The sequence below is a fragment of the Pseudomonas sp. Leaf127 genome (assembly GCF_001423155.1).
GTDB classification, from domain to species: domain Bacteria; phylum Pseudomonadota; class Gammaproteobacteria; order Pseudomonadales; family Pseudomonadaceae; genus Aquipseudomonas; species Aquipseudomonas ovata.
Map to the genome: position 1 here is coordinate 284,771 of NZ_LMOA01000022.1, position 452,951 is coordinate 737,721.

Here is a 452,951-nt window from a genome sequence, read left to right on the forward strand (position 1 = left end):
GGGTTTTGCGCCTGGTACTTGTCGCGGATCTTTTCTTCAAGCTGATGGGAGAATTGCTGGTAGTCCAGGCTGAGCAAGGTGCCCTGGTCGTTGGGGTCCGGGTAGGCCTCAAGCAGCGGCACCTCGACGATGCTGGACTTGAAATCATTGGCCACCAGGCGCCCGACCTGTCCGGACTTGAGCACGTTGTTGCGCAGCGCGTCCAGGCTGGCCTCGGTGCCGTCATAGGTCTTGGGAATCACTTCGCCGCCGGCAAAGCCCTCTTCGGTGACTTCGGTCCAGCGCACGCTGGGGCTCCACAGCGACTTGAGCCCGGCGCGGTCGACGCCGGGAATGTAAAACACCTCATCATGGATGCCGCGCAGGGTCTCCATGTACGTCTTCGAAAAGATATCCCCTTGGGTCGCCTCGACCGAGATACGCACCGTATTGCCCAGGTTCGCCAGGTCATTGCGATGCGCCAGCATGTTCTGGATGTAGGGATGCGCCAGCGGGATCATCTTCTCGAAGCTGGTCGAGGGCCGGACCTGCAAGGCCTGCCAGCCCAGCACCAGGCTGGTCAGCAGGCAGAGGATGATCACCACGGGGCGATTGTTGAAGATCAAGCGTTCAAGCAGGGTCGCTCGCTCATCGGAGTGCTGCCGGGAATGCTGGAGATCGGTCATGCCTGCCATCCTTGTTCGTATTCTTGTCATGGAGTCGACACAGCACCGGTGGCCGAGCCGGAGCGCACCCCGCCCTGCCCGACCAGAATCAGCTCGCCCTGGGCATTGCCGGCCACGGCGGCCAGGGCCAGCCGGTCGGGACGGTTGAACACGGTGAAACTCTGCCCATCATCATGGCTGCGCAGCACACTGCCATTGTTGCCGACCAGCACCAGCGAACCATCAGCCAGCAGGCTTGCCCCGGACAGGCTGGCCTCCAGACGACCGCGCCCGGCATTCAATTCGATGCGCTGCCAGGTGTCGCCAAAGTCGCTGGAGCGCAGCAGGTTGCCACGCAGGCCGTAGATCAGCAGGGTTCGTGGGCTGGCCGTGCCGATCACACCGAACAGCGAGCCCTGGTAAGGGCCGGGCAGCTTCTCCCAGCGCTGGCCCAGATCGGCGGAGCGGTACAGACCGCCGGCCTCGCCGACGATGAACAGCCCGGCCTCGCGCACGAACGCAATGGCATTGAGGTGGTACTGGTCTTCGTTGTCCAGGCGGTCGCTGACATCCTCCCAGTGCTGGCCGCCATCCAGTGTGGTGAGCAAGGCCCCGTAGGCGCCCACGGCAAAGCCGGTGTTCACATCCTGGAACCAGACGTCCAGCAAGGGCGCTTCACGCGACAGGTCTTCGAACTGTTTCTGCCAGGTCTGGCCACCGTCGCGGCTGGCCAGGATCTGCGCATCGTGGCCCACTGCCCAGCCATGCTGGGCGTCGACGAAATACACGGCGGTCAATAGTTGGCGGGTCGGCACCCGGGCCTGCTGCCACTGCCGGCCCTGGTCGTCGGAATACAGGATATGGCCGTGATCGCCCACCGCCACCAACCGGGAGCCGGCCTGTGTGACATCGATCAACAAGGTACTGGCAGCCTTGGGCGATTCGATGGACGCGGTCTGGGCGTCAGTGGCGCCAAGCGCCACACTACCGGCCAGCCCCAGTGCCAGGCCGATCGCAAGCCGGCGTATCTGCCGCATGAAAACATTGCTCATGGACCACTCCTTGTTGTTGTTCTTATACCGACACGGCCTGTTCAAGGCCGTCACGACCTTGTGGGAGGCGGCTTGCCGGCGATTGCTGCGGTCACCTCACAGGCCCTGTCGCGGGCAGAGCCCCCTCCCACACGCCAGATAGGCCCGAGCAACCACGAGTGTAGCCGGGAAAAGACAGCACCTGCTTCCCGTAGGACCGGCTTCAGCCGGGAAAGGGCGGCGCCTGCTTCCCGGCTGAAGCCAGTCCTGCACCCGCTCGGTCAGTCGATCACCGCATGGGGCAAGAAACGGCTGCTGTCCTTGGTGATCAGGCTGTCGTCTTCACGGATGCCGATGCCTGAAGCCTGGTCACCGATCACCCACGACCCGACCAGCGTGTAGCTGTCGCCAAAGCGCGGCAACGGCGCGTAGCGTTGCAAGATGTAGGGCGCGTCGGTGTAAGGCCCGTCCTCGGCGATCACTTCGTCGCCCGGGGTGCGAATCTCGATATTGGCGCCTTCGCGCGAGAAGAACGGCTTGCGCACCCAGCCTTTGGGCACGGCACGACCGGGGTGAGTGTCGACAAAGGATGGCAGCAGGTTGGGATGGCCTTCGTTGAACTGCCACAGCAGCGGCAGAATGCCCTTGTTGCTCAGGATCGCTTTCCAGGCCGGCTCGACGAAGCACGTGCCGCTGGCCGCCACATGCCGGCCAAAGGGCTCGTGAAAGATGTGCTCCCAGGCATGCAGCTTGAACAGGCGCTCGATGGTCCGGCCCTGCAGGTCGACGAAGCGACCCTGGCCATCGAGCCCGATGTCCTCGATGTCGATATGCCGGGTCTCGATGCCGGCGTGGGCAGCCATGCGCCGCATGAATTCGGTGGTGCCGCGATCCTCGGCCGAGCCGGACATCGCCGAAAAGTAGAACGGTGCCGGACCCTTGAACGGCCCGAAGGCGGTGATCAGGTCTTCGGCAATGGCATTGAACTGGCTGGCATGGGCCGGCAAGACGCCACGCTCGACCTGCTCGTCCAGCCACAACAACTGAAAGGCCGCCGCTTCCATAAGACTGGTGGGCGTGTCGGCGTTGATCTCGTACATCTTCGCCGGCCCCGTGCCGTCGTAGGCAAAGTCGAAACGGGCGTAAAGATGGTGGTGGCCCTCTTTCCAGGAGCGACGGATCAGGTCGAAGAAGGCTTCAGGGATGGCCAGTTGCCTGAGCAGTGCCTCGCTGTCGACCACTCGCTCCACTGCATCCAGGCACAGCTGGTGCAGCGCCTGGGTCGGCGCCTCGAGGTCGCGGGTGATCTGCTGTTCGTTGAACAGGTAGTAATGCCGCTCGTCCCAGTAGCGCTCGCCGTCGATGGTGTGAAAGTCAAAGCCTTCACGCTCGGCGGTGGCACGCCAGTCGGGGCGTTCTTCGAGGCTGATCCGTTTCATGACTGCAACTCCTAGCCGCCGGAGCTGGAACGGCTGCTGCTACTGCTTTTGCCACCCCAGCCGCTGCGGGCGGTGGCCTGGCTGCCGAAACCGCCGCGCGACACGGTCGAAGACACCGACGAGCCGCCCCCCAGGCTGCGCCCGAGCGTGGACTTGCTGTAGGTCTTTTCCGAGCTGTAGCGCGCCTGAGTGGAACGGCTGAAGGTCTTGCCCCGGTCGATGTGGGTGTACAGCGACGAGTTGTAGTAGCCACCGCGATCATCGCGGCCCATGTACACCGGCTGGCCATAGTAGCGGCTGTTGCCGCCAAAGCCGTTGCTGAGCAAATGACCGATCAGCAGGCCGGTCAGCAGGTTGCCGGTGGCGCCACTGTTGCTCTGGGCGATCTGCTGGTTGGCCTGGTCCAGGGTCTGCTGCGGCACGTTGCCGGCAAACGACAGCTCGAAGCCGCCCAGTTTCGGCGTGTACTTGCCGTCGGAGTTGACCTGGCAATAGTCCGGCACGAAGTCGGCATCACAGGAGGCCTTGTCATCGTAGACCGGCGCGATGCGGCGGTGGTCGGCCAGCGCTTCCATGTAGGCGTCCGAACAGACGTCCACCGGCACTTTGGCCTCGGTGCATTGCTGCACCGAATTGAACGTGGTCTTGGCGGTGAAATTCGGCTCGTCGTCCGAATCGCCGCAGGCGCTGAGCGCCAGGGGCAGCGCGCTGACCAGCACCAGTTTGGCGGAACTGCGTCTCATGGTGATCTCCCTGAAATCAGACCGAAGGCGTCATGCACGCCGCATTGAGCATGCCGACGCTGACGGCCACGCTGGCCGCGTAGATGGCCGCAGCCAGTTCACCCCGGGCAATGCGTGCCGACAGCCCCTTGAGCACCAGGCTGGTGGCACCGAAGGCCAGCAACTGGACCACGGCGGCAATCAGTGCCCAGACCACGACGTCCAGGATGCTGATGCTGTAGGCGATGATATTGCTGGCCGGCAGGGCAAAACCGATCAGCGAGCCACCCAGCGCCAGGGCAGCAGCGCTGTTGTTGTCGCGGATCAGCTCGAATTCCTTGTGCGGTGTGATCCGGCTGTAGATGAACTGAAACACCGCAAACAGCAGGGCCGCTACCAGGATGTAGAGGATAAAACCCAATACCGCCTGGGCATTGAGCGACAATCGCAGCGCGTCGAGCATGAAGACTTCCTTCTCTTGTGAAACCGCCCTTACAGAACGGTGATGTCGGTGGATTGCAGCGTGACGCCCACGGCGGTCGTCAGGCTGATATTACCCTCCTCGTCCTCTTCGACCGAGAACAGCAGGAACTCGCGGCGATCGATCAGCCCGGTTTCGCGGGCATAGAGCATGCTCAGGTGCTTGACGCGGTAGGCGCTGTCGGGGCTGACCACGTGCTCGTCCATCGGTGTCAGTTCGGTCTGGCCGGTCTCGGTGCCCCACTGGCGCTCGAAGACCTCGCCTTCATGTTCGAAGGTCGGCAGGCCGATCTTCGAGGCCGGTCCCGTCAGGCGCAACAGCTCGTCGCGACTGTTGATCGGCGTGGCGCTGTAGTAGCCGAACAGAATGATGTCCTGGATATCTTCAGGCAGTGGCCCGTTGCTGAGCATCTGGAGAAAATAGTCTTCGTTGTCCAGGTAGAACCGCCGCAGGGTCATGGACTGGCCCAGATCGATCTCGCCCACCGCCCAGACCTTTTCGTCACCCGGCAGGTCGACCTGCGAATGACCGTCCAGCAGGATCTTCAGCGAAGTGTCCAGGCACAGCATGCTGCCGCTGCGCAGCCCCAGGGGGCTGGACGTCGTGGCGGTACCGGCACGCCCCGTGGACGTCGGCGCTTCCAGGCCCATCATCCGTTTGAACCAACTCATTGCGCATCTCCTTGATCATGGATGCCCTGTAGAAACGACCCGATCCGGGACCGGTATTCTTTTAGCGCGGCTCATCCCTGGCGTGTATCAGCCGGGCAACAATCACACCGGCCAGGGCGCCGGCGGCATGCGACTCGAACGAAACACCCGGCACCGGCACGAAGCCGACGATCAGACCGCTGTAGGCGAACAATGTCACCAGCGCCACCAGCAGACTGGCAACACTGCGTTGATACCAGACCCTGGCCAGCAAATAGGCCCACAGGCCGAAGATCAGGCCGCTGGCGCCGACATGCAGGCTGGTGCGCCCGAACAGCCAGACCAGCGCCCCGCCCAGCAGGCAGACCAGCACCATCACCCAGGCGTAACGCTTGACGCCTTCGGTCGCCACCAGCCAGCTCAACACCATGAATGGCAGCAGGTTACTGAGCAAGTGCGCGAACGAGCCGTGCAGCCACGGTGCAAAGACAATGCCCTGCAACCCCCACAGCGTGCGCGGCAGGATACCGTGCTGCACCAGGCTGTAGCTGGTTACGGCGTTGACCAACTGCACCCCGGCCATCAGCAGTGACAGGCCGAGGATCAGGCGAAAACGGCTCGAGAGCGCCACTTATTGCGGGGTCTGGCTCTTGGCTTTCAGCCGCGCCAGCACGTCGTCGGCGCCACTGCTGCGGGCGCCGATGCCGGCCTCCTGCAAGCGACGCTCCAGATCGCCACCATTGGCCTGACTGGCCAGTTCTTCGGCCGCCTCCAGCTTGGCGTCCTGTTCATCCTGGCGCTGCTTGAGGCGTGCCAGCGAGCCGACCGCCGTTTCGACCGAGCCATTGGCGCCGCCGGTGGCATTGGCCGTGGCGACACGGGCGCGCTGCACGGTTTCCCGGGCCTTGGCCATTTCGACCTGCTGCTTGAGACCGCGAATCCGCGCCTCGGCCTTGAGCACCTGCTCCTGCAATACACCAGCCTGCTTGCCGAACTGGTCGGCCAGGGCCTGCTCCTGGGCGCGCAGGGCCTCGATGTCGGCGATCTTGGCCGCGCATTCGCCGGCCAGGGCTTCCTCACCCTTGTTAAGGGCCTGCAGGGCACGGTTTTCCCAGTTGGCGATATTGCTGTTGTGTTCTTCCAGGCGCTGGGCCGACAGCTTGTGCTTGGCCTTGATGCCGACCAGGCCTTCGCGGGCCTTGACCAGCGCATTGTCGGCGTCACGGATTTCCTGGTCGAGGATGCGCAGGGCGTTGGCGTCGATGACCGCCTCGCCCACTTCGGAAGCACCGCCACGCACGGCAGTGACCAGTTTTTTCCAGATGCTTGTACTCATGAATGCATTTCTCCAGAACAGCGCGGTGGCCGTATCAGTCGATGAAGTGGTCGTCGAAGGCTTCGGCCGCGCGAATCACGTTGTCCGCCAGGGTGAGGATTTCCTGGACGATCACGGTCAGGCTGGATGCCGCGCTCAGGGCGCCGAACAGGCAATAGACTTCCTGGCCATCGGCCAGTGTCTCGATGCCCACCGCTGACAGCGGGAACAGGTCACGGCTGCGCAACACCACGTCGTTGAACGCGGCGGTGTCCTTGACGCGGCTGACTTCGATCAGGGTGGTGTCGGCCAGGATCTGGTCGCCGACCACGGCCAGGTACACCGGCAGATCGCCGAATTCGCACAGGGTCAGGCGAATACCGTGCTCGGTGGTGTCGCACAGGCTCAGTTCGATCCGGCCTTCAGTCACCAGGTCCAGGTCGCCCAGGGCCTTGTGCAATGAATCGATGGTCCAGTTGGCATTCTCGGTCATGAAATCCTCCAGTTTGATTCGTGTTCCGAGGAAAGGCTGTCGCAGGGCTTTTTCGATGCCCCGCAACGCATCGGTGTTTTCCGGCCGGATCCAGAACTCACGCTTGACCAGCCCGGCCTCCTTGAGGCGCTGGCGCATGTCGCGCATGTAGTCGGTCGAGCTTTTCAGGGCCCTGCCGGTTCCTGCCATATTCTCGCCCCCGGTCGTGCGAGGCATGGGCACTCCTCCCTTGCTGCGTTCAGACCACAAGAAGTGCACGCTAACAGATGCACCCGACAGGCGTAAGTCCTCACATGTGAGGATTTTGTGAGCCACTGCACAGACTCGTGCCAGCGCCCAGCCTGTAGCCGCTTGATCAGCGAACGGCATACAGGGCCTTAGCCATGACGGGGCCTGTGGGAGACTGCTTTTTCGCGACCGAGGATCGTTCTCGGCAAAAAAGTCACTTACTGATTTTATTGGCTATTAAATTCACCCTTTGTAGGAGCGCGCTTGCCCGCGACCGAGTGCGCAGCGCTCGCAAAAATCGATTAAACGCTGAAAATTTACGACTGAAATATCTGCGAAACGCCACAAATTTACGACTGCTACGCAGCCGGTCGCGGGCAGAGCGCGCTCCTACACTCCGCTCCCGTGTTTGCTTCGCGACAGCACTGCGCCTTGGCGGCGGGTAATCCCCTGTGGACAGTCGTGCGGCAGGTTTTGCACCTTCCCCTGTAAAAAAGGCGCTACCCGCTGTTGCGGATAACGCCTTGTTTTACTTCACGCCCGGTTACTCCGCCAGGCTCTTGTTCACCACTTCATACACGTCCGACGACAGCTCACCAGAGCTGCGAATCCGCTCCAGCTCGGCCTTGAGCAGGGCCTGGCGGGCGCTGTCGTATTTGCGCCAGCGGGTCAGCGGCGACAGTTGGCGGGAGGCGATCTGCGGGTTGAAACCGTTCAGCTCGATGACGATATCGGCCAGGAAGCGATAGCCGGAGCCATCGGCGGCGTGGAAGTTGATCAGGTTCTGGCCGGCAAAGGCGCCGATCAGGGCACGCACCTTGTTGGGGTTCTTGATGTTGAACGCCGGATGCTGCATCAGGGCCTTGACCCGCTCCAGGCCACCCGGCTGGGTGCTGCCGGCCTGGACGCTGAACCACTGGTCCATGACCAGCGGGTTGTCCTTGAAGTTCTCGGCGAACACCGCCAGGGCCTTGTCGCGCTCCTGCTCGAACGGTGAGTTGACCAGCACGGCCAGGGCCGTCAGGCGCTCGGTCATGTTGTCGCTGCTATCGAACTGGTCGATGGCGGCGGCCAGCACCTCGGGCTTTTCGCTGAGCATCAGGTACGACAAGGCGATGTTCTGCAAGGCGCGACGGGCAAAGTGCTCGGCCTCGGCGACGTAGGCGGTCTTGCGCGAGACTTCGCGGTTGGCCTGGTAACGCGCCCACAGGCTGTCGAACAGGCCGCTGGCGATCTGCCGACGGGCAAATTCGCGGGCGGCATGGATGGCCTCGACATCGGCCACCTGACTGATCTCGGTCAGGTAACCCTCGCCCGGCAGCGAGAGCATTTCGGCGACCATGGCCTGATCAAGCTGCTCGTCGGCCAGCACCGTGTCCAGTGCCGTGACCAGCCGCGGGTCCATGACCAGCGGCTGGCCTTGCTGGTGCTGTTTCATCAGGTCCTGCAGCACCTGCACCGACAGTTGCTGCCCGGCATCCCAGCGGTTGAAACCGTCGCTGTCGTGCTGCATCAGGAACATCAATTGGTCGCGGTCGTACGGGAAGCTCAGCTTGACCGGCGCACTGAAGCCGCGCAGCAGCGACGGCAGCGGTTTGGCGTCGATGTCGACAAAGGTAAAGGTCTGTTCGGCCTCGGTGACCGAGATCACGCGGCGGGTGCCGGAAGCGGCCGCTTCGCCGTCCAGGCGCAGGGCGAGCTCAACACCTTGTGAATCCAGCAGCCCCAGGGCCACCGGGATCACGAACGGCAGCTTTTCCTGCTTGTCCGGGGTGATCGGGCAGCTCTGGCGGAAGGTCAGGCTGTAGGTGCGCGCCGTGCTGTCGTAGTGTTCGCTGACTTCAAGACGCGGCGTTCCGGCCTGGCTGTACCAGCGCTTGAACTGGGTCAGGTCGACACCGTTGGCGTCTTCCATGGCCTTGATGAAGTCGTCGCAGGTCACGGCCTGGCCATCGTGGCGCTCGAAGTACAGGTCGCTGCCCCGGCGAAAGCCTTCGGCGCCCAGCAGGGTGTGGATCATGCCGACCACTTCGGAGCCCTTCTCGTACACGGTCAGGGTGTAGAAGTTGGAAATCTCGATGAAGCTGTCCGGGCGCACAGCGTGGGCCATGGGGCCGGCGTCTTCGGCAAACTGGTGGGTGCGCAGGTAAGCCACGTCCTGGATGCGCTTGACCGTGGCCGAGTTCATGTCGGCCGAGAAGCCCGAGTCGCGGTAGACGGTGAAGCCTTCCTTGAGCGACAGCTGGAACCAGTCGCGGCAGGTGACGCGGTTGCCCGACCAGTTATGGAAGTACTCGTGGGCGACGATGGCCTCGACGCGCTGGTGGGCGGCGTCGGTGGCGGTCTCGGCGCGGGCCAGCACGGCGCTGGAGTTGAAGATGTTGAGGCCCTTGTTCTCCATCGCGCCCATGTTGAAGTCGTTGACGGCCACGATCATGAAGATGTCCAGGTCGTACTCGCGACCGTAGGCCTCTTCGTCCCAGCGCATGGATTTCTTCAGGCTGTCCATGGCGTGCTGGCACTTGTCGACGTTTTCCGGCTCGACATAGATGCGCAGGGTCACTTCACGGGCGCTGCGGGTGGTAAAGGTGTCTTCGATGCACCACAGATCACCGGCCACCAGCGCAAACAGGTAGGCCGGCTTCTTGAACGGGTCTTCCCAGGTCGCCCAGTGGCGGCCGTCGTCTTCCTGGCCGCTGGCAATCGGGTTGCCGTTGGACAACAGGATCGGGTACTTCTGCTTGTCGCCGCTGACCGTGGTGGTAAAGCTGCTCATCACGTCCGGGCGGTCGAGGTAATAGGTAATCTTGCGAAAGCCTTCGGCCTCGCACTGGGTGCAGAACATGCCGCCGGACGTGTACAGCCCCTCAAGGGCGGTGTTGGTTTCCGGGTGGATGCGCACCGTGCTGTCGAGGGTGAAGCGCTCGCCCTTGGGCTGCACGGTCAGGTGGCTGTCGTCGAGCTGGTAGTCGGCGGCGGTCAGCTCGGTGTCGTCCAGTTGCAGCGCCAGCAGTTCCAGGTGCTGGCCATCGAGCACCAGCGGCGGCAGGCCCGCGCCACGCACCGGGTTGCGGCGCATGACCAGTTGCGCATGCACCAGGGTGTGGTCGTCGAACAGCTCGAAGGTCAGGTGCGTCTCGTCGATGAGGTACTCGGGCGCCTGGTAGTCCTTGAGATGGATCACTTGCGGTTGTTCGGTGCGCATGCGGAAAATCCCTATGACTGAAGCACGGCCAGTTGATAGGCCGTGTACTTGCGAATATTGATGACGCCGGTGTCGAAGATCAGGTACTGGCCCTTGATGCCCAGCAGCGTGCCCTCGGCCACCGGGTTCTTGTCCAGGTTGAAGCTGACGATCTTGGTCGGATAGGCCTCGACCGGATAGCGAAACTCCAGCGGTTCGGCGTCGTGCAGCAATTGGATGGCGTGCAGGCCAAACTGTTCCTGCAACGCAACAAGCCCCTCACCACACTGCTCGAACAGCTCGTTGCGAATCGCCTTGAGGTCCACCGGCGGGGCGTCGCCCTTGAGCAGCGCGCGCCAGTTGGTGCGGTCCGCTACCTGGCTGCGCAGCAGGTCTTCGACAAAGCCCGACTGCTGGCGGGTGGCCACGCGCAAAATCGGCAGCGCCTGGCTGGCGCCCTGGTCGAGCCAGCGGGTGGGCAATTGGGAAGCACGGGTGATGCCGACCTTGATCCCGGACGAGTTGGCCAGGTAGACGATGTGGTCGGTCATGCAGAACTGCTCGCCCCAGGCCGGGTCACGGCAGGTACCTTCGTGGTAATGGCACTTTTCCGGGCTCATGATGCACACGTCGCACTGCGCCAGCTTGGTCATGCACGGGTAGCAATAGCCCTGGCTGTAGCTGGACTTGGTCTTGCGCCCGCAATGGCTGCAATGGATCGCGCCCAGGAACTCCAGGCGCAAGGGCTTGCCGATCAGCGGGTTGACCGCGATTTCACTGTCGCCCAGGCGAAAGGCGTATTGCACGAACGGCGCGTCGCCCTGACGCACCAACATCTTGTTGACGGCACCACGACCCAGTTCGATCAATGGATGGCATCCGACTTGAACAGGATATTGGCGATGGGGGCGGACTTGGACGCGCATTCCTGCGGGCCCATGTAACCGGTGCGCTGGTCTTCGGGCAGGTTGCGCACTTCCCAGGCGATCAGCGCCTGCATCGACAGCTCGCGCTGCTCCTGGGTCAGCTTGCGACCGTCGGACCATTTGCCGATCTCGACGGCCAGCTTGAGGCTTTCATAGACATCGGGGGTGATGTTTTCAATCATTTCTGCAAAAGAGGACATGTTCAACACTCTCTACGGGATGGCGCCAGTTTAACGCCGATCGAGTGGCGGGGCACCGGGGATTGAAAAACTAGCGGGTGGAGCAGTAGGAGCGCGCTCTGCCCGCGACCGAGTGCGTAGCGCTCGCAAAATCTCGGAAACGCCACAAATTCATGACGGTGAACGCATACAGAATTCTGTGAAACGCCACAAATTTACGACTGCTAACGCAGCCGGTCGCGGGCAGAGCGCGCTCCTACAAGGGCTCGGCGGTTCAGAAATCCCGGGACAGTTTCACCTGCGCCAGTTCCTTGTCCATCGTGCGGCGGAAGATCTGCGGGGCGGCGAAGGTGTAGATGGCAAAGCCCAGCCACAGCCAGTCGATCATCTGCGCCACCTGCGGGTAGCCCTGGCTGCTGACGGTCAGCACGGTGACCCGGTAGCAGACGAACATGACCAGCAGCAGGACGATGGCGCGGGTGCTGCCGCGCTCGATCAGCCAGCGGTTGAAACGCCACCAGCCGCCCATGAACACATTGCTGCGCGCCTTGACCTCGGTCAGCAGGCCCAGCGCCGCCACGCTGTTGGGGTCTTCCTGCAGGGCCCAGGCAGCGTGCTCGCGGGCACCCTGCACATTGCCTTCACGCAGCAGCAGATGCCCCAGCACCACGATGGCGCCAATGTGCGCAGGATCGGCCTGCAACGCCTGGCGGGCATACAACTGCGCCTTGCCATAGTCGCCGCAGGCGCGGTGATAATCGGCCATGGCGGTCAGGTTGGCCGCGTCATCGGGCTGCAACTCCAGGGCCTTTTCCAGCAACGGCAGGCTCTCGCTCAACCGCCCGGTCAACTGGTACAGGTCGGCCAGGCTGCGGTAACCGCGCGGCTGCATGGGCTCCAGGTCGAGCAACTGCAACAGGTGCTGCTCAGCGCTCTTGAACTGGCGCGAGGCAACGTCGATCTGCCCGGCGGCGTAATGCGCCAGCGCCAGGCCCGGGTCATGGGCCAGCGCCAGGCGCGACTCATGACGGGCGGCGTGCAGGCGGCGCATGTTCAGCAGGCACACCGCCAGCAAGGCATGCGCCTCAGCCGATTCCGGGTCATTGGCCAGCAACTGGCGCAGGCTGTCGATGGCCCCGTCGACATGCCCGGTGCTCAGCCGCTGATAGGCGACTTCCAGCAAATAATCGTTGTTCATCAGCTCATCACCAGAAACCAGAGGTCCGAAGGCACCAGCTTGAGCACCGCCCCGCGCAGCAGGAACGCCCCGCCCAGCGCCACCAGCGGCGCAAAGCGATTGAGCTGGCCGCCGTAGTACTGATACAGCTCGATGGTGGCGCTTTGCTGGGTGAACAGCACATAGCCGATCGACAGCTTCCACACCACCATGATCAGAATGGCGTATTGCAGCTGGATCTGGCTGTTCAGGTAACCGGTGTTGAGCAGCCACAGCAGCGCCACGGCGATGATCACGCTGCCGACCAGGCCGACGCCCGCCCAGATCCACTCCTTGACCCGGTTGGGGCAGCCCACGGCAATGGAGTTGAGTACAAACCACGGCAGGCCCAGCCACAGCCCGCCCATCATCAGGCCCAGCAATGGCCAGAACGGTGACACGGCAAACCTGGCCAGCGCCCCGGGGCGCGGTTCGTCTTCGATGCGGTACACGCTGTCAGTGGCCATCAACGCCCCTTGCCATGTTTGTCGAGAAAGGCCAGCACTTCATCGTATTGATTGCCTTCGTTGGCATAGCGCGCGTAATTGCGCGCCGTGGTCAGCCATTCCAGGGTGGTGGCCCGCACTTCCTTGAGCGCCTGCTTGAAGTGCCGGTCGCTGATCGGCTGTTCGCTGCCCTGCCCGATCGACTCTTCGATGGCTTCGTCGGCGGCGGTTTCCACCAGTTCGCCCAGGTCGGCGCCAGAGAACCCCGAGGTGTTCTTGGCCAGAAAGGCAAAGTCGATGTCGGCGGCCAGCGGCCGGCCCTTGACCATCAGTTGCAGCATGGTCTCGCGCGCCACACGGTCCGGTGGCGGCACGAACAAGGTGCGATCGAAGCGCCCCGGCCGGCGGAAGGCCGAGTCAACCGACCACGGCACGTTGGTTGCCGCCAGGATCAGCACGCCCTTGTTGTCGTTGGTAAAGCCGTCCATTTCCGAGAGGAACTGGCTGACCAGCTTGGACGAGGTCGAGTCGCGGGTATTGGAGCGTTTGCCGCCCAGCGCCTCGACTTCATCGAAGAACATCACCGCCGGCGCCTGGGCCCGGGCCTGTTCGAACAAGGCATGCAGCTTGCGCTCGGACTCGCCGATGTACATGTCCAGCACGTCGGAGATCGCCACGTTGAAGAAAGTGGCCTTGCACTCGCCGGCCGTGGCCCGCGCCAGCATGGTCTTGCCGCAGCCGGGCGGCCCGTACAGCAGCACGCCGCCGCCGACACGCTTGCGAAAGCGCTCGAACAGGCCGGGCTTCTGGTACGGCAGGATGATCTTCTTGTGGATGGTCTTTTTCAGCTCGTCCAGGCCGCCGATGTCGGCAAAGGTGACGCGCTCGTTTTCCGGCACCAGCAGGCGGCGCACTTCGGTCTGGTCGGTGTCATCGTTGGAGATCACCCGCAAGCGCGGGCGGCCTTCTCCGCTGTTGATGTCGGTGACCGAGACGTTAAGCCGTCGCCACAGCGCCATGTCTTCCAGCGCCGGGTTGGCATTGATGGCCGCCCGGTACTCCACCAGCGCTTCGCGCTGCCGCCCCAGCTCGGCCAGGGCGCGGGCGCGCAGCAGTTGCATCGGCGGCGCGTCGCCGGTGGCCAGGTCCAGGGCCTTCTGCGCGTTGCCGGCCGTCAGGTACAGCTGCGCCGCCACCGGTTTGAGGGGTTCGTGGCCGGGCTGATCGAGGTCGTCGGGCAGCAGCTTCAACCCGCGGGCCGTGTCGCCACGCTCCAGGCACGCCTTGAGCAGCAGGCCGATCAGCGCGACGTTGCCGGGGGATGCCAGCAGCGCGGCTTCCAGTTGATCCAGCGTCGAGTCATCCATGGTCAATCCTTGTGACAGCCAATGGCTGAGTGAATGGGCAAACAGCGTTTACCGGCTGGCCTCGGGGCGTTGGACATCGACCCAGACGAATTTGTCCGGGTCGATCTGCGTTTCCTGGTCCAGCCGGTAGGCCACCAGCTTGCCGTACAGCACGGCGCTGTAATCCAGGCAGGCCAGGTTGGGCCGGATCGGCGCCGGAATGCCGCTGCGCCAGTAATGGCCGACGAACAACAGCGGCTCGTCGATGCCGTAGCGCAGCAAGGCGTTCTTGTCCGAGGTCGACAGCGGCGTCTTGGCCACTCCTTCAGGCAGCGCGTCAGGCTGGAACACGATGTCGCCATAGGTCTGCGGGTCGTCTTCCCAGAACTTGGTGCGGAAGAACTCGCGGGTCAGGCCGTCGCCGCCGGTCAGGGTCAGGCCGTGCGGCAGGCGCATGTCGGTGCCGCGCAGCAGGCGGTTAAAGACATTGCTGGCAAAACTGCCGGGAATCGCCGAGGCCTGGATGAAATGCCGGTCGATGCGCCCGCAGCCATGCAGGCCGCGCAGCGGCTCGATCAGGTTCGGGTCCCAGCAGGCATGCACGGCACGGAAGCGCCCGGCATCGATGAACAGCGGCAACTCGTAGAACCAGTCGATGAACTCGCGCCACTCGTGCGGGTACTGCTCGAACTGCGCCAGTGTCTCGCCGATCAGCTTTTCATGCCGGGGTGTGTGCTCGCGTACGTAGTGCTGGCCGCTCTGTGGCAAGGCTGGCGTCACCCAGCCCAGCGCGTTGAATTCATGGTTGCCCATGATGCACAGCGCCTGGCCGGCCTGGACCATGTCGCGCACGATGTGCAGCGACTCGCGGATGCGGGGGCCGCGGTCGATGATATCGCCCAGAAACAGCGCCATGCGCCGGGGATGACGCCACACGCCCGCCTCACAGCGATAACCGAGTTGCTCCAGCAGTCGCTCCAGGGTCTGGGCACACCCGTGCACGTCCCCGATCAGATCGTAGCTACGCGCGGGATCGAGCATCAGTCGTCTCCTCTCCCACCGAGGCGACTGCCCCAACCGAGTTTGGTACGGCACACTTCGTAATAGTTGTGATCCAGCGGATGGATCAGGCGCAGCTTCTGCGACTTCTTGCTGACCGTGACGGTGTCGCCCGGCGCACAGGTGAAATGGTTCTGGCCGTCGCAGGACACTTGCGGGTAGATGGTCATGTCCTTGGCCACCACGATCTTCAATTCACTGTTGCCGTCCACCACGATAGGCCGTCCCGACAGCGTGTGCGGGTACATCGGCACGATCACGATGGCGTCGAGCTTGGGGTGCATGATCGGCCCGCCAGCCGACAGCGCGTAGGCGGTCGAGCCGGTGGGAGTGGCGACGATCAGGCCGTCGGCCTTCTGGCTGCAGACGAACTGGCCGTCGATCCAGATCTCGAACTCGATCATGCGCGTCGACTTGCCCGGGTGCAGCACCACATCGTTGAGCGCATCGCCCTGGCCGATGGCTTCGCCGTGCCGGCGCACCTCGGCCTGCAGCAGGAAGCGGTTCTCGACCAGGTAGTGGCCGTCCAGCACCTCGGCGACCTTGACCTCCAGTTCGTCGGGGCGGATGTCGGTCAGAAAGCCCAGGTGCCCGCGGTTGATGCCCAGCACCGGCACATTGTGCCTGGCCAGCGCCCGCGCCGCGCCCAACAGGCTGCCGTCGCCGCCGACCACGATCACGAGATCACAGACCTCGCCAAGCATCTTGCGCGACGAAGTCTGCAGGCCGTGGCCGGGCAAGACTTCGGCAATGGTGTCTTCAAGGATCACATGCAGATGCCGGTCCAGGAGGAATCTCTTGAGTCGGCGCACCGTCTCCAGCACCTGGGCACTGCCCAGGCGACCGATGATGCCGATATTACGAAAATGCTCCATGAGGCTCCTGCTAGGTCTGCAAAACAGTGTCAAGGCAAGGATTATGGCGAAACGCCCGGTATGCGGCAAACGCGGCCTTGATTATCGACCCGCGCGGTGACAGTTGCAGGAGCGCGCTTGCCGGTATGCCGGACCACCGCGACCGGCTGCGCAGCAGGCGTAAAATCTCAGCGCTCAATCACCCTCTCCCAACACACTCAACAACCCCACCTTATCGATGAACTCGACAATGTCCGGCACAGCGCCCTCACCGGCCTCGCCCACAGCAGCGGACATCATGGCGTGTTGCCCTGAAACCTTGTACGCCTGATGCGCGAAGAACCCGGTGACCAACAGCACGAGAATCAGGCTGTCTTGCTCGATGCTGCCGGCGGCAAAGTTGCGCTCTGCCAACGGGCCATTTTGCAACTCATCGCAATCAAGGTAATGGGCCAGCGCGGCGCCTGTCACCGTTCGGTCAGACAACCATTGCCAGCAAAGGTTGATGGCCTGCTTGCAGGTTTCATGGGTGGCGACGGATGACTTGAGGTTGTCCAGCGCGTGATCGAGCACGAGCAGAAAGACAGTGGCCTTTTTGATCCAGGGCATGGCGTGGAGGTGGCTTGAAATGATTGCTTTGCGGGTCACAAGCGTTTCCTTGTGGGCGTTAGCCCATTGATTCCGACCGAGCCTGATCACCTTCCCAATGATCTTTGGGGTGCCATCAACCGAGCAAAAAGTCTTGTGTATCCACAGCCTCTACAAAGCCGTTGGTGACCAGGACACCCAGGCCAAGCTCAGGATCAAACGTCGCATCGCCAATAAACCCCACCTGGCGTACACCCTCATCAAAGGCATACATGACTTTAATACACCTCAAGCACACCAGGTCACGCATGCCCTCTACCTCACGCACGCTGGGCGCCCTGGCATCAACCTCATGAGCATCAAAACAGGCTCGGTAGGCGCAGAGATGGTCCAGGTAATGCTTGAGAATAGCCTCTTCTACCTGTGCACAAATCGACGCTTTGTTTGCAACAAACTCGCGATACGCAAGCCGCTGCGTTTGCGAGATGGGCGCGTCGTCAAAGGTCTGGATAACCAGCTCTACTTCAAGACGACGCCCAAGAAAGACCACCTCACATACACCCTGCCAAATACCATCGAAATGCAGCTCACCAAAATCCTGATCCTGAATAACACTCATCGCCTGCCCCTGACCAAGCCTTCAGAGCCGCAATACCTTCAAGGCACCCAGCGCCTGAAAACCAACATCATGTGAATGCTGATCAGACAGCGTGCCGTGGAGATAATTCAGGTGACGGTGACACGGCCATCATCAAACGAAGCAAAAACAGCCCCTGTTACACCCGCTGCTTCAAAACGCTTTTTTACTGCTTCGCTGACAATGATTGCCCCAAGGTCGTGTGCAAGCTTGAAAATATGACGAGAACCGGCTTCTCGACTATCGATTTTCAGGTTGAAGAATGCACGCTACTCGCCGCCCCTGTCTGGCCTGACGGAATCATCGACTTCGTATTGGCAGTATTCAGACGGTGCTTCATCGACGCAATCAATTGGCGTTTCAATGATCATCAAAAAGTAATCGCCACACGTGCTTGCACCTTCTACCTGCACCGTTTCAAAAACAACATGGCAGTAAGGTTCATCGACCTCGGGCAACCCCGCCAGCGAGCAGACGGCCTTCGCGCTGAGAACGGGGGCGCTGGCGTAACCGTGAGCCCTGTGATTTTGCAGGACACGTCACTCCACAAGTAAGCGTTCCCTAAACCTCACCGAACTCACTCTGGAGGGTGCGTTCAGCCAGGGTGTGCGGGTGAAGGCAGGGATACGTTCAATCCAGAACGCACCTTAACTATCGGGCAATACGTTATCCAAATAAGCCGCACGCTCCAGGCTCATCCCCGCCACACAGTTATTAATCGTTGTCAGGTAAGCAGCCTGCCCAACCTCTATTTCAAAGGCTTCAAGTGTGCAATGGGTATCACGCCACCTTAGCCATGCGCGCTGAGAATCTTTTAGCTTCGCTTTGAATTCATCACCCAGTCCAGCATCTGACCGATACTGACGTTGAGCCCTGGCTATTAATTTTTTATAACTGTCGTTTAGGCGGGCATCGGCAGTATTCTTTTCTGCCTTTGCACACGCGTCAACTTCTTGGCTCGTAGCGCTAGTGATGCACTCAGCATGCGCTGGCAGACAATAAAGCGAAGCTAAAACCAAAATAACGCTAACATTTATTTTCACATCAGACGCCTAACGTTTTTTTGAGACAGGCCGTACGTTTCTGCCATTTTGCAAACACCGTCGTCGCCGGTGTACTTAGTCGCTGGATCAAGGGGTTCTGTCATGACTACATCCCGCCAATTAATAGCAATGGTCAGTGGTTGAAACGCTCGCAGCTTCCTTGCTCAGGCGTTTTAGATTGTCGGCGGCCGTTTGATTACCTAGGCGGGCAGCCAGACGGTAACACGCTATTGCTCTGTCTAAGTCCATTGTTTTTAGCTCACCTGTTTCCAGGGCGTAGCCCAAATAATTAGTCGCATCGGAAGATCCCATGGACACTGCACGAACAAGCTCATTTTCGGCCTGCTCGGGGTGCTGACACGGGCCATCGGCTGCAACGTTGTTGCCATAACAGTAGAAACCCGACAACCCTGCCGCGCCCTCTGCGAGCGTAGTGGAGGCCGCCTTGAAAAGCGCCTCGACCTTTTCCGTTTCCAGCTGTGGTGCCATCCCGGAAAGGCTCAGACTCGCAGCGTTCAAACTTGCCTGAGGATCTCCCGACGCCGCTGCACACACGTAGTTTTCCAATGCGGCCTCAAAGAATTCAGCGCTCAATGGATACTGCCCTGCACCGCCCAAGCCAGCGTATGCTCTACCGCGCTGGAAGCAAAAATGCTCACGACGGTTCAATGTTGGCTGGACGGCTGCTGAGAGATCTTTCTCGCGTATCGACCAATCTTCCATTCCTGCGAGCACCCAGCATGTTTGACGAGAAAAATTGAAGACTTTGATCTGGCTATTACCAGCGCGTTTATCAATAACCCTGACATGATGATCGTCTACCGCTTCAATCTGTACACCGTCAGTCTTGCCCGAGGTGATGGGATCCATCAGTGGGTAGGCCAACGATGCATTCGCTACATCAGCCGTTTGAGGTTCGAGCCTATCGGTCCGTCCTGCTGGCTTCAAAACCAAAGCCTGCACCCTCATCGCCGTAAAGCGTTGCTGCATTTCAGGTGTGGCAGAAAACACCGTAAGAAATTTCGGAAAATCCTCAGACGGACAGGTTTCTGCATACGCACGGTCAAGAAATCCTCCCCAGCTACAGGCTGCAACTATTATTGCGAATACGTTAATTTTTCTGGAAACACGATTCATGTCAATCACTCGCCTTCCCTAAAAACTGATTGGCAATATCCATTACTTTTAAAGTATTTTGGCAATCTGCAAAATTGATTTTGAGCGCATCCAATGAACACACCTTCATCAAGATCAACGCTACTATCAGTCATGATACCGAGCAACCTATCAGCCGTTAACTCCACCCAGGACGTCCCCCCAGTTGCTCTCGACTGACAAGGCTTTGGGAGAAATCCAGCCCCCCTTTAGTCTGCGTATTTTTCTTCGCTATCACAGAAATTATTCTGCCTGCATTACCAGCCTTAGGCGTATACACATCATAGTCAATGCCGTCAACCCAAAGGTCTGAAGTTTTACCCTATACTCTTGCACCCACAGGGCTGCGCAGTTCCACTTTTTACCTTGAGCAGCCATGCCATATGCATAATTTACTTTCGACTGAGTAAAACTTCCGTTCGGACTTTATTCGAAATTTACCTTTTGCACCAACTCCCCTTGGTGCTCTTTAAAAAACCTCATGCCTCAGCAACTTAAAGGCACCACCTTGGCCAATCACTTTTTCTAGGTCAGATGAACGATGTGTAGCGCTTACATAGAGCAAGATTTTATAATCTCGCGTAGTTTGGCTCTACTGGACCGCCGTCAAAAAAATCAATATTCAATTTTAAAACAAAATTCTCTGAATCACTTCTGCCCCACCTGTAGTAAACACCACCTTGATAAGTGCTATCCCTTTCCTCAAAGGTCTCTCCCAGCAGGCTTTCCACATCACTTCTCGCCGACAGAAGACATGATTTTTTCGCACCATAGAGATCATACACAATCGTCATTTCGATAACACCGCACTCGGAGCACGACTTGCGACTGTTGCCGCAGAGTCATGGATCATAAAATTAACTTTGCGCCCTGCTTGGGCGCTTATCTTACTCGAAAAATCTTTCAGGCCAAGGACTTGCAAGTCTCTTGAACTCAACGGCCCTGTACGAGCTCCGCCACTTCTCAAACCTATTCTAAAAATTGAGCGCGTTGCAGACGTTCAGGACTTGCCAGCGCAACATCGAAGTCACTCACCCTGCCAACGTCAAATGCATTCCTTACCTAGCCTTTCTCAACCATTCTTGAACGCACAATCATTACTCAACTGAAAGAAATTATTCTTTTTTCTAAGAAATCGATAAAGCTTTTCGCATAAAAACTAGAAGCCTGATTAAAAAGATCAAGCCTATAAACAGGATACTCCCCATCATTAAGACCATCGTCCGTGGCAAAATAAAATGACTCCCCTGCACCCGGCGGCTCACAGATAAACAGCCTCTCCTTCCCACACAACCCATTTCGACCATTAACGATTGACATATAAACGATATCACCACTCCTTACACGATCAAAATCCATTTCGTAAACACTATAAATCTCCTCCCCAGATATTTCTCCGCCAGAATAACACTTCAGCCACCATTTATAGCTGTCAGGCAATTTCAACCCAAGACGAGTTTCAGCTTTATAAATCCACTCATCAACAATGCCGTCACCATAATCAGCAAACTCAACGACATCTGACTCTTTAATCAGATTAATTATTCTCGCATAATCCACGCCTAATCACCCCCGCTCCGAGCCCGCAACTTCCAACATTCTGACTGATAAGAGTTAAATTCTTTAACCTACCTTATCAAGGCTTTTGCATTCAAACCCGGAAAAACTTAACCCGCCCCCTTTTGCACCATCAACTTACCCAGGAAAGGTGATCCTCATCTAAATAATATAGTTTCTCAAGCCTTCCTGAAATTTCAGGCAGTTCAAGAAGACATTCTGAAACATATGAAAAAGGAAGTCCACTCCTTAGCTCTTGAGCTCTTGAGCTCTTGAGCTCTTGAGCTCTTGAGCTCTTGCAGAGTAGTCTGCCCAAGACGGCTCAACCATCCCATTCCAGAATGTAACAAAGGAGCCATCTTCAAGAAGAATGACAGGCTTTAAGTCCTCAACTTCCCCACCGCCATCCCAGTACAGATAGCCTAAGTAACTAGAACCACCCCCCCAACAAAACCAGCGCGAACAATTACTTGAGCGTCAGCACAAATTTCCTTATCAATTAGAGGGCGGACTGTTAGCTCATCTTCTGCAGACTCATCCATAGGAAAGTACCAAACACCAAAACAAGCAAGATCATTAATGCCCAATTCATACATCTGTTTATCAGTCATGCTTGCATACCTATTTAATCAAGTGCTTGATTGAACCAAACAATTCGGGCCGCCCTATATCGCCATAGGCTTTCTGCAATCCCGAGCTTATTTTCCCAGAAGTATACGTAGCCGGCTTACCACCTACCATGGGAGGCAAATACTTACTGATAGCTTTATGCATAGCATCAGGATTCACCTTTCCCGTATGAGAGTACTGGGTAATTAGAGTCGCTGGGTGATCCAGCATGTCATTTTTCGTACAACCCAACATCCTCCCCCAAATATTGAGGCAAGGTGTGATGCGCCTGGAATCCTTTGTTTAATCCCTGAAGCTCTCGATAAGTAGGACTAATTACGTCAGGTACAATCTGGCCTGTCGCTTTTGGACCGTTAGCTCACCATCTCCTTTAAGAAATGCAGCCCACCTTCATCCCGAATCGCATAGGCACTTTCATACTGAAAAGAAAGAATAAATCTACAACTTTTCTCCTCAGATAAAACACTCAGGAAGCGTTTAATATCATCAGAGCTTTCAGCAAGAGAATCAACCGGACAATGAAATGCACCCCTGACGCCCACAGCCCAACCTACACTCACCCCTTCAGTCACAACCTCATCAAAACCATCGCACTCACGAAATACAAAGTAAGTGTTAGAAATATTAAAATTTCCTGACACGCCGTTGCTATCGACACAGAGCTCAGCCCCGAGCTCAGATAGCACCCAAGAAATTTCACTCATGGAAATGCCAGACTCTATTTCAAGGCTCATAGTAATTTTCATTTCGCGACCTCAATCACCTTGAACTCCCCATTCTTCATGATGTATAGCTTCTTCAGACCTTCAACTGGCTTAAGGCTCAAGGCATTTCCCACTTGATTGATAGTTAGAGGAGAGTCAGCCAAGTTGATCACTACACTGCTGGCTTGCTTTTTGACCTTATCATTAACTGTCATCAACACGGAGCCGACACTGCCAGTTCTCGGAGATGCAACATCAGCCAGCTCTCCATTAATTCGTAAATCTGGATTGGCTCCTTTCTTACCAGTATTAGCTAGCTGCTCAACATCATAACCACCTCTAGCAAGACTCTTTGCAGCCTCATTTTGGCGCTCAATTGAGCGAACCATATCTGGACTTGCATTCTTTGGTGGCAGTTCTGGCTCACCCTTCAACGAGCCAATCTTGGGCAATCCGGTAGTGCCGGCCTCAGCATCTGTAATTGCGCTAGCTGAGTTCGGATTCTTCGTGGATACCTCTTTTGGACCAGCGCCACCAGTAGCTTTTGCACCTATGCCATCAAACCCAGAAAAAATCGGGTTTAATCATGTACTCAACTCCAACTCCAGCAAGAATTTTTCGAACTCTTAATACGTCTACAGCCTGTCCAGAAAAAATCCTAAACAGGCCCTGCTGAAGTAATTTTCTAGACTCTAAAAAATTAGACCCAAACACCTCGGACACAGCCATTATATGTGTTTTATTTTTATAATCACCAGCACAAAATACCTCATATACCTCTTCATCAATCTTAATACCAGACATATTTGTAGTAACTAACGACCAGCCACAAACGGAGCACCTTACCCCTTGAGCGCTATTTTCCTCAAAATTTACCAAGCTACCGCCACATAGCTCGCACACAGCTAATGAAATAGCCACTATGGTTTACCTGGATTAAAAATCTTGAACTCACCTTGATTCGATAAGTCCGGAAAATTTGGATTCGAAGGAGATCTCGGAGCGACTACCATTCTTCCATCGCCGTAGGCCCATACCAAGTTAGTTGGAGCCTTCACCGAAACACCCATTTTATTCGCAAGACTCTGAGCAAACCCGGCATCACAAGCTCCAGTATCACAAGATAACAAACGAATTGGCTGCCCACTATAAGCAGGGTTGTTTTCGATAAGTCGAGAGACTACACGCTGATCCGCCATAATAGTTCCACCGGGAGTAACAACTTCAATTTTTTGTGTACTCCCATGAGCGATAACGTCAAAATAACCGTTCGAATCTATATCAGATCTTTTAGATACATTTTTAAAAAATTGATCGGATTCGCCCATAAAATTGGCTGCACCCGGCGCCGCTTGGCCTGCTGCTGCATCAGCACTTGCGCCTTTTGGACCATCAACTATCTTGGGTCAATATTTTTATAAATTTCTCAAATGCCTGAGAGACAGATTCTTTCTCTTCTGGAGAAAGCAATACATTCATAACCTGACCATCAAGAGCACAGTCATATATATCAATACCCACCCAACCTTTAGACCAAAACTCTACAGTTCCTAGCTTATTAAAACCTTCCAACTCTATCCTTTCAAGGTCACCAAAATCTCCATCAGCAAATGATGAGTACTCTAAAGCAAACCCCTTCAAAAGTGGTTTTACGCGTTCATTAAACCAAGTTCCATCCATAATGGTCTCTCACTTCTTATCTAGAACTTCAATACCTTTGATCGCCGGAAGATATTCGCCGCCCTGCTTATTAAGTAAGAACTGCTGAGACTTACCTGCATCAGGGCCAATCATTTTAAACCAGCCATCTTTCCCGCCTTGCAGCAAGCTGTTAGCTGGAACATCAAACTCAACATATACAGAGTCTTTGGGTGCAGCCCCTTTAAAGTCGGCGATGCCATTAGTCGAAATAAAGGTTTGTCCTCCACCGCCCTGCACCACTCTATTTGTATTTTGCATCTGCGCCAGCTCATCAGCGGACATCCACCTTCCTACACGAGTCATACTGACATCGTTGATTACCCTGGTTTCGCCGAGTTTTAACGGAGAACTGACTGGTGCTTTTGGACCACTCACAGCCTTAACCGGATGCGAATACGGCATACCCGCTTCAGCATCTGGCGAGAATAGTGCAGAGCTTGGTGCTTTGCTACCTGCCGTGGCCGGCGAACCCTTGCCTACGTTCGTAACCGTCTGGGGAATGCCCACCGTGGCCATTCCCAATGCCCCCATCACCATATTTCCAGCGGCATTCCAGCTATCACCTTCAACCGCTTGCTTGCCACCTTGAGCAAATTGCAGTGCACCATTGGTCGCTGCAGCTGCACGGATTGCGCCACCCAGCGGACCGGCCAGGAAGTAAAGCGCGGGATTGCCCACTTCCGCAGCCGCCCGCTGATTTGCATCAATGAGCAGCAGACCTTTGGCACTGTCGTAGGTCTTCTCATTGGTGCTTTTATCCCGCCCCAGATATCGGCCTACCGAGCCCAGCTCAGCATCGACCCAAGCCGATTTATCCTCACCAAGGCCTGCATAGGGGTATCCATAGACAGGAACCCGACTGCCATTGAGCAATTGATTGAGATTGATCTGGGCTGCCTGCTCGCCGCCTGCCAAGGTTTGTTCGTGAACATAAACCTGCAGATAAGCGCTCAGCTCTGCCATGTCGTCTTTGGTCAGCAACGCGGGATTGCGTTGATAGGCTTCCAGCAGGTTGTCACTGCGATGGTCTGCACCTTCAAGACCGATCAGTTCCCTGGCTTGTTGTGCTGTGCCTTCCTGTCGGTATTTTTCACGCACTTCATCACGCTGCTTCGCAGAGTGATCACCCAAGAAGTTGTATTGGGTGGCGTTCTTGGCGACCCACGTGGCTTTCTCCAGCGCGCGCTGCGTCACAGGATTTGCCGTTCAGAAGGCGTCTGATCGCGCTGTCGGCTAATGATCTGTCAGTTGATTTTTGCCAAGGTAATAAATAATTACACACTACTGAACAGGGCTTGACCTGGGTGCCATCCACCCCGCTGCGCACGCTCTCCCTGCTCTCGGCTATCCTGCGCGCATGACTCTATTTCCGACCCTTATCGACCTGCCCCGCCAGCTGCGCCACCCTCAGGTGCGTGACCTGGCCTGGGTGATCATCGCGCCGCCGATGTTGGCGCAGACGCCGTGGCCACAGCGCCATCCCTTGAGCGGCAGTGACTGGGTGCAGGCCCCGCAGGCCCTGGCGGATTTTCTGCTGGCACTGGACCGGGCACCGGCGCCGCTCGAACAGTGGCTGGCGCAGGCGACCACCCAGCGGCTGGGACGCTATTACGAACGGCTCTGGCAGTTTGCGGCCGGGCAGGCACCGGGGGTGGCGATCATTGCCGCCAACCTGCCGATCCGGGCCGATGGCCTGACACTGGGCGAGCTGGACCTTGTGTTGCGTGATCGTGACGGGGTGCACCATGTAGAGCTGGCGATCAAACTGTACCTGGGTCCGCAGGACGGTGACGGCCATGACCCGGCCACCTGGCTGGGGCCTGGCTCCAATGACCGGCTGGACCGCAAACTGGCGCACCTGAGCGGGCATCAGTTGCCGATGTCGGCACGCCCGCAAGGCCGGGCCAGCCTGGGTGAACTGGGGATCGATGAATTCAGTGCCCAGCTGTGGCTGGGCGGTTACCTGCTGTACCCGTGGCCGGGTCAGGCCCAGCCGCCGCTGGGGGCTCATCCGCACCACCTCAAGGGCCGCTGGCTGCATCAGCGTGACTGGCCGGCCTTCATTGCCCAGAGCCTGCCGGGCCATTGGCAGCCCTTGCCACGCCAGGCCTGGCTGGCACCGGCGCGTTATCAACAGGTGTGGAGTGCCGGGCAGATGCAAGCCTGGCTGGAACAGCTCGACCCGCTGGCCCCGGCGCAGTTACTGGTGCGCCTGGAGCAGCAGGCCGACGGTGACTGGCACGAGGCCGAGCGGCTGTTTCTGGTGGCCGATGCCTGGCCGGCGCTGGACGACACCGCCCGCCGCCCGCTGGACGCTCCAGCCCGCTGACGTACGCCGCCCGGCTTATTTCTTCATGCGTGGCAGCAGCACCGTGAGGATGCCCAGCAGCGGCAGGAACGAGCACAGGTGGTAGACGTAATTGATGCCATGGCTGTCGGCCAGCAGGCCCAGGGTTCCGGCGCCGATGCCGCTCAGGCCGAACATCAGGCCGAAGAAGATCCCGGCGATCATGCCGACGTTGCCCGGCACCAGTTCCTGGGCGTAGACCACGATGGCCGAGAACGCCGAGGCCAGGATGAAGCCGATGATCACGCTCAGCACGCTGGTCCAGAACAGGTCGGCATACGGCAGCGCCAGGGTGAATGGCGCCGCGCCCAGGATCGAGAACCAGATCACCGCCTTGCGCCCGATGCGGTCGCCGATCGGGCCGCCGAAGAAGGTGCCCGCCGCCACCGCGCCCAGGAACAGGAACAGGTGCAACTGCGAACTGGCCACCGACAACTGGAATTTCTCGATCAGGTAGAAGGTGTAGTAGCTGGTCAGGCTGGTCATGTACCAGAACTTGGAGAAGATCAGCAGCGCCAGGATGATCAGCGAGAAGATGACCTGCCGGCGCGTCAGCCCATGGGTCGCGGCCTGGCCGGACTTGAGCTTGAACAGGGTCAGGTGCGCCTTGTACCAGCGGCTGATGGCCCACAGCAGGCCCAGCGCCAGCAAGGCAATCACGCCGATGAAGATCACGTTGCCCTGGCCGAACGGAATGATGATCGCCGCCGCCAGCAACGGGCCGATAGCGGTGCCGGTGTTGCCGCCGACCTGAAAGGTCGACTGCGCCAGGCCGAATCGCCCGCCCGAGGCCAGCCGGGCAATGCGCGAGGCTTCGGGGTGGAAGGTCGAGGAGCCGATGCCGATCAGGGCCGCAGCCAGCAGGATCATTTCGAAGCTGTTGGCCTGCGACATCAATACGATGCCCACCAGGGTGCACACCGACCCCATCGGCAACACCAGCGGGTTGGGATGGCGGTCGGTGTAATAGCCCACCCAGGGTTGCAACAGCGAGGCGGTTATCTGGAATGTCAGGGTGATCATGCCGATCTGGGCAAAGCTCAGGTCATAGCTGGCCTTGAGCATGGGGTAGATCGACGGCAGGATCGCCTGGATCAGGTCATTGATCAGGTGCGCCAGGGCCACCGCACCAATGATGCGCATGACCAGCGGGTTGGATTGGGGGGTCGTCGAAGCCGCCGCAGGGGCGGATTGGGCGCTGAGCGACATGAAGAATCTTCCATAGAATCAAGTGGCAGAGGCCCTTGAAGGGATGATTACAAAATGTGTCATTCGCTCAAGAGGCGCGCCAATGTGCCATTTTTTGCTATTGAAGCGCCATGTTTTATTGCCGGTTCTGCGACAGGGGGCATCGTCCTTGATGGCCTGCCGCTGCGGTCTGTCGACTGTTTCACGCGATGGAGCGCGCCACCCCGGGCTTGTCCATCGACGGCACGTCATGCAAGGAGATCCGCGAGGTTTCCGGCAGCGCCAGCCCGCCGATCAAGGCCAGCAGCGCAACGGCCACCAGATAGAAGGCCGGGGCCAGGTTGCTGCCGGTGGTCGCGATCAGCCAGGTGGCCACCAGCGGCGCGGTGCCGCCGAACAGGGTGTAGGCCATGTTGTAGGTGATGGCCGAGGCGGTGTAGCGGGTGCGGGTCGGGAAGACTTCCGACAGCAGCGCGGCGGTGACCACGCCGCTGAGCACTGCGCCCACCGCCAGCAGCATCACACCGGCCACGGAAGCGGCGAACGAGCCGGAGCTGGCCATCAGGAATGACGGCAGCACCGCCACGATCAACAGTGCGCAGGTGGTGACAATGGTCTTGCGTCGCCCGACCTTGTCGGAAAATGCCCCGGCCAGCGGGCAAATGGCGGCGGCGAACAGCAAGGCGATCAGCGCCACCAGCAAGGCGGTGGCGCGGCTCAGGCCACCGGCCACTTGCAGGTAAGTGGCGAAATAGGTGGTGAACATATAGAACGACAGCGCCGTCAGCGAGACGAAGGCGCCCAGGCACAGCATGGGCCGGGCTTGCCGGGTCAGGGTTTCCTTCAACGGCGAATGGGCCACGGCGTGCTCGTCGCTGACCGCCTGGAAAGCCGGGGTTTCTTCCAGCTGCCAGCGCAGGTACAGGCCGATCAGGCCCATGGGGGCGGCAATCAGGAACGGCAGGCGCCAGCCCCAGCTGGCCATGACTTCGGCCGACAGCGAGGCTTCCAGTACGTAGGCAAAGACCGCAGCGGTGGCAAATGCCGAGAAGGTCGACACCGGCAGAAAGCTGCCATACCAGGCACGCCGGTCATTGGGCGCATGCTCCATGACATAGGCACAGGCCCCGGCGTATTCGCCACCGGCCGAGAAGCCCTGGGCGCAGCGAATCAGGGTCAGCAACACCGGCGCCATTACGCCGATGCTGGCGTAGGTCGGCAGCAGGCCGATCAGGGTGGTGGCGGCGGCCATCAGCAGGATGGTCATGGCCAGGGTGCGCTTGCGCCCGATACGGTCGCCCAGCATGCCGAAGAAGATGCCGCCCAGGGGCCGGAAGGCAAAGGCCACGGCGAACACGGCGAAGGTCTTGAGCAGTGCCACGCTGGGGTCGCCGCTGGGGAAGAACAGCAAGGCAATGGTGGTGGCCAGAAAGCCGTACACGGCGAAATCGAACCATTCGACGAAGTTGCCAATGGCCGCGGCGACGATGACTTTTCTCAGGGTGGCAGGATCGACCTGCTCGACAGCAGTGGTTGTCATGTGGACCTCGGCGCGTTGATCGGGACTGAATCGATTATCCGCAGCCTGCAAGCCCCGCCTCGCTCTGAAAGGGGCGTCGACGTAGTCAAGACCGACATGCTTGCTACCTGACAGCCACCGTAGGAGCGCGCTTGCCCGCGACCGAGTGCGCAGCGCTCGCAAAAATTGTGTGGCCGCTGAAAATTTACGACTGCTGCGCAGCCGGTCGCGGTGGTCCGGCATTCCGGCAGAGCGCAGCGCTCGCAAAATTGATTAAACGCCACAATTTTACGACTGCTAACGCAGCCGGTCGCGGGCAGAGCGCGCTCCTACCGCGGTCCTATGGTGGATGCGCGGGTGATCTGGGGCTTATGGGCGGTGGCCTTGCAGGCCGCCGGTGTGGATGAAGATCAGGCGGGTGCCGGGGGCGAAGCGGCCCTCGCTGACGGCATCGTGCAGCGCCAGCAGGGCCTTGCCGGTATACAGCGGCTCCAGCGGCACGCCGCTGTGCGCTTCGCTCTGGGCGATGAACGCCAGTAGCCGGGCATCGGTTCTGGCAAAGCCGCCGCGGCTGGCGTCGATCAGTTGATAGCCGCTGCCGGCGTGCTCAACCAGTGCCGCGACATTTTCCGCCACGCCATGATCAGCCGGCACCGCCAGCGCGCCGTAGACCGGATGCGCACCGGCCTCGGCGCGCACCAGACCGGCCAGGGTGGTGCCGGTGCCGGCAGCCAGCCACCAGCCGTGATAATCGCGCCAGCCCAGGCCGGCCAGCTGATTGCGCGCCAGGGTCACGATGTCCGCACAGCCGACCGTGCCGGCCAGCCCGCCGCCGCCCTCGGCAATCGGGTACAGGCCGGGATACTGCGCCTGCCAGGGCTGCCAGAAACCGGCCTGGTGACGCTCCCGGTAACCGGCGTAACCCAGCCAGTGCACGTGCATGCCGAACGCTTGCAGGTCCTGCACGGTGGGCGTCTGTTGCGCATGGCCGCGCAGCAGGCCGACGGTCGCAAAACCGAAACGCTGGCCGGCGGCGGCCAGCGCGTGCAGGTGGTTGGAATGCGCGCCGCCCAGGCTCATCAGGCCGGTCGCGCCTTGCTGTACGGCGCAGTGCAAGTGTTCGCGCAGCTTGAACCACTTGTTGCCGCTGATCAGCGGATCGATCAGGTCCAGGCGCAGGATCGCCACCTCGACCCCGGCCACGTGCAGCCAGGGCAGTGTCAGCGGTTGCAACGGTGCCTGGGGGTGCCAGGCCAGGGCAGTGTGGATCATGGCAGGTCGGTCGGTGACAGGGCGCGCCAGTCTACAGGTCTATAGGGCCGCTGCCAGTCGTGCCCCCTGGTCGATGGCCCGTTTTGCATCCAGCTCGCTGGCCACGTCGGCACCGCCGATCAGGTGCACCGGTTGCCCGCCTTCGACCAGCGCGTCATGCAGCTCGCGCAACGGGTCTTGGCCGGCGCAAATGACGATGTTATCCACCGCCAGCACCTGTGGCTCGCCCTCCCCCACGCGGATGTGCAGGCCGGCGTCGTCGATCTGCAGGTACTGCACGCCGCTGATCATCTGCACCTGGCGGTTCTTCAGGCCGGTGCGGTGAATCCAGCCGGTGGTCTTGCCCAGGCCGTCGCCGACCTTGGAGGCCTTGCGCTGCAACAGAAACACCTCGCGGGCCGGTGCTTCGATCTCGGGCTTGATGCCGGTGACACCGCCGCGTGCCTGCAAACGGGTGTCGATGCCCCACTCTTTCCAGAACGCCTCACGGTCCAGGCTGGTGGAGGTGCCCTGGTGCACGAGAAATTCCGACACGTCGAAACCGATGCCACCGGCACCGATCACCGCCACTCGATGCCCGACCGGGCGATGCTGGCCGATGACCTCCAGGTAACTCAGGACCTTGGGATGCTCGATGCCGGGAATCGCCGGCAGACGTGGGGTGATGCCGGTGGCCAGCAGCACCTCGTCGAAACCCTGGGCCAGCAGCTCTGGCGCGGTGACGCGGGTATTGAGGCGCACCTCGACCCCGGTGTTTTGCAGTTGGCGGCCAAAGTAGCGCAGGGTTTCGAAGAATTCTTCCTTGCCCGGAATCTGCTTGGCGATATTGAACTGCCCGCCAATCTCGCCGGCCGACTCGAACAGTATCACCCGGTGACCGCGCCCGGCCGCCACGGTGGCCGCTGCCAGCCCGGCGGGGCCGGCGCCGACCACGGCAATGCGCCTGGGCTGTGCGGTGGGCAGGTAGTTAAGTTCGGTTTCATGGCAGGCGCGCGGGTTGACCAGGCAACTGGTCAGCTTGCCGGCAAAGATATGGTCCAGGCACGCCTGGTTGCAGCCGATGCAGGTATTGATGTCGGCGGCGCGCCCGGCAGCGGCCTTGTTGATGAATTCAGGGTCGGCCAGGAACGGCCGGGCCATGGACACCATGTCGGCATCGCCTTCGCGCAGCACCTGCTCGGCGACCTCGGGGGTGTTGATGCGGTTGGTGGTGATCAGCGGAATCGAAACCGCGCCCTTGAGGTGTGCGGTGACCTTGCTGAACGCCGCACGCGGCACCTTGGTGGCAATGGTCGGGATGCGCGCCTCGTGCCAGCCGATGCCGGTGTTGATCAGCGTGGCACCGACCCGTTCGACCGCCTGGGCCAGCCGCACGATCTCTTCCCAGTCGCTGCCACCTTCGACCAGGTCGAGCATCGACAGCCGATAAATGATGATGAAGTCCTGCCCCACTGCTTCGCGTACCCGGCGCACGATCTCCACCGGCAGGCGCATGCGGTTCTCATAGCTGCCGCCCCAGCGGTCGGTGCGCTGGTTGGTGCGTGCGGCCAGGAACTGATTGATGAAGTAGCCTTCGGAGCCCATGATTTCGACGCCGTCATAACCGGCCTCGCGGGCCAGGCGGGCGCAGGTGACAAAGTCCTGGATCTGCTTTTCGATGCCTTCTTCGTCCAGCTCACGCGGTGTGAACGGGTTGATCGGCGCCTGGATCGCGCTGGGGGCCACCTGCCTGGGGCTGTAGGCGTAGCGCCCGGTGTGCAGGATCTGCATGCAGATCTTGCTGCCAGCGGCATGCACCGCGTCGGTCACCACTCGATGCCGGGCCGCCTCCTCGGGGGTGGTCATCTTGGCCGCGCCCTTGTAGGTCACGCCTTCTTCGTTGGGGGCGATGCCACCGGTGACGATCAGGCCGACGCCACCCTGGGCGCGCTCGGCAAAGTAGGCCGCCATGCGCTCGAACCCGCCGGGCTGTTCTTCCAGGCCGGTGTGCATCGAGCCCATCAGGGCGCGGTTGCGCAAGGTGGTGAACCCCAGGTTCAGCGGGGCGAGCAGGTGCGGGTAGGCGGCGGTGCTCATGGTCAGGCTCCAGCTAGGTCATCACGGAAAGGGGTGGGAGTCTGGGCTCCCTTATCGCTATGTATCGCTATGTTGCCCACAGTAAATAGCCCAGTCTCTGCGCTCAATGACCGAAACTGACAACTCACTGATCAGGATGCGCAACCCGGGCTTGGCAAGCTGCCAGCCGCGCCCTACCCTAGTCGGCAACTTTCCAACGGCAGCGGCAGGGCTTCATGCGTAAAATTCTCGGTCTCTGCCTGACAGTGCTGGTCGCGGCCCTGCTGGTCAGCTATGGCGTATGGACCACCCAACGGCCCATGGGTCACTACCTGTCGGACCTGCGCATTCAACTGGTGGCCAACGAAGGCATGCCCGCCGGGCGCGGCAACCTGCTGGGCATCGAGGCCCGGCTGTACCCCACCGACTATCAGGACCTGAACCGCCTGCACCGCAAGCTGGCCGCCTGGCTGCAACAGGCCCGGGATCAGGGTTTGCTCAATGACAAGACCCTGGTGGTATTGCCTGAGCACATCGGCACCTGGCTGTACGCGGCCGGCGAGAAGAATCAGTTCTACCAGGCCGACACGGTCGGGCAAGCCATGCACTGGCTGGCCTGGAGCAATCCTGTGCAGTTTTTGCGCGCCATGGCACAGGCAGAAGGCCAGCCCCGGCTGGCGGATGCCTACCTGCGCATGAAGGCCAGCGGCATGGCCCACGACTATCAACAGGTGTTCGGCGGCCTGGCGCGCGAGTTTGGCGTGACGCTGGTGGCCGGCTCCGTGGTGCTGCCTGACCCGCGGCTCGAAGACGGCCAATTGCACATCGGCTCCGGCCCCTTGTACAACGTCAGCCTGGTCTTTGGCGCCGACGGCCAGCCGCTGGGCCAGCCGCAACGCCAGATGGCCCCGGACAACCACCAGCGACGCTACATCAAGGCCGCAGACCCCGCCGCGCTGCAAGTCTTCGACACCCCGGCCGGACGCCTGGGCGTGCTGATCGGCAGTGACAGCCTGCATGCCGACTACTATGCGCGGCTCAACGACCAGGCGGTGCAATTGATTGCCGTGCCGGCCTTCTTGCCCAATCGCGAGCGCTGGAACCAGCCCTGGCGCGACCGCCGCGGTGTCGACCTGCCAGCCGGCAGCCTTACCGAGGCCCAGGCCTGGCGACACCTGACCCTGACCGGCCAGGCCCCGCGCAGCACGGCAAAGGCCGGGATCAGCGTGTTCATGCAGGGCCAGTTCTGGGACCAGAACAGTGCCGGCGAAAGCTTTACCCACGCGCCCGGGGCCGTGCCGGCCGGACAACCGCTTGAACAGCGCAGCGACGGTGCCCGCATGATCAATGTGTGGCTGTGAACACGCCCAGACCGACACTGCGCCTGGGTGACCTGTCGGTGGGGTTTATCCACAGCCTGAGCGATGCCGTGCGCAGTTATGGCCATGACCCGGCCTTGATGCTCGAACAATACGGCCTGACGGCAGCCCGGCTGGGCCAGGCCGGTGCACGGTTGTCGATCCCGCGCTACATGCACCTGGGGCATGCGGCCATCGCGCTCACCGGCCAGCCCGGGCTGGGCTTGCGCATGGGCCGGCTCAGCCGCCTGCCGCAGCTCGGGCTGGCCGGTGTCACCGCCGCCCAGGCCCCCACGGTGCGCGAGGCGGCGCGCACCCTGCTGCGCTTCGAGCCGTTGTACGCCTCCAACTACCGGGGCCAGTCAGTGTTCGAGGAAGACGCCGAGGGCGCGTGGCTGAATTTTTATTCCATCAGCCCGTACAACGCCTATAACCGTTTTGTCGTCGACTCGGTGTTCAGCGGCTGGCTGGCGCAATTGTCGGCCGTGGCCGGGCAAGCGCTCAAAGCCCAACGCATCGAAATCGAATGCGCAGCGCCGGACTATGCAGGCGACTATGCCCCGCTCAGCGAGCAATCCATCGTTTTCGATGCGAGCGCCAATCGGCTGCGGCTGGAACGTGCCTGCCTGCAGTTGCCCAACCCGGCGCACTGCCCCGGTACGTTCGATCACTTGCAGCAATTGTGTGAACAGGAACTGGAGCGCCTGACCCGCACACGCAGCCTGCGCGAGCGCATCATCGGCCTGTTGGGGCCGCTGCTCAATGGTGGAAGGGAACCGGATCTGGAAGCGGTGGCGGCCCTGCTCAAGCTGCCGACCTGGACCTTGCGGCGCAAGCTGAGTGATGAGGGCACGCGCTTTCGGGACATTCTCAACGACACCCGCCGCGACCTGGCGATGGCGTATATCCGCGACACGGAACTGGCGTTCGGCGAGATCGCTTATTTGCTGGGGTTTGCCTCGGCAGAGGCCTTTCAGCGCGCCTTCAAACGCTGGAGCGGGCAGACGCCGGGAGAGTTTCGCCGCCACCAGCGCCAAAGCGCTCGATAATCACAGTTCGGTCGCGTCGTCGGCCGGCTCTACCGGGTCGAGTTCAAAGGCGCGCGATTCAAGCAGTTCTTCCTGGTATTCGTCCATGTGGCTAGCCCTCTTGGCTGAAGTTCTTTTGATCTGCCCTCGTTGTCTTGGGCGTTGGGTGTACTGACCGCTGGCTTGACAGTAAGGTTCGCCGATGAAGAAAAAATGTCAGTTCAGGTAAATATACGTGTCCACAGGCGGGCAATTTAGCGTTGCCCTGCACTGTCGAGGTGCATGGCGTCTGCCATGGAACACGATGAAGGCACATTGCTGCTTGACCGGCTTGACGTGCGGCCCCTTCACACCCTACCCTCGCGGTCATGCCTACATTCAAGCAAAACCTCGGCCAGATTATTATTACCGTCATTCCAGTCATGGCGGGTTAGCCGACGTTTGCAAAAAACCCGCCCTGGAGGCGGGTTTTTTCTGCCTCCCGGGTCTCGATACGTGAACCAGGAGTCAGCCATGATCGCCATCCTTCGCTCTATCGCCTCGCCTGCCAGCCCTGTGCGCTTTTCAGCCGTCGCCCTTCGCTCGTTCACTTTGGACAAGGAAACGCCGCGATGAGCCATGACCTGCTGAACCATTACATGCGCAAGATCCTCACCTCGCGCGTCTACGACGTCGCCATCGAAACCCCGYTGCACGGTGCCCGGCAACTGTCCGAGCGCCTGGGCAACCAGGTGCTGCTCAAGCGCGAAGACCTGCAGCCGGTGTTTTCCTTCAAGATCCGTGGCGCCTACAACAAGCTGGCGCAGCTGAGCCCTGCGCAACTGGCCTGCGGCGTGGTCACCGCCTCCGCCGGCAACCATGCCCAGGGCCTGGCCCTGGCGGCCCGCGAGCTGGGCATCAAGGCCGTTATCGTGATGCCCAAGACCACCCCGGAAATCAAGGTCGAGGGCGTGCGCTCGCGCGGCGCGCAGGTGGTGCTGCATGGCGACTCGTTTCCCGAGGCGCTGGCGCATTCGCTGAAACTGGTCGACGAACAGGGCCTGGTCTACATCCACCCCTACGACGACCCCGACACCATCGCCGGCCAGGGCACGGTGGCCATGGAAATCCTGCGCCAGCANTGCACGGTGCCCGGCAACTGTCCGAGCGCCTGGGCAACCAGGTGCTGCTCAAGCGCGAAGACCTGCAGCCGGTGTTTTCCTTCAAGATCCGTGGCGCCTACAACAAGCTGGCGCAGCTGAGCCCCGCGCAACTGGCCTGCGGCGTGGTCACCGCCTCCGCCGGCAACCATGCCCAGGGCCTGGCCCTGGCCGCCCGCGAGCTGGGCATCAAGGCCGTTATCGTGATGCCCAAGACCACCCCGGAAATCAAGGTCGAGGGCGTGCGCTCGCGCGGCGCGCAGGTGGTGCTGCATGGCGACTCGTTTCCCGAGGCGCTGGCGCATTCGCTCAAGCTGGTCGACGAACAGGGCCTGGTCTACATCCACCCCTACGACGACCCCGACACCATCGCCGGCCAGGGCACGGTGGCCATGGAAATCCTGCGCCAGCACCCCGGCCCGCTGGACGCCATCTTCGTGCCGGTCGGCGGCGGCGGGCTGATCGCCGGCATCGCCGCCTATGTGAAGTACCTGCGCCCGGAGATCAAGGTCATCGGCGTCGAGCCGGACGACTCCAACTGCCTGCAGGCSGCGATGGCCGCCRGYGAGCGCGTGGTGCTCAGCCAGGTCGGGCTGTTCGCCGATGGCGTGGCGGTGGCGCAGATCGGCCAGCACACCTTCGAGGTCTGCCGTCATTACGTCGACGAGGTCATCACCGTCAGCAGCGACGAAATCTGCGCCGCCATCAAGGACATCTACGACGACACCCGCTCGATCACCGAACCGGCCGGCGCCCTGGGCGTGGCGGGCATCAAGAAATACGTCGAGCAGCGCGGTGTCCAGGGCCAGACCCTGGTGGCCATCGACTCGGGCGCCAACGTCAACTTCGACCGCCTGCGCCATGTCGCCGAGCGCGCCGAACTSGGCGARGGCCGCGAGGCCATCATCGCRGTGACCATCCCCGAGCGCCCGGGCAGCTTCAAGGCCTTCTGCGAGGCGRTCGGCAAGCGCCAGATCACCGAATTCAACTACCGCTACCACACCGACCGCGAGGCGCACATCTTCGTCGGCGTGCAGACCCACCCGGACCGCGACCCGCGCCACGCGCTGATCGACAGCCTGACCGCACAGGGCTTTCCGGTGGTCGACCTGACCGACAACGAACTGGCCAAGCTGCACATCCGCCACATGGTGGGCGGGCATTCGGAGCGGGTCAGCGACGAGCTGGTGCTGCGCTTCGAGTTTCCGGAACGGCCGGGGGCGCTGTTCAACTTTCTCAACAAGCTGGGGGAGCGTAAGCCAATCGAGGGGTACATCTATCCCCGTTGAGGGCGATTCCTGCTTCTGCAAGCATTGGTACAAAGGAACTGTACAATCTTGTTGGTCATAATACTGGTAATNCTGGCCAAGCTGCACATCCGCCACATGGTGGGCGGGCATTCGGAGCGGGTCAGCGACGAGCTGGTGCTGCGCTTCGAGTTTCCGGAACGGCCGGGGGCACTGTTCAACTTTCTCAACAAGCTGGGCGGGCGCTGGACCATCTCGATGTTCCACTACCGCAACCACGGCGCGGCCGATGGGCGGGTGGTGGCCGGGCTGGTGGTGCCCGAAGAAGAGCGGCACCTGGTCGGTCAGGCGCTGGAGCAGATCGGCTACCGGTACTGGGACGAGACACACAATCCGGCGTATCGTCTGTTTCTGGGTTGAATCCGTCTGGGTCGAGTCTATAAGGAGGCCGCACCATGAACCTTGTCATTGCCCTCAAGACCTTGCATATCACCGCGCTGGTAGCCTTGTTGCTGGCCGGCCTCGGCCTGGCGGGCGGGTGGGTCAAGCGCCAGCGTGCGGGCACCGCGCCAGCCCCGGGCGGGCGGGTGCGGCGTCCACAGGTGTGGGCATGGGTGGCCATGGCCGTGTGCCTGGCGATCCTGCCGTTCAGTGGCGGGCGGCTGGTGCATGAACTGGGCCTGTCGCTGGGGCAGACCTGGATTCTGTCGAGCAGTGTGCTGTACACCGTGGGGCTGTTTGCCTGGGCCTGGCTGCTGATGCGGCTGTTCGCCCCGGCGGGGCCGGTGCGGTTCAGCCAGGTGCTGGCAGGCGTGGCCGGGCTGTGCTTTATCGCCCTGGCGGTCTTGCTGGTGGTCCGGCCGGGATGACACCAGCCGTCGGGCATCAGCAGTTACCCACTGAAAAGACAGGAAAAGCGTCCGGGACCATGAGGTTTTCACAAGACTTCATATAAGGTGTCAAGCCTCGTTGCTGCCTTGAGCGGCTTTGTGGAACAATGCGCCAACATGCGTTTGCGAGGTTGTTGCCGTGATCGACCCCGATGGTTTCCGTCCTAATGTCGGGATTATTCTGACAAACGATTCTGGTCAGGTCCTATGGGCTCGGCGTATCAACCAAGACGCCTGGCAGTTTCCACAAGGGGGCATCAACCCTCAGGAGACGCCGGAAGACGCGTTGTACCGCGAATTGAATGAAGAAGTCGGTCTTGAGCGCCAGGACGTGCAGATTCTTGCCTGTACCCGGGGCTGGTTGCGTTATCGTCTGCCACAGCGGCTGGTACGCACGCACAGCCAGCCTTTGTGCATCGGCCAAAAGCAGAAATGGTTTCTTCTGCGCCTGATCTCCAACGAGCAACGGGTGCGGATGGATTTGACCGGCAAACCGGAGTTCGATGGCTGGCGATGGGTCAGTTATTGGTATCCGTTGGGTCAGGTAGTGACATTCAAGCGCGAGGTCTATCGGCGCGCCCTCAAAGAGCTTGCCCCGCGCCTGATGGCGCGTGACTGACACGGAGTTCGACCCCGAGCCATGCTCAATACGCTGCGCAAGATCGTCCAGGAAGTTAACTCCGCCAAGGATCTCAAGGCGGCGTTGGGCATTATTGTGCTGCGTGTAAAGGAGGCCATGGGCAGCCAGGTCTGCTCGGTCTATCTGCTGGACCCCGAGACCAACCGCTTTGTGCTGATGGCCTCCGAAGGCCTGAACAAGCGTTCCATCGGCAAGGTCAGCATGGCCCCCAACGAGGGCCTGGTCGGCTTGGTCGGCACCCGCGAAGAACCGCTGAACCTCGAAGACGCCGCCACGCACCCGCGCTATCGCTATTTCGCCGAAACCGGCGAGGAGCGCTACGCCTCGTTCCTGGGTACGCCGATCATCCACCACCGCCGCGTGGTGGGCGTGCTGGTCATCCAGCAGAAAGAGCGCCGCCAGTTCGACGAGGGTGAAGAAGCCTTCCTGGTGACCATGAGCGCCCAGCTGGCGGGGGTTATTGCCCACGCTGAAGCCACCGGTTCCATCCGTGGCCTGGGTCGTCAGGGCAAGGGCATCCAGGAAGCCAAGTTCGTCGGTGTGGCCGGCTCGCCCGGCGCCGCCGTGGGCGTGGCGGTGGTCATGCTGCCGCCGGCCGACCTTGAAGTGGTGCCGGACAAGACCGTCACCGACATCGACGCCGAGCTGGCGCTGTTCCAGAACGCGCTCGAAGGCGTGCGCAACGACATGCGCAACCTGTCCAAGAAGCTGGCCACCCAGCTGCGCCCCGAAGAGCGCGCGCTGTTCGACGTCTACCTGATGATGCTCGACGATGCGGCGCTGGGCAGCGAGGTCACCAACGTCATCAAGACCGGCCAGTGGGCCCAGGGTGCCTTGCGTTCGGTGGTCACCGAGCACGTCAACCGCTTCGAGCTGATGGACGACGCCTATCTGCGCGAGCGTGCCTCCGACGTCAAGGACCTGGGCCGGCGCCTGCTGGCCTACCTGCAAGAGGCGCGGCAGCAGACCCTGGTGTACCCCGACAACACGATTCTGGTCAGTGAGGAACTGTCGCCGGCCATGCTCGGCGAAGTCCCCGAAGGCAAGCTGGTCGGCCTGGTCTCGGTGATGGGCTCGGGCAACTCGCACGTCGCCATCCTGGCCCGGGCCATGGGCATTCCCACGGTCATGGGCCTGGTCGATTTCCCGTATTCGAAGGTCGATGGCATCGAGCTGATCGTCGATGGCCATCACGGCGAGGTCTACACCAACCCCAGCGAGATCCTGCGCAAGCAGTTTGGCGTGGTGGTCGAAGAAGAACGCCAGCTGTCCCAGGACCTCGACGCCCTGCGCGAGCTGCCCTGCGTGACCCTGGATGGCCATCGCATGCCGATGTGGGTCAACACCGGCCTGCTGGCCGACGTCGCCCGCGCCCAGCAGCGCGGCGCCGAGGGTGTAGGGCTGTACCGCACCGAAGTGCCGTTCATGATCAACCAGCGTTTCCCCAGCGAAAAGGAACAGCTGGCCATCTACCGCGAGCAACTGTCGGCCTTCCATCCGCTGCCGGTGACCATGCGCAGCCTGGACATTGGCGGCGACAAGTCGCTGTCGTACTTCCCGATCAAGGAAGAAAACCCGTTCCTGGGCTGGCGCGGTATCCGCGTGACCCTCGACCACCCGGAAATCTTCCTGGTGCAGACCCGCGCCATGCTCAAGGCCAGCGAGGGCCTGAACAACCTGCGCATTCTGCTGCCGATGATCTCCAGCACCCATGAGGTCGAAGAGGCCTTGCACCTGATCCACCGGGCCTGGGGCGAGGTGCGCGACGAAGGCGCCGATGTGCCGATGCCGCCGGTCGGGGTCATGATCGAAGTCCCGGCGGCGGTCTACCAGGCCCGCGACCTGGCGCGCCAGGTGGACTTCCTTTCGGTGGGCTCCAACGACCTGACCCAGTACCTGCTGGCCGTGGACCGTAACAACCCACGGGTGGCCGACCTCTACGACTACCTGCACCCGGCGGTGCTGCAAGCCCTGCAAAGCGTGGTGCATGACGCCCATGCCGAAGGCAAGCCGGTCAGCATCTGCGGCGAAATGGCCGGCGATCCGGCGGCGGCCGTGCTGCTGATGGCGATGGGCTTTGACAGCCTGTCGATGAACGCCACCAACCTGCCGAAAGTGAAGTGGATGCTGCGCCAGGTCAAGTTGAGCATGGCCAAGGACCTGCTGGCCCAGTTGATGACCAACGACAACCCGCAAGTCATCAGCAGCTCGCTGCAACTGGCCCTGCGCAACCTGGGACTGGCGCGGATGCTCAACCCGGGGTCCGTGAAAGGGCACTGACACGCCCTTGTAGGGCTCGGTAGGAGCGCGCTTGCCCGCGATCGAGTGCGCAGCGCTCGCAGAAATTGTGTAGACGCTGAAAATTTACGACTGCTAACGCAGCCGGTCGCGGGCAAGCGCGCTCCTACCCGATACGTATATYCAGCGCGACCTCGCCCGATTGCACCCCCTGCACCCCGAAACTGCGYTCGACCARGCGCTGGCGTCCGTCGGCCTCGACGATCAGGACGGTGCTGGCCCGTGTGCCGTAATTGCTCAACCCGGGGTCCGTGAAAGGGCACTGACACGCCCTTGTRGGGCTCKGTAGGAGCGCGCTTGCCCGCGAYCGAGTGCGCAGCGCTCGCAGAAATTGTGTAGACGCTGAAAATTTACGACTGCTAACGCAGCCGGTCGCGGTGGTCCGGCATTCCGGCAAGCGCGCTCCTACCCGATACGTATATCCAGCGCGACCTCGCCCGATTGCACCCCCTGCACCCCGAAACTGCGCTCGACCARGCGCTGGCGTCCGTCGGCCTCGACGATCAGGACGGTGCTGGCCCGTGTGCCGTAATGCGCGCTGGCAATGAACACGCTCGACAGCAAGGTCTCGGTCGCCAGGCCCACCCCGGTATCGGGCAGATCGCCCATGGCGACCGGTTCTCCATCGCTCAACAACGCCAGCAAGGCCGGGGGGTGCGGGTCAGACAGGTGGGCGGCCAGCCCGGCCCTGGCCTTGCGCAGCTTGGGCCAGGGCGTGTCGAGTCCGGCATTGGACAGTCCATATACACCTTCTTCCAGGCGCTGTGGTGCGGGTTGCCGCGAACTCAGGTAATAGAGCTCACCCGGCACACCCACCAGCAGATTGAAGCCGGTGTACTCATGTGCTCGATCCGCCACCTCGGCCATATAGGCCTCGGGCGACTGCTCGCCGGTCAGAAACCCCGCCACCAGCTCACCCCGTGAACGCAGCCCCGGCGTTTGTCCAGGCTGGCGAATATTGGTCAGCGCCGCAAAGCGTCCGTTCGTGGTGACGCCCAGCCAGGTGCCACCGGCCTCCAGGTCGCGCCCGGCATACACCTGCGGCGCCTCTGGCCATGGCGCCAGCGCTTGCGTGGGGCGGGCGTAAAACTCGTCACGATTGGCCGCTACGATCAACGGTTGTGAGTGGCCGGGGCGCCAGGCGAATACGATCAGACACATGCGGTGCTCCTTTGGAAGATGAAACTGTAACGATCTTCGGTCGGTCTCGGCTAGAGCCCCACGCCCCGCTCCGGTAACATGCGCCGCTGATCACGTTGCCGCAAAGGCATCCCATTAAGGAGTCGCAATGCTGCCTTACCCGCAGATTGACCCGGTAGCGGTTTCCCTCGGCCCGCTGCAGATCCACTGGTACGGGCTGATGTACCTGGTCGGCATCGGAGGCGCCTGGTGGCTGGCCTCGCGCCGGCTGAACAGCTTTGATCCGACCTGGACCAAGGAAAAACTCTCCGACCTGATCTTCTGGCTGGCCATGGGCGTCATCGTCGGTGGGCGGCTGGGCTATGTGCTGTTCTACGACCTGTCCAATTACCTGGCCAACCCGTTATTGATTTTCGAGGTCTGGAAAGGCGGCATGGCCTTCCACGGCGGTTTTGTCGGCGTGATGATCGCTGCCTGGTGGTTCGGGCGGCGCAACGGCAAGAGCTTCTTCCAGATCATGGATTTCGTCGCCCCGCTGGTGCCGATCGGCCTGGGTGCGGGCCGCATCGGTAACTTTATCAATGCCGAACTGTGGGGCAAGCCGACCGACGTGCCGTGGGCGATGATCTTTCCGCCGTTCAGCGACCCGGCCCAGTTGGCGCGCCATCCTTCGCAGCTGTACCAGTTTGCTCTGGAAGGCGTGGCACTGTTCATCATCCTCAACCTGTTCGCGCGCAAGCCGCGCCCGACCATGGCCGTGTCTGGCATGTTCGCGCTGTTCTACGGGATCTTCCGCTTTGTCGTCGAGTTCGTGCGCGTGCCCGACGCACAACTGGGCTACCTGGCCTGGGGCTGGGTCACCATGGGCCAGATCCTCAGCCTGCCGATGATCATCGCCGGCCTGCTGCTCATCTGGCTGGCCTACAAGCGCGCCCCGAATGCCCACAAGGCAGCGGTTTAATTCTGAAACGCCGGGTGCGAGCCTGGCGGGTTCAACGATACAGGTAATGAAATGAAGCAATATCTGGAACTGGTCGCCCATGTGATCAAGCACGGGACCTTGCAGGCCAACCGCACCGGGGTGAACACCATCAGTTTCCCCGGCGCCATGTTGCGCTATGACCTGCAGGAAGGCTTTCCGGCCATCACCACCCGGCGCCTGGCGTTCAAATCAGCCATTGGCGAGATGGTCGGCTTCTTGCGCGGCGTCAACAACGCCGCTGAATTCCGTGCCCTGGGCTGCAAGGTCTGGGACCAGAATGCCAACGAAAACACCCACTGGCTGAACAACCCGTTCCGCCAGGGTGAAGACGACCTGGGCGAAATCTACGGCGTGCAATGGCGCAAGTGGCCGGCCTACAAGCGCATTCCGGCCAGCAACCAGGCGGCTATCGAGCAGACCCTGGCCCAGGGCTACCGGCAGATCGCCGAGGCCGAAGAAGACGGCCAGGCGTTCGTGGTGCTGTACAAGGCCATCGACCAGATCCGCCAGTGCGTCGACACCATCATCAACGACCCCGGCAGCCGGCGCATTCTGTTCCACGGCTGGAACTGTGCGCAGCTCGATGAAATGGCCTTGCCGCCGTGTCATTTGCTGTACCAGCTGCACCCCAATCCGCAGACCCGGGAAATCTCCCTGACCCTGTACATCCGCTCCAACGACCTGGGTCTGGGCACGCCGTTCAACCTCACCGAGGGTGCAGCGCTGCTGAGCCTGATCGGGCGCCTGACCGGCTACACACCGCGCTGGTTCACCTACTTCATCGGCGATGCCCATGTGTATGAAAACCACCTGGATATGCTCAACGAGCAGATGACCCGTGAGCCGTTCCCGGCGCCGAAGCTGGTCATTTCCGAGCGTGTGCCGGACTTTGCCAAGACCGGTGTCTATCAGCCCGAGTGGCTGGAGCTGATCGAACCTTCGGACTTCAGCCTGGAAGGCTATCAGCATCATGCGCCACTGACGGCGCCCATGGCTGTTTAAAGACAGCCTGCCAACCGCTGCGCCAGTGCCGACGCCTGTTCGGCACGGGTGACATTGGTAAAGCCCATCACCAGCCCCTGCCGGGGCGTCTCTTGCAGATACCATTGCGACAGCGGCTCTATCGAGAGGCCCTGGGCTCTGGCACGCCGGGCCATTTCGACGTCGTCACCTTCTGGCAGGCCGGCCAGCACATGCATGCCGCCGGCCTGCGGATTGAGGTGCAAGCGCTCGCCAAAGGCCTGTTGCAAGGCCTCGACCAGCCAGTGACGGCGGTGTGCGTAAAGCTGGCGCATCCTGTTCAGGTGCCGGGCAAAATGTCCCTCGTTGAGAAACGCCGTGACCGTGGCTTGCAGCAGCTGCGGGCAATGGTTGTGCAGCCGGTCGGCCTGGCAGGCGAAGGCCTGGCTCTGTTCGGCCGGCACCACCAGGTAGGCCAGGCGCAGGCCGGGAAACAGCACCTTGCTGAAGGTGCCGGTGTACAGCACACGGCCCTGCTGGTCGAGGCTCTTGAGTGCAGGCAACGGCCTGCCCTGGTAGCGGTATTCGCTGTCGTAGTCATCCTCGATGATCCAGCGCTGGTTGCGGCCGGCCCAGTCCAGCAGGGCCAGGCGGCGCGGCAACGACAGCGACACACCCAGCGGGCTCTGGTGGGTCGGGGTGACCACGGCAAAGCGGGCATCCGGTGCGCGCTGAATGCCTTGGGCCACGTCCAGGCCCTGGTCGTCCACCGGCACCGGCACCAGGTGCATGCCGGCGTGCTGCAAGGCATTGCGGGCCATGAAATAGCCCGGCTCCTCGAACCAGCAGCGGTCATCGGGTTGCATCAGCGTGTGGACGATCAGGTCCAGGCAGGCGCGGTAGCCGGCGCAGACGAACACCTGTTCGGCCCGGCAGGTGATACCGCGTGAAATCCCCAGATAAGTGGCGATGGCCGCCCGCAGCGGTGCATGGCCTTGCGGGTCGGGATAGACCAGCCCTTCAAGCCCGGCCTGGCGCAGTTGACGCCCGGCCAGGCGGGTCCACAGCTTGCGCGGAAAGGCATCCAGCGCCGGCAGGCCCATCTGCAAGGCCTGCGGCAGCGCACCGCGATGGCTGGACGCGAAGGGCGCTGCCGGCTCCGGCAACGGCACGGCGCCTGTAGCAAGGGCCGGCAAATGTGGTGTGACCACCGTACCGGCCGCCCCTCGGGCAATCAGGTAGCCTTCAGCTATCAACAACTGGTAAGCCGCCTCCACGGTGCCGCGCGCCAGGTTCAGTTCCGCCGCCAGCGCACGCACGGCCGGCACCCGGTCGCCGGGACGCAGGCGGCCGTCGGCGATGGACTCGCGAAAACGTTGGTACAGCTGACGGTAGATCGGTGAGGTCTGGCTGCGATCCGGAATGAAGGGCGTCAACATGGCCTGGTCATTTATGTGTTTTTTGGCCCTGTAGCTTAGGTCATCGGCCGCCTAAAGTGATCCCTCTCTTCACGGCGGCTCACCCCATGGCCTATACCTTTCTGCACCTCGACGACCGATCCGGCCTGGCGGCCAGTTTCGAGCTGATGCGCGTCCTGCGCCCGCATCTGGCCTGCACCGAGGCCTATACCGCGCAACTGCTGCGCCAGACCGGCCAGGGGTATCGCCTGTTGGCCGTGCGCGACGGTGAAACCACCGTTGGCCTGGCCGGCTACCGTGAGTTGGAAAACCTGTTGTATGGCCGCTTCATCTATGTCGACGACCTGGTCATCAGTCCCGACCTGCAGCGCAGCGGCCTGGGTGCGCAGTTGCTGGAGGCCGTGCGCAGCGAGGCGTGTCGTCGGGGTTGCCAGCACCTGGTGCTGGACACCGGCCTGCACATGCCGCTGGCCCAGCGTTTCTATTTTCGCCAGGGCCTGCTGGCCCGTGGCATGCACTTCACCCAGGGCCTGAACGACGGGAGCGCAGCATGAAAAACGTCCTGCTGATCAATGCCAGCCCCCAGGGCGAGGCTTCCCATGCTTACCAACTGGCCTTGGAGCTGATAGGCGCCTTGCGCCAGCGGCAACCGGCGCTGGCGCTGGTCGAGCGTGATCTGGGTGCCCGGCCATTGCCGCCGTTGACGAGTGAGTATGCCCGCGCCCTGACCACGGTCACCCCGTTCGACGCGCCGGTGTTCGAGGTGTCCGAGGCGCTGATCAACGAGCTGCAAAGCTGCGATGTGCTGCTGATCGCCACGCCGATGCATAACTTCACCGTGCCAGCCGCGCTCAAGCTGTGGATCGATTATGTGCTGCGCATTCACCGCACCTTCAGCGCAGGTCCCGAGGGCAAGACCGGTCTGCTGCGCGACCGGCCGACCTACGTGCTGGCGGGGTCCGGTGGCGTTCATCAGGGCGTGCGGGCGCGGCAGCCTGATTTCCTCACGTCCTACCTGCGCCATGTGCTCAACACCCTGGGCGTGTTCGACCTGCACTTCAGCTATTTGCAGGGCCTGGTGTTCGGTGATGAAGCCGTCAACAGCGCGCTGGCCGAGGCGCGTACCCGGCTGGCCCTGGAGCCGTTGTTTGGCGCGCTCGCCTGTTCCTGAACCTTTATTTTTCATAGGAGATTCACCATGAGCCAACTCAGACTGCCGTTTCCCTCCCTGTCGCCGGCCGCCTATCAAGGCCTGCTGGCCACCAACAAGGCGCTGGTCGAAGGCGCGCTGGAATTGCCGCTGCTGGAGCTGGTGTTCCTGCGGGTGTCGCAAATCAACGGCTGCGCGTTTTGCCTGGGCAAGCATGCGCAAACCCTGCGCGAGTGCGACGTGCCGCAGGCAAAGCTCGACTGCCTGGCCGGCTGGCGGATCAGCGAACTGTTCGATGCGCGTGAGCGGGCGGCACTGGCCTGGGCCGAGTCGCTCACGCACATCAGTGAACAAGGGGCGCCCGATGAGCTGTACGAGCCCTTGCAGGCGCACTTTTCCGCTGCCCAGATCAGTGACCTGACCCTGGCAGTGTCATTGATGAATGCATTCAACCGGCTGGCGGTGGGCATGAAACTTTAGGCGCCATTCCGTCAGGCCGGGTAATAACGGTATTCAGGGTTATAAGTAATAAGGCCCCTGTGTGCGTGTGTGTCGATAGGCCATGTTTATTGTTGAAAACTGGCGAATCGCTACATTTAACAACGGCCCGCCGCTCACACTTCAGATTCCAGAAGTTGAATATTCAGTGCGCGCGAAGGTGCCCAGTACGAGTGATTGCCGACCCGGTCAATAATGCAGTAAGTGATTTCCGGTGGCTGGGTTTCGATGGCTTCGCGAATCAGGGCAGGGGGAATCACCAGGTCGATGGGGTTGTCGATATCCTCTTCGCGCAGCGGTGGCAGGTCCAGCCGCAAGTCGCCCCAGCGCAGGGTGATTTCGTCGTGGGCGGCCATGTTCAGGTACGGCTCGATGGTCAGTGGCAGGCCGCTCTCCAGATGCCTGGGCGTCAGGCCGCGCCGGGCCACACAGGGCGATAGCGACAGCGGCGCCAGGCCCTGGTTTTCCTCCTCGCTGGAGCCCGGCAGTTGCCCGCCAGGTGCATCCAGCTTGACCCAGAGCTTGTGACACAGCGAGGTGAGGGGCGTGCCGCCGATCTTCATCACCCGGTAGTAGGTTCGGGCCTTGCCGTTTTGCAGGAAGCTTTCAGGCACCCGCAAGGCCACCGAGTGCTGCAGGTCGTCGCGGCTCAGGACGGCGGAGGCGACATAGCAGCCGTCCCAGAACAACTCGATCAGGTCGCCTTCATCCATCGCTTCATAGGCCGGAATCTGCACGGTCAGCTGCGGTGCGGCAAGCAGGCCGACGCCATGTCGGCAGGCCATGGGAATAACGGGGGCAGGCAGTTTTGCCTGGGGGGTGGTGCAGGAAGTGTGACTCATGTCCGGATACTCGCTCGTTTCAAGTCATGCAACTAAAAAGGCACAGGCGGACCAGCCCCAGTCACGAGCGTAGTCGCCGGTCGATAAATAACAGGGCGTGCAAACGTGGCACAAAACTCAATGAACTCGTTTGGGCGTCGAACTTTTTTCTTTCTGAACTAATGAGTTTTAGTTGGGGCTGTCAATAAGTCGACGGGCGGGTAAAGCATGAAATGAGCGAATCAGAAAATTCCTACACTTATTGATAGAGGCTGTTTACCTGACAGTAAGCAGCCCTCCTACCGGATGCGGGATCAGGAACGACTGCGCTCCAGAAACTGGCGCGTGCGTGCCTGGGTGGGATTGGCGAACAGGGCCTTGGCTTCGCCCTGCTCGACAATGACTCCCTTGTCGATAAACACCACACGATTGGCCACATCACGGGCAAAGCTCATCTCGTGGGTGACGATGACCATGGTGCGCTGTTCGGCGGCCAGGTCGCGGATGGTGTTGAGCACTTCGCCGACCCGTTCAGGGTCCAGCGCCGAAGTCGGCTCATCGAACAGAATCACCTGCGGCTCCATGGCCAGGGCCCTGGCAATCGCCACCCGCTGCTGCTGGCCGCCGGACAGACGCCTGGGGTAGGCGTCTTCCTTGCCGGCCAGGCCCACCTTGGCCAGCAATTGCCGGCCCAGGGCGATGGCCTTTTCGCGGGCAACCTTCTTGACCACCAGCGGCCCTTCGATGACGTTTTCCAGGGCGGTGCGGTGCGGGAACAGGTTGAAGTTCTGGAACACGAACCCCACCTGCTGGCGCAACTGGCGGATCAGATCCTGTTGCTTGCCCAGGGGACGGTTGCCGTCGATGCGGATATCACCGACCTGCAGGGTGCCGCCGGACGGTTCTTCGAGCAGGTTCAGGCAGCGCAGCAAGGTGGTCTTGCCCGAGCCACTGGGGCCGATAATGGCCACCACCTCGCCGGCTTCGACACGCAGGTCGATGCCCTTGAGCACCGGGTTGCCCTTGAAGTCCTTGGTCAGGCCCTTGATTTCGATCATGCCTCAGGACTCCTGTTCATGACGGTTGACCCGGGCTTCGAGACGGTTCTGAAAATGCGAGAGCAGGGTGGCCAGCACCCAGTAGATCAGCGCCGCGGCCAGGTACATGGTGAAGATCTCGAAGGTGCGCGCGGTGATCAGCTGCGCCTGGCGGAACAGCTCCGGCACCTGGATGGTGGCGGCCAGCGCGGTGTCCTTGACCAGCGAAATGAAGCTGTTGCCCAGCGGTGGCAGGGCGGTGCGTGCTGCCTGCGGCAGGATCGCCCGGCGCATGGCCTGCCAGCGGGTCATGCCGATGCTGGCGGCCGCCTCCCATTGCCCGCGGTCCACCGAGCCGATGGCGGCGCGCAGGATTTCACAGGCGTAGGCGGCCATGTTCAGCGAGAAACCGATCAGCGCCGCCGGCAACGGGTCCAGCTCCAGGCCCAGCTGCGGCAGACCGTAGTAGATCAGGAACAACTGCACCAGCAAGGGCGTGCCGCGAAAGAATGACACGTAGAGCCGCGCCGTCCAGTTCACCAGCTTCGACCGCGACAGGCGCATCAGCGCGAGGGCAAAGCCCAGCAGCAGGCCAAAGAACATGCCGCCCAGGCTGAGTACGACGGTGTAGTAAGCGCCCTTGAGCAGAAAGGGCGCCGACTCGATGACGAGATTGAGACTCTCCTGAATCATTGGGTCACGTCAGCGCCGAAGTATTTCTCTGACAGCTTTTTCAGCGTGCCGTCGGCGCGCAGCTTGGCCAGTGCCTCGTCGATGGCCGCCAGCAGCTCGGGCTCACCCTTGCGCAGGGCGATACCGGATGCCTGGCGCGAGAAGGCCTCACCGGCTGCGACCAGCTTGTCTTTGGTCTTTTGCTGCATTTCCAGGGCCGCGAGACGGTCAACCAGAATGACGTCGATACGGCCTACGCTCAGATCCTGGATCTTGGTCGGATCGTCGTCATAGGTTTTGATAATGGCGCCTGGCACGTTCTCCTTGAGCCATTGCTCATAGTTGGTGCCCAGGCCCAGGCCCACTTTCTTGCCGGCCAGGTCCTGGGCGGTCTTGATCGAGGCGGCGGTGTCTTTTCTGGTCATGGCCTGGATGCCGGACACGGTGTAGGGCGTGGAGAAGTCGTACTTCTTCTTGCGCTCTTCGGAAATGGTCACCTGGTTGACCACGACGTCCAGGCGCTTCGATTCCAGGGCGGCAAGAATGCCGTCCCACTTGCTCGGCTGCACCTTGGCCTTGACCCCCAGTTCCTTGGCCAGCGCTTCGGCCAGCTCGACCTCGAAGCCTGTGAGCTTGCCGTTTTCATCGACGAAGCTGAAGGGTGGATAGGTGCCTTCCAGGCCCACGTTCAACGTGCCGCTGTCCTTGATTTTCTGCAGTTGCTCACCGGCCATAGCCTGGCCGGCAAGGCCGGTGCCGAGCGCCAGGCTCAGGGCGGAAAACAGGACGGTACGGCGGATAGCGGAAATGTTCATGCGAGCCCCTTGATGAATGCACGTGTCGATCAGAATTGAGACTTCTTGGAAACGGACGAAGTGCCGAACCTGTAAAGATTTGTTCGGCACCCCTTCGTGTGGCGCGCACTATAGAAGGTGTTTTTTATAAATAAAAATAACTAAAAGTGTTTTTTTATTTCGTTATTGCATAAGTGTCGTGCAGTGCTCTGGCCTGCGCCCTCAGCCGGAAAACAGCTGTGGATAAGCAAACAGTGCCGGCGCGCCGCCCGTATGGACAAAGACAATCGGGCCTTCGTCGAAGCGCTGCCGACCGATGCCGTCGAGCAGGCCGGCCATGGCCTTGCCGGTATAGACCGGGTCCAGTAACAGGCCTTCCTGGCCGGCCACCAGCCGGATCGCTGCCAGGGTGCCGGCATTGGGCTCGCCGTAACGGGGCGCGTAGTACTCGTCCCACAGATTGATCTTCAAGGGTTCCGGCACGGCGATGTCCAGCAGGGCGGCGGTGCTTTCGGCCAGGCGCCGGACCTTGGGTAACTGGTCTTCCTCACTGCGCGACACGGTCACCCCGATCAAGGGCAGTGCCGGTTGCCGCTCGGCCAGGGCCAGCGCCAGACCGCTGTGGGTGCCGGCGCTGCCGGAGGCGACCACCACGGCCGCAAAGGGCACGCCGATCTGTTCGATCTGATCGGCCAGCTCCAGGCCTGCGCGAACATACCCCAGGGCGCCGACCGGGCTGGAGCCGCCGATGGGCACGGTATAGGGCTTTTTGCCGTTGCTCTGCAGGCGCGCGGCCAACGCCTGCAATTGTTCGTCGGCGTTGTCGAGGTTTTCGACCAGCTCCACTTTGGCATCGAACAGTTCCAGCAACAGGCGGTTGCCGTTGTGCAGGTAGCCGGGGTCTTCGCTGGCGATGGGGTTTTCCAGCAGGGCCACGCAGCCCAGGCCCAGGCGGGCGGCCAGGGCGGCGGTCTGGCGCACATGGTTGGACTGGATGGCACCGGCGGTGATCAGCGTGTCGGCGCCTTGTGCCTGCGCATCGGCGGCCAGGTATTCGAGCTTGCGCACCTTGTTGCCGCCCAGCGCCAGGGTGGTGGTGTCGTCACGCTTGACATAGATGTCGCGCCCGACCCAGGCCGACAGGCGTTCGAGCTTTTCCAGTGGGGTAGGGGCGCCGATCAGGTCCAGGCGCGGAAAACGGGCAAGCTGTTTATTGAGCATGTGGATAAAGGCGTTCCTGTGGAGAATCACTCGACTATAGGCACAGGTTTGGTACACGGCAACCGGTGCAGGCTTATGCCGTTGTCGTCCGGGTCTTGCGCAAACGGGTATTTTTTCAACGCATTTGTTTGCCGTAGAGTAGAAGGCAGGCGGCCGCATCAACGCGATCGCGTTCCCTTGACGACCCAGGAGAGTTCAGCGTGAGCGATATCCCACAAGGCACTGGCGACGGCCGCTCCAGCCACTGGCAATTGCAGCGTATCGTCGGCCAGTTGCGCGAGGCGCGTGACGACTGGCGCACCCGTAACCGGCGGGTCAGCGGCGAACATGGCGGGCGCGAACTGCCGTCGCGCGCGGCGATGAGCGACATCATCGAGGCGCTGACCGGGGCGCTGTTTCCCATGCGCCTGGGGCCGGTGGACCTGCGTGAGGAGAGCGAGGACTTCTACGTCGGCCATACCCTGGATGTCGCCCTCAACGCCCTGCTGGCCCAGGCGCGACTGGAACTGCGATACGTGGCCCAGCAGCAGGGTACGCCGGTCGGAGGCATCGACCAGCGAGCGCTGCAGATCATCCAGGACTTTGCCATTGCCCTGCCGGGTATTCGCCGGCTGCTCGACACCGATGTGCTGGCCGCCTACCAGGGTGACCCGGCGGCGCGCAGTGTCGACGAGGTGCTGCTGTGCTATCCGGGCATCCTGGCGATCATCCACCATCGCCTGGCGCACCACCTGTACCGTGCCGGCCTGCCGCTGCTGGCGCGTATCAGCGCGGAAATCGCCCACTCCGACACCGGCATCGACCTGCACCCCGGCGCGCAGATCGGCCCGAGCTTCTTTATCGACCATGGCACCGGCGTGGTGATCGGCGAAACCGCGATCATTGGCGAGCGGGTACGCATCTATCAGGCCGTGACCCTGGGCGCCAAGCGCTTTCCGGCCGATGAGAACGGCAACCTGCACAAGGGCCAGGCCCGTCACCCGATCGTCGAGGACGATGTGGTGATCTACGCCGGTGCGACCATCCTGGGGCGCATCACCATCGGCAAGGGCTCGACCATCGGCGGCAACGTCTGGCTGACCCGCAGCGTGCCGGCCGGCAGCAACCTGACCCAGGCCAATCTGCTGCAGACCGACGACGGCACCCAGAAGTAAAGCGCACTCCGCCCGCGCTCAGACCCCTCCGGCTGTAGGAGCGCGCTTGCCGGAATGCCGGACCACCGCGACCGGCTGCGCAGCAGTCGTAAAGTTGTGGCGTTTCACAAATTCTGTAGGAGCGCGCTCTGCCCGCGACCGGCTGCGCAGCAGTCGTAAAATTTCAGCGTTTTCGAGATTTCTGCGAGCGCTACGCACTCGGTCGCGGGCAAGCGCGCTCCTACAGCGGCTCTGTAATCACCGTGCCATCAGGGAACGATCCGTTCGTCGTGCACGTCTTACGCCTGTTCCAACCCCCGACACACCGCCTGCAATTCGTCATTACGGGCGCTTTCATGTTTAAATTGAACGTTCAATCAATCTTGAACGGTGGTCCGCTGCCCGCTCTCAAAAGGAGGCAATGCCCTTGTCCTGCCCATGTCTGACCCGTGTTTTACGGACGCTGGAGGCGTATCGCGCATGAATACCCTCACCCCTGCCGGTAATGGCCCGGTGCGCATGAATGCGCCGGTGTTCTATTTTGCGGCCAGTTTCATCCTCATTTTCGGCATCATCGTCATCAGCTTTCCCGAGGCCAGTGGCCAATGGTTGCTGGCGGCGCAGACCTGGGCGGCCGAAACCGTCGGCTGGTACTACATGCTGGTCATGACGCTGTATCTGGTCTTCGTGGTGGTCACCGCCTTGTCTGGCTACGGCAAGATCAAGCTCGGTGCCGACCACGACGAGCCCGAATTCAGCTACCTGTCCTGGGCCGGCATGCTGTTCGCCGCCGGTATCAGCATCACGTTGTTTTTCTTCTGCGTATCCGAACCCCTGACCCACATGCTGCAACCGCCGCAAGGCGAGGCCGGTACGGTGGATTCGGCGCGCCAGGCCATGCAGTTGCTGTTCCTGCACTGGGGCCTGCATGGCTGGGGCGTGTTCGCTTTTGTCGGCATGGCGCTGGCCTATTTCGCCTACCGGCATAACCTGCCGCTGGCCTTGCGCTCGGCGCTGTACCCGCTGATCGGCAAGCGCATCAATGGCCCGATCGGTTATGCCGTCGACGGCTTCGGTATCATCGCCACCATCTTCGGCCTGGGTGCCGACATGGGCTTTGGCGTGCTGCATCTCAATTCCGGCCTGGACTACCTGTTCGGCGTGGCCCACACCCAGTGGGTGCAGGTCGGGCTGATCACCCTGATGATGGGCGCGGCCATCGTGGTGGCCGTGTCTGGCGTCGACAAGGGCGTGCGGGTCATGTCCGACATCAACATGCTGCTGGCCTGTGCACTGCTGCTGTTCGTGCTGTTCGCCGGTCCCACCCAGCACCTGCTCAACACCCTGGTGCAGAACATCGGCGACTACCTGGGCGCGCTGCCGTCCAAGAGCTTCGACGTCTACGCCTACAAGAGTGTCGACGGCTGGCTGGGCGGCTGGACCGTGTTCTACTGGGCCTGGTGGATTGCCTGGGCGCCGTTCGTGGGCCTGTTCATCGCACGCATTTCGCGAGGTCGCACCATCCGCGAGTTCGTTTTTGGCGTGCTGCTGATTCCGCTGGGTTTCACCCTGGCGTGGATGTCGATCTTCGGCAACAGCGCCATTCACCAAGTGCTGGAAAACGGCATGACCGCGCTGGGCCAGTCGGCCATCGACGACCCGTCCATGACCCTGTACCTGCTGCTGGAAACCTACCCCTGGAGCAAGACGGTCATTGCCGTGACCGTGTTCATCAGTTTTGTGTTCTTCGTCACCTCGGCCGACTCCGGCACCGTGGTGCTTTCGACCCTGTCGGCCAAAGGCGGCAATGCCGATGAAGACGGCCCGAAATGGCTGCGCGTCTTCTGGGGTGCGGCCACGGCACTGGTGACCAGCGGCCTGCTGTTCTCCGGCAGCATCGATGCGCTCAAGTCGGCGGTGGTGCTGACCTCGCTGCCGTTCTCGCTGATCCTGCTGCTGATGATGTGGGGGCTGCACAAGGCGTTCTATCTGGAGTCGCAGCGGCAACTGGCGCAGTTGTATTCCCTGGCCCCGGCCTCGGGTGCCCGGCGTGGCGGCTGGCGCCAGCGTCTGAGCCAGGCGGTGCATTACCCGTCGCGCGACGAGGTGTACCGCTTCCTCGACCAGACCGTACGCCCGGCCATCGACGAAGTGACGGCCGTGTTCGTCGAAAAGGGCCTGGTCGTGAACAACGTGCCGGACCCGGCCAACGACTCGGTGACCCTGGAAATCGGCCACGGCGAAGAGCGTCCTTTCATCTACCAGGTACAGATGAAAGGCTTCTTCACCCCGTCCTTCGCCCGTGGCGGCATGGGCTCCAAGCAATTGAACAACCGCCGCTACTACCGCGCCGAGGTGCACCTGAGCGAAGGCAGTCAGGACTATGACCTGGTCGGCTACACCAAGGAGCAGGTGATCAACGACGTGCTCGACCAGTACGAACGCCACATGCAGTTCCTGCATCTGGTGCGGTAGGACGGTAGGCGCAGATAGTCACGCCAGGCCGCCATTGGCGCGCAGGACCTGGCCGTTGACCCAGCCTGCATCGGGACCGGCCAGGAAGGCCACGACGCTGGCGATGTCGTCGGGCTGGCCGAGGCGTTGCAGCGGCGGCAGGCTGGCGAAATGCTGGATCTGTTCTTCGGTCTTGCCGTTGAGGAACAGTTCGGTGGCCACCGGCCCCGGGGCCACGGCATTGACCGTGATGCTGCGCCCGCGCAGTTCCTTGGCGAATACCGGGGTCATGGCTTCCACGGCGGCCTTGCTGGCGTTGTAGATGGCGTAGCCCGGCAGGCTCAGGGCCAGGGCGGTGGTCGAGAAATTGATGATCCGCCCACCGTCGTTCAAGCGCCGGCCGGCTTCGCGCAGGGTGTTGAACACACCCCGGGTATTGACCGCAAAGGTCTGCTCGAACAACTCGTCGCTGGTGTCGACCAGTGGCGTGGTCTTGAGGATCCCGGCGTTGTTGACCAGCACATCGACCTGGCCCAGGTGGTGCTCGGTGGCGTCGAACAATCGGCGTACATCGGCGGTGCTGGCGACGTCGGCCTTGATCGCAATCGCATCGTGACCCTGGCCCATCAGTTCAGCCACCAGGGTGTCGGCTTCGTCGGCGCTGTGGGCGTAGTTGATCACCACGGCAAAGCCGTCGGCGGCCAGGCGCCGGGCGATCTGCGCACCGATGCCGCGTGATGCGCCCGTGACGATGGCGACTTTGCGAGGTCGGGTCATGGCGTTTCTCCTGTCAGAAATGAGGGGCTACCTCATCTTAGAGCGCTATGTGCTTTCCCGTTCCATCAACTGACACTCCAGCAGGTTCAAGCGCTGCAGCTCACCCTCCAGCGGCAACACGCCCAGGCTTTGCAGCAGTCGCTGCGCCGCCAGCACGCCGATCTCCAGTGCCGGCGGCTTGATGGTGCTCAGGCTGGGCAACAGCATTTCGGCAAAGGCGTAGTCGCCAAAGCCCATCACCGCACAGTCCTGCGGGATCGACAGGCCGGCGCGCTGACCGGCCAGCAGGCCGCCGGCGGCCAGGTTGTCGTTGGCAAAGAAAATCGCATCCGGGCGCTGCACCCCGCTCATCAAGTGCTGCATGGCTTGCTTGCCGGCCTCGAACGGCGCCAGTCCCGGGTCCGGGGCGAAGACCCACGGCTCAAGCCCCAGCGTCCTCAACGTATCGGCATAACCGTCACGCCGCTCCAGGGCGCTGAAGTCGCTGACCACGCTGTTCTGCACAAAGGCGATGCGCCGGTAGCCCTTGCCATGCAGGTAGCGCGCTGCCGTGACACCGACCTGGTAATGCGAAAAGCCGATCTGGATCGGCTGGCGCTGCGGCTGGTAATCCCAGGTTTCGATCACCGGCATGTCGGCCTGCTCGATCATCTTCTGCGTCGCGGCGGTATGAAAGTGGCTGGTCAGCACCAGGGCGGCCGGCGACCAGCCGAGAAAAGCCCGCACCGCGCTTTCTTCCTGCTCGGCCGAGAAATAACTGGAGGCCAGCAGCAACTGGAAACCGTGCTGGCTCAAGGTGTCGCTGAAGCCCTGGATCGTATTGGCGAAAATCGGCCCGGAGATGTTCGGGATCACCATCGCCACCACCTTGCTGCGCGCCGAGGCCAGGCCGCCGGCGACCAGGTTGGGCACATAACCCAGATCAGCCACGACCGTGGCGATGCGTTCGCGCAGCTCGGGTGAGACCTGTTCGGGCTGATTGAAGTAGCGCGAAACGGTGATCGCCGAAACACCCACGGCCTTGGCCACTGCAGTGAGCGTGATGCGACCGGCGCTGCGGCGTTTACGTGTCATCGGAGGTTGTTCTGCCATGCCAACGTGATCCGCATAAAATAAAAAGGAATATAAAAGTAATTTTTCAGTATTGGACGCTCTATGGTCCCGTTTCTGATACTGGCGATGTTAGCGCTAACGTCCTGGTTTGTCTGCTACTCGCTCGTGCGAATGCCAACGCCCCGTTTAGCCACATAAAAACCGTCAATACGTGGGGTATTGACGACATTCGCTACTTTTTCAGGCAGGCACACAGATGCGCACGACACTGGGCAGCGGCACTGGACACACACCTCTGGCAACCGCCATCGAACAGGCCAACAAGGCGCGGGCAGGTCGTTGCGCCTGGCTGCTGATGGGCCTGGCAAGCTGGCCGCTGATGCCGGGGGCCGCATTCGCCGACACAGCGCGCAGCGCCTCCGAAGCACCGGTGCTCAATGCCGTGACGGTGACGGCCACGCGCCGCGAAGAATCGCTGCAAAAGGTGCCAGTGGCGGTCTCGGTGGTCGAGGGCGAACAGCTGGAGCGCGACAACCGCAACGGCGTGGCCAGCCTGGTTCAGCAAGTGCCGAGCCTGAACTTTCGTACCGGTGCGTCGAACAAGGACACCTCGCTGTTCGTTCGCGGTGTCGGCACCATTTCCACTTCGCCGGGCGTCGAACCGACCGTGGCCACGGTCATCGATGGCGTGGTGCTCGGCCGGCCGGGGCAGGCAACCCTCGACCTGCTGGACCTTGAGCGCATTGAAGTGCTGCGCGGCCCGCAAGGCACGCTGTTCGGCAAGAACGCCTCGGCCGGCGTGCTCAACGTGGTGACCAAGGCCCCGACCGAAGCCACCCATGGCTACATCGACCAGTCCTGGTACAGCGGCCATGAAAGCCGCACGCGCTTCGGCCTCGGCGGCAGCCTGATCCCCGATACGCTCAAGGGCTCGGTCACCACCCTGTTCGGCAGCTACGACGGCAACGTCGACAACCAGGCCAATGGTCACGAGGTCAACGGCTATAACCGCAAGGGCGTGCGCGGCAAACTGCAATTCACCCCCAGCGACGAGGTGACCTTCACCCTGGCTGCCGACTACATGCAAAGCCATGACGACGCGCCCAATGGCGTGGTCAGCCAGGCACTGACGCCGGCGTTCGCCAGTGCCCTGGCCCCGGTGCGCGCCGGCAGCGACAACCGCGACGTGGTCAGCGATTACCGCAGCCATGTCGAGGACGTGAATAAAGGATTGTCCGGGCAACTGGACTGGCAACTGGGCGACCACACCCTGACGTCGATCACCGCCTGGCGCGGCTGGGACAACACCCAGTACCAGGACGGCGACCGCCTCGCTGCCATTACCACGGCGTTTCCCGGCACCGAAGACAAGGGCAAGCTGGACTACAACCAGTACTCCCAGGAGCTGCGCCTGGCCTCGCCCAAGGGTGGCTTTGTCGAGTACGTCGGCGGGCTGTTCTACATGCGCGGCAAGAGCGATGAAACCTACCAGCGCACCCTGATTACCCCGACCGCCCGTGAGCAGGGCGTGGCCGACTACAGCACCACCAGCGAGAACTATGCGGTGTTCGGCGAGAGCACCTTCAACCTGACCCCGGACCTGCGCGCCATTGCCGGGCTGCGCTGGAGCCACGATGACCTGGAGTATGACCATCGCCGCGTCTCGACCTCGTCCACCACGGTCAGCGGTATCCAGCCGGCCACCCGCAGCACAGGATCGGTCGACGAAGACGGCAAGTCCGGGCGCTTGGGGCTGCAATACGACCTGAGCGATACCGTGACCAGCTACGTTACTTATTCGCGCGGCTACAAGGGCCCGGCCTATAACGTGTTCTTCAACATGCAGCCACGCGACACCGAGGCCCTGAAGCCGGAAACCTCCAACACCTGGGAAGCGGGGATCAAGGCCAGCGCCTGGAACAACCGCCTGACCACCAATCTGGCGGTGTTCCACAGCGAGTACGACAACTACCAGGCCAACTTCTTCGACAGCGTCGCCGGCCAGGTGGTGACGCGCCTGATCAACGCCGGCAGCGTGAAGACCCAGGGCGTCGAACTCGACTACGCCTTGCAGGTGACTTCGCAGTTCAAGGTCTCCGGCGCGCTGGCCTACACCCAGGCGCGCATTGACAGCTTCGCCTGCCCGGCCGGGGCGGCGGCTTCATGCAATGTCGATGGCAAGACCCTGCCGTACAGCCCGGACTGGAAAAGCTATGTGCGTGCCGACTACAGCATCCCGCTGGACAACGGCCTGGATATCGAACTGAGCAGCGATTACAGCTGGCAGAGCGAGGTGCAGTACGACATCAGCCAGAACCCCGACACCCGGCAGGGCGCCTACGGTATCTGGAACGCCAGCGTGGCCCTGGCTGACTACGACGCCGGCTGGCGCGTGGCCTTGCTGGGCAAGAATCTGGCCGATAAGTCCTACTCGCCGATGCTCGCCACCGGTGGCAACTACATCTACCGCGCCGTGCCGCGTGACGACGAGCGCTATTTCGGCGTGCAACTGCGCAAGGACTTCTGACCATGAACACGTCGGCACGACAGATGAAACTGGGCGCCTTTCTCATGGCCACCGGGCACCACGTAGCGGCCTGGCGGCACCCGGACGTCCCGGCTGGCGCCGGGCTCGACTTCAAGCACTACCGGCATCTGGCCGAAGTCGCGCAAGCGGCGTGCTTCGATGTGTTGTTCGTGGCCGACAGCGTGGCCGCGGCAACCGGCGAGGTGGCCAGCCGCATGGCGCGCTCTGATCACTTCGAGCCCCTGACCCTGCTTGCGGCCCTGAGCGCGGTCACCGGGCACATCGGCCTGATCGCCACGGCGACCACCACCTACAACGAGCCGTATCACGTGGCGCGCAAGTTTGCCTCACTCGATCATCTGTCCGGTGGGCGTGCGGGCTGGAACCTGGTGACCTCCGACGCCGCCGCCGAGGCGCAGAATTTCGGCCTGGACGAGCACGTCGGGCATGCCGAGCGCTACCGCCGGGCGCAGGAGTTTCACCAGGTGGTAACCGGCCTGTGGAACAGTTGGGCCGATGACGCCTTTACCCGTGACAAGGCCAGCGGTCAGTACTACGACCCGGCCAAGGTGCAGGTGCTGGACCATCATGGCGAATTCTTCCGGGTCAGGGGGCCGCTCAATGTGGCGCGCTCGCCCCAGGGCCAGCCGGTGGTGGTGCAGGCCGGCTCGTCCGAGGTCGGCCGCGACCTGGCGGCGCGTACCGCCGAAGTGGTGTTTACCGCCCAGACATCGTTAACCTGCGCCCAGGCATTCTATGCCGATCTCAAGGGCCGGCTGGCCGCGTATGGCCGTAGCCCCGAATCGCTGAAGATCATGCCCGGCGTGCTGGTCGTGGTGGCTGAAACCGAGTCGCAGGCCCAGGCCACCTTCGAGTCGTTCCAGAACCTGGTGGAACCTGAAGTCGGGGTGGCGTTGCTGGGGCGGATGCTGGGCAATTTCGACCTGTCCGGCTACCCGCTGGACGGCCCGCTGCCCGAGCTGCCACTGACCGACAGCGGCCAGCGCAGCCGGCAGCAATTGCTCACCGCGCTGGCTCAACGCGAGGGGCTGAACCTGGCGCAACTGGGCCGCCGGATTGCCGGTGGGCGCGGGCACTACAGCCTGATCGGCACGCCCGCTCAGGTCGCCGACCAGATGCAGCTGTGGTTCGAAAACGGCGCGGCCGACGGTTTCAACGTGCTGGTGCCGCATTTGCCTGGCGGACTGGAAGACGTGGCCCGCCTGCTGGTGCCTGAACTGCAACGGCGTGGCCTGTTCCGCACCGAATACGAGGGCACGACGCTGCGCGAAAATCTCGGGCTGCAGCGGCCCGCCAACCCGTTTGAATGATTGGCCCACCCATTTTCCACGCTGTCGCAGCGCCCCTGAATGGCTTGTGGGAGGCGGCTTGCCGGCGACGGCGTACTGACAGGCAAAGGATGACTTCATGAAACCACTCGCTTTTATCGCCGCCACCCTGGCTGTCTTCAGCCTGGTGGCTAACGCTGCAGCGGCCGACCCCGACACGCTGCGCATCGGCTATCAGAAGGGCTCGATCCCGCTGGTGCTGGCCAAGGAACACGGCCTGCTGGAAAAGCGTTTTGCCGGCACCGCGATCAAATGGATTGAATTCCCCGCCGGGCCGCAGATGCTGGAGGCGCTGAATATCGGCAGCCTGGACATCGCCTCCACCGGTGACATTCCGCCGATCTTCGCCCAGGTGGCCGGTGCCGATCTGGTGTACGTCGGCGCCGAACCGGCCAAGCCTGAGGCTGAAGTGATTCTGGTGCGCAAGGACAGCCCGCTGCGCAGCGTGGCCGAACTCAAGGGCCGCAAGGTGGCGCTGCAAAAAGGCTCCAGCGCACACAACCTGGTGCTGCGTGCGCTGCTCAAGGCCGGGCTGGGCTTCAAGGATATCCAGCCCGTCTACCTGAGCCCGGCCGATGCCCGCGCTGCGTTCGAAAACGGCAGCGTCGAGGCCTGGGCCATCTGGGACCCGTACTATTCCATTGCGCTGGTCGAAGGCCAGAGCCGGTTGCTGGCCGACGGCACCGGGCTTGGCCTGTCGGGACCGGTGTACACCGCCCGCCGCGATTTTGCCGGCCAGCACCCGGAGTTCGTCCAGCAGGTGCTGGACGAACTGACGGCCGCCGATGATTTGACCCGCAGCCAGCGCGAACAGAGCGTGCAGATACTGAGCCGCAGCATGGGCCTGCCCGGCGAAGTGATCGGCCTGTACATCGACCATCGCCCGGTGTCGCCGGTGCTGCCGATCACGCCTGCAATCATCAAGGCGCAGCAGGCGACCGCTGATCTGTTCTTCGATAACCGTTTGCTGCCCAAGCGTGTCGATATCCAGAGCGCGGCCTGGCAGGTGCAACCGCGCTGACGCCATCGCGGGCAAGCCCCCTCCCACAGGAACACGTCGGGCATCTGTTTTGTGTAGGGCGCGGTCGTGTGGGAGGCGGCTTGCCGGCGATGGGGCCATTACTTTTTTCAGGGATTTTTCATGACTTACATCGCAGCCGATAATCGCTACACCGACATGCTCTACCGCCGCACCGGCTGCAGTGGCTTGCTGCTGCCGGCCTTGTCGCTGGGCCTGTGGCACAACTTCGGCGACAGCACGCCGATCAACACCCAGCGCGCCATGCTGCGCACCGCATTCGACCTGGGCATCACCCATTTCGACCTGGCCAATAACTACGGCCCACCCTATGGCAGCGCCGAGGTGAACTTCGGCCGGCTGTTGCGCGAAGACTTCACGGCCTACCGCGACGAGTTGATCATCTCCACCAAGGCCGGCTGGGATATGTGGCCCGGTCCTTATGGCCAGGGCGGTGGCTCGCGCAAGTACGTGCTGGCCAGTCTCGACCAGAGCCTGCAACGCCTGGGGCTCGACTATGTGGATATCTTTTACTCGCACCGCTTTGACCCCGACACGCCGCTGGAAGAAACCGCCGGTGCCCTGGCCACCGCCGTGCAACAGGGCAAGGCGCTGTACATCGGCATCTCGTCGTATTCGGGCAGCAAGACCCGGGAAATGGCCGCCTTGCTCAAGCAGTGGAACGTCCCGCTGCTGATCCACCAGCCGGCCTACAACCTGCTCAATCGCTGGGTGGAAAAGGACCTGCTCGACACCACCGATGAGCTGGGTGCCGGGGTCATTGCCTTTACTGCCCTGGCCCAGGGCCTGCTGTCCGACAAATACCTCAATGGCGTGCCGCAAGACGCCCGGGTCAATCGCCCCGGTGGCGGCTCGCTCAAGGCCGAGCATCTGTCGGAGCAGAACCTGGCCCATGTGCGGGCGCTCAACGAGATCGCCCGCAGCCGTGGCCAGAGCCTGGCGCAAATGGCCCTGGCCTGGACCCTGCGCGATCCGCGGGTGACGTCGGCGCTGATCGGTGCCAGCCGCCCCGAGCAGATCATCGAGAACGTCGCGGCGCTGAACAACCTGGCGTTCAGCGCCGAAGAACTGGCCGCGATCGATCGCTTTGCCGTGGAAGGAGGGATCAACCTGTGGGCCCGGCCTTCACTGGCTGAGTAAGGTGCAGGTGCGCGGCGTCGGCCGGGTAGTACAACGGCCGCAGCGGCGCCTGCCAGGCAATGCTGAAAAACACCCGGGGTGCCTGCCCGGTATCGGCCGGCAACAAGGCCGGGTTGCGCATCGGCTTCCAGGCAATGCTGTAAAAGGTGCTCATGTCCATGTTCTGCCCCGCTCAATGACCAGCGGATCGGTGGAGTCGTGCGGGGCTATGTCCCGGACCCTGGGCATGTTATCCGGGCGTTTGCTGTACAGGTCGAATCGCGGCGTCGGCGGCGCCGCATCGTGGTACTGCGGGTAGTGCGCCTGGAAATCCAGCGCGGCCTGGATAATCTGTACCTCAGCAAAGCGCGTTCCCCAGAACGCTGCGTTGATCGGCAAGGAGGCAGGCACACCGGTACGGCCATGCCCGATCGGAAAGGTCACCATCGGCCAGCCCAGCGCGTTGGGCAGATCATAGTAGGTGCGTCGTACCTGCAAACCGTTTTCAGCCCGCTCCAGGCCGAAACGCAAGCCAATGTGCGAGCCCAGCGGCATCACCAGCATGAAGTCCACGTCGTGCTCATGCAGCGCCTGATACCACACTTGCTGTTGCCGCCGTCGACGCTGGTCAGCCTCGACGATTAACGAATAAGGCACCTGCTCGATAACCGCCTTATAAAACTGTGCATTGAAATTTTTCAGCAACTCTTCACGATAAGGCGACGGGCGGCGTACGGCAAAATCGGCCACCGCTTTCCAGTAGCGCGCCTCGTATTGCACCGGATAGCTGGTCAAAGCCGCCGGTGTCAGGCGCATAAAAGGATCCGGGGTATCAAAAATAGGGCCGGCACCATAGTACGGGCGGTTCTGCGACTGCGTCATGTCGAGGCCGGGAAAATCCAGCACCCGTGCACCCAGCCCGGTCAGTTGTGCCTTGAAGCGCTCGAAGGCTTCGCGGTAATCGGTGTCATAGAGGCTGGCTGGCGGCTGGCCCAGCCCATCGGGGAACATCCAGTCGGTCTGCGGGATGCCGATGGTGATACCCGCCAACGGCGTGGGGCCTGGACGTGGTGCGCAAGGCAGTTGCAGCGCCGGGATGGGTTGCGACAGGGTCAGGGGGTCATTGAGCGGGTCCAGGCCACTGATGGCTGACAGGATCAGCGAGGCATCGCGTATCGAGCGGGCGATGGTGCCCGGTACATCCCAGCCCATGAGCAGTGGCATCAGGCCGGCGGTCGAGGCCAGGCCTAAAGAGGGCTTGATGCCACTGGCACCGTTGGCCGCCGCCGGGGTGATCAGCGAGCCGCCGGTTTCTGCGGCCAGCGCACCGGCACACAGGCGTGCGACCGGGGCAATGCCGGAGCCGGAACTGGAGCCACCAGGCACCCGGGTCGGGTCCCAGGCATTGGCTCCGAAATCGCCATGCACGCTGCCGGAGTATTCCGAGCAGATGGTGTGGCCCAGCAACACCGCCCCCTGCTCGCGCAGGCGGGCGACGATGGTGGCATCGTGGTGAGCAACATTGGTGTCGAAGGCGTGGGTGCCGTTCTTGCTTTCACGCCCGCAGATCGCCATGACGTCCTTGAACCCCAACGCGATCCCGCACAGCACCGGGGCTGGTCCGCGTGGATCATCAGGGTTGTTCAGCCATAGGTCAGCCCAGCGAGCCTGGCTCAGCGCCTCTTGGGCATCGATGCGCACAAAGGCATTGAAACCGCCATTGTCGTCGTACACCTCGAACGGTCCGTTGAGCTCGTAGATCCGTGCCAGGTAGGCAATGGTCACTTGCTCGGCGCTCAGTTCGCCGGTGCGAAACAGCACCGCCATCTCAGCGATTTCATAGTCGACGATGCGGTTGCGCAATCGAAAGGACGCGCGCGGCGGCAGGCAGGCCAGCAGTCGCGCATTGATTTCCCGCAGTTCGGGGAAGGGGGTGTACTCCATCACGATCAACTCCTTGAAGCCCTGGAAGACAAGGCTGTTTCAAGGAGCTAATCAGCGAATGTGGCGGGCGTAAACTGGCAAAAATATCAGTCCGGCCTCGAAGGCCGCGACCCGCCTTCGTCAGCTGTCTTCGCCGTCGTCATCGTCGCTGCCATCGACCTTCATGCCCAGTTCCTTGATCTTGCGGGTCAAGGTGTTGCGGCCCCAGCCCAGCAGCACGGCGGCATCGCGACGACGACCGGCGGTGTGCTTGAGCGCGGTCTCTATCATGATCCGCTCGAAGGCCGGCACGGCACTGTCGAGCAGGTTGGACTGCCCGCGTGACAGGGCCTGGTCGGCCCACTGGCGCAGGGCCTGCTCCCAGTTGGTGACCGGGGCGGCGTCCTGCGGGACGTTGAGCAGTTCCGGTGGCAGGTCGCTGATGTGCACTTCGCGGCCCGAGGCCATGACCGTGATCCAGCGGCAGGTGTTTTCCAGCTGCCGCACGTTGCCCGGCCACGGCAGGTGTTTGAGGTATTCCTCGGTCTCGGTCTTGAGCAGCTTGGGTTCCACCGCCAGTTCCAGCGCCGCGCGGCTGAGAAAGTGTCGGGCCAGGGTCGGGATGTCTTCACGACGGTCCGACAGGCGCGGAATGTGGATGCGGATCACGTTCAGGCGGTGGAACAGGTCTTCGCGGAACTTGCCGGCCTGCACCAGGGTTTCAAGGTTCTGGTGGGTGGCGGCGATGATGCGCACGTCGACCTTGACCGGCGTGTGACCGCCGACCCGGTAGAACTCGCCATCGGCCAGCACGCGCAGCAGGCGGGTCTGGGTGTCGGCCGGCATGTCACCGATTTCGTCGAGAAACAGCGTGCCGCCATCAGCCTGTTCGAAGCGGCCGCGGCGCAGGTTGGCCGCGCCGGTGAAGGCGCCTTTCTCGTGACCGAACAGCTCCGACTCCATCAGGTCCTTGGGGATGGCCGCCATGTTCAGGGCAATGAACGGCGCCACGGCACGCGGGCTGTGGCGATGCAGGGCGTGGGCCACCAGTTCCTTGCCGGTGCCGGACTCGCCGTTGATCAGCACGGTGATGTTGGAATGGCTCAGGCGCCCGATGGCACGAAACACTTCCTGCATCGCCGGCGCTTCGCCGATGATTTCCGGGGTGCGGGCCACCACCTGCGGCACGTCCAGGCCCTGTTGTTCCTGGGCGTGCTGGTTGGCGCGCTTGACCAGCGAGACGGCTTCGTCGACATCGAACGGCTTGGGCAGGTACTCGAAGGCACCGCCCTGATAGGACGCCACGGCGCTGTCGAGGTCCGAATGCGCGGTCATGATGATCACCGGCAGGCGCGGGTGCTCTTCACGAATGCGCGCCAGCAGGTCCAGGCCACTGGCGCCGGGCATGCGGATGTCGGAAATGATCACGTCCGGCTGCTGGCGGGCCAGGCGGCTCATGACGCCATCGGCGCTGTCGAAGCTCTGCGTGGTCATGCCTTCCTGTTGCAGGGCTTTTTCCAGCACCCAGCGGATGGAACGATCGTCATCTACGATCCAGACAGTTTCACTACGGCTCATGTCGAAGCGGCTCCTTGTTCCAGCGGCAGGAAGATCGAGAAGTTGGTATGGCCAGGATGGCTTTCACACTCGATCAGGCCCTGGTGCTGGCTGATGATGTTCTGGGTAATGGCCAGGCCCAGCCCGGTACCGTCGGGGCGGCCGCTGACCATCGGGTAGAAGATGGTTTCCTGAAGCTCGGCCGGGATGCCGGGGCCGTTGTCGATGATCTCGACCTTGGTGACCAGCCGGTGGCGGATATGGCCGATGGTGAACTGACGCATGGCACGGCTGCGCAACGTGATACGTCCCAGGCGCAGCTCGTTCTGGCTGTTGATGGCCTGCATGGCGTTGCGCACGATATTGAGCACGGCCTGGATCATTTGCTCGCGGTCGATCAGTACGTCGGGAATGCTGGGGTCATAGTCGCGCACCAGAGTGATGCGTCCCTGGCTTTCGGCATCGACCAGGCTGCAGACGCGTTCGAGCACTTCATGGATATTGGTCGAGGCCAGCGACGGCAGCTTGTTGGAACCCAGCATGCGGTCGACCAGGTTACGCAGGCGGTCGGCCTCCTCGATGATGACGTTGGTGTAGTCCTTGAGGCTTTCTTCGGGCAGCTCGCGGGCCAGCAACTGGGCGGCTCCGCGAATGCCGCCCAGCGGGTTCTTGATTTCGTGGGCCAGGCCGCGCACCAGCATCTTGGTGGTTTCCTGCTTGGACAGCTGGGCCTCTTCCTTGGTGATGCGCAGCAGGCGATCACGCGGGTGAACCTCAAGCAGCAGCAGGGTTTCGCCTTTGTTCAGGATCGGCGTGACGGCGTAGTCGACGGTCAGGGTCTGGCCGGTCAGGGCCGTGAGCATGGCTTCGCGCTTGGTGAACGGGTGCGCATGCTCCACGGCCTGGCGCAGCGAACTGAGGGCTTCGGCGGACTCGGTGAACAGTTCACTGATGAACTGCCCGTGGCTGCGCTGGCCACTGATGGCAAGCAGCATTTCTGCGGCGGGATTCATGTACTCAAGGCGCAAGTCGGCGTTGAGCAGGATCGTCGCAGTGGTCAGATTGTCGAGTAACAATCGGTGCAGCGCGTCGCTGATAGTCATGAATCCGGGTGACCTCTTTTGGCACAGGGCAATCGCGAAAGGTGAATGCTGGGAGGATTTGCCAGCCTGTGCACCTTCACTGAAACAATGCGTAACGGAATGCTGTGCTGGATGAAGTTGCAAGAACCAAACCAAGGCTCCGAAAAGAAGCGCGTTTTCCACAAAAACCGGGCTTTTTTCGTGCTCTTGTTGTTTGGCAGCGACTTTGGATAGACAAAATTGAACCGAATCAGGGCCAGGGCCCGGTGCGCCGGATTATTTATGCACCAGTTTAGTGCCTTGCAATATTTTTGCGCATGGCGCTGCTGCTGTAACGCAGGGGCAGGCCTATCAGAAAAAGGGCAGCCAGCGGCTCTTCTGCTCTGGCTTGTCCTTAAGCGGGCATTCCGGGCGCACGCCGTATTCGGGCAGTTGGCAGGGGTTGGTCTGGCGTTTCTGCGCCAGGGAGATGCGTTGCAGGTGAAAGGGCTGGCTGGGGGTCTTTTCCAGCAGTCGGCCGTTGCGGTCGAGGATTTCCACCGACAATTGATGCGTGCCCCGGTCAATGTGGCTCAGCGGGAAGACCGGGCTGCGCCCCGGTTCGGCAACCGGCTGGCCGTCGAGCAGCAGGCGATACACATGACCTTCCTGCAGCGCCGGGTCGCTGTTGACCGTCACGATCAGGTTGCCCTCGGCATTGCGCACGGTGGTATCGGGCTCGGGCACCAGAATGCGCAGCAGGGAGTAAGGCACTGCCGGCTTGCCTGGCTGAGGTGCCGCTGCCGGACTGATCTTGACGCGGCGGGTCGGCGGCGTGCCGGTCATGGTGTTGCTCGGAGCCACCTCCACGCGCTTGGCATTCTTGCGTGGCTGGTCAGTGAACACACGGTTGCCCTGGGCGTCGGTGTAGGTATAGATCTCGGCCAGCGCCGGGCCTGCGCTCATCAGCACGCCCAGCAACAAGAAATGCGACAGGTTCACCTCAGGACCCGCCCACGGCCGCGCGCATGATACTCAGCGTCACCTCAGGGCTCTGCTGGATGATCCGCCGGGCGTCTTGCACCAGCACCGCAAAGCGATGCTCGCCGCGATCGATGTTGACCACCTGCAGGCGCGGCAGGTTGCTGGGCTGGCCGTAGGGTTCGCCGTCAACCAGCAGTTGCAGGCGATGGCCCGGTTGCAGGCGCGGCTGCACCCGTACGCTGAGCGTGAAGGTGCCGTCGTTGGCGCGAATGATGGCGTCGGCTGGCAGGTCGGTCAGTTCCAGTTGGTCATAGCTGGCCTGTTGCGCCGGAGTCTGTGGCGCATTCTGGCTGGGCGGCGGCGCTACCGGAGGCTGGGCCTCAATGCTGTTGAGCGGCTTGAGTTCGACGGTCTCGGCCCGGGTGCCATCGGGTGGCTGGCTGCTGTAAGCGGTATTGCCGTTGGCATCGGTGTACTTGTAGATCTGCGCCAGGGCAGGTACGCAGATCAACAGCAGCAGGCAGGCGAGATAACGGCGCATGGACTTCTCGGCATCAAGGGGCGCGATGGACGCTCAGCATAATGCACATCGGCGCACATTGCGTGGGCCTCAGTAGTGGCGTGCCCGGTCGAACCAGTGCCGTGCCATCGCCTCGGTCACGCCCAGGCGCAGGGCATCCTCGCTCTGGCTGAGTTGCCAGACCGCTTCGCCGAGGTCTTCGCGTTCGCCGGTTTCGATGTTCTTGAAGGCATTGAATCGGCAGGCAAAGGTGCTGATGGCGGTTTCGGCCTGTGTCAGGTCCTGTGCCTCGGCCAACTGCGCCAGGGCCTGGTCGAACGCCTGGTTGGCCAGGGTGGCCTGCCGCTTGGGCCAGGCCGAAAAGGGACGGCCGAACTCGCTTTGCCACCACGCAGCGCTGCGCAACTGGCTGACCGCTGCATGCCCGGCCCAGGCCCGCACCTTGCTGCGTGCCTTGAGTTGCTGGCGCAGGCGCTTGCCGGCCTCGGCCTCGACATTGAAGGCCACGAAATGCTCCAGTTGCGGCCAGTGATCGAGCGCGGGCAGCCCGTCCAGCGTCGGCATGAAGCGCAGGTTCAGGGTGTTCAGGTCGCGATGGCTGGCCAGGTGCTCAAGGTCACAGAAGTGCCCGTACAGGCTCAGCGACCTGAGATGGCTAAAGCGCTCCAGGCCCTTGAGTGAAACTGGCTGCGCCATCGGGCCGTTGTGCAGCGACAGGGTGTCGACCTGATGCAGGGCGCCCAGGTCAGGTAGCTCAAAAGGCGCGGCGGTGCGGCGGGCGAGGGTGGTGGGCGCAAGGTCCAGGCTGTCGGGCAGGTCGCCGTCAACGCTCAGGCGTGTCAGGTCGCCCTTGAGGCTCAGGTGCCGGTGAGCGCCGCCGGTCTGTTGTCCGGGTAACGTCAGGTGCAGGTGAGCACCCGGCGCGCTCAGGTCCACGGCCAGGATTTGAATCGCACTGTGGCGGGCATCGATCCGGGTGTCTTGCGTGAGGATCGGCGTCCAGCGCAGGGTTTCGATCGGCCGCTGGCAGGCCCAGGCAAACACGCCGCTGTCGCTGCCGGTGTACTGCAGCACACGCGGCCAGGGCGAGCCGGCCGGCGTGCTGAAGGCATCGAACACGTGCCAGTCCGGCGTTTCGTGCGCCTCGACATGCAGGTCGGCCTGCTTGCCTTGCGAAGCCGGCCCGATGCGCAGCAGGCCGACGCCCGGCTCCCGGGTCAGGGTATGGCTGGCGGGACCGGTCAGGTCGAGGGTGTGCTGCATGTCTTTGGTCATGGCCGCCACGATAGCGCCTGTACAACGAAAAAGGCCACCCGCAGGTTGATGCCGATCAGTCAAATAATCCGCGCCAGCGCAGGCGAGTCCCGGCCGAATACAAATCAAGGGTCGGTGGCACACACCTCGGCAGTGGCCAGGACCAGTGCCTGGGCATGGGCCGGATCGCCGGGAAGCGGGCCGAGGCCTGCGTTCAGCCAGCGCCTGCACGCAGGGGCTGCCTGGAAAGGTTGAACGTCTGCATAGGACTGAAGCAGTTGTGTCTGCAAGCGGTCGAGTTCAGGGCGGATGTCCTGCGCCAGGTCCTGCCTGGGGGTGTCCGGTGCCCGGCCTGCCGTGCGCCATTGGCTGAGTCGTGCATTCTGCACCTGCTTGCTGGCCTCGATCTGGGCACGGAACAACCGCTCGACCCTGTCGGGATCCAGGTTGAATGCCGGCGCACGGGCCCTGGCGTTGGCGATGACCTGCCGCTCACGCGCCGGGTCCTCGACGGCCTTGCCGCTGTCCCATTTGCTCAAGGCAACCTGATCGGCCAGGGCCAGGCGCTCATGAATGGCCTGCAAGAGCGGCCCCATGGCCGTGCTGCCCGGTTCCGTTGCCTGGGCGAAGGTGAAGGGCAAGTGCATCAAGGCCAGGAGTGCAGTCGCTAGCGGCAGGCGCATGGGTTATCTCGTGTCAGCGTGGTTGAGGGCTGCGCGCAGGTGTCGATTCATGCCCGGCACCAGTGCGCACTGCAAGACTGCCAGAGAGCCGCACAGCGCCAGCGGTAGATATGTACCGCGTCTGGGGTGGAGGATGTATGTATGTGCCAGAAACGAAAAAGGCCACCCGAAGGTGACCTTGTTCGTTACGCAGGACAAGCCCGCGCGGTGCAATCAGCAGCTGTAGTACAGGTCGTATTCCAGCGGGTGTACGAAGGTGCGGACCTTGATTTCTTCGTGGCTCTTCAGCTCGATGTAGGCATCGATGAAGTCGTCGGAGAACACGCCGCCCTTGGTCAGGAATGCACGGCCCTTGTCCAGCTCTTCCAGGGCTTCTTTCAGGCTACCGCAAACCTGTGGAATCTCTTTGGCCTCTTCAGGCGGCAGGTCATACAGGTTCTTGTCGGCGGCATCGCCTGGGTGGATCTTGTTCTGGATACCGTCCAGGCCGGCCATCAGCAGGGCAGCGAAGGCCAGGTACGGGTTGGCAGCCGGATCCGGGAAACGGGCTTCGATACGACGGCCGCGTGGGCTGGAGACGTAAGGAATACGGATCGAGGCCGAGCGGTTACGGGCCGAGTAGGCCAGCATGACCGGGGCTTCGAAGCCTGGCACCAGACGCTTGTAGGAGTTGGTGGCCGGGTTGGTGAAGCCGTTCAGGGCCTTGCCGTGCTTGATGATACCGCCGATGAAGTACAGGGCAGTGTCGGACAGGCCGGCATAGCCTTCGCCGGCAAAGGTGTTCTTGCCGTCTTTGGCGATCGACATGTGCACGTGCATGCCCGAACCGTTGTCGCCGTAAAGGGGCTTGGGCATGAAGGTGGCGGTACGGCCATAGGCGTCGGCCACGTTGTGGACAACGTACTTCAGGGTCTGGACTTCGTCAGCCTTCTTGACCAGCGTGTTGAATTTCACGCCGATTTCGTTCTGGCCGGCCGTGGCCACTTCGTGGTGGTGCACTTCGACGAACTGGCCCATTTCTTCCAGTGCGTTGCACATGGCAGTACGGATTTCGTGGTCGTGGTCGACCGGTGGCACCGGGAAGTAGCCGCCCTTGACGCCTGGACGGTGGCCCTTGTTGCCGCCTTCGACGTCCTGGTCAGTCATCCACGAGCCTTGCTCGGAGAAGATCTTGAACATGGAGCCGGAGATGTCGGACTTGTACTTGACCGAGTCGAAGATGAAGAATTCAGGCTCTGGACCGACGAACACGGTGTCGCCGATGCCGGTGGTCTTGAGGTATTCCTCGGCACGGTGAGCGATGGCGCGCGGGTCGCGGTCATAGCCCTGCATGGTCGACGGTTCGATGATGTCGCAGACCAGGATCAGGGTCGGCTCTTCGGTGAACGGGTCCAGTACGGCCGAGTCGTCGTCCGGCAGCAGGATCATGTCGGAGGCTTCGATGCCTTTCCAGCCTTCGATGGAGGAACCGTCGAACATCTTGCCGACTTCAAAGAAGTCGTCGTCCAGCGCATCGCGCGCCGGCATGGTGACGTGCTGCTGCTTGCCCTTGGTATCGGTGAAGCGCAGATCAATCCATTTAACGTCATGATCTTTGATGAGTTGAACCGACTTCGACATGGTGTCCTCCGGGTGACTTGAGGCCGCTGCTTGGTGTTGGCCCCGACGATTTGGGTGATGCACGGCGCAGAATACTCTGCCATGGCAACCTGCCTCACAAGGGAGCAATTTGCATGCCAGTGCCCTGAGTTGGGTTCTGCGCCCCAAATCCAAGCGTTAAATGCCCGCAGGCGGATTTTCGGCAAAATATGTGCACCATCATGAGGCTGAATTTGCTGCAAGTGTTCGTTTTTGGTGCGCCGATGATCGGGCATACGATAACTGGTTAAACCTTGAGCAATTTCCGCTATAATCCGCGCCCCTCTTTTTTAGCTGGCCCCACGCGCATTGTTTCTATGAAACTGATCGTCAAAGTTTTCCCCGAAATCACCATCAAAAGCCCGCCGGTGCGCAAGAAGTTCATTCGCCAGCTGGCCAAGAACATCCGTACCGTCCTGCGTGAGCTGGATGCTGACATCGTCGTGGGCGGCGTGTGGGACAACCTGGAAGTCGAAACCCGGCTGACCGATCCGAAGATCCTGCAGGGCATTACCGAGCGCCTGAGCTGCATGCCCGGGATCAACCAGTTCCTGCAAGTGGCCGAATACCCGCTGGGCGACTTCGACGACATCGTCGCCAAATGCAAGGCGCACTACGAAGACCTGTTGCCCGGCAAGGTGTTTTCGGTGCGCTGCAAGCGTGCCGGCCGGCACACGTTCACCTCCATGGAGGTCGAGCGTTACGTGGGCAGCCAGCTGCGCCGTCAATGTGGCGCCGCCGGCATCGAGCTGAAGCAGCCCGACCTGGTGGTGCGCATGGAGATCCGTGACCAGCGCCTGTTCGTGATCCACAGCCAGCACCAGGGCCTGGGCGGCTACCCGCTGGGCGCGCTGGAGCAGACCCTGGTGTTGATGTCGGGCGGTTTCGACTCCACCGTGGCGGCCTATCAGATCATGCGCCGCGGCCTGGTCACGCATTTCTGCTTCTTCAACCTGGGCGGCCGTGCCCACGAACTGGGCGTGATGGAAGTCGCGCATTTCATCTGGAAAAAATACGGCAGCTCCCAGCGTGTGCTGTTCGTCAGCGTGCCGTTCGAAGAAGTTCTGGGCGAAATTCTGCAAAACGTCGATGACAGTCATATGGGTGTAGTGTTGAAGCGTATGATGTTACGCGCAGCCTCGGCCATGGCCGAACGCCTGGAGATCGACGTGCTGGTCACCGGCGAGGCGATTTCCCAGGTGTCGAGCCAGACCCTGCCGAACCTGAGCCTCATCGATTCGGTGACTGACAAGCTGGTGCTGCGGCCGCTGATCGCGACCGACAAGCAGGACATCGTCAACCTGGCGACGAAGATCGGCACGGCTGAGTTCGCCCGGCACATGCCTGAATATTGCGGGGTGATTTCGGTCAACCCCAAGACCCATGCCAAGCGCAACCGCGTCGAGCATGAAGAAACCCGCTTCGACATGGCGGTGCTGGACCGCGCCCTGGAGCGCGCCCGCCTGGTGACCGTTGATCAGGTGATCGACGACCTGGGCCAGCATGTCGAGGTTGAAGAAGTCCAACAGGCCCTGGCCGGCCACGTCATCGTCGACATCCGTCACCCGGATGCCCAGGAAGACCAGCCGCTGCACGTGCCGGGCATAGAAGTACAGACGCTGCCGTTCTATGCACTGAACAGCCGTTTCAAGGAACTGGACGGTAATCGCCAGTACCTTTTGTATTGCGACAAAGGCGTCATGAGCCGCCTGCATGCTCACCATCTGCTCAGTGAGGGGTATGCCAATGTGCGCGTATATCGACCGAGCTAAACGCCCGGGGCTGTTTGCCTGTGGCTTGCGTCACCGGCCCCCCGACGCCTAGTGCATCGGCCGACGCCTCAAGCTTCAAACGTTAATCGCTGCCCTCAACCGGCAGCAGACCGAATCCTCTGATCGAGATACACAAGTGATCGAAAATCTCCGTAACATCGCCATCATCGCGCACGTTGACCACGGTAAAACCACACTGGTCGACAAGCTGCTGCGTCAGTCCGGCACTCTTGAGCGCAACGAGCTCAACGACGAGCGCGTGATGGACTCCAACGACCAGGAGAAAGAGCGCGGTATTACCATTCTGGCGAAAAACACCGCCATCAACTGGAACGGCTACCACATCAACATCGTGGACACCCCGGGCCACGCCGACTTCGGCGGCGAAGTAGAGCGCGTGATGTCGATGGTCGACTCCGTACTGCTGCTGGTCGACGCCCAGGACGGCCCTATGCCGCAAACCCGCTTCGTGACCAAGAAGGCTTTCGAAGCCGGCCTGCGTCCGATCGTGGTCATCAACAAGGTCGACCGTCCGGGCGCGCGTCCTGACTGGGTTCTGGACCAGATCTTCGATCTGTTCGACAACCTGGGCGCCACCGAAGAACAACTGGACTTCCAGGTCGTCTACGCCTCGGCCCTGAACGGCATTGCCGGTCTGGATCACACCGACATGGCCGAAGACATGACCCCGCTGTACCAGGCCGTTGTCGACCACGTACCGCCACCGGCCGTTGACCGTGACGGCGCGTTCCAGATGCAGATCTCCGCTCTGGACTACAACAGCTTCCTGGGTGTGATCGGCGTTGGCCGTATCGCCCGTGGTCGCGTCAAGCCGAACACGCCGGTCGTGGCCATCGGTGCCGACGGCAAGCGTCGCAACGGTCGTATCCTGAAGCTGATGGGTCACCACGGTCTGCACCGCATCGACGTCGAAGAAGCTGCCGCCGGCGACATCGTCTGCATCAGCGGCATGGACTCGCTGTTCATCTCCGACACCCTGTGCCACCCGGACACGGTCGAGGCGATGAAGCCGCTGACCGTCGACGAGCCAACCGTTTCCATGACCTTCCAGGTCAACGACTCGCCATTCTGCGGTAAAGAAGGCAAGTTCGTGACCAGCCGTAACATCAAGGACCGTCTGGACAAGGAGCTGCTGTACAACGTTGCCCTGCGCGTTGAAGAAGGCGACTCGGCCGACAAGTTCAAGGTTTCCGGCCGTGGTGAGCTGCACCTCTCGGTACTGATCGAAACCATGCGTCGCGAAGGCTTCGAGCTGGCCCTGGGCCGTCCTGAAGTGATCATCCGCGAAGTCGACGGCGTCAAGCAGGAACCGTTCGAAAACGTCACCATCGACATCCCTGAAGAAGCGCAGGGCAAGGTCATGGAAGAGATGGGCCTGCGTAAAGGCGACCTGAGCAACATGGTGCCGGATGGCAAGGGCCGTGTGCGTCTGGAATACAACATCCCTGCACGTGGTCTGATCGGTTTCCGTAACCAGTTCCTGACCCTGACCAACGGTGCCGGCATCCTGACCTCGATCTTCGATCGCTATGACACCGTCAAGTCGGGCCACATGTCCGGCCGTCAGAACGGCGTTCTGGTTTCGGTCGAGACCGGCAAGGCGCTGACCTACTCGCTGGAAACCCTGCAGGCGCGCGGCAAGCTGTTCGTCGAGCACGGCCAGGAAATCTACAACGGTCAGATCGTCGGCCAGAACAGCCGCGACAACGACCTGGGCGTCAACCCTACCAAGGGCAAGAAGCTCGACAACATGCGTGCTTCGGGTAAAGACGAAACCATCGCCCTGGTTCCGCCAGTGAAGTTCACCCTGGAACAGGCCCTGGAATACATCCAGGAAGACGAGCTGTGCGAAGTGACGCCGAAATCCATCCGTCTTCGCAAGAAGATCCTGGACGAAAGCGAGCGTACCCGCGCTGCCAAGAAAGCCAAGAACTGAGTAATCGGTTAACCGGCTGAAAACAAAACGCCCCCGGTCGCAAGACCGGGGGCGTTTTTGTGTGTGCTACTGGCACCGGCGGATGTAGGTGCGCGCTCCTACCGGGCCCGATGTCTACTGCGCGACAAGCCCAGAGTCCCATCAGAACTTGAGCGGCACCCGGCCCGAGTTGGCGTTCAGCGTGCCGCTGGTGTTGCGCTCCACCGCCTTGGGCTTGTAGGCGCAATAGCCCGGGCGCGGGCCGATCTTCGGGTGGCTGCGGCAGGTGTCGGGGCGCTTTTCGTAGATGGTGCACAGCCGGCTCTTGCGGTCCAGGTACAGGCAGTCGTTGTTGCTCATGCGCTGCAGGGTGAAAATCCCGCTCTTCTGGTTGTAGCGCTCGATAGTCCCTTCCTTGAGCAGGCGCTTGGCGATGTTCTTGGGCGGCTCGCCGCTTTCGAACTCATCGACCACACCGATGCGGATCAGGTCCTTGATCTTCACTTCCACCGGCAGGGTGCAGCAGCTGGAAATGCAGCCTCCGCACATGTGGCTGGCGTATTTGGCCCAGGTTTCAAGGCGGTCGATTTCAGCAGCGGCAATCAGGGTGGGTTTCATTATCGGTTCTGGCAGACGGTCATCACGGGCGCGGGATGATACCGGGCTGCACGGCTTTACAGTAGCGATAGATGATGGCCGGGCATTGCGCGGACCTGTGGGAGGCGGCGATGAGGACAACAAAGCCGGCACATCTGCTGCGTCGGTACTGAAGCATTCGCCAGCCGTTGCTGCCTCCCAYAGYCTGGTGCCAGGCCCGAAATTCCGGGTTACATCAATCCGGTAGGARCCCACCCTGTGTCGCTGACACCGCGCCAAGGCGGCACSCTGTCGCGCATCAAACAGGGGACCTGTGGGAGGCGGCTTGCCGGCGATGAGGACAACAAAGCCGGCACATCTGCTGCGTCGGTACTGAAGCATTCGCCAGCCGTTGCTGCCTTCCATAGCCTGGTGCCAGGCCCGAAATTCAGGGTTACATCAATCCGGTAGGAGCCCACCCTGTGTCGCTGACACCGCGCCAAGGCGGCACCCTGTCGCGCATCAAACAGGGGACCTGTGGGAGGCGGCTTGCCGGCGATGAGGACAACAAAGCCGGCACATCTGCTGCGTCGGTACCGAAGCATTTGTCAGCCGTTGCTGCCCCCCCACACGTTCAATCAGCGGGCATTAGTGTCAGCTCTGCAGCACCTGCGCCAGCGCCTCCAGGGTTTCCTGCCGTTCGGCCTGGCTCAGCCGGGGATGGGCGTTGAGCGCCGACCATTGCGGATGCGCCCGCGCCTTGCGCAGCGGCTCGGGCAGTTTGCCCTGGCGCCAGTGATTATCCTGCGGGTCGGCCAGTTCGATGCTGGTCATTGCCGCATGGCCGCGCACGCTCAGAGCCTGCAACAACTGGCGCTGACGCAGGGCCAGCAGGCGCAGCACGCTGTCGTCCACGGTCAGCTCGCGCAGGCCCCTGAGCTTGCCCAGCAAGCGGCCGCCGTAGCTGCGTGCCGTCAGCAGTGCGCCACCGGCAATCGCCCCGACCAGTGCCGCCGCGCCCAGGGTGATGCCGCCGACCAGCAGGTCGACCCCGGCACCGGCCGCTGCGCCGGCGGCCACGCCACCGCCGACCCTTATGCCGAGCAGACGCAGGGTCTCGGGGTTGAACAGGTCGTCGCCCCAGCGCCCGTCGAGCAGCGGCAGATGGCTGGCCGCCGCATCCTGGACTCGAAAGGCATACAGTGTGAGCAGGCTTTCGACGCAGCGTTGCTCGCGCTGGCGCACCGCCTGGTGCAGCGCTTCGATGGCCTGACGCTCGGGCGCTTCGCGCGATTCGACACTGCGCCGGCAGGCCGCACAGTCGATCAACAGGTCGGCAATCAGTCGCGTTGCGCTGTGATAGCGGGCCTGGCGTTGCACTTCGATGTCAGCAATCAGCATTTCCAGGCGTGTACGGGCGCTTTCCAGCAGCAGGGCCAGGCTTTCATACAGACGGCGCTCGCCGTCTTGCGGCGGCGCGACGCTGTCGAAACGCACCAGCGCATGCAGGCCCAGGCGTGACAGCGCCTCGCGCCAGTCGGCTTCGCGCTGTTGCGGGCTGCTGACAAAATTGAGCACCGGCAGCAACGGCTTGCCACAGCTGGCCAGCACCGCCAGTTCATCGCGGTACTTGGCCAGCACCGGTTCGCGGGCGTCGATCACGTACAGCCCGGCATCACACGCCAGCAACTGGCGCAGCACCTTGGCTTCCTGCTCGAAGCGCTGGCGCGCCTCGCTGCCCTGCAGAAACAGCGCCAGCCGCGCCGGGCCGTCCAGGCGCTGCTCGGCGGCCACGCGCTCCAGGTAATCGAGCAGGTCGATGGCGTCTTCAAGGCCCGGCGTATCGTACAGCTCCAGCAGTGCCTGGCCGTCCACCGACAGGCGGGCGCCCTCGACATGCCGGGTGGTGCTGGGGCGATGTGACACCTCGCCGAAGGTCACGTCACGGGTCAGGGTGCGCAGCAGCGAGGTCTTGCCGACATTGGTGTGGCCGACCACCGCCAGCTTCAGCGCGGGCAAGGCTTCAGTCATGACCTGTCTCCAGCCAGTTCATCGGGGCGCTGTCGGTGCACGTCAGTTGCAGGTCGCGCAGTGCCACTTGCCAGTCGTCCAGGCGCTCGGGATCAAGCTGCTGCCCCGGCGGCGCCGGCAGCAGCCACAGACGGGTGTTGCCGGCACTGCGCGCCAGCTCGGCGATCAGCGCCAGGCTGCCGCGATCCGGCGAGCGGCGCGGGTCGCAGGCGATCAGCAGGCGGGCCGGCAGCGTGTGGGCCAGGTGTTCGAGCAGACGATGGCGCGACTCGCGGCTGTCGAGCACCCCGGCATTCACCACGCTGTCGGCGTGTGCGGGTGGCCAGGGCTGTTGATCGTCCAGCTCGATGGCCACCAGCACGGCGCCATTGCGGGTCATCGCCGCCGTGGGCGCTCTGACCTGATGCACCTGCGCCGGTGCCACATCGTTGACCCCCAACCGCTCGCTACTGGGCATCAGGCGCTCGCGCAACTGCAGGTAGGCGGGGTCTTCGAGGTCCAGCCGCAGGGCCTGGCGCCCACGCCGCCAGCGCCACAGGCACAGCCCGGCCAGCAACAGGCGCGGCAGGATGCCGTAGATCAGCAGCACACCGACCAGCCAGGCGGCCCAGCTCTGCCGGGCGTCTTCCAGGCCGGTGAGGCTGTTGCCGCTGGCGCGGATCATCTCGGCGTCCGGCACACTGAAGCCCAGCCAGGCGGGCAGTGCGCCCAAGGCCTGGGTCAGGCCGACAAACGTCTCGCTGCCCAGAATCGTGGTTTCCCAGACAAACCCGTAGCGCCGCGTGGCCATCAGCGCCAGCATCACCACCAGCGCGCTGAGCAGGGCCAGCAGCCACAAGCCATTGCTCAGCAGGCCCAGGGCCCAGCGCTCCAGGCGTTGGCGTTGCAGCAGCACCAGCAGGGCGGGTGCCAGTTGCACGGCCTGGGCATCGCGGGCCAGCCGGGCACTGAGCCACAACCACACTTGCCCGAGGCTGGCGCTGCCCTGGCGGGTGCACAGCATGCCCAGCGACCAGCCCAGCAACAGCAGCAGGTTGACGCCCAGCAGGCTGCCCAGCGCCCAGAACACATTGACCGGTGCACGCCCGTCGCCCAGCGCGGCAAAGGCCAGGCCGGCGCCGCTGGCCACCGACAGCAGCATCAGTAGCATCAGCGCCAGGCGCGCACCTTGCTTCCAGCGATACAAGGCCGATTTCATGCCGTCACGTTCGGCCAGATGCAGGGCGCGGTGCTGGATACGGGTTGCCAGATCGCCCTGGGCGGTACGCGCCTGGCGACAGGCTTGCAGGTCATCGAGCGGGCCGGCCTGCGCCTCGCGCAGGCGCACCGCTTCAGTCAGCCAGAGGGTATCGAGGGGAGTCAGGGCAGTCACACAGCGTCTCTTTGAGAAATACCAACGGGCAGCATACCGCTGTGAGCGGGCTTGAGGGGTAACAGTTCCGTGGCTCTGGTATTCTCGCCGACATGAAAAAACAACTTCCCCTCAGCCTGATCGCCGCCTTGGCCGCCAACCGGGTGATCGGCATCGACAATTCCATGCCCTGGCATTTGCCGGGGGATTTCAAATACTTCAAGGCCATGACCCTGGGCAAGCCGATCATCATGGGACGCAAGACCTGGGACTCGCTGGGTCGTCCGCTGCCGGGCCGGCTGAACCTGGTGGTCAGCCGTCAGAGCGGCCTGATGCTGGAAGGCGCCGAGGTCTTCGCTTCCCTGGAGGCGGCCGTACAGCGTGCCGAACAATGGGCGAGCGAGCAGGGTGTCAGCGAGGTGATGCTGATTGGCGGCGCGCAGCTGTATGCGCAAGGGCTGCCCGAAGCCGACCGCCTGTACCTGACCCGCGTCGAGCTTGAGCCCGAGGGCGATGCCTGGTTTCCCGCGTTCGACACCGCGCAGTGGACGCTCGCGTCGACCCAGGCCAATGCCGCCGAAGACGGCAAGCCGACGTATCACTTCGAGGTGTGGGAGCGACGCGCAGGCTGACATCCATCTGTCATGAAAGTGTCGCTTTTGCGGCCCGCTGTCGTGAACACACAGATACCTGACGCAATTGAGGCCGCAACGGGTCGCAGGCATGCATAAGTGGTCACAGGATTTTGTTACGGTCGAACGCCTCTACCATGAAGGGGCATCACCATGAAGTTTCAGCGAGGATTGTTAGCGGTCGCGCTCTGCCTGGGTCTGGCCGTTACAGGCCAGGCGTCGGCCACCGATTTGAAGCACTGGCCGGAGCCTGCCGCCAAGGCGCTGGAGGCGATGATCACGGCCAACGCCAACAAAGGTAACTACGCGGTGTTCGACATGGACAACACCAGTTACCGCTTCGACCTCGAAGAGTCGCTGCTGCCGTACATGGAAAGCAAGGGCCTGATCACCCGCGACACCCTCGACCCGTCGCTGAAACTGATTCCCTTCAAGGACACCGCCGAGCACAAGGAAAGCCTGTTCAGCTACTACTATCGCCTGTGTGAACTCGACGACATGGTCTGCTACCCGTGGGTGGCCCAGGTGTTCTCGGGCTTTACCCTGCAGCAGCTCAAGGGCTACGTCGATGAGCTGATGGCCCTCGGCAAGCCGATCCCGGCGACCTACTACGACGGCGACACGGTAAAAACCCTTAATGTCGAGCCGCCGAAGGTCTTCACCGGGCAGACCGAGCTGTACAAGAAGCTGATGGAGAACGGCATCGAGGTCTACGTGATGACCGCCGCCTCCGAAGAACTGGTGCGCATGGTCGCCTCCGATCCCAAGTACGGCTACAACGTCAAACCGGAAAACGTCATCGGTGTGACCATGCTGCTCAAGGACAAGAAAACCGGCGAACTGACCACCGCACGCAAGCAGATCACCGCCGGCAAGTACGACGCCAAGGCCAACATGGACCTGGAAATCACCCCGTACCTGTGGACCCCGGCCACCTGGATGGCCGGCAAGCAGGCCGCGATCCTGACCTACATCGACCAATGGAAGAAACCGGTGCTGGTGGCAGGCGATACCCCGAGCAGCGACGGCTACATGCTGTTCCACGGGGTCGACGTCAGCAAGGGCGGCGTGCACCTGTGGATCAACCGCAAGGACAAGTACATGAAGCAGCTCGACGGCATGATCAAGAGCAACGCCGAGGCCCAGGCCAAGGAAGGCCTGCCGGTGACGGCAGACAAGAACTGGGTGGTGGTCAAGCCGGAGGAGATTCAGTAATCGATTGCAGGTGAGTATTTCACGTGTGCATAAAAAACCGGCGCCTGGCGCCGGTTTTTCATTGACCGCAGCTCGCCTTACAGGCCGTCGAGCAGCGCCTTGTTGCGCACCGCGCCCTTGTCGGCGCTGGTGGCCAGCAAAGCGTAGGCTTTCAGGGCCGTGGTCACCTTGCGTGGGCGGACTTCAACCGGTTTCCAGCCTTTGGCGTCCTGTTCGACGCGGCGGGCGGCCAGTTCTTCGTCACTGACCAGCAGGTTGATCGAGCGGTTCGGGATGTCGATCAACACCTTGTCGCCGTCGCGCACCAGGCCGATGGCGCCGCCGGCGGCTGCTTCAGGCGAGGCGTGGCCGATGGACAGGCCGGAGGTGCCGCCCGAGAAGCGACCGTCGGTCAGCAGGGCGCAGGCCTTGCCCAGGCCCTTGGACTTCAGGTACGAGGTCGGGTAGAGCATCTCTTGCATGCCCGGACCGCCTTTAGGGCCTTCGTAGCGGATGATCACGATGTCACCAGCCTGCACTTCGTCGGCCAGAATGCCGCGTACCGCACTGTCCTGGCTTTCGAAGATCTTGGCGTTGCCTTCGAAGACATGGATCGACTCGTCGACGCCAGCGGTTTTCACTACGCAGCCGTCCAGGGCGATGTTGCCGTACAGCACGGCCAGGCCGCCTTCTTGCGAGTAGGCATGCTCGAAGCTGCGGATGCAGCCGTTCTCGCGGTCGTCGTCCAGGGTTTCCCAACGGGTCGACTGACTGAACGCGGTCTGGGTCGGGATGCCGGCAGGACCGGCCTTGAAGAAGTGGTGCACCGCTTCATCGGTGGTCTGGGTGATGTCCCACTTGGCAATGCCTTCGGCCATCGAGCGGCTGTGCACGGTCGGCAGGTCGGTGTGCAGCAGGCCGCCACGGGCCAGCGAACCCAGGATGCTGAAGATGCCACCGGCGCGGTGCACGTCTTCCATGTGGTACTTCTGGATGTTCGGCGCCACCTTGCACAGCTGCGGCACCACGCGCGACAGGCGATCGATGTCGCGCAGGTCGAAGGCAATCTCGGCTTCCTGGGCCGCGGCCAGCAGGTGCAGGATGGTGTTGGTCGAACCGCCCATGGCGATGTCGAGCATCATGGCGTTCTCGAACGCCTTGAAGTTGGCAATGTTGCGCGGCAGCACCGAATCGTCGTTGTCGCCATAGTAGCGCTGGCACAACTCGACGATGGTGCGCCCGGCCTGCAGGAACAGTTGCTCGCGGTCGCTGTGGGTGGCCAGGGTCGAGCCGTTGCCCGGCAGGGCCAGGCCCAGCGCTTCGGTCAGGCAGTTCATCGAGTTGGCGGTGAACATGCCGGAGCACGAACCGCAGGTCGGGCAGGCGCTGCGCTCGTACTCGGCGACTTTCTCGTCGCTTGCGGTGGAGTCGGCGGCGATGACCATGGCGTCGACCAGGTCCAGGCCGTGGCTGGCCAGCTTGGTCTTGCCCGCTTCCATCGGACCACCGGAAACGAAGATCACCGGGATGTTCAGGCGCAGGGCGGCCATCAACATACCAGGGGTGATCTTGTCGCAGTTGGAAATGCACACGATGGCGTCGGCGCAGTGGGCGTTGACCATGTACTCCACGGAGTCGGCGATGATCTCGCGGCTCGGCAGCGAGTACAGCATGCCGTCATGGCCCATGGCGATGCCGTCGTCCACGGCAATGGTGTTGAATTCCTTGGCCACGCCACCGGCGCGCTCGATCTCGCGGGCCACCAACTGCCCCAGGTCCTTGAGGTGCACATGGCCCGGGACGAACTGGGTGAAGGAGTTGGCGATGGCGATGATCGGCTTCTTGAAGTCGGCATCCTTCATGCCCGTGGCACGCCACAGGGCGCGGGCACCGGCCATGTTGCGGCCGTGGGTGGAAGTCTTGGAACGATAATCAGGCATTGGAGCACTCCGGCAAAGCAGGCTAATCAGTAAGGGGAGTGAGCTTCTATAGGCGCCGCAGACACAGGCAGTGACCGGATGTTGCGAAGAAACCGACTACCGTGGGATCACCGGGCAATCGGCCTGAGCTCATAAACCCGCCGGGGATGACTGGCGATGAATACCGGCGATTCTACACCTTGGGGAGGTGTTGCGGACAGGGAGGTGCTCAAGCGGGTATTTGCTGTGAGGATCAAGAGAAAAGTCTGTTTTTACTGTAGGGCTTTTCTGAACGTGCCTTATGGCGGTGTCAGGGCTGTGATTGCCTCGCTACAGTCTGCGCCCGGCTCGACAAGAGCTCTGACTCAAGGACGCAGCATGAGCGATAAAAGCCCCGGCACCACCGGTATCAAGGCACTGTGCGGCTACTGTGATGAACAGATTTTGCCCGATGACAAGCAGTTGCTGACCCTTTATTCCAATGAGTCGCTGGCATGCCCGTCGTGCAAGCGGCCGCAGAAGCTGCCCGAAGACCAGCGCGAAGCCGTATTGGCAAAAACCGACCCTGGTAAAGGCTATAAATACACAGTCATGGGGCTAGGGCTTTTTACCGTAACGTCCTGCGTCCTTATGCTGATCGGTGCCATTTCCAGCGTCGTCTTCATGCTGGCAACGATGATCTTCCTTGTCGGCAACTTCATTGCAAAGTCCGTTTTTACACCCTCCACGGATGAGTGTGTGGTCAGGCTCGTCGATGGCGAGTGACTAAGGCTCACCCGCGTAAACCGGCCGGGGCGTAGGAGCGCGCTTGCCCGCGACCGAGTGCGCAGCGCTCGCAGAAATCTGCGAAACGCCACAATTTTACGACTGCTAACGCAGCCGGTCGCGGGCAAGCGCGCTCCTACAGTCCCGGTAACCGCTGGGTGATGTTAACTGTTAGGCAACAACCGGCACGTAATGCTCTTGATGTACCGCGTTTCGACGATTGCCGGGTGCACCGGATGGTCCGGGCCCTGGCCGCCGCGTTCGAGCAACTGGATATTGCGGTCCAGGTGACGGGCGCTTTGCAGCAGGATGTTCTGCAGGTCGTCTTCGGGCAGGTGCATCGAGCACGAGGCGCTGACCAGGATGCCGTCCTTGCTGAGCAGGCGCATGGCCTGTTCGTTCAGGCGGCGGTAGGCGCCTTCGCCGTTCTTCATGTCCTTCTTGCGCTTGATGAAGGCCGGCGGGTCGGCCACGATCACGTCGAAACGCTCCTCGGACGCCTTGAGTTCTTTCAGGGCTTCGAACACGTCGCCTTCGATGCAGGTCACTTTCTCGGCAAAGCCGTTAAGGGCGGCGTTGCGCTCGACACCGTCCAGGGCGAAGGCCGAGGCGTCGACACAGAACACTTCGCTGGCCCCGAACGCACCGGCCTGGATGCCCCAGCCACCGATATAGCTGTACAGGTCCAGGACGCGCTTGCCCTTGACGTAGGGGGCCAGGCGCGCACGGTTCATGCGGTGGTCGTAGAACCAGCCGGTCTTCTGCCCGCTCAGCACCGGGGCTTCGAACTTCACGCCGTTCTCTTCCAGCGCGACCCACTCGGGCACCGCACCGTAGACGGTTTCGACGTAACGGTTCAGGCCTTCGGCGTCGCGGGCGCTGGAGTCGTTCTTGAACAGGATGCCGCTGGGCTTGAGCACTTGCACCAGGGCGGCGATCACGTCGTCCTTGTGCTGCTCCATGGTCGCCGAGGCCAGTTGCACCACCAGAATGTGGTCGAAGCGGTCGACCACCAGGCCCGGCAGCAGGTCCGAGTCGCCGTACACCAGGCGATAGAACGGCTTGTCGAACAGGCGCTCGCGCAGCGACAGGGCAACATTGAGACGATGCACCAGCAGCGACTTGTCCAGCGGCAGCTTGATGTCGCGCGACAGCAGGCGGGCGCAGATCAGGTTGTTGGGGCTCATGGCCACGATGCCCAGCGGCTTGCCGTTGGCGGCTTCCAGCACAGCCTGGTCGCCTGCTGCAAATTTGTTCAGCGGGCTGGCGGCGACATCGATTTCATTGCTGTAGACCCACAGGTGGCCGTTACGCAGGCGACGGTCGGCATTGGCTTTGAGGCGCAGGCTGGGCAGGGACATGACGTCGCTCCGGAAAAAAGAGCGGGATTATAGCGCGTCATCCCGGCGGCGGGCCGGGATGAGGCGAATTAACTGACGATGGATCAGGCCGAGAGGGCCTTGATCAGTTGCTCGTTGAAGGCGGGAATGTCGTCGGGCTGGCGGCTGCTGATCAGGTTGCCGTCGACGACCACGGCTTCATCAACCCAGTCGGCGCCAGCATTGACCAGATCGTCCTTGAGGGTCTTGTAGCTGGTGAGCGTCTTGCCTGTCACCAGTTTTGCAGAAATCAGCAACCAGCCGCCATGACAAATCACAGCAATCGGTTTGTTCTGGCCGTTGATGAGATTGACGATGTGCTGCGCACCTTTATCCAGGCGGATGGTGTCGGAGTTCTGCACGCCACCGGGCAGCACCACCGCGTCGTAATCTTCATTCTTGGCCTGCTCGAAGGTGCGGTGCACCTCGAAGTCGTCTGCGGGCTTGTCGTGGTTCCAGCCTTTGACCGTGCCGGCCTGGCTGGACAGGATTTCCACCTTGGCACCGGCCTGTTCAAGCGCCTCCTTGGGGCCGGTGAGTTCAACCTGCTCGAAACCGTCGGTCACCAAAAACGCAACGCGCTTGCCACTTAAAGAACGGGACATGGTCTTCTCCTCAATCGGGTCTGGGACGGCATGCGGCGTGCCGGTTTGCGGTGCCGCGCTTAAAGAGTCCGAAGCGCGGGACGCGGCAAAGTTCAAGGAAATTGACCTTTAATGGTGATGGACCATTCTTGATTAAGGGGGCAGAATTCCGACCTGATCCCGAGTAAGCCTTTATGCCTCAGAAGTTGTCACCGGAGTTGACCCAAGAGCAGATCCAGCAGGCCCTGCAAGGCATCAGTGTGCCTGCGCAGCCGCAAATCCTGGTCGATCTGCAGATGGAGCAGTACATGCCAGACCCTGATCTGGGCGTGATCGCACGGCTGATTTCACAGGATCCCGGGCTGTCCGGCGCGCTGCTCAAGATCGTCAATTCAGCGCATTACGGGCTGTCGAACAAGATCGCGTCCATCGAGCGGGCTGTGAACCTGCTGGGCAGTCGTACGGTCATCAACCTGATCAATGCCCAGTCGATCAAGGGCGAGATGAGCGATGAAACCATCGTCACCCTGAACCGGTTCTGGGACAGTGCCCAGGACGTGGCCATGACCAGTCTGACCCTGGCCAAGCGCCTGGGCTCGCAGACCGTGGACGAGTCCTACGCCCTGGGTCTGTTTCACGATTGCGGCATCCCGCTGATGCTCAAGCGCTTTCCCGACTACATGTCGATGCTGGAAAATGCCTACGCCCGCGCCCGTGGCGAGTGGCGCGTCGTCGACACCGAGAACGAAGCCTTCAATACCAACCACGCCGTGGTGGGCTATTACACGGCCCGTTCCTGGCGCCTGCCCGAGCACCTGTGCGCCGCCATTGCCAATCATCACAATGCGCTGGCAATGTTCCAGGACGATTCGAGCAACAATGCGCCGCTGAAGAACCTGCTGGGCACGCTGAAGATGGCCGAGCATATCTGCCAGTCTCACCGGGTGCTGGGCAAGGAGGACGAGGACCACGAGTGGGACGCGGTCGGGCACCTGGTGCTCGATTACGTCGGCCTGTCCGAATACGATTTCGAATACCTCAAGGAAAGCATCCGCGAGCTGAGCGGACGCTGATCGCCATCTGAGTGAACCATGCCTGAATTGCCTGAAGTCGAAACCACCCGCCGGGGCATCGCGCCGCATCTGCAAGGGCAGCGCGTCGAGCGTGTGATCGTGCGCGATCACCGCTTGCGCTGGCCGATCCCTGAAGACCTGGATGTGCGCTTGTCCGGGCAACGCATCGTCGAGGTGGGGCGGCGGGCCAAGTACCTGTTGATCCAGGCCGAGGTCGGCACGCTGATCAGCCATCTGGGCATGTCCGGCAACCTGCGCCTGGTCGAGGCCGGCTCGCCGGCGCTCAAGCATGAACATGTGGACATCGAGCTGGAGTCGGGGCTGGCCCTGCGCTACACCGACCCGCGCCGCTTTGGCGCCATGCTCTGGAGCCTGGACCCGCATAATCACGAGCTGCTGCTGCGCCTGGGCCCTGAGCCCCTGACCGACCTGTTCGACGGCGCACGGCTGTTCGAGCGCTCGCGTGGCAAGTCAATGGCGGTCAAGCCGTTCATCATGGACAACGCGGTGGTGGTCGGGGTGGGCAATATCTACGCCACCGAGGCGCTGTTCGCCGCCGGCATCGATCCGCGCCGCGAGGCCGGGGGCATTTCCAGCGCGCGTTATCTCAGGCTGGCCATCGAGATCAAGCGCATCCTGGCGCATGCCATCGAGCGCGGTGGCACCACCTTGCGCGATTTCACTGGTGGCGACGGCAAGCCTGGGTATTTCCAGCAGGAACTGTTTGCCTATGGCCGTGGCGGCCAGCCGTGCAAGGTCTGCGGCAGCCTGTTGCGCGAGGTCAAGCTGGGCCAGCGCGCCAGTGTCTTCTGCCCCAAGTGTCAGCGTTGACACAAAGTGAGTCGGTAACGGGCCTTGCTTAACCCCGGGCGCTGTTTATAGTTGATCCATTCAACCCGTGCAGCCGAAGGACCCAGCATGAGCCCGTTTCGTATTCTCGCCGCTACCTTGGCCCTGTTGGTCGGCTTGCAGGCCGCGCCGGCCATGGCCGGCTTCGAAAACCCCACCGCCAGTGGCGACCCTTCCTACGAAATCCAGAACCCGCCGGCGTTTGCCATGATCGGCGACTTGCTGATCGCCCGGCCGCTGCTGATCGCCGCGACCGTGGTCGGTGCCGGGCTGTTTGTCGTGGCTCTGCCATTTACGGCCACCGGCGGCGGCATCGGCCGCACCGGCAAGGCGCTGGTGGTCGACCCGGCCAAGGCGGCCTTCGTGCGCTGCCTGGGCTGTACGGGGGATCGCTACGGCGAACAGGAGTGAAACCGCCCCTGTGACCGGCCTGAACGGCCAGCGCTTGCCGTGCGTGTGATCAAGCCTTGCCGGTGATGTGCAGGTATTTGGTCATCAGTTCGTCTTTGCTTTCGACGCGATTTTCATCCAGCGGAATGCAATCGACCGGGCAGACCTGCTGGCACTGCGGCTCGTCGTAGTGGCCCACGCACTCGGTGCACAGGTTCGGGTTGATCACGTAGATCTCTTCGCCCTGGGAAATCGCTTCGTTCGGGCACTCGGGTTCGCAAACGTCGCAGTTGATGCAATCGTCAGTGATGATAAGGGACATGCAACTCTCCTGCCGCGGGGAGACCGGGCACATGAAAACCAATGCGGCGAATTGTGCCGCATTAGGTCTTCGGATGCACCCCGCGCTTGATAGCCGATTACGACTGCTTGAAACGCTCGTTCAGTGCCTGGGCCACGGCCGGGTGCACGAACTTGGTGATATCGCCGCCCAGGGCCGCGATTTCCCGGACCAGCGTCGAGGAAATGAACGAATAACGCTCGGAGGGCGTCAGGAACAGGCTTTCGACGTCCGGTGCCAGTTGTCGATTCATGTTGGCCAGCTGGAATTCGTATTCGAAGTCCGACACCGCCCGCAGACCGCGCAGCAACACATTGGCGCCCTGTTCGGTGGCGAACTGCGCCAGCAGGGTGGAAAAGCCCAGCACCTCGACATTGGGCAGGTGACGGGTGACCTCGCGGGCCAGCTCGACACGCTGCTCAAGGCCGAACAACGGGTTTTTCTTGGGGCTGGCCGCCACCGCGATGATCACATGATCGAACAGGCGCGAGGCGCGTTCGACCAGATCGCCGTGGCCCTTGGTAATAGGGTCGAAGGTGCCTGGATACAACACTCGGTTCATCGCGTCGTCCTGTGAGGAGTCCGTTGAGGGATTCGGATGGTAGCGCAGCCACTTGCCGCACGCCAAGCCGTGCGCCTTTTGACCCGCACAACAAGTGCCGATTATCGGTCATCGACCGCTTGCGAGCACTGCAAGGCCAGACCAAAGGCCAGTCGACGCCGGCCCCTGGCACAGCCTATGCTCGGTGGCATGATGATTCGATGTTCTGTCCACAGGAGTTCGTTATGCCGCTTGCGCAACTGATCAGCCCCCGTGAACTGGCCGCCCGGCAGCAGACGCCGGGTCTGGTGATCCTCGACTGCCGTTTTGCGCTGGATGATGCCGATTACGGCCAGCGCAGCTATGCGCAGGGCCATATCGAGGGTGCCCGCTTTGCCGACCTTGAACGCGACCTCAGCGGGCCGGTGACCAAAGGCAGAACGGGCCGGCATCCACTGCCTGACCCCAAGGTGCTGCTTGAGCGCCTGCGCGCCTGGGGCATCAACGATGACAGCGAGGTCGTGCTCTACGACGACGGCCCTGGTGCCTATGCCGCCCGCGCCTGGTGGCTGCTGGCCTGGCTGGGCAAGCGCGAAGGCGTGTACCTGCTCGATGGCGGCCTCAAGGCCTGGCATGCCGCCGGGCTGCCGTTGAGCCTGGATGCGCCGCGCTCGGTGCCTGGCCGGTTGACCGGCGAACCGGACATGTCGCTGGTGCTGAGCGCCGAACGCCTGCAAAACCGCCTGGGGCGCCCGACCCTGACCCTGATCGACGCCCGTGCCGAGCCGCGCTTTCGGGGCGAGGTCGAGCCCATCGATCCGGTGGCCGGGCATATTCCGGGCGCGCAGTGCCTGGTGTTCACAGACAACCTCGGCGAGGGCGGCCGCTTTCTGCCGCCCGAGCAGCTGCATGAACGTTTTGCCCAGGCCCTGCAAGGCCGCTCGCCCAAGGACCTGGTGGCCTATTGCGGCTCGGGGGTGACGGCCTGCCATAACCTGTTTGCCATGGCCCTGGCCGGTTATCCGCTGGGCGCGCTGTATGCAGGGTCCTGGAGCGAGTGGATCACCGACAGCCGGCGTGAAGTGGCGACCGGCGCCTGATCGTTTGCCTTAGGGCCTGTTTTGCCGCGAGACTGCGTTACTCGCCACTCATCTGGAATGACCAGACTTCGCGGCGCCTGCCTTGCCTGGCGGCAAAACGGGCGCCGGCGCGGCCGTGATGAAACGGCAACAGACCCTAAAGCACCCAGCGCAACACGAAGAATACGGCCAGCCCGCCACCGATGGTCGCCAGCAGGTTGCGGGTCAGGGCGGCGATGCCGATGCAGGCGATGCCTGCCAGCAGGTAGGGGTTGTTTAGCGACACCTGCCAGTGCTGGCCGTCCGGCAGCAACATGCCCGGCACCACAATGGCGGTCAGCACGGCCGTGGGCACGTAATGCAGCGCCTGGCGCACCAGCGGCGGGAAGCTCAGGTTCGGCCAGGCGAACAGGCTGTAGCGCAACGCAAAGGTCATGGCGGCCATGGCCGCCACCAGCCACCAGAAACTCATGATTGCACCTCGCCGATGGTGGTGACCGGACGTCGGCGCTCAAGCACGACACCGGCGACGATGCCACTGAAGGCGGCGGCCATCAGCCCCAGCTTGTAGGGCAGGTCATAAGTCAGCAAGGCCACGGCAGCGGCCACCAGCGCGGCAGCGATCTGCGGCCGGTTGCGCAGCATCGGCACGACAATGCCGATAAAGGTCGCCAGCATGGCAAACTCCAGCCCCCAGCTAGCCATGTCCGGCACGGCCTGACCGAACAGCACGCCGACCAGCGAGCTGCCGACCCAACAGGCGTACAGCGCGGTGGCGACGCCCAGCCAGTACCAGTGTGCCTGCGGCGTGCGGCCATGCACCCGGTAGAAGCGCTGCACCACGGCAAAGGTTTCGTCGGTCAGCCAGAACGCCAGCAGCAGACGCCAGCGTTGCGGCAGGGCACTGACGTGCGGTTGCAGGGTCGCGCTGTACAGCACATGCCGCAGGTTGACGATCAGCGTGGTCAGTAGAATCACCGCAGCGCTGGCCCCGGAGCCCAGCAGGCTGATCACGATAAATTGCGCAGACCCTGCATACACCAGCGCCGACATGCCCACCGCCTGCAGCAGCGAGAGCCCACCTACGCCGGCCAGGGTGCCGAAAATGATGCCGAACGGGGCGATGCCGACCTGCATCGGCACACTGTCGCGAAGACCGCGATAAAAAAGATGACTGCGTGACATGCGAAGACCACTCCTTTGGTCGCGCATCTTAATACTTTTTGTCGCTGTGGGAGGCAGGCTGTGGGTGGGAGTTGCCCATACCGGCCCCTCCACACGTTTAGCGTTCGGCATAACCCTGTAGGACCGGCTTCAGCCGGGAATGGCGCTCATCTGCTGCGTCTGTACGGCTCGGCATCAGGCTTACAACGCGTGCGGATACGGGTTGTCGCGCTCGTGGGCAATGCCCAGCCACAGCGGGATACGCCGTTCCAGGTAATAGCCGGGATGGCGCAGCGAGCCTTCGACAAAGCCCACATGCCCGCCCCGGGCCTGCAGCTCGAATTCGATGCACGATGACAACTCCGCTGGTTCGGGCAGGCTGTGGGCGAACACGAACGGATCGTCCAGGGCCTGGATCATCAGCGTCGGGGTGCGGATCCGGCCCAGGAAGTAGCGGCTTGAGGCGCGCTTGTAGTAATCGTGGGCATCGGTAAAGCCATGCAGCGGGGCGGTGACCCGGCCGTCGAAGTCCCAGAAGGTGCGCATGTTTTCCAGCGAGCCCAGCGCCGCCAGTTCGGCCAGGCCTTCGCTGAGGCCTTCGTGCTGGAAGCGCCGCTGCTTGTCACGGATATACCCGAGCATTTCGCGCATGAAGTGGCGTTGATAAATGCGCGAAAAGCCCTGGCCGATACGGTTGGCGCATTCATCCAGGCGAAACGGCACCGACACCGCGACCGCGCCGAGCAAATGGCTGTGTTCACCGGACTCGCCCAAGTACTTGAGCAGTACATTGCCGCCCAGCGAATAGCCCACGGCATACAAGGGCGCCAGTGGGCGCAGGGCACGCAAGTGGGCGATGACGGCGGCCAGGTCTTCGCTGGCGCCGGAGTGATAACTGCGCGAACGCAGGTTGGGCTCGCCCGAGCAGCCGCGCCAGTTGAGCGCCACGCTGGCCCAGCCCTGCGCCATCATGGCCCGTTGCAGGCCCACGACATACGGCGAGTTGGCCGAACCGGTCAGCCCGTGCAGCACCAGCACCAGCGGGGTATCAGGCTGGTGCGGGCCGTGCCAGTCGAGGTCGAGAAAGTCGCCATCGTCCAGCCACAGGCGCTCGCGGGTGCGCTCGATGGGCAGGCCACGGCGCAATAACGGGCCCCACAGGGTTTGCAGGTGCGGATTGCCCAGCCCGGTCGCCGGAACGAAAGGGCTGACATGAAGGGGATGGAAGGAGGGCAAGGGCATGGCGTCGATCGTCGTGAGTGCAGTGTCGGTCGGTTCCCTACGTTGCCATCAAGCGCGGGCCGATGTAAGTGACGATTGGCTCAACGGCAATGGAACACGGCCGGCAGTGCCGGCCGTGCAACAGGTATCAGCCCCTTTGCCAGAGCCCGTAATACACCTGGCCGGCCTTTTTCTCGCGGTGCAGGCGCCAGTTGCCCGGCAGGCCGGTGGTGGAAGGCGGGGTTTCGCTTTCGGTGTAGATCCACGCACGTTCCGCCAGCCAGCCCCGGGTTTCGAGCAGGGCGCAGGCGTTGCTCAGCAGGCCCTGATGGAACGGCGGGTCGAGGAACACCACGTCGAAAGCCTCTGCCGGGGCGGTTTCCAGGTGGCGCAGGGCATCGCTGTGCAGCACCTGGCCATTCTCGCATTTGAGCAGCTCAAGGTTCTGGCGCAGGCTGGCGATGGCGGCCGGGTTGTTGTCCAGCGCCAGGCCCGACTGTGCCCCGCGTGACAACGCCTCGAAATACAGGGCGCCGCTGCCGGTGAAGACATCCAGCACCCGCGCGCCGACGATGGACGGCGCCAGCCAGTTGAACAGGGTCTCGCGCACCCGGTCAGGGGTCGGGCGCAGGCCCGGGGCGTCGGGGAAGCTCAGCCGCCGGCTGCCCCACTCGCCGCCGATGATGCGCAACTGGCCCTGGCCGTTATGCGTTTTGGGACGTGGATTGGCCATTAATGCTCCGGAACGCCCGCAGGCGGTGTGGCAGGTTTGTCAGTAGGTGGCGGCAAGGGTTTCTGCGCCACGGTCGGGCCGACGGTGACGATCACCATCTTGTCGGCCGCCAGGTGTTTGTTCATCGCCGCCTTGACCTGCTCGACCGTCACGGCCTGGGCCTGGGTCATGTAGTCCTCGAGGAAGGTCAGCGGCAGGTCGTAGAAGCCGATGGCGCCCAGTTGCGCCACGATCGAAGCATTGCTGGCCGTCGACAGCGGGAAGCTGCCCGACAGTTCGCGTTTCACATCATCGATTTCCTTCTGGGTCGGACCGTCGGCAAGAAACTTGCCGACTTCATCCTGAACCAGCTTGAGGGTGTTTTCGCTCAGTTCGGCACGGGTCTGCAAGCCGATGGTAAACGGCCCTGGCACACGCATGCCGGTAAAACCGGAGGATACACCATAGGTCAGGCCACGTTTTTCCCGCACTTCGGTCATCAAGCGGCTGCCGAAGCCACCACCGCCGAGCACCGAGTTGCCGACGCTCAGCGCGGCGTAGTCCGGGTCGTTACGGCTGATGCCCAGCTGCGCCAGCATCAGGTGGGTCTGGTTTGAGGGGAATTCGATGTGCGTGACGCCGGCCTTGGGTTCGACCGGTTCCGGCATTTTTGCCAGGGCCGGGCCCTTGGGCAGCGCACTGGACACCTGGGCGGCAATGGCCTGGGCTTCGTCACGCGACAGGTCGCCGACCAGGGCAATGACTGCGTTGCCGGCCGCATAGGCCTTGGCATGAAACGCCTTGAGCTGTGCCTGGGTCATGGCGCCGACACTCTTGGCATTGCCATCGCTGGGGTGTGCATAAGGATGATCGCCATACAGCTTGGCATACAGCGCGTTGCTGGCGATCACGCCAGGGTTCTGCTTCTGGTACTCAAAACTGGCCAGTAGCTGGTTCTTGATGCGTGCCAGCGAGTCGGCCGGAAAGGTCGGCTTGCCCACCACGTCGCTGAACAGCTTCAGGGCCGACTCGCGCTTGTCCTTGTCGCTCAGGCTGCGCAGCGACACCATGGCCATGTCGCGGTACGAGCCGTTGCCAAAATCGGCGCCCAGGCCTTCGAAGCCCTGGGCGATGGCGCTGACGTCCTTGCCCTTGACGCCCTCGTTGAGCATGGCGTTGGTGACCAGTGCCAGCCCCGGGGTGTTCTGGTCCTGGCTGCTGCCGGCGGCGAAGATCAACCGCAGGTCGAACATCGGCAGCTCACGCGACTCGACGAACAGCACCTTGGCGCCTTCGGCAGTGTTCCAGGTCTGGATGTTCAGGTCGCGACGGGCCGGCGCCTTGCTGTCCAGTTCCTTGAGTGACTGCAGGTTCTGGCCCAGCGGGGCATCGGTGCGCGGCGCATCGCTGCCGGCGGCATTGTTGGCCTGCACGGGCAGGGCGATGACAGCGGCCAGCAACAGGCCGGTCAGCGTAGAGCGGTAGGGTGTGCGCATGATCATTGAGCCTTCTTCTCGGGCAGCACGTGCGCAACGCTGAGGCGCTCACGAGTGAAATAGGTCTTGGCGGCGTTCTGGATGTCGGCCGGGGTCACGCTTTGCAGGGCGGCGAGTTCTTCGTCGATCAGCTTCCAGGACAGGCCGACGGTTTCCAGCTGGCCGATGGTGGTGGCCTGGCTGGTGATCGAGTCGCGCTCGTAGACCAGGCCGGCAATGACCTGGGCCCGTACGCGCTCCAGTTCTTCGGCCGACGGGGCCTTGGTTTTCAGCTCGTCGAGCAGGCGCCAGATACCGGCCTCGGTGTCGGCCAGGGTTTTCTTCTTCTGCACGTTGGGCGTGGCACTGATCATGAACAGGCTGTCGCCACGGGTAAAGGCGTCGTAATTGGAGCCGGCACCCGACACCAGTTCTTCGCCACGTTCCAGGCGGCTGGGGATGCGGGCGCTGTAGCCGCCGTCAAGCAGGGCGGCGATCAGGCGCAGCGCCTGCACCGAGCGCGGGTCTTCGGCGGTGGCCAGGCTCGGCACGTTGAAGGCATACATCAGGCTGGGCAACTGGGTCTGCACATGCAGGGTAATGCGCCGCTCGCCGGGTTCGGCCAGCTCCAGCGGTTTTTTCGACGGTGGCAGGTCGCGGCGCGCGATCGAGCCGAAGAAACGCTCGGCCAGCGCCTTGACCTCGTCGGCCTTGACGTCACCGACCACCACCAGGGTGGCGTTGTTGGGGGCGTACCACGATGCGTACCAGTGGCGCAGGTCCTCGACCGTCATGCGGTTGAGGTCGGCCATCCAGCCGATGGTCGGGGTGTGATAGCCGCTGGCCGGGTAGGCCATGGCCTTGAAGCGCTCGAAGGCCTTGCTGACCGGCTTGTCGTCGGTGCGCAGGCGGCGCTCTTCCTTGATGACCTCGATTTCGCGGCTGAACTCGTCGGCCGGCAGCTTCAGGGTCGCCATGCGGTCGGCTTCCAGCTCCAGCGCCACGCTCAGGCGGTCGCGGGCCAGCACCTGGTAATAGGCGGTGTAGTCGTCGCTGGTGAAGGCGTTCTCTTCGGCGCCCAGGTCGCGCAGGATCAGCGAGGACTCGCCAGGCCCGGTCTTGCTGCTGCCCTTGAACATCATGTGCTCCAGCGCGTGCGACAGGCCGGTCTGGCCGGGTGTCTCGTAGCTGGAGCCGACCTTGTACCAGACCTGGGAAACCACCACCGGCGCGCGATGATCTTCACGCACGATAACCTTCAGGCCATTGTCGAGGGTGAATTCGTGGGTCGGTTGCGGGTCGGCTGCCAGGGCAGACAGCGGCAGGCAGAGGGTGCTGAGCAACAGGCCTGCGGCACGGCGGGCTAAAGCATTCATGGCTATTGGAACCTGTAAGACGACCTGCTTGGACTTAGCGTCGGCAGGCACGGGGGTGGTAGGATACTGATCCGTTTGCGCGGCGAACAACCCTCACGGCCTGCCGGCGCGTGAAACTTGTTTTAGGGTGTGTGTGCAAAAGACCGGCCGACGGTTTTACAGACCACCCTTTGCGCGGTTGAAATGTGCCGCGCCAGAACCGCCGAATGAACAAGCAGCCCAGAACGCAGTCTGTTTGGCATGTCAGCATTTTCCGAAAGGCCTGTTGGCGTTTCGCTACTTTGAGATAGCCGTCCTCCATGTTTGGTTCCAACGACGACAAGAAGACCCCAGCTGCGGCTGGCGAAAAGAAAGGCCTGTTCGGGTGGTTTCGTAAAAAGGCCCCGGAGCCGGTCCAGCCGCCCGAGCCTGCCCCCGAGGCCCAGCCTCCCGTCCAGCCCGAAGAGCCGTCTGCTGGCGTAGCCAATGAGCCGCCCGTCGTGACGCCGGCCGAGCCGTTGGTGCCGACGACCCCGACGCCGGTTGCCGAAGCGCCTGTCGTCCAGCCGCCTGTAGCGCCCGCGTCGCCGATCATTCCTGTAGCGCCGGTCGTTGCGCCGCCGGTCGTGCAGCCGCCGGTGGCCGACGTGCCGCCCGTGCCGGCGCCAGTGGCCCCGGCAGCGCCTGCAAGCGTGGCGCCCGAGCCGGTTACACCGCCTGTCGCCCCGCTCTCGGCCCCTGCGCCGGCCCCCGCCGAGGCGCCGACCCCGTCGTGGCTGACCCGGCCGGTGGCCGACGAGTCGGTGGCACGGGTCAACGAGCTGGTACCGCTGGCGGCTCCCGCGCCTGCACCCGCAGCGCCCGTCGAAGCGGCACCGGTCATCACCCCGGAGCCGGTCATCCTGGCGCCTGTGACCGAGCCTGCACCGGTCGCACCAACCCTTGTCATCGCGCCTGTTGCGCAGATGCCTGTTGCCCAGCCTCCTGTCGTCGAGCCGCTTGCTGCCCCTGCGGTCGTGGACCTGGTGGTCGAAACCCTGCCAGTGCCTGCGGCACCTGCCGAGCCCAAGGTCGGCTTCTTTGCCCGTCTCAAACAAGGCCTGTCCAAGACCAGCGCCAGCATCGGCGAAGGCATGGCCTCGCTGTTCCTGGGCCGAAAGGCCATCGACGATGACCTGCTTGAAGAAATCGAAACCCGCCTGCTGACCGCCGATGTCGGCGTCGAGGCTACGTCGGTGATCATCCAGAACCTGACGCAGAAGGTCGCGCGCAAGCAGCTGACCGATGCCGAGGCCCTGTACAAGTCGCTGCAGGCCGAGCTGGCCGCCATGCTCAAGCCGGTCGAGCAACCGCTGGTGATCAAGGCCGAACACAAGCCGTTCGTGATCCTGGTCGTGGGTGTCAACGGCGCCGGCAAGACCACCACCATCGGCAAGCTGGCCAAGAAGCTGCAGCTCGAAGGCAAGAAAGTCATGCTGGCCGCCGGCGACACCTTCCGTGCCGCCGCCGTAGAGCAGTTGCAGGTCTGGGGCGAGCGCAACCAGATCCCGGTGATCGCCCAGCACACCGGTGCCGACTCGGCCTCGGTGATCTTCGATGCGGTGCAGGCCGCCAAGGCGCGTGGCGTCGATGTGCTGATCGCCGACACCGCCGGTCGCCTGCACACCAAAGACAACCTGATGGAAGAACTCAAGAAGGTGCGCCGGGTCATCGGCAAGCTCGACGCCGAGGCGCCGCACGAGGTGCTGCTGGTGCTGGACGCCGGCACCGGGCAGAACGCGATCAACCAGGCCAAGCAGTTCAACCAGACCGTGACCCTTACAGGCCTGGCGCTGACCAAGCTCGACGGCACGGCCAAGGGCGGTGTCATCTTCGCGCTGGCCAAGCAGTTCGGCCTGCCGATTCGCTACATCGGCGTGGGCGAAGGCATCGACGACCTGCGCACCTTCGAGGCCGAACCTTTTGTTCAGGCCCTGTTTGCGGAACGGGAGCGCCCATGATTCGATTCGAGCAGGTCGGCAAGCGTTATCCGAACGGTCACGTCGGGTTGCATGAGCTGAGCTTTCGAGTGCGTCGTGGCGAGTTCCTGTTTGTCACCGGCCACTCCGGTGCCGGCAAAAGTACCCTGTTGCGCCTGTTGCTGGCCATGGAGCGCCCGACCTCGGGCAAGCTCTTGCTGGCCGGCCAGGACCTGGGGCAGATCAGCACGGCACAGATTCCTTTCCTGCGCCGGCAGATCGGCGTGGTGTTCCAAAATCACCAGTTATTGTTCGACCGTACCGTCTTCAACAACGTCGCGCTGCCGTTGCAGATCCTGGGCCTGTCCAAGCCCGAGATCCTCAAGCGCGTCGATTCGGCGCTTGAGCGCGTCGCGCTGTCCGACAAGGCGGCACTGTACCCGGGCGACCTGTCCACCGGCCAGCAGCAGCGGGTCGGCATCGCCCGGGCCATCGTCCACCGTCCGGCCCTGTTGCTGGCCGATGAACCGACCGGCAACCTCGACCCCCGGCTGGCAGCGGAAATCATGGGTGTATTCGAAGACATCAACCGGCTGGGCACCAGTGTGCTGATCGCCAGCCACGACCTGGCCCTGATCGCCCGGATGCGCCATCGCATGCTGACCCTGCAGCGGGGCCGTCTGATCGGTGACGGGGAGGCTGGCGTATGAGCAGCCCGCGCAGTAACGCAAAAGTCTCTGATCGGGTGGCGCCCCGTCCGGCCGACCCCGATCCGAAGAAAAAACGCGGCGCGCATGACGATGACGGCCCGGACTTCAGCACCTTGCTGGCGGCCTGGATCGAAAGCCATCGCAGCAGCCTGGTCGACAGCCTGCGCCGGCTGGGCAAGCAACCGATCGGCAGTTTCTTCACCTGCCTGGTCATGGCCATTGCCTTGAGCCTGCCCATGGGGCTGTCGCTGTTGTTGAGCAACATCGAACGCCTGGGCGGTTCCTGGCAGCGTGCGGCGCAGATTTCCGTGTACCTGCAGATGGATGCCGGACAAGCCGAAGGCGGTCGGCTGCGCGAGCAGATCAAGGCCATGCCGGACGTGGCCGAAGCCGAGTACGTCAGCAGCGACCAGGCGCTCAAGGAGTTCCAGAAGGACTCAGGCCTGGGCGAGGCGCTCAAGGCCTTGCCGAACAACCCGCTGCCGGGCGTGGTGGTGGTGACACCGCAGGAGGTCGACAAACCGGCGCTCGAAGCCTTGCGCGCCCGGCTGGCCGAGTTGCCCAAGGTGCAACAGGCGCAACTCGACCTGGTGTGGGTCGAGCGCCTGGCGGCGATTCTCAAGCTGGGTGACCGCTTCGTCTTCGGCCTGACGGTCCTGCTGGTGGCGGCGCTGTTGCTGGTAATCGGCAATACCATTCGTCTGCACATCGAGAACCGTCGTGTCGAAATCGAGGTCATCAAGTTGGTAGGCGGTACAGACAGCTATGTGCGCAGGCCGTTTCTTTATATGGGCGCACTGTACGGCATCGGTGCCGGCGTGTTGTCGTGGGGTGTGCTGGCGTTTGGCCTGGACTGGCTGAACGACGCCGTGATCGGTCTGGCCGGACTCTATGGCAGCAACTTCGCCTTGACCGGTGTTCCGATGGGCGATGGCTTGTCACTCTTGCTTGGAGCGGTACTGTTAGGGTATATCGGTGCTTGGATTGCGGTCGCCCGCCACCTGAGCGAGCTGGCCCCCCGGTAAATCCGGGCTGTTTCATTCGTTTATGCAGGACCAATTGACTTATTCAGCTGAGGGAACTTGTCTAGCGGTTCCCGGTCAATTTCGCAGTGCTGAGCTGCACCCGCTACATCTGTTGGAGGTTTCTTTCGTATGACCACTTCTTTGCAACCTGCCTATGCATTGGTTCCAGGTGCCAACCTGGAAGCTTACGTGCATGCGGTCAACAGCATTCCGATGCTGACGCCCGAGCAGGAGCGTGAACTGGCAGACAGTCTCTACTACGAGCAGAACCTTGAGTCTGCGCGCCAGATGGTCCTTGCCCATCTGCGCTTCGTGGTGCATATCGCCCGCAGCTACTCCGGTTATGGCTTGGCCCAGGCTGACCTGATCCAGGAAGGTAACGTTGGTCTGATGAAGGCCGTCAAGCGCTTCAACCCTGAAATGGGCGTGCGCCTGGTGTCGTTTGCCGTGCACTGGATCAAGGCCGAGATTCACGAATTCATCCTGCGCAACTGGCGCATCGTCAAGGTCGCCACGACCAAGGCCCAGCGCAAGCTGTTCTTCAACCTGCGCAGCCAGAAAAAGCGTCTGGCCTGGCTGAACAACGAGGAAGTCCACCGCGTGGCGGAAAGCCTCGGGGTCGAGCCGCGTGAAGTGCGCGAGATGGAAAGCCGCTTGACCGGCCAGGACATGGCCTTCGACCCGGCCAGTGAAGCCGACGACGACAGCGCCTTCCAGTCGCCGGCCAACTACCTCGAAGATCATCGCTACGACCCGGCGCGCCAGCTCGAGGATTCCGACTGGACCGACAACTCCACCGCCAACCTGCACCAGGCGCTGGACGTGCTGGACGACCGCAGCCGCGACATCCTCTATCAGCGCTGGCTGGCCGAGGAAAAGGCGACCCTGCATGAGCTGGCCGAGAAGTACAACGTCTCTGCCGAGCGCATCCGCCAGCTGGAAAAGAACGCGATGAACAAGCTCAAGACCTCCATCGCCGCCTGATCCACGCCGTGATGCAAAACGCCCCGACTTGTCGGGGCGTTTTTGTCCGTGCCTGGTAACCGTACGACGATCCTGCAGGACCGGCTTCAACCGGGAAGGGTGAAGCCATCGCGGCTGAAGCCGCTCCTACCGGATCGCCTGCAGGTAATCGTCGCCGCCCAATTGGCGCATCTGCTGGCGGATCCAGCCGGCGCGGCGTGCCACATAACTGCTGGGACGGCTGGCGCTCCACCGGCGCGGGTTGGGCAGCACGGCAGCCAGGTAGCTGGCCTGCTGGGTCGACAGGTTCGCGGCTGAAGTGTGGAAATGATGACGGGCGGCCGCTTCTGCGCCGAATACGCCGTCGTCCCATTCCACGCTGTTGAGGTACACCTCAAGAATGCGCTCCTTGGACCACAGCAGCTCGATCAGCGCGGTAAACCAGGCTTCCAGCCCCTTGCGCAGGTAGCTGCGCCCCGACCACAGGAACAGGTTCTTGGCCACCTGCTGGCTCAGGGTGCTGGCGCCACGCAGCGAGCCGCCGCGTTCGTTATGCGCAATAGCCGCCTGGATAGCGCCGATATCGAAGCCCCAGTGCTCGGCAAAGTGCTGGTCTTCACCGGCCACCACAGCCACCTTGAGCGGCGCGGCGATCTGCTCCCAGGGTTGCCAGTCGCGTTGCAGGTCGATGGGCTGGCCATCGAACCACGACTCGATCTTGCGCTCGACCATCAGCGCGGTGCCCGGTGGCGGGATCCAGCGCAGCAGCAGAACAACAATGAAGCTGCCGGCGGCGAACCACAGCATGGCCTGGATGACACGACGGAAAAGAATACGCAGCATTAGACATCGCTTGGCCGAACCCGTTGAGCGGGCCATTATACAGACCGTGCGCAAATGCCCAGGAGTTCTTGATGCTTCGCAGCTTTTTAATGTTGGCCGCCTTTTTCGGTTTCACCGGCGTGGGCCTGGGCGCGTTTGCCGCCCATGGTCTGAAAGGGCGCCTGAGCCCCGAATACCTGGCGGTGTTCCAGACCGGTGTGCTCTATCAACTGATCCATGCCCTGGCACTGTTCGGGGTGGCCCTGCTGGCCGCGCACATGCCCGGGCGGCTGGTCACCTGGGCCGGTTTCGCCTTTGTCGCCGGTATCGTGCTGTTCTCCGGCAGCCTGTACCTGCTGACCCTGACCGGCATGAGCAAGCTGGGCATCGTTACCCCCTTTGGCGGCCTGTGCTTTCTGTTTGGCTGGTCGATCCTGGGCGTGATGGCCTGGCGGCTGGGCAGCGGCACCTGACCTGCCGGCCACGGCCGGGACGAATGGTGCGCTGCGGGGTTGGTCAGGCCGGCCCGGCGGGCTAGAATGCGGGCCCCCTTAACCATGATGGCTGCTGCTGCGCATGCACATTCAGTTGAACGGCGAACCCTTTGAGTTGCCCGACGGCGCGACCGTCACCGCCTTGCTGGCCCGCCTGGACCTGGTCGGGCGCCGCGTCGCGGTCGAATTGAACCTGGACATCGTTCCGCGAAGCCAGCATGAAACCACCTCCCTGCGCGAAGGCGACCAGGTCGAGGTGGTGCATGCCATTGGCGGTGGTTAGGTTTCGCGGTTACCGATGACCCCTTCTGCACGCTAAAGAGGATCCACGATGAGCAACGCCCGCAGCGACAAGCCCTTCGTTCTGGCCGGCCGGACCTTCGAGTCGCGCCTGCTGGTCGGCACCGGCAAGTATGTCGACATGGAACAAACCCGCCTGGCCATCGAGGCCTCGGGTGCCGAGATCGTCACGGTGGCCGTGCGCCGCACCAACCTGGGCCAGAACCCGGGCGAACCGAACCTGCTCGACGTCCTGCCGCCGGACCGCTACACCATCCTGCCCAACACCGCCGGCTGCTTCGACGCCCCGGAGGCGGTGCGCACCTGCCGCCTGGCACGTGAACTGCTCGACGGTCGCAACCTGGTCAAGCTTGAAGTACTGGCCGACCAGAAGACCCTGTTCCCTAATGTCATCGAGACCCTCAAGGCCGCCGAAGTGCTGGTCAAGGACGGCTTCGACGTCATGGTCTACACCAGTGACGACCCGATCGTTGCCCGCCAGCTGGCCGAGATCGGCTGTATCGCCATCATGCCGCTGGCCGGCCTGATCGGCAGCGGCCTGGGCATCTGCAACCCGTACAACCTGCAGATCATCCTGGAAGAAACCAAGGTGCCGGTGCTGGTCGATGCCGGTGTCGGCACGGCCTCGGACGCCACGATTGCCATGGAGCTGGGCTGTGAAGCGGTGCTGATGAACTCGGCCATCGCCCACGCCCGGCATCCGGTGCTCATGGCCGAAGCCATGAAACACGCGGTCATCGCCGGCCGCCTGGCCTACCTGGCTGGTCGCATGCCCCGTAAACTCTATGCCAGCGCATCTTCGCCGCTGGATGGCCTGATCAAGTAAGAGCCTGTTGATGACTGATTCGCACGTTTCACCCGAGTTGCCCGAAGCGCCAGAAGGCCAGGAACGCCCGCACCGTCGCATCAAGAGTTTCGTGATGCGTGCCGGGCGCATGACCGAAGGCCAGCAGCGCGGCCTGGATCAGGGCTTGCCGCTGTTCGGCCTGCAACTGACCGACACGCCGGTGGATTTCGACCAGGTGTTTGGCCGTTCGGCGCCGCGCACCCTGGAAATTGGCTTCGGCATGGGCCACTCGCTGCTGGAAATGGCCGCCGCCGCGCCCGGGCACGACTTCATCGGTGTCGAGGTGCATTCGCCGGGTGTGGGTGCGCTGCTCAATGGTGCCCTGACCCAGGGCCTCAAGAACCTGCGGGTCTACGATTGCGACGCCATCGAAGTGCTCAACCGCTGCGTGGCCGACAACAGCCTGGATCGCCTGATGCTGTTCTTCCCGGACCCGTGGCACAAGAGCCGTCACCACAAGCGCCGCATTGTGCAGCCCGAGTTCGCCGAACTGGTGCGCAGCAAGCTCAAGCCGGGCGGCGTGTTCCACATGGCCACCGACTGGGAACCCTATGCCGAGTACATGCTGGAAGTGATGAACGTGGCGCCGGGGTATCGCAACCTGGCCGAGGACAACCAGTACGTGCCGCGCCCTGAAGAGCGCCCGATCACCAAGTTCGAACGCCGCGGCGAACGCCTGGGCCATGGCGTATGGGACCTGAAGTTCGAAAAAGTCGCCTGAATCCAACACCGGCCCGTGGTAGGAGCGCGCTTGCCGGAATGCCGGACCACCGCGACCGAGTGCGTAGCGCTCGCAAATTCTCGGAAACGCTGAAAATCTACGGTTAATACACTAGAAAAATCTACGAAACGCCACAATTTTACGACTGCTAACGCAGCCGGTCGCGGGCAGAGCGCGCTCCTACTTGCGATCGGCAATCACGCCGATCAGCACCAGCACCACCAGCAGCACCGGGGCCAGGCTGTAGTTGTTGAACTGGCTCAGGCCCTTGACCACCCAGGGCGTGGCGTAGATCAGCGCCAGGCCGCTGCCCACGGTGCAGGCCAGGGCCAGCAGCGGGATGCGCATCGCGCCCGACAGGCTGCCGGCGCGTTGCTCGACCCAGGCCTTGATGTCCGATCCGAACAACACCAGCAGGCACCCCACCAGCGCCAGGGCGATTTCCGACAGGTTGCTGCGGCTCCAGCGCGAGACCGCGTCCAGCAGATCGAGTACGACGTCCATGCAGGTTCCTTAGCTCAGAAAGTATTGCAACAGGTCGTTGAGGAACAACTGGCCCTGCGGCGTAGCGGCCAGGCGTTGCGGATCGGCGTGCAGCAAACCGCGCCTTATCGCCTGTTCGCGTCCCCCGGCCAGTGAATCCAGGCTTAGACCGGTTCTTTCACGAAATAATGCAGCGTCCACGCCATTTGTCAGGCGCAGGGCGTTCATCAGGAATTCAAAGGGCAGCTCGTCGGCCGTCAGCACCTTGGCTCCGGCCTGGAACGGCTTGGCCGGGTTCAGGTAATCCTTGGGCAGGCGTGTCTTCCAGGTGCGCTCGATGCGCCCGTCCGGATGGCTGAGCTTGCCGTGGGCGCCGGCACCGATGCCGATGAAATCGCCAAAGCCCCAGTAATTGAGGTTGTGCCGCGCCGCCTTGTCGGGCTGCGCATAGGCCGAGACTTCGTACTGGGCATAGCCGTGGTCGGCCAGCAGTTGCTGCCCGGCTTCCTGGATGTCCCAGAGAATGTCGTCTTCGGGCAGCACCGGCGGCTGGTTCCAGAACACCGTGTTCGGCTCCAGCGTCAACTGATACCAGGACAGGTGAGTGGGCGCCAGGGCGATGGCCTGGCGCAGGTCGCCCAACGCCTCGTCCTGGCTCTGGTCGGGCAGGCCGTGCATCAGGTCCAGGTTGAAGTTGTCGAAGCCGGCGGCGCGGGCCATGTCGGCGGCACGGATGGCTTCGTCACCGTTATGGATGCGGCCCAGCGCCTTGAGCTTGGCCTCCTGGAAGCTCTGGATGCCGATCGACAGGCGATTGATGCCCAGGCCGCGATAGGCGCTGAACTTGGCCTGCTCGAAGGTGCCGGGGTTGGCTTCCAGGGTGATCTCGATATCGGCCGCGAAGCGAATGCGCTGTTCCACGCCGGCCAGCAGGCGACCCAGGGCGTCGGCGCTGAACAGGCTGGGCGTGCCGCCGCCGAAGAAGATCGAGCGCAACTCGCGGCCATGCACATGGGGCAGGTCCTGGTCGAGGTCGGCCAGCAGGGCGTCGACGTAGTCCTGCTCGGGCAGCACGGCGCTGGCGGTGTGCGAATTGAAATCGCAATACGGGCATTTGCGCACGCACCACGGGATATGGATGTACAGCGACAGCGGCGGCAGGACAGGCAAGGCCGGCCGGGGCATCAGCGACGAAAACCCGTCGGCGCCGGCATACAGCGGCTGGACGATGGCGTCAGCGGTCATTGCAGGTCCAGGCGCTGGCGCAGCAGGGCCATGGCGCGGGCGCGGTGGCTGAGCTGGTTTTTCTCGGCGGGCGACAGCTCGGCACTGGAGCAATGGCGCTCAGGCACCCAGAACAGCGGGTCATAGCCAAAGCCGTGCTCGCCGCTGGCGGCATGCAGAATGCGCCCTTGCCACAGGCCTTCGCACAGGATCGGCAGCGGGTCGTCGGCATGCCGCACCAGCGCCAGCACGCAGACGAACTGCGCGGTGCGCCGCTCGTCCGGCACGCCCTTGAGGGCTTCGAGCAGTTTGGCGTTGTTGGCGGCATCGCCAAGGCCGTCGGCATAGCGCGCCGAGTAGATGCCCGGTGCACCGCCCAGGAAGTCCACGGCCAGCCCCGAATCATCGGCCAGCGCCGGCAGCCCGGAAATACGTGCCGCGTTGCGGGCCTTGAGAATGGCGTTCTCGACGAACGACAGGCCGGTTTCTTCAGGCTCCACCGTGCTGAACTCGCCGATCGAGCGCAACTGCACGCGGTCGCCGAGCATGGCCTGCAGTTCCTTGAGCTTGCCGCCGTTATGGCTGGCGAGTACCAATTGAGTGATGTTCATCTGTACGTCCGCAAAGTCTGTGGGGTGGGCTGCGCGTCAGACCGCGAGCTGGTGCTCGCTCAGGCCCGGGCTGCGCACCCGGTAGATGCCGATCTCACCCAACAGGTTAGGCCACAGCTTGCTGGCCCAGCCGTGCCGGTGCTGATTGTCGACCGCCATGCGGTCCAGCACCCGCGCCTCGCGCTCGCGGCACAGGGCTTCGAAGTCCTCGAAGGTGCAGAAGTGGATGTTCGGCGTGTTGTACCAGGTGTATGGCATGAAGTCCGAGACCGGCATGCGCCCCTTGCTGGCCAGGTACCAGCGGCAGCGCCAGTGGCCGAAGTTGGGGAAGGTGATGATGCATTGACGACCCACGCGCAGCATTTCGTCGAGGATGCGGTCGGGGTAATGCACCGCCTGCAACGCCTGGGTCATGACCACCACATCGAAGCTGTTGCTGGCGAAGTTGCCCAGCCCCTTGTCCAGGTCCTGCTCGATGACGTTGACGCCCTTGAGCACGCACTGGGCGATGTTGTCGGGGTCTTTCTCCAGCCCGTAGCCGGTGACCTGCTTGTGGTCGCGCAGCCAGGCCAGCAGTTCGCCGTCGCCGCAGCCCAGGTCGAGCACGCGGCTGCCGGCGGGAATCCACTCCTGGATGATCTCCAGATCGGCTCTCATGAGGTCCTCACAGCGCAATACGATTCATGTAGTTGCCGAAAGCCTGCACATAGCGCGGGTTCGGGATCAGGAAGGCGTCGTGGCCCTGGGGGGCTTCGATTTCCAGGTAACTGACATCCTTGCGCGCCGCCATCAGGGCGTCTACCAGCTCGCGCGAGCGCGCCGGCGAGAAGCGCCAGTCGGTGGTGAAGGACATCACGCAGAATTTCGCGCTGGCCGAGGCGAAGGTTTTCGCCAGGTCATCGTTGAAGGCCGCCGCCGGGTCGAAATAGTCCAGCGCCTTGGTCATCAACAGGTAGGTGTTGGCATCGAAGCGCCCGGAGAACTCTTCACCCTGGTAGCGCAGGTAGCTCTCGACCTGGAATTCCACGTTATGGAAGTCGTAGTTGAGCTTTTCGTTTTTCAGGCCACGGCCGAATTTCTCGCCCATCGAGTCATCGGACAGGTAGGTGATATGCCCGACCATGCGCGCCAGCATCAGGCCACGCTTGGGAATCACGCCACGGGCCTGGAAGGCGCCTTCGTGGAATTCCGGGTCGGTCAGGATGGCCTGGCGAGCCACCTCATTGAAGGCGATGTTCTGCGCCGACAGCTTGGGCGCCGAGGCGATGGCCAGGCAGTGACGCACCCTGTCGGGAAAGGTGATGGTCCATTGCAGCGCCTGCATGCCGCCCAGGCTGCCACCAACCACCGCCGCCCATTGCTCGATACCCAGCAAGTCGGCCAGCCGCGCCTGGCTGTGCACCCAGTCTTCGACGGTGACCACCGGGAAGTTGGCGCCATAGGGCTCGCCGGTCTGCGGGTCGATACTGCTGGGGCCGGTCGAGCCGTTGCAGCCACCCAGGTTATTGAGGCTGACGACGAAGAAACGGTGGGTGTCGATCGGCTTGCCGGGACCGATGCAACTGTCCCACCAGCCCGGCTTGCGCTCTTCGGTGCTGTGGTAGCCGGCCGCGTGGTGATGACCCGACAAGGCGTGGCAGATCAGCACGGCGTTGCTGCGCTGGGCATTCAACTGGCCGTAGGTTTCGTAGATCAGGTCATAGGCGGGCAGCGTGCGGCCACAGGCCAGCGCCAGAGGCTCGCTGAAATGCGCCAGCTGCGGCGTGACCAGACCAACACAATCGGGGGGAAAGACCGTGGGCATCGACCCTGCTCTCGCTTGAAAGAGGCGTAAGTCTAAAGACCCGAGGGGGCAGCGGCAACCAATCAACAGGACCGTGAGCCCTGACGACCATCCCGTAGGAGCGCGCTTGCCCGCGACCGGCTGCGTTAGCAGTCGTAAATTTTCAGCGTTTCATAGATTTTTGCGAGCGCTACGCACTCGGTCGCGGGCAAGCGCGCTCCTACCAAGCATTCAGATCAGCAGGCGCAGTACCGGCGGCATGGCGGACATCTTGATCAGCCAGACAATGACGGTCATTTCGATCAGCTTGATGGCCATGAAGGCGGCAATCGGCGACAGGTCCAGGCCACCCAGGTTGGGCAGGCGCTGGCGCAGCGGGGCCAGCAGCGGTTCGCAGATCTGGTTGACCAGTTGCGCGGCCGGGTTGTGGCTGGTCGGGGCGACCCACGACAGGATCACGCTGATAAGCAGGGCCCAGAAGAAAATGTTCAGCAACAGCACGGTGACGCCGATCAGGGCCCACACCAGCAGGTGCAGGACCATGGTCAGAGCGCTGATGCCGGGCGGAACGATGGTGCCGAACTCCAGCATCAGGATGGCGGCCATGATCAGCATCTGCACAATGATGCCCAGCACCAGCGAGGACATGTCCAGGCCGAACACACTGGGAATGATCCGGCGCATCGGGCGCAGCAGCGGCTGGGTGGCCTTGACGATGAACTGGCTCAGGGGGTTGTAGAAATCGGCCCGCACCAGTTGCAGCACGAAGCGCAGCATGACGATCAGCAGGTACAGGCTGCCGAGGGTGGTAACGATGAAACTTGCAGCGTTGGTCAACTCGCTCATTTATCTGCTCCAGTAGTCGAAAATTATTGGCCCAGTTGCTCGGCCAGTTCGGCCGAGCGCCTGGCGGCGGCGGTGAGGGCCGTCTCGACCAGCGATTCGAAGCCTCCGGCCTGGAAGGACTTGATGGCCGCTTCCGTGGTGCCGGCCGGCGAGGTCACGCGGCGGCGCAGTTCGGCGGCATCCACGTCGCTGCCGGTGCTCATCAGCGCGGCGCCCAGGGCGGTCTGTTCGGTAAGCTGGCGCGCCACGTGTTCAGGCAGGCCCAGCTTCACGCCGGCGGCGGTCATGGCTTCGATCAGCAAAAAGAAATACGCCGGCCCGCTGCCGGACACGGCGGTCACGGCATCAAGCTGGTGTTCCTGCTCAAGCCACAGGACGATGCCTACGGCCGACAGCAACTGCTCGGCCTGCTGGCGCTGGGTGCCGGTGACCTTGTCGGTGGCGTACAGGCCGCTGACGCCCTTGCGCAGCAGCGCCGGGGTGTTGGGCATGCAGCGCACCACCGGCTGTTGCTCGCCCAGCCACTGGTTGAGGCTGGCGCAGGTGATGCCGGCGGCCACCGAGACGATCAGTTGTTCGGGCTTGAGGCTGGGGCTCAGGGCCTGGCAGACGGTTTTCATCATCTGCGGCTTGACCGCCAGCAGGATCACGTCGGCGCCCTCGATGGCCACGGCGTTGTCGGCCACGACGGTGATGCCATGCTCGGCGCTGATGCGCGCCCGGGTGTCGGCGCCCGGGTCGCTGGCGCGGATGTTGGCGGCATCGACGCCCTGGGCGCGCAGGCCACCGATCAGGCTGGCGGCCATGTTGCCGGCGCCAATGAAGGCAATGCGAGTGGTGCTCATGAACAGGTTCCTTGAGTCAGAAATCAGGGTTGGCCGTAATTGCGGGCGCCAAACAGGGCCGTGCCGACGCGCACCCAGGTGGCGCCTTCAGCGATGGCGGCCTCCAGGTCGTGGCTCATGCCCATCGACAGAGTGTCCAGCGTCTGGGGCAGTTGGGTTTGCAGGGTCCTTACGCGGGCAAAGGCGGCGCGCTGGGCGGCCACGTCGTCCGTGGGCTCCGGGATCGCCATCAGGCCGCGCAGCTGCAGGCGTGGCAGTTGCGCAATGGCGGCGGCCAGCGCGGGCAGGTCTTGGGCATTGCAGCCCGATTTGCTGGCCTCGCCACTGACGTTGACCTGGATGCAGATGTTCAGCGGTCCCAAGTGTTCGGGACGTTGTTCGGACAGGCGTTGGGCGATTTTCAGGCGATCCACGGAATGTACCCAGTCGAAGTGCTCAGCGATGGCGCGGGTCTTGTTCGACTGAATGGGGCCGATGAAATGCCAGCACAAGGGCAGGTCGGATAATTGTTGCTGCTTGTCCTGGGCTTCCTGCAGGTAGTTTTCGCCAAAGTGGCGCAGGCCGGCGTCGAAGGCTTCGCGCAGGTCGGCGGCCGGCTTGGTCTTGCTGACCGCCAGCAGGCCGATGCTGGCCGGGTCGCGCTGTACGGCCCGGGCCGCGTCGCGGATTCGGTGTTCGAGCGTTGATATATTCGCTGCTATCGTGGACATTGATTCGTGCCAGCAGGTCTGAGGTCTGCGGCATTCTATGTGATTGAGGAGCTGTATGGATATTACCGAGCTGCTGGCCTTCAGTGCCAAACAAGGCGCTTCCGACTTGCACCTCTCTGCCGGGCTGCCGCCGATGATCCGCGTCGATGGCGATGTCAGGCGTATCAACCTGCCGGCTCTGGATGCCAAGCAGGTCAAGGCACTGATCTACGACATCATGAACGACAAGCAGCGCCAGGACTTCGAGGAGCGCCTGGAGACCGACTTTTCATTCGAGGTGCCGGGGGTGGCGCGCTTCCGGGTCAATGCGTTCAACCAGAATCGCGGCGCGGGTGCGGTCTTTCGTACCATCCCGTCGAAGATTTTGAGCATGGAAGACCTGGGGATGGGCGAAGTGTTTCGCCGCATTACCGATGTGCCGCGCGGGCTGGTCCTGGTCACCGGGCCTACCGGCTCGGGTAAATCGACAACCCTGGCGGCGATGGTCGACTACCTCAACAGCAATAAGCACCACCACATCCTCACCATCGAGGACCCGATCGAATTCGTCCACGAATCCAAGAAGTGCCTGGTCAACCAGCGCGAGGTGCACCGCGACACGCTGGGCTTTTCCGAGGCCCTGCGTTCAGCCTTGCGGGAAGACCCGGACGTGATCCTGGTCGGCGAGATGCGCGACCTGGAGACCATTCGCCTGGCACTGACCGCTGCCGAAACCGGGCATCTGGTGTTCGGCACGTTGCACACCACGTCGGCAGCCAAGACCATCGACCGGGTGGTCGACGTGTTTCCGGCCGCTGAAAAGTCCATGATCCGCTCGATGCTGTCCGAATCCCTGCATGCTGTGATCTCGCAGGTGCTGCTCAAGAAGGTCGGCGGGGGAAGGGTGGCGGCGCATGAAATCATGATGGGGACGCCGGCGATCCGTAACCTGATCCGCGAGGACAAGGTGGCGCAGATGTACTCGGCGATCCAGACCGGTGGGGCGATGGGCATGCAGACCCTGGACATGTGCCTGGCCGAGCTGCTCAAGCGCGGCCTGATCAACCGCGAAAGCGCCCGCGAAAAGGCCAAGCTGCCGGATAACTTCTAAACCCCGACGCCCAGACTGTCTTGTAGGAGCGCGCTTGCCGGAATGCCGGACCACCGCGACCGAGTGCGCAGCGCTCGCAAATTCTTGGAAACGCTGAAAGTCTGCAGCGAATAACTGAAAAATTTATGAAACGCTGAAAATTTACGACTGCTAACGCAGCCGGTCGCGGGCAAGCGCGCTCCTACAGGGCGGCATCGCGCGTTGGTACCGACAGCAGTCGCGCGTTGGTACAGCAGTAGTATCGGGCGCAGGCGCCTGACTCAGTTTCTGGCAATATTCAGCGCCGGCTTCTGCTTGGGCAGTACGCGCTTGGCAACCTTGTAGCTCTTGTTCCAGTAAGGTTTCTTCAACGTGTCGACGGTCACGGCCTTGCCGCGGCGGGGCGCGTGGACGAAGCGGTCGTTACCCAGGTAGATGGCCACGTGGTTGATGCGGCGGCTCTTGATGTTGAAAAACAGCAGGTCACCAGGTTTCAGGTCCTTGCGGTCCACGGCCTGGCCATGACCTTCGGCCATGTCACGCGAACTGCGCGGCAGGTCGACATTGGCCACGTCGGTGAAGGCGTACTTGACCAGGCCGCTGCAGTCGAGGCCCTTGCCGGGGGTGTTGCCGCCCCAGCGATAAGGAGTGCCAACCGCTTCCAGGGCGCGCTTGACGACGGCGCTGCCCTGTTTATTGGTGCCGGCCACAGCAGACGATACCGCGGATTTTCGGGCATTGTTGGCCGTCACCGGACTCTGGGCAGCGCTCGTCTTGCGCACATGCGGCACGCTGGCGGTTTCGCTGCGGGTGGTTTCGCGCGAGGCCGAGGCATTGCTTTTGGCGGTGTAGCCGGAGAAGCCGGCGGGCAGGTTTTGCTCACGATTGGTGGCGTGGGCGGCCAATGGCATAAGGAGACAAACAGTCAGCCATGTCTTGAAAAAAGGACGCATTCGGCAGGGCTCTTAAAGATCAGCGCGCAACTCTATAACAGCTTGCGTCCAAAGCCGACCCCACCCGACGACACGTTTACACGGCAATCGTTGCAATTATTGCGACGGATTGTCTTGTATTGTGTAGCAATCCCTTGTGTTACAAGGCCTTGCGGAATCGATAAAGGGCATTCGCCATACGTCGGATGACCGATAAAAAGTCACAAAATTTACACGAAAATTTTTCTATCAACGCAACGAGGCAGTTTATGAACAGCTATACCCCCAACACGCACAGCAAAGTCCTGGGTTACCTGCTGTGGATTTTCGGCTTCCTGGGTGCTCACCGTTTCTACTTCGGCAAGCCGGTGACCGGCACGATCTGGTTCTTCACCCTGGGCCTGTTCGGCATCGGCTGGCTGATCGACCTGTTCCTGATCCCATCGATGGACCGCGAGGCGGACCTGCGTTTCACCCCTGGCCCGACCGACTACAACCTGGCGTGGATTCTGCTGACGTTCCTGGGCATCTTCGGCGCCCACCGCCTGTACCAGGGCAAATGGGTCACCGCCATCATCTACTTTTTCACCGTCGGCCTGTTTGGCGTGGGCGTGCTGTATGACTTCTGGACGATGAACACCCAGATCTCGATCAAGAACGCCCAGCTGCAGCGCTGAACCGCAGCCGGGCAGAGCGCTGTTGACCTTGGGGAGCGCTGGTCAGGCGCTGTAGCTGATGCGCCCGTCCACCAGCGTGTAACGCACCGCCCCCGGCAGGCAATGGCCCAGGAACGGGCAGTTCTCGCCGCGGGACAGCCAGGCCTGGCCGGCCAGGGTGCTGGCGGTCGGGTCGAACAGCACCAGGTCGGCCGCCAGCCCTTGCTGCAATTGCCCGGCCGGCAGGCGCAGCGCCGCCGCCGGGCCTGCGCTCAGGCGATCAAGCAGGGTCGGCAGGTCGAGCAGGCCGTCCTCTACCAGCGTCATGGCCAGCGGCAGCAGCAACTCCACACTGCTGATGCCCGGCTCGGTCGCACCGAACGGCGCCAGCTTGGCGTCGCGCTCGTGTGGCTGGTGATGGCTGGAAATGGCCTGGATCACCCCGGCTTTCACGGCCTCGCGCAGACCGTCACGGTCGGCGCGGGTGCGCAGGGGCGGCTGCACATGGTAGAGGCTGGAAAAGTCGATCAGCGCCTCATCGGTGAGGATCAACTGGTACAGCGCCACGTCGGCGGTCACCGGCAGGCCGCGGGCCTGGGCGTCGGCGATCATGGCGGCGCCACGGGCGCTGGTCAGCTGGCTGAAGTGCGCGCGCACGCCGCTCTGTTCGACCAGCAGCAGGTCGCGGGCCAGGGCCACGGTCTCGGCGGTCTCCGGGATGCCGACCAGCCCCAGGAAACTGGCGGTCGGGCCTTCGTGGGCCAGGCCGCCGGCGGCCAGGTCATGGTCCTGCGAATTGAAAATCACCGTCAGGTCGAACGTGGCGGCGTATTCCAGCGCCCGGCACAGGGTGCGGGTGTTGGTGAAGGTCTTGAGGCCGTTGCCGAACGCTACGCAGCCGGCGTCACGCAGGGCTACCAGCTCGGCCAGTTGCTCGCCTTCCAGGCCCTTGCTCAGGGCACCGATCGGATAGACCTTGCTGAAGCCGGCCTCACGGGCGCGGTCCAGGATCAGTTCGGCTACCGCCGAGGTGTCCAGTACCGGCCGGGTGCGGGGCGGGCAGCACAGGCTGGTCACGCCGCCGGCGGTGGCGGCACGGGTCTCGCTGGCGATGCTGCCCTTGCGGCTGTAGCCGGGCTCGCGCAGCGAGACATTCAGGTCCACCAGGCCCGGTGCGGCCACCAGCCCGGTGGCGTCGATGCTGTGCGCAGGCTCGAAACCTGCGGGCGCTGCGCCCACGGCCAGGATCTTGCCGGCTTCGATGTGCAGGTCGGTGACCTGGTCCAGCCCGCTGCGCGGGTCGATGACGCGAGCGCCGAGAATGCTGAGCTTCACAGGGCGTTCTCCTGCTCGAATTGACGTTGTGCGGTCTGACCGCTCATGGCCATGGACAACACGGCCATGCGCACGGCGATGCCGTAGGTCACCTGGTTGAGAATCACCGAATGGGGGCCGTCGGCCACCGCCGATTCGATCTCCACCCCGCGGTTGATGGGGCCTGGGTGCATGACAATGGCATCCGGCTTTGCGCCCGCCAGACGGGCGGTGGTCAGGCCGAACAGGCGGTAGAACTCGCCTTCGCTGGGCAGCAGGCCGCCCTGCATGCGTTCGCGTTGCAGGCGCAGCATGATCACCACATCGACGTCCTTGAGGCCCTCGGCCAGGTCGGTGTAGACCTTCACGCCGTATTGCTCGATGCCCACCGGCATCAGGGTCTTGGGTCCGATCACGCGGATGTCCGGGCAGCCCAGCGCCTTGAGTGCCAGCATGTTCGAGCGTGCCACCCGCGAATGCAGGATATCGCCGACGATGGCCACCGACAGGTTCTCGAAGCCACCCTTGTGCCGGCGGATGGTCAGCATGTCGAGCATGCCCTGGGTCGGGTGCGCGTGCCGGCCGTCGCCGCCATTGATGATCGCCACCTCGGGGCACACGTGCTCGGCAATGAAGTGCGCGGCGCCGGAGTCGGCATGGCGCACCACGAACATGTCAGCAGCCATGGCTTCAAGGTTGCGCAGGGTGTCGAACAGGGTCTCGCCCTTGCTGGTCGAGGAGGTCGAGACGTTCAGGGTGATCACGTCGGCCGACAGCCGCTGTGCGGCCAGCTCGAAGGTGGTGCGGGTGCGCGTCGAGTTCTCGAAAAACACGTTGCAGACCGTCTTGCCACGCAGCAGCGGGACTTTTTTCACCGCGCGTGCGCCGACTTCCAGAAACGAGTCGGCGGTGTCGAGGATTTCTGTGAGCAGTTCGCGGGGCAGGCCGTCCAGGGACAGGAAATGGCGAAGCTGGCCCTGGTGATTGAGCTGCAGCGGTCGCTTGGCGTCGAGAGGCGTCATCGCAATGGACTCTTAAAAGGCTGAGGCAGTGGAAAGATCCTGGATGTCGAGCGCCAGCGGCTCGGGACCACTGAGCTTGACCCGCTCATGAGCGGCCAGGGCCAGCGTTGCACCGACCACATTGGGGCGGATCGGCAGTTCGCCGGCGTTCAGGTCCAGCAGGCACACCAGCGTCACGCTGGCCGGGCGGCCGTAGTCGAACAGCTCGTTAAGGGCGGCGCGCACCGTGCGTCCGCTCATCAGCACGTCGTCGATCAACACCAGGTGCTGGCCTTCGATCTCGAACGGCAGCTCTGAAGGCCGCACCTGGGGATGCAGGCCGTTCTGGCTGAAATCGTCACGGTAGAACGACACGTCCAGCGTGCCCAGCGGCCCCGGATGGTCCAGTGTCTGGAGCAGTGCCTGCGCGACCCACACGCCCCCGGTACGAATGCCGATGAAGCGTGGTTCGTGAATGCCGCGATGGCTCAGGTGGGCGGTGAGGTCGGTGGCCATCTGACGGATCAGATCGGCGGGGTTGGGCAAACTCATGCTGGCTCCTTCAGAAGCTTGTCGTGCGCCCGCAGCCGGGCGCACTCAAGCGCAAACGTGGGATTCGAAGCGTTGCGGGGGCAAAAGGTCACACATTGAGCAGCTGCGGGTTGGCATCCAGCCAGCCTTGCAGCAGCAGGGCGGCCGCAATCGCATCCACCGGGTTGTCACGGTAACTGCCGCGCTGGCCGCCACGGGCCATGCGCTCGCCCTTGGCCTCGAAGGTGGTCAGGCGCTCGTCGTGGGTGTAGGCGGGGACATTGAAGCGACCGTTGAGCTGGCGTGAGAACTTCTCGGCACGGGCACTCATGTCGCTGGGCGTGCCGTCCATGTTCAGGGGCAGGCCGACCACCACCGCGTCGGGCTTCCACTCCTTGAACAGGGCCTGCATCTGGTCCCAGTTGGGCACCCCGTTCTGGGCCTTGAGGGTGCACAGCTCGCGGGCCTGGCCGGTAATGGCCTGACCCACCGAAACACCGATCTGCCGCGTGCCGTAGTCGAAGCCCAGAATCAGGCGCAAGGCCGCCATCAGGCGTGCCCTGCCTGGGTCGAGAGCAGGCTCAGGTTGATGCCCAGGCGTGCAGCGGCCGCATTGAGGCGCTGGTCGCTGTCGGTCTCGAACAGGATGGCGGCATCGAACGGGCAGGTCAGCCAGGCATTGGCCGCCATTTCGGCGTCCAGCTGGCCGGCATCCCAGCCGGCATAGCCCAGGGTGATCAGGCTGTGCGCGGGGGCGTCGCCGTCGGCGATGGCAAACAGGATGTCCTGCGAGGTCGACAGCGCTATGCCGCCCAGCTCGACCGTGGACTGAAAGACCGGCCCGCTGGGGTGCAGGACGAAGCCGCGATCGGTCTGCACCGGGCCGCCGGAGTGAATGCGGATCTGCTGGCAGCGCACCGGTGGCAATTGCTCGGGGCGCAGTTGCTCCAGTACGTCGGCCAGGGTCAGGTCCTGCGGACGGTTAATGACCAGCCCCATCGCGCCATCGGCATTGTGCTCGACAATGTAAGTCAGGGTCTGCGCAAAATGCGGATCGTCCATGTGCGGCATGGCGATCAGGAACTGATGCTTGAAGTAACTTGCAGTGACGTTTTTCATGACGCCTAGTGTGGCGCTGCCGGCGGTCGCTGACAACTGTCACTTATGGCAGAGCGCGCCCCTGAACCGAAATTCTGCGGCGCTGCCATTCCCGGCCGGGGGGCTCAATTGCTGGACAGTTTGTCGCCGCGGGCAAATTTCCAGGTGCGGATGATTTCCAGCCGGTCGATGTCGGCCAGATCGCCGCTGAACGGCGCAAAAGGTGCCGCCAGGCGCACGATGCGCTGGGCGGCCTGGTCCAGCAGCGGCTGGCCGGAGGATTCCAGCACCAGCACTTCATACAGCGAACCGTCGCGGTTGATCGACACCAGCAGGCGCAGGCTGCCGTAGATCTGCTGGCGACGTGCCTCCTCGGGGTAATTGAGGTTGCCGACCCGCTCGACTTTCTTGCGCCAGTCGTCCTTGTACCAGGCCCCCTTGTCGCGCATGGTCGAGGCCGCATTGAGGCGATGGATCTTGGGCCGCTTGGCATAGCGCTGCTGCTCGTCCGACAGCTCGGCTTCGAGGCTGGCAATTTCATTGCTCAGTTGAGCGCTGTCAAAGGTCGGGGCTTCCCGCGGCTTGGGGTCAGGCTTGACCTCTTCACGACGCGTGACGGTCTTTTCCTTCGCCGGTGCCACCGTGGCCACGGCGGCCTTCGGCGCTTCCTGCTTCTGGACCGCCTTGCTGGCCGGCGGCGGGGTCACCTTGTTGATCTCGGTGTCCTGGAACGGCGCCAGCTCAGTGGTCTTGAGCGTCTGGGCCTGATCCAGCGTGCCGCTGCCCTGCTGGTTGTCCTGGGCCAGGAAATCGGCCTGCTCGGGCGCCTTCTCGCTCTTGAAGGTGGCGAGGGTGATTTCCAGGGTGCGGGAAATCTGCTCGGGCTTCACATAGGTAAAGCCCACCCCGAGGATGACCACCAGGTGCACCAGGGCAGCGATCAGCAGGGTAAAGCCCAGGCGATCGCGCGAGCGCACGCCGGAGCGCGGGGGTTCGATCAAGAGGGGGTTGTAGGCCATTGCAGTCATGGGCGGTCGGGCATCATTGGAGCCTGTAGGTCAGGTGCATGTCGCAGGTCGCACATGATAACGCAATGAAAGCTACAAGCCATGAGCGGCAAGCGGCAAGCGGCAAGCCACAGCCGGACTGCTCTGCTTGCAGCTTATCGCTTGCGGCTTGCCGCTTAGGCCTTATCGCGCCTTGAGCTTCTTCTCGATCGCATCCATCAGCAGGCTGCCGATGCGGGTGCCGAAAGCATTGTCGATTTCGCGGATGCAGGTCGGGCTGGTGACGTTGATTTCGGTCAGGTGCTCGCCGATCACGTCCAGGCCGACGAACAGCAGGCCTTTTTCGCGCAGGGTCGGGGCGACCTGGGCCACGATCCAGCGGTCGCGCTCGGTCAGCGGGCGGGCTTCACCACGGCCGCCGGCGGCCAGGTTGCCACGGGTTTCGCCGGCAGCCGGGATGCGCGCCAGGCAATAGGGCACCGGCTCGCCGTCGACCACCAGAATGCGCTTGTCACCGTCCTTGATGGCCGGCAGGTAACCCTGGGCCATGATCTGCTGGGTGCCGTTCAGGGTCAGGGTTTCCAGGATCACCGACAGGTTCGGGTCGCCGGCGCGGTGGCGAAAGATGGAAGTGCCGCCCATGCCGTCCAGCGGCTTGAGGATGGTGTCACCCTGTTGTTCGGCAAAGGCGCGCAGGATGTCCGCACGGCGGCTGACCAGCGTCGGCGGGGTGCACTGCGGAAATTGCGTGGCGAACAGCTTTTCATTGCAGTCGCGCAGGCTCTGCGGCTTGTTGACCACCAGCACGCCGTCGCGCTCGGCCTGCTCCAGCAGGTAGGTGGCGTAGACGAATTCCATGTCGAAGGGCGGGTCCTTGCGCATCAGGATCACGTCCAGCTCGGCCAGGCCCGTGTCGGCTTCATCGCCCAGCTCGAACCATTTGGCCGGGTCGGCGAACACGGTCAGCGGCTTCATGCGCGCGCGGGCCTTGCCGGCGTCCAGGTACAGGTCCTGCTGCTCCATGTAGAACAGCGACCAGCCGCGTTCCTGTGCAGCCAGGAGCATGGCCAGCGAGCTGTCCTTCTTATAGGAGATGCGCTCGATCGGGTCCATGACAATCCCTAGGCGAACACTCATGGGCAATATCCTCTGTACGTTGCGGCCGACGGCCGAAAAACCGTCAGGGTCGCTTGCACCATGCCTCGCGGTCAAGAGGCCAGCGCCCTGCGCGCTTGATGGATTGCGCCTGGAGAGTGTGCTAAAAAGTCACGGCACCCACTGCCTGCCTGGCAGCGGCCTGTCAGAGCCGGCTCGCGGCGACGGAACAGCCCCACATGTCACAGCACGCCACAGCATTGAAGGTCATGGTGATCGATGATTCGCGGACCATTCGCCGTACCGCCGAAACCATCCTCAAGAGTGCCGGCTGTGAAGTCATCACGGCGGTTGACGGTTTCGAGGCGCTGGCCAAGATTGTCGACCATCACCCGCGCATCATCTTCGTCGACATCATGATGCCGCGTCTGGATGGCTACCAGACCTGCGCCCTGATCAAGAACAACCGGGCCTTCAAGGCCACGCCGGTGATCATGCTGTCGTCCAAGGACGGCCTGTTCGACAAGGCCAAGGGCCGGATCGTCGGTTCTGATCAGTTTTTGACCAAGCCTTTCAGTCAGGAAGAACTGCTCAATGCCATCAAGGTCCATGTACCGGGCTTCCTGAGCGTTGAACAACATGAATCGTGAGGCCTGCGGCGTGTGCCGCCGGCCTGCCATCTTTTGGGGAACACCATGGCTCGAATACTGATCGTCGACGATTCGCCGACCGAAATGTACAAACTCACCGGCATTCTGGAAAAGCACGGCCACCAGGTCCTCAAGGCCGAGAACGGTGCCGACGGCGTGGCCCTGGCCCGCCAGGAAAAACCCGATGCGGTGCTGATGGACATCGTCATGCCCGGGCTCAACGGCTTCCAGGCCACGCGCCAGTTGAGCAAGGACCCCGACACCCGGCCCATTCCCGTCATCATGGTGACCACCAAGGATCAGGAAACCGACAAGGTCTGGGGCGAGCGCCAGGGGGCCCGCGGCTACCTGACCAAGCCGGTGGACGAAGACACCCTGATCAAGGTCCTGAATTCGGTCCTGGCCGGCTGAGAACCCTTATGCCCACGCCACCGTCGCTGAACGGTTCGCGCACTGCGTTCGAGCTGTTGTTCGCCATCGACCAGCGCTGCCGCTCGCTGGCCGCCGGCCTGCCGGCCCAGACCACCCGCGAGCAGGACTGGAGCGGCATCGGTTTTCGCCTGGGCGAGCACCTGTTCGTCACGCCGATGGGCGAGATCGCCGAAATTCTCAACGAACCGCGCTGCACCGCGATGCCCGGGGTCAAGCCTTGGGTGTTGGGCATTGCCAACCTGCGCGGGCGCTTGCTGCCAGTCATCGACCTGTGCGGTTACTTTGGCCATGCGTGCTCGCCCTTGCGCAAGCCGCGCCAGGTGCTGGTGGTCGAGCAGCCTGAGGTGTTCGCCGGCCTGCTGGTCGATGAAGTCCTGGGCATGCAGCACTTCGACCCGGCCAGCCTGGTGCGTGGCGCCGAGGCGTCGCCGACCCTGGGGATGGCGCCGTTCATCCCCGGGCAATTCATCCGCGAGCAGCCCTGGCGGGTGTTCAGTACCCGGGCCCTGGCACAGTCCCGGGGATTCATGGATGTCGCGCTTTGAGTCGTACAGGAAACGTCATGGTTGATACAGGCACATTGCAGGACGGTGCACGCAGCCGGGCGCAGATCATCACGCTGTTCGTCGCGTTGATCGTGTTCATCATTCTGCTGTTCGCCAACTTCGCGTACCTCAACACGCAGTCGAACTACGAAAAGCAGTACATCGGCCATGCCGGCGAGCTGCGCGTGTTGTCCCAGCGCATCGCCAAGAACGCCACCGAGGCCGCCGGCGGCAAGGCCCAGGCGTTCAGGTTGCTGGCCGATGCGCGCAACGATTTCGACCTGCGCTGGGGTTACCTGAAAAAGGGCGACCCGGCCACCGGCCTGCCGGCCGCGCCGTCGGGGGTGCGCGACGAACTGCGGGCGGTGCAGAACGACTGGGAAGCGCTGCGCAAGAGCACCGATGTCATCCTGGCCAACGAACAGACCGTGCTGTCGCTGCATCAGGTCGCTGCCACGCTGGCCGAAACCATCCCGCAATTGCAGACCGAATACGAAAAGGTCGTCGAGATCCTGTTGCAGAACAATGCCCCGGCCAGCCAGGTGGTCCTGGCCCAGCGCCAGGCCTTGCTGGGCGAGCGCATCCTGGGCTCGGTCAACAAGGTGCTGGCCGGCGACGACACGGCCGTGCAGGCAGCCGACGCCTTCGGGCGCGACGCCAGCCAGTTCGGCCGCGTGCTCAGCGGTATGCTCGAAGGCAACCCGGGCCTGCACATCAGCCAGGTCGAAGACCGCGATGCGCGGGCGCGGCTGAGCGAGATTGCCGAACTGTTCGAGTTTGTCTCAGGCTCGGTCGACGAGATCCTCGAAACCTCCCCCGAGCTGTTCCAGGTGCGCGAGGCTTCAAGCAAGATCTTCACCACCTCGCAGACCCTGCTCGACCAGGCTTCCACACTGGCCAACAGCCTGGAACACCTGGCCAGCCGGCGCACGGTCAATTCCATTGGTGGCTACATCATCGGCCTGCTGGCCTTGATGTCGATCATTCTTATTGGCCTGGTGATGGTGCGCGAGACCAACCGCCAATTGCATGAAACCGCGCAGAAAAGCGAGCGCAACCAGGCGGCGATCATGCGCCTGCTCAACGAGATCGAAGAGCTGGCCGATGGCGACCTGACCGTGGCCGCATCGGTGACCGAGGACTTCACCGGCGCCATTGCCGACTCGATCAACTATTCCATCGACCAGTTGCGCGAACTGGTGGCGACCATCAACATCACCGCCGAGCAGGTCGCCGCCGCCGTGCAGGACACCCAGGCCACCGCCTCGCAACTGGCGCGCGCTTCCGAGCACCAGGCCTTGCAGATCAGCGCCGCCTCCACGGCGATCAACGACATGGCGCAGTCGATCGACCAGGTGTCGACCAATGCCTCGGAATCCTCGGCGGTGGCGGCCCGCTCGGTGGCGATTGCCAACAAGGGCAACGAAGTGGTGCACAACACCATCGACGGCATGGACAACATTCGCGAGCAGATCCAGGACACGTCCAAACGCATCAAGCGCCTGGGCGAGTCGTCCCAGGAAATCGGCGATATTGTCAGCCTGATCGATGACATTTCCGATCAGACCAATATCCTGGCCCTCAATGCCGCGATCCAGGCCTCGATGGCCGGTGATGCCGGGCGCGGGTTTGCCGTGGTCGCCGACGAAGTGCAGCGCCTGGCCGAGCGCTCGTCGTCGGCCACCAAGCAGATCGAAACCCTGGTGCGGGCCATCCAGAACGACACCAACGAAGCGGTGATCTCCATGGAGCAGACCACCAGCGAAGTGGTGCGCGGTGCACGCCTGGCGCAAGATGCCGGGGTGGCGCTGGAAGAAATCGAAGGCGTCTCCAGGGTGCTGGCCGAGCTGATCGAAAGCATCACGGTCGCCGCCCAGCAACAGGCGGTGTCGGCCGGGCAGATCGCGCAGACCATGACCGTGATCCAGCAGATCACCTCGCAGACCACCTCGGGCACCTCGATGACCGCCGAGAGCATCGGCAACCTGGCGAAAATGGCCAGCGAGATGCGCCGCTCCGTATCCGGCTTTACCTTGCCACCTTCCCGGGATCAGGCTTGAGGCCTCGATGATGACCACGCACGTTTCCCGGAGCTTCCCGCGCCATGCCTGATCGTCACGATTACGTGGCCCTTGAATGGGTCAAGGGCGAGATCGCCGAAACCCTGGGGCAGGCCCGCCAGGCGCTTGACGTATTCGTCGCCGCCTCCGGCAACCTGGCCGCGCTGGACGAATACATCCACGGCGTGCACCAGGTGCAGGGCAGCCTGCAGATGATCGAGTTCTACGGCGCCGCCTTGCTCGCCGAAGAAATCGAACTGCTGGGCGTGGCCCTGCGCGAAGGCCGGGTGGGCAGCCAGACCGAGACCGTGCACCTGCTCAACCAGGCCATGACCCAGTTGCCGCTCTACCTTGAGCGCACCCATGCGGCGCGCCGCGACCTGCCGCTGGTGATCCTGCCGCTGCTCAACGACCTGCGCGGCGCCCGTGGCGAGAGCCTGCTGTCGGAAACCCGCCTGTTCGCCCCGCAGTTCTATGACATCGACCCGCTCGACGACCAGGCCCTGCGCCTGCGCGAAAGCCCCGAACTGCCCGGGCAACTGCGTCAATGGCGCCAGAACCTGCAAAATGCACTGGCCGGATTGATGCGTGAACAGGACGTGCAAGGCCATCTGCACCAGCTGGCCGAGGTGTTCGCTCATCTCGAGCACCTGTGCGCCGACGCCCCGTTGGGTGCCTTGTGGCGCATCACCTCGGCGCTGGTCGAAAGCCTGCCGGCCAGTCGCTTCACCAACAGCCCGGCCCTGCGCAGCCTGCTGCGCGACGCCGATCGCGAACTCAAGCGCTTGATGGCCCAGGGCATCGAGGGCATCAATCAGCCGGCGCCCGAAGAGCTGCTCAAGAGCCTGCTGTTCTACATCGCCAAGTCCGAGGGCCGGGCGCCGAAACTGCTGGCGCTCAAGGACGACTATGCGCTGGACGATGCCTTGCCCGGCAGCGAGGTGGTCGACCAGGAGCGCGCGCGCATGGCCGGCCCCGACCGCGATGCCATGCGCTCGGTGATCCTGGCGGTGTGCGCAGGGCTGGTACGGGCCAAGGAGCGGCTCGATGTGTTCGTGCGCGGCGACCGCCAGCACGTCAGCGAACTCAATGCCTTGCTGGGGCCGCTGCGGCAGATTGCCGATACCCTGGCGGTGCTGGGGTTCGGCCAGCCGCGCAAGGTGATCATCGACCAGACCGGCGTGGTCCAGAGCATGGCCCAGGGGCAGCGCGAGCCCAACGATGCGGCGTTGATGGACGTGGCCGGGGCGCTGCTGTACGTCGAGTCGACGCTGGCCGGCATGATCGGTGCGGTCGGCGAGACCCGTCGCGAAGAAAGCCGCCTGCCGACCACCGACCTGACCCAGATCCACCAGTTGGTGGTGCGCGAGGCGCGGCTGGTGCTGCAACAGGCCAAGGATGTGCTGATCGACGGCCTGGAGGGCGAGTGGTCGGCGCAACGCCTGGCGCCGCTGGGCGAGTTGCTGGTGCAGGTGCGCGGCGCCCTGGCAATGATTCCGCTGAGCCGGGCTGCCAGCCTGCTGGCCGCCGGCAACGACTATGTGCGCCAGCACCTGCTCACGGCCGCCACCCGGCCTGACGAGCACGCGCTCGAAGGCCTGGCCGAAGCCTTGAGTGCGGTCGAGTATTACCTGGAGCGCATGAACGAAGACCACGAGGCGGCCGGCGACCCGATTCTCGACATGGCCCAGGCCAGCCTGGCCCGGCTCGGCTATGCACCGGCCTCGCCAGGCCCTGAGGCGCCTGACGACGATGCCCTTGAAGAGCCGGTGCCGGCCCCCGGCAGCCTGGCCCAAGTGCTGGCCAGCCCGTTGGCAACGATCAACCCGCCGGGCCGCGACATGCCGGCCAGCCTGCTGCCACCACCGGCCGATGAACCGGCGGTGGACGACGAACTGCGCGAGGTGTTCATCGAGGAGGCCCAGGAAATCCTCGACGCCCTCAAGCAATCACAGCCGCGCTGGCTGGTGGCCCTGGCCACGCCGGGGGCAGCCACCCATCAGGCCCTGCGCGAAGTGCGCCGCGCCTTTCACTCGCTCAAGGGCAGCGGCCGCATGGTCCGTGCGCTGGTGCTCAGCGAGCTGGCCTGGTCGGTGGAAAACCTGCTCAACCGCGTGCTTGAAGGCAGCGTGGCGGCCGACCAGCCGGTGCGCCAGCTGCTCGGCGAAGTGCAGGCCTTGCTGCCGGCCCTGGTGGCCGACTTCGCCGCCGGCGCCCAGCGCCAGCGTGACGATGCCGACCGCCTGGCCACCCAGGCGCAGCGCCTGGCCGGTGCCAGCGCGCCGGTGGTGCCGACGGTCAAGCCGGCCGACGACCTGGATCCTCAGTTGCTGGACATCTTTCGCCAGGAGGCGCTGGGCCATCTGCATGTGATCGACCGCTTTCTCGACAGCGCCGCGCGCCGCGACTCGGCGGCCATTGGCGACGACCTGCTGCGTGCCCTGCACACTCTCAAGGGCAGCGCCTACATGGCCGGTGTGTTGCCGATGGCGGAACTGGCCAGCCCGCTGGATGAACTGGTGCGCGAGTTCAAGGCCAATCTGATCGCCATTGAAACCCCCGAGCTCAAGCTGCTGCGCGCCGCCGAACCGCTGTTCTATCAGGGGCTGGAGCAACTCGACAGCCAGCCCCTGGCGCCGATTCCGGGGGCCGCGCAACTGATCGAGGCGGCCCGCTCGTTGCTTGAGCAGCGCCTGGCGGCGGCCTTGCACGACGCCCCCGACGGCCTGCCGGTGCGGCCCAATCCCAAGCTGATCGCGACTTTTCTCGCCGAGGGCATGGACATCGTGCTGGACGCCGAGGGCCTGTTGCAGCGCTGGCGGCAGCACCCTGGCGCGCGCCAGGAACTGACCGCGCTGCTTGATGAGCTGACTACCCTGGGCCACAGCGCGCACCTGGCCGAGCTGCCGCAGGTCGATGAACTGTGCGAGGCCCTGCTGGACCTGTATGGCGCGGTGGAAGAAAGCAGCCTGGCGGCCAGCGAGCGCTTCTTCGATGAGGCCGGCCACGCCCATGAGGCGCTGATCGACATGCTCGACCAGATCGCCGCCGGCCAGGACGTCGTGCCGCGCCCCGATTGCGTCCAGGCCTTGTATGCGCTGCTTGACCAGGCCCTGGCGCCGGACGCGACGGGCCTGGTGGCCCGCGATGGCCGCCCGGTGACCGAGCTGGGCGCGGTGATCGAGCAGATGGCCGGCCCGTCCCGGCAGGATGAGGCGGCGCCTGACGACGAAATCATCACGGTGTTTCTCGAAGAGGCCGCCGATATCCTCGACAGCGCAGGCCAGACGCTGCACCGCTGGCTGAGCGAACCGGATAACCCGCAGCCGCTGTCGGCGCTGCAACGCGACCTGCATACGCTCAAGGGCGGTGCGCGCATGGCCGGTGTCACAGCGATCAGCGACCTGGGCCATGAGCTTGAAGCCCTGTATGAAGGGCTGATCGACCGACGCTACAGCTATTCACCAGCGCTCGCCGGGCTGTTGCTCGACTGCCATGAGCAATTGCAGCAGTGGCTCGGACAGCTCGGCACCCGGCAACCGCTGGACGACCCGGCGCCGCTGATCGACGCTCTCGACGCGCTGCGCCAGGGAAAAGGCATGACCTGGGGCGATCCACTGCCTGCCGCCGTGGATCAGGCCCCTGAGGCCGGCGAACGTGATCCGGAGTTGCTGGAGATCTTTCTCGAAGAAGGCTTCGATCTCCTCGACAGCGCCAGTGCCGCCCTGAGCCGCTGGCAGGTCGACCCGCACAACACCCTGGAAGTCGAGAACCTGCTGCGCGACCTGCACACCCTCAAGGGCGGTGCGCGCATGCTCGAAATCAAGCCGCTGAGTGACCTGGCCCACGAGGTCGAATCGCTGTATGAGTCTGTTGCCGGTGGCCTGCGTACGCCGGGACCGCTGTTGCTGGAGGCCCTGCAGCGCGGTCACGACCGGCTGGCCGACATGCTTGATGCGGTGCGTGCCGGCCAGCCGCTGCCGGACGCCGAGGCCCTGATCGACAGCCTGCGCCAACTGGAAGTGGTGGAGCCAACCGCCACTGCCGTACCGGTGTCGGCAGCGAGCGCTGTGGTCACGGACCCCGATGCCGAGCGTATCGGCCCGGAAATGGTCAAGGTCGCCGCCGAAGACCTGGAGCAACTGGTCAACCTGGCCGGTGAAACCTCCATTTTTCGCGGGCGCATCGAGCAGCAGATTTTCGACACGCAAGCGACCCTGGCCGAAATCGAAACTACCCTGGCGCGCATGCGCGACCAGTTGCGCCGCCTGGACAGCGAAACCCAGGGCCGCTTGCTGGCCCGCGAGCAGGTCCCGGCCGAACGGCGCGGCTACGAAGAGTTCGATCCGCTGGAAATGGACCGCCATTCACAGCTGCAACAACTGTCGCGGGCCTTGAGCGAATCGGCCTCGGACCTACTGGACCTCAAGGAAACCCTGGACCTGCGCGCCCGCGATGCCGGCACGCTGCTGACCCGCCAGGCGCGGGTCAACACCGAACTGCAGGAAGGCCTGATGCGCACACGCATGGTGCCCTTCGAACGGCTGGTGCCACGCCTGCGCCGGGTGGTGCGCCAGGTGGCCGGCGAGCTGGATAAACAGGTGCAGTTCGAGGTGGCCAACGCCGATGGCGAACTGGATCGCAGCGTGCTGGAGCGGATGGTCGCACCGCTGGAGCACATGCTGCGCAATGCCGTGGACCATGGCCTGGAAAGCACCGAGAAGCGCCTGGCCGCCGGCAAGCCGGCGCAGGGCCTGATCCAGCTGGCGCTGATGCACGAAGGCGGCGACCTGATCATCGAACTGAGTGATGACGGCCCCGGTGTCGACCTGGCGGCTGTGCGCCGCAAGGCGATCAAGCGCGGGCTGATCCGTGCCGACGCGGTGCTGGCCGACCACGAGGTGCTGCCGTTCATCCTCGAAGCGGGGTTCTCCACCGCCGAGGTGATCACCCAGATTTCCGGGCGTGGCGTGGGCATGGACGTGGTGCATGCCGAGGTCAAGCAACTGGGCGGCTCGATGACCATCGACTCGGTGGCCGGGCTGGGCACGCGTTTTCGCATCCGCCTGCCGTTCTCGGTGTCGGTCAACCGTGCCCTGATGGTGCAGTGCGGTGAAGAACTCTACGCGGTGCCGTTGAACACCATCGAAGGCATCGTCCGGGTCATGCCGGGCCAGTTGCTCGAACACTATCAGACCCAGCCACCGCGTTACCGCTATGGCGGACGCACCTATGAGCTGCGCTACCTGGGCGAGCTGCTCGGCAATGGCCAGCCGCGCCTGTTCGATCAGTTCCAGCCCTTGCCGGTGCTGCTGGTGCACCTGCAGGACCAGTGGGTGGCGGTGCAGGTCGATGCCCTGGCCGGCTCGCGCGAGATCGTGGTCAAGAGCCTCGGGGCGCAATTTGCCCAGGTCCAGGGCCTGAGCGGCGCGACGATCCTGGGTGACGGCCGGGTGGTGCTGATTCTCGACCTGCTGGCCTACGTCCGCGCCCGGCAAGGCCGCACGCCACACGCCTTGCCCGATGACACCGCCAGCTGGTTCACCGAGACCGGGCCACGGGCCTTGCGGGTCATGGTGGTGGACGATTCGGTGACCGTGCGCAAGGTCACCGGCCGGCTGCTGGAGCGCCACGGCATGCAGGTGGTGACCGCCAAGGACGGGGTCGATGCCATGAGCCTGCTGGAAGACTTCACCCCGGACGTCCTGTTGCTGGACATCGAAATGCCGCGCATGGACGGCTTTGAAGTGGCCACCCGAATTCGCCAGGACGAACAGCTCAAGGACCTGCCCATCATCATGATCACCTCACGCTCGGGCCAGAAACACCGTGACCGGGCCATGGCCATCGGGGTCAACGACTACCTGAGCAAGCCTTACCAGGAATCGGTGCTGCTCGACAGCATCCAGCGCTGGAGCGCACGCCATGTCTGATGCCAGCTTTCAGTCGGCGCGGCTGACCAGCCTGACGTGCCTGCTGCTGCCGTTGAGCGACCGCTACCTGTTGCTGCCCAATGTCGCGGTGGCCGAGCTGATCGACTATCAGGATTGCCACGCCGACCCGGACGCGCCGCCCTGGTACCTGGGCCACATCGCCTGGCGTGACCTGAGCCTGCCGCTGCTGAGCTTCGAAGCGGCCTGCGGCGGGCGCACCAAGGTCGGCGGCCGGGCGCGCATCGTGGTGCTCAATGCCCTGGGCGGGCACCCGCAACTGCGCTACCTGGCGCTGTTGATCCAGAACATCCCGCGCTCGTGCAAGGTCGACAACCAGCTCAGCTATGTCGACGTGCCCCTGGCCCGACTGGAGCTGGCTGCCGTGCAGGTCGGCGACACCCAGGCCCGCATCCCCGACCTGCCGGCGCTGGAGCAATGGCTGCTGGAAGCCGGCCTGGTTGTGTAGGACCCATGCCGATCAGTTAAGCCGGTTTCCACCCGATTTTGCGTCTGACACTCAATTGTGGGAGGCAGCAACTGTCTGGCAATAACTGTGTGACAGGCGCAGCAGGTGTGTTGGGCTTGCTGGCCTCATCGCGGGCAGAGCCCCCTCCCACAGGTTTGATGTTGTCCAAGGTGGAGTGTCTGACACCAGACTGTGGGAGGCAGCTCTGCTGGCGATGGCGATGGGACAGGCGCAGCAGGTGTGTTGGCCTTGCTGGCCTCATCGCCGGCAAGCCGCCTCCCACAGGATTGATGTTGTCCTGGATCTCGTGCCTGGCACTGGACTGTGGGAGGCAGCTCTGCTGGCGATGTCTATGGGACAGGCGCAGCAGGTGTAGGGTCCTTGCCGGCCTCGTTGCCGGCAAATTGGAGTGCCGACCGGCCCCTGCCACACGTTCAGCGTTCGACGGCATTCAGCTTAACTGACTGGCATTACTGTGTAGGGCAGGCCGGGCTTCGGTCCACTTCAAGCGGGGCAAGAATGCTGCCAGTCGGGTCCTTCGGGATGGTCGACGAAGTGATGGCAATTGGCTTGACGCTTGCCATGGCTACCGTAGACTGGCGGCGTCCAGCCTGGAGTCTGTGCGATGCGTTGTCTGAAGACCGTTGTTTCTGGATTCTTGCCTGCCAGCAGTCCGGCCCAGACGCCGGCCGCTCCTGATCCCTCACTGCACATGCCCGCCATGTTGGCGACCCAGGCCCGTTTCCCGGAGTTCAAGTGAACGCACCCGTGCCCGGTGTCGTCGAGCGGATTTTCGCGCAATACCTTGAGCTGGAGCGGCAAATCCGCACGGCCCGCAGCATCGAGCAGTTGGCCTACAGCCTGGTCAACGACGGCCAGCACCTGTTCGGCTTTCGTCATGCCGCCTTGCTGATTGCCGGCAAGGTGCGTGCAGTCACCGGGATCAGCATGGTCGAGCCCAACGCGCCGTTCGTGGCCTTTGTCGAGCATGCCGTGGCGCAACTGCGTGCGCAGGCGCGGTTCAAGACACCTGACATCGTGAGCATGGAAGGTTTTGACAACGCCGTGCGCGAAGACTGGCTGAGCCTGTCGGCCCCGAGCGTGTTCTGGCTGCCGTTGCAGGACTACCAGGGCGAAGTGTTCGGCGGCCTGTGGCTGGCCCGTGATCGCGGCTGGACGTCCTCGGAAAAGATTCTGTTTACCCAGTTGGGCGACACCTGTGCCCATGCCTGGCTGGCCTTGCAGCCGCGCAAGCCCTGGCGCCTGCGCCTGACCCGCAAGCGCCAGATGATCGTGGCGGCCGTGCTGTTGCTGGCGTTGCTGATTCCGGTGCGTCAGTCGGTGCTGGCACCGGCCGAAGTCGTGCCGCTGGGCGGGCGGGTCGTGGCGGCACCGCTGGACGGGGTGATCGCCGAGTTTCTGGTCAAGCCCAACCAGCCGGTCAAGACCGGCGAGCTGCTGGTGCGTTTCGAAGGCACCACGCTCAAGGCCCAGGCCGATGTCGCCGAGCGCGCGCTGGGGGTGGCCGAGGCGGAACTGCGCGCCAACTCGCAGCGCTCGTTCGCCGATGCCGAATCCAATGCCCGGCTTGACCTGCTGGCCGCCCGTGTGGCGCAGAAGCGTGCCGAGCGCGACTATGCCAGCGAACTGCTCAAGCGCAGCGAAGTACGCGCCGAGCGTGACGGCATTGCCGTGTTTGCCGACGCCCAGCGCTGGATCGGCAAGCCGGTGCAGACTGGCGAGCGACTGATGGAAATTGCCGATCCCGCCCAGGCCGAGCTGCGCATCGAACTGGCCGTGGGCGATGCCATCGTGCTCAAGCCTGACGCCGAAGTGGCGCTGTTTCTCGACAGCGATCCGTTGCACCGTCATACCGCGACCTTGCAACGCGCCGCTTATGAAGCCCAGCCGACCCCCGGTGGTCAGTTGGCCTATCGCCTAGACGCCGGGTTTGTCGATGCGCCGCCGCGTATCGGCCTGCGCGGCACCGCCAAGGTCTATGGCGAGCGCGCACCGCTGGCGTTGTACCTGCTGCGCCGGCCACTGGCTGGGTTGCGCCAGAGCATCGGCCTTTAGATGAGCCTGCCCGGCCTGCGTGAAGACCTGCAACTGACGCCGGCCAGTCCTGCCCTGGACGGCTCGCCGCGCTGGACGCTGGCTGACCCGATCAGCGGCCGCTATTACAAGCTCGGCGCCCAGGCCATTCGCCTGTTGCGTCACTGGGCACTGGGCGATCCTGGCCAGGTGCTACAGGCTGCCAACCGCGAGCCGGGCTTGCGCGTTGGCGAAAAAGAGCTGGAGGCGATGCTGGCCTTCCTGCGCCGCTACGACCTGATCACCTCGACCGACCCGCAGCAGCGCGGCAGCTATGGCATCAAGACCGCCGCCACGCGTCAGAGTCTGTGGAAAAAGGTGCTGCACCAATACCTGTTCTTTCGCATTCCATTGTGGCGCCCGGACGCGTTTTTCAATCGTGCCTGGCCCTGGGTGCAACGCTTTGGCCCGGCCTTGTTGAAGGTCGGCCTGCCACTGACGCTGATGCTGGGCGTGTTCCTGGTGTCGCGGGACTGGCAGCGGTTTGTCGGCTCGTTCCCGTACCTGTTCAGCCTGGGCGGGGCGCTGGCGTTTGCCGTGGCGCTGTTCTTTGCCAAGCTCTGTCATGAGTTTGGCCATGCGTTCATGGCCAAGCGCGCCGGGTGCCGTGTACAGAGCATGGGCGTGGCGTTCATGGTGCTGTTTCCGCTGTTCTACACCGACGTCAGCGATGCCTGGCGGGTCAACGACCAGCGTGCGCGACTATTGATCGGTGCCGGCGGGGTGCTGGCGGAGATGGTCCTGGCCTGTATCGCCTTACTGGCCTGGTCGCTGCTGCCGGACGGACCGGCGCGCACCGCCGCGTTCATGCTGGCCAGCGCGACCTGGATCACCACGGTGATCGTCAACCTCAACCCGTTCATGCGCTTCGACGGCTACTTTTTGGTCAGCGACCTGTGGCAGGTCGACAACCTGCAAGGCCGGGCCTTTGCCTTGTGCCGCTGGCGCCTGCGCGAGGCGCTGTTCGGCTATGGCCTGCAGGCGCCAGAGCCCTGGTCGTCACCGATGCGCCGGCGCCTGCTGTGGTGGGGCTACCTGTCGTGGCTGTGGCGGGCGGCGCTGTTTTTCGGCATTGCGCTGGCGGTCTATCACCTGTTTTTCAAATTGCTTGGCATCTTCCTGATGCTGGTCGAGCTGGGCTGGTTCATCTTCATGCCGATTTATAAAGAAATGCAGCATTGGTGGGCACACCGCGAACAGGCGCACACCCCGCGCGTGCTGATCAGCGCGCTGATCCTGTTGGCACTGGTCGCGGTGCTGGTGGTGCCGTGGCGCAGCAGCGTCGAGCTGCCGGCGATGCTCGAAGCCGAGCGGGTCAGCGTCTTGCACGCGCCGGTGGCGGCCCGCGTCAGGCAGGTCAATGTCCAGGACGGTCAGCCGGTCGGGCAGGGCACCGTGCTGGTGGAGCTTGAGTCGCCGGACATCGAGTCGCGCCTGGTCATCGTGCGCCGCGAGATCGACATCATGCAGCTGCAGATGCGCCGTCAGGCCGGGCGCAGCGAGACGGCCGGTGACGTCGGGATTCTTGAACAGCGCCTGGCCGAGGCGCTGGCCGAATACCGGGGCTTGAGCGCCCAGCGCGAACGCCTGTTGATCCGTGCCCCGCAGGCTGGCCGGGTGCGCGACCTGCTGCCCAATCTGGTGCCGGGCCGCTGGGTTTCCACCCAGATGCCCCTGGTGCGCATCGTCGAACCCGGCGCCCGACTGCGTGGTTACCTGGCTGAAGACGCGCTCTGGCGTGTGGTGCCTGGTGCGCAAGGGCGCTTCATTGCCGACGACCCGATGCGTGCGGCCCTTGAGGTCCGGCTGCTGGACATCGACGCCAACGGCGTGAGCTGGCTGGACCAGGAAGCCCTGGCCTCCGACCATCATGGTCCGATTGCCGTGCGCCGCGACGAAAGCAACCGCGCTGAACCCGTGCAGGCCCAGTACGGTGCGCGGCTGGGCATTGATCAGGCGGTCGAGGCGCCGGTGCAGCCGCTGCGCGGCGTGGTGGTGCTGGACGGGCGCAGCGAATCGCTGGTGGTGGCGGCCTGGCGCCGACTGGCGGCACTGGGGGTCAGGGAAAGCGGCTTCTGATTCTCATAAAGCCATGGGCGGTGAGGCTGGCCGCCTGCTCTCTTGCCATCCATTACCCTGACCGTAACGATCCTGCGCCCAGCTTGATTGATGCCAGGCCATGCACCTTCTAAGGTGACCCACGACAGCGAATCTCGTGGAGTGACCATGACAATGACAAACAACCCCGACGCGCGCTGGTCGCGGCGCCGCAGCGAAAAGCAGCGGCGGCTGGACCAGGTCAGGCCGCTGGCCGACGGTGTGGTGATTCCCACCGACAAGATCGTCGCCGCGCTCGAGGCGCTGCTGGTCGCCGGCGACCGGGTGGTGCTGGAAGGCAATAACCAGAAGCAGGCCGACTTTCTGTCACGCTCGCTGGTCCAGGTCGATCCTGGCAAGGTCCACGACCTGCACATGATCATGCCCAGCGTCGGGCGGTCCGAGCACCTTGATCTGTTCGAGCGCGGCATTGCCCGCAAGCTCGACTTCTCCTTTGCCGGCACCCAGAGCCTGCGCATCAGCCAGTTGCTCGAAGACGGGCTGCTGGAAATCGGCGCCATCCACACCTACATCGAACTCTATGCACGGCTGGTGGTGGACCTGATCCCCAACGTGGTCTTGTCCGCAGGTTTCATGGCCGACCGTGCCGGCAACATCTACACCGGCCCCAGCACCGAAGACAGCCCGGCACTGATCGAGCCGGCCGCGTTCAGCGACGGTATCGTCATTGTCCAGGTCAACCAGTTGGTCGACGACGTCAGCGAGCTGCCCCGGGTCGACATTCCGGCCTCGTGGGTCGACTTTGTGGTGGTGGCCGACAAGCCGTTCTACATCGAGCCGCTGTTCACCCGCGACCCGCGCCATATCAAGCCGGTGCACGTGCTGATGGCGATGATGGCCATCCGTGGCATCTACGAGAAACACAATGTGCAGTCGCTCAACCACGGCATCGGCTTCAACACCGCCGCCATCGAGCTGATCCTGCCCACCTACGGCGAGTCGCTGGGCCTCAAGGGCAAGATCTGTCGCAACTGGACGCTCAACCCGCACCCGACGCTGATTCCGGCCATCGAAAGCGGCTGGGTCGAGAGCGTGCACTGCTTCGGCACCGAGCTGGGCATGGAAAACTACATTGCCGCACGCCCCGATGTGTTCTTTACCGGTCGCGACGGCTCGATGCGCTCCAACCGCCAACTGTGCCAACTGGCCGGGCAATACGCGGTGGACCTGTTTATCGGCGCCACCTTGCAGGTCGACGGCGACGGCCATTCGTCCACCGTGACCCGTGGCCGGCTGGCCGGCTTCGGCGGCGCGCCGAACATGGGCCATGACCCCGGCGGTCGGCGTCACAGCACCCCGGCCTGGCTCGACATGCGCACCGCCAGCGGCGACGGCCCGGCGGCCTATCTGGAGCGCGGCCGCAAGCTGGTGGTGCAGATGGTCGAAACCTTCCAGGAAGGCGGCAAACCCACCTTCGTCGACACCCTTGATGCCATCGAAGTGGCGAAAAAGAGCGGCATGCCGCTGGCGCCGATCATGGTCTACGGCGACGACGTCACCCACCTGCTCACCGAAGAGGGCATTGCCTATCTGTATCGGGCGCGCAGCCTGGAAGAGCGCCGCGCAATGATCGCTGCCGTGGCCGGCGTGACCGCCATCGGCCTGCGGCATGACCCGAAAGAAACCGCTCGCCTGCGCCGCGAGGGGCTGATTGCCCTGCCCGAAGACCTTGGCATCCGCCGCCTTGATGCCAGCCGCGAACTGCTGGCCGCCAAGAGCATCGCCGACCTGGTCGAGTGGTCCGGTGGCCTGTACAACCCGCCCGCCAAATTCAGGAGCTGGTGATGAGTGCCCTCAAGCGTCATCTACCCGAACAGTCGCTGGCCGACCGCCTGGCCGACCTGGCCGTCGAGGCCCTGATCAACGAAGCCGAGCTGTCGCCCAAGCCGGCGCTGGTCGACCGTCGCAGCAGTGGCGCGCACCGCGACATGCACCTGGGCCTGATGCAGGCCTCTGCGCTGTCGCTGTGGCCGACCTTCCAGCAGATGGCCGCCGCGGCGCTCGAACACGGCGACGTCGGCCAGGCGTTGCGCGAAACCCTGGGCCGCCTGGGCCGTGAAGGCGAGGCCGACATGCTGCGCACCACCGGCGGGGTCAACACCCATCGCGGCGCGATCTGGGCGCTGGGCCTGCTGGTCGCCGCCGCAGCGCTGGATGCCGACGACGCGACCCCGGCCGGCCTGTGCCAGCGTGCCGCTCGCCTGGCGCGGATCGACGACCGCCAGGCCGCACCGGCCGCCAGCCATGGCCTTGAAGTGACCCGGCGCTACGGCGTGGCGGGTGCTCGGGAACAGGCCCGGCAAGGCTTTCCGGCCATTACCGGCTACGCCTTGCCACAGTTGCAGCGCAGCCGCGCCGCCGCCTGTGGCGAGCAGAATGCCCGGCTGGATGCCTTGCTGGCAATCATGACCACCCTGACCGACACCTGCGTGCTGCACCGCGCCGGCCTTGAGGGCCTGCACGCCATGCAGCACGGCGCGCAACGGGTACTGGAGGCCGGCGGCAGCGCCAGCCTGGCCGGGCGGCGCGAGCTGCACGTGCTGGACCGGCAACTCACCGAACTGAACGCCTCGGCCGGCGGCGCCGCCGACCTGCTGGCGGCCTGCCTGTTCATCGATGGCCTGGAGCCTGCGCTCGGCCATCCATCACGGAGTCTCTGACCATGGAAACCCTGTCATTCGAATTTCCGGCCGGGCAACCGCCACGCGGCCGTGCGCTGGTCGGCTGTGTCGGCTCCGGCGACCTTGAGGTGCTGCTGGAACCGGGTTTGCCGGGCAAGTTGTCGATCCGCGTGGTGACTTCGGTCAACGGCGCCAGTGCGCGCTGGGAGCATCTGTTCCAGCGCATGTTCGACGGCCAGGTGCCCCAGGCCCTGAACATCGACATCCATGACTTCGGCGCCACGCCAGGGGTGGTGCGCCTGCGTCTGGAACAAGGCTTCGAGGAGGTCGGCCATGACTGACACCGCCCGCTTGCTGCAGCAACACAGCTTCATCGAACTGGGTGCCCGCCAGCGTGCCAAAGCCTTGCTCGATGCGGGCAGCTTCCGTGAATTGATCGACCCCTTCGAGCGCCTGATTTCGCCCTGGCTGGTGCAGCAGGGCGTGGTGCCGCAGGCCGATGACGGCGTAGTGATCGCCAAGGGTACCGTGCAAGGCCGGCCAGTGGTCATCGCCGCCATCGAAGGCGCGTTCCAGGGCGGCAGCATGGGCGAGGTCGGCGGCGCGAAAATGGCCGGCGCACTGGAACTGGCCGCCGAGGACAACCGCAATGGCATCCCTACTGCCGCCATCCTGCTGCTGGAAACCGGCGGCGTGCGCTTGCAGGAAGCCAACCTGGGGCTGGCGGCGATTGCCGAGATCCAGGCCGCCATCGTCGACCTGCGCCAGTACCAGCCGGTGATCGGCGTGGTGGCCGGCAGTGTGGGGTGCTTTGGCGGCATGTCGATCGCCGCCGGCCTGTGCAGCTATGTGCTGGTGACCCGCGAAGCGCGACTGGGCCTGAACGGTCCGCAGGTGATCGAGCAGGAAGCCGGCATCGAGGAATACGACTCACGCGACCGGCCGTTCATCTGGAGCCTGACCGGTGGTGAGCAACGCTTTGCCAGCGCTTTGGTGGACGGTTTTGCCGCCGACGACACCCACGACATTCAACGGCAGGTCAGTGCCTGGCTGGAGCAGGGTGTACCGGCCCGCCATCGCAGCGGGCAGTACGCCGACTACCTGCAACGCCTGGGGCAACTCGACACCGCGCCGCAGATCGATGCGCAGACGGTGCGCACCCTCTATCAAGGAGACCGCTCATGAGCGCTTCACAACGGGGCCTGAACTGGCTCGACGCCTTGGGCGCCCAAGGTCAGCCTGTGGCCGGCCTGCCGCCTTCGGTGCGCGCGGTCGACGCCACGCTGGGTGAACAGCCGGTACGCTTCATCGCCGTGGTGGCTGATGCCGCCAATCCGTTTCCCCGCGCCCGCGAAGGCGAAGTCGGGCTGCTGGAAGGCTGGGGGCTGGCCAAGGCTGTGGACCAGGTGATCGAGCAGGACCGCGCACTGGATGATAAGCGGGCGCTGATCGCCATTATCGACGTGCCCAGCCAGGCCTATGGCCGCCGCGAAGAAGCGCTGGGCATTCATCAGGCACTGGCCGGGGCCGTGGACAGCTACGCCCGGGCCCGGCTGGCCGGGCATCCGGTGATCGGCCTGCTGGTCGGCAAGGCGATGTCCGGGGCATTCCTGGCTCACGGCTACCAGGCCAACCGTCTGATTGCCCTGCGCGATCCGGGGGTCATGGTGCATGCGATGGGCAAGGCCTCGGCCGCGCGCGTCACCCAGCGCAGCGTCGACGAACTGGAAAAACTCGCCGCCAGCATTGCGCCGATGGCCTATGACATCGACAGCTACGCCAGCCTCGGCCTGCTGTGGGAAACCCTCACCGTCGGGCGCATCGAGCAACCCGGTGCCGACGACCTGGCCCAGGTGCGCCAGGTGTTGAATGCGGCCATCGCCGATGTACGACGCAGCGGTCGCGACCTCAGCGGTCGGCTCGGCGCCCGCCATCGGGCGGCCTCGGCGCAGGTGCGCCAGCGGCTGCGCGAGCAATGGGCATGAACAGCCTGCTTCCCCACGACTTGCTCTGGGGCATGACGGTGGCCGAACTGGCGGCCGATGCGCCGGCCTGGGCCATTGAGGTGGTGCGCCAAGGCCAGCCGGTGGTGGTACGCCGTGAAAGGCTGGCGCCGGAGCGCATTGCCGTGGGCATCCGCGGGCTGCGCCGTGAGCAGCGGCATGCCGCCAGCCTGCCGCGTTCGGCCGTGGTGCGTCAGGTACGGCCGGAGCAATTGATCGAGGCCGACAGACTGCGTGACATGCCGGCCTTGCGGGCCCTGCAACACGTCCGCCCGCTCATGCACGCACTGGGCCTGGCCTGGGGCGTGGCGGGCAGTGCCGGGTTCGAACTGGCCTGTGGTGTGGCCGCGCTGCATGAAGGCAGCGACCTGGACCTGATCGTGCGCACGCCGGTGTGCGTGTCCCGCGCCTGGGCTGCCGACCTGGTCGCGGTGCTGGACAGCGCGCCCTGCCGGGTCGATGTGCAGTTGCAACTGCCGCACGGGGCGCTGGCCCTGCGCGAATGGGCCGGGGCGTCACGCCAGGTCCTGCTCAAGACCTGTGAGGGCGCGCAGTTGCTCAGCGATCCCTGGCAGCGTTTGCAGGCCTGTGCATGAGCCGCCTGTGGGTGTTCCCCGGCCAGGGCGCGCAGCAACCGGGCATGCTGCACCGCCTGGCGCAAGCGACCGTGGTGCAGGACACCGTGAACCAGGCCTGTGAGGTGCTGGGTGAAGATGTGCTGGCGCTGGACAGCGAGCAGGCCTTGCGCGGCACCCGTGCCGTGCAGCTGTGCCTGCTGATCGCAGGCGTTGGGGCGGCGCGCCTGCTGGAGCAAAACGGCTGCAGCACCGACTTTGTCGCCGGCCTGTCCATCGGCGCTTACCCGGCGGCGGTGGTTGCCGGGGCGCTGGCCTTCGACGAGGCCCTGCGGCTGGTCGCCCTGCGCGGCGAGCTGATGCACAACGCCTACCCCGAAGGCTACGGCATGACCGTGATCCTCGGTCTGGAGTTGTCCGAGATCGAGCGTTTGCTGGCTCAGGTCAACGGCCCGCAGGCACCGGTGTTTCTGGCCAATATCAACGCCGAGCGGCAACTGGTGATTGCCGGCAGCGTGGCAGCCATGCAAGAGGTCGCACGGCGGGCCAGGGCGGCGGGTGCCAGTGGCGCAAAACGCCTGGCGGTCAGCGTGCCGTCGCATTGCCCGCTGCTCGACGGTCCGGCGCGGGCGCTGAATGAGGCCTTTGCCAAGGTTGAGGTACGCACCCCCCGGCTGCGCTACCTCAGCGGCACCTCGGCCAGGCCGATCTACCACGCCGACAAACTGCGCGACGACCTGGCTTTCAACATGTGCCGGGTCATCGACTGGCGCAGCACCGCAGAGACCGCCTTCGAGCGCGGTGTGCACCTGCAGATCGAAATGCCGCCCGGGTCGGTACTGACCGGGTTGGGCCGCAAAACCCTGCAACACGCCACGGCGATCGCCTTTGACGGCGCCCGTCTCGACAGTCTGGTCGCCTTGTCGCGCGAGGAGGAAAGCCCCCACTCCTGAACACCGAGTGCAGCTGCTACGAAGGACAAAAACAACAACTTCAGCAATGCAAACAAAGGAATAACAACAATGATTATCTACGGTGTGGCATTTCTAGCATTTTGTACCCTGGCAGGCCTGTTCATCGGCGAGGTCCTGGGCCGGTTGATCGGCGTGCCGGCCAATGTCGGCGGCGTCGGCATCGCCATGATCCTGCTGATCGGCCTGGGCAGTTACCTCAACAAGCGCGGCGTACTGGCCGGCAAGTCCGAGCAGGGCGTCGAGTTCTGGAGCGCGATCTACATCCCCATCGTGGTGGCGATGGCGGCGCAGCAGAACGTGTTCGGCGCGCTCAAGGGCGGCCCGATGGCGATCCTGGCCGGCACGCTGGCGGTGGCGGTGGCCTTCGCGATGGTGCCAGTCCTGACCCGGATGGGCGGCGGCGCCAGCGTCGAGCCTGAAGCGGTCGCCCCCAGCAAGACGGCGGGGTGAGCGCCATGTACGAATCGATAATCAAAGTGGTAGGTGGTTATGGCCTGGTCGCCGGCTTCGCCGTGATCGGCATCACCATGTGGGTGTCCTACTGGATGTCCAACACCTTCACCAAGGGCCGCCTGCACGGCTCGGCGATTGCCATCCTGCTGGGCCTGGCCCTGGCCTATGTCGGCGGCGCCGTGACCGGCGGCCAGAAAGGCTTGGTCGACCTGCCGCTGCTGTCCGGCATCGGCCTGCTGGGTGGCGCCATGTTGCGTGACTTCGCCATTGTGGCCACCGCCTTCGGGGTCAATGTCAACGAACTCAAGCGCGCCGGCTATGTAGGCGTGTTCTCGCTGTTCGTCGGCATCGGCACCTCGTTCGTGGCCGGCGTCGGCGTGGCCCTGGCCTTCGGCTACACCGATGCGGTCAGCCTGACCACCATCGGCGCCGGCGCGGTGACCTATATCGTCGGCCCGGTCACCGGTGCGGCGATTGGCGCCAGCTCCGAAGTCATGGCCCTGTCGATTGCCGCCGGCCTGATCAAGGCCATCCTGGTGATGGTCGCCACACCGTTCATTGCCCCGTTCATCGGCCTGAACAACCCGCGCAGCGCGGTGATCTTCGGCGGCCTGATGGGCACCTCCAGCGGCGTGGCCGGCGGCCTGGCCGCCACCGATCCGAAGCTGGTGCCCTACGGTTGCCTGACGGCGGCGTTCTACACCGCACTGGGCTGCCTGCTCGGGCCCTCGCTGTTGTATGTGGCGATGCGGGCAATTTTCGGGTAGGTCATAGGCGATCACCTGCCGCCTTGGCGCGCCGCAAGCATAGGGCTGGCGTAGGAGCACGCTCTGCCCGCGACCGGCTGCGTTAGCAGTCGTAAAATTGTGGCGTTTCCGAGATTTTACGAGCGCTAACGCACTCGGTCGCGGGCAAGCGCGCTCCTACTGCCAGTGGTATCCGTAGGAGCGGCTGCAGAGAGCGTTGCGTCAGTTATTGGGGCATGTCGCCACAGCCTGTGGCTGCAATTGATCAAGCAGCCGGTCGACCACTTCCTGGGCCTGGCTGACCAGGCGCATTGATGCCATGGCCAGGTGACGGGGTTGGCCGCTCAGGCTGTCGGCGCATTCGTACACTGTGGCGCCGGCACAGCGCAGCAGGTCCGAGGCTTCGGCGAGCTGGATTTCCAGAAGTTCGAGGGTGGTGCCAAGGGCGGGGATTTCGAGGGTGAGCGGTGGGTCGGGGACGATTTTCTTCATGGGTGTAACCTCCTGATCATTTCAAGAGGCCGACACCTTTCACTACTACGCGAAGGGTGGCAGCCGTGCGCAGGGGTAGTAGTCCGGAGATCAGGTATCCGTGCACCCGAAGGTGCCCCACGCACGACCGCCATAAATGCAGGCCGAAAAAAAGCACCTTGCATAAGGTGGCGCTGTGCGCCTGACTACGGGCTACTACCCCCGTGTCACTGAATTGGCAGTGACGGTAGGCAGCCTAGTGACCCGATCAGGCAGGCGCAAGCGGTCGGGATTGTCTCGGAAATTTCCCTCAAGAGAAAGAGAGATGTCTTGCAATCGGCTGACAGAAACATCCGAAAAACCGCGCGATAACCGGATATTTCCGACAGCCACGTCTGGTACGGACTCTTGTAGGTGCGCGCTTGCCCGCGACCGAGTGCGCAGCGCTCGCAAAATCTCGGAAACGCCACAAACGCATGACTATTAACCCATCCGGGATCTATGAAACGCCACAATTTTACGACTGCTAACGCACTCGGTCGCGGTGGTCCGGCATTCCGGCAAGCGCGCTCCTACAGACCGTGTATCCCATTCAGGTACGGCTGGCGTACATCCGGCACTCGGCCACCAGTGCCAGCAGGTTCGGGTCGCGTTCGCGGGATTTGAGGAACACCACGCCGATGGCCTGCTGCATGCGGTAACGCGCCTGCAGCGGGATCAGTTTGACGCGGTTTTCATACACCGCGGCGATGCGCCCCGGCAGCAGGGCGTAGCCCACTCCGGAACTGACCATGCTCAGCAAGGTGAAGATGTCATTGACCTGCATCGCCACCTTGGGCTCGAAGCCCGCCTGCTGGAACACCCGGATGCCGTCGCGGTGGGTGGCGAAGCCCTGGGTCAGGGTGATGAAGGTTTCTTCACGCAGGTCGCTCAGGTCGACCTCGGGGTGCCGGGCAAACGGCGAGTCGACCGGCACGGCCAGGAAGATGTCATCACTGAACAACGGCAGGTGGTCGCAGTCCGGGTCGTGCACGTTCTCGTCCAGCGACACCAGCATCGCGTCCACTTCCATGTTCTTGAGCTTGTACAACAGGTCCATGTTCGAGCCCAGGATCAGGTCGATGTTCAGCTCGCTGCGGCGCAGCTTCAGGCCCATGATCAACTGCGGCACGGTGCGCACGGTCAGCGAGTACAAGGCACCGAGCCGGAAGCGCGCGGCCGAGAAGCCGGCGGCCTGGCGGGTATGCTCGACGGCGGCCAGCACGTCCTGGATCAGCTTTTGTGCGCGCTCTTCCAGCACATAGGCGCTTTCCAGCGGCGTCAGGTTGCGGCCCTCATGCTTGAACAGCGGGCAGCGCAGGGCACTTTCCAGTGAGTGGATGGCGCGGTGCACGCTGACATTGCTGGTCTGCAGCTCGGCGGCGGCGCGGCTCAGGTTGCCGGTGCGCATGAAGGCCAGGAATGTTTCGAGCTTCTTGAGGGTCAATTCATCGTCGATCTGCATGGCGGGCGCTGGTGATGGGCGTGCCCTCGATTGTGCCCAAGTCGCCGGCAGATGGCTGCGTTAAATCCACCGGTTGTTAAAGGGTGTCATGCAAAACCGTTTATAACGGTGGAACCTTCGGTCACAAAAGGGCAAGCAACCGATGTACTACGGAGAAAAATTCAACGCCTGGTCGCACCTGGTCGGCACCGTGCTGGCGACGATCGGTGCCGTCTGGCTGCTGGTGCTGGCCAGCGTGCAGCACGATATCTGGAAGATTGTCAGCATCGCGGTGTACGGCGTGTGCCTGGTGGCGCTGTACAGCGCCTCGACCGTTTACCACAGCGTGCAGGGGCGGGCGAAGACGATCATGCGCAAGGTCGATCACTTTTCGATCTACCTGATGATCGCCGGCAGCTACACCCCGTTTTGCCTGGTGTCGCTGCGCGGGCCCTGGGGCTGGAGCCTGTTCGGCGTGGTCTGGGCGCTGGCGCTGATCGGTATCCTGCAAGAGATCAAGCCGCGCTCCGAGGCGCGTGTGCTGTCCGTGGTGATCTACGCGGTGATGGGCTGGATCGTGCTGGTGGCAGTCAAGCCGCTGCTGGCCACGCTGGGCCCGGCAGGCTTTGCCTGGCTGGCCGGCGGCGGGGTGATGTACACCGTCGGCATCCTCTTCTTTGCCTTCGACCATATCCGCCACTGGCACGGCATCTGGCACCTGTTCGTGATCGCCGGCAGCCTGATGCACTTTGTGGCGATCTGTGGGTATGTGGTGTAGACGCAAAACCCGTAGGAGCGACCAACGGTCGCGAATGCAGAGCCAGCCGCCGGCGATATTGAATGTACCGGCCCTTTCGCGACCGGTGGTCGCTACAGACATCGCGGTCAGAAATCGCCCCACAGTTGCTGTGCCACGCTCAGGGCCACCACCGGGGCGGTTTCGGTACGCAGCACGCGCGGGCCGAGGCGGGCGGCATGGTAGCCGCAGGCTTTGGCCTGCTCGACTTCCTGGTCGCCGAGCCCGCCTTCGGGGCCGATCAGGAAGGCCAGGGTGCCGGGCGCCGGGTGGCTGCTCAGCGGCTCGGCGACCGGGTGCAGTACCAGCTTCAGGTCGGCCTGGGTCTGCTTGAGCCAGTCGGCCAAAGGCTGCGGCGGGTGAATCACCGGCACCACGGAGCGGCCGCACTGTTCGCAGGCGCTGATGGCGATCTGTTGCCAGTGGTCCTGGCGCTTTTGCGCCCGCTCGTCCTTCAGGCGCACTTCACAGCGCTCGCTGACGATGGGGGTGATCTCGGCCACGCCCAGTTCGGTGGCCTTCTGGATCGCCCAGTCCATGCGCTCGCCCCGCGACAGGCCCTGGCCCAGATGAATGCGCAGGGTCGATTCGGGCTGGCCGGCAAACTGCTCGTCGAGCTGCACGCGCACCTGTTTCTTGCCCACTTCCAGCAAGGTGCCACGGTATTCATGGCCGGAGCCGTCGAACACTTGCAGGGCCTGGCCTTCGGTCATGCGCAGCACCCGGCCGATGTAGTGCGCCTGGGCCTCGGGCAAGGTGTGTTCGCCCAGGCTCAGCGGGGCGTCGATGAAGAAGCGGGACAGTCTCATGCAAGGGGTCTCTGGTAAAAAGTCTTAAGTCGCAGGCCGGCAAGCCGCCTCCCACATTGGGTTTCGTGTTGTCTGACGGGTTTAGCCCGGATCACGAAAATCAGGGTGGAAGCCTTCGCGTACCGGCACGCTGATGCTTTCGCGGGTGGCAATGTCGATGCCCTCGCTGGCCACCTCGGCCAGAAAGTCGATCTGCTCTTCAGTGATCACGTACGGCGGCAGCAGGTACACCACGTTGCCCAGCGGGCGCAGCAGGGCGCCACGTTCCAGGGCGTGCTGGAAGACCTTCAGGCCGCGGCGTTCCTGCCAGGGGTAGGGCGTCTTGCTGGCCTTGTCCTGGACCATCTCGATGGCCAGCGCCATGCCGGTCTGGCGCACTTCGGCCACGTTGGGGTGGTCGGCCAGGTGCGCGGTGCGGGTGGCCATGCGCCGGGCCAGGGCCTTGTTGGCCTCGATGACGTTGTCCTGCTCGAAGATGTCCAGGGTCGCCAGGGCGGCGGCACAGGCCAGCGGATTGCCGGTGTAGCTGTGCGAATGCAGAAAGGCGCGCAGGGTCGGGTAGTCGTCGTAGAAGGCGCCGTACACCTCGTCGGTGGTCAGGCAGGCCGCCAGCGGCAGGTAGCCACCGGTCAGGGCCTTGGACAGGCACAGGAAATCCGGGCGGATGCCGGCCTGTTCGCAGGCGAACATCGTGCCGGTGCGGCCAAAGCCCACGGCGATCTCGTCATGGATCAGGTGCACGCCGTAGCGGTCGCAGGCCTCGCGCAGCAATTTGAGGTACACCGGGTGGTACATGCGCATGCCGCCGGCGCCCTGGATCAACGGCTCGACGATCACCGCCGCCACACTCGCATGGTGCTCGGCCAGGGTCTGCTCCATGGCCTGGAACATTGTGCGCGAGTGGTCTTCCCAGCTCACCCCGTCCGGGCGGTGGAAGCAGTCGGGGCTGGGCACTTTGAGGGTGTCCATCAGCAGCGGCTTATAGGTTTCGGTGAACAGCGGCACATCGCCCACCGACATCGCCGCCATGGTCTCGCCGTGGTAGCTGTTGGTCAGGGTGACGAAGCGTTGCTTGCCCGGCTGGCCGCGATTGAGCCAGTAGTGAAAGCTCATCTTCAGCGCCACCTCGATGCACGACGAACCGTTGTCGGCATAGAAACAGCGGGTCAGGCCCTCAGGGGTGAGCTTGACCAGGCGTTCGGACAACTCGATCACCGGCTGGTGACTGAAGCCGGCGAGAATCACATGTTCAAGCTGATCGACCTGGTCCTTGATGCGCTGGTTGATGCGCGGGTTGGCGTGGCCGAAGACATTGACCCACCAGGAACTCACCGCGTCCAGGTAGCGCTTGCCTTCGAAGTCTTCCAGCCACACGCCTTCACCCCGGCGGATGGGAATCAGTGGCAGGTGTTCGTGATCTTTCATCTGGGTGCAGGGGTGCCACAGCACCGCCAGGTCGCGCTGCATCCATTGATCGTTCAGGCCCATGGGCAATCTCCGTCAAGCGACTCGCTGGGTGCGAGGGCAAACAATGGCGCCAGCCTAGTGAATGCTGGCTCATGGGACAACCTTTGCTGGCAGCGACAGCGCTGCAAGCACGGCTGGCGGCCTTTTGATGGCTGACGTATGCTGCGCCGCTCTTCGCGTTTTATTGCAGCATGTTGCTGACATTTCCCACATTTTTTATCGGAGTTTGCGCAATGCGTTCGGCCTGGCTGCGTGCCTGTGTGTTGGTGGTAATAGGGCTGGTCAGCGTCAATACGCTCGCCGATGACAAGCCGCGCACGGCCATTGTGGTCGGCGGCGGGCTGGCGGGACTGACCGCCGCTTATGAACTGCAAGCCAAGGGCTGGCAGGTGACGGTGCTCGAAGCCCGTGGCAGCACTGGCGGCCGTTCGGGGCTGGCCGGCAGTGAGTGGATCGGCAACAGCAAGGCCCAGCCGCTGCTCAACCAGTACCTGGAGCGCTTCAAGCTGACCAGCGTGGCGGCACCGGAATACGTGCGTACGCCCGGCTACCTGATTGATGGCGAGTACTTCACCGCGGCTGACCTGGCCGTGAAGCAACCGGCCACGGCCGAAGCGCTCAAGCGTTACGACGCCACGCTGGATAACCTGGCGCGCTCCATCGACGACCCGGAAAATCCGGCGGCCAACAGCACGCTGTTTGCGCTGGACCAGATCAACGTGTCCAACTGGCTGGACCGCCAGAACCTGCCACCGGTGGCCCGGCAACTGGTCAACCAGCAGATCCGTACCCGCTATGACGAGCCTTCGCGCCTGTCGCTGCTGTATTTTGCCCAGCAGACCCGGGTCTACCGGGGTGTCGATGAGCGCGACCGCCGTGCCGCGCGCCTGCCCGGTGGCAGCGCCGTGCTGGTCGAGGCACTGACCCGGCAGATCAAGTCGATCAAGACCCAGTCGCCGGTGTCGGCGATCATTCAGGACAAGGACAGCGTCACCGTCAAGGTGGGCGCCGTAGGCTACAGCGCCGACTATGTGGTGCTGGCCGTGCCGCTGCGGGCGCTGGGCAAGATCCAGCTCACCCCGGCGCTGGACGGCAAGCACCAGGCGGCGCTCAAGGGCACCAACTACGGTTGGCGCGACCAGATCATGCTCAAGTTCAAGACCCCGGTATGGGACAGCAAGGCGCGCCTGTCGGGCGAGATCTTCAGCAACACCGGCCTGGGCATGCTGTGGATCGAGCCGGCGCTCAAGGGCGGCGCCAATGTGGTGATCAACCTGTCAGGCGACAATGCACGGATCATGCAGGCCTTTGGCGACAAGCAACTGGTCGACCAGGTGCTGATTCGCCTGCACACGCTGTACCCACAGGCGCGTGGCGCCTACACCGGCTATGAAATCCGCCGCTACAGCGTCGACCCCGGCACTGGTGGTTCGTACCTGGCCTATGGCCCGGGGCAGATCAGCAAGTTCTGGCGCCTGTGGGAAAAGCCGGTGCAGCGTATCGCCTTTGCCGGCGAGCATACCGACACCCTGTACCCCGGCACCCTGGAAGGCGCCTTGCGCAGTGGCCAGCGCGCCGCCAGCCAGGTGCAGGACCTGGCGGCGGGCAAGTCGTTCGAGCCTAAAGTCATCCCGGCCGTGCCGGTGGCCGTGCCGGCGAAAAAAGCCGAGCCTGGGTTCTTCGACAAGCTGTTCGGCCGTGCCGACGAAGCCCCGGCCGCCAAGGCCCCGGCGCCTGCACCCTTGCCAGAGCCCGTACCGGCCGCCCCGGTGATGGCGCCGACACCGGCACCCGTCCCGGCCCCGGTGGTGGTTCCAGCCAAGGTCGAACCGGCGAAAACACCGGTGAAGAAGGAAGCCGTCAAGAAAGAGCCCCACCACAAGGCCTCGACCCACAAGGAAAGCCCCAAGAAAGAACCGGCCAGGAAAACCGCGCCATAGAGGCCAACGCGAACCCGCTGTAGGAGCGCGCTTGCCCGCGACCGAGTGCGTAGCGCTCGCAAAATCTGCGAAACGCTGAAAATTTACGACTGCTAACGCAGCCGGTCGCGGGCAAGCGCGCTCCTACGGGATCAGAAGGGGCGTGGCAGGGGCTCAGCGCTTGTCGTTCAGCAGGAAGTTCCCCGGTCCTTCGTTGTCCAGCACCGGCACTTCGGCTTCGTCCTTGAGGTCGACGCCGGAGAGCTGGCGGCGGCAGGCTTCGCGCATCAGGTACATCAGGCGAAAGGTCGCCATGCCGTAGCTCAGCCCTTCAAGCCGCACGTTGGAGATGCAGTTGCGGTAGGCGTCGTTGAGCCCGACTTTGGGGCCGTAGGTGAAATACAGCCCCAGGCTGTCCGGTGAGCTGAGTCCTGGTCGTTCGCCGATCAGGATCACGCTCATCTTCGCCCCCAGCCGCTGCGCCACTTCATCGGCCACCGCGACCCGGCCCTGTTGCACCAGGGTGATGGGCGCCAGCGACCAGCCCGCTTCATTCACCTGCTCCAGCAGCTTGTCGAGAAACGGCAGGCTGTGCCGGCGCACGGCCAGCGACGACAGGCCGTCGGCGATGACGATCGCCAGGTCGAAGCCTTTGCCCTGCTGCGCAGCGTAGGCGTCCAGCGCCTGCGCGGATTCCTCGTTCAGCCGCCGGCCCAGGTCAGGGCGCTGCAGGTAGGTGTGGCGATCGGGCGCGGCACTGTGCGCCAGCAAGGTGTCGAGCTGGCGACCTTGCAGTTCTTCGCGCAAGCCTTCGTGGTCGAACGGCAGGTGCACCGCGTCGCGGGCCTGGGCGTGGGCGAACTGAAAGTCCAGTTGCGCCGCCGTGGGCAGACTGGTGCCGGCGCGGCCCAGGGCGATGCGCGCCGGGGTCAGCTGGCGCAGGTGCTGCCAGGGGTTTTCGGTGGCGGGCGATTTGTCTGTCATGAGCACCTCTTAACTGAGTTGCGCCAGGGCCTGGCGAAATGCCGGTGGCAATTCGCTGCCCATGCGCAGTTGACCGCCCTGCTGCTGGAAGATGCCCATGCGTGCCAGCCACTGCTCGAATTCCGGTGCGGCATGCAGGCCCAGCACCTGGCGGGCATACAGCGCATCGTGGAACGAGGTGGTCTGGTAGTTGAGCATCACATCGTCCGAGCCCGGAATGCCCATGATGAAGTTGATGCCGGCCGCGCCCAGCAGGGTCAGCAGCACGTCCATGTCGTCCTGGTCGGCCTCGGCATGGTTGGTGTAGCAGATGTCGCAGCCCATCGGCACCCCCAGCAGCTTGCCGCAGAAGTGGTCTTCCAGGCCGGCGCGGATGATCTGCTTGCCGTTGTACAGGTACTCGGGGCCGATGAAGCCGACCACGGTGTTGACCAGAAACGGATTGAAATGCCGGGCCACGCCGTAGGCGCGGGTCTCGCAGGTCTGCTGGTCGACGTCATGATGGGCGTTGGCCGACAGCGCGCTGCCCTGGCCGGTCTCGAAGTACATCAGGTTGTTGCCCAGGGTGCCGCGCTTGAGGCTCAGGCCGGCGTCATAGCCTTCCTGCAGAATCTTCAGGCTGACGCCAAAACTGGCATTGGCCGCCTCGGTGCCGGCAATGGACTGGAACACCAGGTCCAGCGGCGCGCCGCGTTCGATGGCGGCAATCGAGCTGGTGACGTGGGTCAGCACGCACGACTGGGTCGGGATCTGGTAACGCTGGATGATCGCATCAAGCATCTCCACCAGTGTGCAGATCGAACTCATGCTGTCGGTGGCCGGGTTGATGCCGATCATGGCATCGCCGTTGCCGTACAGCAGGCCGTCGACGATGCTGGCGGCAATGCCGGCCGGATCGTCCGTGGGGTGGTTGGGCTGCAGGCGGGTCGACATCCGCCCGCGCAGGCCCTGGGTGTTGCGAAAGCGGGTTTCGACGCGGGTTTTCTGCGCCACCAGCACCAGGTCCTGGATGCGCATGATCTTCGACACCGCCGCGGCCATTTCCGGGGTCAGGCCGGGGGCCAGCGCCTTGAGGCTCTGTTCGTCGGCCTGCTCGCTGAGCAGCCAGTCACGCAGCCCGCCCACGGTGAGGTGGCTGACCGGCGCGAAGGCCTCGCTGTCGTGGGTGTCGATGATCAGGCGGGTGACTTCATCGCTTTCATATGGAATCAGCATCTCCTGCAAGAAATGCTTGAGCGGCACGTTGGCCAGGGCCATCTGCGCCGCTGCGCGCTCGGCATCGCTGCCGGCGGCGACCTCGGCCAGGTAGTCGCCGGAGCGCGCCGGGCTGGCCTTGGCCATCAGCTCGCGCAGGTCCTCGAAGGACCAGGTCATGTGGGCGATGGTGTGGGTAAAACGAGCCATGGTCTGTCTCCTGTGGTAGCCACCCGCAGGGGGTGGCCACCTTGTACCGGTCAGCGCAGGGATTGTTCGGCAGCCTGGATGGCGGCGAACTCTTCCTCGGGAGTGCCCGACACCAGGTGGTGACGGCTGTACAGGGCGAAGTAGGCAATGAACAGTGCGTAGATGACCGCCGCGCCGATCACCACCCGCGTGTCGACCAGAAAGCCTGCGACCAGGGCAATGGCCGCCAGCACCAGCGCCACCGCCGAGGTCACTACGCCACCCGGTGTGCGATACGGGCGTGGCATGTCCGGACGCCGCACGCGCAGGGTGATGTGCGCGGCCATCATCAGTACATACGACAGCGTGGCACCGAAAACCGCCACCAGAATCAACAGATCGCCCTGACCGCTCAGCGACAGGCCGAAACCGATGATGCCCGGTACGATCAGCGCCATTACGGGTGCCTTGTTGCGGTTGGTCAGCGACAGGCCGCGCGGCAGGTAGCCGGCCCGCGACAAGGCGAAGATCTGCCGCGAATAGGCGTAGATAATCGAGAAAAAGCTGGCAATCAGACCGGCCAGGCCGACCAGGTTGACGAACTGGCTCATCCAGGTCGAACCGCCATAGACCTTGACCAGCGACTCGACCAGCGGGTTACCGGAGGCGACCAGCGCCTGCGCACCGGCGGCACCCGGACCGACCAGCAGGATCAGGCCGGCAAAGGCCAGCAGCACCAGCATCGCGCCGATCAGGCCGCGGGGCAGGTCGCGCTTGGGGTCCTTGGTTTCTTCGGCGGCCAGTGGCACGCCTTCGACCGCCAGGAAAAACCAGATGGCGTAAGGCAGCGCGGCCCAGATGCCCATGTAGCCGAACGGCAGGAAGCTGCTGGCGCCGGCGGCGGTGGTGGCCGGAATGTCGAACAGGTTGGCGACCTGGAAGTGCGGCACCATCGCGACGATGTACACGCCCAGGGCGATGGCTGCTACGGCGGTGATTACGAACATCAGTTTCAGGGCCTCACCGGCACCCAGAATGTGAATGCCGATGAACACCACGTAGAACACCAGGTAGATGATCCAGCCGCCGATGCCGAACAGCGATTCGCAATAGGCGCCGATGAAGCAGGCAATCGCCGCGGGGGCGATGGCGTATTCGATCAGGATTGCCGTGCCGGTCAGAAAGCCGCCCCAGGGGCCGAACGCGGTACGGGTGAAACCATAGCCGCCGCCGGCGGTGGGGATCATCGATGACAGCTCGGCCAGCGAGAAGCACATGCACAGGTACATGGTCGCCATCAGCAAGGTGGCGATGAACATGCCGCCCCAGCCGCCTTGGGCCAGGCCGAAGTTCCAGCCGGCGTAGTCACCGGAAATCACATAGGCCACGCCCAGGCCGATCAGCAATACCCAGCCGGCAGCGCCTTGTTTGAGTTGGCGGCTGGCGAAATACTCGGCGCCGACCGCTTCGGTTTCCACGCCGCCCTGAGAGGCGGATGGGGTAAGTGTCTCTTTGGACATGTCTGGACTCCTTCGTGGCCCGCCGGGTAACAGCGGGCCGCAGCTGTGTTGGATTGGCTGTCTTGGCGGCAGATCAGAAGAAGCCCAGCGGGTTGATGTCGTAGCTGATCAGCAGGTTCTTGGTCTGCTGGTAGTGGTCGAGCATCATCTTGTGGGTTTCACGCCCGACCCCGGACTTTTTGTAGCCGCCGAAGGCAGCGTGCGCCGGGTACAGGTGGTAACAGTTGGTCCATACACGTCCGGCCTTGATCGCCCGGCCCATGCGGTAGGCGCGGTTGATGTCGCGGGTCCAGACGCCGGCGCCCAGGCCGAACTCGGTGTCGTTGGCGATTGCCAGGGCTTCGGCCTCGTCCTTGAAGGTGGTCACCCCGACCACCGGGCCGAAGATTTCTTCCTGGAACACGCGCATGTCGTTGGTGCCCTTGAGCAGGGTCGGCTGGATGTAATAGCCGCCGGCCAGGTCGCCTTCGAGTTGCTCCGAGGCGCCGCCGGTCAGTAGTTGTGCGCCTTCCTGCTGGGCAATGTCCAGGTAACCGAGGATCTTTTCATATTGCTGCTGCGAGGCCTGGGCGCCGACCATGGTCTCGGTGTCCAGCGGGTTGCCGCGCTTGATCGATTTGATCTTCTTCATGACCTCGACCATGAACGGCTCGAAGATCGACTCCTGGACCAGGGCCCGCGACGGGCAGGTACAGACCTCGCCCTGGTTGAAGAACGCCAGCACCAGGCCTTCGGCGGCCTTCTCGATGAAGGCCGGTTCTGCCTGCATGATGTCTTCGAAGAATACGTTGGGCGACTTGCCGCCCAGCTCGACGGTGCTCGGGATGATATTGGCGGCGGCGCATTTCATGATGTGCGAGCCCACCGGCGTGGAGCCGGTAAAGGCGATCTTGGCGATGCGCGTGCTGGTGGCCAGGGCTTCACCGGCTTCGCGGCCAAAGCCCTGGACAATGTTGAGCACACCCGGCGGCAGCAGGTCGCCCACCAGCTCGGCGAAGACAGTGATCGACAGGGGCGTCTGCTCGGCCGGCTTGAGCACCACGCAGTTGCCGGCGGCCAGGGCCGGGGCCAGCTTCCAGGCGGCCATCAGCAGCGGGAAGTTCCACGGGATGATCTGCCCGACCACGCCCAGCGGCTCGTGGAAGTGGTAGGCCGCGGTGTGTTCGTCGATCTCGGCGCTGCTGCCTTCCTGGGCGCGGATGCAGCCGGCGAAGTAGCGGAAATGGTCAGCGGCCAGCGGCACGTCGGCGTTCAAAGTCTCGCGCACGGCCTTGCCGTTGTCCCAGCTTTCGGCCACGGCCAGCAATTCGAGGTTGGCTTCGATGCGGTCGGCGATCTTGAGCAGGATCCGCGAGCGGTTCTGCACCGAGGTCTTGCCCCAGGCCTCGGCGGCGGCATGGGCGGCGTCCAGCGCCTGGTCGATGTCCGCCGCCGTCGAGCGCGGGAACTCACCGATCACCGAGGCGTCCACCGGGCTGGTGTTGGTGAAGTACTGACCGCCCGCGGGGGCTGTGAACTCACCACCGATGTAGTTGCCATAGCGTGGCTTGAGGGTGATGACAGCGCCTGCGGTACCTGGTTTGGCATAGATCATGAGTATTCTCCGGACGACGTTTCTTGTTATTCGAGAAGGCCTGAGGAATAAGGCTGGTCTTCATCTTGAGCGGATTTCATGACGCCGACTTGACCTTGAGAATGGCTTTTTGTCACCTGAGGTCAACTTTTGCCGACGACATATCGCGCTGTCGTGTTGAGTCAAATCCGCCGCTCTGCGGCGGTGCGGGTGTTTCCTGACGACCCATTTTGGGGCGTCCTACAACGTTATGGGTATTGTTCTGACCTGCCTGGCAGCGGGGGCCGGGCGGTTGAGGATGGGCGGCGTATTTCTTGCTTGTTGACATGACTTGTCACAAAGGAGGCCTCGATGAGCATTCTTCTCGCCCAGCCGGAACTCTCGGGGCGCGCTTCGCTGCTGGCCGGGGCCCAGGCCAATGCCGGCGTGCTGGCTGCTGCCGCCAGCGGCCTGTGCGACTTCATCGAAAAGCAGGGCGGCGACCCCGACCGGGTGCTGGGGGTGTCGGGTATCGACCCGGAATCACTGCGTCACCCGACCCTGAGCCTGGCCTTGCCCAACTACTGCCAGGTGCTTGAAGAGGCCTCGCGCCAGTCGGGCTGCGACAATTTCGGCCTGTACTACGGCCAGCAATTCAAGCCGCAGGCGTTGGGGTTGCTGGGCTATATCGGCCTGTGTTCGGCCACGGTCGAGCAGGCACTGATCAATTTTGCCCGGGCCTTTCCACTGCACCAGCGCAACAGCCTGATTCGCCTGGTCGATGCCGGGGAGTGCTACCGCTTCGATTACCAGGTGCGTCACGGCGCCATTCTGTGCCGGCGCCAGGACGCCGAGTTGACCCTGGGCATGGCGCTCAACCTGGTCCGTCATGTGCTGGGCAACCAGTGGGCGCCGCGGGCGGTGCATTTCGAGCATCCACGCCCGGAGCACTGGCATGAGCACTGCAAAGTCTTCGATGCACCGGTGTATTTCGAGCAGCCGTGCAATTCGCTGTTGATCCCCAAGCGCGGCCTGCAACGCAGCATGCCGCAGAGCGATCCGTTGCTGTTGCTGGTGATGCAGGATTCGCTGAGCCAGCTCAGCCGCCTGGGCGGCCAAGGCGAGCTGGACATCGTCGATGCGGTGCGCGAGCAGGTGCGCCAGCGCCTGCTGGAAGGCGAGCCGGTGCTGGAAACCATCGCCGAGCAACTGGGCCTGTCCAGTTGGGCGCTGCAACGCCGCTTGCGCGAGCACAACCTGAGCTTCTCGGCAGTGGTCGACACCCTGCGCCGCGAGCTGGCCACCCACTACCTGGGCCAGGCGCAGCTGCCGATTTCCAGCCTGGCGCCCTTGCTGGGCTATTCGGAATCCAGCGCCTTCTCCCGCGCCTTCCGCCGCTGGTTCGGCGTCAGCCCCCGCCAGTGGCGGCAGGGTCCGGTGTAAAAACGCGCGACAGTGTTGGAGCCACCGGTCGCGAAAGGGCCGGCACATTCAAGATCGCCGGCGGCTGGCAGGCTGCATTCGCGACCGTTGGTTGCTCCTACAGAACAGGCTATTCGGGCAGGCATCGACCGGTAGGAGCCCGCTTGCCGGCGACCGAGTGCGGAGCGCTCGCAGAAATTGATTAAACGCCGCTATTTTTACGACTGCTGCGCAGCCAGTCGCGGGTAAACGCGCTCCTACGGGTTTGCGTCTGTTCCCTTTCAAGGCCATAGACCTTGCGAAAGGGCCGGTACATTCAATGTATCTGGCTCAGATTCCCGACGCTCACAAGCAAGGTGCCATGCCCAATTCGTTTGCCTATGGATACCGTTCGTCGGTAGCAAAAAACCGGCGGTCTTGCGCCCGTATTCCCCGCTTCGATTTCTGGCGATGCTGCGCTGCGCCTGATTTGCAGGTGCGCAACGAACCGCCAGCGCGCGTCATGGTCTGAAATCCGCGACAGCACAAACGGTTAATCCATCGTATTTATCGATAGTTAAAAGCCATTTTTTGCGCTTTCTTTCGATAGATAAATCGCTAGTCTGATCGCACGTCTTACAAGGTATCAAGCAATGCAGCTACGCAATTCCTCCTCTCGTTACGGTCTGGTCAGTCGCGTGCTGCACTGGGGTGTGGCCCTGACCGTGTTCGGTCTGTTTGGCCTGGGGTTGTGGATGATGGGGCTGGATTACTACGACAGCTGGCGCAAGCAAGGGCCGGACCTGCACAAGAGCATCGGCCTGGTGCTGTTCGCTGCGATGCTGCTGCGCGTGATCTGGCGCTTTGTCAGCCCGCCGCCACCGCCGCTGGCCAGCTACAGCCGAATGACCCGCCTTGGCGCTGCCTTTGGCCATGCCTTCCTGTATGTCGCGCTGTTTGCGGTCATGACGGCCGGTTACCTGATTTCCACCGCCGATGGCGTGGGCATTCCGGTCTTCGGCCTGTTCGAGGTGCCGGCGCTGATCAGCGGACTGCCGCAGCAGGCCGATACCGCCGGGCAGATTCATTTTTACCTGGCCTGGGCCATCGTGATTTTCGCGGGGCTGCATGGGCTGGCTGCACTGAAACACCACTTTATTGATCGTGATGTGACCCTCAAGCGCATGCTGGGTCGTAATTGATAGTCCAACCATAAAGGGAATACAGCATGTTGAAGAAGTCTCTCGCCGCTCTGGCCCTGGGTACTGCTCTGTTCACCGCCGGCCAGGCCATGGCCGCCGACTACGTGATCGACAAGGAAGGCCAGCACGCCTTCATCGACTTCAAGATCAGCCACCTGGGCTACAGCTTCATCCACGGCACGTTCAAGGACTGGGACGGCACGTTCAGTTTCGACGCGGCCAAGCCTGAAGCGAGCAAGATCGCGGTCGAGCTGAAAACCGCCAGCCTGTTCACCAACCATGCCGAGCGTGACAAGCACATCCAGAGCAAGGATTTCCTGGACACCGCCAAATTCCCAGAGGCCAAGTTCGTCTCCACCAGCGTGAAATCCACCGGCGAGAAAACTGCCGATGTGACCGGCGACCTGACCCTGCATGGCGTGACCAAGCCGGTGACCATCAAGGCCACGTTCAATGGTGAAGGCAAGGATCCGTGGGGCGGCTACCGTGCCGGCTTCAACGGTTCGACCACCCTCAACCTGAACGACTTCGGCATCAAGGGCCCAGGCCCGACGTCGCAGACACTGGACCTGGACATCTCGCTGGAAGGCGTGCAGAAGAAGTAAGCGCTTTTCGATAGATGCAAAAACGCCGACCCTTGGGTCGGCGTTTTTGTGTGTGGCGTACGGCGAGGAGCGCATCACCGCAAAAGCCGCTCGCCGCCCGGCCGCGCTACTCAATATTCAATTCACCGCTTGTAGGAGCGCGCTTGCCCGCGACCGGCTGCGCAGCAGTCGTAAAATCTCGAAAACGCCACAAATTTACGACTGCTAACCCATCAGGGATCTATGAAACGCTGAAAATTTACGACTGCTAACGCACTCGGTCGCGGGCAAGCGCGCTCCTACAGATCGGGCGCTCCGGTTTCAGCTGTCGCGGTTGCGGGTCAGCAGGGCCGGTTTTTCACCGCGTGGGCGGTTTGGCACTTCGTCGAGCAGTTCGGCGGACGGGAAACGATCAATCTTCGATTCCTTGTGCACGATCTTCGGCTGTTGCGACTGACGCTCCGGCGGGCGAACGGCGGGCTCTTCACGGGCCTGACGGTCACGCGGGGCGTTGTTGCGCGGTGCACCGGTGCGCGGGCCATTGCTGGTGCGCTTGCCGGCACCTGCACCGGCACCTGCCGGACGTGGCGTGTTGCTGCGCGGGGCCTGGCCCTGCGGACGGGCAGCTCCGGTGCCAGCGGCAGGTGCGGCGCCCGGACGACGGCCACGGCCCTGGGACTTGCCCTGGTAAGGGCTGACGTAGTCGGCGCGGTTGCCGAAGTTGTCGACCTCGTCATCCAGGAACACTTCCGGGTCGCGATTGGCCGGCGCACGGGGTGCGGCCGCCGCCTGCTGTTGCGGCTGTGGCTGGGTGCGAGCAGTGCCTTCACGCGGTTTTTTTTCGCGTGGCGGACGGGCCGGACGCTCACCGGGAGCGGCGGCTACGGCCGGCTTGTCCTTGCTCTTGCTGTCACGCCCTTTGTCTTTGCCTTTATCGCGACGGCCGCCGCTTCCCTTTTCGCCTTTGTCGGCGCCTTCGGCACGGCCGCTACGGGTGTTGCGCTGTGGGCGTGGCTCGCGGGTTTCAGGCTTTTCGGCCTCGACCTTGGAAGCATCGAAACCGGCCAGGTCGCCGTCGGCGATCTTCTGGCGGGTCATGCGCTCGATGCTCTTGAGCAGTTTTTCTTCGTCCGGTGCAACCAGCGAGATCGCCTCGCCGCTGCGACCGGCCCGGCCGGTACGGCCGATACGGTGCACATAGTCTTCATCGACATTGGGCAGTTCGAAGTTGACCACATGCGGCAACTGATCGATGTCCAGGCCGCGGGCGGCGATGTCGGTGGCGACCATGATCCGTACTTCGCCGGCCTTGAAGTCGGCCAGGGCCTTGGTGCGGGCGTTCTGGCTCTTGTTGCCGTGGATCGCCACGGCGCTCAGGCCATGCTTGTCGAGGTACTCGGCCAGGCGGTTGGCGCCGTGCTTGGTGCGGGTGAACACCAGCACCTGCTCCCATGCGCCCTGGGTGATCAGGTGGGCGAGCAGGGCACGCTTGTGGCTGGCTGCCAGGCGGAACACACGCTGTTCGATGCGCTCGACCGTGGTGTTGGGCGGCGTGACTTCGATACGCTCGGGGTCATGCAGCAGCTTGCCGGCCAGGGCCGTGATGTCGTTGGAGAAGGTCGCCGAGAACAACAGGTTCTGGCGCTTGGCCGGCAGGCGTGCCAGGACCTTCTTGACGTCGTGCACAAAGCCCATGTCGAGCATCCGGTCGGCTTCGTCCAGCACCAGGATTTCAACGTGGGACAGGTCGACATTGCCCTGGCCGGCCAGGTCGAGCAGGCGACCCGGGCAGGCGACCAGGACGTCGACGCCCTTGGACAGGGCCTGGATCTGGGGATTCATGCCGACACCGCCGAACACGCAGGTGCTGACGAACTTGAGGTCGCGGGCATACAGCTTGAAGCTGTCGTGCACTTGTGCGGCCAGTTCACGGGTCGGGGTCAGGACCAGTACGCGCGGCTGGCGCGGGCCATGACGCTGGGATTTGTCCGGGTGACCGTTGGGAAACAGGCGCTCCAGAATCGGGAGGGCGAAACCACCGGTTTTACCAGTACCTGTCTGCGCCGCCACCATCAGGTCGCGACCTTGCAACACGGCGGGAATGGCCCGCTGTTGCACGGGAGTAGGCTGGGTATAGCCCGCCGCTTCGACAGCGCGGACTAGAGCCTCGGAGAGACCGAGGGAGGCAAAGGACATGAGAAATCCTGTTCTGGTTGGAGCTTGTGCTCAGGGAAATCGTGCCTGGCGCAATGACGTTCGGGCTGCTTTGACCTGCGACGACATGTGGGGTCGCGGTTTTCAGGAGCATATGAGGAACGCGATCGCGTCCGGTGCAGCGGGGTCGGAAATCCATCTCGTGACTGCATCGGCGTGATCGAGATGCCTTTTGCAAGACCCAGCGTCCGGGCGTAAGCCTGGCGGGAAGGCCGGAGTATAACAGAGCCACTACGCTGTGCTTGTTTCCGGCTGCCCAACGGTTTTATCAGGAGTGTGGCCCCGAAGCAATGCTTCGGGGCCATCAGACACAACCTCAGCGTGACGACTCGAGGTTCTTCCAGATCGCCAGGCTCGGTTCGGCCTGGTTCAACGTGTAGAAGTGCAGGCTCGGCGCGCCGCCTTGCAGCAGCTTCTCGCACATCTCGGTGATGACCTGCTCGCCGAACGCCTGGATGCTGGCGCTGTCGTCGTTGTAGGCTTCCAGCTGCTTGCGGATCCAGCGCGGGATTTCCGCTCCGCAGGCGTCCGAAAAACGCGCCAGCTTACTGTAGTTGGTGATCGGCATGATGCCGGGCACGATCGGAATCTCCACGCCCGCCTTGCGCACGCGCTCGACGAAGTAGAAATAGCTGTCGGCGTTGAAGAAGTACTGGGTGATCGCGCTGCTGGCGCCGGCCTTGACCTTGCGCACGAAGTTGGCGATGTCGTCTTCGAGGTTGCGCGCCTGGGGGTGCATCTCGGGGTAGGCGGCGACTTCGATGTAGAAATGATCACCGCTTTCTTCGCGGATGAAGCTCACCAGGTCGTTGGCGTGACGCAAGTCGCCGCTGACCAGGCCCATGCCCGAAGGCAGGTCGCCGCGCAGGGCCACGATGCGCTTGATGCCGGCGGCCTTGTACTCGGCCAGCAGACCGCGCAGGTCATCCTTGCTGTCGCCGACGCACGACAGGTGCGGGGCGGCGGGAACCTTGACCTCGTTCTGCAGTTGCAGCACGGTGTTGAGGGTCCGGTCACGGGTCGAGCCGCCGGCACCGTAGGTGCACGAAAAGAATTCCGGCGAGCAGGCGCGGAACTGCCGAGCAACGCTCAACAGTTTTTCCTGGCCGGCATCGGTCTTGGTGGGGAAGAACTCGAAGCTGTAGACGTGTTTCTGGGACATGAGCGATAACCTTCAAAGCCTGACGCACACCTGCAGGAGCGGATTCATCCGCGAAACGCATCACGGATGAATCCGCCCCTGCGCGGGCAGCTGCTAAATGATCAGTAGCGGTAAGCGTGTGGCTTGAACGGACCTTCGACGGTCACGCCGATGTAGTCGGCCTGGGTCTTGGTCAGCTTGGTCACGACGCCACCGAAGCCACGCACCATTTCCAGGGCGACTTCTTCGTCCAGCTTCTTGGGCAGCACTTCGACAGTCAAACGCTCGGCTTTCTGGGCCGGCGACAGGTCGGCGTACTTCTGCCCGAACAGGAAGATCTGCGCCAGCACCTGGTTGGCAAACGAGCCGTCCATGATGCGGCTTGGGTGGCCGGTGGCGTTGCCCAGGTTCACCAGGCGACCTTCGGCCAGCAGGATCAGGTAATCGTCGTTCTGTGGGTCGAACGCGCCAGTGCCGGTGCGGTGGATCTTGTGCACCTGTGGCTTCACTTCTTCCCATGCCCAGTTCTTGCGCATGAAAGCGGTGTCGATTTCGTTGTCGAAGTGACCGATGTTGCACACTACGGCGCGCTTTTTCAGGGCCTTGAGCATGTTGGCATCGCACACGTTGACGTTGCCGGTGGTGGTCACGATCAGGTCGATCTTGCCCAGCAGGGCCTTGTCGATGCTCGCTTCGGTGCCGTCGTTCTCACCGTCGATGAACGGCGAAACCAGTTCGAAACCGTCCATGCAGGCCTGCATGGCGCAGATCGGGTCGACTTCAGTGACCTTGACGATCATGCCTTCCTGACGCAGCGACTGGGCCGAGCCCTTGCCCACGTCACCGTAGCCGATCACCAGCGCCTGCTTGCCCGACAACAGGTGGTCGGTGCCGCGCTTGATGGCGTCGTTGAGGCTGTGACGGCAGCCGTACTTGTTGTCGTTCTTGCTCTTGGTCACCGAGTCGTTGACGTTGATGGCCGGGATCTTCAGTTCGCCCTTGGCCAGCATGTCCAGCAGGCGGTGCACGCCCGTGGTGGTCTCTTCGGTGACGCCGTGGATCCTGTCCAGCATCGCCGGGTATTTCTTGTGGATGATCTCGGTCAGGTCGCCGCCGTCGTCAAGGATCATGTTGGCGTCCCATGGCTGGCCATCCTTGAGGATGGTCTGCTCGATGCACCACTCGTATTCTTCTTCGGTTTCGCCTTTCCAGGCGAACACAGGCACACCGGCAGCAGCGATGGCGGCAGCGGCCTGGTCCTGGGTGGAGAAGATGTTGCACGACGACCAGCGTACTTCGGCACCCAGGGCAACCAGGGTCTCGATCAGCACGGCGGTCTGGATGGTCATGTGGATGCAGCCGATGATCTTGGCGCCCTTGAGCGGCTGCTCACCGGCGTACTTGCGGCGCAGACCCATCAGGGCCGGCATTTCCGATTCGGCGATGATGGTTTCGCGGCGGCCCCAGGCAGCCAGGGAGATGTCGGCGACCTTGAAGTCGTTGAAATCGGCAGGCGTGTTTACAGCGCTCATTGAAGAGTCTCCATTCCAAGTAAATGCGAATGGGCGCCGTTGTGCGTTAAAGGCCTGCCGGCTGAGGGATCAGCCTGCCAGACAACGCCCCATCCGAGCCTGACAGGGTAAACCTGCTGCAGCGCCCCTCGGACAGGTGGCGGGAACGGTATCGAGAATTGATGACCGTTTGAAAACGGTGTGCAGTATAGCCGTGCGGGCGATTGTTCCAAAGTTTTTCTGCACAGGGCAGTGCGCCGGATGACGGATGGGAAAATATTCTTGTACCGCATCCGGTGCCGGTCGGGGCTTTATCGTCGTGGTTCATCCAGCGTGCAAGGAACCGCACCGTGAACAGCACCCCGAAAGGACTTGAGTCGTCACCCACCCTGATCGTCGAACAGGCGGGCCGTCGCCGGATCACACTGGCAACCCATGAAAATGGCATCGCCCGCCTTGAACTGGACAGCCCGCCGATCCGCAAGCTGATTCTCAGCGGCGGCGGCGCCAAGGGCTTTGCCTATTCGGGTGCGCTGACCGCGCTGGAGAGCCTTGGGGTATTGCCCGGGATCGAGTCGGTGCACGGCTCTTCGGCCGGCGCGATCATGGCGGCGCTGATTGCCTCGGGCATGCCGGCCGCGCCCTTCGATGAACTGAGCGACAACACCGACCTGCTGGCCCTGCTCGACAGCAGCGACCAGAGTATCGGCTGGCTGCAACACGGCCTGGCGCGACTGGGGGAGCGCGCAGACGCTATCCTGCCCGGCACGGCCGGCAGCTTTACCCACCTGCTGCTGGGCGTGTTGCCACGCCTGCAGTCGGCAGCGCTGCCACTGGAAGCGCTGATCCGCGAGCAGGCCCGTACGGCGGTGCTGGCGCTGATTACCGACACGCACCCGTCCGAGGTGCAGGCCGTGCGCAAGCGCCTGCAAGCCGAGGGCGCGGTGACCTTCGCCGACCTTGCGTTGCTCAACCGGTATATTGCGCAGATCAAGCAGCTCACCATTACCGGCACGGCGATGTTTGCCGGCGCACCGCAACTGGTGGTGTTCGGTGCGGCCCTGACCCCCGACCTGGACATCGCGGTGGCCGCGCACGTCTCGGCTGCCCTGCCCGTGGTGTTTCGCCAGCCGGGGCAGGAAGGGCTGGATTTCCAGGTGTTCGACGAGCTGACCTTCTTCCAGGACGGTGGCGTGCTGCTCAACACCCCGGTGCCGCAACTGCTCGACCCGGAGCTGGGCACCGACCTGTTGTCGAGCGCCGACATGCTGATCCTGACGTTCGAGCAGGGCCAGGCAGGCAACAAGCGCGGTGGCCTGACCACCTTCCTTGCCGACTGGCTGGCCGGGGCACCGGTGTCGGCGCAGCGCGAGTGGCAGAACCTGGGCCTCAAGCGCCTGGCGGCGCAGACCGTGGTGGTGCCGTTGCGCACCGAGCGTGGTGATTTCACCGGTGCCTTGAACGGCACGCTGAATTTCACCATGAGCCCGGAGCTTCGCAATCACCTGCAAGAACAGTTGGAACAGGCGGTCAGGACGCACCTGGCCGAGCGCGCTGTGCAGCGCGAAGGTTACGATTTCGACTCACTGGAGGCCGCGCTGCAAAGCCTGGACGACGACATGCTCGCCAGTGTTGCGCGCAGCACCGAAGTGCCCGGGGTCACGCAGACGCTGGCCTGGCGCCGCACCGCGCACGAACGGCTGGCACTGCTTGAGGCGGCCATCGCCGCACTCGACAGCCAGGCCGGCGTGACGCTGACGGACGCCATCGCGGCAGCCCTTGCAAATCTTGATGCCCAGGTTCGTAGCCCGGCGGACACGCAGTGGCTGGCGCTGCAACTGAACCGTCATGAACGGCAGGCCTTCAAGCGGCTGCTCGAGGGCTTGCGTGAGGTGCCGGTGCAGTCGTCGGTGCTGGTGGCGGCGCAGGTCGAGCGGCGCCAGCGCGAGATCCGGGTGATTGCCGGCAACATCAGAAAGGCGCTGATCTTTCCATCGCTGCACCTGCTCTGGCAGACCCAGGCCAATACCGAACTGCTGCTGCGTGCCGATCAACAGCTGTTGCAGGCGAGCACGGCAAGCGAGGTCAATGAGGCGCTGGAGGCCATCATCAGCGGGTATCAATCGCGCAACCGCTTGCCGGTAACGCTCTGGACTTCCACGACCGTCGCGCAGGCCAGGGCCTGGCGAATCGAGGGGGGTGTTTGACAAAGGCTTTTCACAGGACCGCCGTGCTCTGCCATGATGGCTGGCATCTTTAGGTCGGATGTCAGGAGCAAGCATGAATTTTCATACCCGCAAATGGGTGAAGCCCGAGGACCTCAACCCCAACGGCACGCTGTTCGGTGGCAGCCTGCTGCGCTGGATCGACGAGGAAGCGGCGATCTACGCCATCGTGCAGTTGGGCAACCAGCGGGTGGTGACCAAGTACATCTCGGAGATCAACTTCGTCAGCGCCTCGCGCCAGGGCGACATCATCGAGCTGGGCATCACCGCCACCGAGTTCGGCCGCACCTCGATCACCCTGCGTTGCCAGGTGCGCAACAAGATCACCCGCAAGAGCATCCTGACGGTGGAGAAAATGGTCTTCGTCAACCTGGGCGAAGACGGCCAGCCGGCGGCGCATGGTCGAACCGAAATCCGCTACATCAAGGACCAGTTCGACCTGCCGGGCGACGAATGACTGAACCCGTGGGAGCGACCCACGGTCGCCAAGGCAGCGTCGCAGGCACTTAAGAGGGTGAATGTACCGACCCTTTCGCGACCGCTGGTCGCTCCCACAGGATCCCTGTCAGGCCTTGAATAGGGGCCAGACGCAAAACCTGTGGGAGCGACCCACGGTCGCGAATGTCGCGTGGCAGGCACTTAAGAGGGTGAATGTACCGACCCTTTCGCGACTGCTGGTCGCTCCCACAGGATCCCTGTCAGGCCTTGAATAGGGGCCAGACGCAAAACCTGTGGGAGCGACCAACGGTCGCGAAGACTCACTTGATCGCGAAGGCTGACTCAACCGCGCAGGCGGCGCAGCCATTCCAGGCCTTCGCTGGTGTCGCCCTTTGGCCGGTACTCGCAACCGACCCAGCCGGTGTAGCCCAACTGGTCGATCACCTCGAACAGGTGCGCATAGTTCAGCTCGCCCATGTCCGGTTCGTGACGGTCCGGCACGCCGGCGATCTGAATGTGGCCCACGCCGGCAAAGTCGCGTTGCAGGGTGCGGGTCACATCGCCTTCGACGATCTGGCAGTGGTACAGGTCGAACTGCACCTTGAGGTTGTCGGCGCCCACCTGTCTGACGATGGCCTGGGCCTGATCCTGGCGGTTGAGGAAAAAGCCCGGCATGTCACGGGTGTTGATCGGCTCGATCAGCACGGTAATGCCGAATGCCTTGGCCTGGGCGGCGGCATAGGCCAGGTTTTCCAGGTACACCGCCTGATGCGCCGCACGCAGGCTCTCGTCGGGCAGCAGGCCGGCCATCACATGGATACGGTCATTGCCCAGCACCTGGGCGTATTCCAGCGCCCTGGCCACGCCTTCGCGAAATTCTTGTTCACGCCCCGGCAGGCTGGCAATGCCGCGCTCGCCGGCTGCCCAGTCGCCCGGTGGGGCGTTGAACAGCGCCTGCACCAGGCCGTTGTCGTCCAGGCGCTGTTTCAGCTCCTGGGGACTGTAGTCATAGGGGAACAGGTACTCGACCGCCGCAAAGCCGTCAGCAGCGGCGGCGGCGAAGCGGTCCAGAAAGTCATGCTGCGGGTACAGCATGCTGAGGTTGGCGGCGAAACGAGGCATGTTAACTCCAGTCTTCAAAGGGTCAGACAAATGGCCACAGCACCAGGGTCATCAGGAACCCCAGAGTGCCCAGCAGGGTGACCAGCACGGTCCAGGTGCGCAAGCCATCGCCTACGTTCAGGCCGGCCAGCTTGGTGAACATCCAGTAGCCGGCGTCGTTGATGTGCGACATCGCCAGACCGCCACCGCCCATGGCCAGGCACAGCAACGCCAGGTGGTTGGCCGACAGGTCCAGGGTGGCAATCAGCGGGCTGAGAATACCGGCGGTGGTCACCAGCGCCACGGTGGTCGAACCTTGTACCGCACGCAGCAGCAGCGTCAGGATAAAGCCCAGTGCCAGGACCGGCAGGCCGGTGTTGCGCAGCGCTTCGGAGACCACGGCACCGATACCGGTGTCGACCAGTACCTTGCCGAATACGCCACCGGCGCCGGCAATCAGGATCACCATGGCCACGCCCGGCAGCGCCGAGCCGATCACGTCGGACACTTGCGAGCGGCTCCAGCCACGGCGCGAGCCGAGCAGCCAGGCGCACAGCAGGGTGTCGATCAGCAGCGCCACCAGCGGTGCGCCCAGTACGGTCAGCACATCGCGCAGCAAGGTGCCGGCCGGCAGCAGGGTGGTGGCCAGGGTGCCGAGCAGGATCAGCACGATCGGCAGCAGGATCAGTGCGATGATCAGGCCAAAGCCCGGTGCCGGCGCCGGCGGCAGGCTCTTGGCCAGGCTGCTGGCGCTGGCTTCGGCGCCGAATTCCTTGGCGTCGCAGGTTTCACGCACGGTGGAGTAGTCGTTGCGTGCCCAGGCTTCCAGATCGGCGTTGGTGACGTGCGGGCCATAGACTTCGGCACGGATGTCGTCGGTCATCGGGTAGGTCTTGCGGGTCATGCGCCCGGCCACGAAGTAGCCGATCATGCACAGCACCGCGACCATCGGGATGCCCAGCAGCAAGACCCGGCCCAGGTCGGCGCCCAACTGGCTGGCGGCGGCCACGGCACCCGGGTGCGGCGGCAGGAAGGCGTGCACGGCCAGCAGGGCGGCGCACATCGGCAAGGCAAAGATCATCAGCGGCTTGCGCGCCGCACGGGCCACGCCATAGGCCAGCGGCATCAGGATGATCACCCCGACCTCGAAGAACACCGGAATGCCGACCATGAAGCCGGCCACGGTCAGTGCCAGCGGCGTGCGCGTGTTGCCAAAGCGCTGGATCAGCGTCTTGGCCAGGGCTTCGGCGCCGCCAGACAATTCGATGATGCGCCCGATCATCGCACCCAGGGCAATGATGATCGCGATATGACCCAAGGTCTTGCCCATGCCGCCTTCGATGGTCGCCACCAGGTCGGCCGGCTTCACACCGGCGACCAGCGCGACGATGATGCTGACCAGCATCAGGGCGACAAAGGGCTGGAATTTGTATTTGAGGACCAGAAACAGCAGCAGTGCGATGCCGGCGCCGGCAATCAGCATCAACATTAGTGGAGTCATATTCGCTTCCTGTTCTTATTGTGTTCCGGCATGACCGGCGTTGGCACAGGCCGCGGGTGCGGCCTGGGAGGATTCATTGAAGGTCGGTTACCACTTGGCTCCGAACGTCTGCTGCAGTTCGTCCAGCGCCTGCTGCGACAGCGGCGCAGGCTTGGGGTCGGTCATCAGCCACAGGCGGGCGGTTTCTTCGAGCTCTTCCAGGGCGTAGCAGGCCTTGGCCACCGAACTTTCCCAGACCACCGGGCCCAGGCGCTCAAGCATGACGCCGCGCACGCTGTTGGCCAGTTGCGCCACCTGCTTGGCCACCAGGGGCGAGCCGGGGCGCTGGTAGCCGATCAGCGGAATGTGCCCGACCTTCATCACCTGGTAGGGCGTCAACGGTGGCAGGATGTCGTCTTCGCGCCAGACACCGGCCAGGGTCAGCGCCACCAGGTGGGTGGAGTGGGTGTGCACCACGCCACCGACCTCGGGATTGCGGTCGTAGACCTCGCGGTGCAGGGCCAGGGTCTTGGACGGCTTGCTGCCCGAGACCCACTCGCCGGCCAGGTTGACCTTGGCGATTTCACCCGGCGACAGGCGACCCAGGCAGGCGTCGGTGGGGGTGATCAGCCAGCCGTCGTCCAGGCGTGCGCTGATGTTACCGGCGCTGCCCACGGTGTAGCCGCGGCCATACAGCAGGCGGCCGACGTCGCAGATTTCTTCGCGCAGGGCTTGTTCATCGATCATCAGGCGGCTCCTGCCAACTGCTTGAGGGCCTTGGCGAAGAAGTCGCGGGCCCCGAAGTTGCCGGACTTGAGCGCCAGTGCCAGGGGCTGGTCACCGTCACTGACGGTGGCCGGCACGCCCGGGTCGATCTGTGCGCCGATCTTGAGCAACTGCACGCCCAGCGCCTGGACCACGGCACCGGAGGTTTCGCCACCGGCGACCACGAAGCGGTGTACGCCAGCGGCCAGCAGGCCCTTGGCGATCTGCCCCAGCGCGTCTTCGACCATGGCGCCGGAGCGCTCGACGCCCAGCTTCTGCTGCACGAGCCTGACTTCATCCGGGGTGCTGGTGGCATAGATCAGCACTGTCTGGCCGGCCTGTTGGGCAAAGGCGATGGCCTGCTCGACCACCGGCTTGCCGTCGGCCAGTTCCAGCGGGTTGATGCGCAGGGCCGGGCGACCGGCCTCCAGCCAAGCGGCGACCTGGCCATTGGTGGCCACCGAGGCACTGCCGGCCAGGACCACGTCGCCACCGGCGATGTCGATATTCTGGGCAGCATCCATCGCGCGCAGTTTGCCGGCCTTGCGGAAGTTTTCCGGCAGGCCCAGCGCCAGGCCCGAACCGCCGGTCAGCAACGCCAGGTCGGCGCAGGCTTCGCCCAGCACATACAGGTCGGCATCGGACACCGCGTCGGCAATGGCCATGCTCACGCCTTCGGCGCGCAGCTCATCGATGCGCGCCCGCACGGCGTCGGCGCCCCGGGCCACGGTGTCGTAGCGCAGCAGGCCGACCTTGCGTGGGGTTTGCGCCTGCAGCACGCGCACCAGGTTGGCATCGGTCATCGGCGTCAACGGATGGTTCTGCATGCCCGATTCGCTCAGCAACTGGTCCTGCACGAACAAATGGCCACGGAAGATCGTGCGGCCGTTTTCCGGGAAGGCCGGGCAGGCCACGGTGAAATCGCTGCCCAGGGCGTCGAGCAGCGCATCGCTGACCTGGCCGATGTTGCCGGCCGCGGTCGAATCGAAGGTCGAGCAGTACTTGAAGAAAATCTGCTCGCAGCCGCGATCCCGCAGCCATTGCAGGGCGGCCAGGGACTCGTCCACGGCCTCGGCGCTCGGCGTGGTGCGTGATTTCAGGGCGATGACGATGGCGTCGGCGTCCAGGCCGGCGGCCCGTTCAGCCGACGGGATGCCGATGCTCTGCACGGTGCGCATGCCGCCGCGCACCAGCATGTTGGCCAGGTCGGTGGCGCCGGTGAAGTCATCGGCGATGCAGCCCAGCAGCGGGCGGGAAGTGACGGTCATCGTTTATTCCTCGACCTTGGCGGTCGGCAGATTGATGCCCGGGAAAATCTTGATCACCGCCGAGTCGTCTTCGCGGCCGAAACCGGCGCTGGAAGCCTGCATGAACATCTGGTGGGCGGTGGCCGACAGCGGCAGCGGGAATTTGCTGGCGCGGGCGGTATCAAGCACCAGGCCCAGGTCCTTGACGAAGATGTCCACCGCCGACAGCGGCGTGTAGTCGGCCTTGAGGATGTGCGGCACGCGGTTTTCGAACATCCACGAGTTGCCGGCGCTGTTGGTGATCACCTCGTACAGGGCATCGGCGTCGACGCCTTCACGCAGGCCCAGGGCCATGGCTTCGGCGCTGGCGGCGATGTGCACGCCGGCCAGCAGCTGGTTGATGATCTTGACCTTCGAGCCCAGGCCATGGACGTCGCCCAGGCGATAGACCTTGCCGGCCATGCCGGCCAGTACGGCTTCGGCCTTGGCGTAGGCATCGGCCGGGGCCGAGGTCATCATGGTCATCTGCCCGGCGGCGGCCTTGGCCGCACCGCCGGAGATCGGCGCATCGAGGTACAGCAGACCCAGGTCGGCCAGGCGCTGGCCCAGTTCGACGGCAAAGGTCGGGGCGACCGTGGCGCAGCCGATCACCAGGCTGCCGGGACGCAGGGCGGCGACCGCACCGTTGTCGCCGAACAGGACGGTTTCGGTCTGCTCGGCGTTGACCACCACGGTGATGATGATGTCGCACGCAGCGGCCAGGTCAGCCGGCGAGGTGGCGGCTACACCGCCTTCGGCGGCAAATGCCTGGACCACGTCGCTGCGCACGTCACAGGCGTGCACCTTGAAACCGTTGCGCAGCAGCGAGCGGGCAATGCCCAGGCCCATGGCGCCCAGGCCGATCACACCAACATTGGATTGGGTCATTGCAGTCATCCTCGGTCTTCGCCGCTGCTCGTCATACCAACAGACGGCTTACATTGTTCTGAAATGTGAATCTGATAGTGGATCAGTGAGCTATTAATGTGAAGCACTATTTGCGATTAACAAATATTCACATAGCAAAAAGCCCCTGGAACGGGGCTTTGAATGGGGAGGGTGTAGGAGCGGCTTTGCCGGCGACCGAATGCGGAGCGCTCGCAGAAATCTGTGAAACGCTGCAATTTTACGACTGCTGCGCAGCCGGTCGCGGTGGTCCGGCATTCCGGCAGAGCGCGCTCCTACGGCGTGTCGAATGTCTATTCAAGCCGCCTGGCCTGGCTTACACCTTGGCCAGCTGCAACTCGATGCCTTGTTTGCGGATGCTGTCGGCGGCGGCCGTGGCCAGGTCGCTGTCGGTAATGAGGGCATCGAACTGTTCCAGCGGCGCGACCTTGTACATGCCGAAGGTGCCGTACTTGGAGCTGGTGGCAACCAGTACGTTGCGCGAGGCCGATTGCATGGCAGCCTGCTTGACATCCACTTTCAGCGCCGAAGGGGTGGTAATGCCACGCTGCAGGTCCCAGGAGCTGGTCGACATGAAGGCGATGTCGGTGGCCAGCTGGCGCAGGGTGGCGGCGGCCAGGGCGCCGACGCTGGACAGGTTGGGGTGGTCGAGCAGGCCGCCGGTGTGGATCACGTCGACGTGCCCGGCATCGGCCAGGGCATGCACGATGCCGAAGTCGTTGGTGACCACGGTCATGCCCGACAGGGCAATGATGTACGGCACGATTTCCAGGGTGCTGGTGCCGGCATCCAGGTACACGGTCATGTCCGGGTGCAGCAACTGCGCGGCCAGGCGCGCCATGGCCTGTTTGTGCGGCAGCTCGACCACGGCCTTGGACTGATGGCTGGGCTCGCTGTGCAACTGGCTGGCGATGCGCACGCCGCCGCTGACCGAATAGGCCCGGCCTTCCTGCTCCAGCAGGGCGATGTCACGGCGGATGGTCATGTGCGAGCAGTCGAACATTTCCATCAGCTGGTGCACGCTCAGCACCTGGTGCTTGCGCAGTTGGCGCAGCATCAATTCACGGCGTTGATCGGGGATCATTGGCGCACCGCCGGTCGGGGCGATTTCGTCATGGGTGGACATGCATGCTCCTGCATAGCGGTAACCGGGCTCGGCCTTGAGTGTACGTGCAGCCCGCCAGTGTGCCGAGGCGTTTTTAACACGAACCGTTCATGGCTTACCGTGACACGGCGCAGGCGCCGAACGGTCGCGGGCCTGGTCAGGTGCGATGACTAGACTGTACTGGGGACAGGCGTCGAATCCCGATCGGGATGCAAGGAGTGCACGTGATCGTCGCTTATGGGTGCGTATGGATCGCACTGGTGTTGCCGAACCTGTGTGCGGTGATCGCCAGGGTCGGCAGCCGTGACTACGGTCTGCGCCTCAACCATGACCCCAGAGCCTTTCTGGGTCGGCTTGACGGGTTGGCAGGGCGTGCCCATGCCGCGCAACTCAATGGTTTCGAAACCACGCCAGGGTTTGCCGCCGGCGTCATCATCGCGCAGCTCAGCGGCAATGTTCCCTGGGTCGCCATCGAAGCGCTGGCGGTCGGCTTTGTCCTTTCGCGCCTGCTGTTCATCCTGTTCTATCTGGCCGACCTGGCCGTGTTGCGCTCGCTGGCCTGGCTGGGCGGCTTTACCCTGATCACGGCCTTGTTCGGCCTGGCGATCCTGCTGTAGGGCTGAGCGGCCTGGGCCGCTCATTTCGCCGGTCGGTCAGTGCGTCTCTTCAGGCGCCGGCTTGTGGCCGGTTACCGAGCGCACCAGCTTGCCGATGGTCAGGCCCTGCAACAGGATCGACAGCAGCACCACGATGTAGGTGATGCTCAGCACCACGTCGCGTTCCGGGCCCGGCGGCAATGCCAGGGCCAGGGCTACCGAGACACCGCCGCGCAGGCCGCCCCAGGTCAGGATGCGAATGGTGCCTTGTGGCACGCTGCGCCAGCGGCGCAACAGCAGGATGGCCGGGGCCACGGTGACCAGGCGCGCCAGCAGGATGGCCACGGCCAGCAGCCCGGCGGCCAGCAGGTGCAGCCACGAGAAGGGCAGCAGCAACAGCTCCATGCCGATCAGCGCGAACAGCAGGGCATTGAGGATGTCGTCGAGCAGTTCCCAGAAGCCGTCCATGTAGCGTCGGGTCATGTCGTTCATCGCCAGGTTGCGCCCCAGGTTGCCGATGATCAGGCCGGCCACCACCATTGCGATGGGCGCCGAGACATGCAGTTCGGAGGCCATCGCCGAGCCGCCGATGACCAGCGCCAGGGTCAGCATGACTTCGATCTGGTGCTGCTCGATGCTCTTGATCATCAGGTACACCGCGTAGCCGATCAGGCCACCGAACAGCGCGCCACCGATGGCTTCATGGGCAAACAGCCAGGCGGTTTCGCCAACGCTCGGGGTCTCGCCCAGTTGTGCGATGCCCAGCAGCACGGTGAAGACCACCACGGCGGTGCCGTCGTTGAACAGGCTCTCGCCGACAATCGTGGTCTTCAGCGGTTTGGAGGCATTGGCGGTGCGCAATACACCGAGCACGGCGATCGGGTCGGTGGGGGAAATCAGCGCGCCGAACAACAGGCAGTACAGGAAGCTGACGTGCCAGCCGAACAGGGCAAAGATCCACCAGGCCAGGGTGCCGATGACCACGGTGGCGATCAGCACGCCAAAGGTGGCCAGCAGGCCGATCGGCCAGCGGTAACTCTTGAGGTCGGCGAGGTTGACGTGCAGGGCGCCGGCGAACAGCAGGAAGGACAGCATCCAGTTCATCAGCAGGTCGCCGAAGTCGATCTGGCCGATCAGTTGCTGGACGCGTTCTTCAAGCCCTGGAAAACCCGCCACGCTCAAGCCTTGCAGGATCAGGGAAAACAGCAGGGCGGTGACCATCACGCCGATGGTCGGCGGCAGGCCGATAAAGCGGTAGTTCACATAAGTGAGCAGGGTGGTCAGGCATATGAAGGCAGCAGCAAGTTCAAGCATCCGTAAAGTCCGTATCCATCAAGTATCAGGGTGCATTTCAGTGGGTCAGGCGCACGCATTGACCCCCGGGAACCGCTCATAGTGCACCACCGGGGAAATTTTTTGCCACACAGGATGGCTTGACGACGAGCCTGGCCTGTCAGCCAGCCCCGGCATCGACTATCCTCGCGGCCTGCCTTCCTGGAGGAGCAAAGGTGTGCTGGCAACCGCATTGGTGTTGATGGCGGCGGTGCTGCACGCCACCTGGAATACCCTGGTCAAATTCAGTGGCGAGCGTCTGCTGGTGATCGCCAGCATGGATTTCGTGGCCCTGGTGTTTGCCTTGCTGGCGCTGGGTTTCGTCACACCGCCTGCCGCGACTATCTGGCCCTGGCTGATCGCCTCGGCGCTGTTCGAATTGCTCTATCGAGGGCTGTTGATCAAGGCCTATCAGGTCGGTGACCTGGGGCTGGTCTATCCCTTGATGCGCGGCTTGTCGCCCCTGGTGGTGCTGGGCTTGACTTTGCTGTCTGGCGGCGAGGTCCTGAGCAGCGGGCAAATCCTGGGCATTCTCTTGATTCCGGCCGGGTTGGCCTGCCTGCTCTGGCAGGGCGGAGGCGGCGTGCGATTACCCTGGTCGATGCTGCCGGTGGTGGGGCTGATCGGCCTGTGCATCGGCAGTTATACCTGGATTGACGGGCAGGCCCTCACGCTCGGCGCGCCGCCGCTGGATTACCTGGTGTGGCTGACGCTGATCAGTGCCTGGCCGTTTCCGGCAGCGGCCGTCGTCTGTCGGCGCCCGGCCTTTGTGTTGTTCTGGCGCCAGCAGTGGCGACTGGGAATGAGCGTCGGGCTGTGCGTGCTGGTGAGCTATGCGCTGGTGCTGTGGGCCATGCAACTGGGGTCGGTGGCCGAAGCGGCGGCCCTGCGCGAAATCAGCGTGGTGCTGGTGGTGCTCATGGGCATGCGCTACCTGCAAGAACCTTTCGGGCGTCCCCGGCTCTTAGCTTGTGCCCTGGTATTGCTCGGCCTGTTGGTCATGAAGCTTAATTGAAAGGAACGAAAAAATGACAGTAGCCTTCTGGTGCGTATTGATCGCGATCATCCTGCCGATCCTGTGCGCAGGCATCGCCAAGTTCAGCAGCGGCTTCAAGATGCGCGACAACCACGACCCGCGCGACTACCTCGAGGACCTCGAAGGGCTGCCACGGCGTGCCCATGCCGCGCAACTCAATGGCTACGAGGCCCTCCCGGCGTTCGCGGCGGCCGTGATCATTGCCCATATCGCCGGCAATGCGCAGTTGGTGACCATCGATGTGCTGGCGGTGTTGTTCATCACCACGCGCCTGCTGTACATCATCTTCTACCTGGCCGACCTGGCCATGCTGCGCTCACTGATCTGGCTGGTCGGCATGGGCCTGATCATCGCGCTGTTCGGCGTCTCGGCATTTCCGGCGGCCTGACGGGGATAAACAGGAAGCGCCGGCTCAGTCCTGGACTTTTTCAAGCTCGGCCTGGGCTTCGAGCAGTTCCTTGCGCGACTCGGCCAGCTTGTCTTTGCGCTTGTTGATTTTCTCCGGGTCGCCCTTGGCCATGGCCTGGTTGAGGTCCGTCTGGCGGCGGCTCACTTCGCGCTTGGCCTCCAGCACTTTCTGCTCGCGCTGTTTAAGCAGCGAGGTTTCGCTGCAATTGGCGTTGGCTTCGCTCAGGGCCTTTTCCAGGCCGGCCTGTTGGCGTTTGTCACCGTCGGCCTTGGCCTGCTGAAGCTTGCTGCTGATGTCCTGGCTCTTGAGCAGGCACTCCGGGACCGGCGCGGGCATCTCGGCGGCCAGCAGGGCAGAGGGCGCCAGGGTGCAGGCCAGCAACAGGACCAGGGGGGGAACGCGCTTCATGTGTACTCCTTGTGAAGGCCGGGCGGGGTCGACAACCCGGCATTAAAAACCCGCAATGTTCAAGGCGTGCAGTCGATCGCGCAGCGCCAGCACCTGCGGGTCGAGAAAAAAGGCCTGCAATTGCGCCGCCCGCCCAGGGCCGATGCCGGGTTCAGCCTGCCACTGCTCAAGGCTGCGTTCGGCCAGTGGCTGCCAGTGGTCAGCCAGCCGGGCGTCGCCGGTCGGCGGCAGGCCCAGGGCCTTGAGCCAGAGCTGAAAAGGCTTGTCGCGTGCGCTTTGCAGGCTGGCGAACAGTTTGGCGGCACTGCGCTCGCCAAGGCCCGGCATCTTAACAAGCTCGGCGGCTTCGAGGGTCATCCAGTCGAGCAGATTGTCGAGTCGTCCGGCAGCCAGCAATTTGTCCCAGGTGCCGGGCCCCACGCCTGGCAGGTTCAGTGCCTGCTTGCCGGACAGCCAGACCAGGCGGGCCTTGAACTGGCTTTCACAGCCGGGCGTGGGCTGCCAGCAACTGAGCGCATGAAAGGCTTGCGGGTCTGGCACTGCCAGTTCGACGCGCTCGGTGCTGCGCAGCACCACGCTGTCCAGGCGCGGGATGGTCAGCCCGGCCAGGCTCAGGGCGATCTGGTCGCCGGGACGGATGTCCATTTCCCGCCAGCGTTGCAGCGAGCCGGCACTGAGCGAGCGGATGGTGCGGTCGTCCAGGCGTACCGGGTGTACATCCAGCACCGGGGTGATGCGACCGCTACGGCCAATGTTGAAGTTCACCTTGCGCACTTCGGCCAGGGCAGTGGCATAGGGGTATTTCCAGGCCACCGCCCAGTAGGGCGCCTTGGCTTGCCAGCGCTCGGCCGCCGGGCGCCGGCCCTGGCGCAAGACCACGCCGTCGCTGGCGAACGGCAGCGGCTGGCGATACCAGAACTCACGCCAGTGGCGGGCATTTTCGAACGTTTGCAGTGGATGGGTGTAGGCCAGGCTGTCGGCAAAGCCCATGGCCTTCAGGCCCGTCAGGCGCTCGGGCAGGGTCGCCGGCCCGTCGGGCCAGTCCCAGACGAACAGGCCGACCTGGGCCAGCTCCGCATCAAGGGGATCATGACGGGCCAGGGTGCCGGCGACTTTGCTGCGGGCATTGGCGCTGCCGGCGCTGGCCTGCACATGATCGCTCAAGCGCCAGTACAGCTCGCCTTGCAGCACGGCGTTGTGGGGGCCTGGCAATTGACCGGGAATGGCGGCCATGCGCAGGGCGTGCGCGGTCCAGTCCTGGCCGTGCACACCATCGCCGCGACTGATGGCCCGGCTCAACCGGCCCTGCTCATACACCAGCGTGACCGCCACGCCGTCGACCTTGGGCTGGATCCACAGGTCCTCGCGGCCGTTGAGCCATTGCGCCACGGCCTGGTCGTCGGCCAGCTTGCCAAGGCCCGTATGGACCACCAGATGAGGCACTGGGCCCTTGGCCGTGTTGAGTGGGCTGTCCGTGCTGTTGGCCGGCAGGTCAAAGCACTGTCGCCAGTGGGCCAGTCGCTCGCGGGCCTGGTCGTAGATTTCGTCGGCCACCTGTGCAACGCCCTGGCGGTGGTAGCTGTCGTCCCACCGGCTGATCCGGTCCTGCAGTGAGCGAACTTCCTGCCCCGCCCTGGACGCGTCCCAATCCGGGCAGGCCTGGGCATAGGTGGGTGTAGCGGTCGACAGCAACCCCAGGCTCAAGCCCAGGGCGGTGATAAAGCGAATGGTCAATGACATCGAAAGCATCCTTGCCGAGAACGATGCCCGACAGGCTAGTCAGCTTTGTGCAGGCCTGGCTGTCGGCGTGGTCACCGGCTTTTACAAGGCGTGAGCAGATGTGTCGCAGCAGTACAGTCAGGGGGTGTAAACGTCCGTGGCTGTGCCTTGAGGTGGCACGGGGCGCGTGTCAGATTGCAGGTCGCTGTCTTGCTCTGGAGAACCTGCAATGGACCTGTCGACCCTCGCCGTATTCATCCCCGCCTGCTTTGCACTGAACATGGCGCCCGGCCCGAACAACCTGCTGTCGGTCAGCAATGCCAGCCGTTACGGCTTTGCCCGTGCCTGCACCGGCGGCGTCGGTCGCCTGCTGGCGTTTGCGATCATGATTGCCCTGGCGGCGGTGGGGCTGGCGGCGGTGCTGCACACCAGCGAGTGGCTGTTCCATGTGATCAAGGTGGTGGGCGCGGCTTACCTGTTCTACCTGGCCTGGCAGCTCTGGCGCGCGACGCCGCAAGCCGATGAGCACATCGGCATGCGCACGGCCAGTGTGTTGCGGCTGGCGCGCCAGGAGTTTCTGGTGGCCATCGGCAATCCCAAGGCCATCCTGCTGTTCACGGCGTTCCTGCCGCAATTCGTCGACCCGGCGCAAGACGTCACGGCTCAGTTTGCCGTGCTGGGCGGGCTGTTTCTGCTGATGGAATGCGTGGCCATCGCGCTGTATGCCGTGATGGGTGTGCACGCCCGCAAGCTCTTTGCGCGTCCGTCCAGCAGGCAACTGTTCAACCGTGTGTGCGCCGGTCTGCTGGCCAGTGCGGCGTCGGCCTTGCTGGTGGCGCGTCGGGCCTGATCTGAACCGGTCGGGCGCTGCCCTGTCTCAAGGAGCGAACATTACCTATAGGGACATTCATGAATAGCAAGCAGTTGTCTGAAACCAGCAAGTTTCTGAGTTATGTGCTGCGTCACGAACCGCAAGCGATCGGCCTGCAACTCGACAGTGAGGGCTGGGCGGATCTTGACGCGCTGATTGCCGGCGCCGCCACGGACGGTCGGGTGCTGGACCGGGCGCTCATCGAGGCGGTGGTCGCCGGCAACGACAAGAAGCGCTTTGCGTTTTCCGAAGACGGCCTGCGCATCCGCGCCGTGCAGGGGCACTCGACCAGAACGGTCGAGCTTCAACATGTGGAGAAAACCCCGCCGGCGCTGCTGTACCACGGCACCGCCACGCGGTTTCTGGCGTCGATCCTGCAACAGGGGCTGATTGCCGGCAGCCGTCATCATGTGCATCTGTCAGAAGACGAGGCAACGGCGGTGTCGGTAGGGCAACGCTATGGCAAGCCGGTGGTGCTGCACATCGAGGCGGCGCGCATGCAGCAGGCCGGGTTCCGGTTTTTCCAGGCCGACAATGGCGTGTGGCTGACCGAGGCAGTGCCGGTGGGGTTTATCAGGCAATAAGCCGCTAACTTTGTAGGATTTTTAGTCGCGCCCATTCTGGTGAAACATACCGTTACTTATGGTCCGGCTAAAAGCCTCTTACCCCCTACATCTGTCGGATTGAATCACGCTGCACATGCCCTGATCATCCTGATTGAAAACTGTCAATGAGGATAATGATGAAAGTGAAAGCAGCGCTGATGTTATGTCTCATTTATGCACTCTGTTTCCTGTTTTTCATTCGCGAAGACAGCGGTCGTGACGTGAGTGTTAGTTTGACTGCAGCCGCTATGGTGACGTTAATGATGGCACCTTTTTTATTTCTTTATTGCCGGCGTGCAGAAAAACATGTCTTCCGTTTCATCGCCAGACCCACATGGGCAAATGCGTTTCGTCTGTTATTTCCTCCTCGAACCAAAAAGGATAAGTAATAATGCGTGACCTTACAGATCAAGAGACTGAACTCATCTACGGCGCCAACACGGTTTCCGACGGCGCAACCATAGGCGGTGCTGTGGGTGGGGCGTTGGGCATTTCATATGCCACTTCAATCGGGGGGACCGCAAGTGCCGTGGTGGGCTTGGCAGGTTATGGAGCGGCTGCAGGGGCCGGGCTCGGCGCAGCATTCACTGCCGGTTACGCGTTAGGCGGGTGGCTGAACGAAAATACGCCGATCCAAAGTATGATCAGTGACCGGTTGCCCCGACCGGGAGGATTCAGTAGTTCGATGAGCTGACCTCAAAAGGGTTTACCGGGAAAACCTGTCTGCTGTCGTGTGGTTTTCAAGATTTAATCCTGAGGGTTCACCATTGTTTCGGGCGAGCGTTCAATTGATTTTTTAATTGATAGGGCGTGTGCCGCCAGCTATTTAATAGACAGAAGTGCCTCTGGAAAAGCAGCTCGCCGTCTCGTCTTTAACGCATTCAACTAAAAAGCCCCGCACGATTGCTCGTGCGGGGCTTTTTAGTACCGCTTGGGTATTACAGGCCGGCGGCGGCGCGCAGGGCGTCGGCGCGGTCGGTTTTTTCCCAGGTGAACGCGGTGAAGGTGTCGTCCCCCACGGTCATCTCGAACGGCTTGCGACCGAAGTGGCCGTAGGCGGCGGTCTGCTTGTACATCGGGTGCAGCAGGTCGAGCATGGTGGTGATCGCGTATGGACGCAGGTCGAAATGCTCGCGCACCAGCTGGATGATCTTGTCGTCCGACAGCTTGCCGGTGCCGAAGGTGTTCAGCGAGATCGACGTCGGCTGGGCCACGCCGATGGCATAGGAAACCTGAATCTCGCAACGCTCGGCCAGGCCGGCGGCGACGATGTTCTTGGCCACGTAGCGACCGGCGTAGGCGGCCGAACGGTCGACCTTCGACGGGTCCTTGCCGGAGAACGCGCCACCGCCGTGACGGGCCATGCCGCCGTAGGTGTCGACGATGATCTTGCGACCGGTCAGGCCGCAGTCGCCCACCGGGCCGCCGATGATGAAGTTGCCGGTCGGGTTGATGTGGAACTGGGTGTCCTTGTGCAGCAGTTCGGCCGGGATCACGTGCTTGACGATCAGCTCCATCACGCCTTCACGCAGGTCCTTGTAGGACACGTCCGGGTTGTGCTGGGTCGACAGCACGATGGCGTCGACGCCCACGACCTTGCCGTTCTCGTAGCGGCAGGTGACCTGCGACTTGGCATCCGGGCGCAGCCACGGCAGCAGGCCGGACTTGCGGGCCTCGGACTGGCGCTGCACCAGGTGGTGCGAGAAGGTGATCGGGGCCGGCATCAGTACGTCGGTCTCGTTGCTGGCAAAGCCGAACATCAGGCCCTGGTCGCCGGCGCCCTGGTCTTCAGGCTTGCTGCGGTCAACGCCCTGGGCGATGTCCACCGACTGCTTGCCGATGATGTTCATCACGCCGCAGGTGGCGCCGTCGAAGCCGACGTCGGAGCTGTTGTAGCCGATGTCGAGAATGACGTTGCGGACGATATCTTCCAGGTCGACCCAGGCCGAGGTGGTGACTTCGCCGGCAATGATTGCCACACCGGTCTTGACCAGGGTTTCGACCGCGACACGGGCGAATTTGTCTTCAGCGATGATGGCGTCCAGGACCGCGTCGGAGATCTGGTCGGCAATCTTGTCCGGATGTCCTTCGGACACGGACTCGGAGGTGAAAATTGAGTATTCGCTCATGTCTACGGGTTTCCTGAATGTAACCGAGGGTAAGTGTCGCCAGACGGTCGCTGAAAATGGCGAACCTGGATCTGGAAACCATTGCGTAAGCCCACGTAGAGGCTCTGTTCGGGGACCAGCCCCGCAGCGATGGCCCAATGGGCCAGGTCTTCCTGTTCAAAGCCCAACCAGAGATCGCCACAGGCCTCCCTGGCCCAGCTCTGATCGTGGCTGCACAAGTCCGTGATCAACAGGCTGGCGCCTGGACGCAGGTGCAGGGCCAACTGTTTTATGGCATCGGCCGGCGCGGCAAAATGATGAAGCACCATGTTCAATACGACGCAATCGACCTGCACTTTAGCGTCGCTCAAGGCATCGGCCAGGCGCAATTCGACATTGTTCAGCGCCTGGTGCTCGCAGCGCTTGCGCGCCAGCTCGAGCATGGCCGGGCTGTTGTCCATCGCCGTGACCCGGGCAAAGCGCAGCGCCAGGTCGGGCAGGAAGCCGCCGTCGCCGGGGCCGACTTCCAGCGCCGTGGCCGCAGGGCCGAACGGCAGCTTGTCGAGCAACGCCAGCAGGCTGTCGCGGTACTGGCCAAGGCCGGCGATCAGGTCCTGCTGGGCATGGAACTTGTCGGCCACCCGGGCAAAGAAATCCTGGCTGGCCGCCGCTCGCTGGCGATGCACCGCATCGACCCGCGCCTGGGCATCGCCGGGCAACTGCAATGCGTCGACTTCTTCAAGCAGGGCCGCATGCAGGCGCCCACCGACAGCCTGGGCATGGGGCAGGGCGCGACGATAGAAAATCGCATTGCCTTCGCGACGCGTCGCCACCAGTCCGGCCTGGGCCAGGACCTTGAGGTGATGACTCATGCCCGACTGGCCGATGGCGAAGATCTGCGCCAGCTCCAGCACCCCGAACGAATCGTTGGCCAGGGCGCGCAGAACGTTCAGCCGCAGCGGATCGCCGGCGGCTTTGCACAGGGCAGACAACTCGTCGCAGCCGTCATGGCTGATTGCAGGTACGCGAAGGTTCATGAGGCGGCAGTCTAGACAGCGACCGGACAAGTCGCAAGATCAATATCAAAAAGTTTTGATATTGCCTGTGTGCGCTGCCGAAGCCGCGTGTCCAGAGGGCTGGCCGTTACTGGCATATCGGGTGCTGACAGCAAATGACGCCTGGATGACAGGAAAAAAGCACCTGGGCGACTATCTTTCATTGCCCCCAGCCAGTCGCTGAGGGAAAATGACCGCCTTTTTCCGATCCCATTTCTTACCCTCCAGGAGATCAGCGATGCCTAGCCGTCGTGAGCGTGCCAACGCCATTCGTGCCCTGAGCATGGATGCCGTGCAAAAAGCCAACAGCGGCCACCCAGGGGCCCCCATGGGGATGGCGGATATCGCCGAAGTCCTGTGGCACGATTTTCTCAAGCATAACCCGGCCAACCCGTCGTTCGCCGACCGCGACCGCTTCGTGCTGTCAAACGGCCACGGTTCGATGCTCATCTACTCGTTGCTGCACCTGACCGGCTACGACCTGTCCATCGACGACCTGAAGAACTTCCGCCAGCTGCACAGCCGCACCCCGGGCCACCCGGAGTTCGGCTACACCCCGGGCGTCGAAACCACCACCGGCCCGCTGGGCCAGGGATTTGCCAACGCCGTGGGCTTCGCCATTGCCGAAAAGACCCTGGCGGCGCAGTTCAACCGTCCAGGCCATGACATCGTCGACCACAACACCTATGTGTTCATGGGCGACGGCTGCATGATGGAAGGCATTTCCCACGAAGTCGCTTCCCTGGCTGGCACCCTGGGCCTGGGCAAGCTGATCGCTTTCTACGATGACAACGGCATCTCCATCGACGGCGAAGTCGAGGGCTGGTTCACCGACGACACCCCCAAGCGTTTCGAGTCGTACAACTGGCAGGTGATCCGCAATGTCGACGGCCACGACGCCGACGAGATCAAGACCGCCATCGAGACAGCGCGCAAAAGCGCCCAGCCGACCCTGATCTGCTGCAAGACCACCATCGGCTTCGGCTCACCGAACAAGTCCGGCAAGGAAGAGTCCCACGGCGCGCCACTGGGCGCCGACGAGATCGCCTTGACCCGTGCCGCGCTGAAGTGGACCCACGGCCCGTTCGAGATCCCGGCCGACCTCTACGAGCAATGGAACGCCAAGGAAAAAGGCCTGGCCGCCGAAGCCGAGTGGGACCAGCGCTTCGCTGCGTACTCCGCTGCCTTCCCTGAACTGGCCAACGATTTCATCCGTCGCATGAGCGGCGAGCTGCCGGCCGATTTCGCCGAAAAGTCCGCCGCCTACGTGGCCGAAGTCAACACCAAGGGCGAGACCATCGCCAGCCGCAAGGCCAGCCAGAACGCGCTGGGCGCCTTCGGCCCGCTGCTGCCTGAGCTGCTGGGCGGCTCGGCCGACCTGGCTGGTTCCAACCTGACCATCTGGAAAGGCTGCAAGAGCATCACCGGCGAAGACGCCAACGGCAACTACCTGCACTACGGTGTGCGTGAGTTCGGCCAGGGCGCAATCATGAACGGTATCGCCCTGCATGGTGGCTTCGTGCCGTACGGCGCGACCTTCCTGATCTTCATGGAATACGCCCGCAACGCCGTGCGCATGGGCGCGCTGATGAAGCAGCGCGTGATCCACGTGTTCACCCACGACTCCATCGGTCTGGGCGAAGACGGTCCGACCCACCAGCCGATCGAGCAACTCGCCAGCCTGCGCACCACACCGAACCTGGACACCTGGCGCCCGGCCGATGCCGTGGAATCGGCCGTGTCGTGGAAATATGCCCTGGAGCGCAACGACGGCCCGTCGGCTTTGGTGTTCTCGCGCCAGAACCTGACGCACCAGGCGCGCGATGCGGCGCAACTGGCCAATATCGCCCGTGGCGGCTACGTGCTGCGCGACAGCGTCGGCGAGCCGGAACTGATCCTGATCGCCACCGGCTCCGAAGTCGGCCTGGCCGTTCAGGCCTACGACGCACTGACCGCGCAGGGTCGTCAGGTGCGTGTGGTGTCGATGCCGTGCACCAGCGTGTTCGAGTCCCAGGACGCCGGCTACAAGCAGTCCGTGCTGCCGCTGCAAGTCAGCGCACGCATCGCCATCGAGGCGGCGCATGCCGACTACTGGTACAAGTACGTGGGCCTGGAAGGCCGCGTGATCGGCATGACCACCTTCGGTGAGTCGGCGCCGGCCGCCGCCCTGTTCGAAGAGTTCGGTTTTACCCTGGAAAACATCCTGGGCACCGCCGAAGAACTGCTCGAAGACTAAGCCACAACCGCGTGCTCCGCTGCAGGAATGCGCCTGGCCCAGGCCAGGCGCGTTCCTGCAGTATCCACCTGCGAGAAATCCATGCCCCAGCCCCGCCCTTATAAAGTTGCACTGAACGGCTACGGCCGCATTGGCCGCTGTGTCGTTCGCGCCTTGTGCGAACGCGGTGCAACGGCGGGGTTCGAGGTCGTGGCCATCAACGACCTGGCCGACATGGCCAGTCTCGAATACCTGACGCGCTTCGATTCCACCCATGGCCGCTTTCCTGGCCATGTGCGGGTCGAAGGCGATTACCTGCACATCAATGACCACCGCATCCGTGTGCTGCGCAGCGCGACGCCCGAAGGCATCGACTGGGCTGCCCTGGAAGTCGACCTGGTGCTGGAGTGCTCCGGCGTCTACAACACCCGTGCCGACGGCCAGCGCTTTCTTGATGCGGGTGCGCCGCGGGTGCTGTTTTCCCAGCCGATGGCCAGCGAGGCGGACGTCGACGCGACCATCGTGTACGGCATCAACCAGCAGGACCTGAGCGGTCGCGAGCTGCTGGTCTCGGCGGCCTCGTGCACCACCAACTGCAGTGTGCCGTTGCTGCGCCTGCTGGATCAGGCGCTGGGCCTGGACTATGTCACCATCACCACGATTCACTCGGCGATGAACGACCAGCCGGTGATCGACGCCTATCACCATGAAGACCTGCGCCGCACGCGCTCGGCCTTCCAGTCGATCATCCCGGTGTCTACAGGGCTGGCACGCGGCATCGAACGCCTGCTGCCGGAACTTGCCGGCCGGATTCAGGCCAAAGCGGTGCGGGTGCCGACGGTCAATGTCTCGTGCCTGGACATCATCGTGCAGACGGCGCGTGATACCGACGCCGTCGAGATCAACCGGATCCTGCGCGAGGCGGCCAGTGTCGGGCCGCTCAAGGGCTTGCTGGCCTACACCGAATTGCCGCATGCCAGTTGCGATTTCAACCATGACCCTCATTCGGCGATCGTCGATGCGAGTCAGACCCGCGTGTCCGGCCCCAGGCTGGTGAACGTGCTGGCCTGGTTCGATAACGAATGGGGTTTTGCCAACCGTATGCTCGACGTTGCAGGCCATTTCCTGCACGTTGCACACCCACAACAGTAAAGACAGGAACGCCTCATGACCGTGTTGAAAATGACCGACCTTGATCTGCAAGGAAAGCGTGTACTGATCCGCGAAGACCTTAACGTGCCGATCAAGGATGGCGCTGTCAGCAGCGATGCGCGGATTCTCGCCTCCCTGCCGACCATCAAGCTGGCGCTGGAGAAGGGCGCGGCGGTCATGGTCTGCTCGCACCTGGGTCGTCCGGTGGAAGGCGAATTCTCGGCCGAGAACAGCCTCAAGCCGGTCGCCGACTACCTGAGCAAGGCGCTGGGCCGTGACGTGGCGCTGGTCGCCGATTACCTGGACGGCGTCGAGGTCAAGGCCGGCGACGTGGTCCTGTTCGAAAACGTGCGCTTCAACAAGGGCGAGAAAAAGAACACCGACGAGCTGGCACAGAAATACGCCGCCTTGTGCGACGTGTTCGTGATGGACGCCTTCGGCACCGCTCACCGTGCCGAGGGTTCGACCCACGGCGTGGCCAAATTTGCCAAGGTCGCTGCGGCCGGCCCGCTGCTGGCCGCCGAGCTGGACGCGCTGGGCAAGGCGCTGGGTGCACCGGCCAAGCCGATGGCGGCCATCGTGGCCGGTTCCAAGGTGTCGACCAAGCTCGACGTGCTCAATAGCCTGAGCACGATCTGCGATCAGTTGATCGTCGGCGGCGGCATTGCCAACACCTTCCTGGCCGCTGCCGGTCACCCGGTCGGCAAGTCGCTGTACGAGCCGGATCTGCTCGACACCGCCCGCGCCATCGCTGCCAAGGTCAGTGTGCCGCTGCCGGTCGACGTGGTGGTGGCCAAGGCCTTTGCCGAAGACGCCGAAGCGACCGTCAAGCTGATTGCCGATGTGGCCGAGGACGACATGATCCTCGATATCGGCCCGCAGACCGCCGAGCAGTTCGCCCAATTGCTGAAATCTTCGAAGACTATCCTGTGGAACGGCCCGGTCGGCGTGTTTGAATTCGACCAGTTCGGTAACGGCACCCAGGTACTGGCCAAGGCGATTGCCGAGAGCGATGCGTTCTCCATCGCCGGTGGCGGTGACACGTTGGCGGCCATCGACAAGTATGGCGTCGGTGCGCAGATTTCTTACATTTCCACTGGCGGCGGTGCGTTCCTCGAGTTCGTCGAAGGCAAGGTCCTGCCGGCGGTCGAAATGCTTGAGCAACGCGCCAAGGCGCAGTAAACCGCTGTGTTCGAGGTGTCAGGTATGGTCAGGGTCTTGCCGGTGTTGCTGATGGCGGGGGTGCTGTGCGGTTGCGCCGGCACGCCTGCAGCCGATGAAGTGCAGGACCAGGATCAGGCCGCGCCCGTGCAACTGAGCTGCTATCAGGCGCGCTGGCAAGCCGAAACGATTCAGGTGGTGGACAAGCGCAGCGGCCAGGCGTTCTGGGACCGCTACGACTTCATGCCACGGATCGGCAATGTCGGCTGTCGCTGATACGGTACAGGCAACATCCAGGCGTCATGGCGGTCATTAAAGGTGAATATCTTTTAATGCAAAGGAGTGTTGCCATGAAAATCGCCGCCGTGATGCTGTTGAGTTGCGCTGTGCTGGCCGGTTGCAGCGGTTCGGGGACCAACCGGGCCTGCGAAGTGTTCAGCCCGGCAGCGGTCACCGTGCCGACCACCGAGAACAGTCAGCGCGTCGAAGCCCAGGCCACGGGCGAGCCGTCTGACGATGGTAAAAACGAACAGCACTGCCCTTGATGCCATCAGGCGGGGCAGGCCAGGAGAGTGAATGAAAGGCGTTATGGCTCTTGGCGCACTGGTCTTGCTGGGCGGTTGCTCCGTCTTCAAGCCGGCGGCGCAACAGGTCGACCCGTGGACCCGCTGGGTCTGCGACAGCAAGGCCGAGGTCAACTGGCGCTACGCCGATGCGGCCCACAAGGCCGTTGATGTGCGCCTGAACCAGAGCGACCAGGTGTACCGCCTGCAAGCCGAGCCCGGCGCGACCGGTGAGCTGTATGGTAATGGCGTACTCTCGTTCGCCCGTAACGGCGACGACGGGCTGGTCTACTGGACCGTCACCAATGATTTGATCGGTCGCGGCTGCAAGGTCAGATAAACTGCAGCACGGCCAGGCGCAGGTGATTTCGCAATGCCTGCGCCCATGACTTGAATAGCAGCCGCCACTGGGGCAGGCTCGCACGATTAACGACCCGATCGGGAGAGAAACAGACAATGGCACTTATCAGCATGCGCCAGATGTTGGACCACGCCGCCGAATTTGGCTATGGCGTTCCAGCTTTCAACGTAAACAACCTGGAACAGATGCGCGCCATTATGGAAGCGGCCGACAAGACCGACTCTCCGGTGATCGTTCAGGCCTCGGCCGGCGCCCGTAAATACGCCGGTGCCCCGTTCCTGCGCCACCTGATCCTGGCGGCGATCGAAGAATTCCCGCACATCCCGGTGGTCATGCACCAGGACCACGGCACCAGCCCGGACATCTGCCAGCGCTCGATCCAGCTGGGCTTCAGCTCGGTGATGATGGACGGCTCGCTGGGTGAAGACGGCAAGACCCCCGCCAGCTACGACTACAACGTCGATGTAACCCGTCGCGTCGTCGCCTTCGCCCACGCCTGCGGCGTGTCGGTAGAAGGTGAGCTGGGCGTGCTGGGTTCGCTGGAAACCGGCCTGGCCGGTGAAGAAGACGGCGTAGGCGCCGAAGGCGTGCTGGATCACAGCCAGATGCTGACCGACCCGGAAGAAGCCGCTGACTTCGTCAAGCGCACCCAGGTCGATGCCCTGGCCATCGCCATCGGCACCAGCCACGGTGCCTACAAGTTCACCAAGCCGCCGACCGGTGACATCCTGGCCATCGAGCAGATCAAGGCCATCCACAAGCGCATCCCCAACACCCACCTGGTGATGCACGGCTCCTCGTCGGTGCCGCAAGAGTGGCTGAAAATCATCAACGAATACGGCGGCGACATCAAAGAGACCTACGGCGTGCCGGTCGAAGAAATCGTCGAGGGCATCAAGCACGGCGTACGCAAGGTCAACATCGACACCGACCTGCGCCTGGCTTCCACCGGCGCCATCCGTGAGTTCCTGGCCAAGCACCCGGCCGAGTTCGACCCGCGTAAATACCTGGCCAAGACCGTCGTGGCCATGCGTGACGTGTGCATCGCCCGTTACGAAGCGTTCGGCACGGCCGGCAATGCCTCGAAGATCAAGCCGGTCTCCCTGGACCGTATGTTCGAGCGCTACGCCCGTGGCGAGCTGGATGCCAAGATCAACTGAATGTTGCTCGGCTGAATGAAAAAACCCGCGCTTGCGCGGGTTTTTTCATGGGGCAGGGTGCATTGGGCCAGACTGTGCAGCGGCTGGCCAGGCAGCCTTGGGCGCTCACTGCGCTATCTGGCCGCAATGCACTCCACTTCCACCCGTGCATCAAGGGCCAGGCCCTTGACGGCCACGGTGCTGCGGGCCGGGAAGGGCTTGCTGAACGCGGTACGGTACTGTGCGTTGAAGGCCGCAAACTCGGCCATGTCCGCCAGAAAGGCCGTGCACTTGACGATGTTGTTCATCTGAAAGCCGCTGGCTTCGGTCGTGCGCTTGATATTGGCCATGACTTGCCGGGTCTCGGCCTCGATGCCCCCCGGCACCAGGCCATTCTGGCCGGGGACGACGCCCAGTTGGCCAGACATGAACAGCAGGTTGCCGACCCGGGCGGCGCTGGAAAAGGGGTAGGTGTCGTTCTGGCTGAAGTTGAGGATCTCAACCGGTTGATGACTGTCGGCGACGGCGGCAAAGGCGGTCAATGAAGCGCAAAGCGAAAGCACCCAGGTGCTTTTTTTCATGGGGATGAACTCCTTGTCAGAGGGTGATATTCAGGGTTTGAGGGCTTTAAGCAAGGCCGGATAAAACTGCTGCGGGGCCTGCAAGTGCGGCGAATGTCCGAGCGTTTCGAACTCGATCAGGGTCGCCTCGGGAATACGCCTGGCAGCCGACTTGCCCAGTTCGGCATAGTTGGCCAGCGTGGCCATTACGGCAGGCGATGCGCCATGACCAATGGCGGTTTTATCGGTCAGGCCGATAAACAGCGTGGTGGGCACTTTCAGATACTCGAACTCGTGAACGACCGGTTCGTTATAAATCATGTCGTAGGTCAGGGCGGCGTGGTAAGCCATCATTGTCCGGTGCGGGCCACTGAACAGTTTTTCCTGCATCTCGATCCAGCGATCAAACTCGGGGCGCCATTCGCCGTTGTAATGCACGCGGCGTTGATAGTCCTTGAGTGCCGTGGCACTGAAGCCCAGTTCATCCTCGAAGTAACTGTCGATGCCTTTGTAAGGAACGCCAAGCGCCTTCCAGTCCTCAAGGCCAAGCGGATTGATCAGCGCCAGTTGTTCGGTGGCCTCGGGGTACATCAGTGCATAGCGGGCAGCCAGCATGCCGCCCATGGAGTGACCGATGATTGTGCTGCGGCTGATGCCCAGAGCTTGCAGCAGTTCATGGGTATTACTGGCCAGTTGCTGGAAGCTGTACTGGTAGCGTTCGGGCTTGCTGGACTTGCAGAACCCGATCTGGTCCGGGGCAATGACCCGGTAGCCGTCATCGCTCAGGGTCTTGATCGTGTCGGTCCAGGTGTCGGCACAGAACAACTTGCCGTGCATCAACACGACAGTGCGGTTTTTCGGCTGGCTGTTCGGGTTGGGTGGCACATCGACGTAGGCCATGTGCATGTTCTGGCGCTGTGAGCTGAGCGCGTGGTAATAAACCTTGTAATGGTAATTGAATGTTTCAAGTTCCGGGCTGCGGTTGGATAGTTCATCGGCCGTGGTGGCCTGTGCAGACGTGGACATTGCCATGAGTGTGCAGGCCACTAATAACAGTGGCCTGTGACAGAGACGAAGGGGAATGTTCATGCGTTATCAAGTTACGAAGGCAGGCGAAAGTGCAGGGCAATTAGTAGGGCGTTAATCGGCCGATTGCAAAGCCGCCTGTATTGCAAGACTTTCAAGCGCGTTACTTGATGATTCGCATGTAGGTGGCCTGCCGCGCTGCCCGGCAACGGGCAGCGCCATCAATGCGGCGTGCCAGAGGCGTTCTACTGGATTTTGACCAGCGCTGCGCAGGCGGCCTTGTAGGCTTCGTGCTGATATTTATTCAGCGATTCAGGCAGGTCGAAAGTGTGTTTTTTGTTTGCAGCGTTAATCGTCTGGGGCGACAACAGGGTCACCTCGCAATCAGGCAACAACTGAAACACGGTCTCGATCTTGAACGTGGTCGGGCCGCCGGCGAATTCGCCTTTCTTGCTGCGCTTCTTGATGACGATATGGCTGATGCCGTTTTCGCGCACGAAGGCGGCGATCTGTGTGGCAAAGGCCTTGACGTTGGCCGCCTCGTCATCGTCGGCCAGCGCCAGTTTGCGGGTTGCCAGGGGCAGGTGGCCGATGCTGTCGTTCTGCCGTGTCGCCAAGGCAAAGATGGCTTCGCTGCCTTTGATTTCCACGCCGCAAATAATCATGTAATGCCCTGTGTCTTGAGTCGAAAAGTCACAGGGTAGCGCATTGAGAGGCGGATTATTCCTGAGCGATCGACTCCAGGTACTCCGAGCGCTCGTCACTCATGCGCGCGATGCAGTCGTTTTCGCTGATCCTGAACGCCTTGCTGCCGGCGGCCGACGGGAAGACCTCCACGGCGCAATCGGCGTCACGCAGCTTTTCCCAGGCCTGGTGGGCGGTCTTGAGCTTGCTGGTGAAGTCGTTGAACTGGGTCTTGTTGGCGACGAATTGCGACTGCACCCGGTTGAGCAGGTTCTGGAAGTTTTCCTTGAGCAGCGCCTCGGCGGTCTCACGGCTGTAGATGGAGCACTCCAGGGTCTGGTTATCGCTGTCGACGCCATCGCAAGGGGATGTTTCAGGATCCTGTGCAGCCCAGGCATTGCTTGCCAGGGCACTTGTCAGCGCCAGTCCCAGGAAAAAGGTTTTCATCTACTCGCTCCGATCCGTTGATGCGCTGAATTCTGGCTCAAGCGCATGACAATGAACAGGTTTGACATGCCGCTGGAGGGTTGTGCCCTACCCTTTGTCGCGGATTGACGCTTTCGGCAATTCCCCTGTCGTTTTTGCATCCGGCTTTCCCGAGCCTGCGGCATATGCTGGCCCCAATAGCGCCGACAGTCGATTTGGCGCACCAGCACCTATAAAGGGGACGCCTGATGAGCCCAGCCGAACTTCACGCCGACAGCATCGTTATTGACGGGCTGATCATCGCCAAGTGGAATCGCGAGCTGTTTGAAGACATGCGCAAGGGCGGCCTGACCATGGCCAACTGCACGGTGTCGGTGTGGGAAGGTTTCCAGGCCACCGTCAACAGCATCAGCGCCAGCATGAAGCTGATGCGCGAAAACAGCGACCTGGTGATGCCGGTGCAGACCACTGCCGACATCCGCAAGGCCAAGGAACTGGGCAAGACCGGCATCCTGTTCGGCTTCCAGAATGCCCATGCCTTCGAAGACCAGATCGGCTATGTCGAGATCTTCAAGAAGCTCGGCGTGGGCATCGTGCAGATGTGCTACAACACCCAGAACCTGGTCGGTACCGGCTGCTACGAGCGCGACGGCGGCCTGTCGGGCTTCGGCCGCGAGATCGTCGCCGAGATGAACCGCGTCGGCGTCATGTGCGACCTGTCCCACGTCGGCTCCAAAACCAGCGAGGAAGTCATCCTCGAATCGAAAAAGCCGGTCTGCTACTCCCACTGCCTGCCGTCGGGGCTCAAGGAACACCCGCGCAACAAGTCCGATGAAGAACTCAAGTTCATCGCCGACCACGGCGGTTTCGTCGGCGTCACCATGTTTGCGCCTTTCCTGGCCAAGGGCATCGACTCGACCATCGACGACTACGCCGAGGCCATCGAGTACACCATGAACATCGTCGGCGAAGACGCCATCGGCATCGGCACCGACTTCACCCAAGGCCATGGCCAGGAATTCTTCGAATACCTGACGCACGACAAGGGCTACGCCCGGCGCCTGACCAGCTTCGGCAAGATCATCAACCCGCTGGGCATCCGCACCGTGGGCGAATTCCCGAACCTGACCGAGACCCTGCTCAAGCGCGGCCACTCCGAAAGCGTGGTGCGCAAGATCATGGGCGAGAACTGGGTTCGTGTTCTGGGTGATGTCTGGGGGGAATAACCCACCCGCGTCGCTGACACCTTCTATTTCAAGGCAGGCAACGGTCTGCCTCATCACAAGAATTTTTCCGGAGTCACGTTTCATGGCCAAGATCGCCCCGCAACTGCCTATCGAAGTCGACAGCGAAACCGGTATCTGGACGTCCGACGCCCTGCCGATGCTGTACGTCCCGCGTCACTTCTTCGTCAACAACCACATCGGTATCGAGGAAGTGCTGGGCGCTGACGCCTATGCCGAGATCCTCTACAAGGCCGGCTACAAGTCAGCCTGGCACTGGTGCGAGAAAGAGGCCGAGTGTCATGGCCTGGAAGGTGTCGCGGTGTTCGAGCACTACATGAAGCGCCTGTCGCAGCGCGGCTGGGGCCTGTTCAAGATCCAGGACATCGACCTGGACAAGGGCACCGCCAGCGTCACGCTCGAGCATTCGGCGTTCGTGTACGTGTACGGCAAGGTCGGGCGCAAGGTCGACTACATGTTCACCGGCTGGTTCGCCGGTGCCATGGACCAGATCCTGGCCGCACGCGGCAGCGCGATCCGTACCGTGGCCGAGCAGGTTTACGGAGGCTCTGAAGAGGGCCATGACGATGGTCTGTTCGTCGTCAAACCACTTTAACCGCGCCGTTGGAAAGCACCGCGCGTAACGCTCTGGCAACGCGCAGCCGGCCTGGGCCGGCTGCGCACCATTAGACCGAGCGTACGCCACCCGCTTTCGCCTTGAGGAGTTTTGGAAATGGCTTTTGAAGCGATGTTCCAGCCGATCCAGATCGGCAAACTGACCATCCGTAACCGTGTACTCAGTACTGCCCACGCCGAGGTGTATGCCACCGACGGCGGCATGACCACCGACCGTTACGTGAAGTACTACGAAGAGAAGGCCAAGGGCGGCATTGGCCTGGCCATCTGTGGCGGCTCGTCCGTGGTCGCCATCGACAGCCCGCAAAGCTGGTGGAAGTCGGTCAACCTGGCCACCGACCGGATCATCCCGCATTTCCAGAACCTGGCCGACGCCATGCACAAGCATGGTGCCAAGATCATGATCCAGATTACCCACATGGGCCGTCGCTCGCGCTGGGACGGTGATCACTGGCCGACCCTGATGTCGCCGTCGGGCATTCGCGAGCCGGTGCACCGTGCCACCTGCAAGACCATCGAGCCCGAGGAAATCTGGCGCATCATCGGCAACTACGCCCAGGCCGCGCGCCGGGCGATGGAAGGCGGGCTGGACGGCATCGAGCTGTCGGCCGTGCACCAGCACATGATCGACCAGTTCTGGAGCCCGCGGGTCAACAAGCGCACCGACGAATGGGGCGGCAGCTTCGAAGGCCGCATGAAGTTCGGCATGGAAGTGCTCAAGGCCGTGCGCGCCGAAGTCGGTCGCGACTTCTGCGTGGGCATGCGCATCTGTGGTGACGAGTTCCACCCCGATGGCCTGTCCCACGACGACATGAAGCAGATTGCCAAGTACTACGACGACACCGGCCTGCTGGACTTCTTCGGCGTGATCGGCTCGGGGTGCGATACGCACAACACCCTGGCCAACGTCATCCCGAACATGAGTTATCCACCGGAGCCGTTCCTGCACCTGGCCGCCGGTATCAAGGAAGTGGTCAAGATCCCTGTGCTGCACGCACAGAACATCAAGGATCCGAACCAGGCTACGCGGATCCTGGAAGGCGGCTATGTCGACATGGTCGGCATGACCCGTGCGCACATGGCCGACCCGCACCTGATCGCCAAGATCAAGATGGGCCAGATCGACCAGATCAAGCAGTGCGTCGGTGCCAACTATTGCATCGACCGCCAGTACCAGGGCCTGGACGTGCTGTGCATCCAGAACGCCGCCACGTCCCGCGAATACATGGGCGTGCCGCACATCATCGAGAAATCCACCGGCCCCAGACGCAAGGTGGTGGTGGTCGGGGCCGGTCCTGCCGGCATGGAAGCGGCACGGGTGGCGGCCGAGCGTGGCCATGACGTGACCCTGTTCGAAAAGAAAGACGCCATCGGCGGGCAGATCACCACGGCCTCCAAGGCACCGCAGCGCGACCAGATCGCCGGTATCACCCGCTGGTACCAACTGGAGCTGGCGCGCCTGAAAGTCGACCTGCGCCTGGGCACCGCTGCCGATGCCGCGACCATCCTCGACCTGCGCCCGGACATCGTGGTGCTGGCGGTGGGCGGTCATCCGTTCGTCGAGCAGAACGAGCACTGGGGCGCAGCCGAAGGGCTGATCGTCAGCAGCTGGGACATCCTCGACGGCAAGGTGGCGCCGGGCAAGAACGTGCTGGTCTACGACACCATCTGCGAATTCACCGGCATGTCGGCTGCGGATTTCCTCGCCGACAAGGGTTGCCAGGTCGAGATTGTCACCGACGACATCAAACCGGGCGTGGCGATGGGCGGCACGACCTTCCCGACCTACTACCGCAGCATGTACCCCAAGGAAGTGATCATGACCGGGGACATGATGCTGGAGAAGGTCTACCGCGAAGGCGACAAGCTGATTGCCGTGCTGGAAAACGAATACACCGGGGCCAAGGAGGAGCGGGTAGTCGACCAGGTGGTGGTGGAGAACGGTGTGCGTCCCGACGAGGCGATCTACTACGCGCTCAAGGAAGGTTCGCGCAACAAGGGCCAGATCGACATCGAAGCCCTGTACGCCATCCAGCCACAGCCGATGCTCAGCCAACCGGGTGACGGCTACCTGCTGTACCGGATCGGCGACTGCGTGGCGCAACGCAACGTCCATGCGGCGATCTACGACGGGCTGCGGCTCTGCAAGGATTTCTGACGGCCACCACCTTCTGTAGGAGCGCGCTTGCCCGCGACCGGCTGCGTCAGCAGTCGTGAATTCGTAGCGTTTCGCAGATTTTGCGAGCGCTACGCACTCGGTCGCGGGCAAGCGCGCTCCTACGGGGTACACCCAGGAGCCATCATGCTCAACACCATTCTCCCCATCCTGCTGTTCGCCGCCCTGGGCCTTGGGCTCCTGGGCGCCTTGCGGCGGGTCAAGCTGTGGCGCAACGGTCGGGCCTCGAAGGTCGACCTGCTGGGCGGCCTGCTGGCTATGCCCAAGCGCTACATGGTCGACCTGCACCATGTGGTCGCCCGTGACAAATACATCGCCAACACCCACGTGGCCACGGCCGGTGGTGCGGTGGCATCGATCGTGCTGGCGATCCTGGTGCATGGTTTTGGCCTGCACAACAAGATCCTCGGCTACGCCTTGCTGCTGATGACAGCGGTGATGTTCGTCGGCGCGATCTTCGTGTTCCGCCGTCGCCTCAACCCGCCATCGCGCCTGTCCAAAGGGCCGTGGATGCGCCTGCCGAAAAGCCTGTTGGCGTTTTCGGCCAGTTTCTTCCTGCTGACCCTGCCGGTCGCCGGTATCCTGCCGCAGGATTTCGGCGGCTGGGCAGTGGCGGCCGTCCTGGCGCTGGGCGTGCTGTGGGGCGTCAGCGAGCTGTTTTTCGGCATGACCTGGGGCGGGCCGATGAAGCACGCCTTCGCCGGTGCCCTGCACCTGGCCTGGCACCGCCGCGCCGAGCGCTTCGGCGGCGGCCGCTCCACGGGCCTCAAGCCGCTGGACCTGGACGATCCGCAAGCGCCTTTGGGCGTGGAAAAACCCAGGGACTTCACCTGGAACCAGTTGCTGGGCTTCGACGCCTGCGTGCAGTGCGGTAAATGCGAAGCCGCCTGCCCGGCGTTTGCCGCCGGCCAGCCGCTGAACCCCAAGAAGCTGATCCAGGACATGGTCGTGGGCCTGGCCGGTGGCACCGATGCCAATTTCGCCGGCAGCCCGTACCCCGGCAAGGCCATCGGCGAGCACGGCGGTCACCCGCACCAGCCGATCGTCAACGGCCTGGTGGACGCCGAGACCCTGTGGTCGTGCACCACCTGCCGCGCCTGCGTCGAGGAGTGCCCGATGATGATCGAGCACGTCGACGCCATCGTCGACATGCGTCGCCACCTGACCCTGGAGCGCGGCGCCACGCCGAACAAGGGCGCCGAGGTGCTGGACAACCTGATCGCCACCGACAACCCCGGCGGCTTCAACCCCGGTGGCCGGCTGAACTGGGCGGCGGACCTGAACCTGAACCTGTTCAGCGACAAGAAAAGCGCCGATGTGCTGTTCTGGGTCGGTGACGGTGCGTTCGACATGCGCAACCAGCGCACCCTGCGCGCCTTCGTCAAGGTGCTCAAGGCGGCGGGCGTCGACTTTGCCGTACTGGGCCTCGAAGAGCGCGACAGTGGCGACGTGGCGCGGCGCCTGGGTGACGAGGCGACCTTCCAGAGCCTGGCCAAGCGCAATATCCAGACCCTGGCGCGCTACCGGTTTGCCCGCATCGTGACGTGCGACCCGCACAGCTTCCATGTGCTCAAGAACGAATATGGCGCCTTTGGCGGCGAGTACCAGGTGCAGCACCACAGTACGTTCATCGCCGAGCTGATCCAGGCCGGCGCGCTGAACCTGGGCCAGCACAAGGGCGGCAGCGTGACCTACCACGATCCTTGCTACCTGGGCCGCTACAACGGTGAATACGAGGCGCCGCGCGATGTATTGAAGGCGCTGGGCATCGAGGTCAAGGAAATGCAGCGTTCCGGCTTCCGTTCGCGGTGCTGTGGCGGTGGCGGCGGGGCGCCGATTACCGACATCCCCGGCAAGCAGCGGATTCCCGACATGCGCATGGAGGACATCCGCGAAACCCAGGCCGAGCTGGTGGCGGTCGGGTGCCCGCAATGCACCGCCATGCTCGAAGGTGTGGTCGAGCCGCGTCCGTTGATCAAGGACCTGGCCGAGCTGGTGGCCGACGCCTTGATCGAACAGGATGCCGAGCCTGCACGCCAGCCGGCCCAGGCCAAACGTGAACCTGCGGAGGTGCACTGATGAGCGACATTATCCGCCGCGACCCACGCGCCGCGTGGATCGCCCGTAACCGCCTGCACCCGCTGCATGCGGCCATGCAACCGTTGCAGGAGCGCTGGATGGGCCCCAACGGGGTCCTGCGCAAGAACGTCCACGGTATCGGCTTCATCGGTCCCAACGGCCTCAAGCGTATCGACCGCAGCGGCGCCCAGCAGGGCGGCGCGGTCAAGCGCAGTGCGGCAGTGGCGGTGCAACTGCCGCTGCATGTGGTGGCGCAACCGGCGTTTCACATCTGTGTAGTGCCCGACATGGTCGGCGGCCGCCTGGGCAGCCACGACCGCGACCTGCTCGGCCTGGCGCGGCAGATGGCCGGTGCCGACGGCGCGGTGCTGGCGGTGGTCTTCGGTGAACACAAGGAAAGCGCATTCGACACCGCCGGCGTGGATCGCCTGCTGGTGCTCGACGACGACGCCTTCGACGGCTATTCACCGGAACAGCGTGTCCAGGGCCTGCGGGCGGTGGATAACCAGTTCGACCCGCGCCACTGGTTGCTGCCCGACAGCCGCACCGGTGGCGGTGAACTGGGCCGGCGCTTTGCCGCCAGCCTGGGCGAGCGCCCGGCCACGCGGGTCTGGCAGGTCAAGGACGGGCAGTGCAGCGCCCGTGCCGGGGCCGGTCGCGAAGACCTGGTGCGGCCATTGGCGCGGCTGATCCTGGCGGCCGCCGAATGCGCAGAGCCTGTCAGCGAAACCCGTCATGAAGCCGTGCCGGTCGAGTTATCCACAAGCGTGGTGCGCAGCCTGTCGCGTATCGAAGACCTCGGTGCCGTGGCCGTCGACCCGGCGGCCATCCCGATGGCCGAGTCGGAGTTCATTGTCTCGGGTGGCAACGGCGTCCAGGACTGGGACCTGTTCCACCGCACCGCCGCCGCCCTGGGGGCCACCGAAGGCGCCTCGCGGGTGGCGGTGGACAACGGCTTCATGGCCCGCGACCGGCAGGTCGGTGCCACCGGCACGTGGGTCACGGCGCGGGTGTACATGGCCGTGGGGATTTCCGGGGCGATCCAGCACCTGCAGGGAATCGGTGCCTGCGACAAGGTGATTGCGATCAACATGGACCCTGGTTGCGACATGATCAAACGGGCTGATCTGTCGGTCATCGGCGACAGCAGCGAGCTGTTCCACGCCCTGATCGCGGCGGTCGATGCCTGGCGCAATGGAGACAAACGTGATGCAGCCTGAATCTGTCACAAAGAACACTCCGGCCCTGCAGGTCATCAGCCTGGTGTCGGTCGGCGCCCACCCGACCTCCGGGCGCGCCCGCCGTGCCGAACAGGACGCCCGTGCCGTCGAGCTGGGCCTGCGCCTGGTGGGCAACAACCTGCAGATGCTGCATGCCGGCGACCCACAGGAACCGGCACTGCGCGCTTACCTGGGCATGGGCCTGGATGAGATGCACATCCTTGAACAGCCGGCGGGCAGTGATGCCTTGCCCGCCCTGGCCGAATACATTCGCGACTGCAACGTGCAGATGGTGCTGACGGGCAGCCAGGCCGAAACCGGCGAGGGCTCCGGCATGTTGCCCTTCCTGCTGGCCGAGCGTCTTGGCTGGCCTTTGGTGATCGGCCTGGCCGAAGTGGAGTCGCTGGAAAACGGCACGGCCCTGGTGTTGCAGGCCCTGCCACGCGGCCAGCGCCGGCGCCTCAAGGTGCGCCTGCCGTTCTTGGCCACTGTGGATAACGCCGGTCCCACGCCACGGCAAAGTGCCTATGGCCCGTCCCGGCGCGGGGTACTTGGAGCGGAGCAGACCGAAGTGATCAGCGATGAGCTGCTCACCGGCGACAGCCTGCAACCGGCCAGGCCACGGCCCAAGCGCCTCAAGGTGATCAAGGCCAAGAGCGGTGCCGACCGCATGAAGGCCGCGACCGCCAAGGCCAGCGGCGGTGGCGGCAAGGTGCTCAAGGGCGTCAGCGCCCAGGAAGGCGCCGAGGCGATCCTCAAGCTGCTGGTGGAGGAGGGGGTGATTCGCTGAAACAGCACCAAGGCGGCCCGCTGCCGCGCAGTCGTCTGGGACCCGGTAGGAGCGCGCTTGCCGGAATGCCGGACCACCGCGACCGAGTGCGAAGCGCTCGCAAAATCTGCGAAACGCCGCAAATTTATAGTTGTGAACACGTTCGAAATCGACGAAACGCCGCAAATTTACAGTTGTGAACACATTCGAAATCTACGAAACGCCACAATTTTACGACTGCTGCGCACTCGGTCGCGGGCAAGCGCGCTCCTACGCAAGAGGCGGCGCGCTGGCGGTTGTGGATCATTCATTTCTTGAGGCTGACCGCGCGCTTCCACAGCACCACGTCCGGGGCGGTGATGGCGGTCGAGGTGTGGGCCTGCTCGCAGGTGTACTTCACGGTGTTGTGGACCACGGTATCGCCTGCTTCATAGGCCACGTCTTCTTTCCAGTCGGGTGTCTCGCCACCTTCCCCGGGTTGGGTACGGATCGTGAGCACGGCTGACCAGTCCGAGCTGACACCTTGTGTATCCGTGGCCCTGATCTGATAGCCATAAGCCTTGTCAGGCGCAAGTCCGGTGTCTTCGAAGGGTGGCGCGTTGGTGGTGCCGATCTCGACGCCGTCGCGACGCAGGTTGTACTGGAACACCGGATTGGGACCGGTGGAGAGGTGCCAGCTCAATTTCACCGAGTCCTGCATCGGTTCGGCCGCAACGAAACTGGCCGGTACGGACGGTTTGCCGGGCGCCGGCGTCTCGCCTTCGGTCAGGTAGCCGTAGCGTTTGACGAACGCCCAGTCATAGGCCTTGCCGGTCTTGTCCTTGCCGTCATCCCAGTTGACCGACCAGGTCATAAGGCCGCGAATCGGGTTGTTGTCTCTGGTCAGGCTGTCCAGTGCCCATTTCACATCTTCAGGATCGATCACATAGCCGGTGGCGGCCGCATCGTTATTGGTCGGCAGGCCGATCACCAGTCGATCGGCCGGAATCCGCGAGAAACCTCGCGTGCCGTGGATCAGGCTGTCGGTCAGGTAATACAGGAACAGTTCCTTGTGCTCGTCACTGTTCTGAGTGATCCACAGGCTTTCCTCATCGACCCAGACGCCGTCACCGCCCTGGTTGTAGTACTGCGGCGCAATGAAGTCGTAGAGGTCCTCCAGCGCCTCGATGTAGGCAAGATAGGCGCCGTCCGTTCTCAGGTAAGGAAACTCCGGCGCCATGCTGATGATGAAGTGCTTGCCTTCGCCTTCGTAATGCTCGCGCACCCGGCGCAGGGCCTCGGGCAGCACGGTACGGTTATCGGCGAAGGTGATTGCGCTTTGCTCCAGATCGATGTCCAGGCCGTCAAACCCATACACCTCGACCAGACGGATGATTTCATAGGCCAGTGCCTCTGCATGCCCTTGATCTTCATGCAGCTCGATATGGGCATCGGCACCGCCCAGCGAAATCAGTACCGCACGTCCTTCGGCATTGAGCTGTGCCACCTGGGCGCGAAACTCGGCATCGCTGACGTTATAGGGCTTGAAGGTCGGGATGCCGCTGCCTTTCATGAAAGCCACGGCCACGACGTTATACGCCTTGGGAATATCGGTCAGGGGCATCTCGGCAAACACGCCCTGTTGATAACCCTGGCCGGGCGAGGTCGGCCAGTTGTGCCAGAAGCCCATGAGAATGTTCTTGCCTGTAAGGTCCGGCATGGCCGAGGCCGCATCAAGGGCCGAGTTCTTGTACTGGGCCAGAACGCTTGGCTTGAGCATGGTGATGTCTCCTTCCGCTGGATAGACGCTGCATAAGCATGAGTGTCAGCCAGGGGCCAAGGCTTTTGTACTGGTAGAACTGACAGGGTTAGGGCCGATCAGGGCGACTTATCCAGTGAATGCTGTTTACTTACGCACATTCCCTGTGCGCCTGCCTGTGGATAAGGTGTTCGCTTGTGTCTGGAGGCCACGTAAATCGGGGCTTGCAGGGGTGTGGTTAAAAAATGATCAGTGGGTATGAGCGTTTTTTCGCTGCATGGGCTGTGGATAAGCGCTCTAGTACGGGTGACGGTTGCCCACAATCTCTGTTGGCTGCTCTGTGGACAAGGTGTTTGCTATGTGCTGGAAGCCTTGAACGGCGTGGCATGTAGAGGTTTGTATAAAAAATAGCCAAATAGCGCAGGCGAGGTGGAAAGCCGGGTCTTTGCACTGTTTTCCACAGCCCGGAGTACCAAACGGTCAAGTTGCCCCCAAAGTCTGTTGGCGCTTCTGTGGATAAGGTGTTCGCTGTCCTATAAAAGTCTTTATATACAAAGGCTTGATAGAGTTGATCAATAAATGACCAGGCGCTGGCGTGTGCACAACCGGATATCGGCATGGGCGCGCAGCGTCATGGATCCATGCTTTTGACAGGATTGCCCACAATTGCTGTGGGCTGCCTTGTGGATAAGTTGTTTGCGAACTGCGCCAGGCACTACGGGCGGGGGATTGCAAGTGCCTGGCTGTTTTTTGATCAATCAGGCCTTATTCGTGGTTGACCGCTACACCCTTGAGGTAAGGCGCAGGTTCCGCGCCCAGGTTTTCCAGCACGCGCGCGCTGTACCAGTCGATGAAGTTGACCACGCCGAACTCGTAGGTCTTGGAATACGGGCCTGGCTGGTAAGCCGTGGAGTTGATGCCGCGCTGGTTTTCTTCGGCCAGGCGACGGTCCTGGTCGTTGGTGGCGTCCCACACCTCGCGCAGGCGCGCCACGTCGTAGTCGACGCCTTCGACGGCGTCCTTGTGCACCAGCCACTTGGTGCTGACCATGGTTTCCTGGGCGCTGATCGGCCAGACGGTGAAGACGATCAGGTGATCGCCCATGCAGTGGTTCCAGGAGTGCGGCAGGTGCAGGATGCGCATCGAGCCCAGGTCCGGATTCTGGATGCGGCCCATCAGCTTGTTGCAGCCCTGCTTGCCGTCCATGGTCATCGACACGGTGCCCTTGAGCAGCGGCATGCGCACGATACGGTTGCGCAGGCCGAAGCCGGCATGCAGGTAAGGGATCTTCTCGGCTTCCCACTTGGTGGCCGACTCGGCCACATGGTCCTTGAATGACTGGCTGGCACGCGGATCGTGGGTGTCGTCCCATTCCAGCAGGGTGTTGAGCAATTCAGGGTGCGAGCCGCTGCAGTGGTAGCACTCGCGGTTGTTTTCCAGTACCAGCTTCCAGTTGGCCTTTTCCATCAAGGTGGTCTGCACCGCCACCTTGGTGTTCTCCATGTCGTAGGGTTCCATGTAGTGGCTCAACGTGGCCAGGAACTCGTCGATGGCCGGCGGATTCTCTGCCAGGCTGATGAAGATGTAGCCACCGGCCGTCTTGACGTTGATCGGCTTGAGGCTGAATTTCTTCATGTCGAAGTCATCGCCCATCTCGGTGCCGGCGTACAGCAGGCGGCCGTCCAGCTCGTAGGTCCACTGGTGGTAATGGCACACCAGCTTGGCGACCTTGCCTTTCTCGGCCGTGCACAGGCGCGAGCCGCGATGGCGGCAGACGTTGTGGAAGGCATTGATGGTGCCGTCCGCGCCGCGCACCACCAGCACCGGGTTGTTGCCGATCTGCAAGGTCAGGTAGTTGCCTTTCTTGGGGATCTCGCACGTCATGCCGGCGATCAGCCACTCCTTGTGGAAGATCTCCTGCATGTCGATCTGGAACAGGCGTTCGTCGTTATAGAACGGTTGTGGCAGCGAATAGGTGCGTTCGCGGTTCTGCAGCATCTCGGCTGTCGCCTTGCGTGCTGCTTCAAGTGGGTCGCCCAGGCTCAGGTTTGCAGTGACGTCCATCTTCGGATTCCTCAAGACCGCCTCGGGCGGTCGCGATTGTGGCTAATACGGTGGGTTTTGCGCAGCACGCAAGGCGATCTTTGGCGGTCGCTCTTGCCGGGTATTATTGCGTAACGATTTAGCCGCGAGTGTGGAGATGCGCGCGCCGACAACCTTATCCATGCACGACATGGCCGAATCCGTTCCCGACGGGCAAGCCCATGTCGTTGGGGGCTGGTCGCCGTAAGTACGTCAATGTCGCAGATAGATAAATGGCAGCAGAGGGCGTTACGCAGAATTCGCTCATGAAAGGCCGGCTGTCGGCCGTGGAGATCGAGCATGTCCCAAACCTTCCTCAACCCGGTCAATACCCAGACGTGGGCCAATGGTCGCCACGCCGTGCGGGTGGTCAAAGTCATTCAGGAAACCTGGGACGTCCGCACGTTTTGCTTCATGGCCGACCAACCGATCCTGTTCTTTTTCAAGCCAGGGCAGTTCGTCACCCTGGAGCTGGAAATCGACGGCCAGCCGGTGATGCGTTCGTACACCATTTCCAGCTCGCCCTCGGTGCCGTACAGCTTTTCGATCACGGTCAAGCGCGTGCCGGGCGGCAAGGTCTCGAACTTCCTGCACGACACCCTGCATGAGGGCCAGGAGCTGGCCGTGCACGGCCCGGTGGGGCTGTTCAACGCCATCGACTTTCCGAACCCGAAGATTCTCTACCTCAGCGGCGGGGTGGGCATCACCCCGGTGATGTCCATGGCGCGCTGGTACTACGACACCAACGCCAACGTCGACATGGTATTCGTGCACAGCGCCCGCTCGCCCAAGGACATCATCTACCACCGCGAAATGGAGCACATGGCGTCGCGGATCGATAACTTCAGCCTGCACCTGATCTGCGAGAAGCACGGCCTGGGCGAGCCGTGGGCCGGCTATCGCGGTTACCTGAATATCCGCATGCTGGAAATGATGTCCCCGGACTTCCGTGACCGTGAAGTGTTCTGCTGCGGCCCGACGCCCTACATGGCAGCGGTCAAGCGCATGCTGCAGGACAACGGCTTCAACATGGCCCAGTACCATGAAGAGTCGTTCGGTGCCACGCCGCCCGAGGCCAAGGCCGATGCGGTCGAGCACGCCGAACAGGCCGCCGACGCGCCGGATATCGACGCCAGCGACCTGCACGAAGTGGCGTTCACCGACACCGGCAAGAGCATCCGCATCACCCCGGGCGAAACCGTGCATGCGGCGGCTGCCAAGCTGGGCCTGATGATCCCCAAGGCCTGCGGCATGGGCATCTGCGGCACCTGCAAGGTGATGAAGCTCAGCGGCGAGGTGGAGATGGAGCACAACGGCGGTATCACCGAGGAAGACGAAGCCGAGGGTTACATCCTGTCGTGCTGCAGCGTGCCCAAGAGCGACGTACGCATCGAATATTGATTACGGTAGGACCGGCCGGAATAACGGTCAAGGCTGGCGCGGTCCCTTGTGGGAGGGGCCGGTCGGCGCCCCGATCTGCCCCGGGCGGCGATCCGACGATGAGGCCAGCAAGGCCCATACACCTGCTGCGCCTGTCCCATAGCCATCGCCAGCAAGCCGCCTCCCACAGACTGGTGCCAAGCACGAGATCCAGAACAACATCAATCCTGTAGGAGGCGGCTCTGCCGGCGATGAGGCCAGCAAGACCAACACACCTGCTGCGCCTGTCCCATAGCCATCGCCAGCAAGCCGCCTCCCACAGTCTGGTGCCAGACCCGAAATCCAGGGCGACATCAATCCTGTGGGAGGCGGCTCTGCCGGCGATGACGTCAGCAAGGCCCATACACCTGTTGCGCCTGACACATAGCCATCGCCGGCAAGCCGCCTCCCCCACAGWCTGGTGCCAGGCACGAGATCCAGAACAACATCAAWCCTGTGGGAGGCTGCTCTGCAGCGGGCGGCGATCCGACGATGAAGCCAGGACAGCCGACAGACAGGCAGCGCTTGTAAGCCCGTCATTGCCAGACAGTTGCTGCCTCCCACAATCGGGTGTCAGACTCAAAAACGGGTGAAAACAGGCTTAACTGATCGGCATTAGTCCTACACCGCCCCTGCGCAAGCAGTGCGTCTAGAGCCTGAAGCGCAGCACCATGCCGTTGAGGTCCACCGCCAGGCGCGACAGTTCGGTGCTGGCCGCCGAGGTCTGGTGGGCGCCGGTGGCGGTCTGGGTCGACAGGTCGCGGATGTTGACCAGGTTGCGATCCACCTCGCGGGCCACCTGGGCCTGTTCTTCGGCGGCGCTGGCGATCACCAGGTTGCGCTGGTTGATCTGCTCCACCGCCGTATTAATGGTGTCCAGCGCCAGGCCCGCGCCTTGGGCGATGCTCAGGGTCGACTCGGCGCGCTCTGTGCTGCTGCGCATGGCCCCTACAGCCTGCTCGGTGCCGCTCTGGATGGTCTCGATCATGCGTTCGATTTCACTGGTCGATTGCTGGGTGCGATGCGCCAGCGCCCGCACCTCGTCGGCCACCACCGCAAATCCGCGCCCGGCTTCCCCGGCACGCGCCGCCTCGATGGCCGCGTTCAGGGCCAGCAGGTTGGTCTGGTCGGCCAGGCCACGAATCACATCCAGCACCTTGCCGATGTCCTTCGATTGCTCGGCCAGGTGACTGATCTGCTCGGCACTGCCCTGCACGTCGCGGCTCATGCGCTCGATGGCGGTGACCGTTTCCTGCACCAGGTCGCGGCCGTCGCGGGCCGAGGCGGTGGCGCTCTGCGAGGCCTGGGAAGTGTCGTTGGCGTTGCGCGCCACTTCCTCGACCGCACAGGTCATCTCGTTGACCGCCGTGGCGGCCTGTTCGATCTCACCGTTCTGCCGGCCCAGGCCGCGGGCGCTTTCGTCGGTCACGGCGTTGAGTTCTTCGGCGGCCGAAGCCAGTTGCGAGGCCGAACCGGAAATGCGCTGCAAGGTGTCACGCAGCTTGTGCTGCATGGTGTGCATGGCCTGCAGCAGGCGCCCGGCCTCGTCACGGCCATCCACCTCGATGGGCTGGGTCAGGTCGCCCTCGGCAATGGTTTCGGCGGCTTGCAAGGCAGCGGCGATCGGCTGGGTGATGCTGCGGGTCAGCAGCCAGGCAAACAGCACGGTCAGCAGGGTGGCGACGATCAACAGGCCGACCACCAGGACAAAGGCTTGCTGGTAACGCTCGGCGGCGTGCGCATTGGTCTGGTTCAGTTGCGTGGTGTTGAACTCGACCAGGCGGGCGATCACCTCGTTGATCTGATCGGAGTTTTCCATCATCTCGGTGTTGAGCAAGGTTTGCAGGCCGTCGAGGTTGTTGGCCAGCGACAGCTCGCGAAGACGCGTTTCCAGCTGCAGGCGGGTGTCACGCAGGCGCAGGTACTGGTTGTAGATCGTCTGCTCCTGCGGGTCATCGATCAATGCCTCGTATATCCCTCGGGCCTCTTCGATCTGCTGGTTGCGCAGCGTCATGGTTTCCTTGGTTTTCTGCTGGATGTCCGGCTCGCGGTTGACCATCAACCGGTAGGACAGCACGCGCATGCGCTGGGTGAGTTCGTTGATGCGGTCCAGCGCCTTGATGGTCGGCACGCTGTTATTGGCCAACGCCTCTGTGTCGCTGCGGATCTGGCTCATTTGTGACAAGGCGAACACGCCGAGCATCAGCATGAGGGCGCCGATAAAGGCGAAACCGAGGGAGGCGCGGGGTGCGATATTCAGGGTGCGTAAGGGCATGATAAAAACTTCCAGGGCAAGAGGCGCAACCCGGTGTGGCTTGCAGGCGATAAAGCCTCTGACCGGGGTCCCTGGCAATCGGTTGCATCAAGTGATGGCAAAAAGTTATCACCTTGTTTCAGCGTCCGGTCGTCGTGCCGATGCCTGATCCGGCCTGCGACGGGAACCGAAATGACCAGACGAAGTCAGATGGGCCCTTGAAGGTGGCTTGTCTCGCCTCCACTTATGGCTAAAGGCCGGTTTCCAAGGCCCAAGCGCTGGCATGCACCTCCACTTTTCTTTATGGTGTGTGCCCCTCTGGAACGTGTTCGAGTAATCAAAATGTTGGAAACATCCCTCAGTCAGTTGGAACAACTCGTCAGCGATCTGGTACAGCAGAATCAGCAACTGCAGGCCACCGCCGATCAACTGCGTGCCGACCTGGCCCAGGCCCGTGAAGAGAACGACACCCTGCAGCTGAGCCTGCTGGAGCAGGAAGAAAAACAGGGCAGCGCCGCCGCCCGCATCCAGGCACTGGTTGACCGTGCTACCAGCGCCAGTCATGTGAGCGCATGAGTTCAACGAGTGATGTGACGGTCTTCTCGATCCTGGGGCAGGACTACTCGGTCAAGGCCCCGCCTGGCGAGGAGCACGCCCTGCTGCAGGCCGCCGCCATGCTCCAGGCTTCGCTGGCCGACACCAAGCGCCAGTACCCGGCCCTGATCGGTGACCGGTTACTGGTGCTGGCGGCCCTGAACCTGTGCTCGAGGCACCTTGAGCTCAAGGAGCAGCACAAGGTCGAGCTGGCGCGGTATCAGGAGCAGGTCGAGGCAACCGTCGAGGCGATCTCCCGCACCATTTCCCAGAACTGACGGCGGCCTCGCGGGCGCCGTCGGTCTTGCGCCTGCCAGGTCATCAGCCGGCCTGCATTCCCCGGCGAATATCCGCCGCCAGTTGCCGCACGCGTGCCTCTTCGGTGTCCCAGGAGCACATGAAGCGTGCGCCGCCCTTGCCAATGAAGGTGTAGAAGCGCCAGCCCAGGCCGGTCAGTGCCGCGATGGCCGGTTCCGACAGTTGCAGGAACACGCCGTTGGCCTGCACCGGGAACATCAGTTCGACGCCCTGTACATCCTTGACCAGTTCGGCCAACAGCTGAGCGCAGTGGTTGGCGTGGCGGGCGTGCTTGAGCCAGGCGTCGTTTTCCAGCAGGCCGACCCAGGGCGCGGACAGAAAGCGCATCTTGGAGGCCAGTTGGCCGGCCTGCTTGCAACGGTAATCAAAGTCCTCGGCCAGGTCGCGGTTGAAGAACAGGATCGCCTCGCCGACCGCCATGCCGTTCTTGGTCCCGCCGAAACACAACACATCCACCCCCGACTTCCAGGTCAGTTCGGCTGGCGAGCAGTCCAGGTACGCGCAGGCGTTGGAAAAGCGTGCGCCATCCATGTGCAGGTGCAGGTTCAGCTCCTGGCAGGTGGCGCTGATGGCCTTGAGCTCTTCGGGCTGGTAGATCGTCCCCACCTCGGTGGCCTGGGTCAGGGTCACGACCCGGGGCTTGGGGTAGTGGATGTCCTGGCGCTTGAGGGCGATCTCGCGGATCGATTCAGGGCTCAGCTTGCCGCCAACACTGGGCGCGACCAGCAGTTTCGAACCGTTGGAAAAGAATTCCGGCGCGCCGCATTCGTCGGTCTCGACGTGGGCGGTTTCCGAGCAGATGACGCTGTGGTAACTCTGGCACAGCGCCGACAGCGCCAGGGAGTTGGCGGCGGTGCCATTGAACGCGAAGAACACTTCGCAGTCGGTTTCGAACAGACGACGGAATTCATCGGCGGCGCGGGCCGTCCATTGATCATCGCCGTAGGCCCGTTGATGCCCGTGGTTCGCCTGCTCCATCGCGGCCCAGGCCTCAGGGCAGATGCCGGAATAGTTGTCGCTGGCAAACTGTTGGCTTTGATCTGTCATGGCCGAATCCTTGTGGTCGATTATTGCATCACTGTAAACGAACGAAGCGCATTCGGGCATCTGTCGTTGTACATGTCTATACATTAAGTATTTGCTTGCCAGGGATTTGTCATGGACCTTTCCAATCCACCCTTTCTGCCGGTGCGCAACCGGGCGCTGGACCTGCTCAAGTGGCTGGCGATGCTGAGCATGGTGCTCGATCACCTGCGCTATGTGGGCGCATCGATCGATGAGCTGTACGTGCCGGGACGCCTGGCGTTTCCGTGGTTCTGCCTGGCGATCGCCGCCAACCTGGCCCGGCGCAGCGCCGCCGAGGTGGGGCCACAGGTGAAATGGCGCTACCTGGGCTGGATGCTGGGCTTTGCGCTGGTGTCCGAGGTGCCGTACCGGTTGTTCATGGCCGACGCGACGGTGCTCAACGTCATGCCAACCCTGCTGCTGGGGCTGCTGATTGCCCAGGGTTGGCGCCAGCGCCGGGTCGAAACGCGGATCATGGCGCTGGTGGCCTTGTTGCTGGCGGCGGTGCTGCAACAGCACCTGATGTTCGGCCTGCCCGGTGTGCTGCTGCCTCTGGTGCTGTTGCAGGTGATGCAGCGCGCGCTTGGCTGGGCCTTGCTGGCCGGCGTGGTGTGCGTCTTTGCCAACGCCTGGCAGGAGCTGTTCGCGGGAATGGGGCGGGGCGATCCGGTGGCGACTGGCGCGTTTGTGGCCTGCCTGCTGGCGCCGCTGGCCGGCGTGGCGCTGCTGCAGCGCAAGGTGCGCTGGCAGGTCTGGCCGATGCGGCGCTGGGCCTACGCGATCTATCCGCTGCACTTTTTGCTGCTGTCGGGTGTACGGCACATCACCTGACGGTCGCTTCGCGCTGCGGGCGACAACTTGCACACAGGCTATGTTTGTACCGCAGCCATCGCCGGCAAGCCGCCTCCCACAGAGTGAGCCCGGTACACAGGCCGGTCATCCACGCTTAAGATCGCTGTAGACAAAACGCCATCAACGCCCTTATCGTTCGCGCAGGCCGCCTCATGTGGCCAACGTCGCTCGGACGGTTCCGGGCGCTTACGTCTGCGAGATTCTCATGGCTGACCAAGGTTTGCCGCGCCGCTTTGCGCGCATCGATCGACTCCCCCCTTATGTGTTCAACATCACTGCCGAGCTGAAGATGGCCGCTCGTCGTCGTGGTGAGGACATCATCGACCTGAGCATGGGCAACCCCGACGGGGCCACGCCGCCGCACATCGTCGAGAAACTGGTCACCGTCGCCCAGCGCGAAGACACCCATGGCTATTCCACGTCGCGCGGCATTCCACGCCTGCGCCGGGCGATTTCCAACTGGTACAAGAAGCGCTACGAGGTCGACATCGACCCGGAAAGCGAAGCCATCGTCACCATCGGCTCCAAGGAGGGCCTGGCGCACCTGATGCTGGCCACTCTGGACCAGGGTGACACGGTGCTGGTGCCCAACCCCAGCTACCCGATCCACATCTACGGTGCCGTGATTGCCGGCGCCCAGGTGCGTTCGGTGCCGCTGGTGCCGGGCGTGGATTTCTTCGCCGAGCTGGAAAAGGCCATTCGCGGCTCGATCCCCAAGCCGAAGATGATGATCCTGGGCTTTCCCTCCAACCCCACCGCACAGTGCGTGGAGCTGGACTTCTTCGAGCGCGTGGTGGCCCTGGCCAAGCAGTACGACGTGCTGGTGATCCACGACCTGGCCTACGCCGACATCGTCTATGACGGCTGGAAAGCGCCGTCGATCATGCAGGTGCCGGGTGCCAAGGACATTGCGGTGGAGTTTTTCACCTTGTCCAAGAGCTACAACATGGCCGGCTGGCGGATCGGCTTCATGGTCGGCAACCACGAGCTGGTGGGCGCCCTGGCGCGGATCAAGAGCTACCACGACTACGGCACCTTCACGCCCTTGCAGGTCGCGGCCATTGCCGCCCTGGAAGGCGACCAGCAATGCGTGCTGGACATCGCCGAGCAGTACCGCCAGCGCCGCAACGTGCTGGTCAAGGGCCTGCACGAGCTGGGCTGGATGGTCGAGAACCCCAAGGCCTCGATGTACGTCTGGGCGAAAATTCCCGAGGCCTATGCGCACCTGGGGTCGCTGGAGTTCGCCAAGAAGCTGCTGGCCGAAGCCAAGGTCTGCGTGTCGCCGGGTGTCGGCTTTGGTGAATACGGCGACGACCATGTGCGCTTTGCCCTGATCGAGAACCAGGACCGGATCCGCCAGGCGGTGCGCGGCATCCGCACCATGTTCCGTGCCGATGGCCTGGTAGGCAAATCGGGGGCTTAAAGCGTTGGCGGGCGATTATCCTGTGTCGCTGCCCGGCAAGCATGGGGCACTGTAGGAGCGCGCTTGCCCGCGACCGRSTGCGCAGCGCTCGCAAAATTGGTGAGGCCCCACAAATTTCCGATCTGGAATCTACGAAACGCCACAATTTTACGACTGCTAACGCAGCCGGTCGCGGGCAGAGCGCGCTCCTACAACCCCTCGCAGGGCGACGACAGCGTCGCCTTGTACTTGTCTGAATACGCCATTGCCGTTCTCCGGCCGCGTGTCCGCGCCGCCAGAACAGCGCCTTTTCGATCTGCGTTCGATCCGCCCCTACAAGCGCCGAAAGCCTTGGCAGACCGGGCGTTTTGTCGTCTTTGCCCGGCAAACGCGAAGCCTTCGCGATTCGCCGGGTTTGATGGCGTTCAATCCATGTCGTAAATGCGCCTTTGCGTGGCGTGCGCAGGCATTTGATCGGACCCTGTCGGCCCTACCATCGCAGCCAGAGGGTTGATCAATGCCCTGACCATAATGAAAGGCGCCGCGACGCCGCTGGAGAGAACGCGATGTTCAGCAAACAAGATCAGATCCAGGGTTACGATGACGAGCTGTTGGCGGCGATGAATGCCGAAGACCAGCGTCAGGAAGATCACATCGAACTCATCGCTTCTGAAAACTACACCAGCCAGCGCGTCATGCAGGCCCAAGGCAGCGGCCTGACCAACAAATACGCCGAAGGCTACCCGGGCAAGCGCTACTACGGCGGCTGCGAGCACGTCGACAAGGTCGAGCAACTGGCCATCGACCGCGCCAAGCAGCTGTTCGGGGCCGACTACGTCAACGTCCAGCCGCATTCCGGCTCTTCGGCCAACTCGGCGGTCTACCTGGCGCTGCTGCAAGCCGGCGACACCCTGCTGGGCATGAGCCTGGCCCACGGCGGTCACCTGACCCACGGCGCCAAGGTGTCGTCTTCGGGCAAGCTGTACAACGCCGTGCAGTACGGCATCGACAACGACACCGGGCTGATCAACTACGACGAAGTCGAGCGCCTGGCCGTCGAGCACAAGCCGAAGATGATCGTCGCCGGCTTCTCGGCCTACTCCAAGACCCTGGACTTCCCGCGCTTTCGCGAGATCGCCGACAAGGTCGGGGCCCTGCTGTTCGTCGACATGGCCCACGTGGCCGGTCTGGTCGCCGCCGGCCTGTACCCCAACCCGCTGCCGTACGCCGACGTGGTCACCACCACCACCCACAAGACCCTGCGCGGTCCGCGTGGCGGCCTGATCCTGGCGCGTGCCAACCCCGAGATCGAGAAAAAGCTCAACGCCGCCGTATTCCCCGGCGCCCAGGGCGGCCCGCTGATGCACGTCATCGCCGGCAAGGCGGTGTGCTTCAAGGAAGCGCTGGAGCCAGGCTTCAAGGCCTACCAGCAACAAGTGATCGATAACGCCCAGGCCATGGCCGGCGTGTTCATCGAGCGCGGTTTCGACGTGGTGTCCGGCGGTACCGACAACCACCTGTTCCTGGTCAGCCTGATCCGTCAGGGCCTGACCGGCAAGGACGCCGACGCGGCCCTGGGCCGTGCGCACATCACCGTCAACAAGAACGCCGTACCGAACGACCCGCAGTCGCCGTTCGTGACCTCGGGCCTGCGTATCGGCACCCCGGCCGTCACCACCCGTGGCTTCAAGCAGGCCCAGTGCATCGAACTGGCCGGCTGGATCTGCGACATCCTCGACAACCTCGGCGATGCCGATGTCGAGGCCAATGTCGCCAGCCATGTGGCCGCCCTGTGCGCCGATTTCCCGGTTTACCGCTGATTCAGGAGTCGCCTCAATGAATCGTTACTCAGGCTTCGGCCTTCTCAAGCACTCCTTCAGCCACCACGAAAACTGGCAGCGCATGTGGCGCACGCCCACGCCCAAGCAGGTCTACGACGTGGTCATCGTCGGCGGTGGCGGCCACGGCCTGGCCACGGCCTACTACCTGGCCAAGGAACACGGCATCACCAACGTGGCCGTGATCGAAAAGGGTTACCTGGGCGGCGGCAACACCGCCCGCAACACCACCATCGTGCGCTCCAACTACCTGTGGGACGAATCGGCCCACCTGTACGAGCACGCCATGAAACTGTGGGAAGGCCTGTCCCAGGACCTGAACTACAACGTGATGTTTTCCCAGCGCGGCGTGTACAACCTGTGCCACACCCTGCAGGACATCCGTGACTCGGAGCGCCGCGTCAGCGCCAACCGCCTCAACGGCGTGGATGGCGAGCTGCTCAACACCCAGCAGGTGGCCGACGAGATCCCGTACCTGGACTGCTCGAAGAACACCCGCTACCCGATCCTGGGCGCCACCGTACAACGCCGTGGCGGCGTGGCCCGCCACGACGCCGTGGCCTGGGGCTTTGCCCGCGCCGCCGACGCCCTGGGCGTCGACCTGATCCAGCAGACCGAAGTCATCGGCTTTCGCAAGCAGAACGGCGTGTGCATCGGGGTCGAGACCACCAAGGGCTTCATCGGCGCCAAGCGTGTCGGCGTGGTTACTGCCGGTAACTCCGGGCACATGGCCAAGCTGGCCGGTTTCCGCCTGCCGGTCGAATCGCACCCGTTGCAGGCGCTGGTGTCCGAGCCGATCAAGCCGATCATCGACAGCGTGATCATGTCCAACGCCGTGCACGGCTACATCAGCCAGTCCGACAAGGGCGACCTGGTGATCGGTGCCGGTATCGACAGCTGGGTCGGCTATGGCCAGCGCGGTTCGTACCCGGTCATCGAGCACACCATCCAGGCCATCGTCGAGATGTTCCCGGTCCTGTCGCGGGTGCGCATGAACCGCCAGTGGGGCGGCATCGTCGACACCACGCCGGACGCCTGCCCGATCATTTCCAAGACCCCGGTGCCGAACATGTTCTTCAACTGCGGCTGGGGCACCGGCGGCTTCAAGGCCACGCCGGGCTCGGGCAACGTGTTTGCCGCAAGTCTCGCCAAAGGCGAAATGCATCCACTGGCGGCACCGTTCTCCATCGATCGCTTCCATAACGGCGCGCTGATCGACGAACACGGCGCTGCGGCTGTCGCTCACTGATACGGGGATTTCGAACATGCTTTATATCTTCTGTCCTCACTGTGGCGAACTGCGCAGCGAAGAGGAATTCCACGCCGCCGGACAAGCGCACATTCCGCGCCCGCTGGACCCCGGCGCCTGCTCCGACAAGGAGTGGGGCGAGTACATGTTTTTCCGTGACAACCCGCGTGGCATCCACCACGAACTGTGGGACCACGCCGCCGGCTGCCGGCAGTATTTCAACGTCACCCGCAACACCGTGACCTACGAAATTCTCGAAACCTATCCGATTGGCGCCAAGCCGCAGTTCACGGCCGAGGGAGACAAGGTATGAGCCAGAGCAATCGACTGCCCAACGGTGGCCGTATCGACCGGAGCAAGGTGCTGCACTTCACCTTCAACGGTCAGACCTACCAGGGCTTTGCCGGTGACTCGCTGGCATCGGCCCTGCTGGCCAACGGCGTGGACGTGATCGGCCGCAGCTTCAAGTACTCGCGTCCCCGCGGCATCTTCGCCGCCGGTGCCGAAGAGCCCAATGCCGTGCTGCAGCTGGGCGCCACCGAAGCCACCCAGATCCCCAACGTGCGGGCCACGCAACAGGCGCTGTACGCAGGTCTTGTCGCCGCCAGCACCAACGGCTGGCCGAACGTCAACAACGACATGATGGGCATCCTGGGCAAGGTCGGCGGCAAACTGATGCCACCGGGCTTCTACTACAAGACGTTCATGTACCCCCAGTCGTTCTGGATGACGTACGAGAAGTACATCCGTAAAGCCGCCGGCCTTGGCCGGTCGCCGCTGGAAAACGACCCGGACCGCTACGACAACTACAACCAGCACTGCGACGTGCTGGTGGTCGGTGCAGGTCCCGCCGGTCTGGCGGCTGCCCTGGCCGCCGGGCGCAGCGGTGCCCGGGTGATCCTGGCCGATGAGCAGGAAGAGTTCGGCGGCAGCCTGCTCGACACCCGTGAAAGCCTGGACGGCAAGCCGGCCACTGAGTGGGTTGCCAGTGTCGTCGCCGAACTGGCGGGCCTGGACAACGTGATCCTGTTGCCACGCGCCACCGTCAATGGCTACCACGACCACAACTTCCTGACCATTCACGAGCGCCTGACCGATCACCTCGGTGACCGTGCGCCGATCGGCCAGGTGCGTCATCGCGTGCACCGTGTGCGCGCCGGCCGTGTAGTCCTGGCCACCGGTACCCACGAGCGTCCGCTGGTCTACGCCAACAATGACGTGCCCGGCAACATGCTGGCCGGCGCGGTGTCGACCTACGTGCGCCGCTATGGCGTTTCGCCCGGCAAGAAACTGGTCCTGAGCACCAACAACGACCACGCCTACCGCGTGGCCCTGGACTGGCTCGACGCCGGCCTGCAAGTGGTGGCCATTGCCGATGCGCGGCACAACCCGCGTGGTTCGCTGGTCGAGGAAGCCCGGGCCAAGGGCCTGCGCATCCTGACCTCCAGTGCGGTGATCGAAGCCCGTGGTACCAAGCGCGTGACCGGTGCCCGCGTCGCGGCCATCGACCTGAAATCCATGAAAGTCACCAGCCCCGGCGAGTGGCTCGATGCCGACCTGATCGCCAGCTCCGGCGGCTACAGCCCGGTGGTCCACCTGGCCTCGCACCTGGGCGGCAAGCCGGTCTGGCGTGAAGACATCCTGGGCTTCGTGCCCGGCGAAGCCCCGCAGAAACGCGTGTGCGTCGGTGGCATCAACGGCGTCTACAGCCTGGGCGATGCCCTGGCCGACGGCTTCGAAGGCGGCGTGCGCGCGGCCAGTGAAACCGGCTTCAAGGCGGTCGAAGGCGTACTGCCCAAGGCCGTCAATCGCACGGAAGAACCGACCGTGGCGCTGTTCCAGGTGCCGCACGAGAAGGGCACGGCACGGGCGCCCAAGCAGTTCGTCGACCTGCAGAACGACGTGACCGCTGCTGCCATCGAACTGGCAACCCGCGAAGGCTTCGAGTCGGTCGAGCACGTCAAGCGCTACACCGCGCTGGGCTTCGGCACCGACCAGGGCAAGCTGGGCAACGTCAACGGCCTGGCCATCGCGGCCCGTTCGCTGAACGTGACCATCCCCGAGATGGGCACCACCATGTTCCGCCCCAACTACACGCCGGTGACCTTCGGCGCGGTGGCCGGCCGGCACTGTGGGCACATCTTCGAGCCGGTCCGCTTCACCGCGCTGCATGCCTGGCATGTGCGCAACGGCGCCGAGTTCGAAGACGTCGGCCAGTGGAAGCGTCCGTGGTACTTCCCGAAGAACGGTGAAGACATGCACGCCGCCGTGGCCCGCGAATGCAAGGCCGTGCGCGACAGCGTCGGCCTGCTCGACGCCTCGACCCTGGGCAAGATCGACATCCAGGGCCCGGATTCGCGCGAGTTCCTCAACCGCATCTACACCAACGCCTGGACCAAGCTGGACGTAGGCAAGGCGCGCTACGGCCTGATGTGCAAGGAAGACGGCATGGTCTTCGACGACGGCGTGACCGCCTGCGTCGCCGACAACCACTTCGTAATGACCACCACCACCGGCGGCGCGGCCCGTGTGCTGCAATGGCTGGAGCTGTACCACCAGACCGAATGGCCGGAACTGAAGGTGTACTTCACCTCGGTCACCGACCACTGGGCGACCATGACCCTGTCGGGCCCCAACAGCCGCAAGCTGCTGGCCGAGGTCAGCGACATCGACCTGGACCGTGAAGCCTTTCCGTTCATGACCTGGAAAGAAGGCCAGGTCGGCGGCGTGCCGGCGCGGGTGTTCCGCATCTCGTTCACCGGCGAGCTGTCCTACGAGGTCAACGTCCAGGCTGACTACGCCATGGGTGTGCTGGAGAAGATTGCCGAGGCTGGCAAGAAGTACAACCTGACCCCGTATGGCACCGAGACCATGCACGTGCTGCGCGCCGAGAAGGGCTTCATCATCGTCGGCCAGGACACCGACGCCTCGATGACCCCGGACGACCTGAACATGGGCTGGTGCGTCGGCCGGACCAAGCCATTCTCGTGGATCGGCTGGCGCGGCATGAACCGTGAAGACTGCGTGCGCGAGCAGCGCAAGCAACTGGTCGGCCTCAAGCCGGTCGACCCCAAGCGCTGGCTGCCGGAAGGCGCGCAACTGGTGTTCAATCCGAACCAGACCATCCCGATGAAAATGGTCGGTCACGTGACCTCCAGCTATGCGCATAACTCGCTGGGTTATTCATTTGCCCTGGCCGTGGTCAAGGGCGGTCTGAACCGCATGGGCGAGAAGGTCTATGCACCGCTGGCCGATGGCAGCGTGATCGAGGCCGAGATCGTGTCTTCGGTGTTCTTCGATCCGAAGAACGAGCGCCAGAACGTGGAATGACCCGATGGCCGCGGGGCGTGGAGGGTGGGTGTGGGACCGGCTTGAGCCGGGAAGCAGACACCCCCCTTTCATGCACCTCGCTACTGCATCGGATCGTCGCCCGGCCTGTTGCTGCGGGCACTACAACAGAATTGATTACAGGTGCGTCATGACTACAGTCAACGTATACCAGCAACGTCCCGCCACCGGCGCCAAGGCCGAGTCGCCGCTGTTCCATGCCGGCTTCGACAAGCTGGTGGGCAAAGGCCACACCAACCCGGGCGTGGTGCTGCGCGAGAAGAAACTCCTGGGTCACCTGACCCTGCGTGGCGACGGCCATGACCCGGCCTTTGCTGCCGGCGTGCACAAGGCCCTGGGCCTTGAACTGCCAGGCGCCCTGGGGCTGGTGATCGACGGCGAGCGTTCGCTGCAATGGCTGGGCCCGGATGAGTGGGTACTGATTGTGCCGACCGGCGAAGAACTCGACGCCGAGCTGAAACTGCGCGAAGCGCTGGACGGGTTGCACATCGCCATCGTCAACGTCAGCGGTGGCTGGTCGGTGCTGGAGCTGAGCGGTCCACACGTGCGCGACGTGCTGCAGAAATCCACCAGCTACGACGTGCACCCCAACAACTTCCCGGTCGGCAAGGCCGTGGGCACGGTGTTCGCCAAGTCGCAACTGGTGATCCGCCGCACCGGCGAAGACACCTGGGAACTGCTGGTACGCCGCAGCTTCTCCGACTATTGGTGGCTGTGGCTGCAGGATGCAACGGCTGAATATGGTCTGGGCGTAAAAGCCTGATCCGGCCTTGAACCCGACCGGGGGGGTAGGAGCGCGCTTGCCCGCGACCGGCTGCGTCAGCAGCCGTAAATTTGCGGCGTTTCGCAGATTTTGAAGGCGTTCACAGCCGTAAATTTGTGGCGTTTCGCAGATTTTGAAGACGTTCACAGCCGTAAATTTGCGGCGTTTCGCAGATTTTGAAGACGTTCACAGCCGTAAATTTGTGGCGTTTCGCAGATTTTGCGAGCGCTTCGCACTCGGTCGCGGGCAAGACGGATGGCCGCCCCCGCGCTCCTACAGCGGTTGTACCGCTCTGAACCAGGGAAATGATTTATGAGCCGCGCCCCCGATACATGGATTCTGACCGCCGATTGCCCCAGCGTGCTGGGCACGGTGGATGCGGTGACCCGCTATCTGTTCGAGCAGGGCTGCTATGTCACCGAGCACCATTCGTTCGATGACCGCTTGTCCGGCCGCTTTTTCATCCGGGTCGAGTTTCGCCAGCCCAAAGACTTCGACGAGGCCGGCTTTCGGGCGGGTCTGGCCGAGCGCGGGGCCGGCTTTGGCATGGTCTTCGAGCTGACCGCGCCGGCCTATCGGCCCAAGGTGGTGATCATGGTCTCCAAGGCCGATCACTGCCTCAACGACCTGTTGTACCGCCAGCGCATCAACCAGCTGTCGATGGACGTGGTCGCGGTGGTGTCCAACCATCCTGACCTTGAGCCGCTGGCCGCCTGGCATTCGATTCCCTACCACTGTTTCCCGCTCGACCCCAACGACAAGCCGGGCCAGGAAGCGAAAGTCTGGCAGGTGATCGAAGACTCTGGCGCCGAACTGGTGATCCTTGCCCGCTACATGCAGGTGCTGTCACCGGACCTGTGCCGCAAGCTCGACGGCAAGGCCATCAACATCCACCACTCGCTGCTGCCCGGCTTCAAGGGCGCCAAGCCGTATCACCAGGCCTACAACAAGGGCGTGAAGATGGTCGGTGCCACCGCGCACTACATCAATAACGACCTGGACGAAGGCCCGATCATCGCCCAGGGCGTCGAGGTAGTCGACCACGCGCATTACCCCGAAGACCTGATTGCCAAGGGCCGTGACATCGAGTGCCTGACCCTGGCGCGTGCCATCGGCTATCACATCGAGCGGCGTGTGTTCCTCAACGCCAACCGCACTGTCGTGCTCTGATTCACGTCGACGTTTCGCCGCGCTGCCGCCCGGTTGAAGCGTCGATGTTGCTTTCTCGCGCATTCGCCGCGCATTTTCTCCATCAGCCACTATTCTCAATTTCCGCTGCCTGCTGCACGGAAAACACGACAAATCTGCACCGTTGTCGTTTTTGGAATAGCTGAGGGCGGTGTGGCTGAAAATTCCCGGCTCGATTCAGCGCATCCTTGGCAGCAAGCGACACGCGACGTGTGACCTGCTCGACGACGGGCCAATGCCTGGCTGTATTCGCCATCGAGTCTGCAATGCGTCGTGCTCCCTCGTTAAAAACAACGAATAGAGGTGACATGCATGTCTGGAAATCGCGGTGTGGTGTATCTCGGCGCTGGCAAGGTCGAAGTACAGAAAATCGACTACCCGAAAATGCAGGACCCCCGTGGCCGCAAGATCGAGCACGGCGTGATCCTGCGCGTGGTCTCGACCAACATCTGTGGCTCCGACCAGCACATGGTCCGTGGCCGTACCACCGCCCAGGTCGGCCTGGTGCTGGGCCATGAGATCACCGGTGAAGTGATCGAGAAGGGCACCGGCGTCGAGAACCTGCAGATCGGCGACCTGGTGTCGGTGCCGTTCAACGTGGCCTGCGGCCTGTGCCGTTCGTGCAAGGAACAGCACACCGGCGTGTGCCTGACCGTCAACCCGGCCCGTCCGGGGGGTGCCTATGGTTATGTCGACATGGGTGACTGGGTCGGTGGCCAGGCCGAGTACGTGCTGGTGCCGTACGCCGATTTCAACCTGCTGAAACTGCCGGACCGCGACCGCGCGATGGAGAAGATCCGCGACCTGACCTGCCTGTCCGACATCCTGCCGACCGGTTACCACGGTGCTGTCACCGCCGGTGTCGGCCCAGGCAGCACCGTGTACGTGGCCGGTGCCGGTCCTGTCGGCCTGGCCGCCGCTGCCTCGGCCCGCCTGCTGGGCGCGGCCGTGGTCATCGTCGGTGACGTCAACCCGGTGCGCCTGGCCCACGCCAAGGCCCAGGGTTTCGAGATCGCCGACCTGTCCACCGACACCCCGCTGCACGAACAGATCGCCGCGTTGCTGGGCGAGCCGGAAGTCGACTGCGCGGTCGATGCCGTGGGCTTCGAAGCCCGTGGCCACGGTCATGCCGGTGCCAAGGCCGAAGCGCCTGCTACCGTGCTCAACTCGCTGATGGGCGTGGTGCGCGTGGCCGGCAAGATCGGTATTCCCGGCCTGTACGTGACCGACGATCCAGGTGCGGTAGACGCTGCGGCCAAGCAGGGCGCCCTGAGCATCCGCTTTGGTCTGGGCTGGGCCAAGTCGCACAGCTTCCACACCGGCCAGACCCCGGTGATGAAGTACAACCGCCAGTTGATGCAGGCGATCATGTGGGACCGCATCAACATCGCTGACGTGGTGGGCGTGCAGGTGATCAGCCTGGACCAGGCCCCGGCCGGTTACGGCGAGTTCGACGCCGGCGTGCCGAAGAAATTCGTGATCGACCCGCACAAGCTGTTCAGCGCGGCGTAACAGCGATCTTCGCGGCGCAAGCCGCGATTTTCAAACATAAAACCACTCACTGATTTATTGGACTTGAAATTCGCCCTCTGGTAGGAGCGGCTCAGCCGCGAACCCTGCGCAGTTCGTGAATGCGCGCATCCTTTTCGATCCATAGCTGGTTCACCCAGTCCTGCACCCTGGCCCGGAATACCGGGTCATTCTCGTAATCGCCTTGCCACAACGCAGGGTCCAGCTCGCGCGTGCGGATATCGACGATCACCTTCGGCACCCGCCCGCACAATAAATCCCAGAACCCCGGAATCCGTGAATCGGGGTATACCACCGTCACATCCAGGATCGCATCGAGTTGCTCGCCCATCGCCGCCAGCACAAAGGCCACGCCGCCGGCCTTGGGCTTGAGCAGGTGATCATAAGGCGACTGCTGGGCTTTCTGCTTGGCCTGGGTGAAGCGCGTGCCTTCGAGGTAATTGACGATGGTCACCGGCTGGCGCTTGAACAGCTCGCACGCCGCCTTGGTGATTTCCAGGTCCTGGCCCTTGAGCTGGGGGTTTTTGGCCAGGAAGGCCTTGGTGTAGCGCTTCATGAACGGATAATCCAGCGCCCACCAGGCCAGGCCCAGGAATGGCACCCAGATCAGTTCCTTTTTCAGGAAGAACTTGAAGAACGGCGTGCGCCGGTTGAAGGTCTGGATCAGCGCCGGGATGTCCACCCACGACTGATGATTGCCGATCACAAGGTACGAGGTGTCGCGGCGCAGGTGGGCATCGCCGAGGATTTCCCAGCGGGTGGGCAAGGTGGCCGCAAAGATCCATTTATTGATCTCGGCCCAGGTTTCGGCGATCCACATCACCGCGGCCGAGCAGTGATCACGCATCTCGCCCTGAAAGATCAGCTTGAGCAGGGCAAAGACCAGCAACGGGCCGATCAGCACCAGGGTGTTGGTCAGCAACAACAGGGTAACGAAACACCCGGTGAGCACGCGGCGCATAACAATCTCTGTCAGTCAGTGGTGGGCACATGATAGATAGCCTGGCTGGACACGCCAACGACACAGGTGCTTACAGATGTTTCGCAAGGCCCTGTTCGCGAACCAAGTGCCGTTACGCTGTCTAAAACCGGGCGCCAATCGGGCGCCGAGTCGTGTAAGGAGTCCATCGCGTGAAGACTGCCCTGATGTTGCTGTCCCTGTTGGCATTGCCGGCCCTGGCTGCCGAACCGACCCTGTACGGTCGTTATGAAAACATCAAGGTCCCCGAAGTGGGCGAGACCTTCAAGGCCAAGATGGACACCGGGGCGGTGACGGCCTCGTTGTCGGCCAGGGACATTGAGCTGTTCAAGCGCGACGGTGAGCAATGGGTACGCTTTCGCCTGGCGGCCGAGGGTTCCAGCGACAAGGTGTTCGAGCACAAGCTGGCGCGAATCAGCAAGATCAAGGGCCGCGCCGACGAAGACGATGAGGACGAGGGCGGTGTCGAGGCCGCCACACGTCCGGTCATCGAGCTGCAGCTGTGCCTGGGCAAGGAACAGCGCATGGTGGAAGTGAACCTGGTCGATCGCAGCCACTTCAACTACCCGCTGCTGATCGGTGCCAAGGCCCTGCGTGAGTTCAACGCGGCCGTGAATCCGGCGCGGCGCTACACCGCCGACAAACCCGATTGCTGATTGACGAATGATGGCCAATCGCGCACCTTGCGCCATCGCTCACGGGCCTGGATGCCATGCCGCACATTCTGATTGTCGAAGATGAAGTCGCGATTGCCGACACCCTGATCTACGCCCTGCACAGCGAGGGCTTCACCACCGCCTGGCTGGAACTGGGCCAGGCCGCCGTCGAGCACCAGCGCCAGACGCCGGCCGACCTGATCATTCTGGATGTCGGCCTGCCGGACATCACAGGCTTCGAGGCGTGCAAACAGTTGCGCCGTTTCAGCGATGTGCCGGTGATGTTCCTGACCGCGCGCAATGCCGAAATCGACCGGGTGGTGGGCCTGGAGATCGGCGCCGACGACTACGTGGTCAAGCCATTCAGCCCGCGTGAGGTGGCCGCCCGGGTCAAGGCCATCCTCAAGCGCATGCTGCCGCGCGAGGCGATTGCACCGGTGCCGGCGCCGGCCAACGGCCTGTTCCAGCTGGACCTGGAGCGCGTGCAGATCAGCTATCGTGGCCAGCCGCTGAGCCTGACCCGCCATGAGTTTCGCCTGTTGCAGTGCCTGCTGGAGCAGCCGGAGCGGGTGTTCAGCCGCGAGCAGTTGCTCGATGCGCTGGGCGTGGCCGCCGATGCCGGCTACGAACGCAGCATCGACAGTCATATCAAGAGCGTGCGTGCCAAGCTGCGGGCGGTGGCGGCCGAGTCCGAGCCGATCCAGACCCACCGCGGCATCGGCTACAGTTTCAGCCCGGTCCACAGCTGAATGTCGCTCAGTATCCGCATCTTCCTGGTCTATGCGGTGTTCATCGCCCTGACCGGCTATTTCGTGCTCAGCACGGTGATGAAAGAGGTGCGCCCCGGCGTGCGTCAGTCCACCGAGGAGACGCTGGTCGACACCGCCAACCTGCTGGCCGAGATCTTCAAGGACGATGTGCGCAAGGGCACCCTGGGCCAGAGCCGCTTCAACGAAGTGCTCAAGGATTATGGTCTGCGCAAGCCCGACGCCACCATCTGGGAGCTGCGCAAGAAACAGGTCAACAACCGCATCTACGTGACTGACGCCCGCGGCATTGTGCTGCTCGACTCGGCCGGCCTGGCGGTGGGACAGGATTATTCACGCTGGAACGATGTTTTCCTGACCCTGCGTGGCCAGTACGGTGCGCGTTCGACCCGTAGCGATCCGGAAGACGAACATTCGTCGGTGATGCACGTCGGCGCGCCGATCCTTGACCAGGGGGTGATCATCGGCGTGGTGACCGTGGCCAAGCCCAACAGCTCGCTGCAACCGTATGTGGACCGCGCCGAGCGCCGCCTGCTGTGGTACGGCGGCGGCCTGATGGTGCTGGGGCTGCTGATGGGCGCGTTGTTTTCCTGGTGGCTGAGCTCGGCCCTGCGCCGCCTGACCCGCTACGCCCAGGTGGTCAGCGAAGGTCAGCGCGTCGAGGTGCCGCACTATCGCGGCGGCGAGCTGGAGCAACTGGCCACGGCGGTGGAGCACATGCGGACCCAATTGGAAGGCAAGGCTTATGTCGAGCGCTACGTGCATACCCTGACCCATGAGCTTAAAAGCCCGCTGGCGGCCATCCGTGGTGCTGCCGAGCTGTTGCAGGACGACATGCCCGAGGTTCAGCGCCAGCGGTTTGCGAGCAATATCCAGAACGAAAGCCAGCGCATGCAGCAACTGATCGAGCGGTTGCTGAACCTGGCCATGGTCGAACAGCGCCAAGAGCTGGAAGAACGTGTCGCCGTGCCGCTGGCGGCGTTGATCGATGAACTGCTCGCCGCCCGCAGCCTGGCCATCGAGCGCCTGACGCTTTCGGTCGAGCAGCACATCGAGCCGGCGTTGAGCCTGTACGGCGAGCGTTTTCTGTTGCAGCAGGCCTTGGCCAACCTGCTCGACAACGCCCTGGACTTCACCCCATCAGGCGGCACCCTGCGCCTGGCAGCCGAGCGCAAGGGCGCGGGCATCCAGCTGACCCTGTTCAACAGCGCTGCGGCCATCCCCGATTACGCCCTGAGCCGCTTGTGCGAGCGTTTCTACTCCCTGCCACGCCCGCACACCGGGCGTAAAAGCACAGGCCTTGGGCTTAACTTCGTGGCCGAGGTGGTGCAGTTGCATGGCGGTGAGCTGAAGATCGAGAACGTCGAAGGCGGGGTGCTGGTCAGCCTGTGGCTGTAGGACTCATGCCGATCAGTCAAGCCACGACGCGACCTGTGGCAGGCAGCAACCGTCTGGCGATGACTGTGTGACAGGCGCAGCAGGTGTATGGGCCTTGCTGGCCTCATCGCCGGCAGAGCCGCCTCCCACAGGATTGATGTTGCCCAGGATCTCGTGCCTGGCACCGGATTGTGGGAGGCGGCTTGCCGGCGATGGCGATGTGTCAGGCGCAGCAGATGGGTTGGCCTTGCTGGCCTCATCGCCGGCAGAGCCGCCTCCCACAGGATTGATGTCGTCCAGGATCTTGCGTCTGACACCGGACTGTGGGAGGCAGCTCTGCTGGCGATGGCTGTGNCCGCCTCCCACAGGATTGATGTCGTCCAGGATCTTGCGTCTGACACCGGACTGTGGGAGGCAGCTCTGCTGGCGATGGCTGTGTGACAGGCGCAGCAGATGGGTTGGCCTTGCTGGCGTCATCGCCGGCAGAGCCGCCTCCCACAGGATTGATGTCGTCCAGGATCTTGCGTCTGACACCGGACTGTGGGAGGCAGCTCTGCTGGCGATGGCTGTGTGACAGGCGCAGCAGNGGCGATGGCTGTGGGACAGGCGCAGCAGGTGTATGGGCCTTGCTGGCCTCATCGTCGGATCGCCGCCCGCAGCAAGCCGCCTCCCACAGGATTGATGTCGTCCAGGATCTTGCGTCTGACACCGGACTGTGGGAGGCAGCTCTGCTGGCGATGGCTGTGTGACAGGCGCAGCAGGTGTATTGGCCTTGCTGGCCTCATCGTCGGATCGCCGCCCGCAGCAAGCCGCCTCCCATAGGATTGATGTCGCCCAAAATCTTGTGCCTGGCACCGGACTGTGGGAGGCAGCTCTGCTGGCGATAGCTGTGTGACAGGCGCAGCAGGTGTATTGGCCTTGCTGGCCTCATCGTCGGATCGCCGCCCGCAGCAAGCCGCCTCCCACAGGATTGATGTCGCCCAGGATCTTGCGCCTGACACCGGACTGTGGGAGGCCGCTCTGCTGGCGATGGCTGTGTGACAGGCGCAGCAGGTGTATTGGCCTTGCTGGCCTCATCGCCGGATCGCCGCCCGCAGCAAGCCGCCTCCCACAGGATTGATGTCGCCCAGGATCTTGCGCCTGACACCGGGCTGTGGGAGGCAGCTCTGCTGGCGATGGCTGTGTGACAGGCGCAGCAGGTGTATGGGCCTTGCTGGCCTCATCATTGGATCGCCGGCTGGAACCGGGTGACAGGCATCTTGAGCGAGCGTAGAGCTCGCGAAGTGGCCTGTACACCCGGCGTCTCTGTGGGCCGGCACTCAGCCAGTGCCGTTAGCGGCTCAGCTCACCTGAACCAGTTGCAGGTCGCGCAGGGCCTGGACGAGTGCTGGCAAATCCTCGAAAGGACGCAGGTGCAGGCGTTGCCAGTGCTGCCGGTCGATGTACCAGCGGCCCTCGGCATTGCGCAGCACGGGCGTGCGCTCGATCAGGTTCTGCCGTGAACGATGGACAATAACCGGCTGGGCGGTGTCGCGGCCTTCGATCATGAACAGGCCCGGACGGTACAGCTTGCGCTCGACCGGCGCGGCTTGGGCGGCGGTCAGCAAGTCATCGGCCAGGTCGACCGGACCATGCGGGGTGGGCAGGCCCAGTGCATAGTCGTTGCGAATGAATGCCCGTTGTCCGCCCAGCTCATCGCCGGCCATGCGTCCCGGGTCGCCGGCCGGGCCGAAGTGTTCCCCTGGCGGCAGGTCGTAAACGCGCAGGCTGATGCCCTGTTCCAGCTCGGCCAGGCCCGGCACGGTCGCCTCGAAGGTGCTGGCATGGGTTTCGCCTACCAGCGCGATCCAGTTGTGCGGCCCTGCCAGCTCCTGATGGCGACGAATCGTGCGCGAAGCGAAGAAATTCATCATGAACAGCCGGTCATGGCGATTGCCCACCTGCATGTTGCGCAGGTAATAGCTGGGCATGCAGTCCAGGGCGCGCACTTCGATGCCGTGTTCGCGCGCCTTGATGACCAGCTGCTCAAACGTGTAGATGCCGTTCGGGTCGGTGTAGAAGCCGCGGTCCATCTGCTTGAGGTAGTGCAGCAGGCGCTTGCTCATCAGGCCTTTTTCGGCGAACAGGTCCAGGTCCAGCTGGTGCATGTCGGCTTGCAGGTGCTCAAGGTACAACGTCTTGACCTGGCGCCGGGACAAGTGCGGCAGGTTGTCGATGATGAACTGCTTGCTGGCGATCGAGCTGTGGTATTCGCCGATGATCAAGGCCGGGGTCTGGGCATAGAGGCTGTCGATCAGGTCGGCTTGCGAGTTCAGCCCGGACACGTCAGGCAAGGTGGGGCGTGGCCGCAGAGGCTGTTGGGGCAGTGTTCTGGCATCGGCCTGCAAGCGGTTGCGCAGCCGGAAGAATACCCGGCGTGCTGGTTCCTGATGCTTTTTGTGGGGCCCGTACAGCGGGTGCAGCCCGCGGTGCTCGAACAGGGCCAGTTCGTGGGCGGTATCCAGGTACGACGTGGGCACCTCGTACAAAGGATCGGCCAATGAACGCTGCAGGGCGGTCGGCTCCAGGTTCGCCGGCCAGTCGGCGGCCGCAACGCGCTGCCACTGGCCGTTGTCATCAAGCCTGAAGCCATGGGCACCGGGGTTTTCCAGGAGTTGCTGGCTGAGCAAGGTGCTTGGGCTTTCCGGCTGCGCCCGCAGGGCTTGCCTTTTGAACAACTGCGCCAGGGCCAGATCCAGCGCCTGTGGCCTGGCGGCCTCGATGTCTGGCGTGGCGACCGGGATCGCAGGCTTGATGTCGGGATTGGCCATGTCGAGCCGGAAGTCGCCCCGGCTGACGCTGTCGTCGATACCGGTGCCGGGCAGATCACGCACGATGCGCAGCGGCTGGCCGCTGGCGACGTCCTGGACACGAATGCTGAGGGCACCGTGCAGCTCGGCAATGCCGGGCACCTGGTGGTGGAGGTTGGCATGCTTGTGGTCGAGCAGCGCCACCCAGCGTCGTCCCGGCACTTGCGCGGTGTCGGCGGCAATGAGGCGCGAGCCGAAGAACACTGACATCCTTTGCAGGTCTGTCGGGTCCATCGGTGCCGTGCTGTCAATGAAGTCGTAGCTCACCGAGGAGCTGAACGGCCTGACCTCGATGCCATGACGATGCGCTGCCTTGATCAGGTGATAGTAGTCATGGCTGTCGCTGCCATTGAACAGGGCGCCCTTGTTCAGCGTATAAAGATGCTCCCTGAGCTCGGCCGAGCCTGTGCGGCTTTTCTTGCCCAGCGCGTAGTACTTGCGAAGCTTGGCCAGGTGCTGGTCGGTAAACAGGTGCTCGAGGTAGAGCACGCTGACGTTCTGCTCGGCCAGGCGCGGCATGTGCTCGATCAGCAACTGCTTGCTGGCTTGCGAGGCCGGCGTCTCGCTGATCACCAGGCCCTGGCTGCGGCTGAAGGCGGCCTTGATCAGGTCGTCGGCGGTCATGGCCTCGTGCAGTTCCGGCAGGTCGGCCTTGGCCGCCAGCGCGGGCTGTTCGAAGAAGGCCGCAGCATCCTTGCGCAGGGCTTCACGCAATCGTGCATACACCTCACGCCCTTCGCGCAGCAGCGGGGCGAAGAATTCCGGTGGCAATGCCATGCCGACATCGACTGACAATGTCCAGTTGCGGTTGACGATGCCTGGCAGTTGCTGCAGCCACTGCTCGCTCAGTTCATAGGCACTGCTCGAAGAAGGCAGGGGCGCGCTTGAGGGGCCGGCGGTGGCCGGCTCGTTTTCCAGCGGCTCGAACCGGGTGCCACCACCGCCACGCAGGCCCCGGCTGTCGAGCAGCCGCCACTGACCGCTGTCGGTCAGGTAGACCGGTTGCTTGCCATAGAAGGCATAAGGATTGGCCGGGTCGATGATCTGCCACAGGCGTCGGTGTGCGTCGAACTGCACCTCATAGACATTGCCCTCCAGCGAAATGTAATAGTGACCGTCAAGGCGGGTCACACCCTTGGCATGGCCGTTGCTCACAGGTTCGGTGCCGTCCAGCGATTGCCGGGTCACGTAGGCCGGGTTGGGCTGCGGCGTCGTGCGGATCACCGGGCGCGGGGCTTCGGGCGTCCGAGGGCGCAGGAACGCGGCGATTTCCTGCTGAGTGAAATGACCGCTGGCAAGCAGGGCGTAGGGATCATGCCCGGCCGCACGTCGCAGCGGCGCGTGGGTGCCGGCGTGCAGGCGGCTGACGGTGCTGACTTGTGCCTGCTTGACCGATGCCAGCAGCGGATTGTGCCCACCCTGGTCGGTCAGTTGTTGCAGCAGCCCGCCGAAGCCTTTCAGGCCGGTGCTGGCGTCGCCGGCGGCGCCAAAGGCATTGAGCCAGGCGCTGAGCACATGCAGGCTGGCCGCTTCGCGATCACCTTCGCTCAAGGCTTGCAGGGCCCGCGCGCTGTCGCGCAGGGTCAGGACGGCGCCGACGGCAAAGCTGGCGGGCGGAAACGGCAAGGTCACCGTCAAGGCAATCAGTTCAAGGGTGTTCCAGGTGATCCGGGCGATCAGGTCGCTGCGCCCGCTGACAGTGTCCTGCACATCCCGGATACGGCGCTCGAGAATGTGATTGAAACAAACCGCCTGCAGGTCTGCAAAAGGTTTGTCGGCCAGCGCAGGCGGTGGGCCGTTGTTGGTTTTTTTCAGGTCGATGAACCAGAAGGCCAGCGTCCTGTTCATCACCCGGCGGCAGCGGTCCTTGTAGTAGTCGCTCATGCCTGGGGCATGCAGGCTGTGCATGAATTGCCCATGCACGCGCCATTCGAGGCCGTCGGGTGCATTGGGGGTGTAAAGCAGTGCCTGGTCCGGGGCGGTTTTGCCCTGCGGGCACAGGATGTAGCAGCCTTGCGCGGTTTCTCGCCGGGCCAGCGGAATGTCGATCGGCAAGAGCTGGTCGAGGGTTTTCAGTGCATCCCCCAGTGCCGGCACATCCGAGGCGATGAACGGGTTGTCGATCACAAACTGCAACGGGTAGACCGGGTAGCGCTGACGGCTTGCGGCGTCGCTGTTGTGCATCTGATTGATCGACTGCTTCAGCCAGAGGTACTGGCTTTCGGACAACTGGCGCTTGAGGTGGCTGCGCAAGGCGGCGGCACGCATCTGCAGTTGCGTGATCAGCAGGCTCACCCGGCGCCGGTAGGCATAGCCCTCGCTCTGTGGGTCGAGTTGCGTCTGTCGGAGATGGGCAATCCAGGCATCGCTGCTCCAGGCGCCACGCACGGAGGCTGCGACTTTTTCCGGGGTCAGGGGTGACAGGTCGACGCCGGCCGGGCCGCTGAACGTGGCCTGGGTGTCGGCCGTGGCCGTCAGCAGCCCCAGGCTGTCGTCATAGCCGTCGCGCAGCATGCGCGTGTAGCTGAGGGTTTCCCGGGGGGAGGTGACGATGATCCGGTCCGGATCGACCGTGCCGTCGGGCACACCCAGCAGGGCGTTGATCCTGTCGCTGGCGTACTGGTGCACGAACGCCTCGTATTCGGGCGTGCGAGTGTGCCATTGGGCGCGGTACTGGCGGGACACGCCTTCGACCGCGTCTTCAAGTGCCAGCAGTTCGCATCGCTGGCTGGCGCTGGCGCGCACGTACCAGTCCGGGGTGTGCTGCCGGTGCTCGGCAAGCTTGAGCTGGACATGGGCGGTGGCCATGGCATGCAGGGCATCGTTGAACCCGGGATGCTCGATAAACCCCAGGAAGTCTTCAGGTGCCAGGGGTTTGTCGCGCAGCGCCAGCAGTTGCCTGGCAAGGTCCGGACGCTGTAGCGGCGTGACCTGATCGAGCAGGTACTGGCTCTGCTGCACCACGGCGGTCCAGGCGACCAGTTCCTGGCGCACCTGGCGCTCGTTATTGAAACTGTACAGGGCCTGCCCGCCGGGATTGTTCGGGGTCCACAGCAGCAGGCGTCCGGGGCTGCCGTCAGGTTTTTCCAGCGTCAGCAAGAGCATGTCGCTCATGAGCTGCCGGTTGTTCAGGCGCACCTGTCGCACACTTACGCGGGGCGCCTCGGGGTGGCCGAGCAAGCGGTCGGTGAAGGCAAAGTCGCCGGGCTGTATATGGCCCTGGTACAAGGCGCTGTAGGCGTGGACCAGCAATTGGCGGCGCAGCACTTCGCCGATCATGTCCTTGACGCTGGCGGTGCCGTACACCTGGCGTTGCCGCTCGCTGAACTGGATACGCAAGTCCAGCTCGGTGACCGTGGCGCCCAGCCATTGCGCGGTCAGCAAGGGGCAAGTGATGCTCAGCGACTGGCCGTCCAGGCTGAAGTGCGTGCCGGTCAGCCAGTCCGATGACGGATCGAGGTCATGGCTGTGCAGGCCGTACAGCCCGACCTCGCTCAGGGTGCGACGGGTCTCGAAAGGCGCCTGGCCAAGCAGGCTGCGGCGGCGGGTCGTGACGATCACCTGATCGGGATCCAGCGGGTAGCCCAGGTCATTGTGCAAGCGTTCGGTCATGCGCAGGCGCGCAAAGGCCTGGGCTGAACTGCACCCTTGCATCCGGCTGCCCAGGGTCAGGCGCACCTGCTCGTAGGCCAGCAGGTTGTCCAGGTAGCGCTGGCGCTCTTCGGCGCTGGCGTAGCGCAGCCATTCAGGCACTTCCAGGGCCTGGCGACGTTGCTGCAACTCGCTTTCGCGGCGGTGCAGCATGGCCGCCGGGCCCAGCAACCCGGGCATGGCCAGGGCCGTCTGGATGCCCAGTTGCCAACTGGCCAGGTCATGCTGGCGCAGACGGGTGTCGTTACAGGCGTAGGCGACATCCTGGTGCTGCTTGTCGAGCTGCTGGGCAATCGCATGTTCGAAGGGTGGAGCGACAAACGGTGCCAGAATGAGGTGGTCGTCGGTGTAGGGTTCGGCGCTCAGGTCGGGGTCGGCTGCCAGTTGCCAGCCCAGGTCCTGATACGCCTGGCTCATGTTGCGCAGCAACGGCCCGCGCAGGGCCTGGTCGTTGAGGCGCGTGACCAGGTCGGCACGCAACTGCTGCAGTGACGCAAAGCCTTCCACGCCCCAGCCCGGCAGGTACAACAGGCACGCCCCGTCCTCGCGGGCGAACATCAGGGCGCCGTAGACCGGCTGGCCCTGTTGGTGTTCGTGGGCCAGGTACAGGGCATGGCTTTCGGGCCAGGCCGCGTTGCGGGCGGCGGTGCCGGTGCTGTCCGGGGGCAGGCAGTCCAGGTAGTCCGGGTGCAGGCTGCCGTCGATGATGCGCAGCAGCACTTCATCGTGCAGATCGTCACGCAACGCCGTGGCCAGGGCCTGGCGACGCGGCAGGCCACTGGCATCCGGGGCGTTCCAGTATTGGGTCAGGGCGTGTTGCAACGCCTGGGCCTGTTCATCAACGGATTGCCCGGACTCCGGCAGGCCGGGCAGGTGGGTCAGTTCTGCCGCCAGGTGGGTGGCGCGTGCGTTCAGGCGGGCCAGCAGGCGGTCGAGGGTGGCGGTTGAATAGTCGGGTAAAGACATAAGACAAGCGGTTCCTGTATGTAAGGGCATGCAGGCTTGGTGGCGCACATGCGTTCGGGCGCAATGCCCGGTAAAACATCAGGTCAATCAATCCCGCTTTGCCGTCTTGTGCGCGCTACATAGTTATTGCGTGCATCCGGCCAGCCCCCTGGGGCTGATCAAGCTTCACGCCAAATTGATAGTCTATAGGCTATAATCCCGCGCTTTGGCTGACCCTCGCCTTCCGTGCAGGGCCCACAATTTTTCTCGGGCGCACGACGCCTGCATGCAGACAAAAGAGGCTAGACCCTAGTGGCATTGACGATCCTTGGCCTGTCCGGCGCCCTTAGCCATGATCCTTCCGCCGCCCTGTACATCGACGGCAAGTTGATCGCCGCGGCCGAAGAAGAACGCTTCGTGCGCGACAAGCACGCAAAGAACCGCATGCCTTACGAGTCGGCGAAGTTCTGCCTGGAACAGGCCGGCATCAAGCCTTCGGACGTTGACGTGGTGGCGATTCCTTTCGCCCCGATCAGCCTGTTCGGCAAGGCCCGCTGGCATTACGCCAAGCGTTACTGGTATGCCCCGGACCGCGCCCTGGATGCGCTGCTGATGGGCAACCGTCGCTACAAGCGCTACCGCAACAAGATCGTCTGGTGCCTTGAACAACTGGGTTTTGACCCGAAAAAGATCAAGATCGAGCCGGTCGAGCACCACCTGGCCCACGCTGCCAGCGCCTATCACTGCTCCGGATTCAAGGAAAAGACCGCGATCCTGGGCATCGACGGCAAGGGCGAGTACGCCACGACCTTCTTCGGCTATGGCGAGAACGGCAAGATCCACAAGATCAAGGAATTCTACGACCCGGACTCGCTGGGCGGCTTGTATGGCGCGATCACCGAGTTCCTCGGCTTCGAGATGCTCGACGGCGAGTTCAAGGTCATGGGCATGGCGCCGTATGGCGATGCCAGCAAGTATGATTTCTCGCGCCTGGCGACCTTCGAGAACGGCGAGCTGGTGATCAATACCGAGCTGGCCAACGTCATCGGCCTGCGCCGCTATAAAGAGAAGGGCAAGGGCTTCTACTTCTCGCCCAAGCTGATCGAATGGCTGGGGCCCAAGCGCGTGGGCGACGTGGCCGACGAGCCATACATCCACTATGCCGCCAGCATGCAGGCGCTGTTTGAGAAGCTCGCCCTGCAGATGATGGACCATTACCTGGGTGACATTCTCAAGCAGACCGGCAAGATCGCCTTTGCCGGCGGCTGTGCGCTGAACGTCAAGCTCAACCAGAAAATCATCGCCCGTCCCGAGGTCAAGGAGCTGTTCGTGCAGCCGGCCTCCGGTGACGCCGGCACCGCCGTGGGCGCTGCCGCCTATGTGTCGCATGCCCGTGGCGTGCCGGTCGAGAAGATGGAACACGTCTACCTCGGCCCTTCGTACAGCAACGAAGACGTGATTGCCGCCTGCGCCCGTCACCCCAGCCAGCCCAAGTGGCGCCAGATCGACAACATGCCCGAGCGCATTGCGCAGATCATGGTCGACGGCAACCCGGTGGCCTGGTTCCAGGGCCGCATGGAGTTCGGCCCGCGTGCCCTGGGCGGTCGTTCGATCATCGGCTGCCCGAGCGTGCCGGGCGTGGCCAACCGCATCAACGAACAGATCAAGTTCCGCGAGCGCTGGAGACCCTTCTGCCCGTCGATGCTCGACACCGTGGCCCCGCAGATGATCACCATCGACCATCCGGCGCCGTTCATGACCTTCACCTTCGAAGTCGCCGAAGAGTGGAAGACCCGCGTGCCGGAAGTCGTCCATGAAGACGGCACCTCGCGGGCCCAGGTGCTCAAGCGCGAGTACAACCCGCGCTACTACGACATGATGAAGGCGCTGGAAAACCTCACCGGCAACGGCGTGTCGCTCAACACCTCGCTCAACCGCCGTGGCGAACCGATGATCTGCTCGCCCACCGATGCGCTGAACATGTTCTTCGGCTCGGACCTGGAATACCTGGTCATGGAAGACATCCTGGTCGTCAAAGAGGGCGTGAAGGCTTATGACAGCGTCGGCTGAGCGCCATGTGCTGCAGTTCTGCCACGGCTATGACGGGCCGTTCCTGGATTGCGCACGGCAATACGCCAGCCTGTTCGCCGGCAAGGGCTACCGGGTGACCACGGTGTTCCTGACCGGCGAGTACAACCCGGACGTGATCGCCGACTGCGGCTCGGACGAGGTGCTGTTCATGCAGTTCAGCTCCAGCGCCATTCGTGGCCTGAAGCTGGGTGCCATTGCCGCCCTGCGCAAGATCGCCGCCACCCGGCGTTTCGACTTCTGCATCGCACACCGCTTCAAGCCGGTGTACATCGCCTTGCTGGCGACAAAGCTGCCGGTGATCGGCGTGCACCATGCCTTCGGCGACTACCAGCGCGGCAGCCGCCGGCTGTTTGCGCACCTGTTTCGCCAGCGCCTGAGCCTGCTCGGTGTCTCGGACGCGGTGCGCGACGACATGCGTAAAAGCCTGCCCAAGTGGCCGGCCGAGCGTATCGAAACGCTGTACAACCGTATCGATGTCGAGCAACTGCAAGGCCGCCAGTGCAGCCGCGAAGAGGCCCGCCTTGAACTGCAGCTGCCTCCCGACGCCTGGGTGGTCGGCAATGTCGGCCGCCTGCACCCGGACAAGGACCAGGCCACGCTGTTGCGTGGCTTTGCCCAGGCCCTGCCGGACCTGCCGGCCGACAGCCGGCTGGTGATCCTTGGCAAGGGCCGCCTGGAGCAATCGCTCAAGGACCTGGCGCTGGCGCTGGGCATCGGGCCGCAGGTGCTGTTTCTGGGCCAGGTGCCCGAAGCGCGGCGCTATTTCAAGGCGTTCGATGTCTTTGCCCTGAGCTCGGACCACGAGCCGTTCGGCATGGTGCTGCTCGAAGCCATGGTCGCCGGCGTGCCGCTGCTGGCCACCGCGTGCGGCGGCGCCAAGGAGGTGGTCGAAGGCGTCGGTGTGCTGTTTCCGCTGGGCGATGCCGAACACATGGCCCAAGGGTTGGTGCATGTGTCGCGCCTTGATGAACAGCAGCGCCAGGCCTGTGCTGAACAGATGCTGCAGCGGCTGCAAAAGCGTTTTTCCGATCATGCGGTGCGCCAGGTGTTCTGGCAGTTGCCGCAGGTCAACCGGCTGGCTGTGGGGGCCTGATGCTCAATTTTCTGCAGGGCTTTCGCGAGCGCGGCTGGACCGCGATCGACGCCGCCACCTACGAGCAGGCCTGGCAGCGCTACGGCGGCAGCGTGGCCACGCACCCCGAGGTGGTGGCACGGCTTTCCGCCCTGGCCGGCATTCCCGTGCGTTACCTGGCCTGGGAGCAGGGCGGCGAACTCAAGGCGGCGATTGCCACCTGGGGCCGCGCCCTGGCGCTGGACAAGGGTGAACTCAAGCGGCATGGCAAGAAGGGCCTGTTCGACCTGGGCAATGCCGAGCTGATCCTGCCGGTGGCCGAGGACGCCAGCGTGGCGCTGCGTCATCAAGGGCGCTACCTGTCGGCGCTCAATGAAGGCCGGATCAGCACTTACAAGGCGCAGGCCGAGTCGCTGGCCATGGCCCGCACGCCCGAGGAACTGTCGAAAAAGTTTCGCTACAACCAGCGCCGCGAATTGCGCCTGCTCGAAGAAGCCGGGGGCACGGTGCATGCGGTCAGCGAGTTCGACAGCGCCACCCTGGCACAGATCTACTGCGACCTGTTTCAGCGCCGCTGGGGCTTTGCCGCCACCGGGGCTGCGCGCATGGCCGAGGTCATCGAGCTGCTGCGCGAATGGCTGATCGGCGCGGTGCTGTTTCTGGACGGTGCACCGATTGCCACGCAACTGGTGTACCGCGTCGAAGCGCCACAGTGGGTCAGCGTCGAGTACGTCAATGGTGGTGTCGACCCCGAGAATCGCGGGTTCAGCCCTGGCAGCGTGCTGAGTTTCATCAATACCCAGAGCGCGTGGGAAAGCGCCCGGGCCCTCAACAAGCCGTTGCGCTTCTCGTTCGGCCGCGCCGACCGCGAATACAAGGACCGTTGGTGCAACCCTGTCCCGGTATTTCAGGTGTGAGCCGCAAACAGCAGTTACTCAAGCGCCACCGGCGCAATAAACGCATGGCTTTGCTGGTCGTCCTGCTGACCTTGATCGCTGCCGGCCTGCTGCTGGCCTGGTGGCTGGTGCCGCTGCTGGCGGTGGCGGCGTGGATGGCCCACGAGGCCTGGTTTGCCGATCATCTGTTCTATGCGCCGGGCGATGATTACCAGTACCGCTTCGCTGACCACGACGAAGTGCCGGGGGTGCGCCTGGACAACGGCCGCCTCAGCGTCGACCTGCCAGGCCCCTTGCAGGGCGACGAAACCCTGATCCTGGCGGTGACGGTGCGCAGTGGCTGGCTGGGGCGGTTTCTCGACCCGGCCGTACAATTGCTCGGCAATGACGAGGGTGATGTGCAGACCTTCGAGCGCGGCGTTGATGGCGTGCGCTACCTGAACCTCACTGGCCTTGGCCGTTCGCTGAGCGAAGGCCGGCTGCAACTGGCCGGACGCTTTTGCCGCATTGCCGGCACGCCGCGCCTGTGGCTGTGGCGTCAGGCCGATGCCCGTCGCCAGCGGGTCATGGTCATCGCCCCGCATGCCGACGACGCCGAGTTGGCGGCCTACGGTCTGTACAGCCAGGCCGATGAAGCCTGGATCGTGACCCTGACCGCCGGTGAAATCGAGGCCGGGCATTACCGGCGCATGGGGCTGGGCAACAGCGAGGCGGCGCGGCTCAAGGGTCGCCTGCGTGCCTGGGACAGTATTGTCGTACCGCGCTGGGCCGGGGTGCCCGAGGCACGTTGCGTGCAGCTGGGTTATTTCTGCCTGCAACTGCCGGCCATGCAGGCCGCGCCCGACCAGCCGATCGCCTCGCGCGAAGCCGACCTGGCCGATACCCGGTTGTTTCGCCAGTTCAATTCGCTGGCGCTGCCCGGCGACGACGGCGTGCCGAGCTGGAACAACCTGCTGGCCGACCTGCGCGCCTTGATCGTGCAGGCCCGACCGCAGGTGCTGGTCATGCCGCACCCGACCATCGACCCGCACCCGGACCACATCTGTGCCCAGGCGGCGGTGCGCGAAGCCTTGCAGGGCCTGGCCTGGCAGCCGGAAATGATCCTGGCCTATGCCAACCACCTGCATGACAACGACCGCTGGCCCATGGGCAATGCCCATGAAGGTGTCAGCCTGCCGCCTGTCTTCGATGACCGGCAGACGCTGGTGCCCTGCAGCTTGGTGCTGCCGGCCGAGGTCCGCCGTGACAAGGCCATGGCACTGGGCATGATGCACGACCTGCAACCGCCCATGCCCTTCAAGCGCAAGCTGCGTCGGGGCCTGCAACGTGTGCTGGCCGGGCGGCGCGTGCCTGCCGAAGGCGAGAACGAATTTTTCCGTAAGGCTGTGCGGCGCCATGAACTGTTCTGGCGCAGCGATATCTGATTCCGCTTCAGCAGGCAGCCCGGCTGCAAGGAAACCCATGAGAGTTCTATTTCTGGTGCAGAAAGAACAGCGCGCCATTCTGGACCGTCTGTATGAAGGCATTGCAGCGCACTGTGAATGCGACCTGCGCTGGCTCACCTCTGAAGAGCAGCGCGACCTGCGCGGGTATTTTCGCCGCGAAGTGGATGTCACCCGCTATGACCGCATCGTGTTCTTCCTGCGCTTCAAGCAGGAGGTGCGGCAGGTGGGGTTTATCCGCAGCCTGCCCAACCTGGTGATCCTCGAGCACGATGCCTACCAGAACTACATCCCGTGCAAGTACACCGGCAAGTTCAGCGCCCACTACCGCAAGCTGCCCTGGGCGCGGGTGATCACCTCGGGCTTCATGGTCACCGAGCGTTTGCGCGCCGAGGGCTTCGATGCGGTGTTCGTGCCCAAGGGCTATGACCAGGGCCTGGTACAAGGCCTGGGCCGCGAGCGTGACATCGAGCTGGCGTTCGTCGGCAGCACCAAGAGCGTGGCCTACAGCGGGCGCAAGGCCCTGCTCGATGAGCTGGCCAAGGTCGAGCCATTGCTGGTGACCCGGACCAAATCCGGCGAAGAGTACTGCGCCACCCTGAACCGCATTCGTTTTTTCGTCAGTGCCGATGTCGGCATGGGCGAGTACATGATCAAGAACTTCGAGGCCATGGCCTGCGGCTGCGTGCTGCTGGCGTTTGATCAGGGCGCCGAGGAAAACCGGGCGCTGGGCTTCGAAGACATGAACAATATTGTGCTGTATCGCGGTATCGACGAGTTGCGCAGGAAACTGCATCAATTACGTGAAGATTCGGCTCTGGCGGATGAAATCTCCCGTAACGGGCAGACGCTGGTGGAGCAACGCTATACATTCCATGCCCTTGGCAAGGCCATCGTCGATGCCCTGCAGGCGCCGTTGCGGGCGCGGGCCGCCCCCGGCCTGCTGGATCGCGTGCGCTCCTGGATCGGCGCATGACTGGCACAGACCGTTTGAACATTCAATGATTGGGAGCCCATGATGGTATTCAGCGAAAACAGCGAGATCACACTGGTTGTCACCAGCTGTGGCCGTTTCGACCTGTTGAAGCGCACCCTGGAAACGTTCGATCGTTTCAATACCGCGCCCATCCGCCATGTCCTGATTACCGAGGACTCCGGTGACGAGCAGGTCCGCACCTGCATTCCCGAGCATTGGCAGGCGCACACCCGGTTCATCGTCAACAACCCCAAGCTGGGCCAGATGCGCTCGGTCGATGCCGCCTATGCGCTGATCGAGACCCAGTGGGTGTTCCATTGCGAGGACGACTGGGACTTCTATCGCCCAGGCTTTATCGAAGAGTCCATGACCCTGCTGATCAACGACCCGCAGGCCCTGCAGGTCTGGCTGCGCAGTTTCAACCATGACCTGATGGTGCACAGCCCGTATATGTTTCTCAACGAGCGTGAAGTGGTGCAGGGCATCCCGTTCTACAGGCTGGGTTCGCACAAGGCCGAATGGCAGGGCTTTTCCTTCAACCCGGGTCTGCGTCGTCTTACAGACTATAAGGAGCATGCGCCCTATGCTGATCACGGCGGCGAAAAGAAGCTGTCCCAGGTCTATGCTTCGCAGAACCGCTATGCCCTGATCCTGGAGAACGATGCAGTCCTGCACACCGGCTTTGGCAATCATGTGGTGGTGTCCCAGGAGCGTGTGGACAAACAACGCCGCAAACGCCGCGAACGCGCCAAGCTGTTCGCCACGCTGGTTGCGGGTCTGATAATAGGTTGGTTACTCAATAATGTCGGTTGATGGTGTTCGCGCCCCCTTCAGCAAGAGTCAGCTCTACTTTGGCACCGCGTTGTGCGCTTTTCTGCTGAGTTTCATCCTGCACGACTCGGCCAAGTTCACCAATAACCTGTTCTACGCCACCATGGCGCTGCCGGGCCTGTTCTTCCTGGTCAAGGCACGCGGCGCCAAGGTGTTCAGCCAGCCCCTGGGGCGGGTGTGGGCGGCCTTCATGCTGTGGTTCCTGGTGCCGGCGCTGTTCTCGGCCGACTTCCAGTTCTACAAGCACATTGTCTACGTCAGCCTGTTCGTGTTCATCATTGCCGGATTGACGCCGACGGTGATGTTCAACGGCGGTGTGTTCGTACGCGGGCTGTTCTGGACCATCTGCCTGTACATCTTTGTCGGCAGCCTGCACAGCTGGACCACCGGCCAGTTCGTGCTGGGCCAGCGCGTGGCGATCCTGCCCGGTCGGGTCGACAACGTTATCTACAGCAGCGCCTGGCTGGTCTGTGCGCTGGCCCTGGCCATGCCGCTGTGGGTCCGGCAGCGACGCTGGATCGAAGCCGCCTGCGCTGTCGCCCTGACCTTGCTGGCCGCCGCCTATGTGGTGCAGACCCGCACGGCTCTGGTCGGCCTGGGCGTATTACTGGGGTTGTGGGGGCTGCACATGCTGTACCGTTTCCCGCGGGTGACCAGCCTGGCCTTGCTGGGCGTGGCGGCGGCGATCGGCCTGACGCTGTGGCTGTGCTGGGAAGAACAGTGGGTAAGGCTATTGTTCGTGCGCGGCGATTCGTTTCGCATCGAGCTGTTCGAGATCATGACCGCCGAGTGGGGTCATTGCGGCTGGATACTGGGCTGCGGGGTCGATTTCCAGACCACCCGGACCCTGACCGGTGGTATCCCGATCCAGCATCCGCACAATGTGTTCGTCGCCATGGGCCTGTACACCGGTGCGGTGTCGCTGCTGCTGTTCCTGGTAGTCATGATCATGAGCCTGTGGCAGGCCTGGCGGCTGCGTGACGCCTGGGGCTGCTACCTGGCCTGTGCGCTGATGATGCTCAATTTCGACGGCAGCAAACTGGTGGGCAACCCTGACGAGCTGTGGCTGCTGGTGCTGCTGCCGGCAGCGATGATCCTGGGCCGCCGCGTACAGCGCGGCCCCGTCCCGATCCTGGAACGCCAGTAGGAGCGCGCTTGCCCGCGACCGAGTGCGAAGCGCTCGCAAAATTGACTGAGCACTACAAATCTCTGATTGTGAACGCATTCGAAATTTGTGAAACGCCACAATTTTACGACTGCTTCGCACTCGGTCGCCGGCAAGCGGGCTCCTACCCGTAACCCGTAACCCGTAACCCGTAACGGTATTCAACCCAGCGCGTGTTTCAGCTCTGTCTCACTGCAAATGCCCTGCGCCGCCAGGTAAGCCTGGACAAAGGTGGGGTTGCCTTCGCCCAGCAGCCATTGGCGATCCTCGGTGTAGCGCAGCATGTGCTTGAAGTTGCGCAGGCGCAGGGCCTTGCGCAGGGGTTGCCGGTAGGTCTTCATGTCGGCAATGTCGATCAGGCCCAGCGTGCCTTCCGGGGTGAGCACCACGTTGCCCAGGTGCGCCGAGCGAAAGTAAATGCCTTTTTCATGCAGATAGGCGATGAAGCCCCCCAACTGGCGGCGCAGTTCATCGTCGCGGCCGACCTCATGCAGCAACTGGCGCAGGGTCTGCCCAGGCAGTGGCGTGTAATGCACCGCGTCACGCTCGATCGCGGCAATGCGGAACACACAGCGTACCTGCGGGCACGGCACCGCACGTTGTGCCAGGGTCTGGCAATTGTCGGCAAAGCGGGTGGCGTAGGGGTACCAGGCGGCCGAACTGATCAGGCGCTTGCGGCGAAACAGTTTGAGCATCGAACCGTCGACCAGGCGCAACACCTTGTCGCCTGTGCCGTCGGCTTCGAGTACTTCTGCACCCTGGACCAGGTCAAGGTAGCGGGCATGGTCAAGTGCTTGCATCGATACTCCGAAATCTGTGCCATCAGGCTTTCAAGGTCCGCCATGTTACCCCAGCCGGCAGCCACGAAAAGCGCTTGTGATACAATTGCGCCTCTTTTTGACTCGACGGATTCCCATGGCAACTTCCGAATCGTCCGCGCCGTCCAGCGTGAAGATCTACCTGCGCCTGTTGACGTATGTGCGGCCGTATGTGGGCATTTTCCTGCTCAGTATCGTCGGCTTTGTGATCTTTGCCTCCACCCAGCCCATGCTGGCGGGCATTCTCAAGTACTTTGTCGACGGCCTGACCAACCCCGCCGTGGTGTTGTTTCCCAACGTGCCGTACCTCAACCAGCTGCAATTGCTGCAGGCCGTGCCGCTGCTGATCGTACTGATCGCCGCCTGGCAGGGACTGGGGTCGTTCCTGGGCAACTACTTTCTGGCCAAGGTTTCGCTGGGACTGGTGCACGACCTGCGCGTCGAGCTGTTCAACAAGCTGCTGGTGCTGCCCAACCGCTATTTCGACACGCACAACTCCGGTCACCTGATCTCGCGCATCACTTTCAACGTGACCATGGTCACCGGTGCCGCCACCGATGCCATCAAGGTGGTGATTCGCGAGGGCCTGACCGTGGTGTTCCTGTTCATCTACCTGCTGTGGATGAACTGGAAGCTGACCCTGGTAATGCTGGCCATCCTGCCGCTGATTGCCGTCATGGTCGGCAGCGCGAGCAAGAAATTTCGCAAGCAGAGCAAGAAAATCCAGGTGGCCATGGGCGATGTGACCCATGTGGCCTCCGAAACCATCCAGGGCTACCGCGTGGTGCGCAGCTTCGGTGGCGAGGAGTACGAGCAGGCGCGCTTCGCCAGGGCCAGCGACAGCAATACCGAGAAACAGCTGCGCATGACCAAGACCGGCGCGGTTTATACACCCATGCTGCAACTGGTGATCTACACCGCCATGGCCACCCTGATGTTCCTGGTGCTGTTGCTGCGCGGTGATGCCACGGCGGGCGATCTGGTGGCCTACATCACGGCTGCCGGCCTGTTGCCCAAGCCGATTCGCCAGTTGTCGGAAGTCAGCTCGACCATCCAGAAAGGTGTGGCCGGTGCCGAAAGCATCTTCGAACAACTCGATGTGGTCCCGGAAGTCGACACCGGCACCTTCGAGCGCGAGCGCGTCCAGGGCCGTCTTGAAGTCAGGAACCTGAGCTTTGCCTACCCGGAGACCGGGCGACAAGTGCTCGATGACATCAGCTTTACCGCCGAGCCCGGTCAGATGGTGGCCTTGGTCGGGCGTTCGGGCAGTGGCAAGTCGACCCTCGCCAACCTGATTCCGCGCTTTTATGTCCATGAAACCGGGCAGATCCTGCTTGATGGTGTCGACATCAACGATTATCGCCTGCGCAACCTGCGTCGGCACATCGCCCAGGTCAACCAGAACGTCACTCTATTCAACGACAGCGTGGCCAACAACATCGCCTATGGCGACCTGGCCGGCGCGCCGCGTCCTGACATCGAGCAGGCCGCCGCCGCCGCTTATGCCAAGGAGTTCATCGACCGCCTGCCCGAGGGCCTGGACACCCAGGTCGGCGAAAACGGCGTGCTGCTGTCCGGTGGCCAGCGCCAGCGCCTGGCGATTGCCCGGGCCCTGTTGAAAAACGCACCGCTGCTGATCCTCGACGAAGCCACCTCGGCGCTCGACACCGAGTCCGAGCGGCACATCCAGGGGGCGCTGGACCAGGTCATGCAAGGTCGCACCACACTGGTAATCGCTCACCGCCTGTCGACGATCGAAAAAGCCGACCTGATTCTGGTCATGGACGGTGGTCGTATCGTAGAGCGTGGCACGCACACCCAGTTGCTGGCCCAGAACGGCTATTACGCCCGCCTGCATGCCATGGGCCTGGACGAGCCGGCGCCAGGCGGGGCGATCTGAGGCCGGGCCGGGCGCAGTGGTTTTTACAGGGTCTGGGCGGATCGCTGTCCGCTCGGTCCATGGGTAAAAACCCTGTGCTAAGATTCCGCCCCTGTTCAGTTCTGGTACGAGTTGCTCTATGAAGTTGTCCATGCCGCGTTTCGATCAAGCGCCTGTCCTGGTGGTGGGCGATGTCATGCTCGACCGTTACTGGCATGGTGGCACCTCGCGTATTTCCCCCGAGGCGCCGGTGCCGGTGGTCAAGGTCGACCAGATCGAGGACCGTCCCGGTGGCGCCGCCAACGTGGCGCTTAACATCGCCGCCCTCGGCGCCCCGGCCTCGCTGGTCGGCGTCACCGGCACCGACGAGGCCGCCGACAGCCTGGCCAACAGTCTCAAGGCGGCAGGTGTGGTCGCGCGTTTCCAGCGCATCGCGCACCAGCCGACCATCGTCAAGCTGCGGGTCATGAGCCGTCACCAGCAGTTATTGCGCATCGATTTCGAAGAGCCTTTTGCTACCGATGGCCAGGCCTTGAGTGCCGAGGTCGACGCCTTGCTTGAAGGCGTGCGCGTGCTGGTGCTCTCGGATTACGGCAAAGGCGCACTGAAAAACCACCAGGTGCTGATCAGCGCCGCGCGTGCGCGCAATATACCGGTGCTGGCCGATCCCAAGGGCAAGGATTTTTCGATCTATCGCGGCGCCAGTGTAATCACGCCGAACCTCAGTGAATTCGAAGCCATCGTCGGCCATTGCAGCGACGAGGCCGAACTGGTCGCCAAGGGCGCACAGCTGATGCATGAACTGGAGCTGGGCGCCTTGCTGGTGACCCGTGGCGAGCACGGCATGACCTTGCTGCGCCCGGATCACGCCGCGCTGCACCTGCCGGCCCGGGCCCGCGAAGTGTTCGACGTGACCGGTGCCGGCGATACGGTCATTTCCACCCTGGCCGCTGCGCTGGCTGCCGGTGAAGACCTGCCCAACGCCGTGGGCCTGGCCAACCTGGCCGCCAGCATCGTGGTCGGCAAGCTCGGTACGGCGGCCATCAGCGCCCCTGAACTGCGCCGGGCGATCCAGCGCGAAGAGGGCTCCGAGCGTGGGGTGCTGGGGCTGGAGCAGCTGCTGCTGGCCGTCGACGATGCCCGGGCGCACAACGAGAAGATCGTATTCACCAACGGCTGCTTCGATATCCTGCATGCGGGCCACGTGACTTATCTGGAACAGGCCCGCGCCCAGGGCGACCGGTTGATCGTGGCCATCAACGACGATGCCTCGGTCAGCCGCCTCAAGGGGCCGGGCCGGCCGATCAACAGCGTCGACCGGCGCATGGCCGTACTGGCAGGGTTGGGTGCGGTGGACTGGGTGATCAGCTTTGCCGAGGGCACCCCGGAAAACCTGCTCGGCCACATCAAGCCCGACGTGCTGGTCAAGGGCGGCGACTACAGCGTCGATCAGGTGGTCGGCGCCGACATCGTCAGCGCCTATGGCGGTGAAGTGAAAGTGCTCGGCCTGGTCGAGAACAGCTCGACCACCGCCATCGTCGAGAAAATTCGCGGCCAGTGAGTGACCTTGATCACCTCCTTGGGAGCCCACCCTGTGTCACTGACACAGCGCCAAGGCGGCATGCTGTCGCGCAGCAAACATGGACCCGGTGTAGGAGCGCGCTTGCCCGCGACCGAGTGCGTAGCGCTCGCAAAATCTGCGAAACGCCACAAATTTACGACTGCGAACCTATCAGGGATCTATGAAACCCCACAAATTTACGACTGCTAACGCAGCCGGTCGCGGTGGTCCGGCATTCCGGCAAGCGCGCTCCTACAGGTGTGAATTTAATAGCCAATAAAATCAATAAGTTATTTTTGTGTTTGATGAGAGATCACCTTGTGTCACTGACACAACGCTGTCGCGCAGCAAACATGGACCTGGTGTAGGAGCGCGCTTGCCCGCGACCGAGTGCGTAGCGCTCGCAAAATCTGCGAAACGCCACAAATTTACGACTGCGAACCCATCAGGGATCTATGAAACCCCACAAATTTACGACTGCTAACTCAGCCGGTCGCGGGCAGAGCGCGCTCCTACAAACGGTGAATTTAATAGCCAATAAAATCAATAAGTTATTTTGTGTTTGATGAGAGCGACCAGCGCGAAGGTCACTTCGCCAGCCTGGAACGTGCCCGTTGCAGCAGCTCACGGGCCTTGCCGGTCAGGCGCGTCAGGCCGGTGTTCTTCGGCGGTGGCGTCAGGCCTTGCTGGCGCAGCCAGTCTTTCCAGCGGATCCGCTCGTCACTGACCACCCAGCCGTCCTGGCGGGCAAAACTCTCGGCCAGATACAGGCCACGGGTGCCCACCGGGGTCAGCCGGTCGCGCTTGAGGGTGTACAACTCGGGCAGCGGGTTGCCGTTTTCCAGCGGCATCAGGTACAGGTCGGGCTTGCTGCGGTTCAGGCGTGCGACCAGGTGCTGGTCTTCCAGGCTCTCGTCAACATGAAACAGGCTTACCGGCCGGGCTTCGCGCGGGATTTCCAGGCGCATGTCGTAGATCAGTTGCAGTGAGGCGGTCGGCAGGTGCACGTAGGCTCGCGGGCGTTCGAGCAGCGCCTGGCTGCCACAGCGCACCGGCAGCGCCGCGCCCGACAGCGGGCTGAGGCGAAACGGCATGGCCTCGCGGTAATGCAGGGCGGCGGCGTAGGGCGCCGGCAGCCAGGTGTCCTTGTAGCGCCCGCTGAGCCAGCCTTGCGGGGTTTCGATCAGGCATTCTTCGGCCACTTCCTGGATGGCCGTGTGCAGCGGCAGGGCCAGTTCATGGGCCGGTACATAGCCTGAAATCAGCTTGAGCACCACATCGCCACGGTCCTTGCGTCGTTGCCGCACCAGCACCCAATAGTCGCGGTTCTGCCAACTCAGCGTCAGGCGGATCGACACCCCCAGGTTGGCCAGTTCGACGATGAAGCGTTCGTTGTCCGGCACCTCGATCTTGCGCCGGCGTTGCAGGGTCTGGGCAAAGTTGAGCGGCATGCCGATGCTTTCATAACCGAGACCTTCTGGCGTGGCCTCGACCAGCAATGAAAGGGTCTTGAAGTTGCTGGGGTTACTGCGGATCAGGGTACGCGGCATATCGGCTCCTCCTTGCGTTGGGGTCGGCCGCCGACGTCAGGCTTGACGGCGAATCACGGCTGCGGCACAGGCCACGTTATGCGCCAGGTGCACGGGGTTGATGGTGCCGACGATGGCACTTGCCACGCCCGGATGCCCGAACAGCAAGCCGAAGCTGGCCCGTACCGGGTCGACACCCGGTTCCAGACAGATATGACCGCTGGCCAGCGCCTTTTTCACCAGAATCGCTTTGCCATGCGCCGCAGCGTAGTCCAGAACCGGTTTTTCGCCTTGTTCATTGAGGTTGTAGGTGACCATGGCGCAATCACCCTGCTGCAAAGCCAGCAGCCCGCCTTCGACCGTCTTGCCGGAAAAGCCGTAGCTGCGGATCTTGCCTTCGTGCTTGAGCTCGGCCAGGGTCTGGTACACCGCGGTGTCGGTCAGGATTGTCAGGTCATTGCCGTCGGAATGCACCAGCACCATGTCGATAAAATCGGTTTCCAGACGTTTCAGGCTGCGTTCGATGGAGGCACGGGTGTGCGTGGCGCTGAAATCGTGGTGCGACAGGCCATTATCGAATTCTTCACCGACCTTGCTGACGATCACCCAGTCCTGGCGCTGACCGCGCAGCAGCGGGCCGAGGCGCTCTTCGCTGATGCCGTAGGCCGGCGCGGTGTCGAGCAGGTTGATGCCCAGTTCGCGGGCCTGGCGCAGCAGGCTGGCTGCTTGCTGGTCGTCGGGAATGCGAAAGCCGTTGGGGTACTTGACCCCCTGGTCGCGGCCGAGCTTGACGGTGCCCAGGCCCAGCGGCGATACGCTCAGGCCGGTGTTGCCCAGCGGGCGGTGCAGGTCGTGCAGGGTCGGCAGGCTCATGGCAGCAACTGGTCCCAGACCGGTGTGGCCAGTGGCGGCCTTGGCAGCTCGCCCAGCGGCGGTTGAGCGCTCGGCTTGATGCCGTCCTTGTCCAGTGTTGCCAATACACGGTCGGCAAAGTCCGGGGCCAGCGCCAGCTTGGTCGGCCAGCCCACCAGCAGGCGCCCCTGGACATCGACGAAGGCGTTGTCGGGGCGGACCAGGCCGGACTGCTCGGGCTCGGCGCGGTCGACCCGCAGGGTGGCCCATTGCGCCTGGTCGAGATCAATCCAGGGCAGCAGTTTGTGCAACTCGTCGCGGGCCGTGGCGATCTGCGCCGCCGGCTCGCGGGCCACGCCCTCGGCTTCGGCAATGTCGCCGCCCAGGTACCAGACGTGCTGGCCATCGGCGGCCGGGTGGGTGGTGACGGTGATGCGCGGCTTGGGACCGCCGCCCAGGCAGTGGGCGTACAGCGGCTTGAGGGTCGGGCCCTTGACCAGCACCATGTGCAGTGGCCGGCGCTGCATGGCTGGCTGGCGGATGCCCAATGCCTCAAGCAAGGAGGCGGTGCCGGCGCCGGCACTGAGCACGATGCGTCGCGCATGAATGTCGCGGCCGTCGACGCGCAGGCCGATCAACTGGTCATCGGCATGCAGCGGTTCGATGTGCTGGCCGGCCAGCAGGCTGTCGCCGGCCAGGTGTGCCAGGCGCTCGATCAGGCTCGGAACGTCCACGACCAGTTCGGCCAGGCGATAGACCTTGCCCTTGAACCTCGGGTGCTGCAAGGCCGGTGGCAGGTCGTCGCCCTTGACCTGGTCGACCCGGCCACGCACGGCCTTGCTGGCGAAAAAGCTGGTGAGGTTGCCGGCCAGGGTGCCGGGCGACCACAGGTAGTGGGCCTCGGACAGCAAGCGTACGCCGGCCAGGTCGATCTCACCCTGGCCGTCCAGCGCTTCGCGCCAGCGGCGCGGCATGTCGGCAATGGCTTCGGAGGCGCCGCTGAGTGCGCCATGCAATGCGTACTTGGCGCCGCCATGGATGATGCCCTGCGATTTGAGGCTTTGCCCGCCACCCAGATGACCGCTTTCCACCAGTACGGTGGAAAAGCCCTGGCGACGCAGGCGGGCATTGAGCCAGAGACCGGCAACACCACCGCCCACGATCAGGACGTCGGTGGAAAGAACAGATGGCATGGGCACCTCTTGGGCTGAACGATGCCGGCCATTATAGGGGGTAATCAGTGCCCTGCGGTTTTCGAGAACAACTGGATGACCACCACGCCCAGCACGATCAGGCCCATGCCGAGGATGGCCGGCAGGTCGAGCTTCTGCCCGTAGATGAACAGCGCGGCGATGCTCACCAGCACGATGCCCATGCCGGACCACACGGCATAGGTCACGCCCACCGGAATGGTGCGCACCACGATGATCAGCATCCAGAACGCAATGGCGTAGCCGCCGATCACCAGCAGCAACGGCAACGGTGTGCTCAGGCCCTTGACGGCTTTCATCGAGGTGGTGGCGATGACTTCGGCGCAGATGGCGATGGCCAGCAGGTAATAGGCATTCATGGACAGACTCCTTCTTCAATGGCGCCATTCTAGGCCAGGCACAGATGCGGTAAAGTCATTAGCCATCTATTGGGGAGATAGGTTGATGGCCGAACAGTGGAATCTTGAACAACTGCGTATCTTTGTGCGCGTGGCCGAACTGCGCTCGTTCTCGGCCGTGGCCCGTGAGCAGCGCAAGGCGCAGTCGGCCATCAGCAATGCCATCGCCCTGCTGGAGGCCGACCTGGGGGTAACCTTGTTCGAACGCAGCAGCGGGCGCCAGCCGCGCCTGACCGACAACGGCGAGGCGCTGCTGGCCGATGCCCGCGAACTGCTGCGCCAGTGCGAGCGCCTGGATGGCCGGGCACTGGCACTGATGCGCGGGCAGGAGGCGCTGTTGCGCATTGCTCAGGACGAAGCCATGCCTTATCAACCGGTGATCGACAGCCTCAAGGAGCTGGCCAGCCGCTTTCCGTACCTGCAAGTGCAACTGGCCAGCAACGCCCAGGGCGACGTGGCGCGCAAGCTGGTGGAGCGTCGTGCCGACCTGGGCCTGTTCTTCCACCATGAGCACATTCCGGCCTCGCTGGAGCGCCGCACCCTGGGCAGCGTCGAGATGGTCACCGTGTGTGCGGTCGATCATCCGCTGGCCCGCGAGCGGCAGGTGACCCGCCAGCAACTGGCCTGTCATCGCCAGTTGTTGATCACGCCACAGCAAAGCGATTACCCCGGCGGTGAGGCGATCAGCCCGCTGGTCTGGCGTGCCGACAGTTTCTACGCCATGGCCGAGCTGCTGATGCGCGGCTTGGGCTGGGCCTGGTTGCCGCGCCATGTGGTGCAGTACCCGACCTATCAGGCGCAGATGGTCGAACTGGCCAGTGAATGGCGACCCCCGGCGCTGGTGACCGAACTGGCCTGGCGTCGCGACGAACCCCTGGGGCCGGCCGCGCAATGGCTGGCCGAACGCTTTGCCGTGCACTTGCAAGCGATCGGGTAGGCGCGGCCGCGCGCAGATCCTTGTAGACTTCGCCCCCATGAACAGAACGCTCTATACCCTGCTTTTTCATCTGGGCCTGCCGCTGGTCGCGCTGCGCCTGTGGCTGCGTGCGCGCAAGGCGCCGGCTTATCGTCAACGCATCAAGGAGCGCTTTGGCTTCGGCCTGCCGGCCATGCGGCGTGGGGGGCTGTGGGTGCATGCGGTCTCGGTGGGCGAGAGCATTGCCGCCGCGCCCATGGTGCGCGCCCTGCTCAAGGCCTACCCGGACCTGCCCATCACCCTCACCTGCATGACCCCGACCGGCTCCGAGCGGATCCGCGCGCTGTTTGCCGACGAGCCGCGCATCCAGCATTGCTACCTGCCGTACGACCTGCCTTGGGCGGCGCGGCGGTTTCTCGATCATGTGCAGCCGCGGCTGGGCATCATCATGGAGACCGAGCTGTGGCCCAACCATCTCCACCAGTGTGCCCGTCGCGGTATCCCGGTGGTGTTGGCCAATGCCCGGCTGTCCGAGCGTTCGGCCCGCGGTTATGGGCGTTTTACCGGCCTGACCCGTCCGATGCTGGCCGCAATGAACGGCTTTGCCGTGCAGACCGAAACCGAGGCCGAGCGCTTCCGGGTATTGGGGGCCCGGCCTGAATGTGTGACGGTGACCGGCTCCATCAAGTTCGACCTGACCATTGACCCGCAGCTGTTGGTGCAGGCGGCCAGCGTGCGCGCGCAATGGCAGGCCGTTGGCCGGCCCGTGTGGATCGCGGCCAGCACCCATGCCGGTGAGGATGAGCCTATTCTGGCGGCGCATCGCCAGGTGCTGGCCAGCCATCCCGAAGCCTTGCTGATCCTGGTGCCGCGCCACCCGGAGCGCTTTGCCAGCGTGCATGAGCTGTGTGTGCAGCAAGGCTTCGACACGGTGCGCCGCTCGACGGGCGCGGCGGTCATGCCGGCCACCTCGGTGCTGCTGGGCGACACCATGGGCGAGCTGCTGTTTCTCTATGCCCTGGCCGACTGCGCCTTTGTCGGCGGCAGCCTGGTGGCCAATGGCGGGCATAACCTGCTGGAACCGGCGGCCCTGGCCAGGCCGGTACTCAGCGGGCCGCACCTGTTCAACTTTCTGGAAATCGCCGCCATGCTGCGCAGCGCTGGCGCCTTGCTCGAAGTCAACGACGCGCAGGCGTTGGCGACAGCGGTGCAACGCCTGTTCGACGAGCCCGAACAGGCCCGCGCAATGGCCGGGGCGGGGCTGCAGGTCATGGAGGCCAACCAGGGCGCCCTGCAGCGATTGCTGGGGCTGATTGCCCGGCTGATGTAACACCAAGACCTGAAATCCCTGTGGGAGGCGGCTTGCCGGCGATGAGGCCAGCAAGCTGCCTCCCACCGTCTGGTGCCAGACCCGAAATTCAGTGTCACATCACCGTGGTAGGAGCGCGCTCTGCCCGCGACCGAGTGCGTAGCGCTCGCAGAAATCTCGGAAACGCCACAAATTTCTGAGTGTGAACACGTCCAAAATCTACGAAACGCTGCAAATTTACGACTGCTGACGCAGCCGGTCGCGGGCAGAGCGCGCTCCTACCCCGGATCCAGCGCGGGGCTGCCGGTCAGCGCTTGGCCGGGCGTTCGAAGTTCTTGCGGGCGGCCTCGGCCAGGTCCGGGGGCAGGAAGTCCTTGTCCGGGTTGTAGTCGGGCTTGAGGTAGCGCGCCAGGTCTTGCAGGTCGTCGGGGCTCAGGGTGCCGGCGGCCTGTTTCAGGCGCAGGCTGTCGAGGATGTAGTCGTAGCGGGTGTTGTTGTAGTCACGCACCGAGGCATACAGCTGGCGCTGGGCGTCGAGCACGTCGACGATATTGCGGGTGCCGACCTGATAGCCGATTTCCGTGGCTTCCAGCGCGCTTTGGTTGGAGATGATCGACTGCTTGCGCGCCTGCACCTGCTCCACGTCGGTGTTGACCGCGCGGTGCAGGTTACGTGTGTTCTCGACCACCTGGCGGCGCAGGCTTTCGCGGCGCTGCTCGCTCTGGTTCAGGCGTGCGTATGCCTCACGCACCTGCGAGCTGGTCAGCCCGCCGCTGTACAGCGGGATGTTCAGTTGCACGCCCACGGTGCGCTGCTCGACGTCGCCGCTGTAGCTTTGCCCGGTGTAGTTGGGGTTGGAAAAGCCCAGGGCGTCGTTGTCGCCACGCTGGTAGGTGGCCACGGCGTCGACCGTCGGCGCATGGCCGGCCTTGCGCTGACGCACGGTCTGCTGCGCGGCTTCGACCGCATGGTTGCTGGCTTGCAGGTCAAGGTTCTGCTGGGCCGCAGTGTCGACCCAGGTCTTGGCGTCGTTGGGCGAGGGCGGCAGCACCGGCAGGCTGTGGACCATGCCTTCGATGGCGCTGTACTGGCGATTGGTCAGGGTCACCAGTGCCTGGAACGCATCGTCGACCTGGCGTTGGGCGATCAGCCGGTTGGCGCGGGAAGTGTCGTGGCTGGCCTGGGCCTGGAGCACGTCGGTCTTGTCCGACAGGCCGACATTGAAGCGCTCGTTGGCCTGGTCCAGCTGGCGCTTGAGCGCCGCCTCTTCGGCCTTGGTGGTCGCCAGGTTGTCCTGGGCGCGCAGCACCGTGAAGTACAACTGCGCTGATTGCAGGATCAGGTTCTGCTCGGTGGCCGACAATTCCAGCGCCGCCTGCTCGTTCACCGCCTCGGCGGCCTGCAGCTGGAACCAGCGGTCGGCGCGGAACAGCGGCTGGCTGAGCGTGGCCTGGTAGACCGTGCCGCTGCGGCTGGCCGTTATTCTGGGTTGATCGATGCTGGTGCGGGTGTTGTTGCTCTGGGCGCTGGCCGACAGGTTCGGCAACAGCCCGGCGCGGGCCTGTGGCACGCCTTCGCTGCGTGCCTGGTAGTCGGCGCGGGCCGCGGCCAGGTCGGCATTGTTGTCCACCGCCTGCTGGTAGACATTCACCAGCCCGGTGCTGGCCGTGAGCGGGGCGTCGTAGGCCCAGGCGTGCGGGCTGCAGGCATATGACACAGCGATGACCCACGACAGTTTGCGCAGCATGAGGTGTTCCTTCCTGAAAATGATCGCGGCCTGGACCGGTCAGCGAGTGTAGAGCCTGACGTTGGGCGCAACAATCGGTCATATCGGTCATTTATCGCCGGGGTTGTATGCGGGGCTGGCGTTGGGGCCCCTGGCCGGCATAGACTGGCACCGTTCTTGTCGGGGTGCCTTGCTATGAGGCTGAGATCGGTTAAGCCGGATCCCGTTGAACCTGATCAGGTTAACGCCTGCGTAGGGAACAAGATTGCTCGCTCCCGGCGAGTCCTCTTGAGTGTCGTCCGGGGTCGTGCGTTCAATTTATTCGAACACCCGCCTTCCTGCGATGCTCTGCGTCTGTGTTTCATGGCGCGCCCCCCGTCTGTTCAGGTCACTCCGACAATCAATCCGCCCCAGGATGTCAGGAGAGACCGTGATGAGCACAAAAGCAAAAAACGCCCCCCATCTGAGTGAATCGGCCCAGGTCGACTCAGGCTCCGTGAAGCCGTTCACCCGCTCGCAGAAAATCTACGTTCAAGGCTCTCGGCCGGACATCCGCGTGCCGATGCGCGAAATCAGCCTGGACGTGACGCCGACCGATTTTGGCGGCGAGATCAACGCACCGGTCACCGTCTACGACACCTCGGGCCCCTACACCGACCCCAATGTGATCATCGATGTGCGCAAGGGCCTGGCCGATGTGCGCACGCCGTGGATCGAGTCGCGCAACGACACCGAACTGCTCGACGGCCTGAGCTCGAACTTCGGCCAGCAGCGCCTCAACGATGCCGAACTGACCGCCCTGCGCTTTGCCCATGTGCACAAGCCACGCCGCGCCAGGGCCGGCGCCAACGTCAGCCAGATGCACTATGCCCGCCAGGGCATCATCACCGCCGAGATGGAATACGTCGCCATCCGCGAAAACATGAAGCTGCAAGAGGCCCGTGCCGCCGGCCTGCTGCAGCAACAACACGCCGGCCACAGCTTTGGCGCCAGCATCCCCAGGGAAATCACCGCTGAGTTTGTGCGCGAGGAAATCGCCCGTGGCCGCGCGATCATCCCGGCCAACATCAACCACACCGAACTTGAGCCGATGATCATCGGCCGTAACTTTCTGGTGAAGATCAACGGCAATATCGGCAACAGCGCACTGGGCTCTTCCATCGAGGAAGAGGTGGCCAAGCTGACCTGGGGCATCCGCTGGGGCTCGGACACGGTCATGGACCTGTCCACCGGCAAGCATATTCATGAAACCCGCGAGTGGATCATCCGCAACTCGCCGGTGCCGATCGGCACCGTGCCGATCTACCAGGCACTGGAAAAGGTCGGCGGCGTGGCCGAGGACCTGACCTGGGAGCTGTTTCGCGACACGCTGATCGAACAGGCCGAGCAGGGCGTCGACTATTTCACCATCCATGCCGGCGTGCTGCTGCGCTATGTGCCGCTGACCGCCAAGCGCGTCACCGGGATCGTCAGCCGCGGCGGCTCGATCATGGCCAAGTGGTGCCTGGCGCACCACAAGGAAAACTTCCTCTACACCCATTTCGACGACATCTGCGAAATCATGAAGGCCTACGACGTCAGCTTCTCGCTGGGCGACGGCCTGCGCCCGGGCTCGATTGCCGACGCCAACGACGCGGCGCAGTTCGGCGAACTGGAAACCCTGGGCGAGTTGACCAAGATCGCCTGGAAGCATGACGTGCAGTGCATGATCGAAGGCCCGGGCCATGTGCCGATGCAGTTGATCAAGGAAAACATGGACAAGCAGCTCGAGTGCTGCGACGAGGCGCCGTTCTACACCCTGGGCCCTTTGACCACTGACATTGCACCGGGCTACGACCACATCACCTCCGGTATCGGCGCGGCGATGATCGGCTGGTTCGGCTGCGCCATGCTCTGCTACGTCACGCCCAAGGAACACCTGGGCCTGCCGAACAAGGATGACGTCAAGACCGGGATCATCACTTACAAGATCGCCGCCCATGCTGCCGACCTTGCCAAAGGGCATCCCGGCGCGCAGATCCGCGACAACGCCCTGAGCAAGGCGCGCTTCGAGTTTCGCTGGGAAGATCAGTTCAACCTGGGCCTGGACCCGGACACCGCCCGCGCCTACCACGACGAAACCCTGCCCAAGGACTCGGCCAAGGTCGCGCACTTCTGCTCGATGTGCGGACCGAAGTTCTGCTCGATGAAGATCACCCAGGAAGTGCGCGAGTACGCCGCCAACCAGCGCATCGACAGTATCGATGTGTCAGTGGAGGCGGGCATGCGCGAACAGGCCGAGCGCTTCAAGCAGGAAGGCAGCCAGCTTTACCAGAAAGTCTGATCATACGACCCCTGGTAGGAGCGCGCTTGCCCGCGACCGGCTGCGCTAGCAGTCGTAAAATTGTGGCGTTTCGCCGATTTACCAGCCGTACATCTATGGCGTTTCGCAGATTTTGCGAGCGCTGCGCACTCGGTCGCGGGCAAGCGCGCTCCTACTAACCATTGAGATTCTGATGTGAACACACCCGGCACTTACTCCCCCGACCTGCCTGTCTCTGCCGAGCGGCGGGTATTGGGCGGACGCGATCTGTTTTCCCTGTGGTTTTCCCTGGGCATCGGCCTGATGGTCCTGCAAACCGGTGCCTTGCTGGCACCGGGCCTGGGCATGAGCGGTGCGTTGCTGGCCATTGCCCTGGGCACGCTGGTCGGCGTCCTGCTGCTGGCCGGCGCCGGGGTGATCGGCACCGATACCGGCCTGTCGTCCATGGCTTCGCTCACGCTCAGCCTGGGACGACGCGGCGCGATGCTGCCGGCGGTCCTCAACCTGCTGCAACTGGTGGGCTGGGGCTCGTTCGAGATCATCGTCATGCGCGATGCGGCCAGCTTGCTGGGGGCGCGCGCCTTTGGCGAAGGCGGGCTGTGGACCAGCCCGTTGCTCTGGGCGTTGTTCTTCGGCGGCCTGGCGACCTTGCTGGCGGTCAGCGGGCCCTTGACGTTCGTGCGCAAGATCCTGCGCCAGTGGGGTATCTGGCTGTTGCTTGGCGCATGCCTGTGGCTGACCTGGAACCTGCTGGCCAAGGCCGACCTGGCGGCATTGTGGGCGCGTGGCGGTGACGGTTCGATGCCGTTTGCCACCGGTCTGGACATTGCTATTGCCATGCCACTGTCCTGGCTGCCGCTGATTGCCGACTACTCGCGCTTCGGCCGACGGGCGAAGCCGGTGTTTTTCGGTACGGTACTGGGGTATTTCATCGGTAACTGCTGGTTGATGAGCCTGGGCGTGGGCTACACCCTGGCATTCGCCGCCGATGGCGAGGCCAATGCCCTGCTGCTGGCCCTGGCCGGGGCCGGGATGGGCATTCCGCTGTTGCTGGTGCTGCTCGACGAGTCGGAGAAGGCTTTTGCCGACATCCACTCGGCGGCAGTGTCCGGTGCCATGCTGTCGGGGTTGAAGGTTGAGCACCTGGCGTTGGCCATTGGCGTGCTCTGTACCTTGATCGCCTGCTTTGCACCACTGGCGCAGTACGAAAGCTTCCTGCTGCTGATCGGCTCGCTGTTCGCGCCGTTGTTCGGCGTGGTGCTGGTCGATCACTTCGTGCTGCGCCGGCGGCGTTCGCCGGCTCAGGTGCCGGGGCTGCGGGGCTTGAGCCTGCTGGCCTGGCTGGGCGGCGTCAGCACCTATCATCTGCTGGCCAATCTGTACCCCGAAGTGGGTGCCACCCTGCCAGCACTGGTCATGGCCGGCGTATTGCAGTTGTTGCTGGGGCGCGGTGTCAGCTACGACCGGGGAACAGCTCAGGCCTGATCACGCCATTGAGCTGCGGATAGGGAATCTTCAGCTCGACATGGCCCATGGCGTAGGGCGCAATGGTGGTCACCGGGTACTTGAGGATCACCGCGCCATAGGTCAGCGCCACGTTGGTGGTGCGCTTGAACGGCCAGGTCTTGAGAAACTCAGGGTCCTCATTGACCTTGGTCGACACCTGCCAGGCCTGGTGGGCCATCTGGGCCTTTTCCCAGAACTCGGCTTCCTTGCCGGGCACGACCATGTCCGCCAGGGTCAGGACCTTCTGTTGCTGGCGCGAATAGCTGAACAGCGAGCGACCCGGGTCGCCGTGGGCGCCGCCGGTGTCCAGGTAGCTGGACAGCTCCATCACCACGATGCCGTCATGCTGCTCGCGGACCTTGGCCTGCAGGTAGCTGGCGTTGCGGCCCTGGGCACGGCTCAGAAACTGCTGTTCGTACGCCTTGAGCGTGGCCGGCGGCGTCGCGCCCGGTTCGCTGTGGGCCATCTGCAGCAGGTTTTTCTGCACGATGGCGTCCAGCCGCGGCTCGGCGGGAAAGTGCACGGTATCGATGTTCACCAGCGGGCAATCGTCACTGTTGCAACCCGGCTTGATCTGCTCTGAGGTTTCGCGTTCGACCTGCAGCGGGGCACGCATGTTGGGCTGGAACAGGCTTTGGCAGGCACCCAGCGTAACGGCCAGGCAGGCCAGTGCGGCGATCTTCGATAACGACATTGATGATCCTTGGCGGTGTCGGAAAAAACGCGTGCGGCGTACGCATGCAGGCTGCTTGGACTGCAAACCGCGATTTCGGTTCGCCACTGGGCGGATTAGAAATGTTTTGGCGCCTGCGCGTCTACCCTGCTTGTTGAGAGGGGGGGGCTGCATCTGGTGGTCGATGCGCGTTAGGATGGCCCGAAGCCAAAGCGTCCTGCAGCGAGACATTCATGACCCAGACCACCCCCCGTTCAAACCCCTCCGCGTTTGAAATCACCCGACGCGAAACCTGTTTCCAGGGGTTTTACAAACTCGACAAGCTGTACCTGCGCCATGAACTGTTCAATGGTGGCACCGGTCGCGAAATCGGCCGTGAACTGTTCGTGCGCCATGATGCGGTCTGCGTGCTGCCCTACGATGCCAAACGCGATGAAGTGGTGTTGATCGAGCAGTTCCGGGTCGGTGCCCTGGAGAAAGTCGGCAACCCGTGGCTGATCGAACTGGTCGCCGGGCTGATCGACAAGGATGAGCAACCGGAAGAGGTTGCTCATCGTGAGGCAGAAGAGGAAGCTGATCTTGCATTCCAGGCCCTGTGGCCGATTACCCGGTACTTTCCTTCGCCGGGCGGCAGTGATGAATACGTTCATCTTTTCCTGGGACAATGCGACAGCCAGGGCGCCGGTGGCGTGCACGGGCTGGAGTCGGAGGGGGAGGACATCCGCGTCACGGTCTGGTCGTTCGACGACGCCCTGCAAGCCGTGGCCGATGGCCGGATCATGAACGCGGCAACCATCATTGCCTTGCAATGGCTGGCCTTGAACCGCGCTGAAATAAGGGGGCTATGGTCGTGAATCTCTTGCGCGAGCGCTATCGTGTCGATCTTGCCGGCCTGCAGGCAGCATGCGAGGCCAACTACGCCCGCCTGATGCGCCTGCTGCCCGACATGCGCACGCAAAAAAGCTCGCGCCGGGTGGCCGTGACCCAGGGCGAGCAGATGCTCGGCGTACTGGCGGTCGAAGTGCTGCTGGACTGCCCGTACACCACTACCTTGCAGGTCAGCCAGGAGCACAGCCTGCCCTGGCTGCCGGTGCCGCGCCTGGAAGTGCAGGTCTATCATGACGCGCGCATGGCCGAAGTGATCGGCGCCGAACATGCGCGGCGCTTTCGCGGCATCTATCCCTACCCGAACACCCACATGCACCAGCCCGACGAAAAAGCCCAGCTCAACCTGTTCCTGGGCGAGTGGCTGAGTCACTGCCTGGCCTGCGGCCATGAATACGAAGCCGTAAGGTAGGAGCGCGCTTGCCCGCGACCGGCTGCGCAGCAGTCGTAAATTTGTAGCGTTTCACAGATCTAAAGCCGTAAATTTGCAGCGTTTCGCAGATCTCCAGCCGTAAATTTGCAGTGTTTCGCAGATCTAAAACCGTAAATTGCTAGCGTTTCGCAAATCTCCAGCCATGAATTTTCAGCGTTTCGCAGATTTCCAATCATAAACTTGTAGCGTTTCCCGAATTTTTGCGAGCGCTGCGCACTCGGTCGCGGGCAGAGCGCGCTCCTACGACAGCCGGCGGGTGTCAGCTGCCGGCACAGCGATAATGGCCTTTCGATCATCATTGCTGTGATCGACCACTCAATTCCCGGTTTGCCGTACCCGGCAACAGCTACCATAATTCGCCACGTATCGCCCCCGGGAGACGGCCGTTGCCGAGTTCATCTATCAAGGATTCTTCAGTCCTGCTGGTCCAGTTGTCCGACAGTCACCTGTTCGCCGAGGCGGACGGCACGCTGATGGGCATGAATACCCGTGAGGGGCTGGAAAATGTGCTCGAGCTGGTAAAGGCCGAGCAGCCGCATATCGACCTGCTGCTGATGACCGGGGATATTTCCCAGGACGGTACCGTGCAGTCGTACCGGGCGTTTCGTGAGCTCAGCGAGCCGCTGGGCGTGCCGGTGCGCTGGTTGCCGGGCAACCATGACGAATGGGCGCAGATGAACGAGGCGGCGCAAGGCAGCGAAGTCCTGGTGCCGGTGACGGACATCGGTGGCTGGCGGGTCACCATGCTCAACTCCGAGGTCGAGGGGGCGGTGTTCGGTCATCTGGACGAGCTGCAGCTGCAATTGCTCGAGCAATCGCTCATCGACGCACCCGATCGCCATCATCTGGTGTGCCTGCATCATCACCCTGTACCCATCGGTTGCGCCTGGATGGTGCCCATCGGCCTGCACAACGCCGTGGCGCTGTTTGCCGTGCTTGATCGCTACCCGCAGGTGCGGGCGGTGCTGTGGGGGCATGTGCACCAGGCCTTCGATGAGGTGCGCGAGGGCGTGCGCCTGCTGGCCACGCCGTCCACCTGCATCCAGTTTGCGCCCGGCAGCGAGGCATTCGGCCTCGACACCGCCGCCCCCGGCTATCGCTGGCTGAGGCTGCACGACGACGGACGGCTGGACACCGGCATCAGCCGGCTGGCCGGGACGGATTTCGGGGTGGATTTCTCCGGTACTGGTTATTGATACAGTTTGAAGGTGCATTTCTGCCCCCGGACTCCTGTAAACTATGCGGCTTTGTGACGTTGCGAGTTTTCGGAGGCCTGGCGTGACCGGCGATAACCCCACTCTGCTGTACATCCACGGCCTGAACAGTTCGGCCCTGTCGAAGAAGGCCACCCAGTTGACGACCCTGATGCACTCGCTGGGCCTGCAGGCGCAGGTGCGGGTGCCGGAGTTGCATCACCATCCCCGCCAGGCCATCGGCCAGCTGGATGAGGCCATCGAGTCGCTGGGTCGGCCATTGCTGGTCGGCAGCTCGCTCGGCGGCTACTATGCGACCCATCTTGCGCAGCGCCATGGACTCAAGGCCGTGCTGATCAACCCGGCGGTCAATCCGCACCGGTTGTTCGACGGCTTCCTGGGCACCCAGCAGAACCTCTACACCGGCGAGCGCTGGGAGCTGACCCTCGACCATGTGCAGGCGCTGGCCGAGCTGGAAGTCCCGGCCCCGAGCGATCCGCAACAGGTCCGGGTGTGGCTGCAGACCGGCGACGAAACCCTCGACTACCGCCGTGCCGAGGCGTTCTACGCCCGTTGCAGCCTGGATATCCAGGACGGCGGCGACCACAGCTACCAGGGCTTTGCCGCGCGCCTGCCGGAACTGCTGGCCATCGCCGGCTTTGCCCCGTCGGTGTTGCAGGCGATTGACCTTTCACGATTGTGAAAGGCAAGCGTGCGACGATGCGGCACCCTGTGCGATCTTTCATGAATCCTTGATAACGAGAACCCATGGCCACTCCCAGCGCTAGTTCCTATAACGCCGATGCCATCGAAGTCCTCTCGGGCCTCGATCCGGTTCGCAAGCGTCCGGGCATGTACACCGACACCTCGCGGCCCAACCACCTGGCCCAGGAGGTCATCGACAACAGTGTCGACGAAGCCCTGGCCGGTCACGCCCGCTCGGTGCAGGTGATCCTTCACGCCGACCACTCTCTGGAAGTCAGCGATGACGGTCGCGGCATGCCGGTGGACATTCACCCTGAAGAAGGCGTGTCCGGGGTCGAGCTGATCCTGACCAAGCTGCACGCCGGCGGCAAGTTCTCCAACAAGAACTACCAGTTCTCCGGCGGCCTGCACGGCGTGGGGATTTCGGTGGTCAACGCGCTCTCGACCCAGGTGCGGGTCAAGGTCAAGCGCGATGGCAACGAATACCAGATGACCTTCGCCGACGGCTTCAAGGCCTCGGACCTGCAGGTGGTCGGTACGGTGGGCAAGCGCAACACCGGCACCAGCGTGTATTTCAGCCCGGACCCCAAGTATTTCGACAGCCCGAAGTTCTCCGTCAGCCGCCTCAAGCATGTGCTCAAGGCCAAGGCCGTGCTGTGCCCGGGGCTGCTGGTCAGCTTCGAGGACAAATCCACCGGCGAGAAGGTCGAGTGGCATTACGAGGACGGCCTGCGCTCTTACCTGCAGGATTCGGTCACCGACTTCCTGCGCCTGCCCGACGAGCCGTTCTGCGGCAGTTTTGCCGGCAATAAAGAAGCGGTGGACTGGGCCTTGCTGTGGTTGCCCGAAGGCGGTGACAGCGTGCAGGAAAGCTACGTCAACCTGATCCCCACCGCCCAGGGCGGCACCCACGTCAACGGCCTGCGCCAGGGCCTGCTCGATGCGATGCGCGAGTTCTGCGAGTTCCGCAGTCTGCTGCCGCGCGGTGTGAAGCTGGCGCCGGAAGACGTCTGGGAGCGCATTGCCTTTGTGCTGTCGACCAAGATGCAGGAGCCGCAGTTCTCCGGCCAGACCAAGGAGCGCCTGTCGTCACGTGAAGCGGCGGCCTTCGTCTCCGGGGTGGTCAAGGACGCGTTCAGCCTGTGGCTCAACACGCACTCGGACCTGGGCATGCAACTGGCAGAACTGGCGATCAACAACGCCGGCCGCCGGCTGAAGGCCAGCAAGAAGGTCGAGCGCAAGCGCATCACCCAGGGTCCGGCCCTGCCGGGCAAGCTGGCCGATTGTGCCGGGCAGGACCCGGCGCGCTCCGAGCTGTTCCTGGTCGAGGGCGACTCGGCCGGCGGTTCCGCCAAGCAGGCCCGTGACAAGGAGTTCCAGGCCATCCTGCCGCTGCGCGGCAAGATCCTCAACACCTGGGAAGTCGACGGCGGCGAAGTGCTGGCCAGCCAGGAAGTGCATAACATTGCCGTGGCCATTGGTGTCGATCCGGGCTCGGCCGACATCGGCCAGCTGCGCTACGGCAAGATCTGCATCCTGGCCGACGCCGACTCGGACGGCTTGCACATCGCCACCTTGCTGTGCGCGCTGTTCGTCCAGCATTTCCGCCCGTTGGTGGATGCGGGCCATGTGTATGTGGCCATGCCACCGCTGTACCGCATCGACCTGGGCAAGGAGATTTTCTACGCCCTGGACGAAGCCGAGCGCGATGGCATCCTCGACCGCCTGGTGGCCGAGAAGAAACGCGGCAAGCCGCAGGTCACGCGCTTCAAGGGCCTGGGTGAAATGAACCCGCCGCAGTTGCGTGAAACCACCATGGACCCCAACACCCGGCGTCTGGTCCAGCTCACCCTGGACGACTATGCCGCGACCACGGAAATCATGGACATGCTGCTGGCCAAGAAGCGCGCTTCCGATCGCAAGGCCTGGCTTGAAGCCAAGGGCAACCTGGCCGAGGTCCTGAGTTGAGGCGAGCCTGGCTCGCCGCGCTGGCCTTGCTGGCGGTTCCGGCTCACGCGCAGGTACCGCTGCAGCAACTCAAGCTGCTCTCGGAACACCCGGTAGAGGGCATGACCGGTGGTAACCTGTCGGGCCTGGCCCTGTGCGACGGTCAATTGTGGACGGTGTCGGACCGCGATGACCGCGTGCTCTATCGACTGGACCGCACGCAGGCCGTGTGGCAGGCCGAGGCGCACGAATTCGACGTGCCTGAGCCGCACAGCGACCTGCCGGCCCGCCTGCGTTCGCTGGCCACCCTGTCAACCGTGGTCCGCGGCGGCAGCCTGGATTATGAAGGCATCAGTTGCGACGCGGCGGGCAACCGCTATGTGGTCAGCGAAGCCACCGCCGCGGTGCTCAAGGTGCCGGCGACAGGGCCGGCTACCTGGCTGGTCCTGCCGCCGGCGCTGGTGGCCCAGGCTCAGGCCAAGGGCATGTTGCAGCACTTCAATGCCATCTTCGAAGGCATCGCCATCGATCCGCAGGGCGAGCGACTCTGGCTGGCAGCGGAACGTCAGGAGCGCGGCCTGCTGGTGGTGCAGCGCGAGGGCGAGCAATGGCGCTGTGCGCCGGACTGCGTGCTGTATGCCCAGGTCGACCACCCACCCACCGGCCGGGCCGACAAGGCCATCACGTCATGGGACTTTGCCGACTTGTCGCTGTACCAGGGCAAGCTGTTTACCCTGGAGCGCTCGGTGTACCGGATCTGCCGGCGTGACCCCGAAGACGGCGTGGCCGAGCGCTGCTGGTCGTTCGGCCATGAGGCCCGGCAGCCAGAGCGACGCTATGATCAGCCCTATGGCCTGACCGAAGCGCTGGTGATCGACGACACCGGGGCCTGGATCGGCACGGACAACAACTTCGGCGCCCGCGCCGATGGTGAAAAACGACCCGTCGTCTGGCGTTTTGCAGCGCCTGCCGGCGGCTGGAGCGCGCCATGACCCCACCGCAGCCTGGCCGGCGTGCCGGCAAGATCCTGATGCTCATGGCCTGGGCGGCCGGGCTGTTTCTGGCCACGCGCTTTTTTGGCGAGTGGGAAGACAAGCAGCACAACCCCAATACCGCCATGGAGTCGGTGCACACCCAGGGGGCGATAGAAGTGCGCCTAGTGGGCAACCGACAGGGGCATTTTGTCGGCACCGCACGCCTCAACGGTCGCGACGTACCGTTCATGATCGACACCGGCGCCACCGATGTCGCCATCCCTGGTGACCTGGCCGACGAACTGGGCCTGGAGCGCGGCGTACCGGTCACGGTCAGCACCGCCAACGGCCGGGTGCAGGGCTTTCGCACCCGCCTGGACCGGGTCCAGTTGGGCGAGATCGTGCTGCGCGATGTGCGGGCGCTGGTAACCCCCAGCCTGGATGGCGATGAAATCCTGCTGGGCATGAGCGCGATGAAACAACTCGAATTTACCCAGCGTGGCGGCACCTTGCTGCTGCGCCAGACGACCCCTTAATGACGAGGCCCGCATGAGCGACTCCCTTGACCTCAGCCTGGACGGCGTCGAACGCCGCTCCCTGGCCGACTTCACCGAACAGGCCTACCTCAACTATTCCATGTACGTGATCATGGACCGCGCCTTGCCGCACATCGGCGACGGCCTCAAGCCGGTGCAGCGTCGTATCGTGTACGCCATGAGCGAGCTGGGCCTGGGCGCCGACGCCAAGCACAAGAAGTCGGCCCGCACCGTGGGCGACGTGCTCGGCAAGTTCCACCCGCACGGCGACTCGGCCTGCTACGAGGCCATGGTGCTGATGGCCCAGCCGTTCAGCTACCGCTACACCCTGGTCGATGGCCAGGGCAACTGGGGTGCACCGGATGATCCCAAGTCGTTCGCGGCCATGCGCTACACCGAGGCGCGCCTGTCGCGCTATTCCGAAGTGCTGCTCAGCGAACTGGGCCAGGGCACGGCCGACTGGGTGCCGAACTTCGACGGCACCCTCGATGAGCCGGCGGTGTTGCCGGCGCGGTTGCCCAATATCCTGCTCAACGGCACCACCGGCATCGCGGTCGGCATGGCCACCGACGTGCCGCCGCACAACCTGCGGGAAGTGGCCAGCGCCTGCGTGCGCCTGCTCGATGAGCCCAAGGCCACGGTCGAGCAACTGTGTGAGCACATCCAGGGCCCTGACTACCCGACCGAAGCCGAGATCATCACCCCGCGTGCCGACCTGCTGAAAATGTACGAGACCGGCAAGGGCTCGGTGCGCATGCGCGCCGTGTACCGGGTCGAAGACGGCGACATCGTGGTGACGGCCTTGCCGCACCAGGTCTCCGGGGCCAAGGTGCTGGAGCAGATCGCCGCCCAGATGCAGGCCAAGAAGCTGCCGATGGTCGCCGACCTGCGTGACGAGTCGGACCACGAAAACCCGTGCCGCATCGTGATCATCCCGCGTTCCAGCCGTATCGATGCCGGCGAGCTGATGCAGCATCTGTTCGCCACCACCGACCTGGAGTCCAGCTACCGGGTCAACGTCAATATCATCGGCCTGGACGGCAAGCCGCAGCTCAAGAACCTGCGCATGCTGCTCAACGAGTGGCTGGCGTTCCGCATCAGCACCGTGCGCCGCCGCCTGCAGTTCCGCCTGGACAAGGTCGAGCATCGCCTGCACCTGTTGGAAGGCTTGCTGACCGCCTACCTGAACCTGGATGAAGTGATCCACATCATCCGCACCGCCGAACACCCCAAGGCCGAGCTGATCGCGCGCTTCGGGTTGTCGGAGATCCAGGCCGACTACATTCTCGACACCCGCCTGCGGCAACTGGCGCGCCTCGAAGAAATGAAGCTGCGCAGCGAGCAGGACGCCTTGCTCAAGGAGCAGGCCAAGCTCAAGGCCCTGCTGGGCAGCGACGCCAAGCTGCGCAAGCTGGTGCGTACCGAACTGATTGCCGACGCCGAAACCTATGGCGACGACCGCCGCTCACCGATCGTCGAGCGAGCCGAGGCCCGTGCGTTGTCGGAAAACGAGCTGATGCCGACCGAGCCGGTCACCGTTGTATTGTCCGAAAAGGGCTGGGTGCGGTGCGGCAAGGGCCATGACATCGACGCCACCGGGCTCTCTTACAAGGCTGGCGATGGCTTCAAGACCTCGGCCATCGGGCGTTCCAATCAATTTGCCGTGTTCATCGACTCCACCGGGCGCAGCTATTCGGTGGCCGCGCACACCTTGCCATCGGCCAGGGGGCAGGGTGAGCCGTTGACCGGCAAGCTGCAGCCACCGCCCGGCGCCAGCTTCGAATGCGTGCTGCTGCCTGATGACGAGGCGCTGTATGTGATTGCCTCCGATGCCGGCTACGGGTTCGTGGTCAAGGGTGAGGACCTGCAAGCCAAGAACAAGGCGGGCAAGGCGCTGCTGACCCTGCCGGCTGGCTCGAAAGTCATTGCGCCGCGTCCGGTGGGCGACCGCGAGAGCAACTGGCTGGCGGCGGTGACCACCGAAGGCCGGCTGCTGGTGTTCCGTATCAGCGACCTGCCACAACTGGGCAAGGGCAAGGGCAACAAGATCATCGGCGTGCCGGGTGATCGGGTGGCCAGCCGCGAAGAGTACGTCAGCGACCTGGCGGTCATCCCGCAAGGCGCCACCCTGGTGCTGCAGGCCGGCAAGCGCACCCTGTCGCTCAAGGCCGACGACCTTGAGCACTACAAGGGTGAGCGTGGGCGGCGGGGCAACAAGCTGCCCCGCGGGTTTCAGCGCGTGGATGCGTTATTGGTCGAAAACGGCTGAAAACACCCGTTTACTGCCAGCGATCTTCGGTTTGCGCCGAAGATCGCCGCAGAATCGCTGGAGTCATGAACGATATTAACGGATGATATGGGGTCTTCAAGCCGGCGTGGCTCTATGCCTGTATGACGCTGGCGAGCTTTCAATTTTTAACCTGCCGCTCACAGGTTCCTGGACGGGACGATGAATTTTCTACGCCTTCCCATTATTTTGCTGATGACCGGCGTACTTGGCCTGGCCGGTTGCAGCGTGCATCAACCGGCCGCGCTGTATCAGCTCGACAGCGGCCAGCCAGGCCAGCCCAGGCAGGGCACCGGTCTGGCGGTATTGCTGGGGCCGGTTTCGGTCGCGGACTACCTGCAACGCGAAACCCTTCTGCAACGCCAGCCTGACGGCACCCTGACCGCATCCCCCGACGGTCGCTGGGCCGGTAACCTGTCGTCCGATATCGACCAGTTGTTGCTGCGCCAGGTGGCCTGGAAACTCGACAGCCAGCGCGTGGTCCTGGCGCCTGCCCAAGGCGCCAACTTCGTGCCCGACGTGCAAGTGATCCTGTCGATCACCCGCCTGGACTCCGGCAGCAAACAGCCGGCCATCCTTGACGCCCAATGGCGCCTGCTGGACCGCAAGGGCAAGGTGCGCGACAGCCGCCTGGTGCATCTGCAAGAGGTTCACAGCGGCAGTACGGCCGCCCAGGTCAAGGCCCAGGGCCTGCTCCTGCAGCGGCTGGCCGATCAGATCAGCACGGCGATCAAGCCGATCTCCTGGGTGATCGAAGAGCCAAAGAAAGCCGCGCCCATCGTGCGTGCCAAGCCTCAGGCCGACAAGCCGAAAATCCCCATGGCCGCGCCCATCCGTACCGATCTGGAAGTGTTCCGCTTCTGATTGCGCCTCTGCGCGCAGCCCCGTCAGGGACTGCGCGCTTTCCTGAACCACCGCGGGCAGAGACGGATGGCCGCCCCCGCGCTCCTGCAGCGTGTTTTATACGTCGTGCATCCGTGCCAGCTGGCGCTCGAGCATCGAGGGGTAGGGCTCCATCAGGCGTTCTACACAGCATGCGCCTTCGGGGCTGGCGATGGGGCGGATGCGGGCACGCTGGCGGATCAGTTCGTCGTCGTTGATCGAGCGCTCCACCAGCAGCAGGTTGCGGCTGTGCTGCGACAGGGCCAGGGCGTCCTGGGCCTTTTTGGTCAGCAGCAGGTCGATCTGGCTCAGGCCCTTGAGACCCTCGTCCAGCGTCAGGCCCAGTTGCAATTGCAAGGTAATGCCGCTGTCGGCGACTTCGACCTGCAAGGCGTGACTCAGGGCGCGCAGCAATTCTCCGCAGCAGATGGCGTTGGTGAGGTAGTCCTCGCCGATGACCTGGCTGTGGAACAGCAACAAGGTGCTGCCGTCATTGAGGGTGTGCATCTCGCCGTCATACAGTGAGGCGGCCTGCTCCAGGCAATCGCGATAACGTTGCTGCAGGTCGGTCAGGCGTGCGCGCGGCAGGCGGCGCAACTGGTCCTGTGCACCCAGTTGGGCGGCGAGGATGGCGGTGTGCTGTGGTTCGTTATAGACAGGGACGACCGGTACCGGCATGGCCGCCGGGCGCACGACGGGTTCGTGCAGGTCGGCGAAGGCGTCATCGTCGTCCAGGTCCTCCTCGGCCATGATGCGTCGCGGCACCGGGGCCGGCGCCAGGCGTGGCCTGACAGGTTTTTCGATGATCTCGTCATGGGCCGAGAACGACTCGTCGCCCAGGTCGTCGTGCAGGTCCGGGTCGAACTCCGGCTCCGGTGCGGGCTCCGGAACCGGTGGCGCGAACGAAGCGCGCAACTGGCGGGCCAGGTCACCCACTTCGTCCTGGCGCTCGGTGCCCGGTGTGTAGGGGTCGATGTTGCGCAGCCACAGGCGCAACTGCAGCAGCGGCGTGGAAATGTGCCGGCCCAGGCGCAGGCTCAGGGCCAGGGCCAGGGCCAGCAGGATACCGGCCAGGATGCCCATGCTTTGCAGGCTGATGGTCAGCGGCTGCTGGAATTGCGACATGTCCAGGCTGATGCGCAGATGCCCGGCCATCACGTCCTGGAACGTGATCTTGATTTCGTACAGGCCCTGGCTTTCACCCAGCAACCCGCTTTTCGGGCGCTGCCCGGCCTCGGCGAGAATGCGGTTGTCGACGCTGTAGATTGCCGCATGGGCCACCAGCGGATTCTTGACCAGGTTACCCAGCAGCACATTGAGGCTGAGGATGTCGTTGGCCACCAGCAACTCGGTGGCCGAGGTCGCCGTCTGGGTGGTCAGGGCCTGGCCCAGGGCGTCGGCCTGCTCGTGCATGGCCTGCTTGAACTGCAGGCCCATGACGCCGGCATAGATCACCAGGGCCAGCGCCACCAGAATCACGTTATGACTGGCGATACGCAGCGCGATCGGCACGCGGCGGTGACGCACGGCACGAAAGATCAGCAGGAAGAAGTTATCGGATTTGACAGGCGTGGGCCGGTTCACAGAGCGCGGCTCTTTCGAAGAAGTTGCCGCGCAGTATAGCGAGCGCCCCTGAGACGGCAAAGCGCTGGCTGTGCCCGGTGGGCCTTGAAAGCAGGTAGAATGCGATTTTTTTCCATAGCGGGGGTGCGCCTTGCGCGAAATCGTCCTGATTAACATCACTGGTGAGGATCGTCCCGGTCTCACCGCAGCCATTACCGGCGCTCTTGCCCAAGGTGGCGTGAACATTCTCGATATTGGTCAGGCGGTGATCCACGACACGCTGTCGTTTGGCATCCTGGTTGAGATTCCGGATACGGTGCAGGGTTCCTCGGTGCTCAAAGAGGTTTTGTTCACCGCCTACAAGCTCGACCAGCAAGTGCGTTTCACGCCCGTGTCCGAAGAGGACTACCAGCATTGGGTCGACGGTCAGGGCAAAGCCCGGCATATCGTGACCCTCCTGACCCGCAAGGTCACCGCCGAGCAACTGCAATGCGTCAGCTCGATCATTGCCCGCTATGGCCTGAACATCGACCAGATCGATCGATTGTCCGGGCGCACGCCACTGGATACGCCGGCAGACCAGAGCAAGGGCTGCATCGAGTTTTCCGTGCGCGGTGAAGCGGGTGATCTCAAGGCCATGCAGGCCGAGTTCCTCAGTGTCGCGCAAGAGCTGAACGTCGACATTGCGTTCCAGCAGGATTCGCTGTTCCGTCGCAACCGCCGCCTGGCGGTGTTCGACATGGACTCGACCCTGATCGAGGCCGAGGTCATCGACGAATTGGCCAAGGCGGCCGGGGTGGGCGAGCAAGTCTCGGCCATCACCGAGCGTGCCATGGCCGGCGAGCTGGATTTTCGCGCCAGCTTCAAGGAGCGCCTGGCGTTGCTCAAGGGGCTGGACGTCAGTGTGCTCGACGACATCGGCGCCTCGCTGCGCCTGACCGAGGGCGCCGAAAACCTGTTCGCCGAACTCAAGCGCCTGGGCTACAAGACCGCGATCCTGTCCGGTGGCTTTACCTACTTTGCCAAACAGTTGCAGCAGAAGCTGGGCATTGACTATGTATTTGCCAATGAACTGGAGGTGGTCGACGGCCGGGTGACCGGTGTGGCCGTGGAGCCGATCGTCGATGCCCAGCGCAAGGCCGACCTGCTGCGCGAGCTGGCGCACAGGGAAGGCCTGAGCCTGGAGCAGACCATTGCCGTGGGCGACGGCGCCAACGACTTGCCGATGCTGGCCATCGCGGGTCTGGGCGTGGCTTTCCGTGCCAAGCCGCTGGTCAAGCAGTCCGCCAAACAGGCAATCTCGACCCTGGGCCTGGACGGCGTGCTGTACCTGCTGGGCTTTCGCGACCGCGAAGGCCGTCATTAAGCGTTAAACGCTGGCGGCCATGGCCGCCGTCAAAGCGTTCCCCAAAGCGAGTCGAACTCTTCGCCGCCCCGGGCCTTGTCCTGGCCGGCGACCTTCGGTGCCTCGAACAACTGGTACTCGAACTGGTTGTAGCTGGCGCTGGCGATGTGGCGTGTCTTGAGGGCGGCGCGTGTTTCGTCGCCGTTGATGTTCATCATCACCTTGCTGCCCTCCTTGAAGGGCAATCGCGGTGCCAGCACCATCGGTGGTTTGTCCAGCGGCCGCACTTCGGGCAGCATCAGGCTGCGCAGGTACTGGCTGTTCAGTTCTTCACCAATCAACTGCATGCCGCAGGGCTGGGCGAAGGGCGCGATCAGCTCGATGCCCATCTGCGTGCCGCCGCTGCGTACCTGGCGTATCCAGCGCACGATGGCAACGCTCCAGCCCAACCCGCTTTCATCCTGCAAGCCGATGACTTCGCCGGCCTGGAGCTGGCTGGGCACCTCCTTGTGCCAGGCCAGGCAATAACCGCCCGGGCTGTGATTGACGATGTTGAGTTCATAGACCGGAAAGTCCTGCTGGGCGTTGTTGCCATCGGCATCGCTTTCGGCTTGCGGGTACTGGATTTCCTCGAACGGCAGCAAGGTCGAAGAGGTGTTGCCGCGCTGGGTGTCGAATGCCTGCGACCAGGGGTCGTCATGGTCATTGACGAGCTTGAGGCTGAAGTCCGCCGCCTGGATCACCGCCGGGAGTTGCAGCTGTTCGCTGAACGATTTGCGCCCGCCCAGGTAGTAGTGCAGGGCGCTCATGCCCAGGCACAGCTTCAGGGAACCCTGGCCCGGGATGCGCTGAAAGGTCCGCTCTGCCACATCACCCCAGGCCACTGCCAGGTGTTGCAGCAGGTCGGCACTGACCCCCGGTGGCACAGTCAGGCGTGCCTGTGCACGCTGCTCGGCTGGCAGTTCCAGGTACTGATGAATGGCACTGGCCAGGTTCAGGGGGTTGATGCCGAGCAGGCGCGGCAGGATCTCTTCACCATACAGATTGCGGTAACGCGGTGGTTTGTCGACGCCTGGATCCAGCGCGAACAGGCTGCCGTCCTCATGCGCATCCTGCAACCGGACCAGGCTGCTCCAGGCTTCGAGCGCCTCGGCCAGCCTGCCGATGTTGAGCTGGCGCATCTGGTTGCAGCGCGCATTGCCCATCATCAAGGCAATGACATAGGTCTGTTCGACGCTCAGGCTGCGCACATGCAGCGCCTGGGGTTCGATAACCTGCACGGTGTGCAGCTGCTGTTGACGCGCGATCTGGTAGATCTGGTGCAGCTCAAGCCACAGACCGTCCTGCACCGGGCAGTACAACTGACTGGCGCGTACCAGGGGGCCGTTCAGGCAATGCAGGGCACGCTGCAGTGCGGTGGTGAACACGGTGGCCTGATCACGGCTGTAGTGGGGCGCAACCTGATGAATGATCAGTTTGTAGCCAGTGGCCAAGTGGTTCTGCAGGGCCTGGCACAGGTTGGCAACCTTGCGCGGACGTTCGTCCAGTACGATGGACTGGTTGAGAAAGTGGCGCTCCAGGTGTTTGCACACGAAGTACACTTCCGGGCGCAGCAGCTCCAGCAGTTGCAGGCGATTTTCGGTAGGGGTGAGCAGCAGGTTGAGTTCTGTAAGACCTTGATACAATTGCCGGGCCATTTCGCCGAGATTGGCCTTGGGCAGTGTCGAGATCCAGCGCTTGAGATCGCGCGGATTGGCATCACAGAAGGTCAGGCTCGACTGTGTCGGTGCTGGAACACGCAACAACAAAGGAAAGCTCAATTTACTCATGTGACAGGCAGACTCCTGCGTATTACTGGCCCGAACGGTGGTCTTCGATCGGCACGCTGGCGTCTGACTGAGTCAGGTCGCTGGATGTGCCGGTTGAATACAAAGTGTCCTACAACACCGATGGGCCGACTGTAACAGTATCGACCTGATCCCGCAGCTTAATCTGGCTTATGGCCATGGCGCGAGCCGGGCCGGACAGCGCGATACAGACGGGGCTGGCCGGTTGCAACGGTCTGTCTGACAACACCGCCGCAGCCGGCCGAATGGCTCAGGCCGAGGTGGCGTGAGCCAGGGCCTGGCCCATATTGACCTTGGATTCAGCTGCCAGGTGCTCGGCCCATTTGACCTGTTCGGGCCCGAACAGGACGATGACAGTGGAGCCCAGCTTGAAGCGGCCCATCTCGGCGCCTTTTTCCAGATGGATCGGTGCCCGTGCCGCTTCGTCGTAGCGCACGGTCTTCAGCGTGCGCTTGGGCGGCGTGACCAGCCCGGCCCAGACCGTTTCGACCGAGGCGACGATCATCGCCCCGACCAGCACCATGGCCATCGGGCCGCGCTCGGTATCGAAGATGCAGACCACGCGCTCGTTGCGTGCGAACAGCTCCGGCACGTTTTCAGCCGTGGTCTGGTTGACCGAGAAGATGCGCCCCGGCACATAGATCATTTCGCGCAGGGTGCCGGCCAATGGCATGTGCACGCGATGGTAGTCCTTGGGCGACAGGTACACGGTGGCGAACTCGCCGCCCATGAACGGCGCCGATACGGCCGGGTCGCCGCCCAGCAGTTCAAGCACGCTGTAGCTGTGGCCCTTGGCCTGGAAAATCCGGCCCTGTTCGATCGGGCCCAGCTGGCTGATGGCACCGTCGGCCGGGCTCAGTACCGCGCCGGGCGTGGCATCCAGCGGGCGCGCGTCGGGTTTCAGCGCACGGGTGAAAAAGGCATTGAAGTGCTCATAGGCGGTGAGGTCTTCGACCTGGGCCTGGGACATGTCGATCTGGTAGCGACGTGCGAACCACGCCGTGAAGGCATTCTTGAACCAGCGCACGCGGCATTCGGCCACGCAGCCGGCCAGGCGCGACAACAAGTGATGGGGCAGCAGGTACTGACTGAGAATAAACAGACGCTCTTTCATGAATCTTCCTAAGTAGTGATTGGGAGCCTGCCTGATCGGGCGGCAAGCTGCAGAGTCATTGTTCGACCGGCGTGTCGGGGTGGTTGCCCCATTCGCTCCAGGAACCGGCATAGGCCTTGACCTGCGGGTAGCCCAGCGCCTTGGCGGCCAGGTAGGTAAAGCCCGAGCGGCGATGGCTCTGGCAATGGGTGATCACTTCCTTGTCGGGGGTAATGCCCAGGGCCTGCAGCGTTTGGGCGAGATCCTGGCGAATGCGCAACTGGCGTGACGGGTCCATGCCACGCGTCCACTCGAAATTCACGGCGCCAGGAATATGCCCGCCTTTGGCCGAGAGGCGTTTTGCACCGGAAAACTCTTCCGGGGCACGGGCATCCCAGATCGCCAGATCCTCGGCGCCCAGGCGGCTTTGCAGGTACTCACGGGTCGCGGTGGGCTGATCGTGCAGTTCCAGGGTCACCGCAGCGGTGCCCGGTGCCGGTACGTCGGTGGACAAGGGCAGGCCCTCGGCGGTCCACGCCAGGACGCCGCCATTAAGGTAGTGGTAGTGCGTGTGGCCGATCACATCCAGCAACCAGATAAAGCGCCCGGACCAGCCGCCGCCTTCGTCGTCGTAGACCACATAGACCGCATCGGGATTATGGCCCAGCTCACCGAACAGGCGTTGCAGGTCGCTCAGGGCAGGTGTCAGGCCCGGCGCCGGCAGTTGGCCCAGTTGGGTGCGTTTGGGCTCTATGAAGCGTGCGCCGGGGATGTGCCCGGCGTCGTAGCGGGCCTGGGTGGTCAGGTCTACCAGAATCAGTTCCGGCGCGGCCAGGCGAGCCTGCAGGTCGCGGGGCTCGATGACCAGCGGCAAGTCGTTGAACACGGACATTTCCAGCCTCCCTTGATGAGCAAAGGCACAAATTGTAGCCCAGGCCGAGCTGGAAAAGGGCCTGGGCGTCGATCAGCGCTGCCCGGTCAGGACTTGAGCTGGACGAAATTGGCCAGCGCCCGCTCGATGCATTGCGCGGTTTTGCCGAAGGCCTGCACGGCGATGTCCGACAGCGGGCTGCCGCCCTGGTCGGCGATGGCCAGCATCAATACCTTGCCGTTGCGGCTCAATGAGCGAATCAGCAAGTGCTGGCCCTTGAACAGAGTCTTGAACACCGGCGGCAGCAAGGCGGCGAACTGCGCGTGGTTGGCCGGTGTCAGGCGCAACTGGGTCGGCTGGCCGAGCAGGCGCTCCAGCACCTTGCTGTCCTTGAGCGGGAACTGCAAGGCGGCGTTATCGGTGCTCATGCCGGCCAGTTGGTGCACGCGCAGCAGGCTGGCGGTCTTGTCGGGCATCAGCAGCATGACCCGTTGCATGCCGCAGGCCACCAGCGCATCGCGGGCCAGGGTGGTCAGGTGCATGGCGTTGTTGAACGGACTGGGTTCGACCAGCAGCTCCGCGCACAGCTTGCGCCAGCGTTGCAGGGCATCGGCCGAGGGCGGCGGGGCGGGCTCGTGGTTGTTGGCAATACGCCTGAAGTCCCACGGCCAGAGCAGGGATTCGACCGGGTGCCACAGGTCTGGGCTCGCATGCTGGCGACCACTGCTGGCCGCGTTCTGGTGCACCTGCTGCTGGACATCCTCCAGTGGCTGTTGCAGGTACAGGCTGCTGAGCAGTTCCCAGCGCAGGCAGTGCGGGCTGTTCCAGGCCTGCTGGGCTGACAGCGCCAGACCATTGCCCAGCAGCACGGTGTTGGCCGGCTGGTTGAACCAGCGCTGCAGAGGGTTATCGGCGTCCATGTCGCGCTGCTGCTGCAGGGGGTCATGGTTCTCGCGGGCGATGCGCAGGGTCTTGACCCACTCGCGACGTTCCTTGATCAGCACGGTATAGCCGCGGGTGACCCACAGCGGCAGGCGCCAGGTTTCGGCCAGCGCCAGGCACAGGTCCAGCAGGTTGATACCGAACAGTTCCTGCTCGACGCGCCGGCTCGACTCGCCCTTGTGGATGACCCGCAGCTCCCACTCTTCAAGCAGCGTGGGGTGTGCCAGTGCCATCGGCCACAGCGGTGAGAGAAATAACAGGCTGCCCAGATGAATGTCCTGCCACAGGCGTGCCAGGCGGCTGGCGAACAGGCCGCTGGCCTGTTGGGTCGCGTGCTGGCTGATCAGGATCAGTTGCCGATAGGCCTTGGGGATCTCGTCTGCCGGCTTGGCCGGCAGGCGATTGAGCAGCACCTCGGTGCGTGCCAGGCCCAGGCGGTTGAGCGCCACTTCCAGGCTCTCGGCCTGTTCGGCCAGGCCGTGGGCATGCTGATTGGCTTCGCGCAGCACGCTCAGGACCAGGGCCGGGCTTTCCTGCATCATGTCGGCAATGTCACGCAACGAGCGGCGGCTGTCATTGAGCGCCGAGCGTACATGGGCGTGATTGTGCTGCGGAATCGGCAGCGCAAGGCCATCCAGTTGCCTGACCCAGGCATCAAGTGTTCGTGGGCGTGGAAAATGTGGCGTTGTCGGCATACGGGGCGGCCTGTACGGCTAGGAGTCTGTCAGTTGTGGTTTACGCTTATTCAGACCTTGCGATGTCATGTATTGTTACACCCTGCCTCATGGACGAAACAGGTTTTTTCACAGGATCAGCCTACAGTCTGGCTCAGTGAAGCCGATAAGCAGAACAGCAGCTCCATCGTTGCATCGCACCTATCCCTGAATCCGACTGAACAAGTAGTTTTTACCTATGGCTAAAATCATCGGCATTATTGTCGTTTTCGCAAGCGTCCTCAGCGGATACGTGCTGTCCCACGGCCAGATCATGGCCCTGTTCCAGCCCTTCGAGGTCCTGATCATCGGTGGTGCGGCCCTGGGTGCCTTCTTGCAGGCCAACCCGGGTCATATGACCATGCATGTGTTCAAAAAGTCGCTGAAGATGTTCGGCACCCGCTTTACCCATGCCTATTACCTCGAAGTGCTGGGGCTGATCTACGAGATTCTCAACAAGAGCCGTCGCGAAGGCATGATGGCCATCGAAGGCGACATCGAAGAGCCGGCCTCCAGCCCGATCTTTGCCAAGTACCCCGGCGTACTCAAGGATGACCGCATGACGGCGTACATCTGCGACTACCTGCGCATCATGTCCTCGGGCAACATGGCGCCCCACGAGCTTGAAGGCCTGTTCGACATGGAGCTGCTGAGCATGAAGGAAGAGCTCGAGCATCCTTCCCATGCGGTGACCGGCATCGCCGACGGCATGCCCGGCTTCGGTATCGTTGCGGCGGTACTGGGGATCGTGGTGACCATGGCCTCGCTGGGTTCCGGCGACAAGGCCGCCATCGGTCAGCACGTGGGTGCGGCCCTGGTGGGTACCTTCTTCGGTATTCTGGCGGCCTACGGCTTCTTCGGCCCGCTGGCCACTTCCCTGGCGCACGATGCCAAGGAAGAGATGAACGTCTACGAGTGCATCAAGGCCTCGCTGGTCGCGTCCGCCTCCGGCATGCCGCCGTCACTGGCCGTCGAGTTCGGCCGCAAGGTTCTTTACCCGGCTCATCGCCCCAGCTTCAGCGAGCTGGAACAAGCCGTACGCGGTCGCTAAGCCATGGAAAACAATCAGCCGATAATCATCAAGCGGGTCAAGCGCTTCGGTGGCGGACACCACGGTGGTGCCTGGAAAATCGCCTTCGCCGACTTTGCGACGGCGATGATGGCGTTCTTCCTGGTGCTCTGGCTGATGTCGGCCGCCACGCCCGAAGAACTGGTGGCGATTGCCGGCTACTTCAAGGACCCGGTCGGTTTCAGCGACAGCGGCTCGCCGTATGTGATCGACCTGGGTGGCTCGCCGGAAATGGCGCCGGACCGCTCCCTGAACCCCGAGATCAAGAGCACGCCAAGCCCGGATACCGTGCCGATCGAGTCTGACGACGCCGAGGCCAAGGCCGATCAGGTCGAGAAAGAACGCCTGGAAATGCTCCTGCAAGAGCTGCAGAACAAGGTTGAAGAAAGCCCGCAACTGCAGAAATTCAAAGACCAGATCCTGCTGGAAATCACCCAGGACGGCTTGCGCATCCAGATTGTGGATGCTGATAACCGGCCGATGTTCGACTCCGGCAGTGCGCGGCTCAAACCGTACTTCGAAGACATCCTCCTGGCCCTGGCCGACACCATCAAGGATGTGCCGAACAAGATCAGCGTCAGCGGCCACACCGATGCCAAGCCGTTTGCCGGCGCGGGCGAGTTCGGTAACTGGGAGCTGTCGGCCAGTCGTGCCAACGCGGCACGTCGTGCCCTGGTGGCCGGCACTTATCCGGAGTCGCAAGTGGCGCGGGTGGTGGGCTATGCCTCCTCGGCGCTGTATGACCGCAACCAGCCGCTCAATCCGATCAACCGGCGCATCGACATCGTGGTCCTGACCAAGAAGGCCCAGCAGTTGATCGATGGCGACCAGGGCACCGGTACGGCCCCGGCAGGCACGCCGGCCGCACCTGCCACGCCGGCCGCGCCAGGCGCTTCCGGCACGGCCCCTGCGGTTGATCCACAGGCGGGTGTGCTGCCGCGTGATGTGCGCCAGCGCCTGAACCTGTTCGAGCAGGGCGGTGTGCAGGCGCCGAGGCAGTAAGCCCGGTCGGCGGCAGGTTTTGGTCCGGGCGTTGTTCCCGGCTGAAGCGGTTTGTCGCCCGACCGGTCTACGCTCGGATGTTTGCGCCGCTACTTGGCTGATTGGCATCAGTCCGTAGGCGCGGCCAACGGTCGCGATTGCATCCTGCCAGCCGCCGGAGATATTGAATGTACTGGCCCTTTCGCGACCGGTGATCGCTCCCACAGGATCTATGTCAGATCTTGAATAGGGGCCAGGCGCAAAACCCGCAGGCGCGACCCACGGTCGCGAATGCCGCTGCTGCCGCTCCGGCAGCAGGGCGCTTAGTATTCGTCTTGCGGCAGGCTGGCCAGGATCGAGCGGTAGCTGTGCATTCGCTGCGGTGAAATCCGGCCTTCTTCCAGCCCCTTGAGCAGTGCGCAACCCGGCTCGCGGTCATGATTGCAGTCACGGAAGCGACAGGTACCGATCAGGTTGTTGAACTCGATGAAGCCGGCTTCCACGTCATGGCGGCTGACGTGCACCAGGCCGAACTCTCGAATGCCCGGTGAGTCGATCAGTTCGCCGCCGTTCGGGAAGTGGAACAGCCGTGCGGTCGTCGTGGTGTGCGTGCCTTGCCCGGAAAATTCCGACAGCGGCCCGACCCGTGTGCCCACGTCCGGCAACAGGCTGTTGACCAGCGATGACTTGCCCACCCCCGACTGACCCACGAATACGCTGACCTGGCCGTTCAGGCGTTCCTGCAGTTGCTGCATGCCATCGCCGTGATGCGCCGACACTTCCAGCACCGGGTAGCCCAGGCCGCGGTACACCGACAGCATCTCGTTGAGCACGATCGCGTTCTGCTCGTCGATCAGGTCGGCCTTGTTGAGCAGCAGCAACGGGTGAATGCCGGCATGTTCGGCGGCCACCAGGTAGCGGTCGATCAGGTTGGCATGGGGCTCGGGCATCGGCGCAAACACGATCACGATCAGGTCGACGTTGGCCGCCACCGGCTTGAGCTGGCCGCGCGAGTCCGGACGACACAGCTCGGTGCTGCGCGGCAGTTGCGCAACAATCACGCCGATGCCCTGGTTGCCGGCCCGCCAGACGACCCGGTCGCCGGTGACCAGCGCCGGCAGGTTGGCACGCAGGTGGCAGCGGTAGGTCTGGCCCTGCAGCTCGCCTTCCTGGGCCTCGACTTCGACCTGGACGCCGAAGTGGGCAATCACCAGGCCGACCTGCTCGGGGCCCAGATCACCGCCCTCGAGGATTTCGACCGCCTGGGACTCGCGTTTGGCAGCGCGGGCGGCGCGCTCGCCCTGGATCTTTTCGATGCGCCAGTTCTGGCGGCGATTGAGTTGGCGTTTGGCCATGGGGACTTCCGATGTGTGAGGCCCGAGCCCCGCCATCTGGCAGCGACCGGCCCGCAAAAATGAACAGCAAGGGTGCAAGGGGCCGATACTAGCACGCCGCGCTAGGCTAAACTGCGCCCCTACGCCGAGGAGCCCGAACATGCAGAGCAAGCACAACCTGATCTGGATCGACCTGGAAATGACCGGTCTCGATCCTGATCATGACGTCATCATCGAGATGGCCACCATCATTACCGACAGCGAACTCAATACCCTGGCTGAAGGCCCGGTGATCGCCATTCATCAGAGCGATGAAATCCTCGCCGGCATGGACGAATGGAACACCCGCCAGCACGGCGGCTCGGGCCTGACCCAGCGGGTGCGCGAAAGCCAGGTCGACATGGCGCAGGCCGAGGCCCTGACCTTGGACTTCATCAAGCAGTGGGTGCCGGAGCGCAGTTCGCCGATCTGCGGCAACAGCATCTGCCAGGACCGCCGCTTCCTGTACCGGCACATGAAAAGCCTGGAAAACTACTTCCACTACCGCAACCTGGACGTCTCGACGCTCAAGGAGCTGGCCGCCCGCTGGTCGCCGGAGCTGAAGTTCAAGAAGGGCAGCACCCACCTGGCGCTGGACGACATTCGCGAGTCCATTGCCGAGCTGCGTTACTACCGCCAGCATTTCATCAAGTAAGCACCACTGCCTGCGTGCGGTGAATAAACTTCGCCGCACCCTTTCAGTGCGCAGGGCGGCTGGGTAGACTGCGCGCCTTTGTCACCGGGGCTGCCGCCATGTTGTTGATGCTTTACCTGATTGCCATCACGGCCGAGGCCATGACCGGTGCCCTGTCGGCCGGACGTCGTGGCATGGACTGGTTCGGCGTGGTGCTGATCGCCTGCGTCACGGCCCTGGGCGGCGGTTCGGTGCGTGATGTGCTGATCGGCCACTACCCGCTGACCTGGGTCAAACACCCCGAATACCTGGTGCTGACCAGCGTGGCAGCCTTGGTGACCATTTTCATCGCGCCGTTGATGCGTCACCTGCGCTCGCTGTTTCTGGTGCTCGACGCCCTGGGGCTGGTGGCCTTTACCCTGATCGGCTGCATGACCGCCCTGGAAGCCGGCCACGGCATGTTGATCGCCTCGGTGTGCGGGGTCATCACGGGGGTATTCGGCGGCATCCTGCGCGACATCTTCTGTAACGACATCCCGCTGATCTTCCGCCGCGAACTGTACGCCAGCGTGTCGTTCCTGGCGGCCTGGTGTTTCCTGTTGTGCGGCTATTTCAACCTGCCCGAGGAGCAGGCGATCCTGATCACCCTGTCAGGCGGTCTCCTGCTGCGCCTGCTGGCCATCCGCTTCAAATGGGAAATGCCCAAGTTTGTCTACAAGGATGATCATTAAGTACAGGACGTCATCTGCCACCTTGGCGTCAGATCTGGAGGAGCGACCAGCGGCCGCGAAAAGGTCTGCATGATTCACTGTGGCATTCGCGACCGCTGGTCGCTCCTGCTGGTGTGTTGCTCGATCGCCCATTCCACATGTTCGCGCACCAGCTCTGACGGATAGTCGCGGCGTGCTTCGAGGGCCTGCAGCACGCTGATGGTCGAGGGCGCGTTGCCCAGGCCGACTGCCAGGTTGCGCAGCCAGCGCTCGTAGCCGGCGCGGCGCAGCGGGGAGCCTTCGGTGCAGGCCAGAAAGCGCTCTTCGTCCCACATGAACAGTTCGGCCAGGCCGGCGTTGTCCAGGTTATGGCGCGGCTGGAAGTCGCCTTGCGTCGTCGGCCTGGCGAAGCGGTTCCAGGGGCAGACGATCTGGCAATCGTCGCAGCCGAACACGCGGTTGCCGATCAGGGGCCGCAGCTCGACGGGGATGGCGGTCTTGAGCTCGATGGTCAGGTAGGAAATGCAGCGCCGCGCATCAAGCACATAAGGGCCGACGAAGGCGGCGGTCGGGCAGATGTCCAGGCAGGCGGTACAACGTCCGCAGTGTTCGCTGGCATGAGGCGCATCAACCGGCAAGGGCAGGTCGACAAACAGCTCGCCCAGAAAGAAGAAGCTGCCGGCCTTGCGGTTGAGCACCAGGGTGTTCTTGCCGATCCAGCCCAGGCCGGCCTGCTCGGCAATGGCCTTTTCCAGCACCGGCGCGCTGTCGACGAAGGCGCGAAAGCCGAACGGGCCGATGGCCTGCTGAATGCGCTCGGCCAGTTGTTGCAGGCGCTTGCGTACCAGCTTGTGGTAATCACGGCCCAGGGCATAGCGCGAGACGTAGGCTTTTTCCGGCTCACCAAGACGCTGGTTCATCTCGCTGTCGCCCGGCAGGTAATCCATGCGCAGCGACACCACGCGCAAGGTGCCGGGCACCAGTTGCCCGGGATGGGAACGTTTGCTGCCGTGCGCGGCCATATAGTCCATCTCGCCGTGGTAGCCCGCGTCGAGCCAGCGTTGCAGGTGCAGTTCGTGCTCCTTGAGGTCCAGCCCGCTGATGCCGACTTGCTGGAAACCCAGCTCAAGGCCCCAGGTCTTGATCGACCGGGCAAGGGTGGCAAGGTCGTCGTCGGTCAGTTGTGCGGTAGTGGCGGACATGCGAAAGGAGAAACCAGAGACAAGGTGCGTATAATTCTGCCAGACATTGGAGCTCATGAACGCATGCCAGACACTCAAGCCCATTTACCCGACGCGCTGTACAGCGCCGCCCAGGTCCGCGACCTCGATGCGCGGCTGATCAGCAGCGGCACGCCAGGGCTGGAGCTGATGCAGCGTGCCGCCCACGCCACCTGGCGGGCCATGCGCCGGCGCTGGTCCGACGCCGGGGTGCTGAGCGTGCTGGCCGGGCACGGCAACAATGCCGGTGACGGTTACCTGGTGGCAGCCCTGGCGCACAAGGCCGGCTGGTCGGTGCGGGTGCTGGCGGTGGGCGACCCCGGCGCCTTGCGCGGCGATGCGGCCACGGCGTGCGCCGAGGCCCGGGCGGCGGGTGTCGATATTGTGCAATGGCTTGGCCAGCCGCTGTCTGGCGTGGTGCTCGATGCGCTGCTGGGCACCGGGCTTGCCGGTGAGGTGCGTGAACCTTATAAGTCGGCTATCGAGGCCATCAATGCCTCGGGTTTGCCGGTGGCTGCGGTCGACCTGCCTTCGGGGCTGTGTGCCGATACCGGACGAATGCTGGGGGGCGCAGTGCGCGCCGACCTCACGGTGACCTTCATTGGCCTGAAGCTGGGCCTGTTCACGGCCCAGGCGCCCGATTGCGTCGGGCATCTGGTGTTCGACGACCTGCAGGCCGACCCGCATGTACTCGGCACGACACCGGTCAGTGCGCAGCGCCTGGACAGCTTCAACCTGCCACCACTGGCGCCCCGACCGCGTACGGCGCATAAAGGCCAATATGGCCGGGTGCTGGTGGTCGGTGGCGATCATGGCATGGGCGGCGCGGCGCTGCTCAGTGCCGAAAGCGCCCTGCGCAGTGGTGCCGGCATGCTGAGCCTGGCCACCCGCCCCGAACACATCCCGGCAGCGCTGGTGCGCATGCCTGAAGTCATGAGTGCCGGGGTGAGTTCGGCCAATCAGCTGATGGACCTGATCGCGACTGCCAGCGTGCTGGTGGTCGGGCCGGGACTGGGGCAGGGCCGTTGGGGCCGCAGCCTGTTGTCGGCCGTTGCCTGTGCCGACAAGCTGCAGGTCTGGGATGCCGATGCGCTCAACCTGCTGGCCGCCGGACACGTGAGTATCCCGGGCGCTTGCGTGATCACCCCCCACCCCGGTGAAGCGGCGCGCCTGCTGGGTGTCGACCTCCATGAGGTCCAGGCCGACCGGCCTGCCGCTGCGCGGGCGTTGGCGAAAAAGTATCAAGGTGTGTGCGTATTGAAAGGCAGCGGCAGCCTGATTGCCGATGCCCAGGGGCGTCTGGCACTGTGCGACCGGGGTCATCCGGCCATGGCCAGCGCCGGCCTGGGTGATGTCCTGGCCGGCCTGATCGGCGCGCTGCTGGCCCAGCACATGGGGGCCTATGAGGCCGCCTGCCTGGGCGTCTGGCTGCACGCCAGGGCGGGCGAGCAGGCCGGTGCGGCAGGCCGGGGCCTGTTGGCCAGTGATCTTGTTCCTGTCATTCGTCGCTTGTTGGAGGAGCATCAACCGTGTCTGAAATAACCCTGCAAGTGGACGGCGACGAGGCCATGACGGCCCTGGGTGCGCGCCTGGCCCAAGAGGCCGGCGGCAAGGGTGTGATCTTTCTCGAGGGTGATCTGGGGGCGGGCAAGACCACCCTGTCACGCGGTATGATTCGCAGCCTGGGGCATGAGGGCGCGGTGAAAAGCCCGACCTTTACCCTGGTCGAACCCTACGAAATCGGCGCGCTGCGGGTCTTTCACTTCGATCTGTACCGCTTGGTCGATCCGGAAGAGCTTGAGTTCATGGGCATCCGCGACTACTTCGAAAGCGATGCCCTGTGCCTGATCGAGTGGCCTTCACTGGGTGCAGGCTTTTTGCCAAAGCCCGACCTGACCATTACCATTAGGCACCAGGGTCAGGGTCGCGCCGTGACCCTGAGCCCGCAAGGTTCGCGTGGCGAACGCTGGTGTTCGGCACTGGCCATGCAATTCAATCGTAAATGCCAATAGATATGGGGAAGTGTATGCGCATGCGCGCGCCGATGGCGGTGCTTGGTTTGCTGTTGATGGCCCTGGCCGTGGATGTATGGGCGGCGGCTACCCAGGTACGCAGTGTCCGTCTGTGGCGTGCACCGGATAACACCCGGCTGGTGTTCGACCTCACCGGGCCCGTGCAGCACAGTGTCTTTACGCTGACTTCGCCCGATCGCCTGGTCATCGATATCAATGGCGCCACCCTGGGCGGGCCGTTGAACATCGCTACGGCCAATACGCCGATCACCAGCATGCGCTCGGCGCAGCGTACGCCAACCGACCTGCGCGTGGTGATCGACCTGAAAAAGGCGGTCACCCCCAAGAGCTTTACCCTGGCGCCCAACCAGCAATATGGCAACCGTCTGGTGGTCGACCTGTTCGATGACGCCGCCGATGCCAATCCGCCTCCAAGCCTGCCTGAAACCACCGTGGCCACCGCTCCGGCGGTGCCGATCAGCCCGGCCAAGCCCGAGATCAAGCTGACCCCGGTGCCCAGCGGCAAGCGTGACATCGTGGTGGTGATCGACGCCGGTCACGGTGGCGAAGACCCTGGCGCCTCGGGCGGCAAGGGCCAGGTGGAAAAGCACGTGGTGCTGTCCATCGCCAAGGAGCTGCAACGCCAGGTCAACGCCGAAAAAGGCTACCGTGCCGAACTGACCCGTACCGGCGACTACTTCATCCCGCTGCGCAAGCGTACGGAAATCGCCCGGGCCAAGGGCGCCGACCTGTTCGTGTCGATCCACGCCGACGCTGCGCCGTCCAAGGCCGCGTTCGGTGCCTCGGTGTTCGCCTTGTCCGACCGTGGCGCCACTTCGGAAACCGCGCGCTGGCTGGCTGACAGCGAAAACCGCTCCGACCTGATCGGCGGTGCCGGTGCGGTCAGCCTGGACGACAAGGACCGGATGCTGGCCGGCGTGCTGCTGGACCTGTCGATGACCGCTTCGCTGTCGTCGAGCCTGAACGTGGGGCAGAAGGTGTTGAGCAACATCGGGCGGATCACCTCGCTGCACAAGTCGCGGGTCGAGCAGGCCGGCTTCATGGTGCTCAAGTCGCCGGACATCCCGTCGATCCTGGTCGAGACCGGCTTCATTTCCAACGCCAACGAAGCCAATAAACTGACCACGGCCTCGCACCAGCAGGCTCTGGCGCGCTCGATCAATGCCGGCGTCAAGCAGTTCTTCCAGCAGAACCCGCCCCAGGGTACGTACATCGCCTGGCTGCGTGACAACGGAAAGCTGGCCCAGGGCCCACGCAATCATGTCGTACGCTCCGGCGAAACCCTGGCCATGGTGGCGGCCCGCTACGACATGAATGTCGCCACGCTGCGCAGTGCCAACTCGTTGAAAACCGATGAGTTGCGTGTTGGCCAGGACTTGCGAATCCCCAGTGCCGAGGTTGCTTCACAACCATGACCGATCTGCTTGCCGACAGCGTGCCTGTCGAGGGGCCCGACAATGGGGTCGAGGCTGCGCGCATCGAATTGCTCAGCCCGCGGCTGGCCAACCAGATCGCCGCCGGCGAGGTGGTCGAGCGCCCGGCTTCGGTCATCAAGGAACTACTGGAGAACAGCCTTGATTCCGGGGCGCGGCGCATCGATGTCGATGTCGAACAGGCCGGTATCAAGCTGCTCAAGGTGCGCGATGACGGGCGCGGCATTGCCGCTGACGACTTGCCGCTGGCGCTGGCCCGCCACGCCACCAGCAAGATCCGCGAGCTTGAAGACCTCGAGCGGGTCATGAGCCTGGGGTTCCGGGGTGAGGCGCTGGCCTCGATCAGTTCGGTCTCGCGCCTGACCCTGACCTCGCGCACGCAAGGCGCCGACCAGGCCTGGCAGGTCGAGACCGAAGGCCGTGAAATGAACTCCCGCGTGCAGCCCTCGGCGCACCCGGTCGGCACGTCCGTGGAAGTGCGCGACCTGTTCTTCAATACCCCGGCACGGCGCAAGTTTCTCAAGGCCGAGAAAACCGAATTCGATCACCTGCAGGAAGTCATCAAGCGCATGGCGCTGGCGCGCTTCGACGTCGGCTTTCATCTGCGCCACAACGGCAAGAGCGTCCTGAGTCTGCACGAGGCTCATGACGAGAACGCCCGTGCCAGGCGCGTTGGCGTGATCTGCGGCCCCGGCTTTCTGGAGCAGGCGCTGCCGATCGAGATCGAGCGCAACGGTCTGCACCTGTGGGGCTGGGTCGGGTTGCCGACCTTTTCGCGCAGCCAGGCCGATCTGCAGTATTTCTTCGTCAACGGCCGCGCTGTGCGTGACAAACTGGTCGCCCATGCGGTGCGCCAGGCCTATCGTGACGTGCTGTTCAATGGTCGGCATCCGACCTTCGTGCTGTTTCTGGAAGTCGATCCGGCGGCCGTGGACGTCAACGTTCACCCGACCAAGCACGAGGTGCGCTTTCGTGACGGGCGCATGGTCCACGATTTTCTCTATGGCACCCTGCACCGTGCCCTGGGCGATGTGCGGCCACAGGACCATCTGGCCGATACACAGGTCGAGCCCGAAGCGCCGCGTCCGACCGGGGTGGCTGCCGGTGAGTTCGGCCCGCAGGGCGAAATGACGCTGGCCGCGCACACGCTGGAGCGCCCGCAAGGCCCGGCTTATGGCGGCGCTGCGGGCGCAGGACCCGGTGCCGGTTACCAGTACTCGCCACGCCCGGCTTCCGGCCTGCCGACGGGTGAAGCGCAGCAGGTCTATCGCGAATTCTTTGCGCCGTTGCCGGGGGCTGCCACAGGTGGCGCACCCGGTGCCACGCCCCTGTCGGCCAGCTTGCCGGAGTCCGGCGGTGATGTGCCGCCGCTGGGCTACGCCCTGGCGCAGCTCAAGGGCATCTACATCCTGGCGGAAAATGCCCATGGCCTGGTGGTGGTCGACATGCACGCCGCCCATGAGCGGATCATGTACGAGCGCCTGAAGGTGGCCATGGCCCAGGAGGGCCTCAGTGGCCAGCCGCTGCTGGTGCCCGAATCGCTGGCGGTGAGCCAGCGCGAAGCCGATTGCGCCGAGGAGCATCTCGACACCTTCCGCCAACTGGGCTTCGAGCTGCATCGCCTGGGGCCTGAAACCCTGGTGATCCGGCAGATCCCGGCGCTGCTCAAGCAGGCCGAGGCCAATCGGCTGGTCAGCGACGTGCTGGGTGACCTGATGGAGTACGGCACCAGCGACCGGGTCCAGGCGCACCTGAACGAACTGCTCGGCACCATGGCCTGCCACGGCGCGGTGCGCGCCAACCGGCGCCTGGCCATCCCGGAAATGAACGCCCTGCTGCGCGACATGGAGCACACCGAGCGCAGCGGTCAATGCAATCACGGACGGCCCACCTGGACCCAGATGGGCCTGGATGATCTGGACAAACTCTTCCTGCGCGGTCGCTGAATGAACGCTTTACCCCCGGCCATCTTTCTCATGGGGCCCACTGCGGCCGGCAAGACCGACCTGGCCATCGAACTCACCAGGGTACTGCCGTGCGAACTGATCAGTGTCGATTCGGCACTGGTCTATCGCGGCATGGACATCGGCACCGCCAAGCCTTCCAGGCAGCAACTGGCTGAATTCCCGCATCGTCTGATCGACATCCTTGACCCGGCGCAGAGCTATTCGGCCGCCGATTTCCGGCGTGATGCGCTCGAGGCCATGGCCGACATCACCGCACGCGGCAAGATTCCTTTGCTGGTCGGCGGCACTATGTTGTATTTCAAGGCTCTATTGGAGGGGCTGGCCAGCATGCCGTCCGCCGATGCCGAGGTTCGGGCGCAGCTCGAGGCCGAGGCAAAGGTACATGGCTGGCAGGCCTTGCATGACCAGTTGGCAGCGGTGGATCCGGTCTCGGCTGCACGCATCCATCCCAATGACCCGCAGCGTCTGGTCCGGGCGCTTGAAGTGTATCGGGTCAGTGGAAAAAGCATGACGGCGCATCACGAGCAACAAATTGCGCAAAGTGCCGATGGATCAGCATCGGGACAGGGGCAATTGCCCTATACTGTCGCCAACCTCGCGATAGCACCGGCTGATCGCAAGGTCTTGCATGACCGAATTGCATTACGTTTTGGGCAAATGCTGGAACAGGGATTTCTGGATGAAGTACTGGCGTTGCGCTCAAGGACAGACCTGCACGCAGGATTGCCCGCCATCAGAGCCGTCGGTTATCGCCAGGTCTGGGATCATCTGGATGGAAAGCTGACACGTGAAGAAATGCAGGAGAGGGGCATCATTGCCACGCGCCAACTGGCCAAGCGGCAGTTTACCTGGCTACGCAGCTGGGAAAATCTGCAGTGGCTTGACAGTCTGGATCGCGACAATCTGCCACGCGCCTTGAAATACCTGGGATCGGTCTCCATATTGAGCTGAGTCCTTGCAATTGCCGTCTATCCTTGGGGGGTAGCGGCCAAGCCTATCGAATTCTTGTTTATTTATTATTGATCCTTAAAGGAGTGCGGCACATGTCAAAAGGGCATTCGCTACAAGACCCTTACTTGAATACCTTGCGCAAGGAGAAGGTCGGCGTCTCGATCTATCTGGTCAACGGTATCAAGCTGCAAGGTACGATCGAGTCGTTCGATCAGTTCGTCATTCTGCTGAAAAACACCGTCAGCCAGATGGTCTACAAACACGCTATTTCCACCGTGGTCCCGGTTCGTCCGATCCGTCTGCCAAGCGCTTCGGAAACCGAAGCCGGTGATTCCGAGCCCGGTAACGCCTGATAGGAGCCTGCCTTGTTCTTTGAGCGCCACAGCGGTGGTGAGCGGGCGATACTCGTTCATCTGGAAGGTCAAGACCCTGAGGCGCGCGAAGATCCGCAGGAGTTTCAGGAACTGGCTCTCTCGGCAGGTGCCGATACCGTCGCGTTTATCAACGTGCCGCGTCATCGGCCATCGGCCAAATACCTGATCGGAAGTGGCAAGGTCGAGGAACTTCGCGACCAGATCAAATCCGATCATGTCGATCTCGTGATCTTCAATCACACCCTTACGCCCAGTCAGGAGCGTAACCTCGAACGTGTCTTCGAATGCCGGGTACTTGATCGTACCGGGCTGATCCTCGACATCTTCGCCCAACGCGCCCGTACCCATGAAGGCAAGCTGCAGGTCGAACTGGCCCAGCTTGAGCACATGAGCACCCGCCTGGTTCGTGGCTGGACTCACCTCGAACGCCAGAAAGGCGGTATCGGCCTGCGCGGTCCGGGTGAAACCCAGCTTGAAACCGACCGTCGCCTGTTGCGGGTCCGCCTGCGCCAGATCAAGGGGCGGCTGGAAAAGGTGCGCAGCCAGCGCGACCAGGCCCGGCGTGGCCGCAAGCGTGCCGATATCCCGTCGGTTTCGCTGGTGGGCTACACCAACGCCGGCAAGTCGACGCTGTTCAACGCCGTCACCGACTCCGAGGTCTACGCGGCCGACCAACTGTTCGCCACCCTCGACCCGACCCTGCGCCGTCTGCAACTCGACGACCTGGGGCCGATCGTGCTGGCTGACACCGTGGGGTTCATTCGTCATCTGCCGCACAAGCTGGTCGAGGCCTTTCGGGCAACCCTCGAAGAGTCGAGCAACTCCGACCTGCTGCTGCATGTGATTGACGCCCACGAGCCCGAGCGCATGGCGCAGATCGAGCAGGTCATGGCGGTGCTGGGCGAGATCGGCGCCGAGGGCTTGCCGATCCTCGAGGTGTATAACAAACTCGATCTGGTCGAGGGCGTCGAGCCGCATATCCAGCGCAATGCCGAGGGCAAGCCCGAGCGGGTCTGGGTGTCGGCGCGCGATGGCCGTGGTCTTGAGCTGCTCAAGCAGGCGGTTGCCGAGCTGCTGGGCGAAGACCTGTTCGTCGCGACCTTGCGCCTGCCGCAGGATCTGGCGCGTTTGCGCGCACGGTTTTTCGAGCTGGGCGCGGTGCAGAGCGAAACGCATGATGATGAAGGCTCCAGCCTGCTGGCTGTGCGATTGCCGCGTGTCGAACTCAATCGGCTGGTGAGTCGCGAAGGATTGCAGCCGCTGGAATTCATTGAGCAACACACTTTGCAATAAAAGCACGGGAAAGCGCTTGCACGGCTTTCCCGGGCATTCTGTAGCATGGGGCGGCGCGCCGAGGGCGCGTCTTTGCTTTATCAGATGGAGAGCGCTATGGCTTGGAATGAGCCGGGTGGCAACTCGAACAATCAGGATCCCTGGGGTGGCAACCGTCGTGGTGGCGACCGCAAGGGGCCACCGGATCTCGACGAAGCCTTCCGCAAGCTGCAGGACAGCCTGAAGGGGTTGCTCGGCGGTGGTAAGAAACGTGGTGGCGACGGCAATGGCAGTGGCAATGGCGGCGGCTCGAACAGAGGCGGCGGCTATGGCCTGCTGGGCATCGGCCTGTTCGTGGTTCTGGCCTTCTGGCTGTACAACGCCATCTATGTCGTCGACGAGCAGGAGCAGGCTGTCGTCCTGCGGTTCGGCAAGTACTACGAAACCGTAGGGCCGGGCCTGAACATCTACTTCCCGCCGTTCGACCGCAAGTACATGGAAAACGTCACCCGCGAGCGCGCCTACAGCAAGCAGGGCCAGATGCTGACCGAAGACGAGAACATCGTCGAAGTGCCGCTGACCGTGCAGTACCGCATTTCCAACCTCCAGGATTTCGTCCTCAACGTCGACCAGCCTGAAATCAGCCTGCAGCACGCCACCGAAAGCGCCCTGCGCCACGTCGTGGGCTCCACGGCGATGGACCAGGTGCTGACCGAAGGCCGCGAGCTGATGGCCAGCGAGATCAAGGAGCGCCTGCAGCGTTTCCTCGATACCTATCGCACCGGTATCACCATCACCCAGGTCAACGTACAGAGCGCGGCAGCCCCGCGTGAAGTGCAGGAAGCCTTCGACGACGTGATCCGCGCCCGTGAAGACGAGCAGCGTGCCCGCAACCAGGCCGAAGGCTACGCCAATGGCGTGATCCCTGAAGCCCGTGGTCAGGCCCAGCGCATCATCGAGGACGCCAACGGTTATCGCGACGAAGTGATTTCCCGCGCCAAGGGTGAGGCTGACCGCTTTACCAAGCTGGTGACCGAGTACCGCAAGGCACCGGAAATCACCCGCGAGCGCCTGTACCTGGAAACCATGCAGCAAGTCTTCAGCAATACCAGCAAGGTGCTGGTGACCGGCGACAAGGGGCAGAACAACCTGCTGTACCTGCCGCTGGACAAGATGATCGACAACACCCGCAGCGGCAACAGCACCGCGTCGCCTGCGACCGGTAGTTCGTCTTCCGCGAACTCCGATGCCGGCACCCGGGCGACCGAGATCCAGCAGCGTGAGACGCGTACCAGGGAGAGCCGCTGATGAGCAATAAATCACTGTTCGCACTCATCGTGGGCGTGGTGCTGGCGATCGTCGCCTGGAACAGCTTCTACATCGTGTCGCAGACCGAGCGTGCCGTACTGCTGCAATTCGGTCGCGTGGTTCAGGCCGATGTCCAGCCAGGCCTGCATGTGAAGGTCCCCTACGTCAACCAGGTGCGTCGTTTCGATGCCCGCCTGCTGACACTGGATGCGCCGACCCAGCGGTTCCTGACCCTGGAAAAGAAAGCCGTGATGGTCGATGCCTATGCCAAGTGGCGGGTCAAGGATGCCGAGCGCTTCTACACAGCGACCTCCGGCCTCAAGCAGATTGCCGACGAGCGCCTGTCGCGTCGTCTGGAGTCGGGCCTGCGTGACCAGTTCGGCAAGCGCACCCTGCACGAAGTCGTGTCGGGTGAGCGTGACGCACTGATGTCGGACATCACCGGCTCGCTCAACCGCATGGCGGAGAAAGAGCTGGGCATCGAGGTGGTCGACGTCCGCGTCAAGGCCATCGACCTGCCCAAGGAAGTCAACCGCAGCGTGTTCGAGCGCATGAGCACCGAGCGTGAGCGTGAGGCGCGCGAACACCGTGCCAAGGGTAACGAGCTGGCCGAAGGCATTCGTGCCGACGCCGATCGTCAGCGCCGTGTGCTGCTGGCCGAAGCCTATCGCGAGTCCGAAGAATCGCGCGGTGAGGGTGATGCACAGGCCGCTGCGATCTACTCCAAGGCCTACGGTCAGGACCAGGAGTTCTACTCGTTCTACCGCAGCCTGATGGCGTACCGCGAAAGCTTCTCGAGCAAGAGCGACGTGCTGGTACTGGACCCGAAAAGCGAGTTCTTCCGCTATCTGGAGAAGGTCAAGCCTTGATCTGAATCACCCCGCCGGGCGGCAAAACCGTCCGGTAGGGTGATCGGATGCAAAAACGTGTGTATGATGCGGCAGCCGGGGAAATCCCGGCTTTTTTGCGTCTGCACGATTGATTGGTCGCATCCCGTTTCGGGTATGTGGCAGGATTTTTCGAGGAGAGTGGTCCGAGGCCTGTTCTCGGGTATTTGTCGTGCCCGTCGTATGGCTCCGCTCTCTGCTTCACTCAAGGCTTGCCGCACGGCTTGCCGCCCGCATAAAGGGGAATGGCTTAATGGCAACGGTTGACCGCTGGCTGCTACCAGATGGCATCGAAGAAGTACTGCCACCGGAAGCTGCGCGTATCGAAGTCGCGCGGCGTCGGGTGTTGGATCTGTTCCAGAGCTGGGGCTATGAGTTCGTCGTCACCCCGCATATCGAATACCTGGAATCGCTGCTGATTGGCGCCGGGTCCGATCTGGACTTGCGCACCTTCAAGGTGATCGACCCGCAATCGGGTCGGCAGATGGGCTTTCGCGCCGACATCACGCCACAGGTGGCGCGCATCGACGCACATACCCTCAAACGCGAAGGGCCGACCCGCCTGTGTTATGCCGGCAGCGTACTGCATGCCAAGCCGCGCGCGCTGTCCAACTCGCGCAGCCCGATCCAGCTGGGCGCCGAATTGTATGGCGATGCCAGCACCAGCAGTGACGTCGAAGTCATCAGCCTGATGCTGGGCATGCTGCAACTGGCCGAGGTGCCGGATGTGCACATGGACCTGGGGCACGTGGGAATCTACCGTGGCCTGGCGCGCGCGGCGGGCCTGTCCGGCGAAGTCGAGCAGTTGCTGTTCGACGCCCTGCAGCGCAAGGCCATCGATGAAGTGGTGACCCTCACGGCTGGCCTGCCGGCCGACCTGGCGGCCATGTTGCAGGCGCTGGTCGATTTGTGCGGTGATCGTGACGTGCTGACGGCTGCGCGTGAGCGCCTGGCCGGTGCACCGGCGCCGGTGCTGGCCGCGCTCGATGACCTGATGGTGGTCGCGCAGCGCCTGACCGCACGCTTCCCGGAGCTGCCGCTGTATTTCGACCTGGGCGAGTTGCGTGGCTACCACTACCACACCGGTGTGGTGTTTGCCGCATTCGTGCCGGGTGTGGGCGAGTCGATTGCGCAGGGCGGTCGTTACGACGACATCGGCGCCGACTTCGGCCGCGCGCGTCCGGCCACCGGTTTTTCCACCGACCTGAAAACCCTGGTGACCCTGGGGCAGGCCGAAATCGAACTTCCGTCCGGCGGTATCTGGGTGCCGGACAGCACGGATTCGACGCTCTGGCAGCAGGTCTGCCAGTTGCGCAAAGACGGGCAGCGTGTCGTCCAGGCCCTGCCTGGGCAGCAGGTAAGCGCCGCGCGAGAAGCTGGCTGTGACCGGCAGTTGATCCAGCAGGGCGAGCACTGGCAAGTACTGCCGCTGGCCTGAGTTATTCCTGCCGGCGTCGCCGGTACCAAGTTTGCGTGAATGAGGACAAGTGTTATGGGTAAGAATGTCGTAGTCCTGGGCACTCAGTGGGGTGATGAGGGCAAAGGCAAGATCGTTGATCTGCTGACCGAACATGCTACCGCCGTCGTGCGTTACCAAGGTGGCCACAATGCGGGCCACACCCTGGTGATCGACGGTGAAAAGACCGTGCTGCACCTGATCCCGTCCGGTGTGCTGCGCGAAGGCGTGCAGTGCCTGATCGGCAATGGCGTGGTTGTGGCGCCCGATGCGCTCATGCGTGAAATCGTCAAGCTTGAGGAAAAAGGCATTCCGGTGCGCGAGCGCCTGCGCATCAGCCCGTCCTGCCCGCTGATCCTGTCCTACCACGTCGCGCTGGACCAGGCGCGCGAGAAGGCCCGTGGCGAGCTGAAGATCGGCACCACCGGTCGCGGCATCGGCCCGGCCTATGAAGACAAGGTTGCGCGTCGCGGCCTGCGCATCGGCGACCTGTTCCATCGCGAGCGTTTTGCCGCCAAGCTGGGCGAGTTGCTGGACTACCACAACTTCCAGCTGGTTCATTACTACAAAGAGCCGGCCATCGATTTCCAGAAGACACTCGACGAGTGCATGGAATACGCCGAGCTGCTCAAGCCGCTGATGCTGGACGTGACCGCGACGCTGCACGAGTTCCGTCGTGACGGCAAGGACATCATGTTCGAAGGTGCCCAGGGTTCACTGCTGGACATCGACCACGGTACCTACCCGTACGTCACCAGCTCCAACACCACCGCTGGCGGCATTGCCACCGGCTCCGGTTTTGGCCCGCTGTACCTGGACTACATCCTGGGCATTACCAAGGCCTACACCACGCGTGTCGGTTCCGGTCCGTTCCCGACCGAGCTGTTCGACGATATCGGCGCCTTCCTGGCCAAGCGTGGCCACGAGTTCGGCTCGACCACCGGTCGCGCCCGCCGCTGTGGCTGGTTCGATGCCGTGATCCTGCGTCGCGCCATCGAAATCAACAGCATCTCGGGCATCTGCCTGACCAAGCTGGACGTGCTCGACGGCCTGGAGACCATCAATATCTGTGTCGGCTACGAAAATGAAGCCGGTGCCGTTATCGATGCGCCAACCGATTCGGACAGCTACATCGGCCTGCGTCCGGTGTACGAGCAAATGCCGGGCTGGAGCGAGTCGACCCTGGGTGCCAAGACCCTGGAAGACCTGCCGGCCAATGCGCGTGCCTACATCAAGCGCATCGAAGAGCTGGTCAATGCCCCGATCGACATCATCTCCACCGGTCCGGACCGCAACGAAACCATCGTGTTGCGTCACCCGTTTGCCTGATTGATCGCTGTTGCATAAAACCTGCTGTACAGACAAAGGGCCGCGTTTGCGGCCCTTTGTCATTTCTGCTTGACCTGCGTCTTGCTGCCGGCACGGCAATTGCTGTAGAAACGTCAGAAAAGGTGCCATCATTTTAATGGCATTAGTGTCGGGGGTGTCTCCTGTGTCAGCTGTCCTGTCTCTTCTGCGTAGTCGCTTGCTGCGGCCAGTGTTCATTGCACTCGGCATTGCTCTTTTGGTGCAGGTCCTGATCGCGGTTGCGCTGACGCGAAGCACTGTCACCGCACTGGAGGCGGATCTGGCACAAAGCCTGGGGGTAGATTCGCAACAACTGTCCTCGCAGCTGGAGCAGGCCAGTAACGAAGTGGCATCCAGCCTCAATGCCTTGTCGGTCAATACCCAGCAGCGCCTGAGCCAGGCGCTGTCCACTCGTCTGAAGGATGAGCAGGTGCAGTTGCGGGCCACGCTGGAAAAGAGCCTGCGCGAATCGGCCAATGACATGGCCGAGCTACTGGCGGCCGTAGCGCCGCGTGCGATGTGGGACAACGACACACCCACCCTGTCCGAGTTCGCCCGGCGGGCGCAGCGCAACCCCAATGTGCTGTTCGTGGTGTACGACGATGCCGCCGGCGAGCACTTGACCCGTTACCTGGATCGCGACAACCCCAAGGTCAAGCTGCTGCTGGCCAACGGGCAGGGCGAGCGGGCCATGGACAAGGTGCTCAATGCGGCCAGGACTGACCCTGGTGTGTATTACGTCGAAGCGTCGATCAGCCCCAATGGCGTCGAGATCGGCAAGTTGCGCATGGGCGTCTCGACCACCTCTGTCGAAGAAAGCCTGGCCGCGCTGGACAAGCGCTTCTCCGCCCTGATCACCAGTGGCGAGCAGCTGGTGTCTGCCAGCCTGACCGATGCTTCGGCCGGCAGTGCGGCGGCCTTGCGCAGTCGTTTGCAGGCGGCGCACAGCACTGCCGGCACCATGGCCGACAACACCCGGATGGCGGTCAAGGAAGCGGCTGAATCGCTGCGTTGGAGGATTGGTCTGAGCCTGGCGCTGGTGGGGTTGGGCGTGCTGCTGCTGGTGGCTGTCGTGCTGGGGCATCGGGTGGTCAACAAGCTGCGCCTGCTGATTGCCGCGCTCAACGACCTGGCAGCGGGCGAGGGTGACCTGACCAAGCGCGTCAGGCTCGACAGCAACGATGAGATTGGTGACATGTCGGCGGCGGTCAACCGCTTCGTAGACAAGCTCCAGCCTATTGTCCGTGAGGCGGGTGACGTGGCGCAGCGTACCGGCGTCGAGATCGGGGTGATGAGCGAGCGCAATGCCGGTGCCGATGCTGCCGCCGAGTTGCAGCGCGATGAGGTGGCGGCCAGCCTGCAGGCGCTGGAACGCATGGCCGACGAGGCGCAGAACGAAAGCCAGGCCATGCAGGCCGCCTTGCAGCAGGTGGTGGGCATCAAGCGTGCGACCGACGAAAACACACGGACTTCCAATCAGGTCGGTGGCCTGATCGAGGCCCTGGCCGGGCAGGTCGAGACCGGTGCGCAGGTGATCGAGCGCCTGGCCCAGCAGAGCCAGCAGATCGAAGTGGTGCTGGAGGTGATTCACGGAATTGCCGAGCAGACCAACCTGTTGGCCTTGAACGCCGCCATTGAGGCTGCGCGTGCCGGCGAGACCGGGCGCGGCTTTGCGGTGGTGGCCGACGAGGTGCGGGCGCTGGCCAGCAAGACCCAGAGTTCGACGGGCGACATCCAGGCCCACATCGGCGCGCTGCAGCGTGGCGCCAGGGAGGCAGTGGCCGCCATCGATCAGGCTGGCCGACAGGCCAAGGAGGGGCTGGCAGTGTTGCGTGACAGCACCCGCTTGCAGCAGTCGGTGCAGGAGTCGGTCGAGCAGGTGCATGCCGCGATCGGCCTGGCAACCCAGGCCGCTGTGCATCAGGCGCAAGGCGCACAGGCTGTTCGCGGACGCGTCGAGGTGATCCATGCCCAGGCCGAGCGTGCGGCCAAGGCGGTGTCGGCAACCACGGCCAGCGGCAAGGTGCTCAATGGGCTGGCTGCACAACTGAAGGCCAGTCTGGGACAGTTCAAGGCGTGATCGGGCGGGGCGCTGGCGCGCGGCAAGCAGGGGGGGCTTGCCGGAATGCCGGACCACCGCGACCAGCGGCGTTAGCAGTCGCAAAATTGTGGCGTTTACACGATTTTGCGAGCGCTATGCACTCGGTCGCGGGCAAGCGCGCTCCTACGGCACGCAGGTTGTTCGAAAGCCATACGCCAGAAAGCACAAAACCGAGCACTTGGCTCGGTTTTGTCTGAATTGGTGCCCAGGAGAAGACTCGAACTTCCACGACCGTAAGGTCACCAGCACCTGAAGCTGGCGTGTCTACCAATTTCACCACCTGGGCGGATATTGCATTTGAAGCGTTCGACCGGAATCGAAATCCTGGTCTACTTTAAAACAAGGCAGTACCTTGTTTTTGAATTGGTGCCCAGAAGAAGACTCGAACTTCCACGACCTTGCGGTCACCAGCACCTGAAGCTGGCGTGTCTACCAATTTCACCATCTGGGCAATTCGTTGCTTTCAACCGCATTTTCGTTCGAGAATGCTGTCTGATTCAACTCAACACAGCCTTGGCTGTCGTTGTGGTGCGCATCTTAGGGATGGCCCAATGGCCTGTAAAGCTCTTTTTCATGTTTTTTGAAAAAAAGTGATCAGGGGGCTGAAACGGCTGCTTAGCGTTTCAATCCTGTATATGCGAAACTGCGCCCTTCCGAAAAGGTGAATGAATACTAATGGCCGATTGGCAGTCCCTCGATCCCGAGGCCGCTCGAGAAGCGGAAAAATACGAAAACCCCATTCCCAGCCGCGAGCTGATCCTGCAGCATCTTGCCGAGCGTGGTTCGCCGGCCAGTCGCGAGCAACTGGTCGACGAGTTCGGCCTGACCACCGAAGACCAGTTCGAGGCCCTGCGCCGCCGCCTGCGCGCGATGGAGCGCGATGGTCAACTGATCTATACGCGGCGTGGCACCTATGCGCCGGTCGACAAGCTGGACCTGATCCTGGGCCGCATCAGCGGTCACCGCGACGGTTTCGGCTTCCTGATCCCCGACGATGGTTCCGACGACCTGTTCATGAGTCCGGGCCAGATGCGCCTGGTGTTCGACGGTGACCGTGCCCTGGCCCGCGTTTCCGGCCTGGACCGCCGCGGGCGCCGTGAAGGCGTGATCGTCGAAGTCATCTCCCGTGCGCACGAATCCATCGTGGGTCGCTATTTCGAAGAAAGCGGCATTGGTTTCGTGACCCCGGACAATCCCAAGATCCAGCAGGAAGTGCTGGTCACCACCGGTCGTAACGGTGGCGCCAAGGTGGGCCAGTTCGTCGAGGTGAAGATCACCCACTGGCCGACACCGCGCTTCCAGCCGCAGGGCGATGTGGTCGAGGTCGTGGGCAACTACATGGCCCCCGGCATGGAAATCGACGTGGCGCTGCGCAGCTACGACATTCCCCATGTCTGGCCACAAGGCGTTCTGAAGGAAGCCGCGCGGCTCAAGCCTGAGGTCGAAGAGAAAGACAAGGCCAACCGCATCGACCTGCGTCACCTGCCGTTCGTGACCATCGACGGCGAAGACGCCCGCGACTTCGACGATGCGGTCTATTGCGAAGCCCGTCCCGGCAAGCTGCGCCTGTTCTCCGGCGGCTGGAAGCTGTACGTGGCGATCGCCGACGTTTCCAGTTACGTCAAGATCGGCTCGGCGCTCGACGACGAAGCCCAGGTGCGTGGCAACTCGGTGTACTTCCCCGAGCGCGTCATTCCAATGCTGCCCGAAGAGCTGTCTAACGGCCTGTGCTCGCTGAACCCGCATGTCGATCGCCTGGCGATGGTCTGCGAGATGGATTTCTCCAAGACCGGCGAGATGGTCGACTACGTGTTCTACGAGGCCGTCATCCACTCGCATGCACGCCTGACCTATAACAAGGTCAGCACCCTCCTCGAGCATGGCCGTACCTCCGAAGCGCGCAAGCTGCGTGACGAATACAACGAGGTGGTGCCGGACCTCAAGCAACTGTATGCGCTGTACAAGGTGCTGCTGGGCGCACGTCATGCGCGTGGGGCCATCGATTTCGAGACGCAGGAAACCCGGATCATCTTCGGCTCCGAGCGCAAGATCGCCGAAATCCGGCCGACCACGCGCAACGACGCCCACAAGCTGATCGAGGAATGCATGCTGGCAGCCAACGTGGCCACCGCAGAGTTTCTCAAAAAACATGAAATCCCGGCTTTGTACCGCGTCCACGACGGTCCGCCGCCAGAGCGCCTGGAAAAGCTCAGCGCTTTCCTCGGCGAGCTGGGACTGTCGTTGCACAAGGGCAAGGACGGTCCATCGCCCAAGGATTACCAGGCCCTGCTGGAAACCGTGCGCGAGCGCCCGGACCATCACCTGATCCAGACCGTCATGCTGCGCTCGTTGAGCCAGGCGGTGTACACCGCCGACAACAACGGTCACTTTGGTCTGAACTACGAGGCCTACACCCACTTCACCTCGCCGATCCGTCGCTACCCCGACCTGCTTACGCACCGGGCGATCCGCAGCGTAATCCGCTCCAAGCGCGAAACGACCCATGTGCGTCGCGCCGATGCCGCCACCATTCCCAAGGCGCGCATCTACCCGTACGACGAGCCGCAGCTCGAGCAATTGGGTGAGCAATGCTCGATGAGCGAGCGCCGTGCCGACGAAGCCACGCGTGACGTGGTCAACTGGCTCAAGTGCGAGTTCATGAAGGACCGCGTCGGTGAGTCCTTCCCGGGCGTGATCACGGCCGTGACCGGTTTCGGCCTGTTCGTCGAACTGATCGACATCTATGTCGAAGGCCTGGTGCACGTTACCGCGCTGCCGGACGACTACTACCACTTCGACCCGGTGCACCATCGCCTGGCCGGTGAGCGCAGTGGCCGCAGCTATCGCCTGGGCGACACCGTCGAGGTCAAGGTCATGCGTGTCGACCTGGACGAGCGCAAGATCGATTTCGAAGTGTCGGCCAAGGCCAAGGCCGCCGACACGGTCGCACCGGGCAAGCGCAAGCAGCGCCTGCACGAGACCGCGCCGCCGGCCGAGTCAAAGAAGGCCGCAGCGCCCGCACCGGCGCGTGGCGAGCGTCGCAAGTCGAGCGACAAATCCTCGGACAAGGCTTCGGGCAAGCGTGCCGTCAGCGATGCCTACTACCCCAGCGATGCGGTGGCCAAGAATGCCGAGGTGCGCAAGAGCCGCGAACTGAAGCAGGCACTGCTGAACGAAGCCAAGGGCGCCGGCAAGTCGTCGAGCAAGCCTGCGCGCACTGAGGACTCGTCCGGCAAGCCCAGCAAGCACCGCAAGGGGCCGTCGCGGTCCAAAACCAAGGGCAAGACATGAGTGACCTGGAAAAAATCTACGGTGTGCATGCCGTAGAGGCGCTGTTGCGTCATCATCCCAAGCGGGTCAAGCAGATCTGGCTGGCCGAAGGGCGCAGCGAGCCGCGGGTCCAGACTCTGGTCGAGCTGGCCGGGCAGAATCGCGTACAGATCGGCCAGGCCGAACGGCGCGAGATGGACGCCTGGGTCGAAGGCGTACACCAGGGCGTGGTGGCCGAAGTCAGCCCCAGCCAGGTCTGGGGCGAGGCCATGCTCGACGAGCTGCTTGAGCGCCATGAAGGCCCGCCGTTGCTGCTGGTGCTCGACGGTGTGACCGACCCGCACAACCTCGGCGCCTGCCTGCGCACCGCCGATGCGGCCGGTGCCCTGGCGGTGCTGGTGCCCAAGGACAAGTCGGCGACGCTCAATGCGACCGTGCGCAAGGTGGCCTGCGGCGCGGCCGAAGTGATTCCGCTGGTGGCCGTGACCAACCTGGCGCGCACCCTGGAAAAACTTCAGAATCGCGGCTTGTGGATCGTCGGCACGGCCGGCGAGGCCGAGCAGGAGCTGTACGAGCAGGACCTGACCGGGCCGATCGTGCTGGTCATGGGAGCTGAAGGCAAGGGCATGCGCCGCCTGACCCGCGAGCATTGTGATTTCCTGGTGCGCCTGCCGATGGCGGGCAGCGTCAGCAGCCTCAACGTCTCGGTGGCTTCCGGTGTGTGCCTGTTCGAAGCCTTGAGGCAGCGCAGCGCCAAGTCGGTGAGCAAGAAGTAAGCGGCTTGCCTGCTTGAAAAATACCCCGACCTGTTCGGGGTATTTTTTTATCCGGGAGAAACATCGCCAGTCGATAGTTACCGCGACGTGTAGGCATTTCTTCATCCGCTGTAGGGCATGTCTGTATTTTCTTGAATACTGGCCTGCGGGCGAGTGAGCGCCTATCCATTAAGTATGCCCACATGAAGTGGCATGCCTCTGGAGAAGGACGCTCAGTATGAAAGAACTCGCACCACCGCTCGCTTCGGCCGATCGGCAAGACCCTGATCACGACGCGATTGCCTGTCTTGAAGACCTCTTTATCGAAAAGACCCAGATGCGCCGTATCCGTGAAGGGCAATGCCCTGTGCGGCGCCCCGTTTTCCTGCGCCTCAACGGGGTGGCGCACGGCCGTTTCGAGGTGCTGGAGGGTTTGCCCCAGGCCCTGCGTGTCGGGCTGTTTGCCAAGCCGGGCAGTTATCCGGCCTGGGTCCGGTATTCCTGCGACGTTCCCGATGATCAGCCTGATTTCAAGGCAACGGTAGGGCTGGGCATCAAGCTGTTCGATGTCCCTGGACTCAAGGGGCTTGCACCGGATGAGCACGCACCGACCCTGGACTTTCTGCTGCAGAATCACCCGGTTTTTTTCGTCCGCACCGCGCAAGACATGTGCGAAGCCTTCCGCGACTTCAATGCCTGGGTTCGTGATCACCCGCAAACCCGGCAGGTGCTGGATGACATGGAGAAAATCGTGCCCAGCGTGCTGCAAAGCGAGCTCTGGAGCGTGGTGCCTTATCGGTTCGGCGCATCGGGTTACTGCAAGTACAAGATCGTGCCCGAATCTGTGCCGGCGGCAGAAGAGTCTGACTACAGTGATCCTGGTTATCTGCGCAAGGACCTGCGCAAAAGGCTGGCGGCAGGCGAGGCGCGCTTTCACTTCATGGTGCAGCGATGGACCGCAGACACGCCTGCGCCGGTGGACGATGCCATGGCGCTGTGGGACGAAAGCCTCATGCCGGCCGAGCGCGTAGCGACACTGACGCTGCCGGCGCAAGACATTGATGCCCGCAGCCAGACCGAATATGGCGAGGCGCTTTCCTATAACCCGTGGCGCACGTTGCGCGAGCATGAGCCGGTCGGCAGCATCGCCCAGGCCAGGAAGGTGGTCTATCAGGTTTCGGCCAATGTGCGCCGCAACTACAACGGCCAGACACTTGGCGAACCGCATATGCCGCGCCCGACACGGCTTGAATGACCGGCGGCATCCAATCTCTCCGATTCACTTCGTTCAAGGATGAACAGCATGAACATGCAGGCTCCCCAGCAAAACCCGTCGAACCCTGACCTGAGCAGGATTGTGCGCGCCGCCATTCACCCCGGCATCGGCATTGCGCGGCTCGGCAACAGCCGTGAACCCGATGGCTTTTTCATCGGGCCTGAAACCGTCGACCTGGCTGCCGATGCGCTGGGCGATGTGCGTGACGCAACCGGCGCGCTCAAGCGCCAGGCGGCCCGGTTTCGCCTTTATGGCTACGACGCCGAAGGGCAAGTGGTTGCGGAGCTGACCGCCGACCAGGCGCAGATCGACTGGCAGGTGCATCTGGTCAATCGCAAGGCGCAGTGGTTCAAGTTCGACATGGCAATGGATCTTGAGCAGGCGGCGCACATCGAAGTAGCGCTGCGCAACGAACATCTGACGGGCGCGGCACGCGAGGCGTTGGTCATCGACCCGGGCGTCCGTTCTATTGCGGGCAAGAACAATGCTGGCGAAAAGGCTTGTTTCGACAGTGGCGAGTTCATGGGGATCAAGGTTCCGCTTGGCGAGTTACGTACCGATTCGGCCGGGCGCCTGCTGGTGCTGGGCGGCTTTGCGCAGTCGGGTTCGCCGTCGGGCCGGCCGATCTATGACCCCGATGAGCCCGGCAGCTTTCCCAATGCCAGCGAGTGGTTCGACGACACCTCGGACGGCCCGGTGCGCGCCAGTGTGATCCTCGACGGTCGGCACCTGCCGGTCGAGTCAGCCTGGGTCGTGGCCGCGCAACCCAGTTTTGCGCCGCATGCAGTGGGTTGGCGAACACTTTACGATCTGCTGGTCGACACCTATATCGGCTGTGGCTGGATCAAGCCTGCCGAGCAGGTTTCCTTCCTGCATGATGTGCTGCCGGTGCTGCAGCGCCTGAGCGGCCTGCAGTGGGTCAACAAGGGGTTTGCCGGCCTGTTCGGTCATGGTGCGCCAATGGACTTCAACAATCCGCACCTGCTGGCAAGGCTGTCATGCGCCGACGAAACCTATCGTCATCTGCGTCGTGCGGTGTTCAATGCCTTTCGCGCCGCCGACAACGACGTTCATGAGCCACGTACCTGGCCCTGGCTGTACGGCGATACCTACGGTGGTGATGATGACTTGCCGGCCAACCATCTGGCGCCTTCCTCTGTGCGTAGCGACTTGCTGCGGCGCTGGGTGGACGGGGACTTCATCGATGACTGGCAGGCCGCATCCGGCCCTGTCGACTCACTCGACAAACTGCCTCTCGCAGAACAGCCGGCAATGCTTGACCGGGCGGCGCTGCATTTCTGTGTGGCCGATGCTTTCCATCCCGGTATCGAGTTGAGCTGGCCCATGCGCCATGCATCGCTGTATCGCGCGCCGTTTCGCATCCGGGAGAGGGCAGGTGACCAGCCCTTGCCCGATTACGGATCACACCTGGACCAGCCGACCGCCCTGGGGGCCAGTGGTCCCTTGCATGACCAGCCGCCCGGTGGCCTGAGTCGCTGGATGGCGCTGCCCTGGCAGATCGATGCGGTGGGGTGCCGTTCAGGGTACGACAAGGACTACGATCCCTATCTGCCGACATTCTGGCCGGCGCAGGTGCCCAATCAGGTGCTGAGCGAGGCCGATTACGCGGTGGTGATCGACGGCTCGCGGTCACGTGAACAGCGCCTGGCGTCATTCCACAGCAGGGAGCATTGGGGGCGACAGGTCAAAGGCAACTTTATTGAGAAAGCCATGCAGGTGGTCGAGGATGCCAGCGTGCTGGGCGTGCTGGAGGTGCGCCCCGGCATTGCCGATGACACTGATTTTCCGGCCGTCATGCATGTCGAGATCGAGCGCAGTCCCGGTGGCGGTAGCGCGCCTGACGTCCTGTCTGCCCGCGATCTGCCCGTGCCGGAGCAGGACGCGTACGCCACTGATGAGGCGCGACGTCTGGCTCAGGCTGGCTGGGACAGCGCCGGGCAGTATGAAGAGTTCTGCCGGGTACTTCGGCGTTGACCGCGCTCGATGTAGCGGTGGTCGGTGCCGGGCCTGCCGGTGCGATCGCCGCCCGGTACCTGGCGCAGCAAGGTTGCCGGGTGCTGTTGATCGACCCGGCGCCCGACGTGCCGCGAATCGGTGAGAGCCTGCCGGGCGCCGCCCGGCCCCTGTTGCGCGATCTCGGGCTGCTCAATCACCTGCAGCACAGTTTGCCGCAGGTGTGCATTGGCAATCAGTTCGCCTGGGGAGGGGCGCAGTTGCGCACGCATGACTTCATGCTTGACCCCCACGGTGCCGGCTGGCATCTCGATCGCGCTCGCTTCGATGACGCCTTGCGCCAGGCGGCCCTGTCGTCTGGGGTGATGTGGTGGCGCGAGCGCCTGGGGCCTTTCAGTCGCCTGGCAAACGGCTGGCAGTTGCAGTGTGCGCACAAAAGCGTTCAGGCGCGCTGGGTCATCGATGCCAGCGGCAGGGCGTCGGTTGTGGCCAGGCGCCTGGGGGCAGGGCGGGCCCGGGACCAGGCCTTGATTGCGGTCTATGCCTGGTCGCTGTGCGACAGTCGTGATCAGCGCACCTTGATCGAGGCCGTGGACAAGGGCTGGTGGTATCAGGCACAGCTGCCCGGCGGCCGTTGCGTGGTCGCGTTGCATACCTGTCCTGCCGAGGCCGCCATGTTACAAGGGTGCCGGCCATCCTGGCTCGAACAGCTGGCGCGCACGCAGCATCTTCGATCGTTCTGCCAGGCTGATCAGTGGAGCCTGCCGCGTGCCTGCGATGCCAGCGGCAGCCAGTTGCAACACGGGCTGAGCGATGGATGGCTGGCGGTGGGCGATGCGGCCCTGGCCTTCGACCCCTTGTCATCCCAGGGGCTGTTCAATGCGCTCTACACCGGCTTGCGCGGTGCCCAGGCGGTGCACCAGGCCTTGCAGGGCCAGCCCCAGGCGCTGGCGCCTTATCGTCTTGTGTTGCAAAGCATCCGCCAGGCTTATGTGCGCCAGATCGACTACCACTACCGACGCGAACAACGCTGGCCGCGTGAGCCGTTCTGGCAGGCGCGCAACGGCCGTGTCGGGCAATGACAGGCAGAATGGGACGCGAACAGGCGGGTCTGGAATGGGCTGTTCAAATAATCACCAATTGCCTTGCGCCGCACCTGCCCCTTCTCTACAATTGCGCCCCTTGCTGTCGCGGCAGGCCATCATGTGCCTGTCCATGCGCAAGGCACACACGAGTCATTCACTCCTTGTCTGACCACATTTCGTGGCAGGCTACAACCCGTAAGGAGCATTCATGCGTCATTACGAAATCATCTTTCTGGTCCACCCGGATCAGAGCGAACAAGTCGGCGGCATGGTTGAGCGTTACACCAAGCTGATCGAAGAAGACGGTGGCAAGGTTCATCGTCTGGAAGACTGGGGCCGTCGTCAACTGGCCTATGCAATCAACAATGTTCACAAGGCTCACTACGTGATGCTGAACGTTGAGTGCACCGGCAAGGCCCTGGCCGAGCTGGAAGACAACTTCCGCTACAACGATGCCGTGATCCGTAACCTGGTCATCCGTCGCGACGAAGCCGTTACCGGCCAGTCCGAGATGCTCAAGGCTGAAGAGAACCGCAGCGAGCGCCGTGAGCGTCGTGACCGTCCTGAGCACTCTGACAGCGCCGATGGCGATGACAGCGACAACAGTGACGTTAGCGATAACGCTGACGAGTAATCCACGGACCTTTTGAGGAGCCTATTACATGGCACGTTTCTTCCGTCGTCGTAAATTCTGCCGCTTCACCGCTGAAGACGTGAAAGAGATCGATTACAAGGATCTCAACACTCTGAAAGCCTACGTATCGGAAACCGGCAAAATCGTTCCAAGCCGCATCACCGGTACCAAAGCTCGTTATCAGCGTCAGCTGGCCACCGCTATCAAGCGCGCCCGCTTCCTGGCCTTGCTGGCTTACACCGACAGCCACGGCCGCTGAGACCGGGTCGTCGACAAGACGTAACAAGGGATAGATCGCATGCGCGCCTTAGCTGAATTGATCATGCGCGGTCGTATGCAGGCCACTCTGATTGTGGCCGGATGTGCGGCATTGCCGCTGCTGTTCTGGTTGAGTGCTGCCGCAGGAAGCCTTGTGCTCCTGCGACGCGGGTTCAGTGATGCCGCCGGCATCCTGGCCTGGGCTCTACTGCCGGCCTTGGCCTGGTGGTATTTCGGTGAACCGCGTACCGCTATGGTGCTGGTCGGTTCGCTAGGCCTGGCAATGGTTTTGCGTGCCAGCGAGTCCTGGGTCCGTGTGCTGCTCGCCAGCGTGGCGTGGGGATTGTTGTATGCAGTGATCCTGGGTTCGGCGTTTCGCGAACCCATCGAGATGTTGTCGCAGGAGATTCAGAAACACCTGCCGGCAATGCTCCCCGGTATCTACGATCAGATGAGCGTAGAAGAGCGGGCCCGCCTGGGGTCATTGATTGCACCGGTCCTTAACGGCCTTATAGCGGCATTGTTGCAGATCGTCAGTGTGCTGACCCTGATGCTGGGGCGTTACTGGCAAGCGTTGTTGTACAACCCTGGCGGTTTCGGGCGCGAATTTCGCGCCGTGAGACTGCCGCGGATACCGATGTTCGTGCTGTTGGTGTGCATGCTGGTGGGACCGAACTTCGGTCCACACATGGCCATGTTGACACCGTTGTGCAGCGTGCCACTGGTGTTTGCGGGTGTGGCCCTGATTCATGGCCTGGTGGCTGAAAAGCGCCTGGCCAGGTTCTGGCTGGTGGGGTTGTACATCACGCTGCTGTTATTCATGCAGCTGATCTATCCGTTGCTCGTGGTCTTGGCCATTGTCGACAGCCTGATTGATTTTCGCGGCCGCCGGGGGTCGAAAGACGCCGGTAATGGTTCTGCGAACGGTGAAGGTTAAAAGTTAGAGGATTTCCACATGCAACTGATCCTTCTGGAAAAAGTCGCCAACCTGGGCAACCTGGGCGACAAAGTAAACGTCAAGGCCGGCTACGGTCGTAACTACCTGCTGCCTTACGGCAAGGCCACCCCTGCGACCGCTGCCAACCTGGCTGCGTTCGAAGAGCGTCGTGCCGAGCTGGAGCAACTGGCTGCCGACAAGAAAACTTCGGCCGAAACCCGCGCCGCCCAACTGGCCGAGCTGGAAGTGACCATCACTGCCACCGCTGGCGACGAAGGCAAGCTGTTCGGTTCGATCGGTACTCACGATATCGCTGACGCACTGACCGCCTCGGGCGTTGAAGTGTCGAAAAGCGAAATTCGTCTGCCGAACGGCACCATCCGTAACGTCGGTGAATTCGACGTGGCCGTGCACCTGCACAGCGACGTTGACGCAACCGTTCGCGTTGTCGTGGTGGCTGCTTAAGCAGCACATGGTCGTCTGGCGGGTTGACCGCCAGAGGATTAACATCGGGCACGATCCTGTTCACAGGTCGTGCCCTTTGTCTTTCTGCAAGCCTGATGAGTAACTCGAATTCCAGTGGCCATGAACGATATCTCCGCCCCCGAGCAGTACGATCTGCAAACCGCCGCCCTCAAGGTGCCGCCTCACTCCATCGAAGCCGAACAGGCTGTGCTCGGTGGCCTGATGCTGGACAACAACGCCTGGGAGCGCGTGCTCGATCAAGTCTCGGATGGCGACTTTTATCGTCATGATCACCGTCTGATCTTCCGGGCCATTGCGCGCCTGGCCGATCAGAACCTGCCGATCGACGTCGTGACCCTGTCCGAGCAACTGGACAAGGAAGGCCAGGCCTCGCAGGTCGGTGGCCTGGGCTACCTCAGCGAACTGGCCAAGAACACCCCGTCGGTGGCCAACATCAAGGCCTACGCGCAGATCGTTCGTCAGCGGGCCACCTTGCGCCAACTGATCGGCATCAGCAGCGAAATCGCCGACAGCGCCTTCAACCCCGAAGGCCGCACCGCCGAGGAAATCCTCGACGAAGCCGAGCGCCAGATCTTCCAGATTGCCGAGGCCCGTCCCAAGACGGGCGGTCCGGTGGGCGTCAATGACCTGCTGACCCGGGCCATCGACCGCATCGACACGCTGTTCAACAGCAACAACGCCATCACCGGCCTGTCCACCGGCTACACCGACCTGGACGAAATGACCAGTGGCATGCAGCCGTCCGACCTGATCATCGTGGCCGGTCGTCCGTCGATGGGCAAGACCACTTTCGCCATGAACCTGGTGGAGAACGCCGTCTTGCGCAGCGAGAAGGCCGTGCTGGTCTACTCGCTGGAGATGCCGGGCGAATCGCTGATGATGCGGATGCTGTCCTCGCTGGGGCGCATCGACCAGACCAAGATCCGCTCCGGTCAGCTGGATGACGACGACTGGCCGCGCCTGACCTCGGCGGTCAACCTGCTCAACGACCGCAAGCTGTTCATCGATGACACCGCCGGTATCAGCCCGTCGGAAATGCGCGCCCGGACGCGCCGTGTCGCCCGTGAACATGGCGAGATCGGCATGATCATGATCGACTACCTGCAGTTGATGAAAGTCCCCGGTGCCGCCGGCGACAACCGCACCAACGAGATCTCTGAGATCTCGCGCTCGCTCAAGGCACTGGCCAAGGAATTCAACTGCCCGGTCATCGCCCTGTCGCAGCTCAACCGCTCGCTGGAGCAACGTCCGAACAAGCGCCCGATCAACTCCGACCTGCGTGAGTCCGGTGCAATCGAGCAGGACGCCGACGTGATCATGTTCGTCTACCGTGACGAGGTTTACCACCCGGAAACCGAGTACAAGGGCATCGCCGAAATCATCATCGGCAAGCAGCGTAACGGCCCGATCGGCACCTCGCGCCTGGCGTTCATCGGCAAGTACACCCGCTTTGAAAACCTGGCGCCGGGCAGTTATCAGTTTGACGATGACTGATACGCGAGTCTTGTAGCCGCGTCCCTGCACCGACCTCTACCTGATAATCCGACCATCCCGGTCGGACTTGATCATTTTTTGTGCTATATTGCGCGCCGCGAATTCCCAGACGCGATCCGCCTCCCCTGACACCAACACCGGTCACCGTCATGCAAGCAGCCAAGCCGTTATTTGACTATCCCAAGTACTGGGCCGAATGTTTCGGGCCTGCGCCTTTCCTGCCGATGAGCCGGGAAGAGATGGATCAGTTGGGATGGGATTCGTGCGACATCATCATCATCTCCGGTGATGCCTACGTCGATCATCCATCCTTTGGCATGGCGATCATCGGCCGGCTGCTGGAGTCCCAGGGCTTCCGCGTCGGGATCATTGCCCAGCCGGACTGGACTTCCAAGGATGACTTCATGAAGCTCGGCGAGCCGAACCTGTTCTTCGGGGTCGCGGCCGGCAACATGGACTCGATGATCAACCGCTACACCGCCGACAAGAAGATCCGCTCCGACGACGCCTACACGCCGGGCGGCATGGCCGGCAAGCGTCCTGATCGCGCCAGCCTGGTGTACAGCCAGCGCTGCAAGGAAGCCTACAAGCATGTGCCAATCGTGCTCGGCGGCATCGAGGCTTCGCTGCGCCGCATCGCCCACTACGATTACTGGCAGGACAAGGTCCGCCACTCGATCCTGGTCGACGCCTGCGCCGACATCCTGCTGTACGGCAACGCCGAGCGCGCCGTGGTCGAGGTTGCCCAGCGCCTGTCCTACGGGCAGAAGATCGAAGACATCACCGATGTGCGTGGCACCGTGTTCGTGCGCCGCGACACGCCCAAGGGCTGGTACGAGGTCGACTCGACCCGCATCGACCGGCCGGGCAAGGTCGACAAGATCATCAACCCGTATGTGAACACCCAGGACACCGAGGCCTGCGCCATCGAGCAGTCCAAGGGCGAGGTCGAAGACCCCAACGAAGCCAAGGTCGTGCAGATTCTCGAAAGCCCGCGCATGACCCGCGACAAGACCGTAATCCGCCTGCCGTCGTTCGAGAAAGTGCGCAACGACCCGGTGCTTTATGCCCACGCCAACCGCGTGCTGCACCTGGAAACCAACCCGGGCAACGCCCGTGCGCTGGTGCAGAAGCATGGTGACACCGACATCTGGCTCAACCCGCCACCGATTCCGATGACCACCGAAGAAATGGACTACGTGTTCGGCATGCCTTATGCGCGCGTGCCACACCCGGCGTACGGCAAGGAAAAGATTCCGGCCTACGACATGATCCGTTTCTCGGTCAATATCATGCGTGGCTGCTTCGGCGGCTGCACCTTCTGCTCGATCACCGAGCACGAAGGCCGCATCATCCAGAACCGCTCCCACGAGTCGATCATTCGCGAGATCGAAGAGATCCGCGACAAGGTGCCGGGCTTCACCGGGGTGATCTCCGACCTCGGCGGGCCGACTGCCAACATGTACCGCATCGCCTGCAAGAGCCCGGAAATCGAATCGGCCTGCCGCAAGCCCTCGTGCGTGTTCCCTGGCATCTGCCCGAACCTGAACACCGACCACTCGGCGCTGATCAAGCTGTACCGCAGTGCCCGTGCCTTGCCAGGCGTGAAGAAAATCCTGATTGCCTCGGGCCTGCGCTACGACCTGGCCGTCGAGTCGCCGGAATACGTCAAGGAACTGGTGACCCATCACGTGGGCGGCTACCTGAAGATTGCCCCGGAACACACCGAGGAAGGCCCGCTCAACCAGATGATGAAGCCGGGCATCGGCAGCTACGACCGCTTCAAGCGCATGTTCGAGAAGTACTCGAAAGAGGCGGGCAAGGAGCAGTACCTGATCCCGTACTTCATCGCCGCCCACCCGGGCACCACCGACGAAGACATGATGAACCTGGCGCTGTGGCTCAAGGGCAACGGCTTCCGTGCCGACCAGGTGCAGGCGTTCTACCCCTCGCCGATGGCCTCGGCGACCGCCATGTACCACTCCGGCAAGAACCCGCTGCGCAAGGTCACCTACAAGAGCGACAACCTGACCATCGTCAAGAGCGATGAGCAGCGCCGCCTGCACAAGGCCTTCCTGCGCTACCACGATCCGAAGGGCTGGCCGATGCTGCGCGAAGCGCTGGAACGCATGGGCCGTAGCGACCTGATCGGGCCGGGCAAGGATCAGTTGATCCCGTTGCACCAGCCGGCGACCGACAGCTACCAGAGCGCCCGTCGCAAGAACTCGACGCCGTCGGGCAGCCACAAGGTCGGCAAGAGCGATGTCACCAAAGGCAGCGGCAAGATCCTGACCCAGCACACCGGCCTGCCACCGCGTGCCAGTGACGGCAGCAAGCCGTGGGACAAGCGCGAACAGGCCAAGGCCGCCGCCGAAGCCCGCAACAAACAGGCCGCGCGCGACCGCGCCCAGGCCAAGAAGGGCGGCAACAAGCCGACGCGACAGCCCGTCTTGCCACGCTGAGACCGTTTGCCTGACGGCAAGACGCCAACCTTCGGGTTGGCGTCTTGCGTTTGGGCGTGCAGCCTGCAGGGCTGACCAGCCCCACTGGCTGACGGTTGGCGCCCATCGCCTGCGCCGGCCATTGCGCCCTTTTTGTGTGCGCATCTGCGCACGCACAATGAACTCTGGCGCCAAGGTGGTGCTCGGCCTGCCTTTAGGCGCATTATTCAGGCCTTGGGCGCCGGGCCTGTCGCCGATGGCATAAGTCTTGCGCGGCCCAGGCACTTGTTCAGGCTCGCAGGAGGCACGCCGTGTCGATTCATATCGCCTTGCATCACGTCACGCATTACCGCTACGAACGCGCAGTCGAACTCGGGCCTCAAGTGGTACGCCTGCGGCCGGCTGCCCATAGCCGCACGCGGGTGCTGTCCTACTCGCTCAAGGTGCTGCCGGACAACCACTTCATCAACTGGCAGCAGGACCCGCAGGGCAACTACCTGGCACGCCTGGTCTTCCCCGAGAAGACCAACGAGTTGCGTATCGAGGTCGACCTGGTCGCGGAAATGGCGGTGTTCAACCCGTTCGACTTTTTCCTCGAGCCCTATGCCGAAAAGATTCCGTTCACCTACGCCAGCGAAGAGCTGCGTGAACTGGCGCCGTACCTGGAAAAGCTGCCGCTGACGCCGAAGTTCGAGGCCTACTTGCAAGGCATTGCGCGCGAGCCGTTGCCGAGCATCGATTTTCTGGTAGCGCTCAACCAGCGGGTCAACAGCGACATCGGCTACCTGATCCGCATGGAGCCCGGGGTGCAAACCCCTGAGCATACATTGAGCAATGCCTCCGGCTCATGCCGGGACTCGGCCTGGCTGCTGGTGCAGTTGCTGCGTCACCTAGGGTTGGCGGCACGCTTCGTGTCCGGTTACCTGATCCAGCTCAAGGCCGATGTCCAGGCGCTGGACGGCCCGTCCGGCACCGACGTGGACTTCACCGACCTGCACGCCTGGTGCGAGGTGTATCTGCCGGGCGCCGGTTGGGTCGGCCTGGACGCCACCTCCGGCCTGCTGGCCGGTGAAGGGCATATTCCGCTGGCCTGCAGCCCGGAGCCGTCGTCGGCGGCGCCGATCAGCGGGCTGGTCGAGCCGTGCGAAAGCGAATTCAGCCACGAGATGTCGGTAACCCGCATCTGGGAAGCACCGCGCGTGACCCAGCCGTACACCGACACGCAGTGGGACGAGATTCTTGCGCTCGGGCAACAGATTGACCGTGACCTGGAGCAGGGCGATGTGCGCCTGACCATGGGCGGCGAGCCCACCTTCGTGTCCATCGACGACCGCGACGGCGCCGAATGGAACACCGCCGCCCTGGGCCCTAACAAGCGACGCCTGTCGGCGCAATTGTTCCAGCGCCTGCGCGAGCATTACGCGCCCGGCAGCCTGGTGCATTTCGGCCAGGGCAAGTGGTATCCCGGCGAGCAACTGCCGCGCTGGTCGCTGAACTGCTTCTGGCGCAAGGACGGCCAGCCAGTGTGGCGCAATCCCGAGCTGGTCGCCGATGAGCAGCGTGATCATGGCGCCACCAGCGAACTGGCCGCCCGCTTCCTGGCCAGTGTCGCCGAACGCCTGGGCGTGGCCTCGCGCTTCGTGTTCCCGGCGTATGAAGACAATTTCTACTACCTGTGGCGCGAAGGCCAGTTGCCGGTCAACGTCAGTGCCATCGACGCGCGGCTGAGCGACGAGATGGAGCGTGCGCGCTTGCGCAAGGTGTTCCATCAGGGCCTGGACAAGGTCATCGGCCAGGTGCTGCCGCTGGCCCGTACCGCTGCCGGCGAGCAGTGGCAGAGTGGGCGCTGGTACCTGCGTGATGAACATTGCCGCCTGGTGCCGGGCGATTCGGCGCTGGGCTATCGCCTGCCGTTGGCCTCGCAGCCCTGGGTCAAGGCGGCTGAATACCCGTTCATTCACCCCAATGATCCCAATCAGGATTTCCCGGCGCTGGCGGATGCCGCCAGTCTGGCCACGGCGGCGCCTGCTAGCGCAGACGACACCGAGCGCACACCGGAAATCGACGAGTCTGCCGACTGGCTGACCCGCACCGCACTGTGTGCCGAAGTGCGCGAAGGGCGCCTGTACCTGTTCCTGCCACCGTTGCAGAAACTTGAGGAATTCCTGGAGCTGGTGGCCGTGATCGAGGCCACCGCCGAAGAGCTGCAGTGCCCGGTCCTGCTCGAAGGCTACGAGCCGCCGAGCGATCCGCGCCTGGCCAACTTCCGCATCACCCCGGACCCGGGTGTGATCGAGGTCAACGTGCAGCCGTCCGCCAGTTGGGATGAGCTGGTCGAGCGCACCGAGTTTCTTTACGAGCAGGCGCGCCTGACCCGCCTGACCACCGAGAAATTCATGATCGACGGGCGCCACACCGGCACCGGCGGTGGCAACCATTTCGTGCTCGGTGGCGCGACGCCCGGCGATTCGCCGTTCCTGCGCCGTCCTGACCTGCTGCGCAGCCTGATCAGCTACTGGCATAACCACCCCTCGCTGTCGTACCTGTTTTCCGGGCTGTTCATCGGCCCGACCTCCCAGGCGCCGCGCATCGACGAGGCGCGCAACGACTCGTTGTACGAGCTGGAAATTGCCTTTGCGCAAATGCCGGCCCCCGGCGAGGAGGTCGCGCCCTGGCTGGTCGACCGTTTGCTGCGCAACCTGTTGATCGATGTCACCGGCAACACGCACCGCGCCGAGTTCTGCATCGACAAACTGTATTCGCCCGACAGCGCCAGCGGCCGCCTGGGCCTGCTGGAGCTGCGCGCCTTCGAGATGCCGCCGCATGCGCGCATGAGCCTGGCCCAGCAACTGTTGCTGCGGGCCCTGGTGGCGCGTTTCTGGCGCGAGCCTTACCAGCCCGAGCGGCTGGCGCGCTGGGGCACCGAACTGCATGATCGCTTCATGCTTGCGCATTTCATCGAGCAGGATTTTGCCGATGTCATCACCGAACTCAACGAGGCAGGGTATCCGCTGAAAGCCGAGTGGTTCGCCGCGCACCTGGAATTTCGTTTTCCCAAGGTGGGCGACTACGAGGTCAATGGCATCGAGCTGGAACTGCGCCAGGCGCTGGAGCCCTGGCATGTGCTGGGTGAGGAGGGTTCCGGCGGCGGGGCGGTGCGCTACGTCGACTCCTCGCTGGAACGGCTCCAGGTGCGCCTCAAGGGCCTTGCGCCGCAGCGCTACGTGCTGACCTGCAACGGCATTCCGGTGCCGCTGCAACCGACCGGTACGGTGGGTGAGTTCGTGGCCGGGGTGCGTTACCGTGCCTGGCAGCCTTCCAATTGCCTGCAACCGACCATCCCGGTGCATGCGCCGCTGGTTTTCGACCTGGTAGACACCTGGATGCAGCGCTCACTGGGTGGCTGCGAGTATCATGTCGCCCATCCGGGCGGGCGCAACTACGAGACCCTGCCGGTCAACGGCAACGAAGCGGAAAGCCGGCGCCTGGCGCGCTTTTTCCGTTTCGGTCATACACCGGGCAAACTCAGTGTGCCGGCGCTCAATATTAACGCCGAGCTGCCGATGACGCTGGATATGCGCCGCCACCGACCGGCGCCCCGGGACTGACCGATCGTGATTGACGGCCCGCCGCCTTGCATGACCTGCAAGGCGGCGTAAAAACGTAGCGAGCACAATCGTTTCATACGACCGCACTCGGCAGCACCGTAGTGACATCCGTGTGAGTCAACCTGTCGTACCCATCGCCATCTGCCGAGCCTTGCATGCCTGATCTGCTTGACTGTTACCCCTTTTCGCCGGGGACCTACCACGAGATGCTCGACGCCCCAGGCACGTTGCGTGCGCACTGGCGGCGCCTGCATGCGCATCTGCAACGCAGCAGTCCGACGCAACTGGTGCAGCGTCAGGCCTTGCTGACCCGGCAGATCCAGGAAAACGGCGTGACCTACAACGTCTATGCCGACCCCAAGGGCGCCGACCGGCCCTGGGAGCTGGACCTGTTGCCGCATGTGATTGCGGCCGATGAATGGCAACAGATCGAAGCCGGCATCGCCCAGCGTGCACGCCTGCTCAATGCCGTGCTGGCCGACCTTTACGGGCCGCAGACCCTGATCGCCGAAGGCTTGCTGCCGGCCGAACTGGTGTTCGGACACGACAACTTCCTGTGGCCATGCCAAGGCATGAAACCGCCCGAAGGCACCTTTCTGCACATGTATGCAGTGGACCTGGCACGCACCCCTGACGGACGCTGGTGGGTGACTGCCGACCGTACCCAGGCACCCTCGGGCGCCGGTTATGCCCTGGAAAACCGCCAGAGCGTTGCCCGCGCCCTGCCGGAAATCTACCGCGACCTCAAGGTCCGTCACCTGGCGGGTTTTTTCGACACCTTGCAGCAGACCCTGGCCCGCCAGGCGCCGGCCGACCAGGAGGCGCCGCTGGTGGTGCTGCTGACGCCGGGACGTTTCAACGAAAGCTACTTTGAACACCTGTACCTGGCGCGCCACCTGGGTTACCCGCTGGTCGAAGGCGGCGACCTCACGGTGCGTGATGCCAAGGTCTACCTCAAGACCCTGAGCGGCCTGCGCCGGGTTCACGCCATCATGCGCCGGCTCGACGACGACTTCTGCGACCCGCTGGAGCTGCGCACCGATTCGGCCCTGGGCGTGCCGGGGCTGCTTGAAGCGGTACGCCAGGGCCAGGTACTGGTAGCCAACGCACTGGGCAGCGGCGTGCTGGAATCGCCCGGCCTGCTGGGGTTCCTGCCCAAGATCTGCGAGCACCTGTTCGGCGAAACGCTGCTGTTGCCGTCGATCGCGACCTGGTGGTGCGGTGAGCCGCCAGTGCTGGAGCAGGCGCTGGAGAAACTGCCCGACCTGCTGTTCAAGCCGACCTTTCCGTCGCAACGTTTTGCGCCGGTGTTCGGTCGTGACCTGGATGACACGCAGCGCGAGGCTTTGGCTCGGCGCATTCAGGCGCGTCCCTACGCCTATGTGGCCCAGGAACTGGCGCAGTTGTCCCAGGCACCGGTGTTACAGGACGACGGTACCGCCCTGGAGCCGCGTGCGATTGGCATGCGCCTGTACGCGGTGGCCAGCGAAGAAGGCTACCGGGTATTGCCTGGCGGCCTGACCCGTGTCGCGGCGCAAGCCAATGCCGACGTGGTGTCGATGCAGCGTGGCGGGGCCAGCAAGGACACCTGGGTGCTGGGCGAGCGTGCCCATGCCAGCGAACCCTGGAAGGGGCGGCGCAGCATCGGCGTGCATGACCTGATTCGCCGCGACCCCTACCTGCCGTCGCGGGTGGTGGAAAACCTGTTCTGGTTCGGCCGTTACAGCGAACGCTGCGACGACAGTGCGCGGCTGCTGCGCATCATGCTGGCGCGCTACATCGACGGCGACGACCCGTTGGCCTTGCAGGCGGCGGTCGAACTGGCCGAGCGCCTGGGACTGCTGCCCGAGGTCGAAGAAGACGAGACCCTGGAGCAGCGCCTGCTGACCGCTGTTGTAGGGGAAGACTGGGTGTTCAGCCTGCGCGCCAGCCTGCAGCGCTTGCAGTGGGCCGCCTCGCAGGTGCGCGGCAAGCTGTCCCGGGAAAACTGGCAGGCGCTGATCGAGTTGCAGCGCGAAGCCCAGAGCCTGGAAACCGAGACGCCGGACTTTGGCGAGTTGCTGGACTTTCTTAACCGCCTGGTGATGTCGCTGGCGGCGCTGTCCGGGTTTGCCCTGGACGACATGACCCGTGACGAAGGCTGGAGCTTTCTGATGATCGGCCGGCGCATCGAACGCCTGCGCTTTCTCAGCAACACCCTGGCGGCCTTTCTGCGCGGGGCGGCGGTCAAGGACCAGCCGGCGCTGGAGTGGCTGCTGGAGCTGGGCAACAGCAGCATCACCTACCGCTCGCGCTACATGGCCGTGCCGCAGCTGATCCCGGTGCTGGACCTGCTGCTGCTCGACGAGCAGAACCCGCATGCCGTGCTGTTCCAGCTCAAGCAGGTGTCGCGCTCGTTGCGGCGCCTGAACGAAACCTTCGACTCGCCGCGTGACAACAGCCTGGCTGACCTGTCCCGGCAGTTGGCGCGTGTTGACCTGGGCAACCTGGAAAACCCGTTGTTCGGTGACAGCGGCGTGGCCTCGGCGCTGGAAGCGCTGGCCGACCTGTTGCAAGCCGTGGGCGATGCCAGTGGCCAGGTCTCCGATCGCCTGGCACTGCGCCATTTTGCCCATGTCGATGATGTCAGCCAGCGTACGGTGTCCGTCTGATGAGTGCTCACTACCAGATCTTTCACGATACTCACTACCACTACGACAGCCCGGTCTCGCTGGCTCAGCAACTGGCGCACCTGTGGCCACGCAACAGTCCGTGGCAGCGCTGCCTGGAGCAGCAACTGGAAATCAGCCCGGTGCCGACCATGCGCCGCGACGAGCTGGATGTGTTCGGCAACCCGGTGACCCGCCTGGCCTTCGAGCGCCCGCACGACGAGTTGCAGATCAATGCCCAATTGCGCGTCGAGGTGCTCGAGCGTCCGGTGCTGGACTTCGAACAGTCCAGCGCCTGGGAGCTGACCCGCAATGCCCTGACCTACAGCGCCCAGCCCTTGAATGCCAACATTCTGGATGCCTGTCGCTATCGCTTCGAATCGCCCTACATTCACCTCAAGCGTGCGTTCACGGACTTCTCCGACGACTGCTTCGTGCCGGGTCGCCCGGTACTGCTGGGCGCCCAGGCCTTGATGGAAAAGATCTTCAAGGAGTTCACCTTCGACGCCGAGGCCACCCAGGTTGCCACGCCGCTGGTGGAAGTGCTGGAGCGCCGGCGCGGGGTTTGCCAGGACTTCGCCCACCTGATGCTTGCCTGCCTGCGCTCGCGTGGCCTGGCGGCGCGCTATATCAGCGGCTACCTGCTGACCCAGCCACCTCCCGGCCAGCCCCGGCTGATCGGCGCCGATGCCTCGCACGCCTGGGTGTCGGTGTTCTGTCCGGCCCTGGGTTGGGTCGATTTCGACCCGACCAACAATATCCAGCCGGCGCTGGAGCACATCACCCTGGCCTGGGGCCGGGATTTTTCCGATGTATCGCCCCTGCGCGGTGTGATCCTGGGTGGCGGCAGCCATGACCCGGAAGTCAGCGTGACGGTGATGCCGGTCGAAGGCTGACCGCAGGCGGCGTCACGTTGCCGCAGATGATTGGAACCCTGGCCCGGATCAGGCAGTCTTCTCGGCACACCCTATTATTCTCAGGAGTTTTACATGAGCGCCAAGCTTGTGATGCTGTCCCTGTTGACCCTGGCCAGCGGCCAGGTGCTGGCCGCCGAATGCAAGGCCACGGTCGAGTCCAACGACATGATGCAATTCACCACCCCGGCCGTTGAAATCGACAAGAGCTGCAAGACTTTCACCGTCGAGCTCAAGCACATCGGCAACCTGCCCAGGAATGTCATGGGCCACAACTGGGTGCTGACCAAAGAGAGCGACATGCAAGGCGTCGCCACCGATGGCATGAGCGCCAGTATCGATAACGGTCATATCAAGGAAGGCGACACCCGCGTCATCGCCCATACCAAACTGATCGGTGGCGGTGAAAGCGATTCGGTGACCTTCGATGTCTCGAAGCTCGATCCGGCAGAAAAATACAAATTCTTCTGCTCGTTCCCTGGCCACGTCGCCGTGATGCAAGGCGATGTAATCCTGAAGTAATTCCGTTCAGAACCCTGCAGAATCCCGTAGTACCGACTGGGCGGCGATCCGCTTCAGCCGGGAACGGCGCACCACGGTATCGGGAAAGGCCATGACACCCCTCAGGCCCTTCCCGCCAGCCATCAAGGCGCGTAAGGCAATTCCCGCTTGTGCTGGGTCTTGGCATAGGTCTCGCTGATGATCCTGAACGCCTCTTCACGCACCGGCTCGCCATGCAGAAAGGCATCGATCTCGGTATAGGTCACGCCATGCGCCGCCTCGTCCGGCTTGCCGGGGGCCAGGTCTTCCAGATCGGCAGTGGGCACTTTCTCTACCAGAAACTCCGGCGCACCAAAACTGCGGGCGATAGCACGCACCTGGTTCTTCACCAGGCCGCTCAGCGGTGCCAGGTCGCAGGCGCCATCACCAAACTTGGTGAAAAAGCCCATCACCGCCTCAGCCGCATGGTCCGTGCCGATCACCAGGCCCTGGCAGGCACCCGCGATGGTGTACTGCGCCACCATGCGTGCACGGGCCTTGGTATTGCCGACCACGAAATCCACGGCTGCCGGTGTCTGGTCGTCGAACGCCCTGACCTCGGCCACCAGAGCCTTGACACTGGGGCCGATATTCACGGTATGGCGCTCATCCGGGGCAATGAAGTCCACGGCGGCGGTGGCTTCGTGCTCATCATGCTGGACGTGATAAGGCAGGCGTACCGCCACAAAGCGATAGGCAGTGTCGCCGGTGCTTTCGCGCAGCTCACGCACCGCACGCTGGGCCAGCAAGCCTGCAGCCAGGGAATCGACGCCGCCACTGATGCCCAGTACCAGGGCCTTGAGGCGGGCATTGCGCAGGCATTGCTTGATGAACTCGACACGTCGGGTCACTTCGGCCTGCAGCGCAGCGTCATCGGCAAACGGCGGCTGGACCTTGAGGTGTTCGGCAATCTGGCGTTGTAGGGCTTGCATGAAACGCTCCTTGTGAAATGAGGATTGGAGACTTATTTGCCGGGCTCTGCGGGCACCTTGAACACATGGCGCAGGTAGGCGACAAAGTTGGGATCCTTGCACTGGGCCTTGCCCGGCTCATCGGAAATCTTCGCCACCGGCTGGCCGGCGCAGGCCGTCATTTTCAGCACCATGTTCATCGGTTTGACACCCGGAATGTCGGCCGTCAGGTTGGTGCCGATACCAAAACTGACATTGATGCGCCCGCGCAGTGCCCGAAAAATCTCCAGGGCGCGTGGCAGGCTCAGGCCATCGGAAAACACCAGGGTCTTGCTCATCGGCTCGATGCCCAGCTTATGGTAGTGGGCAATGCATTTTTCGGCCCACTTCACCGGGTCACCCGAGTCATGCCGCAAACCGTCGAACAGCTTGGCAAAATACAGATCGAAATCGCTCAGGAAGGCATCGGTGGTGATGCAGTCGGTCAGGGCAATACCCAGCAGGCCGCGGTATTCGCGCACCCAGCAGTCGAGGGCGGCGCTCTGGCTGTCGATCAGCCGTGGCCCCAGTTGCTGGTGCGCCATGATCCACTCATGGGCCATGGTGCCCAGTGGTTTGATGTCCATTTTCTGCGCCAGGTGCACATTGCTGGTGCCGACGAACTGGCCGGGGAAATCGCGCTTGAGCACTTCGACCACGGTTTCCTGCACGGCATAGGAAAAGCGTCGGCGCGTACCGAAGTCGGCGACTTTCAGTTCCGCCAGTTCATCGGCAGCAGCATTGGCGCTCAACCAGTCGAACTTGGCGTGCAACTGGTCGCGGGCCTGATCGAGGATGATTTCCGGATGCCGGTGACGATTGCGCACCTCGCTGACAATGGCCAGCAGCGGTACTTCAAAGAGAATCACATGCAGCCACGGCCCGTGCAGGCGAATGCACAATTCATCGTTCTCGACACTGGCCTTTACATAACGTGTATTGAAGCGGAACAGGCCGAGAAAGCGCAGGAAATCCGGCTTCAGAAAGGTGATGTTTTCCAGGAAGCCCAGTTGCTCGTCACCCAGCGACAGCTCGCACAACCGCTCGATCTGCTGGCGAATTTCCGGCAGGTAAGGGCGCAGGTCCTCGCCATTGCGGCAGCGAAACTCCCATTCCACATCCACGTTCGGGTAGTTGTGCAGCACGGCCTGCATCATGGTCAGCTTGTAGAAATCGGTGTCGATCAGGTTCTGCACGATGCGTTCGGAGAAAGCGCTCTCGCTCATCGGGTGACTCCGGCATGGCCGCGCGCACGGCGCGACCTGGACAAAAGTAGGTTTGGCAGCACGAGGCTCAAGGGTCAGGCCGCCTGATCGATGTGCGTACCGAGAGCGACATGATGCCAGCGGTGGAGGGCGAGGGGGGATTTCTTTCATCAGGACAGGGGCGTGAGCGGGTTATTTCAACATCGCTTACTTGATAAGGGATAAGTTCGTATGGTGTGTAGGATTTATCCTGAAGTTATGTAAGTGGTGTCTTTGAATTAAGGCGGTCGGTAGACTTTTTCTGGTCGCAGTGTAGGGTTTTCATCTCAATGGAGTGTTGAAGGTATTTTAATGAAACCCAGTTGTTTGCCGGTTAAAGGCACCGTGCTGGCCAGTCTTTTGTTTTTGGCAGGCTGCTCGCAAGAGTTTGCAACCTTGCATTTCGATAATGCCGTGGACAGGAGATTCCAGGTGCCAGGGCGCGAAGAAAAGATGAACTATCGTGAGGCGTTGCTTGATGAGTTATCAAAACGGGACGTCAATGTCGAGCAGCTGGAAGTCCTGCCGGATAAAAAAGATGCCCACGCACTTCACCTTCGTGTCAGTCGCTCACTGGACCCACTGCAAAGGGCGCGCATTCAGCATTATCTTGCACAGCAGCTGGATGATCGCAAGGCGGCCAGCTATGCCGCCACGCTGGACACTTATCCCGAGCGGGTGAAACTTCCAGAGGGCAGAGGCACGCCTGATCTTTCCGAGAGGGCCAGGACGTTCAGTCTTGAGCCCCAAGGCCAGCCGACGATAAACATCCTCAGGGTCGGAAATTATATAGAGCTGGTGTTGAATACAACGTCATCGCTCATGCAGTGTGAGATTTCATATTCCCTGGAAAAGGGCTTGCCTTTTTATACCGTGAGGCTGGTTTCGGATGAGCCGGGGCAGGCGCAAAAGACTGATCATAATGCCGAGGTCACTGGACGCGTGTCCCAGGGTGCCTATGCTGGCGTTATTGAAGCCGACCTCAGGTTTCATGATCCGAAACTGGCCAGGCTTGTTGATGAAGGCAAGGTCGATGTCAGGATGAAATCCAGGCCATTCAAGGGGATCGAGGACCTTAACTTCATTATTGACGGGCTGGGTCATGGCAGTCACCAGAATGGCGCTCTTTCCTCAGGTGCCTATTATGCGCGTCAGCGCCAATGCGACGAGTTGGCAAGGGATTTGGGCAGGCCGTTTTCATTTCATATGGGCGAAGGGCTGGATCGACTGTCCCGTGTGACATTCAAGGGGGGCCGATCAACGTGACAGGTTGACTGGCTTGAACAAGCGGGCCTGCTCCATCCGGACAGGTCCGCCATTCAATTTGACGACCAGAGCGTTGCCTTGGGAATTTGAAAGCCTGGCTACCGTAGACGCGAAGCATGACATTACCGGGGCCCGAAGCGGGCCCGGTGCTCGGCCGGCGTGATGCCGAAGGCCTTGACGAAGCGCCGGATCAGCGTCGACTCATTGCCCAGCCCGCAGCGGTGCGCCAGGGTCTTGAGCGGGCTGCTGGAGGTCACGAGCAGGCGGCGCACCTCTTCAAGGCGCAGCGCCTCAACCCGCTTGCTTGGTGTGTGGCCGGTATGCGCCTGGTATTTGCGCACGAATGTGCGCTCGCTCATGTTCATGTACGCCGCCAGCGCCGCCACGGATAAATCCTTGTCCAGATGAGCCGTCATCCAGGCATGCAGGTCCGAGAACTGCGGGCTTTGGGCTTGCAGGGCAAGGGTTGGGCTGAACTGGTCCTGATCGCCCGGGCGCTTGAGAAACACCACCAGGTGCCGTGCCACTTCCAGGGCCGCTGCGTGCCCAAGGTCCTGCTCGACGATGGCCAGGGCCAGATCGATCCCGGAGGTGACGCCAGCAGAGGTCCACACATTGCCATCGTTGATGAAGATGGGCCCGCGCTTGACCGACACGCTCGGGAAACGCTGTTCCAGTTCATCGTAGGCCGACCAGTGGGTGGTGACGTTGCGACCTTCCAGTTTGCCGGCTGCCGCCAGGGCAAAGACGCCGGTGCAGACTGAAACCAGGCGCTGTGCGGTATGGGTCTGTTCGACAAAACGGGAGAAACCGGGGTCCTGGCAGAACGCCTGGATGCCTGGCCCGCCGGGAACAATAAGGGTATGCGCTGGCGCTGTTTCAGCCTCCAGTGGCTCGGCCTTGAGGGAAAAGCCCGACAGCACGGGCGTGTCGGCCTGCAGCGCAATGATCGAAAGCGAGTAGGGCTGCCAGGGGGGCGTGGCGTAGTGATTGGCGGCGATGAAGACATCCAGTGGCCCGCCCAGGTCCAGCAGGCTGACGCCGGGGTAGGTGACAAACTGTATCAACTTGGCAAGCACGGCAAAGGGCTCCACGACCGACAGCGCGGGTGAGCGTGACCGCTTTGGCGGGAATGATCAATGCTTTGTCATTTTCCGGCCGGGCTGCTCACGTAGTGTGCCCTTGCGTCTGGGGGGCATCTTCCAGACGCGTTCAGGGCCGCGCTGCAGGCCTGAATAAGCGTGCCCATTTATTTCTTCGCGCAGGGAGTCCGATGTCATGCCACGCCTTGTCAGCAATCTGATGGAGTTCGAAACCACAATGGACCCCGCGCTTGGCCAGGCGATCAACAGCATGCTGGCCTTGATCGATGAGCAATCGGAGCACTGTAAAGGCTGCGAGATGCGCCCATCCGGACATGCCAATGGCTGGATCATCGAATGCTCATGGCGTGACACCCGCTCGATGCACGCCCACTTCGCCTCACCGTCCCTGCAGGTGCTTATCAATCTGCTGATTTCACGCTCGACCCGGATTGCTTTTGGTCTGGGTGCCAGTCGGGGCGCGAAGGACGCCAGTGTCAGCGCGGCTCATTCTTCATCCCAGAAGGTCACATAGACCAGGCTGTCGAGGCCGACGCTGGCCTTGAATGAAAAGGGCCGGCCCAAAGCCCGGAGCTGGTCGGTGCAGGTGCGCTTGAGCTGCTCGAGGGTATTCTCGGCTGACTGATCCGCAGGCGCGTCAACGGTGCCCAGAATGAAGTTCAGCATCACGATGGCCGACACTTCGCCGTACGGCACCTTGGGCATGCTGAGTGGACGGGGCCTGATAGCCAGGTGCAGCCGCACCTTGCCCTCGTTCAATAACCCTCTGAGGTCGGCATTCTCGATGTTCAGGGACACCGGAACCTGCACCTTGCGCTGCGCTGCGGATGGCAAGGTCGTGCGCAGTTCTCCTCGCATATTCGGCGTCCCGAGATTGTCGAACATGACCCCTTCGATGGGTTCGAGCCTGGTATACGCCAACCACGCCGGCCGCAGCCCTACCTGCACTGCACACAGCAGCCCCTGGCGCGGCCGCCCGGGCAGGTAGGGCATGTAGGTCTTCGGTAGCAGGGCACGGATTTCCATGTAGGTGTACGGTTCAAAGATGACCGGCTTCAGGGCCGCCTCAACGTCACCGGCGGGAAGGGTGTCGGCGGAATCGACTTTCGCGGTGGTCAGCGACATCTTGAAGGCCGGCTGCTGGCGTGCCTCGATGATGCCCTTGAGGTACCACTTGATCATTTCCTTCTGCCGGTCATCGAGCGCATCCTTGCGCGCCAGCAGGTGCATCACCCAGGGGTCGTCGCTGTCACGCTCGATCTGCAGGGCGCCGGGGGCGATGCCCATTTTTTCGAAGGCGCGCGCCAGCTTCGATTCGTTGGAGTAAGGCGATGCCGCGCTGACCACTTCACTGTTGTGCAGCCCATCGGCTGAAAAGATCAGGGTGGCCAGTTTTTCCTTGCAACCGACCAGCAGCGTGCTCAGTAACAGGATCAGGCAGGTGGAGAACTTCATGGGCGTCCTTGCGGGGTGTGGCTGACTTCGGTGGCGCGTCATGCGCCGGGCTCTTTATACGGATCACGCTCTGGTTTGCAAAGCCAGGGCTGGATATGCAGGCTTGCGTCTGCACCACTGGCAGGGGCCGCGCGCAGGGCGCGAGTTCATGCCCAAATGGAATGACATCCAGCGCATTGCTCGTTTGCCCTTCCTCGTCCGCCCGGTTATCAATACCCTTGCGATCAATCGTACCCGCCGACAGCTTTTCCGGCGTTACGCCCACAATCCACTAATCTCAAAATGGTGCGTCCCGTAGCGTTTCCGCACCGCCAGTGTGCACTTCGGTGACAGATCCGGTTACCGTCAGGTTGCCCATCTCTGGATGGGTGGGTTGCTGCTTTTTGTCTCCCGTGGTTGCGCTTTTTTGTGTGTTGGTTGCAACCAATTGAAACAGACGGTTGCACCTCCTTGTGTTGCTGGCCCGCCGCCGTGCAAATGTTGCTCCGGCGTTGTGTTTTGGAAAAATAAAAAAATGATGGCACGGCGCTTGCTGAAAGCAATTTCGTAGTCGCAGTGCTAACTAAAAAAACCCAGGAGCACCACTCATGTCGCAGACGTTCTACCGGAAAGGCTTTCTTGCAATGGCCGTGGCAACGGCATTGGGCGTGTCGTCTTTTGCGCAGGCGGACGTGAAGATCGGTGTCGCCGGTCCCATGACCGGCGCCAATGCGTCGTTTGGCGAGCAGTATATGAAGGGTGCACAGGCCGCAGCCGATGCCATCAACAAGGCCGGCGGCGTCAATGGCGAGAAGATCGTGCTGGTGGCCGGTGACGATGCGTGCGAGCCCAAGCAGGCCGTGGCTGTGGCCAACCGCCTGGTTGACCAGGACAAGGTCGTGGGCGTGGTCGGGCACTTCTGCTCCTCTTCGACCATTCCGGCTTCTGAGGTGTACAGCGATGCCGGTGTGATCGCTATCACTCCCGGCTCCACCAACCCGACCGTCACCGAGCGCGGGCTCAAGGAAGTGTTCCGCATGTGTGGCCGCGACGACCAGCAGGGCATTGTCGCCGGCGACTACATCGTCGATGTGCTCAAGGGCAAGAAAGTGGCGGTGATCCACGACAAGGACACCTATGGCCAGGGCCTGGCCGATGCGACGCAGAAACAACTGATCGCACGGGGCGTGAAACCGGTGTTGTATGAAGGCCTGACCCGTGGCGAGAAAGACTTCAGCGCCCTGGTCACCAAGATCCGCTCCACCGGCGCCGATGTCGTGTACTTCGGCGGCCTGCACCCCGAGGCCGGCCCACTGGTGCGCCAACTGCGCGAGCAGGGCCTCAAGGACATCAAGTTCATGTCCGACGACGGCATTGTCACCGACGAACTGGTCACCACCGCTGGCGGCGCGCAATACGTCGATGGCGTGTACATGACCTTCGGCGCCGACCCGCGCCTGCTGCCTGACAGCAAGGCGGTGGTCGACGAGTTCCGCAAGTCCGGCTACGAGCCTGAAGGCTATACCCTCTACGCCTATGCCTCGCTGCAGGCGCTGGCCGCCGGCTTCAACGGCGCCAAGTCCAACAAGGGCGACGCCGCCGCTGCATGGCTCAAGGCCAACCCGGTCAAGACCGTCATGGGCGAGAAGACCTGGGATGCCAAGGGCGACCTGAAAATCTCCGACTACGTGGTCTACCAGTGGGACGCGACAGGCAAGTACAAACAACTCGAAAAACAGAAGTAATCCGTCTGCAATAAGCCCCTGCGCCTGAAACGCGGGGGCCGGATACGGGCGCCACAGGCGTGGCCCCGGCTTCTTCCGAGCCTGACTACCTGCTGGCCGCTGTCCTTTGAAGAGGTGCGGCAGGCAGGACCCTGAGCGGCCTTCAAGTGTGTGAGCGTGCGTGATGGACGGTATTTTCCTGCAACAAATGGTCAACGGCCTGACCCTCGGGTCGGTCTACGGCCTGATCGCCATCGGCTACACGATGGTCTACGGCATCATCGGCATGATCAACTTCGCCCACGGCGACGTGTACATGATCTCCGCCTACCTGACCGCCATCGGTCTGGCAGTCCTGTCGTTCTTCGGCATGGAGTCGTTCCCTTTCCTGATTCTGGGCACGCTGGTGTTCACCATCGTGGTCACCGGGGTCTACGGTTTCGTCATCGAGCGGGTGGCCTATAAACCCCTGCGCAACTCGACCCGCCTGGCGCCGCTGATCAGCGCCATCGGTATTTCCCTGATACTGCAGAACTACGCGCAGATCAGCCAGGGTGCTCGCCAGCAAGGCGTGCCCACGCTGCTCGAAGGCGCCTGGCGCTTCGAGATCGGCACCGGCTTCGTGCAGATCACCTACACCAAGATCTTCATCCTGATCGCCGCTTTTGCCGGCATGGCAATCCTGACCTACATCATCAAGTGCACCAAGCTGGGCCGGATGTGCCGCGCCACGCAGCAGGATCGCAAGATGGCGTCGATCCTGGGCATCAACACCGACCGGGTGATTTCCTACGTGTTCATCATCGGTGCTGCCATGGCCGCGCTGGCCGGTGTGCTGATCACCATGAACTACGGCACCTTCGACTTCTATGCCGGCTTCGTCATCGGCATCAAGGCCTTCACCGCGGCGGTGCTGGGCGGCATCGGCTCGTTGCCGGGCGCCATGCTGGGCGGGCTGATCCTGGGCATTGCCGAGGCGCAGTTCTCCGGCCTGATCAACTCCGACTACAAGGACGTGTTCAGCTTCGGCCTGCTGGTATTGATCCTGATCTTCCGTCCCCAAGGCCTGTTGGGTCGCCCACTCGTGGCTAAGGTGTAAGCATGAGCGCTCCTATCAAAGCAATCGATTACAAGAAAAGCCTGATCGATGCGGTGCTGGCCGGTCTGCTGGCGCTCATCGTGTTCGGTCCGGTCGTCGGCGTGGTGCTCGACGGCTACAGCTTCAACCTGCAACCGGCCCGGGTCGCGGTGCTGGTCGGGGTGGTCATGGTTGGCCGCCTGCTGCTCAGCCTGTTCCTGCAGACCTCCAGGGGCCGGCGCATCGCCGAGGGCATCGAGTCAGGCGGGTCGGGCGTGCATGTGCTCAAGCCTGACCACAAGTCGAGCCTGTACTGGATCATCCCGGCGCTGATCGTGATCGCGATTGTCTTCCCGATCTTTGCCAACAAGTACCTGCTGACCGTGGTCATCCTCGGGCTGATCTACGTGCTGCTGGGCCTGGGCCTGAACATCGTGGTGGGCCTGGCCGGCCTGCTCGACCTGGGCTACGTGGCGTTCTATGCCATCGGCGCCTACGGCCTGGCGCTGGGCTACCAGTACCTGGGCCTGGGCTTCTGGTCGGCCTTGCCGCTGGCAGCCATCGCCGCCGCGCTGGCCGGGTGCATCCTGGGCTTTCCGGTGTTGCGCATGCACGGTGACTACCTGGCCATCGTGACCCTGGGCTTCGGTGAAATCATTCGCCTGGTGCTCAACAACTGGCTGTCGTTCACCGGCGGCCCCAACGGCGTGCCGGTGCCGTCGCCGACCTTCTTCGGCCTGGAATTCGGCCGGCGGGCGAAAGAGGGCGGGATTCCGATCCACGAGTATTTCGGCTTCGAATACAACGGCGACCTGAAATTTTTGTTCATCTACACCGTGCTGTTCCTGGTGGTGCTGGGGGTGCTGTTCATCAAGCATCGCCTGACCCGCATGCCCATCGGCCGTGCCTGGGAAGCGCTGCGCGAAGACGAAATCGCCTGCCGCTCCATGGGCCTGAACCATGTACTGGTCAAGCTCTCGGCCTTCACCATCGGCGCCTCGACCGCAGGTCTGGCCGGGGTGTTCTTTGCCTCGTACCAGGGTTTCGTCAACCCGACCTCGTTTACCTTCTTCGAGTCGGCGCTGATCCTGGCCATCGTGGTGCTGGGCGGCATGGGCTCGACCGTGGGCGTAGTGATCGCCGCGTTCGTGCTGACCATTACCCCCGAGCTGCTGCGCAACTTTGCCGAATACCGTGTGCTGCTGTTCGGCATCCTGATGGTGGTGATGATGATCTGGCGGCCACGTGGCCTGATTCGTATCAGCCGTACCGGCGTCAAGCCGCGTAAAGGCGCCCTGGTTCAGGAAGGAGCTGCCCGATGAACAACCCGATCGTTCTTTCGGTCGAGCACCTGATGATGCATTTCGGTGGCATCAAGGCGCTCAGTGACGTCAGCCTGCAAGTGCGTCGCAACTCGATCTTCGCCCTGATCGGCCCTAACGGCGCCGGCAAGACCACAGTCTTCAACTGCCTGACCGGTTTCTACAAGGCCACCGGCGGGCGTATCGAGCTGCACACCCGGGGCAAGACCACCAATGTGATCAAGCTGCTGGGCGAGTCGTTCCAGCCCACCGACTTCGTGTCGCCGGCCAGCTTTCTCAGCCGGGTGTACTACAAGATGTTCGGCGGCACCCACCTGGTCAACCGCGCCGGCCTGGCGCGCACCTTCCAGAACATTCGCCTGTTCAAGGAAATGTCGGTGGTGGAAAACCTGCTGGTGGCCCAGCACATGTGGGTCAATCGCAGCCTGATCAGCGGCATTCTCAACACCCGTGGCTACCGCAAGGCCGAGGAGGACGCGCTGAGCACGGCGTTCTACTGGCTTGAAGTGGTCGACCTGGTCGATTGCGCCAACCGCCTGGCCGGCGAACTGTCCTACGGCCAGCAACGCCGTCTGGAAATCGCCCGTGCCATGTGCACCCGGCCACAGGTGATCTGCCTGGACGAGCCGGCCGCCGGCCTCAACCCGCAGGAAACCGAAGCCCTGAGCGGCATGATCCGCAAGCTGCGCGACGAGCACGACATGACCATCGTGCTGATCGAGCACGACATGGGCATGGTCATGGGCATTTCCGATGACATCGTGGTGCTCGACCATGGCAACGTGATTGCCAAGGGCGGTCCGGAGCAGATACGCAACGATCCGAAAGTAATCGCCGCCTATCTGGGCGCGGATGAAGAGGAGTTGGTATGAGCAATCCGATCCTCGAAATGAAAGAGATCGACGTGTACTACGGGCCGATCCAGGCCCTCAAGAAAGTCTCGCTGCACATCAATGAAGGCGAGACGGTCAGCCTGATCGGCTCCAACGGCGCCGGCAAGTCGACCCTGCTGATGTCGATCTTCGGCCAGCCACGTGCCGCGGCCGGGCAGATCATTTATCAGGGCACCGACATCACCCAGAAGTCGTCGCACTACATCGCCTCCAACGGCATTGCCCAGTCGCCGGAAGGGCGCCGGGTGTTCCCCGACATGTCGGTGGAAGAAAACCTGTTGATGGGCACCATCCCGATTGGCGACAAGCACTGCGCCGAAGACATGCAGCGCATGTTCGAGCTGTTCCCCAGGCTCAAGGAGCGCCGCAACCAGCGCGCCATGACCATGTCTGGCGGCGAGCAGCAGATGCTGGCCATCGCCCGTGCGCTGATGAGCCGACCCAAACTGTTGCTGCTCGACGAACCCAGCCTCGGGCTGGCGCCGATCATCGTCAAACAGATCTTCTCGACCCTGCGTGAGCTGGCCGCCGGCGGCATGACCATCTTTCTGGTCGAGCAGAACGCCAACCATGCCCTCAAGCTCTCCGACCGGGCGTATGTGATGGTCAATGGCGAGATTCGCCTGTCAGGCACCGGCCAGGAGCTGCTGAGCAACGAGGAGGTGCGTAACGCTTATCTGGGCGGGCATTAATCATCGCTGTCAGTTGTCCACAACACGCCCCGGCCGGTTTCCGTCCGGGGCGTTGCTTTTGCAATTGTGGAAAACCTTTTTCGGTGTCCGCGCAAAAGGCTTGCAAATACCCCGAAATGGCCTGTTTTGTCATGCTTTTGACTTGTTCAGGATTACTGTGGAACGGGCTGTTGATAAGTTGGTAGCAGCTGGCTGCAGGCCAATGAAATCAAAGGCTGCAGGAGTTTGATCAAAAAATGACCAGTGCCTTTGTTTGCTTGTGGGCAAGGGTTTGTCAACAGATTTAAGGCTGTTTATTCATACAGCCAAGCTGTACGCGAAAGCTGTGGATAAGTCTGTGGGAAAGCCTTGGAAAGACCTCGCAATCCAGCGCCGCCACTGGCCTGCAGGCAATCGACAGCGGTTTTGTGTGAACGTGGCATGACATGAAACGTACTTGCGTCAAGTGAAAACGCCACTTTGCAGTGCTGCAGCCCTCGCCATACGCGGGATGTAACGCGGCTGACTTGCCCCCAGAGACTGTGGGCCTGGCTGTGGATAAGATGAGCAAAACCTTCTGTAACGCCCACGGGGCATGGCGTACACAAAGTTGATCGTTTTTTGCTCAATGTGCTTCATGCTACAAGTCATCGTGCCCCTTGGACTTGATCCACAGGCCCAGGCACGGGCATTCTGCCGCTCTTGTGTACTTATCAACAGCTTGCGCGACCGTGCGCCCTTTCAGGAGAACAAGATGACTTCCACCGTCTTCATCACAGGTGCCACTTCCGGGTTCGGCGAAGCCTGCGCCCGTCGTTTTGCCGAGGCTGGCTGGTCGCTGGTGCTGACCGGCCGCCGCCAGGAGCGCCTGGAGGTCCTGCAGGCCGAATTGTCGGGCAAGACCCGTGTGCATACGCTGGTGCTGGATGTGCGCGACCGTGCCGCCGTCGAGAGCGCCATTGCGACCCTGCCGGAAGAGTTCGCCACTATTCGCGGCCTGATCAACAACGCCGGTCTCGCCCTGGGTATCGATCCTGCGCCCAAGTGCGACCTGGATGACTGGGACACCATGATCGACACCAACATCAAGGGCCTGGTCTACACCACGCGCCTGCTGTTGCCGCGCCTGATCGGCCATGGCCGTGGCGCCAGCATCGTCAACCTCGGCTCGGTGGCCGGCAACTACCCGTACCCGGGCGGTAACGTGTATGGCGGCACCAAGGCGTTTGTCGGCCAGTTTTCGCTGAACCTGCGCAACGACCTGGTCGGCACCGGCGTGCGCGTGACCAACCTGGAGCCTGGCCTGTGTGAAAGCGAGTTCTCGCTGGTGCGCTTCAACGGCGACCAGGCCAAGTACGACGCCACTTACGCCGGTGCCGAGCCGATCCAGCCGCAAGACATTGCCGACACCATCTTCTGGATCATGAACACCCCGGCTCACGTCAACATCAACAGCCTGGAGCTGATGCCGGTGAGCCAGACCTGGGCAGGCTTTGCCATCGACCGCAATCGCGGCTAGGCAAAATCCCATGGCCATCGCCGGCAAGCCGCCTCCCACAGTCCGGTGTCAGGCCCGAAATTCAGGGTCACATCAAACCTGTGGGAGGCTGCTCTGCAGGCGATGAGGCCAGCAAGACCAGTACATCTGCTGCGCCTGTCCCATCGCCATCGCCGGCAAGCCGCCTCCCACAGTCCGGTGTCAGGCGCGAGATTCAGGGTCACATCAATCCGGTGGGAGGGGGCTCTGCCCGCGATGAGGCCAGCAAGGCCAACACACCTGCCGCGCCTGTCCCATAGCCATCGCCAGCAGAGCTGCCTCCCACAGTCTGGTGCCAGACCCGAGATTCAGCGTCACATCAAACCTGTGGGAGGCTGCTCTGCAGGCGATGAGACCAGCAAGACCAGTACATCTGCTGCGCCTGTCCCATAGCCATCGCCGGCAAGCCGCCTCCCACAGTCTGGTGTCAGGCCCGARATYCWGGGCRACATCAATCCGGTGGGAGGCGGCTTGCCGGCGATGAGGCCAGCAAGGCCCATACACCTGCTGCGCCTGTCCCATAGCCATCGCCGGCAAGCCGCCTCCCACAGTCYGGTGTCAGGCSCGAGATTCAGGGTCACATCAATCCGGTGGGAGGCGGCTTGCCGGCGATGAGGCCAGCAAGGCCCACACACCTGCTGCGCCTGTCCCATCGCCATCGCCGGCAAGACCAGTACATCTGCTGCGCCAGTCATCGCCAGTTGCTGCCTCCCACAATTGAGTGTCAGACGCAAAATCTGGTGAAAACCGGCTAAAGCGGATCGCCGCTCTGCCGGTCCTATGGAACGCCGGCCGTGCGGTTGAGCAGGTATTCGGCCAGGCCGATATAACAGGTCGCCAGGTGATAAGGCGTGGTCGAAGGCATGTCGCTGCGGCTGACTTGTCCTTGCTCATCCAGGCACTCATTCCAGCCGCTGGCATGCAGGAAGTCCTGGCGCAGTGCCTGCGCCTGGCGCTGCAGGTCGGCCTGCGCATCGTCGCGCAGGGCCAGGGCGCGCAGGTATTCGGCTTGCGCCCAGATGCGCCGGGTGCCGTCGAGCACCTGGCCATCCAGCCTGAGCATGCCGCTGACACCGCCACGGTTATCGACGCCTTGCGCCTGGGCCTGGACAAACGCCTGGGTCAGTGCGCGGTGCAGCGGCTTGCCGTGCAGTTCACGGGCCGATTGCAGCAGGAAGAACCACTCGAACTGGTGTCCCGGTTCATACCAGTTATCCACAGCCCCGCGTGGTTTCTCCAGCATTACCCCGGTGGCCGGGTCGATGAAGCGGTCATGCAGATGCTTGAGCAACCCGTCCAGCGCCTCGGTGGTCGCCGGGTCCGGACGCACCTGGAGGGTGGCCAGGAAGGCCTCGGCCAGGTGCATCAACGGATTCTGCAAAGGGCCTGTGCCTTGGGTCGACCAGTCCTCGGCCAGGCAGGCTTCATACAGGCCCTGGCCGTCGGCGAAACGCTCGCGCACCACGCTCAAGGCGGCATTGAGCACCGATTCGGCCAGTGGCTCGCGGGTGCGGTGCCAATAATGGGCGCAGGCGAAAATGATAAACGCGTGGGTATACAGGTCCTTGCGCCGGTCCAGCGGTGCGCCTTGGGCGTCGACGCTGTAGAACCAGCCGCCGTGTTCGGCATCGTGAAAGTGCCGTTGCAACGAACGGAACAAGGCATGGGCGCGCGTGGCGGCGTCCTTGACCTGAGGGTGGTCGATCAGGCTGGCAAACACGAACAGTTGCCGGGCACACGCCATTGCCCTGTAGCGCTGCGCCGGCAGCGGCTGCTGAGTGTTATCCACAGCCTCATAGGGCAGTGCGAGGGCGGCATTCCAGCCAGGGCCTTGCCACAAGGGTACGATGACCTGCAGAAAATGCGCCTGCAGGTCGGCGAAGATCGCAGTCAGTTCAGGCTGTGGGGCGGAGCTGGTGGCGTGGGTCATCGGCGGGCGTCAAGGCAGGATCGGGTGCGCGCCATGTTAACAGGCGTCGATCCTGCCGTGGCCGGGAAAAATACTCAGCCCATCAGCAGCCAGGCCCCGGCCATCGCCGAGCCGGCGCCGGCGACGCGCACCAGCGGTGCGGCAGCACGCGGCAGATAGCGCACGGCGGCATAACCGGCGGCATGCAGCGCGGCGGTGGCCGCGACGAAGCCGATCGCATAGGTCCAGGCACTGCTCATCTCCGGCAGCTCAAGACCGTGCGCCACGCCGTGAAACAGGGCGAAGACCGCTGTGGCGAGCATTGCCAGCGGCAAGGGTGGACGTACGGCCAGGGCCACGGCCAGGCCCAGTGCCAGCACCGAGGCGGCGATACCGCTTTCCAGCGCTGGCAGTTGCAGCCCGGCAAAGCCCAGCAGCCCGCCGACCAGCAAGGTGGCGACGAACGTCACTGGCAGCGCCCAGCGCGCCGCGCCGCTCTGTTGTGCCGCCCACAGGCCGACGGCCAGCATCGCCAGCAGGTGATCCAGGCCGCCCAGGGGGTGACCCAAGCCGGCCATCAGGCCGTGATCGCCGTGGCCGGGGTGGGCGAAGGCCAGGCTCGGTGCCAGCAGCAAGGCCAGCAGGCCAAGGGATTTCGAAGCGGTCATGAGGTGCGTTCCTTGTTCAAGCGGGTAATCGGGTTCAGGCGGCCGTGTTCAACAGGCCCTGGCGTTCAATGAAGGCGATGATCTGTTCAAGGCCCTGGCCGGTTTTCTGGTTGCTGAACACGAAGGGCCGCTCGCCACGCATCTTGCGCGTGTCGCGGTCCATCATCTCCAGCGAAGCGCCGACCAGGTCTGCCAGGTCGATCTTGTTGATCACCAGCATGTCGGACTTGCAGATGCCCGGGCCGCCCTTGCGCGGCAGCTTGTCGCCGGCCGACACGTCGATCACATAGATCGTCAGGTCTGACAGTTCCGGGCTGAAGGTGGCCGACAGGTTGTCGCCGCCGGACTCGACCAGAATCAGGTCCAGGCCCGGAAAGCGCCGGTTGAGCTGGTCCACCGCCTCCAGATTGATCGAGGCATCTTCGCGAATGGCGGTGTGCGGGCAGCCGCCGGTTTCCACACCAATGATGCGCTCCGGTGCCAGCGCCTCGTTGCGCACCAGAAAGTCGGCGTCTTCGCGGGTGTAGATATCGTTGGTCACCACCGCCAGGTTGTAGCGTTCGCGCAGGGCCAGGCACAGTGCCAGGGTCAGGGCAGTCTTGCCAGAGCCGACAGGGCCGCCGATGCCGACGCGCAGGGGTTGGCTGTTCATTGTGTTCTCCAAGGGTTCAGGACCGGAACAACCGGCTGTATTGACGTTCGTGGGCCATGCTGGCCAGCGCCAGGCCGAAAGGCGCGCCGCCCCACTGCGGGCTGTCCAGCACGGCGGCCCGGTGGCGGGCCTCTTGCAGCGCCGGCAGCAGTTCGCTGGTCAGGCGCTGCGCGGCCTGCTGGCCCAGCGGCAGGGTTTTCATCAGCACCGCCAGCTGGTTTTCCAGCCAGCTCCACAGCCAGGCGGCCAGCGCCTCTGGTGGCGCGATGTGCCAGGCGCGTGCGGCCAGCGCCCAGCCCAGCGCCAGGTGCGGTTCCTCGATCTGTTGCAGAAAACCGCGTGCCGGACGGTCCAGCTCGGCCAGGCCATTGAGCAGTTGCTGCAATGAATAGCCCATCTGCCGGCTTTCCTGGTGCAGCTCGCGGGTTTCGCGGCTGGCACGGTGCTCCTCGCTTAACTGCAACAACTGCCCCCAGTCCTCATCGGCGGCGGCAGTGCAATGGGCCAGCAGCAGCGGTGCCTCGAAACGCGCCAGGTTGAGCAACAGCTGATCCGCGATCCAGCGCCGGGCACTGGCCGGGTCATGCACCAGGCCATTCTCGACCGCCAGTTCCAGACCCTGCGAATAGCTGTAGCCGCCGATCGGCAACTGCGGGCTGGCCAGGCGCAACAGCGCCCAGGCGTTGTTCATGTGCGCACGCCAAACTGATGCAGGCGCGGCGCATAGTTGAAGTCTTCTTCGCCGGCCCTTGAATGATGATGGCCGCCGCCGTAGGCGCCATGTTCCGGCTGGAACGGTGCTTCAAGGGTTTCACAGCGGGCCCCGAGCTGGTCGAGCATGGCCTTGAGCACATAATCGTCGAGCAGGCGCAACCAGCCATCTCCTACTTGCAAGGCCACATGACGGTTGCCCAAGTGATAGGCGGCGCGGGTCAGCTCGAAGGCGCTGGTGCAAGTGACGTGCAGCAACTGCTCGGGACGCGCCCGCACCCGCACGATGCGCCCGTCCTCGGCTTGCAGGCATTCGCCGTCGTACAGCGGCGACTGGCCACGCGGCAGGAACAGACCGACGTCTTCCTGTTCGGTGCTGAAGCACCGCAGGCGGCTCTTGCTGCGTGCCTCGAAGGTGAGCAGCAGTTCGGCGTCCCAGTGGTCCCGGGGTTCGATTCGTGTGTGAATGACCAGCATCGGCAGGCTTCCCGCAATGAGCAATGCCTCATCACAGAGCAAGGGCCTTGCCAACGTGCCTTCAGCGAGCAAAAAGCCACTGATTGGCTACATCAAGCGGATGCACAGAGGGCATTCGTGCGCACTAATGGTGCGCAAAGCGATGCCTGTATCGAAATGGTGCTGAATCTGTCGTTATCGATGCAGCCCGCGCCAGTGCCGGGCGCCCATGAAGATAAAGCGCAGTTGCTCGGTGATCTTGGCCTGTGGGGTTTGATGGGCGGGTAGCGGGATGGCGGGTGGGTCGATCAGTTCCGGCAGCATGGCGAACACGCTCTTGACCACCAGGTCGGCGATGAGCGCCAGCGACACATGGCTCAGGTGCTGCCACTTGGGCATCTTGCCCAGGTCGGTGGCAAGGTCGGCGACGATTCCTTCGCGCAAGGCGCCCAGGGCCTGGCGCACCTTGAGCGAACCGCCGTATTGCTCGCGGGCCAGAAACAGAAACTGTGGCCGGTTGGCCGCCACGTCCTCAAGGAAGATGCGCACCGACGCCTCGATCAGCCCACCCATGACCATTTCGTTGTGCCGTACCAGGCGGATGGTCTGCCGGAAGGTCTGGCCCACTTCGGTCACCAGCGCCAGGCCCAACTGGTCCATGTCGTCGAAGTGCCGGTAGAAACCGGTCGGTACGATGCCGGCGGTGCGTGCCACTTCGCGCAGGCTCAGGCTGGCGAACCCGCGCCCGCTCTCCATCAGCTTGTGTGCGGCTTCAAGCAGGGCTTTGCGGGTCTGTTGCTTTTGTTCGGCGCGGGCTGACATCTCAGGGCCATTGTGGCGATAAACTGCGCGGCACTTTACCACGCCCTAATTTGATTCACGATTGGGGCAAACGCTGATGGCTTTTTGAAGTCCTAAGCGATATGTCGTTTTCGGCGCGTCCTGGATGGCGGGCTGGTTTTGGAGAGTGCAATGACGCGCAGCCGCAAGATTTTCGCCTGGACGGGCATCACCCTGATCGCCCTGCTGGCCATTGTGATCGTGGTCATCGCCACCTTCGACTGGAACCGTATCAAGCCGATGCTCAACGACAAGGTCAGCCAGGCGCTGAACCGGCCGTTCGCGATCAATGGCGACCTGAGTGTGCACTGGCAGCGCGAGACCCAGGAAGGCGGCTGGCGCGCCTGGGTGCCGTGGCCAAGGTTCGTGGCGCAGGACCTGACCCTGGGCAACCCCGACTGGTCGAAGCAGCCGCAGATGGTCACCCTCAAGCAGGTCACTTTTACCTTGTCGCCCTTGCCCTTGCTGGTGCAGCAGGTCGTCATCCCGCGCATTGAACTGACCGGGCCCGATGCGAAGCTGGAGCGGCTGGCCGACGGGCGTGCCAACTGGGTGTTCGACCTGCCGGCGTCCGACCCCGACGCCAAGCCGTCGGCCTGGGTGCTGGACATCGGCGCGATCAAGTTCGACAAGGGCCTGGTCAATTACAGCGACCAGACCCTCAATGCCCGGATGGACGTGGTCATCACCCCGCTGGGCAAGCCGATTCCGTTCAGCGACATCGTGGGCGGCAAGGAGGCGAAGAAGGTTGCTGACAAGGGGGCCACGCCGCAGGACTACGCCTTTGCCTTCACCAGCAAGGGCCAGTATCGCGGTCAGGCGGTGGCCGGCAGTGGCAAGGTCGGTGGCCTGCTGGCGCTCAAGGATGCCGCGCAGCCGTTTCCGGTGCAGGCCGATGTGCGGGTCGGCGACACCCATGCGGTGATCGCCGGCACCCTGACCGACCCACAGAATTTTGGTGCCCTGGACCTGCGCCTGAAGCTCGAAGGCGCCAGCCTGAGCAATCTATACCCGCTGACCGGCGTGACCCTGCCCGACTCGGGGGCCTATTCCACCGACGGGCGTTTGATCGCCCGGCTCAAGGATCCGCAAGGGGCCAGCTTTCGCTATGAAGGCTTCAACGGCCGGATCGGCAACAGCGACATCCACGGCGACCTGGGCTTTGTCGCCAGCCAGCCCCGGCCCAGGCTGACCGGCAAGCTGGTCTCTGATCAACTGCTGTTCAGCGACCTGGCGCCGCTGATCGGTGCCGACTCCAATACCGAGCAGAAAAAGCGCGGCGGGCAGGGCAAACAGCCTTCGGCCAAGGTGTTGCCGGTCGAAACCTTTGACACCGCACGCTGGCGGGCCATGGATGCCGATGTCGAATTCACCGGCAAGCGCATTGTGCAAAGCCCGGAACTGCCCTTCAGCGATCTCTATACGCACCTGCTGCTCGACGACGGCCAGCTCAGCCTGCAACCACTGCGCTTCGGCGTGGCCGGTGGCAAGCTCGACGCCGACATCCGCCTGGACGGGCGCGCCCAGCCGATGCAGGGGCGGGCGAAACTGACGGCGCGTGGCTTCAAGCTCAAGCAGCTGTTCCCGACCTTCGAGCCGATGAAAACCAGCTTTGGTGCACTCAATGGCGATGCCGATATCAGTGGTCGCGGCAACTCGGTGGCCGCCTTGCTCGGCAGCGCCAATGGCGAGCTGCGCATGCTGATCAACGATGGCGCGGTCAGCCGTGGCCTGATGGAAATTGCCGGACTCAATGTGGGCAACTACATCGTCAGCGAGCTGTTTGGCGATAACGAAGTGAAGATCAACTGTGCGGTCACCGACTTCGGCATCAAGGACGGCCTGGCCACCAGCCGCTTGTTCGTCTTCGACACCGAGAACGCGATCATCCATATCACCGGCACCGCCAACCTCAAGACCGAGCAACTGGACCTGGACATCAATCCCGAGTCCAAGGGCTTCCGGGTCTTCTCGCTGCGCTCGCCGCTGTATGTCAACGGCTCGTTCGCCAACCCCAATGCCGGGGTCAAGACGGGTCCATTGCTGCTGCGCGGCGCTGGCATGATCGCTCTGGGCATTGCCGCCGGCCCCGCCGCCGGACTGCTGGCACTGGTGGCCACCGGCGACAGCGAGCCGGATCAGTGCACACCGTTGCTGGAGCAGATCAAGGCGGGGAAATTGAACAAGACGGTTAAATGAGTCTGGGGGACCGATAATTCGGCCCAGGCCGGCGCATGCTTAGACAGCGCATTGTAGGAGCGACCAACGGTCGCGAAGGCCGCAGCGCATCATTCGGGCCTTTTCGCGACCGTTGGTCGCTCCTACAGATCGGCGTCTGCTGCCGGGGGCAGGGGTGTTACAGGTCGCCCAGGATATCGGCCATGTCGTCGGCGTGTTCTTCTTCCTGGGCCAGGATGTCTTCGAAGATACGGCGGGTGGTGGGGTCGGATTCGCCGATGTACTGGATGATCTCGCGATAGCTGTCCACCGCGATGCGCTCGGCGACCAGGTCTTCGTAGACCATTTCCTTGAGGGTGGTACCGGCCACGTACTGGGCATGGGAATTCTTCGACAGGGTGTCGGGGTTGAATTCCGGCTCGCCGCCCAGTTGCACGATGCGTTCGGCCAGCTTGTCGGCATGCTCGGCTTCCTGCTGGGCATGCTCGAGAAACTCGGAGGCGGCCACACTGGCCTTCAGGCCGGTCGCCATGTAGTAGTGACGCTTGTAGCGCAGCACGCACACCAGCTCAGTGGCCAGGGACTCGTTGAGCAGGCGCAGGATGGTGTCGCGATCCGCGCTGTAGCCTTCGGTGACCGCGCCGTTTTCCACATTTTGCCGTGCGCGTTCGCGCAGCGTGTTGACGTCGGACAGTTGCGGGGCCTGGTTCAGGCTGTTCATGGTGGATCTCCTCACTCATCAGGGTTTGACGCTTCGCTGTTTTACGGTCTGTGCCGGCAAAGTCGTTACAAGGTGTGAGTAAGCCACGGCCAGAAAGTTTTATCGGATTTTCAGGGCCCGACCGTTTGCATGGCCGCTGTCAATTTCACGAAACGACTGCGCCAGCCAGGGGTCACAGCCGTGAGACCCATTTCTGGAGAAGCACCATGCTGAAGTTCCTTGGCGGCACCGTCGGTATCATTTTCCTGATCGGTTTGATTGTGGTCATTGCCCTGTTCAAGCTGGTGTTCTGACCTTCGCACCCTGAATAAAAAAGGCCCGGTTGCAGTCACTGCACCGGGCCTTTCTGTTAGCCGGGCGGGCTTAAAGGGCGCGTTCGTTCTGCTCGCGCTGCTCGCACGTCATGAAGCCTTTGTTCACCACACGACCGTCGCTATTGAAGCTGACGTGATACACCTGCTGGTGGCCATCACGGGTCAGGACATAGTTGTTGCATGTGCCAGGGTTGACCTTGCGCTCGACCACCGACGACGGCGTGCCACCCAGCTTCAATACTTGCTCGCGGGTCATGCCATCCTCGACCTGCTTGACCAGTGGCTGGTCGCGGTAGGTCACGAAATCCACCGGGTTCTGCGCGGTGCTGTTGGTGCACCCGGCCAATGCTGCCAGCACGCAGGTCGCCGCGAACATGCTCTTGTACATTACTGCCTCTCCTCTAGAAAGCCGCAAGCCGGCTCGATACGGTTTTGAGCAACGAGCCGGTCCGGGAGTTCGATGCAATATATCCACATGGCCTGAGCCGGCACGCGCTGTGCCTCTTCGTCGCGTCGCACGGCCCGGCCGCTCGACAGCGCCTAGGCTCAATCGCGTCAAAGGTTTGCCATCAGGAGCGCCTCCATGAGCGATGAATATGCGACCCGCTATCCGTTGTTACTGGTGCCCGGCCTGCTGGGGTTTGTGCGGTTTGTGGTCTACCCCTACTGGTTCGGCATCATCAAACCCCTGGAACGCGGCGGTGCCCGTGTATTTCCGGTGATGGTGTCCGGGGTCAACTCCTCCGAGATCCGCGGCGAACAACTGCTGCTGGTGATCGAGCAGGTCCTGCGCGACACCGGGGCGACCAGGGTCAACCTGATCGGCCATAGCCAGGGAGCGTTGACCGTGCGCTATGTCGCCGCCCGGCGCCCGGATCTTGTGGCCTCGGTCACCTCGGTCGCCGGTCCCAACCACGGTTCGGAACTGGCTGACTACCTGGAGCGGCGCTTTGCGGTCGGTACGCCGGGCGGGCGAGTGGTCAATGCCATCATCGGCCTGCTGGCCTGGCTGATTACCGTGTTCGAGACCGGCTATCGCGGCCCGAAGCTGCCGACCGACATCAGCGCTTCGCACCAGTCGCTGACCACCACCGGGGTGGCGTTGTTCAATCGCCAGTACCCGCAAGGCTTGCCGGCCACTTGGGGCGGGCAGGGGGCTGAGGAGGTCAACGGTGTGCGTTACTACTCCTGGTCGGGGGTTCTCAAGCCCGGTGTGACCAATCGCGGGGGCAACCTGATCGATGGTTCCAACCTCACCTGCCGGCTGTTTGCCCGCACCTTCGTCAAGGAGCGTGGCCAGTGCGACGGCATGGTCGGGCGCTACAGTTCGCATCTGGGCCAGGTCATCGGCGACGACTTTCCGCTGGATCATTTCGACATCGTCAACCAGATGATGGGCCTGGTGGGCAAGGGCGCCCGGCCTGTGCAACTGTTTCTCGACCATGCCGCGCGGCTGAAGGCCGCAGGCCTCTGACACGCCTGGCATCGATCTTTATGACATTGCACGCGCCCTTGGTTGTCCGATCACTGGTTCTCGGTGTGGAAGGCTGGCAGACTGCCTGCCTGTTCAGGCTGCCGGTATGAGGCTGTATGCCAACGTTTTCTTCACGCCAGGTGTTCCTGGCCAGCTGGATCATCATGTTCGGCGGTTTGCTGCTGATTCTGCCATTCAGGTTATTGCCCAGCCTGCTGGCCGGTTTGCTGGTGTTCGAGCTGGTCAACATGCTGACTCCCAAGCTGCAACGGCTGATTGCCGGCGAGCGCGCCCGCTGGCTGGCGGTGGCCCTGCTCGGCACGCTGGTGGTCAGCCTGCTGGCCTTGCTGTTCGCCGGTGCTTTCAGCTTTATCGTGCACGAGGCAGAAAACCCGGGCGCCTCGCTGGATAAATTCATGACCCTGATCGACCGGGCGCGCGGCCAGTTGCCGCCGTTCATCGAAGGCTACCTGCCGGCCAGTGCGGCAGAGTTCCGGGTGTCGCTGGTGGTGTGGCTGCAAAAGCACATCGGCGAACTGCAACTGATCGGCAAGGGCGCGGCGCACATGTTCGTGACCATGCTGATCGGCATGGTGCTGGGGGCGATCATTGCCTTGCAGCGCATCAGTGACGTCAGCAGCCGCAAGCCATTGGCCGCCGCGTTGTTCGACCGCTTGTACCTGCTCAGCCAGGCGTTTCGCAACATCGTGTTCGCGCAGATCAAGATTTCGCTGCTCAACACCGCGCTGACCTCGATCTTCCTGGCGGTGGTGCTGCCGTTGTGCGGCATTCACCTGCCGCTGACCAAGACCCTGATCTTCATGACCTTCCTGCTGGGCCTGTTGCCGGTGGTCGGCAACCTGATGTCCAACACGCTGATCTTCATCGTCGGCCTGTCGGTGTCGCTATGGGTCGGGGTGGCCGCGCTCAGCTACCTGATCGTGATCCACAAGGTCGAGTATTTCCTCAACGCCCGCATCGTCGGCGGCCAGATCAGCGCCAAGTCCTGGGAGCTGCTGCTGGCCATGCTGCTGTTCGAAGCCGCCTTCGGTCTGCCCGGCGTGGTGGCAGGACCGGTGTACTACGCCTACTTCAAGAGCGAGCTGCGCAAGGAAGGGCTGGTGTAAAACCCGCACAGTCGCGTAGGAGCCCGCTTGGCGTGGGCCGCACTCGGACGACCGGCTGCGCAGCAGTCGTAAAATTGCAGCGTTTCACAGATTTCTGCGAGCGCTGCGCACTCGGTCGCCGGCAGAGCCGCCTCCCACAAGTGGCGATGCCTCGGCCGTGTTGGACGACCGGATCGACAACCGCCTCAACCGCTGACACCACCACGCCCCGCCGGCTTACGCGCCCCCCCGTAGGAGCCCGCTTGCCGGCGACCGGCTGCGCAGCAGTCGTAAATTCTCAGCGTTTCACAGATTTCTGCGAGCGCTGCGCACTCGGTCGCGGGTAAACGCGCTCCTACCGGGTCCCCTGTTTGATGCGCGACAGCGTGCCGCCTTTACCCGTAGCGCTTCTTGGCTTCGATGGCCAGGCCGCTGCCGATGCTGCCGAAGATATTGCCTTCTACATGCCGGGCGTTGGGCAGCATCTGCGAGACGCTGTTGCGCAGCGCCGGAATGCCGCTGGAACCGCCGGTGAAGAATACGGTGTTGACCTGCTCGACGCTGACGCCGGCCTTGTTCAGCAGTTCGGTCACGCTGTTGCGCACTTGCTGCAATTGCGTGTCGATGGCGCTCTCGAACAGTGGGCGGGTCAGTTCCACACTCAGCCCGGCCTCGATGCGGTCCATGGCCACCAGGCGCTGTTCGGCCTGGGTCAGCTCGATCTTGCTGGCTTCCACTTCCATGGCCAGCCAGTGCCCGGCGCGCTGCTCGATCAGCTTGAACAGGCGGTCGATGCCGCTGGCGTCTTCGATGTCGTAGCGCATGTTGCCCAGCGCCAGGGTGGATTTTTGCGAGTAGACGCTGTTGATGGTGTGCCAGGTCGCCAGGTTGATGTGATGGCTGGTGGGCATGAACGCCCCGCTTTTCATCCGGCTGCCATGGCCGAACAGCGGCATCACGCCTTGCAGGCTCAACTGCTTGTCGAAGTCGGTGCCGCCGACGTGCACGCCGCCTGTGGCCAGGATGTCCTGCTGACGGTCGTCCAGCAGGCGGCGCTCGGGCGACAGGCGCACCAGCGAGAAGTCCGACGTACCGCCGCCGATGTCGACGATCAGCACCAGTTCTTCCTGCTCGATGGTCGACTCGTAGTCGAACGCCGCAGCGATGGGCTCGAACTGGAACGACACGTCCTTGAAACCGATCTTGCGCGCCACGGCGGCCAGAGTGTCTTCGGCTTCCTGGTCGGCCTGGGCGTCGTCATCGACGAAATGCACCGGGCGGCCCAGCACCACTTGCTCGAACTCACGCCCGGCAGTGCGCTCGGCGCGCTTTTTCAGCTCGCCGATGAACAGCCCGAGCAGGTCGGTGAACGGCATGGCCGTGCCCAGCACGCTGGTGTCGTGCTTGATCAGCTTGGAGCCCAGCAGGCTCTTGAGCGAGCGCATCAGCCGGCCTTCATAGCCTTCGAGGTATTCGTGCAGGGCCATGCGGCCATAAGCCGGGCGTCGCTCTTCGAGGTTGAAGAACACCACCGACGGCAGGGTTATCTTGTCGTCCTCCAGCGCAATCAGCGACTCCATGCCCGGGCGCAGCCAGCCGACAGTGGAGTTGGACGTGCCAAAATCGATGCCACAGGCACGGGCCGGGGATTGGTCATTCATGAGCGGTGCGTTCCAGTGAAAAAAACGGCCGCGCAGTTTATGTCAGCAGGGCGCGATTGCGTAGTGCTGTTGTCCGATTGCTGTGCATCGATACACTCTCGCCTTCACTTGGCCGTGCCATAAGGAAATGCAATGTCTTCACCCGATAAGCAATCGTTGCCGCTGTACCTGGGCATTGGCCTGCTCCAGGCGCTGGTGCTGGTGGTCGCCGTAAAATGGGAGGCCGCCTGGCTGGCCGCCATCGTGCTGGTGCTGGGCCTCAACCTGCAATTGCTGGGTCGTGAGGCACTGCAGCGCCGGGCCTGGGTGTGGAGTGTGCTGTTGACGGGGCTGATCACGCTGGTGACGACCTGGGCCTGGACGCCTGCGCTGCCAGGCGCCTACGATCCGGAGTGGTCGATCGTCAGCTGGGTCATGGCCGGCACTCTGATCACCTACATTGCCACGGCGTTCATCCTCAGTTGGCCGTCGGGGCAGGGCTGGCGGCTGCCGTACGAGGCTCTGTTCCGCCACGCCTGGAACACCGCCTTTATCGTGTTGCTGGCGCTGCTGCTCATGGGCCTGTTCTGGAGCCTGTTGCAGTTGTGCGCGAGTCTGTTCGAGATGATTGGCATCACGTTTCTGCAGCAGGCGATCAATCAACAGAGCGTCATCATCGTTTGCCTGGCACTGGTGTTTTCGCTGGGGATGCGCATGGGCCGCGACAACGAGCGGGTCATCGGCCTGCTGCGTGGCATCCTGCTGAGCCTGTGTCATTTCCTGGCGCCGCTGGCGGCCCTGATCGTCCTGCTGTTCAGCCTGAGCCTGCCCTTCACCGGGCTTGAGTCGATCTGGAAGACCGGCTATGCCACAGCAATTCTGTTGTCACTGGTGGCCATCACCGTGTTCCTGATCAACGGCGTGTTCCAGGACGGTCGGCAGCCGTGCCCTTATCCGCGCTGGCTGCGCTGGGTGATCGATGCCGGCCTGATCTGCCTGCCGGTGCTGGTGGCGCTGGCCGGTTACTCGACCTGGTTGCGCGTCAGCCAGTATGGACTGTCGCCTTCGCGGGTCATCGGCCTGTTGCTGGTGGGCATCGCCACGCTGTACAGCGTGGCGGGATTGTACGCGGTGCTGCGTAGCCGCACGGCCTGGCTGGGCAGCCTGCGCCGGAGCAACCCGTGGCTGGCGTTGCTGGTCTGCAGTGCGTTGCTGGCGATCCACAGCCCGTGGCTCAGCCCGGTGGAGCTGAGCGCGCGCAACCAGGTCCAGCGCCTGCTGGATGGCCGTACCCCGGCGCAGCAGTTCGACGCCGATTACCTGTACTACAAGCTGGGTACGCCCGGACGTCGGGCGTTCGAATGGCTGGAGAGTCATCTCGACCAACAGACGCAATGGGATGCTGCCACGCGCGCGGTGATCCGCGAGCGCCTGGACGAGGGTCGCGATGGTCGCCTGCGCCAGCGCCCGGTCACCGAGGCGAACCGGGTCTGGATCGGCGAGCCGGTCGAAGGCCATGAGCAGTTCGCCAACCCCAAACTGGGCGGCCTGGACTGCAACCGCCTGCAATGTACGTTGTGGGCGGTGGACTTGAGCGGCGATGGGCGCAACGAGGTGATCCGTTTTGCCACCAACACCCAGGTCGAATTCTTCCGGCGCACGGATGAGGGGCGCTGGGTGCTGGCCGGCTACCTGCAGGGCAATTACAACACGCAAGGGCTGGCCGAACAGATCCGCCAGGGCAAGGCCCGCGTGGTCGCGCCGCGTTATCGCAACCTGCAGACCGACGACCAGCTTTACACTCCGTATGAGTCTGACGACTGATGAAATGTGTAAACGATCATCATGCACTCGGCCATCGTGGCCGTTTGCCGATACACTCTGCGACTTTGCGCGGTCGCAGATGTCATTGTCTGAGACAACCTGCGAGTCTCTGCGCAGCGACCGATAACAGGTACGGGTGAGTGTGCGATGGATTTCAAAGACTATTACAAGATACTCGGGGTAGAGCCTGGCGCCGATGACAAGGCGATCAAGGCGGCGTATCGCAAGCTGGCACGCAAGTATCACCCCGATGTCAGCAAGGAAGCCGGCGCCGAAGAGAAGTTCAAGGAGGCCACCGAGGCCTACGAGGTGCTTGGCAGCCCGGACAAGCGCGCCGAGTACGAAGAGTTGCGCAAGTATGGCCACCAGGGCCGGCCTTTCCAGGCGCCGCCCGGCTGGCAGAGCCGTGCCGGCGCCGGTGGCTTTGGCAACGACACCACGGATTTTTCCGAATTCTTCAGCTCCATCTTCGGCGGCGGCCGTGCCCAGCCGGGTGCGCGCCCGCGCGGGCGCAAGGGCCAGGACGTGGACATGGAACTGGCGATCTTTCTTGAAGAAAGCCTTTCCGGCGAGTCGAAGAAGATCAGCTACAAGGTGCCGCAGCACAACGCCAGCGGCCAGCGCATGGCCGATATCACCAAGACCCTGAACGTGAAGATTCCGGCCGGGGTTACCGATGGCGAGCGCATCCGCCTGAAGAACCAGGGCGCACCGGGGGCCGGTGGCGGTGAGAACGGCGATCTGTACCTGACCATCCGCCTGGCGCCGCACCCGCTGTTCGAGGTCGAAGGCCATGACCTGGTGATCAATGTACCGCTGGCCCCCTGGGAAGCGGCGCTGGGCACCAAGGTCGCGGTGCCGACCCTGACCGGCCGGATCAACCTGACCATCCGCCCCGACAGCCAGAACGGCCTGCGCCTGCGAGTCAAGGGCAATGGCTTGCAGGACAAGCAGGGCCAGCGCGGCGACCTGTATGCGCAAGTGAAGATCGTCATGCCGCCCCAGGCCGACGAAGCCACCCGCGCCCTGTGGCAGAAACTGGCCGACAAGGCCGCGTTCGATCCGCGCAGTGGCTGGGGTCGTTGATCGCTTGAGGCACGTGCAGGCTTGCAGGGCGTTTACTGTCATTTCTGTCAGTAGACGCCGGTGCTGGCGAGTCTTACGGTAGGCTGGTCACTGCATGACTGGAGCCCATCATGAACACACCGGATTTCCTGGCCTTCCGATGATGTTGCGTTTGGAAAGCCGACCTTTTACCTCGTCTTGCGACGCACACTCCTGAACCAGGGCAAGCCTCAGGATATCGGCTTGCCGGGGGCGGTAAACGATGCATTGCAGGCGCTGGGCGTGATCAGTACCGAGCGCTCCTTTCTGAGTTACCTGGATGCCGCTGACGATGAAGCGCCGGCTGCAACCTAAGGACCAGTACTGTTTACCCACGGCTCAACAGGGCCTGTGGGAGGACAGTGAGGCCGACACATGGGCAGCGGCTTTACCGACGCCTTCGCCAGCAGAGCTGCCTCCCACAGGTCTTGTGGCGTGCACGAGACCCGAGATCACATCATATTGTGGGAGGGGGCTCTGCNGCGGCTTTACCGACGCCTTCGCCAGCAGAGCTGCCTCCCACAGGTCTTGTGGCGTGCACGAGACCCGAGATCACATCATATTGTGGGAGGGGGCTCTGCCCGCGATGAGGCCAGCAAGACCAGTACACCTGCTGCGCCTGACACATAGCCATCGCCGGCAAGCCGCCTCCCACAGTCTGGTGTCAGGCCCGAAATTCAGGGCGACATCCAACCTGTGGGAGGCTGCTCTGCAGCGGGCGGCGATCCGGCGATGTGGCCAGCAAGGCCCATACACCTGCTGCGGCTTTACCGACGCCTTCGCCAGCAGAGCTGCCTCCCACAGGTCTTGTGGCGTGCACGAGACCCGAGATCACATCATATTGTGGGAGGGGGCTCTGCTGCGGCTTTACCGACGCCTTCGCCAGCAGAGCTGCCTCCCACAGGTCTTGTGGCGTGCACGAGACCCGAGATCACATCATATTGTGGGAGGGGGCTCTGCCCGCGATGAGGCCAGCAAGACCAGTACACCTGCTGCGCCAGTCCCATAGCCATCGCCAGCCGCTGTCTCCCACAGGTTTGCGTCAAGGCTTGACACAGGTCAGAACAGAAAATACCGCTGCGCCATCGGCAGCACTTCGGCCGGTTCACACCACAGCAGCACGCCATCGGCCTTGACCTGGTAGGTCTGCGGGTCGACGTCGATCACCGGCAGGTAGTCGTTATGGATCAGGTCCTTCTTCTGCACGCTGCGGCAGCCCTTGACCACGGCGATCTGCTTTTGCAGGTTCAGCGTCTGCGGCACACCGGCCTCGAACGCGGCCTGGCTGATGAAGGTCAGGCTGGTGGCGTGGATCGCGCTGCCGTAACTGGCGAACATCGGGCGGTAGTGCACCGGTTGCGGGGTCGGGATCGAGGCGTTGGCGTCACCCATCAGGCTGGCGGCAATGGCGCCGCCCTTGAGGATCAGCGTCGGCTTGACGCCAAAGAACGCCGGGCGCCACAGCACCAGGTCGGCCCATTTGCCCACTTCCACCGAGCCCACTTCATGGCTGATGCCGTGGGTGATCGCCGGGTTGATGGTGTACTTGGCGATGTAGCGCTTGGCGCGGAAGTTATCGTTGCCCGGTGCGTCTTCCGGCAGCGGACCGCGCTGCTTTTTCATCTTGTCGGCGGTCTGCCAGGTGCGCAGGATCACCTCGCCCACCCGGCCCATGGCCTGGCTGTCGGAGCTGAGCATCGAGAACGCGCCCAGGTCGTGGAGGATGTCTTCGGCGGCGATGGTCTCGCGGCGGATGCGGCTTTCGGCAAAGGCCACGTCTTCGGCGATGCTCGGGTCCAGGTGATGGCAAACCATCAGCATGTCCAGATGTTCGTCGATGGTATTGCGGGTGAACGGCCGGGTCGGGTTGGTCGAGCTGGGCAGCACGTTGGGTGAGCCGCAGGCCTTGATGATGTCCGGCGCATGGCCGCCACCGGCGCCTTCAGTGTGGTAGGTGTGGATGGTGCGGCCCTTGAACGCGCCCAGGGTGGTCTCGACGAAGCCCGACTCGTTCAGGGTGTCGGTGTGGATCGCCACCTGCACGTCGTAGTCATCGGCCACGTTCAGGCAGTTGTCGATGGCCGCCGGCGTCGTGCCCCAGTCTTCGTGCAGCTTCAGGCCAATGGCGCCGGCCTTGACCTGCTCGATCAACGGGCCGGGCAGGCTGGCGTTGCCCTTGCCGGTGAAGCCGATGTTCATCGGAAACGAATCGGCGGCCTGAAGCATGCGCGCCATGTGCCAGGGACCGGGCGTGACTGTGGTGGCGTTGGTGCCGGTGGCCGGGCCGGTGCCGCCGCCGATCATGGTGGTGACGCCGCTCATCAAGGCTTCTTCGATCTGCTGCGGGCAGATGAAGTGAATATGGGTGTCGACGCCGCCGGCGGTGAGGATCATGCCTTCGCCGGCGATGACTTCGGTGGCGGCGCCAATGGCGATGGTCACGTCTGGCTGGATGTCCGGGTTGCCGGCCTTGCCGATGGCGGCGATGCGGCCGTTCTTGAGGCCCACATCGGCCTTGACGATGCCCCAATGGTCGATGATCAGCGCGTTGGTGATCAGCGTGTCGACCACCTCGGCGGCCAGCAACTGACCCTGGCCCATGCCGTCGCGGATCACCTTGCCGCCGCCGAACTTCACTTCTTCACCGTACGTGGTGAAATCCTTCTCGACCTCGATCCACAGCTCGGTGTCGGCCAGGCGCACCTTGTCGCCGACGGTGGGGCCGAACATGTCGGCGTAGGCTTGTCTGGAGATTTTCATGGGGTTCCTTGATGTCTTTATTTATCGCGCCGCAGGACCCTGGGACCGGCCGTAGGACCGGCTTCAGCCGGGAAACAGGCACCACCGATTTTTACCGTTCGCGTCGTTCGCCGCCTGGCACTTCGGCAAGGGCGGGGGGCGTTACAGGTCGCCCATGACCCGGCCGGCGAAGCCGTACACCTTGCGCAGCCCGGCCAGGTCCACCAGCTCGACCTCGCGGGCCTGGCCTGGCTCGAAACGCACTGCCGTGCCGGCCGGGATGTTCAGGCGCATGCCGCGACTGGCGGCACGGTCGAAGGTCAGGGCGTCGTTGGTCTCGAAAAAGTGAAAGTGCGAACCCACCTGGATCGGTCGGTCGCCGCTGTTGGCCACCGTCAGGCTCAGGGTGCGGCGCCCGGCGTTGAGTTCGATCTCGCCGGGCTGGATCTGGTACTGGCCAGGAATCATGACGCGTGCCTCAAGGTCTTGAAGTAAATGGCGGTCGGCCGATAGCGGCCTTCGGGGGTGGCGCAGTAGTCCGGCAGTTCGCCGACGCGGTCGTAGCCCAGGGCGCGGTAGAAGGCTTCGGCCGGTGACTGTGCTTCGGTGTCGAGGTGCAGCAGGCCACGTTGCTGTTGCACGGCGGCCTGCTCCAGCACCGCCATCAACTGCCGGCCCAGGCCGCGTTGACGGGCCGAGTGCAGGACCATGAGTTTCTGCACTTCGGCGCGGTTGAGCCCGTTGGGCTTCTGGCACAGCGCCAGTTGCACACTGGCCAGCACCTGTTCGTGCTCCACTACCACCCACAGCAACAGGCTGTGGCTGGCGATATCGGCTTTCAGCCCGTCGACCCAGGCCAACGCCTGCGCCTGGTCCAGGTCGGCCATGAACCCCACCGACGCGCCATGCTGCACGGCATCGAGCAACAGCCCCGCCAGGCCCTGGCGGTAATGGGCAAAACTGTCCACGGTAACGCGTCGCAATTGTCCGGGGTTCATGGGGACGTCCTGTCAGAGAGAGGGGGGTGAGGGGGCCTGGGAGGCCGGTGCTGCTGCACCCGGCGACAGGTCCAGTTGCATGAAGGTCAGGTCCAGCCAGCGGCCGAACTTGGTGCCCACCTGGGGCATTTGCCCGGTGATGATGAAGCCCAGCCGCTCGTGCAGGGCCACTGAGGCGATGTTGCCGCTTTCAATGGCGGCGACCATGATGTGCTTGTCGCAGGCCCGGGCGCGTTCGATCAATGCACGCATCAGGGCCGGTCCCAGGCCCCGGCCGCGCTGGTCGGCGCGCACGTACACCGAGTGCTCGACGGTGTGGCGAAAGCCCTCGAAGGGGCGCCAGTCGCCGAACGACGAATAGCCCAGCACCTGGCCTGCAGCATCGACCGCCACCAGGATCGGGTAGGCCTGGGCCTGGCGGGCGGTGTACCAGGCCTGGCGGTTGGCCAGGTCGACCGGTTGCTCGTTCCAGATTGCGGTGGTGTTGAGCACCGCGTCGTTGTAGATGGCCAGCACCCCTGGCAGGTCGGCGGGCAGGGCGTCGCGGATGACAATGTCCATGCAACCTCCGTCAGGCAATCGGCTGGTGCACGGTCACCAGCTTGGTGCCGTCGGGGAAGGTGGCCTCGACCTGGATTTCCGGGATCATTTCCGGGATGCCTTCCATCACCTGTTCGCGGCTGAGCAGGGTGGTGCCGTAGTGCATCAGTTCGGCGACCGTCTGGCCGTCACGTGCACCTTCGAGCAGGGCGGCGCTGATCAGCGCCATGGCTTCGGGGTAATTGAGCTTCAGGCCACGCGCCAGCCGGCGCTCGGCCACCAGGCCTGCGGTGAAAATCAGCAGTTTGTCTTTTTCGCGGGGCGTCAGGTCCATGGGGATTCCGTTTGGGTGGCAGGTTCTTGGTGCTTTCGCGGCTGAAGCCGCTCCTACGGCAACAGACCCTGGGTCCATGTATCACGTATTCCAGATTCTCGGCACCCGCGCTTCGCGGCCCAGCAGGGCCGGGCGCAGGTGGCGCCAGAGTTCGATCAGCCAGGCCCTGGCATGCAGGGCTTCGTCGGCCAGGCAGCGGGCCACGATCAAGCCGGGTAGCTGGGTCAGGTCGCCGCGCACCGGGTTGGGCATGTTCAACGAACGGCAGGTTTCCAGCAACTCGCTGCCCGCTTCGCCGGTCATCAGCAAGGTGGCGAACACCGTCTTGCCATCCAGGCCGATCGGCGAGTCCAGCAGGCCGTCGCCGCCCTCCAGGCGCTGGCGCTCGTGCCAGAGCAGGCGGCCGTCGCGGCGGATCTCCAGCTGCGACTGGAAATAGCCCTGGGCGAAACGTTCGCCACTGGCCGGGCGACCCAGCGCCACCACGTCCCAGTAGCACAGCCGGGCATCGCCGTGCAGGTTGATGCACGTCTCCAGCTGCGCCTGTGCCTGGCTGAAAACGATGGTTTCCTGCGGCAGCCACTCCAGCGTGGCACCGGGCTCGACGTGCAGGTCCAGATGCTGGAAGGCAGGGCCGGCAGCGCGGTACCACTTGGCGGCGCCGGGGCTGGTCAGTTGCGCCCAGGCCTGGGGCCCGACCTGCGCCGAAATAGCCAGCCGGTCGCCGCCGGCGATGCCGCCGGGGGGGTGGACAATGATGTGCTGGCACACCTCGGGACCCTCGGCATACAGGTGCTTCTGCACCCGCAACGGCCCCAGGTGGCGGCGTTGTACCGGGCGGGTGCTGTCACCGAAGCGGGCGTAGCCCAGCTCCAGCTCGGCGTGCCAACTGGGGGTGAACAGGGCGGTGCTGGCAGGCAGGTTCATGAGGTCGTCATCATTCGATACACAGACAGGCACACCTTAACCGGGCCATCAGATCGTCACCAGCCCGCGCACGCCTTCGGCTTCCATGGTTTCGCCGCGACCCTGCTGCACGATCTCGCCGCGCGACATCACCAGGTACTGGTCGGCCAGCTCGGCGGCAAAGTCGTAGAACTGCTCGACCAGCAGAATGGCCATGTCACCCTGTTCGGCCAGGCGCTTGATCACCGCGCCGATCTCCTTGATCACCGAGGGCTGGATGCCTTCGGTGGGCTCGTCGAGGATCAGCAGGCGCGGGCGGCTGGCCAGCGCCCGGCCGATCGCCAGTTGCTGTTGCTGGCCGCCGGACAGGTCGCCGCCACGGCGATGCTTCATCTGCAACAGCACCGGGAACAGCTCGTAGATATGCGCCGGCACTTCTTTGGCCTCTGATCCCGGAAAGCGCGACAGGCCCATCAGCAGGTTTTCCTCGACCGTCAGCCGGCCAAAGATTTCCCGCCCTTGCGGCACGTAGGCGATGCCGGCGTGCACCCGCTGGTGCGGCTTGAGCGCGGTGATGGGCTTGCCTTCCCACTGCACCTTGCCCTCTTTGGAGGGCAGCAGGCCCATCAGCACCTTGAGCAGTGTGGTCTTGCCCACGCCGTTACGGCCCAGCAGGCAGGTGACCTCGCCGACTTTTGCCTCGAACGACAGGCCGCGCAGAATGTGGCTGCCGCCGTAGTATTGGTGAAGCTGTTCGACTTGAAGCATCGTCTGTTCCTATCTCTGGCGGCTCGCTCACCCCCGTAGGAGCGGCTTCAGCCGCGAATGACGCGAATGCTGTGAAGAGGGGGTGCCTGTGCCCGGCTGAAGCCGGTCCTACAGGGGCCTACCGGCCCAGGTAAACCTCGATCACGCGTTCGTCGGCCTGTACGTCGCTCAGCGACCCTTCGGCCAGCACGCTGCCTTGGTGCAGCACCGTGACATGGTCGGCAATCGAGCCGACAAAGCCCATGTCGTGCTCGACCACCATCAGCGAGTGCTTGCCGGCCAGGCTTTTGAACAGTTCGGCGGTGAATTCGGTCTCGGCGTCGGTCATGCCCGCCACCGGCTCGTCGAGCAGCAGCAGTTGCGGGTCCTGGACCAGCAGCATGCCGATTTCCAGGAACTGCTTCTGGCCATGCGACAGCAGCCCGGCCGGCCGGTCACGCGAGGCGTTCAGGCGGATGGTCTCCAGCACTTCGTCGATGCGCGTGTGCTGCTCACCGCTGAGCCTGGCGCGCAGGCTGGCCCACACCGACTTGTCGGTCTTGAGCGCCAGCTCCAGGTTCTCGAACACGCTGAGCGCCTCGAACACCGTGGGCTTCTGGAACTTGCGGCCGATCCCGGACTGGGCGATCTGCACCTCGCTCAGGCGCGTCAGGTCCAGGGTCTCGCCGAACCAGGCCGTGCCGTGCGTGGGCCGGGTCTTGCCGGTGATGACGTCCATCAGCGTGGTCTTGCCGGCACCATTGGGACCGATGATGCAGCGCAGCTCGCCGACGCCGATGTACAGGTTCAGATTATTGAGGGCCTTGAAACCGTCGAAGCTGACGCTGATGTCTTCCAGGGTCAGGATGGTGCCGTGCCGGGTGTTCAGGCCCTGGCCGGCGCTGCGTCCCAGGCCCAGCGCCTCGCGGCTGGTGCCGGCGTCGGCATTGGGGTCCAGCACCGGTTCGAGCATGAAGGCCGGGGACGGGGTCGGGGCTATCATGAGTCGCTCCTTTTCTTGAGCAGGCCGATCACGCCCTTGGGCAGGTACAGGGTGACGATGATGAACAGCGCGCCCAGGAAGAACAGCCAGTATTCGGGGAAGGCCACGGTGAACCAGCTTTTCATGCCGTTGACCATGCCGGCGCCCAGCAGCGGGCCGATCAGCGTGCCGCGCCCGCCGAGGGCGACCCAGACGGCGGCCTCGATGGAGTTGGTCGGCGACATCTCGCTGGGGTTGATGATGCCGACCTGCGGCACGTACAGCGCGCCGGCCAGGCCGCACAGCACCGCGCTCAGGACCCAGACGAACAGCTTGAAGCCGCGCGGGTCGTAGCCGCAGAACATCAGGCGGTTTTCCGCATCGCGCAGGGCGGTCAGCACCCGGCCGAACTTGCTCTGCGCCAGGCGCCAGCCCGCGTAGAGGCTGGCCACCAGCAACAGCACCGTGGCCAGGAACAGCACCGCGCGGGTGCCCTGGCTGCTGATCGAAAAGCCCAGGATGCTGCGGAAGTTGGTGAAGCCGTTGTTGCCGCCAAAGCCGGTTTCGTTGCGGAAAAACAGCAGCATGGCGGCAAAGGTCAGCGCCTGGGTCATGATCGAGAAGTACACGCCCTTGATCCGCGAGCGGAAGGCGAAAAAGCCGAACACCAGCGCCAGCAGGCCCGGCGCCAGCACCACCAGGCACATGGCCCAGAGGAAGTTGTCGGTGCCGGCCCAGTACCACGGCAGCTCGGTCCACGACAGGAAGGTCATGAACGCCGGCAGGCCGTCACCGGCGGCTTCGCGCATCAGGTACATGCCCATCGCATAGCCGCCCAGGGCGAAGAACAAGCCGTGGCCCAGCGACAACAGCCCGGCGTAGCCCCAGACCAGGTCCAGGGCCAGGGCGACGATGGCGTAGCAGAGAATCTTGCCCACCAGGGTCAGGGTGTAGGCCGACACCTGCAAGGGGTTGTCGGCCGGCAGCAGGGACAGCAGCGGCATGGCCAGCAGCACGGCCAGCACCAGGGCGCCGATGGCCAGCGTGCCCTTGGGCCCGACCTTTTGTGCAGCGGTCATCATCAATGGCTGGCTCATCAGTCGATCACCCGTCCTTTCAGTGCGAAGAGGCCTTGCGGGCGCTTCTGGATAAACAGAATGATCAGCCCCAGGATCAGGATCTTGCCCAGCACGGCGCCAATCTGCGGTTCGAGGATCTTGTTGGCGATGCCCAGGCCGAAGGCGGCCAGCACACTGCCGGCCAGTTGGCCGACGCCGCCGAGCACCACCACCAGGAACGAGTCGATGATGTAGCTCTGGCCCAGGTCAGGGCCGACGTTGCCGATCTGGCTCAGCGCCACGCCACCGAGTCCGGCGATGCCCGAGCCCAGGCCGAAGGCCATCATGTCGATGCGCCCGGTGGGTACGCCGCAGCAGGCGGCCATGTTGCGGTTCTGGGTCACGGCGCGCACGTTCAGGCCCAGGCGGGTCTTGTTCAGCAGCATCCAGGTGAGGGCCACCACCAGCAGGGCGAAGACGATGATCGCGATGCGGTTGTACGGCAGCACCAGGTTGGGCAATACCTGAATACCGCCGGACAGCCAGCCGGGGTTGGCGACTTCGACGTTCTGCGCACCGAAGATCAGGCGCACGGCCTGGATCAGCATCAGGCTGATGCCCCAGGTGGCCAGCAGGGTTTCCAGCGGGCGGCCATACAGGTGGCGGATGACGGTGCGTTCCAGCGCCATGCCGATCAGGGCAGTGACGAAAAATGCCACCGGCAGCGCCACCAGCGGGTAATACGCCAGCACGTCCGGCATGTGGCGCTGCATCAAGACCTGCACCATGTAGGTGGTGTAGGCGCCGAGCATCAGCATCTCGCCGTGGGCCATGTTGATCACCCCCAGCAGGCCGAAGGTGATGGCCAGGCCCAGTGCGGCCAGCAGCAGGATCGAGCCCAGCGACAGACCGGTAAAGGCCTGGCCCAGCACTTCACCCATCAGCAGCTTGCGCTTGACCTGTGCCAGGCTGGTCTGCGCGGCGATGCGCACCGTGGCCTCGGGCTCGACACCCGGCTCCAGCAGGGTTTCCAGGCGAGTGCGGGCCAGCGGGTCGCCGGTTTCACCCAGCAGGCGTACCGCGGCCAGGCGCACGGTGGGACTGCTGTCGACCAGTTGCAGGTTGGCCAGCGCCAGGGTCAGGGCGTCGTGCACCGCGTCGTCGGTTTCGCTGGCCACGCGCTGGCTGAGCAGGTCAAGCTGCGCCGGGCGGGCGTTGCGTTGCAGGTGCTGCGCGGCGGCCAGGCGTACACCGGCATCGGCCGCGAGCAATTGATGGCTGGCCAGGGCGGTTTCCACCAAGCCCCGCAGGCGGTTGTTCAGGCGCAGTTTGCGCGGTGTTTCGGTGTCGCTCTGGATCTCGCGCCCGTCACGCAGGGCTTCGAGCAGGGGCACACGCTCCGGCAACGGCGTGGCGGCCCAGTTTTCCAGCAAGGTGGCCTGCTCGGAGGAGCTGGCGGCGGCGAAGTCGCTGGCATCGCTGGCCTGCGCGGCCAGGGGCAGCAGCAGGGCGAACATCAGGATCAAGCGGTAGACAATATCGGGCATGGCGAATGGCCTGTGTTGCGGCAATCTCAGGGCGGGTACATGAACCCGGTGTAGGAGCGCGCTTGCCCGCGACCGAGTGCGTTAGCAGTCGTAAATTTTCAGCGTTTCGCAAATCCAGAATGTGTTCACAGTCATGAATTTTCAGCGTTTCCGAGAATTTACGAGCGCTAGCGCACTCGGTCGCGGGCAAGCGCGCTCCTACATCGGGCAGCAAGACGCCGTGGCTTAGTTGCTCTTCACCGCATGGTCGGGCTTCTTGTCGTTACCCGGGATGTACGGGCTCCAGGGCTGGGCGCGGATCGGCTCCTTGGTCTGCCACACGACGTTGAACTGGCCGTTGTCCTCGACCTCGCCGATCATCACCGGCTTGTGCAGGTGGTGGTTGGTCTTGTCCATGGTCAGGGTAAAGCCCGACGGCGCTGCAAAGGTCTGGCCGGCCATGGCTTCGCGGACCTTGTCGACCTCGGTGGACTTGGCTTTTTCAGCGGCCTGCGCCCACATGTGGATGCCGACGTAGGTGGCCTCCATCGGGTCGTTGGTCACGGCCTTGTCGGCCCCCGGCAGGTTTTTCTTCTTGGCGTACGCGCTCCAGTCGGCGACGAATTTCTTGTTGACCGGGTTATCCACCGACTGGAAGTAGTTCCAGGCGGCCAGGTGACCGACCAGCGGCTTGGTGTCGATGCCGCGCAGTTCTTCTTCACCCACCGAGAAGGCCACCACCGGCACGTCGGTGGCTTTCAGGCCCTGGTTGGCCAGCTCCTTGTAAAACGGCACGTTGGAGTCGCCATTGACGGTGGAGATGACCGCAGTCTTGCCGCCGGCCGAGAATTTCTTGATGTTGGCGACGATGGTCTGGTAGTCGGCATGGCCAAACGGGGTGTAGACCTCTTCGATATCGCTGTCCTTCACGCCCTTGGAGTGCAGGAAAGCGCGCAGGATCTTGTTGGTGGTGCGCGGGTAGACGTAGTCGGTGCCCAGCAGGAAGTAGCGCTTGGCGGCGCCGCCGTCTTCGCTCATCAGGTACTCGACCGCCGGAATCGCCTGCTGGTTGGGCGCGGCGCCGGTGTAGAACACGTTCGGCGACATTTCTTCGCCTTCATACTGCACCGGGTAGAACAGCAGGCCGTTGAGTTCTTCGAACACCGGCAGCACCGACTTGCGCGACACCGAGGTCCAGCAGCCGAACACCACGGCGACCTTGTCCTGGGTCAGCAACTGACGGCTTTTTTCCGCGAACAGCGGCCAGTTCGACGCCGGGTCGACGATCACCGCCTCCAGTTGCTTGCCGTTGACACCGCCCTTGGCGTTGATCTCGTCGATGGTCATCAAGGCCATGTCCTTGAGCGACGTTTCCGAGATGGCCATGGTCCCGGACAGCGAATGCAGGATGCCGACCTTGATGGTTTCTGCCGCCTGCAAGGTCCAGCTCATGCCCATCGCGGCGATGGAGGCGGACAGGGTAAACGCTTTGATCAGACTGCGACGCTTCATTGGGACGGCTCCGTTCTTTCGAATTATCGAGGGCGAGTCATTTGCCTGCTGAGGTTGCTAGCAAAGGCTGTGCCCAATCACGAAAACCGGCAGGCAGGTGCGTGGCAGAGCGGTCTGGTCTGACCGGTCGCACCACGACGGCACCATTGCAAGCCGCAAGACGGTGCAATGAGCACAAATGGTGCAAGAGGAAGGCGCAAGCAAGTGAGGCCGCTATCAGCGGTGATTGCCATGAGGCGATTCAGCGGGGAGGAACGGGGCCTGAAGCGTATCGAGTGAGGAATTCATCACAAAACCGCTCGTCGGCTTCAGGCCCCGTTGTTGCAATTTAAGCTGCCGCCGCCGATTTGGCAAAGCGTGAAAGCACGATTCGATCAAATGCCTGGCATTGCCTGCCGACGTCCGTCCTGAGCAGCTTGAGAGCCTCGCATTTTTACCAGTATCGCCAAGGCTTGAGGTGTATCAGGCTGTGCGTGGGAACTACCGTGTATGCAAGGAGGCAGATCATGGCCCGCCCCATCGTTTGTTCAATCAAGCCCATTGCCATCGCTTTGATGATCCCTTTGGGCATTTATGGTCGAGCGCCCATGGCCGCTCCACAAACAGATCAACCGGCAGCGGCGGCAGTACCGCTTTCAGCCAGTGCCCCGGCTGCCGTTGCCACCCAGGCTGAGCTTTATCAACAGGCAATCGGTAACAGCCAGTTCAAGGTCAATCGTCTGGAACTCAAGAACAATGGCTATACCGCTGAAAGCGGCAAGCTGGTGAGCGCTCTTGGTGAGGAAGAGGGTGCTCTGATAATGGTCCGCGCGCCCGGCGGGGACGTGACCGGACTGGTGTCACGCGCAGGCAGGACGGGTTTGCTCAGAACGAACGCCAATGGTGAGCCAACGGTTGCCTACGACCCGGAGTACGACTGGCTTAAGCATGACTTTGTAGTAGAGGACGAAGTCGTGTCTGAATCTTCGCCTTCAGGCATGAGCGATAGGTACACTGAGATCGATTTCCTTATGGGCTTTACGCAGGCCGCCCTCGATCAATATGGGGGTGATCCGCAAGCGTATGCCCTGCTCCAGTTGGAGTCTGTCCAGGCCAGTCTGGTGAACTCCGGACTTGGGCATATCCATCCGATACTGGCGGGGATACGAATCTATGAGGAAAACATCCCGACCACGCCGGACGGTTTGAACAGATGGCGCGTGTTGCTGAGAGAAGTGCGTGGCGACTACCAGCATGACATGAATGCAGGTTATTCCTTAGGTGGTGATGCGGCCGGATGGGCCGGTGTGCCCGATGATACAAGTGTCAATGACATCAGGCATGTTGCGGCGTTCAAGCATGAGTTGGGCCATAATGTAGGCGGTAGCCATTGCAATAGTGAAGGAACGGATAATTACAGGTTTGGTTATGATGCGGGCGATAATGTGAGAAGTAATTTATGTGGAAATAATCTTTTCTACTATTCCGGTCCTGACGTGACTGCCAACGGACGTGTGTTGGGCAACGCCAGAACAGCTGACATGAAAAGACTCTGGCGTGAGCAGCTTAATAGGATGTCGAATTATTCTCCGGCATTTTCCGGGTATCGCCTTATTCACGTGGGCAATGACAGTACGCTAATACTTGATGCAAGTAGATCAGCCGCTTACATGGCGTTGGATCCTGATATCGGCCCTACCGAGCCTCAGGGTTATTCCTCGGGTCCGTATACCGAACTGAAAGTGCCGTTGACCAGAGCTGCCGATGGCCAGGTTCACCGTGTCGTTCTGCGGGGTTATTGTGAAGCGGAAGACCGTGATCTGGTGACCATGAATAATATCAATCGGTGCGGACGGGACGGCCAGGCAACGCTACGGTTGTCGTTCCGGACGGTGGATAACAAAACACTGCCTGAAGGCTGGTACAACGGCACGCTCAACCTCAAGGTCAGGCGCTCTCTTTCTGTAACGCCTGTTTTGGTCAGTGTTTCGGTCAAGCGGTGAGTTGCCGACTTGCGTCGGCAACTCTGGATGAAGGATGAACAAGAGGTTGCAGTGTCAGGCCTGCAGTGGCGTAAGCCGCCGTACCACAATACTGTCGATCCCCCACATCACCAGCATCGACACGCCCACCAGCGGAAAGACCACGCCCAGCACCAGCATCACGGCTGTGGCGGTCTTCCAGCGCGGCAGGTCATGGCGCAGCGGCGGCACGCCCAGCCCGCCTTCGGGCCTGCGCTTCCACCACATGACCAGGCCGCTGACCGAGCCGAGCAGGATCATCAGGCACACCAGCAGCATCAACAGTTGGTTGAGCAAGCCGAAGAACTTGCCTTCGTGCAGCATCACGCCGGCCTCGGTGGCCTTGGACACCAGGCTGTAGTGCTGCCAGCCGACATGCGCCAGCACCTTGCCGCTGTACTGGTCGATGTGCAGGGTAGCGTCGTTGCGCGGGTCGTCGGCGAACACCGAGACGGTGAACACGCCTTCGGCGGTTTTCGGTGCAGTGATGCTGTAGCCCGGCTCGACGCCATGCTGCGTGGCGATGTCGACCACCTCTTGCAGGGTCACCCTGGGCGCGGCCGGCCCGCTGGACGGACCATGATGGTGCATGTGCTCGGCATGGTCGCCGGACGATTGCGGCAGCGGCGTATTTTCCAGCGCCCAGGGCACGGTCTGGGTGCTGGCGGTGTTGAGCGTGCCGGCCAGTTGCGTTGAGCGCGGCACGTCATTCCACATGGCCGCCGGAAAGGTGTTCCACAGGTCGGCGTATTGCTTGCCCCAGAAACCGGTCCAGGTCATGCCACTGAGCAGCATGAACAGCAACAGCAGCGACCCCCAGAACCCGGTGACCGCATGCAGGTCGCGCCACAGCGCCCGGCCGCGACGTGACAGGCGCGGCCAGAGTACGCCGGCACCGCCGTTATTACCCCGTGGCCACCACAGGTACAGCCCCGACACCACCAGCATGATGCCCCAGCCGGCGGCCAGCTCGATCAGCCGGTCGCCCAGGGTGCCGATCATCAACTCGCCATGCAGCGCACGGGCGATGGCCTGCAGATTGTCCTTGGCGTCCTGGCTGCCCAGCAGCGTGCCGGTGTAAGGGTTGATGAACACGTTCAGCTCGCGGCCCTGGTCGCGGATCACGAACTGCGCGCTGCCCTGGGCATCGAGCGGCGGGATGTACTTGCTCACCGTGGCTTGGGGCCAGGCATGCTGCACCTGCTGTTGCAGTTGGTCGGCATCGAGGCGGTGATGCGCGACCTCGACCTGCAGCAGGTCGCGGTACATCAGGGTGTCGAGCTGCGGCTTGAACAGGTAGATGATCCCGGTCAGGGCCAGCAGGATCATGAAAGGGGCCACGAACAGCCCGGCGTAGAAGTGCCAGCGCCAGGCCAGGTTATAGAACGTACGATCAGGTTTTTTCATGGCAAACGCTCCGGTCGCGCAGGCAAAAGGTCGGCCTGGGCGGGTGTTCAGCGATGGCATGGGCAACAGGGGGCGGCGCTTGTCGGTGCAGGCGAGCGGCGCGCACAGGTGTAGCAAGGATAACAGCCATGGTGCTTACCATCTGACGGTCAGGATCGCGCAGCCGCAAGGGCTGCGTGGATTAGCGGATCAGGACAGCGTCGACAGTGGCGGGGCGCGGCTCAGGGCATGCAGGAAGACGGTGTGCCGCGCATGGCCTTCGCGGGTCAGGGCGACATAGAAAGCCGATGGTTTGGGCGGGGTAATGGCCACCATTGCCAGGACCTGCGGCAGGGCCGGGCAGCCGAACAGCAAGGTGCAATAGCCGCACTTGGCCCACAGCGCATGGTCCATGGCGGTGCTGCTGGCGTCGGTGGTGGCCTGTGCCGCATGGGCATCATGGGCATTGGCGTGATGCGCGTGATCGGCACCCGCTGCCACAGGCGCGTGATGCGCCGCGGGCATGGGCGTACCGGCGTGATGCTCCATCGGCATCGACTGGGAAATCAGCGGACCGATAAAGATCATCAACATGGCGAACAGACTCAGCCACGTACCTCGCCGGGGGCGGGGTCGGGTCGTGCCTGCCCGGCCTGGGCGCGGGGCGCTCACGGCAAACGGTTACTCAATGGCTGTGGGCCGGTGTCTGGCCGGGTTCGGGTGGCTGCTTCTGGACCATGACCTGCACAGGTACGGCGCCGGCCTTTTCAAAATGCAGCACCAGTTCAAAGCGCTGGCCATCGACCAGCTGCGTGCGGTCCTTGAGGTCCAGCAACATCACATGATAGGCCATGGGGGCAAAACGCACCTGGCCACCGGCCGGCACTTCGACGCTGGGCACCTGCTGCATCTTCATCAGGCCATCGGCATGCACATGTTCGTGCAACTGGGCGCTGCCGGCGACGGGGCTGTCGACACTGAGCAGCCGGTCGGCATCGCCCTTGTTGTCGATGACGAAATACGCCGCCACCGCGGGTGCATTGGGCGGCAGCTGCATGGACCACGGGTGCTCGATCAGCAGGTTGCCGGCCTTGTATTCATGGGCCTGGGCAAACAGGGCCGGCAGCAGCAGGGCGGCCAGTAGCAGGGTCTTGTTGAGCATGGCAGGCTCCGTGGCCTGGAAGGAGTGCGCTATTTAGCCTGAATGGGCGGGGATGTAAAAGTGCAAGGGTGTCAACTTCTACAGCGCCAGCCCGCAAAATCAAGGCGAAGCTGACCGGCGCGTTATGGGGCACAAGATCCGGCTGGCGAAACACCAATGGGCTCTGACAGCGTTCGCTATCGCTCACCAGGCCGGGCCTTGCAGCAACATCAGTTCGGTTGTAGCTCGGTCGCTTCCAGCCGCTGCAATGAATCGTCCAGCACGGATTTGGCCATGTCGATCAGGTACAGGGTCGAGAAGGCCAGGTCGCGCCTGGAACCGCACAGGCTTTCGCCGCTTTCATAGGCCGTGGCGGCTGCGCAGCGCAGCAGGTCGGACACCCGTAGCAGGGCGTCTTCGAGAGAAGGTGGGGCGGGGATTACTATGCTCATTGCATCATTCCTGAATAGAGCCCCCTACGAACGCTGCTAAACGTACAAGGGTGGCGGCTTTGACGCGGGTTAGCAGACCGGTGGAAAGATGCAAGACCGGCGCACCCGAAGGTGCCCCACGCAAAGCCGCCATAAGCAAACTTGCGCATTCATCTTACCAACAGGCTGCTAATCCCGATCGCTGATATTCAGCGACGAATGCAGCCTAGTGCCGATAAATGACCCACGCAAGGGCCGGGGATTTTCTCGGAAAGTTCGCACAATGAAAAGGGAAACGGCTGCCGGAAAAAGACGATTTCGTCAGTGCAAGTAACCGTCATGCGCCCTGTTCAGCCTTGTAGGGCCTGTGCCAGCAACCGATAACTGGCCAGCCGCGCCTCGAACGCATGGGTCACGGTGACAATGCCGATCTCCTCGCTGCCGAACCGTTCGGCCAGCGCCAGGATCTGCCGGCGGCAGGTGGCGGGCGAGCCGACCACCATGGCGTCCAGGGTCTGGTCGAACGCCTGCTTCTGCTCTGGCGTCATGTCCCGGTAGCGGTCCATGACGTCTTCGGGGCTGAGCAAGGGTTGTTGTGGGCGCTGGCCGCTGGACAGTTTGCGATAGGCCGCGGTGGTGGCAATAAGGCGGGCCTGCTCGTCGGTGGGCGCACAGATCACGGCCAGGGCCAGCAGGCGTGGTGGTGTTTGACCGTGGCCGGCAGCGCTGAACGCCTGAGCGTGATGCTCGAAGATCACCGGGTCGCAGGTATCCGGCGCAATGAAGCGTGCCAGCGCCAGGCCCATGCCCAGTTGCCCGGCCAGGGCGGCACTGGCCCCGCTGGAGCCCAGCATCCACAGCGAAGGCCGGGTCTGATCATCGACCGGGCAGTGCAGGCTGGCAAACGGATGGCTGGACGGCAGGGTGCCACGCAGAAACGCGCACAGCTCGGCGGCCTGACGGGCAAAATCCTGGCTGTGCCCCGGCATACCCGAGGCCAGGGCGCGGGCGCTGAGCTGGCCGCCGCCCGGTGCGCGGCCGATGCCCAGGTCGATGCGTCCGGGAAACAGGCTGCCCAGCAAGGCAAAGGTTTCAGCCACCTTGAACGGGCTGTAGTGGCTGAGCATCACGCCGCCGCTGCCGACGCGCAGGGTCTGTGTGGCGCTGGCCACGCGGGTCAGCAGGATTTCCGGGGCGGTCCCTGCAAATTGCACGCTGTCGTGGTGCTCGGCCAGCCAGTAGCGGTGATAGCCAAAGCCCTCGCAGGCCATGGCCAGTTCTACGGAGGTGCGGGGTGCCGCCAGCGCGGGGCGGTCGCCGTGCACAGGCGTCTGGTCGATCACGGTCAAGCGTAAGGGCACGGGGCGGGTCCTGTCGGGTGATAAGGGCAGTGACGATGATAACGGCTGTTGCCGGGGCGCCGACCAGGCCTGGGCAAAAGTGCCAGCGATCCTTTGAAAAATGCAGGTGAGTACAGGGCAGCTATGCGTCTTGCCTGCCAAGGTCTATTGCTGTTTCAGCACAGCAAGCGAGCGTCGGTAGCGCGCTCATCAACTACAAAATAACTGACTGACTTCATCCATTTTAAAAAGCACCACTTGATCTGCTGCGCGACAGCGTGCCGCCTTGGCGCGGCGCCAAGGCGGCGGGTAATCTCCTACCCGCCTGGGTGGCCGTCCTGCGACAGGGCCGCCAGCACCGCTGCCACGCTCTCCAGTTCGCGGTCCACCGCCGGCAGCGGCGGGCGCTTGAGGATCAGCACCGGTATTGCGCGCTCACGGGCCACTTGCAGCTTGGGCTCGGTGGACGGGCTGCCGCTGTTCTTGCTGATCAGCACGTCGATGCGGCGCTGCTCGAACAGCGCCCGTTCTTCATCCAGGTGAAACGGCCCGCGGGCAGCGATGATGTCGCAGCGTGCGTTACCAGGGACGCTGTCCAGGGCGCGCAGGGTCCAGAATTGCCGGGCCGGAATGTCGTCCAGATATTGTAGGGGTTCGCGACCCAGGGTGAAGAAAGGCCGTTGGAAGGGTGCCAGCGCCTGGGTCAGTTCAGCCCAGTCGGCCACTTCGCGCCAGTCGTCATCGGGGCCGGGTTGCCAGGCCGGGCGGCGCAAGGCCCAGCAGGGTACGCCGGTCAGTTGCGCGGCAGTCGCTGCGTTGTGGCTCATCTGCGCGGCATAGGGATGGGTGGCGTCCAGCAGCAGGTCGATGCCTTGCGCATCGATGAATCGCGCCAGCCCTTCGGCGCCGCCATAGCCGCCGACCCGCACCTGGCAGGTCAGGTCGGTGGGCACCCGGCCTACGCCGGCCAGGCTGTAGATATGCTCAGGCCCCAGGGTACGGGCAATGGCCAGGGCTTCGGTAACACCGCCAAGCAGCAGGATACGGTTCATTTCAGGGGTCCTTGGGTGGCATGCCCGACGATGCCGCCCTGGCGGTCGATGGCGAAGACTTCCACCGTCACGCTGGCCGGCACCACACTGCGGGCGAAGGCCAGGGCATGAGCGCAGACCGCATCGCCCAGCGGCACGCCGGCGGCGCTGCACAACGCCAGGGCCTGCTGGCTGGTGTTGGCTTCGCAGATGAGCTGTTGCAAGGCGGCATCGGCGCCGACATCGGCGGCCCAGCGCGCCAGTTGCGGCAGGTCGATGCTGGAGTGGCGGCTGTGCAGGTCCATGTGCCGGGCGGCCAGCTTGCTGATCTTGCCAAAGCCGCCGCACAGGCTGAGCGTGTCCACCGGCACCTTGCGCACATGCTTGAGCACCGCACCGACGAAGTCGCCCATTTCGATCAGGGCAATGTCGGGGATGCCGTAGACCCGGCGCATGGTGTCTTCGCTGGCGTTGCCGGTGCAGGCGGCGATGTGCCGGTAGCCGTTGGTGGCTGCCACGTCGATGCCTTGCTGGATCGAGGCGATGTAGGCCGCACAGGAAAACGGCCGCACGATGCCGCTGGTGCCCAGGATCGACAGGCCGCCGAGAATGCCCAGGCGCGGGTTCATGGTCTTCAGCGCCAAGGCCTCGCCGTCCTGCACGCCGATGGTCACTTCGAAGCCGCCGGCATGGCCGTGCTCATCGGCCAGCCCCTGCAAATGCTCGCTCATCATGCGCCGTGGCACCGGGTTGATCGCCGGCTCGCCAACGCCCAGCACCAGTCCCGGGCGGGTCACGGTGCCCACGCCGCGTCCGGCCAGAAAGCGCACGCCGGGTTCGCCGGTCAGCCGTACGTGCGCAAACACCAGGGCGCCGTGGGTCACGTCCGGGTCGTCGCCGGCGTCCTTGATCGTGGCGGCTTCAGCGCCGCCGTCCAGCGGCCGACAGAACTCCAGGCGCATCTGCACCTGCTTGCCCTTGGGCAGGGTGATCTGCACCGCGTCGCAGGCCTGCCCGGTCAGCAGCAGGCGTGCAGCCGCCAGGCTGGTGGCGGTGGCGCAGCTGCCGGTGGTCAGGCCGCTGCGCAGGGGGGCGGGTTGTTCGGCGGTTTCTTCGCGCATCAGGGTTTGACCAGGTCCAGCAAGGTGATCGGCAGTGCCTGGCGCCAGGTGTCGAATTCACCCAGGGGTTTGGCGTGGGCGACCTGCAGACGGGTCAGTTCGCCGCCATGCTGTTCACGCCAGGCCATCAGCGTGGCTTCGCTTTGCAGGGTCACGGCATTGGCCACCAGCCGGCCACCGGAGCGCAAGCGCTCCCAGCAGGCCTCCAGCACACCGGGGCGGGTGACGCCGCCGCCGATGAAGATGGCGTCCGGGCTTTCCAGCCCGGCCAGGGCCTCGGGCGCGGCGCCGCGCACCAGCTGCAGGCCCGGTACGCCCAGGGTGTCGCGGTTGAGTTCGATCAGTTGCTGGCGGCCTTCGTCGGCCTCGATGGCCAGGGCGCGGCAGGTCGGGTGGGCGCGCATCCATTCGATGCCGATCGAGCCGCAGCCGGCGCCGACGTCCCACAGCAGCTCGCCCGGCACCGGCGCCAGGCGCGCCAGGGTCATGGCGCGCACATCGCGCTTGGTCAACTGGCCGTCATGCGCATAAGCATGGTCCGGCAGGCCGGCCAGCGGGCTCAGGCGCAGTGTGCCAGGCTCGGCGCGGCAGTCGATGGCCACCAGGTTCAGGGCGGCGATCTCGGGTGTGCCCCAGTCGCAGGCGGCGCCCTCGACCCGGCGCTCGACCGTGCCACCCAAGTGCTCCAGCACGGTCATGTGGCTGGGGCCGAAGCCGCGCTCGCGCAACAGCACCGCCAGCGCGGCCGGGCTGGTGCTGTCGTTGCTCAGCACCAGCAGGCGCATGCCGTGATGCAGATACGCGCTGACAGCGGCCAGGGGGCGGGCGACCACTGACAGCATGACCACATCCTGCAAGGCCCAACCCATGCGCGCCGCCGCCAGGGAATAGGACGAGGGCGCCGACAGCACGCTCATTTCATCCAGCGCCACCACCCGCGACAGACTGACGCCGACGCCGAACAGCATCGGGTCGCCGCTGGCCAGCACGCACACCGGCGTACCCCGGCGCTGCAACACGGCATTCAAGGAAAACGGACTGGGCCAGGCGTGCCGCTGCGCGGCAATGCACGGCGGCAGCAGGTCGAGCTGACGTGTGCTGCCGAACACTTGCGCAGCCTTGAGCAGGGCATGCCGGGCCTGGCGCCCCAGGCCCTTGTAGCCGTCTTCGCCAATTCCAACCACAGTGAGCCAGGGTGTCATAACGACCTCGATGCGAACTTCCGACAGAGCGTTTTTCATGCCTGCCGCCAAAGCAGGCATAATACCGCGCCTGTCAGGCACATGTGGGCACCTCTAAAAACTACCTGCGTTGTCATCGCTGCGTTAAAAACAGGCTCAAAATGCTCATTTACAACCTGTAAACTCCGCTTTTTCGCCTGTTTTTGCCTTGCGCTGACTGCCTCGCCTACGTTTTTAGAGGCACCCATGTGTCTGCCGCATTCCCCTGTCTTATCCCGCAAGTTCGCATCGGTGACCCCTTGAACGAGCCGCAGTCCGTTCGCCCTGCAATCGCCACACCGCGCCCCTCGGCCTGTCCGGGGTTGCTGCGTATCGTCGCGGCGCGCGACGGTGGCATCTGTCGCATCAAGCTGGCCGGTGGCGTGCTTGGCCAGGCGCAGGCGCTGGCGGTGGCCACGGCGGCCGAGCAACATGCCCAAGGCGTGATCGAGCTGACCAATCGGGCCAACCTGCAGATTCGCGGCATCGACGGCGATCACCAGGTTCTGGCCGGCGAGCTGATGGCCGCCGGCTGCGGCCCGGCCAACCCGGCCAGCGACGATGTGCGCAACCTGATGCTCAGCCCCACGGCCGGGCTTGACCCATTGATGCTGTGCGATACCCGGCCGCTGGCGGCGCAAGTGCTGGCCTCGCTGGAAAACCGTCCGCGCCTGCATGAACTGTCAGCCAAGTTCGCCGTGTCGCTGGACGGCGGCGAAGGCCTGGCGATGCTCGAACATCATCACGACTTGTGGTTGTCGGCCTTGATGCTCGACAGTCAGCCATGGCTGGGCTTCGGTCTGGCCGGTTGCCCGGCACACGACCGGCCGCTGGCAGCGGTGCCGCTGGCGCAGGGGCATGACCTGGTGATGGCCGTGCTGACGCTGTTCCTGGACCTGGCGCGGCCCGATCAGGCGCGCATGCGTCAGTTGTTGCAGGACGTGCCGGCCGAGGCCTTCTTGCAGCACCTGGCGCCGCGTCTCGACCCGCCGCTGCGCCGCGATGCGGCGGTGTGCGGCTGGCAGCGTCCAGCGGCAGCAGACGGCCGGCATCTGGGCCTTTATCCACAGGCGCAGGCCGGGCAGGTGGCCGTGGGTGCCGCCCCGCCACTGGGACGGCTGGACAGCGAGTTGCTGCGCAAGGTTGCCCGTCTGGCCGAGGCGTATGGCGATGCCAGCCTGCACTTGACCCCTTGGCAAAGCCTGTTGCTGCCCAACGTGCCGGCCACCCGCGCACCGGCCTTGCTGGCGGCCTTGCAGGCGGCCGGGCTGCTGACCGATGTCGCACAGCCCCTGGCGCGGCTGGTGGCCTGCACGGGCTCGGCCGGTTGCGCCAAGGGCCTGGCCGACACCAAGGCCGATGCCCTGGCCCTGGCCGGGCACCTGCCGGCGGATACGGGCGCGCACCTGAGCGGTTGTTCGCGTTCATGTGCCTGTGCCCACGTGGCGCCGCTGACCCTGCTGGCAGTGGCCCCCGGCCTTTATGATCTTTACCAGCGAGACGCGCAGCACCCGGGCTTCGGTGTGCTGCGCGCCCGCCACCTTACAATTGACGCAGCCGGCGCATTTTTGAACGCCGGCTCAGGAGCTGCACTGCATGATTGATTACATCCGCGATGGTCAGGAAATTTATCGCAATTCCTTCGCGATCATCCGCGCCGAAGCGCGGCTGGAGACCATTCCCGCCGACCTGGAAAAACTCGCCGTGCGAGTGATTCATGCCTGCGGCATGGTCGATGTGATCGAACACCTGCGCTTTTCCGAGGGGGCTGGCGCCGCCGGCCGCCAGGCGCTGGCCGCCGGGGCGCCGATCCTGTGCGATGCGCGCATGGTCTCCGAGGGCATTACCCGTTCGCGGCTGCCGGCCAATAACCCGATCATCTGCACCCTGCACGACGACGGCGTGCCGGAACTGGCCAAGGCCCTGGGCAACACCCGTTCGGCAGTGGCCCTGGAGCGTTGGCGCGAGCACCTCGAAGGCAGCGTGGTGGTGATCGGCAACGCGCCGACCGCCCTGTTCTACCTGCTGGAGATGCTCGATGCCGGCGCACCGAAGCCTGCGTTGATCATCGGCTTTCCGGTGGGCTTTGTCGGCGCGGCCGAGTCCAAGGCGATGCTGGCGGCCGACAGTCGTGGCGTGCCGTTCGTGATCGTCGAAGGCCGGCGCGGTGGCAGCGCCATGGCGGTGGCGGCGGTCAACGCCCTGGCCACGGAGGTCGAGTGATGCAGGCGCGTGGCAAACTGATCGGGCTGGGCGTGGGCCCCGGCGACCCGGAGCTGATTACCGTCAAGGCCCTGCGCCTGCTGCGCGAGTCGCCGGTGGTGGCGTATTTCGTGGCCAAGGGCAAGAAGGGCAATGCCTTCGGCATCATCGAAGGGCATCTGCAGGAAGCCCAGACCCTGCTGCCACTGGTGTACCCGGTGACCACCGAGGCGCTGCCTGCACCGCTTTCATATGAACAGGTGATCAGCGATTTCTACGACCAGGCCAGTCTGGACGTGGCCGCGCACCTGGATGCCGGACGCGACGTGGCGGTGATCTGCGAAGGCGATCCGTTCTTCTATGGCTCCTACATGTACCTGCACGATCGCCTGGCCGAACAGTACCTGGCCGAGGTGATCCCTGGCGTGTGCTCGATGCTCGGCGGCGCCTCGGTGCTGGGTGTGCCGCTGGTATACCGCAACCAGAGCCTGTCGGTGCTGTCGGGGGTGCTGGCGCATGACGAACTCAAGCACAAGCTGGCCGATGCCGACGCCGCGGTGATCATGAAACTGGGGCGCAACTTTCCCAAGGTGCGCCAGGTGCTGGCCGAGCTGGGACTGGCGAGCCGGGCCTTGTACGTCGAGCGGGCCACCATGAGTAACCAGAAGATCGTGCCACTCGATGAGGTCGACCCGATGTCGTCGCCGTACTTCTCGTTGATCATTGTTCCCGGTGAAAGGTGGCAAGGCTGATGGCCCATAACCTCCCGGCCCTGGTCATCCTCGGCAACGGCAGCCTGGCCACGGCGCAACGTATCCAGCAGTTGTATCCGGGCGCGCGGGTCCATGGCCTGAGCGAGCGGGTGCAAGGCGCCGACGTCACTTACGACGACTTTGGCGCGACCCTGCGTCAGCTGTATCAACAGAACACGCCCATCATCGCCTTGTGTGCGGCCGGTATCGTGATTCGTACGCTCGCGCCGTTGCTGCTGGAAAAGGGCGCCGAGCCGCCGGTGCTGGCCGTGGCCGAGGACGGCAGCGCCGTGGTGCCGCTGCTGGGCGGGCTGGGCGGGGTCAACGTCATGGCCCGCACGATCGCCGCGCACCTGCAGGTGACCCCGGCGATTACCACCAGTGGCGAGCTGCGTTTTGGCACCTGCCTGCTCAACCCGCCCGAGGGCTACGTGCTGGGCGACCTGGAGCAGGGCAAGCGCTTTGTCTCTGACCTGCTGGCCGGTGAAACGGTGCGCATCGAAGGCCAGGCCCCCTGGCTGGGCGCGGCGCGCCTGCCCGAAGATCCACAGGCCGCCCGCTCGATCCATGTTGGCCATGCCGAGCGCGCGCCGGCCGCCGATGAGCTGCTGATCTACCCGCGCAATGTACTGGTGGAGGTCGGGCAGGTCACCGATGACCTGGCGGTTCGTGTACGCACAGCCTTGCATCAGGACGGCATTGCCGCGCAGTCGCTGGCCTGCCTGCTGGGTGACATTTCATCGATGGCTGATGCGCGGCTGCACCAGGCCGCTGCCGACTTGCAGGTGCCGGTGCGGTTTGGCCAGGCAGACGTACCGTTGCAGATGTCCCGGCATGACGGGCTGGCCATTGGTGTAGGCGCCGCACCGCTGGATGTCGAGCGTATCGGCCAGCGCCGGGGGCGGCTGGCGGTCATCGGCCTGGGGCCGGGCGCGGCCGAACTGATGGTGCCGGCGGTCAAGGCCGAGCTGGCCCGCGCCACGGATGTGCTGGGCTATGAAACCTATGTGCGCATGGCCGGCCCCTTCCGTGAGGACCAGGTGCTGCACTGCACTGATAACCGCGAAGAAATGCAGCGCGCCCGGCATGCTTTTGAACTGGCGGCACAAGGCCGTTCGGTGGTGGTGGTGTCATCCGGCGACCCGGGCGTGTTTGCCATGGCCGCCGCCGTGCTCGAAGCCCTGCATGAAGTGGCGGACGATGCCGCCCATGCCGACTGGCATGCCGTCGAGCTGCAAATGCTGCCCGGTGTCTCGGCCAGCCTGGCCACCGCCGCCCAGGCCGGCGCGCCGCTGGGGCATGATTTCTGTGTGATGTCGCTGTCGGACAACCTCAAGCCCTGGGACATCATCGAACGCCGCCTGGACCTCGCGGCCCAGGCCGACCTGGCGCTGGCCTTCTACAACCCCATCTCCCGCTCGCGCCCCTGGCAACTGGGCCGGGCGCTGGAAATCGTGCGCCAGCACCGCACCCCAGAGACGCCTGTGACCCTGGGCCGCGACATCGGCCGCCCCGGCCAGACCCTGCGCATCATCACGCTGGGCGAACTGACCCCCGAACAGGTCGACATGCGCACCATGGTGCTGATCGGCTCGTCCACCACCTGCACCTTTGCCCGCGCCGGTGGCGGGCAATGGGTGTATACGCCGCGCTGGTATGGCGCCAAGCCGTAACGTGTGAATGACTAAATTGTTTCTGCGCCCCTCGCCCCTGGCCGGTTACGCCAACAGGGACGAGGGTGTGTAGGGCGATTCTTACAGGCAGTGTGCGGATTGTTTCTATTGTGCGTCAGGCGCTGTAGTCATGCATTGTTGTTTATGGATGTTGTGCAGGTAATTATTCCGTCTTGTTTGAAGTTGAGGGTGCGGATACCTTGAGGGAAATGCAGGAGGGCGTGACGGATCAATGGCTTGCGGCGGCAAGATGGCGTTAGTGCACTAAGTTGTTTTTTTGGTGGGTGGATATAATTTGTTACGCGTTATGGGTTGTTACGTTAATTGTGGGCGGCTAGTTTTCAGGGGCGGCCAGTAGAGCCGTTAACCCAAATAACGTTGCAAGGAATGCACCATGAAGAATAATTACAACACCGCCCCTACTAAAGAAGAATCGATCAATTATTTTAAGGGATTGCCCCCTTGTCCCCAGGTCGTCAGCGAGTCTGGCGCACGCAGTGCGCGGCTGATGGAGGGTCGCCCTCAAGGCGTGCCGGGCGCATCAGGCATGATGGATGTTCAATCCGATGACAGCGGCAATGACCTGGCGTCAGTCGGTACCGACGAATCGGTGGTGATCGCTTTCGCCGACGGCGTCAGCCCGGAAAACCGTAGCGCGGTACTGCTGAGCATGAAGTTTGCCGAAGCGGCCGCCCGCGCGCAGGATAACGGTAATCTGGACCGTCTCCAATGGCTGGAAAACTATGAAAAGGCCATGTTTCATGGTGGTTGGCTGGGCCTGGGAGGCAAGCACCTCACTGAGTTTTCGAGCAGTGACGTATCACTGACGATGGATTCGCTGGTCATTGACCTGATTGGTGCGATCGCCGGCCCGAACAAGGCCGCTGTACTTCAGTTGCTGAGCCTGACGCTGGACAAGCTGCAGGGCGATGACGCACTGATGAAGCTGTTTGAACAAAACAGCAAGAAAGGCACGATCTCTAGTTTCCGCATCATGCCGTGCCTGGAGTCGCCTACCGGTATTCCCGTCACTTATCTCCTGGCCCTGGAAGTGGACCATGCCTCGTATACGGGCGGGGCCCTGTTCTGGAAGTGGTCGGTGTCGCGCCTGAGTATCCGCGAGCTGGTGTCCGGTCTCAATTTCGACCTGGCATCGCACAACGACAACAAACACCTGATGCGCGATTACATCAAAGGCAACGCAGAGGACTTCTTCGCCGGCCTGCCACGGTAATTATGCTTGAGCGCTCAGGCCTTGTGTCAACGGGCCTGGGCGTTTCATGGGCTTATACAGGATGAATGCAATGGAATGTGCAAGTGCCAGGCTGGTCGCGGGCGAACTGTTGTTGATCAGTGACGCTTCTGATTCGAAACGGGCTATCGACGTTCAGGAGATTCTGCTCTCCTCTCAACTGTATGCAGATTTTAAATGTGTCGGTTCCAATAAGTTCACGTCGCCAAAAGAGTGGCGTAAGTATTACGCAGACGCTTTGCTTCATGCACGGTGGACGATCATCGATGATCAGGATTACAAGACCCAGCCGCAGGACACTGCGGCACTCAGTCTTGAGGCCATGATCGAGGACTATTTGCTGAAGCAGTTGGCGGCTGTCGAGGCTGATGCGTTCAGGCAGCTATTCAAGCACATGGCCGGTCTGGCAGAAACGGATCCGATCACCCTGCAACTGTATCAGCATGGCCTGAAGACGTCTGACGACGACGGGGGGGCTTCAACCTTCAGCTTGCAATTCAGCGTCTTTGACGCCCCAACGCAAATGGTGTCTTTGTTCTTGACGTTCACAACCACTGAAACTGTCGGTTCGACTCCATTGAGTCAGGCTTTTGCCGGGCGTCACATAGTGGGCGATATCGAGGCGTTTGTTTCCAGGCGCACATGGAATGCCGGTAATTATGAAGCGATACGTAAGAGCATCCGGGATTTCCTGAATGGCAGGCAGACCTCATTGATACTGCCCATCCCTTGTGAGGTGCCTGATGACATCGATCAGGCCTGAAGGGCAACCGGAGGTCTTGTGGGGGGGCAACAGCCTGGTGTCGTTCGATTCGGGCATGCCTGAGTCGATGCGCAGGGATCTTCTCGATTGCCTGAGGTATTGCGAAATCAGGGCCAATGAAAAACATGACCGACAGGAGGCCTGGACACGCTGGATCAATGCTTATCAAGGCGGCCTTTTCAAGCACGGATTTACGCTCAGCGGGGTGCTGCCCCATGACATTCTGACCGTCAACGATGCGGCTGAGCTGAGGTCAGCAATCAGCACCATCATCCAGGCTGCGGGGCACGAAGCGTTGTCCGGGCTCGCCAGCCAGGCACTGGAGCGCATGCTGGGCAACGCTCATGCACAATCGTTTTTCAACGACTGGTTCACGGCGGGACGAAGCGAAAGCATGCAGGTAGTGCCTTGTGGCCTTCAGCCAGCAGAGGTTGTCGATGTGATGATCTGTGGTCTGAAAATGCAGACTCAAACGACCGATGGATCGTGGTTCGCAAGGGCGACATCAAGCATGACGATCACCATCGATGGCGGTGCCTTTCGCTATTCGGCTCAAGCCTATGCGCCCTACCGTGAAAAGATCCGCCAACGACTGCGAGACGAGTCGTTGAATTACTTCAATCGTCTGCCCTGAAGCGACAAGGAGGGGTGTTGGAACATGATCTTCAGGGGGCGTCGAATGGACTCGACGTGCCTTGGAGCCTGCTGTTGTAAATAGCTCGCTTGGTACTTCCAAATCGTGTGTTAACAAGAAACATGCTTTTGCTTCAAAAGATCGCCTGCAACTTCTGTGGCGTCGTTCGCTCAGCGTCCTGCGCTGTCGTATTGAGGTTCCAGCACGTTATGGCAACACAGTTCAAACAAAAAATTGCCAGGCTGTTTTCACAGGTGGCTTATCAAGGAGGAGGTGATTCATGAGCACGCAATCGAATGAAGTGATCGTCAATGCCGGTTGCCTGATGTTTTTTCAAGGGGTGCCCGGTTGTCGGGATATTCTGGATTCCACGCTGTATGCGCAGTTGAGCGCTTCGAAAAAATACTCGCGTTTTACCGATTACCCGCGCTGGCAGCAGACCTGGTTGAAGTCGGCGCGGCGGTTTGGCTGGAAGTTGCTCGCCAGTGAAAGTTACGAGCAGGCAGTGCCTTGTCTACAGGCGGGCAATCTCTGGGACTGGGTCAGTGCATTGTGCCCATCATCCGTCGACCCGGCGTTGCTCGACAATTGCAGGGTGGCCTTGAGCCGCTGCTCGATCGAACAGGCAGGTTTCACGCTGCTGGCCGACCAGGTTCTGGGGCGCGGCGCCATGACCTTAAGTCTGCAGGTGGGGCTGGTTGCCGAAGACGGCACCCTGGTGCTCTTGCAGATCCACTTCGACCATGATTGCCCCATGGACGCCAGCAAACTGTTTGGCGCCTGGAGCAGCAAGGCGGTCAAGGGCAATATCGTCATGAGCGTGCACCGACTGCAATTGTCCGAAGATATCTATGGCCCTTTACGCATGGCATTCGCCATGGCCCTGCGTGAACATCGTCATGATCTGGTCTGCCCGTTGTTCGCACCCGGGCAGGCCGCCTGAGCGTTGCCGGTTACATGTGCCGTCGGGACGAAAAGACTCAGGTTGTCACCAGATACCCCCTGATCCCGGTAAAGATGATCTGCGCTGCCAGGGCGCAGACGAACAGCCCCATCAGCCGGCTGACAATCTGCAAGCCCTGGTCGCCCAGCAGGCGTTCGATGCGGTTGGCCATGAACAGCACCAGGCCCACGGTCAGGCTCGCCAGGGCGATGCTCAACAGCGCAGTGATCTTGTCATCCCAGTGCGGCTGGCTGACCCCCATGACCAGCAAAGCACCGATGGTGCCGGGGCCGACGGTGATGGGAATGGTCAGCGGCACGATGCTGACATCCTGTTGAATGTTATCGGTCTGCACCGCCGACTTGCCCTGTGCCATGCCCAGCGCCGAGATGAACAGCACGGTGCCGGCGCCAATCCGGAACGCATCGACGGTGATGCCGAACAGATCGAAGATGACCCGGCCGAACAGGTACAGCAACACACTGGACACCAGGGTCGCCAGGGCGACCTTCCAGGCCAGGCGCTTCTGCTCCTTGCGCGAATGGCCACGGGTCAGGCTGATGAAACAGGACAAAACGAAGAACGGGCTATAAAGCACCAGCATCTTCAGGTACACGCTGGACAGCACATGGAGCATGGTTCGCGCTCGCGAGGGGGAGGGTGCGCGCAGTCTACCAGCGGTCGGTCTTCAGTTCTGCTGCTGGGTCAGGCTGCGTGCCTGGTTACGCTGGGCCAGCCAGAATTCGATCTGCTCGCGCAGTTGTGACAACTCCACCGGCTTGGACATGTGACCGTCCATGCCGGCCTGGCGGGCGCGGTCCTTGTGTTCGGTCAGGATGTGCGCGGTCAGCGCCACGATCGGGGTGCGTACCCGCTGGTTACCCACTTCCCAGGCCCGCAGTTGCTCGGTGGCCGAGAAACCGTCGAGCACCGGCATTTCGCAATCCATCAGCACCAGGTCATAGCGCTGGGCCTTCATCGCCCGCAGCGCTTCCTCGCCGTTGCTGGCCGTGTCGGGCTTGAGGTTGAGCTTGCCCAGCATGCCGCGAATCACCTTGGTCGAAATGGTGTTGTCTTCGGCCACCAGGATGCGGAAGTCGCTGGGCACGCTGATCGGGCTGACCAGAACCTGCGCCTGCTCGGGCGAGGCGTAGGCGCCCCCCTTGTTCAACTGCGTCAGTTCGTCGGCCAGGGTGGTCTTGAGCGTGTAGCCGGCCACCGGCTTGGCCAGGATGCGCTTGATCCCGGCGTTGCGGGCGATGATCTTGCTCGGGGCGTTGCTGATGCCGGTGAGCATGATCAGCAGGATGTCGTGGTTCAGGCTCGGGTCTTCCTTGATCTTGGCCGCCAGTTGCATGCCGGTCATGCCGGGCATGTTCTGGTCGAGCAAGACCACGTCGAAATAGTCACGCAAGTGCGCCTTGGTGCGCAGCAACGCCAGGGCCTCTTTGCCGGAGGCCACGGCGCTGACGTTCAGGCCCCACGCCGAGCACTGTTGCACCAGCACCTTGCGGCAGGTGTCGTTGTCATCGACCACCAGCAGGCGCGCGTCCTTGAGCGGGCTGTCCAGGTCCAGGGTCGGCTGTTCCAGCAGGTGGGCGGGCAACGGCAGGCTCAGCCACAGGGTATTGCCCAGGCCTGCGCTGTTCTGGATGCCGAAGTCGCCGTCCATGAGCATGATCAGTTGCCGGGCAATCACCAGTCCCATGTGCCCGCCCAGCTTGCTGGAGGCCAGGAAATTCTTGCTGTGCAGCTCGGTGTGCAGCAGCGCCTCGCGTTCTTCGCTCGACAGCGCTTCGCCGGTGTCCTGCACGGCAATGCGCAGGCGCGGCTTGCCGGCGCGGCTGTCGAGGGCCGCCACCAGCAGGATTTCACCCCCCTCGGTCTTTTTCAGGGCGTTTTCCAGCAGACTCAGCAGGGTCTGGCGCAGCCGCGTCGGATCGCCACTGATGACCCGTGGCACCTGGGGCTGAACCAGACTGATCAGCTCGACATTCTGTTGCTCGGCCTTGGCCCGGAAGATGTTCAGGCAGTCTTCGATCAGGGCGCTGATATCGAACTGCACGTCGTCCAGTTCGATCTGCCCGGATTCAAGCTTGGTGATGTCGAGGATTTCGTTGATCAGGCTCAGCAGTTCGTTGCCAGCGGTGTGGATGGTCTGCACGTAATCGCGCTGCTTGACCGACAGCGGCGTGTCCAGCAGCAGCTCGGTCATGCCCAGCACGCCGTTCATGGGGGTGCGGATCTCGTGGCTGATCTTGGCCAGAAACTCGGCCTTGGCGTTGATTTCTGCCGTGCTGGCGGCTTCGTCGCGGCTGATGCTGAACTTGTCCTGGGCAATGCTGCGCTGGCGCTCGCTCATGGCGGTGTTCATCAACAGGCCACTGATGCAGAACACGCCCAGCAGAATCAGGATCAGCCACTGCGGCGGGATCAGGCTCAGCCACAGCATGCCGGGCAGCAGCACCATGAAGCCCAGCGTGAAGATCACCATCGACAACACGAACAGCCGCGCGGAGCGATAGCCGGTGAGCCAGTGCCAGATCGACACCCCGAGAATGCTCAGGATGGTCAGGCTGACCAGCAGGAAGGTGATCAGGTTGATTGCCAGATGATTGCCCGCCAGCACCAGCAGCGCACCGAGTGCCATCAGGACCCCGTCAACCAACAGCAGGCGATCAAGCGCGTGGGCCTTGCGATGGGCGAAGAAGCAAAAGGTGTACATCAGGCCGGTGATGGCCGCGACCAACAGCGCCAGATGCGCGCTGGGCGTCTGCGGGATGTGCCAGCTGTCGAATACGTTGAGCCGGTTGAGCAGCAGCAGGGCGCTGAGCGCCAGCAGGGCTTCGCACGCCGCCAGCCACAGGTTGGTGCGTGAGCGGCTATGGGTGTAGCGGGCGATGTTCTGCAGGATCAGCATGCCCAGCAGCCCGAACATCAGCCCGGCCAGAAACGGCTCATGCTCGTTGGCGGCGCTGTCGATGGCCGGTTGCAGGCTGATATCAGGACGCATGTTCTGGGTCGAGACCAGGCGCAGGTACAGGTCCAGTGGCGCATCGCTTTGCGGCACGGGCAGGAGGAAGTCGTTGGAGGGCAGGCGCTGACTGTCTTTGGGCACCGTATTGCCGGTGCGCTGCTGGTCGATCAGGTGTTCGCCCTTGAACACGTACAGATCGGCGCTGGCCAGGTCCGGGGCAAAAATGCGCAGCAATTGTTCATGGTTACCAGGTTGCAGCCGGTAGTGCAGCCACAAGGCGCTGTCGCGGCCGGCGGCGGTGATGCTGTCAGGTTCGCGCGGGCTGAACTGGTTCTGGTGCTGCGCGGCACGGACTTCGTCGATCGGCAGGTTGCCCTTGTCGTCGAGCAGGGTTGACCAGCCGGTTGTCGCTGCCTGGGCGGACAACAACACAATCAGCGACAGCAGGCCAACGGTTGAAGCTATGGCAATCCTGAGCCAGCGCACGGCGAAATCCCTTCGTGAATGAATGCCTGAAAACATGCGCGGTGCGGGTACAGCCTGCCAGCCCCGCAGGGGGCTGGCAGGACGGCCTTATTCCAGGCCTTCACCACGCTCGCGGGCAATGGCGCGATAGCCAATGTCCTTGCGATAGAAGCTGCCTTGCCATTCGATTTCGCCCGCCAGGGCGTAGGCGTTCTGCTGGGCCTCGCTCACGCTGTCGCCCAGAGCGGTCGCGCACAGTACGCGGCCACCGCTGGTCACCACGTTGCCATCCTTGAGCGCCGTACCGGCATGAAACACCTTGCCGGGCAACCGGGCTGCCGCATCCAGGCCATTGATGGCTGCACCCTTGGCGTAGTCGCCAGGGTAACCGCCGGCCGCCAGGACGATCCCAAGGCTCGGACGCGGGTCCCACTGGGCCTCGACCTTGTCCAGAGCTTGCGCCATTGCAGCCTCGATCAGCAAGACCAGGCTCGATTGCAGGCGCAACATCACAGGTTGGGTCTCCGGGTCGCCAAAGCGGCAGTTGAACTCGATGACCTTCGGGTTGCCGGCCTTGTCGATCATCAGGCCCGCATAGAGGAAGCCTGTGTAGACGTTGCCTTCCTCCGCCATGCCGCGCACCGTTGGCCAGATGACCTGGTCCATGACCCGCTGGTGCACCTCGGCCGTGACCACCGGTGCCGGCGAATAGGCGCCCATGCCACCGGTGTTCGGGCCGCTGTCGCCGTCGCCTACGCGCTTGTGGTCCTGGCTGGTGGCCATTGGCAGCACGTTCTTGCCGTCGACCATGACGATGAAGCTGGCTTCCTCGCCATCCAGGAACTCTTCGATGACCACGCGCGAGCCGGCATCGCCAAAGGCATTGCCGGCCAGCATGTCGCGCACGGCGTCTTCGGCTTCGCCCAGGGTCATGGCGACGATGACGCCCTTGCCGGCGGCCAGGCCGTCAGCCTTGATGACGATCGGCGCGCCTTTTTCACGCAGGTAGGCCAGGGCCGGCTCGACCTCGGTGAAGTTCTGGTAGTCGGCGGTCGGGATCTTGTGCCGGGCCAGGAAGTCCTTGGTGAAGGCCTTGGAGCCTTCCAGTTGGGCGGCGCCGGCGGTCGGGCCGAAGCAATCCAGGCCACGGCTGCGGAACAGGTCCACGACACCGGCCACCAGCGGCACTTCAGGACCGACGATGGTCAGCGCTACATTTTTCTCGGCGAAATCGGCCAGTTGCTCCAGGGCCAGCACGTCGATGGCGACGTTCTCGCACTTGGCTTCGATGGCAGTACCGGCATTGCCCGGCGCGACGAAGACTTTCTCGACACGAGGGTCCTGGGCGACTTTCCAGGCCAGGGCGTGTTCACGGCCACCGCTGCCAATGATCAATACATTCATTTCAAAAACCTCGATGACGCTGAATTCTCTGGGTAATGCAATCATGCATTACGAGGTCGCAATGGCGTAGGTGGATGCAAGGCGGATGGGGCTGGAACGAGCGCAGTTGCCTCATGGCAATGAGCATCGGGCCAGCCCTATCCAACGCAGCAGACGCCTGCGACAGTGCGGCCGGTTTTATAAATCAGTGGCGGAAATGGCGCATGCCGGTGAACACCATTGCAATACCGGCTTCGTCGGCAGCGGCGATGACTTCGGCATCGCGCATCGAGCCACCCGGCTGGATCACGGCGGTGATACCGGCCTTGGCAGCATTGTCGATGCCGTCGCGGAACGGGAAGAACGCATCGGAGGCCATGACCGCGCCCTGCACCTGCAGGCCGGCGTGCTCGGCCTTGATGGCGGCGATACGGGCCGAATTGACGCGGCTCATCTGGCCGGCGCCGATGCCGACGGTCTGGCGGTTCTTGGCGTAGACAATGGCGTTGGACTTGACGTACTTGGCCACTTTCCAGGCGAAGATCAGGTCATGCACTTCCTGCTCGCTCGGGGCGCGCCGGGTGACCACTTTCAGGTCATCGGCGCTGATCATGCCGATGTCGCGGCTCTGCACCAGCAGACCGCCGTTGACGCGCTTGTAGTCCCAGGCTGGCAGGCGCTCGCCCCACTGACCGCTGACCAGCAGGCGTACGTTGGCCTTGCTGGCAACGATGGCCTGGGCCTCGGCGCTGACGCTTGGAGCAATGATGACTTCGACGAACTGGCGCTCGACGATGGCCTTGGCCGTCTCGGCGTCCAGCTCGCGGTTGAAGGCGATGATGCCGCCGAAGGCCGACTCGGTGTCGGTGGCGTAGGCCAGGTCGTAGGCCTTGCGGATGCCACCTTCGTCGTCAGGGCAGACCGAGACGCCGCACGGGTTGGCGTGCTTGACGATCACGCAGGCCGGCTTGACGAAGCTCTTGACGCATTCGAGCGCGGCATCGGTGTCGGCCACGTTGTTGAACGACAGTTCCTTGCCTTGCAGCTGGGTGGCGGTGGCGATGCCGACTTCGGCAGGCCTGGCTTCAACGTAGAACGCCGCGCTCTGGTGCGGGTTCTCGCCGTAGCGCATTTCCTGGGCCTTGACGAACTGGGTGTTGAAGGTGCGCGGGAACTGGCCACGGCCTTCGGTGCTCAGGGTGTCGGCGCTCTGGTCGATGCCGCCCAGGTAATTGGCGATCATGCCGTCGTAGGCGGCGGTGTGTTCGAAGGCCTTGAGCATCAGGTCGAAACGCTGGGCGTAGGTCAGGCCGCCGGCCTTGAGGCTTTCGAGGACGCTGGCGTAGTCGCCGGCGTTGACCACGATGGCCACGTCCTTGTGGTTCTTGGCGGCGGAACGGACCATGGTCGGGCCGCCGATGTCGATGTTCTCGATGGCGGTCGGCAGGTCACAGCCTGGCTTGGCAACGGTGGCTTCGAACGGGTAGAGGTTGACCGCCACCAGGTCGATCGGCTTGATGCCGTGTTCGCCCATCACACCGTCGTCAGTGCCGCGACGGCCCAGGATGCCGCCGTGGATTTTCGGATGCAGGGTCTTGACCCGGCCGTCCATCATTTCCGGGAAGCCCGTGTAGTCAGCGACTTCAACCGCAGCAACGCCATTGTCGCGCAGCAGCTTGAAGGTGCCGCCGGTGGACAGGATTTCCACGCCCAAGGCTTCAAGCTCGCGGGCAAATTCAAGGATTCCGGTCTTGTCGGACACGCTGATCAAAGCGCGGCGGATCGGCAGGCGGGTGGTCTGGTCGGTCATCTCGAGTTCCATCAAAGCAAAAGGAATCAGCAAAAAAGGCGACGCTGGTGCAGGCCGGTCGCCTTTGTCTGTCAGGGGATGCTTACAGCAGGTCGTACTGTTTGAGTTTCTTGCGCAGCGTGCCGCGGTTCAGGCCCAGGACCTCGGAGGCCTTGGTCTGGTTGCCCTTGACGTAGTTCATGACGCTTTCTAGCAGTGGGGCTTCGACTTCCGACAGCACCAGGTTGTACACGTCCGTGACGTTGGCGCCTTCGAGGTGGGCGAAATAATTGTGCAGCGCCTTCTCGACACTGCCGCGCAGGGTCTGGCCCTCTTCGCTCGGCGTGTTGAGGTGCTGTTTCAAATTGACATTGTCGCTCACGGGTGTCGTTCCACTCACTAAAGTCTCGGTCATCATCGTCATGCGGCCACCTCTTCTTCACTCTTTTCATCCGGGCCCTGGCCGCTCTGGCTCAGGAATTCCCGGATGTTGGCGCATTGCTCTTGCGTATCGTCCAAACGATTGAAGCGGGCGCGAAACTCCCTGGCGCCCGGCAAGGTTGCGAGATACCAGCCGACATGCTTGCGTGCGATCCGCACGCCCATCACATCGCCGTAGAAGGCATGGAGCGCATGCAGGTGCTCCAGCAAGATGCCTTCCACTTCCTCCAGACCCACCGCCGGCAGCTTCTCGCCGGTGCGCAGGTAGTGCTCTATCTCGCGAAAAATCCACGGCCGCCCCTGGGCAGCCCTGCCAATCAGCAATCCATCGGCTCCGGTGGCCTGCAAGACATGCAAGGCCTTCTCGGGCGAGTCGATGTCACCGTTGGCGAACACCGGGATCGACACCGCCTGCTTGATCGCGGCAATGGTGTCGTACTCGGCCTCGCCGGTGTACAGGTCGGCCCGGGTGCGCCCGTGCACGGCCAGCGCCTGGATTCCGGCCTGCTCGGCAATGCGTGCCACGGTCAGGCCGTTCTTGTTGTCACGGTCCCAGCCGGTGCGAATCTTCAGTGTGACCGGCACATCGACTGCGGCGACAACGGCCTGCAGGATCTCGGTCACCAGTTGTTCGTCCTTGAGCAGCGCAGAGCCTGCCGCCTTGTTACAGACCTTCTTGGCCGGGCAGCCCATGTTGATGTCGATGATCTGCGCACCGAACTCGACATTGGCCCGTGCGGCATCGGCCAGCATCTGCGGGTCGCCACCGGCGATCTGCACCGAGCGAGGCTCGGGATCGCCTTCATGGATCATGCGCAGCCGCGATTTGCGGCTGTTCCACAGGCTCATGTCACTGGTGACCATTTCCGACACCACCAGGCCCGCGCCCAGGCGCCGGCATAACTGGCGGAAAGGCTGGTCGGTGACGCCCGCCATCGGGGCGAGAATCAAGCCGTTCTGCAATGTATAAGGGCCGATACGTACCGCCGACATAGCTTTACCTATAAAGGGGCCGAATCATCCAAAGGCCGCATGGAAAACCGCTGCATGCGGTCTGCAACGGTTCGCTCGTCCAGCTGCTTGCGCAGCGGCCAGACCGAACCTGGAGTTTGAAAAAGGGTGGGCATGATACCCGCTCTGGGTGACTGGATAAAGACTGAACTGGATAAAATATGAACAGTTGGCCAAGTGCCGGGAACAGGTGCTTTATTGCGGCTTGATTGCAGGTAAAGATCGCGAACGTACCGGAACGTGCAGGTCGGGGCGCTGCTGCCGGCGCCCCGGCAGCAAGGCGCACGGTCTATTCGGGTGAGCGGAAATTGAGGTTGTAGTTCACCGCCTTTGCGCCTGGATCAAGGATATCCAGCGCAATATGGATCGGCGTCTGGGGGGGCATTTCTTCCTTGCCGGCCATTTCGCCACTGAGGTATTCGCTGGGCTTGAACCGACGACTGGCAATCAGTTGACCGCCGGTATCGGCAAAGCGCAGTTCCAGTAATGGAAACGGCTGGGAAAAGGCCGCGCGGTTATAAATGATCGCATCGACCACCAGCGCGCCCTGGAAGTCCGGATGGCTGCGTACCACCAGGTTGCTGCTCTTGAGCTGGCTGATGTCGACCTTGGAAGGCACTTTGCATCCCAGTTGCGGGCACCATTGCTGAAACAGCGGCCGATACTGGTCCTGGCGGGCCAGGTGGTCGAAGTGGTAGTTGATGTACTGGGCCGCCAGGCCCAGCAGGGCCAGCAGGATCAGGATGATCCACAACAGGCGACCGCTGCGACGCGGCCTGGGTTGCTGCCAGTCCAGTTGCAGCGGATCGTCGGTCAGTTCCAGCAGGGCCTTTTCGCGGATGGCCGGCTCATTGCGCGCGCGCGGGTTGTAGGGCGGCTCATCGACGTGCTCGTCATGCTCGTCGTCATCGGCCTCCAGGGCCGACAGGCGTTCCTGGCGCTCCGGTGGCGGCTTGAGCACCCCCAGTGCCGGCGTGTCCGGCTCATCGGGGTCATCGTCCACGACAAGGCTGTCAGGCGACAGCGAAGGCTCGGTCCGTGACGCCAGGGGGGATTGCGGCTGCGCTTGCGGCTCCAGCTCTGGCTCTGGTTCATCTGGCACCGGGTCGACGGTGCTGATGACCTCGGCCTGGACTTCAGGCAGGTGCGCGACATCGTCGTTGCGCAGGCTGCCAATCCAGTCGTCCTGCTCGTGCTCGCTCTGCACGGTGTCGCGCCGGGCGCTGAGGCGGGTGTCGGCGGGTGGCGTTCGCGGCCGGAAAGCATGGGGCGGCCGGTTGTCGCGTTGCTCCAGGCGGGCCAGTTCTTCGTCCAGGTCAAGGTTGTCCAGGTCCAGCTCGCTGACCAGCCAGGGATTTTCACCCTGCGCGCCTCTGCCGGCGGCCGGGTGCGGTTGCAGGATCGGTGCGGTCTTGGCCAGGGCCGCGGGCGCGACCTGTTCCGCAGGGGGGGCTGGCTGGAACTGGCCCGGCAGCACGATCGGTGCTTGCGGGTCGGCATCAGGCGCTTCAGCCTGGCGCTCACGCTGGCGTTGTTCAAGCAATTGGCGGGCGGCATTGAACACTTGCAGGCAGGCCCCGCAGCGTACAACGCCGCGGGCCACGCTCAGTTGCGCGTGGCCGACCTTGAAGCTGGTCTGGCAGTGCGGACACTGGGTGACGAAACTGTCGGTCATGCGGCGCTCCGGTTCAGGCGCGATCAGCGACGACGGCCGGTGATGCGGACCCAGCCATCACGGTTGGCGATCGGATCAAGTTCGAACGCTTCAGCATAGGCTGCGGCGACTTCTTCGCCCTGTTCGGCGAGAATGCCCGATAGCGCCAGGCGACCGCCGGCCTTGACCAGGCTGGCCAGTTGCGGGGCCAGCTCGACCAGAGGACCTGCCAGGATATTGGCCACCAGCACGTCGGCCTGTTGAGGCGGCAGGTCCTGGGGCAGGTACAGCGGGAAGCGCTCGGCGGCGAGGCCGTTGCGCCCGGCATTGTCGCGCGACGCTTCCAGCGCCTGCACGTCAATGTCGGTGCCGGTGGCCAGGTCGGCACCCAGCAGCAGCGCGGCGATGGCCAGGATGCCCGAGCCGCAGCCAAAATCCAGCACCTTGCAGCCCTTGAGGTCCTGGCCGTCGAGCCATTCCAGGCACAGCGCCGTGGTCGGGTGGGTGCCGGTGCCGAAGGCCAGGCCCGGGTCGAGCAGCAGGTTCACGGCCTCGGGCTCGGGCGCGGCATGCCAGCTGGGCACGATCCACAACCGCTGGCCAAAGCGCATGGGCTGGAAGTCAGCCATCCAGCTGCGCTCCCAGTCCTGGTCCTCGATGACCTCGGCGCTGTGTTCGGGCAGCTCGGCGTTGGTCAGCAGGCGCAGGTGCGCCAGCGCCAGGTCGGGCTGGGTGTCGGCTTCGAACAGGGCCAGCAGGTGGGTGTGGGTCCACAGTGGCGTGGTGTTGAGCTCGGGCTCGAAGATCGGCTGGTCTTCGGCGTCCATGAATGTCACCGACACGGCGCCGACTTCAAGCAGGGCGTCTTCGTAGGTTTCGGCTTGTTCCGGGCTGATGGCGAGACGGATTTGCAGCCAGGGCATGGCAGGTTACCTATGAAAATGACAGGAAAGCCGCGAAGTTTACTTCAGCTTCGCGCTAAATGCTCGTGACGTAATGGGGCGATCGGACGGGGATCCTCATCAGCCGCTTCCCGGCTGAAGCCGGTCCTGCAGGGTAATGCCGATCAGTCAGGGAGATTTCGTCAGATGCTGTCGCGTCGAGGCTTGATTGATTGGCATTCGTCCTGCAGGTTGCCGCGTGACTCGATCCGGCGATGAGGCCGGCTCAGCCCATACAACGGCTGTGTCTATACGTCAGTCATCGCCGGCAAGCCGCCTCCCACGGCAATGGGTTGGGCCGTTGCCTGCCAGAAACGACAAGCCCCGCATGGGCGGGGCTTGTCGTTTCTGGCGGATGAGCGGTCGGGAAATTACTTCTCGCCGGCCAGCTTGTGTTCCAGGTAGTGGATGTTGACGCCGCCTTTGCAGAAGCCTTCATCACGGGTCAGGTCGCGGTGCAGCGGAATGTTGGTCTTGATGCCATCCACCACGATTTCGTCCAGGGCGTTGCGCATGCGGGCCATGGCCTCGTCGCGGGTCGCGCCCCAGGTGATCAGCTTGCCGATCAGCGAGTCGTAGTTGGACGGAACCTTGTAGCCGCTGTACAGGTGCGAGTCGACCCGCACGCCGTTGCCGCCCGGAGCATGGAAGTGCTTGACCATGCCTGGGCTGGGGATAAAGGTCTTCGGGTCTTCGGCGTTGATCCGGCATTCCAGCGAGTGGCCGTGAATGACCACGTCGTCCTGGGTGAACGACAGCTTGTTGCCGGCGGCGATGCTGAGCATCTCCTTGACGATGTCGATCCCGGTGACCATTTCCGATACCGGGTGCTCGACCTGCACGCGAGTGTTCATCTCGATGAAGTAGAAGCGACCGTTCTCGTACAGGAACTCGAAAGTGCCCGCGCCACGGTAGCCGATGTCGATGCACGCCTTGACGCAGCTTTCGAAGACGTCCTTGCGTGCGGCTTCATCAATGAACGGGGCCGGTGCTTCTTCCAGGACCTTCTGGTGGCGGCGCTGCAGCGAGCAGTCGCGGTCGCCCAGGTGGATCGCCTGGCCCTGGCCGTCGGAAATCACCTGGACTTCCACATGGCGTGGGTTGGTCAGGTATTTTTCCAGGTAGACCATCGGGTTGCTGAACCAGGCTGCGGCTTCGGCGCGGGTCTGGGCAGCGGCTTCGATCAGGTCTTCTTCCTTGTGCACAACACGCATGCCGCGACCACCACCGCCACCGGCGGCCTTGATGATCACCGGGTAGCCGACTTCACGGCCGATGCGCAGGGCGGTTTCTTCGTCTTCCGGCAGCGGACCGTCAGAGCCCGGAACAGTCGGCACGCCGGCCAGCTTCATGGCGTCCTTGGCCGAGACCTTGTCGCCCATCAGGCGGATGGTGTCAGCCTTGGGGCCGATGAAGGCAAACCCGGATTTCTCGACCTGTTCGGCAAAGTCGGCGTTCTCGGCCAGGAAACCGTAGCCTGGGTGGATCGCCGTGGCGCCGGTCACTTCGGCAGCCGAGATGATTGCCGGAATGTTCAGGTACGACTGGTTGGCCAGCGGTGGGCCGATGCAGACAGTCTCGTCTGCCAGGCCCAGGTGCATCAGTTCGCGGTCGGCCGTGGAGTGCACAGCGACGGTCTTGATGCCCAGTTCCTTGCAGGCACGCAAGATGCGCAAGGCGATTTCACCGCGGTTGGCGATCAGGACTTTTTCCAGCATCGCAGCGTCTCCCTGGTTCAAACGATGGTGAACAGAGGCTGGTCGAATTCAACCGGCTGACCGTTTTCCACCAGGATGGATTCGATGACGCCACTGGCTTCGGCCTGGATGTGGTTCATCATTTTCATTGCTTCGACGATGCAGATGGTGTCGCCTTTCTTGACCGTCTTGCCGATTTCGACGAACGCAGGCGAGGTCGGTGCCGGGGTGCGGTAGAAGGTGCCGACCATGGGCGACTTGACCACGTGACCGTTGAGGACCGGTGCCGAAGGCGCTTCGGCAACCGGGGCCGCTACCGGCGCGGCAGGCGCGGCTACTGGCGCAGCCATGGGGGCCGGGGCGTAGTACGGTTGGGCCGGGGTCTTGCTGTGACGGCTGATCCGTACGGACTCTTCACCTTCACGGATCTCCAGTTCGTCGATACCGGACTCTTCCAGCAGTTCGATCAGTTTCTTGACTTTACGGATATCCATTAATCATCAACTCCCAAAGGGTCTGTAAGGGGCTAGTGGGCAGCCGGCTGCAGCGTGTGCGGTCCAGGCTGCCGTGTCGTTCACGGCTTGGCGTTCTTGGCCAAATGTTCCAGGGCAGCTTCCAGGGCCATGCGGTATCCGCTGGCGCCCAGGCCGCAGATCACTCCTACCGCGACATCGGAAAAGTAGGAGTGATGACGGAAAGGTTCGCGTTTATGCACGTTCGATAAATGCACTTCGATGAATGGGATGCTCACTCCCATGATCGCGTCACGTATTGCCACGCTGGTGTGCGTAAAGGCCGCCGGATTGATGACGATAAAGTCCACGCCTTCGTCGCGTGCCGCGTGGATGCGATCGATCAGTTCGTATTCGGCGTTGCTTTGCAGGTACATCAGGTGATGGCCGGCATCGCGGGCGCGCTGTTCGAGGTCCTGGTTGATCTGGGCCAGGGTGGTCGTGCCGTACACGCCGGGTTCACGGGTGCCAAGCAGGTTCAGGTTAGGGCCATGCAGGACCAGCAGAGTCGCCATTGTCGGTTCCTTTATTATTCACGAGCGTTTTTGTGCCGCGACTATGCCGCAAGCCTCGTGAACTGTCCAGTTAACAACAGTAGTCAACACGATGAGCGATGATCACGCAAAATTTATGACCCGGTTCTCAAAATGAGTCATTTGCCCCCTCAAGTCGCGTGATCAAGGCCGGCGCGTCGATTTCTCCGACAACCCTGGCATTTGCCCTCTCTTCGCCGCTTTTATCGAAAAACAGCAGGGCCGGCGGGCCAAACAGTTTGTAGCGGTCAAGCAGGGCACGTTGTTCGGCGTTGCTTTCGGTCATGTCGAAACGCACCCGCTCAAAGCCCGCCAGGCGGGCCACGACAGCAGGGTCGGGAAGCACTTCATGTTCAATGACCTTGCAGCTGATGCACCAGTCGGCGTACCAGTCCAGCACCAGTGGCCGGCCGGCAGTGCGGGCGTCGCTCAAGGCCTTGTCCAGTTCGGCAGCGGTACGGATGGTCTGCCATGCGCTATCGGTCTGTGCGCCAGTGCCGCCGGGCATGACTGCCTGTGGGCGGCCCAGCGGGCGCAGCGGGTCGGTCTCACCCTTGAATGCACCGAACCAGCACGCCAGAGCGTAGACCAACAAAAACAGGCCGAGCAATTGCGCGAGCGTTTGCCGGGTGTTTTTTTCCGTGAACTGCAAGGTGCCCAGAAACAGCGCTACGCCGGCGGCCAGCAGCCCTGTCAGCAGCAAGGTGACCTGCCCCGGCAAGACCCGGCTGAGCAGTCCGATGGCCAGCCCCAGCAGCAGCACGCCGATGGCGTTCTTGACCGTGACCAGCCAGGGCCCGCTTTTCGGCAGCCAGGTTGCGCCGCCGGTGGCGACCAGCACCAGCGGCAAGCCCATGCCCAGGCCCAGTGCAAACAGCTTGAGGGCACCGCCCAGGGCATCGCCACTGGCGCTTATATAAAGCAGCGCACCGGCCAGGGGCGCCGACACGCAGGGTGAGACCAACAGGCTGGACAGCACGCCCAGCACGGCTGCGCCCCAGAGCGAGCCGCCTTCGGCCTTGCCGGCGATGCGGTCCAGGCGCGAGCTCACGGCGTGCGGCAGGCGCAGTTCGAAAGTGCCGAACATGGCCAGGGCAAACAGCACGAAGAACAGCGAGAAGGGCACCAGCACCCAGGCCGATTGCAGGCGTGCCTGCAGGTTCAGGCCGGCCCCGAACAGGCCCATCAAGGCACCCAGTACGGCAAAGCAGATCGCCATCGGCAGCACATAAGCCAGCGACAGGCTCAGGCCGCGAAGGCCGCCGACCTGACCGCGCAATACCACGCCGGACAGAATCGGCAGCATGGGCAGTACGCAGGGGGTAAAGGTCAGGCCGATGCCGGCCAGCAGGAACAACGCCAGTTCTTTCCAGGTCCAGGGCTGCACGCTCGTGGTGCTGTTTGCGGCCACAGCACTGCCACTGGCGACCTCTTCGCCGATGTCCAGGCGCTCGGTTTCCGGCGGGTAGCACAGGCCATGGTCGGCGCAGCCCTGATAGCCGACCACCAAGGTGAAGGGCTTTTGTTCGCCGGGCTTGCGTGGCAGCTCGATGTCGACAATGCCGTGGTAAACCTCGACATCGCCGAAATACTCATCGTGTTTGCGCTCGCCAGGTGGCAGTTGTGCCTCGCCCAGGCCGCTGTCGGCCGGCTCGGTACGAAACTGGAAGCGGTGGCGATACAGGTAATAGCCATCGGCAGCGACCAGGCGCAGTTTGACCGATTGCCCGGTGGCGCTCAGCAGACTCAGTTGAAAGGCCTGGCGCACCGGCAGAAATTGCTGGCTGTTATCCAGTGTCGAGCTGCCCAGGGTCGCCGATGGACGGTTGTCCAGCAGGCCGGCGGCCTGGACGGTGACGGGCAGGGCGAGAATCAACAACATCAGGCATAACAGGCGGCGCATGGCAGTCTCGGGTGTCGGCAGAACGCGCATGATAACCAAGACCTGCATTTTATGCTGGCGACATAGACGCGCAGGGGGCCGATGGCTTACGGCAACTCCACATGATATGGCTCGGCATTGACCGCCGACTGCACCCGGTTGCGCCCCGCCTTCTTGGCCTGGTACAGCGCCTTGTCGGCCTGGGCGGCCAGGGTCTGGCTGTCGTCGTCAGGGCCCAGGGCCACGACACCGGCGCTGAAGGTGCAGACCAGGTCCACCGGTTGTGCCGGGTAATGGATTTCCGAAAAGCGCTGGCGGATGTCTTCGAGCACCTTGTGGGCGTTCTGGATGTGGGTGTCGGGCATCACGATGGCGAACTCTTCGCCGCCGTAGCGGCCGATGAAGTCGGTCTTGCGCAGGCGCTGCTTGAGAAACAGCGCCAGGCTGCGGATCACCCGATCGCCCATAGGGTGGCCGTGGCTGTCGTTGACCTTCTTGAAGTGATCGATGTCGAGCATGGCAAAGCACAGCGACTGCTGCTCGCGCCGCGCCTGGAAGCTGCAGTCGTCAAGCAGTTGCAGGATGTGCGTGTGGTTGTACAGCCCGGTCAGGCTGTCGCGCACCATGTGCGCCTTGAGGCTGCGCGCCCGTACGACCCGGTTGCGCACCGTGGTCACCAGGTGCCTGGGCTTGATGGGCTTGGTCAGAAAGTCGTCGCCGCCTTCGCTCATGGCATCGAGCTGTTTATCCAGGTCGTCTTCGGCCGACAGGTAAATGATCGGCACGCTGACATAGCGATCGTTATGGCGGATGACCTTGGCTATCTCGGTGCCCTTGCAGCCGGGCATGTACATGTCGAGGATGATCAGGTCAGGCTGGAAATCCGCCAGCTCGGCCATGGCCTGGATCGGGTCGAGCAGGGTGCGGGTGACGATGCCGGCATTGTTCAGGACCCGTTCGGTATGGATCGCTTGGGCCCTGGAGTCGTCGATGATCAGCACCCGGAAGGGCTCGTACTGCGCCGAAAAGGTCAGGGCTTCGAGCTTTTCCAGCAGGCTGGCGGTTTCCAGGGTGCCGGTCAGAAACTCTTCGCCACCGGCACGTACGGCTTGCAGGCGGGTCGGGGTGTCGGTTTCGCTGCTACTGAAGAACAACAGCGGCAGCTTCTGTTCCAGGCTTTGCTGAATCTCGCCGGCCAGCTTGAGGCCAGAACCCGGGCCTGCAAAATCGATGTCCATGACAATGGCGGCCGGCAAGCGCTCAAGCAGGGCTGCCTGCACCGCCGCGACACTGTCCAGTGGCAGGGCCGGCCAGCCGAAGAACTCCAGTTGCCTGGCCAGGCGCTCGGCCTGCTCGTGATTGTGCAAGGCGATGTGCACCGGCTTGCGCAGTGGCGGCAGGGCGGTTTGCGCCGGGGTGTCGCCCTGGCGCAAGCCGGTGTGCGACAGGCGTTGCATCAAACGGTTGAGGTCGGTGATCAGCTCGCTGTTGAGCCGGCCACGGTTGGCCTCGATACCGGCCAGGGTGGAGCCCAATGCATGAGCAAGCTGACGATGCTCGGCCTGCTCGAAACGCTCGGCAAAGCGCAGCAGGCGCAAGGCGGCCTCCTTGAGTTCGGCCAGATCGCCCTCGGTCCATTCGCCTTTGTGCAGGCGTTGCCAGCTTTCCAGGATCTGGCGGGCCTGGTGGATGACCCGTTGGGCGAAATGATGCTTCAAACGTTCACGACTGGGGTCAGCGGTTTCGCTCATGTCGGGGCTGCTGTCGAAGCGCAGGTAGCAAGGCGCTGGGTCGAGGTGCGGGAAGGTGATTGATGTCTTAATGCTATCACTTATGCCGCGGCCGGGGTCTACCGTAAGTCACCTGCCTGTCACAAACCCTTGGTGCGACGTGCAATCGCCTTGTGGCGACGGCCAAGGCATAAAAAGCGCGCCGCACGTACCGGCCAGACGCACCTTGCGGTAAGGTTGCGGTCACACCCCTGAGTACTGTTTCTCCCCGAGACCCAAAGGACCTTACCATGCTGGATTGGAAGAACCGCGCAGGCAGCGCGGGTGAGCGCAGCGCCGACACGGCGACGGTCAAACGACGCGGTTACCTGGGCAATCTTTTCTACAGTCGCGCACTGGGTGCGCTGATCCTGATCTATCTGCTGGTGGCCTTGCTGGTCGGCTGGTACTGGAGCAAGGAACCGGCCCTGTTTCCGGTGCAGCAGAACGCCCAGGCGGCGGCCGAGCGTGAAGGCAAGCAGATGGTGATCGGCTACACCACCGTCGAAACCCTCAAGACCGTGACCGGCACCCTGCTCAGCAAGCGCGGTGGCTACCTGTCCAACGACCGCATGCCGCCCGGCCTGTGGCTGGACAACATCCCCAGCTGGGAATATGGCGTGCTCGTGCAGGTGCGCGACCTGAGCCGTGCGCTGCGCAAGGACTTTGCCCGTTCCCAGTCGCAATCGGCTGAAGACGGCGATCTGGCCCGTGCCGAGCCGTTGTTCAACTTCAATAATCGCAGCTGGATGCTGCCGTCCAGCGAGTCGCAGTATCAGGAAGGCATCAACGCCCTGAGCCGCTACCAGGCGCGCCTGTCGGACCCTGGCCAGCGCAATGCACTGTTCTATGCGCGTGCCGACAACCTCAACAACTGGCTGGGCGATGTCGGCACCCGCCTGGGTTCGCTGTCGCAGCGCCTGTCGGCCAGCGTCGGCCAGGTCAAGCTCAACAGCACGCTCAAGACCGAGACCCTGACGGTCAAGCCGGGCGAGGTACTGCCGGTCGATGAAGAAATCGTCGAGACCCCATGGCTGGAAATCGACAACGTGTTCTACGAGGCTCGTGGCCAGGCCTGGGCGCTGTCGCACCTGCTGCGTGCCATCGAGGTCGACTTTGCCGACGTCCTGGCCAAGAAGAACGCCACGGTCAGCGTGCGCCAGATCATTCGTGAGCTGGAAGCCTCGCAAGAGCCGCTGTGGAGCCCGATGATCCTCAATGGCAACGGCTTTGGCGTGTTCGCCAACCACTCGCTGGTCATGGCCAACTACATTTCGCGGGCCAACGCGGCGGTCATCGACCTGCGCCAACTGCTGAACCAGGGTTGATCGGTGAGCCTGCCTGACACACTGCCCGAAGGCACCCCGGCACAAGAGGTCGCCCATCGGGCGGCCTCGGACGCCGAGCAGGTCGCCTGGGTCGACGAGCATGACCGGTTGCTGGGGGCAGTGGCGCGCATTGAACTGCGCGAGCGCAGCCTGATCGGGCGCGGCACCTTCATTTTGCTGTTCAACGCACGGGGTGAGTTGTGCGTGCATCGGCGCACCTTGAGCAAGGCGGTCTATCCCGGTTACTGGGATGTGGCGGCCGGCGGTCTGGTGGGGCCTGACGAAAGCTATGCCGAGTCGGCCGCCCGCGAACTGGAAGAAGAACTGGGTGTGAGCGGTGTACCGTTGCAGGCCCATGGGCGTTTTCTGTTCGACGAGCGCGGTAACCGGCTCTGGTGCGCGGTGTTCAGTGCCGTCTGGGACGGGCCGTTGCGGCTGCAACCCGAAGAGGTGCTGGAGGCCGCCTTCCTGCCGCTGGAGCAGGCCCGGCGCCTGGGTCTGGAAAAACCCTGCTGCCCCGACTCGCTGGTGGCGCTTGAGCGCTACCTGCAAGAGGTCGCAAAACCCCTGTAAATTGCCGCATTCGCACCCTTAGCAACCGGGCAATTTGCCGTTACACTTCGCGCCCTTCGGGCAGCACAGGCTGTCCGAAAGCGCTGCCCCTGCCAGAGTGGGGCCTCGCGGTCGATGCGTTATCGCGTCCGACCCATCGTTCGGTCCTCAACAAGAGGATTTCCCGTGGCCAAGAAAGCCGCTTCCTTCGCCGCCCTTGGTGGGCTGGTGTATTCCACTGACGCCGGGCGCCACTGCCCCGACTGCAGCAAACCGGTCGACGCCTGTATCTGCAAGCAATCGGCCATCCCCGAAGGCGACGGCATTGCCCGTGTACGCCGCGAGAGTAAAGGCCGTGGCGGCAAGACCGTGACCACCATTACCGGCGTGCCGCTGGCCGAAGAGGCCCTCAAGGACCTGGCCAAGGCGCTCAAGCAGCGTTGCGGCACCGGCGGTGCGCTCAAGGACGGGGTGATCGAGATTCAGGGCGATCATGTCGAACTGCTGCTGGCCGAACTGGTCAAGAAAGGGTTCAAGGCCAGAAAGTCCGGCGGCTGATCAATACGCCCCGCACTGGCCAAACCGTCATTTGCGCACTTCACACTGCGCCCGGTCGGACTCGTCCGACGTTACCGACTTATCTATTAGGGGACTTCGATGTCCGTACGACGCACACGCAAAGACGATGGCAGCCAATGGACCGTGGCGGACAGCCGCAGTGTTTACGGGATCCGCCATTGGGGCGCCGGTTATTTCGCCATCAACGAAGCCGGTCGCGTTGAAGTCCGTCCCAGTGGCGCAGGCAGCACCCCGATCGACCTGTATGAACAGGTCGACAACCTGCGCAAGAGCGGCCTGAGCCTGCCCTTGCTGGTGCGCTTCCCTGACATTCTGCAAGACCGGGTCCGCCAGTTGACCGGCGCGTTCGACGCCAACATCGCCCGTCTGGAATACCAGAGCCAGTACACGGCGCTGTACCCGATCAAGGTCAATCAGCAAGAAGCGGTGGTGGAAAACATCATCGCCACCCAGAACGTGTCGATCGGCCTGGAGGCCGGCTCCAAGCCCGAACTGATGGCCGTGCTGGCGCTGGCGCCCAAGGGCGGCACCATTGTGTGCAATGGCTACAAGGACCGTGAGTTCATCCGTCTGGCGCTGATGGGGCAGAAGATCGGCCACAACGTCTTCATCGTCATCGAGAAAGAGTCCGAAGTTGCGCTGGTGATCGAGGAGGCCGCCGAACTCAAGGTGGCACCGCAGATCGGCCTGCGCGTGCGCCTGTCGTCGCTGGCCTCGAGCAAATGGGCCGACACCGGTGGCGAGAAGTCCAAGTTCGGCCTGTCGGCGGCGCAACTGCTGTCGGTGGTCGAGCGCTTCCGCCAGGCCGGCCTGGACCAGGGCATCCGCCTGCTGCACTTTCACATGGGCTCGCAGATCGCCAACCTGGCCGACTACCAGCACGGCTTCAAGGAAGCGATCCGCTATTACGGCGAACTGCGCAGCCTCGGCCTGCCGGTGGACCATATCGACGTCGGCGGCGGCCTGGGGGTCGACTACGACGGCACTCATTCGCGCAACGCCAGCTCGATCAACTACGACATCGACGACTACGCCGGTGTTGTGGTCGGCATGCTCAAGGAGTTCTGCGACGCCCAGGGCCTGCCGCACCCGCATATCTTCTCCGAGAGCGGCCGCTCGCTGACCGCGCACCACGCCGTGCTGGTGGTGCAGGTCACCGACGTGGAGCGTCACAACGACCAGGTGCCGCAGATCGACGACAAGGAGAACCTGCCCGAGACCGTGCAGTGGCTGGTCGACCTGCTCGGGCCCACCGATCTTGAGATGGTCACCGAGACCTACTGGCGCGCCACGCACTACATGAGCGACATCGCCACCCAGTATGCCGATGGCAAGATCACCCTGGCGCAAAAGGCCCTGGGCGAGCAGTGCTATTTCGCCGTCTGCCGGCGCCTGCACAACTCGCTCAAGGCGCGCCAGCGCTCGCACCGCCAGGTGCTGGACGAACTCAACGACAAGCTGGCCGACAAGTACATCTGCAACTTCTCGGTGTTCCAGAGCCTGCCCGACACCTGGGCGATCGGCCAGGTGCTGCCGATCATCCCGCTGCACCGCCTCAATGAAGAGCCGGTGCGCCGTGCGGTGCTGCAGGACCTGACCTGTGACTCGGACGGCAAGATCAACCAGTACGTCGACGAGCAGAGCATCGAGACCAGCATGCCGGTGCACGCCATCGAAGAGGGCGAGGACTACCTGCTGGGCATCTTCCTGGTCGGGGCGTATCAGGAAATCCTCGGTGACATGCACAACCTGTTCGGTGACACCGACTCGGTGAACATCTACCAGAACCAGGACGGCAGCGTGTACCACGCCGGTATCGAGACCCACGACACCATCGAGGACATGCTGCGCTACGTGCACCTGTCGCCGGAGGAGTTGATGACCCACTACCGCGACAAGGTCGCCAGCGCCAGGATCACCCCGCGCGAACGCACCCAGTACCTGGACGCCCTGCGCCTGGGGCTGACACGCTCGTCGTACCTGTCGTCCTGAAGTCCATGGAGCTGCCGTAGGAGCGCGCTTGCCCGCGACCGAGTGCGAAGCGCTCGCAAAATCTGCGAAACGCCACAAATTTACGACTGCTAACCCATCAGGGATCTATGAAACGCTGAAAATTTACGACTGCTAACGCAGCCGGTCGCGGGCAGAGCGCGCTCCTACGACAAGGTGATGCGTTAACCCTTGGTGTAAGAAAAACCTTCAGGCGCTGTAGGGTTCTTCCTGTTCTTGCTCCGGCTCTCTACCTGGTCGTGCTTCTCGACCAGAATTGGCGTTTGCCTTGCCATGTAGAGAGCTCCCGATGCCCGATTCACCGCGCGCGCCACGCTTTCGCCTGGAGGTCGCCGGCCTGCGGCGGCGCCTGGCCGTTGTGTCCTTTCGGGGGCGGGAGGCGATCAGCCAGCCTTATGCGTTTACCCTCGACGTGCTCTGCGACAACCCTGTCGTCACCCCCTCGCAACTGATGTACCGCTCGGCGTTCCTGGCGCTGGGCGCCGATGGCGCAGGCGTTCACGGGCAGATCCAGGCCGTGGCACGCACCCATCACCGACCGGGGCCGATGAGCCTGCGCCTGAGCCTGGGTCCGCGTATGACGTGCCTGTCCCAGCGTTATACCCCGCGGGTGTTCCAGCACATGAGCGCCCCGCAGATCATCGCGCAGGTATTGAGCGAGCATGGCCTGCTGGAAGACAGCTACCGCTTCGAGCTCAAGGCGCCGTGCGCCGAGCGGGTCTTCTGTGCCCAGTACCGCGAGAACGACCTGCAGTTCGTCCAGCGCTTGTGCGCCGAAGAAGGTATTCACTATCACTTCATCCATTCGCCGCACCACCATGATCTGGTGTTCGGCAGCGGCCTGCACGGCGCCCGGCGTACGCCCGAGGCACCCTGGCGCACGCGTCTGGACATGGCCGGGGTGACGCGCTTCACGGTCAATCACGCCACGCCCGCAGGACCGGACGAGCGGGTCGAGGAACGCGCAGAAGGGCATAGCACCCTGGCCTTCGTGCACAGCGGGCACCTGCTGCCGGTGACCGGTCATGCGCGCAGCGAATGGAATCACCTGTGGCGCATTACTCATGTCGAGCATCGCGGCGCCAGCGCTTATGGCAATCGGTTTTTTGCCCTGCCCTGGGAGGTCGGTGTCAGCGTACCACCGGCGCCGGGCGAGCCATTGCCAGCGTTGCAGCGCGCCTGGCTGGTCGGCCCGCCCGGGCAAGAGGCGATGCGTGATGCCGGCGGGCGTGTGCAGGTGCAGTTCGAGTGGGGCCTGCAAGGCCACGGCGCACGGTTCGCCGATTGCTGGCTGCCGGTCGAGGACGGTGTCGGTGGACCGTTGCACGGCGGCATGGCAGTGCTGGTCCGAGGGCCGGCGCAGGCGCATGCGTTGCCCAGTGTCATGGCATGTCTGGAGCCGGTCCCGCGTGCGCCGGGCAGCGTCGCCTCTGCGTCGCCGATTATTCAGGCGCGGCTCGACAGCGCCTGGTTGCTGGGCGAGGGCGGCGGGGTGCAGGTCGAGCAGGGGCCGCGCCTGCATCTGGCCCCGGGGGCTGTGTTGGCGGTGCAGGTCGGCGCCAGCGAGGTGCGCCTCGATGCCCATGGCCTGAGCCTGAGCAGCCCGGCGGTGAGCCTCAATGTTTCAGCGCACAAACCAGCCGTCGTGGCGGCTCAGGCGCCAGGCGATACGGCCCAGGCTGACGCCGCGCAGCAAGGTGAAGAGCAGGAAGGTCAGCCATAGTGCGTGGTTGCCGTGGCCGTAGGCCCAGGCGGCGACCGGCGTGATGAGGGCCACGCTGAGCAGCATGGCATCGCGCATTTCCCGGGCACGGGTGGCGCCGATGAACAGCCCGTCGAGCAGGTAGCTCCAGACCGCCAGCAGCGGCATGGCCGCCAGATAGGGCAAGTAGTCGATGGCCGTGGCGCGCACCGCCGGGATGTCGGTCAGCAGGATGATGAACCAGTGCCCGCCGGCCAGGAAGCCTGCCGCAAACAGCAGGCTGGCGAGCAGCGACCAGCCGCCGGCCACCAGCAGGTAGCGGCGCAAGGCGGTGCGATCGCGGGCGCCGATGGCATGCCCGCACAGGGCCTCGACGGCATGCGCCAGCCCGTCCAGGGCATAAGACGTCAGCATCAGGCCATTGAGCAGCAAGGCATTGGCGGCCACGGTGACATCCCCCAGCCGCGCGCCCTGGACGGTGATCAGGAACATCACCGATTGCAGCGCCAGGGTGCGCAGGAAAATATCGCGATTGACCCCCAGCAGGGGCCGCCAGGTGCGCCACAGCCTCAGCGCCTGCCAGGCAATCTGCCCCGGCCAGGCGCGCAGGCTGCGGCGGGCCAGCGCCAGGCCCAGCAAGACCCCCAGCCATTCGGCCAGTACCGAGGCACGGGCCGCGCCCGACACGCCCCAGTCCAGCCCCAGCACGAACCACAGGTTGAGCGCGATGTTCGCAAGATTGGTGGTCAGCAGGATGGCCAGCGGCGCCCGGGCATTCTGGGTGCCGAGAAACCAACCCACCAAGGCAAAGCTGGCCAGGGTCGCGGGCAGGCCGTAGAGCCTTGTCTGAAAGAACGCCAGTGCCGATTGTTGAAGGTCGGCCGAGGGCTGCATCAGCCCCAGCGCCAGGTGACTGAACGGCACGGCCAGTGCCGCCAGGCCCAAGGCCAGAACCAGCGCCAGCAACAGCCCTTGCAGCAGAATGCGCCGCAGCGCCGCCCCGTCATCTCGCCCGGCGGCCTGGGCGGCAAAGCCGGTGGTGCCCATGCGCAGAAAGCCCATGCCCCAGGCCAGGAAGGTGTACAGCGTCGAGCCGACCGCCACGGCGCCCAACTGATGGGCATGCGGTAAATGGCCGATGACGATGCTGTCGACCAACGCCACCAGCGGCACGGAAATATTCGACACGATCATCGGCATCGCCAATCCCCAGACCCGCTTGTGGGTCGGGCGATGACGCCAGTCGCCAGACAGTGTGGAGAAAGGGATAGGCATGCGGGCTCCGTGCAGGGGCGCGCATTGTACCGTTACGGCACGCCGTATGCCTGGCCGCGTACGACCGGCTTTAGCCGGGAAGCAGGCGCACCGGTCTTCGCGGCTAAAGCCGCTACAGAACATAAGGCTGAGAACAAAGTCACAAACTTGTGGTCTACTCGCCGATGAATCCTGGCGACTGCTATATAGTCGCCCCTTTCCCCTTGCTGTCGACGAGTGCCCCATGCTCAACAAAGGACTGTTCCTGGCTTGCGCGCTTGCGCTGCTCAGTGCCTGCGATTCTTCTTCCACCGATAAACCGGCCACCGCGCCTGCCCAGGCAGCAGCGCCTGCGGCCAGCCAGGCGGCCAGGCCCAAGCCTGCGGTCGACCTGCCGGCGCTGGCCAAGCGCTATGAAGGTCGCGCGCTGACGGTGGTGGATGTTTCGGAAATCCAGGTCGAGGGTGCCAGCACCTTGTCGGTGAGCCTCTCGGTGCCTTTGGACCCGGATCAGAAGTTCGCTGAAAAGCTGCATCTGGTCGACAGCAAGAACGGCAAGGTCGACGGCGCCTGGGAGCTGTCCGACAACCTCATGGAGCTGCGCCTGCGTCATTTGGAGCCACAGCGCAAGCTGGTGCTGACCGTCGACGCCGGCCTGCTGGGTGTGAACAAGGCCAAGCTGGCCAATGAGTTCGTGGCCCGCCTGGAAACCCGCGACCTGCAAGCCACGGTCGGCTTTTCCAGCCGCGGCAGCCTGTTGCCGACCCGCCTGGCCGAAGGCCTGCCGGTGATCGCCCTGAACGTCGACAAGGTCGACGTCGAATTCTTCCGCATCAAGCCCGACCAGTTGCCCAACTTCCTGGCCAACTGGGAAAGCTCGTCGAGCATCTCGGCCTACAACTCCGAAGAGCTGCTGCCGATGGCCGAGCTGGTCTACGGCGGGCGCTTCGACCTGAAGCCGGCGCGCAACACCCGTGAAACCCTGCTGTTGCCGATCGCCGGCATCAAGCCGCTGCAACAGCCGGGTGTTTACCTGGCGGTCATGCGTGCCTCGGGTCAGTACAGCTACACCCTGCCCGCCACGCTGTTCACCCTGAGTGACATCGGCCTGTCGGTGCACCGCTACAGCCAGCGCCTGGACGTGTTTACCCAGGCCCTGGAAGGCGGCAAGGCCTTGAGCGATGTGAATGTCGATGTCTATGACACCGACGGCAAGGTGGTCGGCCAGGGCAAGACCGATGGCAAGGGCCATGCGCAATTGCCGCTGCCGGCCAAGGCCGCACTGATCCTCGCGCACAAGGACGAGCAGACCAGCCTGCTGCGCCTGAACAGCCCGGCGCTGGACCTGGCCGAGTTCGATATCTCCGGCCCTCAGGCCCATCCGCTGCAACTGTTTGTCTTCGGCCCGCGCGACCTGTATCGCCCGGGTGAAACCGTGCTGCTCAATGGCCTGCTGCGCGACCAGGACGGCAAGAGCGTCAAGGCCCAGCCGATCAATGTCGAAGTGCGTCGTCCCGACGAGCAGGTCAGCCGCAAGTTTGTCTGGGAGCCGGGCAGCAACGGCCTGTACCAGTACCAGCTGCAACTGGCCGATGAAGCACCGACCGGTCGCTGGCAGCTGGTCTACGACCTGGGTGACGGCAAGCCGCAATTGTATGAATTCAATGTCGAGGACTTCCTGCCCGAGCGCCTGGCGCTGGAACTCAAGGGCAGCGAGACGCCGATCTCGCCCGAGCAGAATCCGCAGTTCGAAATCACCGGTCGCTACCTGTACGGCGCCCCGGCGTCGGGCAACAACCTGACTGGCCAGCTGTATGTACGACCGCTGCGCGAGGCGGTGGCAAAACTGCCGGGCTACCAGTTCGGCTCGATCACCGAGGAAGACCTCAAGATGGACCGCGACCTCGAGGGCACGACCCTCGATGCCAACGGTGAGGCCGTACTGGAAGTCGAGACCGAGTGGGCCAAGGCGCGCTCGCCGTTGAACCTGATCATGCAGGTCAGCCTGCAGGAGTCCGGTGGCCGGCCGATCACCCGCCGTGTGGTGCAGCCGATCTGGCCGGCCGAGCAGTTGCCGGGCGTGCGTGCGCTGTTCGGCACCAGCACCGGTGAAGACGAGTATGGCGACAGCGCCAGCCGTGGCGAGGCGCAGACCGATGGCGACGGCCCGGCCGAGTTCGAAATCGTGGTCGCCGACAGTGCCGGCAACAAGCTGGCTGCCAACAACGTCAAGGTGCGTCTGGTGCGCGAGCGCCGCGACTACTACTGGACGTACTCGGACAACGACGGCTGGAGCTACAACTACAACGAGAAATTCCTCAGCCTCAACGAGGAAATCGTCAACATCAAGAAAGATTCCACGGCCAAGATCAGCTTCCCGGTCGAGTGGGGCCCGTACCGCGTCGAGGTCGAAGACCCGAGCACCGGGCTGATCAGCAGCCTGCGTTTCTGGGCCGGCTACCGCTGGCAGGACAACGCCGAAGGCGGTGCCGTGCGTCCCGACCAGGTCAAGCTGGCGCTGGACAAACCGGCCTATGGCGATGGCGACACCGCCAAAGTGACCGTGACCCCACCGGCTGCCGGCAAGGGCTACCTGCTGGTCGAGTCGAGTGAAGGCCCGCTGTGGTGGCAGGAAATCGACGTGCCGGCCGAAGGCAAGGCGTACGACATTCCGCTGGACAAAAAGTGGGCCCGTCATGACCTGTACGTCAGCGCCCTGGTGGTGCGTCCCGGCGAGCGCAAGGCCAATGTCACGCCCAAGCGTGCTGTAGGCGTGCTGCACCTGCCGCTGGAACGCGGCCAGCGCAAGCTGGCCCTGACCGTTACCGCGCCTGAGAAGATGCGTCCCAAGCAGCCGCTCAAGCTCAAGCTAACGGCGAAAAACGCCGACGGCAGCGTGCCCAAGCAGGTCCAGGTGCTGGTGTCGGCGGTGGACGTCGGTATTCTCAATATCACCCGCTATGCCACCCCCGATCCGTATGCCAGCCTGTTCGGTCGCAAGGAATACGGCGCCGACCAGCTCGACGTCTATGGTCAGTTGATTGAAGCCGGGCAAGGCCGTGTGGCCAGCCTGGCGTTCGGTGGCGACGCCCTGGCCAAGGGCGGCAAGCGTCCTGACACCAGCGTGACCATCGTGGCGCTGCAAAGCGCGCCGGTGACCCTTAACGAACAGGGCGAAGGCGAAGTCAGCGTCGACATTCCGGACTTCAACGGCGAACTGCGGCTCATGGCCCAGGCCTGGACCGACGAGCGCTATGGCATGGCCGAGGCCAAGACCGTGGTGGCCGCGCCGCTGATCGCCGAGCTGTCGACCCCGCGCTTCCTGGCCGGTGGCGACCAGACCAGCGTGGCGCTGGACCTGTCCAACCTGTCGGGCAAGGCGCAGAAGCTCGATGTACAGCTGTTTGCCGAAGGCCAGTTGAGCATTCCCGGCGGCGACCAGTTCAAGACCGTGCAATTGAAAGAAGGCCAGCGCATCACCCTCAAGGTGCCGGTGCAGGCCCAGGGCGGTCTGGGGCAGGGCAAGCTGCGCGTGCAGGTCGACGGCCTGGTGTTGCCGGGCGAGAGCCTGCCGCCGCTGTCACGCGAGTGGACCATCGGTGTGCGTCCGGCGTACCCGGCCATGCTGCGCCATTACCGGGCAGTGCTGGAGCAGGGGCAGGACTGGAGCCTGCCGGACGGTGCGCTGCAAGCCTTCGAGCCGGCCGGTCGCGAGGCCATGCTGTCGCTGTCGAGCCGTCCGCCGCTGAACCTGGGCGAGCAGATTCGTGCGCTTAAAGCCTACCCGTATGGCTGCCTGGAACAGACCGCCAGCGGCCTGTACCCATCGCTGTACGCCGATGCCGCCACCCTCAAGCGCCTGGGCCTGACCGGCGAGCCGGACGCCGAGCGCAAGCGCAAGGTCGAAATCGGCATCGAACGCCTGCTGGGCATGCAACGCTACAACGGCAGCTTCGGCCTGTGGGGCGCCGACGGCGACGAGGAGTACTGGCTGACCGCCTATGTCACCGACTTCCTGTTGCGGGCTCGCGACCAGGGCTATGCGGTGCCGGCCGACGCATTGAAGAAGGCCAACGAGCGTCTGATGCGTTACTTGCAGGAGCGTGGCCAGATCCAGGTCAACTACAGCCAGGACGCCGAGCACACCCGCTTTGCCGTACAGGCCTATGCCGGCCTGGTGTTGGCGCGTAGCCAACAGGCGCCGCTGGGGGCCTTGCGCACCTTGTTCGAACGCCGCAGCGATGCCCGTTCCGGTCTGCCACTGGTGCAACTGGCGGTGGCACTGGAGAAGATGGGCGACAAGCCGCGTGCCGCTCAGGCCCTGCAGGCGGGCCTGGCGGTCGGACGCCCGGCCAACCAGTGGCTGGCCGACTACGGCAGCCCGCTGCGTGACCAGGCGCTGATCCTGGCGTTGCTGGAAGAGAACGACATGGGCGGTGAGCTGCGCAGCCAGCGTCTGTTCGAACTGGCCGACCAACTGGCGGCCAGCCGCTACCTGTCGACCCAGGAAAGCAATTCGCTGTTCCTGGCCGGCCGCCACTTGCTGGGCAAGCCGGAGAAAGACTGGACGGCACTGCTGTCGGCCGGCACGCAAAGCCGTGATGTCAGCAACCGTCAGCCAGGCCTGAAACTGGACGGCCCGCTGTTGGCCTCGCCGCTGTCGCTGAGCAACCAGAGCAGCGAAACCCTGTACCAGCAACTGACCGTGTCCGGTTACCCGACCCAGGCCCCGGCGGCCGGAGGCGAGAACCTGAGCATCCGTCGTGAGTACCTGAGCCTCAATGGCCAGCCGCTCAATGTCGAGGCGCTCAAGACCGGGCAACTGGTGCTGGTGCACTTGGAAGTCGCCGCCCGTCAGCGGGTGCCTGATGCCTTGGTCGTAGACCTGTTGCCGGCGGGCCTGGAGCTGGAAAACCAGAACCTGGCGCAAAGCGCGGCCAGCCTGGAAGATGCCAGCGAGTCGGTGAAAAGCTACCGTGAGTCGATGGAGAACGCCGGCATCAAGCACCAGGAATACCGTGGTGACCGTTATGTCGCGGCCCTGGACATCAACGGCAGCACCCGTGCCACGCACTTGCTGTACCTGGCCCGCGCCGTGACGCCGGGCATCTACCGGGTGCCACCGCCGCAGGTCGAGTCGATGTACCGTCCGAACTGGCAGGCGCTGGGCGAGACGCCGGCGCAGATGGTGGTCAGGGGCAAGTAAGCGACCTGGCCAGCCAGTGCCCAAAGCACTGGCTGGCCCAGTAGGAGCGCGCTCTGCCCGCGACCGAGTGCGTAGCGCTCGCAAAATCTCGTAAACGCCACAATTTTACGACTGCTAACGCAGCCGGTCGCGGGCAGAGCGCGCTCCTACAGGTCGGTAAGAGCGACCAGCGGTCGCGAATGCTTTATCAGCTGATAATCCAGCTCAGCAGCCATAACCCGAGCAGCAGCCAGATGATCCCGGCGATGATCGAGGCGCGCATGAAGGCGCGGATGGCCGCGTACAGCAGCATCAGCCCGACGATCAGGGCCAGGATGCTGATCAATGACGTGTCCATGCCCAGGGCACGAGATAACCCATCGACGAAGTTGCCACCGGCATGCGCCAGCAGATTGAACAACCATTCCAGCCCGTCGACGAAGAAGCGGATGACCGCGCCGATCGCCTGGCCGAGCCACTCGAAGAAACCTTGTGCCTGCATGTCATTGTCCTGCCTGAAAGAAATGTCTGTGGGCTTTGGCCACCGGCCAGTGGTTGCGGTTCCCCGGGCCGGGATGCGTATTTGCCATGAACCTGCGTACACGTAAATGGCTGCGCCTGGCGCTGCTGATCATTGTCGTGCCGCCGGCCTTGCTGTGGCTGGCCGACCGATTGTGGCCACTGCCGCTGCCGGCCGACGACCTGGCCCGTGTGGTGCTGGCCGAGGATGGTACGCCCTTGTGGCGTTTTGCCGATAGCGACGGCGTGTGGCGTTACCCGGTCAGTGCCGGGCAAGTGTCGCCGTATTACCTGCAAGCACTGCTGACCTATGAGGATCGCTGGTTCTACAGCCACCCCGGGGTCAATCCGTTGTCCCTGGCGCGGGCCACCTGGCAGAACCTCAGTGGGGCGCGGGTGGTGTCCGGCGGCAGCACGCTGTCGATGCAGGTGGCGCGCCTGCTCGACCCGCATGCGCGGACCCTGCCGGGCAAGCTGCGCCAGTTGTGGCGCACCCTGCAACTGGAATGGCACCTGTCCAAGGACCAGATCCTGGAGCTGTACCTGAACCGCGCGCCTTTTGGCGGCACGTTGCAAGGCGTGGCGGCGGCCAGTTGGGCGTACCTGGGCAAGTCACCGTTGCAGATGACCCGCTCCGAGGCGGCGCTGTTGGCGGTATTGCCCCAGGCCCCCAGCCGGCTGCGCCCGGACCGTCACCCGGAGCGGGCGCAATTGGCCCGTGACAAGGTGCTACGGCGCATGGCCGAGTTCGGCGTATGGCCGCAAGGCAGTGTCGAGGAGGCGTTGCAGGAACCCTTGTTGCTGGCCCCGCGCCAGGAACCGAGCCTGGCGCCGTTGCTGGCCCGGCGCCTGAACCGGGCCGGCAGCCCGCCGCTGATCCGCACCACCCTCGACGCCAGCCTGCAACGGCGCATGGAGGACCTGCTGCTGGGCTGGCGTGCCCGCTTACCGGAGCGCACCTCGGCGGCGATCCTGGTCGTCGAGGCCGAGACCATGGCGGTGCGTGCCTATGTCGGGTCGGTGGACATCAATGACGCCAAGCGCTTTGGCCACGTCGACATGATCAGCGCGGTGCGCTCGCCGGGCTCGACGCTCAAGCCGTTCCTGTACGGCATGGCGATGGACGCCGGGCTGATCCATTCCGAATCGTTGCTGCAGGACGTGCCGCGCCGCTATGGCGATTACCGCCCCGGCAACTTCTCCGCCGGTTTTGGCGGCGCGATTGCCGCCAGTTCGGCGCTGTCGATGTCGCTCAACCTGCCGGCAGTGCAACTGCTGGAGGTCTATGGCCCCAAGCGCTTTGCTGCCGAACTGCGCAATGGCGGCCTGCCGCTGACCCTGCCGCCGCTGGCCGAGCCGAACCTGGCGTTGATTCTGGGCGGGGCAGGCGCACGCTTGCAGGACCTGGTCACCGGCTACAGCGCCCTGGCGCGTGGCGGTGTCAGTGCCGATGTGCGCTTGCAGCCGCAAGACGCGCTGCGTGAGCGGCGGATGCTGTCGCCGGGGGCGGCGTGGATCATCCGGCGCATCCTCAGTGGCCAGTCGCGCCCGGACCTGGACGCGCATGCCGAACTGGTGCAACGCCCGCAGCTGGCGTGGAAGACCGGCACCAGCTATGGCTTTCGCGATGCCTGGGCGATCGGCGTGGGGCCGCGTTTTCTGGTCGGGGTCTGGATCGGGCGTCCGGACGGTACGCCGGTGCCAGGGCAGTTCGGCCTGGCTTCGGCGGCGCCTTTGATGCTGCAGGTGCACGATGTGCTGGCCAACCGCGACAGCCAGCGCGGCATCGCCAGCCCCGTGGTGCCGGTGCCGATGAACGTCGGCGTGGCCGCGATCTGCTGGCCGCTCGGCCAGCCGCTGAGCAAGAACGACCCCAATTGCCGGCGCCAGCGCTTTGCCTGGACCCTGGACGGCACCACGCCGCCTACCTTGCAGGCCGGCGATCAGCCGCTGGGTCTTGGACTGCTGGAAAAAATCTGGGTCAACGAAGCGGGCCTGCGCGTCGATGCGGCTTGCCCGGGGGCGGTGGCGCATGATGTTGCGCTGTGGCCGGCGCCGCTGGAGCCCTGGCTGGCGCGTGCCGAGCGCCGCGATGCGCGCCTGCCGGCCATCGACCCCACGTGCCCGCCGCACAACCTGAGCCTGGCCACGCCGCTGAGCATTGTCGGGGTGCGCGAGGGCGATAACCTGCGCCTGCCGGCAGGCAGTCGCCAGGCCTTGCACCTGAAACTGTCGGCACTGGGCGGCAGTGGCCGGCGCTGGTGGTTTATCGACGGCGTGCCGGCGGCTGATACCGATAACCAGGACTTCTTCAATACCGACCTGAAGCGTATCGGGCGTTACCAGTTAAGCGTGCTGGACGAGAGCGGGCAGACGGCGCAGGTGCGGTTCAACGTGATCGAGTAGGGCCGCAGCCCCTGGATATTGAACTTGCCCCGTAGGAGCGCGCTTGCCCGCGACCGAGTGCGCAGCAGTCGCAAAATTGATGCAACGCCACAGATTTACAGCTGTGAATACACTCAAAATCTGCGAAACGCCGCAATTTTACGACTGCTGACGCACTCGGTCGCGGGCAAGCGCGCTCCTACGCGAGGGGCTGTTCATGAAGCTGTATTGCGCGCCATGGGGTCAGTACGAATCAATGCCCGACCTGGAAGATCTTCGGTTCAGGAAACAGGTTGTTGAGGGTTTCGATCAGGCGCACGTGGTAGATCGGCTTGCGAAACAGGTCGAGCACCTGCAGGCGCAGCATGTCGCTGACGTCGTCCATGTCGGCATGCCCGGAGGTGACGATCACCGGCAGGTGCTGGCGCGAGGTGTGTTCGCGCAGGCGCTTGATTAACTGGATGCCGCCTTCCTCGGGCATGCGCAGGTCAGTGATGACCAGAGCGATGTCGGGATGCAGCGTCAGCTCCTGCAAGGCCTGGGTAACGGAAGACGCCGTGAAGCAGCAGAACCCTTCACCTTCAAGCAGCTCTGCCAGTTCTTCATTGGCATCCTCTTCGTCGTCAACCAGCAGCAGCTGTTGGCGGATGGGCTGGACGGCCATGGAGGTACCTGTTGGTTGATAGCAATCCGGAATCGTACCTCATTACGGGCGCGTGCATGTATCAGATAGCCGTTCCTTTCAACGCAACCAGCACTTCGTTGAGCGTTGATTTGACGGCGTTACCCAGCGGCGTCACGAACAAGACGATCACCACCGACACCATGGCGGCAATCAACACATATTCAATGGCGGAGGCAGCTTCCTTGTCCTTGAAAAATTGCTGAACACGCACTTGCGTATCAATAAACAGACGGGTCAGTGACATGGGGCTTCTCCTTGCACCCGCTCAAGGCGCAGACAATCACAGAAAGGGGGCGTTCTTCTTCCTTGCACTGACAGCATTGTCCTCCGTGTCGCTTCCTTCAATCACAAGAAAGCATTAATCCCAAAGTTATAAACACGCTTTCAGCGGCCGGATCCACCAGGGGCAGGTCGTGGCGTGCCTGACGCCGCACGGTTATTTGCCCGCCCGATAATGGCGTTTTCGAATGCTTGAACTACATTGCTAGAGCGAAATGGAAGGATCTATCGCACCGTCTTGAGGGTAGAACCCCCCGTTCACCGAGGATCAGGCGTGTGCAATGAGTGACAGAAGGAGAGGTCGTCATGAGCAGTCGCGCAACCCTGATCCTGGCGTCGCTTTTTCTGCTGGGCGCGATTCTGGTCGGCTACCTGGGGGTGATGGTCAGCACGCCCGCCACCCCGGAACCTGCCCCCGTGGCGGTCGTCGCACCGCCATCGGCCCCTGTGGCCCCGCTGCCGGTCGCTGAAAAGGCCGAGGATGCCCTGCGCCAGAGCGTGCTGGTGCTGGCCCGCGACTTGCCGGCCTACACCGTCATCAAGGCTGAAGACCTGACGGTCGAACGCCTGAAGATTGCACCACCCGGCAGCCTGACCACCTTCGATCAAGCCGTGGGCCGCAACACCTGGCGGACCCTGGCAGCCGGCACCTGGCTCACCGAGGACAGCTTTGAAGCCGGCGGCAGCCTGGCGCGGATGATCCGTGCCGACGAGCGCGCGCTGGCCGTTGCCGTAGACGAGGTGGCCGGCGCGGCCGGGCATCTCACCCCTGGCGATTACGTCGACGTGTTGCTGTACCTGCCCACGGACACTGAAAACGCCCAGCGTTCGACCCAGGTGGTGGTGCCGGCGTTGCGGGTGCTGAGCATCGGTGAACTGCTGGGCCCGACCCTGGACGGCAGCCCGGCCCAGCCGCTGAGTGCCGATGAACGCCTCAAGCAGGAACAGCGCCGCGCCAGCGCCCGCACCGTGGTGCTGGCGGTGCCGGAGCCGCTGCTGGGGCGCCTGATGCTTGCCACCCAGAACGGTGTGTTGCGCCTGGCCGTGCGTAGCGCCGAGGAAAAACACCTGCATGACTATTGGGCGGCCGAGGCGGGCAGCCGCGATGTGGCCCTGCGCCTGGACACCGCCAATCGCAGCCTGGTGCGCTTTGCCCAGTTGACCCTGGCCGGCCCCGCCGGCAGGACCACGGCCCCCGCTGCGGCCAGGCCCATCGAGGTGATTCGTGGCAACCAGGCCGGGCAACCGGCCCCCTGACTCTGTGCTAAGGATGCAGTCGATGAATGTTCGTTTCCTTTCGATGACTGTGACGCTGGCCGGGGCGTTGGCTGGCGCATGGGCACCGCCGGCCCTGGCAGTGCCGGCGGGGTGCTCGGCCCAGGTCGGCCTGCCGTCGGTGCTGGAAGTGGACCAGGGCTCCCAGCGCGACATTCGTCCGGGCGTGGCGATTACCCGGGTGGCGGTGGGTGATCCGGCGATTGCCGATGTGCAGGTCACCGGTAACCAGGGCGTGGTGATCACTGGCATGGCACCCGGCGCGACCAGCCTGATGGTGTGGACCGGCTGCGCCAAGGCCCCGCAACAAGGCATGGTGTTCGTGCGCGGCAAGGCCACGGCGGCGATGACCGAGGCGGCGCGCCTGCCGCTGGACGCCGAGCCCTTGCCCAGCCAGGTGCAGACCGACATCCGCTTTGTCGAAGTCAGCCGCAGCAAGCTCAAGGAAGCCAGCACCTCGATCTTCGGCAAGGGCTCGAACAACTTCCTGTTCGGCTCACCAGGCACGGTTTCCGGGCTGGGCGTCACCCCCGGCACCGTGCCGTCGATCATTGATGCCGGCACCAATGGCGTGGGGCCGATCATGCGCGCCAATGCGGTGGTGCCGCTGAGCAACGACATGTTCAACATTGTCTGGGGCGGTGGCAGCAGCAAGGTGCTGGGCATGATCAACGCCATGGAAAACAGCGGCTTTGCCTACACCCTGGCGCGCCCCAGCCTGGTGGCGCTGAGCGGGCAGAGCGCAAGCTTTCTGGCCGGTGGCGAATTCCCGGTGCCGGTGCCCAATGCCGAAGGCAGTGGCATCTCCATCGAGTACAAGGAATACGGTGTGCGCCTGACCCTGACGCCCACGGTGGTCGGTCACAACCGGATCCTGCTCAAGGTGGCGCCCGAAGTCAGCCAGCTGGATTTTAGCGCTGGCATTACCATTGCCGGCACCACCGTGCCGGCGCTGAACGTGCGGCGCACCGACACCAGTATTTCTCTGGCCGATGGCGAAAGCTTCGTGGTCAGCGGCCTGATCAGCTCCAACAACAGCTCGCAGGTGGCCAAGTTTCCGGGGTTGGGCGATATCCCGATCCTGGGCGCGTTCTTTCGTAACTCACAGATCAACCGTGAAGAGCGCGAACTGCTGATGGTGGTCACGCCGCATCTGGTCCAGCCGCTGGCGCGCAATGCGCAGTTGCCGTCGCTGCCGGGCGAAGGTTTGCGCAACTACGACCCGAGCTTTCTGCGCATGTATTTCCTGGAGAAGGGCGACTTCGACCGTCGCAGCGGGTTATCCCAATGAGCCAGAGCCTGAGCCAGACCTTTCTGGCCATCACCCGCAATGGTGCTGACCTGGAGTGGCTGCAAGGCGCGCTGGGTTCGCTGGGCCAGGTGGTCAGCGCCGGCACCGGCAGCCTCGATGACCTGTTGGCACTGGTGGATGTGACCTTCGCCAGCGTGGTGTTCATCGGCCTGGACCGCGAGCACCTGATGACCCAGAGCGCGCTGATCGAAGGCGCACTGGAGGCCAAGCCGATGCTGGCCATCGTCGCGCTGGGCGACGGCATGGACAACCAGTTGGTGCTCAACGCCATGCGCGCCGGCGCGCGCGATTTTGTTGCCTACGGTTCGCGCTCCAGCGAAGTGGCCGGGCTGGTGCGGCGCCTGAGCAAGCGTCTGCCGGCGGTGGCACCCAACCCCAACATGAGCGGGCTGTCGGTGCTCTATGGCGTGCAGTGCGACGGCGACGGCGCGTTGATTTCCAGCCACCTGGCGCTGGTGGTGCAAAAGACCCTGCCGCGCACCTTGCTGCTGGACCTGGGCCTGCCGCGTGGCGACAGCCTGGCGCTGCTGGGCCTGGAGTCGACCTTCAGTTTCGGGGATGCCCTGCGCCACCTGCGCAGGCTGGACGCCACGCTGATCGACAGCGCGTTCACCACCGCCGCCAGCGGGCTGCGCATCCTGGCCTACACCGAAAGCGACGATAACCTGGAGCACTCCAGCGCCGCCGAGCTGTACATGCTGCTCAGCGCCCTGCGCCAGCATTTCGAACACGTGATCATCAACCTGGTCGGCCAGCCGGACAGCGAGGCGCTGCGCACGCTGGTCAGCCATTGCGACCAGTTGATCTGGTACACCGACCAGAGCGTGCTGGCGTGCCGGCGCAACCTGGCGATTCTCAACCTGTGGCGCGACAAGGGCATGAAGCTTGCGCATGCAGTGCTGCTGGTCGACCGCTACCTGCGCCCCGTGGCGCCCAATGCCGAGACCGTGGGCAAGACCTTCGGCCTGCCGGTGGTCTCGGTGCTGCCACTCAGCCCCGAGCTGCGCCTCAATGCCAAGAACCAGGGCGTGTCGCTGTTCGAACTGGCGCCACGCGAAGCGCTGTCGGCAGGGCTGCGCCAGTTGGGCGAACACCTGGTGCGTCACAGCGGCAGCGTAGAAAAACCCACTCAAGGCTGGTTCAGCCGGCTGCGGAGAAATCGCTGATGCCCGACAGACCCTTTGGCGCCTCCTCGCGCGCCCAGCATGCCGCCGACGATGCCCAGGGCCTCAAGCTGGTGCTGCACCGCTATATCATCGACGGCATCGAGGAAAATGGCCGCAACCTGCTCGAAGGCTCACGCCCGGCGCTGGCGCAGTTCGTCATCGACAAGGTGGCCGAATATGTCGCCCGCCTGCGCCTGGCCATCTCGCGCTACGAGATGGAGCGCCTGGCCGAGGAACTGGTCGATGAACTGACCGGGTTCGGTCCGCTGGAAGTGCTGCTGCGTGATAGCTCGGTGACCGAGATCCTGGTCAACGGACCGTCCAAGGTGTTCGTCGAGCGCGACGGGGTGCTGCACCACACCGACCTGCGCTTTATCGATGCGCACCATGTCGAGCGGGTCATGCAGCGCATCCTGGCGCCGATGGGCCGGCGCCTGGACGAATCGTCGCCGATGGTCGATGCGCGCCTGCCCGATGGCAGCCGGGTCAACGCGATCATCCCGCCGATTGCGCTGGACGGGCCGTGCCTGTCGATCCGCAAGTTTCGCAAGGACATGCTCAAGAGCACCGACCTGGTGGCGATCCAGACCATTGACCAGGCGATCTTCGAGTTTTTCCAGGAGGCGGTGGGCAAGCGCTGCAATATATTGATCAGCGGCGGCACCGGCACCGGCAAGACCACGCTGCTCAACGTGCTCAGCCAGTTGATCGACAGCCACCAGCGGCTGGTGACCATCGAGGATGTCGCTGAACTGCAACTGAGCCACCCGCACGTGGTGCGCCTGGAAACCCGCCCGCCCAACGCCGAGGGCCACGGCGAAGTGCGCTCCAGCGACCTGATTCGCAACGCCCTGCGGATGCGCCCGGACCGCATCATCCTGGGCGAGATTCGCGGCGTGGAGGTGCTCGATGTACTGACGGCGATGAACACCGGTCACGACGGCTCGATGAGCACAGTGCACGCCAACAATGCCCAGGACGCCTTGCTGCGCCTGGAGACCCTGGTCGGCCTGACCGGGCGGCAGATCCCGGAAAAGACCCTGCGGCAGATGATCTGTGCGGCGCTGGACGTGATCATCCAGCTGACCCGCCTGCCCGATGGCCGGCGCTGCGTCAGCGAGGTGGTGGAGGTGGTCGGCATGCGCGACGACATCTACGTGACCAACACCCTGTTTCGCCTGGACCGGCGCACCGGCTTTGGCTTTCACCGCGAAGCCCTGCATGCCGCCGGCGACAAGCTGCGGCCGATGTACGGCTGAAAGGAGGGTGGGCATGAACGTGGTCTGGGTGCTGGCCCTGGTGTGTGCCCTGTTGCTGGGCATCGCCCTGTATCTGTTCTACCTGAGCCTCAATCGCGGCGCCAGCGAGCGGATCATGCTGCGGCTCAATCAAGGGCGGGTAGCGCCGACGCCGGAACGACCCGGCCTGCAGCGCCTGGAACGTGCCTTTTTGCGGGCAGGGCTGGGACGCCCGACCGACCGGCTGGGGCTGGCATTGACGGTGTGGAGCCTGGCGATGCTGCTGGGGTATCTGCTGGCCGGCCTGCCCGGCCTGGGCACCGGGCTGCTCGGCGCACCGCTGGCCTTGCGCCTGTTCGTGTCGTGGCGCTATCGCAAGCGGGTACGGCGCATGATCGAGCAGTTGCCGCAGATGCTCGACCATAGCGTGCGCAGCCTCAAGTCCGGCCGCACCCTGGCCGATGCGGTGCTGCACGGTATCGAGGCCGCCGACCAGCCGCTGCGTGACGGCATGGGACGGATCGAGCGCAATGTGCAACTGGGCGTGAGCCTGCCCGATGCGGCGCAGGATTTTGCCGAGCTCTACGAGCGCGATGAATTTCATATGTTTGCCTTGGGGCTGCGGGTCAACCACCGTTATGGCGGCAACGCCAGCGAGTTGATGGAAAGCCTGATCACGCTGATTCGCGAGCGCGACCAGATGGCCCGCCAGTTGAGCGCCATGACCGGCGAGACACGCATGACCGCCGTGGTCCTGGCCTCGCTGCCACTGGCGATGGTCGGCTACTTCATGCTGACCAACCCCGGCTACCTGATGCACATGTGGAACGACGACGGCGGCCAGACCCTGCTGCTGGCGGCCTTTGGCTTTCAGGCCATGGGCTGCCTGGCGCTGTGGCGCATGATGCGGAGTATCTGACATGGTCCTGTTGCTGATGAGTGGCTTGATGCTCCTGATGGCCCTGGCGCTGCTGCTATCGAATATCGCCGGCCAGCGCCGCAACGAGCGCCTGGTGGCCCAGCGGCTCAAGGGCCAGACAGTGCGCGAGAGCCATATCGGCAGTTGGTTGCGCCTGCTCGGTGATACCCGCCTGGGGCATCGGGTGATCAGCATGGACAGCGAAACCCGCGACCTGCTCAACCGGGTCGGCTGGCGCCGTGCGAGCAAGCGCTCGCTGTTCGCCGCCTGTCAGATCGGTGTGCCGATCGGGCTGCTGGTGCTGACCTTGCTGGTGCAGTTTATGTTCTACAAGGACGTGGCGCAGCCGATTGTGGCGCCGATGTTTGCTGTCGGTCTGGGCTACCTGTTGCCCAAGCGCGTCCTGGCCGCAGTCGCCAGGCACCGGCAAAAACAGGTGGTGATCGAGATTTCGACCTTTATCCCGCTGCTGCGCATCCTGTTCGAGTCCGGCATGGCGGTGGAACAGGCCCTGCGGGTGCTGAGCCACGAGGGGCGGCAGCTGTTGCCAGTCTTGTCCGAAGAGATCCGCCTGATCCTGGTGCGGGTCGACTCCGGGCTGGAGCTGGGTGAAGAGTTGCGCAAGACCGCCCGTCTGCTGGCCGTGGACGAGTTCAGCGACACCTGTGTGATTCTCAATCAACTGATCCACCAAGGCGGTGGTGCGCTGCGCTCGTTGCTGGCGCTCAAGCAACTGATCGACGACCGACGCCTGACGCGCCTGCAGGAATACATCTCCAAGCTGTCGGCCAAGATGTCGGTGGTGATGATGGTGTTTCTGTTTCCGGCCCTGCTGATCGTCCTGGCCGGCCCCGGCTTCATTGCCCTGAGCCATGCACTGGGGAGCAAATGATGAACGACCTTCTGGCACCCGACCGTAGGCGTAATGCCGAGCAGTCAGGAAGAATTTGGTCAGATGCTGAATGTGTGGGAGGGCGCTCTGCTCGCCAATACGGTGGCGCAGACGCAGTAGATGTGTCGATTTTACGGGCCTCATCGCCAGCAGAGCTGCCTCCCACAATTGAGTGTCAGACGCAAGATCGGGTAAACCCCGGCTTGACTGATCGGCATGACACCGTAGGAGCCCACCCTGTGTTGCTGACACCGCGCCAAGGCGGCACGCTGTCGCGCATCAAACAGGGGACCTGTGGGAGGCGGCTTGCCGGCGATCGGCTGCGCCAGCAGTCGCAGATTTTTCATGCCTCATGGATCTCTACATGTGCCAGGCCCCCGCGCCCGGCGTCTACAAGGAAAACCCACCCGATGAAAGCCATGATCATGACCTGTGTCCTCATGCTGCTGGGCGGCTGCGCCTCGGACGATCGTGCGTCCTGGGTGCCGGGGAGTGCCAGCCAGGGCGAGTGCCCCAAGCTGACCTCCGACCAGGAGTTCACCCTCAACATGGCCCAGACCATGGCCGATGAAGGCCGTCTGCACGCCAGCCTGGCCAATCTGGAAAGCCTGCCGGCTGACCTGGGCGAGGTGCGCTTGCGCAAGGCCCGTATCCTGCGCCTGCTGGGCAGCCGCGAGGCCGAGCCGCTGTACAGCAGCCTGCTCGGCACCTGCCGTGCGGCCGAAGGCGAACATGGCCTGGGCCAGTTGGCGGCGGCGCGCAGCGACTACCTGCAGGCCCTGCAGCACCTGCAGCGCGCCGCGAAACTGGCGCCCACCGATGAAAAGGTCCGCAATGACCTGGGCGTGGCCTACCTGAACCTGATGAATGTCGACCAGGCGCGCTTTCAGTTCCTGACCGCGTTGGAACTCAAGCCGGCCGACACCCTGCCGGCGCAGAACCTGGTCACCCTGCTGATTTATGAGGACAACTGGCAACGCGCCGCCGAGCTGACCAGCCGCACTGGCCTGACCCCGCGCCAGGTCAGTGAGGCCCAGCAGCGTGCCGAACAGTTGATCCGGCAGGGCACAATCCCCGAGCCTGCCGTGCTGCGCAAGATCCCGGTGCCGCGCAACACCGCCTTGAACCGCGAAATCCCCATGAGCGTCGGCCTTGGTCCGGTTGCCAGTGGTCATGAAGGAGTCACGCCATGAAGCCTGTCATCCTGGCCGGGCTCTGGCTGCTCGGCACCTGCGGCAGCGCCTGGGCCATCGACCCCGGTCCGTCCTCACCGGCCCAGGCCCAGACCGAAGCGTGGTTGCAACTGCAAGTGCGCGGTGAGGCCGCCAGCAAGACGGTGCAGACCTCCACGCCTGCCGAGCGCGAGCAAAGCCTGCAACGCTGGCTGGACAGCTACAAGCACCCGATCCCCGAGTTCTACGATCAGGGCGCGGAAGGCAAGGTAGGGTCGGGCAAGTAGGCGCAGTGTTATGGCGGCCTCAATGCGCCGTCGTCTGCCGGCGCACGGTGCTGTTGCCCAGGGCCAGGGCCAGTTGTGTGCGGTTGTGCATGTGGGTCTGGCGCAGCACTTGCGAGACGTACAGCTTGACGGTGTTTTCGGTGATGCCCAGTTCGCAGGCGATCTGGTAGTTGGTCTGGCCCTTGCCCACCAGCCGGGCGACGTCCATTTGCCGGGGGGACAGGGCGGCGAACAGCGCCGGTACTTCGGCGTCGCTTTCTTCCAGCGCCTGATCGCTGCCCGAAGGCAGGTCACGATGGGCGCGTGCCTTGTCCAGGTCCTGATAAAGGTCGTCGATGGAGGCGGCCAGGTATTGCAGCTTTTCGTTGAGCAAACCCAGTTGTTTCAGGCTGCGCTGGCGTTCCTGCAGCGCGATCTCCTGGCGTTGCACGCCCTCAAGCAGTTCATCAAGGTCGACCGGCTTCTGGTAATAGTCGGCAATGCCGGCGCGCAAGGCGCGAATGACGTCTTTTTTCTCGGCCCGGCCGGTGAGCATGATGGCCTCGAACAGGTGTTGCTTGCCGCCGATCAGCTTCATGGCCTCGACCAGCTCGATGCCGTTCATGCCGGGCATGTCCAGGTCGCAGAGCACCAACCCGATGTCGGGCGTGTCACGAAACCGCTCGATGGCTTCGCGACTGTTGGTGCAGGGAACACAGATGTAACCACTGGCTTCGAGAAATTCACTGAGTTCCTCGACGATCAGCGGTTGATCGTCGACCACCAGTACCTTTACCGCCGAATACTTGACCACGCATGACTCCCTGGCGACTTGTCCCTGATTACGCTCGACCGCCTGCGATCTGCGAGGCAGAGCGCGACGAATATGGCGGGCATGCAGTAAACCTAGACGCACTTTCTGACTCTGTACACCGGCCCCGGGAGTGATTCTGACTAGTGGGTAAAAAACGCCACGGATAACAGCCCGACAAACAGTAACGGTGAAAAGGGAAATTTTTTTGTCACGTCGGGATTCATCGCCGCATAGCGCCGGGCAAGGCGTTGACCGGCATGGCGAAAGAGCGGGCGGCGAATGGCCAGCCATATCAGCGCGGCCACGGCGGCACCGATAAACGTGCCCAGCAGGTACAGGCTGCTACTGGCCAGGGCCAGGGCGGCGAGCAGCTTGACGTCACCGGCCCCCAGCCGGCCCAGCACGTAGCCGGGCAGGGTCATGGCCAGCGCCAGCAACAGCGCCCGGCCGCCTTCAGCCGCGTCGGCGCCCAGCCAGGTCTGGCCGCTGTACAGCAGCCAGCCCAGGGCGGCGACAAAACCACCCAGGGTCAAGGCATTGGATATCTGTTTATGGCGGGCATCCTGCTCGGCACATACGGCAAACCAGGTGAGTAGGAAAAGTAATTTCATGGTGTAAAAAACGTCCTTTTTTTCTGAAAGAACCTATGCTCATTGCAGGAGCATCGTCAGGGTAGACGTCGACATGCGTGCCGATCAATTATCTGGACCACGCCACCAGAAAGGCGCCGCTGCCATCGAGTTTGCTGCGGTGTTCGTGATCTTTTTCGGTCTGTTTTATGCCTTGGTCAGCTACAGCCTGCCGTTGCTGATGATGCAGTCGTTCAATGCGGCCACCAGCGAGGCGGTGCGTCGCAGTGTGGCGTTGAGCCCGAACATCGGCACCGCCACCTACAACGCCCTGGTGATTACCCAGGCGCAAGCCACAGTGCAAAGCCAGCTGAGCTGGATGCCGCCCTCGCTGAACCTTGCGGCCAGCGACATCGAGGTGAAGTTCGTCGCCGGCCTGCTCACGGTCAGCATCAATTACCCCAAGGCCAAGCTCACCCAGGTGTTGCCCCTGCTGACCCTGCCGGTCATCGGCGAAGTGCCGAGACTGCCTTCCGTCCTGTCTGCCCAAGCGAGTCTTCAACTTGTCCCTTGAAAAGAGCCGTCTGGGTCGTTGGCTGGGGCGCTCCGAGGCGCCGGCCAGCGCGCCTGTCATTGCGACGAATGCCGAACCCGAGGCGATCGGTGCCGACCTGTACCTGTTACTTGACGAAGAGGGCCGTCTGCAAGGCCTGAGCACCCTGTTGCTCAATCGCCTGGGGCTGAGCAGCCAGGCGGTGGTCAACCAGCGCCTGATGAGCCTGTTGCTGCCCAATAGTGCGCTGGTGATCGAAGGCGTGCCGCAGGACTGGGTCGGGCACATGCTCGACCTGGACTTTCGCAGCAGCGACGGCCACACCCTGCATGCCCGCGGCTGGGTGCAGCATCACGGCAAGGACTGGTTATTGCAGTTGCTCGATATCAGTGACCTGATGGAGGAGGCCAGTGCCGCACGCATCCGCCAGCAATGCCTGCGCTTTGCCGGGCTGATGGCTGAAAATATCCGCGTGTGCAGTGCCGAGCGGCTGGTCAGCGTGGTTGCCGAGCAGTTGCAGGAACTGGCGCAGATGTGGCACGTGCCCTGTGTGGCGCTGGCGCTGCCCGAAGCCAGTGGCGTCGGCTGGCGCGTCTACAGCCAGTACAGCGCGCACACCGCGCCCGAACTGTGGCAGGTCGGCCAGCGGCTGGGCAGCGAGTTCGACCGGCTGGACGTCAATGTGGCCCATGCGCTGCATTTTGCCGGACAGACCGAGCTGTCGCCGCTGCAAGGCATGTTTGCCAATGCCGACGGTTTTCTGCTGGCGCACAGCCGTGATGGCATCGCCCGTGCCTGGCTGATGTTCGGCTTCTACGATGCCGCCCGGCAGGCGCCGGACCTGGGCGAGCGCGAATGGCTGAACCTGTGTTCGGCGCTGGCGGGGCCTGTGCTGTTTCGCCTGTCCGAGCAGCACAACCGCCATCATGTCGAGCGCCTGGCGGTGTTGCAGGACCTGCTGGGCACGGGTTGGTGGGAGCTGTTGCCTGACAGCGACGAGATTCTCATGGCGCCGCAGCTGGTGCGCAGCCTGCGCCTGAGCGACCGGATCGACCGCCTGTCGCGTCCTGAATGGCTGGCGCTGATTCACCCTGCCGACCGTCAGGAACTGTCGAGCCGCCTGGTGCAATTGCGCGACAAGGGCACGCCCATGCTACTGTGCGTGCGCCTGGCACAGGTCGATCCGGGACAGGACACGCTCTGGCTGCGCATCCAGGGCCAGGCCTTGATCAGCGGTCAGGTGCAGCGGGTGCTCGGTTTCATGCTCGATGTCAGCGACATCAAGAACCAGGAGACCGAGGCTGCCGCCGCCCATGCCCGGCTGGGCAACCTGATCGCCAGTTCGCCGGCAGTGATCTACGTGCAGCGCTACGACCAGGGCAATCTGGAACCGACCTTTTTCAGCGACAGCCTGACCCCGCTGCTGGGCTGGACCCTGGCCGACTGCATCGACGGGCAACTGGCCGACTACATTCACCCCGAAGACCATGACATCTGGTTCGAGCGCAACCGCCAGTTGCTGCGCGAGGGCCTGGTCAGCCGGCGTTACCGGTTGCGCGACAAGCATGGCCGTTATCACTGGCTGCTGGACGAGGCCCGGCTGCTACGCGACGACCTGGGCATGCCGGTGGAGGCGGTCGGCCTGTGGCTGGATGTGACCGATGCGACCCTGGCCGCCGAACGGGTGCGCGAGAGCGAGGAGCGCTACCGGATCCTGGTGGAGGATTCGCCGGCGATGATCTGCCGCTACACCCCGGACCTGGTGCTGACTTTCGGCAACCGGCCGTTGGCGACCTATCTGGAGTGCGACCCGCAGCAACTGCCTGGGGTCAACCTGGGCGACTGGTTCAGCCTTGAGCAACGCACTGATTTCATGCAGCGCATTGCGCAACTGACGCCCGAGTCGCCCTTGAGCACGGCCGAGGTCTGCCTGGAACTGCCGGGCCGCGAGCATGCCTGGTGGGTGTGGGCCGATCGCGGGGTCTTCGATCAGGCGGGCACGCTGGTCGAGGTGCAGGCGGTGGGCCGCGACAACACGGATGTGCGTCGCTCGCGCATGCAGCTCAACCAGAGCGCGAAAATGGCCACGCTGGGCGAAATGGCCACCGGCCTGGCCCATGAGATCAACCAGCCGCTGAACGTGATGCGCATGGCGGTGATCAACGTGCTCAAGCGTCTGGAGCGCGGCAATATCGATGTCGAATACATCACCGAAAAGCTCAACCGCATCGACAGCCAGGTGCAACGTGCGGCCCGGGTGGTGGACCACATGCGCGTGTTCGGCCGGCGCTCGGAAGTCCAGGAGCAGGTGTTCGATCCTTTCGATGCACTCGAAGGCACGCTGGCCATGCTCAGCGAGGGCATGAAGGGCAAGGGCGTGCAGGTGCAGGCCAGTGAACGCGGGGCGCCGTTGCAGGTGCGCGGGCATGGCGACCAGCTGGAACAGGTGTTGATCAACCTGATGGTCAACGCCCGCGATGCCATGCTCTCGCGCAAGGAAACCCGGCCTGAGCTGGCGCCGATGATCGAGGTGCAGGTGCGGCCAGAGGCCGATCAGGTGGTGATCACTGTGCAGGACAACGGTGGCGGTATCGACCCACGGCTGATGGAGCGCATCTTCGAGCCGTTCTTTACCACCAAGCCGGTGGGTGTCGGCACCGGACTGGGGTTGTCGGTCAGCTATGGCATCATCGAGCAGATGAGCGGCCGGTTGAGCGTCAGCAATGTGGGGGAGGGCGCGCAGTTCAGGATTGCCTTGCCACTGCTGTAGAGACCGGCGGCGCCTGGTTCCCGGCTGAAGTGGATCGCCGCCCGGCCCCTCCTGCACGTTAGCGTTCGACGACATTCAGCTTGACTGACTGGCATTACCCCGTGGGAGCGACCACCGGTCGCGAATGCAGGCTGTCAGGCACTGAAGAGGTTGAATCTACTGCCCTTTCGCGACCGCTGGTCGCTCCCACAGGATTGATGTGACCCTGAATTCCGGGCCTGACACCGGACTGTGGGAAGCCGCTCTGCTGGCGAATGCGGCGGTACGGGCGCAGCAGATGCTCCTGTTTTCCTGCGTGATAGCGCCTATATCACCAGCGTGGCCTGGCCGATATTACAACTGAGGTTGGCGCCGACGTCGGTCGGGTTCAGGGTCAGGCCCAGGCCGTTCAGCAACGGGTCGATCAGGGCCGTCAACAGCGGCTTGAGCGTCTTGTCGATGATTTCGGTATTCACCAGTCCGAGCAGAGTATTGAGCAGGGTCCCGGTGCCGGTGATCACATTGCCCAGCGCGTTGTTGGCCAGGGGTTTATAGACTTGCACCTTGACGCCGGAAACCAGGCCGTCGAGCACGGTGCTGGGCAGGACGGTAGCCACGTTACCGAGGTAATAGGGGGGCGTGCCGATCTCCGGCAGATTGGGGGAAGTGAAGGTGCTGTTGATACTTGCAGCCGTGCCGACAATGGCATTGTTCAGTGGATTGAAACTGAGCCCCACGCCGCCGCCACCGAAAGGCACACGGGCTGTGCAGGTGCCCAGCAGGCCGCCGAGCAACTGTGTGCAGGTCTGGGTGCCGATGTCGATGATCGGCAACGGCTGGGCGACCACGGCCAATGGGTCGGTACTGGCCGGAAAGGCCGCTGCGCTGTCGATCAGCCCCAGGCGGGCATTGAGCAGCGTGGCCGTGGTCCGCACGTTCAACGACTTGTTGGTGTTGCTGGTGCAGGTGTAGCCGGTCACATAACTTTCGGCAGCAGCCAGGGCCAGGCTGAGGTCGATGCGCGGCCCTGCGGTGCCCGAGGTCATGAATTTGAAGTCGGTGAACATGCATTTGGCCCCCAGCAGGCAGCCCACGCCTCCGAGCAAGCCCTTGATGTCCAGGCTCAGGGCGCTGTTGAGGATCGGCGTCAGGCTGCCGACCAGGCCGGTCACGGCCGACAACGGTGGCTTGTTCAGCACATCCAGCAGCGGCAGGTTGATCGACACCAGTGCCCGGGTCTGTGCGGTGCGCACGTAGATGCGGTTCGGGTCGCTGGCCACCGGCAGGGCAGGGTTGATCTTGCTGGGGTCGCCAATGGCCGACAACTGGGGCGGCTCGATGACCTGGATGCGTGTGGTGATCATCGCCAGCGGTGCCAGATTGATCTGCGCCGACGCGGTGATGCCGTTCTTCTTGTTCGCCACCTGGGCCAGGGTCTGCAACAGGTCGACCAGCCGCAGGCTGGTCGACAGCCCGGCAATGTCGGTGCCGCCCTGCACTTTGATCAGGTCACCCAGCGTGACAGTTGCGCTGCCGACGGCGGCCTGCAGCGTCTTTAGGCCTTGTACGGTAACGGCGGTCGTGGCGGTGCTGTTGGTCTGCAGGAGGTTGATCATGCTCTGGATCAACTGGCTGATCGTGACGTTGGTGGCCAGCACCTGGTTGTAATCCAGGGCTGTCAGGTTCAGATCAAGCTTGAGCCGGTCGAGGTAGTCGAGCAGCTTGAGGTCAGTATCGAGCAGGCCTTTCCAACTGGCGGCACCCAGCTGCAGATTGCCACCGAGCAGGCTGCTGAACAGCAGGTCCAGCAGTGGTGACTGGCTGCTGTCGATGCCCGCTGCGATGTTGCGCAGGCTCAGCTGTGCCAGCGGCGGCGCGGCGGCGGCCACGGCCCTGGCGCTGAGGGTGAAGGTGCCCGCCTGTGGCTCGCCGCTGAACGAGGCCGCGATACCGGCGGCCACGCTGCGCTGGACGGCGCGTGACACGATCACCTGTACGGCCTGGGTGCTGGTGGTGTTTTCGACGAAGGTGCGCCGGCTGTCAGCGGCGTCGACGCTCAGAGTGCCGCAGGCAACCCTGATGGCCTGCCCCTCGGCTTCAGGGTCAAAGCCGTTGCGGATTGCGCTCTGACGGGCAAACTGCGCGGCGCTGCTGCCGGCGGCGCAGTTGCCCTTGAGGGTCGCCGCCTCCAGCGCTGACATATCGGCCACGCGCTGCAGCGAGCGTTTTTCCAGGTACAGCCGGCCGCTGTCGATCACCGTCAGCATGAACAGCATCGCCAGAGCCAGGGTCAGGGCCGCCACCAGGCCGATGGCGCCCCGCTGCCTGGCGGGTTGCGCGACATCACGATTCAGGCGAGACATGCGGCACTCCTTTGACTCACTCACCCATGCGTCATGCAGTGTAGTAAAGGCCGCTGGCCGGCGCTGGCTATGGGCCAGCCAAGTGGATGGGTGGTCATTGATCGATGCGCACGATTTACTAATCGTACGCCGACCGTTATAAACGGTACTCGGGCGCAGCATTTGGCTGTACCCCCAAGTGATAACAGGAGGATGCCATGTCACCGTTAAACGTATGACCTTGTCGCCGGACCCCACCGCCACACCCTCGCTCGACACCCTCGAACACCGTCTGTACCGGCGCTGGCTGCAAGAAGGCACCTACACCTTCGACCGCAGTGCACCGCGTCACACCGTCTATTCCATCGACACACCGCCGCCCACCGCTTCAGGCGCCCTGCATGTCGGACACGTCTTCAGTTACACCCATACCGATATCATTGCGCGCTTTCAACGCATGCGTGGCAAGGCCGTGTTCTACCCCATGGGCTGGGACGATAACGGCCTGCCCACCGAACGCCGGGTCGAGAATTTCTATGGCGTGCGCTGTGACCCCGATGCGGCCTGGCAGGCGGATTTTGCGCCGCCAGAAAGCGTACCGGCCCGGCGTGGGGATTTTGTGCCTGTCAGCCGGCGTAATTTTGTCGAATTGTGCCACCGGTTGACGGCCATCGATGAGCAGGCCTTCCGGGCCTTGTTCATGCAACTGGGCCTGTCGGTGGACTGGAGCCTGACCTACGCGACCATCGATGCGCGTGCGCAGCGCATCAGCCAGCGTGCCTTGCTGCGCAATTACCGGCGCGGCGAGTTGTATAGCCAGCAGGCGCCTTGCCTGTGGGATGTCACTTACCAGACTGCCGTGGCCCAGGCCGAGCTGGAAGACCGCGAGGTCGCCGGCGCCTGGCACGACCTGCGGTTTACGGCTGCCGACGGTGCGTCGCTGAGCATTGCCACGACCCGGCCGGAGTTGCTGGCGGCCTGTGTGGCCTTGATCGCTCACCCGGACGACAGCCGCTATCAGGCGCGTTTTGGCCAGCGATTGCGCTCACCTTTGTTCGATGTAGAGGTCCCGCTGCTGGCCCATGCCTTGGCCGACCCGGAAAAGGGCACGGGGCTGGTCATGGTCTGCACCTTTGGCGACCTGAACGATGTGCTGTGGTGGCGGGAACTGGATTTGCCGACCCGGCCCATCATCGGTCGTGACGGTCGCTTGCTGAGCGAAACCCCCGACTGGCTTGGCACGGTGGGCAGCCGTCAGGCCTGGGCGGAACTGGCCGGCCTGACCCTGAACCAGGGGCGCAAGCGCCTGCTGGCGTTGTTGCAAGCCTGTGGCGGGTTGATCGGCGAGCCGCAGGCGATGCGCCATGCAGTGAAGTTCTTCGAGAAGGGCGACCAGCCGCTGGAAATCGTCGCCACCCGCCAGTGGTACCTGCGCAATGGCGGGCGCAGCGAGGCGTTACGCGAGCACCTGCTGGCGCATGGGCGGGCGCTGGACTGGCAGCCGCCGTTCATGCGCAGCCGCTACGAACATTGGGTCGGCGGGCTCAATGGCGACTGGCTGATCAGCCGCCAGCGCATCTTTGGCGTGCCGCTGCCGCTGTGGTATCGCCTGGATGCGCAGGGTGAGCCGGACTTCGACACACCGATACTGCCGGACGAAGCTGACCTGCCGGTCGACCCGACTCTGGACACACCGCCCGGTTATTGTCCTGAACAGCGCGGGCAGGCAGGTGGTTTTATCGGTGAACGCGACATCATGGACACCTGGGCCACCAGTTCGCTGACCCCGCAGATTGCCGCCGGCTGGGAGGAAGCCGACAGCCTGTTCGATCAGGTCTGGCCGATGGACCTGCGTCCGCAAGGCCACGACATCATCCGCACCTGGCTGTTCTCGACCCTGGTCCGCAGCCATTTCGAGCACGCCGCCGTGCCGTGGCGGCATGTGGCGCTGTCGGGCTGGATCCTTGATCCGGACCGCAAGAAGATGTCCAAGTCCAAGGGCAATGTGGTCACCCCGCAAGCCTTGCTGGATCAATACGGCAGCGACGGGGTGCGTTACTGGGCGGCGCTGGGTCGGCCGGGCAGCGACACTGCGTTCGAAGAACAGCAGATGAAGATCGGTCGGCGCCTGGCGCTCAAGCTGGTCAACCTGTCGACGTTCGTGCCGGGGCTGCCGGGTGACTTCGAAGGCGACATTGACCAGCCGCTGGACCTGGCCATGCTGCAACGTTTGGGCGCGGTGACGCTGGAAGCCACGACGGCACTGGAAGGTTATGACTACAGCCGCGCGCTGAACCGCATCGAAGGGTTCTTCTGGTGGTTCTGCAACGACTATGTCGAGCTGGTCAAGCGCCGCGCCTATCGTCCTGAAGGCACCTCGGCTCGCCAGGCCCTGGCGCAGGCGCTGAGTGTCCTGCAGCGGTTGCTGGCGCCGTTCCTGCCCTTTGCCTGCGAAGAGGTGTGGTGCCGCTGGCAGTCGGGGTCGGTGCACCGGGCCCAATGGCCGTCGGGGCAGGTGGCCGAAGGGGATGTCGACGCTTCGCTGGACAGCGTAAGTGCGGTGCTGACCGCGATTCGCAAGACCAAGTCCGACGCCAGGCTGTCGATGAAGGCGCCGGTGGCGCGCGTCGAGGTGGTCAACGCGGCCGGGCGATTGGCGTGGCTGGCGCAGGTGCGGGCGGATCTGTGCGAGGCCGGTCAGGTCCAGGTGCTGGACATGAGCGAAGGCGCCCAACAGACGGTGCGGGTCTGGTTGTAAGCACTTCAGAACGCCTGCGCGACCGTGCGCTCGCTCCCACGGATTTTGTGTCGAGCCCGGATCCAGGCACGACACCCATCCCGTAGGAGCGACCAACGGTCGCGAAAGGGCTGGCGCGTGCAATCGCTTTGGCCTCTGACGCGCCGCCGTTATAAGCCTTGCTGATCTGGCTCCGGGCTTCAAGTGGGTGAAATCACCGTGGCGGGTACTGTTCCAGAATCTTTGCCACGGTGTTGCGCACAACTGTATCGCGTGCGGCGGGGTTGGCCGGGTTCTGGTCCAGAATCCGCTCGGTGCTGCCGCGCCACACCAGCTTGCCGTCCTTGCCGTCGAACAGGTCGATCTGCAGGGTAGTGACCTTGTAGTCGACGCTGCGGGTTTCAGTGGCCATCGGTCCGCCCCAGGACCCGTAACCGCCCCACGGTCCCCAGGCGCTGCCGTAGTTTGTGCTGACCAGTTGCTGACGGTCTTCGACAATCAGCCAGGCCTGGACCTTCAGGTCGGCCGGTGCGCCGGCCGCTGCCTGGCGCAGGCCACGTTGGTCAAGCTGCTGGTTGATCGCATCGCGTACGCGCTGCTCGGTCAGGTCGCTCTTGAGGCGCGGGTCGGCGGGCTGGTACTGCACCGCCGGCTCTTGCCAGCTCCAGTTGCGATAGCCGCCAAAGTCGCGACGGGCGTCGAAGTCGCGGTTGACCTGGCTGCTTTGGCAAGCGCCCAGCAGCAAGGTAAAGGACAGCAGGGCAAGGCGAAGGTACATGGCCGTTTCTCCAAGGGGTCAGGACGGAGGATACGCCGTCAGGGCCTGTTGCACAGCCTGGCGCAGCGCCTGGCTGCGGGCGGCCTGATCGTTGCCGCCGGGTGCTTCGGCGCTGGCGCTCCAGACCGGTTGGCCGGTCCGGGCATCGAACAGGCGGATACTCACCACCAGCACTTGCTCTTGATAGGTGCGCACCACCGGTACCGTGGCGTAGCCGCCATAGCCCTGCCGATAACCGCCATAGCCCAGGCCACCCCCGTAATACGGGTCGCGGTAGTCGTCACGCACCTGGCGCACGCGGGTTTCGAGGCGACTGTCGGCGCTGACGTACAGGTCAGTGGCGGCCGTGCGCGCCGGGCGCAGGCCGCGCTGGTCGAGGCCATTGCTGACCGCTTCGGCGATCAGCGCAGGGTCCACCCAGGCCGAACCATCGGGGCCGCGATTGTCCTGCCAGCGCCAGCTGCGGTAGCGTGCATAGTCACGCGGCGCCGGCGGGTAGGCGCTCAGGTCCACGGCCTGCGCGGCCTGTGGCGGGGCCGGCGGCAGGGGGCTGGAAACGGCGTGGTACGGGTTGTCGCTCTGACAGGCCGTGATCCCCAGCGCGATGGCAAGCATGGCGAGTCGAGGGTTCATGACAGTCTCCGTGGTGGTTTACACCGGTCGGCAGATCCAGTGCAGGTAACGGCCCAGGCCGGCAAAGGCCGGATGGCGGCGGTGGGCCAGTTCCATTTCCAGCAAGGCGTCCAGATCGGCACGCTTCTGGAAATCGACGGGCATGTAATCGTGGAATACACGCACGCCGCTCTGGCTTTCGACCTGCCAGTGAGCGCCAAGTTGCGTCGCCATTTCCCGTGGGTCCAGCGGCTCTTGCGGCGTCAGGCTCTGTTTCTCGCCGGCCAGGCTGTCGCCGCGCAGCTTGCGAAAGTGCCCCTTGAGCAGATTGCGGTAGACCAGCGCATCACGGTTGTAAAAGGCCAGCGACAACCAGCCTTGCGCAGCGGTCAGCCGGTGCAGGACCGGCAAGAGGGTGTAGGGCTCGGCCAGCCACTCCAGCACGGCATGGCACAGCACCAGGTCGTAAGGTTCATGCAGCAGGCCGGGCAGGGCCTGCCAGGGCGCCTGGATAAAGGTGGCATTGCAACCGGCCTCGGCAAAGCGTTGCCGGGCGCCTTCAAGCATGGGGCCGGCCGGCTCGGCCAACGTGACCTGATGGCCCAGGCCGGCCAGCCACAGCGACATGTGGCCCAGGCCTGCGCCGATGTCCAGCACGCGCAAGGGGCGCTCGGGCAAGGCTTCGGTCAGGTCGGCCTGCAGCACGGCCAGACGGATCGCGCCCTTGGCGCCGCCATAGATCTTTTCGGCAAAGCGGGTGGCCAACTGGTCGAAGTGCCGGTCGCTGCCGGGCGCCTGAACGTCGCTCATTTGGCAAACCTGCGTTCGCTGTCGGCCAGCTTGCTGCGCACCACTTCGTTCATGTCCAGGCCCAGTTCACTGCACAGCAGCAACAGGTACAGGACGATATCGCCCACTTCCTGGCCTGCATGCGCGAGCTTTTCCGGTGGCAACTGGCGTGACTGGTCCTCGCTGAGCCACTGGAAGATTTCCACCAGCTCGGCCATTTCCACGCTGGCGGCCATGGCCAGGTTCTTGGGGCTGTGAAATTGCTTCCAGTCGTTGGTATCGCGAATGCGGTGCAGGCGGGTGGTCAGTTCTTCGAGGTTCATCAATGGTCTCCTGAGGCGGCATAGCTTCAGGGGCAATGGCTCGACAGGCAAGCATCTTTGCTGGTGCGCAGGAGTCGCCCGGCAGCTCCTGCGTGGTGGGGTTAGCCGTCGATCGGCTTCCATTCGCCGGTCAGGTGCTCGATGCCGGCCTGCTGGCCGTCGACGCGGAACTGGCCGTGGGAGCCGGCGGCGCTGGCCGACAGGGTCACGTGGCCGGGCAGGCGCACCGGTTTGTGGAACTGGACGGCGATCTCGACGTTCGAGGCCGGCAAGTGGTCATCCAGCGCCGCCAGGGCGCGGGCCTTGAGCCACATACCGTGGGCAATCGCGGTCGGGAAGCCGAACAGCCTGGCGCTCGGTGCGCTGAGGTGGATCGGGTTGTAGTCACCCGACACCTTGGCGTACTGCCGGCCGGTGGCCGCCGGGGTGTCCCAGCGCGTGACTTCGGTCAGTGGCAAAGGCGACGGCTCGAAGTCGCCGCCAAGCGGGCCGTCGATTTTCACGTTTTTGCACAGAAAGGTGCTGTGTTCTTCCCAGAGCAGGCCCATGCCATCGTCGACCTGGGTGACCAGGCTGAAGGTCGCGCCCTTGGCGTGGGGTTGCAGGTCAACGGCCTGCACACTGACATAGACCTTGCTGACCCCGCCCAGCGGCCTGTGGATGCTGATGCGGTTGGCCAGGTGCACCAGGCCCAGCAGCGGGAAAGGAAAATCCGCCGAAGTCATCAGTTGCATCTGCAGCGGGAAAGCCAGCACATGCGGGTAGGTCGGCGGCAGCAGGCTGCTGTCGGCAAAGCCGCACACGCGGCGATAATCGGCCAGCTTGTGGGCATCGACGTCCAGCCAGCTGCGCAGGCCCAGTTCCGGCAGTCGAGTGCCATTGACCTTGCGCCGCAGGGCGGCCTGGAGAAACAGGTTGGGCAGCGGTTGCAGGCTTTCCAGATAGCGCCAGTGAGCAGTCATCTTGCAGGTTCTCCTTGAACGGATTGGCGGCCTCAGGCCCCAATGACACTTTGTCCACAGACGCGCAGCACCTGGCCGCTGACGGCGCCGCTGCCCGGCTGGCCCAGCCAGGCCACCGCTTCAGCCACGTCCTGGGGCAGGCCGCCCTGGCCCAGCGAGCTCATGCGCCGTCCGGCTTCGCGCAGGGCAAACGGCATGTGCTCGGTCATGCGCGTTTCGATGAAACCCGGTGCCACGGCATTGATGCTGATGTCGCGGGCTTGCAGCGTGGGCGCCAGGGCGCGTGCGTAGCCGATCAACCCCGCCTTGCTGGTGGTGTAGTTGGTTTGCCCGCGATTGCCGGCCAGGCCGCTGATCGAGGCCATCAGCACAATGCGGCTGCCGTCGCGCAGGGTGCCGCTGTCGAGCAGCGCCTGGGTGAGTTTTTGCGGCGCATCAAGGTTGATGTCCAGCACCGCGTCCCACAGGTCCGGCGTCATGTTGGCCAGGGTCTTGTCGCGGGTGATGCCGGCGTTGTGCACCAGGATGTCCAGGCCGTCGGGCAGGTGCTCTGCAAGTTGGGCGGCGGCATCGTCGGCGGTGATGTCCAGCACCAGTGCCTGACCGCCCAGGCGCGAGGCGAGGGCTTCCAGGTCGGCGCGTGCCTGCGGTACATCGAGCAATACCACTTTGGCGCCGTCACGGGCGAGGGTTTCGGCAATGGCCGCCCCGATGCCCCGGGCACTGCCGGTGACCAGCGCCCGGCGTCCGGCCAGCGGGCGGCTCCAGTCCTGCACCTGGCGGTCGCAGGCACTCAAGTTCAACACTTGGCCGGAAATGAACGCGCTCTTGGGCGACAGGAAAAAGCGCAGGGCGCCTTCAAGCTGGCCTTCGGCTCCGGCTTCAACGCGAAGCAACTGCACAGTGGCGCCGTCGCGCACTTCCTTGGCCAGGGAGCGGCTGAAGCCTTCGATGGCCTGCTGGGCGCTGGCGGCCAGCGGATCGTCCAGGGTGTCTGGCGCCTGACCGAGAATGACGATGCGCGCACTGCGCTCCAGGTTACGCAGCAATGGTTTGAAGAAGTCACGCAGTTGCACTAGGTGCTCGGTGCGCTGCAGGGTGCTGGCGTCGAACACCACGGCCTTGAGGCGCGGGCCCTGCTCGGCGATCCAGGCGGTGGCACCGGGCACGTCGCTGCCCAGGCTGTAGACCGCATCGGTCAGGCGCTGGGCGCACAGCCGGACCTGATCGGCCAGCGGGCCTGCGCTGATCAGCAGGGGGCCTTCGATGGGGCGTAGGCGTCCTGCCTGCCAGCGTTCCAGACGCGTCGGGGTGGGCAGGCCCACGGCTTTCACCAATCGCCGCCCCATGTCGGAGTTGGCGAAATTGATATAACGGTCGGACGACATGGAACACTCTCCTTGAGTCGGGGTTCAAAGCAGTGGACCACAGGGGGACGACATTTGTTCGTGCCTGGACAGTGCTGTTCGTCCAGAGCACATTCGCTTCAGATTCGCTCCAAAAGCCTGTCCGATCCTTGAGAAAAGGGAGTTTTTCCATGAATCAGCCACGTCGTGTCGCCATTATCGGCGGCAATCGCATCCCGTTTGCCCGCTCCAACGGTGCCTATGCGACCGCCAGCAACCAGGCCATGCTCACCGCCGCCCTTGAAGGGCTGATCGAGCGTTATAACCTGCATGGCCAGCGCCTGGGCGAAGTGGTGGCCGGCGCGGTGCTCAAGCATTCGCGCGATTTCAACCTGACCCGCGAATGCGTGCTGGGCTCGCGCCTGTCGGCGCAGACCCCGGCCTATGACCTGCAACAGGCCTGTGGCACGGGGCTGGAGGCGGCGCTGCTGGTGGCCAACAAGATTGCCCTGGGGCAGATCGAGTGCGGCATTGCCGGCGGGGTCGACACCACCTCCGATGCACCCATCGGCGTCAATGAAGACCTGCGTAATATCCTGCTACAGGTTAATCGCAGCAAATCGACGGCTGACAAGCTCAAGGCCCTGTTGCAGGTGCGCCCGCAGCACCTCAAGCCTGAACTGCCCCGCAATGGCGAGCCGCGCACCGGCCTGTCGATGGGCCAGCACTGCGAGCTGATGGCGCAAACCTGGGGCATCGAGCGCGAGGCGCAGGACCGACTGGCGCTGGACAGCCATCTGAAGATGGCCGCAGCCTATGCCGAAGGCTGGCACGACGACCTGCTCACGCCGTTTCGTGGCCTGACCCGCGACAATAACCTGCGCACGGACCTGAACCTGGACAAGCTGGCCAGTCTCAAGCCGGCCTTCGAGCGCAGCGCCAGGGGCACGCTGACGGCGGGTAACTCCACGCCGCTGACCGACGGTGCCTCGCTGGTGTTGCTGGCCAGTGAAGACTGGGCCCGGACGCGCGGCCTGCCGATCCTGGCCTACTGGCGCGACGGTGAAGCGGCAGCGGTGGATTTCGTGCGCGGTGAAGAGGGGCTGCTGATGGCGCCGGTGTATGCCGTGCCGCGCCTGCTGGCGCGCAATGGCCTGAGCCTGCAGGACTTTGACTACTACGAAATTCACGAGGCCTTCGCCGCCCAGGTGCTGTGCACCCTCAAGGCCTGGGAGGACCCCGGGTATTGCCGCACGCGCCTGGGGCTGGACGCGGCGTTGGGCAGCATTGACCTGGCGCGGCTGAACGTGAAGGGCAGCTCGCTGGCCGCCGGGCATCCGTTCGCTGCCACCGGTGGGCGCATCGTCGCCAACCTGGCCAAACTGCTGGACGTGGCCGGTTCAGGACGCGGGCTGATTTCGATCTGCGCCGCCGGCGGGCAGGGCGTGACCGCGATCCTGGAGCGCTGACCGCGGGTCTTGCGTGATAGCAATCGATCAGGGCGGTGGGCATAATCGAGGCGCGGCGGCAGTACAGCGCGCACCGATTGGCTCGTTCGACAGGTCATCCATGGGACTCATCATTGCGATACTGGTTTTTCTCACCCTGGTGGGCATTGCGCTGTACCTGTTCGACAAGGGCGCCAGAACCCGCTGGCTGCAACCGCATATCGGCCTGTTGCTGATCGGTCTGCTGATTGCCGGCATGGGCTGGCTGATGGGTTTGCTCAGTCCTGAAATCGAAGGCTGGTTCATGCTGGTGGCCAAGGCGGTGATCGCCCTGGCCGGCGTGATGCTGTGCCTGCGCCTGATCAAGCGCATCGCCAAGCGCTTCATTTTCAGGAATTGAACGCGGCGGTGCCGCCAGACGCGTGAGGCCTGTGGACAATCACTTCAAGTTTCTGACGCTGCCCAGGGCCACCGGCAACGTCGCCAATATCTTCGTTCATGGCTATTCGGCCGGCCACGACCTGGATGACCGGCGCCTGCTGGCCAACAGCATCCCCGGCGAGCTGCGCCAGAGCGTCAATGTGCTGGCTTTCTGGCCGTCGAGCCATTTTGCACAACTGGACAACCGCTCTCGCGGTTTGTTGATGGCCGCCGCCCGTGTGCACCCGCTGGCCGCTGCCGCCGCACTGGCCGGTGACCGGGCGCTGCACTTTGCGCGCATCCGCGCCAAAGCCGAAGCCATGGGCAAGGTTCTGCTGCCGCAATTGACGGGCTACCTGGCCGAGCATCATCCGCACATTCGTCAGATCAACCTGATCGGTCATTCGCTGGGCGGCCGGCTGTTGATCAGCGTGCTCAGGCAGCAGCGCGATGCGCCCGATGCCTCACTGACCATCGGCGATGTGTTGCTGATGGGCGCGGCGGTGCGCATCGAGGCTGCCGAGGCGGCGCAGTTGCGCCCGTGCATTACCGGGCGCCTGATCAATGCCTGGTCACGTGACGATCAGATCCTGTTGCTCAACCTGGGCGAGCGCAGCCTGGGCAGGATGGCGCTCGAGCCTTTCGATAACGTGCACATGCAGGGGTTTGGCCATAACCATTACTGGATGCGTTTGCGTGAAGTGCTGGTGGCCTGCGCATTCAGTGGTTTTCGCGAGCCGACCGTGGATGAGGTTTTGCCACGCGATGTCGACCTGGACCCGGTGCTGCAGGACGCGTACCTGCACAGTGTGCTGCAGCGTTCACCGGCGTATGTGCTGGACGAGGCCATCCGGCAGTTGCGCCGCAGCCGCTGGACCCGCTTGAAGGACTCAGAGACCGACCGCGCCTATGCCTTTGTGCGTGAGTTCCAGTTGGTGGGCGGGCATTTTCTGCTCAATGCCGCGCGCCGCCGTGGGGTGTCCTACACCCGGGTGCTGGGCATGCTTGCCCGCCAGTATGGCCTGGGCGAGGCATTGCATCAGTGCGCGACGGTGGTGGAGGTCGAGGTGCTGTTGCTGCGCAGCTTCTTTCGCCATGCCTTTGCCGATGATCACCCGTTTGTGCAGGCCTTGATTCAGGCACCGCAGGCCCATGTCAGGGCCATGCCGTGGGCGGTGTATGCCCGGCACGTCGATGCCTTGGCCGAGCGGCTGACCCTGGCAGCGTCGTTCAGGGCGGCCGACGCTTCGACCGGGCCGGGCAAGGCGTTGGTGGCCAACGGGACGCGCGGTGCGCTCAAGGGCTGGCTGGGGGCCGTGCGCCAGGTGCCGGTGCAGCGCCTGGTGACGCGGCTGGGCAGCGCGCTGCGGCCGGGGTATTCGGCGCTGATCCCCACGGTGGCGATCGTGTTCTATGCGCGGGTCATGCTCGATGATGAAGGGTTGATGTAGGCGCGCTCATCAAGCACAACGTATGAGCGGCATGAAAACCACCTTGGGGAGGGCGCGAAAGGCGCAGGTCATTTCATGCCTGCCGAGGGCGTCCCTCAGGCCGCACGCGCCTCTTCCAGTGCGGCCTCGGACAGGCTGCGTTTGTGCCGGCTGGCGTAGTTTTCGGCAATCACCGAGCAGACGATCAGTTGCAGCGGATGATAGATCATGATCGGCAGCAGGATCAGGCCCATGGCCGGGTGTCCGCTGAAGATGATCGCTGCCATCGGCGCGCCGGCTGCCAAGGATTTCTTGGTCGCGCAGAACACCGCCGCGACCTTGTCGGCATGGTCAAACCTGAGCACCCGTGCGGTCGAGGTGGTCAGCAGCAGGATCACGGCCAGCAGCAGCGCACTGCCGACGATGGCCGCCACGATCACACTGTTGCCCTGTTGCTGCCACAACCCCGACAGCATCGAGTTGCAGAAGGCTGCGTACACCAGCAGCAGGATCACCAGTTTGTCGATGACGTTGGTGATTTTCTTGTAGCGCGCAAAGAACTTGCCCAGCAGCGGGCGCAGCAACTGGCCCAATATCAACGGCAGCAACAGAATGCTGCACAGGTCCAGCAAGGTGTCGCCAAGGTCAATGCCGCCGGCGCCGGTGCCCATTTCCAGGCTCATCAGCCACGGCGTGATGAAAATCCCCAGCACACTGGACAGGCTGGCATTGAGGATCGCCGCCGGCACGTTGCCGCCGGCGCTGCCGGTCAGCGCCACAGACGATGAAATGGTCGACGGCAGCGCACACAGGTACAGGAAGCCCAGCATCAGCATGGCCGGCAGGTGCGTACCCAGCAGCCGGTCACAGGCCAGCCAGATCAGCGGGAACACCACGAACGTGAATGCCTGGATCATCACATGCAGGCGCCAGTTCTTGAGGCCCTTGACGATCTGCTCGCTGGACAGGTGGATGCCGTGCAGGAAGAACACCACGAACACGCCGCCCTTGATCAGGTATTCGGCATGCAGGGTGCCACCCGTGCCGCCGAAGTGCGGGAAGAAATACGCCAGTATCGTCATCAGCACCATGCCGCACAGGAACCAGTCGGTGACGACGCGCTTGAGGTGTTTGAGTGCTTGCATGGCCTTGGATCTTTGTAAAAGAGAATGTCGGCAGGCTACTCTGATGCACTTCTGCCGTCTTGCGACATAAGGCCATTAGATGCCGAGTAACGGACAATCTGTCGAATCCTCAAGAGTCGGGCTGCGCAGCATTCCGGACCTGGAAGATCTGCCGCGACCGCTGTATGCCCGGGCCGAAAGCCTGGGGGCGGGGTCGTGGACAGCACCGCACTGTCATGACTGGGTGCAGTTTTCCTACGCCATCAGTGGCGTATTGGGGGTACACACCAGCGAGGGCAGCTTTTTCGCGCCGCCGCAGTGGGGCGTGTGGATTCCGGCCGGGCTCGAACACCAGGTGCTGACCTCGATGCAGGCCGAGATGCGCAGCCTGTACGTGCGCAGCCGCGACTGCGAGTGGGCACCCGGGCGTTGCCGGGTGTTGGAGGTCACGCCGCTGGCACGCGAATTGATCAAGCATTTTTGCCAGTTGCCTGCCACCTACCCCGAGCACGACAGCGCCGAGGCACGCCTGGTGCAGGTGCTGCTGGATCAACTGGCGACCTTGCCGGAGGTCGGTTTCAGCCTGCCCTTGCCGCGTCATGGGCGTTTATTGGGCTTGTGCAACGAATTGATCGGCGACCCGGCCGTGCCTGTGAGCCTGCAGGCATGGGCGGCACGGCTGGGCACATCGGAAAAAACCCTGATGCGTTTGTTTCAGCGTGAAACAGGCCTGAGCTTTCGCGGCTGGTGCCAGCGGGCGCGGTTACTGTCTTCGCTGGAGGCCTTGCACGGCGGTGCCAGCGTCACCCAGGCCGCGCTGCAAAGCGGCTACGACTCGACATCGGCCTTTATTGCCGCGTTCAAGCGCCTGTTCGGGTTTACCCCTGGCGAGTTGTTTCGCCACGGATGAAACTGGCGTGAAAGCTGCTACTCCAACAGCCGCGACACGCCCGGATTATCATCGGGTGTCAAACCCTGTCACTGCTCCCTCTACTCGCGTGTAGAAGATTGCCGTATAACGGCGGTACCGCGTATCAGGCAAAGGACCCACACTGAAAGCCGATGAAAACTCCAAAACGCATTGAACCCCTGATCGAAGACGGTCTGGTCGACGAGGTGCTGCGTCCGCTGATGAGCGGTAAAGAGGCAGCTGTATATGTGGTGCGCTGCGGCAAGGAACTGCGCTGTGCCAAAGTCTATAAGGAGGCCAACAAACGAAGTTTCCGTCAGGCGGCGGAGTATCAGGAAGGGCGCAAGGTGCGTAACAGCCGACAGGCACGCGCCATGGCCAAGGGCACCAAGTACGGGCGCAAGGAGGCTGAAGAGGCCTGGCAGAACGCCGAAGTGGCGGCGCTGTTCAAGCTGGCCAGTGCCGGTGTGCGCGTGCCGACGCCGTATGACTTCCTCGACGGCGTGCTGTTGATGGAAATGATCACCGACGGCTACGGCGATGCTGCGCCGCGCCTGAACGATGTCGAGCTTGAGCCCGACCAGGCGCGCGAGTACCACGCCTTCCTGATCAAGCAGATTGTATTGATGCTGTGCGCCGGCCTGGTGCATGGCGACCTGTCCGAGTTCAACGTGCTGCTGGCGCCTGACGGCCCGGTGATCATCGACCTGCCCCAGGCGGTGGATGCGGCGGGCAACAACCATGCGTTCAGTATGCTGGAGCGCGATGTCGGCAACATGGCCAGCTATTTTGGCCGCTTTGCGCCGGAGCTGTTGCAGACCCGTTATGCCCGCGAAATGTGGTCGCACTACGAGGCGGCCACGTTGACGCCCGAGACGGTGTTGACCGGCGAGTTCCCGGACGACGAGGAAAGCGCCGATGTGTACGGTGTGATGCGCGAAATCGAAGCCGCCCAGCGCGACGAAGCCCGCCGCCAGGCCGCCCGTGCGGCGGCCGAAACGACGGCCGAGCCGGCCAACGAAGAGCCGATTCCACCGTGGATGCGCTAAAGCCGGTCATGTAAGGCAGCGCTGCCCTGTGGGAGGCAGCAACTGTCTGGCAATGACGGGTTTACAAGCGCTGCCGTCTGTCGGCTGTCCTGGCCTCATCGTCGGATCGCCGTCTGCAGCAGAGCAGCCTCACACAGGTTTGATGTGACCCTGAATTTCGGGCCTGGCACCAGACKGTGGGAGGCAGCTTGCTGGCGATGGCGATGGGACAGGCGCAGCAGGTGCATGGGCCTTGCTGGCCTCATCGTCGGATCGCCGCCCGCAGCAAGCCGCCTCCCACAGGATTAATGTAGCCCTGGGTTTTGGGCCTGGCAYCAGACKGTGGGAGGCAGCTTGCTGGCGATGGCGATGGGACAGGCGCAGCAGGTGCATGRGCCTTGCTGGCCTCATCGCCGGCAAGCCGCCTCCCACAGGATTAATGTAGCCCTGGGTTTTGTACCTGGCACAAGACCTGTGGGAGGCAGCTCTGCTGGCGAAAGCGGTCATGAATCTGGCGCATTTCTGGCGTCTGTTACAGCCAGTCGCGAGCAGAGCTCCCTGCCACATGATCGTTGTACCACTTGATGGCTTGATGGGGCTGCTAAAGCGCAGTGCCATCTGGCCGTGTTCATGTCGACGTGCTGTTGCAACCGCCCGACGCCAGGTCCTTGAGGATCGTGCAGTCGGGGCGGTCGTTGCCCTGGCAGTGGTCGATCAGATCATTAAGGGTGTCGCGCAGGCTGGCCATCTCGACGATCTTTCTTTCCAGTTCTTCCACATGGCGCAGGGCCAGGGCCTTGACGTCGGCGCTGGCGCGTTCACGATCCTGCCACAGGGTCAGCAGCTTGCCGGCTTCCTCCAGTGAAAACCCCAGGTCCCGTGAGCGTTTGATAAAGCTCAGGGCGTGCAGATCGTGCGGGCTGTAGCGGCGATAGCCGCTGTCGCTGCGCTCGGCCGGTTGCAGCAGGCCGATGGATTCGTAGTAACGGATCATCTTGGCGCTCAGGCCGGTGCGTTGTGCCGCTTGACCGATATTCATGCTTGATCCACCGGGGTTTTCGGCTTCCAGGCCTTGAGCAGCAAGGCATTGCCCACCACGCTGACACTCGACAAAGCCATGGCCGCGCCGGCCAGCACCGGGTTGAGGTAGCCCAGGGCGGCCAAAGGCAGGCCGATCAGATTGTAGACAAAGGCCCAGAACAGGTTCTGGCGGATCTTGGCGTAGGTCTTGCGGCTGATCTCCAGTGCCGCCGGCACCAGGCGCGGGTCGCCACGCATCAGGGTGATGCCGGCGGCCTGCATGGCCACATCGGTGCCGCCGCCCATGGCGATGCCGACATCGGCGGCGGCCAGGGCCGGCGCGTCGTTAAGGCCGTCGCCGACCATCGCCACCACCCGGTCACGCTTGAGGGCGCTGACAATCGCGGCTTTGTCGGCCGGCAACACCTGCGCATGCACGTCAAAGATGCCCAGGGCCTTGGCGACGGTCCGGGCGCTGCCCTGGTTATCGCCGGTCAGCAGATGAGGCACGATGCCGCGCTTGATCAGTTGCTGCACCGCCTGCCCGGCGCCGGGCTTGACGGTGTCGCCAAAGGCGAACAGCCCGATCACGCCCGGCTCCGGGGCCAGCTCCACCAGCCAGGACACCGTGCGGCCTTCGGCTTCCCAGGTGCGGGCGGACTCGGCCAGTTCGCCCATCGACAGGTTGTTTTCGTCCAGCAGGCGGTGATTGCCCAGCGCCAGCTGCCGGCCTTGCACGGTGGCGGTGATGCCGCGACCCGGCAAGGCCTGGCTGTGTTCGGGCATCTCCAGCGGCAGTTGCCATTGCGCGCACACCTCCAGCACGGCCTTGGCCAGCGGGTGCTCGCTGCCCCGCTGCAGCGTGCCGGCCCATTGCAGCAGTTGCTCTTCGTTGACCCGGGCGGCGCTCATGTTGGTAATGCGCGGGGTGCCGGCGGTCAGCGTGCCGGTCTTGTCGAAGACCACCACGTCGATCTGATGAGCGCGCTCCAGGGCTTCGGCATCCTTGATCAGAATGCCGTGTCGGGCCGCCACGCCGGTGCCGGCCATGATCGCCGCCGGTGTGGCCAGGCCCAGGGCGCATGGGCAGGCGATCACCAGCACCGCAACGGCATTGAGCAGCGCGACCTCCAGGCCGGCGCCGACATACAGCCAGCCTCCCAGGGTCAGCAGGGCGATGACCAGCACCGCCGGTACGAACACCTGGCTGACCTTGTCGACCAGGCGCTGGATCGGCGCCTTACCGGCCTGGGCGTCTTCGACCAGACGAATGATGCGCGCCAGTACGGTTTCAGCACCCAGGGCCGTGGCCCGCACCAACAGCCGGCCTTCGCCGTTGATGGCGCCGCCGACCACCGTGTCGCCCGGGTGCTTGGGCACTGGCAGGCTTTCGCCACTGATCAGCGCTTCATCGGCATGGCTCTGGCCCTCGATGATCTGGCCGTCCACCGGAAAGCGTTCGCCAGGGCGCACCAGCACCACGTCGTCGATGCGCAGCGCATTGATCGCCACGTCGTGTTCCTGGCCATCGATCACTTGCCAGGCCCGTTCCGGACGCAGCGCTTCCAGGCCGCGCAAGGCACTGGCGGTCTGGCGCTTGGCGCGGCTTTCGAGGTGTTTGCCCAGCAGCACCAGGGCAATGACCATGGCCGAGGCTTCGAAGTACAGGTGCGGTGTGGTGCCGGGTGCCGCGCTGATCCAGGCGTAGACGCTCAGGCCGTAACCGGCGCTGGTGCCCAGGGCGACCAGCAGGTCCATGTTGCCGGCGCCGGCCCGCACGGCTTTCCAGGCGGCGACATAAAAGCGGGCGCCGAGGATGAACTGCACCGGTGTGGCCAGCGCGAACTGCAGCCAGGCCGGTAGCATGGCGTGCACGCCCAGCGGCGCCAGCAGCATTGGAAGGACCAGCGGCAAGGCCAGTGCCAGGGCCAGCAGCACCGCCCAGCGTTCGTGATTGCTTTGGCGTACCCGGGTCTCGGCAGGGGCGGGCGCGAGGCTGGCTGCGTAGCCGGCACGGCTGACCGCCGCGATCAAACTCTGCGGATCAAGGCCGGGGCGGGCCTGGACATGCGCTCGTTCGTTGGCCAGGTTGACCGTCACGCTGTCGACACCCGGCACCTTGGCCAGGGCGCGTTCGACCCTGCCGGCGCAACTGGCGCACGTCATGCCGCCAATCGGCAGGTCGAAGACGATGGGTTCTTGCATGGTATTCACTCCCTGAAGGCTCGATGCCTGCAAGGATCAACCTTGACCCAGGGGCAAGGTCAAGGCAATCAGTAATTCAGGCCAGCCGGTGTGAGGTAGTAACCGTTCAGGTTGGCGGCGATGCGGTACTTGAGGATGTCGCCGGCACGCACGTTGATGCGCATGCTGCTTTGCGCTTCCAGCCCTGCGGCGCAGCCGGGCACAGTGCCGGGCAGACGGGTCAGGCGAATGTTCACAGTGCCGGGCGGCAGGTTGAACGACACCGATTGCTCCTGGAATACCCGGCCGGCCAGTTGGTCCTGGACATAAATACCGATTTCGCAGGCGCTGCCTATTTCCAGGCGCTCCCGGGAAATGATCAGGATGCCGTATTCCTGTTGGGCCTGGACGCTGGGGGCCGCTGCCAGAAGACCGAGAATGCCCAAGAGGCCCAAAGCTGATCGACGCATCGCGGATGCTCCTGTGAAAACCGATGATGGCCAAGCTTGGCCCAGTGCCAGTCCGAATGCCAGCCCGGCAGACAGACGCGGAACTTGACCTTGCTACGATGGCAAGGTTGAGAATGCACTCATCCCACTCACGGAGGTCATTCATATGCACGTATTCAACGTTCAAGGCATGACGTGCGGGCACTGTGCCCGTGCGGTCACCCAGGCGATTCAGGGCGAAGATCCAGCGGCACAGGTCGAGGTTGACCTGCCTGGCAAGCAGGTCAAGGTTGCCAGTACGCTGGCGGCGCAACGGATCATCGAGCTGATCACTGAGGAGGGTTATCAGGTTCAGCCTTGATCACGTTCAAACGGTAATTTTTCATCGCCCCGCAGTTATCCGTGCGCAAGCCGAGTAGACTGGCACTAATGCTTAGCTTGCTTACGGATATTCGATGAATCCTCGCATTATTCTTATTCTCGGCGCCTTGAGCGCCTTCGGCCCGCTGGCCATCGACTTCTACCTGCCAGGCTTTCCAGCCATGGCCCTGGCGTTCGGCACCGATGAAAAACACATACAACTGACCCTGGCCGCCTACTTTCTCGGTTTGTCGATCGGGCAACTGGTGTATGGCCCGGCCGCTGACCGCTTTGGCCGACGCAAGCCCTTGCTGGTGGGCGTAACGTTGTTTTCCGTCGCTTCGCTGGCGTGCGCCTTTGCACCGAACCTGGAATGGCTGATCGGGGCGCGCTTCGTGCAGGCGCTGGGTGGCTGCGCCGGTATGGTGATCGCCCGAGCAGTGGTCAGCGACACGTGCGATGCCATTGGCTCGGCCAAGGTGTTTTCGCAATTGATGCTGGTCATGGGCCTGGCGCCGATCCTGGCCCCGATGCTGGGCGGGGTGATGGTCAATGCCTATGGCTGGCAGTCAATCTTCCTGGCCCTGACCCTGTTCAGCGCTGCCTGCCTGATCGCGGTCACCCGTGGCCTGCCGGAAAGCCTGAGCCCTGAGCGGCGTGCACCGTTGAGTGGCGCGCCCAGGCAGTACCTCAATCTGCTCGGTGATCGGGTCTTTATCGGCTATGCCCTGAGTGGCGGCATCGCCATGGCCGGGATGTTTGCCTATGTCGCCGGTTCGCCGTTCGTGTTCATCAAGCTGTACGGTGTGCCGGCCGAGCACTACGGCTGGCTGTTCGGCATGAATGCCGCCGGCTTCATTCTGGTCGCGCAGGTCAACGCCCGCCTGCTGCGCCGCTTTGGCCCTGCTTTTTTGCTGTCGCGCGCCATTCTGGTTTATCTCACTGCGGCCTTGACCGTGCTGGGCATCAGCCTGCTGCGCACTGAAGCACTATGGCCTCTGCTGGTGCCACTGTTCATATGCCTGGCCAGCCTGGGGTGCATCATCCCCAACGCCTCGGCCTGCGCCATGAACGGCCAGGGCCGTCGCGCCGGCAGCGCTTCGGCCCTGCTCGGTTGCCTGCAGTTCAGCGTGGCGGCCGGCGCGTCCAGTCTGGTCGGGCTGCTGCATGACGGCACCGCCACCGCCATGACCCTGGTGATCAGCCTGTGCGCCGCGCTGGCCGTGGCGATGTCGGTTTACACCCGGCGCCAGGTGCGGCGCCGGGAAGCACAGAAAGTGGCGGCCTAGGGTCTGTTGCCGTTTCAGCACGGCCGTGCTGAAACGGCAACAGACCCTAGAACCCCTCAAGCACGATCTTGCCCTTGGCCTTGCCGCTTTCGAGCAGGGCGTGGGCGCGGCGCAGGTTGTCGGCATTGATGGTGCCGAAGTGCTCGCCGAACGTGGTTTTCAGGGTGCCGGCATCGATCAGCCGGGCGACGCGATCGAGCAGGTGATGCTGTTCGATCATGTCGTCGGTCTGGAACATCGAGCGGGTGTACATGAACTCCCAGTGCAGCGACAGGCTCTTGCGCTTTAGCTGCTTGATGTCCAGGTGCTCGGGGTCGTCGATCAGTGCCAGTTTGCCCTGGGGCCTGAGCACCTCGACCAGGTGTGCCAGGTGCTGGTCAGTGTGGGTCAGGCTCGCCACATGCGTGACGTCCTTGATGCCGATACGCTGTAACTCTTCCTGCAAGGGCCGGCTGTGGTCGATCACCTCATGGGCGCCCAGTTCACGCACCCAGGCGGCGGTTTCGGGGCGTGACGCGGTGCCGATGACTTTCATCGACGTCAGCTGCCGTGCCAGTTGGGTCAGGATCGAACCGACCCCGCCGGCCGCACCGACGATCAACAGCGTTTGCTCTTGCGGCGCACCCCCTTCGGCGACCTGCAGACGCTCGAAGAGCAGTTCCCAGGCGGTAATGGCTGTCAATGGCAAGGCCGCGGCATGGGCAAAATCCAGCGAGGCCGGCATGTGCCCGACAATGCGTTCGTCCACCACATGGCGTTCGCTGTTGCCGCCCGGGCGGGTCAGGTCGCCGGCATAAAACACCTTGTCGCCTGGCTGGAACAACGTCACTTCGCTGCCCACCGCCACAACCACGCCGGCAACGTCCCAGCCCAGCACCTTGGCCGCGCCGTCCTGCGGCGCGACATTGCGACGGATCTTGGTGTCCACCGGATTGACCGAAATGGCTTTGACCTCTACCAACAGGTCGCGCGGGCCGGCAACCGGCTCGGGCAGTTCGATGTCTTGCAGGGCCTTGGCGTCGTCAAGGGGCAGTGGCTGGTAATAGGCGATGGCTTTCATGGAGTGTCCTTGAAGGGGTTGAGCGATGGCGGGATCATTGCCTATTTGCGCGCAGGGTAAAACCGGCTAAAACAGCAGGCTCTTTCAATTTTTTTTTGATAATCGAGGCAGCCATGCTGCGTTTTGACGATGTGCAGTTGTTCGTGCGTGCGGCCGACCTGGGCAGCCTGTCGGCCGCCGCCAGGGCAATGGATTTGTCGGCGGCGGTGGCCAGCGCGGCGCTCAAGCGTCTTGAGCAACGGCTGGGTGCCCGTTTGCTGGCCCGCTCGACGCGCAGCCTGCGGCTGACAGCCGAGGGCGAGGGGTTCTTGCAATATGCCCGCGCCGCGCTCAGCAGCTTGGAAGAAGGTCAGCGCGTGCTGGCCGGGCGCCAGGACCAGTGCAGCGGGGTGCTGCTGCTGTCGGCGCCTTCGGATTTCGGGCGCAATGTGCTGTTGCCCTGGCTGGATGATTTTCAGCAACAACATCCCTTATTGAGCGTGCGCCTGCTGTTGGGCGATGGCATTACCGATCTGTTCCGCCAGCCGGTGGATGTCGCGCTGCGCTATGGCGAACCTGAAGACTCCAGCCTGGTGGCCTTGCCGGTGGCGTCGGACAACCGCCGTGTACTGTGCGCTTCCCCGGCGTATCTGGCCCGGCATGGCGAGCCGCAGCAGGTCGAGCACCTGGCGTTGCACAATTGCCTGTTGTACCGGCTGGGCGAGCGCATCCATGACCATTGGCGCTTCGAGGACGGCAAGCGTGAGGTCGGCCTGACAGTACGCGGTGACCGATTCAGTGACGATGCCGACGTGGTGCGTCGCTGGGCGGTGGCCGGCATGGGCGTGGCCTACAAGTCGTGGCTGGATGTGGCCGCCGATGTCCGCGCCGGGCGGCTCAAGGTGCTGATGCCCGAGCTGCGTGGCGAATGGGCACCCTTGAATCTGTTGTGCAGTCATCGTGCGCAGTTGAGCCGACCGGTCAACCTGTTGCTGGCGATGCTCCGACAGCGCTGCGCTGAATGGGAGACGCAGGCTGGCGAAATGTCTTACAGCCATTTCGGAAAATAGCAGGGGTGAACACAGCTTTCAGCTGTGAAGTGTCAACATGAGCGCAATGACCTCTGGTGCTGGCAGGCACCACGTCGATGATGGCCATTATCCCGGTGCCGGGGCACAGAGGCGGGACTTATAATTGCGGACCTGGGAGGGGTCGCACTGTCGTATGGCCAGCAGCACGGAAGGCTGGGCGGCAGGCGATGGATGAATGTTTCGACAGGGAGTGAATACATGGAATACGCACCTAGCATCAGCCAGATCGCGGCATTGCTGGCCGATCCCAAGCGCAGTGCGATGCTCTGGGCCTTGATGGATGGCGCTGCGCGCCCTGCCGATGAGCTGGCCTTGCAGGCGGGCTTGTCTACCGCGTCTGCCGGTGCGCACCTGGCGCGCCTGGCGGCCGGTGGCCTGCTCAAGCAGGAAACCCGGGGGCGCAAGCGCTTCTTCCGACTGGCCGCACCCGAGATCGGTGCCGCCGTGCAGGCGCTGGCGTGTGCGTCACAGGTCAGTGCCGAGCAGGTCAGCCGCCGGCAGGTACAGCCTCTGCCGCCATTGCCGCTGCGCCGGGCGCGGGTGTGTTGTGATCATCTGGGTGGCGAGCTGGCGGCCGAGTTGTACCAGCGCCTGCTGGGTGATGGCTGGATCGCCCAGCAGGAGCAGCGCATCGAAGTCACCAGCAAGGGCATGGCCAAGTTCGCCGAGCGTGGCATCTACGTGCCGGCCCTGGCTCAGCGCGAGCGTGAAACCGTGTGCGCCTGCCCCGCCTGCAACGAACTCAGCCCGCACCTGGGCGGTGCCTTGGGCGCGGGGCTGTTGCAGTTGTTCATCCAGATGGGCTGGCTGCGCCCCACCGAGGAGTCCGACACGCTGCAGATCTCTTCAAACGGCCAGCGTGAGATCAGCAAGATCGCGTCGGCGGCCTGACAGGCTGATTGGCCGCACAGGCCTCAGGGCTTGATCAGGCGTGCATCCAGGCTGTTTTGCGCCAGGCGGCGGGCCTGGTCCTCGGTCATGCCCAGGTGGGTGTGCAGGGCGTGGAAGTTTTCCGTCACATAGCCGCCGAAGTAGGCCGGGTCGTCGGAATTGACCGTCACCTTCACGCCACGCTCGAGCATGTCGAGGATGTTGTGCTGGCTCATGTCATCGAACACGCACAGTTTGGTATTGGACAGCGGGCAGACCGTCAGCGGGATCTGTTCGTCGATGATGCGCTGCATCAGGCGCTCGTCTTCGATGGCGCGCACGCCGTGGTCGATCCGCTGGATCTTGAGCAGGTCCAGCGCCTGCCAGATGTACTCGGGCGGGCCTTCTTCACCGGCATGGGCCACGGTGAGGAAACCTTCGCTGCGGGCGCGGTCGAACACACGCTGGAACTTGCTTGGTGGATGACCCATTTCCGAGCTGTCCAGGCCGACGGCCACGAAGGCATCGCGAAACGGCAGGGCCTGGTCCAGGGTCTGCTCGGCTTGTTCTTCGCTGAGATGGCGCAGAAAGCTCAGGATCAGGCCGCTGCCGATGCCCAGTTGCTGCTTGCCGTCCTTCAGGGCCTGAGTGATGCCCCCCAGCACCACCTCGAACGGGATGCCGCGGTCGGTGTGGGTCTGCGGGTCGAAGAAGGGTTCGGTGTGGATCACGTTCTGCGCCTTGCAGCGCAGCAGGTAGGCCCAGGTCAGGTCATAGAAGTCCTGCTCGGTACGCAGCACGTCCGCGCCCTGGTAATAAAGGTCGAGAAACTCTTGCAGGTTATTGAAGGCATAAGCCTGGCGCAGGGTGTCGACGTCGTTCCAGGGCAGGGCAATCCTGTTGCGCTCGGCCAGGGCGAACAGCAGTTCAGGCTCCAGCGAGCCCTCAAGGTGCAGGTGCAGTTCTGCCTTGGGCAGGGCGTTCAACCAGTCGTACATGGAAGGCTCTCATCAGGTGCAATGGCCGGGCATTTTACAGATGGCCACCTTGGTGTGGGTGAAAGCTGACCGAACGGTCGGTGGGCGTCAGGTCTGCCGCTTGAAACCTTTTGACACATGGTGGTTCTGAGACTGCAAGCAACCTTGCGTCATTCAGATGGAAAACCACAATGGGCTCAGTCTTCAAGCAGGAAAAACTTCTTCTTCTGGCGATCATTGCCACCGTGGCGGCCTATGCGCTGGAGCATCTGCTGCTCAGCAACGGACGCACCGTGGCGCTGGTCGCGGGTCTTGTGCTGGTGGGCTTTATCATCTGTGCGTCGATGCGCGTGGCCCATCACGCCGAAGTGCTGGCCGAAAAGGTCGGTGATCCCTACGGCACCATGATCCTGACCTTGTCGGCGGTGCTGGTAGAGGTGGTGATCCTGGCCATCATGATGAGCAACGAGCCTTCGCCGACGCTGGTGCGCGACACGATTTATGCCGCGGTGATGCTGGACATCAACGGAATTCTTGGCCTGGCCGCGCTGATGGGCGGGCTCAAGCATGGCGAGCAGTCCTACAACGACAGTTCAGCGCGCACCTACAGCGTGATGATCCTGACCGCGATGGGCGTGTCGATGGTGGTGCCCGAGTTCATTCCCGAAGGCGACTGGAAGTTGTATTCAGCCTTCACCATTGGCGCGATGGTGGTGCTGTATGCCTTGTTCCTGCGCATGCAGGTCGGGCCGCACAGCTATTTCTTCAGCTACAGCTACCCGGAAAAGAAACAGCACAAAGACGCTGATCAGGCGCATGGCGGTGCCATCAACCTGACGCGTTCGATCGCGACATTGGTAGTGGGGGTCATTGTGATCGGCGCGCTGGCCGAGGTCATGGCGCAAACGCTGGACCTGGGGCTGGAGGGCAGTGGCGCGCCGCCGGTGATGACCGCCATTTTGGTGGCTGCCATCTCGGCGTCGCCGGAGATTCTCACTGCATTGCGCGCCGCCCTGGCCAACCGCATGCAGTCGGTGGTCAACATCGCCCTGGGCGCGTCGCTGTCCACGGTGATCCTGACGGTGCCGGTGATGGAGGCCATGGCGCTGTACAACGATCAGCCGTTCCAGATGGCCATGACGCCGGTGCAGACGGTCATGGTGTTCATCACCTTGCTGGTCTGTGCAATCAACCTCAATGACGGACAGACCAATGCCATCGAAGGCATGACGCATTTCGTGTTGTTTGCAACCTTCATCATGCTGTCGTGCCTGGGACTCTGACGCGGTTTTACCAGGTCAGGGGTTCGCCCTTGTAGTTGATGAAGTGGTGGCCGCCCTTGCCGGCGTAGGCATTGAGTTGTTGCACCAGGCCGGTGGTGCTGGTCAGGACGTCGATCTCGGCATGCTCGCCGCCCATGTCGGTCTTGACCCAGCCCGGATGCAGCGACAGTACGGTTGGCCGCGGTTCCGGCAAGCGGGTGACGAAGGTGTTGGTCATGGAGTTCAGGGCAGCCTTGCTGGCTTTATAAAGGCCCATGGTGTCGCCGTCCGGGCAAGCGACGCCGCCCAGCACCGAACTCATGAACGCGATGATGCCGGTGCCGGGTCGTACCTGGCCAACCAGGTATTCGGCCAGGCGGATGGGCGCTACGGCATTGGTCAGGAACAACTGGCCCAGTTCGGCGGCGGTCGATTGGGCCGCACTCTGATGGGCCGCGCCCAGCGTGCCGGCATTGACGAACAGCACGTCGAACACTTCACCCTTGAGCTTCTGGATCAACACTTGCACCGAGGCATTGTCGTCGATGTCGAGGGTTTCGATGTGCACGCCACCAATGGCTTTCAAGGCGTCGCTCTTGTGCGGGTCGCGCACGGTGGCGATGACTTTCCAGTTCTGTTCGGTCAGGCGCTGGACCAGCCCCAGGCCCAGGCCGCGAGAGGCACCGATGATCAGCGCAGTTTTTTCGGCAGACATGGAAAACTCCTTTTCTGTGGATAGTTGTCGCGCCAGGCGTCGACAGTGCGGTCCGGCAGCGTAATGCAGGCGCGGACCTGTGGATACACTGTTTCTGACCGCAGCGAATGCTGCGCCGTGCGTTCGGCTTTTGGTTAAAAACTGTACAGGCTGCTGCAGGGGCGGTGCACAAGGCTGTTGCGCAAGGCTTGCACCGGTTATCCACAGGCTGATCCACCGTTATGGTGAGTAACGTGCAGGCCGCGAAATTCGGGCGCTTGCAGAAGATTGGCGGTCGTTTGGGCCGTCCTTCATGGCTTGGCTATGGCGCTTGGTCGAAAAGTGATCAGTTTCGTGTAAGGGCCGGCCTGCAAGGGCTGCAGCGCGGTGTGCTCAGCTTATCCACAGCCGGGTGCACAGTAGTTGTGGGCAATTGAGGTCCTGGATTATTCGGTGACGTGCAGCAGGATGCGACCGCGGCTCAGGTCGGCCAGTTGCCGGCGCAGGGTGTCGACCTGCTCAGGGCTCACGGCAATCGACAATTGCACACCGTTGGCCGTGAAGTGTTCTTCTTCTACCAGGCCATCGAGTTCGGCCAGTCGCAGCTTGACCAGCGTCAGTTCGCTGAAGCCGCACTCAAGGTGAAAAGCCTGGCGATGGATCAGGGCGCGCCGCGGCGCCTGTTGCAGGCATTTGTTCGCACCGCCGCCATAGGCGCGGGCCAGTCCGCCAGTGCCCAGCTGGATGCCGCCGTACCAGCGAATGACCAGCACCACGACCTGATCGAAGTCCTGCGCTTCGATGGCCGCCAGGATCGGCCGCCCGGCCGTACCACCCGGTTCACCATCGTCGTTGCTGCGGTACTGGTCGCCCAGTTTCCAGGCCCAGCAGTTATGGGTGGCGTCCAGGTCGCTGTGCTGTTCTATGAAGGCCTGCGCCTGAGCGGCGCTGGTGATGGGGCCTGCGAGGGTGATGAAGCGGCTTTTGCGAATCTCCTCGCGAAACTCACAAAAGTCGACAAGGGTCGAGGGCATGCACGGTGTCCGACGGATTACGGGAGCTGCATATTACAAGGCCGGTGGCGTCAACCCGCAACCCTTGAGAATGATACGGACCAGATTGTCGCCTGCCAGGTCCATGTCCTGTCGGGTCAGGCGGCTGCGATCGGTGAGGCGGCAGATCTGGTCGGCAAAGTCGGCGTAGTGCTGGGTGCTGCTCCATAAAAGGAAGATCAGGTTGACCGGGTCGATCGGGTCCATTTTGCCGGCATCGATCCAGGCCTGGAATATGGCGGCACGCTCGCGGAACCATTGGCGGTAATCCTGGTTGAAATGCTGGTTCATGCATTCGCCGCCACTGATGATTTCCATGGCAAAGATTCGCGACGCCTGGGGCTGGCGCCGTGAGAACTCCATTTTTGCGCGGATATAGGCGGTCAGCGCCGTGGCCGGGTCATCCTCCACCGTCAAGTGATTGAAGGTGGTGTCCCATTGCTCGATGATGTCATTGAGCAAGGCGATGTACAGCCCCTGCTTGTTGTTGAAGTAGTAATGCAGGTTGGCCTTGGGCAGGCCCGCCTTGAGGGCAATGGAATTCATGCTGGTACCCTTGAATCCGTGCCGGGCAAACTCGTCTTCGGCAGCCTTCAGTATCAGCTGCTGGTTTTTCTGACGAATACGACTGGCGGGCTTGCTGGGGGACGCGCTGTGCACAGGGACTTCGAAGGGCATAAGGCACTTCCGCAGATCAGGGTTACGAGGGGCTATGCGCTGCACAGATAGCGCACCGATGCGAATCCGACAAGCGCTATTGGTAATTTTGTCTGACAATATCTTTGGGTGAATACAAAGTGCTTCTGTTTATATAGAAGAAGTGGTGCTTAAAGGGGATTGAAGCGTTAATTTCACATTATTGAAATTAAGTGTTGACGCCCTGTCTCAGCGCTCTATAATGCGCACCATTCCCGCCGCGGAAGAAACTGAAAACTCCTTGA

At 63.4% G+C, this 452,951-nt stretch carries 395 protein-coding genes, 2 tRNA genes, 8 pseudogenes and 2 riboswitches (1 of these 407 cut by a window edge); of the genes and pseudogenes, 205 read left to right on the forward strand and 200 right to left on the reverse strand.

Annotated features, from left to right (window positions below; genetic code table 11):
- The 19 genes from ASF84_RS19145 to ASF84_RS29215 form a co-directional block, all read right to left on the reverse strand.
- Nucleotides 1-665 carry the start of an efflux RND transporter permease subunit gene (locus tag ASF84_RS19145; protein ID WP_056840420.1) on the reverse strand. The gene continues 1,729 nt to the left of window position 1, outside the view, so 665 of the gene's 2,394 nt are visible here — the first part of the coding sequence; its start codon is at nt 663-665; its stop codon lies off the left edge, out of view.
- Nucleotides 666-691: 26 nt separating this feature from the next.
- The gene (locus tag ASF84_RS19150) at nt 692-1,696 is read right to left on the reverse strand and encodes a WD40/YVTN/BNR-like repeat-containing protein (RefSeq protein WP_056840421.1); all 1,005 of its coding nucleotides are present in this window, start codon (nt 1,694-1,696) and stop codon (nt 692-694) included.
- 260 nt (nt 1,697-1,956) lie between these two features.
- Nucleotides 1,957-3,114, reverse strand: coding sequence for a glutathionylspermidine synthase family protein (locus ASF84_RS19155; protein WP_056840422.1), 1,158 nt, complete (start codon nt 3,112-3,114; stop codon nt 1,957-1,959).
- Between the two features lie 11 nt (nt 3,115-3,125).
- On the reverse strand, nt 3,126-3,857 hold the full coding sequence (locus tag ASF84_RS19160) for a DUF1190 domain-containing protein (RefSeq protein WP_056840423.1): 732 nt from the start codon (nt 3,855-3,857) through the stop codon (nt 3,126-3,128).
- Nucleotides 3,858-3,873: 16 nt separating this feature from the next.
- The gene (locus ASF84_RS19165; protein ID WP_056840424.1) at nt 3,874-4,299 is read right to left on the reverse strand and encodes a DUF350 domain-containing protein; all 426 of its coding nucleotides are present in this window, start codon (nt 4,297-4,299) and stop codon (nt 3,874-3,876) included.
- A 29-nt stretch (nt 4,300-4,328) separates the two neighbouring features.
- On the reverse strand, nt 4,329-4,988 hold the full coding sequence (locus tag ASF84_RS19170; protein WP_056840425.1) for a YjfK family protein: 660 nt from the start codon (nt 4,986-4,988) through the stop codon (nt 4,329-4,331).
- Nucleotides 4,989-5,049: 61 nt separating this feature from the next.
- Nucleotides 5,050-5,550 carry a rhomboid family intramembrane serine protease gene (locus ASF84_RS19175; protein WP_056840810.1) on the reverse strand — a complete coding sequence of 167 codons (501 nt, stop codon included), beginning with the start codon at nt 5,548-5,550 and terminating at the stop codon, nt 5,050-5,052.
- A 48-nt stretch (nt 5,551-5,598) separates the two neighbouring features.
- Nucleotides 5,599-6,303, reverse strand: a complete 705-nt coding sequence (locus tag ASF84_RS19180) for a PspA/IM30 family protein (RefSeq protein ID WP_056840426.1) — start codon at nt 6,301-6,303, stop codon at nt 5,599-5,601.
- Nucleotides 6,304-6,337: 34 nt separating this feature from the next.
- Nucleotides 6,338-6,991 (reverse strand): YjfI family protein, encoded by a 654-nt coding sequence (locus ASF84_RS19185; RefSeq protein WP_056840427.1) that lies wholly within the window; start codon nt 6,989-6,991, stop codon nt 6,338-6,340.
- Nucleotides 6,992-7,547: 556 nt separating this feature from the next.
- Nucleotides 7,548-10,208, reverse strand: coding sequence for an aminopeptidase N (gene pepN / locus ASF84_RS19190; protein ID WP_056840428.1), 2,661 nt, complete (start codon nt 10,206-10,208; stop codon nt 7,548-7,550).
- An 11-nt stretch (nt 10,209-10,219) separates the two neighbouring features.
- Nucleotides 10,220-11,056 carry a DUF2797 domain-containing protein gene (locus ASF84_RS19195; RefSeq protein ID WP_056840429.1) on the reverse strand — a complete coding sequence of 279 codons (837 nt, stop codon included), beginning with the start codon at nt 11,054-11,056 and terminating at the stop codon, nt 10,220-10,222.
- Nucleotides 11,053-11,313 (reverse strand): YeaC family protein, encoded by a 261-nt coding sequence (locus ASF84_RS19200; protein ID WP_056840430.1) that lies wholly within the window; start codon nt 11,311-11,313, stop codon nt 11,053-11,055. Before ASF84_RS19200 ends, ASF84_RS19195 begins: the two co-directional genes overlap by 4 nt.
- A gap of 253 nt (nt 11,314-11,566) precedes the next feature.
- Nucleotides 11,567-12,490: a tetratricopeptide repeat protein gene (locus tag ASF84_RS19205; RefSeq protein WP_056840431.1), complete on the reverse strand. Its 924-nt coding sequence runs from the start codon at nt 12,488-12,490 to the stop codon at nt 11,567-11,569.
- On the reverse strand, nt 12,490-12,975 hold the full coding sequence (locus ASF84_RS19210) for a hypothetical protein (protein WP_056840432.1): 486 nt from the start codon (nt 12,973-12,975) through the stop codon (nt 12,490-12,492). The genes ASF84_RS19205 and ASF84_RS19210 overlap by 1 nt, the downstream gene beginning before the upstream one ends.
- Nucleotides 12,975-14,321, reverse strand: a complete 1,347-nt coding sequence (locus ASF84_RS19215; RefSeq protein WP_056840433.1) for an AAA family ATPase — start codon at nt 14,319-14,321, stop codon at nt 12,975-12,977. The genes ASF84_RS19210 and ASF84_RS19215 overlap by 1 nt, the downstream gene beginning before the upstream one ends.
- Nucleotides 14,322-14,369: 48 nt before the next feature.
- Complete coding sequence (locus ASF84_RS19220) at nt 14,370-15,341, reverse strand: metallophosphoesterase (RefSeq protein WP_056840434.1); 972 nt, start codon at nt 15,339-15,341, stop codon at nt 14,370-14,372.
- Nucleotides 15,341-16,234: an NAD(+) kinase gene (locus tag ASF84_RS19225; protein WP_056840435.1), complete on the reverse strand. Its 894-nt coding sequence runs from the start codon at nt 16,232-16,234 to the stop codon at nt 15,341-15,343. Before ASF84_RS19225 ends, ASF84_RS19220 begins: the two co-directional genes overlap by 1 nt.
- A 174-nt stretch (nt 16,235-16,408) precedes the next feature.
- Nucleotides 16,409-16,912, reverse strand: coding sequence for an Imm6 family immunity protein (locus ASF84_RS19230; RefSeq protein ID WP_156684298.1), 504 nt, complete (start codon nt 16,910-16,912; stop codon nt 16,409-16,411).
- Between the two features lie 25 nt (nt 16,913-16,937).
- A complete protein-coding gene (locus ASF84_RS29215; protein WP_156684300.1) occupies nt 16,938-17,420 on the reverse strand; it encodes a DUF6985 domain-containing protein in 483 nt (160 codons plus the stop codon).
- A gap of 71 nt (nt 17,421-17,491) precedes the next feature.
- On the opposite strand from ASF84_RS29215, the gene ASF84_RS19240 reads away from it, so the two are divergent.
- The gene (locus ASF84_RS19240; RefSeq protein WP_156684302.1) at nt 17,492-17,992 is read left to right on the forward strand and encodes a hypothetical protein; all 501 of its coding nucleotides are present in this window, start codon (nt 17,492-17,494) and stop codon (nt 17,990-17,992) included.
- 93 nt (nt 17,993-18,085) lie between these two features.
- On the opposite strand, the gene ASF84_RS28630 is transcribed toward ASF84_RS19240, so the two are convergent.
- From ASF84_RS28630 to ASF84_RS29235, 10 genes are all read right to left on the reverse strand, one after another.
- Nucleotides 18,086-18,481 carry a lysozyme inhibitor LprI family protein gene (locus ASF84_RS28630; protein WP_082481715.1) on the reverse strand — a complete coding sequence of 132 codons (396 nt, stop codon included), beginning with the start codon at nt 18,479-18,481 and terminating at the stop codon, nt 18,086-18,088.
- A 120-nt stretch (nt 18,482-18,601) separates the two neighbouring features.
- Nucleotides 18,602-19,618: a tetratricopeptide repeat protein gene (locus ASF84_RS19245; protein WP_056840439.1), complete on the reverse strand. Its 1,017-nt coding sequence runs from the start codon at nt 19,616-19,618 to the stop codon at nt 18,602-18,604.
- 1,119 nt (nt 19,619-20,737) lie between these two features.
- Nucleotides 20,738-21,196 (reverse strand): SMI1/KNR4 family protein, encoded by a 459-nt coding sequence (locus ASF84_RS28640; RefSeq protein WP_082481717.1) that lies wholly within the window; start codon nt 21,194-21,196, stop codon nt 20,738-20,740.
- 419 nt (nt 21,197-21,615) lie between these two features.
- Nucleotides 21,616-21,804: a hypothetical protein gene (locus tag ASF84_RS29795; RefSeq protein ID WP_236709456.1), complete on the reverse strand. Its 189-nt coding sequence runs from the start codon at nt 21,802-21,804 to the stop codon at nt 21,616-21,618.
- A gap of 372 nt (nt 21,805-22,176) precedes the next feature.
- Nucleotides 22,177-22,569, reverse strand: a complete 393-nt coding sequence (locus ASF84_RS19250; protein WP_056840440.1) for a hypothetical protein — start codon at nt 22,567-22,569, stop codon at nt 22,177-22,179.
- Complete coding sequence (locus ASF84_RS29220; protein ID WP_152035066.1) at nt 22,566-22,979, reverse strand: hypothetical protein; 414 nt, start codon at nt 22,977-22,979, stop codon at nt 22,566-22,568. Before ASF84_RS29220 ends, ASF84_RS19250 begins: the two co-directional genes overlap by 4 nt.
- A gap of 106 nt (nt 22,980-23,085) precedes the next feature.
- A complete protein-coding gene (locus ASF84_RS29225) occupies nt 23,086-23,448 on the reverse strand; it encodes a hypothetical protein (protein WP_141562196.1) in 363 nt (120 codons plus the stop codon).
- Nucleotides 23,448-23,855, reverse strand: coding sequence for a hypothetical protein (locus ASF84_RS29230; RefSeq protein ID WP_152035067.1), 408 nt, complete (start codon nt 23,853-23,855; stop codon nt 23,448-23,450). Before ASF84_RS29230 ends, ASF84_RS29225 begins: the two co-directional genes overlap by 1 nt.
- Nucleotides 23,856-23,919: 64 nt before the next feature.
- Nucleotides 23,920-24,207, reverse strand: a complete 288-nt coding sequence (locus ASF84_RS28650; protein ID WP_082481719.1) for a hypothetical protein — start codon at nt 24,205-24,207, stop codon at nt 23,920-23,922.
- A gap of 9 nt (nt 24,208-24,216) precedes the next feature.
- Nucleotides 24,217-25,422: a TreTu family toxin gene (locus tag ASF84_RS29235; protein WP_156684303.1), complete on the reverse strand. Its 1,206-nt coding sequence runs from the start codon at nt 25,420-25,422 to the stop codon at nt 24,217-24,219.
- 163 nt (nt 25,423-25,585) lie between these two features.
- Here ASF84_RS29235 and ASF84_RS19265 point away from each other — a divergent pair, with 163 nt between their 5' ends.
- Nucleotides 25,586-26,557, forward strand: a complete 972-nt coding sequence (locus tag ASF84_RS19265) for a DUF1853 family protein (RefSeq protein ID WP_056840443.1) — start codon at nt 25,586-25,588, stop codon at nt 26,555-26,557.
- A 15-nt stretch (nt 26,558-26,572) separates the two neighbouring features.
- Here the strand turns inward: ASF84_RS19265 and ASF84_RS19270 are convergent, their stop codons facing one another.
- From ASF84_RS19270 to ASF84_RS19285, 4 genes are all read right to left on the reverse strand, one after another.
- Nucleotides 26,573-27,784 carry an MFS transporter gene (locus tag ASF84_RS19270; protein WP_056840444.1) on the reverse strand — a complete coding sequence of 404 codons (1,212 nt, stop codon included), beginning with the start codon at nt 27,782-27,784 and terminating at the stop codon, nt 26,573-26,575.
- 181 nt (nt 27,785-27,965) lie between these two features.
- A complete protein-coding gene (locus tag ASF84_RS19275) occupies nt 27,966-29,303 on the reverse strand; it encodes an MFS transporter (protein WP_056840445.1) in 1,338 nt (445 codons plus the stop codon).
- 348 nt (nt 29,304-29,651) lie between these two features.
- Nucleotides 29,652-30,554, reverse strand: coding sequence for a 1-aminocyclopropane-1-carboxylate deaminase/D-cysteine desulfhydrase (locus tag ASF84_RS19280; protein WP_056840446.1), 903 nt, complete (start codon nt 30,552-30,554; stop codon nt 29,652-29,654).
- A gap of 39 nt (nt 30,555-30,593) precedes the next feature.
- Nucleotides 30,594-32,630 (reverse strand): NADPH-dependent 2,4-dienoyl-CoA reductase, encoded by a 2,037-nt coding sequence (locus tag ASF84_RS19285; RefSeq protein WP_056840447.1) that lies wholly within the window; start codon nt 32,628-32,630, stop codon nt 30,594-30,596.
- A gap of 215 nt (nt 32,631-32,845) precedes the next feature.
- Between ASF84_RS19285 and ASF84_RS19290 the strand changes: the two genes are divergently transcribed.
- The 8 genes and pseudogenes from ASF84_RS19290 (at nt 32,846) to ptsP (ending at nt 41,191) form a co-directional block, all read left to right on the forward strand.
- Nucleotides 32,846-33,970, forward strand: coding sequence for a nitrilase-related carbon-nitrogen hydrolase (locus ASF84_RS19290; RefSeq protein ID WP_056840448.1), 1,125 nt, complete (start codon nt 32,846-32,848; stop codon nt 33,968-33,970).
- Entirely contained in the window at nt 33,967-35,016 is a 1,050-nt protein-coding gene (locus ASF84_RS19295; protein ID WP_056840811.1) for an AraC family transcriptional regulator, read from the forward strand. Before ASF84_RS19290 ends, ASF84_RS19295 begins: the two co-directional genes overlap by 4 nt.
- 590 nt (nt 35,017-35,606) lie before the next feature.
- The coding region (locus ASF84_RS19300) for a pyridoxal-phosphate dependent enzyme (protein WP_156684327.1) at nt 35,607-36,115 on the forward strand (509 nt) is incomplete at its 3' end.
- A 1-nt stretch (nt 36,116) separates the two neighbouring features.
- Nucleotides 36,117-37,414: pseudogene (ilvA, locus tag ASF84_RS19305) on the forward strand (threonine ammonia-lyase, biosynthetic); the annotation flags it as partial.
- 81 nt (nt 37,415-37,495) lie between these two features.
- Nucleotides 37,496-37,801 (forward strand): annotated as a pseudogene (locus ASF84_RS19310) (threonine ammonia-lyase, biosynthetic); the annotation flags it as partial.
- Between the two features lie 35 nt (nt 37,802-37,836).
- Complete coding sequence (locus tag ASF84_RS19315) at nt 37,837-38,250, forward strand: DUF2269 family protein (RefSeq protein ID WP_056840451.1); 414 nt, start codon at nt 37,837-37,839, stop codon at nt 38,248-38,250.
- A 160-nt stretch (nt 38,251-38,410) separates the two neighbouring features.
- Nucleotides 38,411-38,890: an RNA pyrophosphohydrolase gene (locus ASF84_RS19320; protein WP_056840452.1), complete on the forward strand. Its 480-nt coding sequence runs from the start codon at nt 38,411-38,413 to the stop codon at nt 38,888-38,890.
- 21 nt (nt 38,891-38,911) lie between these two features.
- Entirely contained in the window at nt 38,912-41,191 is a 2,280-nt protein-coding gene (gene ptsP, locus ASF84_RS19325; RefSeq protein WP_056840453.1) for a phosphoenolpyruvate--protein phosphotransferase, read from the forward strand.
- A 124-nt stretch (nt 41,192-41,315) separates the two neighbouring features.
- Here ptsP and ASF84_RS29940 read toward each other — a convergent pair whose 3' ends face one another.
- Together ASF84_RS29940 and ASF84_RS19330 are read right to left on the reverse strand one after the other, a co-directional pair.
- A complete protein-coding gene (locus tag ASF84_RS29940) occupies nt 41,316-41,450 on the reverse strand; it encodes a hypothetical protein (protein WP_269084936.1) in 135 nt (44 codons plus the stop codon).
- A gap of 164 nt (nt 41,451-41,614) precedes the next feature.
- The gene (locus tag ASF84_RS19330) at nt 41,615-42,370 is read right to left on the reverse strand and encodes an NRDE family protein (protein ID WP_056840454.1); all 756 of its coding nucleotides are present in this window, start codon (nt 42,368-42,370) and stop codon (nt 41,615-41,617) included.
- 127 nt (nt 42,371-42,497) lie between these two features.
- Between ASF84_RS19330 and lgt the strand changes: the two genes are divergently transcribed.
- Together lgt and ASF84_RS19340 are read left to right on the forward strand one after the other, a co-directional pair.
- On the forward strand, nt 42,498-43,310 hold the full coding sequence (gene lgt, locus ASF84_RS19335; RefSeq protein WP_056840455.1) for a prolipoprotein diacylglyceryl transferase: 813 nt from the start codon (nt 42,498-42,500) through the stop codon (nt 43,308-43,310).
- 51 nt (nt 43,311-43,361) lie between these two features.
- Nucleotides 43,362-44,333: a thymidylate synthase gene (locus tag ASF84_RS19340; protein ID WP_056840456.1), complete on the forward strand. Its 972-nt coding sequence runs from the start codon at nt 43,362-43,364 to the stop codon at nt 44,331-44,333.
- On the opposite strand, the gene pdxR is transcribed toward ASF84_RS19340, so the two are convergent.
- Nucleotides 44,330-45,730 carry a MocR-like pyridoxine biosynthesis transcription factor PdxR gene (pdxR, locus tag ASF84_RS19345; protein ID WP_056840457.1) on the reverse strand — a complete coding sequence of 467 codons (1,401 nt, stop codon included), beginning with the start codon at nt 45,728-45,730 and terminating at the stop codon, nt 44,330-44,332. The two genes, ASF84_RS19340 and pdxR, sit on opposite strands and share 4 nt — an antisense overlap.
- Nucleotides 45,731-45,816: 86 nt before the next feature.
- Between pdxR and ASF84_RS19350 the strand changes: the two genes are divergently transcribed.
- Genes ASF84_RS19350 through ASF84_RS19360 form a run of 3 tightly spaced genes read left to right on the forward strand, consistent with a single transcriptional unit; the run spans nt 45,817 to nt 47,339 of the window.
- On the forward strand, nt 45,817-46,263 hold the full coding sequence (locus tag ASF84_RS19350) for a GNAT family N-acetyltransferase (RefSeq protein WP_056840458.1): 447 nt from the start codon (nt 45,817-45,819) through the stop codon (nt 46,261-46,263).
- Nucleotides 46,260-46,880 (forward strand): FMN-dependent NADH-azoreductase, encoded by a 621-nt coding sequence (locus ASF84_RS19355; RefSeq protein ID WP_056840459.1) that lies wholly within the window; start codon nt 46,260-46,262, stop codon nt 46,878-46,880. Before ASF84_RS19350 ends, ASF84_RS19355 begins: the two co-directional genes overlap by 4 nt.
- Before the next feature lie 27 nt (nt 46,881-46,907).
- Nucleotides 46,908-47,339 carry a carboxymuconolactone decarboxylase family protein gene (locus tag ASF84_RS19360; RefSeq protein WP_056840460.1) on the forward strand — a complete coding sequence of 144 codons (432 nt, stop codon included), beginning with the start codon at nt 46,908-46,910 and terminating at the stop codon, nt 47,337-47,339.
- Between the two features lie 134 nt (nt 47,340-47,473).
- Here ASF84_RS19360 and ASF84_RS19365 read toward each other — a convergent pair whose 3' ends face one another.
- From ASF84_RS19365 to ASF84_RS19385, 5 genes are all read right to left on the reverse strand, one after another.
- Entirely contained in the window at nt 47,474-48,199 is a 726-nt protein-coding gene (locus ASF84_RS19365; RefSeq protein WP_056840461.1) for a hypothetical protein, read from the reverse strand.
- A gap of 293 nt (nt 48,200-48,492) precedes the next feature.
- The gene (gene tcyN, locus ASF84_RS19370) at nt 48,493-49,236 is read right to left on the reverse strand and encodes an L-cystine ABC transporter ATP-binding protein TcyN (protein ID WP_056840462.1); all 744 of its coding nucleotides are present in this window, start codon (nt 49,234-49,236) and stop codon (nt 48,493-48,495) included.
- A gap of 3 nt (nt 49,237-49,239) precedes the next feature.
- Nucleotides 49,240-49,908 carry a cystine ABC transporter permease gene (gene tcyL / locus ASF84_RS19375; RefSeq protein ID WP_056840463.1) on the reverse strand — a complete coding sequence of 223 codons (669 nt, stop codon included), beginning with the start codon at nt 49,906-49,908 and terminating at the stop codon, nt 49,240-49,242.
- Nucleotides 49,905-50,702, reverse strand: coding sequence for a cystine ABC transporter substrate-binding protein (gene tcyJ, locus ASF84_RS19380; protein WP_056840464.1), 798 nt, complete (start codon nt 50,700-50,702; stop codon nt 49,905-49,907). The genes tcyL and tcyJ overlap by 4 nt, the downstream gene beginning before the upstream one ends.
- Before the next feature lie 201 nt (nt 50,703-50,903).
- On the reverse strand, nt 50,904-51,902 hold the full coding sequence (locus ASF84_RS19385; RefSeq protein ID WP_056840465.1) for a D-cysteine desulfhydrase: 999 nt from the start codon (nt 51,900-51,902) through the stop codon (nt 50,904-50,906).
- A gap of 200 nt (nt 51,903-52,102) precedes the next feature.
- On the opposite strand from ASF84_RS19385, the gene epsC reads away from it, so the two are divergent.
- Together epsC and betT are read left to right on the forward strand one after the other, a co-directional pair.
- Nucleotides 52,103-53,056: a serine O-acetyltransferase EpsC gene (gene epsC / locus ASF84_RS19390; protein WP_056840466.1), complete on the forward strand. Its 954-nt coding sequence runs from the start codon at nt 52,103-52,105 to the stop codon at nt 53,054-53,056.
- Between the two features lie 498 nt (nt 53,057-53,554).
- On the forward strand, nt 53,555-55,510 hold the full coding sequence (betT, locus tag ASF84_RS19395) for a choline transporter BetT (protein ID WP_162241271.1): 1,956 nt from the start codon (nt 53,555-53,557) through the stop codon (nt 55,508-55,510).
- 18 nt (nt 55,511-55,528) lie between these two features.
- On the opposite strand, the gene ASF84_RS19400 is transcribed toward betT, so the two are convergent.
- Together ASF84_RS19400 and ASF84_RS19405 are read right to left on the reverse strand one after the other, a co-directional pair.
- On the reverse strand, nt 55,529-56,266 hold the full coding sequence (locus ASF84_RS19400) for an SDR family oxidoreductase (protein ID WP_056840468.1): 738 nt from the start codon (nt 56,264-56,266) through the stop codon (nt 55,529-55,531).
- Nucleotides 56,267-56,311: 45 nt separating this feature from the next.
- The gene (locus tag ASF84_RS19405) at nt 56,312-57,358 is read right to left on the reverse strand and encodes a LacI family DNA-binding transcriptional regulator (RefSeq protein ID WP_056840469.1); all 1,047 of its coding nucleotides are present in this window, start codon (nt 57,356-57,358) and stop codon (nt 56,312-56,314) included.
- Between the two features lie 217 nt (nt 57,359-57,575).
- Here ASF84_RS19405 and ASF84_RS19410 point away from each other — a divergent pair, with 217 nt between their 5' ends.
- The 4 genes from ASF84_RS19410 (at nt 57,576) to mgrA (ending at nt 63,374) form a co-directional block, all read left to right on the forward strand.
- Nucleotides 57,576-59,846, forward strand: coding sequence for a TonB-dependent receptor (locus ASF84_RS19410; RefSeq protein ID WP_056840470.1), 2,271 nt, complete (start codon nt 57,576-57,578; stop codon nt 59,844-59,846).
- 2 nt (nt 59,847-59,848) lie between these two features.
- Nucleotides 59,849-61,177: an LLM class flavin-dependent oxidoreductase gene (locus ASF84_RS19415; RefSeq protein WP_056840471.1), complete on the forward strand. Its 1,329-nt coding sequence runs from the start codon at nt 59,849-59,851 to the stop codon at nt 61,175-61,177.
- 97 nt (nt 61,178-61,274) lie between these two features.
- Nucleotides 61,275-62,216 (forward strand): sulfonate ABC transporter substrate-binding protein, encoded by a 942-nt coding sequence (locus tag ASF84_RS19420; protein WP_056840472.1) that lies wholly within the window; start codon nt 61,275-61,277, stop codon nt 62,214-62,216.
- Nucleotides 62,217-62,336: 120 nt separating this feature from the next.
- Nucleotides 62,337-63,374, forward strand: a complete 1,038-nt coding sequence (mgrA, locus tag ASF84_RS19425) for an L-glyceraldehyde 3-phosphate reductase (RefSeq protein WP_056840473.1) — start codon at nt 62,337-62,339, stop codon at nt 63,372-63,374.
- On the opposite strand, the gene ASF84_RS19430 is transcribed toward mgrA, so the two are convergent.
- The 9 genes from ASF84_RS19430 to glnA all read right to left on the reverse strand — a co-directional run bounded on the left by ASF84_RS19430 (nt 63,340) and on the right by glnA (nt 72,955).
- Nucleotides 63,340-63,528: a hypothetical protein gene (locus tag ASF84_RS19430; RefSeq protein WP_156684305.1), complete on the reverse strand. Its 189-nt coding sequence runs from the start codon at nt 63,526-63,528 to the stop codon at nt 63,340-63,342. The two genes, mgrA and ASF84_RS19430, sit on opposite strands and share 35 nt — an antisense overlap.
- A complete protein-coding gene (locus ASF84_RS19435) occupies nt 63,525-65,297 on the reverse strand; it encodes an amidase (protein ID WP_056840475.1) in 1,773 nt (590 codons plus the stop codon). The genes ASF84_RS19430 and ASF84_RS19435 overlap by 4 nt, the downstream gene beginning before the upstream one ends.
- Before the next feature lie 120 nt (nt 65,298-65,417).
- Nucleotides 65,418-66,854, reverse strand: a complete 1,437-nt coding sequence (ntrC, locus tag ASF84_RS19440) for a nitrogen regulation protein NR(I) (RefSeq protein WP_056840476.1) — start codon at nt 66,852-66,854, stop codon at nt 65,418-65,420.
- Complete coding sequence (gene glnL, locus ASF84_RS19445) at nt 66,851-67,936, reverse strand: nitrogen regulation protein NR(II) (RefSeq protein WP_056840477.1); 1,086 nt, start codon at nt 67,934-67,936, stop codon at nt 66,851-66,853. The genes ntrC and glnL overlap by 4 nt, the downstream gene beginning before the upstream one ends.
- Nucleotides 67,937-68,266: 330 nt before the next feature.
- Nucleotides 68,267-68,860, reverse strand: coding sequence for a DUF4124 domain-containing protein (locus tag ASF84_RS19450; protein ID WP_056840812.1), 594 nt, complete (start codon nt 68,858-68,860; stop codon nt 68,267-68,269).
- Between the two features lie 37 nt (nt 68,861-68,897).
- Nucleotides 68,898-69,419, reverse strand: a complete 522-nt coding sequence (locus ASF84_RS19455) for a DUF4124 domain-containing protein (protein WP_056840478.1) — start codon at nt 69,417-69,419, stop codon at nt 68,898-68,900.
- 69 nt (nt 69,420-69,488) lie between these two features.
- Complete coding sequence (locus ASF84_RS19460; protein WP_056840813.1) at nt 69,489-70,673, reverse strand: hypothetical protein; 1,185 nt, start codon at nt 70,671-70,673, stop codon at nt 69,489-69,491.
- A 104-nt stretch (nt 70,674-70,777) separates the two neighbouring features.
- Nucleotides 70,778-71,335: a chorismate mutase gene (locus ASF84_RS19465; RefSeq protein WP_056840479.1), complete on the reverse strand. Its 558-nt coding sequence runs from the start codon at nt 71,333-71,335 to the stop codon at nt 70,778-70,780.
- A gap of 213 nt (nt 71,336-71,548) precedes the next feature.
- A complete protein-coding gene (gene glnA / locus ASF84_RS19470) occupies nt 71,549-72,955 on the reverse strand; it encodes a glutamate--ammonia ligase (RefSeq protein ID WP_056840480.1) in 1,407 nt (468 codons plus the stop codon).
- A 335-nt stretch (nt 72,956-73,290) separates the two neighbouring features.
- On the opposite strand from glnA, the gene thiI reads away from it, so the two are divergent.
- Nucleotides 73,291-74,745: a tRNA uracil 4-sulfurtransferase ThiI gene (gene thiI / locus ASF84_RS19475; RefSeq protein ID WP_056840481.1), complete on the forward strand. Its 1,455-nt coding sequence runs from the start codon at nt 73,291-73,293 to the stop codon at nt 74,743-74,745.
- 136 nt (nt 74,746-74,881) lie between these two features.
- Nucleotides 74,882-76,702: a translational GTPase TypA gene (gene typA, locus ASF84_RS19480; protein ID WP_056840482.1), complete on the forward strand. Its 1,821-nt coding sequence runs from the start codon at nt 74,882-74,884 to the stop codon at nt 76,700-76,702.
- 141 nt (nt 76,703-76,843) lie between these two features.
- On the opposite strand, the gene ASF84_RS19485 is transcribed toward typA, so the two are convergent.
- The 3 genes from ASF84_RS19485 to ASF84_RS19495 all read right to left on the reverse strand — a co-directional run bounded on the left by ASF84_RS19485 (nt 76,844) and on the right by ASF84_RS19495 (nt 80,660).
- Nucleotides 76,844-77,299: a YkgJ family cysteine cluster protein gene (locus ASF84_RS19485; protein WP_056840483.1), complete on the reverse strand. Its 456-nt coding sequence runs from the start codon at nt 77,297-77,299 to the stop codon at nt 76,844-76,846.
- Nucleotides 77,300-77,911: 612 nt separating this feature from the next.
- A complete protein-coding gene (locus ASF84_RS19490) occupies nt 77,912-79,288 on the reverse strand; it encodes a DUF3482 domain-containing protein (protein WP_056840484.1) in 1,377 nt (458 codons plus the stop codon).
- Entirely contained in the window at nt 79,281-80,660 is a 1,380-nt protein-coding gene (locus ASF84_RS19495) for a DUF2868 domain-containing protein (RefSeq protein ID WP_056840485.1), read from the reverse strand. Before ASF84_RS19495 ends, ASF84_RS19490 begins: the two co-directional genes overlap by 8 nt.
- A gap of 92 nt (nt 80,661-80,752) precedes the next feature.
- On the opposite strand from ASF84_RS19495, the gene ASF84_RS19500 reads away from it, so the two are divergent.
- Nucleotides 80,753-81,271, forward strand: a complete 519-nt coding sequence (locus tag ASF84_RS19500; RefSeq protein ID WP_056840486.1) for a dihydrofolate reductase — start codon at nt 80,753-80,755, stop codon at nt 81,269-81,271.
- A 153-nt stretch (nt 81,272-81,424) separates the two neighbouring features.
- Nucleotides 81,425-82,486 (forward strand): phosphorylcholine phosphatase, encoded by a 1,062-nt coding sequence (locus tag ASF84_RS19505; RefSeq protein WP_056840487.1) that lies wholly within the window; start codon nt 81,425-81,427, stop codon nt 82,484-82,486.
- A gap of 77 nt (nt 82,487-82,563) precedes the next feature.
- Here the strand turns inward: ASF84_RS19505 and ilvD are convergent, their stop codons facing one another.
- Complete coding sequence (ilvD, locus tag ASF84_RS19510; RefSeq protein ID WP_056840488.1) at nt 82,564-84,405, reverse strand: dihydroxy-acid dehydratase; 1,842 nt, start codon at nt 84,403-84,405, stop codon at nt 82,564-82,566.
- A gap of 357 nt (nt 84,406-84,762) precedes the next feature.
- Between ilvD and ASF84_RS19515 the strand changes: the two genes are divergently transcribed.
- The gene (locus ASF84_RS19515; RefSeq protein ID WP_056840489.1) at nt 84,763-85,149 is read left to right on the forward strand and encodes a hypothetical protein; all 387 of its coding nucleotides are present in this window, start codon (nt 84,763-84,765) and stop codon (nt 85,147-85,149) included.
- A 164-nt stretch (nt 85,150-85,313) separates the two neighbouring features.
- Here the strand turns inward: ASF84_RS19515 and ASF84_RS19520 are convergent, their stop codons facing one another.
- Nucleotides 85,314-86,510 (reverse strand): class I SAM-dependent rRNA methyltransferase, encoded by a 1,197-nt coding sequence (locus ASF84_RS19520; RefSeq protein ID WP_056840490.1) that lies wholly within the window; start codon nt 86,508-86,510, stop codon nt 85,314-85,316.
- An 83-nt stretch (nt 86,511-86,593) separates the two neighbouring features.
- Entirely contained in the window at nt 86,594-87,133 is a 540-nt protein-coding gene (locus ASF84_RS19525; RefSeq protein WP_056840491.1) for a type 1 glutamine amidotransferase domain-containing protein, read from the reverse strand.
- A gap of 239 nt (nt 87,134-87,372) precedes the next feature.
- On the opposite strand from ASF84_RS19525, the gene ASF84_RS19530 reads away from it, so the two are divergent.
- The 3 genes from ASF84_RS19530 to ASF84_RS19540 all read left to right on the forward strand — a co-directional run bounded on the left by ASF84_RS19530 (nt 87,373) and on the right by ASF84_RS19540 (nt 89,445).
- The gene (locus ASF84_RS19530; RefSeq protein WP_162241272.1) at nt 87,373-88,185 is read left to right on the forward strand and encodes an HDOD domain-containing protein; all 813 of its coding nucleotides are present in this window, start codon (nt 87,373-87,375) and stop codon (nt 88,183-88,185) included.
- An 18-nt stretch (nt 88,186-88,203) separates the two neighbouring features.
- A complete protein-coding gene (gene mutM, locus ASF84_RS19535) occupies nt 88,204-89,016 on the forward strand; it encodes a bifunctional DNA-formamidopyrimidine glycosylase/DNA-(apurinic or apyrimidinic site) lyase (protein ID WP_056840492.1) in 813 nt (270 codons plus the stop codon).
- 87 nt (nt 89,017-89,103) lie between these two features.
- The gene (locus ASF84_RS19540; RefSeq protein ID WP_056840493.1) at nt 89,104-89,445 is read left to right on the forward strand and encodes a hypothetical protein; all 342 of its coding nucleotides are present in this window, start codon (nt 89,104-89,106) and stop codon (nt 89,443-89,445) included.
- Nucleotides 89,446-89,494: 49 nt separating this feature from the next.
- On the opposite strand, the gene ASF84_RS19545 is transcribed toward ASF84_RS19540, so the two are convergent.
- Both ASF84_RS19545 and coaD read right to left on the reverse strand, forming a co-directional pair.
- Nucleotides 89,495-89,746 carry a YfhL family 4Fe-4S dicluster ferredoxin gene (locus tag ASF84_RS19545; RefSeq protein WP_056840494.1) on the reverse strand — a complete coding sequence of 84 codons (252 nt, stop codon included), beginning with the start codon at nt 89,744-89,746 and terminating at the stop codon, nt 89,495-89,497.
- A gap of 97 nt (nt 89,747-89,843) precedes the next feature.
- Nucleotides 89,844-90,326 carry a pantetheine-phosphate adenylyltransferase gene (gene coaD / locus ASF84_RS19550; protein WP_056840495.1) on the reverse strand — a complete coding sequence of 161 codons (483 nt, stop codon included), beginning with the start codon at nt 90,324-90,326 and terminating at the stop codon, nt 89,844-89,846.
- Nucleotides 90,327-90,550: 224 nt separating this feature from the next.
- Between coaD and ASF84_RS19555 the strand changes: the two genes are divergently transcribed.
- Nucleotides 90,551-91,405: a sulfurtransferase gene (locus ASF84_RS19555; RefSeq protein WP_056840496.1), complete on the forward strand. Its 855-nt coding sequence runs from the start codon at nt 90,551-90,553 to the stop codon at nt 91,403-91,405.
- A 136-nt stretch (nt 91,406-91,541) separates the two neighbouring features.
- Here ASF84_RS19555 and ASF84_RS19560 read toward each other — a convergent pair whose 3' ends face one another.
- The 6 genes from ASF84_RS19560 to ASF84_RS19585 all read right to left on the reverse strand — a co-directional run bounded on the left by ASF84_RS19560 (nt 91,542) and on the right by ASF84_RS19585 (nt 97,332).
- Entirely contained in the window at nt 91,542-91,856 is a 315-nt protein-coding gene (locus ASF84_RS19560) for an AzlD domain-containing protein (RefSeq protein WP_056840497.1), read from the reverse strand.
- Entirely contained in the window at nt 91,853-92,569 is a 717-nt protein-coding gene (locus ASF84_RS19565) for an AzlC family ABC transporter permease (protein WP_056840498.1), read from the reverse strand. The genes ASF84_RS19560 and ASF84_RS19565 overlap by 4 nt, the downstream gene beginning before the upstream one ends.
- Nucleotides 92,570-92,749: 180 nt before the next feature.
- Complete coding sequence (locus tag ASF84_RS19570) at nt 92,750-93,790, reverse strand: hydrolase (protein ID WP_056840499.1); 1,041 nt, start codon at nt 93,788-93,790, stop codon at nt 92,750-92,752.
- Between the two features lie 127 nt (nt 93,791-93,917).
- Nucleotides 93,918-94,502 carry a 16S rRNA (guanine(966)-N(2))-methyltransferase RsmD gene (rsmD, locus tag ASF84_RS19575; RefSeq protein ID WP_056840500.1) on the reverse strand — a complete coding sequence of 195 codons (585 nt, stop codon included), beginning with the start codon at nt 94,500-94,502 and terminating at the stop codon, nt 93,918-93,920.
- Nucleotides 94,502-95,983 (reverse strand): M16 family metallopeptidase, encoded by a 1,482-nt coding sequence (locus ASF84_RS19580; protein ID WP_056840501.1) that lies wholly within the window; start codon nt 95,981-95,983, stop codon nt 94,502-94,504. The genes rsmD and ASF84_RS19580 overlap by 1 nt, the downstream gene beginning before the upstream one ends.
- A complete protein-coding gene (locus ASF84_RS19585; protein ID WP_056840502.1) occupies nt 95,980-97,332 on the reverse strand; it encodes a M16 family metallopeptidase in 1,353 nt (450 codons plus the stop codon). The genes ASF84_RS19580 and ASF84_RS19585 overlap by 4 nt, the downstream gene beginning before the upstream one ends.
- Nucleotides 97,333-97,631: 299 nt before the next feature.
- Here ASF84_RS19585 and ftsY point away from each other — a divergent pair, with 299 nt between their 5' ends.
- The 4 genes from ftsY to rpoH all read left to right on the forward strand — a co-directional run bounded on the left by ftsY (nt 97,632) and on the right by rpoH (nt 101,988).
- The gene (gene ftsY, locus ASF84_RS19590) at nt 97,632-99,311 is read left to right on the forward strand and encodes a signal recognition particle-docking protein FtsY (RefSeq protein WP_056840503.1); all 1,680 of its coding nucleotides are present in this window, start codon (nt 97,632-97,634) and stop codon (nt 99,309-99,311) included.
- A complete protein-coding gene (gene ftsE / locus ASF84_RS19595; protein ID WP_056840504.1) occupies nt 99,308-99,979 on the forward strand; it encodes a cell division ATP-binding protein FtsE in 672 nt (223 codons plus the stop codon). Before ftsY ends, ftsE begins: the two co-directional genes overlap by 4 nt.
- Nucleotides 99,976-101,004: a permease-like cell division protein FtsX gene (ftsX, locus tag ASF84_RS19600; protein WP_056840505.1), complete on the forward strand. Its 1,029-nt coding sequence runs from the start codon at nt 99,976-99,978 to the stop codon at nt 101,002-101,004. Before ftsE ends, ftsX begins: the two co-directional genes overlap by 4 nt.
- Before the next feature lie 129 nt (nt 101,005-101,133).
- Nucleotides 101,134-101,988 carry an RNA polymerase sigma factor RpoH gene (gene rpoH, locus ASF84_RS19605; RefSeq protein ID WP_056840506.1) on the forward strand — a complete coding sequence of 285 codons (855 nt, stop codon included), beginning with the start codon at nt 101,134-101,136 and terminating at the stop codon, nt 101,986-101,988.
- Nucleotides 101,989-102,114: 126 nt separating this feature from the next.
- Here rpoH and mtgA read toward each other — a convergent pair whose 3' ends face one another.
- The gene (gene mtgA, locus ASF84_RS19610) at nt 102,115-102,810 is read right to left on the reverse strand and encodes a monofunctional biosynthetic peptidoglycan transglycosylase (RefSeq protein WP_056840507.1); all 696 of its coding nucleotides are present in this window, start codon (nt 102,808-102,810) and stop codon (nt 102,115-102,117) included.
- 71 nt (nt 102,811-102,881) lie between these two features.
- Here mtgA and ASF84_RS19615 point away from each other — a divergent pair, with 71 nt between their 5' ends.
- The 4 genes from ASF84_RS19615 to trmB all read left to right on the forward strand — a co-directional run bounded on the left by ASF84_RS19615 (nt 102,882) and on the right by trmB (nt 105,151).
- A complete protein-coding gene (locus ASF84_RS19615) occupies nt 102,882-103,262 on the forward strand; it encodes a DUF423 domain-containing protein (RefSeq protein ID WP_056840508.1) in 381 nt (126 codons plus the stop codon).
- Nucleotides 103,263-103,365: 103 nt separating this feature from the next.
- A complete protein-coding gene (thiS, locus tag ASF84_RS19620; protein WP_056840509.1) occupies nt 103,366-103,566 on the forward strand; it encodes a sulfur carrier protein ThiS in 201 nt (66 codons plus the stop codon).
- 48 nt (nt 103,567-103,614) lie between these two features.
- A complete protein-coding gene (locus tag ASF84_RS19625) occupies nt 103,615-104,409 on the forward strand; it encodes a thiazole synthase (RefSeq protein WP_056840510.1) in 795 nt (264 codons plus the stop codon).
- Nucleotides 104,410-104,503: 94 nt separating this feature from the next.
- Nucleotides 104,504-105,151: a tRNA (guanosine(46)-N7)-methyltransferase TrmB gene (gene trmB / locus ASF84_RS19630; RefSeq protein WP_236709458.1), complete on the forward strand. Its 648-nt coding sequence runs from the start codon at nt 104,504-104,506 to the stop codon at nt 105,149-105,151.
- Nucleotides 105,152-105,331: 180 nt separating this feature from the next.
- Here the strand turns inward: trmB and ASF84_RS19635 are convergent, their stop codons facing one another.
- The 8 genes from ASF84_RS19635 to ASF84_RS19670 all read right to left on the reverse strand — a co-directional run bounded on the left by ASF84_RS19635 (nt 105,332) and on the right by ASF84_RS19670 (nt 111,653).
- The gene (locus tag ASF84_RS19635; protein ID WP_056840512.1) at nt 105,332-105,655 is read right to left on the reverse strand and encodes a DUF3392 domain-containing protein; all 324 of its coding nucleotides are present in this window, start codon (nt 105,653-105,655) and stop codon (nt 105,332-105,334) included.
- Between the two features lie 9 nt (nt 105,656-105,664).
- A complete protein-coding gene (gene hemW, locus ASF84_RS19640; protein WP_236709459.1) occupies nt 105,665-106,819 on the reverse strand; it encodes a radical SAM family heme chaperone HemW in 1,155 nt (384 codons plus the stop codon).
- Nucleotides 106,820-106,875: 56 nt separating this feature from the next.
- The gene (gene rdgB / locus ASF84_RS19645; protein ID WP_056840514.1) at nt 106,876-107,469 is read right to left on the reverse strand and encodes an RdgB/HAM1 family non-canonical purine NTP pyrophosphatase; all 594 of its coding nucleotides are present in this window, start codon (nt 107,467-107,469) and stop codon (nt 106,876-106,878) included.
- Nucleotides 107,470-107,505: 36 nt separating this feature from the next.
- Nucleotides 107,506-108,126 carry a methionine biosynthesis protein MetW gene (gene metW / locus ASF84_RS19650; RefSeq protein WP_056840815.1) on the reverse strand — a complete coding sequence of 207 codons (621 nt, stop codon included), beginning with the start codon at nt 108,124-108,126 and terminating at the stop codon, nt 107,506-107,508.
- Between the two features lie 7 nt (nt 108,127-108,133).
- On the reverse strand, nt 108,134-109,273 hold the full coding sequence (metX, locus tag ASF84_RS19655; protein WP_056840515.1) for a homoserine O-succinyltransferase MetX: 1,140 nt from the start codon (nt 109,271-109,273) through the stop codon (nt 108,134-108,136).
- Nucleotides 109,274-109,483: 210 nt separating this feature from the next.
- Nucleotides 109,484-110,098 (reverse strand): YggT family protein, encoded by a 615-nt coding sequence (locus tag ASF84_RS19660; protein WP_056840516.1) that lies wholly within the window; start codon nt 110,096-110,098, stop codon nt 109,484-109,486.
- 23 nt (nt 110,099-110,121) lie between these two features.
- Nucleotides 110,122-110,943 (reverse strand): pyrroline-5-carboxylate reductase, encoded by an 822-nt coding sequence (proC, locus tag ASF84_RS19665; protein WP_056840517.1) that lies wholly within the window; start codon nt 110,941-110,943, stop codon nt 110,122-110,124.
- Nucleotides 110,944-110,966: 23 nt separating this feature from the next.
- Complete coding sequence (locus tag ASF84_RS19670) at nt 110,967-111,653, reverse strand: YggS family pyridoxal phosphate-dependent enzyme (RefSeq protein ID WP_056840518.1); 687 nt, start codon at nt 111,651-111,653, stop codon at nt 110,967-110,969.
- 55 nt (nt 111,654-111,708) lie between these two features.
- On the opposite strand from ASF84_RS19670, the gene ASF84_RS19675 reads away from it, so the two are divergent.
- On the forward strand, nt 111,709-112,743 hold the full coding sequence (locus tag ASF84_RS19675) for a type IV pilus twitching motility protein PilT (protein ID WP_056840519.1): 1,035 nt from the start codon (nt 111,709-111,711) through the stop codon (nt 112,741-112,743).
- 260 nt (nt 112,744-113,003) lie between these two features.
- Here the strand turns inward: ASF84_RS19675 and ASF84_RS19680 are convergent, their stop codons facing one another.
- Entirely contained in the window at nt 113,004-113,675 is a 672-nt protein-coding gene (locus ASF84_RS19680) for a C40 family peptidase (RefSeq protein WP_056840520.1), read from the reverse strand.
- 248 nt (nt 113,676-113,923) lie between these two features.
- Between ASF84_RS19680 and ASF84_RS19685 the strand changes: the two genes are divergently transcribed.
- The gene (locus ASF84_RS19685; protein WP_056840521.1) at nt 113,924-114,331 is read left to right on the forward strand and encodes an NINE protein; all 408 of its coding nucleotides are present in this window, start codon (nt 113,924-113,926) and stop codon (nt 114,329-114,331) included.
- A 42-nt stretch (nt 114,332-114,373) separates the two neighbouring features.
- On the opposite strand, the gene ASF84_RS19690 is transcribed toward ASF84_RS19685, so the two are convergent.
- The 7 genes from ASF84_RS19690 to gshB form a co-directional block, all read right to left on the reverse strand.
- The gene (locus ASF84_RS19690; RefSeq protein ID WP_056840522.1) at nt 114,374-115,645 is read right to left on the reverse strand and encodes a dihydroorotase; all 1,272 of its coding nucleotides are present in this window, start codon (nt 115,643-115,645) and stop codon (nt 114,374-114,376) included.
- Nucleotides 115,642-116,646, reverse strand: a complete 1,005-nt coding sequence (locus ASF84_RS19695) for an aspartate carbamoyltransferase catalytic subunit (protein ID WP_056840523.1) — start codon at nt 116,644-116,646, stop codon at nt 115,642-115,644. The genes ASF84_RS19690 and ASF84_RS19695 overlap by 4 nt, the downstream gene beginning before the upstream one ends.
- 12 nt (nt 116,647-116,658) lie before the next feature.
- Nucleotides 116,659-117,177 (reverse strand): bifunctional pyr operon transcriptional regulator/uracil phosphoribosyltransferase PyrR, encoded by a 519-nt coding sequence (gene pyrR, locus ASF84_RS19700; RefSeq protein WP_056840524.1) that lies wholly within the window; start codon nt 117,175-117,177, stop codon nt 116,659-116,661.
- A gap of 88 nt (nt 117,178-117,265) precedes the next feature.
- Nucleotides 117,266-117,706 carry a Holliday junction resolvase RuvX gene (ruvX, locus tag ASF84_RS19705; RefSeq protein ID WP_056840525.1) on the reverse strand — a complete coding sequence of 147 codons (441 nt, stop codon included), beginning with the start codon at nt 117,704-117,706 and terminating at the stop codon, nt 117,266-117,268.
- Nucleotides 117,706-118,275: a YqgE/AlgH family protein gene (locus ASF84_RS19710; protein ID WP_056840526.1), complete on the reverse strand. Its 570-nt coding sequence runs from the start codon at nt 118,273-118,275 to the stop codon at nt 117,706-117,708. Before ASF84_RS19710 ends, ruvX begins: the two co-directional genes overlap by 1 nt.
- Before the next feature lie 104 nt (nt 118,276-118,379).
- Nucleotides 118,380-119,282: an energy transducer TonB gene (locus tag ASF84_RS19715; RefSeq protein WP_056840527.1), complete on the reverse strand. Its 903-nt coding sequence runs from the start codon at nt 119,280-119,282 to the stop codon at nt 118,380-118,382.
- A 162-nt stretch (nt 119,283-119,444) separates the two neighbouring features.
- The gene (gshB, locus tag ASF84_RS19720) at nt 119,445-120,398 is read right to left on the reverse strand and encodes a glutathione synthase (protein WP_056840528.1); all 954 of its coding nucleotides are present in this window, start codon (nt 120,396-120,398) and stop codon (nt 119,445-119,447) included.
- Nucleotides 120,399-120,595: 197 nt separating this feature from the next.
- On the opposite strand from gshB, the gene pilG reads away from it, so the two are divergent.
- The 17 genes from pilG to madM all read left to right on the forward strand — a co-directional run bounded on the left by pilG (nt 120,596) and on the right by madM (nt 142,047).
- Nucleotides 120,596-121,006 carry a twitching motility response regulator PilG gene (gene pilG / locus ASF84_RS19725; protein ID WP_056840529.1) on the forward strand — a complete coding sequence of 137 codons (411 nt, stop codon included), beginning with the start codon at nt 120,596-120,598 and terminating at the stop codon, nt 121,004-121,006.
- A gap of 45 nt (nt 121,007-121,051) precedes the next feature.
- On the forward strand, nt 121,052-121,417 hold the full coding sequence (gene pilH / locus ASF84_RS19730; RefSeq protein WP_056840816.1) for a twitching motility response regulator PilH: 366 nt from the start codon (nt 121,052-121,054) through the stop codon (nt 121,415-121,417).
- Between the two features lie 26 nt (nt 121,418-121,443).
- Complete coding sequence (locus tag ASF84_RS19735; protein WP_056840817.1) at nt 121,444-121,983, forward strand: chemotaxis protein CheW; 540 nt, start codon at nt 121,444-121,446, stop codon at nt 121,981-121,983.
- A gap of 17 nt (nt 121,984-122,000) precedes the next feature.
- Nucleotides 122,001-124,043 carry a methyl-accepting chemotaxis protein gene (locus ASF84_RS19740; RefSeq protein WP_056840530.1) on the forward strand — a complete coding sequence of 681 codons (2,043 nt, stop codon included), beginning with the start codon at nt 122,001-122,003 and terminating at the stop codon, nt 124,041-124,043.
- 44 nt (nt 124,044-124,087) lie between these two features.
- Complete coding sequence (locus tag ASF84_RS19745) at nt 124,088-129,976, forward strand: Hpt domain-containing protein (protein ID WP_056840531.1); 5,889 nt, start codon at nt 124,088-124,090, stop codon at nt 129,974-129,976.
- Complete coding sequence (locus tag ASF84_RS19750) at nt 129,969-130,442, forward strand: chemotaxis protein CheW (protein WP_056840532.1); 474 nt, start codon at nt 129,969-129,971, stop codon at nt 130,440-130,442. Before ASF84_RS19745 ends, ASF84_RS19750 begins: the two co-directional genes overlap by 8 nt.
- 756 nt (nt 130,443-131,198) lie before the next feature.
- Nucleotides 131,199-132,518, forward strand: coding sequence for an efflux RND transporter periplasmic adaptor subunit (locus tag ASF84_RS19755; protein ID WP_056840533.1), 1,320 nt, complete (start codon nt 131,199-131,201; stop codon nt 132,516-132,518).
- Nucleotides 132,519-134,615, forward strand: a complete 2,097-nt coding sequence (locus ASF84_RS19760) for a site-2 protease family protein (protein ID WP_056840534.1) — start codon at nt 132,519-132,521, stop codon at nt 134,613-134,615.
- Nucleotides 134,616-134,762: 147 nt separating this feature from the next.
- Nucleotides 134,763-136,439 carry a malonate decarboxylase subunit alpha gene (gene mdcA, locus ASF84_RS19765; RefSeq protein WP_056840535.1) on the forward strand — a complete coding sequence of 559 codons (1,677 nt, stop codon included), beginning with the start codon at nt 134,763-134,765 and terminating at the stop codon, nt 136,437-136,439.
- On the forward strand, nt 136,439-137,314 hold the full coding sequence (locus ASF84_RS19770; protein WP_056840536.1) for a triphosphoribosyl-dephospho-CoA synthase: 876 nt from the start codon (nt 136,439-136,441) through the stop codon (nt 137,312-137,314). Before mdcA ends, ASF84_RS19770 begins: the two co-directional genes overlap by 1 nt.
- 2 nt (nt 137,315-137,316) lie before the next feature.
- A complete protein-coding gene (locus ASF84_RS19775; RefSeq protein ID WP_056840537.1) occupies nt 137,317-137,616 on the forward strand; it encodes a malonate decarboxylase subunit delta in 300 nt (99 codons plus the stop codon).
- Nucleotides 137,609-138,460: a biotin-independent malonate decarboxylase subunit beta gene (locus ASF84_RS19780; protein WP_056840538.1), complete on the forward strand. Its 852-nt coding sequence runs from the start codon at nt 137,609-137,611 to the stop codon at nt 138,458-138,460. Before ASF84_RS19775 ends, ASF84_RS19780 begins: the two co-directional genes overlap by 8 nt.
- Nucleotides 138,457-139,260, forward strand: a complete 804-nt coding sequence (mdcE, locus tag ASF84_RS19785) for a biotin-independent malonate decarboxylase subunit gamma (RefSeq protein ID WP_056840539.1) — start codon at nt 138,457-138,459, stop codon at nt 139,258-139,260. Before ASF84_RS19780 ends, mdcE begins: the two co-directional genes overlap by 4 nt.
- The gene (locus tag ASF84_RS19790; RefSeq protein WP_421957991.1) at nt 139,257-139,874 is read left to right on the forward strand and encodes a malonate decarboxylase holo-ACP synthase; all 618 of its coding nucleotides are present in this window, start codon (nt 139,257-139,259) and stop codon (nt 139,872-139,874) included. The genes mdcE and ASF84_RS19790 overlap by 4 nt, the downstream gene beginning before the upstream one ends.
- Nucleotides 139,871-140,806: a malonate decarboxylase subunit epsilon gene (gene mdcH, locus ASF84_RS19795; protein WP_056840541.1), complete on the forward strand. Its 936-nt coding sequence runs from the start codon at nt 139,871-139,873 to the stop codon at nt 140,804-140,806. Before ASF84_RS19790 ends, mdcH begins: the two co-directional genes overlap by 4 nt.
- A gap of 69 nt (nt 140,807-140,875) precedes the next feature.
- Nucleotides 140,876-141,277 (forward strand): malonate transporter subunit MadL, encoded by a 402-nt coding sequence (madL, locus tag ASF84_RS19800; protein ID WP_056840542.1) that lies wholly within the window; start codon nt 140,876-140,878, stop codon nt 141,275-141,277.
- 5 nt (nt 141,278-141,282) lie between these two features.
- Nucleotides 141,283-142,047: a malonate transporter subunit MadM gene (gene madM / locus ASF84_RS19805; protein ID WP_056840818.1), complete on the forward strand. Its 765-nt coding sequence runs from the start codon at nt 141,283-141,285 to the stop codon at nt 142,045-142,047.
- Nucleotides 142,048-142,248: 201 nt separating this feature from the next.
- Here the strand turns inward: madM and ASF84_RS19810 are convergent, their stop codons facing one another.
- Together ASF84_RS19810 and ASF84_RS19815 are read right to left on the reverse strand one after the other, a co-directional pair.
- The gene (locus tag ASF84_RS19810) at nt 142,249-142,518 is read right to left on the reverse strand and encodes a DUF6124 family protein (RefSeq protein ID WP_056840543.1); all 270 of its coding nucleotides are present in this window, start codon (nt 142,516-142,518) and stop codon (nt 142,249-142,251) included.
- A 571-nt stretch (nt 142,519-143,089) separates the two neighbouring features.
- Nucleotides 143,090-144,001, reverse strand: a complete 912-nt coding sequence (locus ASF84_RS19815) for a LysR family transcriptional regulator (RefSeq protein ID WP_056840544.1) — start codon at nt 143,999-144,001, stop codon at nt 143,090-143,092.
- 142 nt (nt 144,002-144,143) lie between these two features.
- Between ASF84_RS19815 and trhA the strand changes: the two genes are divergently transcribed.
- A complete protein-coding gene (gene trhA / locus ASF84_RS19820; RefSeq protein ID WP_056840545.1) occupies nt 144,144-144,758 on the forward strand; it encodes a PAQR family membrane homeostasis protein TrhA in 615 nt (204 codons plus the stop codon).
- A gap of 107 nt (nt 144,759-144,865) precedes the next feature.
- On the opposite strand, the gene ASF84_RS19825 is transcribed toward trhA, so the two are convergent.
- Both ASF84_RS19825 and ASF84_RS19830 read right to left on the reverse strand, forming a co-directional pair.
- Nucleotides 144,866-145,585, reverse strand: a complete 720-nt coding sequence (locus ASF84_RS19825) for a 16S rRNA (uracil(1498)-N(3))-methyltransferase (RefSeq protein WP_056840546.1) — start codon at nt 145,583-145,585, stop codon at nt 144,866-144,868.
- 81 nt (nt 145,586-145,666) lie between these two features.
- Nucleotides 145,667-147,073 (reverse strand): adenosylmethionine--8-amino-7-oxononanoate transaminase, encoded by a 1,407-nt coding sequence (locus ASF84_RS19830; protein ID WP_056840547.1) that lies wholly within the window; start codon nt 147,071-147,073, stop codon nt 145,667-145,669.
- Between the two features lie 212 nt (nt 147,074-147,285).
- Between ASF84_RS19830 and ASF84_RS19835 the strand changes: the two genes are divergently transcribed.
- Entirely contained in the window at nt 147,286-148,992 is a 1,707-nt protein-coding gene (locus tag ASF84_RS19835) for a flavin monoamine oxidase family protein (RefSeq protein WP_056840548.1), read from the forward strand.
- Between the two features lie 153 nt (nt 148,993-149,145).
- Here the strand turns inward: ASF84_RS19835 and eutC are convergent, their stop codons facing one another.
- The 4 genes from eutC to exaC all read right to left on the reverse strand — a co-directional run bounded on the left by eutC (nt 149,146) and on the right by exaC (nt 154,452).
- Nucleotides 149,146-149,955, reverse strand: a complete 810-nt coding sequence (gene eutC, locus ASF84_RS19840; protein ID WP_056840549.1) for an ethanolamine ammonia-lyase subunit EutC — start codon at nt 149,953-149,955, stop codon at nt 149,146-149,148.
- Nucleotides 149,956-149,964: 9 nt separating this feature from the next.
- A complete protein-coding gene (locus tag ASF84_RS19845; RefSeq protein ID WP_056840550.1) occupies nt 149,965-151,359 on the reverse strand; it encodes an ethanolamine ammonia-lyase subunit EutB in 1,395 nt (464 codons plus the stop codon).
- Between the two features lie 50 nt (nt 151,360-151,409).
- On the reverse strand, nt 151,410-152,858 hold the full coding sequence (gene eat / locus ASF84_RS19850; protein WP_056840551.1) for an ethanolamine permease: 1,449 nt from the start codon (nt 152,856-152,858) through the stop codon (nt 151,410-151,412).
- 73 nt (nt 152,859-152,931) lie between these two features.
- Nucleotides 152,932-154,452 carry an acetaldehyde dehydrogenase ExaC gene (gene exaC, locus ASF84_RS19855; RefSeq protein WP_056840552.1) on the reverse strand — a complete coding sequence of 507 codons (1,521 nt, stop codon included), beginning with the start codon at nt 154,450-154,452 and terminating at the stop codon, nt 152,932-152,934.
- 330 nt (nt 154,453-154,782) lie between these two features.
- On the opposite strand from exaC, the gene qhpR reads away from it, so the two are divergent.
- From qhpR to ASF84_RS19870, 3 genes are all read left to right on the forward strand, one after another.
- On the forward strand, nt 154,783-155,853 hold the full coding sequence (gene qhpR, locus ASF84_RS19860; protein ID WP_056840553.1) for an AraC-like transcriptional regulator QhpR: 1,071 nt from the start codon (nt 154,783-154,785) through the stop codon (nt 155,851-155,853).
- 611 nt (nt 155,854-156,464) lie between these two features.
- Nucleotides 156,465-157,013, forward strand: a complete 549-nt coding sequence (locus ASF84_RS19865; RefSeq protein ID WP_056840554.1) for a cytochrome b — start codon at nt 156,465-156,467, stop codon at nt 157,011-157,013.
- Nucleotides 157,014-157,039: 26 nt separating this feature from the next.
- A complete protein-coding gene (locus ASF84_RS19870) occupies nt 157,040-157,618 on the forward strand; it encodes a YceI family protein (protein WP_056840555.1) in 579 nt (192 codons plus the stop codon).
- Nucleotides 157,619-157,918: 300 nt separating this feature from the next.
- Here ASF84_RS19870 and ASF84_RS19875 read toward each other — a convergent pair whose 3' ends face one another.
- The 3 genes from ASF84_RS19875 to ahcY all read right to left on the reverse strand — a co-directional run bounded on the left by ASF84_RS19875 (nt 157,919) and on the right by ahcY (nt 162,484).
- Nucleotides 157,919-159,793, reverse strand: a complete 1,875-nt coding sequence (locus tag ASF84_RS19875; RefSeq protein WP_056840556.1) for a DEAD/DEAH box helicase — start codon at nt 159,791-159,793, stop codon at nt 157,919-157,921.
- Between the two features lie 334 nt (nt 159,794-160,127).
- A complete protein-coding gene (gene metF / locus ASF84_RS19880; RefSeq protein ID WP_056840557.1) occupies nt 160,128-160,973 on the reverse strand; it encodes a methylenetetrahydrofolate reductase [NAD(P)H] in 846 nt (281 codons plus the stop codon).
- Between the two features lie 101 nt (nt 160,974-161,074).
- Entirely contained in the window at nt 161,075-162,484 is a 1,410-nt protein-coding gene (gene ahcY / locus ASF84_RS19885; RefSeq protein ID WP_056840558.1) for an adenosylhomocysteinase, read from the reverse strand.
- Between the two features lie 24 nt (nt 162,485-162,508).
- Nucleotides 162,509-162,620, reverse strand: a riboswitch (S-adenosyl-L-homocysteine riboswitch).
- A 193-nt stretch (nt 162,621-162,813) separates the two neighbouring features.
- Here ahcY and ASF84_RS19890 point away from each other — a divergent pair.
- Together ASF84_RS19890 and ASF84_RS19895 are read left to right on the forward strand one after the other, a co-directional pair.
- A complete protein-coding gene (locus tag ASF84_RS19890; RefSeq protein ID WP_056840559.1) occupies nt 162,814-164,670 on the forward strand; it encodes a patatin-like phospholipase family protein in 1,857 nt (618 codons plus the stop codon).
- Between the two features lie 73 nt (nt 164,671-164,743).
- Nucleotides 164,744-165,145 (forward strand): acyl-CoA thioesterase, encoded by a 402-nt coding sequence (locus ASF84_RS19895; protein WP_056840560.1) that lies wholly within the window; start codon nt 164,744-164,746, stop codon nt 165,143-165,145.
- A gap of 323 nt (nt 165,146-165,468) precedes the next feature.
- Here the strand turns inward: ASF84_RS19895 and otnI are convergent, their stop codons facing one another.
- The 6 genes and pseudogenes from otnI to ASF84_RS19925 form a co-directional block, all read right to left on the reverse strand.
- Nucleotides 165,469-166,248: a 2-oxo-tetronate isomerase gene (gene otnI, locus ASF84_RS19900; RefSeq protein ID WP_056840561.1), complete on the reverse strand. Its 780-nt coding sequence runs from the start codon at nt 166,246-166,248 to the stop codon at nt 165,469-165,471.
- Between the two features lie 22 nt (nt 166,249-166,270).
- Nucleotides 166,271-167,728, reverse strand: a complete 1,458-nt coding sequence (locus ASF84_RS19905; protein WP_056840562.1) for a GntT/GntP/DsdX family permease — start codon at nt 167,726-167,728, stop codon at nt 166,271-166,273.
- A gap of 87 nt (nt 167,729-167,815) precedes the next feature.
- Complete coding sequence (gene otnC / locus ASF84_RS19910; RefSeq protein WP_056840563.1) at nt 167,816-168,454, reverse strand: 3-oxo-tetronate 4-phosphate decarboxylase; 639 nt, start codon at nt 168,452-168,454, stop codon at nt 167,816-167,818.
- Nucleotides 168,454-169,740, reverse strand: a complete 1,287-nt coding sequence (gene otnK, locus ASF84_RS19915; RefSeq protein WP_056840564.1) for a 3-oxo-tetronate kinase — start codon at nt 169,738-169,740, stop codon at nt 168,454-168,456. Before otnK ends, otnC begins: the two co-directional genes overlap by 1 nt.
- A 3-nt stretch (nt 169,741-169,743) precedes the next feature.
- Nucleotides 169,744-170,664: pseudogene (gene ltnD / locus ASF84_RS19920) on the reverse strand (L-threonate dehydrogenase); the annotation flags it as partial.
- A 316-nt stretch (nt 170,665-170,980) separates the two neighbouring features.
- Nucleotides 170,981-171,790 (reverse strand): DeoR/GlpR family DNA-binding transcription regulator, encoded by an 810-nt coding sequence (locus ASF84_RS19925; RefSeq protein ID WP_056840566.1) that lies wholly within the window; start codon nt 171,788-171,790, stop codon nt 170,981-170,983.
- A 203-nt stretch (nt 171,791-171,993) separates the two neighbouring features.
- Here ASF84_RS19925 and ASF84_RS19930 point away from each other — a divergent pair, with 203 nt between their 5' ends.
- A complete protein-coding gene (locus ASF84_RS19930) occupies nt 171,994-172,386 on the forward strand; it encodes an MAPEG family protein (protein WP_056840567.1) in 393 nt (130 codons plus the stop codon).
- A 36-nt stretch (nt 172,387-172,422) separates the two neighbouring features.
- On the opposite strand, the gene ASF84_RS19935 is transcribed toward ASF84_RS19930, so the two are convergent.
- A complete protein-coding gene (locus tag ASF84_RS19935) occupies nt 172,423-173,679 on the reverse strand; it encodes a cation:proton antiporter (RefSeq protein WP_056840568.1) in 1,257 nt (418 codons plus the stop codon).
- 196 nt (nt 173,680-173,875) lie between these two features.
- Here ASF84_RS19935 and ASF84_RS19940 point away from each other — a divergent pair, with 196 nt between their 5' ends.
- Together ASF84_RS19940 and ASF84_RS19945 are read left to right on the forward strand one after the other, a co-directional pair.
- Nucleotides 173,876-174,712, forward strand: coding sequence for a DMT family transporter (locus ASF84_RS19940; RefSeq protein WP_056840569.1), 837 nt, complete (start codon nt 173,876-173,878; stop codon nt 174,710-174,712).
- A gap of 13 nt (nt 174,713-174,725) precedes the next feature.
- Complete coding sequence (locus tag ASF84_RS19945; RefSeq protein WP_056840570.1) at nt 174,726-175,121, forward strand: MAPEG family protein; 396 nt, start codon at nt 174,726-174,728, stop codon at nt 175,119-175,121.
- Between the two features lie 24 nt (nt 175,122-175,145).
- On the opposite strand, the gene ASF84_RS19950 is transcribed toward ASF84_RS19945, so the two are convergent.
- Both ASF84_RS19950 and ligB read right to left on the reverse strand, forming a co-directional pair.
- Complete coding sequence (locus ASF84_RS19950) at nt 175,146-175,550, reverse strand: DUF1090 domain-containing protein (protein WP_056840571.1); 405 nt, start codon at nt 175,548-175,550, stop codon at nt 175,146-175,148.
- A gap of 42 nt (nt 175,551-175,592) precedes the next feature.
- Nucleotides 175,593-177,290, reverse strand: a complete 1,698-nt coding sequence (gene ligB, locus ASF84_RS19955) for an NAD-dependent DNA ligase LigB (RefSeq protein ID WP_056840572.1) — start codon at nt 177,288-177,290, stop codon at nt 175,593-175,595.
- Nucleotides 177,291-177,498: 208 nt separating this feature from the next.
- Between ligB and ASF84_RS19960 the strand changes: the two genes are divergently transcribed.
- The 3 genes from ASF84_RS19960 (at nt 177,499) to ASF84_RS19970 (ending at nt 179,134) form a co-directional block, all read left to right on the forward strand.
- Nucleotides 177,499-178,119 (forward strand): LysE family translocator, encoded by a 621-nt coding sequence (locus tag ASF84_RS19960; protein WP_056840573.1) that lies wholly within the window; start codon nt 177,499-177,501, stop codon nt 178,117-178,119.
- 59 nt (nt 178,120-178,178) lie between these two features.
- Complete coding sequence (locus ASF84_RS19965) at nt 178,179-178,724, forward strand: RNA 2'-phosphotransferase (protein ID WP_056840574.1); 546 nt, start codon at nt 178,179-178,181, stop codon at nt 178,722-178,724.
- Nucleotides 178,725-178,882: 158 nt separating this feature from the next.
- Nucleotides 178,883-179,134 (forward strand): hypothetical protein, encoded by a 252-nt coding sequence (locus ASF84_RS19970; protein ID WP_156684307.1) that lies wholly within the window; start codon nt 178,883-178,885, stop codon nt 179,132-179,134.
- A 549-nt stretch (nt 179,135-179,683) separates the two neighbouring features.
- On the opposite strand, the gene metK is transcribed toward ASF84_RS19970, so the two are convergent.
- Together metK and ASF84_RS19985 are read right to left on the reverse strand one after the other, a co-directional pair.
- Complete coding sequence (gene metK, locus ASF84_RS19980; RefSeq protein ID WP_056840577.1) at nt 179,684-180,874, reverse strand: methionine adenosyltransferase; 1,191 nt, start codon at nt 180,872-180,874, stop codon at nt 179,684-179,686.
- A 2-nt stretch (nt 180,875-180,876) separates the two neighbouring features.
- A complete protein-coding gene (locus ASF84_RS19985; protein ID WP_056840578.1) occupies nt 180,877-181,890 on the reverse strand; it encodes an ArsR/SmtB family transcription factor in 1,014 nt (337 codons plus the stop codon).
- 256 nt (nt 181,891-182,146) lie between these two features.
- Here ASF84_RS19985 and tkt point away from each other — a divergent pair, with 256 nt between their 5' ends.
- The 7 genes from tkt to fba all read left to right on the forward strand — a co-directional run bounded on the left by tkt (nt 182,147) and on the right by fba (nt 188,520).
- On the forward strand, nt 182,147-184,144 hold the full coding sequence (gene tkt, locus ASF84_RS19990; protein WP_056840579.1) for a transketolase: 1,998 nt from the start codon (nt 182,147-182,149) through the stop codon (nt 184,142-184,144).
- 81 nt (nt 184,145-184,225) lie between these two features.
- A complete protein-coding gene (gene epd / locus ASF84_RS19995) occupies nt 184,226-185,275 on the forward strand; it encodes an erythrose-4-phosphate dehydrogenase (protein ID WP_056840580.1) in 1,050 nt (349 codons plus the stop codon).
- 15 nt (nt 185,276-185,290) lie between these two features.
- A complete protein-coding gene (locus ASF84_RS20000; protein ID WP_056840581.1) occupies nt 185,291-186,457 on the forward strand; it encodes a phosphoglycerate kinase in 1,167 nt (388 codons plus the stop codon).
- Nucleotides 186,458-186,481: 24 nt separating this feature from the next.
- Nucleotides 186,482-186,712, forward strand: a complete 231-nt coding sequence (locus ASF84_RS20005; RefSeq protein ID WP_056840582.1) for a hypothetical protein — start codon at nt 186,482-186,484, stop codon at nt 186,710-186,712.
- 74 nt (nt 186,713-186,786) lie between these two features.
- Entirely contained in the window at nt 186,787-186,981 is a 195-nt protein-coding gene (locus tag ASF84_RS20010; RefSeq protein WP_056840583.1) for a hypothetical protein, read from the forward strand.
- A gap of 31 nt (nt 186,982-187,012) precedes the next feature.
- Nucleotides 187,013-187,339, forward strand: coding sequence for an MliC family protein (locus tag ASF84_RS20015; RefSeq protein ID WP_056840584.1), 327 nt, complete (start codon nt 187,013-187,015; stop codon nt 187,337-187,339).
- Nucleotides 187,340-187,455: 116 nt separating this feature from the next.
- A complete protein-coding gene (fba, locus tag ASF84_RS20020; RefSeq protein WP_056840585.1) occupies nt 187,456-188,520 on the forward strand; it encodes a class II fructose-bisphosphate aldolase in 1,065 nt (354 codons plus the stop codon).
- 113 nt (nt 188,521-188,633) lie between these two features.
- On the opposite strand, the gene ASF84_RS20025 is transcribed toward fba, so the two are convergent.
- The 4 genes from ASF84_RS20025 to ASF84_RS20040 form a co-directional block, all read right to left on the reverse strand.
- Nucleotides 188,634-189,080, reverse strand: coding sequence for a RidA family protein (locus ASF84_RS20025; protein ID WP_056840586.1), 447 nt, complete (start codon nt 189,078-189,080; stop codon nt 188,634-188,636).
- A 30-nt stretch (nt 189,081-189,110) separates the two neighbouring features.
- Nucleotides 189,111-190,091 carry an alpha/beta fold hydrolase gene (locus ASF84_RS20030; protein WP_056840587.1) on the reverse strand — a complete coding sequence of 327 codons (981 nt, stop codon included), beginning with the start codon at nt 190,089-190,091 and terminating at the stop codon, nt 189,111-189,113.
- A gap of 239 nt (nt 190,092-190,330) precedes the next feature.
- Nucleotides 190,331-190,750, reverse strand: coding sequence for a DUF3010 family protein (locus tag ASF84_RS20035; protein ID WP_056840588.1), 420 nt, complete (start codon nt 190,748-190,750; stop codon nt 190,331-190,333).
- Nucleotides 190,751-190,805: 55 nt separating this feature from the next.
- Nucleotides 190,806-191,216 carry a lysozyme inhibitor LprI family protein gene (locus ASF84_RS20040; RefSeq protein WP_056840589.1) on the reverse strand — a complete coding sequence of 137 codons (411 nt, stop codon included), beginning with the start codon at nt 191,214-191,216 and terminating at the stop codon, nt 190,806-190,808.
- Between the two features lie 227 nt (nt 191,217-191,443).
- Between ASF84_RS20040 and ASF84_RS20045 the strand changes: the two genes are divergently transcribed.
- The 6 genes from ASF84_RS20045 to etfB all read left to right on the forward strand — a co-directional run bounded on the left by ASF84_RS20045 (nt 191,444) and on the right by etfB (nt 199,319).
- Nucleotides 191,444-192,421 carry a dipeptidase gene (locus tag ASF84_RS20045; protein ID WP_056840590.1) on the forward strand — a complete coding sequence of 326 codons (978 nt, stop codon included), beginning with the start codon at nt 191,444-191,446 and terminating at the stop codon, nt 192,419-192,421.
- 82 nt (nt 192,422-192,503) lie between these two features.
- Nucleotides 192,504-193,034: a DUF5943 domain-containing protein gene (locus ASF84_RS20050; protein ID WP_056840591.1), complete on the forward strand. Its 531-nt coding sequence runs from the start codon at nt 192,504-192,506 to the stop codon at nt 193,032-193,034.
- A gap of 117 nt (nt 193,035-193,151) precedes the next feature.
- Nucleotides 193,152-195,212: a dimethylglycine demethylation protein DgcA gene (gene dgcA / locus ASF84_RS20055; protein WP_056840592.1), complete on the forward strand. Its 2,061-nt coding sequence runs from the start codon at nt 193,152-193,154 to the stop codon at nt 195,210-195,212.
- Nucleotides 195,213-195,356: 144 nt separating this feature from the next.
- Nucleotides 195,357-197,309 (forward strand): dimethylglycine demethylation protein DgcB, encoded by a 1,953-nt coding sequence (gene dgcB / locus ASF84_RS20060; RefSeq protein WP_056840593.1) that lies wholly within the window; start codon nt 195,357-195,359, stop codon nt 197,307-197,309.
- The gene (gene etfA, locus ASF84_RS20065; RefSeq protein ID WP_056840594.1) at nt 197,309-198,529 is read left to right on the forward strand and encodes an electron transfer flavoprotein subunit alpha; all 1,221 of its coding nucleotides are present in this window, start codon (nt 197,309-197,311) and stop codon (nt 198,527-198,529) included. Before dgcB ends, etfA begins: the two co-directional genes overlap by 1 nt.
- Complete coding sequence (gene etfB, locus ASF84_RS20070) at nt 198,519-199,319, forward strand: electron transfer flavoprotein subunit beta (protein WP_056840595.1); 801 nt, start codon at nt 198,519-198,521, stop codon at nt 199,317-199,319. Before etfA ends, etfB begins: the two co-directional genes overlap by 11 nt.
- Before the next feature lie 286 nt (nt 199,320-199,605).
- On the opposite strand, the gene ASF84_RS20075 is transcribed toward etfB, so the two are convergent.
- Entirely contained in the window at nt 199,606-201,057 is a 1,452-nt protein-coding gene (locus ASF84_RS20075) for a glycosyl hydrolase family 18 protein (RefSeq protein WP_056840596.1), read from the reverse strand.
- A gap of 744 nt (nt 201,058-201,801) precedes the next feature.
- Nucleotides 201,802-203,100: a glycine-betaine demethylase subunit GbcA gene (gene gbcA / locus ASF84_RS20080; RefSeq protein WP_056840597.1), complete on the reverse strand. Its 1,299-nt coding sequence runs from the start codon at nt 203,098-203,100 to the stop codon at nt 201,802-201,804.
- Between the two features lie 318 nt (nt 203,101-203,418).
- Here gbcA and gbcB point away from each other — a divergent pair, with 318 nt between their 5' ends.
- A complete protein-coding gene (gbcB, locus tag ASF84_RS20085) occupies nt 203,419-204,519 on the forward strand; it encodes a glycine-betaine demethylase subunit GbcB (RefSeq protein WP_056840598.1) in 1,101 nt (366 codons plus the stop codon).
- Nucleotides 204,520-205,186: 667 nt separating this feature from the next.
- Here the strand turns inward: gbcB and ASF84_RS30285 are convergent.
- Together ASF84_RS30285 and ASF84_RS30290 are read right to left on the reverse strand one after the other, a co-directional pair.
- A complete protein-coding gene (locus ASF84_RS30285) occupies nt 205,187-206,059 on the reverse strand; it encodes a methyl-accepting chemotaxis protein (RefSeq protein WP_421957966.1) in 873 nt (290 codons plus the stop codon).
- Nucleotides 206,042-206,812: pseudogene (locus ASF84_RS30290) on the reverse strand (MCP four helix bundle domain-containing protein); the annotation flags it as partial. The gene ASF84_RS30285 and the pseudogene ASF84_RS30290, both read right to left, overlap by 18 nt.
- A 321-nt stretch (nt 206,813-207,133) precedes the next feature.
- On the opposite strand from ASF84_RS30290, the gene ASF84_RS20095 reads away from it, so the two are divergent.
- Both ASF84_RS20095 and ASF84_RS20100 read left to right on the forward strand, forming a co-directional pair.
- Nucleotides 207,134-207,367 carry a hypothetical protein gene (locus ASF84_RS20095; protein WP_056840600.1) on the forward strand — a complete coding sequence of 78 codons (234 nt, stop codon included), beginning with the start codon at nt 207,134-207,136 and terminating at the stop codon, nt 207,365-207,367.
- Nucleotides 207,364-207,663, forward strand: a complete 300-nt coding sequence (locus ASF84_RS20100; protein WP_056840601.1) for a cell division protein ZapA — start codon at nt 207,364-207,366, stop codon at nt 207,661-207,663. Before ASF84_RS20095 ends, ASF84_RS20100 begins: the two co-directional genes overlap by 4 nt.
- 43 nt (nt 207,664-207,706) lie before the next feature.
- On the opposite strand, the gene ASF84_RS20105 is transcribed toward ASF84_RS20100, so the two are convergent.
- A complete protein-coding gene (locus ASF84_RS20105) occupies nt 207,707-208,750 on the reverse strand; it encodes a threonine aldolase family protein (protein WP_056840602.1) in 1,044 nt (347 codons plus the stop codon).
- 111 nt (nt 208,751-208,861) lie between these two features.
- Here ASF84_RS20105 and ASF84_RS20110 point away from each other — a divergent pair, with 111 nt between their 5' ends.
- From ASF84_RS20110 to fdhA, 9 genes are all read left to right on the forward strand, one after another.
- Nucleotides 208,862-209,599, forward strand: a complete 738-nt coding sequence (locus ASF84_RS20110; protein WP_056840603.1) for a TraX family protein — start codon at nt 208,862-208,864, stop codon at nt 209,597-209,599.
- A gap of 226 nt (nt 209,600-209,825) precedes the next feature.
- Nucleotides 209,826-211,043 carry an alanine transaminase gene (gene alaC, locus ASF84_RS20115; protein WP_056840604.1) on the forward strand — a complete coding sequence of 406 codons (1,218 nt, stop codon included), beginning with the start codon at nt 209,826-209,828 and terminating at the stop codon, nt 211,041-211,043.
- Between the two features lie 545 nt (nt 211,044-211,588).
- On the forward strand, nt 211,589-212,842 hold the full coding sequence (gene glyA / locus ASF84_RS20120; RefSeq protein ID WP_056840605.1) for a serine hydroxymethyltransferase: 1,254 nt from the start codon (nt 211,589-211,591) through the stop codon (nt 212,840-212,842).
- 16 nt (nt 212,843-212,858) lie between these two features.
- On the forward strand, nt 212,859-214,109 hold the full coding sequence (locus ASF84_RS20125) for a sarcosine oxidase subunit beta family protein (protein WP_056840606.1): 1,251 nt from the start codon (nt 212,859-212,861) through the stop codon (nt 214,107-214,109).
- A 16-nt stretch (nt 214,110-214,125) separates the two neighbouring features.
- Complete coding sequence (locus tag ASF84_RS20130; RefSeq protein WP_056840607.1) at nt 214,126-214,422, forward strand: sarcosine oxidase subunit delta; 297 nt, start codon at nt 214,126-214,128, stop codon at nt 214,420-214,422.
- Entirely contained in the window at nt 214,419-217,439 is a 3,021-nt protein-coding gene (locus ASF84_RS20135; protein WP_056840608.1) for a sarcosine oxidase subunit alpha, read from the forward strand. The genes ASF84_RS20130 and ASF84_RS20135 overlap by 4 nt, the downstream gene beginning before the upstream one ends.
- Before the next feature lie 148 nt (nt 217,440-217,587).
- On the forward strand, nt 217,588-218,220 hold the full coding sequence (locus ASF84_RS20140) for a sarcosine oxidase subunit gamma (RefSeq protein WP_056840609.1): 633 nt from the start codon (nt 217,588-217,590) through the stop codon (nt 218,218-218,220).
- Nucleotides 218,221-218,532: 312 nt separating this feature from the next.
- Complete coding sequence (locus tag ASF84_RS20145) at nt 218,533-219,390, forward strand: formyltetrahydrofolate deformylase (RefSeq protein ID WP_056840610.1); 858 nt, start codon at nt 218,533-218,535, stop codon at nt 219,388-219,390.
- 330 nt (nt 219,391-219,720) lie between these two features.
- Nucleotides 219,721-220,920, forward strand: coding sequence for a formaldehyde dehydrogenase, glutathione-independent (gene fdhA, locus ASF84_RS20150; protein ID WP_056840611.1), 1,200 nt, complete (start codon nt 219,721-219,723; stop codon nt 220,918-220,920).
- A 91-nt stretch (nt 220,921-221,011) separates the two neighbouring features.
- Here fdhA and ASF84_RS20155 read toward each other — a convergent pair whose 3' ends face one another.
- Entirely contained in the window at nt 221,012-221,899 is an 888-nt protein-coding gene (locus ASF84_RS20155; RefSeq protein ID WP_056840612.1) for an acyltransferase, read from the reverse strand.
- Between the two features lie 170 nt (nt 221,900-222,069).
- On the opposite strand from ASF84_RS20155, the gene rloA2 reads away from it, so the two are divergent.
- The 3 genes from rloA2 to creC are packed head-to-tail and all read left to right on the forward strand — an operon-like array spanning nt 222,070 to nt 224,738.
- Nucleotides 222,070-222,573, forward strand: a complete 504-nt coding sequence (gene rloA2, locus ASF84_RS20160) for a retropepsin-like aspartic peptidase RloA2 (RefSeq protein WP_056840613.1) — start codon at nt 222,070-222,072, stop codon at nt 222,571-222,573.
- Nucleotides 222,574-222,629: 56 nt separating this feature from the next.
- Nucleotides 222,630-223,322, forward strand: coding sequence for a two-component system response regulator CreB (gene creB / locus ASF84_RS20165; protein WP_056840614.1), 693 nt, complete (start codon nt 222,630-222,632; stop codon nt 223,320-223,322).
- Entirely contained in the window at nt 223,323-224,738 is a 1,416-nt protein-coding gene (gene creC, locus ASF84_RS20170; protein ID WP_056840615.1) for a two-component system sensor histidine kinase CreC, read from the forward strand.
- A 1,319-nt stretch (nt 224,739-226,057) separates the two neighbouring features.
- Here the strand turns inward: creC and ASF84_RS20180 are convergent.
- Nucleotides 226,058-232,183, reverse strand: a complete 6,126-nt coding sequence (locus tag ASF84_RS20180) for a membrane-targeted effector domain-containing toxin (protein ID WP_056840617.1) — start codon at nt 232,181-232,183, stop codon at nt 226,058-226,060.
- Between the two features lie 291 nt (nt 232,184-232,474).
- On the opposite strand from ASF84_RS20180, the gene ASF84_RS20185 reads away from it, so the two are divergent.
- Genes ASF84_RS20185 through ASF84_RS20215 form a run of 7 tightly spaced genes read left to right on the forward strand, consistent with a single transcriptional unit; the run spans nt 232,475 to nt 240,617 of the window.
- Nucleotides 232,475-234,232, forward strand: a complete 1,758-nt coding sequence (locus tag ASF84_RS20185) for a carbamoyltransferase family protein (protein ID WP_056840618.1) — start codon at nt 232,475-232,477, stop codon at nt 234,230-234,232.
- On the forward strand, nt 234,216-235,346 hold the full coding sequence (locus ASF84_RS20190) for a glycosyltransferase (RefSeq protein WP_056840619.1): 1,131 nt from the start codon (nt 234,216-234,218) through the stop codon (nt 235,344-235,346). The genes ASF84_RS20185 and ASF84_RS20190 overlap by 17 nt, the downstream gene beginning before the upstream one ends.
- Complete coding sequence (locus tag ASF84_RS20195; RefSeq protein ID WP_056840620.1) at nt 235,346-236,242, forward strand: GNAT family N-acetyltransferase; 897 nt, start codon at nt 235,346-235,348, stop codon at nt 236,240-236,242. The genes ASF84_RS20190 and ASF84_RS20195 overlap by 1 nt, the downstream gene beginning before the upstream one ends.
- Complete coding sequence (locus tag ASF84_RS20200; RefSeq protein WP_056840621.1) at nt 236,239-237,645, forward strand: PIG-L deacetylase family protein; 1,407 nt, start codon at nt 236,239-236,241, stop codon at nt 237,643-237,645. The genes ASF84_RS20195 and ASF84_RS20200 overlap by 4 nt, the downstream gene beginning before the upstream one ends.
- Nucleotides 237,646-237,682: 37 nt before the next feature.
- On the forward strand, nt 237,683-238,639 hold the full coding sequence (locus tag ASF84_RS20205; RefSeq protein WP_056840622.1) for a glycosyltransferase family protein: 957 nt from the start codon (nt 237,683-237,685) through the stop codon (nt 238,637-238,639).
- 39 nt (nt 238,640-238,678) lie between these two features.
- Nucleotides 238,679-239,452, forward strand: coding sequence for a glycosyltransferase family 2 protein (locus ASF84_RS20210; RefSeq protein WP_056840623.1), 774 nt, complete (start codon nt 238,679-238,681; stop codon nt 239,450-239,452).
- Nucleotides 239,442-240,617, forward strand: coding sequence for a hypothetical protein (locus ASF84_RS20215; RefSeq protein WP_056840624.1), 1,176 nt, complete (start codon nt 239,442-239,444; stop codon nt 240,615-240,617). Before ASF84_RS20210 ends, ASF84_RS20215 begins: the two co-directional genes overlap by 11 nt.
- A gap of 179 nt (nt 240,618-240,796) precedes the next feature.
- Here the strand turns inward: ASF84_RS20215 and ASF84_RS20220 are convergent, their stop codons facing one another.
- Nucleotides 240,797-241,435, reverse strand: a complete 639-nt coding sequence (locus ASF84_RS20220) for a hypothetical protein (RefSeq protein ID WP_056840625.1) — start codon at nt 241,433-241,435, stop codon at nt 240,797-240,799.
- Between the two features lie 115 nt (nt 241,436-241,550).
- Here ASF84_RS20220 and msbA point away from each other — a divergent pair, with 115 nt between their 5' ends.
- Both msbA and hldE read left to right on the forward strand, forming a co-directional pair.
- Nucleotides 241,551-243,353, forward strand: a complete 1,803-nt coding sequence (gene msbA, locus ASF84_RS20225; protein WP_056840626.1) for a lipid A export permease/ATP-binding protein MsbA — start codon at nt 241,551-241,553, stop codon at nt 243,351-243,353.
- Between the two features lie 118 nt (nt 243,354-243,471).
- Nucleotides 243,472-244,893 carry a bifunctional D-glycero-beta-D-manno-heptose-7-phosphate kinase/D-glycero-beta-D-manno-heptose 1-phosphate adenylyltransferase HldE gene (hldE, locus tag ASF84_RS20230; RefSeq protein ID WP_056840627.1) on the forward strand — a complete coding sequence of 474 codons (1,422 nt, stop codon included), beginning with the start codon at nt 243,472-243,474 and terminating at the stop codon, nt 244,891-244,893.
- A gap of 587 nt (nt 244,894-245,480) precedes the next feature.
- Here hldE and ASF84_RS20235 read toward each other — a convergent pair.
- The 4 genes from ASF84_RS20235 to ASF84_RS20250 are packed head-to-tail and all read right to left on the reverse strand — an operon-like array spanning nt 245,481 to nt 248,844.
- The gene (locus ASF84_RS20235; protein WP_056840628.1) at nt 245,481-246,443 is read right to left on the reverse strand and encodes a hypothetical protein; all 963 of its coding nucleotides are present in this window, start codon (nt 246,441-246,443) and stop codon (nt 245,481-245,483) included.
- A 36-nt stretch (nt 246,444-246,479) separates the two neighbouring features.
- Entirely contained in the window at nt 246,480-247,295 is an 816-nt protein-coding gene (locus ASF84_RS20240; protein ID WP_056840629.1) for an aldo/keto reductase, read from the reverse strand.
- Nucleotides 247,292-248,467, reverse strand: a complete 1,176-nt coding sequence (locus ASF84_RS20245) for an NAD(P)/FAD-dependent oxidoreductase (RefSeq protein ID WP_056840630.1) — start codon at nt 248,465-248,467, stop codon at nt 247,292-247,294. The genes ASF84_RS20240 and ASF84_RS20245 overlap by 4 nt, the downstream gene beginning before the upstream one ends.
- A gap of 44 nt (nt 248,468-248,511) precedes the next feature.
- Nucleotides 248,512-248,844 carry a DMT family transporter gene (locus tag ASF84_RS20250; protein ID WP_056840631.1) on the reverse strand — a complete coding sequence of 111 codons (333 nt, stop codon included), beginning with the start codon at nt 248,842-248,844 and terminating at the stop codon, nt 248,512-248,514.
- An 85-nt stretch (nt 248,845-248,929) separates the two neighbouring features.
- Between ASF84_RS20250 and ASF84_RS20255 the strand changes: the two genes are divergently transcribed.
- Together ASF84_RS20255 and waaA are read left to right on the forward strand one after the other, a co-directional pair.
- Nucleotides 248,930-249,820, forward strand: a complete 891-nt coding sequence (locus tag ASF84_RS20255; RefSeq protein ID WP_056840632.1) for a LysR family transcriptional regulator — start codon at nt 248,930-248,932, stop codon at nt 249,818-249,820.
- Between the two features lie 37 nt (nt 249,821-249,857).
- A complete protein-coding gene (gene waaA / locus ASF84_RS20260; RefSeq protein ID WP_056840633.1) occupies nt 249,858-251,129 on the forward strand; it encodes a lipid IV(A) 3-deoxy-D-manno-octulosonic acid transferase in 1,272 nt (423 codons plus the stop codon).
- A gap of 286 nt (nt 251,130-251,415) precedes the next feature.
- Here the strand turns inward: waaA and ASF84_RS20265 are convergent, their stop codons facing one another.
- Nucleotides 251,416-252,855 carry a TolC family outer membrane protein gene (locus tag ASF84_RS20265; protein WP_056840634.1) on the reverse strand — a complete coding sequence of 480 codons (1,440 nt, stop codon included), beginning with the start codon at nt 252,853-252,855 and terminating at the stop codon, nt 251,416-251,418.
- Between the two features lie 150 nt (nt 252,856-253,005).
- A riboswitch (TPP riboswitch) is annotated at nt 253,006-253,110 on the forward strand.
- 157 nt (nt 253,111-253,267) lie between these two features.
- On the opposite strand from ASF84_RS20265, the gene thiC reads away from it, so the two are divergent.
- Together thiC and cytX are read left to right on the forward strand one after the other, a co-directional pair.
- Nucleotides 253,268-255,157 carry a phosphomethylpyrimidine synthase ThiC gene (gene thiC / locus ASF84_RS20270; RefSeq protein WP_056840635.1) on the forward strand — a complete coding sequence of 630 codons (1,890 nt, stop codon included), beginning with the start codon at nt 253,268-253,270 and terminating at the stop codon, nt 255,155-255,157.
- Between the two features lie 174 nt (nt 255,158-255,331).
- Nucleotides 255,332-256,621, forward strand: coding sequence for a putative hydroxymethylpyrimidine transporter CytX (gene cytX, locus ASF84_RS20275; protein WP_056840636.1), 1,290 nt, complete (start codon nt 255,332-255,334; stop codon nt 256,619-256,621).
- On the opposite strand, the gene ASF84_RS20280 is transcribed toward cytX, so the two are convergent.
- Nucleotides 256,590-257,336 (reverse strand): RsiV family protein, encoded by a 747-nt coding sequence (locus tag ASF84_RS20280; RefSeq protein WP_056840637.1) that lies wholly within the window; start codon nt 257,334-257,336, stop codon nt 256,590-256,592. The two genes, cytX and ASF84_RS20280, sit on opposite strands and share 32 nt — an antisense overlap.
- 212 nt (nt 257,337-257,548) lie before the next feature.
- On the opposite strand from ASF84_RS20280, the gene ASF84_RS20285 reads away from it, so the two are divergent.
- From ASF84_RS20285 to ASF84_RS20325, 9 genes are all read left to right on the forward strand, one after another.
- The gene (locus tag ASF84_RS20285; protein WP_056840638.1) at nt 257,549-258,169 is read left to right on the forward strand and encodes an NUDIX domain-containing protein; all 621 of its coding nucleotides are present in this window, start codon (nt 257,549-257,551) and stop codon (nt 258,167-258,169) included.
- Nucleotides 258,160-258,612 (forward strand): DUF1249 domain-containing protein, encoded by a 453-nt coding sequence (locus ASF84_RS20290; protein ID WP_056840639.1) that lies wholly within the window; start codon nt 258,160-258,162, stop codon nt 258,610-258,612. Before ASF84_RS20285 ends, ASF84_RS20290 begins: the two co-directional genes overlap by 10 nt.
- Nucleotides 258,613-259,019: 407 nt before the next feature.
- Complete coding sequence (gene cpdA, locus ASF84_RS20295) at nt 259,020-259,829, forward strand: 3',5'-cyclic-AMP phosphodiesterase (protein ID WP_082481733.1); 810 nt, start codon at nt 259,020-259,022, stop codon at nt 259,827-259,829.
- 82 nt (nt 259,830-259,911) lie between these two features.
- Nucleotides 259,912-260,529 carry a YqiA/YcfP family alpha/beta fold hydrolase gene (locus ASF84_RS20300; protein ID WP_056840640.1) on the forward strand — a complete coding sequence of 206 codons (618 nt, stop codon included), beginning with the start codon at nt 259,912-259,914 and terminating at the stop codon, nt 260,527-260,529.
- A 65-nt stretch (nt 260,530-260,594) separates the two neighbouring features.
- Complete coding sequence (gene parE / locus ASF84_RS20305; protein WP_056840641.1) at nt 260,595-262,499, forward strand: DNA topoisomerase IV subunit B; 1,905 nt, start codon at nt 260,595-260,597, stop codon at nt 262,497-262,499.
- Complete coding sequence (locus ASF84_RS20310) at nt 262,496-263,470, forward strand: esterase-like activity of phytase family protein (RefSeq protein WP_056840642.1); 975 nt, start codon at nt 262,496-262,498, stop codon at nt 263,468-263,470. Before parE ends, ASF84_RS20310 begins: the two co-directional genes overlap by 4 nt.
- Complete coding sequence (locus ASF84_RS20315) at nt 263,467-263,988, forward strand: retropepsin-like aspartic protease family protein (RefSeq protein WP_056840643.1); 522 nt, start codon at nt 263,467-263,469, stop codon at nt 263,986-263,988. The genes ASF84_RS20310 and ASF84_RS20315 overlap by 4 nt, the downstream gene beginning before the upstream one ends.
- Nucleotides 263,989-264,001: 13 nt before the next feature.
- Nucleotides 264,002-266,257 carry a DNA topoisomerase IV subunit A gene (gene parC / locus ASF84_RS20320; protein WP_056840644.1) on the forward strand — a complete coding sequence of 752 codons (2,256 nt, stop codon included), beginning with the start codon at nt 264,002-264,004 and terminating at the stop codon, nt 266,255-266,257.
- Nucleotides 266,258-266,437: 180 nt separating this feature from the next.
- A complete protein-coding gene (locus ASF84_RS20325) occupies nt 266,438-267,139 on the forward strand; it encodes a PqiC family protein (protein WP_056840645.1) in 702 nt (233 codons plus the stop codon).
- Between the two features lie 96 nt (nt 267,140-267,235).
- On the opposite strand, the pseudogene ASF84_RS30295 reads toward ASF84_RS20325, so the two are convergent.
- Nucleotides 267,236-267,946 (reverse strand): annotated as a pseudogene (locus tag ASF84_RS30295) (histidine kinase); the annotation flags it as partial.
- Nucleotides 267,947-268,020: 74 nt separating this feature from the next.
- Nucleotides 268,021-268,741: pseudogene (locus ASF84_RS30300) on the reverse strand (histidine kinase); the annotation flags it as partial.
- 130 nt (nt 268,742-268,871) lie between these two features.
- On the opposite strand from ASF84_RS30300, the gene serB reads away from it, so the two are divergent.
- Nucleotides 268,872-270,086 carry a phosphoserine phosphatase SerB gene (serB, locus tag ASF84_RS20335; protein WP_056840647.1) on the forward strand — a complete coding sequence of 405 codons (1,215 nt, stop codon included), beginning with the start codon at nt 268,872-268,874 and terminating at the stop codon, nt 270,084-270,086.
- A gap of 29 nt (nt 270,087-270,115) precedes the next feature.
- On the opposite strand, the gene ASF84_RS20340 is transcribed toward serB, so the two are convergent.
- From ASF84_RS20340 to ASF84_RS20355, 4 genes are all read right to left on the reverse strand, one after another.
- On the reverse strand, nt 270,116-271,894 hold the full coding sequence (locus ASF84_RS20340; protein WP_056840648.1) for a hypothetical protein: 1,779 nt from the start codon (nt 271,892-271,894) through the stop codon (nt 270,116-270,118).
- Between the two features lie 268 nt (nt 271,895-272,162).
- A complete protein-coding gene (gene asd / locus ASF84_RS20345; protein WP_056840649.1) occupies nt 272,163-273,026 on the reverse strand; it encodes an archaetidylserine decarboxylase in 864 nt (287 codons plus the stop codon).
- Nucleotides 273,027-273,081: 55 nt separating this feature from the next.
- Nucleotides 273,082-273,897, reverse strand: coding sequence for a rhodanese-like domain-containing protein (locus ASF84_RS20350; protein ID WP_056840650.1), 816 nt, complete (start codon nt 273,895-273,897; stop codon nt 273,082-273,084).
- 86 nt (nt 273,898-273,983) lie between these two features.
- Nucleotides 273,984-275,513: an HDOD domain-containing protein gene (locus ASF84_RS20355; RefSeq protein ID WP_056840651.1), complete on the reverse strand. Its 1,530-nt coding sequence runs from the start codon at nt 275,511-275,513 to the stop codon at nt 273,984-273,986.
- 217 nt (nt 275,514-275,730) lie between these two features.
- On the opposite strand from ASF84_RS20355, the gene motA reads away from it, so the two are divergent.
- Together motA and motB are read left to right on the forward strand one after the other, a co-directional pair.
- The gene (motA, locus tag ASF84_RS20360) at nt 275,731-276,582 is read left to right on the forward strand and encodes a flagellar motor stator protein MotA (RefSeq protein ID WP_056840652.1); all 852 of its coding nucleotides are present in this window, start codon (nt 275,731-275,733) and stop codon (nt 276,580-276,582) included.
- A gap of 3 nt (nt 276,583-276,585) precedes the next feature.
- Nucleotides 276,586-277,602 carry a flagellar motor protein MotB gene (motB, locus tag ASF84_RS20365; RefSeq protein WP_056840653.1) on the forward strand — a complete coding sequence of 339 codons (1,017 nt, stop codon included), beginning with the start codon at nt 276,586-276,588 and terminating at the stop codon, nt 277,600-277,602.
- Between the two features lie 302 nt (nt 277,603-277,904).
- Here motB and rsgA read toward each other — a convergent pair whose 3' ends face one another.
- On the reverse strand, nt 277,905-278,936 hold the full coding sequence (rsgA, locus tag ASF84_RS20370) for a small ribosomal subunit biogenesis GTPase RsgA (RefSeq protein WP_056840654.1): 1,032 nt from the start codon (nt 278,934-278,936) through the stop codon (nt 277,905-277,907).
- Nucleotides 278,937-279,075: 139 nt separating this feature from the next.
- Between rsgA and orn the strand changes: the two genes are divergently transcribed.
- Nucleotides 279,076-279,609: an oligoribonuclease gene (gene orn / locus ASF84_RS20375; RefSeq protein WP_056840655.1), complete on the forward strand. Its 534-nt coding sequence runs from the start codon at nt 279,076-279,078 to the stop codon at nt 279,607-279,609.
- A 98-nt stretch (nt 279,610-279,707) separates the two neighbouring features.
- Complete coding sequence (locus ASF84_RS20380) at nt 279,708-280,319, forward strand: trimeric intracellular cation channel family protein (RefSeq protein ID WP_056840656.1); 612 nt, start codon at nt 279,708-279,710, stop codon at nt 280,317-280,319.
- 74 nt (nt 280,320-280,393) lie between these two features.
- On the opposite strand, the gene queG is transcribed toward ASF84_RS20380, so the two are convergent.
- Nucleotides 280,394-281,500 carry a tRNA epoxyqueuosine(34) reductase QueG gene (gene queG / locus ASF84_RS20385; protein WP_056840820.1) on the reverse strand — a complete coding sequence of 369 codons (1,107 nt, stop codon included), beginning with the start codon at nt 281,498-281,500 and terminating at the stop codon, nt 280,394-280,396.
- A 63-nt stretch (nt 281,501-281,563) separates the two neighbouring features.
- Between queG and ASF84_RS20390 the strand changes: the two genes are divergently transcribed.
- The 12 genes from ASF84_RS20390 to ASF84_RS20445 all read left to right on the forward strand — a co-directional run bounded on the left by ASF84_RS20390 (nt 281,564) and on the right by ASF84_RS20445 (nt 296,626).
- Nucleotides 281,564-283,060: a bifunctional ADP-dependent NAD(P)H-hydrate dehydratase/NAD(P)H-hydrate epimerase gene (locus tag ASF84_RS20390; protein WP_056840657.1), complete on the forward strand. Its 1,497-nt coding sequence runs from the start codon at nt 281,564-281,566 to the stop codon at nt 283,058-283,060.
- A complete protein-coding gene (gene tsaE, locus ASF84_RS20395) occupies nt 283,048-283,530 on the forward strand; it encodes a tRNA (adenosine(37)-N6)-threonylcarbamoyltransferase complex ATPase subunit type 1 TsaE (RefSeq protein ID WP_056840821.1) in 483 nt (160 codons plus the stop codon). Before ASF84_RS20390 ends, tsaE begins: the two co-directional genes overlap by 13 nt.
- A gap of 14 nt (nt 283,531-283,544) precedes the next feature.
- Nucleotides 283,545-284,966: an N-acetylmuramoyl-L-alanine amidase gene (locus tag ASF84_RS20400; RefSeq protein ID WP_056840658.1), complete on the forward strand. Its 1,422-nt coding sequence runs from the start codon at nt 283,545-283,547 to the stop codon at nt 284,964-284,966.
- Nucleotides 284,963-286,930, forward strand: a complete 1,968-nt coding sequence (gene mutL / locus ASF84_RS20405) for a DNA mismatch repair endonuclease MutL (RefSeq protein ID WP_056840659.1) — start codon at nt 284,963-284,965, stop codon at nt 286,928-286,930. The genes ASF84_RS20400 and mutL overlap by 4 nt, the downstream gene beginning before the upstream one ends.
- Nucleotides 286,931-287,902: a tRNA (adenosine(37)-N6)-dimethylallyltransferase MiaA gene (gene miaA, locus ASF84_RS20410; protein ID WP_056840660.1), complete on the forward strand. Its 972-nt coding sequence runs from the start codon at nt 286,931-286,933 to the stop codon at nt 287,900-287,902.
- Nucleotides 287,903-287,994: 92 nt separating this feature from the next.
- Nucleotides 287,995-288,255: an RNA chaperone Hfq gene (hfq, locus tag ASF84_RS20415; RefSeq protein ID WP_056840661.1), complete on the forward strand. Its 261-nt coding sequence runs from the start codon at nt 287,995-287,997 to the stop codon at nt 288,253-288,255.
- Between the two features lie 12 nt (nt 288,256-288,267).
- A complete protein-coding gene (gene hflX / locus ASF84_RS20420) occupies nt 288,268-289,569 on the forward strand; it encodes a ribosome rescue GTPase HflX (protein ID WP_056840662.1) in 1,302 nt (433 codons plus the stop codon).
- A gap of 96 nt (nt 289,570-289,665) precedes the next feature.
- Entirely contained in the window at nt 289,666-290,856 is a 1,191-nt protein-coding gene (hflK, locus tag ASF84_RS20425) for an FtsH protease activity modulator HflK (protein WP_056840663.1), read from the forward strand.
- Complete coding sequence (gene hflC, locus ASF84_RS20430; RefSeq protein ID WP_056840664.1) at nt 290,856-291,725, forward strand: protease modulator HflC; 870 nt, start codon at nt 290,856-290,858, stop codon at nt 291,723-291,725. Before hflK ends, hflC begins: the two co-directional genes overlap by 1 nt.
- 271 nt (nt 291,726-291,996) lie before the next feature.
- Nucleotides 291,997-293,181 (forward strand): ATP phosphoribosyltransferase regulatory subunit, encoded by a 1,185-nt coding sequence (locus ASF84_RS20435; RefSeq protein WP_056840665.1) that lies wholly within the window; start codon nt 291,997-291,999, stop codon nt 293,179-293,181.
- Between the two features lie 54 nt (nt 293,182-293,235).
- A complete protein-coding gene (locus ASF84_RS20440) occupies nt 293,236-294,528 on the forward strand; it encodes an adenylosuccinate synthase (protein ID WP_056840666.1) in 1,293 nt (430 codons plus the stop codon).
- A 163-nt stretch (nt 294,529-294,691) separates the two neighbouring features.
- Nucleotides 294,692-296,626, forward strand: coding sequence for a methyl-accepting chemotaxis protein (locus ASF84_RS20445; RefSeq protein WP_056840667.1), 1,935 nt, complete (start codon nt 294,692-294,694; stop codon nt 296,624-296,626).
- Nucleotides 296,627-296,846: 220 nt separating this feature from the next.
- Here the strand turns inward: ASF84_RS20445 and ASF84_RS20450 are convergent.
- A tRNA-Leu gene (locus ASF84_RS20450) sits at nt 296,847-296,933 on the reverse strand.
- Nucleotides 296,934-297,011: 78 nt separating this feature from the next.
- Nucleotides 297,012-297,098 (reverse strand) — tRNA-Leu (locus ASF84_RS20455).
- A 224-nt stretch (nt 297,099-297,322) separates the two neighbouring features.
- On the opposite strand from ASF84_RS20455, the gene rnr reads away from it, so the two are divergent.
- The 15 genes from rnr (at nt 297,323) to azu (ending at nt 318,949) form a co-directional block, all read left to right on the forward strand.
- On the forward strand, nt 297,323-299,938 hold the full coding sequence (gene rnr / locus ASF84_RS20460) for a ribonuclease R (RefSeq protein ID WP_056840668.1): 2,616 nt from the start codon (nt 297,323-297,325) through the stop codon (nt 299,936-299,938).
- Nucleotides 299,935-300,693, forward strand: a complete 759-nt coding sequence (gene rlmB, locus ASF84_RS20465; RefSeq protein ID WP_056840669.1) for a 23S rRNA (guanosine(2251)-2'-O)-methyltransferase RlmB — start codon at nt 299,935-299,937, stop codon at nt 300,691-300,693. Before rnr ends, rlmB begins: the two co-directional genes overlap by 4 nt.
- 217 nt (nt 300,694-300,910) lie before the next feature.
- Complete coding sequence (locus ASF84_RS29240) at nt 300,911-301,927, forward strand: hypothetical protein (RefSeq protein WP_056840670.1); 1,017 nt, start codon at nt 300,911-300,913, stop codon at nt 301,925-301,927.
- Between the two features lie 48 nt (nt 301,928-301,975).
- Nucleotides 301,976-303,943 carry a LodA/GoxA family CTQ-dependent oxidase gene (locus ASF84_RS29245; protein WP_201783686.1) on the forward strand — a complete coding sequence of 656 codons (1,968 nt, stop codon included), beginning with the start codon at nt 301,976-301,978 and terminating at the stop codon, nt 303,941-303,943.
- Nucleotides 303,940-305,004: an FAD-dependent oxidoreductase gene (locus ASF84_RS20480; RefSeq protein ID WP_082481736.1), complete on the forward strand. Its 1,065-nt coding sequence runs from the start codon at nt 303,940-303,942 to the stop codon at nt 305,002-305,004. Before ASF84_RS29245 ends, ASF84_RS20480 begins: the two co-directional genes overlap by 4 nt.
- A 211-nt stretch (nt 305,005-305,215) precedes the next feature.
- Nucleotides 305,216-305,641: a 30S ribosomal protein S6 gene (gene rpsF / locus ASF84_RS20485; protein ID WP_056840671.1), complete on the forward strand. Its 426-nt coding sequence runs from the start codon at nt 305,216-305,218 to the stop codon at nt 305,639-305,641.
- A 28-nt stretch (nt 305,642-305,669) separates the two neighbouring features.
- Entirely contained in the window at nt 305,670-305,900 is a 231-nt protein-coding gene (gene rpsR / locus ASF84_RS20490; protein ID WP_002551829.1) for a 30S ribosomal protein S18, read from the forward strand.
- Nucleotides 305,901-305,939: 39 nt separating this feature from the next.
- Nucleotides 305,940-306,836 (forward strand): hypothetical protein, encoded by an 897-nt coding sequence (locus tag ASF84_RS20495; RefSeq protein ID WP_056840672.1) that lies wholly within the window; start codon nt 305,940-305,942, stop codon nt 306,834-306,836.
- Nucleotides 306,837-306,854: 18 nt separating this feature from the next.
- On the forward strand, nt 306,855-307,301 hold the full coding sequence (gene rplI / locus ASF84_RS20500; RefSeq protein ID WP_056840673.1) for a 50S ribosomal protein L9: 447 nt from the start codon (nt 306,855-306,857) through the stop codon (nt 307,299-307,301).
- A 120-nt stretch (nt 307,302-307,421) separates the two neighbouring features.
- Nucleotides 307,422-308,816, forward strand: coding sequence for a replicative DNA helicase (dnaB, locus tag ASF84_RS20505; RefSeq protein ID WP_056840674.1), 1,395 nt, complete (start codon nt 307,422-307,424; stop codon nt 308,814-308,816).
- Between the two features lie 149 nt (nt 308,817-308,965).
- Nucleotides 308,966-311,278 carry a YgiQ family radical SAM protein gene (locus ASF84_RS20510; RefSeq protein ID WP_056840675.1) on the forward strand — a complete coding sequence of 771 codons (2,313 nt, stop codon included), beginning with the start codon at nt 308,966-308,968 and terminating at the stop codon, nt 311,276-311,278.
- Nucleotides 311,279-311,568: 290 nt separating this feature from the next.
- Nucleotides 311,569-314,865 (forward strand): transglutaminase family protein, encoded by a 3,297-nt coding sequence (locus ASF84_RS20515; RefSeq protein ID WP_056840676.1) that lies wholly within the window; start codon nt 311,569-311,571, stop codon nt 314,863-314,865.
- 155 nt (nt 314,866-315,020) lie between these two features.
- Nucleotides 315,021-317,516 (forward strand): circularly permuted type 2 ATP-grasp protein, encoded by a 2,496-nt coding sequence (locus ASF84_RS20520; protein WP_056840677.1) that lies wholly within the window; start codon nt 315,021-315,023, stop codon nt 317,514-317,516.
- Nucleotides 317,516-318,409 carry a transglutaminase family protein gene (locus ASF84_RS20525; RefSeq protein ID WP_056840678.1) on the forward strand — a complete coding sequence of 298 codons (894 nt, stop codon included), beginning with the start codon at nt 317,516-317,518 and terminating at the stop codon, nt 318,407-318,409. Before ASF84_RS20520 ends, ASF84_RS20525 begins: the two co-directional genes overlap by 1 nt.
- A gap of 93 nt (nt 318,410-318,502) precedes the next feature.
- On the forward strand, nt 318,503-318,949 hold the full coding sequence (gene azu / locus ASF84_RS20530; protein ID WP_056840679.1) for an azurin: 447 nt from the start codon (nt 318,503-318,505) through the stop codon (nt 318,947-318,949).
- 122 nt (nt 318,950-319,071) lie between these two features.
- Here the strand turns inward: azu and nadE are convergent, their stop codons facing one another.
- Nucleotides 319,072-319,899 carry an ammonia-dependent NAD(+) synthetase gene (gene nadE / locus ASF84_RS20535; protein ID WP_056840680.1) on the reverse strand — a complete coding sequence of 276 codons (828 nt, stop codon included), beginning with the start codon at nt 319,897-319,899 and terminating at the stop codon, nt 319,072-319,074.
- Nucleotides 319,900-319,931: 32 nt separating this feature from the next.
- Nucleotides 319,932-321,143 carry a nicotinate phosphoribosyltransferase gene (gene pncB, locus ASF84_RS20540; RefSeq protein ID WP_056840681.1) on the reverse strand — a complete coding sequence of 404 codons (1,212 nt, stop codon included), beginning with the start codon at nt 321,141-321,143 and terminating at the stop codon, nt 319,932-319,934.
- Between the two features lie 330 nt (nt 321,144-321,473).
- On the opposite strand from pncB, the gene ASF84_RS20545 reads away from it, so the two are divergent.
- Entirely contained in the window at nt 321,474-322,427 is a 954-nt protein-coding gene (locus tag ASF84_RS20545) for a hypothetical protein (protein WP_156684311.1), read from the forward strand.
- A 122-nt stretch (nt 322,428-322,549) separates the two neighbouring features.
- Here ASF84_RS20545 and ASF84_RS20550 read toward each other — a convergent pair whose 3' ends face one another.
- Nucleotides 322,550-323,506 carry a GlxA family transcriptional regulator gene (locus ASF84_RS20550; RefSeq protein WP_056840824.1) on the reverse strand — a complete coding sequence of 319 codons (957 nt, stop codon included), beginning with the start codon at nt 323,504-323,506 and terminating at the stop codon, nt 322,550-322,552.
- Nucleotides 323,507-323,705: 199 nt separating this feature from the next.
- Between ASF84_RS20550 and ASF84_RS20555 the strand changes: the two genes are divergently transcribed.
- Nucleotides 323,706-324,044 carry a hypothetical protein gene (locus tag ASF84_RS20555; RefSeq protein WP_056840683.1) on the forward strand — a complete coding sequence of 113 codons (339 nt, stop codon included), beginning with the start codon at nt 323,706-323,708 and terminating at the stop codon, nt 324,042-324,044.
- Here ASF84_RS20555 and ASF84_RS20560 read toward each other — a convergent pair.
- A complete protein-coding gene (locus ASF84_RS20560; RefSeq protein ID WP_056840684.1) occupies nt 324,017-324,985 on the reverse strand; it encodes a hypothetical protein in 969 nt (322 codons plus the stop codon). The genes ASF84_RS20555 and ASF84_RS20560 overlap by 28 nt on opposite strands.
- 587 nt (nt 324,986-325,572) lie before the next feature.
- On the opposite strand from ASF84_RS20560, the gene ASF84_RS20565 reads away from it, so the two are divergent.
- The 6 genes from ASF84_RS20565 to ASF84_RS20590 all read left to right on the forward strand — a co-directional run bounded on the left by ASF84_RS20565 (nt 325,573) and on the right by ASF84_RS20590 (nt 332,171).
- Entirely contained in the window at nt 325,573-326,709 is a 1,137-nt protein-coding gene (locus ASF84_RS20565; RefSeq protein ID WP_056840685.1) for a branched-chain amino acid ABC transporter substrate-binding protein, read from the forward strand.
- A gap of 163 nt (nt 326,710-326,872) precedes the next feature.
- Nucleotides 326,873-327,787 (forward strand): ABC transporter permease subunit, encoded by a 915-nt coding sequence (locus ASF84_RS20570; RefSeq protein ID WP_056840686.1) that lies wholly within the window; start codon nt 326,873-326,875, stop codon nt 327,785-327,787.
- A 2-nt stretch (nt 327,788-327,789) separates the two neighbouring features.
- The gene (gene livM, locus ASF84_RS20575; RefSeq protein WP_056840687.1) at nt 327,790-329,088 is read left to right on the forward strand and encodes a high-affinity branched-chain amino acid ABC transporter permease LivM; all 1,299 of its coding nucleotides are present in this window, start codon (nt 327,790-327,792) and stop codon (nt 329,086-329,088) included.
- On the forward strand, nt 329,085-329,960 hold the full coding sequence (locus ASF84_RS20580) for an ABC transporter ATP-binding protein (RefSeq protein WP_056840688.1): 876 nt from the start codon (nt 329,085-329,087) through the stop codon (nt 329,958-329,960). Before livM ends, ASF84_RS20580 begins: the two co-directional genes overlap by 4 nt.
- A complete protein-coding gene (locus tag ASF84_RS20585) occupies nt 329,957-330,673 on the forward strand; it encodes an ABC transporter ATP-binding protein (RefSeq protein WP_056840689.1) in 717 nt (238 codons plus the stop codon). The genes ASF84_RS20580 and ASF84_RS20585 overlap by 4 nt, the downstream gene beginning before the upstream one ends.
- Before the next feature lie 733 nt (nt 330,674-331,406).
- On the forward strand, nt 331,407-332,171 hold the full coding sequence (locus tag ASF84_RS20590; protein WP_056840690.1) for an SDR family oxidoreductase: 765 nt from the start codon (nt 331,407-331,409) through the stop codon (nt 332,169-332,171).
- A 796-nt stretch (nt 332,172-332,967) separates the two neighbouring features.
- On the opposite strand, the gene ASF84_RS20595 is transcribed toward ASF84_RS20590, so the two are convergent.
- The 6 genes from ASF84_RS20595 to ASF84_RS20620 all read right to left on the reverse strand — a co-directional run bounded on the left by ASF84_RS20595 (nt 332,968) and on the right by ASF84_RS20620 (nt 337,407).
- Nucleotides 332,968-334,119, reverse strand: a complete 1,152-nt coding sequence (locus ASF84_RS20595) for an AGE family epimerase/isomerase (protein WP_056840691.1) — start codon at nt 334,117-334,119, stop codon at nt 332,968-332,970.
- Nucleotides 334,120-334,193: 74 nt separating this feature from the next.
- A complete protein-coding gene (locus ASF84_RS20600) occupies nt 334,194-334,766 on the reverse strand; it encodes a HupE/UreJ family protein (RefSeq protein WP_056840692.1) in 573 nt (190 codons plus the stop codon).
- 34 nt (nt 334,767-334,800) lie between these two features.
- Nucleotides 334,801-335,418 carry an urease accessory protein UreG gene (ureG, locus tag ASF84_RS20605; protein ID WP_056840693.1) on the reverse strand — a complete coding sequence of 206 codons (618 nt, stop codon included), beginning with the start codon at nt 335,416-335,418 and terminating at the stop codon, nt 334,801-334,803.
- A 16-nt stretch (nt 335,419-335,434) separates the two neighbouring features.
- Nucleotides 335,435-336,109: an urease accessory protein UreF gene (locus ASF84_RS20610; protein ID WP_056840694.1), complete on the reverse strand. Its 675-nt coding sequence runs from the start codon at nt 336,107-336,109 to the stop codon at nt 335,435-335,437.
- Nucleotides 336,106-336,606 carry an urease accessory protein UreE gene (ureE, locus tag ASF84_RS20615; protein WP_056840695.1) on the reverse strand — a complete coding sequence of 167 codons (501 nt, stop codon included), beginning with the start codon at nt 336,604-336,606 and terminating at the stop codon, nt 336,106-336,108. The genes ASF84_RS20610 and ureE overlap by 4 nt, the downstream gene beginning before the upstream one ends.
- A 174-nt stretch (nt 336,607-336,780) precedes the next feature.
- Nucleotides 336,781-337,407 carry a TetR family transcriptional regulator gene (locus ASF84_RS20620; RefSeq protein WP_056840696.1) on the reverse strand — a complete coding sequence of 209 codons (627 nt, stop codon included), beginning with the start codon at nt 337,405-337,407 and terminating at the stop codon, nt 336,781-336,783.
- Between the two features lie 150 nt (nt 337,408-337,557).
- Between ASF84_RS20620 and ASF84_RS20625 the strand changes: the two genes are divergently transcribed.
- A complete protein-coding gene (locus ASF84_RS20625; protein WP_056840697.1) occupies nt 337,558-339,624 on the forward strand; it encodes an AsmA family protein in 2,067 nt (688 codons plus the stop codon).
- Between the two features lie 157 nt (nt 339,625-339,781).
- Here ASF84_RS20625 and ASF84_RS20630 read toward each other — a convergent pair whose 3' ends face one another.
- Nucleotides 339,782-340,324 (reverse strand): ferritin-like domain-containing protein, encoded by a 543-nt coding sequence (locus tag ASF84_RS20630; RefSeq protein WP_056840698.1) that lies wholly within the window; start codon nt 340,322-340,324, stop codon nt 339,782-339,784.
- A 206-nt stretch (nt 340,325-340,530) separates the two neighbouring features.
- Here ASF84_RS20630 and ASF84_RS30305 point away from each other — a divergent pair, with 206 nt between their 5' ends.
- A complete protein-coding gene (locus tag ASF84_RS30305) occupies nt 340,531-340,617 on the forward strand; it encodes a hypothetical protein (protein ID WP_442963079.1) in 87 nt (28 codons plus the stop codon).
- A gap of 70 nt (nt 340,618-340,687) precedes the next feature.
- On the opposite strand, the gene osmE is transcribed toward ASF84_RS30305, so the two are convergent.
- Nucleotides 340,688-341,026 carry an osmotically-inducible lipoprotein OsmE gene (gene osmE, locus ASF84_RS20635; RefSeq protein WP_056840699.1) on the reverse strand — a complete coding sequence of 113 codons (339 nt, stop codon included), beginning with the start codon at nt 341,024-341,026 and terminating at the stop codon, nt 340,688-340,690.
- Between the two features lie 195 nt (nt 341,027-341,221).
- On the opposite strand from osmE, the gene ASF84_RS20640 reads away from it, so the two are divergent.
- Both ASF84_RS20640 and ASF84_RS20645 read left to right on the forward strand, forming a co-directional pair.
- Nucleotides 341,222-342,112, forward strand: a complete 891-nt coding sequence (locus ASF84_RS20640) for an esterase/lipase family protein (RefSeq protein WP_056840700.1) — start codon at nt 341,222-341,224, stop codon at nt 342,110-342,112.
- Between the two features lie 116 nt (nt 342,113-342,228).
- Entirely contained in the window at nt 342,229-343,239 is a 1,011-nt protein-coding gene (locus ASF84_RS20645) for an AI-2E family transporter (RefSeq protein WP_056840701.1), read from the forward strand.
- Between the two features lie 374 nt (nt 343,240-343,613).
- Here the strand turns inward: ASF84_RS20645 and ASF84_RS20650 are convergent, their stop codons facing one another.
- On the reverse strand, nt 343,614-344,879 hold the full coding sequence (locus tag ASF84_RS20650) for an Hsp70 family protein (protein WP_056840702.1): 1,266 nt from the start codon (nt 344,877-344,879) through the stop codon (nt 343,614-343,616).
- 132 nt (nt 344,880-345,011) lie between these two features.
- Here ASF84_RS20650 and ASF84_RS20655 point away from each other — a divergent pair, with 132 nt between their 5' ends.
- The 3 genes from ASF84_RS20655 to ASF84_RS29800 all read left to right on the forward strand — a co-directional run bounded on the left by ASF84_RS20655 (nt 345,012) and on the right by ASF84_RS29800 (nt 348,101).
- A complete protein-coding gene (locus tag ASF84_RS20655; RefSeq protein ID WP_056840703.1) occupies nt 345,012-346,682 on the forward strand; it encodes a DUF4153 domain-containing protein in 1,671 nt (556 codons plus the stop codon).
- A 147-nt stretch (nt 346,683-346,829) separates the two neighbouring features.
- Nucleotides 346,830-347,768 (forward strand): curved DNA-binding protein, encoded by a 939-nt coding sequence (gene cbpA, locus ASF84_RS20660; RefSeq protein WP_056840704.1) that lies wholly within the window; start codon nt 346,830-346,832, stop codon nt 347,766-347,768.
- Nucleotides 347,769-347,945: 177 nt separating this feature from the next.
- Nucleotides 347,946-348,101: a hypothetical protein gene (locus tag ASF84_RS29800; protein WP_156684313.1), complete on the forward strand. Its 156-nt coding sequence runs from the start codon at nt 347,946-347,948 to the stop codon at nt 348,099-348,101.
- 744 nt (nt 348,102-348,845) lie between these two features.
- Here ASF84_RS29800 and ureC read toward each other — a convergent pair.
- The 11 genes from ureC to urtA all read right to left on the reverse strand — a co-directional run bounded on the left by ureC (nt 348,846) and on the right by urtA (nt 359,128).
- Complete coding sequence (gene ureC, locus ASF84_RS20665) at nt 348,846-350,546, reverse strand: urease subunit alpha (RefSeq protein WP_056840705.1); 1,701 nt, start codon at nt 350,544-350,546, stop codon at nt 348,846-348,848.
- Between the two features lie 141 nt (nt 350,547-350,687).
- Nucleotides 350,688-350,993 carry an urease subunit beta gene (locus ASF84_RS20670; protein ID WP_056840706.1) on the reverse strand — a complete coding sequence of 102 codons (306 nt, stop codon included), beginning with the start codon at nt 350,991-350,993 and terminating at the stop codon, nt 350,688-350,690.
- Nucleotides 350,990-351,523: a GNAT family N-acetyltransferase gene (locus ASF84_RS20675; protein ID WP_056840707.1), complete on the reverse strand. Its 534-nt coding sequence runs from the start codon at nt 351,521-351,523 to the stop codon at nt 350,990-350,992. The genes ASF84_RS20670 and ASF84_RS20675 overlap by 4 nt, the downstream gene beginning before the upstream one ends.
- A 12-nt stretch (nt 351,524-351,535) precedes the next feature.
- Complete coding sequence (locus ASF84_RS20680) at nt 351,536-352,084, reverse strand: GNAT family N-acetyltransferase (RefSeq protein ID WP_056840708.1); 549 nt, start codon at nt 352,082-352,084, stop codon at nt 351,536-351,538.
- 10 nt (nt 352,085-352,094) lie between these two features.
- Complete coding sequence (locus tag ASF84_RS20685) at nt 352,095-352,397, reverse strand: urease subunit gamma (RefSeq protein ID WP_056840709.1); 303 nt, start codon at nt 352,395-352,397, stop codon at nt 352,095-352,097.
- Between the two features lie 81 nt (nt 352,398-352,478).
- A complete protein-coding gene (locus tag ASF84_RS20690; protein WP_056840710.1) occupies nt 352,479-353,324 on the reverse strand; it encodes an urease accessory protein UreD in 846 nt (281 codons plus the stop codon).
- A 48-nt stretch (nt 353,325-353,372) separates the two neighbouring features.
- Complete coding sequence (gene urtE / locus ASF84_RS20695) at nt 353,373-354,071, reverse strand: urea ABC transporter ATP-binding subunit UrtE (RefSeq protein ID WP_056840711.1); 699 nt, start codon at nt 354,069-354,071, stop codon at nt 353,373-353,375.
- Nucleotides 354,072-354,189: 118 nt separating this feature from the next.
- The gene (urtD, locus tag ASF84_RS20700) at nt 354,190-355,053 is read right to left on the reverse strand and encodes an urea ABC transporter ATP-binding protein UrtD (protein WP_082481739.1); all 864 of its coding nucleotides are present in this window, start codon (nt 355,051-355,053) and stop codon (nt 354,190-354,192) included.
- A complete protein-coding gene (gene urtC / locus ASF84_RS20705; protein ID WP_056840712.1) occupies nt 355,050-356,129 on the reverse strand; it encodes an urea ABC transporter permease subunit UrtC in 1,080 nt (359 codons plus the stop codon). The genes urtD and urtC overlap by 4 nt, the downstream gene beginning before the upstream one ends.
- Complete coding sequence (urtB, locus tag ASF84_RS20710) at nt 356,129-357,637, reverse strand: urea ABC transporter permease subunit UrtB (protein WP_056840713.1); 1,509 nt, start codon at nt 357,635-357,637, stop codon at nt 356,129-356,131. The genes urtC and urtB overlap by 1 nt, the downstream gene beginning before the upstream one ends.
- A gap of 225 nt (nt 357,638-357,862) precedes the next feature.
- Nucleotides 357,863-359,128 (reverse strand): urea ABC transporter substrate-binding protein, encoded by a 1,266-nt coding sequence (gene urtA / locus ASF84_RS20715; protein WP_056840714.1) that lies wholly within the window; start codon nt 359,126-359,128, stop codon nt 357,863-357,865.
- Nucleotides 359,129-359,634: 506 nt separating this feature from the next.
- On the opposite strand from urtA, the gene ASF84_RS20720 reads away from it, so the two are divergent.
- Nucleotides 359,635-361,110 (forward strand): hypothetical protein, encoded by a 1,476-nt coding sequence (locus tag ASF84_RS20720; RefSeq protein WP_056840715.1) that lies wholly within the window; start codon nt 359,635-359,637, stop codon nt 361,108-361,110.
- Between the two features lie 54 nt (nt 361,111-361,164).
- On the opposite strand, the gene ASF84_RS20725 is transcribed toward ASF84_RS20720, so the two are convergent.
- From ASF84_RS20725 to ASF84_RS20760, 8 genes are all read right to left on the reverse strand, one after another.
- The gene (locus ASF84_RS20725; RefSeq protein WP_056840716.1) at nt 361,165-362,535 is read right to left on the reverse strand and encodes a PepSY-associated TM helix domain-containing protein; all 1,371 of its coding nucleotides are present in this window, start codon (nt 362,533-362,535) and stop codon (nt 361,165-361,167) included.
- 189 nt (nt 362,536-362,724) lie between these two features.
- Complete coding sequence (locus ASF84_RS20730) at nt 362,725-363,186, reverse strand: DUF2946 domain-containing protein (RefSeq protein WP_056840717.1); 462 nt, start codon at nt 363,184-363,186, stop codon at nt 362,725-362,727.
- Nucleotides 363,187-363,199: 13 nt separating this feature from the next.
- Nucleotides 363,200-363,676, reverse strand: a complete 477-nt coding sequence (locus tag ASF84_RS20735) for a copper chaperone PCu(A)C (protein ID WP_056840718.1) — start codon at nt 363,674-363,676, stop codon at nt 363,200-363,202.
- 209 nt (nt 363,677-363,885) lie between these two features.
- Nucleotides 363,886-364,107: a DUF6124 family protein gene (locus ASF84_RS20740; protein WP_056840719.1), complete on the reverse strand. Its 222-nt coding sequence runs from the start codon at nt 364,105-364,107 to the stop codon at nt 363,886-363,888.
- A 329-nt stretch (nt 364,108-364,436) separates the two neighbouring features.
- Nucleotides 364,437-365,447, reverse strand: coding sequence for an MsnO8 family LLM class oxidoreductase (locus ASF84_RS20745; protein ID WP_056840720.1), 1,011 nt, complete (start codon nt 365,445-365,447; stop codon nt 364,437-364,439).
- Nucleotides 365,448-365,743: 296 nt separating this feature from the next.
- Nucleotides 365,744-366,478 (reverse strand): cobalt-precorrin-6A reductase, encoded by a 735-nt coding sequence (locus ASF84_RS20750; protein WP_056840721.1) that lies wholly within the window; start codon nt 366,476-366,478, stop codon nt 365,744-365,746.
- Nucleotides 366,475-367,578 (reverse strand): cobalt-precorrin-5B (C(1))-methyltransferase, encoded by a 1,104-nt coding sequence (locus tag ASF84_RS20755; protein WP_056840722.1) that lies wholly within the window; start codon nt 367,576-367,578, stop codon nt 366,475-366,477. The genes ASF84_RS20750 and ASF84_RS20755 overlap by 4 nt, the downstream gene beginning before the upstream one ends.
- Nucleotides 367,578-368,780, reverse strand: coding sequence for a bifunctional cobalt-precorrin-7 (C(5))-methyltransferase/cobalt-precorrin-6B (C(15))-methyltransferase (locus ASF84_RS20760; protein WP_056840826.1), 1,203 nt, complete (start codon nt 368,778-368,780; stop codon nt 367,578-367,580). The genes ASF84_RS20755 and ASF84_RS20760 overlap by 1 nt, the downstream gene beginning before the upstream one ends.
- 278 nt (nt 368,781-369,058) lie before the next feature.
- Here ASF84_RS20760 and cobG point away from each other — a divergent pair, with 278 nt between their 5' ends.
- The 9 genes and pseudogenes from cobG (at nt 369,059) to ASF84_RS20800 (ending at nt 377,017) form a co-directional block, all read left to right on the forward strand.
- Entirely contained in the window at nt 369,059-370,402 is a 1,344-nt protein-coding gene (gene cobG / locus ASF84_RS20765; protein WP_082481743.1) for a precorrin-3B synthase, read from the forward strand.
- A complete protein-coding gene (locus tag ASF84_RS20770; RefSeq protein WP_056840724.1) occupies nt 370,395-371,021 on the forward strand; it encodes a precorrin-8X methylmutase in 627 nt (208 codons plus the stop codon). The genes cobG and ASF84_RS20770 overlap by 8 nt, the downstream gene beginning before the upstream one ends.
- Entirely contained in the window at nt 371,021-371,752 is a 732-nt protein-coding gene (locus ASF84_RS20775; RefSeq protein ID WP_056840725.1) for a precorrin-2 C(20)-methyltransferase, read from the forward strand. The genes ASF84_RS20770 and ASF84_RS20775 overlap by 1 nt, the downstream gene beginning before the upstream one ends.
- A pseudogene (locus ASF84_RS30310) lies at nt 371,752-372,556 on the forward strand (precorrin-3B C(17)-methyltransferase); the annotation flags it as partial. The gene ASF84_RS20775 and the pseudogene ASF84_RS30310, both read left to right, overlap by 1 nt.
- 41 nt (nt 372,557-372,597) lie before the next feature.
- Nucleotides 372,598-373,425, forward strand: a pseudogene (cobJ, locus tag ASF84_RS30315) (precorrin-3B C(17)-methyltransferase); the annotation flags it as partial.
- 394 nt (nt 373,426-373,819) lie between these two features.
- Entirely contained in the window at nt 373,820-374,659 is an 840-nt protein-coding gene (locus ASF84_RS20785) for a hypothetical protein (protein WP_156684317.1), read from the forward strand.
- Nucleotides 374,660-374,729: 70 nt separating this feature from the next.
- Nucleotides 374,730-375,440: a hypothetical protein gene (locus tag ASF84_RS20790; RefSeq protein ID WP_056840728.1), complete on the forward strand. Its 711-nt coding sequence runs from the start codon at nt 374,730-374,732 to the stop codon at nt 375,438-375,440.
- A complete protein-coding gene (locus tag ASF84_RS20795) occupies nt 375,421-376,074 on the forward strand; it encodes a hypothetical protein (RefSeq protein WP_056840729.1) in 654 nt (217 codons plus the stop codon). Before ASF84_RS20790 ends, ASF84_RS20795 begins: the two co-directional genes overlap by 20 nt.
- A 280-nt stretch (nt 376,075-376,354) precedes the next feature.
- Nucleotides 376,355-377,017 (forward strand): hypothetical protein, encoded by a 663-nt coding sequence (locus ASF84_RS20800; protein WP_056840730.1) that lies wholly within the window; start codon nt 376,355-376,357, stop codon nt 377,015-377,017.
- A gap of 37 nt (nt 377,018-377,054) precedes the next feature.
- Here ASF84_RS20800 and ASF84_RS20805 read toward each other — a convergent pair whose 3' ends face one another.
- From ASF84_RS20805 to ASF84_RS20865, 13 genes are all read right to left on the reverse strand, one after another.
- A complete protein-coding gene (locus ASF84_RS20805; RefSeq protein ID WP_056840731.1) occupies nt 377,055-377,654 on the reverse strand; it encodes a MarC family protein in 600 nt (199 codons plus the stop codon).
- 51 nt (nt 377,655-377,705) lie between these two features.
- Nucleotides 377,706-380,480, reverse strand: a complete 2,775-nt coding sequence (locus tag ASF84_RS20810; protein ID WP_056840732.1) for a hybrid sensor histidine kinase/response regulator — start codon at nt 380,478-380,480, stop codon at nt 377,706-377,708.
- Between the two features lie 87 nt (nt 380,481-380,567).
- On the reverse strand, nt 380,568-381,863 hold the full coding sequence (purD, locus tag ASF84_RS20815; RefSeq protein WP_056840827.1) for a phosphoribosylamine--glycine ligase: 1,296 nt from the start codon (nt 381,861-381,863) through the stop codon (nt 380,568-380,570).
- A 184-nt stretch (nt 381,864-382,047) separates the two neighbouring features.
- A complete protein-coding gene (gene purH / locus ASF84_RS20820; protein ID WP_056840733.1) occupies nt 382,048-383,652 on the reverse strand; it encodes a bifunctional phosphoribosylaminoimidazolecarboxamide formyltransferase/IMP cyclohydrolase in 1,605 nt (534 codons plus the stop codon).
- An 82-nt stretch (nt 383,653-383,734) separates the two neighbouring features.
- Nucleotides 383,735-384,055, reverse strand: coding sequence for a DNA-binding transcriptional regulator Fis (fis, locus tag ASF84_RS20825; protein ID WP_045486967.1), 321 nt, complete (start codon nt 384,053-384,055; stop codon nt 383,735-383,737).
- Complete coding sequence (gene dusB / locus ASF84_RS20830; protein WP_056840734.1) at nt 384,052-385,065, reverse strand: tRNA dihydrouridine synthase DusB; 1,014 nt, start codon at nt 385,063-385,065, stop codon at nt 384,052-384,054. The genes fis and dusB overlap by 4 nt, the downstream gene beginning before the upstream one ends.
- A 307-nt stretch (nt 385,066-385,372) precedes the next feature.
- Nucleotides 385,373-386,758: a DUF3426 domain-containing protein gene (locus ASF84_RS20835; protein ID WP_056840735.1), complete on the reverse strand. Its 1,386-nt coding sequence runs from the start codon at nt 386,756-386,758 to the stop codon at nt 385,373-385,375.
- A gap of 23 nt (nt 386,759-386,781) precedes the next feature.
- Nucleotides 386,782-387,660 carry a 50S ribosomal protein L11 methyltransferase gene (prmA, locus tag ASF84_RS20840; protein ID WP_056840736.1) on the reverse strand — a complete coding sequence of 293 codons (879 nt, stop codon included), beginning with the start codon at nt 387,658-387,660 and terminating at the stop codon, nt 386,782-386,784.
- Between the two features lie 389 nt (nt 387,661-388,049).
- The gene (gene accC, locus ASF84_RS20845) at nt 388,050-389,396 is read right to left on the reverse strand and encodes an acetyl-CoA carboxylase biotin carboxylase subunit (protein ID WP_056840737.1); all 1,347 of its coding nucleotides are present in this window, start codon (nt 389,394-389,396) and stop codon (nt 388,050-388,052) included.
- Between the two features lie 17 nt (nt 389,397-389,413).
- Nucleotides 389,414-389,869, reverse strand: a complete 456-nt coding sequence (gene accB / locus ASF84_RS20850; RefSeq protein WP_056840738.1) for an acetyl-CoA carboxylase biotin carboxyl carrier protein — start codon at nt 389,867-389,869, stop codon at nt 389,414-389,416.
- Between the two features lie 80 nt (nt 389,870-389,949).
- On the reverse strand, nt 389,950-390,402 hold the full coding sequence (gene aroQ, locus ASF84_RS20855) for a type II 3-dehydroquinate dehydratase (RefSeq protein WP_045486985.1): 453 nt from the start codon (nt 390,400-390,402) through the stop codon (nt 389,950-389,952).
- A 127-nt stretch (nt 390,403-390,529) separates the two neighbouring features.
- The gene (locus tag ASF84_RS20860; RefSeq protein ID WP_162241273.1) at nt 390,530-392,323 is read right to left on the reverse strand and encodes a protein-disulfide reductase DsbD; all 1,794 of its coding nucleotides are present in this window, start codon (nt 392,321-392,323) and stop codon (nt 390,530-390,532) included.
- 86 nt (nt 392,324-392,409) lie between these two features.
- Complete coding sequence (locus ASF84_RS20865) at nt 392,410-394,053, reverse strand: response regulator (protein WP_056840739.1); 1,644 nt, start codon at nt 394,051-394,053, stop codon at nt 392,410-392,412.
- Between the two features lie 269 nt (nt 394,054-394,322).
- On the opposite strand from ASF84_RS20865, the gene ASF84_RS20870 reads away from it, so the two are divergent.
- From ASF84_RS20870 to ASF84_RS20890, 5 genes are all read left to right on the forward strand, one after another.
- Entirely contained in the window at nt 394,323-395,399 is a 1,077-nt protein-coding gene (locus tag ASF84_RS20870) for a DUF2333 family protein (protein ID WP_056840740.1), read from the forward strand.
- A gap of 9 nt (nt 395,400-395,408) precedes the next feature.
- Nucleotides 395,409-395,972: an NUDIX hydrolase gene (locus ASF84_RS20875; RefSeq protein ID WP_236709460.1), complete on the forward strand. Its 564-nt coding sequence runs from the start codon at nt 395,409-395,411 to the stop codon at nt 395,970-395,972.
- A 165-nt stretch (nt 395,973-396,137) separates the two neighbouring features.
- Entirely contained in the window at nt 396,138-396,509 is a 372-nt protein-coding gene (locus ASF84_RS20880) for a translation initiation factor Sui1 (protein ID WP_056840741.1), read from the forward strand.
- Nucleotides 396,510-396,608: 99 nt separating this feature from the next.
- On the forward strand, nt 396,609-398,522 hold the full coding sequence (gene speA / locus ASF84_RS20885) for an arginine decarboxylase (RefSeq protein ID WP_056840742.1): 1,914 nt from the start codon (nt 396,609-396,611) through the stop codon (nt 398,520-398,522).
- A gap of 307 nt (nt 398,523-398,829) precedes the next feature.
- A complete protein-coding gene (locus ASF84_RS20890) occupies nt 398,830-400,263 on the forward strand; it encodes a contractile injection system protein, VgrG/Pvc8 family (RefSeq protein WP_056840743.1) in 1,434 nt (477 codons plus the stop codon).
- Here the strand turns inward: ASF84_RS20890 and ASF84_RS20895 are convergent.
- Nucleotides 400,165-401,517 (reverse strand): MATE family efflux transporter, encoded by a 1,353-nt coding sequence (locus ASF84_RS20895; RefSeq protein WP_056840744.1) that lies wholly within the window; start codon nt 401,515-401,517, stop codon nt 400,165-400,167. The genes ASF84_RS20890 and ASF84_RS20895 overlap by 99 nt on opposite strands.
- Before the next feature lie 223 nt (nt 401,518-401,740).
- Here ASF84_RS20895 and ASF84_RS20900 point away from each other — a divergent pair, with 223 nt between their 5' ends.
- Complete coding sequence (locus ASF84_RS20900) at nt 401,741-406,702, forward strand: alpha-2-macroglobulin family protein (RefSeq protein ID WP_056840745.1); 4,962 nt, start codon at nt 401,741-401,743, stop codon at nt 406,700-406,702.
- 187 nt (nt 406,703-406,889) lie between these two features.
- Here ASF84_RS20900 and ASF84_RS20905 read toward each other — a convergent pair whose 3' ends face one another.
- Nucleotides 406,890-407,183 (reverse strand): hypothetical protein, encoded by a 294-nt coding sequence (locus tag ASF84_RS20905; protein ID WP_056840746.1) that lies wholly within the window; start codon nt 407,181-407,183, stop codon nt 406,890-406,892.
- Nucleotides 407,184-407,269: 86 nt separating this feature from the next.
- Between ASF84_RS20905 and pbpC the strand changes: the two genes are divergently transcribed.
- On the forward strand, nt 407,270-409,606 hold the full coding sequence (gene pbpC / locus ASF84_RS20910) for a peptidoglycan glycosyltransferase PbpC (RefSeq protein ID WP_056840747.1): 2,337 nt from the start codon (nt 407,270-407,272) through the stop codon (nt 409,604-409,606).
- Between the two features lie 232 nt (nt 409,607-409,838).
- On the opposite strand, the gene ASF84_RS20915 is transcribed toward pbpC, so the two are convergent.
- Together ASF84_RS20915 and ASF84_RS20920 are read right to left on the reverse strand one after the other, a co-directional pair.
- A complete protein-coding gene (locus tag ASF84_RS20915; RefSeq protein ID WP_056840748.1) occupies nt 409,839-410,249 on the reverse strand; it encodes a response regulator in 411 nt (136 codons plus the stop codon).
- A 61-nt stretch (nt 410,250-410,310) separates the two neighbouring features.
- Complete coding sequence (locus ASF84_RS20920; RefSeq protein WP_056840749.1) at nt 410,311-410,514, reverse strand: Flp family type IVb pilin; 204 nt, start codon at nt 410,512-410,514, stop codon at nt 410,311-410,313.
- A 341-nt stretch (nt 410,515-410,855) separates the two neighbouring features.
- On the opposite strand from ASF84_RS20920, the gene cpaB reads away from it, so the two are divergent.
- The 8 genes from cpaB to ASF84_RS20960 all read left to right on the forward strand — a co-directional run bounded on the left by cpaB (nt 410,856) and on the right by ASF84_RS20960 (nt 418,810).
- A complete protein-coding gene (cpaB, locus tag ASF84_RS20925; RefSeq protein WP_056840750.1) occupies nt 410,856-411,806 on the forward strand; it encodes a Flp pilus assembly protein CpaB in 951 nt (316 codons plus the stop codon).
- 22 nt (nt 411,807-411,828) lie between these two features.
- Complete coding sequence (locus ASF84_RS20930) at nt 411,829-413,115, forward strand: type II and III secretion system protein family protein (RefSeq protein ID WP_156684319.1); 1,287 nt, start codon at nt 411,829-411,831, stop codon at nt 413,113-413,115.
- Nucleotides 413,112-414,302 carry an AAA family ATPase gene (locus ASF84_RS20935; protein WP_056840752.1) on the forward strand — a complete coding sequence of 397 codons (1,191 nt, stop codon included), beginning with the start codon at nt 413,112-413,114 and terminating at the stop codon, nt 414,300-414,302. The genes ASF84_RS20930 and ASF84_RS20935 overlap by 4 nt, the downstream gene beginning before the upstream one ends.
- Nucleotides 414,302-415,561: a CpaF family protein gene (locus tag ASF84_RS20940; protein WP_056840753.1), complete on the forward strand. Its 1,260-nt coding sequence runs from the start codon at nt 414,302-414,304 to the stop codon at nt 415,559-415,561. The genes ASF84_RS20935 and ASF84_RS20940 overlap by 1 nt, the downstream gene beginning before the upstream one ends.
- A gap of 13 nt (nt 415,562-415,574) precedes the next feature.
- Nucleotides 415,575-416,459 (forward strand): type II secretion system F family protein, encoded by an 885-nt coding sequence (locus tag ASF84_RS20945; RefSeq protein WP_056840754.1) that lies wholly within the window; start codon nt 415,575-415,577, stop codon nt 416,457-416,459.
- A gap of 1 nt (nt 416,460) precedes the next feature.
- Nucleotides 416,461-417,351: a type II secretion system F family protein gene (locus tag ASF84_RS20950; protein WP_056840755.1), complete on the forward strand. Its 891-nt coding sequence runs from the start codon at nt 416,461-416,463 to the stop codon at nt 417,349-417,351.
- 410 nt (nt 417,352-417,761) lie between these two features.
- On the forward strand, nt 417,762-418,544 hold the full coding sequence (locus ASF84_RS20955; protein ID WP_082481745.1) for a tetratricopeptide repeat protein: 783 nt from the start codon (nt 417,762-417,764) through the stop codon (nt 418,542-418,544).
- Complete coding sequence (locus ASF84_RS20960; protein WP_056840756.1) at nt 418,541-418,810, forward strand: DUF3613 domain-containing protein; 270 nt, start codon at nt 418,541-418,543, stop codon at nt 418,808-418,810. Before ASF84_RS20955 ends, ASF84_RS20960 begins: the two co-directional genes overlap by 4 nt.
- Nucleotides 418,811-418,829: 19 nt before the next feature.
- Here the strand turns inward: ASF84_RS20960 and ASF84_RS20965 are convergent, their stop codons facing one another.
- Nucleotides 418,830-419,603, reverse strand: coding sequence for a response regulator transcription factor (locus ASF84_RS20965; RefSeq protein ID WP_056840757.1), 774 nt, complete (start codon nt 419,601-419,603; stop codon nt 418,830-418,832).
- Nucleotides 419,604-419,743: 140 nt separating this feature from the next.
- Nucleotides 419,744-420,214: a prepilin peptidase gene (locus ASF84_RS20970; RefSeq protein WP_056840758.1), complete on the reverse strand. Its 471-nt coding sequence runs from the start codon at nt 420,212-420,214 to the stop codon at nt 419,744-419,746.
- A 73-nt stretch (nt 420,215-420,287) separates the two neighbouring features.
- Here ASF84_RS20970 and ASF84_RS20975 point away from each other — a divergent pair, with 73 nt between their 5' ends.
- Together ASF84_RS20975 and ASF84_RS20980 are read left to right on the forward strand one after the other, a co-directional pair.
- Entirely contained in the window at nt 420,288-420,746 is a 459-nt protein-coding gene (locus ASF84_RS20975) for a TadE/TadG family type IV pilus assembly protein (RefSeq protein ID WP_056840759.1), read from the forward strand.
- Nucleotides 420,736-423,495, forward strand: coding sequence for a PAS domain-containing sensor histidine kinase (locus tag ASF84_RS20980; RefSeq protein ID WP_056840760.1), 2,760 nt, complete (start codon nt 420,736-420,738; stop codon nt 423,493-423,495). Before ASF84_RS20975 ends, ASF84_RS20980 begins: the two co-directional genes overlap by 11 nt.
- 305 nt (nt 423,496-423,800) lie before the next feature.
- On the opposite strand, the gene ASF84_RS20985 is transcribed toward ASF84_RS20980, so the two are convergent.
- Nucleotides 423,801-425,837 carry a pilus assembly protein TadG-related protein gene (locus tag ASF84_RS20985; RefSeq protein ID WP_056840761.1) on the reverse strand — a complete coding sequence of 679 codons (2,037 nt, stop codon included), beginning with the start codon at nt 425,835-425,837 and terminating at the stop codon, nt 423,801-423,803.
- Nucleotides 425,838-426,051: 214 nt separating this feature from the next.
- Here ASF84_RS20985 and valS point away from each other — a divergent pair, with 214 nt between their 5' ends.
- A complete protein-coding gene (gene valS, locus ASF84_RS20990) occupies nt 426,052-428,574 on the forward strand; it encodes a valine--tRNA ligase (protein ID WP_082481747.1) in 2,523 nt (840 codons plus the stop codon).
- Between the two features lie 193 nt (nt 428,575-428,767).
- Here valS and ASF84_RS20995 read toward each other — a convergent pair whose 3' ends face one another.
- From ASF84_RS20995 to ASF84_RS21020, 6 genes are all read right to left on the reverse strand, one after another.
- Nucleotides 428,768-429,331, reverse strand: coding sequence for a DUF4136 domain-containing protein (locus tag ASF84_RS20995; RefSeq protein ID WP_056840762.1), 564 nt, complete (start codon nt 429,329-429,331; stop codon nt 428,768-428,770).
- 18 nt (nt 429,332-429,349) lie between these two features.
- Nucleotides 429,350-429,964: a DUF4136 domain-containing protein gene (locus ASF84_RS21000; RefSeq protein WP_056840763.1), complete on the reverse strand. Its 615-nt coding sequence runs from the start codon at nt 429,962-429,964 to the stop codon at nt 429,350-429,352.
- An 18-nt stretch (nt 429,965-429,982) separates the two neighbouring features.
- Nucleotides 429,983-430,753 (reverse strand): methyltransferase domain-containing protein, encoded by a 771-nt coding sequence (locus tag ASF84_RS21005; protein ID WP_056840764.1) that lies wholly within the window; start codon nt 430,751-430,753, stop codon nt 429,983-429,985.
- Nucleotides 430,750-431,055, reverse strand: coding sequence for a MazG-like family protein (locus ASF84_RS21010; RefSeq protein WP_056840765.1), 306 nt, complete (start codon nt 431,053-431,055; stop codon nt 430,750-430,752). Before ASF84_RS21010 ends, ASF84_RS21005 begins: the two co-directional genes overlap by 4 nt.
- Before the next feature lie 101 nt (nt 431,056-431,156).
- Nucleotides 431,157-432,017, reverse strand: a complete 861-nt coding sequence (locus ASF84_RS21015; RefSeq protein ID WP_056840766.1) for a MaoC family dehydratase — start codon at nt 432,015-432,017, stop codon at nt 431,157-431,159.
- 32 nt (nt 432,018-432,049) lie between these two features.
- The gene (locus ASF84_RS21020; RefSeq protein ID WP_056840767.1) at nt 432,050-433,405 is read right to left on the reverse strand and encodes a 3-oxoacyl-ACP reductase; all 1,356 of its coding nucleotides are present in this window, start codon (nt 433,403-433,405) and stop codon (nt 432,050-432,052) included.
- Nucleotides 433,406-433,554: 149 nt separating this feature from the next.
- Between ASF84_RS21020 and ASF84_RS21025 the strand changes: the two genes are divergently transcribed.
- The 3 genes from ASF84_RS21025 to ASF84_RS21035 all read left to right on the forward strand — a co-directional run bounded on the left by ASF84_RS21025 (nt 433,555) and on the right by ASF84_RS21035 (nt 436,682).
- The gene (locus tag ASF84_RS21025; RefSeq protein WP_056840768.1) at nt 433,555-434,832 is read left to right on the forward strand and encodes an acetyl-CoA C-acetyltransferase; all 1,278 of its coding nucleotides are present in this window, start codon (nt 433,555-433,557) and stop codon (nt 434,830-434,832) included.
- Nucleotides 434,833-434,932: 100 nt separating this feature from the next.
- A complete protein-coding gene (locus ASF84_RS21030) occupies nt 434,933-435,211 on the forward strand; it encodes a hypothetical protein (RefSeq protein WP_056840769.1) in 279 nt (92 codons plus the stop codon).
- Nucleotides 435,212-435,242: 31 nt separating this feature from the next.
- On the forward strand, nt 435,243-436,682 hold the full coding sequence (locus ASF84_RS21035; protein ID WP_056840770.1) for a DUF726 domain-containing protein: 1,440 nt from the start codon (nt 435,243-435,245) through the stop codon (nt 436,680-436,682).
- A gap of 95 nt (nt 436,683-436,777) precedes the next feature.
- On the opposite strand, the gene ASF84_RS21040 is transcribed toward ASF84_RS21035, so the two are convergent.
- The gene (locus ASF84_RS21040) at nt 436,778-437,806 is read right to left on the reverse strand and encodes a bile acid:sodium symporter family protein (RefSeq protein ID WP_056840771.1); all 1,029 of its coding nucleotides are present in this window, start codon (nt 437,804-437,806) and stop codon (nt 436,778-436,780) included.
- Nucleotides 437,807-437,885: 79 nt separating this feature from the next.
- Between ASF84_RS21040 and ASF84_RS21045 the strand changes: the two genes are divergently transcribed.
- Entirely contained in the window at nt 437,886-438,695 is an 810-nt protein-coding gene (locus tag ASF84_RS21045; protein WP_056840772.1) for an AraC family transcriptional regulator, read from the forward strand.
- 152 nt (nt 438,696-438,847) lie between these two features.
- On the forward strand, nt 438,848-439,744 hold the full coding sequence (locus tag ASF84_RS21050) for a PA4780 family RIO1-like protein kinase (protein WP_056840773.1): 897 nt from the start codon (nt 438,848-438,850) through the stop codon (nt 439,742-439,744).
- A gap of 607 nt (nt 439,745-440,351) precedes the next feature.
- Here ASF84_RS21050 and cueR read toward each other — a convergent pair.
- From cueR to ASF84_RS21065, 3 genes are all read right to left on the reverse strand, one after another.
- Nucleotides 440,352-440,762: a Cu(I)-responsive transcriptional regulator gene (cueR, locus tag ASF84_RS21055; protein WP_056840774.1), complete on the reverse strand. Its 411-nt coding sequence runs from the start codon at nt 440,760-440,762 to the stop codon at nt 440,352-440,354.
- Nucleotides 440,759-442,948, reverse strand: a complete 2,190-nt coding sequence (locus ASF84_RS21060) for a heavy metal translocating P-type ATPase (RefSeq protein WP_056840775.1) — start codon at nt 442,946-442,948, stop codon at nt 440,759-440,761. The genes cueR and ASF84_RS21060 overlap by 4 nt, the downstream gene beginning before the upstream one ends.
- Before the next feature lie 68 nt (nt 442,949-443,016).
- On the reverse strand, nt 443,017-443,397 hold the full coding sequence (locus ASF84_RS21065) for a hypothetical protein (protein WP_056840776.1): 381 nt from the start codon (nt 443,395-443,397) through the stop codon (nt 443,017-443,019).
- Nucleotides 443,398-443,542: 145 nt separating this feature from the next.
- On the opposite strand from ASF84_RS21065, the gene ASF84_RS21070 reads away from it, so the two are divergent.
- Nucleotides 443,543-443,737, forward strand: a complete 195-nt coding sequence (locus ASF84_RS21070) for a heavy-metal-associated domain-containing protein (protein WP_056840777.1) — start codon at nt 443,543-443,545, stop codon at nt 443,735-443,737.
- 94 nt (nt 443,738-443,831) lie between these two features.
- Nucleotides 443,832-445,025: a multidrug effflux MFS transporter gene (locus tag ASF84_RS21075; protein ID WP_056840778.1), complete on the forward strand. Its 1,194-nt coding sequence runs from the start codon at nt 443,832-443,834 to the stop codon at nt 445,023-445,025.
- Between the two features lie 46 nt (nt 445,026-445,071).
- Here the strand turns inward: ASF84_RS21075 and ASF84_RS21080 are convergent, their stop codons facing one another.
- The gene (locus ASF84_RS21080) at nt 445,072-446,085 is read right to left on the reverse strand and encodes a zinc-binding alcohol dehydrogenase family protein (protein WP_056840779.1); all 1,014 of its coding nucleotides are present in this window, start codon (nt 446,083-446,085) and stop codon (nt 445,072-445,074) included.
- 113 nt (nt 446,086-446,198) lie between these two features.
- Between ASF84_RS21080 and ASF84_RS21085 the strand changes: the two genes are divergently transcribed.
- Together ASF84_RS21085 and ASF84_RS21090 are read left to right on the forward strand one after the other, a co-directional pair.
- Nucleotides 446,199-447,134: a LysR family transcriptional regulator gene (locus ASF84_RS21085; protein ID WP_056840780.1), complete on the forward strand. Its 936-nt coding sequence runs from the start codon at nt 446,199-446,201 to the stop codon at nt 447,132-447,134.
- Nucleotides 447,135-447,353: 219 nt separating this feature from the next.
- Entirely contained in the window at nt 447,354-448,046 is a 693-nt protein-coding gene (locus ASF84_RS21090) for an ArsR/SmtB family transcription factor (protein WP_056840781.1), read from the forward strand.
- Between the two features lie 23 nt (nt 448,047-448,069).
- Here ASF84_RS21090 and ASF84_RS21095 read toward each other — a convergent pair whose 3' ends face one another.
- Nucleotides 448,070-449,023, reverse strand: coding sequence for an adenosine deaminase (locus tag ASF84_RS21095; protein WP_056840782.1), 954 nt, complete (start codon nt 449,021-449,023; stop codon nt 448,070-448,072).
- A 170-nt stretch (nt 449,024-449,193) separates the two neighbouring features.
- Between ASF84_RS21095 and ASF84_RS21100 the strand changes: the two genes are divergently transcribed.
- Nucleotides 449,194-450,285, forward strand: coding sequence for a calcium:proton antiporter (locus tag ASF84_RS21100; protein ID WP_056840783.1), 1,092 nt, complete (start codon nt 449,194-449,196; stop codon nt 450,283-450,285).
- Between the two features lie 7 nt (nt 450,286-450,292).
- Here ASF84_RS21100 and ASF84_RS21105 read toward each other — a convergent pair whose 3' ends face one another.
- From ASF84_RS21105 to ASF84_RS21115, 3 genes are all read right to left on the reverse strand, one after another.
- Nucleotides 450,293-450,979 carry an SDR family oxidoreductase gene (locus tag ASF84_RS21105; protein WP_056840784.1) on the reverse strand — a complete coding sequence of 229 codons (687 nt, stop codon included), beginning with the start codon at nt 450,977-450,979 and terminating at the stop codon, nt 450,293-450,295.
- Between the two features lie 425 nt (nt 450,980-451,404).
- Nucleotides 451,405-451,992, reverse strand: coding sequence for an IMPACT family protein (locus ASF84_RS21110; RefSeq protein ID WP_056840785.1), 588 nt, complete (start codon nt 451,990-451,992; stop codon nt 451,405-451,407).
- A 33-nt stretch (nt 451,993-452,025) separates the two neighbouring features.
- Nucleotides 452,026-452,688, reverse strand: a complete 663-nt coding sequence (locus tag ASF84_RS21115) for a TetR/AcrR family transcriptional regulator (RefSeq protein ID WP_056840786.1) — start codon at nt 452,686-452,688, stop codon at nt 452,026-452,028.
- Between the last annotated feature and the right edge of the window lie 263 nt (nt 452,689-452,951).

Excerpts from the sequence above, each read along its gene's own strand:
- ASF84_RS19150 (WP_056840421.1), bottom strand. The coding sequence starts at position 1,696 with ATGAGCAATGTTTTCATGCGGCAGATACGCCGGCTTGCGATCGGCCTG.
- ASF84_RS19155 (WP_056840422.1), bottom strand. The coding sequence starts at position 3,114 with ATGAAACGGATCAGCCTCGAAGAACGCCCCGACTGGCGTGCCACCGCC.
- ASF84_RS19160 (WP_056840423.1), bottom strand. The coding sequence starts at position 3,857 with ATGAGACGCAGTTCCGCCAAACTGGTGCTGGTCAGCGCGCTGCCCCTG.
- ASF84_RS19165 (WP_056840424.1), bottom strand. The coding sequence starts at position 4,299 with ATGCTCGACGCGCTGCGATTGTCGCTCAATGCCCAGGCGGTATTGGGT.
- ASF84_RS19170 (WP_056840425.1), bottom strand. The coding sequence starts at position 4,988 with ATGAGTTGGTTCAAACGGATGATGGGCCTGGAAGCGCCGACGTCCACG.
- ASF84_RS19175 (WP_056840810.1), bottom strand. The coding sequence starts at position 5,550 with ATGGCCGGGGTGCAGTTGGTCAACGCCGTAACCAGCTACAGCCTGGTG.
- ASF84_RS19180 (WP_056840426.1), bottom strand. The coding sequence starts at position 6,303 with ATGAGTACAAGCATCTGGAAAAAACTGGTCACTGCCGTGCGTGGCGGT.
- ASF84_RS19185 (WP_056840427.1), bottom strand. The coding sequence starts at position 6,991 with ATGCCTCGCACGACCGGGGGCGAGAATATGGCAGGAACCGGCAGGGCC.
- pepN (WP_056840428.1), bottom strand. The coding sequence starts at position 10,208 with ATGCGCACCGAACAACCGCAAGTGATCCATCTCAAGGACTACCAGGCG.
- ASF84_RS19200 (WP_056840430.1), bottom strand. The coding sequence starts at position 11,313 with ATGTCCTCTTTTGCAGAAATGATTGAAAACATCACCCCCGATGTCTAT.
- ASF84_RS19205 (WP_056840431.1), bottom strand. The coding sequence starts at position 12,490 with ATGAACAACGATTATTTGCTGGAAGTCGCCTATCAGCGGCTGAGCACC.
- ASF84_RS19210 (WP_056840432.1), bottom strand. The coding sequence starts at position 12,975 with ATGGCCACTGACAGCGTGTACCGCATCGAAGACGAACCGCGCCCCGGG.
- ASF84_RS19215 (WP_056840433.1), bottom strand. The coding sequence starts at position 14,321 with ATGGATGACTCGACGCTGGATCAACTGGAAGCCGCGCTGCTGGCATCC.
- ASF84_RS19220 (WP_056840434.1), bottom strand. The coding sequence starts at position 15,341 with ATGCTCGATCCCGCGCGTAGCTACGATCTGATCGGGGACGTGCACGGG.
- ASF84_RS19225 (WP_056840435.1), bottom strand. The coding sequence starts at position 16,234 with ATGGAGCATTTTCGTAATATCGGCATCATCGGTCGCCTGGGCAGTGCC.
- ASF84_RS29215 (WP_156684300.1), bottom strand. The coding sequence starts at position 17,420 with ATGAGTGTTATTCAGGATCAGGATTTTGGTGAGCTGCATTTCGATGGT.
- ASF84_RS19245 (WP_056840439.1), bottom strand. The coding sequence starts at position 19,618 with ATGAATCGTGTTTCCAGAAAAATTAACGTATTCGCAATAATAGTTGCA.
- ASF84_RS29795 (WP_236709456.1), bottom strand. The coding sequence starts at position 21,804 with ATGACTGATAAACAGATGTATGAATTGGGCATTAATGATCTTGCTTGT.
- ASF84_RS19250 (WP_056840440.1), bottom strand. The coding sequence starts at position 22,569 with ATGAAAATTACTATGAGCCTTGAAATAGAGTCTGGCATTTCCATGAGT.
- ASF84_RS29230 (WP_152035067.1), bottom strand. The coding sequence starts at position 23,855 with ATGGGCGAATCCGATCAATTTTTTAAAAATGTATCTAAAAGATCTGAT.
- ASF84_RS28650 (WP_082481719.1), bottom strand. The coding sequence starts at position 24,207 with ATGGATGGAACTTGGTTTAATGAACGCGTAAAACCACTTTTGAAGGGG.
- ASF84_RS19265 (WP_056840443.1), top strand. The coding sequence starts at position 25,586 with ATGACTCTATTTCCGACCCTTATCGACCTGCCCCGCCAGCTGCGCCAC.
- ASF84_RS19270 (WP_056840444.1), bottom strand. The coding sequence starts at position 27,784 with ATGTCGCTCAGCGCCCAATCCGCCCCTGCGGCGGCTTCGACGACCCCC.
- ASF84_RS19275 (WP_056840445.1), bottom strand. The coding sequence starts at position 29,303 with ATGACAACCACTGCTGTCGAGCAGGTCGATCCTGCCACCCTGAGAAAA.
- ASF84_RS19280 (WP_056840446.1), bottom strand. The coding sequence starts at position 30,554 with ATGATCCACACTGCCCTGGCCTGGCACCCCCAGGCACCGTTGCAACCG.
- ASF84_RS19285 (WP_056840447.1), bottom strand. The coding sequence starts at position 32,630 with ATGAGCACCGCCGCCTACCCGCACCTGCTCGCCCCGCTGAACCTGGGG.
- ASF84_RS19290 (WP_056840448.1), top strand. The coding sequence starts at position 32,846 with ATGCGTAAAATTCTCGGTCTCTGCCTGACAGTGCTGGTCGCGGCCCTG.
- ASF84_RS19315 (WP_056840451.1), top strand. The coding sequence starts at position 37,837 with ATGAACCTTGTCATTGCCCTCAAGACCTTGCATATCACCGCGCTGGTA.
- ptsP (WP_056840453.1), top strand. The coding sequence starts at position 38,912 with ATGCTCAATACGCTGCGCAAGATCGTCCAGGAAGTTAACTCCGCCAAG.
- lgt (WP_056840455.1), top strand. The coding sequence starts at position 42,498 with ATGCTGCCTTACCCGCAGATTGACCCGGTAGCGGTTTCCCTCGGCCCG.
- ASF84_RS19340 (WP_056840456.1), top strand. The coding sequence starts at position 43,362 with ATGAAGCAATATCTGGAACTGGTCGCCCATGTGATCAAGCACGGGACC.
- pdxR (WP_056840457.1), bottom strand. The coding sequence starts at position 45,730 with ATGTTGACGCCCTTCATTCCGGATCGCAGCCAGACCTCACCGATCTAC.
- ASF84_RS19350 (WP_056840458.1), top strand. The coding sequence starts at position 45,817 with ATGGCCTATACCTTTCTGCACCTCGACGACCGATCCGGCCTGGCGGCC.
- ASF84_RS19355 (WP_056840459.1), top strand. The coding sequence starts at position 46,260 with ATGAAAAACGTCCTGCTGATCAATGCCAGCCCCCAGGGCGAGGCTTCC.
- ASF84_RS19360 (WP_056840460.1), top strand. The coding sequence starts at position 46,908 with ATGAGCCAACTCAGACTGCCGTTTCCCTCCCTGTCGCCGGCCGCCTAT.
- ASF84_RS19365 (WP_056840461.1), bottom strand. The coding sequence starts at position 48,199 with ATGAGTCACACTTCCTGCACCACCCCCCAGGCAAAACTGCCTGCCCCC.
- tcyN (WP_056840462.1), bottom strand. The coding sequence starts at position 49,236 with ATGATCGAAATCAAGGGCCTGACCAAGGACTTCAAGGGCAACCCGGTG.
- tcyL (WP_056840463.1), bottom strand. The coding sequence starts at position 49,908 with ATGATTCAGGAGAGTCTCAATCTCGTCATCGAGTCGGCGCCCTTTCTG.
- tcyJ (WP_056840464.1), bottom strand. The coding sequence starts at position 50,702 with ATGAACATTTCCGCTATCCGCCGTACCGTCCTGTTTTCCGCCCTGAGC.
- ASF84_RS19385 (WP_056840465.1), bottom strand. The coding sequence starts at position 51,902 with ATGCTCAATAAACAGCTTGCCCGTTTTCCGCGCCTGGACCTGATCGGC.
- betT (WP_162241271.1), top strand. The coding sequence starts at position 53,555 with ATGAATGCGCCGGTGTTCTATTTTGCGGCCAGTTTCATCCTCATTTTC.
- ASF84_RS19400 (WP_056840468.1), bottom strand. The coding sequence starts at position 56,266 with ATGACCCGACCTCGCAAAGTCGCCATCGTCACGGGCGCATCACGCGGC.
- ASF84_RS19405 (WP_056840469.1), bottom strand. The coding sequence starts at position 57,358 with ATGGCAGAACAACCTCCGATGACACGTAAACGCCGCAGCGCCGGTCGC.
- ASF84_RS19410 (WP_056840470.1), top strand. The coding sequence starts at position 57,576 with ATGCGCACGACACTGGGCAGCGGCACTGGACACACACCTCTGGCAACC.
- ASF84_RS19415 (WP_056840471.1), top strand. The coding sequence starts at position 59,849 with ATGAACACGTCGGCACGACAGATGAAACTGGGCGCCTTTCTCATGGCC.
- ASF84_RS19420 (WP_056840472.1), top strand. The coding sequence starts at position 61,275 with ATGAAACCACTCGCTTTTATCGCCGCCACCCTGGCTGTCTTCAGCCTG.
- mgrA (WP_056840473.1), top strand. The coding sequence starts at position 62,337 with ATGACTTACATCGCAGCCGATAATCGCTACACCGACATGCTCTACCGC.
- ASF84_RS19430 (WP_156684305.1), bottom strand. The coding sequence starts at position 63,528 with ATGAGCACCTTTTACAGCATTGCCTGGAAGCCGATGCGCAACCCGGCC.
- ASF84_RS19435 (WP_056840475.1), bottom strand. The coding sequence starts at position 65,297 with ATGGAGTACACCCCCTTCCCCGAACTGCGGGAAATCAATGCGCGACTG.
- ntrC (WP_056840476.1), bottom strand. The coding sequence starts at position 66,854 with ATGAGCCGTAGTGAAACTGTCTGGATCGTAGATGACGATCGTTCCATC.
- glnL (WP_056840477.1), bottom strand. The coding sequence starts at position 67,936 with ATGACTATCAGCGACGCGCTGCACCGATTGTTACTCGACAATCTGACC.
- ASF84_RS19450 (WP_056840812.1), bottom strand. The coding sequence starts at position 68,860 with ATGAGCGCAGGCCCGGCGCTGGCCGAGATCTATACCTACACCGACGCC.
- ASF84_RS19455 (WP_056840478.1), bottom strand. The coding sequence starts at position 69,419 with ATGCGCCGTTATCTCGCCTGCCTGCTGCTGTTGATCTGCGTACCTGCC.
- ASF84_RS19460 (WP_056840813.1), bottom strand. The coding sequence starts at position 70,673 with ATGACCAAAGACATGCAGCACACCCTCGACCTGACCGGTCCCGCCAGC.
- ASF84_RS19465 (WP_056840479.1), bottom strand. The coding sequence starts at position 71,335 with ATGCGCCTGCCGCTAGCGACTGCACTCCTGGCCTTGATGCACTTGCCC.
- glnA (WP_056840480.1), bottom strand. The coding sequence starts at position 72,955 with ATGTCGAAGTCGGTTCAACTCATCAAAGATCATGACGTTAAATGGATT.
- thiI (WP_056840481.1), top strand. The coding sequence starts at position 73,291 with ATGAAACTGATCGTCAAAGTTTTCCCCGAAATCACCATCAAAAGCCCG.
- ASF84_RS19485 (WP_056840483.1), bottom strand. The coding sequence starts at position 77,299 with ATGAAACCCACCCTGATTGCCGCTGCTGAAATCGACCGCCTTGAAACC.
- ASF84_RS19490 (WP_056840484.1), bottom strand. The coding sequence starts at position 79,288 with ATGACTGAAGCCTTGCCCGCGCTGAAGCTGGCGGTGGTCGGCCACACC.
- ASF84_RS19500 (WP_056840486.1), top strand. The coding sequence starts at position 80,753 with ATGAAAAAACAACTTCCCCTCAGCCTGATCGCCGCCTTGGCCGCCAAC.
- ASF84_RS19505 (WP_056840487.1), top strand. The coding sequence starts at position 81,425 with ATGAAGTTTCAGCGAGGATTGTTAGCGGTCGCGCTCTGCCTGGGTCTG.
- ilvD (WP_056840488.1), bottom strand. The coding sequence starts at position 84,405 with ATGCCTGATTATCGTTCCAAGACTTCCACCCACGGCCGCAACATGGCC.
- ASF84_RS19515 (WP_056840489.1), top strand. The coding sequence starts at position 84,763 with ATGAGCGATAAAAGCCCCGGCACCACCGGTATCAAGGCACTGTGCGGC.
- ASF84_RS19520 (WP_056840490.1), bottom strand. The coding sequence starts at position 86,510 with ATGTCCCTGCCCAGCCTGCGCCTCAAAGCCAATGCCGACCGTCGCCTG.
- ASF84_RS19525 (WP_056840491.1), bottom strand. The coding sequence starts at position 87,133 with ATGTCCCGTTCTTTAAGTGGCAAGCGCGTTGCGTTTTTGGTGACCGAC.
- mutM (WP_056840492.1), top strand. The coding sequence starts at position 88,204 with ATGCCTGAATTGCCTGAAGTCGAAACCACCCGCCGGGGCATCGCGCCG.
- ASF84_RS19540 (WP_056840493.1), top strand. The coding sequence starts at position 89,104 with ATGAGCCCGTTTCGTATTCTCGCCGCTACCTTGGCCCTGTTGGTCGGC.
- ASF84_RS19545 (WP_056840494.1), bottom strand. The coding sequence starts at position 89,746 with ATGTCCCTTATCATCACTGACGATTGCATCAACTGCGACGTTTGCGAA.
- coaD (WP_056840495.1), bottom strand. The coding sequence starts at position 90,326 with ATGAACCGAGTGTTGTATCCAGGCACCTTCGACCCTATTACCAAGGGC.
- ASF84_RS19555 (WP_056840496.1), top strand. The coding sequence starts at position 90,551 with ATGCCGCTTGCGCAACTGATCAGCCCCCGTGAACTGGCCGCCCGGCAG.
- ASF84_RS19560 (WP_056840497.1), bottom strand. The coding sequence starts at position 91,856 with ATGAGTTTCTGGTGGCTGGTGGCGGCCATGGCCGCCATGACCTTTGCG.
- ASF84_RS19565 (WP_056840498.1), bottom strand. The coding sequence starts at position 92,569 with ATGTCACGCAGTCATCTTTTTTATCGCGGTCTTCGCGACAGTGTGCCG.
- ASF84_RS19570 (WP_056840499.1), bottom strand. The coding sequence starts at position 93,790 with ATGCCCTTGCCCTCCTTCCATCCCCTTCATGTCAGCCCTTTCGTTCCG.
- rsmD (WP_056840500.1), bottom strand. The coding sequence starts at position 94,502 with ATGGCCAATCCACGTCCCAAAACGCATAACGGCCAGGGCCAGTTGCGC.
- ASF84_RS19580 (WP_056840501.1), bottom strand. The coding sequence starts at position 95,983 with ATGATCATGCGCACACCCTACCGCTCTACGCTGACCGGCCTGTTGCTG.
- ASF84_RS19585 (WP_056840502.1), bottom strand. The coding sequence starts at position 97,332 with ATGAATGCTTTAGCCCGCCGTGCCGCAGGCCTGTTGCTCAGCACCCTC.
- ftsY (WP_056840503.1), top strand. The coding sequence starts at position 97,632 with ATGTTTGGTTCCAACGACGACAAGAAGACCCCAGCTGCGGCTGGCGAA.
- ftsE (WP_056840504.1), top strand. The coding sequence starts at position 99,308 with ATGATTCGATTCGAGCAGGTCGGCAAGCGTTATCCGAACGGTCACGTC.
- ftsX (WP_056840505.1), top strand. The coding sequence starts at position 99,976 with ATGAGCAGCCCGCGCAGTAACGCAAAAGTCTCTGATCGGGTGGCGCCC.
- rpoH (WP_056840506.1), top strand. The coding sequence starts at position 101,134 with ATGACCACTTCTTTGCAACCTGCCTATGCATTGGTTCCAGGTGCCAAC.
- mtgA (WP_056840507.1), bottom strand. The coding sequence starts at position 102,810 with ATGCTGCGTATTCTTTTCCGTCGTGTCATCCAGGCCATGCTGTGGTTC.
- ASF84_RS19615 (WP_056840508.1), top strand. The coding sequence starts at position 102,882 with ATGCTTCGCAGCTTTTTAATGTTGGCCGCCTTTTTCGGTTTCACCGGC.
- thiS (WP_056840509.1), top strand. The coding sequence starts at position 103,366 with ATGCACATTCAGTTGAACGGCGAACCCTTTGAGTTGCCCGACGGCGCG.
- ASF84_RS19625 (WP_056840510.1), top strand. The coding sequence starts at position 103,615 with ATGAGCAACGCCCGCAGCGACAAGCCCTTCGTTCTGGCCGGCCGGACC.
- trmB (WP_236709458.1), top strand. The coding sequence starts at position 104,504 with ATGCGTGCCGGGCGCATGACCGAAGGCCAGCAGCGCGGCCTGGATCAG.
- ASF84_RS19635 (WP_056840512.1), bottom strand. The coding sequence starts at position 105,655 with ATGGACGTCGTACTCGATCTGCTGGACGCGGTCTCGCGCTGGAGCCGC.
- hemW (WP_236709459.1), bottom strand. The coding sequence starts at position 106,819 with ATGCCCCGGCCGGCCTTGCCTGTCCTGCCGCCGCTGTCGCTGTACATC.
- rdgB (WP_056840514.1), bottom strand. The coding sequence starts at position 107,469 with ATGAACATCACTCAATTGGTACTCGCCAGCCATAACGGCGGCAAGCTC.
- metW (WP_056840815.1), bottom strand. The coding sequence starts at position 108,126 with ATGAGAGCCGATCTGGAGATCATCCAGGAGTGGATTCCCGCCGGCAGC.
- metX (WP_056840515.1), bottom strand. The coding sequence starts at position 109,273 with ATGCCCACGGTCTTTCCCCCCGATTGTGTTGGTCTGGTCACGCCGCAG.
- ASF84_RS19660 (WP_056840516.1), bottom strand. The coding sequence starts at position 110,098 with ATGAGCGAGTTGACCAACGCTGCAAGTTTCATCGTTACCACCCTCGGC.
- proC (WP_056840517.1), bottom strand. The coding sequence starts at position 110,943 with ATGAGCACCACTCGCATTGCCTTCATTGGCGCCGGCAACATGGCCGCC.
- ASF84_RS19670 (WP_056840518.1), bottom strand. The coding sequence starts at position 111,653 with ATGTCCACGATAGCAGCGAATATATCAACGCTCGAACACCGAATCCGC.
- ASF84_RS19675 (WP_056840519.1), top strand. The coding sequence starts at position 111,709 with ATGGATATTACCGAGCTGCTGGCCTTCAGTGCCAAACAAGGCGCTTCC.
- ASF84_RS19680 (WP_056840520.1), bottom strand. The coding sequence starts at position 113,675 with ATGCGTCCTTTTTTCAAGACATGGCTGACTGTTTGTCTCCTTATGCCA.
- ASF84_RS19685 (WP_056840521.1), top strand. The coding sequence starts at position 113,924 with ATGAACAGCTATACCCCCAACACGCACAGCAAAGTCCTGGGTTACCTG.
- ASF84_RS19695 (WP_056840523.1), bottom strand. The coding sequence starts at position 116,646 with ATGACGCCTCTCGACGCCAAGCGACCGCTGCAGCTCAATCACCAGGGC.
- pyrR (WP_056840524.1), bottom strand. The coding sequence starts at position 117,177 with ATGAGTTTGCCCAACCCCGCCGATCTGATCCGTCAGATGGCCACCGAC.
- ruvX (WP_056840525.1), bottom strand. The coding sequence starts at position 117,706 with ATGGCGGCCTTGCGCCTGATTCTGGGCTTCGACTACGGCACGCGGCAG.
- ASF84_RS19710 (WP_056840526.1), bottom strand. The coding sequence starts at position 118,275 with ATGAAAAACGTCACTGCAAGTTACTTCAAGCATCAGTTCCTGATCGCC.
- ASF84_RS19715 (WP_056840527.1), bottom strand. The coding sequence starts at position 119,282 with ATGACTGCAATGGCCTACAACCCCCTCTTGATCGAACCCCCGCGCTCC.
- gshB (WP_056840528.1), bottom strand. The coding sequence starts at position 120,398 with ATGAGTGTTCGCCTAGGGATTGTCATGGACCCGATCGAGCGCATCTCC.
- pilG (WP_056840529.1), top strand. The coding sequence starts at position 120,596 with ATGTCACAGCACGCCACAGCATTGAAGGTCATGGTGATCGATGATTCG.
- pilH (WP_056840816.1), top strand. The coding sequence starts at position 121,052 with ATGGCTCGAATACTGATCGTCGACGATTCGCCGACCGAAATGTACAAA.
- ASF84_RS19740 (WP_056840530.1), top strand. The coding sequence starts at position 122,001 with ATGGTTGATACAGGCACATTGCAGGACGGTGCACGCAGCCGGGCGCAG.
- ASF84_RS19745 (WP_056840531.1), top strand. The coding sequence starts at position 124,088 with ATGCCTGATCGTCACGATTACGTGGCCCTTGAATGGGTCAAGGGCGAG.
- ASF84_RS19750 (WP_056840532.1), top strand. The coding sequence starts at position 129,969 with ATGTCTGATGCCAGCTTTCAGTCGGCGCGGCTGACCAGCCTGACGTGC.
- ASF84_RS19760 (WP_056840534.1), top strand. The coding sequence starts at position 132,519 with ATGAGCCTGCCCGGCCTGCGTGAAGACCTGCAACTGACGCCGGCCAGT.
- mdcA (WP_056840535.1), top strand. The coding sequence starts at position 134,763 with ATGACAATGACAAACAACCCCGACGCGCGCTGGTCGCGGCGCCGCAGC.
- ASF84_RS19770 (WP_056840536.1), top strand. The coding sequence starts at position 136,439 with ATGAGTGCCCTCAAGCGTCATCTACCCGAACAGTCGCTGGCCGACCGC.
- ASF84_RS19775 (WP_056840537.1), top strand. The coding sequence starts at position 137,317 with ATGGAAACCCTGTCATTCGAATTTCCGGCCGGGCAACCGCCACGCGGC.
- ASF84_RS19780 (WP_056840538.1), top strand. The coding sequence starts at position 137,609 with ATGACTGACACCGCCCGCTTGCTGCAGCAACACAGCTTCATCGAACTG.
- mdcE (WP_056840539.1), top strand. The coding sequence starts at position 138,457 with ATGAGCGCTTCACAACGGGGCCTGAACTGGCTCGACGCCTTGGGCGCC.
- ASF84_RS19790 (WP_421957991.1), top strand. The coding sequence starts at position 139,257 with ATGAACAGCCTGCTTCCCCACGACTTGCTCTGGGGCATGACGGTGGCC.
- mdcH (WP_056840541.1), top strand. The coding sequence starts at position 139,871 with ATGAGCCGCCTGTGGGTGTTCCCCGGCCAGGGCGCGCAGCAACCGGGC.
- madL (WP_056840542.1), top strand. The coding sequence starts at position 140,876 with ATGATTATCTACGGTGTGGCATTTCTAGCATTTTGTACCCTGGCAGGC.
- madM (WP_056840818.1), top strand. The coding sequence starts at position 141,283 with ATGTACGAATCGATAATCAAAGTGGTAGGTGGTTATGGCCTGGTCGCC.
- ASF84_RS19810 (WP_056840543.1), bottom strand. The coding sequence starts at position 142,518 with ATGAAGAAAATCGTCCCCGACCCACCGCTCACCCTCGAAATCCCCGCC.
- ASF84_RS19815 (WP_056840544.1), bottom strand. The coding sequence starts at position 144,001 with ATGCAGATCGACGATGAATTGACCCTCAAGAAGCTCGAAACATTCCTG.
- trhA (WP_056840545.1), top strand. The coding sequence starts at position 144,144 with ATGTACTACGGAGAAAAATTCAACGCCTGGTCGCACCTGGTCGGCACC.
- ASF84_RS19825 (WP_056840546.1), bottom strand. The coding sequence starts at position 145,585 with ATGAGACTGTCCCGCTTCTTCATCGACGCCCCGCTGAGCCTGGGCGAA.
- ASF84_RS19830 (WP_056840547.1), bottom strand. The coding sequence starts at position 147,073 with ATGGGCCTGAACGATCAATGGATGCAGCGCGACCTGGCGGTGCTGTGG.
- ASF84_RS19835 (WP_056840548.1), top strand. The coding sequence starts at position 147,286 with ATGCGTTCGGCCTGGCTGCGTGCCTGTGTGTTGGTGGTAATAGGGCTG.
- eutC (WP_056840549.1), bottom strand. The coding sequence starts at position 149,955 with ATGACAGACAAATCGCCCGCCACCGAAAACCCCTGGCAGCACCTGCGC.
- ASF84_RS19845 (WP_056840550.1), bottom strand. The coding sequence starts at position 151,359 with ATGGCTCGTTTTACCCACACCATCGCCCACATGACCTGGTCCTTCGAG.
- eat (WP_056840551.1), bottom strand. The coding sequence starts at position 152,858 with ATGTCCAAAGAGACACTTACCCCATCCGCCTCTCAGGGCGGCGTGGAA.
- exaC (WP_056840552.1), bottom strand. The coding sequence starts at position 154,452 with ATGATCTATGCCAAACCAGGTACCGCAGGCGCTGTCATCACCCTCAAG.
- qhpR (WP_056840553.1), top strand. The coding sequence starts at position 154,783 with ATGAGCATTCTTCTCGCCCAGCCGGAACTCTCGGGGCGCGCTTCGCTG.
- ASF84_RS19865 (WP_056840554.1), top strand. The coding sequence starts at position 156,465 with ATGCAGCTACGCAATTCCTCCTCTCGTTACGGTCTGGTCAGTCGCGTG.
- ASF84_RS19870 (WP_056840555.1), top strand. The coding sequence starts at position 157,040 with ATGTTGAAGAAGTCTCTCGCCGCTCTGGCCCTGGGTACTGCTCTGTTC.
- ASF84_RS19875 (WP_056840556.1), bottom strand. The coding sequence starts at position 159,793 with ATGTCCTTTGCCTCCCTCGGTCTCTCCGAGGCTCTAGTCCGCGCTGTC.
- metF (WP_056840557.1), bottom strand. The coding sequence starts at position 160,973 with ATGTCCCAGAAACACGTCTACAGCTTCGAGTTCTTCCCCACCAAGACC.
- ahcY (WP_056840558.1), bottom strand. The coding sequence starts at position 162,484 with ATGAGCGCTGTAAACACGCCTGCCGATTTCAACGACTTCAAGGTCGCC.
- ASF84_RS19895 (WP_056840560.1), top strand. The coding sequence starts at position 164,744 with ATGAATTTTCATACCCGCAAATGGGTGAAGCCCGAGGACCTCAACCCC.
- otnI (WP_056840561.1), bottom strand. The coding sequence starts at position 166,248 with ATGCCTCGTTTCGCCGCCAACCTCAGCATGCTGTACCCGCAGCATGAC.
- ASF84_RS19905 (WP_056840562.1), bottom strand. The coding sequence starts at position 167,728 with ATGACTCCACTAATGTTGATGCTGATTGCCGGCGCCGGCATCGCACTG.
- otnC (WP_056840563.1), bottom strand. The coding sequence starts at position 168,454 with ATGATCGATGAACAAGCCCTGCGCGAAGAAATCTGCGACGTCGGCCGC.
- otnK (WP_056840564.1), bottom strand. The coding sequence starts at position 169,740 with ATGACCGTCACTTCCCGCCCGCTGCTGGGCTGCATCGCCGATGACTTC.
- ASF84_RS19925 (WP_056840566.1), bottom strand. The coding sequence starts at position 171,790 with ATGTCCACCCATGACGAAATCGCCCCGACCGGCGGTGCGCCAATGATC.
- ASF84_RS19935 (WP_056840568.1), bottom strand. The coding sequence starts at position 173,679 with ATGCTTGAACTTGCTGCTGCCTTCATATGCCTGACCACCCTGCTCACT.
- ASF84_RS19945 (WP_056840570.1), top strand. The coding sequence starts at position 174,726 with ATGACAGTAGCCTTCTGGTGCGTATTGATCGCGATCATCCTGCCGATC.
- ASF84_RS19950 (WP_056840571.1), bottom strand. The coding sequence starts at position 175,550 with ATGAAGCGCGTTCCCCCCCTGGTCCTGTTGCTGGCCTGCACCCTGGCG.
- ligB (WP_056840572.1), bottom strand. The coding sequence starts at position 177,290 with ATGTCATTGACCATTCGCTTTATCACCGCCCTGGGCTTGAGCCTGGGG.
- ASF84_RS19960 (WP_056840573.1), top strand. The coding sequence starts at position 177,499 with ATGGACCTGTCGACCCTCGCCGTATTCATCCCCGCCTGCTTTGCACTG.
- ASF84_RS19965 (WP_056840574.1), top strand. The coding sequence starts at position 178,179 with ATGAATAGCAAGCAGTTGTCTGAAACCAGCAAGTTTCTGAGTTATGTG.
- ASF84_RS19970 (WP_156684307.1), top strand. The coding sequence starts at position 178,883 with ATGAAAGTGAAAGCAGCGCTGATGTTATGTCTCATTTATGCACTCTGT.
- metK (WP_056840577.1), bottom strand. The coding sequence starts at position 180,874 with ATGAGCGAATACTCAATTTTCACCTCCGAGTCCGTGTCCGAAGGACAT.
- ASF84_RS19985 (WP_056840578.1), bottom strand. The coding sequence starts at position 181,890 with ATGAACCTTCGCGTACCTGCAATCAGCCATGACGGCTGCGACGAGTTG.
- tkt (WP_056840579.1), top strand. The coding sequence starts at position 182,147 with ATGCCTAGCCGTCGTGAGCGTGCCAACGCCATTCGTGCCCTGAGCATG.
- epd (WP_056840580.1), top strand. The coding sequence starts at position 184,226 with ATGCCCCAGCCCCGCCCTTATAAAGTTGCACTGAACGGCTACGGCCGC.
- ASF84_RS20000 (WP_056840581.1), top strand. The coding sequence starts at position 185,291 with ATGACCGTGTTGAAAATGACCGACCTTGATCTGCAAGGAAAGCGTGTA.
- ASF84_RS20005 (WP_056840582.1), top strand. The coding sequence starts at position 186,482 with ATGGTCAGGGTCTTGCCGGTGTTGCTGATGGCGGGGGTGCTGTGCGGT.
- ASF84_RS20010 (WP_056840583.1), top strand. The coding sequence starts at position 186,787 with ATGAAAATCGCCGCCGTGATGCTGTTGAGTTGCGCTGTGCTGGCCGGT.
- ASF84_RS20015 (WP_056840584.1), top strand. The coding sequence starts at position 187,013 with ATGAAAGGCGTTATGGCTCTTGGCGCACTGGTCTTGCTGGGCGGTTGC.
- fba (WP_056840585.1), top strand. The coding sequence starts at position 187,456 with ATGGCACTTATCAGCATGCGCCAGATGTTGGACCACGCCGCCGAATTT.
- ASF84_RS20025 (WP_056840586.1), bottom strand. The coding sequence starts at position 189,080 with ATGAAAAAAAGCACCTGGGTGCTTTCGCTTTGCGCTTCATTGACCGCC.
- ASF84_RS20030 (WP_056840587.1), bottom strand. The coding sequence starts at position 190,091 with ATGGCAATGTCCACGTCTGCACAGGCCACCACGGCCGATGAACTATCC.
- ASF84_RS20035 (WP_056840588.1), bottom strand. The coding sequence starts at position 190,750 with ATGATTATTTGCGGCGTGGAAATCAAAGGCAGCGAAGCCATCTTTGCC.
- ASF84_RS20040 (WP_056840589.1), bottom strand. The coding sequence starts at position 191,216 with ATGAAAACCTTTTTCCTGGGACTGGCGCTGACAAGTGCCCTGGCAAGC.
- ASF84_RS20045 (WP_056840590.1), top strand. The coding sequence starts at position 191,444 with ATGAGCCCAGCCGAACTTCACGCCGACAGCATCGTTATTGACGGGCTG.
- ASF84_RS20050 (WP_056840591.1), top strand. The coding sequence starts at position 192,504 with ATGGCCAAGATCGCCCCGCAACTGCCTATCGAAGTCGACAGCGAAACC.
- dgcA (WP_056840592.1), top strand. The coding sequence starts at position 193,152 with ATGGCTTTTGAAGCGATGTTCCAGCCGATCCAGATCGGCAAACTGACC.
- dgcB (WP_056840593.1), top strand. The coding sequence starts at position 195,357 with ATGCTCAACACCATTCTCCCCATCCTGCTGTTCGCCGCCCTGGGCCTT.
- etfA (WP_056840594.1), top strand. The coding sequence starts at position 197,309 with ATGAGCGACATTATCCGCCGCGACCCACGCGCCGCGTGGATCGCCCGT.
- etfB (WP_056840595.1), top strand. The coding sequence starts at position 198,519 with ATGCAGCCTGAATCTGTCACAAAGAACACTCCGGCCCTGCAGGTCATC.
- ASF84_RS20075 (WP_056840596.1), bottom strand. The coding sequence starts at position 201,057 with ATGCTCAAGCCAAGCGTTCTGGCCCAGTACAAGAACTCGGCCCTTGAT.
- gbcA (WP_056840597.1), bottom strand. The coding sequence starts at position 203,100 with ATGGACGTCACTGCAAACCTGAGCCTGGGCGACCCACTTGAAGCAGCA.
- gbcB (WP_056840598.1), top strand. The coding sequence starts at position 203,419 with ATGTCCCAAACCTTCCTCAACCCGGTCAATACCCAGACGTGGGCCAAT.
- ASF84_RS30285 (WP_421957966.1), bottom strand. The coding sequence starts at position 206,059 with ATGCACACCATGCAGCACAAGCTGCGTGACACCTTGCAGCGCATTTCC.
- ASF84_RS20095 (WP_056840600.1), top strand. The coding sequence starts at position 207,134 with ATGTTGGAAACATCCCTCAGTCAGTTGGAACAACTCGTCAGCGATCTG.
- ASF84_RS20100 (WP_056840601.1), top strand. The coding sequence starts at position 207,364 with ATGAGTTCAACGAGTGATGTGACGGTCTTCTCGATCCTGGGGCAGGAC.
- ASF84_RS20105 (WP_056840602.1), bottom strand. The coding sequence starts at position 208,750 with ATGACAGATCAAAGCCAACAGTTTGCCAGCGACAACTATTCCGGCATC.
- ASF84_RS20110 (WP_056840603.1), top strand. The coding sequence starts at position 208,862 with ATGGACCTTTCCAATCCACCCTTTCTGCCGGTGCGCAACCGGGCGCTG.
- alaC (WP_056840604.1), top strand. The coding sequence starts at position 209,826 with ATGGCTGACCAAGGTTTGCCGCGCCGCTTTGCGCGCATCGATCGACTC.
- glyA (WP_056840605.1), top strand. The coding sequence starts at position 211,589 with ATGTTCAGCAAACAAGATCAGATCCAGGGTTACGATGACGAGCTGTTG.
- ASF84_RS20125 (WP_056840606.1), top strand. The coding sequence starts at position 212,859 with ATGAATCGTTACTCAGGCTTCGGCCTTCTCAAGCACTCCTTCAGCCAC.
- ASF84_RS20130 (WP_056840607.1), top strand. The coding sequence starts at position 214,126 with ATGCTTTATATCTTCTGTCCTCACTGTGGCGAACTGCGCAGCGAAGAG.
- ASF84_RS20135 (WP_056840608.1), top strand. The coding sequence starts at position 214,419 with ATGAGCCAGAGCAATCGACTGCCCAACGGTGGCCGTATCGACCGGAGC.
- ASF84_RS20140 (WP_056840609.1), top strand. The coding sequence starts at position 217,588 with ATGACTACAGTCAACGTATACCAGCAACGTCCCGCCACCGGCGCCAAG.
- ASF84_RS20145 (WP_056840610.1), top strand. The coding sequence starts at position 218,533 with ATGAGCCGCGCCCCCGATACATGGATTCTGACCGCCGATTGCCCCAGC.
- fdhA (WP_056840611.1), top strand. The coding sequence starts at position 219,721 with ATGTCTGGAAATCGCGGTGTGGTGTATCTCGGCGCTGGCAAGGTCGAA.
- ASF84_RS20155 (WP_056840612.1), bottom strand. The coding sequence starts at position 221,899 with ATGCGCCGCGTGCTCACCGGGTGTTTCGTTACCCTGTTGTTGCTGACC.
- creB (WP_056840614.1), top strand. The coding sequence starts at position 222,630 with ATGCCGCACATTCTGATTGTCGAAGATGAAGTCGCGATTGCCGACACC.
- creC (WP_056840615.1), top strand. The coding sequence starts at position 223,323 with ATGTCGCTCAGTATCCGCATCTTCCTGGTCTATGCGGTGTTCATCGCC.
- ASF84_RS20180 (WP_056840617.1), bottom strand. The coding sequence starts at position 232,183 with ATGTCTTTACCCGACTATTCAACCGCCACCCTCGACCGCCTGCTGGCC.
- ASF84_RS20190 (WP_056840619.1), top strand. The coding sequence starts at position 234,216 with ATGACAGCGTCGGCTGAGCGCCATGTGCTGCAGTTCTGCCACGGCTAT.
- ASF84_RS20195 (WP_056840620.1), top strand. The coding sequence starts at position 235,346 with ATGCTCAATTTTCTGCAGGGCTTTCGCGAGCGCGGCTGGACCGCGATC.
- ASF84_RS20205 (WP_056840622.1), top strand. The coding sequence starts at position 237,683 with ATGAGAGTTCTATTTCTGGTGCAGAAAGAACAGCGCGCCATTCTGGAC.
- ASF84_RS20210 (WP_056840623.1), top strand. The coding sequence starts at position 238,679 with ATGATGGTATTCAGCGAAAACAGCGAGATCACACTGGTTGTCACCAGC.
- ASF84_RS20215 (WP_056840624.1), top strand. The coding sequence starts at position 239,442 with ATGTCGGTTGATGGTGTTCGCGCCCCCTTCAGCAAGAGTCAGCTCTAC.
- ASF84_RS20220 (WP_056840625.1), bottom strand. The coding sequence starts at position 241,435 with ATGCAAGCACTTGACCATGCCCGCTACCTTGACCTGGTCCAGGGTGCA.
- msbA (WP_056840626.1), top strand. The coding sequence starts at position 241,551 with ATGGCAACTTCCGAATCGTCCGCGCCGTCCAGCGTGAAGATCTACCTG.
- hldE (WP_056840627.1), top strand. The coding sequence starts at position 243,472 with ATGAAGTTGTCCATGCCGCGTTTCGATCAAGCGCCTGTCCTGGTGGTG.
- ASF84_RS20235 (WP_056840628.1), bottom strand. The coding sequence starts at position 246,443 with ATGCCGCGTACCCTGATCCGCAGTAACCCCAGCAACTTCAAGACCCTT.
- ASF84_RS20240 (WP_056840629.1), bottom strand. The coding sequence starts at position 247,295 with ATGAGCCTGCCGACCCTGCACGACCTGCACCGCCCGCTGGGCAACACC.
- ASF84_RS20245 (WP_056840630.1), bottom strand. The coding sequence starts at position 248,467 with ATGCCATCTGTTCTTTCCACCGACGTCCTGATCGTGGGCGGTGGTGTT.
- ASF84_RS20250 (WP_056840631.1), bottom strand. The coding sequence starts at position 248,844 with ATGAATGCCTATTACCTGCTGGCCATCGCCATCTGCGCCGAAGTCATC.
- ASF84_RS20255 (WP_056840632.1), top strand. The coding sequence starts at position 248,930 with ATGGCCGAACAGTGGAATCTTGAACAACTGCGTATCTTTGTGCGCGTG.
- waaA (WP_056840633.1), top strand. The coding sequence starts at position 249,858 with ATGAACAGAACGCTCTATACCCTGCTTTTTCATCTGGGCCTGCCGCTG.
- ASF84_RS20265 (WP_056840634.1), bottom strand. The coding sequence starts at position 252,855 with ATGCTGCGCAAACTGTCGTGGGTCATCGCTGTGTCATATGCCTGCAGC.
- thiC (WP_056840635.1), top strand. The coding sequence starts at position 253,268 with ATGAGCACAAAAGCAAAAAACGCCCCCCATCTGAGTGAATCGGCCCAG.
- ASF84_RS20280 (WP_056840637.1), bottom strand. The coding sequence starts at position 257,336 with ATGTCGTTATCGAAGATCGCCGCACTGGCCTGCCTGGCCGTTACGCTG.
- ASF84_RS20285 (WP_056840638.1), top strand. The coding sequence starts at position 257,549 with ATGACCCAGACCACCCCCCGTTCAAACCCCTCCGCGTTTGAAATCACC.
- ASF84_RS20290 (WP_056840639.1), top strand. The coding sequence starts at position 258,160 with ATGGTCGTGAATCTCTTGCGCGAGCGCTATCGTGTCGATCTTGCCGGC.
- parE (WP_056840641.1), top strand. The coding sequence starts at position 260,595 with ATGGCCACTCCCAGCGCTAGTTCCTATAACGCCGATGCCATCGAAGTC.
- ASF84_RS20315 (WP_056840643.1), top strand. The coding sequence starts at position 263,467 with ATGACCCCACCGCAGCCTGGCCGGCGTGCCGGCAAGATCCTGATGCTC.
- parC (WP_056840644.1), top strand. The coding sequence starts at position 264,002 with ATGAGCGACTCCCTTGACCTCAGCCTGGACGGCGTCGAACGCCGCTCC.
- ASF84_RS20325 (WP_056840645.1), top strand. The coding sequence starts at position 266,438 with ATGAATTTTCTACGCCTTCCCATTATTTTGCTGATGACCGGCGTACTT.
- ASF84_RS20340 (WP_056840648.1), bottom strand. The coding sequence starts at position 271,894 with ATGAGTAAATTGAGCTTTCCTTTGTTGTTGCGTGTTCCAGCACCGACA.
- asd (WP_056840649.1), bottom strand. The coding sequence starts at position 273,026 with ATGAAAGAGCGTCTGTTTATTCTCAGTCAGTACCTGCTGCCCCATCAC.
- ASF84_RS20350 (WP_056840650.1), bottom strand. The coding sequence starts at position 273,897 with ATGTCCGTGTTCAACGACTTGCCGCTGGTCATCGAGCCCCGCGACCTG.
- ASF84_RS20355 (WP_056840651.1), bottom strand. The coding sequence starts at position 275,513 with ATGCCGACAACGCCACATTTTCCACGCCCACGAACACTTGATGCCTGG.
- motA (WP_056840652.1), top strand. The coding sequence starts at position 275,731 with ATGGCTAAAATCATCGGCATTATTGTCGTTTTCGCAAGCGTCCTCAGC.
- motB (WP_056840653.1), top strand. The coding sequence starts at position 276,586 with ATGGAAAACAATCAGCCGATAATCATCAAGCGGGTCAAGCGCTTCGGT.
- rsgA (WP_056840654.1), bottom strand. The coding sequence starts at position 278,936 with ATGGCCAAACGCCAACTCAATCGCCGCCAGAACTGGCGCATCGAAAAG.
- orn (WP_056840655.1), top strand. The coding sequence starts at position 279,076 with ATGCAGAGCAAGCACAACCTGATCTGGATCGACCTGGAAATGACCGGT.
- ASF84_RS20380 (WP_056840656.1), top strand. The coding sequence starts at position 279,708 with ATGTTGTTGATGCTTTACCTGATTGCCATCACGGCCGAGGCCATGACC.
- queG (WP_056840820.1), bottom strand. The coding sequence starts at position 281,500 with ATGTCCGCCACTACCGCACAACTGACCGACGACGACCTTGCCACCCTT.
- ASF84_RS20390 (WP_056840657.1), top strand. The coding sequence starts at position 281,564 with ATGCCAGACACTCAAGCCCATTTACCCGACGCGCTGTACAGCGCCGCC.
- ASF84_RS20400 (WP_056840658.1), top strand. The coding sequence starts at position 283,545 with ATGCGCATGCGCGCGCCGATGGCGGTGCTTGGTTTGCTGTTGATGGCC.
- mutL (WP_056840659.1), top strand. The coding sequence starts at position 284,963 with ATGACCGATCTGCTTGCCGACAGCGTGCCTGTCGAGGGGCCCGACAAT.
- miaA (WP_056840660.1), top strand. The coding sequence starts at position 286,931 with ATGAACGCTTTACCCCCGGCCATCTTTCTCATGGGGCCCACTGCGGCC.
- hfq (WP_056840661.1), top strand. The coding sequence starts at position 287,995 with ATGTCAAAAGGGCATTCGCTACAAGACCCTTACTTGAATACCTTGCGC.
- hflK (WP_056840663.1), top strand. The coding sequence starts at position 289,666 with ATGGCTTGGAATGAGCCGGGTGGCAACTCGAACAATCAGGATCCCTGG.
- hflC (WP_056840664.1), top strand. The coding sequence starts at position 290,856 with ATGAGCAATAAATCACTGTTCGCACTCATCGTGGGCGTGGTGCTGGCG.
- ASF84_RS20435 (WP_056840665.1), top strand. The coding sequence starts at position 291,997 with ATGGCAACGGTTGACCGCTGGCTGCTACCAGATGGCATCGAAGAAGTA.
- ASF84_RS20440 (WP_056840666.1), top strand. The coding sequence starts at position 293,236 with ATGGGTAAGAATGTCGTAGTCCTGGGCACTCAGTGGGGTGATGAGGGC.
- rnr (WP_056840668.1), top strand. The coding sequence starts at position 297,323 with ATGGCCGATTGGCAGTCCCTCGATCCCGAGGCCGCTCGAGAAGCGGAA.
- rlmB (WP_056840669.1), top strand. The coding sequence starts at position 299,935 with ATGAGTGACCTGGAAAAAATCTACGGTGTGCATGCCGTAGAGGCGCTG.
- ASF84_RS29240 (WP_056840670.1), top strand. The coding sequence starts at position 300,911 with ATGAAAGAACTCGCACCACCGCTCGCTTCGGCCGATCGGCAAGACCCT.
- ASF84_RS29245 (WP_201783686.1), top strand. The coding sequence starts at position 301,976 with ATGAACATGCAGGCTCCCCAGCAAAACCCGTCGAACCCTGACCTGAGC.
- rpsF (WP_056840671.1), top strand. The coding sequence starts at position 305,216 with ATGCGTCATTACGAAATCATCTTTCTGGTCCACCCGGATCAGAGCGAA.
- rpsR (WP_002551829.1), top strand. The coding sequence starts at position 305,670 with ATGGCACGTTTCTTCCGTCGTCGTAAATTCTGCCGCTTCACCGCTGAA.
- ASF84_RS20495 (WP_056840672.1), top strand. The coding sequence starts at position 305,940 with ATGCGCGCCTTAGCTGAATTGATCATGCGCGGTCGTATGCAGGCCACT.
- rplI (WP_056840673.1), top strand. The coding sequence starts at position 306,855 with ATGCAACTGATCCTTCTGGAAAAAGTCGCCAACCTGGGCAACCTGGGC.
- dnaB (WP_056840674.1), top strand. The coding sequence starts at position 307,422 with ATGAACGATATCTCCGCCCCCGAGCAGTACGATCTGCAAACCGCCGCC.
- ASF84_RS20510 (WP_056840675.1), top strand. The coding sequence starts at position 308,966 with ATGCAAGCAGCCAAGCCGTTATTTGACTATCCCAAGTACTGGGCCGAA.
- ASF84_RS20520 (WP_056840677.1), top strand. The coding sequence starts at position 315,021 with ATGCCTGATCTGCTTGACTGTTACCCCTTTTCGCCGGGGACCTACCAC.
- ASF84_RS20525 (WP_056840678.1), top strand. The coding sequence starts at position 317,516 with ATGAGTGCTCACTACCAGATCTTTCACGATACTCACTACCACTACGAC.
- azu (WP_056840679.1), top strand. The coding sequence starts at position 318,503 with ATGAGCGCCAAGCTTGTGATGCTGTCCCTGTTGACCCTGGCCAGCGGC.
- nadE (WP_056840680.1), bottom strand. The coding sequence starts at position 319,899 with ATGCAAGCCCTACAACGCCAGATTGCCGAACACCTCAAGGTCCAGCCG.
- pncB (WP_056840681.1), bottom strand. The coding sequence starts at position 321,143 with ATGAGCGAGAGCGCTTTCTCCGAACGCATCGTGCAGAACCTGATCGAC.
- ASF84_RS20545 (WP_156684311.1), top strand. The coding sequence starts at position 321,474 with ATGAAACCCAGTTGTTTGCCGGTTAAAGGCACCGTGCTGGCCAGTCTT.
- ASF84_RS20555 (WP_056840683.1), top strand. The coding sequence starts at position 323,706 with ATGCCACGCCTTGTCAGCAATCTGATGGAGTTCGAAACCACAATGGAC.
- ASF84_RS20560 (WP_056840684.1), bottom strand. The coding sequence starts at position 324,985 with ATGAAGTTCTCCACCTGCCTGATCCTGTTACTGAGCACGCTGCTGGTC.
- ASF84_RS20565 (WP_056840685.1), top strand. The coding sequence starts at position 325,573 with ATGTCGCAGACGTTCTACCGGAAAGGCTTTCTTGCAATGGCCGTGGCA.
- ASF84_RS20570 (WP_056840686.1), top strand. The coding sequence starts at position 326,873 with ATGGACGGTATTTTCCTGCAACAAATGGTCAACGGCCTGACCCTCGGG.
- livM (WP_056840687.1), top strand. The coding sequence starts at position 327,790 with ATGAGCGCTCCTATCAAAGCAATCGATTACAAGAAAAGCCTGATCGAT.
- ASF84_RS20580 (WP_056840688.1), top strand. The coding sequence starts at position 329,085 with ATGAACAACCCGATCGTTCTTTCGGTCGAGCACCTGATGATGCATTTC.
- ASF84_RS20585 (WP_056840689.1), top strand. The coding sequence starts at position 329,957 with ATGAGCAATCCGATCCTCGAAATGAAAGAGATCGACGTGTACTACGGG.
- ASF84_RS20590 (WP_056840690.1), top strand. The coding sequence starts at position 331,407 with ATGACTTCCACCGTCTTCATCACAGGTGCCACTTCCGGGTTCGGCGAA.
- ASF84_RS20595 (WP_056840691.1), bottom strand. The coding sequence starts at position 334,119 with ATGACCCACGCCACCAGCTCCGCCCCACAGCCTGAACTGACTGCGATC.
- ASF84_RS20600 (WP_056840692.1), bottom strand. The coding sequence starts at position 334,766 with ATGACCGCTTCGAAATCCCTTGGCCTGCTGGCCTTGCTGCTGGCACCG.
- ureG (WP_056840693.1), bottom strand. The coding sequence starts at position 335,418 with ATGAACAGCCAACCCCTGCGCGTCGGCATCGGCGGCCCTGTCGGCTCT.
- ASF84_RS20610 (WP_056840694.1), bottom strand. The coding sequence starts at position 336,109 with ATGAACAACGCCTGGGCGCTGTTGCGCCTGGCCAGCCCGCAGTTGCCG.
- ureE (WP_056840695.1), bottom strand. The coding sequence starts at position 336,606 with ATGCTGGTCATTCACACACGAATCGAACCCCGGGACCACTGGGACGCC.
- ASF84_RS20620 (WP_056840696.1), bottom strand. The coding sequence starts at position 337,407 with ATGTCAGCCCGCGCCGAACAAAAGCAACAGACCCGCAAAGCCCTGCTT.
- ASF84_RS20625 (WP_056840697.1), top strand. The coding sequence starts at position 337,558 with ATGACGCGCAGCCGCAAGATTTTCGCCTGGACGGGCATCACCCTGATC.
- ASF84_RS20630 (WP_056840698.1), bottom strand. The coding sequence starts at position 340,324 with ATGAACAGCCTGAACCAGGCCCCGCAACTGTCCGACGTCAACACGCTG.
- ASF84_RS30305 (WP_442963079.1), top strand. The coding sequence starts at position 340,531 with ATGCTGAAGTTCCTTGGCGGCACCGTCGGTATCATTTTCCTGATCGGT.
- osmE (WP_056840699.1), bottom strand. The coding sequence starts at position 341,026 with ATGTACAAGAGCATGTTCGCGGCGACCTGCGTGCTGGCAGCATTGGCC.
- ASF84_RS20640 (WP_056840700.1), top strand. The coding sequence starts at position 341,222 with ATGAGCGATGAATATGCGACCCGCTATCCGTTGTTACTGGTGCCCGGC.
- ASF84_RS20645 (WP_056840701.1), top strand. The coding sequence starts at position 342,229 with ATGCCAACGTTTTCTTCACGCCAGGTGTTCCTGGCCAGCTGGATCATC.
- ASF84_RS20650 (WP_056840702.1), bottom strand. The coding sequence starts at position 344,879 with ATGAATGACCAATCCCCGGCCCGTGCCTGTGGCATCGATTTTGGCACG.
- ASF84_RS20655 (WP_056840703.1), top strand. The coding sequence starts at position 345,012 with ATGTCTTCACCCGATAAGCAATCGTTGCCGCTGTACCTGGGCATTGGC.
- cbpA (WP_056840704.1), top strand. The coding sequence starts at position 346,830 with ATGGATTTCAAAGACTATTACAAGATACTCGGGGTAGAGCCTGGCGCC.
- ureC (WP_056840705.1), bottom strand. The coding sequence starts at position 350,546 with ATGAAAATCTCCAGACAAGCCTACGCCGACATGTTCGGCCCCACCGTC.
- ASF84_RS20670 (WP_056840706.1), bottom strand. The coding sequence starts at position 350,993 with ATGATTCCTGGCCAGTACCAGATCCAGCCCGGCGAGATCGAACTCAAC.
- ASF84_RS20675 (WP_056840707.1), bottom strand. The coding sequence starts at position 351,523 with ATGAACCCCGGACAATTGCGACGCGTTACCGTGGACAGTTTTGCCCAT.
- ASF84_RS20680 (WP_056840708.1), bottom strand. The coding sequence starts at position 352,084 with ATGGACATTGTCATCCGCGACGCCCTGCCCGCCGACCTGCCAGGGGTG.
- ASF84_RS20685 (WP_056840709.1), bottom strand. The coding sequence starts at position 352,397 with ATGGACCTGACGCCCCGCGAAAAAGACAAACTGCTGATTTTCACCGCA.
- ASF84_RS20690 (WP_056840710.1), bottom strand. The coding sequence starts at position 353,324 with ATGAACCTGCCTGCCAGCACCGCCCTGTTCACCCCCAGTTGGCACGCC.
- urtE (WP_056840711.1), bottom strand. The coding sequence starts at position 354,071 with ATGCTTCAAGTCGAACAGCTTCACCAATACTACGGCGGCAGCCACATT.
- urtD (WP_082481739.1), bottom strand. The coding sequence starts at position 355,053 with ATGATAGCCCCGACCCCGTCCCCGGCCTTCATGCTCGAACCGGTGCTG.
- urtC (WP_056840712.1), bottom strand. The coding sequence starts at position 356,129 with ATGAGCCAGCCATTGATGATGACCGCTGCACAAAAGGTCGGGCCCAAG.
- urtB (WP_056840713.1), bottom strand. The coding sequence starts at position 357,637 with ATGCCCGATATTGTCTACCGCTTGATCCTGATGTTCGCCCTGCTGCTG.
- urtA (WP_056840714.1), bottom strand. The coding sequence starts at position 359,128 with ATGAAGCGTCGCAGTCTGATCAAAGCGTTTACCCTGTCCGCCTCCATC.
- ASF84_RS20720 (WP_056840715.1), top strand. The coding sequence starts at position 359,635 with ATGGCCCGCCCCATCGTTTGTTCAATCAAGCCCATTGCCATCGCTTTG.
- ASF84_RS20725 (WP_056840716.1), bottom strand. The coding sequence starts at position 362,535 with ATGAAAAAACCTGATCGTACGTTCTATAACCTGGCCTGGCGCTGGCAC.
- ASF84_RS20735 (WP_056840718.1), bottom strand. The coding sequence starts at position 363,676 with ATGCTCAACAAGACCCTGCTACTGGCCGCCCTGCTGCTGCCGGCCCTG.
- ASF84_RS20740 (WP_056840719.1), bottom strand. The coding sequence starts at position 364,107 with ATGAGCATAGTAATCCCCGCCCCACCTTCTCTCGAAGACGCCCTGCTA.
- ASF84_RS20750 (WP_056840721.1), bottom strand. The coding sequence starts at position 366,478 with ATGAACCGTATCCTGCTGCTTGGCGGTGTTACCGAAGCCCTGGCCATT.
- ASF84_RS20755 (WP_056840722.1), bottom strand. The coding sequence starts at position 367,578 with ATGCGCGAAGAAACCGCCGAACAACCCGCCCCCCTGCGCAGCGGCCTG.
- ASF84_RS20760 (WP_056840826.1), bottom strand. The coding sequence starts at position 368,780 with ATGACACCCTGGCTCACTGTGGTTGGAATTGGCGAAGACGGCTACAAG.
- ASF84_RS20770 (WP_056840724.1), top strand. The coding sequence starts at position 370,395 with ATGATTGATTACATCCGCGATGGTCAGGAAATTTATCGCAATTCCTTC.
- ASF84_RS20775 (WP_056840725.1), top strand. The coding sequence starts at position 371,021 with ATGCAGGCGCGTGGCAAACTGATCGGGCTGGGCGTGGGCCCCGGCGAC.
- ASF84_RS20785 (WP_156684317.1), top strand. The coding sequence starts at position 373,820 with ATGAAGAATAATTACAACACCGCCCCTACTAAAGAAGAATCGATCAAT.
- ASF84_RS20790 (WP_056840728.1), top strand. The coding sequence starts at position 374,730 with ATGGAATGTGCAAGTGCCAGGCTGGTCGCGGGCGAACTGTTGTTGATC.
- ASF84_RS20795 (WP_056840729.1), top strand. The coding sequence starts at position 375,421 with ATGACATCGATCAGGCCTGAAGGGCAACCGGAGGTCTTGTGGGGGGGC.
- ASF84_RS20800 (WP_056840730.1), top strand. The coding sequence starts at position 376,355 with ATGAGCACGCAATCGAATGAAGTGATCGTCAATGCCGGTTGCCTGATG.
- ASF84_RS20805 (WP_056840731.1), bottom strand. The coding sequence starts at position 377,654 with ATGCTCCATGTGCTGTCCAGCGTGTACCTGAAGATGCTGGTGCTTTAT.
- purD (WP_056840827.1), bottom strand. The coding sequence starts at position 381,863 with ATGAATGTATTGATCATTGGCAGCGGTGGCCGTGAACACGCCCTGGCC.
- purH (WP_056840733.1), bottom strand. The coding sequence starts at position 383,652 with ATGACCGACCAGACCACCCGCCTGCCGATCCGCCGCGCTTTGATCAGC.
- fis (WP_045486967.1), bottom strand. The coding sequence starts at position 384,055 with ATGACGATGATGACCGAGACTTTAGTGAGTGGAACGACACCCGTGAGC.
- dusB (WP_056840734.1), bottom strand. The coding sequence starts at position 385,065 with ATGTCGGCGGTACGTATCGGCCCTTATACATTGCAGAACGGCTTGATT.
- ASF84_RS20835 (WP_056840735.1), bottom strand. The coding sequence starts at position 386,758 with ATGACCGACAGTTTCGTCACCCAGTGTCCGCACTGCCAGACCAGCTTC.
- prmA (WP_056840736.1), bottom strand. The coding sequence starts at position 387,660 with ATGCCCTGGCTGCAAATCCGTCTCGCCATCAGCCCGGAACAAGCCGAA.
- accC (WP_056840737.1), bottom strand. The coding sequence starts at position 389,396 with ATGCTGGAAAAAGTCCTGATCGCCAACCGCGGTGAAATCGCCTTGCGC.
- accB (WP_056840738.1), bottom strand. The coding sequence starts at position 389,869 with ATGGATATCCGTAAAGTCAAGAAACTGATCGAACTGCTGGAAGAGTCC.
- aroQ (WP_045486985.1), bottom strand. The coding sequence starts at position 390,402 with ATGGCGACTCTGCTGGTCCTGCATGGCCCTAACCTGAACCTGCTTGGC.
- ASF84_RS20860 (WP_162241273.1), bottom strand. The coding sequence starts at position 392,323 with ATGCGCCGCCTGTTATGCCTGATGTTGTTGATTCTCGCCCTGCCCGTC.
- ASF84_RS20865 (WP_056840739.1), bottom strand. The coding sequence starts at position 394,053 with ATGAGCGAAACCGCTGACCCCAGTCGTGAACGTTTGAAGCATCATTTC.
- ASF84_RS20870 (WP_056840740.1), top strand. The coding sequence starts at position 394,323 with ATGCTGGATTGGAAGAACCGCGCAGGCAGCGCGGGTGAGCGCAGCGCC.
- speA (WP_056840742.1), top strand. The coding sequence starts at position 396,609 with ATGTCCGTACGACGCACACGCAAAGACGATGGCAGCCAATGGACCGTG.
- ASF84_RS20890 (WP_056840743.1), top strand. The coding sequence starts at position 398,830 with ATGCCCGATTCACCGCGCGCGCCACGCTTTCGCCTGGAGGTCGCCGGC.
- ASF84_RS20895 (WP_056840744.1), bottom strand. The coding sequence starts at position 401,517 with ATGCCTATCCCTTTCTCCACACTGTCTGGCGACTGGCGTCATCGCCCG.
- ASF84_RS20900 (WP_056840745.1), top strand. The coding sequence starts at position 401,741 with ATGCTCAACAAAGGACTGTTCCTGGCTTGCGCGCTTGCGCTGCTCAGT.
- ASF84_RS20905 (WP_056840746.1), bottom strand. The coding sequence starts at position 407,183 with ATGCAGGCACAAGGTTTCTTCGAGTGGCTCGGCCAGGCGATCGGCGCG.
- pbpC (WP_056840747.1), top strand. The coding sequence starts at position 407,270 with ATGAACCTGCGTACACGTAAATGGCTGCGCCTGGCGCTGCTGATCATT.
- ASF84_RS20915 (WP_056840748.1), bottom strand. The coding sequence starts at position 410,249 with ATGGCCGTCCAGCCCATCCGCCAACAGCTGCTGCTGGTTGACGACGAA.
- ASF84_RS20920 (WP_056840749.1), bottom strand. The coding sequence starts at position 410,514 with ATGTCACTGACCCGTCTGTTTATTGATACGCAAGTGCGTGTTCAGCAA.
- cpaB (WP_056840750.1), top strand. The coding sequence starts at position 410,856 with ATGAGCAGTCGCGCAACCCTGATCCTGGCGTCGCTTTTTCTGCTGGGC.
- ASF84_RS20930 (WP_156684319.1), top strand. The coding sequence starts at position 411,829 with ATGAATGTTCGTTTCCTTTCGATGACTGTGACGCTGGCCGGGGCGTTG.
- ASF84_RS20935 (WP_056840752.1), top strand. The coding sequence starts at position 413,112 with ATGAGCCAGAGCCTGAGCCAGACCTTTCTGGCCATCACCCGCAATGGT.
- ASF84_RS20940 (WP_056840753.1), top strand. The coding sequence starts at position 414,302 with ATGCCCGACAGACCCTTTGGCGCCTCCTCGCGCGCCCAGCATGCCGCC.
- ASF84_RS20945 (WP_056840754.1), top strand. The coding sequence starts at position 415,575 with ATGAACGTGGTCTGGGTGCTGGCCCTGGTGTGTGCCCTGTTGCTGGGC.
- ASF84_RS20950 (WP_056840755.1), top strand. The coding sequence starts at position 416,461 with ATGGTCCTGTTGCTGATGAGTGGCTTGATGCTCCTGATGGCCCTGGCG.
- ASF84_RS20955 (WP_082481745.1), top strand. The coding sequence starts at position 417,762 with ATGAAAGCCATGATCATGACCTGTGTCCTCATGCTGCTGGGCGGCTGC.
- ASF84_RS20960 (WP_056840756.1), top strand. The coding sequence starts at position 418,541 with ATGAAGCCTGTCATCCTGGCCGGGCTCTGGCTGCTCGGCACCTGCGGC.
- ASF84_RS20970 (WP_056840758.1), bottom strand. The coding sequence starts at position 420,214 with ATGAAATTACTTTTCCTACTCACCTGGTTTGCCGTATGTGCCGAGCAG.
- ASF84_RS20975 (WP_056840759.1), top strand. The coding sequence starts at position 420,288 with ATGCGTGCCGATCAATTATCTGGACCACGCCACCAGAAAGGCGCCGCT.
- ASF84_RS20985 (WP_056840761.1), bottom strand. The coding sequence starts at position 425,837 with ATGTCTCGCCTGAATCGTGATGTCGCGCAACCCGCCAGGCAGCGGGGC.
- valS (WP_082481747.1), top strand. The coding sequence starts at position 426,052 with ATGACCTTGTCGCCGGACCCCACCGCCACACCCTCGCTCGACACCCTC.
- ASF84_RS20995 (WP_056840762.1), bottom strand. The coding sequence starts at position 429,331 with ATGTACCTTCGCCTTGCCCTGCTGTCCTTTACCTTGCTGCTGGGCGCT.
- ASF84_RS21000 (WP_056840763.1), bottom strand. The coding sequence starts at position 429,964 with ATGAACCCTCGACTCGCCATGCTTGCCATCGCGCTGGGGATCACGGCC.
- ASF84_RS21005 (WP_056840764.1), bottom strand. The coding sequence starts at position 430,753 with ATGAGCGACGTTCAGGCGCCCGGCAGCGACCGGCACTTCGACCAGTTG.
- ASF84_RS21010 (WP_056840765.1), bottom strand. The coding sequence starts at position 431,055 with ATGAACCTCGAAGAACTGACCACCCGCCTGCACCGCATTCGCGATACC.
- ASF84_RS21015 (WP_056840766.1), bottom strand. The coding sequence starts at position 432,017 with ATGACTGCTCACTGGCGCTATCTGGAAAGCCTGCAACCGCTGCCCAAC.
- ASF84_RS21020 (WP_056840767.1), bottom strand. The coding sequence starts at position 433,405 with ATGTCGTCCGACCGTTATATCAATTTCGCCAACTCCGACATGGGGCGG.
- ASF84_RS21025 (WP_056840768.1), top strand. The coding sequence starts at position 433,555 with ATGAATCAGCCACGTCGTGTCGCCATTATCGGCGGCAATCGCATCCCG.
- ASF84_RS21030 (WP_056840769.1), top strand. The coding sequence starts at position 434,933 with ATGGGACTCATCATTGCGATACTGGTTTTTCTCACCCTGGTGGGCATT.
- ASF84_RS21040 (WP_056840771.1), bottom strand. The coding sequence starts at position 437,806 with ATGCAAGCACTCAAACACCTCAAGCGCGTCGTCACCGACTGGTTCCTG.
- ASF84_RS21045 (WP_056840772.1), top strand. The coding sequence starts at position 437,886 with ATGCCGAGTAACGGACAATCTGTCGAATCCTCAAGAGTCGGGCTGCGC.
- ASF84_RS21050 (WP_056840773.1), top strand. The coding sequence starts at position 438,848 with ATGAAAACTCCAAAACGCATTGAACCCCTGATCGAAGACGGTCTGGTC.
- cueR (WP_056840774.1), bottom strand. The coding sequence starts at position 440,762 with ATGAATATCGGTCAAGCGGCACAACGCACCGGCCTGAGCGCCAAGATG.
- ASF84_RS21060 (WP_056840775.1), bottom strand. The coding sequence starts at position 442,948 with ATGCAAGAACCCATCGTCTTCGACCTGCCGATTGGCGGCATGACGTGC.
- ASF84_RS21065 (WP_056840776.1), bottom strand. The coding sequence starts at position 443,397 with ATGCGTCGATCAGCTTTGGGCCTCTTGGGCATTCTCGGTCTTCTGGCA.
- ASF84_RS21070 (WP_056840777.1), top strand. The coding sequence starts at position 443,543 with ATGCACGTATTCAACGTTCAAGGCATGACGTGCGGGCACTGTGCCCGT.
- ASF84_RS21075 (WP_056840778.1), top strand. The coding sequence starts at position 443,832 with ATGAATCCTCGCATTATTCTTATTCTCGGCGCCTTGAGCGCCTTCGGC.
- ASF84_RS21080 (WP_056840779.1), bottom strand. The coding sequence starts at position 446,085 with ATGAAAGCCATCGCCTATTACCAGCCACTGCCCCTTGACGACGCCAAG.
- ASF84_RS21085 (WP_056840780.1), top strand. The coding sequence starts at position 446,199 with ATGCTGCGTTTTGACGATGTGCAGTTGTTCGTGCGTGCGGCCGACCTG.
- ASF84_RS21090 (WP_056840781.1), top strand. The coding sequence starts at position 447,354 with ATGGAATACGCACCTAGCATCAGCCAGATCGCGGCATTGCTGGCCGAT.
- ASF84_RS21095 (WP_056840782.1), bottom strand. The coding sequence starts at position 449,023 with ATGTACGACTGGTTGAACGCCCTGCCCAAGGCAGAACTGCACCTGCAC.
- ASF84_RS21100 (WP_056840783.1), top strand. The coding sequence starts at position 449,194 with ATGGGCTCAGTCTTCAAGCAGGAAAAACTTCTTCTTCTGGCGATCATT.
- ASF84_RS21105 (WP_056840784.1), bottom strand. The coding sequence starts at position 450,979 with ATGTCTGCCGAAAAAACTGCGCTGATCATCGGTGCCTCTCGCGGCCTG.
- ASF84_RS21110 (WP_056840785.1), bottom strand. The coding sequence starts at position 451,992 with ATGCCCTCGACCCTTGTCGACTTTTGTGAGTTTCGCGAGGAGATTCGC.
- ASF84_RS21115 (WP_056840786.1), bottom strand. The coding sequence starts at position 452,688 with ATGCCCTTCGAAGTCCCTGTGCACAGCGCGTCCCCCAGCAAGCCCGCC.